A 335771-nucleotide genomic window follows, 5' to 3' on the forward strand; every position below is an offset into this window, starting at 1 on the left:
ATGCAGCGCAACTGGATCGGCCGCTCGGAAGGGCTGGTGGTGCGCTGGGCGCTCGCCGCCGGTGCGCCGGCCGGCATCGACGACCTCGAGGTCTTCACCACGCGGCCCGACACGCTGTTCGGCGCCTCGTTCCTGGCGGTCGCCGCCGACCATCCGCTGGCCAGGCAAGCCGCCGAAACGAACTCCGAACTCGCGGCCTTCGTCGAGGACGTCAAACGCGGCGGCACCTCGGCGGCCGAGATCGAGACCGCCGAGAAGCGCGGCTTCGACACTGGCCTTCGCGTCGTGCACCCGTTCGACCCCGACTGGACCCTGCCGGTCTACGTCGCCAATTTCGTGCTGATGGACTACGGCACCGGCGCCATCTTCGGCTGCCCGGCGCACGACCAGCGCGACCTCGACTTCGCCCGCAAATACGCCCTGCCCGTCCAGCCCGTGGTGCTGCCCGAGGGCGCCGACCCCGCCGCCTTCGCGGTGGCGGACGTCGCCTATGACGGCGAGGGCCGCTTGTTCCATTCGCGCTTCCTCGACGGGCTGACCCCGGCGGAAGGCTTCGCGGAGGTGGCCCGCCGGCTGGAGGCCGCCGAGCTTCACGGCCGCCGCCAAGCCGAGCGCCGCGTCAACTTCCGGCTGCGCGACTGGGGCATCTCGCGCCAGCGCTACTGGGGCTGCCCGATCCCGGTGCTGCATTGCGACACCTGCGGCGTGGTGCCGGAGGCGCGCGAGAACCTGCCGGTCAAGCTGCCCGCCGACATCGACTTCGACCTGCCGGGCAACCCGCTCGACCGCCATCCGACCTGGCGCCACGCCACCTGCCCGCAATGCGGCGGCGCGGCGCGGCGCGAGACCGACACGATGGACACGTTCGTCGATTCCTCGTGGTACTTCGCGCGCTTCACCGCGCCGCAGGCGTTCGAGCCGACCGACCCCCAGGCTGCCAACGCCTGGCTGCCGGTGGACCAGTATATCGGCGGCATCGAGCACGCGATCCTCCACCTCCTCTATTCGCGCTTCTTCACCCGCGCCATGCGCGCCACCGGCCATCTCGATCTCGACGAGCCCTTCAAGGGCCTGTTCACGCAAGGCATGGTGGTGCACGAGACCTACCGCATCGGCCGCGACTGGGTGGCCCCGGCCGACATCCGCATCGAGGGTGAAGGCGCGAGCCGGCGGGCGAGCCGCCTCTCCGACGGCGCAGCGGTCGAGATCGGCTCGATCGAGAAGATGTCGAAGTCGAAGAAGAACGTCGTCGATCCCGACGACATCATCGCCTCCTACGGCGCCGACACCGCGCGCTGGTTCATGCTGTCGGACTCGCCGCCCGAGCGCGACGTGATCTGGACGGAAGCGGGCGCCGAAGGCGCGCACCGCTTCGTGCAGCGCGTCTGGCGGCTCATTGGCGAGACCGCCGAGACGCTGGGCGAACACGACAAGGGCGGCGGCGAGCCCTCGCCCGCCGCGGTCGCCATCCGCCGCGCCGCACACCGCACGGCGGCGGGCGTCGGCGACGACATCGAGCGCCTCGCCTTCAACAAGGGCGTCGCGCGGCTCTACGAACTCGTCAACGCGCTGTCGGCCGCGCTGTCGCCAGAGGCGCTCGGCCGAGATCCGTCGCTCCGGCCGGCCGCGCGCGAGGCGCTCTCGGTGCTGGTGCGGCTGGTGGCGCCGATGATGCCGCATCTCGCCGAGGAATGCTGGCGGGCGCTCGGCGAGCCCGGCCTTGCCGCGAGCGCCCCCTGGCCGAGCGTCGATCCCGCGCTCCTCGTCGACGACGAGGTGACGCTGCCCGTCCAGGTCAACGGCAAGAAGCGCGGCGACATCACCGTCCCGGCCAAGGCCACGAAGGACGAGATCGAGGCCGCCACGCTGGCGCTGGATTTCGTGATCGAGGCCTTGGCCGGCGCGGCGCCCAAACGTATCGTGGTGGTTCCCGGGAGGATCGTGAATGTCGTCGTCTGAGGCTCGCCGCCCCGCCCTGCACGGCCTGTCCGCGCTCGCCCTCTTGGCGCTCCTCGCCGGCTGCACCGCCGGCCCGCTCTACGGCACAACGCATGTCGACCCCGCCACCGGCGCGCGCTCGAGCGGGCTCACCGAGCTGCGCGGGCGAATCGGCGTGTCGCAGGCCCCGACCCGCACCGCGCAGGTCTTCCGCAACGCCGTCCTCTACCGGCTGAACGGCGCGACGCCGGTCACCGCGCCGATCTACGAGCTGCGCTTCACCACCGCCGCCTCCGATCAGGTGGCCTCGGTGGAATCGGGCACCGGCGTGCCCACCGCCTCGCTCTACCGGATGACCGTCGACTACCAGCTCGTGCGCCTCGCCGACGGCGTGGTGATCGCGCGCGGGCAGCGCTTCGCCATGGCGCCCTACGACCGCTCGGTGCAGCTCTACGCCTCCGAGCGCGCCGTGATCGACGCGCGCGACCAGGCCGGCGCAGCCGTGGCCGAGCGGGTGCTCGCGGCGGTGGCGCCCATCCTGCAGCGCGAGAGCCTGAACCCGGCGCCCGGGCCCGCCGTCGTGACGCCCCCCGTGGCCAAGGGCTGAGGCGGAGCGCCGCGTTGGCCCAGCGCAAGGCCGGCGAGGTCGAGGCGTTCCTGTCGAGGCCCGACACGTCGTTTCCCGTGGTGCTCCTCTACGGCCCCGACCCCGGCCTCGTGTCGGAGCGCGCCAACACGGTCGCCCGGCTCTCGGGCGTCGACGCGGCCGACCCGTTCGCCAGCGTCGTGCTGGCGGCCGACGAGCTGGAGCGCGACATCGGCCGGCTCTTCGACGAGGCGCGCACCGTCTCGATGTTCGGCGGCCGGCGCCTCGTGCGGATCAAGGGTGCGGGCAACGGCAAGAACCTCGCCGATGCGGCGGCCGATCTCGCGCGCGATCCGCCGCCCGGCGTCACCGTCGTGATCGAGGCGGGCGACCTCAAGAAGAGTTCGGCCCTACGGGTGCAGATCGAGCGCGGCCATGCCGCGATGGCGCTGCCCTGCTTTCCCGACGAGGCGCGCGCGCTCGACAAGATGATCGACGAGGAGCTCGCCGCCTCGAAGCTCTCGATCGACCGCGCGACGCGCGAGCTGCTGCGCACGCGCCTCGGCGCCAACCGCATGGCCTCGCGCTCCGAGGTGCAGAAGCTCTGCCTCTACGCGCTCGGCCAGGCCGCCGTCACCGAGGCCGACGTCGAGACGATCGTCGGCGACGTCTCGGCCGACACGGTGGACGAGTCGGTAGACGCCGCCGCCTCCGGCGAGGTGCGGCGCCTGCCCGACCTTCTGGAGCGGCTGGTGGCGAGCGGCACCTCCACCCATCAGTTGCATTCCGCTCTGCAGCGGCACTTTCAGCAGTTGCTGCTGATGCGCGCCGAGGTGGAGGGGCAAGGGACTCCCGTCTCGGCGGCGGTGGAGAAGCGGCGCCCGCATTTTCGGCGCAAGCCCGCGATGGAGGCCGCGCTCTCGGCCTGGACCGGCGAGGCGATCGCCGCCGTCCTCCAGCGCATCGAGGCCGACATCCTCCTGTCGCGCCGCGAGGCCGCGCTCTCGGTCACCATCATGCGCCGCACGCTCACCGAGATCGGCGTCGAGGCGGCGCGCCGACGCACCCGAAGCCGGCGTTGAACGGGCAGGACAGGGCAGGGCAGGGCCGTCGCGCCGCCTTCGGGTCTGCGGTGGCGGCGGCGGCGGTTCGGGCCCGTCGCGGCGGGTAAAGGGCAGGCGGGTCGACGCCAAGGCCTTGACCGGTCCCTGCCTCGTGGAACGGCTGCGACCCGGCCCCCCTTGCGGCGACCGCGTCCAGACCGTCAGTGCCCGTCGCCGCGGCCCGGCCTTGCGGGACGCCGGCAACGGGTTCACACCGATGCTGCGGCCGGGAGAGAGGCCGATCGGGAGGATGAACCACGATGGACTACCGCACGCTCGGCCGATCCGGCCTCAAGGTTTCCACGCTGACGATGGGCACCATGACCTTCGGCGGCAAGGGCGGGTTCGCCGCCGCCGGCGCCACCGACGTCACCGAGGCGCGCCGCCTCGTGGATCTCTGTCTCGACGCCGGCGTCAACCTCATCGACACCGCCAACATGTATTCCGACGGCCTATCGGAGGAGATCGTCGGCGAGGTGCTCGGCGGCGAGCGCAAGAACGACGTCCTCATCGCCACGAAGGCGCGCATGCGCGTCGGCACCGGGCCGAACGACGAGGGCCTGTCGCGCCACCATCTCATACGCGAGTGCGAGCGCTCGCTGAAGCGCCTGCGCACCGACCATATCGACATCTACTACCTGCACGAATGGGACGGCACGACGCCGCTCGAGGAGACGATGGCCGCGCTCGACACGCTCGTCTCGCACGGCAAGGTCCGCTATGTCGGCTGCTCCAACTATGCGGGCTGGCAGGTGATGAAGGGGCTCGGGATCTCCGACCTCCGCGGTCACCCCCGCTTCGTCACCCAGCAGATCCACTACACGCTGGAGGCCCGCGAGGCCGAATACGAGTTGCTGCCGATCTCGGTCGATCAGGGGCTGGGCGTCCTCGTCTGGAGCCCGCTCGCCGGCGGCCTCCTCTCCGGCAAGTACGGGCGCGACGAGGTGACCGCCCGCCATCTCGGCGGCTGGACCGAGCCGCCGATCCGCGATCAGGACCGGCTGTGGCGGATCGTCGACGTTCTCAAGGCGATCGGTGCGGAGCGCGGCGTCTCGGCGGCGCAGGTGGCGCTCGCTTGGCTGCTCGGCCGCCCCGCGGTCTCCTCGCTCGTCATCGGCGGGCGCAACGAGGCGCAGTTCCGCGACAATCTGGCGGCGGCGACGCTGGTGCTGAGCGACGAGGAGCGCGCCCGGCTCGACACGGTGAGCAAGCCGCCGGTGCTCTATCCCTACTGGCACCAGCAGGCTTCGGCGCGCGATCGGTTCGGCCCCGCCGACCTCGTGATGGATCGAAGCTAAGCCGGCAAATCATTCTAAAATAGTGGGAATGAACGCAGCGGGCCGAGAGACCCGCTGCTGCATCTTCGATTACAGGCTGCGGATACGCGGGCCGTCCTCGCCCGACCCGGCGCGCGTCTGCAGGCGGCGGCAGATGGCGTCGAGATCGTCGAGATTGCGGAAGTCGATCCGCATCGTGCCGCCGGTTCCGGCCATGTCGATGGTGACGCCGAGGCCGATCGCGTCCGACAGAAGGCGTTCGAGCGCCTGCGTGTCCGCATCCTCGTTGCCGCCCATCGGCTTGACGCGGCCGGAGGGCGAGGGGCTGCGGCGACCGCCGCCGGGTGCGGCCGGGGCAGGGGGCTCGACCGGCGATGGGCCGCCTCGGGCCATCGTCTCGGCCTCGCGCACCGACAGGCCGCCCTCGACGATGCGCCGTGCGAAGGCCTCGGGATCACCTTGAGCGATCGCGGTGCGCGCCGCGCCCGCCGAGAGTTCGCCACGGCTCACCATCGCCTTGACGCTCTCGGGCAGCTTCAAGAGGCGCAGCGTGTTGGCGACATGGCTGCGGCTCTTGCCGAGCACGTCGCCGAGATCGGCCTGCGTGTAGCCGTACTCGGCCATCAGCATCTCGTAGCCGAGCGCCTCCTCGATGGCGTCGAGATCGGCACGCTGCACGTTCTCGATGATCGCGATCTCCAGCGATTCGCGATCGGTGATCTCGCGCACCACCACCGGCACGTCCTTGAGGCCGGCGGCCTGCGAGGCGCGCCAGCGCCGCTCGCCCGCCACGATCTCGTAGCGCGTCGCCGCGCCCGCGGCCGTGCGGCGCACGAGAATCGGCTGCACCACGCCGTGATGGCGGATCGAGGCCGTGAGCTCGGCGAGCTCCGCCTCGCCGAAGGAGCGGCGGGGATTGCGCGGGTTGGCCCCGAGATCGCCGACGGGCACCCGGCGCTCGCCGCCCGGGCCGTCCTCGGTGCGGGCGAGCGAGGGCAGAGGAAAGCCGCCGCCGGCGCGCGCGGGCAGGGTGCCCGACGAGCCGCCGATCAGCGAGGCGAGACCGCGTCCGAGCCTTTGGCGCGCCTTATCGTCGTTCATGGGGTGTCTCCTGGCAGGGTCCGGCCGGGCCGGATCGTCGTCATGTCGCAGCCGCCGGGCGGCCGAAGAGGAAGCGGCCTCAGGCGGCCGCGAGCTGGCGCTCGCGCTGGATCACTTCCGAGGCGAGCTTGATGTAGGCCTGGCTGCCCGGGCACTTCATGTCGTAGAGGATCGCCGGCTTGCCGAAGGAGGGCGCCTCCGACACCCGCACGTTGCGCGGGATGATCGTGTCGTAGACGTGGTCGCCCATGTAGGAGCGCACGTCGCGAACCACCTGCGAGGCCAGATTGTTGCGCCCGTCATACATGGTCAGCACGATGCCGTGCAGCGACAGCGCGGGGTTCAGCGTGTCGCGCACCTGCTCCACCGTCTCCAGAAGCTGGGAAAGGCCCTCGAGCGCGAAGAACTCGCATTGCAACGGCACAAGGATGGCGTCGGCCGCCGCCATGGCGTTGATCGTCAGGAGGTTGAGCGAGGGTGGGCAGTCCACCAGCACGAAGTCGAAGAGAGCGCTCTCTTCCATGTGTTGGTGCAGCGCGTCGCGCAGGCGATAGGCGCGGCCCGCGGCACCCGAGATCTCCATCTCGACGCCGAGGAGATCGAGCGTCGAGGGGATGACCGAGAGGTTGGGCACGGCGCTCGCCATCGCCGACTCGGTGATCGAGGCGTTCTCCACGAGCACGTCGTAGGACGACGTCTCGCGGTCCTCGCGGTTGATGCCGAGGCCGGTCGAGGCGTTGCCCTGCGGGTCGAGATCGATCACCAGCGTGCGCTTGCCGATGGCCGCCAGCGCGGTGGCGAGGTTGATCGCGGTGGTCGTCTTGCCGACGCCGCCCTTTTGATTCGCGACCGTAATGACGCGCATGCGCGGGACAGGGAGCGTATCCATGAACCTCGTTTCTCGGCCGACGATGCCGGGCGCGGACGTCGCGCCGTCCGGTTGGCGAGCGTGTCGCCTGCTACTCCGTCAAGCCCCCGCCAGGGCCGTCAGGTTCCGGATTTCCAGCACCACCGAGCCATCCTCGATGTGTGAAGCATGCTTTACCATGTCGAAGCGCCAATGGGCAGAAGCATCCGCGATTTCCCCCTCATGGCTCCGGCCCTTGGGAAACCAGCAGACGGCGCCGGGCGCGAGATGCGGCGCGACGAGCGCGAAGAGATCGGGCAGGGATGCCAGCGCCCGCGCGCTGACGGCCTCGGCCTGGCCGAGAATCGTGCCGCAATCCTCGATCCGTTCGGCATGAACGCTGACCGGCAGCGCCAGTTCTCGCGCCGCCGCCCGTAGGAAGGCGGCCTTCTTGTCGTTGCTCTCGACGAGATCGACATGCGCGCCCTCGCGCCCCGCCAGCAGGATGGCGAGCACGAGACCCGGAAAGCCCGCGCCGGAGCCGAGGTCGACCCAACGGCTCGGGCCCCGCGCCAGTTCGCCGAGCTGCAGCCCGTCTTCGAGATGGCGCGTCCAGAGTTCGGGCACGGTGGCGGGCGACACCAGATTGATTTTCGCCTGCCACTGCCGCAGCAGCGCCACGAACCCGTCGAGCCGATCCACCGTTTCACGTGAAACGCCATGGCGCGACAGGACGAGGGCGCGCTCCTCGGTGAGCTTCGCCTCGGTCGCCGCGCGGCCCATGCGCGGCTTGGAACGGGGCGTCTTCGGCGGCAGAAGCCGCGGACGGGGCTTTGGTTCAAGCGGCTTTCGCAAGATCGGTCTTTCGCAGCGCGACGAGAAGGATGGCAAGCGCCGCAGGCGTCATGCCGTCGATGCGCTCGGCCTCGGCGATCGTCGCGGGCCGGCGGAGCGTCAGCTTGTGTTTCAACTCGTTAGACAAGCCCTTCAGCATCTCGAAGTCCAGGGAAGCAGGAATGCGCTTCTCCTCGTCCCGTCGAAGCCGGATCTGGTCGCGGCGCTGGCGCTCGAGATAGACGTCGTAGGCCGCCTCGATCTCGATCCGCTCCCGAACCGATCCCTGCAGCGCCAAGAGTTCGGGCCAGATCGGCGTGAGCATCTCCAGCGTCGTCTCGGCATTGGAGAGGAGCACCCAGGCCGAACGCGAACGTCCGTCCTGATTGACGGCGAGACCGCGGCGCGCCGCCTCGCCGGTGGTAATGACGGCCGCCTCCAGCAGGGCGCGGGCGTCGCGAAGCGCCGTCTCGCTCGTCTCGAACACGGCTCGGCGGCGCTCGTCGACGAGACCGAGTTCGATGCCCATCGGCGTCAGGCGGCGGTCGGCATTGTCGGCCCGCAGCGACAGGCGGAACTCGGCGCGGCTGGTGAACATGCGGTAGGGCTCGGTCACGCCGGTGCGCGTGAGATCGTCCACCATCACGCCGAGATAGGCGTCGGCACGGTCGATCACGGCGGGCTCGGCGCCGCCGGCGCGGCGCGCGGCGTTGAGCCCGGCGAGCAGCCCCTGCGCCGCCGCCTCCTCGTAGCCCGTGGTGCCGTTGATCTGCCCGGCGAGGAAGAGGCCGGGCGCCACCGCCACCTCCAGCGTCCGGTTCAACTCGCGCGGATCGACGTGGTCGTATTCGATGGCATAGCCGGGTTTCAGGATCGCGACGCATTCCAGCCCCGGGAGCGAGCGCAGGAAGGCGCCCTGCACGTCTTCGGGCAGCGAGGTCGAGAGGCCGTTCGGGTAGACCGTGTCGTCGTCGAGCCCCTCCGGCTCCAGGAACACCTGATGCCCGTCGCGGTCGCCGAACTTGACGATCTTGTCCTCGATCGACGGGCAGTAGCGCGGCCCCGCACCCTCGATCTGCCCGCCATAGAGGGCGGAGCGATGGAGATTGTCGCGGATGATGCGGTGCGTCTCGGGCGTCGTGCGGGTGATGCCGCAGTCGATCTGCGGGTTGGCGATGCGGGTCGTCAGGTAGGAAAAGGCGTAAGGGGTCTCGTCCGGTCCCTGCCGGTCGAGCCCGGCCCAGTCGATCGTGCGCCCGTCGAGCCGCGCCGGCGTTCCCGTCTTCAGGCGCCCGAGACGAAGGCCGAGCCGGCGCAGGGTGGCCGAAAGGCTGAGCGAGGGCGCCTCGCCCATGCGGCCCGCCGGGATCTGTCGGTCGCCGATATGGATGAGCCCGCCGAGAAAGGTGCCGGTGGTCAGCACCGCCGCGCCGCAGGCGATCCGGCGCCCGTCGGCGAGGATCACTGCGGCGACGCGGTTGCCATCGGTGAATTCCAGATCGAACGCGTCGCCTTCCAGCACCGTCAGGTTCGCCTGCGCCCGCACCGCGCGCTGCACGGCGGCCTTGTAGAGCTTGCGGTCGGCCTGCGTGCGGGGCCCGCGCACCGCCGGGCCCTTGCGCCGGTTGAGCAGGCGGAACTGGATGCCCCCGGCATCGGCGGCCTCGCCCATGACGCCGCCGAGCGCATCGATCTCGCGCACGAGATGGCCCTTGCCGATGCCCCCGATCGCCGGGTTGCAGCTCATGGCGCCGACGGTCTCGAAGGCATGGGTGAGGAGAAGGGTCGGCGCGCCCGTGCGCGCGGCCGCGCAGGCCGCCTCGACGCCGGCATGCCCGCCGCCGATCACCACGACGGCGGCTTCGAGATCGGAAGGATGGTCGCTCATGCACGAGGGTAAAGCGCGCGGCGGCGGGGTCTGTCAAATGCGGGGGCGACGGATCCGAAAGGTCCAACGGCGGAACCTGCGAGATCGGGCGCATGGTTTGAGGCGAGGACCGGGCACGCCGTCGCCACCACAGTCGCCTCCGACGGCTTGGACGATCGCCAAGCCGGCCCTTCACAGACCGTAGCCCAGCCTGAGAGCAGAACCGGAGACACTCTCCGTCCATCTCGACCCGCCTGCCCTCAGGCCGCGCGCGGGGGGTCCACCAGACGGGCCATGGTGAAGGCGTCGACGAGGACGCCGTCGCGCAGGATCGAGCGGCGCTCGCGCCCCTCGATCTCGAAGCCGAAGCGCTCGTAGAGGGCGATGGCGCCGGCATTGTCGGTGTTGACGGAGAGTTCGAGGCGGGTGAGGCCGAGCCAGCGATCGGCGAGATCGACGAGTTCGCCGAGCAGCCGGGCGCCGATGCCGCGGCGCTGGAAATCGTCGTGGACGCCGAGGCCGAGCGAGCCGACATGGGCGCGCCGCCCGTTCCAGCGCATCAGATGCGCGAGGCCGACGATCCGGCCCTCCCACTCCGCCACGATGAGCGTGGCGTCGCTGCTCCCGTCGAAGAGGCGTCGGCGCACCGCCTCCGGCGTCTCGAAGGGCAAACGCATCGTCCCGTGCCGGTAGCCCGGCAGGTTCATCAGCGCCGTCAGGGCGTCGAGGTCGCGCGGCTCGGCGGCGCGGATCGCGAGAGGGTCGGTCATGGGATGAAGCGGGCTTCCAGGAGGGATTTTGCGAGACGTTGGAGGGCCGCCGTTACGCAGCCTGCGGCCTCAGATAGGCGAACATGTGAGGCACGTAGTCGCCCTTGCCGATCGTGACGCCTTGGTCGCGCAGGATGGCGTAGGCGGTAACGACGTGGAAGTAGAATTGCGGCAGGGCCCAGTCGCGCACGTACTGCTCACCGCTTATGTCGAACGTCAGCCCGCCGGGCAGCTCGATGGCGAGCGGCAGGGTCGAACGCGCATCGAGAGCGTGCTCCGGCACGGCGCGAACGAAAGACAGAGCCTCGTCGATCCGGGTCCTCGCCTCCGCCAGCGACCCCGGCGTCTCGCCGCCGTTGCGACCCTCCGCGGCCACCGCGTCCAGCCATTCGGGAACGGCCTCGCCGCGCAGCCGGAACGAAGCTTCTTGCGCCTGATAGGCCGCGAAGCGGATCTGCGACGACAACGGGTACATGTCGGGTGCGAGGCGCGCCGACAGAAGCGCTTCCACCCGATCCGGCATCTGCTGCGCGGCCTTTTCCAGCAGGGTGGCCAGGGTCTGCAGCATGTTCGCGTAGGTCGGTAGCAGCAAGGTCGTCGGCGTCATGAAAGGCCTCGTCGGCTTGTGTGGTCAGGGAATGCGGATCCCGCCCGGTCGGGGCCGGCGAATCGCCCGGAGCGTCACTTACCGATACAGAACTCCGAGAAGATGACATCGAGAAGATCCTCGACGCCGACGCGGCCCGTCAAGGCGCCGAGGCGGTCTCCGGCGCGGCGTAGGGCCTCGGCCACGAGTTCGGGCGGCAGGCGGGAGAGGGCGGGATCGGTGAGAAGGCCGAGCGCGTCGGCGACGATCTCGCGATGGCGCAGCCGGGCCGGCAGGACGGCGGCGGGATCGCCGACGGTCTCTGCCGCACGGGCGGCGAGGATCGCGACGAGGCGCTCGATACCCTCGCCGGTCGCGGAGGAGACGGCGAGGTCGTGAGCCGGCAAAGCGGCAGCCGGCAAGAGGAGATCGGCCTTGCCGAGAACGCACAGCACCGGCGATGTGGCCGTCTCGCCGTGCGTGGCCTCCGTCGCCGGCGAGGTGTCCGAACCATCCAGGAGCGCGATCACGAGATCGGCCTCCGCCATCGCCCGGCGGGCGCGCTCGATGCCGATCGCTTCGACCGTGTCGGAGGTCGCGCGCAGGCCCGCCGTGTCGGCGAGGCGCACCGGCACGCCGCCGAGGTCGAGGCTGACCTCGATCACGTCGCGCGTCGTGCCGGGCACCGCCGAGACGATCGCCGCGTCGCGCCGGGCGAGCGCGTTGAGGAGGCTCGACTTGCCGGCATTCGGCGGCCCGGCGATCACCACGCGAAACCCCTCGCGCAGGATCTCGCCGCGCCGTGCGGACTGGAGATGCACCGCCATCTCGCCGGCGAGCGCGGCGACGCCCTCGATCACCCCGGCCGCCACGTCGTCGCCGACGTCGCCCTCGTCGGAGAAGTCGAACTCGGCCTCGAGCAGCGCGCGCAGCCGCACGAGACGGCGCATCCAGCCCTCATAGAGCGCGCGCAGCGCACCGCCGGCTTGCGCCACCGCCTGCCGGCGCTGGCCTTCCGTCTCGGCGGCGAGGAGATCGGCGAGGCCCTCGGCTTCCGTCAGGTCGATGCGCCCGTTGTCGAAGGCACGCCGGGTGAACTCGCCGGCCTCGGCGAGGCGCAGGCCGGGCAGGGCGGTGAGCGCGCCAAGCGCCGCCGCCACCACGGCGCGCCCGCCATGCAGGTGCCATTCGGCGAGGTCCTCGCCGGTGACGGAATGGGGCGCGGGAAAGAACAGCGCGAGGCCGCAGTCGATCGTGCCGCCCGAGGCGTCGCGGAAGGTGCGAAGGCTGGCGCGGCGCGGCTCCGGCACGCCCCCGGCCAGCGCCGCCATCGCGGGCGCCGCGCCGGGGCCGCTGATGCGCAGCACCGCGATGCCCGCCGGCAGCGCGCCGGAGGAGAGGGCGACGATCGTATCCTCTTCCATCCGCTCTCCTTCGCCCGGCCGCCGATGCGCATTCGAGGTCGCGGCCCCGGACTTTTCCGGTCGCGATCCCCCGCGCCTGCCCTAGCTGATGGGGAGCAGCGACAAAAGAGGGCCGACCCATGAGCAGCCAAGCGAACGCGCCGGGAAACCGCCTGGGCGAGGCGATCAGCCCCTATCTCCTGCAGCACCGCGACAATCCCGTGCACTGGCGCGAATGGTCGCCGGCGGTGCTGGCCGAAGCCGAGGCGCTGGATCGACCGATCCTCCTGTCGATCGGCTACGCGGCCTGCCACTGGTGCCACGTGATGGCGCACGAGAGCTTCGAGGATCCGGCCGTCGCCGCCGTGATGAACCGGCTCTTCGTCAACGTGAAGGTGGACCGCGAGGAGCGGCCCGACATCGACCATCTCTACATGAGCGCACTGCAGGCGATGGGCGAGCAGGGCGGCTGGCCGATGACGATGTTCCTCACCCCGCGCGGCGAGCCCTTCTACGGCGGCACCTACTATCCGCCGCGCGGCGCCCACGGGCGGCCGGGCTTCACCGAACTGCTGGAGGCCGTCTCCAAGGCCTGGAACGGCAAGCGCGAGGGCCTCCTGAAGAGCGCCGACACGCTGGGCACGCATCTGCGCCGCTTTCTCGGTGCCGGCGGGGCCGAGGCGGCCGAGATCGAGAGGGATCTCGTGGCGCAGGCCGCGCCCCGCATCGCCGGGCTGATCGATCCCGATCACGGCGGCATGCGCGGCGCCCCGAAATTCCCCAATGCCCCCTATCTGGAACTCCTCGCCCGCTCGGCCTTCCCCGCGGGGCCGCCGGCCCATCGCGAGGGCTTCCTCACGACGCTGCGTTCGCTCTGCGAAGGCGGCATCTACGATCACGTCGGCGGGGGCCTGCATCGCTACAGCACCGACGCGCGCTGGCTGGTGCCGCATTTCGAGAAGATGCTCTACGACCAGGCGCAGTTCCTGCGCCATCTCGTCTGGGGCTGGCGCGCCACCGGCGAGCCGCTGTTCCGGTGCCGCATCGAGGAGACCGTGGCCTTTCTCGAGCGCGAGATGCGGCTGGAGAGCGGCGGCTTCGCCGCCTCGCTCGACGCCGACAGCCCGGATGATGCCGGCCACATGGAGGAGGGGGCCTTCTACGTCTGGTCGACCACCGAGCTCGACGCGGTGCTGGCGGGGCGGCCCGAGGCCGACGCCTTCCGCGCGGCCTACGACGTCCAGCCGGGCGGCAACTGGGAGGGCAAGACGATCCTCGACCGGCTCGGCGGCGCGGGTTCGGGGACGGATGAACCGGATGGTTTCGCCGAGATCCGTGGCCTGCTTCTAGCGCGCCGCACCGCCCGCCCGCGTCCGGGCCGCGACGACAAGCTGCTCGCCGACTGGAACGGGCTTCTGATCCGCGCGCTCGCCGAGGCGGGCGCGGCACTGCCCCACGCGCAAGCGCTCGACCTCGCGCGCGGCGCCTTCGAGGCGGTGACGCGCGGCATGACCCGAGACGGGCGCCTGCATCACGCCGAGCGCGACGGGCGCCTCTCCGGCGTCGCCCTGGCCGGCGACTACGGCGCGTTGATCGCGGCGGCGGCGGCGCTCTTCCTCGCCACCGGCGACGCCGCCGCCCTCGCGCAGGGCCGGCTTCTCGCCGACGCGCTGGAGCGCTGGCACGGCGACGGCGAGGGCGGACACATGATGACGGCAAGCGACGCCGGCGACGTGCTCGTGCCGCTGCGCGGCGACACCGACGACGCGGTTCCCGGCGCCACCGCGCTGGTGGTGGAGGGGCTGGCGCTTCTGGCCCAGGCCGGCGGCGACGCCGAGATCGCCGGCCGCGCCGCGCGGGCGGGGGCTCTAGCGCGCGGGCGCATCGGCGAGCAGCCGGCGGCCTATCCCGGCCTCGTCTCGGCGCTCGACCGGGTCGCCCACGCCTCGGAGCTGACGATCCTGGGCTTCCGCTCCAATCCCGGCTTCACGGAGATGGAGGCCGCGGCGCGCGGGCATGTCGATCTCAACCGCGCCGATCTCGTCAGCAACGATCCCGCCGGGCTGCCCGAGACGCTCGCCGTCTCGGCCCTGCGCCCCCCGCGCTTTCCCGCCGCGATCCTCTGCCGCCGCCAGACCTGCCGGCCCCCGGTCTTCGATCCCGCGGCGCTCGCGGCGTTGCTGCGGGAGGCCTGAACGCGCGGTTCAGCGCACCGCGATGACCGCGGCGTCGGCGGCGATGCGCAGCGCCTCCGGCGTCGTCTCGAAGACGTGGAAGGGCGTGCCCGCGGCGGCCCAGACCGCGTCGAAGGCAAGGAGATCGCGGTCCATGAAGGTGCGGATGGGATGAAGGCTGCCGAGCGGCGCGACGCCGCCGATGGCAAAGCCCGTGGCCTCGCGCACGAAGGCGGCGTCGGGGCGCTCCAGCGCCTCGCCGATCTCGGCCGCAACGGCCGCCTCGTCCACCCGGTTGGCGCCGGAGACGAGCAGCAGCACCGCCTCGCCGCTGGCCTTGCCGCGGAAGACGAGGCTCTTGACGATCTGCCCGACCTCGGCGGAGACGGCGACCGCGGCTTCCGCGGCGGTGCGGGCGATCGTCTTCGTCTCCACCACGCGGATCGGCAGCGAGGCCGCCAGGGCGGCGATCTCGACGCGGCGCACGGCATCGGGGCGGCCCGGCTGGTCGGTCATGGCGAACTCCCTCTCGGCGGCCGGGCCGGACAGAAGAAAGGGCCGCCGCATCGCTGCGACGGCCCTTTAGCAGGCTCGGAACGTTTCGTCTCGCCCGCCCGGTCGGCAGGCGCGGCGTGCGGTCAGGTGTTCATCGAGTCGAAGAAGTCGCCGTTGGTCTTCGTCTGCTTGAGCTTGTCGTTGAGGAACTCGATCGCGTCGGTCGTGCCCATCGGCGAGAGGATGCGGCGCAGCACGAAGATCTTCTGCAGGTCGCCGCGCGGCACGAGGAGGTCTTCCTTGCGGGTGCCGGACTTGAGGATGTCCATCGCCGGGAAGATGCGCTTGTCGGCCACCTTGCGGTCGAGCACGAGCTCGGAATTGCCGGTGCCCTTGAACTCCTCGAAGATCACCTCGTCCATGCGCGAACCCGTGTCGATGAGGGCGGTGGCGATGATCGTGAGGGAGCCGCCCTCCTCGATGTTGCGCGCCGCGCCGAAGAAGCGCTTCGGCCGCTGCAGGGCGTTGGCGTCGACGCCGCCCGTCAGCACCTTGCCGGAGGAGGGCACCACCGTGTTGTAGGCGCGCCCAAGGCGGGTGATGGAATCGAGCAGGATCACGACGTCGCGCCCGTGCTCGACGAGGCGCTTGGCCTTCTCGATCACCATCTCGGCCACCGCCACGTGGCGCGTCGCCGGCTCGTCGAAGGTGGAGGAGACGACCTCGCCCTTCACCGAGCGCTGCATGTCGGTCACCTCTTCCGGCCGCTCGTCGATGAGCAGCACGATGAGGTAGCACTCGGGATGGTTGGCGGTGATGGAATGGGCGATGTTCTGCAGGAGCACCGTCTTGCCGGTGCGAGGCGGCGCCACGATGAGCGCGCGCTGGCCCTTGCCGAGCGGGGCCACGAGATCGATCACGCGGGCCGAGAGGTCCTTTCGCGTGGAATCGGGATGTTCCATCTTGAAGCGCTCGTCCGGGTAGAGCGGCGTCAGATTGTCGAAATGGCTCTTGTGCTTGATCTTTTCGGGATCGTCGAAATTGATCGTGTTGACCTTGAGCAGCGCGAAATAGCGCTCGCCGTCCTTGGGCCCGCGGATCGTGCCCTCCACCGTGTCGCCGGTCTTGAACGAGAAGCGGCGGATCTGCGACGGCGAGATGTAGATGTCGTCGGGGCCGGGCAGGTAGTTCGCCTCGGGCGAGCGCAGGAAGGCGAAGCCGTCCTGCAGGATCTCGACGACGCCCTCGCCGATGATCTCGATGTCCTGCGCGGCCAGGCGCTTGAGGATGGCGAAGAGCAGTTCCTGCTTGCGCAGCGTCGAGGCGCTCTCGACCTGGTTCTCCTCGGCGAAGGCGACGAGATCGGCGGCGGTCTTGTTCTTCAGGTCCTGAAGCTTGATCTCGCTCGGCCGGGCGTCGGTGCCCTTCTGCGCCTCGTGCGGCGTCGCTCCGCTCTCGCTCGCATGGCCCAGCGGCTCGTCGATCGGGAGTTCGGGTGTCGTGATCTCTGACATGGAAGGCTTGGGCTCCGCCCCGGAAGCTCGGCCCGGACACGCTGGTCGCGGGGCTGCCCTCGAGGGTGTTCGTCGGACGGGGAAAGGTCGGGCCGGACTACGGGATGCGTATGATCTGGCTGCGAGAGGCGGGACGCGGGCTGAACAGCCGGTCCGCACCGAAAGGCGGGATACGGGAAGACGTATAGCCGCGCGGCGAAGCGCACGCAAGATGGCCCGCGAGCGGCCACCACCTTCGCGTGAAAGCTCGATCCTCCCACCCCGGGCCCGGGCCGGCGGGGGCGCTCAGTGCGCGCGCAGCACCGCGGCGTCGCCGAGGTCCAGCCGCTGCAGCGCCTCGGCCGCCACCGCCTCGGGGGCCTGCGCCACCGAGACGCGCACGCCGTCCTCGCCCTCTTCGAGCGGCTGGAAGTCGGCATATTGCGAGGCGAGCAGCGAGGCCGGCATGTAGTGGCCCTTGCGCGCGGCGAGCCGGGTGCCGACGAGCTCGGGGTCGGCCTCGAGCTCCACGAAGCGCACCCGCGCCTCGGCGCCGCGCAAGACGTCGCGGTAGCGCCGCTTCAGCGCCGAGCAGGTGATCACCGTGCTCTCGCCCATTCCCGCCTCGTCGGAGATCCAGTCGCGGATGAGGGCGAGCCAGGGCGCGCGGTCGGCATCGTCGAGGGGCAGGCCCGCCGACATCTTCTCGATATTGGCCTTGGGGTGGAATTCGTCGGCCTCGGCGAACTTCCAGCCGAGCCGCTGCGACAGGAGCCGGGCGGTGGTGGTCTTGCCCGTGCCGGACGGTCCCATCACCACGAGGCAGGTTGCGGGGCGGGCGCGGGCAGGGGACGAAGGCAAGGGCTGGGATCTCCCGGACGGGGTTGCGAGGGCGGCAGGCTTCCGAGAAGGACCGCGCCCTCAAGATCGCACGGGGGCCGCGAAAGGCAAGCCGGCTTTGCCGGCGACGTGGCCGGAGCGCCTCAGAAGGGCTTGACGATCACCAGCACGACGATGAGCACGAGAAGCACCGTCGGCACCTCGTTCATCATCCGCCAGTGCTTGGCCGACTTGGTGATCTCGTCGCGCTCCAGGCGCTTGCGCGAGGCCGAGAAATAGCCGTGCGCGCCGGTCATCAGCACCACCAGCAGGATCTTGGCGTGCAGCCAGCCGCCCTGGAAGGCGAAGACCTCGATCGCCATCCACAGGCCGGAGACCCAGGTCACCACCATCGCCGGGTTGATGATCGCCCGCATCAGGCGCCGCTCCATCACCTTGAAGGTCTCGGCCTGCGGCGATCCGGCGCCGGCCTCGGTGTGGTAGACGAAGAGGCGCGGCAGGTAGAGCATGCCCGCCATCCACGAGATGACGGCCACGACGTGCAGCGCCTTGACCCAGAGCTGCGCCCCGAGCGGCACGAGAGCGAAGAGCACGAGCGCCAGCACCGCGCCGGCGCCGAGCGCGGCCAGCACCGAGCGATCCCTGGGCGTGCGGGTGCCGACCGGGCCGGGCGTGACGAACTCGGGAAGGGGAGGGGTCTTGGCGGCCATGGCGGAACCTTCGGGGGAAGCGGGCGCCGGGAGGGGCGTCCGGAAAGCGGGAACGGTCGGTCCTGCCTAGTCGAGAACGGTTCCAGGCGAAAGCGGACGGGTTGTCCTCGGCCAGTCACCAATGGCTCAGCTGTTCACCAGCGGCGCCGGCCGCTCACCGGCAGCGCCGCCCCTCGAACGAGGCCCCGGCGATCCCCTCAGCCGCGCACGCGCCGCAGCAGCGCCTCGACATGGGCGATCGGCGCGTCCGGGGTGATGCCGTGGCCGAGATTGAAGATCAGCGGTCCCGCCCCGAGCTGATCGAGGATGGCGTCGACGCCTTCCTCCAGCGCCCGCCCGCCGGCGATGAGGCGCAGCGGATCGAGATTGCCCTGCACCGGGCCGCCCCGCTGCAGCGCCGCGCCGTGCGAGAACGGTACCGACCAGTCGAGCCCGATGGCGTCGACGCCGGTGCCCGAGCGGTAGCGCTCGAGCAGCGGCCCCGCGCCCTTGGCGAAGCCGATGATGCGCGCCGCCGGCACGCTCGCACGCACCCGCTCCACGATGCGCCGCGTCGGGCCCACCGAGAAGCGCTCGAAGGAGAGTTCGTCCAGCACCCCGGCCCAGCTGTCGAAGATCTGCACGCAGTCCGCCCCCGCCCGGAGCTGGCGGATGAGGTAGTCGGCGCTCATCTCGGCGAGCAGCGCCAGGAGGGCGTCCATCTCGGCGGGATGGCGATAGCCGAAGAGCCGGGCGGGCGCCTGGTCGGGCGTGCCGTGGCCGGCGATCATGTAGGTCGCCACCGTCCAGGGTGCGCCGCAGAAGCCGATGAGCGCGGTCTCAGTCGGGAGCTCGGCGCGCAGCCGCGCCACCGTCGCGATCACCGGCGCCAGATGCGTCTCGGCATGGGTGGGATCGAGCGCCGCGATCTCGTGCGGGGCGATCGGATCCATCTGCGGACCCTCGCCCACCACGAAGCGCACGTTGCGCCGCAGTGTGTCGGGGATCACGAGGATGTCGGAGAAGAGGATCGCCGCGTCGAAGCCGAAGCGCCGGATCGGCTGCAGCGTTACCTCCGTCGCGAGATCGGGATTATAGCAGAGGTCGAGGAAGGAGCCCGCGGCGGCACGGGTGGCGCGGTATTCGGGAAGATAGCGACCGGCCTGGCGCATCAGCCACACGGGGGGCGGCGTCACCGTCTCGCCGGCGAGGACGCGCAGAAGCTTTCGCTGTTCCATGGGGATCTTTCGAGGGTGGGGCGGGCGGGCGAAGAGCGCGCTTCGCGTCTGAAGGCGAGGACATGACGCGTCGCCGCCCTTGCGTCCAGTCCTCGCCTTCTTCCTTGCGTCGATCGGTCGGGGACGCTCGGCTCGGCTTTTCCCGTCCGGCCCTTTTAGAAGAGAATCCAAGGATTCTAGGATTCTGATTCTATGAGTCGGTGAATAGCAGGGATCAACAGGGCGCCCGAAACGACGCGCGCATCGGCACGCCGCCCTCGCCCTCGCGCATCCGCCGCAACCCGCTGCTTCGCCGAAGACATATCGGCAAGCGACCCGACTGCCGGATCGGCCCGTCCCCGTTTTTCACAAGCTCCTTTCCACAAGCCTGCCCGGAGTATGTTCTGTGGACGACGGGTGGGTTATCCCGGCGGCCCGGGCGAGGCCGGGACAATTGGCCGACTTGTCCGCACTCGCCCACAGGGCGGCGGAATCTGCGGGCACAAACCGGGCGCCCGCTTGCGGTTCCCGAGCGAATCGAGTCCGCCCTCGCCATGCACCCGGCTCGATCCGCGCGTAAGATCGAGCGATTTTCCGGGGAATGCCACCGAACGAATGCGAGCCGGTTCGCAAAACCGCTCTTAATGGTTATTAAAGCCGCCAAACTTGAAGAAAACACTAACGTTAAGGCTCTTCGGGAAGGTTTTCGAAGCTCGTGTTATCAGGTCTTAACGGTGGTCCATCCCGTCGTTTCGCACCCGAACAGAGCTCGATCATGCCGAGTGTTGAGGCAAGGATTCTCATGACGAAGCCCATCGTTCTCGCCTCCGGCAGCATCCATCGGCGCGAACTCCTGAAGAATGCCGGCGTCGACGTCACCGTCGATCCGTCCTCGCTCGACGAGCGCGCGCTGGAGGCGCCGCTGACCGGCAGCGGCCTCGCACCCGAGGAGATCGCCGCCGTTCTTGCCGAAGCCAAGGCCGCCGACGTCTCCAAGCGCCATCGCGGCGCGCTGGTGATCGGCGCCGACCAGACGCTGTCGCTGGGCGACACGATGTTTCACAAGCCCGCCGACATGGAGGCCGCGCGCCGCACGCTGCTGGCGCTCGCGGGGCGCACCCACCAGCTGACGAGCGCCGTGGTGATCGTCGAGGACGGCAGCGTGACCTGGCGCCATGTCGGGGTCGCCCGCATCACGCTGCGCCCGCTCGTTCCCGGCGAGATCGGCCGCTACCTCGCACGGGCGGGCGACGCCATCCTCACCAGCGTCGGCGCCTACCAGATCGAGAAGCAGGGCATCCAGCTGATGGAGCGCATCGAGGGCGACTTCTTCACCATCATCGGCCTGCCGATCCTGCCGCTCGTGGCGGAGCTGCGGGCTCGCGGCGCGATCGATGGCTGATCTCGCGATGCCCGTCCTGTCCCGTCCCGCCGGATCGTCGCTGGAGGGCCCGCGCGCCTTCGTCGCCGGCTGGCCGATCGCCCATTCGCGCTCGCCGCTGATCCACGGCTTCTGGCTGGAGGAGCACGCGCTTCCCGGCGCCTACGAGCGCGCGGGCGTGCCGCCGGAAGAGTTTGCGGCCTTCCTCCAGGGCCTGCGCGCCGCCGGCTGGACGGGCGGCAACGTCACCATTCCCCACAAGGAGGCCGCCTTTGCCGCCGCCGATCGGCGCGACGGGGCGGCCGAGGCGATTGGCGCGGTGAACACGCTGTGGTTCGAGGGGGATCGCCTCGTCGGCGGCAACACCGACGCCTACGGCTTCTCGGCCAATCTCGACGAGCGGCTCAAAGGCTGGCGCGATGCGCAGAACGCCGTCGTGCTCGGCGCCGGAGGCGCGGCGCGCGCCGTGGTTCAGGCGCTGGTCGAGGCGGGGATCGGCGAGATCGCCGTCGCCAACCGCAGCCGAGATCGCGCCGAGCGGCTGGCCGCGGATTTCGCCGGCCGCGGCGCGCGCCTCGTGGCCCTCGACGACGCCGGGCTGGCGAGCCGCCTCGCCGGCACCGACCTCCTCGTCAACACGCGCCCGTCCGAAAAGGGCGGCGGCGCGGCGCAGGGCGCCGCCGAGACCTCGCTCGAAGGGCTCGCCCCCGCCGCCCTCGTGACCGACATCGTCTACGTGCCGCTGGAGACGCCGTTCCTCGCCGAGGCACGCCGGCGCGGCCACCGCACCGCCGACGGGCTGGGTATGCTGCTGCATCAGGCAGTGCCCGGCTTCGAGCGCTGGTTCGGCGCACGCCCGAACGTGACGCCGGCCCTGCGGGCGCGTATCCTCAACGATATCGACGCCGCGCGCTGATCTCCCGCCATCCGGCGGCGCGGGCCGCCATCGGCCCGGCCGTCCGCCGCCTCAATCCCGCTCCGGCGATCCGTCGCCGGTGCGCGCAGAAGGACTTCCCCCATGGACGAGCGCTCCCCCCATCCCCTGTTCGAGCCCGCGCCGAGCGACGCCCATGACGCCGAGGACGCGATCGAGGATCTCTTCACCGCCTATGCCGGCGGCTTCGACGATTTCGACGCCGCCGCCATCGCCGCCTGCTTCGCCTTTCCCGTCACCATCTGGCAGGCGGGCCGCGGCAACGTCTTCGCCGACGAGGCCGAACTGACGGAGAACATCGAGGCGCTGCTCGCCGTGTTCGAGCGCGAGGAGATCGTGCATTCGACCTACCGCACGATCGAGGCGGCGGGCGACGGGGCCAGCGCCTTCGCCGTGCTCGACTGGCGCCAGGAGCGCGAGGACGGCGAGGCGGCGCTGGAGTTCCGCTGCCGCTACGCGCTCGTTCGCATCGAACCCGAGCGGGATGCGGATGGCCCGGTCTGGCGCATCGCCTTCGCCGTGAACGACTGACCGCCATGATCGTCCTTGGCCTCACCGGCTCGATCGGCATGGGCAAGTCGACGGCGGCCGCAATGTTCGCGGCGCTCGGGTGCCCCGTTCATTCTGCCGACGAGGCGGTGCACCGGCTCTACAGTGGTCTCGCCGCGCCGCTCATCGAGGCGCGCTTTCCCGGCACGCTTGCCGGCGGCACGGTGGACCGCGCGGCGCTCGGGACCCGCGTTCTCGGCGACGCCGCGGCGCTGCGCGATCTGGAGGCGATCGTTCATCCGCTGGTGCGGGCCGAGGAGGCACGGTTCCTGCGCGAGGCGCACGAGGCCGGCGCGCGCCTCGCGGTGCTCGACATTCCCCTCCTGTTCGAGACCGGCGGCGAGACCCGCGTCGATCGCACGCTCGTCGTCACCGCGCCCCCCGAGGTGCAGCGGGCGCGGGTGCTGGCCCGCCCCGGCATGACGCCGGAGCGCTTCGAGGCGATCCTGGCGAAACAGATGCCGGACGCCGAGAAGCGACGGCGCGCCGATCTCGTCGTGGACACCGGCGCCGGGATGGCGGCGACGCAGGCCGAGATCCGGCGCATCGCCGCGATGCTTCTGCTTGAGGACGAAAACAAAAAGGGAACAGGCGTTTAGCGCAGGGGAGAAGCCCGTTCATCGCGCATCAAGCCGCTTGCGGCACGACCGGGAAGGCCCGACATGAAGGGGCGGACACCGGAGAGCCCCATGCGCGAGATCGTCTTCGACACAGAAACCACCGGCCTCGACTTCGCACAGGACCGCGTCATCGAGATCGGCGGCATCGAGCTCTGGAACCACATCCCGACGGGGCGCGACTACCACTGCTTCATCCGGCCCGAGGGCCGCAAGGTCGATCCGTCCGCCTTCGACATTCACGGCCTCTCCGACGAGTTCCTGCGCGACAAGCCGGTCTTCGCCGAGATCGTCGATGACTTCGCCGCCTTCTTCGACGGCGCGCGGCTGATCGCCCACAACGCTGCCTTCGACATCCGCTTCCTCAATGCCGAGCTCGGCCGGCTCGGGCGCCCGGCGATCGAGCCCGGCCTCGTGATCGACACGCTGCCGATGGCGCGGCGCAAGTTTCCGATGGCGCCGGCGACGCTCGACGCGCTCTGCTCGCGCTTCCAGATCGACACGAGCAAGCGCGAGAAGCACGGCGCGCTCGTCGATTCCGAGCTTCTGGCGCAGGTCTATATCGAGCTGATCGGCGGCCGGCAGTCGGCGCTGCGGCTCGTCACCGACGCCGACGGGCTGGACGAGCGCGGCGTGGAACTCGCGCCGATGCGCGTGCCGCCGCGCCCCGTGGCGCTCGCGCCGCGCCTCAGCCCCGCCGAGATCGACGCCCACGCCGCCTTCGTCGCGACGCTCGGCCCCGATGCGCTCTGGCCGAAGGTGCTGGGCTCGGCGCAGGCCGTCGCCGCCGAGTAGCCGCTGGCTTGGCCGCGATGGTGCGCCGGCCTATGCTGGCGCGGATGAGCCTCGCTGCCGATCCCGTTCCTTCGGTCGAGGCGGCGGAGCGGCTGGCCGAAGCCTTTCCGGCAGCGGTCGAGCGCTTCCGCCGAACGGTCGATCCCGAAACCGACTGAGCGTTCCCGACGAAAAAGGCGCCGCCGGGGATGCCGGGGCGCCTCGTTCTCAACTTTCGGATCGATGAGCCGTCAGACGGTCTGGACCTGCTGGCGGGCGCGCTCCTCGGCCATGCGCTGCGTGAACAGCGCCGAGAAGTCGATGGGGTCGATCATCAGCGGCGGAAAGCCGGCATTGCGCGTGACGTCGGCGACGATCTGGCGCGCGAAGGGGAAGAGCAGGCGCGGGCACTCGATGAAGAGCAGCGGCAGCATGTGCTCCTGCGGGAAGTGCTCGAGGCGGAAGACGCCGCCATATTCGAGTTCCACGTGAAACAACGTGTCGGCGCCCTCGCCGGCGCGCGCGTTCAGCGTCAGGCGCACGTCGTACTCGCCCTCGCTGCCAGCCACCGCGTTGGCGCCGACATTGACGCCGATGTTGATGCCGGGCGCCCGCGCCTGGCCGCGCAGCGAGGCCGGCGCCTTCGGGCTCTCGAAGGAGAGATCCTTGATGTACTGGGCGAGAATGCTGAGGTTCGGGGCTTCCGGGGTCGCGCCGTTTCCGTTCACGGGCGGCATGGTGGTCTCGGACATGGACATCCTCCGAAGGGTCGGCGCCAAGCGCCGGTTGGGCGTCACGCGGCGCCGTGGATCGGTGCGGCAGCTATCACGCGGGGGCCGCGAGAACAAGGCGAGGTCCGGCGGCGCAAGCGGCGCGGCCGGCCGGTGCGGGCTTAGTGCAGGGTCGGTCCCGCGCCCGGCGCGCCCGGACCGCGCCGATCGTCGTCGATGCGGATCCACGGGCTGCCGTCGCGGCGCCGGAACTCGGCCCCGTCGAGCTCCACGATGTCGGCGGCCGGCGCCGGGCGCGCACCGACATTCACGACGCGGATGCGACGGCGCAGGGCGTTCCACAAGAGATCGCGGACGGGGGGCACGAAGAGCAGCAGCCCGACGACGTCGGTGACGAAGCCGGGCAGCACGAGGAGGATGCCGGCGAGCGCGATCATCGCGCCGTGCGCGATCTCGCGGTCGGGCACCCGCCCGGCCCGCGCTGCGGCGCGGGCGGCGGTGAGCGTCGAGAGGGTCTGCCGGCGCAGCAGCATCGCGCCGACCACCACCGAAAGCACCACGAGGGCCAGCGTCCAGCCGACGCCGATATGGCTGCCGACCCAGATGAAGACGCCGATCTCGAGAAGCGGCAGCGCCAGAAGCGCCAGGGGAACGAGGATCAGCGGCATGGGGAAACGGCAACTCCGGGGCGGGTGGAACGGGTCGCTCTCGCCGGCAGCCCCTCGCCGGCCAGTCTGCTCGGCTATGAGCCGGGTTCAATCCCTAGATAAGACGCGTCTTCGTGAATTTGAATGCGCGGAGACCTCCCACTATATAAAGCTTCGTTGACCGAAAACGCGAAAGGCGCACGCAGCTTCATGGGCTTTGGGACGATCTTCTTCATCGTGGTGGCGGCGATTGTCCTCTATCAGCTGCGCAGCGTGCTGGGACGGCGCACCGGCAACGAGCGCCCGCCCTTCGATCCCTTCTCGCGTCCGGCCGACACGGCGACGCAATCTCAGGGCAACGTCGTGACGCTGCCCTCGCGTCGCGTCGGCGACGAGCCGGTGGCCGTCTCCGGTACCTACGAGGCGATCGACGCGCTGGCCGCGCCGGGCACGCCCGCCAATGCCGAGCTTCGGCGCATTCGGGATGCCGACCCCACCTTCGACATGAAGCAGTTCATGGAGGGCGCCAAGATCGCCTACGAGATGGTGGTGACGGCCTTTGCCGATGGCGACCGCAAGCTCCTGAAGAACCTGCTGTCACCGGAGGTCTACCAGGGCTTCGAGGCCTCGATCACCCAGCGCGAGGCGCGGGGCGAGCGGATGCAGTCATCCTTCGTCGGCATCAACGACGCCGCGGTGGCGGGGGCCGAGCTGAAGGACCGCGAGGCCTTCATTACACTGCGCATCGTCTCGCAGCTGATTTCGGCCACCACCAAAGCCAATGGCGAGGTCGTCGACGGCGACCCCGAGACGGTGGTCGAGGTGCGCGACGTCTGGACCTTCGCCCGCGACACGCGCTCGCGCGATCCCAACTGGAAGCTGGTCGAGACCGAGTCCGAAGACTGACGATCGTCGCCCGCCGCGCTTTGCGGCGGCGCGCCCATCGGCCGAACCGCCCGAAGGCGTCCCGTGCCCCCCACCGATCCGTTTCCTGCCGTGACGCCGCTTCGCTTCGCGGAACTCGAGGGCTGGCCGACGCTCGACGTCGTGCCGGCCCTCGCCGCGTTTCGCCGCTCCGCCGTCGCATCGACGACGGCCTCGCCGAATGGCGCTACCGTTCTCGCGGCACCGGAGACCCGTGCGCCGGCGGCCGGTGGAGTTTCCGCAGCTTTGCTCGACGCGGCCTTCCAGGCGCTCGTCGCAACGCCCGATCCTGTCTCGCAGACACAGGCCCGCCGCTTCTTCGAGCAGGCGTTCGAGCCGGTGCGGGTCGAGACGCCCGGCTTCGTTACCGGCTATTACGAGCCGCTCGTGGCGGGATCGCGTGAACGCACCGACGCGTTCACCGTGCCGCTCTACGTCCCGCCGTCCGATCTCGTGACGGTGCCGCCCGAGAGCGAGGGTGCACCCGGGCGCTTCGTGCAGAGCCTCCCCGACGGCTCGACGCGCGACTATCCCGACCGCGCCACCATCGAGGCTGGCGCCTTGGCGGGCCGAGGTCTCGAGATCGCCTGGCTGGCCGATCCCATCGACGCCTTCTTCGTTCACGTCCAGGGATCGGCGCGCCTGGCGCTGCCGGACGGCACGACGATGCGGGTCGGCTACGCCGCCAAGAACGGTCACCGCTTCACCGCGATCGGCCGCGTCCTCGTGCAGGAAGGGCGCCTGGCGCTGGAGGAGGCGGACATGGCGGGCCTGCGCCGCTGGCTGGCCGCCCATCCCGCCGAGATGCGCCGCGTTCTCGACCAGAACCGCTCCTTCATCTTCTTTCGCGAAATGCCGGACGACGAGCCAGAGGCCGGGCCGATCGGCGGCGCCGGCGTGGCGCTGACGCCGCTCGCCTCGCTGGCGGTGGATCGCCTCCTTCACGCCTACGGCACGCCGATCCTCGTGGAGGCGCCGACGCTCGTCGTCGAGGGCGCACCCTTCCGGCGGCTGATGGTGGCGCAGGACACGGGGTCGGCCATCGTCGGCCCCGCGCGGGGCGACATCTTCACCGGCTCGGGCGCGAGCGCCGGCGCGCTTGCCGGCGGCATCCGCCATCCCGCCCGCTTCACCCTGCTGCGCCCGCGCGAAAACAGCGTGGAGAGGGCGGACCGATGAAGCGCCGTCGCCAGCTTTCGGGGGAGGAGACGCGGCTCTGGGTGGCGATCGCGCGCTCGGCCCGGCCGCTGAAGGGCAAGACGGCCCCCGAGATGCCGCCCGCGCCGGAGGTCCCGGCGCCCGCGCCGCCTCCGCCTCCGCCGCCCGGCAAGGCGCGCGCCACCGCGGTCTGGACGGCGCCCGTCCTGCCGGAGACGCCGGCCCGACGCACGCCCGCGTTGCCCGTTTTGCATCCGATCGAGCGTCCGGTGCGGCGCAAGATCGGCAAGGGGCGCGTCGCGCTCGACGACCGCATCGACCTGCACGGGCAGACCGAGGCGGTGGCGCACGGCACGCTCCTCTTCTTCCTGCGGGGGGCGCAGGCCCGCGGCCACCGCCACGTGCTCGTGATCACCGGGCGCGGTGCCTCGTTCGGCTCCACCGGCACGCTCAAGCGCGCGATGCCGCACTGGTTCTCGACGCCCGAATTCCGGCGGCTCGTCGCCGGCTTCGAGCCGGCCGAGCGCGGCCATGGCGGCGAGGGCGCCTTCTACGTACGGGTGCGCCGGCCGTGACGCCGTTCGGCGAGAAGGTGCGCGCGCTGCGGCGCGAGCGCGGCGTGACGCAGAGCGAGATGGCGCGCTCGCTCAGTGTCTCCTCGGCTTATCTCTCGGCGCTGGAGCATGGGCGGCGCGGCCGCCCGACCTGGGATCTCCTGCAGCGCATCATCGGCTATCTCAACGTGATATGGGACGATGCCGAGGAGCTGCAGCGCCTTGCCGAGCTCTCGCACCCGAAGGTGACGGTGGAGACGGCGGGCCTCGGACCGGCCGCCACCACGCTTGCCAACCGGCTGGCCGAGACGATCGCGATCCTTGCGCCTGCCGACCACGTCGCGCTCCTCGCCGCACTCGAGGAGGCCGCGAGCCGCGCCGAGGCGCTGAAGCGCGCCCGGCGTCGGCGATAGGCATCGCACGCCGAAGCTTGCGACCGAGATCGCGCTCAGGCTTGCGATCGGGATCGCGCGCCAGCTTGCGATCGGGATCGCGCACGAGGACGATCCGTCGCGGGGACACGTTGGCGTGAAGCCGAAAGGCTCTCTCGCCGCAGCGCGAAGGTCGCCTACCTAACGGTCTCGTCATCCGCACACGCTGCGGTTCTCCCTGATGCGAGTTCACCGATGGGCTTCAAGGCCGTCCGCATTCGCCGCGCCGCCTGCGCGCTGGCGTTCGTCTCCCTCGTGGGCGCCGCTCCGGCGCTGGCCCAATCCGGCGGCTCTCAGGCCGGCGGGTCGCAGTCCGGCGGCTCCGGCCCGGGCACCGATGGGGGAGGCGAGGCCGAGCGGCCGAGCGTCGATCTTCCGATCGTCGGGCGCATCCCGCTTCCGGGCTTCCTCGCCGGTCTCTTCGACGGCTCCGACGAGGCGGCCGGGCAGAGCGGGGGCGCGGGCGGCGACGGGGCGGCGGCCAATGCCGAGCCCCCGGCAGTGATCGTCGAGACCATCCAGACGCAGTCGGTCGGCGACACGCTCGACTTCATCGGCACGGTCCAGCCGATCGAGCAGGTGGGCGTTCGCGCCCGCGTCGACGGCTACATCCAGGCGGTGGCCTTCGAGGGCGGCCAGCGGGTGAAGGCGGGCGACCTCCTCTACCAGATCGAGCCCGCGCAATACGAGGCGGCGCTGCGGGCGGCGGAGGCGCAGCAGTCGGGTGCGCAGGCGACGCTGAACCAGACGCAGCGCAATTTCGAGCGCCAGCAGGGACTGGCGCAATCCGGCGTCACGGCCCGCGCGACGCTGGACGACGCCACCGCCCAGCTCGAAAACGCGCAGGCGAGCCTTCTCCAGGCGCAGGCCGCGGTGACGCAGGCCCAGCTCGACCTCTCCTACACGCGCATCGAGGCGGCGATCGACGGCGTCATGTCGGCGCCGCTGATCACCCGTGGCAACTACGTCTCCACCACCACGGCGAGCGACCTTGCGACCCTCACCCAGCTCGACCCGATCTGGGGCGTCTTTCCCGTCGGCGAGGGCCAGCTCGTGACGTGGCGGCGCATCGGCGTCGGCGAGGTGCAGGACCCCCCGATCGCCGAGAACGGCCAGATCGACGGTGCCTCGGGCGGCGGCGAGGGCGACCAAGCGGCGGCTGCTCCGGCCGGCGAGGAAGCGCAGGGCGACGCCGCGGCCGCCGGCTCGAAAGAGGCGGGCGGCCAAGCGAACGGCAACGAGGGCGGCGACGAGACCGTGATCGCCTCCGCCGACGGCACGGGCGCCGCCGGCGCGCCGCCCCCGCCTGCAGGCGCCGAGGAGGCGGGAGCCGATCCCGCCGTTCCCTCCAACGAGATCGGCGCCGGTTTCGATCTCAACCTCCGCCTGCCCAACGGCGCCCGCTACCAGCTGCCCGGCACGTTCGACTTCGTCGGCAACACCGTGAACGCCTCGACCGGCACGGTGGAGACGCGGATCTCCTTCCCCAATCCCAACGGCATCCTTCTCGCCAACCAGAACGTCACGCTCGTGGCCTCCGAGAAGAACCCGCCGGTGCTTCCCGTGGTGCCGCAGGCGGCGATCCAGCTGTCGCGCGAGGGCCGCTCGGTGCTCCTCGTCGACGGCGAAGGCACCGTGCGCCGCCAGCCGATCGAGACCGGCAAGACGATCGGCAATCTTGCCTCGGTGACGCAGGGACTCTCGGGCGGCGAGACCGTGATCGTGCGCGGCGCCGCCTCGGCCAAGGACGGCGCCAAGGTGCGCCCGCTCAGCCAGGCCGAGGCCGACGCGGAGGCGCAAGCGCGCCGCGCGAACCGGCCGGCCGGGAACGGCGAGGGCGGGGGCGGGGGAGCCGGAAACGGCGGGGGCGAAGCCTCCGGCGGCACCGGCTCGGGCGCCTCGGGCGGATCGGCCGCCCGATGATCTCCGACGTCTTCATCCGCCGACCGCGCCTTGCCGGCGTCATCTCCGTGGTGGTGGTGCTGGCGGGGCTGCTGGCCATCGCCGTCCTGCCGATCGCGCAATATCCCGAGATCACCCCGCCCACCGTCTCGGTCTCGGCCAACTATCCCGGCGCCGATTCCACCGTGCTGGCGCAGGCCGTGGGCGATCCGCTGGAGCGCGCCATCAACGGCGTCGAGGACATGACCTACATGTCCTCGACCTCGACGGATTCGGGCACCTATTCCCTCTCGATCACCTTCGCCATCGGCACCGATCCCGACATCGCGCAGGTCAACGTCTCCAACCGCGTGCAGCTCGCCACCGCGCAGCTGCCCGAGGCGGTGACGCGCCAGGGCGTGACCGTGCGCTCGCGCTCGCCGAACTTCCTCATGGCGGTCGGCTTCTTCTCGGAGGGCGGTCAGGTCTCGACGATCGACATCGGCGCCTACCTCTCCTCCACCGTCGTCACGGCGCTGCAGCGCGTCGAGGGCGTGGGCGACGCCAACGTCCTCGGCAATGCCGACTATTCGATGCGCGTCTGGACCGATCCGGTGCGCATGGCTGCGCTGTCGATCTCCCCGGCCGAGGTCAACGCCGCCATCCAGGCCGAGAACCTGCCGGCCTCGACCGGGCAGATCGGCGGCTCGCCGGCGCCGGAGGGCCAGGCGCTCGTCTACACGATCACCTCGCAGGGCCAGCTCAACACCGCCGCGCAGTTCGAGAACATCGTGGTGCGCGCCGAGCAGAACGGCGCCATCGTGCGCCTGAAAGACGTGGCGCGGGTCGAGCTCGGCTCGGAAAGCTACGCCGTCAATTCCTTCGTCGAGGGCAATCCCGGCAAGACCATCCAGATCAACCAGTCGCCCGGCGGCAACGCGCTGGCGACGGTGACGGCGATCCGCGCCGAGCTGGAGCAGCTCAAGGGCCAGTTTCCGCCGGGCCTCGACTACCAGATCATCTACGACTCCACCCAGTTCGTGGACGCCACGATCCACGAGATCGTGCTGACGCTGGCGATCACCGCCGCGATCATCGTGGTGGTGGTGTTCGTCTTCCTGCAGGACTGGCGCTCGACGCTCATTCCCGCGCTGGCGATCCCCGTATCGCTCATCGGCACCTTCGCGGTGCTGCTCGCCATCGGCTTCACCATCAACGTCATCACGTTGCTCGCGCTGATCCTCGCCATCGGCCTCGTGGTGGACGACGCCATCCTCGTGGTGGAAAACGTCCAGCGCGTGATGACGGAGCGCAAGATCGACCGCGTCGAGGCGACGCGCATCGCGATGAAGGAGATCACCGGCCCGATCGTCTCAACGACGCTGGTGCTGCTCGCGGTGTTCCTGCCCACCACCTTCCTGCCTGGCCTCTCGGGCCAGCTCTACCGCCAGTTCGGCCTGGCGCTGTCGATCTCGATGCTGCTCTCCTCGGTGGTGGCACTGACGCTGACGCCGGCGCTCGCCGCCTCGATGCTGCGCCCGCCCACCGCCGCCTGGGGCCCGCTGCGCTGGTTCAACCGCGGGCTCGACGCGACGCGCAACACCTATGCGGGCGCCGTCTCGTTCCTCGTGAAGCGCGTGCTCGTGGCGCTTGCCATCTTAGGTGTCGGCTTTGCCGTGGCGACCGTCTCGTTCCTGTCGCTGCCCTCGACGCTGCTGCCCGACGAGGACCAGGGCGCCATCCTCTTCGACGTCTCGCTGCCGGACGGCGCCTCGCTCCAGCGCACCACGGAGGCGATGCTCGAGATCGGCGACATCCTCGCCGAGACGGAGGGCGTCAACTCCTACGTCCTCAACGCCGGCTATTCCCTCCTGCAATCCTCGCAGCGCACCTCCGGGGGCCTCGGCATCGTGACGCTGAAGCCCTGGGGCGAGCGTCCCGACCTCTTCGCCATCCTGGGCGAGCTCCGAGGAAAGTTCGCCGCCATTCCCGGCGTCCAGGTCGCGGCCTTCCCGCCGCCGCCGATCCCCGGCCTCGGCTCGGTCGGCGGCTTCACCTTCGAACTGACGGCTGAGAACGGCCAGGATCCGACCGAGGTTGCGCAGGTCGCGGCCTCCTTCGTCTCGGCCGCCAACGAGCGGCCGGAGATCGAGGGCGCCCGCACCACCTTCTCGGCCGACGTGCCGCGGCTCTACATGACGATCGACCGCGACCGGGCGGAGACGCTGGGTCTCTCCGTCGCCGACATCTACGACACCGTCGGCTCCACGATGGGCGAGACCTTCGTCAACCAGTTCATCTACGACGGGCGCATCTACCAAGTGCGCCTGCAGGCCGAGGCCGACGCGCGGCAGGCGGCGAGCGACATCGGCGATCTCTACGCCAAGAACGCGAGCGGCCAGATGGTGCCGTTGCGCTCCGTCGTCACGGTGGACACGACCTTCGGCCCCTATGCCGTGCCGCGCTTCAACCTGTTCACCGCGCCCCAGATCACCGGCCAGCCGGCGGCGGGCTATTCGTCGGGCGCGGCGCTGACGGCGCTGGAGGAGGTCGCGGCCGAGGTGCTGCCGGACGGCTATTCCTACCAGTTCTCCGGCACCTCCTATCAGGAGCGGCAGGCGGGATCGGTCACGTACATCGCCTTCGGCCTCGCCTTCGTCTTCGCCTATCTCTTCCTCGTGGCGCAGTACGAGAGCTGGCTGCAGCCGCTCACCGTGATGCTGTCGATCGGCATCGCGGCGGCCGGTGCGGCGGGCTCGCTCGCGGTATTCGGCTATTCTTCCAACATCTATTCGCAGATCGGCATGGTGATGCTGATCGGCCTCGCAGCCAAGAACGCCATCCTCATCGTCGAGTTCGCCAAGGAGCGGCGCGAGGAGGACGGGATGGAGATCACCGAGGCGGCGGTGATGGGCGCCAAGCAGCGCTTCCGCGCGGTGCTGATGACGGCGCTCGCCTTCATCCTCGGCCTCATTCCGCTCGTCCACACCTCCGGCGCGGGCGCGGCCTCGCGCAACGCCATCGGCACGGCGGCGATCGGCGGCATGGTGGCGGCGACCTTCGTCGGCATCTTCGTGGTGCCGGCGCTCTTCGCCTTCTTCGAGCGCCTGCGCGAAGGCCGCAAGGGCAAGCTCTGGGGCCGCGAGCGCGAGGATCGCTCCGACCTCTCGGACAAGGCGAAGAAGAAGCTGGAGACGGCCGAGGCCGCGCGCGGCAAGGAGGCCTCCGACAAGGGCGCCACCACCGACGCCGGCCGCGATCGCTTCCCCTGGAGCTTCGGCGACGCACGTCCCGCCGCCCCGGCGGCCCCGGCCGAATGATCCGCAGCGTGACGGGATCGACGACACTCTGGGGCGCGGCGCTTCACCCGGGTCCGTGCGAGATTGCCGCCTTGCCGCGGCGGATCGCCGTGGTCGGCAACGCGCCGGGGCTCGGACCCCATGCCGGAGCCATCGACACGGCGGACTGGGTGATCCGCTTCAACAACGCCGCCGGCTTCGGGGCCGAGGCGGGGCGGCGCGTGACGCATCTCTGCCTTCTCAATTTCGGCGGGCAGGCGGCCGAATGGCTGGAGGATCCCGGCTTCATCCGAAGGCCCGTCGTGCAGGCGGCCGGCGGCTTCGTGCTACCGATCCATCCGGGACCGGAAGCGCTCGCCGATCCCCTACCCGTGGCGACGCGGCGCCGCGCGCCGGGCGACCACGACTGGACGCCGGAACTGGCGGCGGCGCTGGCGCCGCTCGCCCGCCCGGTCTGGCTGATGCCCGGCGAATGGGAGGAGGACTGCCGCCGCCTTCTCGCCGCGGGTGGCGCCCCGGCTCGCGACGGCGCGGCGTCAGCCGATCGGGACGAGGGCGATGCGAGCCCCGCGCCGAGCAGCGGCTTCCTCGTCGTGCGCCGCCTCGTCGAGGCGCCGGAGCTCCAAGACGTCGCGATTGACTGCTACGGCTTCGGTTTTGCCGGCTGGGAGGGCCACGCGTGGGACGCCGAGCGCCGCTGGTTCGAGGACCGCGCCGCGGAAGGGCGCCTGCGGCTGCATGTGCCGGACGGCGCGAGCGCGGAGGCGCGGTGCCTCGAGTCGGCCTGACGCCGTTCGTGCCTCAGGGAAAGATCGCCGCGAGGTCGGCGAGCCGGTCGTTCACCAGCCAGCCGTAGTAGTTCTCCTCCGGCAGGCGCGGCGCCTGGCCCGCCGCCCGCCGCCGGGCGTTGTCGGCCTTCAGGGCCTCGGCGCGGCCCACGGGATCGCCGACATTGTAGAGCGTCGCGACCACGCCGGGATTGCCGGAGATGTCGAAACCCGCGACGTCACGATAGGCGTCGATCGAGGTGCGGATGACCGCGGCCATGTAGGCCAGCGTCTTGTCGGGATCCATGATCGCCGCATAGACCTCGCCGGCCTCGCGCATGTCGAGCTCGGGATAGCCGGAGACGCGGTGCACGACGTCGGAGACGGAAAGCGCCGTCAGCGGGTTGAGCTGGCCGAGGCCGAAGGTCTGTCCGGCATAGAAGGGCTGGAAGAACACCGCGCCGAAGCGGTTGTCGGGATAGGCGCGCCCGTCCACCGTGCGGCCGCGGAATTGCGCATCGAACACGCGCTCGCGGCACGACCAGAGCCGCGTGTCGCTCTCGCTGCGGCAGGCCGAGAACTCTGGCCGCGCCACGAAATCCTCGATCGGCTCGCCCTCGTAGGCGAAGGCGACGCCGGAGTTCAGATAGGACAGCGCCTTGACGTAGTAGGTCTGCAGCCGGTCGAGCGCGTCGACATTGTAGGTGTGCTCGCCGACCAGCGCGCCGGCGATGTGGAGCGGCGAGATGCCGTAGGCGCCCGCGGCCTTACGGATCTTGGCCTGCAACTCGCGGTTTCCCGCGATGAGCGCGCGGATCTTGGCGTATTTCCCCTCGAACGTGCCGCGCGTCTGCGCCGTACGGGCCTTCGAGCCGCCGGGCACCGCGGGCTGCTCGGCGTTGCGGTTGCCGGGCGGCACGAGCGTCGCGGCGCCGGCGGGCATGGCCAGGGCGATAAGAAGGGCGGCGGCGATCGCGGCAAAACGGGACATGGGAAACAAGGCCTTCGGCGGGGTCACCCGTCCTAGACCGGACAATGGGGCGGGCGCGAGGCGAAAGAGCTTTCGCTACGTGATGGCCGTTCCACGTGAAACATTTGACGCACACTCCCGTCGACGCTTAGGCCGCAGCAAGACGCGCGGTCAGGGGTCAGCTTGGCGGGTTCGGTTCTGCGCCATGGGAGGTCTGGTTTGGAGTGGAAGACAAGGCCTGGCGTCCCGAAGCCTCGATCATGAGATAGACGAGCAGCGGAACCAGTGGCCGCCGCTGGCGATGAGCCAAAGAAGGATGCCGGGCGCAGGCGTTTCGGTGGTCAGGCCATAGCGATCGACGGTTGCCTTCCACAGCAGATAGACCAGCGGAACGATGCCGACGCACAAGCCGACCACCAGCGTCCGGCGCCGACTCTGCAAACCCTCGCGGCCTTCGTAGAGGCGGACCCGAAGCACGCGAACGAGCTGTGTCAGAGCCCAGAGACCCGCCGGTCCCACGGAGAAAAAGCCGAGGACGAAGAGCGTCGCGCCAAGATTTGATATCTCGGCTTTCGTCGAGACAACCGACCCGACGGACGGCCACAGACTCAGAACGAAGAAGACCGTCCCCGCCCCGCTGAGGACGAATAGCCACACGATGCTGGGCAGCGCCACGAAAACGAGGGCGCGGACGATCCGGTCGCTTCTCGCCGTGAGCACCTCGTCACGTCCTCCGTTCATTTCCATCAGACGTCACGCATAGCGTGTCGGCAGCGCGGTCTGCGACTTCACCGTCTCCATCGAGATGTAGGCGGACATTTCGAACAGGCTGACGCGGCCGACGAGGCGCTTGTAGACCACGTCGTAATGCTCGACATGCGGCAGCACCAGCTTGAGGATGTAGTCGAAATTGCCGGTCAGCCGGTGTACCTCGACGATCTCCGGCACCGCGTTCACCGCCGCGCGGAACTCCTCCAGCCAGCCGCTCTCGTGCTGCGAGGTCTTGACGATCACGAAGATCGTGGTCGGCAGGTTGATGCGCGCGCGATCGACCAGCGCCACGCGGCGCAGGACGTAGCCCTCGTCGCGCAGGCGCTGGATGCGGCGCGAGCAGGCCGAGGGCGAGAGCGCGGTGCGCTCGGCGAGTTCCGCCACCGGCCGGTCGGCGTCGTCCTGCAGGAGCGTGAGAAGAAGGTGGTCGCGATCGTCGAGCATGGCGGCGAACGTGCACGTCTTCCCGCCATGGTGCAACGAATTTGCGTGGAACGGCGGAACGGCGCTTCTTGCGTGCACGGTGGCACGGGCATCTCGTGATCTTTGCATGCGGGACCATCCTCGCGCATGCGATGCTTTCAGGCAGTCGAAGAGAGTCGAACAGAGGGGCAGGGACCATGAAGCGTATCGGGCTGATCGGCGGCATGAGCTGGGAATCCACCGCCGTCTATTACCGCATGATCAACGAGGGCGTGCGCGCCGCACGCGGCGGCCTCGCTTCGGCCGACCTCCTGGTCCACTCGCTGAACTTCGAGGAGGTCGTGGCGCTGCAGAAGGCCGGTCGTTGGGATCTCGCGGGCGAACTCCTCGCCGCGAGCGCCCGGCGCCTGGAGGCGGCCGGCGCCGACTGCGTGCTCATCTGCACCAACACGATGCATCTGGTCTCGCCAGCCGTAGCCGGCGCGGTGTCGATCCCGCTCGTCGACATCATCGCGGAGACCGGCGCGGCACTGCGCGCGGCCGGGCGTCGCCGCCCGCTGCTCCTCGCCACGCGCTACACCATGGAGCACGGCTTCTACGCCGACCGGATGGAGGCCCATGCCGGCATCCGCCCGATCGTGCCGGACGAGGCGGACCGCGCCACCGTCCACCGCGTCATCTTCGAGGAGCTCTGCGCCGGACGGGTGCTCGACGCCTCGCGGCGGGAGTTGCAGGGTATCGTCGCACGTGGCCGCGCGGCGGGGGCCGACAGCGTCGTCCTCGGCTGCACCGAGATCTGCCTTTCGCTCGACCCGGCGAAGCTCGACCTGCCGGGCTTCGATTCCACCGCGATCCACGCCGCCGCCGCCCTGCGCTTCGCGCTCGGCACGGGCGCGCAAGGCCAGCTTCGCGAACGCATCGCAGCATAGGCTGCGAAGATCGGCGCCCGCGCCGCCGCCTCGCCGATCCCCGCATGCCAGAGGAACCCGGTCGCCCATGTGCCGCCTTCTCGCCTATTCCGGAACGCCCCTCTTTCTCGAGGACCTCCTGATCCGGCCCGAAGGCTCGCTGGTGTCGCAGTCGATGGCGGCGCGCGAGGCGCGCACGGTGGTGAACGGCGACGGCTGCGGCCTCGGCTGGTATGGCGAGCGCGCCGAGCCCGGCCTCTATCGCGGCATCCTGCCGGCCTGGTCGGACGCCAACCTCACCTCGCTCTGCCGGCAGATCCGCTCCAAGCTCTTCCTCGCCCATGTGCGCGCGGCGACCTCGGGCGGCGTCTCCACGAGCAACTGCCACCCGTTCGCGCACGGCCGGCAGCTCTTCATGCACAACGGGCAGATCGGCGACTATGCGCTCGTGCGCCGCCGCGTCGAGGCGATGATCCCCGACGCGCTCTATCCCTCGCGCAAGGGCACCTGCGATTCCGAGGCGATCTTCCTCGCCGCGATCGGGCGCGGCGTCGAGGCCGATCCGATCGCGGCCTACGGCGCGATCCTCGCCGAGATCCTGGCGCTGCAGGGCCGCTCTGGCGAGCCCGTGCGCTTTGCCGCCGTGCACAGCGACGGCGCGCGGCTCTTCGCCTTCCGCTGGGCGAGCGACGGGCAGCCGCCCTCGCTCTATTCGCGGGTGGAGGACGGCAACCTGCTGGTCGCCTCCGAGCCCTGCGGCGCGGATGCGGCGGGCTGGCAGGCCATTCCTTCGGGCAGCGTGCTGGAGGCGAACGGCACGGGCGCGATCTATCTGCGCCGCTTCGACCCGACCGCGCTCGCCCTGGCATCGGCGGCTCGCGCGGCCTGAGGCGGACCATCTCGGGCGATCGCGCGGCGCGGCGGCGGTCTTGCCGGTCGGCCCCATGGGCACGCGTTGGATTGCTCGAACGCCCTGCCATCACCCGCCAGCCGAAGGGTTCGCGAGGTGTCACGCCCTTCGTGACAATTCGGACGACGGCCACTGGCGGTGAGACGGGCAGGGAACCGACACCGGTTCGGCCTCGACCGGGCACCCGCCGCCTTTACCGGATCTGCAGGTTTGTCGCGGCAGGGTTGCCTCGCACGCGCACGGCGTGCTGACGGTCGGTCCCATGTCCTATCTCGTCCTCAAGTATCTCCACGTCATCGGCGCCTGCGTGCTGCTGGGCACCGGCACGGGCATCGCCTTCTTCATGCTGATGGCCCATCGCAGCCGCGACGCCGCGTTCATTGCGCGCACCGCCGGCGTGGTGGTGACCGCCGATCTTCTCTTCACCGCCTCGGCCGTGGTGGTGCAGCCGATCACCGGCCTGCTTCTGGCCCGCGAGGCCGGCTTTCCGCTGGGCGAGGGCTGGATCCTCCTCTCGCTCGTGCTCTACGGCGTCGCCGGGGCGTTCTGGCTGCCGGTGGTGTGGATGCAGGCACGCATGCGCGATCTCGCCCGCGCGGCGGCGGCAAACGGCGAGCCGCTGCCCGCCGCCTATCACCGTCTCTTTCGCTGGTGGTTCGCGTTCGGCTTTCCCGGCTTCGGCGCGGTGGCGGGGATCGTCTGGCTGATGATCGCCAAGCCCGGATGGTGACGATGGGCGAACCCGTGATCCTCGTTCTCGGCGCGGCCGGACTGATCGGCGAAGCCACCGCACTCGACCTCCGCCGCCGCGGCTTTCCGGTGGTGGCCGCCGCGCGCCGCTTCACGCCCGCCCAGCGCGCCGCCTTCGGGCGGGATGCGCGGATCGTCGGCGCGGTGGACCTCGCGTCCGACGCGCTGGCGCGGTTCGTCACGGAGACGGGCTGCGACCTCGTGGTGAACTGTATCGGCGTCCTGCAGGACAGCGCCCGCGGCGGGGCGCAAGACGTCCATGCCGGCTTCACCGCCCGCCTCCTCGCGGCGCTCGCTGCGCAGCCGAAACCGGTGCTCCTCGTGCAACTCTCGGTGCCCGGCCGCCCCGACGACGACCGCACCACCTTCAGCCGCACCAAGCGCGAGGCCGAGCGGCAGATCGCGCACGCGCCTGGCCCTCACGCGATCCTGCGGCCGGGCTTCGTGATCGGGCCGGCGGCCTATGGCGGCAGCGCGCTGATCCGCGCGCTCGCGGCGCTGCCGGTGTCGCTGCCCGAGGCTCTGGCGAGCCGGCCCTTCGCGGCCACCGACATCGCCGACATCGCGGAGACGATCGCGCATCTGGCGCGGCGCTGGGCCGGCGGCGAACGGGATCTTCGCCTCGCCCTCGACGTGATGGAGGTGGCGCCCTCCACGGTCGGCGGGGTGATCGCGGCGTTTCGCGCGCGCTTCGGGGGCCCGCGCCCGCGCCTGACGCTGCCGAACTGGCTGCTGGCGGCGGGCAGCCGCGCCGGCGACGTGGCGGCCTGGGCCGGCTGGAGCCCGCCGGTGCGCTCGACGGCGCTGGCCGAGCTCTCGCGCGGCGTCGAGGGCGACGGCTCGGCTTGGGCGGGGTTGATGGGTCGCACCCCCCCGGACGCGAGCGCCATCGTCGCCGGGCTCCCGGCCAGCGTGCAGGAGCGCTGGTTCGCGCGGCTCTATCTCGCCAAGGCGCTTGCGATCGGCGGGCTCGCGCTGTTCTGGATCGTCTCGGGGCTGGTGGCGCTCGGGCCGGCCTTCGCGCCGGCGGCGGCGATCCTCACGGCGCATGGCGTGCCGCCGGGGCTCGCGGCCGTGCTGACGGCGGCGACGAGCCTCGCCGACATCGCGATCGGCCTTGGCATCGCGTGGCGGCGCACCTGCCGCGCCGGGCTTCTCGCGGGTCTGGCGCTGACGCTCGGCTATCTCGCCAGCGCCACCGTCCTCACGCCCGAACTCTGGATCGACCCGCTGGGCGCGCTGGTGAAGACCGGCCCGGCGGCGATCCTGATGCTGTTCGCGCTGCTGATCCTCGACGATCGGGGCTGACGCCGGGGAGCGTCAGCCCCGGCCGGTGGCTTAAGGGATGATACCCGGCACCCCGCTACAAGATGAAGCGGGACAGGTCGGTCTCGCCTGCGAGACCCGGTGGACGCCTCACAGGATGAAGCGCGACAGATCGGTATCGCCCGCGATGCCGTCGAGCGCCTTGTGGACGTAGGCACCGTCCACCCGGTAGTGCTCGCCGCCCTTGTCGGGGGCCTCGAAGGAGATGTCGTCGAGGACGCGCTCCATCACCGTCTGCAGGCGCCGCGCCCCGATGTTCTCGATCGAGCCGTTGAGCGACACCGCAAGGTCGGCGATGGCGTCGATGGCGTCGTCGGTGATCTCGAGATCGACGTTCTCGGTCTTCATCAGCGCGATGTACTGCTTGATGAGCGAGGCCTCGGTCTCGGTGAGGATGCGGCGGAAGTCGTCCTTCGTCAGCGCCTTCAGCTCGACGCGGATCGGCAGCCGGCCCTGCAGCTCCGGCAGGAGGTCGGAGGGCTTGGCGACGTGGAAGGCGCCCGAGGCGATGAAGAGGATGTGGTCGGTCTTCACCGGCCCGTGCTTGGTGGCGACCGTGGTGCCCTCGACCAGCGGCAGGAGATCGCGCTGCACGCCCTCGCGGGAGACGCCGGCGCCGCCGTGGCCGTCCTTGTTGGCGACCTTGTCGATCTCGTCGAGGAAGACGATGCCGTTGTTCTCCACCGCCGAGATCGCGTCGGCCACCAGCGCCTCGTTGTCGAGGAGCTTGTCGGACTCCTCGGTGATCAGGAGCTCGTAGCTCTCCTTCACGCTGGTGCGGCGCTGCTTGGTGCGCCCGCCCATCGCCTTGCCGAACATCTCGGAGAGGTTGAGAACGCCGACATTGGCGCCCGGCATGCCGGGAATGTCGAGCCCGCCCATCGGGTTGGACGTGTCGGCCACCTCGATGTCGATCTCCTTGTCGTCGAGTTCGCCCGAGCGCAGCTTCTTGCGGAAGCTGTCGCGCGTCGCGGGCGAGGCGGTCTTGCCGACGAGCGCGTCGAGCACCCGGTCCTCGGCGCCTTGATGGGCGCGCGCCTTCACGTCCTCGCGCCGCTTCTCGCGCACGAGCCCGATGCCGATCTCGACGAGATCCCTGATGATCTGCTCGACGTCGCGCCCGACATAGCCGACCTCTGTGAACTTGGTGGCCTCGACCTTGATGAAGGGGGCACCGGCGAGTTTGGCGAGGCGGCGCGAGATCTCGGTCTTGCCGACGCCGGTCGGGCCGATCATCAGAATGTTCTTCGGCATCACCTCCTCGCGGAGCGATCCGGTGAGCTGCTGGCGGCGCCAGCGGTTGCGCAGCGCCACCGCGACGGCGCGCTTGGCGTCGCTCTGGCCGATGATGTGGCGGTCGAGCTCGGAGACGATCTCGCGGGGGGAAAAGTCGGTCATGCGTCCGGCATCTCGTGGCAGGCGGCCGCTTCGTGCGGGCCGCGTCGCGCCGGAAGATGGGGAGGCGGGCGGGCGAGCGCCAGAGGAAGGGGGCGTGGACCTCCCCTGACGGGAATGGCGCCGCCGCGATGCAACCTGCAAACGAAACGGATGATTGTCGTTTCGAGGGTCGAAACCGCGGGCGGGATCGGATTAAGCTGGAGGACCGTCCGGCGTTCCGCGAATCAGCTGCGCGCCTCTTCGGTTCATAGCCCCGTGAGGATCGATCGTATGGCAACCGTCGATGGTCACCCCGTGAAGCCGCCCGCCGTCCTCGCCTGTTTCGCCGCATGACGATTTCGGCGAGCCCTTTCGAATCTCTGGAGCGTCCCTGGAGCGAGGAGCAGCTGGTGGTGTCTCTCGAGCGGCTCTGCCGCGACCGGGGCTTCACGCGCTTCGCGCTGATGAACAGCCCGTCGACCGACGAGGCGGGGGCGGAGATGCGCCTGACCCTCTCGAACTGGAGCGAGGAGTTCCGCCGCGGCTACGAGCGGCTGGGGCTCCACCGTTTCACGCCGGTGCTGCGGGCGATGCGCGGCGGGGCGCTGCCCTTCGTCTGGGACGCCGAGACGCTGCACGGCTACGACCCGGACGACGCCGACATGAGCCCGCAGGCGCGCTTCCTGGCGGCGAACGACTGCCTGTCGGGCCTCTACTGCCCGGTGCACGGGCTCACGGGGTTCAACGGGGTGCTGGCGCTCTCGGGGCCGGGCGCGCCGGTGGACGACGCGGCGGCGGACGCGCTGCAGCTCGCCGCCTTCACGATCTTCGGCATCCTGGCGGCGTGCCGCTTCGAGAAGAACCGGCTGGACAATCCGCTGACGGCACGCGAGCGCGACTGCCTGAAGCTCGCCATGCTCGGCAAGACCTCGGCCGAGATCGGCACGATCCTCTCGATCTCCGGCAACACGATCTCGCAGCACCTGGCCTCGGCGACGCGCAAGCTCGACGCCTCCAACCGCACCCACGCCGTCGCCCTCGCCGCGCAGTTGGGATACCTCTCCTGAAACCGGCAAAGCCGGTTTCAGGAAGCGTCCCCTCCGAAACGGGCAAAGCCCGGCTTCGGGACCGCCTCTCACAATGGCCCGCAGGCCGGCTTCGACGGCGGCTGATGCGCCCGCCGCACCATCCTCAGGCCGCGCGGGCGATCTCGCCTTCCACGAAGCGCACGCGCGACCCGACGTCGGTCCTCGGCAGGAGCACGGTCTCGTAGCCGGCGCGGCGGTAGGTCGCCATCATCGTCTCGAACGTGCGCTCGGCTTCCACGGCGTCCTGGCGGCGCTCCGCGTCCTGCCCGAAGATTTCCGGCCAGAAGGGCGCCACGAAGACGCGGGGGGCATAGCGCAACTCCTGGATCGCGCGCTCGACATGCGGGGGCAGCGGCAGGCCGCAGAGGGTGAGATAGCCGGCGCAGTCGGCAAGACCGCGGTCGAAGAAGACGGGCGCCTCGCCGCCCATTTCGCAGGCCCCGCGCCAGGCCGCGAGATCGTGGAGCAGCATCGCCTCGGCGAAGAGCGCCCGGTCGCGCCAGGGCAGCGCCGGGCCGTCGATGCGGCTCATGTCGCGGATCACGGCGCGCCCGGCTTCGGGCACGGTGCGGTGGCCGGCGGCGGCGAGCGCGTCGAGAAGCGTCGTCTTGCCCGATCCCGGGCCGCCCGTCAGCACGAAGAAGCGATCGGTGGCGGACATCTGGTGGCTCTCCTTCGGATCGAGGGTGCCATCCCGCAACGGAGAAAGAGGACGAGCGGCAGGCTTGCCGCCGCCCGTCCTCCTTAAGGCTCAGGCGGCGCCGAGCGGCAGGAACTGGTAGGCCCAGGTCTCGGTGAGGACGCTCTCGCCCTGCGTCAGGTAGAGGCGCAGCTCCACCGGGGCGTCGCCCTCGGCCGTGAGATCGAACGTCGCGCGCCAGGCGGTGCCGACCTTCACCGAATAGGCCTCGGTCTGGCCGACCGTGCCGCGCGAGGCGGTGACGATGGCCTTGACGCCCTTGGCGTCGCGCCCGAGGGCGGCGACGAGCCCGCCGTCGAAATCCACCACCACCTTGGTGACGCCGGCAGGGCGGGGCTGGCCGGGAATGCCGCCGCGACCGAGGCGCGTCGCCGCCACCTTGCCGACCGTGCCGGGATAGGGCTCGCGGTTGGACCAGAACAGGCGGTAGTCGACCGCCACCGCGTCGCCCCGGCGCACCGGGGTCTCCGGCACCCAGTAGGCGGCGATGTTGTCGTGGATCTCGTCGTCGGTCGGGATCTCTACGAGCTGCACCGCGCCGCGGCCCCAGGAGCCCACCGGCTCGACCCAGACGCTGGCACGCTTCTCGTAGAAGACGCCGTCGTCTTCGTAGTTCTCGAAGTTGCGGTCGCGCTGCAGCAGGCCGAAGCCGCGCGGCGCCTCGTCGGAGAAGCTCGAGGTCATGACGTTGCGCGGGTTGTTGAGCGGGCGCCAGATGCGCTCGCCCGTGCCCGTCCACAGCGCCAGACCGTCGGAATCGTGGACCTCCGGGCGCCAGTCGACGCGGCGTGCCCGGTCGGTCTCGGAGTACCAGAACATCGAGGTGAGCGCTGCGATGCCGAAGCGCTGGATGTCGCCCCGCGCGAAGTAGCGCGCCTGGATGTCCATGCGGATCGGGCCGCCTTTCGAGACGTCCATGCGCAGGACGCCCGCGACGCGGGGGCTGTTCAGCGCGCAGGTGATCACGAGGCGCCCGTCGGCGGAGGGCTCGAGGAAGAAGTCGGTGAAGCGCGGGAACTCCTCGGGCGTCGGCATGGCGACGTCGATGGCGAGCGCGCGGGCCGACATGCCGAACTGGTTGTCCTCGCCCGAGGTGCGGAAGTAGGCGGCGCCGAGGAAGGCCAGCCAATCCTCCTCGCGGCCGGGCTCGAGCACGCGAAAGCCCGCGAAGCCGATGTCGGCGGGCAGTTCCTTGGCCGGGCTGTCGGCGGGAATGTCGAAGAGGGCGGGATCGTAGCGCAGCGTGCGGGCGGTGCCGCCCTCCACCACGTGGATGCCGACGGGCAGCTGGAAGTAGCGTCCGAGATGGAAGAAGCGGATCGGCGCCTTGCCGTCGTTGAGCTGGAGAGTCTCGTCCGCCTTGTACTTGATGCGCCAATGCTGGTCGAAGTCGATGCGGTCGAGCACGGCGGGGGCGCGCGAGGCTTCGGGCACGTAGGGCGCGGCGGCGAGCGCGCGCTGCTTCTCCACCAGAGCGTCGAAGGAGAAGGGCTCGGCCGGCCCGAACTGCAGCCCGTCACCGTCTGCGGCGAGCGCCCGGCTGCCGGGCAGCGCCACGCCGAGGGCCGCGAGCGCCATCATCACTTCGCGTCGGTTGAGGTCGATCGTCATGGAGCGGTCCCTTCTTGAGCCGCGCGGCAGTAGGAGGCCTGTGCCCGCGCTGTCAACTCCCCGGCCCTGCGGAGCGCTTCAAATGCGGCGCGAGGATGATCGGCGGCAGGGGAGCGGGAACGCGCTCCTTCAGTCGGACTTGGCGATGGCAGCGATGAAGCGCGGCCGGTTCGCGGCGAGGTTGACGTGCTCGCCGGAGACGAGGCCAAGCCCGCCGAAGAGCGGATCGTAGGAGACGGCGGTCTCCACCAGGACCAGCGAATCGCCGTCGGCGACCACGGGCAGGCTGTCGGTGGGAATGTCGGCGGTGCGAAGCGCCGTGCGGGGGGCCACGGCATAGGACCACGCGACCGAGAACTTGCCGCCGGAGCGCGTCAGGCTGCTGATGCGGTATTTCGTGCGCTCCGCCGTTCGCGAGACCATCTGCAGGAAAAGCTGCTGCGTGGTGGAAAGGAAGGCGTCGTCGACGGGATCGGTGCGCCGCGACAGGAGATCGCCGATGGTGAAGGTGGCCTTTTCGGCGTCCTGCGAATCCCGATAGGCGACGAACAGCGTGACGCAGCCGAGCAACAGCACGATCAGCACCGGCGCGATCAGCGCGAACTCGATGGCGGCGACGCCGCGCCGGTCGCCGAGCCATCGCCGCCAGGAGGTCGCACGCCGCGCCCTCACGTGCCGGGCTCGCTGAGGAAGGCCGAACTCGTCGCCAGGCGGTAGCCGCCCTTGGCATCCTTGGGAAGCTGCAGCGCCAGGCCCATGAGCGGCGTGATCGGATCCACCACGATGCAGACGCGCACGAAGGTGATCTTGGCGCGGGCCGCGCTCTGGAAGCTGGTGACGGGGCGGGCGGTGGTGCCCCGATCGACGCAGGTCGCTGCGGCGGTGGGGAAGTCGGAGGCCTTCTCGACGAGGCGCATCTCCACCGTGGCGACCGCCTCGCAACCGGGGATCACCATCGCGCGATCGCACACCGCCTTGCGGATCTGGGGTTCGGTGGTGGGCGCGTCGGGCCCGCCGATTCGGACCTCGCGCACGGTGATGTCGAGCGCCCGGTCGAGGAGGGTCGCCTGCGTCATCATCCAGCCCGCCTCGAGCGTCGAGAAGACGATCGCGAGGAAGATCGGCGCGACGATGGCGAATTCCAGCGCCACGCTGCCGCGCCGCTCGCCGCACAGACGGCGAAGGGCGCAGGGGCGGCGGGAGGGGGAGGGACCGGAGGGGGAGCGACTTCTGGCTGCCATCGGCTCACTTCACCAGCCGGATCTGCTGCAGGGTGGTGGCGATGGAGCGGAAGGCGGTGGCCATGTCGAGGCCGTCGACGCGGTAGGCATAGCCCAGTTGGCTGGCGCAGCTGGCGATGCTGTTGGCGACCGAATTGTCGCTGATGGCGAAGGCGATGGTGAAGATCGTGATGCCCTGCTTCTTGGTGTAGGCGCAGACCTGCTTGTAGAGGGCTTCGGACTGGCTTTGCGTGTAGATCTGGTTGGTCTGGGGAATGTTGCGGTCGGTCACTTCCGCCTCGCCGTTGGTGGGCCGGGGCTGAAACCCGATCTGACCGTCGGTCATCAGCACGATGAACTTCATCGTGTCCTTGTCGTCGAAGGCGGCAGGCCGGGAGCGGAAGGCTTCGGGGATGGGGGCCAGTCCCTTGTCGCCGATCGCCTTCAGCGAGGACTGCATCGAGGGGTTGAGCAGCAGCTCGCCCCATTTCATGCCATAGGCGGTGCCGGTGCCGTCGAAAGGCCGCAGCAGTTCGACGCGGTTCTTCAGATAGGTCACGTCGTTCGTCGGATAGGTGATCCCCGCCTCGTCGGTCGGGCACCACCAGGGCTGCTTGCCGGCGGCCGAGATGTTGTAGACGCTGAAATGCGGCACCTGCTTGCGGAAGGCGAAGGTGGGCGTGCCGGCCGCAAAGTCGCCGCTCGGCAACTCGAAGCACCAGGTCTTCTCCTGGATCACCCGACCGTGGAGCGGCGTCAGCCCGTAGAACGGCGTCGCCAGATACTGGTAGATGGCCTTGCTCCCGGCGCTGACCTGGCCCGCGAAGGGCACGATGGAGACGGAGGTGAAGGGGCGCACATCGGGCTTCAGCATCGTGTCGAGAAAGCTCTTGGCCGCCGGCTTCAAGAGCTTCATGCCGCCATTGTCGAGCATCGAGCCGGAGATATCGAGCACCAGCGACAGTTCGATGTTCTGGCGCGCTTCCTGCGCGGTGGCAGCGGCTGCGACGTCCAGCTTGCGGATGTCGGCCAGCTGCAGGAAGGAAGGCACGTAGGTGACCTTCGCGCCCGCTGTGATCTTGCGGTAGTTGGTGCGCTTCTCCTCCGACAGGGTGAGCTCCGCGGTGGCACCGCCCGGCACCGTCCGCAGGTAGCTCATGACCACCTTGCGCGGATCCTCGCTCTGGTTGAGCGCCGCGGCCGCCAGCACGCCGCGATCGAGCGCGTCCTGCAGTGCGACGCGGATCTTCTCGTGTCCGACGAAATCCACTGCGCCGCCGGCGAGCAGCGTCATGGGGATGAGCAGCAGCGCCGCCATGATGGGAATGTTGGCGCCGCGCTCGAAGCGCAGGAAATTTCGCAGACGAAAAAGGAGCGGCATCGACCCACGCTTCGAGGAACGAGCCGACGATACATAAGGAAGACTTATATGATCTTAACGTCTCCGAAACTCGGGACGGCTCCGGCCGGCGCCCTCGCGGACCCGTCCGTTCAGATCTTGCGCAGCGCCACCTGCTCCACGAGGTGGTTGCCGCCCTTACGCAGGATGAGGTCGGCGCGCGGGCGCGTCGGCATGATGTTCTCGACGAGGTTGCGGGCGTTGATCTCCGTCCACAGCCGCTCGGCCACGGTCAGCGCTTCGGTTTCCGAGATCAGCGAATAGCGGTGGAAGAACGAATTGGCCTCGCGGAAGGCCGTCTCGCGCAGGCGCATGAAGCGCGCCACGTACCAGCGATGGAGATCGGCGATGTCGGCGTCGATATAGATCGAATGGTCGAAGAAGTCGGAGACGAAGGGCACGACCTTGCCGTCGCGCGGCATCTCGCGCACCTGGAGGACGTTCAGCCCCTCGAAGATGAGGATGTCCGGCTGGTCCACGGTGACGCTCTCTCCCGGCATCACGTCGTAGTGGAAATGCGAGTAGACGGGCGCCTGCACCCCCCGCTCGCCGGCCTTGATGTCGGAGAGGAAGCGCAGGATCGCCGCGACGTCGTAGCTCTCGGGAAAGCCCTTGCGCTGCATCAGCCCCTCGGCCTCCAGCACCGCGTTGGGGAAGAGGAAGCCGTCGGTGGTGACGAGATCGACCTTCGGGGTGCCCGGCCAGCGGGCGAGCAGCTCCTTCAGGATGCGCGCGGTGGTGGATTTGCCGGCGGCGACCGAGCCGGCGATGCCGATGATGAAGGGGGTGCGCGCCTGGTCGGAGCCGCGCAGGAAGCGCTTGCGCTGGCGAAACAGCGACTGCGAGGATTCGACATGGGCGTAGAGCAGGCGCGAGACCGCCAGATAGATGCGTTCGACCTCGCCGACGTCGATGGCGTCGCCCACCGAGCGCAGACGCCGGATCTCGTCCTCGGTCAGCGTCAGCGCTTCGCGGCCCCGGAAGGTCGCCCACTGGGCGGCCGAGAAGAAGTGGTAGGGCGAGCGCGTCGCGGGGATGAGCGGGTCCATCGGTGCGCTCAGGCCGCCGGCGTCCGGGCGGCCTTTTCCTCGAGGCCCGTCCGGCGCGTGCGGCGCTCCAGCTCGGCAAGGATGTCGGCGAGCGGCACGCCTCTGAGATGCAGCACCACCATGAGATGGTAGAGGAGATCGGCGGCCTCGCCCGTCAGCGCCGCGCGGTCTTCACCCAGCGCCGCGATCACCGTCTCGATCGCCTCCTCGCCGAGCTTCTGCGCGGCCTTCGGCAGCCCGCGCGCGGCGAGCTGGGCGGTATAGGAGGCGGGGTCGCCGGAGGTGGCCCGCTGCGAGACGAGGGTCTCGAGGTCGCTGAGATCGAACATGAGGGCTCCCGGGCCGTCTTGGGTGGGGATGGGCGCCGTCAGGCGGGGTCCTGGCGCATGGCGATGCCGGCGACCTGCATGTGGGCCTTGGCCTCGGCGATCGTATGCTGGCCGAAATGGAAGATCGAGGCCGCGAGCACGGCCGTGGCGCCGCCCTCGCGGATGCCGTCGACGAGATGGTCAAGCGTGCCGACGCCTCCGGAGGCGATCACCGGCACGGCGACGGCCTCGCTCACCGCGCGGGTGAGGCCGAGGTCGAACCCGGCCTTGGTGCCGTCGCGGTCCATCGAGGTGAGGAGGATCTCGCCGGCGCCGAGCGCCACGACGCGGCGCGCGAAGGCCACGGCGTCGATGCCGGTGGGCGTGCGCCCGCCATGGGTGAAGATCTCCCAGCGCGGCGTCTCGCCGTCAAGCGAGACGCGCTTGGCGTCGATCGCGACGACGATGCACTGGTTGCCGAACTTGTCAGCGGCCTCGGCCACGAATTCGGGGCGCACCACGGCGGCGGTGTTGATCGACACCTTGTCGGCGCCGGCCAGCAGCAGGCGGCGGATGTCGGCAACCGCGCGCACGCCGCCCCCGACCGTGACGGGCATGAAGCAGGCCTCGGCGGTGCGCGCCACCACGTCGAAGATCGTCTCGCGATTGTCGGAGGAGGCGGTGATGTCGAGGAAGCAAAGCTCGTCCGCACCGGCCGCATCGTAGCGCCGTGCCGCCTCGACGGGATCGCCGGCATCGCGCAGCCCCTCGAAATTGACCCCCTTCACGACGCGGCCGTCCTTCACGTCGAGGCAAGGGATGATGCGGGCTTTAAGGGTCACGGGGGGTCCTCCGGGACCAGGATTGCAGGCGGCGCGAAGGCCGGATGGCCGCCTTATGCGATGGCGCGATAGAGATCCGCAAGGGCGAGTCGCAGGTCGAGGCCGTCGAGCGTGACGCTTTCGTCCCGGCCGGCGATCATCTCCGGCGAGCCGAAGGCGCCGTCCTCGCCGCGGCGCCAGAGCCAGAGGCGGGGCTCGTCCTGCGACAGGACGAGGTAATGCAGGAGCGAGGGGAGGGCGGTGTATTCGGCGGCCTTCTCGCCGAAGTCGATCGCGAGCGAGGAGGGCGAGAGGATTTCGGCGATCACGAGCGGCTCGGACGTCGCGAGCTCACGCCCGTCTCCCTCGTCGCGCAACACGAGCACGTCGGGATAACGGATGCCGGCGGACGTCCGCACACCGAAGTCGGCCGCAGTGATCCGCAGCGCCCGGTCGGCCATTGCCTGCCGAAGGGAGAAGGCGAGCTGCAGAAACAGTTCGGCATGACGCCGCGACCCGCCCGTCATCATCTCGACGATCCCTCCCCGAACGAACTCGCGCTTTCCCTCGCGTCCTTCGTTCCAGCGAAGGAAGTCGTCGGCGGTTCGGATAGGCGCCTGAATGTTCATGGCGCGCATCATAGCGCCGGCTCGCCGCCCGCAAAAGCCCGGCGGGAATGACACACGTGAAACGTGGCCGCCCAGCGCCTCACCCGAGCCGCGCCAGCGCCTCTGCCGCGTCGATGCGGCCGTCGTAGAGGGCGCGGCCGGTGATGGCGCCTTCGAGATGGGCGGCGTCCGGGCCGGCGAGGCGATCGATGTCGGTCATCGAGGCAAGGCCCCCGGAGGCGATTACGGGGACCCTGACGGCGTGGCCGAGGGCGATCGTGGCGTCCCAGTTGATGCCGGCCAGAATGCCGTCGCGGTCGATGTCGGTGTAGATGATCGCGGCGACGCCGGCGTCCTCGAAGCGCCGGGCGAGATCGGTCGCGGTGAGTTCGGAGGATTCCGCCCAGCCCTCGACCGCCACGTGGCCGCCCTTGGCGTCGATGCCCACAGCCACCTGGCCGGGAAAGCGCCGCGCGGCCTCGCGCACCAGCGCGGGATCGCGCACCGCCACCGTGCCGAGGATGACGCGCGCGAGACCCGCCGCCAGCCAGCGCTCGACGTCGGCCATGGCGCGGATGCCGCCGCCGAGCTGCACCTTCACCGTGGAGCCGACCGCCGCCAGGATCGCCTCCACCGCCGCGCCGTTCACCGCGCGGCCCTCGAAGGCGCCGTTGAGATCGACGACGTGGAGATGCGTGAAGCCGGCCTCACGGAACGCCAGCGCCTGCGCCGCCGGGTCGGTATTGTAGACGGTCGCCTCCTCCATCAGCCCGAGCTTGAGGCGAACGCACTCGCCGTCCTTGAGGTCGATGGCGGGAAAGAGGATGGGCATCAGGGCTTCCAGCGCAGGAAATTGGCGATGAGGGCGAGGCCGAGACGCTGGCTCTTCTCGGGGTGGAACTGCGTGCCCGCCTTGTTGTCGTGCGCCACGATCGCGGTGACCGGGCCGCCATAGTCGGCGACGGCCACCACCTCGGCCTCGTCTCTCGGCACGAGATGGTAGGAGTGGACGAAATAGGCGTGGAGGCCACTCTCGCCGGTCTCGATGCCCTCCAGCAGCGCGTGCGGGCGCAGCGCGCGGATCGTGTTCCAGCCCATCTGCGGGATCTTGAGGGCAGGGTCGGCGGGCACGATCGGCTCGACATCGCCGCCGATCCAGCCGAAGCCCCAGCTGATCGTCTTCTCCAGACCCCGCTCGGCCATCAGCTGCATGCCGACGCAGATGCCGAGGAAGGGCACGGCGCGCCGCTCCACCGCCTCGCGCAGCGCTTCGCCCATGCCCGGCACGGCGTCGAGCCCGGCGCGGCAGTCGGCATAGGCGCCGACGCCCGGCAGCACCACGCGGTCGGCCGTGCGCACGACCTCGGGATCGTCGGTCAGCGCGATGCGAGCGTCCAGCCCGGCTTCGCTCGCGGCGCGCTCGAAGGCCTTGGTGGCCGAGCGCAGATTGCCCGAGCCGTAGTCGATGATGGCGATCGTCTCGCTCACGTGCGTGCTCCGTCGAAGAGAGTGCGGCCGGGCGCGCGGCGCACCGAAGGCCCGCTCAAGGGCTCGGCGCCCTTGATCGCGGCCGGCAGCGTGTCGACGGGCTCGGCGGTCTCGCCCGCGAAATAGAGCGCCTCCGCGTCGCGCCGGCCCCGCGCCGCGACCACCGCCGCCTCGCGCCAGCCTTGGGCCCGGTAACGCCGCAGCCGCAGCGTCGGCCCTTCCAGCGCCACGAGCAGCCCAACGAGCAGCGGCAGCGCGGCGGCCGGCAGGCCGAAGCCCTGCGTGCCCGCGGCGGAGGCGACGGCGAGATCGAACAGCACCACGGCGACCGCCGGCCACCAGAGCCGATGGCGCAGCAGCCACAGCGCCGGGATCACCACCGCGAACGGCCGGAACCCGTCGCGCACGAACACGGCCCGATCCGAGCGCGTCGCCTCGCTCGCCGGCTCCAGCACCACCCAGCGCGTCACGGTCGCGCGCTCACGCCAGCATGCCCTTGGTGGAGGGCACGAGGTCGGCCTGGCGCGGGTCGATCGACAGCGCCTCGCCGAGCACCCGCGCCACCGCCTTGAAGCAGGTCTCCGCGATGTGGTGCGAGTTCTCGCCGTAGAGCGTCTCGATGTGCAGCGTCAGCCCGGCATTGACCGCGAAGGCCTGGAAGAACTCGCGCACCAGCTGCGTGTCGAACGCGCCGATCTTCTCGGTCGGAAACCGCGTCCGGAACACCAGGAACGGCCGCCCCGACACATCCACTGCCGCGCGCGTCAGGCACTCGTCCATCGCCAGATCCAGCGAGGCATAGCGCCGGATGCCCCGCCGCTCGCCCATCGCCCGGCGGATCGCCTGGCCCAGCGCAATGCCGACATCCTCCACCGTGTGGTGGTCGTCGATCTGGTAGTCGCCCTTCGCCTCGACCCGGATGTCGATCAGCGAATGGCGCGCCAGATGATCCAGCATGTGGTCGAAGAAGCCGACCCCCGTCGCGACGTTCGCCCGGCCCTGCCCGTCGAGATCGACGTGGACGCGGATCTGCGTCTCCTTCGTCGCCCGCTCGATCGCGCCGTCCCTGCGTCCCGCCGTCTCGCCCATCGCACCCGTCCTCGCTTCGCCTCGCCGCTTCATATAGAACCCCGCCGCGCGCGCCAACCGCGGGTGGTGCGGGGGAGAAGCGGGGCTGCCGCCCCGAGCCCCGCCCTGGGGCTGACACCCCCGGACCCCCGCTTCTTTTCGATCCGAGATCGGGGTGGGCCGGCGGCCCGCCCCGATCTCGGACTGAAGTGAGGGGGATCCAAGGGCCTCGAGGCCCTTGGCGGGGTCTGGGGCAGAGCCCCCGTCTTCTCCCCCGCGCGGCCCGCCCTTGGCGCGGGCGGCGGTGGGTTCCCATATGGGCGGGCAACGGAACAGGACGAGACGAGCATGATGGACCAGCACGACCCCGCGAAGATGTATGCGACGACGATCGTCACGGTGCGCAAGGGCGGCAAGGTGGTGATCGCGGGCGACGGTCAAGTGTCGCTCGGCAACACGGTGATGAAGGGCAATGCGCGCAAGGTTCGGCGCATCGGCAAGAACGGGCAGGTGATCGCCGGGTTCGCGGGGGCGACGGCGGATGCGTTCACGCTGCTGGAGCGGCTGGAGGCCAAGCTCGAGCAGTATCCCGACCAGCTGATGCGGGCCTGCGTGGAGCTGGCGAAGGACTGGCGCACCGACCGCTATCTGCGGCGTCTGGAGGCGATGATGATCGTGGCCGACAAGTCGGTGACGCTGACGCTGACCGGCAATGGCGACGTGCTGGAGCCCGAGAACGGCGTGATCGCCATCGGCTCGGGCGGCAACTACGCGCTGGCGGCGGCGCGGGCGCTGGCGGAGACCGATTTCGACGCCGAGGAGATCGCGCGGCGCGCCATGCGGATCGCCGGCGAGATCTGCATCTACACCAACGGCAATGTGGTGCTGGAGAGCCTCGACGCGGCGGCGTGAGCGGTCAGGCGAGCGGCGAGACGCCGATGAGCCATTGGTGGAGGCCCGCCAGGAAGGCGACGGCAAGACCGAGGCCGATCGCGAGGGCGGCGACGTCGCCCACCGCGCTGACCGGGCCGGCGACGGGATGCGGTGCGCGGCGGACCGAGGCGGCGTAGTCGGCGACGGCCCACGCGAGGAAGGCGCCGAAGAGCACGACATTGGCGGTCTCGCCATTGGCGAGGAGGTGGCCGAGGGCCCAGAGCCCGACGCCGAGCACCATCGGGTGGCGCGCCGCGCGCTTGATGCGGCCGGCGGGCGCATAGGCGGCGGCGACCAGCACGAAGGCCGCGGGCACGAGAAGGAGCGCGAGGTGGCGGAGGCCAGCCGGCGGCAGCCAGACCTGGCCGGAGGCGGCGAGCGCCTCGCGGTAGCCCTGGCCGATCAGCACGAGGCCGAGGAGCGAGAGCACGGAATAGCCGATCTTGTAGGGCGTCTCGCCGATGCCCGCGATCAGCCGGGCGCGCGGGGCCTCGCCGGCGAGACGCAGCGAGTGGATGCCGAGAAAGAGCACGAGGCCCAGAACGAGAAAGCCCATGACGATCGCCTCCGAACGGGCCGGCGGGCCCGACGGGGGAAGCCTAGACCAGTTTGGCAGCGAGCGGGATCGTCTTGCGGTCGCACCGCGAGGTGAGTGCCGGAGCGGTGGGGACCTTGCGCCCACCTGCGGCCCCCCCGCCTCAGGTCCGCCCTGGCCTCCAGGCATAATGGATCACGGGATCGCCGGATCGCGGATGGGTGCCGCGCCCGGTCGCCGCGAGGCCCTCTCGCTCGTAGAAGCGGCGGGCGCCGGCGTTCGCCTCGCGGGTGAAGAGGGTGAAACCGCCGGGCATCGCGGCCTTGGCTCCGTCGAGGAGCCGGCGCCCGATCCCGCCCCTGAGCGAGGCAGGTCGTACGAAGAGCTCTGCCAGAACGCCCTCGGCCGGATCGATCGCGCTGAAGCCGAGGAGGTCGGGCCCAACCGCCGCGACCGTCAGGCGCCAGCCGCGCTCCTGCTGGCGCTCGAGGCGCTCGCGCATCGCCGCCACCGGCAGCAGCGTGGCCGGCCCGACGCCGGGCAGGCTCGCGCTCGCATGCCAGAGGGCGGCGACGGCGTCGAGATCGCCGGCCTCGGCGGGCCGAAGCCGGCAGTGCGGCGGGGGAACGGGTGGCACGGCTCTCTCTGGTTCGGCGCGCGTCCGGGGAGGGCGTTGAACCCGCGCCGGCCGCGCGGGCGGCAAGGGGTGGATCAGACCGCGCTCGTCATGCCGCCGTCGACATAGAGGATCTGCCCGGTGACGAAACTCGCGGCGTCGGAGGCGAGAAAGACCGCTGCGCCCGCCAGCTCCTCGACATCGCCCCAGCGACCCATCGGCGTTCGCTTCGTCAGCCAGCCCGAGAATTCGGGGTCCTCGACGAGCGCCTCGTTGAGCTCCGTGCGGAAGTAGCCCGGCGCGATCCCGTTGACGCGGATGCCCTTCGGCCCGAGCTCGGCCGCGAGCCCTCGGGTCATCATCTTCAGCCCGCCCTTGGAAGCCGTGTAGGGCACGATCGTCGGCCGCCCGAGCTCGCTCATCACCGAACAGACGTTGACGATCGCGCCCCGGGCGCGCGGCACCATGTGGCGGATCACCGGCTGGGACACGTAGAAGGCGCTCATCAGGTTGGTTTCCATCACCTGCCGCAGCGCCGCCAGCGGAAACGTCTCGATGGGCGCACGCTGCTGCATCCCGGCGTTGTTCACCAGGATGTCGATCGGACCCATCTCGGCTTCGATGCGGTCGATCTCGCGCGCGGCCGCCCCCGGATCGGTCACGTCGAAGACCGCCGCCCGCGCCTCGATGCCGAGTTCGGCGAGTTCGGCGGCGGCGGCCGCCGTCTGCGCGGCGCCGCGTCCGTTGACCACGACGCGCGCCCCCGCCTTTCCGAGGCCGAGGGCCAGCGCTCGACCGATGCCCCGGTTCGAACCGGTCACCAGAGCGATGCGGCCGCCGAGGTCGAAGGGATTGGGAACCATCGTCTCACGCTCCTGCAAGGCGGCCCTCGGCGGTGAAGGACACCGCGGTCGCGAGCGCCTCGTGGAGGCGGAACGCGCCTCGAACTCCTTAGTCGTGATCGCCGGCATGTGCAAAGCCACCTCCGTGCCCCAGCCGACGCAGACGAGAATGCCGCGCACACGAAGGAGGATCCGCGGCGCACGCCATCCGGAGCGCCTCAGCTCCCGCTTCGAACGTCGGCGCCGCCGAAGACGATCTGGTTGCGGACCGCCGGCTTGAACAGCCCGTAGAGGAAGCCTTCCGACCCGCCGCTCGCCTCTTCCAGCATCGCCGCGTGCTCCGGTGCGAGGGTCACGTCGAGGGCGCCGACATTGTCGTCGACCTGCTCGGGGCGGCTGACGCCCATCAGCGTCGAGGCGACGCCGGGACGACCGACCACCCAGGCGAGTGCGATGCGGGCCGCGGACTCCCCGGCCTCCACGGCGACGCGCTTCAGGACCTCGACGATCCGCCAGTTGCGCTCGGTGAAGAGGCTGTCGCCGAACGGGTTGTCACCGTCGAGGCGCTTGTCGCCGTCGGCCCGGGCCTCGCTCGTCGCGCCGCCCTGGTTGGGCACGCCGCCTCGGCGCGCGCCGCCGGCCTCGACCGAGGCCCGGTCGTATTTTCCGGTGAGGAGGCCATAGGCGAGGGGGCTCCAAGGAACGAGGCCGAGGCCCGCCGAACGGGCGAGCGGCAGGTGCTCGGCTTCGACGCCGCGCTCCACCAGCGAATAGAAGTATTGAAGGCCGACCGGGGCGGGCAGCCCGCGCAGCCGGGTGATGGTGGCGACCTCGGCGGCATACCAGGCGGGGGTGTTCGAGAGCCCCCAGTAGCGGATCTTGCCGGACCGCACGAGGCCGGCCATGGTCTCCACCATCTCCTCGGCCGGGGTGATCCCGTCCCAGACGTGGAGCCAGTAGAGATCGACGAAGTCCGTCCGCAGGCGCTTCAGCGACGCTTCGACGGAGGCGTGCAGATGCCGCGAGCCGTTGCCGCCCGCGTGGGAGCCGCGGCCGGTGGAGAAGCCCGACTTCGTCGCGATCACCATCCGGTCGCGAAGGCCTTCTTCTGCGACGAACCGGCCGACCATCTCCTCCGAATGCCCGCCCGCATAGACGTCGGCGGTATCGACGAAATTGCCGCCGAGCTCGACGTAGCGGCGCAAGACGGCCCGGCTGGCGTCGTCGTCCATGCCCCAGCGGGGCGTGCCGAAGGTCATCGTGCCGAGCGCCAGCGGACTGACGAGCAGGCCGGAGCGGCCGAGGGGGCGATAGGTCTGGAGGTTCATGGCTGCAGGCTCCGTTCGGGATCGGCGGGGATCGAACCCCGAAGATGGACCGGACACCGGCGTTCGATCAGGTCATGATCGGCGCATGGGTTGCTGAAGGAGATTCACGAATGGATCGAGACCTCTGGTCCGGCCTCGCCGTCTTCGCCGAGATCGTGGAGGCGGCCAGCTTCGCGAAGGCGGCGGCGCGGATGGGCCTCTCGCCCTCCGCGCTCAGCCACGCGATGCGCGCCCTCGAGGCCAGGGTCGGCATCCGCCTCCTCGACCGGACGACGCGCTCGCTCGCCCCGACGCAAGCCGGCGAGGCTCTCCTCGCGCAGCTGCGTCCCGCGATGGCGTCCGTCGAGGGGGCCCTCGGCGCGCTCGACGCCGGGCGTGCGCGTCCCGCGGGACGCATCCGGGTCAACGCCCACCGCATGGCGGCCGTCCATGTCGTGCTGCCGCGGCTGGCGGGCTTCGCCGAGCGCTGCCCCGAGGTCGCGGTCGAACTCGTGGTCGACGACGGGCTCGTGGACATCGTCACCGAACGCTTCGACTGCGGCGTGCGCCACGAGGGCCAGCTCCAGCGCGACATGATCTCGGTGCGCATCAGTCCTCCCGTGCCGCTCGTGTTCGTCGCCGCCCCCGCCTATCTCGCCTCGCGCGCCGCCCCGCAGGCGCCGGACGAGCTGAGCCGGCACCGCTGCATCTGCTACCGCTACACTTCGGCGGGAACGATGCATGTCTGGGAGTTCGTCTCGGGCGAGCGGATCGTCCAGCAGCCCGTTCCCGGCTCGTTCGTGACCAACGACGTCGACGTCATGCGGGACGCCGCCGTCGGCGGCGTGGGCGTCGCCTGCCTGCCCGCACCCCATGTCGAGGCGCAGCTGAACTCCGGGGTGCTGGTCGAGATCTTGCGGGGCTCGGCGCCGGTCCTGCCGCCCAACCACCTCTACTATCCCCATCGGCGCCAGCCAAGCGCCGCGTTCCAGGCGTTCCTCGAGGCGATGCGGAGCCCCGCCGGGACCGCCCTCGCCTCTGCCGGGAATGGCGAGCGGGCCCTATGAGCGATGGGCGTTTCGAGGGGCGAGGAGATCGTCATCGACGAGCCGCCTCGGCCCGCACGCGGCGCCCGAGACGTTTCAGGTCGCGCAACGCGGCGGCTCCTCGCTCCGAGGACGAGCGTCAGCCGGCGACGATCTCGACATGGCTCGCGTGCACCCAGCCCGAGCGGCAGGGGCCGCGATAGGCTCTGCGCTCGGCCTGCGGCGAGCCCGTGCCGCAGTCGGTGTCCGATCCCTCCGGCGCATAGACGACGCCGAGCCAGCGGCCGCGCTCGTCGCAGACCGTCACGAGGCGCTGCGGCCCGAGACGGTCCAGCTCGGCGTGTCCGGAGCCCGGCCCGGCGCGCACCGCGAGGACGTTGTCGCCGGCGGGATCGAGCCCGACCACCTGCCCGAGGCTCAGGCAGGCGTCGAGATCGCTCTCGCCGCCGACGAGGACGGGGGTCGCGTCCCCTCCTCGAGCCGACAGGGGCGAGAGGAGAACCACCAGCACCGCGAGCGATGCTCGGGAAGGGCATGTCCGGATCATCGTCAGGTCTCGTCGCTCGGGGGTGAAACGGAAGGGCGTCGGACGCGGCCGACGGCGTCGACCCGCAGCGTTGCTGCCGGCGATCGCCGATGCCGGTCGCGGCGCCGCCGCGAACGGCCGGAAGATGCGGTCCGTCGCGATCGAACGCGGGTTCGGCCGAGGCTGCCGCGATCGAGACGAAAGGGGGTCGCGCAGGCCACGACCCGCGCCGGCGAACGCCGCGACGCCCATGCCTGCTCCTCCCGTCTCCCGCTCGAACCGGACGCTCACGTTCCGCATCTCCCGACGATCTCACGGGGCGGGACGGCGCCGCAAGGTCATGGGTTCGGCACCGCGCTCCGCTCGCCCCGGTCGCCGGGCCGGCCCGTCGGCCTCCTTGCCTCGAAGATCGTCCCTTGAGCCGGCGTTGCGGGTATGCCACCCCGGCAGGAGGACGGCCCCCCGCGCCAACGATCCGCATCGTCGTCGCGGTCTCGCCGGGCATCTCGAAGGATGACGACGATGGCAAGCAGGCCGGACGACCTTCCCGACGATCGCCCGTCCGGCGACCCCGAGCGGGACGCGGTCCCGATCGGCACCGTTCTCAGCGGGCGCCGTCGCGAGGGCCGCGCTCCCGCCGTTCCCGGCCGCGCCGCCTGGCGCAATCGTCTGCGCGGGCTCTATGTCGGCACCGGGGGGACGGCGACCCGCTTCCAGCGGTCCGTCGCGATCGTGGATCTCCTCATCATCGCCTTCTTCGTCGCCAGTCCGGTGATCCAGGGTTGGCGCGGCTTTCTCTGGATCGACTATTCGATCGCCGTGCTTCTGGCGCTCGACCTCGGGGCCCGCGCCCTCGCCGCGAGGCGCCTGTCGAAATGGGCGCTGCGCCCGGTCGTCTGGGTCGATTTCGTGGTGCTCGCCACGTTGCTCGCCCCCGCCTGGATGGTCAATCTCGGCTTCCTGCGGATCCTGCGGCTCTGGACGCTCTCGCAGAACGACTTCTTCTGGCGCTTCCTGCGCCGGCACGGCCGCCAGGACTGGGAGGACGCCGCCCGGGCGATCGTCAACCTCGTCACCTGCCTCTTCGTCATCACCGGGTTCGTCTACATCGCGTTCGCGGGCGCGGGGTCCGGCATCGAGAACTGGATCGATGCCCTCTATTTCACCGTCGCGGCGGTCACCACGACCGGCTTCGGCGACGTGACGCTGCCGGGCACGCTCGGCAAGCTGACGTCGATCGTGACGATGATCGTCGGCATCTCGCTGTTCGTGCGTCTGGCGCAGGCCCTGTTCCGGCCCTTCAAGGTGTCGTTCCGCTGCCCGCGCTGCGCGCTGATGCGGCACGAGCCGGACGCCGTGCATTGCAAGGCCTGCGGCCATGTCCTCGCCATTCCCGACGACGGCGGAAACTAAGAGGGGGGCGCGCCGCGCCCATCGGGTGGGCCGACACGAAAAGGGCCGGCGTCGCCGCCGGCCCTCGATTTCCGAACGATCGCTTCGGCTCAGAAGTCGCGCTGGAAGCGCAGGAAGCCGGCGAACTGGTCGGTCTCGCCGAGCTGGTCGAAATCGACGTTCTTGTAGTTGACCTCGAGCAGCGAGGCGAAGTTGTCGGTGATCTGGTAGCCGAGATTGACGACGCCGGCGTAGTAGTCGCCCTTCGAGGCGACATAGGCCGCGCCGCCGGTGGGCAGGCTGGTGAGGAAGGCGGTGTCGAAGGTCTCGCCGTACTGGCCGGCCACGGCGAAGCCGAACTTGCCGATCGCCTGCGCATAGCCGGCGCCCGCCGCCCATTCGAGGAAGATCGGCAGGGAGCCGGGGGTCGGGTTGAGGATGGTGGAGTTGTTTTCCGACAGCGAGGCCACCGTGGCGAGGCCCGGGATCGCGGCGTAGACGGTGGGGTCGAAGGCGTAGTGACCCTCGAACTTCAGCGTCGAGTCGGCAAACAGCAGGTCCTTCAGCGACAGGCCGGCCTTCAGCGCGAAGGCGTCGTTGTCGCCGTCGTCGAGGAGAAGCGGCGAGCCCGGCAGGATCACCGGATAGAACGTGTTGCCGCCGATCTCGATCGCGTCGAGCCCGAAGGCGCTGTTCACGTCCTCGTCGTTGAAGGTCTCGTCGTAGACGGCCGAGACGAAGGCGGCGCCGAAGGCCCCGGAATAGACCAGCTTGCCGTGCACGTCGGGCACGGCGTCGCCGGTGGCGTCGTCCTCGATCCCGAGCGTCGCCGAGAAGCCGTTGGCGGCGAAGGTGTAGGAGGCCTGGTTGGTGTTGAAGTCGCCGACCACGAGGTCGGTGTCGGTGAGGAGGCCGTCCTCGATGCCGCCGATGTCGGACGACCACATGGAATCGCGATAGCCGACGAGCAGCCCGCCGAGCTGGGCGAAGGCCTGGTCGATCTCGACCTCGTTGTCGGCGCCCGAGGTGTTGGTGGTCTGCAGGCGGGCGAAGGCGCGCAGCGTGCCGAACTCGGTCTCCTCGCGCGCGTCGAGGTTAAGGCGCACGCGGTAGCTCGAGCCCGCCTGGTAGTCGTCGCCCTCGAGATTGACGGCGGGATCGCCGGCGAAGGTCGTGTCGTAGCGAATGTAGCCGCCGATCGACAAGCAGGTCTCGGTGCCCGGAATGTAGTAGAAGCCCTTGCCGTAGACGTCGCAGACGCGGACGTAGTCCATCGGCTCGGGTTCGGCCATCACCACGGCATCGGCGGCGCGTGCGCCGCTCCACGATGCCAGAACCGCGGCGGACGCGAGAAGAAGTCGTCTCCGGACCATGCGCGAATATTCCCCCGTCTCGCATTTGATCTTCGTTCCTTATGAAACCCGCGATCGACGACGCTCGCAACCTGGAAACGGACCGACGAGGCACTCCGCGCGTCGCTGTTGCATCGTGGTCACGATGGACCGCCGCCCGGGGGGCGGCGGCGCCGCGCCGGCGCGCGAGGCGGGAAACCGGCGTTTCGCGATGGACCGGGAGGGGCTGCGACGCGGGTGCGCGATGCCGGCATCGCACGGGGTCTCAGTCGAGGAAACGCGTGCTGTCGCGGGCACCGGCCGGGTTCGCCGGGCCTGGAACGGCGGGTGCCGGAGGGTCGAGGAGGGTGGCATCGAGGGTGGCGGGGGCGAGCGGAACGAGGATGGCGGCGGCCGGGTCGCCGGCATCGGGCGCCTCGCCGGCCTCGATGCGCCTCTGGCGCATCTGCTCGGCCATCCAGCCTCGAACCCATTCGAGATTCTGCCCCGACCCGAAGGGAAACCGGCAGGCGGCAGTGGGAAGGTTCGTCCGGAAGGCCTCCGCCCCCGCCTGCTGCACCGACTTCATCGCGAAGGGCGCCTTCGCCTCGGCGAGCGGAACCGGCGAGAGCGGGGGGAGGATGGCCATCGGTTCGGTTCCTTGGAACGAAGAGCGATCGGGGAGCGATCGCTCGGAGATGGGCGTGCATGTCGGCGGCCTGGGCGTGCGCGGGCCATGCACGACCGCAGGGCTTGAGAGCGCCGGCCGGCTTCGGACGATCTCGCCGCCTCGGTGAAGGACCGGTCCGGCAGACGCGGCGGTGGCGCAGCGAAGGGGCGAGACGGCGCAAGGGCTAAGACGGGGGCAGGGGCAAGACGGGGCTCGGACTCGCCGCCCTGTTATGCGCCGTTTCTCATGCATTGCAATGAATTCGGTCTGCATGCGAAAAGTCGTTGTCTCGATCATCGGCAAGAAAATCAATACCGCTCGCGAACGAAGCCGACGTCAAAAAATAAAACGGCCTTCCGAAAAGCCGAGATGCTTATTTTTCCGTGAACGGCTTCTAGATAAGAGGGCGAGGCGCCGAGATCTTTGCCGGGTCCGTCGTGGGCGCAGCCCGCGGCCGTCACCGGCGGGCGGCCTCGGGAGACGCGCGATGTTCGGCTATCAGGGCGGCGAAAGCACCGAGACCGTCGCGCGCAAGCGCGGCTCCATGAAGGGCGCGCAGGCGCGCTGGCCGTTCATGACCCGCTACGACCTCACCACGATCCACAACGAGGCGCAGCTCACCACCCTGGTGCGCGACCGGCTGGGGCTCTCGCGGCCGGCCGCCGACGCCGAGGTCGCCCTCTGGCTCGACGGCAAGTCCTTCTAGGCCGGACGCGCGAACCCGGCATTTTCCGCGGGTTCGCGTGTCGGTTCGCCCGCCGCGGGCGGTCGGCGGGCGGGAGCCCACGGCAAGCCGCCATGCTCCGCCGCGCCGACCATCGCGGCGTTCGTCTTGCCCGTTCCTCCCGACCCGAAGGCGCCGCCATGATCCGAAGCCGCCCACCCCATGCCCTGCGCGAGCCGTTGCGGCTCGTTCGCTCGATCCCCGACGCCGCGCTCGCGCGCCTGCCGGCCGCGTCCGAAGCGGTCCGCCAGGCCGCCGAGCGGCGGCTGCGGCGGGTCCGCATGGCGCTCGAAGACAGCGTCGCCGCCATCCGCCTTCCCCGTCGCGTTTCGGGGCCCGTGCCCGAAAGGATTCTCCCATGACCGACAGCGCTTCCACGACAGCCGACGTTTCCGAGACCGCCAGCATTTCGACGACCGACGTCGTTTCCAAGGTGATCGACTACGATCTCCCGGCCGACGTGTTCTGGACCACCAGCGCCCGGCGCATCACGCCGAAGGGCAACATGCGCTTTCGCTCGTTCCCGTCGCTGAGCAAGGCGCTGGTCTTTCTCGCCGACCGCACCGAGCCGCGCTACCGCTGCGCCATCGACATGACGGACGCGCGCTTCGAAGGGCAGGAGATCGAGCAGCTGCTCGAGCGCATGACGCCTCGCGCCGCCGAGGCCGGCGCCCTGCGCGCGAGCTGAGGCGCGCCGCCGGCGGCGAGGACGCAGGGCGTCTCCGCTCGGGGTGGAGAGCCCGTTCGGGGGTGAGTGCCGGGTCGTGACGCCGACGAAGGGCCCGTGCGGAGACGGACGCCGCTTGTGTGTTCGCCGACTGCCGGTCGCGCAGGGGTTCGTGTCGTGAAACCCCGACGTTCGATCCGCCGACGAGCGGAGGAAACGGGATGGCGGAGCAGAACGACCGCAGTTTGGTAACGACCTCAAGCCGACGCCGACGCCTCAAGCCTTCGACAAGGTGCTCGCGTCCGCCGTGGTTTCGGCCTTCGTCTGTGTCATCCTGACGCTGGTCGCGATCATGCTCGGCTGAGGCTTGCCGACGGGGAGGCATCGGCCACGATCCGTCGAACGGATGACGCGGGACAGGCCGCGCGCCTGCGGACCGGAGTGGTCACCGGGCAGGTTTGCCGGTGCCTCGGTCCCGATGCCGACCGAGCCGACCGTCACTCGACGATCGCGCCAGATGCTCCGGCGATCGACCGCACGCGCCGGACCCGGCCGCCGCGTCGTTGTTTGCCGATGCGGACCATATGGATGTCGATCGCTTGCCGCTCCATTAATATCGTCATCACGATTTTCAGTCTTCATGATCGTCAGTCTTGGAGGCCATTCGCATGCGCTTGACGATCAAAACCAAACTGGCGGCCTCCTTCGCGACGGTCCTGGCCATGCTCTGCGTCACCGGTTCCGTCGGCGTCACCAGCCTTCGGCAGTCGGAATCGATGCTCGACGGCGTGCTCGCCGGTCCGTTCGAGCAGAGCAAGCGTCTCCTCACCGCCCGCGCCTATATTTCCGACGTCGGTCGGCTGGTGAACACGCTGCACGGCGTGTCCGACCCCGCGGTGTTCGACGACCTGTCGCAGACCGCGATCGAACGCTCGAAGGCGGCCAGCACGCTGCTGGCGACCTACGGCCAGCTTCAGGGCGGCGGCGGCCTGCCCGAGATGGCAGCCGTGCAGGAGAAGTCTGCAGCCTACGAGGCGGCGGCCCGCGCGGTGATCGAGAGCCTGACGCGCTTTCGCGCCGACCGTGCTGGCGCGGCGGCGGCCGAGGGAGAAGCCAATGCCATCGCGGACGGGACGATGCGGCCGATCATGTCGGCGATGGTCGACGACCTCAAGGTGCTGATCGAGCACGAGAACACGCAGAACGTCGCGCTCGCGCAATCGAACCGCGAGACCGCGCACGCCCGGCAGGTCCTGCTGTTGGCGATCGTCGCGGGCACGCTGCTCGTCGGGTTCGTCGCCGCGCTGCTGCTGTCGCGCTCGATCGGGCGCGGGCTGGCCCTGGTGTCGCAGGCGCTCGGGCGCTTTCGCGCCGGCGACCTCACGCCGGCACCCGTGCATGGCCGCCGCGACGAGATCGGCGATCTCCTCGCCGTGGTCGATGGCACGCAGAGCAAGCTGAACGCGGTGATCTCGGGCGTGCGCGCCGCCGCCGCCGAGGTCGCCTCCGGCGCGGCCCGCTCGGCCGCCACTGCCGGGCAGCTCTCCTCGGGCTCCACCGAGCAGGCGGCGGCCTCCGAGCAGGCGTCCGCTGCGGTGGAGCAGATGACCGCCAACGTTCGCGGGAACGCCGACAACGCCAGCCAGACCGAGGGCATCGCGACGCGGACCTCGTCGCGCGCCGAGCGCACCGGCGTCGCGGTCGCCGCCTCGGTGGAAGCGATGCGCACCATCGCCGAGAAGATCCAGGTCGTGCAGGAGATCGCCCGGCAGACCGATCTCCTGGCGTTGAACGCGGCGATCGAGGCGGCGCGCGCCGGCAGCCACGGCAAGGGCTTCGCGGTCGTCGCCTCCGAGGTGCGCAAGCTCGCCGAGCGCTCTCGGGTGGCGGCGCAGGAGATCGGCACGCTCTCGGCACAGACCCTCCTCGCTTCGCAGGAAGCGGGGTCGATGCTCGGGGCACTGGTGCCCGACATCCGGCGCACGGCCGAACTGGTGTCGGAGATCTCTGCGGCCTGCCGCGAGCAGTCGGTCGGGATCGACCAAATCAACCAGGCGATCCAGCAACTCGACCAGGTGACGCAGGCCAATGCCGGCGCCGCGCACGAGATGTCGTCCACCGCCGAGCAGCTGTCGGCCGAGGCCGGGCGTCTCGACGAAGGCGCCGCCTTCTTCCAGCTGGCGGCGGCCCCGGCAGCGCCCGCCGCTGTCGCAGCGTCGCCCTCGCGGCAGGACAGCATCCGCACCCTGCAGGGCAAGGTCCGGGCCTTCGGCGCCGCCCATGCCAAGCCGCGGCCCGCGGCGGACGCGCGCGCGGGTTTCGCGGTGGATCTCGGTCGCGGCGAGGGCTTCGAGCGCATGAGCGGCTGAACCGCCGCTTTGGCCGAAGCTCGGCGACGACGCGGCGCGGCCTCGAGCCGAAGCGACTTGGCTCGCGAAAGGGCACGGGACCGGCCGACGAGATCGCTCCCCCCTCGAGCCGACCGGCGACGGCCGCGTCGGCTTACGCGGCGGCGGCGGTGAAGCGCAGTCGCCCGTCCGGCATCGGCGAGGCGCGCAGCGCCGCGTAGCCGGCGATCGCCGGATGCGGGGTGGTCATGGGATGGGCGTGCGTCGCCGTGATCACCACCACCGCGGCACCCGAGGCCTCGGCGGCCCGGATGCCGGCCGGGGCATCCTCGAACACGGCGCAATCCTCGATCCGCTGCCCGAGCCGCCGCGCGCCTTCGAGAAAGCAGTCGGGCGCGGGCTTGCCATGCGCGACGTCCTCGGCGGTGACGAGCACGGGCGGCACGGGAAGGCCGCCAGCGGCCAGGCGCAGCAGCGCCAGCTCGCGCGGCGCCGAGGTGACGATGGCCCAGCGCTCGCTCGGCAGCGACGAGAGGAACGCACGGGCCCCGGCGATGGCCTCGATCCCACCCAGATCGGCGCATTCGGCCGCCAGCAGCGCGGCCGCCTCGGTCTCGGGATCGACGCCGGGCAGATTCAAGCGCCGCACCGTGTCAACCGCGCGAATGCCGTGGATTCCCGCCAGGAAGGACGCGACGTCGAGGCCGTGCCGGATCGCCCAGGCGCCGTAGACGCGCTCGGTCACCGCGATCGAGGAGAGGACCGTGCCGTCCATGTCGAAGAGGAAGGCGCCGAAGCTGCGGTCTCGATAGGCATGGGCGGGCATGGCGATGGTCGATCCCGTTGGCGATCGTCAGGCGGGGAGGCGGTCCCGCGCCCGGTGGCGCGTTCCGCTGTACCTCGTCCGGCCGGGCGAGGCCAGCGCGGGTGCGGGCGAGGAAAGGTCGGCGGCTTGCGGTCCCCTCGCCGGGGCTTTCAACGTCGGCGCGCTCGTGCTCCTGTCCGCCGATGTGCGATCTCTACGCGATGACGACGGGTCAGCCGGCCCTCCTGAAATTCACCGGTGTGCGGCGGGACCGCGCCGGCCCCGTGCCGCCGATGCCCGCTCGCTTTCCCGACGACGAGGCGCCCGTGGTGCGCTACGTCGACGGCGTGCGTGAGCTCGTGCGGATGCGCTGGGGCATGCCTTCGACGACCTTCGCGCTGAAGGGCCGGGCCTACGATCCCGGCGTCGCCAACGTGCGCGACACCAAGAGCCCGCATTGGCGGCGCTGGCTGCCGCCCGAGCATCGCTGCCTCGTGCCCTTCACCTCCTTCGCCCATTACGACGCGACCGAGGAGCGTCGCAAACGTCCGGTCTGGTTCGCCGCCGACGAGAGCCGTCCGCTCATGGTCTTCGCCGGCCTCTGGACGGCCTGGACGAGCGTGCGCAAGATCGGCGAGGGCGAGGTCAGCGTCGACGCCTTCGCGCTGATGGCGACGGACGCCAACCGGCTCGTCGGCACGGTGCACCCCAAGGCCATGCCGGTGATCCTCACTGACTCCGACGAGATGGACGTCTGGCTGCGGGCGCCCTGGCGCGAGGCCGCCAAACTGATGCGGCCCTGGCCGGAGGAGGGGCTCGCCATCGTCGCCCGCGGCCGGCGGCAGGATGCGGGACGCTCGGCCCCGGCGACGATGAGCGAGACGGTCCCCGGCAAAGCGAGCGAGCCCGCGGGCTGAAGAACGGCTCACATCGCGGGGTTCAGCATGTCCACATGCTTGGAATGCTCTTCGAGCACCGGCAGCGCCTTTTCGGCATAGGCCTTGAGGCTGGCGTCGGTGCCGGCTTCGGCGTAGCTGCGATGCAGGACCACGGCGTCGTTATGCGCCAGCATCTGCTGCGTGAGGTAGAGCTTCTGCTTGTCGCCCGTCTCCTCCGCGAGCTGCTTCAGCTTGGTCGCCTCCTTCGAGGCCAGCGTCGTCGGCACGCTCACGCCCGACTTCTCGGCCGCCGCCTTCAGGTCGGCGGCGGCCTTCTTGTGGTCGGCGATCATCTGCGTCGCGAATTCCTTCACCTTCGGATCGGTCGCGCCGTCCTTCAGGATCATCTCGCTCGACTGGATCTCGAACATTCCTCCCGACGCCGCCTTCTCGGTGAAGGCGGCAGGCGACGACTGCGCGAACGCGGCGGTGGAGACGAAGAGAAGGCCGGCGGCGGCTAGAACGGTTTTCATGGAAAATCTCCCGGTGAACCGCGAAGCGTCGCGGCATCTACGGGTCCAACCCGGCCCGGCGAGGCGCCGTTCCCGACGATTCGCATGGCTGACTATCCGTCGAGGGACGCATTCGGCCGGGCATCGGCCGACAAAACCGCCGGGCACGGTGATCTGGAGATCGTGTGAATGTCGGGCGGCGCGCCGCCGGCATCAGCCCCCGACCCCCGCGGGATGCCGGCATCCTGCCCCCGAGCCCCGCCGGCCGCGGGCATCGGCGAAGTCCGGCGAGACCAGAGCTCCACACCCGGAAAAGGGATCGACGGCATTCGTGACCCTGGCGAGGCCGCCCGCGCGAATCGGCTGGTCGCCGGAGATGTTCGAAGCCACCGTTCGGCCCGTTCCGCCCAGCGGACATCACCGGCTGCAGCATCCGGCCTTACGACCGCAGAAGCCTTCGCGGCGTTCCGGAGATGGCGGGACGCGTCGGCGAATGGATCGGGACGATAAATTCGGGATTGGATTCAGGTCGCAGGAGCGGCAAGATTCACCCGAATGACTGCGAGAAGATGAGTGGTGGAGCCAATCGGAATCGAACCGACGACCTCTTGAATGCCATTCAAGCGCTCTCCCAACTGAGCTATGGCCCCATCGCGGCCCGAGGGCTGCGTCTCTGCGGGGCCGTTGGGATCGGCCCCGTTCGTCTGAGCGGCTAGGTAGGCGAATGCGCCGGAGGGCGCAAGCGAAAACTTCGCCGGGCCGCTGCGAAATCCCGCGGGGGATCGCGCGGCGGCCCGGCCGGGTTTCGTCTCAGACGTCGTCGTCCTCGTCGCGGCCGCCGCCGATGATGTCGGTCATGTCGTCGTCCTCGTCCTCGTCGTCGGGCAGGAACGTGTCGTCGGCGTCGTCCGCCACGTCGTCGTCCTCGTCCCCGTCGACGCCGGGCAGCTCGGTCTTGGCGCCGGCCTCCTCGTCGTCCTCGACCTCGGTGAGCGACACCGTCTCCTCGTCGGCCTCGACCACCTCGACGACCTCCTCCTCTTCCTCGGCCTCGACCTCGGGGGCGGGCGCGGCGCGCGAGGCGCGGGTCGCCTTCACGGTCTCGAAGAAGGAGAGCGGATAGGACTTGCCGGTGTAGGGCGAGACGATCGGATCCTTGCCGAGGTCGTAGAACTTCTGACCGGTCTCGGGATCGACGCGCTTGGTGCCGAGTTCTTCTTTGGACATGGGGACCTCGTCGGGAATGGGGGAGCGGAGCGGCCGCCGGGCCGCCGCCGGCGGACCGAAGGCCGGTCGATGCGACCGGGAAGCGAAGCGGCGAACCGCCCGAAAACGGCCGACATGCGGCATCCGGCGCCGCCGGAAAATCGATCGGTGCCATACGGTGTCGGGCCCGTCTTGTCAAAGCCGCGCGGTGCGCGCCGGAGCAAGGCTTCGGGGCCTGGGTCGGCCTCGGGTGGGTTTCTTGCGCGCCCGCGTCTTCCACCTGCGTCATGCGATGTTCGAGTGCCCGCCGGCGGCACCGACCTGGGCGAGGCGTGACGCCTCGCGCGCCGCGTGCTAGGGCGCGCCCTGACGAAGAGGGCCCGCGCTAGGGCCCGCGCGCGCGCGCGCCCGGCGCGCCGCCCGACGAGGACGAACCCCGATGAGCGCCGACGCCTCCCATCCCTCCCCCTCCGCCCGGCCCCTCGCCAGCCGCCGCACCGGCGCGCTCAAGGGCACCGTCTCGGTGCCCGGCGACAAGTCGATCTCGCATCGCGCCTTCCTGTTCGGCGGGCTGGCGGCGGGGCGCACCCGCGTCTCGGGCCTCCTGGAGGGCGAGGACGTGCTCGCCACCGGCCGGGCGATGCGCCAGATGGGCGCGCGGATCGAGCGCGACGGCGCGCACTGGATCATCGACGGCGTCGGCAACGGCGCGCTGCTGGAGCCCGAGGGCGTGCTCGACTTCGGCAATGCCGGCACGGGATCGCGCCTGACGATGGGCCTCGTCGGCCCCTACGACTTCACCACGACCTTCGTCGGCGACGCCTCGCTCTCGCGTCGCCCGATGGGCCGGGTGCTCGATCCCTTGCGCGAGATGGGCGTGCAGGTGCTCGCCCGCTCGAAGGACCGGCTGCCGCTGTCGATCCGGGGCCCCCGCGTCGCCGCGCCCATCACCTACCGCGTGCCGATGGCCTCGGCGCAGGTGAAGTCGGCGGTGCTCTTCGCCGGCCTCAACACGCCTGGCACCACCACCGTCGTCGAGCCGGTGATGACGCGCGACCACACGGAGAAGATGCTCGCCGGCTTCGGCGCGCGCGTCCACGTCGAGACGGATGCGGCGGGCGTTCGCACCATCGCGCTCGAAGGGCAGGGCGATCTGCAAGGCGTGCCCGACTTCGTGGTGCCGGGCGATCCGTCCTCTGCGGCCTTCCTCGTGGTGGCGGCGCTCCTCGTGGAAGGCTCGGACGTCACGGTCCGCAACGCGCTGATGAACCCGACGCGCACCGGGCTGATCGAGACGCTGCGCGAGATGGGCGCCTCGATCGAGATCCTGAACCCGCGCCTTTCCGGCGGCGAGGACGTGGCGGACCTGCGGGTGCGCCATTCCCCGCTGCGCGGCGTTTCGGTGCCCGCGTCCCGCGCTCCCTCGATGATCGACGAGTATCCCGTGCTCGCCGTCGCCGCCGCCTTTGCGGACGGCACCACGCGCATGGAGGGGCTGGAGGAGCTGCGGGTGAAGGAATCCGACCGGCTCGCCGCGGTGGCGGCGGGGCTCGCGGCCAACGGCGTCGCGCACGAGGAGGGCGAGGACTGGCTGACGGTGACCGGCCGGCCCGACGGCTCGGGTCTCGGCGGCGGGCGCGTCGCCACCCATCTCGACCACCGCATCGCCATGAGCTTCCTCGTCATGGGCCTTGCCAGCGAAAAGCCGGTGAGCGTCGACGACGCCACGATGATCGCCACGAGCTTCCCGGAGTTCGAGGGGCTGGTGTCGGGTCTCGGCGGCATGCTGGAGCCGGCGAGCTGACGCCGGCCGGGCGGCATCTACGGGAGGCCCGGCGTTGAGCAATCTGGCGGCCGCGCTTCTCGCCCTCGTCTTCTTCGCGCCGCTCGCCTTCGTCTACGGCCGGCAGGTGGCGGGCGGGCTGCACCGCGCGGCCCGTGCGGCGGGGCTGGCCGACGCGCGGGGGCGTCTGGCGCTCGTCTGGCCGAAGCTCGTCCTGCCGCTCGTGCTCGGGCCGGCCATGCTCTACCGGCTGGCCGGCGCCTCGCCTTTGGCCGGCGAGACCGCCTCGAGCGGCACGCTGCGCACCGCGCTCTCGCTCCTCTGGTTCGCCGGCTCGATCGCCGCGATCCTCTTCTTCCTGACGATCCCCTTCGTGCTCGGGCGCCTGTTCGGCGTCGCGGCCGCGCTCGCCGGCGCCTTCGCGGCGGTGCGCGACGAGCCGCTGCGCTTCGGCACGCGAGAGCGGCGGCGCGACCGGCCGGCCGGCGCGGGTGAGGGCGGTGACGGCGGCATCGCCGGCGGGGCGACGGGCGTGCGCCGGCACGACGAGCCCGCCGCGCCCGACGGCGATGCCTCAGATGGTGGGGATGGCGGCGGCGGGGATGGCGGCGGCGGCGGCGACTGATCCCCTCCGGCGATGGACGCAGCGACGCCCGGCGGCTATCCCTGCCGGCGGCCGCGACCCGGCCGAGCGTCGATGCGCCGAAGCTTGAGGATCCGCCGATGACACCGCTCCCGATCGCCGCGCCGCTGACCATCGCCATCGACGGCCCGGCGGCCGCCGGCAAGGGCACGCTCGCCAAGCGCCTCGCGGCCCATTACGGGCTGCCCTATCTCGACACCGGGCTCCTCTACCGCGCCGTCGGGCGGCTCGCCGACGAGCAGGGCGTCGATCTCGACGATGCCGAGGCCGCCGGCGCGGTGGCGCGCGCGCTCGATGCCGGCGCCATCGACGAGGCGGCATTGCGCGGTCGCGAGGCCGGCGAGCTCGCCTCGCGCGTCGCCGCCCATCCGCCGGTGCGCGCCGCGCTCGAGGCCTTCCAGCGCGCCTTTGCGGCCGATCCGCGCGGCGCGGTGCTCGACGGGCGCGACATCGGCACGGTGATCTGTCCGGGCGCGCGGGTGAAGATCTTCGTCACGGCGTCGGCCGAGGTGCGGGCGCGCCGGCGCACCGACGAGCTCGCCGCCAAGGGCCGCACGGTCGAGTACGAGCGCATCCTCGCCGAGGTGCGCGAGCGCGACGCGCGCGACGCCGGCCGCGCCGCCGCGCCGCTGAAGCCCGCCGCCGACGCGCGCTTGCTCGACACCAGCGAATTGGATATAGAGACGGCGTTCCGGGCCGCTTGCGCGATCGTCGATCAGGCGCCACATTGACGGGACGGAATGCCAGATGGCCGTCGTTCTCTCGCCACAGGTGAGCGGAAGGGCGGCGCAAAGGCGTCTCGATGACCGTTTCGAGAGCGTGATCCGCCACGGCGGTTCGGGCTTTCGCCACGCAGACCAACACCGCCAGAGGCCGGTCCACCGCGCCAAGACGGACGAGGGTTCGCCAAGCGAGCCGCGCTCCGTGTCCTTCGAGATCCACGAGGCTTTCCCTGGGAAGCGGATCCGGGACGGGACCTGCCCGCGGCACCCGAAACGCGAACCCGATACGGCGCGACGCTTCCGGCTCCGGCCGGAGGTCCCAAGGAGAACGAATGTCCAACGCACAAATGTCGCGCGATGATTTCGCGTCGCTTCTCGAAGCCTCCTTCCACGAGCACGATGTCGCCGAAGGCGCCGTGGTCAAGGGAACGGTCGTGGCGATCGAGAAGGACATGGCCGTCATCGACGCCGGCCTGAAGGTCGAGGGCCGCGTCGCCCTCAAGGAGTTCGGCGGCCGCATCGGCGGCGAGCTGAAGGTCGGCGACATCGTCGAGGTCTATGTCGAGCGCATCGAGAACGCGCTGGGCGAAGCCGTCCTGTCGCGCGACAAGGCGCGCCGCGAGGAGAGCTGGGTCAAGCTCGAGGTCAAGTTCAACAACAACGAAAAGGTTGAGGGCCAGATCTTCAACCAGGTCAAGGGCGGCTTCACGGTCGACCTCGACGGCGCCGTGGCCTTCCTGCCGCGCTCCCAGGTCGACATCCGTCCGATCCGCGACGTCGGCCCGTTGATGAACACGCCGCAGCCCTTCCAGATCCTCAAGATGGACAAGCGCCGCGGCAACATCGTCGTCTCGCGCCGCACCGTCCTCGAAGAGTCGCGCGCCGAGCAGCGCTCCGAGATCGTCCAGAACCTCGAAGAGGGTCAGGTCGTCGAGGGCGTCGTGAAGAACATCACCGACTACGGCGCGTTCGTCGACCTCGGCGGCATCGACGGCCTGCTGCACGTCACCGACATGGCCTGGCGCCGCGTCAACCACCCGACCGAGATCCTGCAGATCGGCCAGACCGTCAAGGTCCAGATCATCCGCATCAACCAGGACACGCACCGCATCTCGCTCGGCATGAAGCAGCTCGAGGCCGATCCCTGGGAAGGCATCGGTGTCAAGTACCCGATGGGCGTCAAGGTCTCGGGTCGCGTCACCAACATCACCGACTACGGCGCGTTCGTCGAGCTGGAGCCGGGCATCGAGGGACTCATCCACGTCTCCGAGATGTCCTGGACCAAGAAGAACGTTCATCCCGGCAAGATCCTCTCGACCTCGCAGGAAGTCGAAGTGGTCGTGCTCGAGGTCGATCCGGTCAAGCGCCGCATCTCCCTCGGCCTCAAGCAGACGCTCCAGAACCCCTGGGAAGCGTTCCGCGACATGTTCCCGGTGGGCACGCTCGTCGAGGGCGAGGTCAAGAACAAGACCGAGTTCGGCCTGTTCATCGGCCTGGAAGGCGACGTGGACGGCATGGTCCATCTCTCCGACCTCGACTGGTCGCGTCCGGGCGAGCAGGTGATCGAGGAGTACAACAAGGGCGACGTCGTCAAGGCGCAGGTCCTCGACGTCGACGTCGACAAGGAGCGCATCTCGCTCGGCATCAAGCAGGTCGGCGGCGAATCGCAGGGTTCGGCGGCCGGCACCGCTTCGGCGTCCGAGCCGGGTGAACTGCGCCGCGGCGCGGTCGTCACCTGCGAGGTGACGAGCGTCAACGAGGGCGGCATCGAGGTCGCGATCGTCGACACCGAGTACACGTCCTTCATTCGCCGCAACGATCTCGGCCGCGATCGCGACGACCAGCGCCCGGAGAAGTTCCAGGTCGGTCAGAAGGTCGACGCCCGCGTCACCCAGTTCGACAAGAAGGCGCGTCGCGTCGGCGTGTCGATCAAGGCGATGCAGATCGCCGAAGAGAAGGAGGCCGTGGCTCAGTACGGCTCGACCGACTCCGGCGCCTCGCTCGGCGACATCCTCGCCGCCGCGATGAAGAACCGCGAAGAGCAGTAAGCCGCAGCCGCGGCGCCGCGATCCCGCAAGGGGTCGCCACCGATCTTCGTGACTTGAAGGAAACCCGCGGTGTCGCCACCGCGGGTTTTTTCGTGCGCCGACTTCGGGTTGAGCCGAACCAGGATCGAAGGCTGCCCACCGATCTCGCGTCGATCGCGTGGGCGACGTTGCCTGCGGTTCGGCGGCCGCCGATGCCGGCGATCCCACTTCAGGTAGGGTGGCCTGCGCATTGGCCGGCATCGCCTCCCGGCATCGGTCTCGCGCGCGTTGAGCCTCGCCGCCCCAGCGGCGGCCGTCTCCGAGTATGGAGGGCGCAGGCTCTGCGAGGGTCGATCGGCTGACGGACGGCTTCGTCCCACGCCATTGGCGTGTGGGCGGCTACGAGATCGAACCCGTCGCATGGTGACGAACGTCAAAATTCAGGGTTGTGCCGGACGAGACCGAAGCGCAGGAGTTAAATCGTAATTGAGCATTATCGTCAGAGTGTTGCGTTGCGATAAAAATAAATCGCGCGGTAGGGTAAAAAGCCGCTTACTCCACCCAAACGGGTGATGCCGGGGCCGTATATCACCCCTATCGTTTCCTAGTCGTCGAAGGACATAGAAATTCTTGTGTTGCGTGTGTCGGTGACCGAAGCCCGTCTGGGAGCGGTCCTGGGAGAAGGAGGCCCTGGCGCCATGATCGAGGACATCGAAGGACTGGGGCGCCCGCTCCTGCGCGCATTCTTCTGGATGGGGTCCGTGGCCCATCGGATCTACCGTGTGATCGCGTTCGTGCCGGCCGCGTTCGGCTCGGCCAATCGAACCCGCCCGAACCCGGTCCGCTATCCGCTTTCCGAATCGCCAAGGATCTAGTCTTGCGACGAGACCGACATCCGACGAACGTTGCCGCCGCCATGGCCGTCCATCCCGCCAAGGCGGGAGCGGGATGCCGATGACCGAACGCCCTTCGACCTGCGAGAGCCCGCTGGCCGAGGCGCATCCGGCCGTCGCCTGGGCGGCACGGCCTCAAGCGTTGTCGGACGAGACCCCCGCGCAGGGCGGTTCGGACGAGGCGGACCGGCACCTGCCGACGCGGCACGTCGAGCGGCGCGACGCGCGACCGGCTGCCGACGCCGTCGGCGGACCGGGAGGAGGCCTTCAGTGGCGAGCCCGGCTGGAGGACGTCCAGGCCGAGATCGAGGCGCTTCATCAGGCGTTCGACGCGCTGGCGACGGCCATCGTGACCGCCACGCCCCGAGGAATGGTGCGCTCGGTCAATCAGTTGGCCTCGCAAATTCTGGCGGCGCGCGACGGGCTGCAACTCGAAGGCGAGCATCTGCGCGCCTCCCATGCGCCGGATCAGCGGGAACTGGACGCGCTTCTGGCGCTCGCGGCCGAGCCGCCCGGCACCGGACCGGTTCAAAGGCCCGAGATCCGGCTCCGGCGCCGGTCCGGCGCCCCGCCGCTCATCGTCTCGCTGACCGCCGTTCGCCGAGCGCTGGCCAGCGGCCCGGCGATCGTTTCCGAGGCCACCGTCGTCCTGAAGCTCGAGCGCATGAGCGTCGCGGCGGTGTCGCCGCCCGATCTGATGACGCAGCGGTTCGGGCTGACGCGGTCGGAATCCGAACTCGTCGATCTCCTCCTTCTCGGGCGCAGCCTTCGCGAGGTCGCGCGCGAGCGCGGCGTCTCCTACGAGACCGTCCGCTCCCACATCAAGCACGTGTTCAGCAAGACGGGCACGCATCGGCAGATCGATCTCGTCAACCTCGCGCGCTCGCTGAAGCCGTGAGGCCTGGCGCGACCCCGCTCGCGGCGGTGCGTTTCGCTGCCCCACCCACGCCCCCGACGGGAGATGGCCGATGCATGTTCTGACCTTCGCGGTGTCCATGACCCTCGCCATCGCGACCTTCGCGCTCGTCGCCACGGCGCTCTGGGGCGGCTCCTGGTTCCTGCTGCTCTATGTCGGCATCGCGCTCGTCGTGCTGCAGGCCGGATACCTCGCGCTCGCCTATCTCGTCATCGGCCGGCGCCGCGACCGGCCGGCACGCGGCGACCCCGGCGCTCCCGAGCCGACGCGGGACAGGATGGCGATGCGCACGCTTCCGGGCCCGGCCTCCGGCGAGCGGCACTGAGGTTTCACCGGACGAACCGCAGAGCGAATTCCGTCCGGCTTGGCCGCAGAAAAAGCGATCCGGCACGCGCGAAGGGGTCGGTGACATGCCGCCGTTAGCCCGGAGGGGCGGGTGGAGACTGCCTGTCGGGCGCTCCCGCGGCAGGGCGCGTCGGACACACCATTCTCGATCGATACGCAGGCGAGGACATATGCTGCCTCGCGGGAATGTCTCCCGCGACATCGCACGCCGGCCGATCAGACCTCAAGCGTCGTCGCGAAGCTCGGGTTTTCCGTTCGCGGGAAGCTTCGGTTCTGCCGCCGCCGCGGGCTCGTGTGCACCACCTGCGGGTTCCCGCCGACCCGGCGGCGTTCGATGCGGCGGGCCGCTGTTCTGGGCTTCCGCGGGTGATGTCGCGGCGTCGCTCCGCTTCGTCTCGTTCGCGTCCTGGCTCATTGCGTGTCCTCCTCGACGAAGGCCAACCGCCGGGAGCGCGCCGGGTTCCCGTCGGACAAGGCGGGAGACGAAGGCGCGCTTGCGGCAGCGCGGCGCGCATGCGAAGGCAGCGCCTTCAACGAGCGCGGCCCGCCGGATGTCCCATGGATGAACTTCCCCGTTTCACCGCCATTCCCCGCGGCAAGGTCTCGGCGATCGCCACGACGCTCGAGATGCGCACACGGCCCGCGCTGCGCCCGGAGCCGCAAGGGCTTCCCGGCGCGGTGGTGGATCTCGGTGCGGTCTTGCCCCCAGCCTATCTGGCGCTCTACCGCCGGGTCGGCGCCGACCATCTCTGGTTCTCGCGCCTCTACATGGACGAGGCCGAGCTCGGCGCGCTTCTGGCGCGCGAGACCACCGCGCTCTTCGCCTACCGGGTGGCGGGCGAGGATCTCGGCCTGCTCGAAATGGATTTCAGCGAAGCCGGCGTCTGCGAGATCAAGTATTTCGGCGTCGCGGCGGCCCTGCAGGGCACGGGTGCCGCGCGCCGGCTGATGAACCACGCCGTGCGCACCGCCTTCGATCGCGGCGTCGGGCGCCTGTGGCTCCACACCAACACGCTGGATCACCCGAAGGCGCTGGATTTCTACCGCCGCACCGGCTTCGCGGCGATCGCGCAGGAGATCGAGATCGCCGACGACCCGCGACTTCGCGGCGTGCTGCCGCGCGAGGCCGCGCCGCAGGTGCCGATCTTCGAATAGCGCGCGACGCACTCCCGCCCCCCCGGATGGAGCGCGTCGGCTCGCCGGCCCTCAGTGCGGCGCGGCGGCGCCGACCTCGTAGGTTGCGAAGAGCGCACCCGGCGTCGAGGCCATCGCCATCGCATAGCGCGTGCGCACCATCTCGACATTCACCGGCGTCGCGCGGAGATCGGCCACCGCCCGGTCGAAGCCGCCGCGCCCGTCGCGGCTGGCGACGCCGGCATTCATGATGCCCGTGGCGTAGGCTTGCGCCGCCTCGCCGCCGAGGCCGAGATGGCCGGCGGCCCAGAGGCCGACGTCGCGGTCGGCTCGCGCGCGGTCGCGGAACGAGCGCTCCTCGTGGTGGACGAAGGCGCGCTCGGCGATCTCGTGACGGTCTTCGATGCTCATGCCTTCATCCCCTCGATGTCGGACGTCGCGCGATCATCGCCGCGACCCACGGGAAGAATGGCCCGGGAGGCATGGAGGGAGCGTTCGAGGATTCGCTCCAATTGAAGACAAGTCGAAGAAGATGTGAATGAAACGTTGCGAACGGGCCACCCGACCGGCGATATCCCGACCCGTTCGCGTGATCCTGCGACACGAACGGGTGATTGCGCGAGCGGCCCGGCGAAGGCTCAGCGCGCCACGGAATGGGAGAAGATGTCCTCCTCGTCCCAGCCGAGGAGATCGAGCTTGGCGCGCGTGGGAAGGTAGTCGAACGAGGCGCGGGCGAGATCCAGGCGCTCCTCGCGCTCCAGGCGCTTCAGAAGCACGCCCATCATGTCGTGGAGATAGAGGACGTCGGAGGCGGCATAATCGAGCTGCGCCGGGGTCAGCGTCTCCGCCGCCCAGTCCGAGGACTGCTGCTGCTTGGAGAGGTCGACGCCGATCAGCTCCTTGGCGAGATCCTTCAGCCCGTGCCGGTCGGTGTAGGTGCGCACCAGCCGCGAGGCGATCTTGGTGCAGAAGATGCCGTCGGTCATCGTGCCGAAGGCATGGAAGAGTGCGGCGATGTCGAAGCGCGCGTAGTGGAAGATCTTGGTCTTCGAGCGGTCGGCCAGCAGCGCCTGCAGGTTCGGCGCGGCGCGCTGCCCCTTGGCGATCTGCACGATGTCGGCGGTGCCGTCGCCGGGCGAAAGCTGCACCACGCAGAGCCGGTCGCGCCGCGTGTCGAGCCCCAGCGTCTCGGTGTCGATGGCGACCGAGCCGGTGTAGCGGGCGAGATCGGGCAGATCGCCCTTGTGGACGCGGATCGTCATGGAAAACTCCGGGTGGCCCGAGGCGGGTGACCCAAGGCAGGTGGCAGATGGCGACGAGTTGCGGTGCGGCGACGCATCCCGTGCCCGCTTAGCGGATTTGCACCGGCGGGGAAACGATTTCGACGAGACGAGGGCCGCCGATGCCGCCCCGGCCTCGCCGCCCGGTCGCTGCGTCCCATCTTGCGCTGGCGGAGGGCGGTGCGCGGGTGTAGGGATCCGGTTCATCAGCCTTCCTTACCGGTTGTGTCCTCCCGCCGGACGACGGGACCGTCCGCGACTCCATCCGATCGGCTTTCCATGTCCCATCTCCCGACCCGACCCGCCGCCACGCGCCGTCCGCTGATCCTCGCGGCCGTGATGGCCTCGATGGCGATGATCGCGATCGAGGCGACGATCGTCTCCACCGCCATGCCGCAGATCGCCGGCCAGCTCGGCGACCTCCATCTCTATTCCTGGGTGTTCTCGTCCTTCCTCCTGGCGCAGACCGCCACCACGGTGATCTTCGGCAAGCTCGCCGACACGTTCGGCCGCAAGCCCGTTCTGCTGGCGGGCATCGCGGTGTTCCTCGTCGGCTCGGTCCTCTGCGGCTTCGCCTGGTCGATGCCCTCGCTCATCCTCTTCCGCCTGATGCAGGGCATCGGTGCGGGCGCCATCCAGCCGGTCGGCCTCACCGTGATCGGCGATCTCTACACGGTGGAGGAGCGTGGCAAGATCCAGGGCTATCTCGCCAGCGTCTGGGGCATCTCGTCGGTGGTCGGTCCCTTCGCGGGTGGGCTGATCATCGAGGATCTCTCCTGGTCCTGGATCTTCTGGATGAACCTGCCGATCGGGCTTCTCGCCGCGGTCTTCTTTCTGCGCTTCCTGCGCGAGGAGGTGGCGCCACGCGAGCGCTCGCTGGATTTCGCGGGCGCGGCGCTCTTCACGGTGGCGGTGGCCGCGCTGATGGTGGCGCTGACCGAGTTCGGCAGCGCCGGCGGGGGCACGGTTCTCGCGGCCTTCGCGCTGTGCCTCGTCAGCGGCGCGGCCTTCTTCTGGCGCGAGAGCCGGGCGCGCGATCCGATGATGGACCTCAAGCTCTGGGCGCGGCGCACGCTGCTGACGGTGAACGCCGCGACGCTGCTCTCGGGCATGTCGGTGATCGGCCTCACCACCTTCCTGCCGATGTACGTGCAAGGCGTGCTCGGCCAGTCGGCGCTCATCGCCGGTTTCACGCTCACCGCGATGGTGCTGGGCTGGCCGATCGGGGCGACGGTTGCGGCGAAGAATTTCGGCCGCTTCGGGCTGAAGCCGACCATGCTCTTCGGCGCCGCCATGCTGCCGATCGGCGCCACCGCCTTCGTGGTGCTGGGCGCTGGCTCCTCGCCGGTCCTCGCTGCCGTCGGTTCGGCCGTGATGGGCCTTGGCATGGGCTTCCTGTCGACGTCCGCGATCGTCATCGTGCAGGGGAGCGTCGGCTGGAGCGAGCGCGGCGCGGCGACCTCGTCCAACATCTTCGCGCGCAATCTCGGGAGCACACTCGGCGCGGCGGCGCTCGGCGCGGTGTTCAACGTCGGGCTCGCGAACGCGGCCGGCGGCGCGGTGGATTTCGAGCGCATCCGCACGCTGCTCGATGGTGCCGGGTCGCTCGCTGCCGACGCGCTCGCGCGCGGGGCGCTGGAGGCCTCCTTGCATCTCACCTTCTGGGGCGTCTTCGCCATCGCCTGCGCCACGCTGGCGCTGACGCTTCTGGTGCCGCGCGTGGCGCATGCCGCGGCAGCCAAGCCGGCGGCCGCGGCCGAGCCGGAGGAGGCCCTGAGCGTCGGGCACTGAGGGCCGGGGCTTCCGCGGCGCCGATCGCCTTTCGGAGATCGCCGTTCCATCGCGATGGGTTTGGCGTCCTCGGGGTGCCCTTCAGGTGCGGAAGAAGCGGGCCAGCAGCGAGGATTTCGGCGTGCTCGCCGCATCGAGCTTGTCGACCACCTTGAGTCGCCGGATCTCGCCGCGCCGATACGCGGCGAGGAACCGCTTGTAGTCCTTGATCGAGACGCAGCCATTGGAGTCGCCCCGTGGCCCGAGCATGTAGGTGTGGGCGAGCAGGCCGACGCGGTTGTGGACGTTGCGCTGGCCGCCCACCGGGTTGAGCCGCAGCGCCTGGACGCCGTGGAACAGGCTCTCGCGCAAGGTGAGGTCGTAGATGTGCGGCGGCGTCGGTCCGCGCATCTTCTCGCGCACGAAGCGAACGTCGTCGCGCATCGCGCCCAACCCCGAATGGGCCTCCAGGCGCTCCCCGTTCGGCAGATAGACGGCCGCGGCCGAGATGTCGTAGATCGCCGTGCCCCGCTCCAATCTCGGGTTCTGCGTGCCGGGCGTGGGCGCGAGCTCGATGTCCGGCATCGACAAGCTTCCCGCATCGGGCCGCGCATAGGCCAGAAGCGGAACGGCGCGCGGCTCGGCCGGCGGAGCCTCTGCGGTTCGGCGCGGGGCGACGGGTTGGGGCGCCGCCGGAGCGAGGGGGGCCATGACCGGACGACGCGTCGGAAGCGGCACGCTCAGCAGGGCCATCTCGACCTCGCCTGCGACACTGGCACGTGTCGCGTCGGTGCCTTCCGCCGCCGATGCGGCCGAAATGTCTGCTTGAACCGGCGATGGCCGATCCCGCGCATCCGCCACGACGAAATCGGCGACCGGCGTGCCCGAGATCGAGGCGAAACGCGCGGCGATCGCGGCATCGGGCCTGTCGAGCCGATGGGTCGCGATTGCCGCGGTGGCCGCGTGGCGCATCGACAGGGTGGTCATCGCGAGGACGAGGTGCGCGTCGGCCCGAGGCGGCGGGGCGGCGTCAAGCATGGGCGCGGCCCCTTGCGGCGGAAGCACGGCCTGCGCCGGGGAGTGGGGGAGGCGAGGCGAGCGTCCATTGGACGCCGCGTCGAGAGCGATCGACGATGCCGACCGAGCCATGAGCGCCGAGCGGGTGGGCTCGACGTCGGTCGGCGACGCGCCGGCCACCATCGCAGCGAGAAGCGCCATCGAACAGGCGGCACCACGCAGTTGGATCGCGGAGCGGGCCGTGCGCTTGCGGGCCTTCGGGCGTCGGGCTTTGCGCGGAGATGTCGGGATGTCGTGGCTCGGGGTCATGGCGTGCGCTGAAAACTCGACCGGTCGGGCTCGGGAGGGAGCCGGTCGAGAATGCGCCGTCATGGTTAGCGATCCGCTAAGATCGCATTCGGGAGTCGTTGCGAGCGTGCGGGAACGGCTCCGAAGGTGTCGCGCGTCGAAGGACCGTGAGGGCGACGGCGCCGAAGAGCGGCACCGTCGTCCGTCTCACCGCCCTTCGGCGATCTCTTTGGAACCGGGCGACCGAGCTCGGTTCCCCACGAGTATCGCAGGCTCCCGCGCCACGGCGAGCCTTTGCGGCCTTAGACCTTGATCTCGCCCTCGTCCTCGCCGTCCCACCAGTGCACGCGCGAGGCGTGGACCTTGATGAGGACGATGCCGGGCGTGTCGATGCCGTCCTTGAACCAGTAGTCGAGATCCTTGGTCCAGTGCTCGGCGAAGGCGGCCTTGTCGCGGATCAGCTCGGCCCGGCCTTCCACGGAGATGAAGAACGGGCGCTGTCCGACGATGCCCTTGCGGCCGGCGAAGGAGAGGCCGACCTTCGGGTCGCGCTCGATGTCGGAGATCGTGCGGGCGTTGCCGTAGGAGAAGAAGAACGAGTCGCCGTCATATTCGACGTCGCCGTTGTTCGACATCGGCCGGGACGCGATGTCGCCGCCCTCGGTGCGGGTCGAGAGCATGGCGAAGTCGATGTCCGCCATCGTCTTCGAGAGGTCGTGCAGCGTGCGGTCGGCCATCGGGCATCTCCGTTGTTGGACGACCGAAACGCGCGAGACGGTGCCGGGGTCCAGCGCGGGGCCCCGGAAATTTGTCGGGAGCGGGGAAGGGGGGCTGAGCCCCGCCGCCGCTCAGTCCTTGGCGCGCTCGACGTAGGAGCCGTCCGCCGTCATCACCACGACGCGGGTGCCGACCGCGATGTGCGGGGGAACGAGCGTGCGCACGCCGTTGGAGAGCACCGCCGGCTTGTAGGAGGAGGAGGCGGTCTGGCCCTTCGTGGTCGGCTCGGTCTCGACCACCTCGAAGGTGACGCGCTGCGGCAGCTCGATCGAGATGGCGAGGCCGTTGTAGAGGGCGACCTGCACCGGCATGTTCTCGATGAGATAGGGCGCCTGGTCGCCGACGATGCTCTCGGGCACCGCCACCTGGTCGAACGACTCGGGGTTCATGAAGTGGTAGCCGTCGCCGTCATTGTAGAGGAACGTGTGCTCGCGCTCCTCCACGAAGGCGCGCTCCACCTGCTCGGTGGTGCGGTAGCGCTCCGACACCTTCACGCCGTCGGCGATGCGGCGCATGTCGAGCTGCGTCACCGGCGTGCCCTTGCCAGGATGGATGTTCTCGGCGAAGAGGATGACGTAGAGCTTGCCGTCCTCCCGTTCCACGACGTTGCCTTTGCGGAGCGAACTGGCGATCACCTTCACGGGCGAATTCCTAATCAGATGGCATGGATGGGCGGGTGGCCGCGACGGCCCTCGGACGGGGCCTACAGCATCGGCCGGAAAACGGGAATGGATTTTCGGTTCGGATACCCTGGCGACGGCGCCGCGCGGCGCCTCGGCCTCGATCCACCCGCCGCGTCGCTCTCCCGCCCGCCCCTGCCGATCCCGCCCGTCCTCCTTGCGCCGCGAGCCCTGACGACATGACCGACGCCTCGCCCTGGTGGACGCCCGCCGTCCATGCCGACCGCCGGCCGCGGCTTCTCGCGCGCAACCGCATCAAGGCGGCGTTCCGCGGCTTCTTCGCCGCGCGCGGCTTCGTCGAGGTGGAGACCGCCGCGCTGCAGGTCTCGCCCGGCAACGAGGCCCATCTCCACGCCTTCGGGACGCAGGGGTGGACGCTCGGTGGCGAGCGGCAGGCGCTCTATCTCCACACCTCGCCGGAATTCGCCTGCAAGAAGCTGCTGGCGGCCGGCGAGCGGCGGCTGGTCACCTTCGCGCCCGTCTATCGCAACGGCGAGCGCACGGCGCTGCACCATCCCGAGTTCACGATGCTCGAATGGTACCGCGCGGGCGAGCCCTACGAGGCGCTGATGGCGGACTGCGCGGCGCTGCTGGCGCTCGCCGCAAGCGAAGCCGGCGCCACGCGCTTCCGGTTTCGCGGGCGCGAGGCCGATCCCTTCGCCGAGCCCGAGCGCCTCGCGGTCGCGCAAGCTTTCCGGCGCTTCGCCGGCATCGATCTCCTCGCGACGCTGGAGCCGGGCGGCGCCACCGACCGTGCCGCGCTGGCGGCCGGCGTGCGCGCCTGCGGCATGCGGCTTGCCGACGACGACACCTGGAGCGACCTCTTCGCCCGCGTGATGACCGAGCGGGTGGAGCCGCGGCTCGGGCTCGGGCGCGCCACGATCCTCCACGACTATCCGATCGCGGAGGCCGCGCTGGCCCGCCCGAGCGCCGCCGACCCGCGCGTCGCCGAGCGCTTCGAGCTCTATGCTTGCGGCGTGGAACTTGCCAACGCCTTCGGCGAGCTGACGGACGCCGCCGAGCAGCGCCGGCGCTTCGCCGCCGAGATGGACGAGAAGGACCGCGTCTACGGCGAGCGCTATCCGCTGGACGAGGATTTTCTCAAAGCGCTCGGCGCCATGCCCGAGGCGAGCGGCATCGCGCTCGGCTTCGACCGGCTGGCGATGCTCTGCGTCGGCGCCGAGCGGGTCGAGGACGTGATCTGGACGCCGGTGGCGGAGGCCGGGCGATGAGCCCGCCGGCGAGCCCGAAGGCCGGGGCGCCCCTGCGCAGCGTCGCGGCGCTGGCGCAGGCCGGGCTGGTCTCGCCGACGAGCCGCGCCGCCCTGGAGCGTGTCGCCGAGCGGTACGCCGTTTCGGTGACCGCCGACATGGCGGCGCTCATCGAGCATCCCGACGACGCGATCGGCCGCCAGTTCCTGCCGCGCGAGGAGGAGCTTCTGGCCGCGCCCGGCGATCTCGCCGACCCGATCGGCGACGAGGCGCATGCGCCGGTGGTGGGCATCGTCCACCGCTACCCCGACCGCGTGCTTCTGAAGCCGCTGCATGTCTGCCCCGTCTACTGCCGCTTCTGCTTTCGCCGCGAGGTGGTGGGGCCGGGGGGCGCGGGCAGCCTGACCGACGCCGAGCTCACGGCGGCGCTCGACTATATCCGCGGCGACGAGCGCATCTGGGAGGTGGTGGTCACCGGGGGCGATCCGTTCGTGCTCTCGCCGCGGCGTCTCGGCGCCATCGCCGAGGCGCTGGGGGCGATCGACCACGTGCGGGTGCTGCGCCTCCACACGCGCGTGCCCGTGGTGGAGCCGGCGCGCGTCGACGCCGCGCTGGTGGAAGCCCTGAAGCGCTTCGGCAGGGCGGTGTTCGTGGCTCTCCATGCCAACCACGCGAGCGAGTTCACCCCCGCCGCGCGCGCGGCGGTGGCGCGGCTGGTGGATGCCGGCATTCCCATGGTCAGCCAGAGCGTGCTGCTCGCCGGGATCAACGACGACGCGGCGTCCTTGGAGGCGCTGATGCGGGCCTTCGTCGAGAACCGGGTCAAGCCCTACTACCTGCACCAGGGGGATCTCGCCCCCGGCACCGCGCACCTGCGCACCACGATCGACGAGGGTCAGGCGCTGATGCGCGTGCTGCGCGGCCGTCTCTCCGGCCTGGCCCAGCCGACCTACGTGCTCGACATTCCCGGCGGCCATGGCAAGGTGCCGGTGGGGCCGGGCTATCTGGCGAGTGAGGGCGAGGGCTGGCAGGTGGAAGACCCGAACGGCGGGCGTCATCGCTATCCGCCGAAGGTGGACTGAGGCCGGCGCATCCTCGGCACCGGGCGCTGCGCCAGCGGGATCAGGCGTTCTCCCGCGCCGTCGCCTGCGGCGGGACGCATCGGACCGGACCGTCACACGTGAAACGCGGTGCTGGGCCCTCCCGGCGACGCGCAGCGTCGGCATTGCGGCGGCGCGCCTGCGAGACCCCACCGCCCGAGGGCCCGGCGGCCAAAATTTCGACACCTGAACGCCCGTGGCCCGGGATCTCTCTTTATCGCTTGTGCACCTTCTCGCGTCAGGATCGGTTGACCACGATTCGCGCCTGGAGGGCCGCCGCCATGACCCAGCGAAAGCCGCGCCGGACGGCACCGAAGAAGAAGACCGGCCGCGCCGCCGGCGCGGCCGGTCGCACCGGCGGCGGCGTCGGCTGGACGTGGTGGCTCGCCGGCTGCGCGGCGCTCGGCTGGATCGGCTTCGACCACCGCGACGCCGTGATCGCGGCGCCGGCCCGGCTGGAGGCGCTCTGGCGCGCGCCGGACGAGCGCGCCGGCCCGCGTTCGCGCGCGGCCGCGGCGCCCGAGAGCCGCTCGGTGCAGCCATCCAGGTCGCGGACGCCCGACGCCGCGCCGCCGCGCGGCACGCAGGCCGACGTGCCGAGGGCCGTCGCCTCGGGCGGCGTGCCCCGGTCCCGGCCGGAGTTGGCGCGCGAGGCGGCCCGCGGCGTTCCCGCGCCGCTCGTCGTTCCCGCGGCGCTGCCCGCTCCGCGCCCGGCCGGGCCCGCGCGGTCCCCCATGGCGGTGGAGACACGCTCGGACGCCCGGCGCACCGCCACCCCCGTTCCCGCGCCGGCCGCCGCATCCGGGGGGCTGCCGCTGCGCACGGTGCCATCGGCGGCCGCGCCGGTCTGGACGGTGCTGGAGCCCGGCCGGGCCTGGCGCATCACCGACCGCAAGGGCGACTGGCGGCGGATCGAGTCGGGCATTCTCACGGGCTGGGTCACCGCCGACCGGGTGGAGCGACCCGTCCCGCCCGCCGCCGCCGCACCCCGCACGCCAAGCGCCGCGCCCGTTCGCGCCGCCGCCGCAGCGCCGGCTTCCGCGCCGATGGCGCTGCCGGCCCGGCGGACCGAGCCGGCTGCGGCGCGGCGCAGCCAGCCGCTGCCACCGGGCGCGATCCCGGCGCCGGGTCGCTGACGAGAGGCGGGTCGTTCGGAGACAGGTCGGCGCGAGATCGGGGAGGCGGCCGCCGCGGCCGCAGTTCCTCCAGCAGCCCGCGGTCCCCCGGCGCCGGCAGCGGCCGTTCGCGCCGCGCCGGTCGGCTTGCCGCGCCCGCTGGACGGCGCGGCGTCGGCGTGCACAGTGCGCTCAGGCACCCTTGCGACGAGGGCGGGCACGCCCATCGAATCGAAAGACGGACGATCATGAAGGCATCCGACACCCGCCGGCTGAAGCGCGCGGCGATCGACCTGACGCTGCTCGGCATGGGCACCGCGCCGCTCGGCGGGCTCTACACGCCCGTGGCGATCGAGGACGCGCGCGCCGCCATGCGCGCCGCCTGGGACGCCGGCATCCGCCATTTCGACACCGCGCCGATGTACGGGCTCGGGCGCTGCGAGCACCTGACGGGCGAGTTGCTGCGCGAGGAGGACCCGTCCTCCTTCGCCGTCTCGACCAAGGTCGGGCGCCTCATGAGCTTCGAGCGCCCGGGCCGCACCCTGCCGCCCGAGCCGCCGAAGAACGAGTTCGATTCCGGCTGGAACAACGGCCTCTCGTTCCGCGAGGTCTTCGACTATTCCTACGACGGCGTGATGCGCTCGGTCGACGACTCGCGCCAGCGCACGGGGATCTCCAAGCTCGACATCCTCTTCGTCCACGACATCGGCCGCGTCACGCATGGCGCGCTGCACGACCAGCATTGGGGCGCGCTGACGACGGGCGGCGGCTTCCGGGCGCTGGAGGAACTGAAGGCGGCCGGGCTGATCGCGGGGTTCGGGCTCGGCGTCAACGAATGGCAGGTGATCTCCGACGCGATGGAGGAGACCGATCTCGACGTCTGTCTCCTCGCCGGGCGCTACACGCTGCTCGACGACGACGCGGCGAAGACGTTCCTGCCGAAGGCCCTGGCGCGCGAGGTGGATCTGGTGATCGGCGGCGTCTTCAACTCCGGCATCCTCGCCTCCTCGTCGGGTCGCAAGAAGTTCAACTACGTCGACGCGCCGGCCGAGATCGTCGCGCGGGTGGAGCGGCTGGAGGCGGCGTGCCGGGCCTTCGAGGTGCCGCTGGCGGCGGCCGCCATCCAGTATCCGCTGCGCCACCCCGCTGCCACCAACGTGGTGATCGGGGCGAAGAACGCGGCGCAGGTGACGCAGAACGTCGCCTGGTTCGAGCAGACCATTCCGCCCGAACTCTGGAACGCGCTCGAGGAGGGCGGGCTCATCCCCGCGCTGTGAGGCGCCGGGCGGCCGGGCCCGGCCGCCTCGCCGGCAACGGCAACGAGACGAGCTCTGCGACGATTTGGTCGCGCCGCCACTCGCCCATGTCGCAAAGGGAACAGCACGGGGCGCCTTCGCGACGATAGGATAAGCCCCAGCAACCAGCAGCGAGGGCAGACGTGGCGGAGTTTCCGAAGCAAGCGAAGGTCGTCATCATCGGGCTCGGCGGCATCGTCGGCGCCTCCGTTGCCCATCATCTGGTCGAGCGCGGCTGGGACGACATCGTCGGCATCGACGCCTCCGGCATTCCGACCGACGTCGGCTCCACGGCGCATGCCTCCGACTTCTGCTACACGACCAGCCACGACTTCCTGTCGTGCTGGACGACGCTCTACTCGATCGATTTCTTCGAGAAGATGGGCCATTACGCCCGCGTCGGCGGCCTGGAGGTCGCGCGCGTCGGCGACGACGCGCGGATGGACGAGATCCGCCGCAAGGTCTCCTCGGGCAAGGCCTTCGGCACGCGCGTGCGCCTGATCGAGCCCGCCGAGATCAAGGAGAAGTTTCCCCTCATCGAGGAAGCCCAGGTGCAGGGCGGCCTCTGGGATCCCGACGCCGGGCTCGTCATCCCGCGCTCGCAGACGGTGGCCGGCAAGCTGGTCGACCGGGCCGAGGCCGCGGGCAAGCTCAAGGTCTTCGCCAACACGCCGGCGCAGTCGCTCGTCATCGAGAATGGGCGGATCGCGGGCGTCGTGACGCCGCGCGGCACGATCCGCGCCGAGCACGTCGTGGTCTGCGCGGGCATCTGGGGCCGGCTCATCGCCGAGATGGCGGGCGAGGACCTGCCGGTCATGCCGGTGGACCACCCGCTGACCTTCTTCGGGCCCTACGAGGAGTTCGCGGGCACCGGCAAAGAGATCGGCTATCCGCTGATGCGCGACCAGGGCAACTCCGCCTACATGCGCGACACCGGCGACCCCACCACCGCCGAGGGCGGGCAGATCGAGTGGGGCTATTACGAGGAGACGAACCCGCGTCTCTGCCACCCCCGCGACATCCTGTCGAAGCGCGAGGCGCGGCTCTCGCCCTCGCAGCGCGACCTCGACATGGAGCAGATCCTCGAGCCGCTGGAGCGCGCCATCGAGCTGACGCCGATCCTCGGCGAGCTCGGCTACAACGAGAGCCATTCCTTCAACGGCCTCTTGCAGGTCACCTCGGACGGCGGGCCCTCCTGCGGCGAGAGCCGCACCGTGCGGGGCCTCTGGTACTGCGTCGCCATCTGGGTGAAGGACGGGCCGGCCTACGGCAAGCTCATCGCCGACTGGATGACGGACGGGCGCACCGAAATCGACCACCACGCGATCGACGTCGCCCGCTTCTATCCGCACCAGCTCACCGAGGAGATGATCCACGAGCGCTGCACCGAGACGGCGAAGAAGATCTACAATCCCGCCGTCCACCCGCGCGAACCCTTCTCGCTCGGGCGCGACGTGCGCCGCTCGCCCTTCCACGAACGCGAGGTCGCGCTCGGCGGCCACTTCATGGAACTCGGCGGCTGGGAGCGCGCCCACGGCTACGCCGCCAACGCGCCGCTGCTGGCGAAATACGGCGACCGCATCCCCGAGCGCACCAACGAGTGGGACGCGCGCCACTTCTGGCGGGTGTCGAACGCCGAGCAGCTCGCCATGAGCGAGGATGCCGGCATCATCAACCTCTCGCATTTTGCCATGCTGGAGGTCTCCGGTCCCGACCACGTCGCGCTGCTCGAATGGCTGTGCGCCGCCCGCATCGGCGGGGATGCCAACGTGAACAAGGGCATCTACACCCATTTCCTCGACGACGAAGGCATGGTGCGCGCCGACCTCACCGTGCTGCGCCTCGCCGACCGCCTGCGCGTGGTGGACGGCGCCGACGCCGCGCCGCGCGACTTCCACTACATCGCCGAGACCGCGCGCGCGCGCGGCCTCGACGTGACGATCCGCGACCGCACGAGCGAACTCGTCACGGTCGGCATCTGGGGCCCGAACGCGCGCGCCAAGCTGCAGGGGATCGTCGAGGATCCCGCCGCGCTAGACGCCGCGAATTTCCCCTTCGCGGCGCTGAAGCCGGTGCGCATCGCCGGCGTCGACGTCTTGGCCTTCCGCATCTCCTATGTCGGCGAGCAGGGCTTCGAGCTGCACGTCGCCTATGACGACGGGCTCGCGGTGTGGGACGCGCTCGCCTCGACCGGGGCGGTGCCGGTGGGCATCGAGACCTATGCCAATTCGCGGCGCATGGAGAAGAGCCTGCGCCTGCAGAACGCCGACCTCCTCACCGAATACAATCTCTTCGAGGCCGATCTCGCGCGCCCGAAGGTGAAGGAGGCCGACTTCCGCGGCAAGGCCAGGCACCTGGAATACCGCGCCCGTGAAAGGCAGCCGGCGACGCTCTGCACCCTCGTGATGACCGGCAACACCGACCGCGCCGGCGTCGCGCGCTATCCCGTGGGCATCCTGCCGGTGCTCGATCCCGCCACCGGCGAGACGCTGGTGGACGAACTCGGGCGCCGCTCCTTCACCACCTCGATCGCCTACGGCCCCTCGATCGGGCGCAACATCGCGCTCGCCTACCTGCCGGCCGATCATGCGGTGCTCGGGCGCGCATTGGAGGTCGAGTATTTCGGCGAGCGCTACCCGGTGGAGGTGGCGGCCGTGGGCTCGAAGGCGCTCTACGATCCCGAGAACCTCAACCCGCGGAGCTGATCGTCCGCGAGGTGCGGCCCTCGCCCCCGCGACGGCCGGTCCGGAAGGGGGCGAGGGTTTTTTCACGCGCCGCCCCCGCGTCCCCCCTCTCTGGCGGCACAGCGGCCCCTATGTTCCGCCTTCAGGCCCGCACGCTTCGTCGCGGCCCAGCTTCAGGTGGAATCCGCGATGACGACGAACCGCTTCTTCGGCGGCACGGGGGAGATGGCCGCCCGCTGCCGCTCCTTCGACTGGAGCGAGACGCCGCTCGGGCCCCCCGCCGCCTGGAAACGCTCGCTCAAGACGCTGGTCGGGCTGATGCTCGCCTCGCGCCAGCCGATGTACGTGACCTGGGGGAAGGAGGGCACGCTCCTCTACAACGACGCCTACGCCGCGCTCCTTCAGAGCAAGCATCCGGCCGCGCTCGGCCAGCCCTTCCGCGAGGTCTGGGCCGAGATCTGGGGGGAGATCGAGCCGCTGGTGGCCAAGGTCTTTGCCGGCGAATCCGTGCATTTCGACGACATCACCCTCTTCGTGGAGCGCAACGGCGCGCTGGACGAGGCGCATTTCGCCTTTTCCTACACCTCGGTCTACGACGAGGGCGGCGAGGTCGTGGGCCTCTTCTGCGCGTGCAGCGAGACCACGGCGCAGATCCTGGCCGAGCGCGCCGCCCAGGCCGCGCTGCAGGCGGCCGAAGAGGCCAACGTCGCCAAGTCGCAGTTCCTCGCCAACATGAGCCACGAGCTGCGCACCCCGCTCTCGGCCATCATCGGCTATTCCGAGATGCTGATCGAGGAGGCCGAGGAGGGCGCGGCGGCCGCCGACCTCGCGCGCGACATCCGCAAGATCGAGAGCAACGCCCGCCATCTTCTCGGCCTCATCAACGACGTGCTCGACCTGTCGAAGGTCGAGAGCGGCAAGATGGACATCTATGTCGAGGATTTCGACGTCGCCGAGATCGTCGCCGACGTCGCGGCCACCGCGCAGCGGCTGGCCGAGAAGAAGGGCAACCGGCTGACCACGCGGGTCGAGCCGGGCGCCGGCGCCATGCAGTCCGACGTCACCAAGCTGCGCCAGATCCTCCTCAACCTCCTCAGCAACGCCGCCAAGTTCACACAGGACGGCGAGATCGAGCTGGCCGTCTCGCGCCGCGGCGACACGCTCGTCTTCGCCATCCGCGACACCGGCATCGGCATGACGCCCGAGCAGCTCGAACGCCTGTTCGAACGCTTCAGCCAGGCCGACGCCTCCACCACCCGCAAGTTCGGCGGCACCGGGCTCGGCCTGTCGCTGACCCGTGCCTTCAGCGCCATGCTCGGCGGAGACGTGACGGTGGAGAGCCGCGCCGGCGAGGGCAGCACCTTCACGCTGACGCTGCCCGCGAGCGCGCCGGACCCGGCCGCCGCGATCCTCGACGACCTTGCGCAGGCGCAGGTTCCCGTGCTCGGCGAAGGGGGCGAGGGCCACGTGGTGCTGGTGATCGACGACGACACCGCGCAGCGCGAGCTGATGACGCGCTTCCTGGCGCGCGAGGGCTTCGCGACGCTGACCGCCGCCGACGGCGCCACGGGTCTGGCGCTCGCCAAGGAGATGCGCCCGCGCGCCATCCTCCTCGACGTGATGATGCCGGGCATGGACGGCTGGACGGTGCTCGGGCGCCTGAAGGCCGACCCGGACCTGGCGGGAATTCCTGTGGTGATGGTGACCTTCGTCAGCGAACAGGCGCTTGCCTCCTCGCTCGGCGCCGCCGACTACGTCGCCAAGCCGGTGAAATGGGACCGCTTCCGCCAGGTGATGGACCGCTTCCGCGGCGAGGTCGGCGACGTGCTGGTGGTGGACGACGACGCGGATGCGCGCGGGCGCGTGCGCCATGCGCTGGAGCGCGACGGCTGGACGGTGGCGGAGGCCGGCAACGGGCGCGAGGCGCTGGAGCGCGTCGCGGCCTCGCCGCCGCGTGTCATCCTTCTCGACCTGACCATGCCGGTCATGGACGGCTTCTCCTTCCTCCATGCGCTGCGGGCGCGCCCCGACGGCGGCGACATTCCGGTGATCGTGCTCTCGGCCCGCGACCTGACGCCGGAAGAGCGCAGCCGCCTGAAGAGTGCGGCGCAGGTGATGACGAAAGGCGAGGTGAGCCTTCGCGACGTCACGGCCAACGTGCGCGCGCTGACGCACTGAGGCGTCGCCCGGCGGGCGGACGAGGGCAAGCCATGCTTGACGGGCCGGGCGGGTTCGACCCATCAGTCGCCCATGAAGAGGGCACGCGGCGAGACGGCGGCCCCGCGGGATCGCCGATCGGCACGAAAGGCATGGCATGGCACGCAAGAACCGGGACGAGCCCTGGGTCACCGAAGAGGCGGAGCGGGCCGCGCCGGCTGAGCCCTGCTGGCTCTGCGGGCGCCCGCTCGGCAAGACGGTGGATCGCTTCCACCCCATTCCGAAGAGCCGGGGCGGGCGCGACACGGTCGCCGTGCATCCGATCTGCCGCGAGACGATCGACGCCAACTTCACGGCGAGCGAGCTCGTGCGACATGCACAGGGGGGCATTCCGCTCACCGACAACGAGACGGTGGCCCGCTTCGTGAAATGGGTGGCGGGCAAGCCCGCCGACTTCCACTCCGCCACCAAGGCGGGGCGCTAGCGGGCGCCCCGGCCGCGAAGGGGCCGCACCGACGCGGGGGAGGCTAGAACCGGTAGCGCAGCGAGCCGATGACGTTTCGGCCCTCGTCGCGGTAGCAGAAGCCGCCCTGGCAGCTGTCGGCGCGCTTGTCGAAGAAGTTCTTGGCGTTGATCTGCGCGCTGACGCCCTCGAGCTTCGCGTTGGCCTTGCCGAAATCGTAGGAGAGCGAGGCGTCGATCAGGATGCGAGAATCGTTGCGGAACGTGTTGGTGTCGTCGCCCCAGCTCGTGCCGAGATAGCGCAGGCCCGCCCCGAGCCCAAGCCCGTCCGCCGCGCCGCTCTGCACGGTGTAGCCGCCCCAGAGCGAGAACTGGTGGGCGGGAATGCCCGACGGCGTGTTGCCCGCGTTGTCGCCCTCGGTGATCTCGAGGTCGAGATAGGTGTAGGCCGCCGTCAGGTCGAGGCCGGCGGCCAGGCTCGTGGTCGCCTCCAGCTCGAAGCCGCGCGACTCCACCTCGCCGCGCTGGATCTGGAAGTTGATGTAGTTGGGATCGCTGGCGAGGACGTTGGTCTGCGTGATGCGGAAGAGCGCGGCGTTGACCGAGAGGTTCACGTCGCTCGGCGCGTACTTCACGCCGATCTCCTCCTGCTCGCCTTCGGACGGACTGAAGGCCGCACCGCTGAAGCTGTTGCCGATCACCGGGGCGAACGAGGTGGAGTAGCTGACATAGGGCGCGAGGCCGTTGTCGAAGAGATAGGAGAGGCCCGCCCGGCCCGAGAACTTGTGGTCGTCCTGCTCGCTCGTCGTGACGGCGAGCGTGTTGAAGGCCGACTGGCTGAGCCAGTCGTAGCGCCCGCCGAGCGTCAGCACGAAGCGCTCGTATTCCAGCTGGTCCTGCAGGTAGACGCCGGTCTGGCTCTGGCGCGTCGTGGTGTCGACGAAGTCGAGCGCCGGCGAAGCGATGAACTGCTGGCCGTAGTTCAGCGTCACGAGGTTCAGGTCCGGCGCGAAGCCGAGCCCGATCTTGTCGTCGACGTCGACATGGTTGTAGTCGAGCCCGCCGAGCAACGTGTGCGCCACCGCGCCGGTGTCGAACTTCAGCTCGGCCTGGTTGTCGACGGCGATCGAGTCGAGGTCGTCGACGATGCGGCCGGTGGAGCGGCTCGCGGTCAGGCCGTCCGCCGAGATCGCACCGATCGAGGTGTATTTCACGTCGGCGTCGATATGGGCGTAGCGCAGGTTCTGGCGGATCGTCAGCGTCTCGTCGAAGCGGTGCTCGAACTCGTAGCCGACGCGCCCCTGCTGCTGGTCGAAGTCGCCGAAGGCGGGATCGCTGGATTCCAGGTTCGACGGGCGGCCGTTCCGGCTGAAATAGGTGGCGTTGCCGCCCGTGGTGATGTCGGCATATTCGCCGAGGATCGTCAGATGCGTGTTGCGGTCGTCGGAGCGCAGCGTCAGCGCCGGCGCGATGAAGGTGCGGTCGTCCGGCACGCTGCGAAGGTCGGTGTCGGCGTCGCGCGCCAGGCCCGTGATGCGGTAGAGCACGTTGTCGTTGCCCGCCAGCGGGCCGGAGGCGTCGAACTGGGCCTGGACGCGGCCGTTGTTGCCGACCTGCGTCTCGATCTCGCGGAAGGGCGCGTCGGTGGGGCGCTTCGAGGTGAGGTTGACGATGCCGCCCGGCGAGCCGCCGCCGTAGAGCACCGAACTCGGCCCCTTCAGCACGGCGATGCCCTGCAGGCCGTAGGGCTCGGTCTTGAAGATCGAGAAGTTGCCGGTGAGCTCGCGCAGCCCGTCGCGATAGACGCCGTTGTAGACCACGTCGAAGCCGCGGATGGAGAAGCTGTCGAAGCGCGGGTCGAAGCCGAAGGCGCCGACGCGCACGCCCGGCGTGTAGGTGAGCGCCTCCGAGAGGGTCTGGACCTTGCGGTCCTCCAGCTGCCGGCTGGAGACCACCGAGATCGACTGCGGCACCTTCTGCAGCGGCGTGTCGGTCTTGGTGCCGACCCGCGCGGCCTTCGCGACGTAGCCGTCCGTCTCGAGGCCGCTGCCCTCGCCCTCGCCGGGCGTCGCGGTGCCCCCGCCGCCCTCCACCGTCACCGTGTCGAGCACCACGGTGTCCTGCGCCCCCGTGCCTTGCGCCCCCGTGTTCTGGGCTCCCGTGTTCTGGGCCCATGCCGCCGGCAGGCCCGCGGCCGTCAGGCAGGAGCCGGAGAGAAGCGCGACGGCGAGGGTGCGGGCAAGGCGGGGCGGGGACATCGGGCGATCCTTCTGCGGGGCACGGCGGGCACCGGCTGACGGAAGCGGTAGAAAAACATGACGAGACGAGTCAAGAATGCGCCGGTGCATTCCCGTTCCACCGCGAAATGGACGACGCGGAAAATCGTCGATTGAAAGCAACGAGTTGCGTCGTCGCAGGGCGAAGCCACCTCGGAATGCATCGTAGGTATGCCCTAGCAATAGCGGCAGAAAGGACACAGACATTGGACCCGTTCCACGAACGCGCCCCGGGGCAGGCGGCGACCCTGCCGCACACGAGCCTGCATGATCTCGGGGCGGCGGGTGCCGATCCCTGGCGGCTGCACGTCCATGTGCCGCCGGGCGAGCCGCCGGCGGCAGGCTGGCCGCTGCTCGCGATCACCGACGGCAACGCGATGATCGCCACGGCGGTGGACGCGCTGCGCGTCCAGTCGGCCTATCCGATGGGCACGAATGTCGAGCCCGGAATGATCGCCGCGATCGGCTATCCGGTTGAGGGCGCCTACGATCCGCTGCGGCGCTCGTTCGACCTGTCGCCGCCACCCGGCCGCTCCTATCCGCCCTTCACGCAGGGCGGCCTGCCCGTCGTCACCGGCGGAGCCGACCGGTTCCTGGCCTTCATCGAAGAGGAGGCCCTGCCGTTCCTCAATACCCTCGCGCCGGTCGATCCGGCCCGCCGGACCCTGTTCGGCCATTCCTTCGGCGGCCTCTTCGCGCTCCATGCGCTGTTCTCGGGCTGCCGGTCCTTCTCGCGCTTCGTCGCCGCCAGTCCGACGATCTATTGGGAGGACGGGCTGCTGCTCGAGAGCGAGCGGCGCTTCTCGGCCCGGCCATTGGAGCGCGAGGTCGTGGTTCACTTCTCGGCGGGCGAGTTCGAGGGTGAGACGCTGGCACCCTTCCAGTATGGGCGCGAGGACACCGAGACGCGCCTGGCGGCTGCCCGCACGGCGCGCACGCTCGATCGCACGCGCGAGATGGCGGCGCGGCTGGGAGCGCTGGCCAACGCCCGCGTCGTCTACGAGACCTATCCCGGCGAGACGCACATGACGATGCTGCCGATCGCGGTCTCGCGCGCGGTGCGCATCGCCTTCGAAATCCCGAGCGCCTGACCGCCCGCTTCGCCGCCCCCGGCGCCTCCACCAGGACCGGCGAGCCCGCCGGCGGCGCAAGCCTGCGTCGGCATCCGGGGAGCGGCCCGGCCGGCCCTTGGAGGGCATGATCCCGGCGGCCATGCTCGCCGACTCGTGATGGTGATGCGCCGGCTCTCGATTCCTGCTAAAAATTACTTAGCATCCCTTAACAAATGATAGAGCAGTCCTAGTCTGTGTTCGAGCCAGAGCAGGAGTTCTCCCTTGGACGCTCCCCATGCATCCTCCATCCAGATCGCAACGACGAAGATTCTCGGCGCGTGGAACTGGAACGTGGAGGCCGACACGATCGTGATGTGCACGACGTTGGCCCCCCTGTTCTCGATCAGCGACGAAGAGGTGAACAAGGGCATCTCCCTCTATCATTTCCTGTCGCTGATCCATGTCGACGACATGAGGCGCATCCGCTTCAGCATCGGCCATGCGATCGGCTCCAAGCTGCCGTTCGAGGAGGTCTATCGCGTCGTCGAGGAGGGTGTCGGCACGCGCTGGGTCCGCTCGAAGGGGCGATGCTACTACGATGCCGAAGGCTCGCCGGTGCACATGACGGGTTTCACCATCGAGGCGGTCCCGGGGCTCAGCACGCTTCATGCCTCGATCGTCGACCGTCTGCTGGAGGCACGCACGCTGGCCGTCGCCGCGAACGAACGCATGCTGATCAAACTCATCGACGCCGTCGCCCTGGAGGCGGGCCTGCAACTGGCCGCGGCGATGAAAGGCCTGAAGGACGGGCGATCCTGATGCCGCCGGCATCGCCCGTTCGCCGTTTCGAGAAGGCGACGAAGCGTTTTCCGCCCTTCGCATCGCGATTCGTTTGACAAATGTGAAAGCGCGTCCGCCCTGTTTTGATAAGGCAGGGACGAGCCCGTCCGCGAGCGGCCGGGATGCGACACGCCAGAGGGGTCGGACGTCCGGGTCGCTCGCAGCTGCCGAACGGCGGATACGGAAAGCGAGGGTAGGAACGACGTGCCGAACGCTTTCATTCGCAGACTTGAAAGCTTCCAGCCCCTTCAAGCTGACGAACGAGAGTTGTTGGAAGGCGTGTCGCGGCGCGTCAGAGACATCGACGCGAACCAGGATCTCATCAGCGAGGGCGACAGTCCCGAAGACGTCCACCTGATCCTCGAAGGGTTCGCGGTCCGCTACAAGCTCACCACCCAGGGCCGGCGGCAGATCCTCGCCTACATGATCGCCGGGGATTTCTGCGACGTGCACGTCACGCTTCTCAGGCGGATGGATCACGGCATCCGGACCTTGCGCCCGAGCCGGGTGGTGAGAATTTCCCCCGGCACCCTCCTCGAAATCCTCGAGCGGCAGCCGGCGATCGCCCGCGCGATCTGGCTCTGCGGCCTCGTCGACGAGGCGACCCAGCGCGAATGGCTGGTCAATGTCGGCCAGCGCAGCGCGCCGCAGCGGATCGCCCATCTCTTCTGCGAGATGCACGTTCGGATGGGCATCGTGGGGTTGACGTCGAACGGCTCGTTCGAACTCCCCCTGACCCAGGAGGAGCTCGGCGACACGATGGGCCTCTCGAACGTCCATGTGAACAGAAGCCTGAAGGAACTGCGCGAGTCCGAACTCGTCACCCTTCGCAACGGGCAGATCGTCATCTCCGACGTCGATCGCCTGAAGGCCTTCTCCGGCTTCGATCCGAGCTACCTGCATCTCGAGCGCACCGCGCCGTTCGCTCCCGCCGACACGGACATCGCTTGAGGCTCTAGGCGTTCAGGCCGTGGTGGTCGGTGCGAAAGCTGACGCTGAAGACGATGGTGCCGCTCTCGTCCGCCACGATCATCTGCCAGGCATCGCCTTTCCAGCCCTGAACGCCGTGGCTGAGCATCTGGCCGGACGCGCGGATGGTTTCCGATCGAACCTCGGCCATGCTGGCGAACTCGACGCCGACGTCGTCCACCAGCATCTTGCCGTTCAGCGTATGAAAGAAATAGCGAGCCATGTCCGTGCCGCTCCCGTGAACCGGCGAAAGCACGAAGCCTCTCTCTGTCCCAGCTCGCCACGAAAGAGCGCTGATGATCCGTCCATAGACACCCTGGCCGCGCCAATAGCGATCGATATGTTGGCAGCGCGGCGGCGAGCCGTGCCCCAGGCGCGTCTCGAACGGCTCGGCGATGCCGGACGCGCGGATCATTGTGCCGCCATCTGCCTTCTCGAAGCGGCCGATGCGGCGGCACGCCCCATCGGTTGCACCACGGGCGAGCCGCGGCTGTCGTGCAGCACCTCGACCTCGACGCCGTAGACGGAGCCGATCAGGTCGGGGGTGACGAGGCTTCGCGGCGGGCCGGAGGCGCGCAGCGTTCCGTCCGCGACGACCAGGAGATTGTCGGCATAGCGGCAGGCGAGGTTGAGATCGTGCAGCACCACGACCGTCACCCGCTCCGTGGCGCGCGTCTCGCCGCGCACGACGTCGAGCAGCGCGATCTGATGCTTGAGGTCGAGCGCGCTGACCGGCTCGTCGAGAAGCAGGGCCAGGGGATCGCGCATGAGAACCTGCGCGAACATCGCCATCTGGCGCTGGCCGCCGCTGAGCGAGCCGATTTCCCGATCGGCGAGATGGGCGATGTCCGCGGCGTCGAGGCGCGCCATCGCCGCCTGCAGCGTCTCGTCGTCGACATGGAACTGCAGCCGGCCGAGGCGCCCGAGCACCACCACCTCGAGAACCGTCATCGCGAGGTCGGCGCTGCTGTCCTGGGGCATGTAGGCCAGCGCGTCGCGCCAGGCCTTGCGAAAGGGAGAGCCGAGGCGCCCGGGGCCCATCCGCCGTCCGGCCATCTCGATGCCGCCGGCCGAGAGGGGGAGATCGCCGAAGAGCGCGCGCAGCAGCGTCGTCTTGCCCGCGCCGTTCGGGCCGATCACCGCATGGACGAGACCGGGCTCGAGCGTGGCGTTCACGCCTCGCAGGATCGGCTGCCCGCCCCGCGACACCGCGACGTCGTCCAGCCGGATCATCGTCCGACCCTGCGCGGTGCGAAGATCAGCCAGAGGAGAAAGGGCACGCCGACGATCGCCGTGACGATGCCGACGGGGAACAGGGCACCGGGCACGAGCGACTTCGACAGCACCGAGGCGACCGACAGGAGCAGCGCACCGCAGAGCATGGACAAGGGCAGGAGGAAACGCTGGTCCTCGCCCACGCTCATCCGCGCGATGTGCGGCGCCACGAGGCCGACGAAGCCGATCACCCCGACGAAGCTCGTGGCCGTCGCCGTCATGACCGCGACGATCACCAGCACCTTCATGCGCAGGCGCCGCACGTCGACGCCGAGGCTCGTCGCCCGCGTCTCGCCCATGCGCAGCGCCGCGAGCTTCCAGGAGTCGCGCAGGAGCAGCAGGCCGCAGACGGCGGTGACGCCCGTGGTCAGCCAGAAGGTCGGCCACGTCGCCTTGGTCAGGCTGCCGAAGAGCCAGAACAGGATCTGCTGCGAGAGCTCGGGCGAGGACAGGAACTGGACGAGCGACAGCAGCGACTGGAACAGGAAGAGCAGCGCGATGCCGCCGAGAATGATCGTGTCGCCGCGGATCCGCCGCATGGAGGCGAGCGCGAAGAGGAAGAGGGCCGCGAGCATGGCGAAGACGAAGGCGCCGATCGGCACGGCGATCATCGCGTCGAGCCCGAAGCCGCCGAACGCCAAGACCAGCGCGGCGCCGAAGCCGGCGGCCGCGGCCATGCCGAGCGTGTAGGGACTGGCCATCGGGTTGTCGAGAATGGTCTGCATCTGCGCGCCGCCGGCGCCGAGCGCCGCGCCCACGCTGATCGCCATCAGAGCCATCGGCAGGCGCAGATCCCAGACGATCGTGTCGGTCATCGCGGCGCGCTCGCCGAGGCGCGTCAGCGAGCGCAGCACCTCGCCCGGCGACAGGAGCGAGGGGCCGGTCGCCACGTCCAGAACGAAGCTGGCGCCGGTGATCAGCGCGAAGATCGCCACGGCGCGCCACCGCCGCCGCTCCCGGCGGCGGTGGCTGGCGATCGCATCGGCATGGGGCGTGGCGGATGTCATGGCATGTCCATCGGGCCGAGGGCGGGACGCCGCGTTCGTGGCCCGCCTTACTTCTGCACGCCGATGGCGAACGTGCCCTGCGGCGTCACCGGCAGGTATTTCGCGTAGTAGCCGAGATAGTTCGCCACCGGATCGACGTCGGCGAAGGCGGCGGGATAGAGTTGCTTGGCGATGAACTGGACCATGGCGAAGTCGGACAGGGTGCGGGACGCGCCCTGATAGACGCCGAAGAGCCGGCCGTCGCGGATGGCGGGAAGCCCGGACCAGCCGGGGCGTCCCTCGAAGGCCTTCAGCGTCTCGTGCGCCTGATCCGACCCGACGCCCTGGCCCATCGCGAGGGCCGTGGGGTTGGCGTTGTTCTCGCGGCCCGAGATGAAGATCGCGTCGGGCTGGGCGGCGAGAACCTGCTCGGGATTGATGACGCCCCACCATTCCACGAAGGGAGCGGCGACGTTGTCGCCGCCGGCCGCGGTCGCCATCGCGCCCCACATGTTCTTGCCGTAGGTGAAGGAGGGCTCCGAGGGCCCCTTGTTGCCGAACTCCATGTAGACTTTGGGCTTGGGCTGGCCGCTCGCCGCGATCCGGTCGGCGACGTCCTTCAGCGCACCTTCGTAGAAACCGGCGATCTCGTCCGCCCGCGCTTCCTCGCCCGTGACCGCGCCGAGAACATGCGTCGAGGCGACGTGGCGCTCCACGGTCTGCGCGTTGTAGTCGACGACGGCGACGGGGATGCCGGCGGTCTCGATGCGCTGCGCGTCGAGGCCGAGCGCCTTGTACTGCCAGTCGGCGAGGACCACGAGATCGGGCTGCAGCGCCAGCACCTTCTCGACCGAGAAGGTCTGCGCGTCGATCTCGCCGACGTCCGGGATCTCGGCCAGCGAGGGCCGGTGCGCCAGATGCATGGCCCAGTTGGCGGGAACCTTGCCGACCCAGGCCTCGCGCGAGAGGCCCACCACGTGATCGAAGGCCTTTTCGCCGCCGATCGCCATGTAGTCCTCGAAGTAGAAGCCGAGGACGACGCGCTTGGCGGGCAGGTCGGCGGTGACCTCGCGGCCGATGACGTCGGTGAAGGTGCGGGGTTCGGCGTGCCCGAGGCTCGGCGCGGCGAGACCGAGGCCGAGGGCGGACATGGCGAGGGTCGCGGTCGCGAGGCGCCGCAAGGACTGGATCACGTTGGTCTCCGGAAAGGTCGGCACGGGCCTGTCGTCTACCGCACGGTAAAACTGGATTCAACCAGTATACTTTAGAACGGCACCAATCTGGTCGCCGCGAAATTCGATCGCGAGGTTGCCGTCCACTTCGCATGCGGGTGCGATCGACTGTCGAAAACTTCGGAACGTTCCCCAGCGATCGAAGGGCGGCCCGCCGGGGACGCGGCATCGGAGCCTGCCGCCGGGTCGCGCGGCGAACCGCCCCCGGATCGGTCTCGGCGTTGCCGGGGGACGGGTGTACCGAACCGCCCATCGAACCGCCCTTGCCGGAGACCCCTGCGATGCCGATCCGCCCCGTCGATCGTTGCGCCGGCCGGCTCCTGGCAAGGGAGGCAGGGGGGCGGGGGGCAAGGGCCAAGCGAGGGGCGCCCGCCCGGCCCCGACGCAGGGCCGGGAGGCGGACTCCGTTGCGTCGGCAGGCCCGGGAGGGCGGGATCACGCGTTCCGATCCTCCGGGTTCGGTAAGCACTGCTTTCAATAAGTCATACAAACAATATTAATTGTCGAGCGATTAGATGGTGTCAGAAATCACCTCCCGGACACCACATGGACCGCCTTGCAAAGACAGACATCGGCCGCCTGGCGCGATGTCGCCGTGGAAACGTCTCGATCATCGTGGCGCTGACGATCATGCCGCTGACGATCATGGCGGGATCGGCCGTCGATCTCGTTCGCTTCGAGCGGGCGAGGATATCCCTGCAGACGGCGCTCGATCGCGGAACGGTCGCCGCCGCGTCCCTGACGCAGATGAGCGAGCCCAGACCCGTCGTCGAGAGCTTTCTCGGAGCCGTCTACACCGAAGACCAGAAGCTACGTCTCGATGTGACGTCGAACGTGACGTTGAATTCGAGAAAGGTGACGGCGAGCGCCACGGTGACCTTGCCGACGTTCTTTCTGCATCTGGCCAACGTCGCTCAACTGACCGTCCACGCCAGATCCGTTGCCGAGGAAGCGCGCAAGAACGTCGAGCTGTCCATGGTCCTAGACATTTCGGGTTCGATGGTGAGCAACGGAGGACTGGCGCAGCTGAAGCCGGCGGCCAAGAGCTTTCTCGATATCGTTCTGAAGCCCGAATTGGCCGCGCAGACCTCCGTGAGCATCGTGCCGTTCTCGGGAGAGGTGAATGTCGGCCAGCGGGTCTTCGACCATCTGGCGGGCAGCGGCAACCCGCGCCAGCATCTCCATTCGTCCTGCTTCGAAATGGGCGCGGGCGATTTCAACGAGAACCCTCCCGATTTCACCAGAGCGGCCCAGGTTCCGCATTTCAACCGCGACTTCACCTACAAGGGCACCCGGATGCCGTGGTGTCCGCAGGAAGAAACGTCGATCGCCTATTTGCAGAACGACAAGAACGGCCTGAAGCGCAAGATCGACGAACTGGTCCCGTATGACGGAACGGGAACGATGTACGCGATGAAATGGGGGGAGATGCTGCTGAACCCGAAGTCGAACGGTCTGGTGAACGCCATCATCTCCAAGAAGCTTGCGCCCATCCAGGCCGATTTCGCGGACCGACCCTTTCCGTTCGACGACGAGCGAACCCTGAAATTCATTCTGCTGATGACCGATGGCGACATCGTGGATCAACCACGACCGACGAAGCCCAATCCGATCGCCAACATGCTGGGGATCCGAGGCCAAGAATTCGAGACCATCTACTCCAGCAAGACCGCCTATTCCCTGTTCGACAAGGTCTGCGACTACGCCAAGGCCAAGAAGATCAAGATCTTCACCATCGCCTTCAAGGTGAACGAGACGATCGCGAAAAATATTGCGAAATGTGCGAGCAACAGCTCGTATGCCTACCGGATCGACGGGCTCGACATGAACGCCGCGTTTCAGAACATCGCGACGACGATGCAGAAGCTGCGGATCGTCGAATGATGGGCCGCACGTCCTGCCGCAGGTTCGCACGGGAGACGTCCGGCGCCTCGGCGCTCGAGTTTGCCATCATTGCCCCTCTCTTCTTCGCCATTCTGTTTTCGGTGGCGGAAGCCGGCTGGATGATGACGCGCGCCATTCTCCTCGATCGCGCCCTCGACCTCGCGGTTCGCGAGCTTCGCGTCGACAGCTCCGACAGCCTCACGGCCGACGCCGTTCGACGGCTGATCTGCGACGAGGCGATGGTCATTCCGAACTGCGCCCGGTCGATCGCGGTGGAACTGTCGCGGATCCAGTCCGATGCGGACTTCCCATCGGCGTCGCCGACCTGCGTCGACCGGAACGCGGGTTCCGCGCCTTCGCCGCAATTCTACGGCAGCGCACGGGCGACGATCATGCTGATCCGCGTCTGCGCGACGGCCACGCCCCTGACCCCGCTGCTCGGGATGGGGCTGAACATGCACAAGGACGGGAACGACGACTACAACCTCGTCTCGAGCTCGGCCTTCATGACGGAGCCGGGAACGTGAAGCGCCATGGACGCCGAAGCGCACGGCGCCGTTTCACCGATGCGAGCGGCATCGCCTCCATCGAGTTCGCGTTGCTGGCGCCGTTGCTGATCGTGTTGCTGCTCGCCTCCGTCACGCTGTTCGATCTCTATCGAAGTGCCAAGACCGCCGAGGCGGCCAGCTTCAACGTCTCGGACATCCTGTCGCGCCAGTTGGAGGTGAACAACGGCTTCCTCGCCATGACCTACAAGATCTTCCTGCGATCGACCGGGCGCTCCGAGGCGTCGGTGCGCTACCGGGTCACCAGCATCAAGACGGTCGAAGGCGCGGCGGTGATCGACTGGTCCTATGCGGTCTCTCCGAGCGTGAAGATGACGGCGGCCGATCTCAAGACGCTCAAGCTGCCGCTCTTGTCCAAGAACGACTCGGTCGTTCTCGTGGAGACATGGTCGAAGCAGAGCCCGCTGTCCGAGATCCTCGGCCGGGTCTTTTCGGACCTCTACCTCCCCGTCTTCGCGCGCCCGCGGTACACCTCGTCGATAACGATGAAGACGGGATCGTAGGATTCGCCGGCATCGATCAGGCGGACGCGTCGGATCGACGTTGGCTCTCGCGCAGGCCGCGCAGCGGCGCGGCGACCAGGGCGTGATCCTGCGTGTCGGAAAGCCTGCCGATGGTTGCGACCCCGACCATGCCGCTCCGGCGCAGCACGATGGGCACCGCGCCGCCGCTCGCCGCGAAGTCGCCGCCGGACGCTGGTCGCGCGGCGAACTCCACACCCTTCGCCTCGCACAGGCGGCACGGAGAGCGAACGATGGTGGAAGCGCGGCGCGACCGCACGCTCGCGCCGAAGCGGATCGACATGGTCGGGCGTCGATCCCGGCAGCCGCGACAGGAAGACCGGCGCGGTTCCGTGAGAGATGTCGATGCCGACCGGCTGGCCGTCCTGCCACGGGCAAGCCGAAAAACCGCATTCTTCACCCATCGGAGTCAGAACCGAACGGCCCGACAAACGCTCAAGGTACGAGTGGGATGCGCTCGACGAACCGAACGTGTTGAGCGACGTTGCGGTGCAACGCAAACCTGCGCCTGCACAGCGATCCACCACAACTCCGCGGCACGCCTTCCGGCTCTAGACTGGCTGCGATCGCTGAACTATCAGGCTTCCCTGACGTATCAGGGGAATTGGTGCCCAGGAAAGGACTCGAACCTTCACGTCTTGCGACACACGGACCTGAACCGTGCGCGTCTACCAATTCCGCCACCTGGGCACTGCGGGGGTGAATAGGGATCCCGCGGGCGGCTGTCAATCGTGTTTGCGGGCGAAGGTCGCCCACGGGCCATGTTTGCGGGCCAAGGCTGTTTGCGGGTCAGGGCTGCTCGCGGGCGATGGTTCGTCGGGCGGGGCTGCGGGCGGCGTCCCGCGGCTTGCGGGCGGGGCGACGATCGGGCTCGGCCGCGTGGGGCGGTGGCGGCTTTTCCCGGGGGGCGATTGCCGCTAAAGCCTGACGCCACAGATGAGGCTCGGCGTCCCCCGCGCGGAGCGGACCGTCCCTCTAGGCGAGGCATTCCCATGGCAGTCGACACGAAGAAGCAGATCACGGTGTTCGGAGGGTCGGGCTTTCTCGGCCGCTACGTCGTCCATGCGCTCGCCAAGCGCGGCCACCGCATCCGCGTCGCCTGCCGCCGGCCCGATCTCGCCTACCATCTGCAGATCGCGGGAACGCTCGGGCAGATCCAGGCGGTGCAGGCGAACCTTCGCTATCCCTGGTCGATCGACCGGGCGGTGGAGGGCTCCGACCACGTCGTGAACCTCGTCGGCATCCTGACCGAGGCCGGCAAGCAGGACTTCACGGCGCTGCAGGCCAAGGGCGCCGGCCTCGTTGCGGAAGCCGCCGCCAAGCGAGGCCTGCCTGTCGTGCAGATGTCGGCGATCGGGGCGGACGCCGCGTCGCCTTCCGAATATGCCCGCACCAAGGCCGAGGGCGAGGCGCGGGTGCTGGCCGCCGTGCCGGAGGCGGTGATCCTGCGGCCCTCGATCGTCTTCGGCGCCGAGGACCAGTTCTTCAACCGCTTCGCCGACATGGCGCGCCTCTCGCCCTTCATCCCGCTGCTCGGCGGCGGGGCGACGCGCTTCCAGCCGGTCTTCGTCAACGACGTCGCGCTGGCGGTGGCCGGCGCCGTGGAGGGGGCGGTCGCGGGTGGCCGGGTCTACGAGCTCGGCGGCCCCGAGGCGTTGAGCTTCCGCGAGATGATGGAGGAGATGCTGCGCGTCGTGGAGCGGCGCAAGCGCTTCCTCTCCATCCCCTTCGGCGCCGCGGTGCGCCTCGCCGAGTTCGCCCAGTACCTGCCGGGCAGCCCGCTGACGCCCGACCAGGTGGTGCAGCTGCAGATCGACAACGTGGTGTCGGCCGAGGCCGAGGCCGAGGGGCGCACCTTCGCCGCCTTCGGCATCCGGCCCCGCACGCTCGAGGCGGTGCTGCCGACCTATCTCGTGCGCTTCCGCCCGCAAGGGCAGTTCACCAAGCCGCAGGATCACGACGACCGCCCGGCCGAGGACACGAGCCTGCCCGGCGACGACGGCGTCGCCAAGGCTTGAAAAGGAGCTGACGACGGCGTCGCCAAGGCCCGACGACGGCGCCGGCCGACGCACCGTCGCCCCCGCTCGCCGGAAGGAGGGCGCCTCCTCGACGCGCACCGCGAGGGAGGCGCGTCGAACGTCGGCGCGCTCCGCGGCCGGGCTCGCAGGGACGCAGGCGTGGCCCATCGCCGCTCGGCGCCCGGTCTGCTTCCTCCCCACGAGGACCGCCGCGATCAGATCGCCGGCGTCGCGGCGGGCTGCAGCGAGGCCACCAGCGGCGGATTGCCGGGGGGCACGAGGCGCACGACCTTGAAGCCGCGCCGTTCCAGGCCCGCGAGGAGCCCCGGCAGCATGGCGGCCGTGCGCTCGTGGATATCGTGGAAGAGGATGATGCCGCGCCCGTGCATCTCCAGCGAGAGCAGCGTGCGGTCCTTCACCGCGTCGGGCGTCGCGTGGAAATAGTCCTTGGAATCGACGTCGACGTCGATCGCCACGATCCCCTCTTCGGAGATGCGCTGGCGCAGCGACGGGCGGTCGGCGAGATAGGGGAAGCGGAAGAAGGGCGCGGGCTCGAAACCGGCGGGCGCCAGCGCCGCCGCGACGCTGCGCTGTCCCGCACGGATCTCGGCCATCGCCGCCTCGTCGCTCAGGTGGGCGAGGTTGCGGTGGCTCTGCGTGTGGGTGCCGATCGTGTGGCCGCGCGCGGCGACCTCGCGCGCGATCGCGGGATAGGCGTTCGCCATGGCACCGACCATCAGGAAGGTCGCGCCGACGCCGGCCTCGTCGAGCGCCGCGAGGATCCGCCGCGTCTTGCCGGGAACGGGGCCGTCGTCGAAGGTCAGCACGACCTCGCGGTTCTCCAGCTTGATGTCGGAGAGGCGCGAGACGGGGATGGAGCGTCCGGCGAGCTTGGAAGCGAAGGCGGGGCGGAACGACTGGCGCAGCGGAAACGCGTCGTCGACCTTGGGCGCGGTGGCGGCGAAGCCGAGGGCGGGCACCGAGGTGCCGGGCCGGCCAGTCTGTGTCGGAGCGGCCGGGGTTGCTGGGGCCGCCGCAGCTTGCGGCTTGCGGATGGCGAGGCTCGAGGCCTGGTTCCCGGCGCAGGCCGACAGGCTCAGCGCCAGCGCGCCGGAGAGGAGGAGGGGGACGGCGCGAACCATGGGGACACTCGGCAAGGGATGGTGCGCGAGTGGTAAAGGAACGGGGTTAGTGGCCGGTTAAGGGTGCCGGGTGCGGGGTGTTCGGCCGGCGTGCGGTGCGTGTGAAAAGGCGCTTCTCGCGGGGGACGAGGGATGCAGCAAGGCCCCGCAACCCGCCGGGCGGGGGCCTGACGCGCGCACCGGGAAACCCAGGCCCGCCGCCGCTCTCCCGCGCTCTCCCCGCCGGGAGCCGGGCTCAGCGATAGGCGAGGATCACGCCGATGCCGATCGCGCCCACCACGATGCGCCACCACGCGAAGGGGGCGAAGCCGTAGCGCGAGACGAAGCCGAGCAGCGACTTCACCACCACGAGCGCGGCGAGGAACGAGACCACGAAGCCGATGGCGATGAGCGCGGCGTCGTCCATGGTCAGCAGCGCGCGGTTCTTCAGGAGGTCGTAGGCGAAGGCGCCGGCCATGGTGGGCATGGCGAGGAAGAACGAGAACTCGGCCGCCGAGCGCTTGTCGGTGCCGAGCAGCAGCGCCCCGGCGATGGTGGCGCCCGAGCGCGAGGTGCCGGGGATCATCGCCAGGCACTGGAAGAAGCCGATCTTCAGGCAGAGCGACAGCGGATACTCCTCCACGTCGCGGTAGCGCGGCACCAGCGGCAGACGGTCGATCACGAGGAGCACGAACCCGCCGAGGACGAGCGCCACGCAGATCGTCATCGGCGACTCGAAGAGCACGGTCTTGATGAAGTCGTGGGCGATGGCCCCGATCACCGCCGCCGGCAGGAAGGCGAGGAGAATGCCGCCGACGAAACGCCGGCTCTTCGCCGAGGAGGGCAGCGTCACGGCGAGATGCCAGAGCCGGCCGAAATAGACCGAGAGCACGGCGAGCACCGCGCCGAGCTGGATCAGCACGGGGAACGTGTCGCCCGAGGTGCGGAAGCCCAGGAGTTCGCCCGCCAGAAGCAGATGCGCGGTGGAGGACACCGGAATGAACTCGGTCAGACCCTCGATCAGGCCGAGGATGATCGCGTCGAGATACTGGATGGCATCCATGGCGGCGTCCTGTGGCGCGACCCCGCGGCGGCGGATCGCTGGTCGGTTGCGGGACAGGCCGAAGCCGGCGGCCCGCCATCATGGGCTCTTGAACCTTTCCGCACGATGACGGCAAGGCCCGGCGTGCGAGAAAGCCGACTTGCGCATTCGGCCGATTGAATTATGTGCACCCACACGATCGGATAGGGCCGCGATCGGACGACGGTGCGGAGCCTTTACGTTTGGCTAAGCCTGTCGCTGTTAGGCTCGCCCCTTGCCCCGCGCGGAGCCGTCGTCCCGCCGCAGCCCGAGGATCGGATCTTGCGTCCGCGCCTCGAACACCCGAGTGTCTGCCCTTCATGCTCACCCTCCACCAACACCCGATGTCCGCCGCCTCCCGCTTCGTCAGGCTGGTTCTCGGCGAGTATGGCGAGCGGGCCGAACTGGTGGACGAGCGCCCCTGGGAGCGGCGTCCCGAGTTTCTGGCGATGAACCCGGCCGCGACGCTGCCCGTGCTGGTGGAGGGCAAGGGGCCGCCGGTGGTGGGCGGCACCGTGGTGGCCGAATATCTCGACGAGACGCGCGGCGCCTTCCAGCGCGAGCGCCGGCTGTTGGCCGAACAGCCGAACGAGCGCGCCGAGATCCGCCGCCTGACCGAGTGGTTCCTGGTGAAGATGGACGGCGAGGTGACGCGCTATCTCGTGCGCGAGCGCGTGTTCAAGCTGGAGATGCGCACGAACGAGGGCGGCGGCTCGCCCGACGCCTCCGCCATCCGCGCGGCGCGCGCCAATCTCAAGAACCACATGCGCTACATCGGCTGGCTGGCGGAAAGCCGCAACTGGCTGTCGGGGCCGAAGCTCTCCTATGCCGATCTCGCGGCGGCCTCGGCGGTGTCGATCCTCGACTATCTCGGCGAGGTCGCCTGGGACGAGGAGCCGTCGGCCAAGGAATGGTACATGCGGATGAAGTCGCGCCCCTCGTTCCGGCCCTTCCTCGCCGAGCGCGTGCGCGGCATTCCGCCGGTGGCGCACTACGCCGAACTCGATTTCTGAGCGCAGGCGCCAGGCGGGGCCTGTCCGCACGCCGGGGCGGCGCGGGCGAAATCGCCGCGCTAGCCGCGCCGATGCGCTAGACTGCGCCGGGTATGGCCGATCCTCTCTCCCCCGCGGCGCTCCGACGCTTTCTCGACGACGACGCCCGGCGCCTCGGCTTCGGCGCGGTGGGGGTGACGCGCGCGAGCGCCGACGCCCTGCAGGGCGAGCGGCTCGACCGGTTCATCGCCGAAGGCCATCACGGCACGATGGACTGGCTGCCCGAAACGGCCGCGCGCCGGCGCTCGGTGGAAGCGCTGTGGCCCGATGCCCGCTCGGTGATCGTGCTCGGCCTCAACTATGGCCCCGACGAGGATCCGCTCGCCATCCAAGCCCGCCGCGACCGGGGGGCGATCTCGGTCTATGCCCGGCACCGCGATTATCACGACGTGGTCAAGGGCAAGCTGAAGGAACTCGCCGGCCGGCTCGTCGCCCGCGCGGGGCCCCGTGACGACGGCGGGCTTCACGACGCCAAGGTCTTCGTCGACACCGCGCCCGTCATGGAGAAGCCGCTCGGCGAGGCGGCGGGGCTCGGCTGGCAGGGCAAGCACACCAATCTCGTGTCGCGCGAGTTTGGCTCGTGGCTGTTTCTCGGCTCGGTGGTCACCACGATCGATCTTGCGCCCGACGCGCCCGGCCGCGATCTCTGCGGCTCCTGCCGCGCCTGCCAGGACGCCTGCCCGACCGACGCCTTTCCCGAGCCCTATCGGCTGGATGCCCGCCGCTGCATCTCGTATCTCACGATCGAGACGCGCCGCCCCGTGCCGCGCGCGTTCCGCCGCGCGATGGGCAACCGGATCTACGGCTGCGACGACTGCCTCGCCGTCTGCCCGTGGAACAAGTTCGCGGTGGAGGCGCGCGAGGCCAAGCTCCGGGCGCGCGAGGATCTGAAATCCCCTCCGCTCGCCGAGCTGCTCGTGCTGGACGACGCGGCGTTCCGCGCGCTCTTTTCGGGCTCGCCGGTGAAGCGCGTCGGCCGGGCGAAGTTCGTCGCCAACTGCCTGATCGCGGCCGGCAATTCCGGCGAGGCGGTGCTTCTGCCCCGTGTGGAGGCGCGGCTCGACGACGAGGCGCCCGGCGTGCGGGCGATGGCGGCCTGGGCACTCGGGGAACTCGCGCCGGCGCGGGCCATCGTGCGGGCGCGCGAGGCGCTGGCCCTTGACGGCGAGGCGTTCGAGCCGGACGAAGAGGTGCGGGGCGAATGGGCCGCCATCCTGCAGGGCCGCCCGGCCGACGAGACGGCCCCGCCACCACCTCGAGGAGCGTGATGCCCGTGACGAAGCCCCCGGCCGACAACGACGATCGCCGCTCCCCCGACCCGCAGCACCCCGAGCCGCAGAGCCAGCCCGGAGAGGGCCCGCGCGCCGGCAATCCGATGCGCCTCTTCGTGTTCGGCTGCGGCTTCTCGGCCCGCGCCTTCACCGACACCCTGGCGCACGGACTGGTGAGCGGCGTCACCACGCGCACGCCCGAAAAGGCGGCCAGTCTCGCCGCGCACGGGCTGAAGCCCTTCGTCTTCGACGGCGAGCGGCCCGGCCCCGGCATCGACGCCGCGCTCCATCGCACCACGCATCTCCTCGTCTCGATCGCGCCGGGCGAGGCGGGCGATCCCGTGCTGCGCTGCTACCGCGACGCCATCGTCCACGCGATGCCGCGTTTGCGCTGGATCGGCTACCTCTCCACCGTCGGCGTCTACGGCGACCACGGCGGCGGCTGGGTGGACGAGACGAGCGAGTTGAAGCCGGTGTCGCAGCGCTCGCGCGAGCGCGTGGCGGCGGAGGCGGCCTGGGGAGAGGCGGCGGCCGAGCGCGGCGCCGCTCTGGCGGTGCTGCGCCTGTCGGGCATCTACGGTCCCGGCCGCAACACGTTCGAGAACCTCAAGGCGGGCCGCGCCCGGCGGCTGGTGAAGCCCGGCCAGGTGTTCAACCGGATCCACGTCGCCGACATCGCGGGCGCTCTCGGCCTGATGGCGCGCAACGAGATCTCCGGGGTGTTCAACGTCACCGACGACGAGCCCGCCCCGCCGCAGGACGTGGTGGCCCATGCCGCCCGGCTCGGCGGTTTCCCGCTGCCGCCGGAGGTCGATTTCGACACCGCCGATCTCACGCCGATGGCACGATCTTTCTACGGAGAGAACAAGCGCGTGGTGAATCACCGCCTGAAATCGCTCGGATACGAATTTATTTTCCCAACGTTTCGTGAAGGGCTGGCGGCGTTGAAACCCTGACGGGCAAGGGTTGCGATCACGCAACCTTTCATTAAGATGTCTTAAGAATATATTCCGTGATGGAACCGCCGTCTTTTGGCCTTCTCCGGCCGGCACTTGGCCCCTGTCGATCGGCGGGGGCCACGAGGGAATTTCCAAAAGGAATTCAAGAGGCTCGGTCCCTGTCCGCATGAAACTGGACAGGTTCGGACCTTTGAAGAAGACGACGCTCGCAGCCGCTGCCCTGGTGGGTCTCTCCGCTCTCTCGATCGGGCCCGCTCAAGCGGTGCCGCGCGTGAAGACCACCTGCGGGGGCGCTTCGTGGTATGCGCTGACCTCGCGGACCGCGTCCGGCGAGCGCATGAACCCGATGGGCATGACCGCCGCCCACAAGACGCTGCCGCTCGGCTCGAAGGTCAAGGTCACGAACCTGCGCAACCAGCGTTCCGTGGTGGTGCGCATCAACGATCGCGGCCCCTTCGTGAAGGGCCGCATGATCGACCTCTCGAAGGGTGCTGCCCAGAAGCTCGGCTTCATCTCGTCGGGCCACACGCAGGTCCAGATCGAGCCCGTCGACGGCTCCTCGGCCGGCGGCTGCGCCTGACGCCACCTTGCGCCCGAAACGCGTCGCGGGGTCACCGTTCCATCTCGTTTTATTCGCCTGGAGATTGTAGGGTCCGGCCTAGAGGCGAGCAGAAGGCGTAGCCGTGCAAGACCCAACTCGAACGCCCGATGTCGATCCTTTGCTGGATGAAACCATCCCCGACATGGATCCGCCTCGAGCGCCGACGCTCGTCGCGAAGATGCCGGACGAGACGATCGGCGACCTGATCGAGCGTTTCGAAGCTGCGGGTCATACCGATGTCGAGGGGCACGAATACTGGTTCGCGCGTGATCTGCAGACGCTCCTCGATTACGCCAAGTGGGAGAATTTCCTGACGGTCATCGAGCGGGCACGGATTGCCTGCGAGATGTCGGGCCACGACCCTGCGGACCATTTTCCTGACGTCGGGAAAATGGTCACGCTCGGCAGTGGTGCCGAGCGTGAGATCGAGGACATCGCCCTCAGCCGTTATGCCAGCTATCTGGTGGCGCAGAATGCCGATGGCCGGAAAAGACCTGTCGCGTTCGCCCAGACTTACTTCGCCATCCAGACACGCCGGGCCGAACTCAACGACCAAGCCGCCGTGCCGGCCCCCGTTCTCTCCGAAGACGAGCGGCGATGCCCGCTTCGCGACGAGATCAAGAAGCACAACAAGAGCCTTGCGAGCACGGCCAAGACTGCCGGGGTCGACACTCCCTTCGACTTCTTGGTCTTCCGGACCCATGGCTACAAGGGCCTTTATGGCGGTCTCGACGTCGCTGGCATTCAGCGCCACAAGGGATTGAAGCCGAAGCAACCCATCCTCGATCACATGGGCAGCACCGAGCTCGCCGCGAACCTCTTCCGGGCGACACAGACCGAGGAGAAGCTAAGGCGCGACGGTATTCGTGGGAAAGAAAAAGCCAATCAGACCCACTATGACATCGGTTTGAAGGTCCGCCAGACCATTGCCGAGATCGGCGGTACGATGCCGGAGGCGCTTCCCGTCGCCGAGGATATCAAGAAGGTCAATCGGCGCGTCCAAAAGTCGGGTCCCGATCTCCTGACCGACGAAGGCGGAGATTGAGGTCTCACGTCCGCTCCAGCCGGTCGATGAACCAGCGGGTGAGGCGGGTCCAGACCTCGTCCTTCTCGGCGGCGTCTTCCACGCCGTGCTCGAGATTGGGATTGTCGTTGACCTCGATGAGGAAGACGCCGCGGTCGGTCTCCTTGAGATCGACGCCGTAGAGCCCGTCGCCGATGCAGCGGGCCCCGCGCAGCCCGGCATCCAGCACCTGCGCCGGCGCGTCGGCGAGCGCGAAGGCGGTGAAGCCGCCCTCCATCGGGCGCCCGCCCGCGTCGTGGTTGATGATCTGCCAGTGCGCCTTGGCCATGTGGTACTGCACGGCGAAGAGCGGCTTGCCGCCGAGGACGCCGATCCGCCAGTCGAAGCGCGTCGGCATGTATTCCTGGGCGATGAGGAGGTCGGAATCCTCCAGCCATGCGCCGGCGAGCGCTTCGAGCGCGGCCATGGTCTCCAGCTTCTTCACGCCGCGCGAGAAGGATCCGTCGGGGATCTTCAGCACCATCGGGAAGCCGAGCTCGTCGGCGGCCTTCACGAGGTCCTCGCGGCCCCCGATCATCACCGAGCGGGGCACGCAGACCCCGTTCGCCGTCATCAGTTCGTTCAGATAGACCTTGTTCGTGCAGCGGATCATCGACACGGGATCGTCGATGACGGGCATGCCCTCCTGCATCGCGCGCCGGGCGAAGCGGTAGGTGTGGTTGGAGAGCGAGGTCGTCTCGCGGATGAAGAGCGCGTCGAAATTGGCGAGGCGCGGCAGGTCGCGCCGGGTGATCGGCTCGACGTCGACGCCCATGCGCGCGGCGATCTTGGCCCAGTGGCGCAGGCTCTCCACCGAGGAGGGCGGCAGTTCGTCCTTGGGGTCGAAGAGGGTGGCGAAGGAATATTTCGCCGGCGTCTTGGTGCGTGCGTCCCGCCATTCGCGCGCCGTGTAGCGCTCCAGCGCCTCGAGGAAGCGGCGCTTCTCGGGCTCGTTCATCTTGCCCACCGACAGGAAGCCGATGCGCTTGATGCGCACGCCCTCGCGCATCTCCAGCGTCACCTCCAAGGCGGGGGCGCGGAACCAGTCGAACAGGAGCTTGGCGAAGCGCTCCAGCCGCGGTTCGGGCGCCTGGCCGAAATAGACGCGGATCGGCTCGGCCGGCAGCGGGTGGCGATCGAACACCTTGGCGAGCACCGCCTCCAGCTCCGGCAACGCGTTCTCGTGGAGCTTGCGCTCGGAGAGGTCGATCATCGTCTCCACCGAGGGGATGACCCGGTGGCCGCGCGCCCCTGCCAGCAGCGAGGCGTAGTAGCCCCGGCTCTGGTAGGCGTAGGAGCGGCAGAGATTGATGATCTTCGGCCGCTGCCCCCCGAAGAGCGCGGGGCGGGCGAGATAGTCCCGGCTCGTCATGATCTTGTGCGGGGTCGAGGCGTTGTCGAGGTCGGACGCGCGGCCGACCAGAATGACCCATTGGGACATCGGGGAAGACGACTTTCGAGGGGCCGGAGGGCGGCCGGAGGGCGGGAGGCGCGGCGGCCGGGTCAGGCGCCGCGGGCGCCACGTCGTTCGAGGAATACGGCGGCCTTGAGGCCGACCTTGCCGAAGCGCGCGATGCGGGCGAAGGCGGCGTAGGGGATCGGCAGGTTGGCCGCGTCCGCCATCGACTCGCCCCGCTCGTCGGCGACCCAGGGATCGTGGATCACGAGGTGCCGCCCGTCGTCGCCATGCACCAGCACCCAGTGCGGCACCTTCTGGCCGAACATGTGATAGCCGGAGATCAGCACGGTCGCGGTCCGGCCGGCGGCGACGGCGGCGCGCAGATCCTCGATCGTGAAGGGCCGGATGGTGACGGGAATGCCGTACTCCTCGGCGCGCGCGCGGAAATCCTCCTGCGCCAGCGCCATGACGCGCTGCTTCTCGGGGCTTCGCACCCCGTCGAGAAAGAGATCGCCGGGCTCGGAGACGTGGATCGCGGCGTCGAGGCCCATCTCGTGCGCGGTGACGGCGAGGCCGTAGGGCTCGCAGCCGCCCGGCCCCGACATCATGAAGATCGTGGTGGCCTGGCGCCAGAGGCGCAGCTCCAGCACCGGGCTCATCGCGACGCCCGCGCCGTCGCGCGCCAGCGCCATCATCAGGCAGCAGGCGCCGCAGGTGAAGTCGGTGGTCTGCTCGTAATAGGGCACGCCGGTGTCGAGCGGGTGGTCGCCGCGCAGCGTCTTCTCGAAGCGGATGGCGCTCGTGTGGTCGGCGTAATAGTCGAGATAGCGCCCGATCGGCCGGTAGCCGGCGCGCCGGTAGAGCGCAATGGCGCGAGAATTGTCCTCGCGCACCTCCAGCCGCAGGCCGATGCGGTCGCGCTCGAAGGCCTCGTGCTCGGCGCGCGCCAGCAGCGCTGCGCCGACGCCGCGCCCCGCCGCCTCGCCCGCCACCGCGATGGAGTAGAGCCGGGCGAGCGCGGTGCCGGCGCGAAACAGGATCGCGGCATAGCCGGCGAGCCCGCCCACATCGTTCATCGCCGCGATCACCAGCGCCGAGCGCGACTGCAGGAGATTGCGGAAGGAGCGGCGCGAAATACGGTCGGCGTCGAACGCGGCGCATTCGAGCGCCGCCAGCGCGTCGAGATCGTGGAGCGTCGCGGGCCGGAGCGTCGCCGACGGGCGAGCCCCGTGAGCCTCGACCGGAGGCGGTGCGGGGGAGGATGCGGAGGCGGCGGGAGCGGCATGGGGCATGGCGGCAGGGATCATCGAGGCGCCGGCGGCGATCGCGACGGCGTCGTGATCGCGGGCTTTCGCTCTCATATAGCGCCGCCGCCGCGCCGCCGCGAGGGGCGCTCCGTCTTCCCCCTACGCGAGAACGGGGGTGATGTGCGGCGCGAGGCGCACGATCGGCGCCACCGTCGCGGCGACCGGCACGAGATCGGGCGCGAGCTCGCCGAGGGCGCGGCGCAGCGCCGCGAAGCATGTCGCGTCGATGGCGGTGCCGACGTCGCGCTCCATGATGGCGAGCGCCTGGCTCACCGGCATCGCCGCGCGGTAGGGCCGGTCGGCGGTGAGCGCGTCGAAGATGTCGGCCACGGTGACGATGCGCGTCTCGAAGGAGATGGCCTCGCCCTTGAGGCCATCGGGATAGCCTCGGCCGTCCAGGCGCTCGTGATGGGCGCCGCCCACCGCCGCGATCTCGGCGAAGGCGGGAATGCGGGCGAGGATCGTGCGGCTGTGGCTGGCGTGCCGGCGCATCTCCATCCACTCGGCCTCGTCGAGCTTGCCCGGCTTGTCGAGGATGGTGTTGGAGACGCCGAGCTTGCCGACGTCGTGCAGGAGCGCCGCGCGCTTCATCCAGCGCCGCTTGGCCGCGTCGAGCCCGAGGCTCTCGCCGATGAGGTCGGTGACGGCGGCGACGCGCTGGCAATGGCCGGACGTGTAAGGGCTCTTGGAATCGACGATCTCGGCGAAGGCCTCGGCGATGTCGTCGAGATAGTCCTCGTCGGGGCGTGCGTCGCTCTCGTCGAAACGTTCGAGCAGTCCGTCCTGCGGGCCTTCGAGCCGCTCCCAGAACGCCGGATCGGCGGCGATGCGGGCGAAGGCGAGGGCGAGGACTGGATCGAACCAGCGCCCGGTGCGCTTGGCGGCTTCCGCCAGCGCGGCCCCGCGGCCCCCGCCCTGATGGACGACGTCGACGACCTGCGCCAGAAGGGCGATGCGCGAGAAGAGCGGGATCGCCTCGCCGGCGAGCTTCGCCGGCTTGCCGCCGCCGTCCCAGTGCTCGTCGAGCGAGGCGACGCCCTCGGCCACGGCTTCCGAGAAGCGCAGCTTGCGCGCGATGGCCGCGCCGCGCCCGCAGCGCGTCTCGATCAGCTCCTGCGCGATCTCGCCGCCGTTGCGCACGATGTGGACGATGGCGCGCAGCCGCTCGGCGAGGCCGGACTTCAGGCCAGTGTGGCCGATCACGAAGCGCAGCACCTCGGGCAGGCCGTCGTCGATGCGCTTGAAGGCCTGCTTGAAGCCGAGATCGTCGGTCAGGTAGAGCTGGCAGAGCCGCGCGGCGTTGGAGGAGCAGCCGAGATCCTTGAGCAGCAGCGTGTAGCGCAGGTCGTGCAGCGCCGCTTCGCCGAGGCCGACCGCCGCGCCGATGCGCGTGCCGATGAAGGCCGAGCGGATGCAGTGGCCCGGCGGCTGGCCCTCCGTCATGTCGAGCGCGTGGCTCAGCGCCTCGATGATCTCCGACAGACGAGGCCCCGAAGGCGCGGTGCTCGAACCGGCATTCGACGGGAAGGCGAGGACGGGTGCGAAGGCCGGCAGCCGGCGGTTCGGGGCGAGCGCGCTCATCGGTTCCTTCGAGCGTTGACAGCCCCATCAGTTTCGCAGGCCTGCCTTAAAATCGCGTCTCGCCCATCCCTAAAATTGGCGCACGATGGCTGCCGGCGCCCGAGATATGAGATATCAGGAGCGGGAAGAGGAGAGGGCGATGGTGCAGGACGAAGCGAGAGAGCGGCTGGTCGCGGGGCTCGGGGCCGCGATGGTGCTGACCGAGCCGGACGACGTCGCCCGCTACTGCCGCGACTGGCACGGCGACGTCCAGACCTCGGCCGTGGCGGTGTTGCGGCCGGGCTCGACAGCGGAGGTCTCGGCGGCGGTGAGGCTCTGCGCCGAGCTCGGCCTCGCGCTCGTGCCGCAGGGCGGCAACACCGGCCTCGTGCTCGGCGGCATTCCCGACGAGGCGGGGGCCGAAGTGGTGCTCTCGCTCGACCGGATGACGCGCATCCGGCGCATCGACCCCGACGACTTCTCGGCCGTGGTGGACGCCGGCTGCGTGCTCGAGACAATCAAGGCGGCGGTGGAGGCGGAGGATCGGTTCTTTCCCCTGTCGCTGGGGGCGCAGGGCTCCTGTCGGATCGGCGGCAACGTCTCCACCAATGCCGGGGGCATCAACGTCCTGCGCTACGGGATGACGCGCGAGCTGGTGCTCGGCCTCGAAGTGGTGCTGCCCGACGGCACGGTCTGGGACGGGCTCTCGACGCTTCGCAAGGACAATCGCGGCGTCGATCTCAAGCAGCTCTTCATCGGCGCCGAGGGCACGCTCGGCATCGTCACGGGCGTGGCGCTCAAGCTGCTGGTGAAGCCGACGCAGGTCGAGACCGCGCTTCTGGCGCTCGGCAGCGTCGAGGAAGCGATGGCGCTCTACCGGCGCGCGCGCACCGACTGCTGCGACCTCATCAGCGCCTTCGAGCTCATCGGCCCCGAGGCGGTGGCGCTGGCGCAGATCGCCCATCCCGATCTCGTCGATCCGCTGCCCGGCGCGCACCCCGCCTACGTGCTGATGGAACTCGCCGGCACCGGCCTCGTCGACATCCGCGCCCTGCTCGACCGCTTCCTCGAAGGGGCGATGGAGGAGGGGCTGGTGCTCGACGGCGTGGTGGCGGCCTCGCGGGCGCAGGCGCTGCAGCTCTGGCGCATCCGCGAGGGCATGAACGACGGGCAGGCGATGCTGGGGGCGCATCTGCGCACCGACGTCTCGGTGCCGCTCTCGCAGGTCGCGCGCTTCGTCGCCGAGGCGCATGCGGCGGTGGCGCGTGATCTCCCCGACTGCCGCTCCGTCGCCTACGGCCATGTCGGCGACGGCAACATCCATTTCAACGTGCTGCCGCCGCAGGAGGGTGGCCCTGGCGCGGTGGCGGCGCGCATCAAGGCGGCCAAGGAGACGGTGAACGCCGTGCTCGACCGGTTCGGCGGCTCGATCAGCGCCGAGCACGGCATCGGCCGCCTGAAGCGGGCGGATTTCGAGGCCCGGCTCGGCGGCGTGCAGGAGGGGCTGCTCCGGGCGCTGAAGGGCGCGCTCGACCCCGCCGGCCGCATGAACCCCGGCTGCCAGCTGCACCGGCGATAGGCGATCTCCGCGCGTTCGGGGTCGGCGACGATTTTCAGGGAAGGAACGGGACGATGCAGAACGAGGTGCGGATCGTGGGAACGGCGCGGCTCGAGGCGGCGGTGCGCGCGGCGCTGGAGGCCGCCGGCGCCGACGCGCCCTCGGTGGCCGCTACGACGCGCGCGGTAATGCACGCCTCGCGCCACGGCGTCGACAGCCACGGCGTGCGGCTGGTGCCGCACTATTGCAAGGTGCTGCGCGGCGGGCGGGTGAACCCGACCCCTGCGATGACGCTGCGCCGCACCTCGCCGGCGGCCTTTTCGCTCGACGCCGACGACGGGCTCGGCCACGGCGCGGCCTACCGGGCGATGGAGGTGGCCTGCGAGGCCGCGGGCGAGGTCGGCATCGCGGCGGTCGGCATTCACCGCTCGTCGCATTTCGGCGCGGCGGGCGCCTATGCGCTGGCGGGCGCCGAGGCGGGCCGCGTGGCGCTCGCCATGGCCAACAGCGATTCGGTGGTGGCGCTGCACGAGGGCGCCCAGCCCTTCCACGGCACCAACCCGTTCGCGGCGGGCGTGCCGGTGGCAGGGACAGGGGCAGGGGCGCGCCCCTGGCTCCTCGACATGGCGACCTCCTCGGTGCCGCTCAACCGGGTCTATCTCTACCGCGCGCTCGGCTTGGCCCTGCCCGCCGACGTGGCGGTGGATGCCGGCGGCGCGATGACCGCCGATCCGCACGCGGCGGCCATGCTGATGCCGGCCGGCGGCTCGCAGTTCGGCTTCAAGGGCGCCGCGCTCGGCGGGCTGATGACCATCCTCTCGGCGGTGCTGACGGGCGCCACCGCCGACCCGTTCGTGATCCCGATGGACGGCGAGGAGATCGCGACGCCCCGCAACATCGGCCATTTCGTCATCGCCATCGATCCCGCCTTCTTCGGCGGGGCCGAGACCTTCCAGTCGGCGCTCAGTGCCTACCTCGCGGCGCTGCGCGGCTCGACCCCGCGCGAGGGCGGCACGGTGATGGCACCCGGCGACCGCGAATGGGCGGTGGAGCGTCAGCGGGCCTGCGACGGGATCCCGGTCGATCTCGCCACCGCCGACGCGCTCGGCCTCTGACACTGTGGCCGATCGATCTCACCGACCTGTGATTTTAACGCCCGCCAATCGATCTCGGACGATGGATCGGCGGGTGTACTGCCGAAGAGTCATTTGATCGCAACAAGTTACGCGACAAACGAGCATCTCCGGGCAGCAGAACTCCCGCCTCCGGCGCTCGTTGCACGCGAGCAACAGCGGCTTCCAAGACGTTCCGGACGGTCTTGAGATGACGGATGGTTTGCCCTCCTTATGAGGGCAAGACGGACGCCACGGCGCAGAAGATGCCGGACCGATCGTTTCGCTGAAGTTCGTGCGCCCGCAGCGGTCGGTTCCTTCCGATCCCGGTCGCCGCTGGAGATCCCGCCATGACGCGTCTTTCCCTGCTCCTCGCCTCCGCCGCGACGCTCGCCTTCGCCGTGCCCGCTCTCGCTGCCGACGTCGTCTACGAAGAGCCGGCCGCGCCGATGGTGGCGATGCCCGCTCCGACCTGGACCGGCCTCTATCTCGGCATCCAGGGCGGCGGCGCCTTCAACCCCGACAATGGCGACAACCTCGCCGTGGTCCCGAACTTCGCCGGCGCCGGCGCGACGTTCCTCACGAACGCCTTCGGCAACAGCTTCTCCTCCGAGTTCGACTCGTCCTTCATCGGCGGCGGCCATGTCGGCTTCGACTACCAGGCCGGCCAGTTCGTGGTGGGCGTCCTCGCCGACATCAACGCGCTCGACGTGTCGCAGACCGCCAGCGCCTTCTCCAACACCCCGGCCTTCTACACGGCCGAGCGCAGCCTCGACTACCTCGTCACCGGCCGCGTGCGCGCCGGCTACCTGGTGACGCCGACGGCGCTCGCCTACGCCACGGGCGGCGTCGCCTACGGTGAGGTCGACTACGGCTTCTCCTCCAACAGCCCGGCGATCAACGCCACCTTCCCGGCCCTCCTCAACGAGGACGAGGACGAGTTCGGCTACACGGTCGGCGGCGGCATGGAAGTGAAGGTCACGAACAACATCTCGTTCGGCGCCGAATACCTCTACACCAACCTCGGCGGCGGCGACTCCTCGACCCGCCTCAACGGCGGCCCCTTCGACGGTTCGGGCTCCTCCGTGGTCGCCGGCCAGTTCACCGACTTCAAGTCGAGCGGCGACTTCGACTTCCACACCGTCACCGCGAAGCTCTCCTATCGCTTCAACTGACGCTTGGCGCGCGCCGGCCCGGTTCCAGTCCCGGGTCGCCGCAACGCCAGCTCTGCGCCCGTCCCGGTCGTCCCGGGGCGGGCGTCTTGCGTTTGGTGCGGAGGCAGGCGGCGTCGGTTCGCCTGCGGCCTTGATTGGCATGAGTTGGGTGGCAAGGCGTCGGGACGGTCTGGATGCCGACGATTCCGGCGACGGGCTCGGAGCCCGCGTGCCCCAACCCCTCAGAACGTCTTGGCGCCGTTCACGGCGACGTGGACGGAATAGAGCGAGGTCGTGCCGCAGATGAAGAGCCGGTTGCGCTTCGGGCCGCCGAAGCAGACGTTGGCGACGACCTCGGGCACCAGGATCTTGCCGATCAGCGTGCCGTCCGGGTCGTAGCAATGGACACCGTCGCCGGCCGAGGTCCAGATCCGGCCGTCCTCGTCGACGCGCAGTCCGTCGAACAGTCCTTGCGTGCAGTCGGCGAAGACCTCGCCGCCCGTCAACCGTCCGTCCGGCCCCACCCGGAAGCGGCGCATGTGGGCGGGGTGCTCGGCCCCATGGGTGCGCCCGGTGTCGACGACGTAGAGGAGGCTCTCGTCGGGCGAGAAGGCCAGGCCGTTCGGCTTGACGAAATCGTCGCAGACCACGCGCAGCTCGCCCGAATGCGGGTCGATGCGATAGACGTAGGACGCGCCGATCGCGCTCGGAGCCTTGTGGCCCTCGTAGTCGCTGTCGATGCCGTAGGTCGGGTCGGTGAACCAGATCGCGCCGTCGCTCATCACCACCGCGTCGTTGGGCGAGTTCAGCGGCTGGCCCTCGTAGCGCTCGGCGAGAACGGTGATGCGGCCGTCGTGCTCGGTGCGCGTGACGCGTCGGCCCCCGTGCTCGCAGGTGACGAGCCGCCCCTCCCGATCCACCGTGTTGCCGTTGGAATAGCGCGCCGGGCTGCGGAAGACGCCCGTCTGCCCCGTCGTCTCGTCGAAGCGCAGCATCCGGTCGTTCGGAATGTCGGAAAAGACGAGCGTGCGGCTGGCGGGAAAATAGGCCGGCCCCTCCGCCCAGTGCGCGCCCTGATAGAGGCGATGCACATGGGCAGTGCCGAAGACGAGACGGCGGAATCGATCGTCGAGGATGACGTAGTCGGATGCGGCCATGGCCTGAAAGCTCTCCCTGTCGTCGTTCGAGAATAGGGCGCCCCGGCGATGCCCTAGCGGGTGCCCTCGCGCGAGCCGGTGGCAGCGATCGCGGCGATGATGATGAGGCCGGTGAGAACGTCGCGCAGCCCCGAGCCGAAGCCGGCCGTGTTCAGAAGCGTCGAGATCATGAACAGGAACAGCGCCCCGCCCCAGAGGCCGGTCACCACCGCCCGCCCGCCCGCCACCGACGTGCCGCCGAGCACCACCACCGCGATCGAGGCGAGGAGGTATTCCCGCCCCATCGAGAGCGACGAGCCGCCCGAGAAGCCGGCGAGCAGCGCGCCGCAGAGCGCGGCGAGCGCGCCAGAGAGGATGTAGGTGAGAAGCCGCGTGCGCCCGACCGCGAGCCCGGCGAGGCGCGCGGCGCGCATGTTCTGCCCGGTGGCCGAGACCGTGCGCCCGTAGATCGTGCGGTGAAGCACCAGCCCGGCGAGCAGCGAGAGGATCACCGCGGCCGGAAACAGGATGGGCACGCCGGCGATCCGCGCCAGCGTGAACTCGGTGAAGGCCGGCGGCGGCTTGATCTGCAGGCCGCGTCCGTAGGAAATGCCGACCGACTGGATGATGAAGCTCGCCGAGAGCGTGGCGATGATCGGCGGAATGCGCAGCAGCCAGATGAGGAGATAGTTGAAGGCGCCGATGGCGACCCCCGCGCCGAGCGCGGCGAGGAGCCCGACCGCGATCATCCCGTCGGCACCATCCATCACCTTCATCGCCACCGCGCTGGCGAGGCCGATATTGGCGGGGATCGAGAGGTCGATATTGCCGGGGCCGAGCGTCACCACGGCCATCTGCCCGAGGCCCACCATCACGGTGAACACCGAGAAGGCGAGCGCCGTGGTCAGCATGCCGCCGGCGCCCTGGCCGGCCACCGCGACGGAGAGGCCCCAGACGAGCGCGGCGCCGACGAAGCTCCAGAGCCAGACGGGCGCGACGAAGCGCGATGCGGAGGTGGTCGCGGGGATCGGCGCAGGGGCGGTCATTTCTCGCTCCGGCCGATGAGGGCGCGCGCGGCGAGGATGGCGATGAGGAACACCCCTTGCGCGCCGACCTGCCATTCCTGTGGGATGCGGCCGCCCGGCAGGAACGGCACCTGGAAGAAGTTGAGCGCCGAGGAGGCGAGCTGCAGCACGAGGGCGCCGATCACCGCGCCGATCGGCGAGATGCGCCCGCCCACGAACTCGGCGCCGCCGATCACCGCGCCGGCGATGGAGAGCAGCGTGTAGCCGCCGGCCATGTTGGCGTCGGCCGAGGAGGAGACGCCGACGAGCGCCATGCCGGCGAGGATGCCGAAGATCGCGGCGAGCGCGAACATCGCCATCTTGGCCTTGAGGATCGACCAGCCGGCGCGGTCCACCGCGCGGGCGTTGCCGCCGACGCCGCGCAGCACCGCGCCGTAGGAGGAGCGCATGAGGAGGAGATGCGTGCCGAGCGCCAGGATCACCGCGAGGATCACCGGCAGCGGCACGAAGGGCGTCTTCAGCCCCATGATCGCCTTGAGGAAGTCCGGCGCCGCGCCGCCGGGCGTCGGGCGGATGATGAGTGCCAGCCCGCCCCAGACGAAGGACAGCCCGAGCGTGACGACGATCGAGGGCACGTTGCGCCAGTGGATGATCGCCGCCGCCGCCATGTAGGCGACGACCCCGCCGGCGAGGATCAGCGCCGCCAGCGCCGGCTCGCCCGGCATGTAGGTGGCGGTGACGCAGGCCGAGAAGCCGACGAAGGCGCCGATCGAGAGGTCGAGCTCGTTGGTGGCCATCACGCACATCTGCGCCACCGTCGCGAGCGCAACGGGCACCGCGAGGTTCAGCATCAGGTTGAAGCCGAGATAGGAGATGGCGCGCGGGTTGAACCACCAGATCGCCGCGATCACCAGCACCAGCGAGATGGCGGGGAGCGCCGCGCGGGCGAGGCGCTGGCGCCGCGCCGCCGCGCCGCCGGGCATGCGGACCTTGAGCGGGTCGGCGGTGCCCGTGCCGAGACCCGAGCTCATGCCGCCGCCCGGTCGCCGAAGGAGGAGCCGACCACGGCCGCCTCGGTGATCTCCGCGCCTGCGAGCTCGCGCACGATGCGCCCGTTGTGGAAGACGTAGACCCGGTCGCAGACCTGCAATTCCTCGAACTCCGTCGTGTACCAGAGGAAGGTGCGTCCGCCCGCGGCCTCCCGCCCGATGATGTCGTAGACCTCGAGCTTGGTAGCGATGTCGACGCCGCGCATCGGGTCGTCCATCAGCACGATCGTCGAGGTGGTGGCGAGGGCGCGCGCGAAGAGCGCCTTCTGCTGGTTGCCGCCCGACAGCGAGAGGATGGGATCCTCGAGGCTCGGCGCCTTGATGCCCATGCGCCGGCCCCAGCTCGTCGCGAGGTCGCGCTCGCGCGCCGGCGACAGGAGGCCGCGCGAGCGCAGCGCCTTCAGCGAGGCCACCGCGATGTTGTCGCGGATCGACCAGAGCGGAAACACGCCGTCGGCCTGCCGGTCTCCCGCGACGATCGAGACCTCGCCGCGAAGGACGAGCGCGCCCGCGCGTCGGGAGCCCTTGCGGGCCGCGTCGAAGATGCGCACGAGGAAGTCGGTCTGCCCATGTCCGGCAAGTCCCGCCAGGCCGACGATCTCGCCGCGCCCGGCACGAAAGGCGACGCCGGCCTCGCCCGCGGGCGCCTCGACGCTTGCGGCCTCGTTGGCCGTGGGCCGGATGCGCGCCTGCACACGCCGCTCCGCATGTTCGCCGCCGCTCATGAGATCGACGAGGCTCGTGCGGTCGAACCCGGCGGTCGGCCCGGCGGCGACGACCTGACCGTTCTTCATCACCACGATTTCGTCGGCGGTGTCGAGGATCTCGCCGAGCATGTGCGAGATGAGGATGCAGGCGAGCCCCTCCTTCATCGCCTCGCGCACGAAGCGCAGCAGCTGCCCGGCGGTGGCCGCATCCAGCGAGGAGGTGGGCTCGTCGAGGATGACGAGGCGCAGCGGCGTCTCTGTCACGGTGAAGGCGCGCGCGATCTCGGCCATCTGGCGCCGACCGATCGAAAGGTCGGCGACGATCGTGTCGGGCGAGATGTCATGGCCGGGGAAGATGCGGTCGAGCATGTCGCCGACGAGCCGCCCGGCGCGCCGGCGCCAACCCCAGCCGCGAATCGAGGGATGCAGGATGCGGGTGTTCTCGGCCACCGTGAGGTTGGGGCAGAGCGAGAGTTCCTGGAAGACGCAGCGCAGCCCGAGGCGCTGGGCCTGCGCCACGCTGTAGCGCTCCGCCACCGTGCCGCCCACGGCGATCTCGCCGGCATCGGGGCGAAGCGTGCCGGCGAGGACGTGCATCAGCGTCGACTTGCCGGCGCCGTTGTGGCCGACGAGCCCGACGCAGCGCCCCGGCGCCACCGCCAGATCGACGCCGGCGAGCGCGCGAACCGCGCCGAAGGCGCGCGAGACGCCGCGCAGCTCGACGGCCCGCGCGGGCGAGTTGCCGGATGCGAGCCCGGCGCGGGCCCCGGAGGGGAGCGATGTCATGGGTAGCAGTCCCCCCGGGGTGCTCGCTCGGCTACTTGGCCGCGATGGCGGCGACCGCCTCGTCCTGCGTGTATTCCTTGTTGGCGACGCCCCCGGTGGGCGTGTCCTTCAGGGCGGCATCGAGGGTCGCGGAGGTCACTTCGAGGAAGGGAACCGTCACGTCCTTGGGGATCTCCTTGCCGTCGAGGATCTGCTGGGCCACCCAGAAGGCCAGCGTCGAAACGCCCGGCGCCACGGTGGCGGACCAGGTCTCGTAGCCGTTGGCGTCGTGCTGCTCCTTCCACCAGGCGAGCTCGTCCTGGCGGTTGCCCATGATGATGATCGGCGTGTCGCGCCCGGCCGCCTTGAAGGCCTGCGCCGCGCCGAAGCCGTCGCCGCCCTGATCGACCACCGCCGCAACGGGGGGCAGCGAGGGCAGGACGGTGGAGACCGCGCGCTGCGCCGTCGCCTGATCCCAGTTGCCGGTGGCCTCGCCCACGATCTTGAAGTTCGGATGCTTGGCGACGCCCGCCGCGATGCCCTCGTGGATGAGGTTGTCCACCGAGGTGCCGGCTAGGCCTCGGATCTCCAGGAGGTTGCCGCCCTCGGGCAGGCGCTTGGCGAGATAGTCGACCTGCTGCTCGCCGAGCGCCTTGAAGTCCACCGCCACGCGCCAGGCGCAGGGCTCGCTCACCACGCCGTCGAACGACACCACCACGATGCCGGCGTCGCAGGCCGCCTTCACCGCGCCGTTCAGCGCGTCGGGCGAGGCGGCGTTGATGACGATGGCATCATAGCCCTGCAGGATGAGGTTCTGGATCTGCGCGGCCTGCGTCGGCACCTCCTGATCGGCGGTGGTGAACGTGTCGGCGGCCGCGACGATCCCGTCGGCCACGGCCTTGTCGCCGACCTTCGCCCAGCTCTGCAGCATCGCCTGGCGCCAGGAATTGCCGGCGTAGTTGTTGGAGAGCGCGAGCCGCTTGCCCGCCGTTTCGGCGAAGGCCGAACCTGCGAGGGCCGTGGCTGCGAGCGCGGTGGTGGCGGCGAACGCCAGGATGCGCGTGGTGGTGGTCATCGATGATCCTCCCGGTGACCGCGACGCATCGAGCGGTCGCGGGGGCCTCGTTCGCGGCGGCGGACAGGGAGCCGGCGGGCCCCGCGTCCGGCGCTTCGAGCGCCCGCGGTCCCGCCGATCTCCCGCGCCTCCCAGCGCAACCGTCGCGAAGTCTTCGTCCGAGCGATTGCTAGAGCCAAACCGAGGCTGGCGTCAAGCAGCCGGTATATGAGATACGAGAACTATCGTCCGGACTGTACCGGTCATTGCTGGGAGACCATCGCCGCGTGGAACTGGAGCGCGCCAAATCGCTGACCGTTCTGGCCTTCGAGCAGGTTCTGGAGGGAATCGTCGAGGGGTCGATCCCCTTCGGCACGCTGCTCAGCGAAAAGGCGCTGGCGGCCTCGTTCGGCACGAGCAAGACGCCCGTTCGCGAGGCCTTCGTGCAGCTGCAGGCGTTGAAGCTCGTCGAGATCCTGCCGCAGCGCGGCTGCCTCGTGCTGACGCCCGGCATCGGCGAAGTGCGCGAACTCTGCGAGTTCCGGCTGGAGCTGGAATGGACGGCGCTGCGATTCTCGCTGGAGCGTGCGCCCGAGCGGCTCGTCGCCGAGCTCGACTCGGTCCTGGCGCGTATGGACGGGGCCCCGCTGCGGGGCGGGCCGGAGAGCTATCACGCGCTCGACGACCGCTTCCACCGAGCCTTCTTCGCGGCAAGCGCCAACGCGTTGCTGGAAGGTGCCTATCTGGCACTGTCGCCGCGCATCCAGGCGCTGCGGGCCAATCTCTCGACGCCGAACGCGGCGATCGTGGAGGCGTCGCGGCGCGAGCACGCGGCGATCCTGGCGCTGGCAAAGGCAGGTGATCGCGAGGCGCTGCACACCGAACTGGTGTGCCACATCCAGCGCATCAGCGACGCCTATAGCCGCTCGATCGAGACCGAGGCGGCGAAGGCGCCCGGCGGCGCCTGAGGGCGCCGCCGCGAGAGGCGGGGCGCGGGAAGAGGCCCCCCGCGCCGGTGCATCAGGCGTCGGCCTTGGCCTTGCGGCCCTGGCGGCGCTTGGGGGCCGGCTCCATCTCGGCTTCCGGCTCGTCCACGACCTCCGGCTCCATCTCGATTTCGGGAGCCGCGTCCTCCACGGGCTGGGCCTTGCGGCCGAGGCCGATCGACTTGGCCAGTTCCGAGCGCTTGGCCGCGTAGCTCGCCGCCACCATCGGATAATCGGCCGGCAGGCCCCACTTCTGGCGATAGGCCTCCGGCGTCAGGTCGTAATGCGTCATCAGGTGGCGCTTCAGCGACTTGAACTGCTTTCCGTCCTCCAGGCAGATCAGATAGTCGGGCGTCACCGACTTCTTCACGGGAACGGCCGGAACCAGCGGCTCGGCGGGCGCGGGCGCGGCCTGCGAGGGCTGGTCGAGCTTCAGCGCGTCGTAGACGATGCCGATCAGCAGCGGAAGGTCGTCGCGCGGCACGTGGTTGTTGCTGACATAGGCCTTGACGATCTGTGCCGCCAATGCGCGCCGCGACGTCGATCCGTCCATCGGTTCATCCATCGGTCATAGTCTCCATCATCTTGCGCGGGGCGCAGCGGGCATTCTGCGCGGGGCGCATCGGGTATCTTGCGGGAGGCGAATCGGGTCGGCCGATCCAGTCTTCCCCGCCTCATTCTTCGAATGCTATGTTTCGATGTTGCTTTCAAGGCAAGATCACGTCCTGCCTTCGGCGTGGCGATACGCTGTCCCACCAGTCTTGCTGCCGCATTGGAGCCGCGACGATCCGATCTCGACTGTGGAACGCCACCGAAAACGTTTCATGCGACCGCAGATGGGAGGTGGAAACCAATCTTCAATGGAGAAGAAGGCGCAGAAGCGGCGGGAGAATCACCGAGGTGACGATCGCGTTGAGTGCCATGGCGACCCCGGCGAAGGCGCCGGCGACCGGATCCACCGCCAATGCGCGGGCCGTGCCGATGCCGTGCGACGTCAGCCCGACCGCGAAGCCCCGCGCCGCGAAGTTGCGGATGCCGAGCGCGTTCATCAGCGGCGTCACGACCACGGCGCCGCCGATGCCGGTGACGATGCACAGAACCGCCGTCAGCGCCGGCTCGCCGCCGAGGCGTTCCGACAGGCCCATCGCCACCGCCGCGGTGACGGATTTCGGCGCCAGCGAGACGATCGCCTCGCGCGGAATGGCGAAGGTGAGGGCGAGACCCACTGCCGACACCACCGCCGTGAGCGAGCCGATTGCAAGGGCGGCGACCAGCGGCAGCAGATGGCGGCGTACGAGCGCGCGGTGGCGATGGAGCGGCACCGCGAGCGCCACCGTGGCGGGGCCGAGTAGGAAGTGGACGAACTGCGCGCCGGCGAAATAGGCGGCGTAGCGCGTGCCCGTGGCCTCCAGCAGCAGCGCCATGAAGAGGATCGTCAGCGCCACCGGGTTGGCGAGGGGATGACCGCCGAAGACCTGCGAGACGCGGCCTGCCGTGAGGAAGGCGAGCACCGTCGCGGTCAGCCAGAAGAGCGGCGTGGTGGAGAGATAGGCCCAGAGGGCGAAGGCGCCGGCGGGCTCGCTCATGCCGCGTCGTCGCCGGAGCGAGCGACGCGACGTGCGACGAGGAGAAAGGTGAAGACGGTGAGGAGCAGCGTCGCCAGCATCGACACGAGGAGGATCGCGGCGAGTGCCCAGCCATGGGCCGCGAAGAGGCCGAGATGATCGACGATGCCGACGCCGGCCGGCACGAAGAGCAGGCCGAGCATCGCCAGCAGCCCGTCGGCGGCGCGCCCGAGCGGTGCGTCGGGGGCGGCGTCGAGCGAGGCGAGGGCATCGGCGCGCCGGCGCCGCAGCCGATCGCGCAGGAGCAGCAGCGCGAAGAGGAGCCCGAGCCCCAGCACCGGACCGGGCACCGGCAGCGCAAGCGCGCGCGCGATGGTCTCGCCGGCGAGCTGGCAGACGAGGAGGACGGCGAAAGCCTTCAGCATGGGCGGCATGCCTCTCGCGGGGGGTGGGGCAGCATTTCCGGGCCAGGCGAACGCGGCAGGCCGGCGTCCGGCCCGGTTTGAAACGAGCGGGCCGTCGGCGTCAACCGCGTGCGGTTGGACGAGCGCCGGGTCAGTCGCCGGCCGCGTCGAGCCCCATCTGCCAGAAGTCGCGCTCCATGCGGCAGGCGGCGGCAAAGCTCGCGGCGAGCTCGTCGAAGCGCGCCTCCGGCATGAAGCGCAGCGCCAGCGCGTCGAGCCGGCCGCGTGCGGCCTCGGCCACCGCGCCGTACTCGGCGCCGGCATAGTCGGCGATCCATTCGCGATAGGGATGGTCGGGCGCGATCGCGTCGATCCCGCGCGGCGCGAGCGCCCGGCCGATCTCGGCATAGCCGACGACGCAGGGGCTGAGCGCCACCTGCAGGGCGAGTAGATCGCCCGCCGCCCCGCAATCCAGAACGAAGCGCGTGTAGGCGATCGTCTCGCGCGCCTCCGGCTCGCGGTCCAGCGCCTGTGGATCGAGGCCCCAGCGCGCGCAGATCCGTTCGTGAAGCCGCAGCTCGGTGTCGAGGATCGCCGACAGCGAGGCCTGCGCGGCCCGCATGTCGGGGAGCGTCCGGCTCTTGTAGACGCCGAGCGCGTTGGCCCGCGCGAACTGGATGAGGAAGAGATAGTCCTGCACGAGATAGCGCCGGAAGGCGGCCTCGGGCAGCGTGCCCGCGCCGAGCCGGCGCACGAATTCGTGCTCGGCGTAGTCGGTCCAGTCGCTCCCGGCGGCGTCCTTCAGGCGGGCGAACAGCGTCATCGGCCGATCTCCGCCGCGCCGTCGCCCTCATAGGCGGCGTCGAAGAAGCGGCGCTCCAGCGCGACGGCCCGGCCGAAGAAGAACTGGCAGAGCGCGGCCTCGGCCGGGCCGACGCGGTCGAGCTCGCCGCGCAGGAAGGCGACGAATTCGCGGAAGTCCGGATTGTCGTGCAGCGTGATCCACTCGGCATGGACGAAGCTCGTCGGGAGCGGCTTCGGGGCTTTCGAGGCCCAGTCGAGATAGAGCCATTCGGCGACGGTGAGCACGCAGAGCGCGGCTGCGTAGGAGCGTGTCGCGGCGGCCTCGCGCATGATCGCCTGGAAGCCGGCGGTGGCGTCGGAATCGGGCGCGGTGCGGCGGGTTTCGGAGGTGACACCCAGCGTCGCGAAGGCGCGCTCGAAATAGGTGTTCTCCTCGCCCGCCACCGCGCCGGCGAAGCGCGCGAGGCGCAGCCGCGCCTCGAACCGGTCGGTCCCGGCCATGGCGGCGCCGAGAAGCGCCAGGAACGCGTCGAGGAAGCGATGGTCCTGCACGAGATAGCGGGCCATCACGCGGGGCGCGATCGTACCGGCGCCGAGCTCCGTCACGAAGCGATGGCCGCTCGCGGCCTGCCAGTCGTCCCTGGCTGCCTCGCGCAGCGTGTCGGTGAAGCGGGCGCTCATGCCGGTCTCCGGTCGGGTTGGGCGGCCGGGTCTGCCGCCGGCCACCAGGCGTGGAAATGATGCACGGGACCGCGGCCCGAGCCGACGCCGAGATCGGCGCCGGCCGCGAGCGCGGCATGGAGGTAGCGCTTGGCGCTCGCCACGGCGTCTTCGAGCGCGGCACCCTTGGCGATTTCGGCGGTGATCGCGGCGGCGAGCGTGCAGCCGGTGCCGTGATCGTTGGTCACATCGAGGCGCGGGGCGGCGAAGCGGCGTGGCGGGGCGTCGCCGACGAGAATGTCGACGCTCATCGGCCCCTGGCCGTGACCGCCCTTCACGAGGACCGCGCGAGCCCCGAAGCGCCGGATCGCTTGCGCCTGCGTGATCATCGCCGCCTCGTCGGCGGCCGGCGGCGCGTCGGCGAGGATCGCGGCCTCGGTGAGGTTGGGCGTGGCGAGATCGGCGAGCGGCATCAGCTCCTCGCGCAGCGCCGCCAGCGCGTCCTCGGCCAGCAGCCGGTCGCCGGCGGTCGCCACCATCACGGGGTCGAGCACGGCGCGGCGCCCGTGGGCGCGCAGCCGCCTGGCGATGGCCCGGATCGTCTTGGTGCGCGAGACCATGCCGATCTTGATCGCGCCGACCGTCAGGTCGGAGAGCACCGCGTCGATCTGCGCCGCGACGATCGCGGGGCTGAGATCCTCCACCGCCGCGACGCCGTGGGTGTTCTGCGCGGTCACCGCGGTGATCACCGAGGCCCCGTAGACGCCGAGCGCCGAGAAGGTCTTGAGATCGGCCTGGATGCCGGCGCCGCCGCCCGAATCCGAGCCCGCGATCGTCAGCGCGATCGCGCTCAAGGCTTGATCTCCGCGGGCTTCAGCTCCACCGCGTAGCTCTCGAGCGGCGGCACGGCGGCGATCAGCTTCTTTTCCACCATGAAGGCGGCAAAGCGCTCGTGGCGGCCGGCATCGAGCGCGAAGGGGCGCTTGGCGAAGCGCGGCAGGGTCTGCGTGAAGGCCGTGCGGTTCAGCTCGTCGTCGAGATCGGGATAGGCCTTGAGGAAGAGCGCCAGCGCCTCGTCAGGATGGTTGGTGAGAAAGAGCGTCGCCTCCTCCACCGCGGCCAGGAAGCGCGGCAGGCGTGGGTCGGCGATCTTGTCGCGAGAGGTCACGTAGATCAGCTCGTCATAGGGCGGCACGCCGTTCTCCTCCGGGTAGAAGGCGCGGCCGGGCTTGCCCTCGAGGCGCAACTGCGTCAGCTCGAAATTGCGGTAGGCGCCGATCGTGGCGTCGACATTGCCGGAGATCAGCGAGGCGGTGAGCGCGAAGTTGACGTTGACGAGTTCGACGTCCTTTACCGTCAGCCCGGCCGAGGCGAGCATCTGCGTGAGCACGCTGTCCTCGATGCCGGAGGCCGAATAGCCGATGCGCTTGCCCTTGAGATCCCCGAGCGTCTTCACCGGGCCGTCCTCCAGCACCATCACGGTGTTGAGCGGCGTCTCCACCAGCGTGCCGAAGCGCACGAGCGGCAGCTTCGTCTCGACGTCGAGCATCAGGCTCGGCTGGTAGTGCAGGGCGACGTCGGCCTGGCCCGCCGCCACGAGGCGCGGCGGGGCGGCGGGGTCGGAGGGAGCGATCAGCTCGACGTCGAGCCCGTGCTTCTCGAAGAGGCCCAGCTCCTTGGCCACCACCAGCGGCGCGTGGTCGGGATTGACGAACCATTCGAGCAGCACCGACAGCTTGTCGGCGGCGCGGGCGGGCGCGCCGGCGGTGAGCATGCCGAACGCGAGCGCGAGGGCGGCGAGGGGGAGGCGATACCGGTTCAAGACGCGATCCTCTGGCGGGACGGGGGAAGGATGTGGACGGCGCTCTCGCGCGCCCAGGGGGCGAGGTGGGGGGCGAACTCGTCGACGAGCGCGCGAAGGCTCAGCGTCAGCACGGCGAGGATGGCGAGCGCGGCGAAGCAGAGGTCGGTCTGCATGCGGGCGTTGGCCTGCAGCATGACGAAGCCAAGGCCCCCGGAGGCGCCCACCCACTCGCCGATCACCGCGCCGAGCGGCGCGAAGGGCGCGGCGACGCGAAGCCCGGTGACGAGCGAGGGCATCGCCAGCGGCACCCGCACGTGCCAGAGCGCCTGCATCGGCGAGGCGTCGGTCATCGCGGTGGCGTCGAGAAGATCGGGGTCGGTGCGGCGCAGCCCGTCGGCGAAGGCCGAGGCGATGGGAAAGAAGATCACGAGGCTCGCCATCACCACTTTGGAGGTGAGCCCGAAGCCGAACCACAGCACGAGGAGCGGGGCGAGCGCGAAGACCGGCATCGACTGCAGGATGAGGAGCTGCGGCCAGGCGAAGGCGCCCGCCCGCGGCCAGGCCACCACCGCGAAGCCCGCCGCGACGCCCGCGAGCGTGCCGAAAAGGAGGCCGAGCGCGATCTCCAGAAGGGTGACGAGGCTCTGCTCGAAGAGAAAGGCGCGCCGCGCCACCAGCGTCTCTGCCACCGCCAGCGGTGAAGGCAGCATGTAGGGCGGCGGCGCGACGATCCAGACCAGCGCCTGCCAGGCCAGCAGAATGAAGAGAAGGCCGAGGCCGGTGACGCGGACGGCGCGCATGCCGGAGCTCAGCGCCGCCGGCCGGCGCGGCGGAAACGACGCGTCGTGCAACGCTTCGCCGAGCGGACGCGAATGGTCGCGGAGGAAGAGGAACGCATGCGATCTCCCGGCCCAAAGGCCCCAAGAGATCCGGCGGAAGACGCGAAGAAGGCGGCGGGCGCGGCGTGCCCGATTTCCGTTCCTACGCCGGCATGACCCGGATCAGGTTCAAGGGTTCGACCGGCCGGTCATCTCAGCGCCTCGCGGCACACCCCTCGGAATGGCTGGGAGACTTGACCGGCGGCGGGCGGCTTGTCAACCGTCGGGAACCGGCCGTCGCCGATCGATGCGCCCGCGACACGAGCCGCGCGTCGCGGATGGCGCGCTCGTCGCGGTGCGAGGGGGTGACGCGCCCGTGGCGATATGCGGCGAGGCGTGTCGGGGGCAGAAGCGGCGGCGCGGCCAGGGGCACGAAGGGCAGCTGTGCTGCAGGCGCGGTGCCGCGAAGCCGACGCGAAAGGCCCCGACTGCGCGGCGCGCCGCAACCTTCCGCGATGACGAGGAGGCGAAGCGAAGGTGCGGCGGACGGGGATGAGCCGGCAGATCGATGCATGAGGCGATCAACGGCCACGAAGGCCCGCCGCGGTCGACGAACGCCCGACCGTCAAATTCCCATATGAAAACGCCCGCCGGACCTCGCGATCCGCCGGGCGATGCTTTTATGGCGTGTCCGTCTCAGACGTGCCGCAAGCGCTGCGGGCCCCCTGCCGGGCTCAGGCGATGCTGCCGTCGCCCTCTTCCTCGAAGGTCACCGCGACGTCGCCGTTGGCGGACAGGCGCACCTTGTCGCCCTCGACCTCGGCCACGAGGCCGATCGAGATGTAGTGGTGGTGGCCCTCGTGCGAGCCCTCGCCGCTGTCCTTCTTCGTGAGCTTGATCCGGTGTCCTTCGACCCGGTCGACCGTGCCCACATGCACGCCGTCGGCGCCGATGATGTCCATGTGTTCGCGGATGGAGTCCGTGGTGGCCATGATGCTGGTGTCCCTGGCTTGGGCGACGCCCCGGTGCGGCCGCCGGGCTGGCGGTGCGATCGGGGTCGTGCGCGATCTCCGGTGAAACGCGGCCGCGCGCCGGTCGATCCGTCGAACACCGACGATCTGCAATTCCGCACGCTGATTCCGGCCCATCCGCATGAAGACGCAGCTCGAGGCCTGCACCCCGCGGCCGGGATCGATCCGCGGCATGGACCTCTCGCAGGACCCACGCCGCATCGGGGACGTTCGGGTCGCCGGTGTCAGCGGGCCTTGAAGCGGTTGGCCGTGTCGTCCGAGCCGCCTTCGCTCGGCCCGCCCTCGATCTCACGCGCCGCTTCGGCCCAGAAGTCGTGCTCGCGCCCGAGCGGCCGCCCCGCCTTTTCCCAGAGCAGGTAGGCTCGGTTCCGGATTTCCTGATCCCGGTCGGGATGGCTCATGATGATGGCCCTCGATGTCCTCCCCGCCGTCAGGCGTCCGGCAGCGCGGGCGGCGGCGGAACGCGAGGGTCCGGCGAGGCCCGCAAGGCCGGTTTGGCCAACGGTAGGCTCCTCGCCTCATAGATATGAACCGGGGGGGTAAGGGGAAGCCGCGAGGCCGCCCGCGGAGACGGTTTTTTCGGACCATCCCCCGAATTGCGGCGGACAGGCCTCTCCAAGACCTGCGGATCGGCGGGGTCCGGCCGCGGGACGAAGCGCCGGGCAGGCCTGGCGAAGGGCGTGCGGTCGTCCGTGTCGCACGGGGCGCAAGGCGCTTTGCCAGCCCAAAGGTTCCATGCTAGAGGCTGACGGCCCGGCCGCCGGTGCCGTCGCGCGGATGTCGCGACCGCTGCGGAACGGGCCAACCCGATCCGGGGGTCGAACGCCGTCACGCTGGTGTGACGCTCGTCCCCGAAGGTGGACAAGAGGCAGGCCGAAGGTTCTCGTGGAGCCCCTCTCGTGTTCCCATCCCATCCGACACAATCCGGAGGCCTCGTCCGAGGAATGACCAGCGGCGAAGCGGCCACCCCGGCCGACATGCGGATGTCGACCCGCGAGAATCCCCACAAGAAGAGCATGCCGCTGCTGGTGCTCGGAAGCGTGGGCGTCGTTTATGGCGACATCGGGACGAGCCCGCTCTACGCGATGAAGGAATCGCTGCTGCATGTCGGCGGCATTCCCTCGGCCACCGAGATCATCGGCATCGTGTCGCTGCTCGTCTGGTCGCTGATCATCGTCGTGACCGTGAAATACGTCATGCTGGTGCTGCGCGCCGACAACCAGGGCGAGGGCGGGGCGCTGTCGCTCATGGCGCTGGCGCAGAAGGCGCTGCAGCGGCCCAACAAGGTCATCATGGCGCTCGGCATCATCGGCGCGGCGCTGTTCTACGGCGACGCCATCCTGACGCCGGCGGTCTCGGTGCTCTCGGCGATCGAGGGCCTGAAGGTCACCACCCCCGGCATCGATCCCTACATCGTGCCGATCGCGATCGTCATCATCGTCGGTCTCTATGCCGTGCAGTCCTTTGGCACGGCCAAGATGGCGGTGTTCTTCGGCCCGATCATGGCCGTCTGGTTCCTGACGCTGGCGCTGATCGGCGTCTATCACATCGGCGACGCGCCGCAGATCCTGCACGCACTGAACCCGGCCAACGGCCTGTGGTTCATGACCAGCCACGGCATCATCGGCTTCACCGTGCTCGGCTCGGTGTTCCTCGCCGTCACCGGCGCCGAGGCGCTCTACGCCGACATGGGCCATTTCGGCAAGCGCCCGATCCAGCTCGCCTGGCTCGCCTTCGTCGGCCCGGCGCTGCTCCTCAACTATCTCGGGCAGGGCGCCTTCGCGCTGAGCAACCCCGAGGCGCTGCCGAACCTCTTCTTCCTCTCGGCGCCGGAATGGGCGCGCTTCCCACTCGTGATCCTCGCCACGCTCGCCACTATCATCGCCGGCCAGGCGGTGATCACCGGCGCCTTCTCGCTCACCCAGCAGGCGATCCAGCTCGGCCTCTTCCCGCGGCTGCAGATCGAGCACACCTCGGAATCGGAGCAGGGGCAGATCTACCTGCCGACCGTGAACTGGCTGATGCTGGTGGGCGTGGTCATGCTCATCCTGTTCTTCCAGTCCTCGTCCTCGCTCGCCGCCGCCTACGGCATCGCCGTCACCGGCACGATGATCATCACCAGCCTGATGGCGGTGGTGGTGTTCGCCTATGGCTGGGGCTGGGGCCTCGGGCTCGCCATCGCGGTGGTCACGCCCTTCATCCTCATCGACACCGCCTTCCTCTCGGCCAACCTCCTGAAGCTGGCGGACGGCGGCTACCTGCCGCTCATCATCGGCGGCTGCATCGTCTGCCTGATGTCGATCTGGGTTCGGGGCGTGCGCCTTCTCAACACCAAGGCGGCGCAGCAGAACCTTTCGCTCGACACGTTCATCAAGGCGATGGAGACCTCCTCGGTCACCCACGTCTCGGGCACCGCGATGTATCTGACCTCGACGCCCGAGACGGTGCCCTCGGCGCTGCTGCACAATCTCAAGCACAACCGCGTCCTGCACGAGAAGAACGTCGTCATCACCATCCGCACCGCCGACACGCCCTACGTGAGCCAGGAGGAGCGGCTGGACTACCAGGTGCTGTCGCCGTCCTTCGCGCGCATCGAGCTGCGCTACGGCTTCCTCGACGAGCCCAACCTCGTGCAGGCGCTCATCCACCTGCGCGAGCGCGGCGTGAAGTTCGACGTGATGTCGACCACCTTCTTCGTCGGCCGGCGGCGCATCAAGTCGGCGGCGCGCTCGGAGATGCCGCGCTGGCAGAGCCAGATCTTCATCAAGATGGCTCGCCATTCCTACGACGCGATCGACTACTACCGGATTCCGGCCAACCGCGTGGTCGAACTCGGCACCTACGTCACGCTCTGACGCGCCGGCAAGGGCTTCCCTGCCCTTGCTCTAGTCCTTGGCCCTCGTTCCGGCCGGCGAGCGCCCTATCTCATTCGTCACGATGGACTTCACCGGCCGCGCCGCTTGCGCGCCGGGACGACAGGAAAGGCCCGCGCCTCATGGATCTCCAGAGAACCCCGGCCCAGCGCGCCGACGCCCGCCTCGGCGACATCGCCAACCGGTCCGAGAAGGGATCGGCCATGGGCCTGATCCAGGCCGAGGCCAAAGCCAACAGCGACAAGACCGCCCGGCTGCGGCTCGCCCGCCAGGCGCGCGATGCCGCCGACGCGGCACTGGCTGCCGAGACCCCGGCCAAGCCCGCACGCAAGCCTCGCAAGGCGCGCGTCGCCAACTAAGGCATCCAGCCTGTAGGCTTTGTTTAGTAACAACTTGGGCTCGCGAGGCGCCACGAGGATGTTTTTCTACCTGAAGGAGACTTCGGACAGTTCTCGGCAAGGTAGCCTGTGCTTTATGGCAACGCCGCACCGGCATTAAATCTTGTAGGACATTGTTTCGTGACACGCAAAATCGATCTCGACGAACGCCTCGCCTTTCTTCAGATCGATGCGGACGAACTGAGCGCCCTCGCGCGGCATCGGCCGCTCGTGGAGGGGGCGGTCGAGCGCGGACTCACCACCTTCTACGCCCATATGCTCAAGACGCCGGCCGTCAGCCGCTTCTTCGACGATCCGACGCGCCTCGACGCGGCGCGCGGCGCGCAGGGGCGCCACTGGCAGCGCATCGCCTCCGGCGCTATCGACGAGGCCTATATCGAGGAGGTCGAGCGGGTCGGGCGCACCCATGCCCGCATCGGGCTGGAGCCGCGCTGGTACATGGGCGGCTATGCGCTGATCCTCGAGGAGATCGTGAAGACGGTGCTGCCGGCGCTGCTCGGGCGCTCGGTGCTCGGGCGCCGGCGCCTGGACGAAACCGCGGAGACGCTGGGTCTTCTCGTGAAGCTCGCCATTCTCGACATGGACTACGGCGTCTCCACCTATTTCGCGGCGCTGCAGACCGAGAAGGCGCGTCTCGAGGCCGAGCGCACCGCGGTCGCCACCGAGCAGGCCCGCTCGCTCGGCGAGGCCTCGGCGGCGATGGAGGAGATGACGGCCAACATCCGCCAGAACGCCGAGAACGCGGCGCAGACCGAGAAGATGGCGGGGCAGGCGGCGGTGAGCGCCGAAAAGGGCGGCGACGCCGTCGCCAAGTCGGTGGAGGCGATGCGCACGATCGCCGAGAAGGTCCATGTCGTGCAGGAGATCGCCCGCCAGACCGATCTCCTCGCCCTCAACGCCGCGATCGAGGCGGCGCGCGCGGGCACCCATGGCAAGGGCTTCGCGGTGGTGGCCTCCGAGGTGCGCAAGCTCGCCGAGCGGGCGGCGATCGCCGCCGGCGAGATCGGCACGCTGTCGGGCCACACGCTGTCGATCTCCGAGGAGGCCGGCGAGAGCCTGCGCTCGCTCGTGCCGGACATCCGCCGCACCTCGGAACTCGTGTCGGAGATCTCCGCCGCCTGCCGCGAACAGACGGTCGGCGTCGAGCAGATCAACCAGGTGATCCAGCGGCTCGACCAGATGAGCCATGCCATGGCGGCCAGTTCGATCGAGCCAAATCGACCGGCCGCCGCGGCGCCGAAGCGGTTCGCCCGCGCCGCCTGAGGCGTTTGCTCGATCCAAGGGCAGGCAGCTCGTCTGCCTGCATTGACGTCATGTCGGGCGGGGCGCAGATTGCCGGCTCTGTCCGGCCACCTTCCGCGCCGGCATCGCGACGGGGGTCGGGCATGACGGATTCGCAGGGCGGAGTCGCCTATCGAAAGGCCGACGCGGACTATTTCGCGCAGCGCGGGCTCAAGGCCTATGCCGGCGTCTGGTCGCTCTGGGCGCTCGGCGTCGGCGCCGTGATCTCCGGCCATTATTCGGGCTGGAACCTCGGGCTCGCCACCGGCGGCTGGGGCGGCATGTTCGTGGCGACGGTCATCATCGCCGTGATGTATCTCGGGCTCACCTTCTCGATCGCCGAAATGAGCCCGGCGCTGCCGCATACGGGCGCGGCCTATTCCTTCGCGCGCACCGCCATGGGCCCCTGGGGCGGCTTCGTCACGGGGCTCTGCGAGAACGTCGAATACGTGCTGACGCCCGCCGTCATCGTCTTCTTCATCGGCTCCTATCTCGGCGCCATCTTCGGAACGCCGGCGGCCTTCCAGCCGGTGTGGTGGATCGGCGGCTACGTCCTCTTCGTCGGGCTCAACATCGTCGGCGTCGAGCTGTCGTTCAAGGTGACGCTGGTGGTCACGCTGATGGCGCTCGCCGTCCTCGCGGTGTTCTGGGCCTTCGCCATTCCGCTCGTCGACTTCTCGGCCAATGCGCTCGACATCGCGGCGGGCGGCGGCAGGCTGGAGGGCGGCAACGGGCCGTTCCTGCCCTTCGGGATCGGCGGCGCGCTGGCGACGCTGCCCTTCGCGGTGTGGCTCTTCCTCGCCATCGAGCAACTGCCGCTGGCAGCCGAAGAGTCCGTCGATCCCAAGCGCGACATGCCGCGCGGCATCATGGCGGGGATGGCGACGCTCATCGTCTCCGCCTTCGGCATCCTCCTCCTCAACCCTTCGCTGCCCGGCGTGGGCTCCTTCGCGCTCGGCACCTCGGCCGAGCCGCTGCTCGACGGGTTCAAGGCGATCTTCGGCGAGGGCACCGCCAAGCTGCTGGCGCTCATTGCCCTCATCGGGCTCGTCGCCTCCTTCCACACGATCATATTCGCGCAGGGGCGCCAGATCTACTCGCTGTCGCGCGCCGGCTACTTCCCGCCCGCGCTGTCTGTCACCCATTCCGCCCGCAAGACCCCGCATGTGGCGATGATCGCGGGGGCCTGCGTCGGGCTCGCGGTGATGCTCGGCCTGTTCGTGATCCTCGGCGTCGAGAGCGGCTCGGCGGCGATCGGCGGCACGCTTCTGAACATGGCGGTGTTCGGGGCGATGTGCTCCTACATCGCGCAGGCGCTCTCCTTCATTCTCCTGCGCCGCAACCTGCCGGCGATGGAACGGCCCTACCGCTCGCCCTTCGGCGTGCCCGGCGCGGTGCTGACGATCGCGATCGCCCTCCTCACCATCTTCTTCCAGCTCTCCGACCCGATCTACCGCTCCGGCGTCCTCGGCGTCGCGCTCTGGTTCGCGCTCGGCATCGGCTATTTCGCGCTGAAGGGACGCCACCGGCTGATCCTCTCGCCGGAGGAGGAGTTCGCGATGGAGCACGGCGCCAAGGCCCGGCCGGTGGTCTGAACCCTCCCCCTCGCGCGGCGGGCCCGGCGATCGGGCTCCGCGCGGGAGGGACGGAGACGACCTGAAAACCGGAGCCGACATGAAAACGGGGGCTGGAGTCCCCGTTCTCGTTCACCCGTCTGCGCGACGATCCGCGCGGCTCACTTCGTCCAGGCGGCGACCTTGTTGGGGTTGGCCGCCATCCAGGCCTTGGCGTTGGCGGCGGGATCGGCGCCCTTCTCCTCGTTCTGGAGCATCAGCTTCTGCTCGTCGTCGAGCGAGATCTTGAAGTTGGCGAGGATCTTGTGGACCTCGGGCATCTCGGTCGCGAGATCCTTGCGGGCCACCGTGTTGACGCTCTCCTCGCCGCCGAAGGAGCCCTTGGGGTCGGCGAGATACTTGAGATCCCAGCGGCCGAACATCCAGTGCGGCGTCCAGGTGGTGACGACGATCGGCTCCTTGCGGTCGATCGCGTCCTTCAGCGCCGCCGTCATCGTGGCGTCGGAGCCTTCGATCAGCTTCACCGAGGAGAGGTCGTAGTCCTTGATCGCCTTTTCGGAGGCCTGCATCAGGCCGGCGCCGGGGTCGATGCCGATCACCTTGTTCTCGACCTCGCCGCCCTTGGACTTGAGATCCTCGACCGAGGCCATGTCGACATAGGCGGGCACCGCCCAGCCGATCTTGGCGCCCTCGACATTGGGGCCGATCAGCTCGACCTGATCCTTCAGCTTGTCGTAATAGGCGGCGTGGGTGGCCGGCAGCCAGGCGGCGACCATCGCGTCGGCTTCGCCCGTGGCCACCGCCTGCCACATGGCGGCGGCCGGCAGCGGCGTCATCGTCACGTCGTAGCCCTTCGCCTTCAGGGTCTCCGACAGGAGGTTGGTGGCGACCACGGCATCGGACCATTCGACATAGGCGAGGTTCACCTTCTTGTCCTGCGCGTGTGCAAGACCGGTGAGCGCGGCGCTCGCGAGGGTGGCGGCGGTGAGAAGCTTCAGCATGGGTCGGTTCCTCCGGGGTTGAATGACGGGCAGTTTTCGGGTGACGGGTGGGGTCAGGCGGGGCGGGCGCGGCGCGCCATGGCCTGGGTGATGCGGTCGAGCACCACGGCGACGATCACGATGGCGACACCGGCCTGGAAGCCCTCGCCGGCGTTCAACCGCTGGATCGAGCGCCAGACCTCGCGCCCGAGGCCGCCGGCGCCGATCATCGAGGCGATCACCACCATCGACAGGCCGAGCATGATGGTCTGGTTGATGCCGGCCATGATGGTGGGCAGCGCCAGCGGCAGCTGCACCTTGAAGAGCTTCTGCATCGGCGAGGTGCCGAAGGCGTCGGACGCCTCGATCAGCTCGTGCGGCACCGAGAGGATGCCGAGCGCGGTGAGGCGGATCACCGGCGGCATGGAGAAGACGACGGTGGCGAACACCGCCGACACCGCGCCGAGCCCGAAGAAGGGGATGGCGGGGATGAGATAGACGAAGCTCGGCATGGTCTGCATCATGTCGAGCGCCGGACCGACCGTCTTCCAGGTGCGGCGCGACAGGGCGCAGGCGATGCCGAGGGGAATGCCGATCGCGAGCGCCGCTGCCGTGGAGATGGTGACGAGGACGATCGTCTCCATCGTGGAATCCCAGAGCCGCAGGTTCCAAAGGAAGCCGAAGCCGAGCACCGCGCCGAGCGCCACCCGCCGGCCCGCGACCCACCAGGCCAACGCCGCGATGGCGAGGATCACGATCGGCGGCGGCACGAGAAGCAGGAGATCGGTGCCGGTCTCGATCCAGCCGGCCACGAACCGGCTCAGCGCCCGCGTCAGGCCGCTGAGATGCCCGGTGGCGAAGGTCAGGCCGCTGTCGGAGAGCTCGTCCAACGGGAATTTGGGGATGCTCCAGCCGTCGGGGAGGGACCAGTCCATGGGGAACTCCGTGTCGAGGCGGGGGAAGGGTCGGAAGAGGCGTCCGCGGCGTTGCCGTCGCGCGAGCCGGCGAGCGCGCGCAGCGCCCGCTCGCGCGTCAGGAGGCCGACGAAGCGCCCGGCCTCGTCCACCACGGCGACGCCGGCGGGCTCGTCCGCAAGCAGCGGCAGCACGGATTTGAGGACGTCGGTAGCCTTGGCCTTGGCGATGCCGCCCTCCATCAGCGCGTCGAGCCGGCGCCCCGCCGTGCCCGCCGCGCCCAGCCGGTCGCGCCCGATGCGCCCGATCGGCATGTCGCGGGCGCAGGTGACGACGAAGGCGGGGTCGGGCCGGTGCTCCACCAGCGGCCAGGCTTCGGCCGCGGTGGAGGCCTCATGTAGGCGCGGCTGCGCGGCGCCGACGAGCCGCCCGAGGGTGAGCACCGAGGAGACGTCGATATGCTCCACGAAGCGGCGCACGTATTCGCCCTTGGGATCGAGGAGGATCTCCTCGGGATAGCCGGACTGCACGATGGCGCCGTCCTTCATCAGGACGATGCGACCGCCCAGATGAATGGCCTCGTCGAGATCGTGGGAGACGAAGACCACGGTCTTCTTCAGCCGCGCCTGCAGGGTTCGCAATTCGTCCTGCATGTCGCGGCGGATCAGCGGGTCGAGCGCCGAGAAGGCCTCGTCCATGAGGAGGATGTCGGCGTCCACCGCGAGCGCGCGGGCGAGCCCCGCCCGCTGCTGCATGCCGCCCGAGAGCTCGCGCGGATATTTGGCGTCCCAGCCCTTGAGGCCGACGAGCTCGATCGCCGCCATCGCCCGCTCGCGGCGCTTGGGCCTCGCCACGCCCTGCACCTCCAGCCCGTATTCGACGTTCTCGGCGATGGTGCGGTTGGGAAAGAGGGCGAAATGCTGGAACACCATGCCGAACTTCTCGCGGCGGAACTCCAGCAGGGCCTTGGGCGAGAGCGTCGTCACCTCGGTGCCGTCGACGAGGATCGAGCCGGCGGTCGGCTCCACCAGCCGGTTGAGGCAGCGCAGCATGGTGGATTTGCCCGAGCCCGACAGGCCCATCACCACGAGGATCTCGCTCTCGTTGACCGAAAAGGACACCCGGTCGAGCCCGAGCACGGCGCCCGAGCGCTCGAGGATCTCGGCCTTGCCGACCCCCGCCTGGAGAAGCCCGAGCGCTGCCGCCTCGTCGTCGCCGAAGAGCTTGACGATCTCGGTGACGCGGATGCGTTCACCGCCTGCGCGGTTGGGCTCGCTGGACATGGTCGCTCTGTTCCCGTTGGAGATCGCAAGCACCTCGATCGATGGCGGAAAAGGCCGCCGCCCGCGAACATACGCCGGCGCCGGGAGGGCGTTTCGGCGCCCATCGCATGCAGACGCCGCATGGAGATCGTGACCCTATGACGCGGCCCGTACGATGCGAAACCGGACACCGACCGGTACGATCGCGACACCGGAGACAACTCTCCCCCGACCGATCAGCCCGCTGCTGCAATTTCCGGCTGTGCCCGCCTCTCTTCCGTGCAGGCTGCCGCCTGTCGCGGCACCGCGACGGCTCCCCCGCCCGATCCTGCACCGGCGCGCACGTCGCGCGGCGCCGTGCCGAAATGGGTGCGGAACTGCCGGGCGAAATGGGCGCCGTCGCAGAAGCCCGCTTCCACGGCGATGTCGGTGATGCTCTTCTTCGTGGTCTGCAGCAGGCGGCGGGCGTAGCCGAGGCGCAGCTGGCGATAGGCGACGGCGGGGCTGAGGTTCAGCGCCTCGCCGAAGAGGCGCTCGAGCTGGCGGGCCGAGACCTGCAGCCGCCCGGCGATCGCCTCGATCGACAGCGGCTCGGCGACGTGCTGCTCCATCAGGAGGACGGCGCGGCGCACGCGGTCGTCGCCGCCCGGCGCCGAGCCCGCGTGGGGCTGCGCGTCGCTGCCCGAGCGCGCGTTCTGCATCTGCAGGACGTGCAGGCTCTTCTGCGCGGCGGCTGCGCCGACGTGCTTCTCGATGAGATAGGCCGCGAGATCGGCGACGCCCGAGCCGCCGGCGCAGGTGATGCGATCGCGGTCGACCACGAAGAGCTGGTCGGCGTCGGGCGTGGCGTCGGGGAATTCGGCCTCGAAATCGGCATGGTGATACCAGGAGACGCAGGTGCGCCGGCCCCGCATCAATCCGGCGCGGGCGAGCACGAACGACCCCGTGCAGACGCCCACCAGCGGCACGCCCGCGCGGTCGGCCGACTTCAGGAAGGCGATCGCCGCCTCGTCCATCGGCGCGGCGCCGCCCAGCAGCCCGCCGACCACCACCACATAGTCGAAGCCGCGGGGGTCGACGAGCCCGCTCGTGCGCGACACCTGCACGCCGCAGGAGGCGCGGATCGGCTGCGGCGTCGCGGCCATCACCGACCAGGCGCAGCGGATCGGGCGTGAGCGGTCGCCCTCGTCGGCGGCGAGGCGCAGCGCGTCCACGAAGAGCGAGAGCGCCGAGAGCGTGAAATTCTGGGCGAGGAGGAAGCCGACGCGCAGCGACGGCGTCTCGGAGGCGGCACCGGCCGGTCGGAAGGAAATGGGACGGTTCAATGCGCTTCCCGCAGGTCTCGTCGTCGCTCGATCCGGGGCATCATGGCCCCTCGATCGCCGTCCGCCAAGCCGAAAACGCGGGATCGCCAAACCCAAGTGCTTGATCCCGCATGCGGGCTGTCCGCGTGCCCGCATGCGGCCTGCCGCATGCCCGCATGCCACGGGCTCGGCATCCCGCATGCGCAGGGCACGGCCGCGCCTGCCGCTTGGGCGACTATGCGAGATCCCAGGCGGCAGGCGGGATCGGCACGAGGTTGGCCTCGAACTCGCGCGTGCAGCGCTCCCAGGAGAAGCCCTCGGCGAAGCGTCGGCAGGCCGCCCGGTCGATGGCGAGCGCCCGCAGGGCCGCGTCCCGTAGGTCTTCCGAGAGCACGGCCACCGGCGCCTCGCCGAGAATGTCGAGCGGGCCGGGCACGGGAAGCGCGGCGACCGGCGTGCCGCAGGCGAGCGCCTCCAGCACCACGAGCCCGAAGGTCTCGAAGCGCGATGGAAACACGAAGACGTCGGCGGCCGAGAAGTGGCGCGCCACCTCCTCGCCGGTGCGCCGCCCGAGGAAGTGCGCGGCCGGAAAACGCCGGCGAAGCGCATCGAGCGCCGGTCCGTCGCCCACCACCACCTTCGATCCCGGCAGGTCGAGCGACAGGAAGTCCTCGATGCTCTTCTCGGGCGAGACGCGGCCGAGATAGAGAAAGATCGGTCGCGGCAGGGCAAGAAACCCGGCGTCGAAGCCGGGCTCCTCGCGCCACGGGCGAAACAGGTCGGTGTCCACCGCGCGGCCCCAGCGGCGGATGCGCCGGAAGCCGCGGGCGCCGAGCTCGCGCTCCAGCGTGTCGGTCTGCACCATGAAGCCCGCGCCGCCATTGTGGAACCAGCGCTGCACGCGCGTGGCGAGACCCGAGCCGAAGCCCAGCCGCTTGTCGAAATAGTCGCCGAAGCGGGTGTGGAACGAGGTGGTGAAGGGCAGGCCGCGCCGGCGGCAATAGTGCCGGGCGGCCCATCCGATTGGCCCCTCCACGGGAATGTGGATGGCGTCGGGCCGGAAGCGCTCAATGATGCCGGCCAGCGCGCGGGCGGGCGCGAGCGCGAGGCGCACCTCCGGATAGCCGGGCGCCGGCAGCGTGCGGGCGAAGCGGTCGGGGCCGACCACCTCCACCTCGTGCCCGAAGCCGCGCAGCCGCTCGGCGGTGATGCCGAGGACCCGCACCACGCCGTTCATCTGTGGTTCCCACGCATCGGAGGCGATCAAGATCCGCATTGCTTGTCTTTCGCGCGATCGAAGAAAGTCCGATCCGTTTGCCTGTGAGCGCGCGAATGCTAGAGCTTGCGCCACAGAGTTGCGTCAAGGGCGCATGCGACCGTCAGTTCAGAGGTTCATCCGGTCATGAAGGTCATCATTCTCGGCGGCGACGGCTTCTGCGGCTGGGCGACGTCGCTGCATCTCTCGGCCGAGGGGCACGCCGTCACCATCGTCGACAATCTCGTGCGCCGGCGCACCGACGTCGAGCTCGGCGCCGAGAGCCTGACGCCGATCCGCGGGATCGAGGAGCGCCTGCAGGCTTGGCGCGAGACGCGCAACACGCCGATCGACTTCGTGGAGCTCGACGTCGCCAAGGACTACGATCGCCTGGAGCAGCTCTTTCGCGACGTGCAGCCCGACGCCATCGTGCATTTCGCCGAGCAGCGCGCCGCGCCCTACTCGATGAAATCGCCCTGGCACAAGCGCTACACGGTGGACAACAACGTCAACGCCACCTCGGCGGTGCTCTGCGCCATGGTGGAGGCCTGCCCCGACGCCCATCTCGTGCATCTCGGCACGATGGGGGTCTATGGCTACGGCAAGACCAAGGGCATGACGATCCCGGAAGGCTACATCGACGCGACGCTGCGCTCGGGCGGCGCCGAGGCGAATGTCGAGATCCTCTATCCCGTCGATCCCGGCTCGATCTACCACATGACGAAGACGCTCGATCAGCTGCTCTTCCTCTACTACGCCAAGAACGACGGCTTGCGGATCACCGACCTGCACCAGGGCATCGTCTGGGGCACCTCGACGCCCGAGACCGACCTCGACGAGCGCCTCGTCAACCGCTTCGACTACGACGGCGACTACGGCACGGTGCTCAACCGCTTCCTGTGCCAGGCCGCGATCGGCCACCCGCTCACGGTGCATGGCAGCGGCGGGCAGACGCGCGCCTTCATTCACATCCGCGACACCGTGCGCTGCATCGCGCTGGCGATCCAGGCGCCGCCCGAGCGCGGCGAGCGCGTCCACATCATGAACCAGATGACCGAGACGCACCGGGTGCGCGACCTCGCCGCCATGATCTCGGGCATGACCGGCGTTCCCGTCGAGATGCAGGACAATCCGCGCAAGGAGATGGCCGAGAACGATCTCGTGGTCGCCAACGATTCGCTGATCAAGCTGGGGCTGGAGCCGACGAGGCTCTCCGACGGGCTGATGGAGGAGGTGCTCCACATCGCCGCCCGCTACCGCGATCGGTGCGACGAGAGCCGCATCGTGTGCTCCTCGCTCTGGGTGAAGCCGATCGCCGCCGAGTAGCGCGACGACGCCCTCAGCTCGCGGGCGCTTCGATCGTCTGGATCACCTCGAAGCCCTCGAACTCGGGATGGCCGAGATAGAGCGGCTTCGTGCCGCCGGCGCCGCGGTGCGAGGCGCGGAAGGCCTCGGACGTCGTCCAGCCCTCGAAGGCTTGCTTCGAGGCCCAGACCGTGTGCGAGGAATAGAGGCGGTGGTCCTCGCGCTCGGGCCCCTTCAGCATGTGGAAGACCTGGAAGCCCGGCACGGTGGCGAGATGCGACTGGCGCTCGCGCCACAGCGTCTCGAAGGCCTCGGCCTCCGCCTTGATGACCTTGAAGCGGTTCATCGCGATGTACATAGGCGTCTCCTGTTATTCCCGATCCATCATAGGCTACGAGCCGCCCGCGGCCAGCCGCCTCCCGTGCGCAATCGGGCGAGGCCGCGGCCGGCTCTCGCAATGGTCCGTCGCGAAGACGTGAAGCGTTGGCGCGTAGATTGTGCCACCGAGTGTCGCAAGCCCGCACTACGCAAACGCTTTCTTCTTGTTTACTCCCGCAAGGAATGAAGCCTTGCCGCGGCTCCCGCGCGCGCACGGCGCCGTCGCCATAGGCGGCTGCCGGTCCCGCACGGCCGCGCGTCCGCCTCCGGCCCTCGCATGCGAGGGGTCGGGAGCCCCCATTTTCGAAGAAAGGACCGCTCATGTCCCTCCTGAAGACCCTCAAGGCCGCCGCGATCACCGGCATGCTCCTCGCCGGCGCCACCCCCGCGCTGGCGCAGAGCTGCGGCAATTCCTCGGCCGGCTTCGCGCCCTGGCTCGCCTCGTTCAAGAGCCAGGCGGCCGGCCAGGGCATCTCGCAGGGCACGCTCGAGACCGCGCTCGGCGACGTCACCTACGATTCCAAGGTGATCGGCCTCGATCGCAACCAGAAGAGCTTCAAGCTCTCGCTCGACGCCTTCATGGAGCGCCGCGCGCCCGCTTCCTTCGTCAAGAAGGGCAAGGGCATCATCGCCCAGAACCGTGACCTCCTCAACCGCATCGAGCAGCGCTACGGCGTCCAGAAGGAGATCCTCGTCGCCATCTGGGGCATGGAGACGGGCTTCGGCGCCAATTCCGGCAACATGAACATCTTCCGCTCGCTGGCGACGCTCTCCTACGACTGCCGCCGCTCCGACTTCTTCACCGAAGAGCTCATGGCCGCGCTGAAGATCGTGGAGCGCGGCGACAAGCGCGCCTCCGACATGAAGGGCGCCTGGGCCGGCGAGATCGGGCAGACGCAGTTCCTCGCCAAGAACTACCTGCTCTACGCCGTGGACTTCGACGGCGACGGCCGCCGCGACCTCATCCGCTCGAAGGCCGACGTTCTGGCCTCCACCGCCAACTTCCTGAAGCAGCACGGCTGGGTGGCGGGCGCCGGCTACAATCCGGGCGAGCCCAACTTCGCCCGCCTCGTCGACTGGAACCGCGCCACGGTCTACCAGCAGGGCCTCGCACTCTTCGCCTCCAAGCTGACGAACTGAGAGCAGCGACGGTTCGGACGCATGAAGGGGGCGGCGACGCCCCTTTTTTCGTGGGGGACGATCGCGGGCCGCCGATCCCCGTTGGCCGCGCGTCGGCTTACGCCCCGTCGAGCTCGGGATAGCGGCGGAAGATGCCGTCCTCGTTGAAGGGGATGCGGCGGGGGCTGGCGAGGTAGGCGGCGAGGCGCGGCTCGGCGGCGACGCGGTCGCGCAAGGCGACGACGAGCGGATGCGCGCCCTCGATCGCGGCCATCGCGCGCGGAAAGGCGTAGCGCAGCCCCTCCACCGCCTGGAAGAGCCCGAGATCGGCATGGGTGAGGGCGTCGCCGACGAGATGGTCCGGCCCGGCCGGGTTGTTGGCGAGCAGCGCTTCGTACCAGCCGAGGAACTTCGGCAGGCGCTCGCGCCGGAACTCGCTCGCACGGCGCAGCGCCTCCGGCTTCTGGTCCTCGTAGTAAAGCGAGGTGCCCACGGGATGATGCGTGTCGTGGACCTCTGCGACGAGATCGGCGGTGGTGAGCGCCACCGACCGCGCGAAGAGCCGGTCGGCCGGGTCGGCCGGCGCGAGGCCCAGGCGCTCGCCGCAATAGGCCGCGATCTCGGCGGCCTGCGAGATCACGATCTCGCCGTGGACGAGAAAGGGCGGTGCGAAGGGGATGCGGTGGCTCCCGCGCCCCTCGACGATCGCCAGCATGGCGGCGACGCCGCCGCCCTCCGATTCTGGCAGCCGCGCCATGTCGCGATAGTCGGCGCCGCCGGCTTCCAGCACCAGCCGCGCGAACTCGCCGCGGCCGGGGATCGTCGGCCAGTAGTAGAGATCGTATTCGGCCATGTTCGCCACTTCCTCGCCAAAGGGTCGATCCTAGCAGGAGCGGCCCCTTGGGGTCCAAGTCTCGGCCGGGAGAACCTCAATCGGGAAGGCCGGTGTCGGCGGCGCTCGCCGGCTCGTGGATCGGGCAGCGGTTGAAGCGGGCGCGAAACTCACCGGACATTTCGTAGGCGGGCTTGCGCACGCGCATTACCGAGCCGAGCGGGCGATGTTCGGTGATGCCGTGCCAGGGCGAAAACGCCATGGCGTCGTCGACCGCCTTCGACCGCGCCTCGTTCCAGGCGTCCTGCGGCGCCACGCGCAGGCGCGCCACCGCCACGTGCGGGCTCTTCTCCTCAGGCCAGACCACCGAGGAATCCTCGAGCGGCATCGTCTCGGGGTCGGTGAGAAGCTGCACCCGCAGCTCCCACTCGCCGCCGCCGCCCGCGAAATGGTCGTTCAGCTCCTCGCGCAACGCGTCGGGCCGCCCGCGGGTCGTGACCTTTTCGCCTGAGTGGTCGAGGAGGTTGGCCGAGACCGGGGCGACGGAGAGCTTGGCCATGTAGGGGCCGTAGAGGAGGGGCACCTGCGTGTGGAACGTGTCGCCGAGCGGATGGGTGTTCGGATGGCCGCCGAGCGACAGGAGCGTCGGGCTCTCGCCGCCCGCCGCCTCTACCAGCGTCTCGGCGCCGCGCAGCGCGGCGGAGGCGACCTTCTTAAGCACCTGCGGCGTGTCGGTGGTGGCGGCGAGCAGCTTCAGGCTGGAAAGAAAGGCCTTGGCGGTGGGCGCGGAGAAGGCCGGCCCGTTGATCATCACGAAGTCCTGCGTGTTGGCGCCTTCCGACCCCTCCAGCCGCTCGCCCTCGACGCCGATGATCTTCAGCGCGAGGCCGCGCGGCACCGAGATGGAATCGTCGAGGATGTCGCCGGGATTGGTGGAGAAGCGCAGCACCGCGTCGTAGCGCGCGCCCTCGCGGAAAATGCCCTGCGCATAGGCCTCCGGCAGGTTGCCGTAGACCTCGAGCTCGCCGCGCAGGAGCCCGTGGCTCTTGGCGTGGACCGAGCGCACGGAATGGCCGTAGTCGTTCGCGGTGATTTCGAGGATCTTGCGCATCTGGTCGACGATGGCCTGCGCTGTCTCTGCCTCGTCCTCCTCGAGGATCTCGAAGGCGGGATCGTAGGGGATGGGCTTGGCGGCGGGTTCGTGCTGCGGCATCGCGAATATCGGCTCCCAAATCGATCGGGCGCGACCGGATCGCGCACAGGGTTTAGAACGTCTCGAAACGGGATCGCGTTCCCCGAAACCCTGCGCGAGCGGGGCCGGCGGGCCGATCGCGCGTTGCGACATCGCGCGCCGTGCGCGGCTAGTGCCTACGAATTCATCTTTCGTCCGCTGGACAAACGGTCGTTCACGATGATTGATGCCTGCATCCGGCGCCTCCGGGGCGCCCCTCTCCACGGAGGTCCGAACCTTGACCCTTCACCTGCGATCCCTCGTCAGTGCCGCCTCTCTCGTCGCGCTCCTCGGCGTCGGCGCCGCCGATGCCGCCCAGCTCAACCTGCACAATGGTGGCGACGTCACCTCGCTCGATCCGCAGAAGCTCTCGGGCGATTGGGAGGACCGGGTCGCCGGCGACATCTTCGAGGGGCTGACCACGGAAGACGCCAAGGCTGAGCCGGTCGCCGGACAGGCCGAGAGCTGGACGATCTCGCCGGACGGGCTCGTCTACACGTTCAAGCTGCGGCCGGGCATCAAGTGGTCGGACGGAGTGCCGGTGAAGGCTTCGGACTTCGTCTTCGCCTTCAAGCGGCTGATGGACCCCAAGACAGCCGCCGAATATGCCTATCTGCAATATACGATCAAGAATGCCGAGGCGATCAACAAGGGCGAGATCGCCGATCTCGACCAGCTCGGCGTCCGGGCGATCGACGACGCGACGCTGGAGATCACGCTGGAGAAGCCGACGCCCTACTTCCTCGGCGCGCTCACCCACTACACCGCCTATCCGCTGCCCGAGCACCTGATCCGAGAGAAGGGCGACGCCTGGGTGCAGGTCGGCAACATCGTGACCAACGGCCCCTACAAGCCGGTGGAATGGGTGCCGGGCAGCCATGTGCTCACCCAGAAGAACCCGCAATGGTACGGCGCGGCCGACCTGAAGATCGACGGCGTCAAGTTCTTCACGCTGGAAGACACGGCCGCAGCCTTGCGCCGCTACCGCGCCGGCGAGTTCGACATCCTCACCCAGTTCCCGACCGACCAGTATGCCTGGCTGCAGGAGAACATGCCGGGGCAGGCGCATGTCGCCCCCTTCGCCGGCCTCTACTACTACGTGATGAACTCCACCAAGCCGCCCTTCGACAACCCGAAGGTGCGCCGCGCGCTCTCGATGAGCGTCTATCGCGAGGTGATCGGCCCGAAGATCCTCGGCACGGGCGAACTGCCCGCCTATGGCTGGGTGCCGCCGGGCATCGCCAATTACGAGGGGCCGGAGGTCAAGGTCGACTGGGCCGACAAGCCCTATCCCGAGAAGATGGCCGAGGCCGGCAAGCTCCTGGCCGAGGCCGGCTACGGGCCGGACAAGCCGCTGACCATCCAGCTGCGCTACAACACCGACGACAACCACAAGCGTCTGGCGGTGGCCATCGCCTCGATGTGGAAGCCGCTCGGCGTCAACGTGGAGCTCCTCAACACCGAGGTGAAGGTGCATTATGCCGAGCTGCGGCAGGGCAACTTCCAGGTGGCGCGCGCCGGCTGGCTCGCCGACTACAACGATGCCGACAACTTCCTCAATCTCCTGAAGTCCGGCGTCGAGATGAACTACGGCCAATGGTCGAACCCCGACTACGACAAGCTCCTGAACGAGGCGGCCGGGACCACCGACATGCCCGCCCGCGCCAAGCTCCTGAAGCAGGCCGAGAAGATCGCGGTCGATGCCGACGCCGCGATCCCGATCTACTACTACGCCTCGCGCTCGGTGGTCTCGCCGAAGATCTCGGGCTACGAGGACAACGCCTTCGACAAGCACCGCACGCGCTGGCTCGCCAAGGCCGAGTGAGGCGCGGCCGGGCGACGCCTGTCGCCCGCCGCCCCCGGCGGTGAGGTCGCGGGCCATCGCGAGGGAGGGCTCGGGCCCGACGCCCGGGCCTTCGGCAGATCCGCCCGGCGGCTCCAGCCGCGGCGATCTCGCGGCGTCGGCCCCTGACACCTGCGAGCCCGCAGCCCGCAGCCCGTCCCGTCGCGGCAGGGCTGACAGCCGTCGCTCGTCCCGCTCGATCGCTTCTCTCCCGACACCCCATGCCGGGGCCCGTTTTGGCCCTCCTCGCGTCGCCTCGCGGCGCGCCAACTCCCGGAGGGGACAAGCCCATGCTGTCCTTCGCCCTTCGCCGTCTCCTGACGGCGATCCCGGTGGTGCTGATCGCCGTCACCGCCTGCTTCTTCATCCTGCGGCTCGCCCCCGGCGGCCCGTTCGACCAGGAGCGTGCGCTGCCGCCCGACATCCTCGCCAATCTGCGCGCCTACTATCATCTCGATCAGCCGCTCTTCGCGCAGTACCTCTCCTATCTCGCGGGGCTCGTACGCGGTGATCTCGGGCCGTCCTTCGTCACGAAGGACTTCACGGTGGCCGAGCAGATCGCCATCGGCCTGCCCTACACGCTGATCCTCGGCGGCGCGGCGCTCATTGTCGCGACGCTCATCGGGGTCGCGGCCGGCATCTTCGGCGCGCTCTACCAGAACCGGGCGGGCGACTACGCCATCGCGGCGGTGATCATGATCGGCGTCGTGGTGCCCAACTTCCTGGTGGCGCCCATCCTGCAGCTCGTCTTCGGCATCCAGCTCGGCTGGCTGCCGGTGGGTGGCTGGGGCGACGGGTCCTGGCCCTTCCTCGTGCTGCCGGTCTTCGTGCTGGCCTTTCCCCATGCCGGCCGCATCTCGCGGCTGATGCGCGGCTCGATGATCGAGGTGCTCAACGCCAACTTCATCCGCACCGCCAGGGCCAAGGGCATCGGCGCGCGGCGCATGGTGATGCGCCATGCCCTCAAGCCCGCGCTGACGCCGGTGGTCTCCTATCTCGGTCCCGCCGCCGGCTATCTCCTCACCGGCTCGATCGTCATCGAGGAGATCTTCGGCATTCCCGGCATCGGGCGCTACTTCATCCAGGCGGCGCTCAACCGCGACTACGGCATGGTGCTCGGCACGGTGGTCTTCTACATGCTGCTCATCGTCCTCCTGAACCTCCTCGTCGATCTCGCCTATGCCTGGCTCGACCCGCGGGTGCGCACGCGATGACCCTCTTCGTCACCAAGCGCGAGGCGCTGGAGCCCTTCGCCGCGCATGAGGCCGAGGCGATGCACGGGCGCCCGCGTTCGCTGACGCGCGACGCGATGCGCCGGCTCATGGCCAACAAGGCGGCGGTCGTCTCGCTCGCGGTCTTTGCGGTGATCGTCGTGGCGGCGATCGCCGGCCCTTGGGTGATTCCCCACGACTACGAGACGCCGGACTGGGCGGCCTTCGGCGCGCCGCCTTCATGGGAGAGCGGCCACTGGTTCGGCACCGACCAGAACGGGCGCGACCTCCTGGCGCGCACGCTCTACGGCACCCGCGTCTCGCTCACCGTGGCGCTCATCGCCACGACGGTCTCGGTGCTCGTCGGCATCCTCTACGGCGCGGTGTCGGGCTTCGTCGGCGGGCGCGTCGACCAGGCGATGATGCGCTTCGTCGACGTCATGTACGCGCTGCCCTACATCCTCTTCGTCATTCTCCTGATGGTGATCTTCGGGCGCAACGTCTACCTGCTCTTCGCCGCGATCGGCCTCCTGGAATGGCTGACCATGGCGCGCATCGTGCGCGGGCAGACCCTCTCCCTGAAGGAGCGCGAGTTCGTGGAGGCGGCGCGCGCCTCCGGCGTCTCGACCTTCACGATCATCCGCCGCCACATCGTGCCCAATCTCGTGGGGCCGGTGGTGATCTTCGCCTCGCTCACCATCCCCGAGATCATCGTCACCGAGAGCTTCCTCTCCTATCTCGGCTTCGGCGTGCAGGAGCCGCTGACCTCGCTCGGCACGCTGATCTCGGAAGGGGCCAACGTTCTCGAGGTCCTGCCCTGGCTGCTGCTCTTTCCCGGCGGCGTCCTCGTGTCGCTGCTCCTGGCGCTCGCCTTCATCGGCGACGGCCTGCGCGACGCCTTCGACCCGAAGGACCGGTGATTTCATGCTCAAGACCCAAACCTCCGGGGGTGGCGACACGCCGCTCCTGCAGCTCACCGACTATTCCATCCGCTTCGCGACGCCCGACGGCGAGGTGCAGGCGGTCAGCGACGTCGATCTTATGGTCACCGCCGGCGAGACGCTGGCGATCGTCGGCGAATCGGGTTCCGGAAAGTCGCAGTGCTTCAACGGCGTCTTCGGGCTCCTGGCGCGCAACGGGCGCGCGAGCGGCGCGGCGCGGCTGGAGGGCACCGACCTTCTGGCGCTGAAACCCGCGGCGCTCGACCGGTTTCGCGGCCGCGACATGGCGATGGTGTTCCAGGATCCGATGACCGCGCTCAACCCGGCGATGAAGATCCGCCGCCAGCTCGCCGAGACGCTGGAGGTGCATCGCGGTCTGAAGCGCCGCGAGGCCGAGGCGGAGGCGCTTTCTATGCTGAAGCGCGTCGGCATTCCCGACGCCGAGCGGCGCATCGAGCAATATCCGCACGAGCTTTCGGGCGGCATGCGCCAGCGCGTGGTGATCGCCATGGCGCTGCTCTGCCGGCCGAAGATCATCGTCGCCGACGAGCCGACCACGGCGCTCGATGTCACCATCCAGGCGCAGATCCTCGAACTCTTCGCCGAGCTGACGGCGGGCTCGGGCACGGCGCTCGTTCTCATCACGCACGATCTCGGCGTCGTCGCCGGCGTCGCCGACCGGATCGCCGTGATGTATGCGGGCCGCATCGTCGAGGAGGGCGAGGTCGGCGAGGTCTTCGCCGCGCCCGCCCATCCCTACACGGCGGCGCTCCTCGCCTCGATCCCGCGCGTCGATCGCGACGCCGGCGCGGTGGAGCCGATCCCCGGCCGCCCGCCCAATCTCGTCCGCCCGCCCGCCGGCTGCGCCTTCCACCCGCGCTGCGGCTTCGCGGTGGAGCGCTGCACCGCGGAGCGCCCGCCGCTGGAAGCGGTGTCGCAATCAGCCCGCCCGGACGTGCATCGCCGCGCTGCCTGCTGGCGGCCCTTCGTCGATGTCGCCCGCGGGACCGGCTATGGCACCGTGAATGAAACCGGCTCCGGTTCCATCGGGGAGACCTCCCATGTCTGATCTCGCCATCTCCGACGGGCCGGCGACCCCCGGCGCGCCGCTTCTCGACGTGCAGCACCTCTCGACGCGCTTCTCGGTGAAGGGCAAGGGCCTCTTCGCCAAGCGCCAGTCGCTGACGGCGGTGGACGACGTGTCCTTTTTCGTGCGCGAGGGCGAGACGCTCGGCATCGTCGGCGAGTCCGGCTGCGGCAAGTCCACGCTCGGGCGCTCGATCCTGCGGCTGATCGAGCCGAGCGAGGGCCGCGTCGTCTGGTCCGGGCGCTCGCTCACCGAGCTTTCGCCGGCCGAGATGCGCCGCGCGCGGCGCGACCTCTCGATCATCTTCCAGGATCCGATCGCCTCGCTCGACCCGCGCATGACCGTGGGCGACATCATCGACGAGCCGCTGCGCGTCGCCGAGCCCGCGATGACGAAGGTCGAGCGCCGCGCCCGCATCCAGACCGTGATGGGCGAGGTCGGGCTCGTGCCCGAGATGATCAATCGCTATCCGCACGAGTTCTCGGGTGGCCAGGCGCAGCGCATCGGCATCGCGCGGGCGATCGTCACCGAGCCGAAGCTCATCGTCTGCGACGAGCCGGTCTCGGCGCTCGACGTCTCGATCCAGGCGCAGATCGTCAATCTCCTGGCCGATCTTCGCCGGCGCCGCGGCCTGACGCTGATCTTCATCAGCCACGATCTCTCGGTGGTGCGCCTCGTCTGCGACCGTATCCTCGTGCTCTATCTCGGCCGCGTCGTGGAGCTCGGCGCGCGGGCCGACGTGTTCGACCGCCCGGCGCACCCCTATGCGCGCGCGCTGCTTTCGGCCGCGCCGATCCCCGATCCGCGCATCGCCCGCCACCGCAAGCGCCTGGTCCTCGCCGGCGATCCGCCCTCGCCGGTGAACCCGCCCTCGGGGTGCGCCTTCCGCACCCGCTGCCCGATCGCCGAGCCGATCTGCGCGAGCGAACGCCCGGCGCTTCGCCATGTCGCCGCCGGCCACGAGGCCGCCTGCCACTTCGCGGGCGAAGAGGCGGCGCGGCGCATGCGGGCGGTGGAGGCCCCGGCGCTGGCGGAGGTGGCGGCGGGGTAGGGGGTGGTCAACGCAGGAGGATGCCCACGGGCGGACGGCGCCGGTCGCCGTCGACTCCCGCGTTCCGACCGTCACAACAACAGCTGGTCACAGGGTGGAGCGTAGAGCTAGGGTCCTGCTCTGCCCGTTCTTCCACCGGCAAGCGACCAGGGACCTTCGGCTTGTCGGGACCGATCCGGTCCGCTGCGCGCGGCAGTGTCAAAAGGCTTTCGGCAGGCCGGCCTGCTTTAGGATCGCATTCGCGGTGTGCCGGCTGGCGACGCCCACCTGCACGGGGAACGTCCGCTCGGTGAGCGGGCTTCGCCAGATCTCATGACTGCCCTTTCCCTGGCGCAGGAACTCGCAGCCGCCAGCGAGAAGGTGTTCGCGCAAACTCCGGTCGAACGTGCGCGGTGCCATCAGGCCGCCGGCCGGTGCTCGATCTCCTGAAGGGCGGTGATCTGGAGGAAGACGCCGGCGCGATCGAGATCGGGATGGTTGTCGGGAAGGACGTCGGCGGCCATCGCAGAGACGCGTGCGAGAAGTTCGTCGAGCGTCGCGCCCTCGGCCGCCGCGGGAATGGCGTCGCAGCTCCCCGTCCAGACCTGGGCCTCGTCGTCCCAGCGGGCGGACACGGTGAAGATCGTCGGGCGTATCGTCGTCGGCATGTCGGGCTCCGTCGCGCTCTCCCAGGCAGGATAGCCCGCGCGGAAGAGCTTGCACAGAAGGCGACCCGCTCAGGCCGCCATCATCTCGGCTTCCGGGGCCTTGGCGCCGGTCATCAGCGCCACGGCGTCGGACATGGTGATGGATTTCGGATCGACCACGCAGAGCCGCTTCGACAGGCGGTGGATGTGGATGCGGTCGGCGATCTCGAAGACATGCGGCATGTTGTGCGAGATCAGGACGATCGGCAGGCCGCGCGAGCGCACCTCGAGGATGAGGTCGAGCACCTTGCGGCTCTCCTTCACGCCGAGCGCGGCGGTGGGCTCGTCGAGGATCAGCACCTTCGAGCCGAAGGCCGCGGCGCGCGCCACCGCCACGCCCTGGCGCTGGCCGCCCGACAGCGTCTCCACCGGCTGGTCGATGTTCTGGATCGTCATCAGTCCGAGCTCGGAGAGCTTCTCGCGGGCGATCTTGCGCATCGCCGGCTTGTCGAGCATGCGCAGGTACTGGCCGGCGAAGCCCTTGCGGCGCATCTCGCGCCCGAGGAACATGTTGTCGGCGATGGAGAGCGCCGGCGAGAGGGCGAGCTGCTGGTAGACCGTCTCGATGCCCGAATCGCGCGCCGCCTGCGGGTTGGCGAAGGCGACGGGCTGGCCGTCGAGCCGGATCTCGCCGCCGTCGGGGATCACGGCGCCCGAGAGCGCCTTGATCAGCGTCGACTTGCCGGCGCCGTTGTCGCCGATCACCGCGAGGATCTCGCCGGGGTAGAGGTCGAAGTCGCCGTTGTCGATGGCGACGACGCGGCCGTAGCGCTTCTGCAGGCCGCGGGCCTGGAGGACGGGGGTGGTGCCGAGAACCTTGGACATCAGGCCGAGACCTTCCGGATCCACTGGTCGGATGCGACCGCCAGGATGATGAGCGCGCCCACCGTGAGGCGGGTCCATTGCGGGTCGGTGCCGTAGATGCGCAGGCCCATGGCGAAGACGCCGACGATGAGCGCGCCCACCAGCGTGCCGAGCACCGAGCCGCGCCCGCCGAAGAGCGAGGTGCCGCCGATGACGACGGCGGTGATCGCCTGGATGTTGGCCTCATAGCCCGAGGTCGGCGACACCGAGCCGATGCGCCCGATCAGAGCCCAGCCGGCGAAGCCACAGATGAGGCCCGACACCGCGTAGACCGAGATCAGCACCTTGTTGGAGCGAATGCCCGAGAGGCGCGCGGCGTCCTCGTCGTCGCCCACGGCATAGACGTGGCGGCCCCAGGCCGTGTGGTTGAGGATGTAGTAGAACAGCGCCACCAGCAGCAGCACGCTGACCACCGCATAGGTGAAGACGGCGCCGCCGATCTGGAAGGTACGCCCGAGAAACTGCATGAGCGGGGCCGCGGCCTCGACGTCCTGCGCCCGGATCGTGGCGTTCTGGGTGTAGATGAAATTGACGGCCTCGTAGACGAACCAGGTGCCGAGCGTCACGATGAAGGGCGGCAGGCGCACCTTGGCGATGAGCACGCCGTTGAGCGCGCCGCAGGCCGTGCCGACGGCCAAGCCCGCGAAGAGCGCCAGCGGCGCGGGAACGCCGTTCACCACCGCGAGATTGCCCATCACCACCGAGGACAGGACCATGATGGCGCCGACCGAGAGGTCGATGCCGGCGGTGAGGATGATCAGCGTCTGCGCGACGCCGACGATGCCCACGATCGCCACCTGCTGCAGGATCAGCGTCATGGTGAAGGCGTTGAAGAATCGCCCGCCGATGAGGACGCCGAAGACGCCGATGCCGCAGAGCAGCACGATCACCGGCACCATGGTGGGGTTGGCGTGGAGGAAGTGCTGCAGGTGCTGGAGCGGCGTGCGCTTCTGGCGGGCGGAGAAGTCGGCGACGCGCGTGTCGCTTCGCGCGAGCCCCGCCTCGAAGTCGCTGCCCTTCTGGGGTGTGGTGTCGGTCATCGGGCCGCGAGCTCCCTGGCGCTGAGGGTCGGTGGGGGCCGGGCGCGCGCGATGCGGTCCGGCCGGTCAGCGGGGGCGGCGCGCGGGCGAACCGCCGCCGCCGTGGGGTCTCAGCCCCAGCAGGCCTTGGCCGCGGCGGCCGAGTCCATCGACGTGACGCCGGTGACGGCGCTGTCGGTGACGAGATCGACGCCGGTGTTGGTGATCTCGAGGCCTTCCGAGGCCTTCGGCTTCTCGCCGGATTCGGCGAAGCGCTTCACCGCCTCGACGCCCATCGCCGCCATCTTCAGCGGATACTGCATCGAGGTGGCGCCGATCACGCCGGCCTTGACGTTGGCGATGCCGGGGCAGCCGCCATCCACCGAGACGATCGTCACCTTGTCGGCGACGCCGAGGCTCTTCAGCGCCTCGTAGGCCCCGGCGGCGGCCGGCTCGTTGATCGTGTAGACGAGGTTGATCGACGGATCCTTCTGGAGAAGGTTCTCCATCGCGGTGCGCCCGCCCTCCTCGTTGCCGTTGGTGATGTCGTGGCCGACGATGCGGGCGTCCTGTTCGTCGCCCACCACGTCCTTGTTCTTCACGTCGATGCCGAAGCCCTCCATGAAGCCCTGGTCGCGCAGCACGGCGACCGAGGGCTGCTGCGGCGTCAGGTCGAGGAAGGCGATCTTCGCGTTGGCCGCTTCCGCGCCCATCTTGGCCTTGGCCCACTGGCCGATGAGGACGCCTGCCTCGTAATTGTCGGTGGCGAAGGTGGCGTCGGCCGAGGTCAGCGGCTCCAGCGGCGTGTCGAGGGCGATGGTGATGAGGCCGGCGGCACGTGCCTTCTCGATCGAGGGCACGATGCCCTTGGTGTCGGAGGCGGCGATCAGGATGCCCTTGGCGCCCGCCGCGATGCAGCTCTCGATGGCCTGCACCTGGCTGTCGGAATCACCGTCGACACGGCCGGCATAGGACTGCAGGTTGATGCCGAGCTCCTTGGCCTTGGCCTCGGCGCCCTCCTTCATCTTGACGAAGAAGGGGTTGGTGTCGGTCTTGGTGATCAGGCACACGGTCATCGGCGACTGTGCCGAGGCGGCGCCGGCCAGCGCGAGAGTGCCGAGGGTGCCGAGCGCGGCGGTGGCGAAGAGATGGCGCAGGTTCAAAGGATGAGTCCTCCCGGAATGAAACGGATGCCGACTGCCTTTTTCGTTCCATGACGAGGCGAGCACGGCCGACGCAGCCTCCTCGCTGGTCGATCGCGGCCATCCAACACACGCCTTACGATTCTGTCAATCGATAACTCATGAGGATTTATTTATTGACAGAATCCTCCGTCGGTGTCGAAACTCCTGCGGCAATCCGGCACCCAGACCGGAGCCGGAGGGCGGGAGCGAGACGCGATGGATGAAGCGGTGCGTCCGGCGGGAGAGGGGCGCCCGAGCGACGACGACGAGCGGCTGCGCGGCTCGAACCAGGCGGGCCTGCGCGCCCACAACGAGCGCGCCGTGCTCTCGCTCATCCGTCGCCACGGCGAACTCGCCAAGTCCGAGATCGCGCGCCTCTCCGGCCTGTCGCCGCAGACCGCCTCCGTGATCATGCGCTCGCTCGAGAACGACGGGCTGGTGCTGCCGGGCGAGCCGCGGCGCGGGCGGGTCGGTCAGCCCTCGGTGCCGATGCGCCTCAACCCGGACGGTGCCTTCTCGCTCGGCCTCAAGCTTGGCCGGCGCACGAGCGAGATGGTGCTGATGGATTTCGTCGGCCGCGTGCGCGAGAGCCGCGCCATCCTCTACCGCTTCCCGCGCTACGCGGAGGTGCTCGCCTTCGTGACGGACGCGGCCGACGCGCTGCGCGCCACGTTGCCGCCGCTCCTGCGCCGGCGCCTGTCGGGCCTCGGCGTCGGCCTGCCCTTCGAGCTCTGGGCCTGGGGCGAGGCGCATGGCGCGCCGCCCGGCGAAATGGAGGAATGGCGCCGGCCCGATTTCGCGGGTGAGCTGGAGCGCGCCACCGGCGAGGCGGTGTTCCTCGCCAACGACGTCACCGCCGCCTGCGGCGCCGAGCAGGCCTTCGGCACCGGCGTCTCCTCGCACTACGTCTATTTCTTCGTCGGCGCCTTCGTCGGCGGGGGCATCGTCATCGACGGCAGCCTCGTTTCGGGGCGCACCGGCAATGCCGGGGCGCTCGGCTCGATGCTGGTGCCGGCGCGCGAGGGACGTCAGCGCCAGCTCGTCCACGTCGCCTCGATCCACGTGCTCGAGCGGCTGCTGGAGGAGGCCGGGCGCTCGGGCGTCGAGCTCTGGCGCAAGGACGCCGACTGGAGCGACCTCGGCGTCCATCTCGACGCATGGATCGCCATCGCCGCCGAGGGGCTGGCGCATGCGATCGCCGGGGCGGTGGCGGTCTACGATTTCGAGAAGGCGGTGATCGACGGCAGCTTTCCCGCCGGCGTGCGCCGCCGCCTCACCGAGGCGACGGCCGATGCGCTCGCCCGGCTCGACCTGCAGGGCCTGCCGCCGGTGGCGGTGGCCGAGGGCACGATCGGGCGCTCGGCGCGCGAGGTCGGCTCGGCGAGCCTGCCCTTCTTCGCCAAGTTCCTGCTCGACCACCGGGTGCTGCTGGCCGAGCGTTGAGAGCGCCGGCGGCTACTCGACCTCGCGGATGCGCCCGTCGACATACGGGGCATAGGCGGCGCCACCGGCCTGGAGATAGGCGACCACCGCGTCCTCCATGTTCGGCCCGTAGTCGTAGGCGTTGCGGCCCTTCTCGGTGAAGATCTTGTAGCCGTCGCCGCCGCCGCGCAGGAAGTTGTTGGAGACGACGGTGTAGGTCGCCGCCAGGTCGATCGGCACGAAGGCTCCGGCGGCGTCCTTCACGCGCACGGCCTTCACGCGGTCCACCCCCGGCGTGCCCTTGCGCGACCAGTCGAACTGCAGCCCGGCGACCTGCGGGAAGCGCCCGGCCGTGTCCTCGACCTGGGAGACGCCGTTCTCCAGCGCCGCCACGATGTCGGCGCCGGTCAGCTGGAAGGTGGCGAGCGTGTTCTGGAAGGGCAGCACGGTGAGGATCTCGCCCATCGTGATCTCGCCCCCGTCGATCGAGGCGCGCACGTTGCCGCCGTTGCCGATGGCGATCGTCACGCCCTGATCCTTCGTGCGATCGAGGATGGCGTCGGCGACGAGATTGCCCATGGCGCACTCGCCGACCCGGCAGGTGTCGCGCGACCCGTCGATCGGCGCCGCAGCGCGCGCCACCACCTTCGAGCGGATCTCCTCCAGCGGCACCGCCAGCTCGGCGACGCGCGCCTTCACCCCGGCATCCTCGAGCACCGAGGCGTCGAGGAGGATCGGCGCGCCCTCGGCCTTCGTCACCGCGCCGGCCTCGTCGAAGGTGAGGGTGATCTTGCCGAGATATTTCGAATAGGCGTAGGCCTGCACGATCGGCACGTCGCGCCCGTCCGGCCCCTTCACGAGCGTTGGATAGGGCCCCGCCGCCTTCGGGTCGGTGGAGGAGAGGAGCGTGTGCGAGTGGCCGCCGACGATCGCGTCGATCCCCGGCACGGCCGCGGCGAGGCGCTTGTCCTCCTCGTAGCCGGAATGGCTGAGCAGGATGATCTTCGTGACGCCCTCGCTCGTCAGCCTCTCGGCCTCGCGGCGCGCCGCTTCCACCGGATCGGTGAAGTCGATCGACTTGCCGGCCGCCGTCAGCTCTTGGTTATCGCGCGGGGTGAGGCCGATGAGGCCGATGCGCTCGCCGCCCTTCTCGACGATCGTCGAGGGCTTCACGAGCGCGGCGAGCGCGGGCTCGCGCACGAGGTCGGCGTTCGCCATCAGCATCGGAAAGTGCACCGCGCCCGCGAACGCCTGGATCACCGGCACGCCGTCGTCGAACTCGTGGTTGCCCACCGCCATCGCCTCGAAGCCGATGCGGTTCATGAACTCGGCGGAATCCTTGTCCCTGTAGAACGTGTAGAAGAGCGAGCCCTGGCTCTGGTCGCCGGCATCCACCAGCAGCACCGGGGTCGAGCCGGCCGCGGCGCGCTCCGCGGCCACCGCCGAGGCGATGCGCGCGATGCCGCCGAAGCACGCCTTCTCCTCGGCTTCCTTCGCCGAGCAGGGGCCGTCGTATTTGTTGATCGGCTCCATGCGCGAGTGGAAGTCGTTGATGTGGAGGATCGTCAGGTCGAAGGCCGCGGCCGGCGTGGATCCGATGCCGCCGAGGGCGGTTCCGGCAAGGAGGGCGAGCGCGAGGGCGGGAGATTTCATCGGCGAGACCTTCGGATCGGTTGGGATGCTGCAAGACTGGCCCGCGCCCGAGGGGGCTGACAAGGGGCACCGGTTCCCCGCCTTACCCTCGCTCGGTAAAGTCCATTTGACAGTCGCGCCCTCGCTCGCGAAGACAGGCGCAACGTCGGCGGTCGCGTGGCCGCGTGTTTCGATCGAGGGAGACTCCGTATGTCCGATAATGCCGGCCGCCAGGGCCTCGTCGAGATCCACGGCCTCAAGGTCGATCCCCTCCTGAAGTCCTTCGTCGACGCCGAGGCGCTGCCGGGCACCGGCGTCGAGCCCGATGCCTTCTGGCGCGGCTTCGTCGACCTCCTGCACGATCTCGCGCCCCGCAACCGTGAGCTCCTCGCCATCCGCGACGACCTGCAGCGCCGGATCGACGACTGGTGCCGCGAGCGGCGGGGCGGCACGGTGGACGGCGCCGAGTACGAGGCGTTCCTGCGCGAGATCGGCTATCTCGTGCCGGAGGGCGCACCCTTCGCGGTGGAGACCGCCAAGGTCGACGCGGAGATTGCGGTGATCGCCGGGCCGCAACTCGTGGTGCCCGTGCTCAACGCCCGCTTCGCGCTCAACGCCGCCAACGCGCGCTGGGGCTCGCTCTACGACGCGCTCTACGGCACCGACGCCATTCCCGACGAGGGCGATGCCAAGCGCGGGCGCGGCTACAACGCGGCGCGGGGGGCCGAGGTCGTCGCCTGGGCCCGCGACTTCCTCGATCGCTCGGTGCCGCTGAACGGCGCGTCCTGGCGCGAGGCCGTGGGCTTCGCGGTGGAGAAGGCCCGCCTCACCGCGACGCTGAACGACGGCCGCCACGTGCCGCTCGCCGACCCCGCGCAGTTCGCGGGGTATCGCGGCGAGGCGGCCGCGCCCACCGCCATCCTCTTCGCGACCAACGGCCTCCACGGCGAGATCGTGGTCGACCGCGCCTCGCCGATCGGCTCGACGGACGCCGCCGGCATCGCCGACGTGGTGCTGGAGAGCGCCGTCACCACGATCCAGGACTGCGAGGATTCCGTCGCCGCGGTGGACGCGGAAGACAAGGTCGCCGTCTACCGCAACTGGCTCGGCCTGATGAAGGGCGATCTCGCGGAGACCTTCGAGAAGGGCGGCGAGACCATCACCCGCCGCCTCCTGCCCGACCGCATCTACACCGCGCCGGACGGCTCCGAGCTGACTCTGCCCGGCCGCTCGCTCATGCTGGTGCGAAACGTCGGGCACCTGATGACCAACCCCGCCGTGATCCTCGCCGACGGGCACGAGGCGCCCGAGGGCATGCTCGACGCCATGGTCACCACGCTGATCGCGATGCACGACCTGACGAAGACCGACGGCCCGCGCAACTCGCGCGCCGGCTCGGTCTACATCGTCAAGCCCAAGATGCACGGGCCCGATGAGGTCGAATTCGCCGACGAGATCTTCACCCGCGTCGAGAGCGCGCTCGGTCTCGAGGCCAACACGGTCAAGATGGGCATCATGGACGAGGAGCGCCGCACCACGGTGAACCTCAAGGAGGCGATCCGGCGCGCCCGCCGCCGCGTCGTCTTCATCAACACCGGCTTCCTCGATCGCACCGGCGACGAGATGCACTCCTCGATCGAGCTCGGACCGATGATCCGCAAGGGCGACATGAAGGCCGCCCCCTGGATCAAGGCCTACGAGGACCGCAACGTCGACGTCGGCCTCGCCTGCGGCCTCAAGGGCCACGCGCAGATCGGCAAGGGCATGTGGGCGATGCCCGACCTCATGCACGCCATGCTCGAGCAGAAGATCGCCCATCCCCGCGCCGGCGCCAACACCGCCTGGGTGCCGTCCCCCACCGCCGCCACGCTGCATGCCACCCACTACCACGAGGTCTCCGTCGCGGATCGGCAGGCCGAGCTCGCCGGCGGCAGCCGCACGAAGCTCTCCGACATCCTCGCCATTCCCGTCGCCGTGCGCCCGAACTGGAAGCCGGACGACGTCCAGGCCGAGCTCGACAACAACGCCCAAGGCATCCTCGGCTACGTCGTGCGCTGGATCGACCAAGGCGTCGGCTGCTCCAAGGTGCCCGACATCAACAATGTCGGCCTCATGGAAGACCGCGCCACCCTGCGCATCTCCTCCCAGCACATCGCCAACTGGCTGCTGCACGGCATCGTCACGGAAGCGCAGGTCGTCGAAACGATGAAGCGCATGGCCGCCGTGGTCGATCGCCAGAACGAAGGCGATCCGCTCTACGAACCGATGGCCGCCGACTTCGAGCGCTCCGTCGCCTTCCAGGCCGCCCTCGAACTCGTGCTCGAAGGCCGCATCCAGCCCAACGGCTACACCGAACCCGTTCTCCACCGCCGCCGCCGCGAGAAGAAGGCCGCCGGCTCTCGGGCGTGAGGCGCGGTATGCAGGGGCGCTGCCCCCGCACCCCTGCCAAGGAGCTTGAAGCCCCTTGGAACCCCCTCTCTTCCTTCCCGGATCGGGGTGGGCCGCTGGCCCGCCCCGATCCGGGACACAAGAAAAGAAGGGTCCGGGACTTCCGTCCCGGGCGGGGACCGGGGCGGCAGCCCCGCCATGCAGCGCCGGCCGCACGGTGACCGCCGAGCTTCTGGCGGCGTATGGCGGGTTGTTCGTAGCGGCGTTTCTGGCGGCGACGCTGATTCCGGCGTCGTCGGAGGCGGTTCTGGTGGGGTTGCTGCTGGCGGGCACGGGCAGCCCGTGGTGGCTGACGCTGGCGGCGACGCTGGGCAACACGCTGGGCGGATTGTTCAACTGGGGCTGCGGGCGGTTTCTGGCGCACTACCGGGATGCGAAATGGTTTCCGGTGCCCGAGCGCAAGATCGCGCGGGCGAGCCGCTGGTTCGAGCGCTTCGGGCTGCCGTCGCTGCTCTTCGCCTGGGTGCCGGTGGTGGGCGACGCGCTGACGGTGATCGCGGGCCTCCTCGGGGTGCGCGTGGTGCCGTTTCTCCTTCTGGTCGGCACCGGCAAGGGGCTGCGCTATGGCTTCGTGACGCTGACGACGCTGGGGTTGGCGGGCGCGTCCGGCTGACGGGAACGGGAGAAGGGCATGGACTGGTTCGGCCCGATCGACGCCTATTGCGAGCGCACGAGCGCGGCGGTCTGGGCCGAGCCGGTCAATGCGTTCTCGAACCTCGCCTTCCTCCTCGCCGCGCTCTGGGCCTGGCGGCGCTGGCGCAAGCTTGAGCCAGGCGAGCGCGGGGGCGACCGGGTGGTGCCGGCGCTGATCGGGCTCGTCGCGGTGATCGGCGTCGGGTCGACGCTGTTCCACACGCTGGCGAACGGCTGGTCGATGCTGGCCGACGTGGTGCCGATCACGCTCTTTATCGCCGCCTATTTCGCGCTCGCGCTGCGCCGGCTGGTGGGCTTGAGGCGGTGGGCGAGCGCCGGCGGCACGATCGCGTTTCTCGTGGCGGCGCAAGGCGTGGAGCCGTTGGCGGCACCGCTCGTCGGCTCGTCGGCGGCCTATGTGCCGGCGCTGGCGGCGCTGTTCGGCATCGGTGGCTGGCTGGGGCATCGCGGCCACCCCGCGGCGCGGCTCGTGCTGGCGGCGGGCGGTGTGTTCGCGCTGTCGCTCACCGCCCGCACGCTCGACGGGCCGCTCTGCGCGGCGCTGCCGCTCGGCCTGCATTTCCTGTGGCACGGGCTGAACGCCCTGGTGTTGGCGCTGCTGCTGGCCGCCGCGATGCCGGCGCCCTCCAAGCGTTGATCGTCAGGCGCCGCCGAAGAAGGGCGAGAGGCGCGTGCGGATGCGGTCGAGAACGGTGTCGCCGGCAAGGTCGGGCTGGAAGCGCCGGCCGGTGATGGTCTCGAAGGCTCCGACATAGACCTTCGCCGTGTCGAGGATCATCGCCTCGGGAATGGCGGGGATGGCGTCGTGATAGGGGTCGCAGCGCGCAGCCACCCAGGCGCGCACGCCGTCCTTGTCGAAGCTCTCGGGCCGCTCGCCGGCGGCGAGACACGCCTCGTAGCTCTCCGCGCGCCAGTAGCGCGAGGAATCAGGCGTGTGGATCTCGTCGGCCAGCACGATGCGGCCCTCATGGTCGGTGCCGAACTCGTATTTCGTGTCGGCGAGGATGAGGCCGCGCTCGCCGGCCATCGCCTGGCCGCGCGCGAAGAGCGCCAGCGCATGCGCCGACACCTCGCCCCACTGCGCTGGCGTCAGCAGGCCGCGCTCGAGGATCTCGTGGGGCGTCAGCGGCGCGTCGTGGTCGCCGTCGAGCGCCTTGGAGGTCGGGGTGATGATGGCGGCGGGCAGCGCCTCGTTGTCGGCGAGCCCGTCGGGCAGGCGCACGCCGTACATCTCGCGCTGCCCCTTCTTGTAGAGCGTCAGCACCGAGGTGCCGGTGGTGCCCGCGAGATAGCCGCGCACCACGATCTCCACCGGCAGGATGTCGAGCCGGCGGCCCACCACCACGTTGGGGTCGGGATAGTCGATCACGTGGTTGGCGCAGATATCGGAGGTCGCCTCGAACCAGAAGCGTGCGGTCTGCGTCAGCACCTGCCCCTTGAAGGGCACGGTGCAGAGAATGCGGTCGAAGGCCGAGAGCCGGTCGGTGGCGACGATGATGCGCCGCCCGTCCGGCAGATCGTAATTGTCACGCACCTTGCCGCTGTAGAAGTTCGGCAGCTCGGGGATCGCCGCGCCGGGCAGGATGCGGTGGGCCTGGGGGCGGAGGCGGTCGAAATCCATCGGCTGATACTCGGCGAGACGCGGGGAACGCGGGGAGCTTGGCTTCTAGCCGGTTCGCAGCGCCCTGTCAGGTCCGCGTTCGCCCCGGGGGCAATGCGCCGACGCCGCACCGAAGCGGCAAAGGGACGCCCGCCAAGAAAAAGGCCGGACGCTTCCCCCGAAGCGTCCGGCCAGCGCGGTCCCCCGCCTTGAACTCGAGATGGATGCGGGCCGTCAGCTTTGCGGCGCGGTGCGGCGACGGGACTCGAGGGTCTCCTTGCCCTGCAGCACGATGACGCGCGCGTTCATCGGCACGCGGTCGTAGAGATCGACGATGTCCTGGTTCATCAGGCGGATGCAGCCCGAGGAGACCGACTTGCCGATCGACCACCATTCCGGCGTGCCGTGCAGGCGGAACAGCGTGTCCTTGTTGCCCTGGTAGAGGTAGAGGGCGCGGGCGCCGAGCGGGTTCTGCAGGCCGGGATTCATGCCGACCTCGTTGCCGTAGGGCTTGAGCTCGGGACGACGCGCGATCATCTCCACCGGCGGAAACCACTTCGGCCAATGCTGCTTGTCCTTGATCGCGGCCTCGCCGGACCAGGAGAAGCCAGCCTTGCCGACGCCGATGCCGTAGCGCATCGCGGTGCCCTGCGGCTCCACGACGTAGAGGAAGTGGTTCTTCGTATCGACCACCACGGTGCCGGGCTCCATGCCCTCGCCGTTGTAGACGACGCGCTGGCGGCGGAACTCTTCGGCGACCTTCGTCACGGGAATGGCGGGAAGCTTGAAGCCGCCGTCCTCGATCGAATCGTAGGCGGTGAGCTCGACCGGACCCAGCGGCCCGCCGGACTTGATCTGCTCCACCGGGGCGGGCGCGACATAGGCCTGCGCCATCGGCACGTCGGTGGAGATCGAGGCGCGCTGCTGCGTCGTGCAACCGCTGATCGCCAGCACGGCGAGGCAGACGCCGAGAAGAAGGGGGGTGGAGCGGGTCGTCATGGGGCGTCCGGGTCAGGCTGCGGGATCGGGGGCGGCCAGAAAATGGCACAGCTCCCGAAACGGGCGTCCCGGAGAGGGCCGACCTTTTGGTACGCCGATGCGATTCCACTGGCAACGACCCCAATAGACCGTGGTATGGTTAAGATTGTCTTGTTGCAGCGCGAGCACAGTTGACGATCCCCAGTTTTGTCGCATTTCCCTTTTTCACGGGCGAAAGCTCAAGCGAAACGGGGACTTCCGATGAACATCGGCGAGGCGTCGCAACGGTCCGGCCTGCCGTCGAAGACCATTCGTTACTACGAGGAGGTCGGCCTGATCCGCCCCGCGCGGGCCGCCAACGGCTACCGCGACTATGGCGAGCGCGACGTGCACGTGCTGCGTTTCCTGCAGCGCTCGCGCTCGCTCGGCTTCTCGATCGACGAGGCGCGCAACCTCCTGTCGCTCTACGGCAGCGGCGGCGACCGCCAAGCCATGCACCGGCTGGCGGCGCGCAAGATCGCCGAGATCGACCGCAAGATCGAGGAACTGCAGACGCTGCGCACGGCGGTCGCCGCCGTCACCGACGAAACGGGCGAGGACGGCGATCTCGGCTGTCCCATCCTCGACGAGATCGCAGGCGAGGGCGCACGCATGCCCGGCCGGATGATCGGCGTCTGAATTGGGCCAAGCGCCGACTCTTCAGCGCGGTCGCGAAGGAAGAGCGGATGCAATCGGGACCGCGCGGCGTTCTCTCCGAGGATGTTGCGGCGTCCGCAACACGCCGTTGCGCCTGCATCATCCCCGAGGGGCGGCATTCGCTCCTACGAGACCGAACCGAAGGGCCACTTCGAGAAAGGAAGGCGGGGCGATCCTCGTGCCGGTGAACGCCCACCCGGGCGATTGCGGCGAAACGACTCGTCGTTGCGCTTTCGTTCCCGTCTGCGCTTGATCCCGCGAGGCGACCGGCGCTAGGGAGGAGCCATGCCGCTCGTCTCTCCCTTCCGGCGCGACCCGCTCATCGACGGACGCCAGTCCGAACGCGCCATGGCCGTACGCCGCGGCGTGCAGCGGCTGATGATCCGCCTGCGCGTCTCCGTCCTACCGGAGATCCCGCTCGTGTCGGGCCGCCGCGCCGATCTCCTCTGCCTCGACGACAAAGGCGAATTCTCGATCGTCGAGATCAAGTCCTCGATCGAGGATTTTCGCGCCGACCGCAAATGGCCGGACTATCGGCTGCATTGCGACCGGCTCTACTTCGCCACGCATCCGGGCATACCGACCGAGATCTTTCCCGAGGAGTGCGGGCTCATCGTCTCCGACGGCTACGACGCCGAGATGCTGCGCGAGGCACCGCTCGAAAAGCTGGCGGGCGCGACGCGCAAGGCATTGACGCTGCGCTTCGCGCGGCTCTCGGCCGACCGGCTGCTGCTCGCCGAATGGAACGCGCACGGAACGAGCGACGCGCCGTCGATCGACGACGACGTCTGACGATACGGCAACATTTTCAAGCCCGAAGCCGACCCGCTTGCCTTCGCATTCCTCTCCAAGCCGATCGGACCGCAGTCCGATCGGGCCATCCAGACGTCGCGATCAGCGCGGGGCGCGCTTGGCGAGGATGCGCTGCAACGTGCGACGGTGCATCGACAGGCGGCGCGCCGTCTCCGAGACGTTGCGGTCGCAAAGTTCGTAGACCCGCTGGATGTGCTCCCAGCGGATGCGGTCGGCCGACATGGGGTTTTCCGGCGGCTCGGCCTTGGTGTCGGGATCGCGCATCAGCGCCGCGATCACCTCGTCGGCGTCGGCCGGCTTGGCGAGATAGTCGATGGCGCCGAGCTTCACGGCGGTCACCGCGGTGGCGATGTTGCCGTAGCCGGTGAGCACTACGACGCGGGCGTCCGGCCGGGCGCGGCGCAGCGCCTCGATCACGTCGAGCCCGTTGCCGGCACCGAGGCGCATGTCGACCACGGCATAGGCGGGCGCCTGGGCCCGGATCGCCGAAACGCCTTCGCTGACGCCTTCAGCCGTGCGCACGGCGAAGCCGCGCTGCTCGAAGGCGCGCGCGAGGCGCGTCACGAAGGGACGGTCGTCGTCGACCAAGAGGATCGAGGCGTCACCCTCGGGAACCCGCATCGGAGCGGGCGCGGAAGGGGCATTGTCCATCAGCATGAGCGTGGTTTCCTTTTGTCTTCAGATGGGGTCTGCACGGCGGCGATCAATAAGGAAGACTGCGGACCATCAGGCGCTCGGCAGCGCCATGAACGGGTCGCTCTCGCCCAAGACCAGCTCGCCGCGCGGATCGCTGGCTCTCCCGAACGCCTCGCGCGGCCAGGAGATGGCAACGAGCGCACCGGGACGGTCGGCCTCCGGCCGGTTGCCGAAGACGATCCGCGCACCCGAGCGCTCGAGCAGCGTCTTGGCGATGAACAGGCCGAGACCGAGGCCGCCGCCGGAATTGCGCGGGCCGGTCTCGCGCTGGGCCATGTAGGGGTCGCCGATGCGCGCGAGGACGTCCGCTGGGAAGCCCGATCCGTCGTCGACGATGTCGATGTCGATGCGCTCGCCGTCCCAGGAGAGCGCGATCGACACCTCGGAGGCCGCGAAGTCGACGGCATTCTCGACGATGTTGCCGAGCCCGTAGACGATGCCGGCATTGCGACGCAGCACCGGCTCGGGCCCGATCCGCGTGCCCTCGTGCACATGGATCGTCACGCCGAAGTCGCGGTGCGGCGCCACCACCTCTTCCACCAGCGACAGGAAGGAGTGGCGCGCCAGATGCTCTTCCGACGAGGAGGAAAGGCTGGTGAGTTGGCGCAGGATGCCGCGACAGCGCTCGGTCTGGGTGATCAGGAGATCGACGTCCTCGCGCATCGGATCGGCCGCCGGCGTGGACCGCCCCATCTCCTTGGCGACGAGGGCGATCGTGGCGAGCGGCGTGCCGAGTTCGTGTGCCGCGGCCGCGGCCAGCCCGTCCAGCGCCGAGAGATGCTGCTCGCGCTGCAGCACGAGTTCGGTCGCGGCCAGCGCGTCGGAGAGGGTGCGGGCTTCGGCGGCGACGCGGTAGATGTAGAATGTGGCGAAGAGGAGCGTCGTCACCAGCGCGAACCACATGCCGCCGAGATAGGGCAGCGGCAGCGCGAAGGGCCAGTCGACCGGCCAGGGCATCGGCATATGCAGGAAGGCGAGCGCGGTGGCGGCGAGGACGGCGAGAATGCCGAGGCCGATCGTGGTGGCGGGCGGCTGGGTCGCGGCGGCCGTCATCGCGGGCACGATGAGGAAGATCGCGAACGGGTTCTGGATGCCGCCGGTGAGGAAGAGGAGGCCCGTCGGCTGCAGGATGTCGAAGGCGAGGATCGCCGCCACCTGCCGCGTCTCCAGCCGCTCGCTCTTGGGAAAGCGCACCGAGAGCACGAGATTGAGCGCGATCGACAGGGCGATGAGCCCGAAGCACAGGAACACCGGGTAAGGATACCAGAGGCCCCAGGCGACGAAGACGCAGGCCGCCGTCTGCCCGGCGATCGACAGCCAGCGCAGCCGCGTCAGCGTCGCCAGGCGCATGCGCTGGCCCTCGTTCGAGGCGCGGCCCGACCAGGAGGGGCCGGGTTCGAAATCGGCGTGGTGCGAACGGGTCATCATGCCATGTCAAGTAGACACGACCCTGCCACTGCCAAGATGCGGCACGTCGGCACGCGGTCCCCATTCGCGCGCGGCGCGAAGGCTCAGGTGCCGCGGGGCTTCGCCCGTGCGGTCGGCGCCGCGCCGGCGGGATCCTCGGGCCAGGGATGGCGTGGATAGCGCCCGCGAAGGTCGGCGCGCACGTCGGCCCAGGAGCCCGCCCAGAAGCCGGGCAGGTCGCGCGTCACCTGGATCGGGCGTCCGGCGGGCGAGAGCAGTTCGAGGATCAGCGGCAGGCGGCCGTCGGCGATCGCGGGATGACGGCGCAGGCCGAAGAGCTCCTGCACGCGGATCGCCAGCACCGGGCCTTGCGGCTCGTAGCGGATCGGATGGCGCGAGCCGGTGGGGGCGTCGAAATGCGAGGGCACGATCGCCTCGAGCCGGCGCGCCTCCGCGCCGAGCCGCGCCAGCAGCGCCTCGCGGATCGCACCGGGCGGGATGGCGGCGAGCGCTGCGACGCCGGGGAGGAAGGGGGCGAGCCAGTCGCCGGCCTCCGCCAGCAGCGCCGCGTCGGAAAAGCCGGGCCAGCCCGCCTCGGGGCCGAGCGCGGCCGCGGCGAAGCGCAGGCGCGCCAGCAGGCGCTCGCCTTCCCGGTCGAGCGGCAGCGGCGCGAGGCCGAGATCGAGATCGCGAAGGCCCGCCATCAGGATGGCGCCCACCCGCCCGTCGGCGGGCAGCGGGCGCGGGGCCTCGGTGAGGACCGCTCGGCCGAGCCGGCGCACGTGGCGGGCGCGCACCGAGCGGCTGGCGGGATCGAAGGCGAGCGTCTCCTCCTCCACGATGCGCGCGGCGAGGATGCGCTCCAGCGCCTCGCGCATCAGCGGCGCGCAAGCGCGAATGCGCCCGACCCGCGTCGTGTTGCCTCTCGGCGATCCCGCACCCGGCGCCACCCCTTGCAGATCGGCCACCACGAGCGCCGGCTCGCGCGCCAGCGCCTCGCTCTCGGGCAGCATCCCGCCGCGTCCGTTGGCGAGCACGAAGGCGCCGCGCGCGCCGCGGGCCAGCGCCACCCGGTCGGGATAGGCGAGCGCCAGCAGCGCGCCGGGATCGGTGTCGTCGAGCGTCTCACCACCGATCTCGGTCGCGACCGCGCGCACGAGCCGGGTGGCGAGCTCGTCGGCGGTGCGGGCGCGGGGCGAGCGGTCGGTGCCCCAGCGCCGCAGCCGCTCGCCGAGATCGGTGTCGGTGCCGCCGAGCCCGTGTTCGGTGAGGAGCACCGCGAGGCGCGCCGCGACCCGGCGGGGCGCGCCGGGCGCGGCGCCCGCCACCATGCGCGCGAGGCGCGGCGGCGCCGGCAGGCGGCGCATCGCCTCGCCCATGGCGGTGATGCGTCCGTCCTCGCCCAGCGCCCCGAGGTCGACGAGGAGCGAGCGCGCCTCGGCGACGGCGGGGGCCGGTGGCGCGTCGAGGAAGGCGAGGTCGGACGGGTCGCGCGCGCCCCAGGCGAGCGTGTCGAGCACGAGCGAGGAGAGGTCGCTGGAGAGGATCTCCGGTCGGTCGAAGGCCTCCAGCGCGCCCGTCTCGGCCTCGCGCCAGAGCCGCACGGCGGTGCCCGGCGCGGTGCGCCCGGCGCGCCCGGCCCGCTGGTCGGCGGCCGCGCGCGACACACGTACCGTTTCGAGGCGCGACAGGCCGGTGGCCGGCTCGAAGCGCGGCTGGCGCTTCCAGCCGCCGTCCACCACCACGCTGACGCCGTCGATGGTGAGCGAGGTCTCGGCGATCGTGGTGGCCAGCACCACCTTGCGCGCGCCCGTGGGCGCCGGGCGGATCGCGAGGTCCTGGGCGGCAGCGTCCATCTGGCCGTAGAGCGGGGCGAGGATCACGTCCGCCGGCAGGCGGGGCGCCAGTCGCTCGGCGGTGCGCTCGATCTCGCGCTGGCCGGGCAGGAAGGCGAGGATCGAGCCGGGGCCGCTTGCGATCTCGGCGAGGACGGCGGCCGCCACCGCCTCTTCGATGGGCTCCGTGCCCGGCCGGTCGCGGTAGCGGATGGCGACGGGAAAGGCCCGACCGGCGCTCTCGATCACCGGCGCGTCGCCGAGCAGAGAGGCCACGCGCGCTCCGTCGAGCGTCGCCGACATCACGAGGAGGCGGAGGTCGGGCCGCAGTGCGCCCTTGAGGTCGAGCGCCAGCGCCAGCCCGAAATCCCCGTCGAGCGAGCGCTCGTGGAACTCGTCGAAGAGGATGGCGGCGACGCCGGGAAGGTCGGGCTCGGAAAGGATCATCCGGGTGAGGACGCCCTCGGTGACCACCTCGATGCGTGTTTCACGTGAGACCTTGGTGTCCAGCCGCATGCGCCAGCCCACCGTCTCGCCGGGCCGCTCGCCGACGAGCGAGGCCATGCGCGTCGCCGCCGCGCGCGCCGCGAGGCGGCGTGGCTCGACGAGGAGGATGCGCCCCTCCGCGATCGCGCCGAGGAGATGCAGCGGCACGAGCGTCGTCTTGCCGGCGCCGGGCGGCGCCACGAGCACGGCGGCGCCATGGCGCTCCAGCGCCTCGGCGACGGCTGGCAGGACGGCGGAGACGGGAAGCTCGGGAAGTGTGAAAGGGCGGGTCAGGAGAACGCTCCGCGGCGTCCGGCGCGCCGACTGGCCATGCGCGCGGACGGTTCGAAGACGGCGTTCGGCGGAGACGGTGCGGGCGCGGCGATCATGCGCGGGGTTCTGCGAGATCGGCGCCGCGCTGTCCAGCCGGGAGAGGCGGGGACTGCCGGCCCGCCGCTCAGATCACGCTCGCGCCGACATTCACGGCGAGCGCCAGGATCGTGGTGTTGAACAGGAAGGCGAGGATCGTGTGGGCGAGCACGAGGGCGCGCATGCCGCGCGTCGTCACCGCGACGTCCGAGGTCTGCGCCGCCGCGCCCATGGTGAAGGCGAAGTAGAGGAAGTCGGGATAGTCGGGCTCGGCGTCGCCGCCGGGAAAGGCCATGCCGCCCTCGGCCGCCGGGTTGCCGTAGTATTCGCCGGCATAGTGCACGGCCATCACCACCTGCGTCATGGTCCACGACAGGAGGATCGTCAGGCCCGCGAGGGACAGGCGCCAGCCCGACACGTGGTCGCTGCCGAGGCCGTGCAGCTCGGCGGCGATGGCGCCGAAGGAGACGGCGATGGCAAGGCTCGTCAGCAGCAGGATCGCCGCGCGACCCTCGTCCTGCCCCTGCGCGTGGCCGCGGATGTCGCCGGTGTCGGCGAATAGCATCATGCGCAGGGTCGCCGCGAGATAGACCAGCACGCCGCAGTCCCAGCCGACGAGAATGCGCGTCGAGACGGGCAGGCTCGCGGGCAGGAGAAGCGCCACCGCGAGCGTCACGGCGAAGCCGCCGACGAGCCGGGGGCGGGCCCGAAGGCTGCGCCAGACCCGGAGCGGCGGCAGAACGGGTCGGTCGATCGGGCTCATCGCGGCTCCTCTAGCAGACAAGTCGGCGGCAAGCGGCGGGCGGCTCGCCCCGCGGCGGCGCCGGCTCGCCAAAGACGAAAGAGGGGGCGGACGGGGTGAAGCCGTCGACTTCAGGTCGTCGTTTGCCGCATCGTCCGAGCGTGAAAGCCGAATTGGCTTTCACTGGAAGGCTCTAGCATCGCCTCCACACCTGCGCATCCGGCTTTGCGACGCAATCGGCCCCATTGCGGGTTGCAGGCTGCGCGTGGGTCAGCTTGGCGAGACGGCGAGGTGCGGCACCAAAGCGGCAGGCGCGGCTCCGCTCCTCAAGCCGCGCACTGCACCCAGAGAATGCAAGAGCGACCACGGCAGCATGTGGCGCGCGACCGCTTCCACCCCGATCTCGGCTGGGGTCGCGTGCCGGCACGCTCTCGTCCTCCGTCACTCGGCGCCACGAGACCGATCGTGTGGTCCCGGTGTCGAAGGAGATCGCCGCAGCGAGGTGAAAGGCGTGCGGCAGACGTGGAGGCTGCGGCGAAAGATATTCCCCCGCCGCGGTGCTTTGCGGTAAAGGGAAGGCAGCGTGCGGCTGGCATCGACGGCTCCTCGCGCCGCGGCGGTTCCGCCCCGCCGGCTTGCCCAGACGACGAGGTTCCATGTCCGCTCCCGCGCCGACCGACGCCCGCAAGACGCTCGTCCTCACCGGAGCCTCGCGCGGCATCGGCCACGCCACCGTGAAGCGGTTCTCGCGCGAGGGCTGGCGCGTCATCACCTGCTCGCGCCAGGATTTCGCCGTCGACTGCCCCTGGCCCGCCGGCCCCGAGGACCACATCAAGGTCGACCTGTCGGATCCCGAGGACGTCGGCTACGCCGTGTCCGAGATCCGCCAGCGCCTGCAAGCCAATGGCGGGCGGCTCGACGCGCTCGTCAACAACGCGGCGATCTCGCCGAAGGCCGACAAGGGCGCGCGGATGGATTCGATCCGCACCCCCATGCACGTCTGGCGCGACGTCTTTCAGGTCAACTTCTTCGCCCCCATCATGCTGGCGCGCGGCCTCCATTCGGAACTCGCCACCGCCCGCGGCTCGATCGTCAACGTCACCTCGATCGTCGGCAGCCGCGTGCACCCCTTCGCCGGCACCGCCTACGCTACCTCGAAGGCCGCACTCGCCTCGCTGACACGCGAGATGGCCGCCGACTTCGGGCCGGACGGCATCCGCGTCAACGCCATCGCCCCCGGCGAGATCGACACCGCCATCCTCTCGCCCGGCACCGAGAAGATCGTCGAGACCATCCCGCTGCGCCGCCTCGGCAAGACCTCCGAGGTCGCCGACATCATCTACTTCCTCTGCTCCGAACAGGCCTCCTACGTCAGCGGCGGCGAAATCCACATCAACGGCGGCCAGCACGTCTGAGCGCCGGCGGCGGTGGCATGGCGGGGCTGCCGCCCCGAACCCCGCCCGAGGGCTGACACCCCCGGACCCCCGCTTCTTTTGATCGATGACCGGGGAGGGCCAGCGGCCCTCTCCGGTCATCGAAGAAGAGATGGGGTTCCAAGGGCCTCAGGCCCTTGGCAGGGGTGCGGGGGCAGCGCCCCTGCATACCGTAGCCGCTAGCGCCCGGCCTTCGGTCCGGTGCGGGCGTCGAGGGCGGCGGCGAGGAGGCTGAGGCCGGACATCACGAGGGAGAGGCCGAGGAAGATGCCGACGGCCCAAGCGGCGGTGCCCGGCAGGCCGATGACGAGGAAGAAGGCGAGGGCCACGTTCAGCGCACCGGCGGCGGCGAGCAGCCAGAATCGACCGGTGGAGGCGCGGAAGGCGCGCGCCAGCGACAGGATGGCGAGGCCTGTGAGGAGGAAGTAGACGGCGAGGACGGTGGTCAGCGTCACCGCGCCGGCGAAGGCATCGGCGAGGATCACGAGAGCGAGCAGCGCCAAAAGCACGGTGAGGGTGAGGTTCGACCAGAAGCCGGCGGCGTCGCGCATGCGAAAGCAGGCGATCGCCGCGGCGGCGGCGAGCGAGAGGATCAGCCAGCCGAGGAAGATCGAGGTCGCCCGCGTCGCGAGCAGGGGCGCGACCAGCGCCGCGACGCCGGTCAACGCCATGAGAAGGCCTTGCAGCGAGAAGGCACGCCAGTGCTGGTGCAGGTAGCGCCGAACCTCGCGCCGCACCGTTTCGGGCGCCGCGGGCCGTTGCCTGATCTCGTTCAAATCCATGTGCCGTCCCGTTTCCCGTTCCCACCCCATCGTCCCATCGGTCCCGCTTGCCGATCGCCCGCGTTTCGTCAGCTCTGGCGCCCGAGAGCGCGTGCGTGGTCGAGCAGCGTCTCCGCGAGATCGTCGAGATGTCGCCGATACGTCTCGTCGGCAAGGCGTCCGGACGCCTCGAACGGGGCGCCCGCGACGCAGACGGCGCATTGCGGGGTCACGACTTCGGCACCGAGCGCCTGAAGCACGGCGCGCAGCGGCGCCAGAGCCGCCCGTCCGCCATCGGGCGCGTGCGAGGTCGAGGCGAGCCCGACCACGAGGCGGTGGAACGGGTGGACGGGCTGCGGCTGCTCGCGCGCCGCGGCGGCGATCCAGGCCACAGCGTTCGCAAGAAGCGGCGCCACCCCGTCGTGGACGGCGGGGGCAACGATCAGCAGCCCGTCCTGGAGGGCGAGCCGCTGGGCGAGGAGGCGGGCGTTCTCCGGCAGGCCGGGTGACCGGCCTGCCGGCGGGAGGGCGACGCCGGGCTCGGCGTCGAAGAGCGGCAGCGGATAGTCGGCAAGGCTCGCCGCCGTCAGCGCCACGTCGGTGACGGCGAGAAGCCGCGTCGCCTCGCCGGCCAGCCGCGCGGCGCCCGAGTCCGCGATCGCGGTGCCCGGCAGCACGAGAAGGCGCGGGATCAATGCCCAGACGTCCGTGAGGACCCGGTCGGCGTGTAGATCCAGACGCGGGCGGGAGGGATGTTGTCCCAGACGATGGGCGAGGAGGAGACCTCGAAGAGCCCGGCCACGGGCTTCACCGGCGGCGTCCAGAGATAGGAGAGCTGGGTCAGGTTGCCGCCCGGCAGGAGACGGGCGAAATAGCGCGCGAAGAGCGCCTGACGTTCGCGCTGCGCCATCTTCACGATCGGGATGGCGAAGAGGATGGTGGCAAAGCGCGTGGCGCCGGCGTCACGGAGCGTCTTGTCGAGATCGAACCCGTCGCCATGGATGACGTTGACCTCGGGGAAGCGACGCTGGAGCGTCTTTGCGAACTCGGGCTCGTACTCGATCGAAGTGATGCGCGAGGGCGCGACGCCGGCCTCCAGCAGCGCGCGGGTGACGACGCCGAGGCCCGGGCCGAGCTCCAGCACCGGGCCTTCGATGCCGGTGGTGGACGCCGCGACCATGGCGGCGCAGTAGCTGGCCGAGGAGGGCGCGACGGCGCCGAGCGTCAGGGGATTGCGGACCCAGGTTCCGAAGAAGCGCAGGAGATCGCCCTGACGTTCGTTCTGGCGGTCGCGCGGTGGGTTCGGCGTGGGCGACCCGGATTGATCCTGCATCCTCGATCCTCTCGTTCGGCCGGCCCCGTTCGGCGGCGTCGCTTCGTTCCCGAGCATTTCGCGTGGAAGCCGACCGGACTCCCACGCGAAATGCTTTAGTCGGCGAGTTTGTCAGGCTGACGAAGGCCGGGGTTCCGCGTCGTCGTTGCCGGCGGAGGGGAACGCTGCGCCTTCGCGACGATAGACGACGACGCGGGCCGGCGGCAGGTTGCGCTTGATCCACCGGCTGGGAAAGGCCGTGGCGCCGACGGCATCGGGCTTCACCGGCAGCGAGGGCGAATAGGTGAACTGAATGAACGGCGCGCCGGGGGGCAGCAGCGCAAGATAGCGGTCGAGGGCCCGGCTGCGCTCGGCTTCGGGCCGCGCCATCAGCGGCAGGGACGAGACGACCGCGGCGATGCGGCGCCCGTCGATCCAGCCGAGGAGAGCGGCCGGCGGGGTGTAGGCGTCGCCTTGCACGATGCAGATGCCGGGATAGCGCAGGCGCAGCAGGCCGCAAAACTCTGGCGCGTATTCGACGCAGGCCAGCCGCTCCGCCGCGATCCCACGCTGCAAGAGGCAGCGCGTCACCGCGCCGGTGCCCGGCCCGAGCTCGATCACCAGCGCATCGGGATCGTCGGGCACGAAGGACGCCATCAGCGTTCCCAGCGCCGCCGACGAGGGCGACAGCGCGCCGACGCCGAGCGGGCTGCGCAGCCATTCGCGCAGGAACCGGCCCTTGCCGGCGTCGCGCCCGCCCTTGTGCGAAATCTCTTGCAGCGCCGCCTCCCGGTTCGGGTTTCGAGACGTGTTTACGCGCGTCAAGAACGAAAGGCTACTCGCTCAAGCCCTCGAAGAAGTCCTTCATGCGCGCGAAGAAGCCGGTGGATTGCGGCGAGTTCTCCGACGACGAGATGTCCTCGAACTCTTCGAGCAGCTCGCGCTGGCGCCGCGAGAGGCTTTGCGGCGTTTCGATGGAGATCTGGATGAAGAGATCGCCCGTCTGCGCCGAGCGCAGCACCGGCATGCCCTTGCCCTTGACGCGGAACTGCTTGCCGAACTGGGTGCCCTCGGGAACCTTGACCCGCGACTTCTGCCCGTCGAGCGTCGTCACCTCGAACGTGCCGCCGAGCGCGGCGGTCGTCATCGACACCGGCACCTTGCAGAAGAGATCGGCGCCGTCGCGCTGGAAGAACTCGTGCGGCTTCACCGACAGGAAGATGTAGAGATCGCCCGCCGGGCCGCCGCGCAGGCCCGCCTCTCCTTCGCCGGCGAGCCGGATGCGGGTGCCGTCCTCAATGCCGGCCGGGATCGAGACCGAGAGGTTGCGCTCTTCCGGCAGACGGCCGTCGCCACCGCACTTGCCGCAGGGGTCGGCGATGATCTCGCCACGACCCTGGCAGGTGGGGCAGGTGCGCTCGATCGAAAAGAAGCCCTGCGCGGCACGAACGCGCCCGATGCCGCCGCAGGTCGGGCAGGCCTTCGGCGCGGTGCCGGTCTTGGCGCCCGTGCCGTTGCAGACGTCGCACTGGATGGTGGTGGGAACGCCGATCTCGGCGGTCTTGCCGGCGAAGGCCTCGTCGAGGCTGATCTCCATGTTGTAGCGAAGATCGGAGCCGCGCTCGCGGCCGGACTGGCCGCCGGCGCGCCGCCCGCCTCCCCCCGCGCCGCCCTGGCGCTGGCCGCCCATCATCTCGCCGAAGATGTCGTCGAAGATGTCGGCCATCGAGGAGGCGAAGTCGCCCTTGAAGCCGGCGCCGCCCTGGCCGTTCTGGAAGGCGGCATGGCCGAACCGGTCGTAGGCCGAGCGCTTCTGGGGATCCTTGAGCACCTCGTAGGCCTCGCCGATCTCCTTGAACTTGACCTCGGCGGCGTCGTCGCCAGGGTTCTTGTCTGGGTGATACTGCATGGCGAGCTTGCGGAACGCGGCCTTCAGAACCTTGTCGTCGCAACCTCTGGCGACGCCGAGCGTCTCGTAGTAGTCGACCTTCACGGACACCGTTTCACCGTTCTCATCGTCTGACAGGGGAACGGCGGGCACCGGGCCAGCCGCCTCGAATTCGCCAAGCCGGCCGCCCATGAGCAAGCCGAGCCGCAGCCTGCCTGCGCGGCGGGCCTTTCGCCGCATGTAGGGGCTGGCGGCCCGCGTTACCATAGGATGACGCGGCGCAAAAGCGCCGGACGCCTGCGCTGTCGTCCGCGAGCGGCCTTCGCATCCGTCGTCCCGTGCCGATGCGCCACGGCCTCGAACGCGCGCCCTTCATTGCCCGCCGCAAGGCGCCGGACACGAAAAAGCCCCAGCCGATCCGGCCGGGGCTTCTCGTCATCGCGATAGGACGTGAACGATCAGGCCGACTTCTTGCGGCCGTCGTCCTGCACTTCCTCGAAGTCGGCGTCGACGACGTCGTCGTTCTCGGCCTTGGCCGAAGTCGGCTCGCTCTCGCCGGCGTCGCCGGACTGCGCCGCGTCGTACATGGCCTGGCCGAGCTTCATCGACACCTCGGCAAGGCGGTCGGACTTGGTCTTGATCACCTCGGCGTCGGCCTCGGACTTGTCGAGCTCGGCACGCAGGTCGGCGATCGCGTCCTCGATCGATTTCCGATCCTCGGCCGAGACCTTGTCGCCGTAGTCCTTCACCGACTTCTCGGCCGAATGGACGAGCGACTCGGCGTGGTTCTTGGCCTCGACGCCGGCGCGGCGCTTCTTGTCGCTGTCGGCGTTCGCCTCGGCTTCCTTCACCATCTTGTCGATGTCGGCATCCGACAGGCCGCCCGAAGCCTGGATCGTGATCCGCTGCTCCTTGTTGGTGCCCTTGTCCTTGGCCGACACGTTGACGATGCCGTTGGCGTCGATGTCGAAGGTGACCTCGATCTGCGGCACGCCGCGCGGTGCCGGCGGAATGCCCTCGAGGTTGAAGCGCCCGAGCGACTTGTTGTCCTGCGCCATCTCGCGCTCGCCCTGGAAGACCTGGATGGTCACGGCGTTCTGCGAGTCCTCGGCGGTGGAGAAGACCTGGCTCTTCTTCGTCGGGATCGTCGTGTTGCGGTCGATGAGGCGCGTGAACACGCCGCCGAGCGTCTCGATGCCGAGCGACAGCGGGGTCACGTCGAGGAGCAGCACGTCCTTGACGTCGCCCTGGAGCACGCCGGCCTGGATGGCGGCGCCCATCGCCACGACCTCGTCGGGGTTGACGCCCTTGTGGGGCTCCTTCCCGAAGAGCTGCTTCACGACTTCCTGCACCTTCGGCATGCGGCTCATGCCGCCGACCAGCACGACCTCGTCGATGTCGGCCGCGGTGAGGCCGGCATCCTTCAGCGCCGACTTGCAGGGGCCGACCGTGCGCTGCACGAGCTCGTCCACCAACGCCTCGAACTTCGAGCGGGTGAGCTTCATCGTCAGGTGCTTGGGGCCCGACGCGTCGGCAGTGATGAAGGGCAGGTTGATCTCGGTCTGCGAGGCCGAGGACAGCTCGATCTTGGCCTTCTCGGCGGCCTCCTTCAGACGCTGAAGCGCGAGCTTGTCGTTCTTCAGGTCGATGCCCTGGTCCTTCTTGAACTCGGACGCGAGGTAGTCGACGAGGCGCATGTCGAAGTCCTCGCCGCCGAGGAACGTGTCGCCATTGGTGGACTTCACCTCGAAGACGCCGTCGCCGATCTCGAGCACCGAGACGTCGAACGTGCCGCCGCCGAGATCGTAGACCGCGATCGTCTTGCCTTCGCTCTTGTCGAGACCGTAGGCGAGGGCAGCGGCGGTCGGCTCGTTGATGATGCGCAGCACGTCGAGGCCGGCGATCTTGCCGGCGTCCTTGGTCGCCTGGCGCTGGGCGTCGTTAAAGTAGGCGGGAACGGTGATCACCGCCTTCTCGACCTTCTCGCCGAGATAGGCCTCTGCCGTCTCCTTCATCTTCTGCAGGATCATCGCGGAGATCTGCGAGGGCGAGTACTTCTCGCCGTGCGCCTCGACCCAGGCGTCGCCGTTCGAGGCGTTGACGATCTTGTAGGGGACAAGGTTCTTGTCCTTCGTCACGGCCGGGTCGTCGTGGCGGCGGCCGATGAGGCGCTTCACGGCGAACAGCGTGTTCTCGGGATTGGTCACCGCCTGGCGCTTGGCCGGCTGGCCGACGAGGCGCTCGCCGTCCTCGGAAAAGGCCACCATCGACGGCGTGGTGCGGGCACCCTCGGCGTTCTCGATCACCTTGGCCGTCTTGCCGTCCATGACGGCGACGCAGGAATTGGTGGTGCCAAGGTCGATACCGATCACCTTCGCCATGTCTGTCTCTCCTTGTTGAGCGCGCCGCCCGGACCCTCGCACGAGGCGTTCCGGCAAGCGGCACCTTAAGAATGGGTGGGTCGCCGGCAGGGATGCAGAACCCGACCGGCGAGGCTGGAGGCTATATATGAACGGGGTTTCGGGGGCGCAAGACGTCCTCGTCCGCCTCGTGCGGAACGCCCGTTCGAGCCTCGCGGATGCGGGGAGCTCCGGCGAAAAAAGCCGCTCGAACCCTCTCCTTTCGTCGGAACGCACGGGGCGGCGGCGTGTTGAGCCAGGGATAGCAAGTCGGCCGAACGTTACAGGCGGGACGGCCCGAACACCCCGAGAACCGGAAGGCACGTCATGCGCAGCATCATCTATCTCATCGGCCTCGTTGTCGTCGTCCTCTTCGTCCTGTCGCTTCTCGGCCTTCGCTGATCTCAAGGAGCCCCCCCATGTCCAACACGCAAGACCCCGCCAGCGGCGCCGACCGCTGGAACGCGGATCGTGACGCCGCGGCCCGTACGCTCGACCGCGAGGGCACGTCCGCAAGGGACGCGGCCTCTCAGGCCGCCGGCTCGATCCGCGACCAGGCCGCATCGCTCGCCTCCGGCGTGCGCGAGAGCGCGGAAGCCAAGGCCGAGACCGGAATCTCGGCCGCCGCCTCCAGCCTCGACGACTTCACCGCCGCGATCCGCAAGGCCTCGGACGAGCTGGGCGAGCGCGACCAGTCGATGGCCGCGCAGCTGGTGCGCGAGGCCGCGTCCGGTCTCGAGCAGGCATCCGGCGCGCTGAAGGGCAAGAGCGTCGGCGAGGTCACGCAGTCGCTGGCCGGCTTCGCCCGCCGCCAGCCCGCCGCCTTTCTCGTCGGCGCTACGCTGGCGGGCATCGCGCTCGGCCGCTTCGCGCGGGCCTCGTCGGACCATTCCGACGCCGCGCGCCTGCGCGACGCCGTGCCCACCGGCGCCTCGCAGCGCGCCCGCTCCGGCAGCATTCCGAGCGACGGGTTGAACCATAGCGATCACGAGGCATCGGTGCCGTCGCGCGCGGGAAGTTCGGGCTTCGAGGCCGCCCGCGCCAATTCCCCCGCCGCCCATCCGGCATCGGTCGGCGTCGGCGGCACTTCGACGATCCGTCCGAGCGGCTCTGAAATGGGGGCGTCCGGTACGTCGGGCACCACCGGCATGGTCGGGCTCACCTCGACCTCGACCTTCGGAAAGGGACCTCTCGATGAGCGTTGAACCCCGCGAGGCACGTTCCGTGCCCGATCTCATCGGCGACGTGCTGCGTGAGACGACGGAGCTTTTCCGCACCGAAGGCAAGCTGATCCGCGCCGAGATCTCCGACAAGATCACACAAGTCCAGATCGGCGGCGGATCGATCGCGGCGGGGGCGATCTGCCTGCTCGTGGCGCTGATCGTGCTGGCGCAGGCGCTGGTCATCGCGCTCGCTCACGTCGTCGGCGCAGGCTGGTCGGCGCTCATCGTCGGCGTGGCGATCGCGCTCGTGGGCGTCGCGCTGCTTGCCAAGGGCAAGAAGGAACTCGAAACCGTCAGCCTGACGCCCGACCGCACGGTCGAGCAGTTGCAGAAGGACGGCCGGTTGGTAAAGGATCAGACACGATGAGCACGGAAACCGAACGCCTCGCCCAGGAGGCCGAACAGCGCCGGTCCTCGCTCGACCAGACTCTCGACAGCCTGAAGGAGAAGTTCTCGCCGGGCCAGATCGTCGACGAGGTCGCGAGCTACGTCCGCTCCGGCCAGGGCGCCGAGATGGTGCAGAACCTCAACCGGCAGGTCCGCGACAATCCGCTGGCGCTTGGTCTGATCGGCGCCGGCGCGGCCTGGCTGCTGCTCGGCCAGGGCGTGCGCGACAGCCGTCCCGCGAGCTTCGGCAGCATCTCGCCGCGCGGCCGTTCGCATGACGCATCGCCCGATCATTGGGCACAGGATGATCGCGACAATCGCTTCGAGGGACCGCTCGCCAGCCGCAGCGCGGGTATCGTCGGCGGCGGCAGCGCGGGCCGGGCCGACATCGGCGGATGGGCCGGTGCGTCGTCGTCCACATCGCCCGGCGTGACGCAGCGGGCGCGCGACGTGGCATCGGGTGCCGCGGGCTCCGTCGGATCGGCGGCGTCGAGCGTCGGCAGCACCGTCTCGTCGGCCGCCTCCACCGCCGGCAACGCGGTGTCGGATGCCGCCTCCAGCGTCGCGGATGCGGTGTCGGGCGCCGCGTCCAGCGTCGCCAGCGGCGCCAGCCACCTCACCGAGAGCGCGGGTGACGCGGTGAGCCGCGCGGGGCAGGCGGGCTATCGCACGGCCGCCGAAGCGGGCGACCGGGTCGCGGCCTATGGCCGGCAGGCCAAGCGCAGCTTCTTCGAGACGCTGCAGGACGAGCCGCTGGTGCTCGGCGCGGTGGCGATCGCCATCGGCGCGGCGATCGGCGCGGCCCTGCCCTCGACCCGCGCCGAGGACGAATGGCTCGGCGAGACGCGTGACAAGCTGCGCGACGACGCGCTCGATTACGGCCTCGACACGCTGGACAAGGCGCAGACCGTGGCCGGAAAGGCCTACGAGGCGGCGAGCGCGCAAGCCGAGGACAAGGGTCTCGTGGCGAAAGGCGGAGAGGGCGAGACGATCGCCGACAAGGTGTCTTCGGTCGTGAAGGCCGCCACCGACGGCGCCAAGGACGAGGCGGGCAAGCAGGGCCTCGTCTGATCCTCGACCGCTCGTCGCAGACTGCATGGAAAAAGGCCGCGAACCCGGATCGGGTTCGCGGCCTTCTTGGTTTTCGATATGGGTGTTTTCGAGGTCAGTTGCCGAAGAGACCCCGGAACAGCGAGCGGTCGCTTTCGCGCCCGCCCGGCGCCGGGCCCTCCAGCACGGCGTCCGGCGGCAGATCCTCGGGGCGCACGGGAATGGCGCGGCCCTCGAGCACGGCATCGGGCGGGAGATCGCCGCGGCGCACCACGCGCGGAGGCCCGAGATCGGCGGGCGGACGCATGCGAGCGGGCTCGCCGTAGCCGTATTCGGGCGGCGGGCCGCCATAGGCGTCGTCGCCGTACGGGTCGTCCTGCCCATAGGGATCGCTGCGATCGGGCTCGCCGCGATCCGCCGGCAGAGGCTCGCGGGCGTCCGGCGCGTCGCGGTAGATGCGGCGCATCGGCGGCTCCTCGCGCGAGGCGTAGCCGGGCTCGCCGCGCGGCGGTGCGGCCTCGCGCACGGCCGGGCGGTCGTCCTGTCCCGGCACCACCGAAGCGATGCCGTCCTGCGGCGGGAGCGCGCCGGGCTCCTGCGCAGGAAGGCCCGGAAGAGGCTGGCCATAGGGGTCGCTGCCGCCGGCCGGCAGCTCGGTGTTTTCGTAGACGGGATTGCCCGAGGCGTCGTAGCCGACAATCTGCCCGCCGTAGCCGGAGGCGACCGGCAAGTTGGCGGGATCGCCGATCTTGTAGTTGCCCGGCAGCGGGGTCGCCGGCAGGCCCTCGTGCGCGGCGACCATGAAGGTCTTCCAGGCGTCGGCCGGCAGCGAGCCGCCGGTGACCTGACGCATCGGCTTGCCGTTGTCGTTGCCGAGCCAGACGCCGGTGGTGAGGTTGGCGGTGTAGCCGACGAACCAGGCGTCCTTGAAATCCTGCGTGGTGCCGCTCTTGCCCGCCACCTGCCAGCCCGGCAGCGCCGCGCGCCGGCCGGTGCCGGAGGTGACGACGCGCGTCAGCATGGCGTTCATCATGCCCACGATGTCGGCGGTGACGATCACCGGCGGCACCTCGGCGGGACGCTCGTAGAGCACCTGCCCCGACACCGTCGTCACCTTGTTCACGAGATGCGGGGTCGCGAGATAGCCGCCATTGGCGAAGGGCGCGTAGGCGCCGGTCAACTCCAGCAGCGAGACCTCGGACGTGCCGAGCGCCAGCGAGGCGTTGTCGACCAGCGGCGAGGTGATGCCGAAGCGCTTGGCGGTCTCGATCACGGCGGCCGGGCCGACCTCGGCGGTGAGCTTGGCTGCCACGGTGTTCAGCGACTTCATCACCGCGTCGGCCACCGTCACGGGCCCGCGGAAGCGGTTGTCGTAGTTCGAGGGCGTCCAGTTGCCGATGCGGATCGGCGCGTCGTCGACGATCGTTTCGGGCCGCACGCCGAACTCCAGCGCCGTCTCGTAGACGAAGGGCTTGAAGGCCGAGCCTGGCTGCCGCTTGGCCTCGGAGGCGCGGTTGAACTGCGAGGTCGCGTAGTCGCGCCCGCCGACGATGGCGCGGATGGCGCCGGTGCCGTCGATCGAGACAAGCGCACCCTGGCTGACGTTCTGCGTCGCCTTGTCGATCGTGGCGGCGATGGCCTGCTGGGCCTCTCTCTCGAGGCCGAGGTCGATCGTGGTGGAGACCACCACGTCCTCCTTGATGTCGCCGACGAGCACCGGCAGGTCGCGCATCACCATGTCGGCGGCGTAGTGCTCGGGGCCGGTCCAGAAGGACCGGGCCTTGGTCGGCTTCTCGGCCTTGGCGGCGTCGAACTCGCCCTGCGTGATGAAGCCCTCGTCCTCCATCGCCTGCAGCACCACCTCGGCGCGCGAACGTGCGGCGGCGGGATCGCGCACCGGCGAGAGGCGCGAGGGGGCCTTCAGGACGCCGGCGAGCGTCGCGGCCTCGACCAGCGACAGCTCGTCGGCGTTCTTGTCGAAATAGCGCCGTGCGGCAGCCTGCACGCCTGTGGCGCCCGATCCGAAATACACCCGGTTGAGGTACATTTCGAGAATCTGGTCCTTGGTGAACTTGTGCTCCAGCCAGAGCGCCAGGATCGCCTCCTGCACCTTGCGTTGCAAGGTCTGGTCGGGCGTCAGAAAGATGTTCTTGGCGAGCTGCTGGGTCAGCGTCGAGCCGCCCTGCACGGTTTCGCCCGCCGCCACGTTCTCGGAAAGCGCGCGCACGATGCCGACGGGATCGACGCCCCAGTGCGAGTAGAAGCGCCGGTCCTCGATCGCCATCACCGCCTGCGGCAGGTAGGGGCTCATCCGGTCGAGCGCCACGGCCTCGCCGCCGGTGGTGCCGCGGTCGGCCAAGAGATCGCCGGTGACCGAGACGATCTTGACGTTGGGCGGGCGCGCGGGGATCGCCCAGGCCTCCTGCGGCAGCTTCACCGCGAAATAGCCGATCACCGCCGCGCCCGCGATACCGCCCCAGAGCGCGAGGAGCACGCAGAGGCGAACGAGATGGCCGAAAAGCGAGCGGCGCTTGCGCCGACGCCCGAAGAAGCCGCCGCCGGCATTGTCGTTGCCGCCGGAACCGCCCCCGCCCCCGCCGCGCCGCGTGCGCCCGCTGCCGAGGTCGCGCGAGATCGGTGGATCGCCGCGGCGCGTCGCCGAGCCTTCGATCTCGCGTTCGCGGCGGGTGCGGGAGGATCGTGCGGCTGCGGTCGAGGGAATGACGGCGCGGTCGTCGGCGGAGACGCGGATCTCGCTCTCGTCGCCGCCACGCGCGGCACCGAAGGTCGGCTCGATCCTGTCGTCCCGTCGCTTGGCCGCCATGCGTGATGCCCTCGTCCTGTCGTCGCTTGCCGAAGATAGGGTGCGGCGCGCGCATGTCGCCGGTACCGGAGCCTCCGAGCCTTCCCGCGTCGCCGCGGTCCGTCGAGCGCAGGCTATGCGACACGAGGATTCGGCTTCGTGGACTGAAGTTTAAATGCGGCGATTTAACGGGGCGTTAAGGAAGCCTGCCAAGGCATGAACGATGGAAAGGGACGACCATCCAGGAGGGGCCGGCGCCTCGAAGGCACCGGCCCGGATCGCTTAGGCGGCCGAGGTCAGACGCGCGCGAAGGCGGCGAGATCGGTGGTCAGGCGCTCCTGCTCGGTGTGGTGCAGGCCGTGGGGCGCCCCCTCATAGGTCTTGAGATGTGCGCCGGCGATGAGCTTGGCCGCCTTCTCGCCGGAAACCTCGAAGGGCACGGTGGCGTCCTTCGTGCCGTGAATCACCAGCGTCGGCACGGTGAAGGCCTTCATGTCGGCGCGGAAGTCGGTGGTGGAGAACGCCTTCACGCAGGCGATCGTGGAGCGCAGCGAGGCCTGCAGCGCGAGGTTCTGCGTCCAGGCGAGATAGTCCGACGAGATCGAGAAGTTCAGGAGCCCGACGCCGTAGAACTGCTTGCCGAAGGAGGCGAGGAAGGCCGGCCGGTCCTTTTCGAGATCGGCGATGAAGCCGTCGAAGACGGAACCGTCGACGCCGTCCGGGTTGCTCTCGTCCTTCAGGAGGTATGGCGTCACCGCCGAGACGAGCACGGCCTTGCCGACGCGCTTGCCGCCGTGGCGCGACATGTAGCGAGCGACCTCGCCGCCGCCCATCGAGAAGCCGACGAGGACTGCGTTGTCGAGATCGAGGTGCTCGAGCAACGCCGCCAGATCGTCGGCGAACGTGTCGTAGTCGTAGCCGGTGCCGGGCTGCGACGAGCGGCCGAAGCCGCGCCGGTCGTAGGAGACGACGCGGAAGCCTTGGTCCACCAGCTTGTCGGCCTGGTAGTCCCACATGTCGGCATTGAGCGGCCAGCCGTGGATGAGGACGATCGGGCGGCCTTGGCCCCAGTCCTTGTAATAGAGATCGACGCCGTCTTTCGTCGTGAGGATGGTCATGCCGCGTGGCTCCTTCGAAGGGCTTGGTCCCGGAGGCAATGGATCGCGTGCGAGACAGTTCCGTCACAGGGGGCATGTGGCGCGCCCGGCCGAGGCCGCACGCGAAAAAGCCCGGGCGCCTTACGGCACCCGGGCTTTCGAGAACGAGCGACGCGTCGCTTAGAAGAGGTCGAGCGAGAAGCGCTTCGACAGGCCGATGCCGGCGAAGAACTGGTCTTCCTTGCCGATCTTCACGATCGGGGAATCCTCGGCGTCACCGATCATCCGCTCGTAGGCGGCGTTGGCGTTGAGGAACCAGTCCGGGCGGAACTCGTAGCGCGCGGACGCCGCGGCGCCCACCGACTTGAAGCCCGAGCCCGCGTCGTAGGGCGAGAGGCGGCCGAAGGAGGCGAGGCTCTCGATCGGCGTCACCGAGAAGTAGGTGCTCATGTACTCGGCCGAGGCGAAGGTGGTGCGCGGGCCGAGCTTCAGCGTCCACTGCTCGTTGGGGCGGGAGATGAAGTCGACGCCGGCGCCGCCGACGAAGCCCTCGGCCTCGCCGAACGCATAGCGCGCCTCGCCGTAGATCTCGGCGCTGAAGGTCTCGTAGACCGGGAATTCGTAGCCGGCGCGAAGGCCGAGCTGGTAGGTCTCGTCGAGCGCGCGGGTGCCGAAGAGCTCCGGATAGTCGGCGGCGTTGCGCTTGTCGATGAAGCGGAATGACGGCGAGATCTTGAAGCCGCCGTAGCTCTCGTTCGGCGAGCCGATGGCGCCGAGGCCGGGGATGTTGAGATACTGCAGCGCGAAGATCGGGTAGCCGGAGACGATGTAGTCGCTGGCGCCCTCGTAGGCGGGCTGCGTGGAGACGCCGCCGCCGAGCTCGATGATGAGATCGGCATTGTTGACGATGGCGACCTCGCTCGTGTCGACGGTGGCGACCGCGTCGGCGGCAAGCGCGGGAACGGCGGTCGAGCCCAGAAGGGCGGCGACGAGAAGGGCGGTGCGCGTGGTCACGGCGGCAGGCTCCGGAAGGAATGTCATGGTGTCTTGTGCACCATTGTCGGAAGGGTGGGGCAACATTCAATCGCCGAGGCCCCGCAGCGCGGCACTCGGAAGCGCCGCTGTTGCCCGTTGGGCACGAAACCCGTCGGTAACCGATCGATGGCGACCCATCACGCCTCGGTGATCACCCGCTTCGCGCGATTGCGGCGGCGGGCCGCCTCGCTAGGGTGGCGGACGGTGCCGGGAGGGCATCGCTTCGGGAGAACCACGATGGTGAAACGACGGACCCTCATCGCCGGCGCGCTGGCCGGCACGATGCTGGCGCTCGGCGCGGCGAGTTCCTTCGCACAGGACTATCCCGCCAAGCCGGTGACGCTCGTGGTACCCTTCGCGGCCGGCGGCTCCACCGATCTCGTGGCGCGCACGCTCGCCCAGCGCATGAGCGAGTCGCTCGGCCAGCAGGTGCTCGTCGACAACAAGGGCGGGGCGGGCGGCAATCTCGGCGCGAGCTTCGTGAAACAGGCGGCGCCCGACGGCTACACGATCCTGATGGGCACGATCGCGACCCACGCGCTCGTCGCCTCGCTCTACGCCAAGCCCCCCTTCGATCCCGAAAAGGACTTCGCGCCGATCGCGCTCCTCGTCACCGTGCCGAACGTCCTCACCGTCAACAAGGACTATCCGGCCAAGGACGTGAAGGACCTGATCGCGCGGCTGAAGGAGAAGCCGGGCGAGGAGATCTATTCGTCTTCGGGCAACGGCACGCCGCTGCATCTCTCGGGCGAACTCTTCAAGTCGATGGCCGGGGTCGACATGGTGCACGTGCCCTACCAGGGCTCGGGGCCGGCGCTGGTCGACGCGGTGTCGGGCGCGGTGCCGATCAACTTCGACAACCTGCCCTCGTCCACCGAGTTCATCCGCTCCGGCGCGCTGCGGGCGCTCGCGGTGACCACCAAGACGCGTGCCGCCAACTTCCCGGACGTGCCGACGATGGAGGAGGCGGGGGTTCCCGGCTACGAGACCAACACCTGGAACGCCTTCTTCGCGCCGGCCGGCACGCCTCCGGCAGTGATCGCGCGGCTGAACGCGGCGGCGAACGAGGCGGTCGCCGACCCCAAGGTGAAGGCGCGGCTCGCCGAGGTCGGCGCCACCACCGTGGGCGGCACGCCCGAAGAACTCGCCGCGCACGTGACGAAGGAGATCGCCCGCTGGCGCCCGGTGATCGAGGCCTCGGGCGCGCGCATCGAATAGGCGGTCGGCCCCTCCCCGCGTCGGCCGAAGGACCGGTGCGGGCGGGGGCCTTTGCGCCGGAGGGGCCGCCTTACGCCGCGCCCTTGGCGAGCCAGTCCTTCAGCGCCTGGTTCACCCGCGTCTGCCAGCCCTTGCCGGAGGCCCGCAGCGCCGCGGCCACCTCGGCGTCGAGCCGCAGCGTGACGCGCGCCTTCGGATGCTCGGCGGGCGGGCGCCCGCGCCGGATGAGCACGCCGTTCTCGTGGAGATCGGCGCGGTCGAACCATTCGTCCGTCAACTCGGGCGCATCGTCTGGGTCAATCCAGTCGGACGGCGTATCGAGCCTGTTCTCGCTCATTGGCTTTCCTCATCGAGATGACGTGGCGAGCCCCGTCTCGCGGCGTCCACACCACCACCATCATCCGGCCGTCGAGACGGCCGACGGTGATGATGCGGACCTCGCCATAATCATGCCGGTCGTCTTCCTGATCGAAGGTTCGGCCGGCGAAGACGACCTCCGCCAGCGCGAAGTCGATGCCGCGCTCTCGAAGGGTGCGCTCGCGCTTGGACGGGTCGAAGGTGATCCTCGCCATATTTGTACCGACATCTAATCCCGGTCAACCCGCCCCGCGCTCGCCCAGCGCCGCCAGCACCCGGGCCCAGGAGCGCTGGCCCTTGGCGAAGGAGGCGAGCTCGTACTTCTCGTTCGGCGAGTGGATGCGGTCGTCGCCGAGGCCGAAGCCGATGAGGAGCGAGGGCATGTCGAGGCGGCGCTTGAACTCGCCGACCACGGGGATCGAGCCGCCCATGCCGATCATCACGGCGGGCTTGGGCCATTCCGCCGACAGCGCCTCGCGCGCGGTCTCGAGCACCGGGCTGTCGAAGGGCAGCTGGATCGCCGGAGAGCCGCCGTGCTCGTGGAACTCGGCCGTGCAGTCGGCCGGCAGGCGCTCCGTGACGAAGGCGCGGAAGGCGGCGCGGATGGCCGCCGGGTCCTGGTCGAAGACGAGGCGGAACGAAATCTTGGCATGCGCCTCGGCCGCGATCACCGTCTTGAAGCCCTTGCCGGTGTAGCCGCCCTCGATGCCGTTGACCTCGGCGGTGGGGCGCGACCACGTCTGTTCCAGCACCGAGCGGCCCTTCTCGCCCGCCGGCACCGAGAGCCCGACCGAGCCGAGGAACGCCTCTTCCGAGAAGTCCAGCCGGTCCCACACCGCCTTCACCTCGGCCGGCAGCTCGGGCACGCCGTCATAGAAACCGGGCAGCGTGACGCGGCCCGTCTCGTCGTGGAGATCGGCGATGATCTTGGCCAGGACATGGATCGGGTTGGCGGCCGCGCCGCCGAAATAGCCCGAATGGAGATCCATCGAGGCCGCCTTGATGGTCACCTGTTCGCCCACCAGTCCGCGAAGGCCGGTGGAGATGGCGGGCGTGTCGCGGTCCCACATGTTGGTGTCGCAGATCAGCGCGACGTCGGCCGAGAGCTCCTCACGATGCGCGTCGAGGAAGGGCAGGAGCGAGGGCGAACCCGACTCTTCCTCGCCTTCGAGGAAGATCGTGACCGTGCAGGGCAGCGATCCCGTCTCGGCGATGAAGGCGCGGCAGGCCTCGACGAAGGTCATCAGCTGGCCCTTGTCGTCCGCGGTGCCGCGCCCGACGAGACGCTTCGTGCCGTCGGGCATCGCCTTCACCTGCGGATCGAAGGGATCGGTGTCCCAGAGCGCGAGGGGGTCCACCGGCTGCACGTCGTAATGGCCGTAGAAGAGGACGTGCGGGCTGCCCTCCGGCCCGCGGCGGTGGGCGACCACCATCGGATGGCCCGTGGTCTCGGCGACGCGCGCCTCGAAGCCGACCGCCGAGAGATCGCCGGCCAGCCACTCGGCGGCGCGCCGGCAGTCCGGCGCGAAGGCGGGGTCGGTGGAGATCGAGGGAATGCGCAGGAGATCCTGCAACCGCTCGACCGAGCGGTCGAGATGGAGGTCGAGGCGGGCGAGGACGCTGTCGAGATCGGCCATGGGGCGCTCCGTCGGGGCAGGCGGGCGCCCCCCGAGGAGCGCCGCCGGATGGCGACGGGCATAACGCGGCAAGGTCGCGAAGGCAAAGCGGTGCGCGGTTACGGAGATTAATGCATAAGAGCCGTACCACGCCGGCTGGAACGACGATCGAAGCGCAAGCGGAGTTCAATTTCCGCGTAACGGGAACGATCGAGATGTGTCGGAAGGGAGGGGAGACGCAGAAGAAGAGCCGTCGCTGACTGGAGGGGGGTTGTCGCGACGGCTCCTTCTGATCGAGCGGAGGCCCCGAGAGGGGGGATGGGACGATCCGCTCACGTTCGGCTGCAAAGCGGGGGACGAGCTCTGGGCCGAAGGCGACGCTTATCTGCGCCGTTGATCATCAAATGCGCTTCCCTCGCATTCGGTTCAAGCGAGTGCGATCACATCCGCGTGATAATCAACCTTAAACATTTGTCATGTCGGTCCGCTTGTGCTTCCAGGCCGCGATCGACCTCGGAGCCAGCGCCGCGCTCGCCTCGAAAGTTCACGGCCGTCTCGGGCGATCTCGGTGGCAGAACCCCTCGCTCGGTGTCGGGCCCCGCCCCGAGGATCGATGGACTCGGGCTCGCCCGCGCGATACCACGGGCGCCATGCAAAAGGGCGACCACCTCTTCCTCGTCGACGGCTCGGCGTACATCTTCCGAGCCTATCATGCGCTGCCGCCGCTGACGCGCAAGTCCGACGGGCTGCCGATCGGCGCCGTGTCGGGCTTCTGCAACATGCTGTGGAAGCTGGTGGAGGAATCGCGCGAGACCTCGGTCGGCGTCGCGCCGACGCATTTCGCCGTGATCTTCGACCATTCCTCCACGACCTTCCGCAATGCGCTGTACGACCAGTACAAGGCCAACCGGCAGGCGCCGCCCGAAGACCTCGTGCCGCAGTTCGCGGTGATCCGCGAGGCGGTGCGCGCCTTCGATCTGCCCTGCGTCGAGAAGCAGGGCTTCGAAGCCGACGATCTCATCGCCACCTACACGCGCCTCGCGGTGGAGGCCGGCGGCGACGTCACCATCGTCTCGTCCGACAAGGACCTGATGCAGCTCGTCGGCCCCGGCGTCATCCTCTACGACCAGATGAAGGACAAACGCCTCGGCCCGCAGGAGGTGTTCGAGAAGTTCGGCGTCTACCCCGAGAAGATGATCGACCTGCAGGCGCTCGTCGGCGACAGCTCCGACAACGTGCCGGGCGTGCCCGGCATCGGGCCGAAGACCGCCGCCGACCTTCTGGGCGCCTACGGGACGCTGGAAAACCTTCTGGAGAACGCCGGCGAGATCAAGCAGGCCAAGCGCCGCGAAAGCATCCTCGCCCATGCCGAGCAGGCCCGCCTGTCGAAGCGCCTCGTCACGCTCGATCAGCACACGCCGCTCGAGGTCGGGCTCGACGATCTCTTCATCCACGAACCCGACGGCGAGAAGCTAGTGGCCTTCCTCAAGGCGATGGAATTCACCTCGCTGACGCGGCGCGTCACCGCCAAGCTCGGCACCGACGCCTCGGCCGTCGAGGCGGCGCAGGTCGACGTCACCGCCCCGGCGCGCGGCCCCGACCTCGATCCCGGCGGCACGCCGGGCGGGGAGAAGACCGGCTCGCATCTCGCCATGACCCCGGCCGCGCATGCCGCCGAGCGGCTGCAGGCGGAAGCCGCGACGCCGGTGGATCGCTCCACCTACGAGACGGTGCGCGACGAGGCGCGCCTCGAACACTGGATCGCGCGGGCACGCGAGACGGGCGTCGTCGCCTTCGACGTCGAGACGACGTCGCTCGACGCGATGCGCGCCGATCTCGTCGGCCTGTCGCTGGCGGTGGCGCCCGGCGAGGCGGCCTACGTGCCGATCGCCCATGTCGGCGAGGGCGGCGGCGATCTCCTGTCGGACGAGGCGGCGCGGGAAGGCGTCGGCGCGCAGATCCCGCTCGGCACCGTGCTCGATCTCCTGAAGCCCCTGCTCGAGGACCCCGCGATCCTCAAGGTCGCGCAGAACGCCAAGTACGACTATCTCGTGATGCGCCGCCATGGGGTCGAGACCGCGCCGCTCGACGACACGATGCTGATCTCCTACGTGCTCGACGCCTCCTCCTCGCTGGAGGGCCACGGCATGGACGAATTGTCGGAGCGCTTCCTCGGGCACAAGCCGATCTCCTTCAAGGAGCTCTGCGGCTCCGGCCGGACGCTGAAGCCGATCGCGGCCGTCGCGATCGAGCGGGTGAGCGAATACGCCGCCGAGGACGCCGACGTGACGCTGCGGCTCTGGCGCGTGCTGAAGCCGCGCCTCGCGGCCGAGGGCCTCGCCCATGTCTACGAGCGGCTGGAGCGTCCGCTCGTGCCGGTGCTGGCGCGCATGGAGGAGCGAGGCATCCGCACCGACCGGCAGATCCTGTCGCGCCTCTCCGGCCGCTTCGCGCAGAAGGCGGCCGGCCTCGAGGCCGACATCCACATCCTCGCCGGCGAGCCCTTCAACGTCGGCAGCCCCAAGCAGCTCGGCGAGATCCTCTTCGGCAAGCTGGGGCTTCCGGGGGGCAAGAAGACCAAGACCGGGCAATGGGCCACCGACGCGCGGCTGCTCGAAGACCTCGCCGCCGAGGGCCACGACCTGCCGCGCCGCATCGTCGACTGGCGCCAGCTCACCAAGCTCAAGGGCACCTACACCGACGCGCTGCCGACCTACATGGATGCCGAGGATCGCATCCACACCTCCTATTCCATGGCCTCCACCACCACGGGGCGCCTCTCCTCGTCGGAGCCCAACCTCCAGAACATTCCCGTGCGCACCGAAGAGGGCCGCGCCATCCGCACCGCCTTCGTGGCGCCCGCCGGCCACAAGCTGCTCTCGGCCGACTACAGCCAGATCGAACTGCGGCTGCTGGCCCACATGGCCGAGATCCCGCAGCTGACGGAAGCCTTCCGCCAGGGCATCGACATCCACGCGATGACGGCGTCCGAGATGTTCGGGGTGCCGGTCGAGGGCATGCCGTCCGACGTGCGCCGCCGCGCCAAGGCGATCAACTTCGGCATCGTCTACGGCATCTCCGCCTTCGGCCTCGCCGCGCAGCTCTCCATCCCGCGCGAGGAGGCGGGCGCCTACATCAAGCGCTATTTCGAGCGCTTCCCCGGCATCCGCGACTACATGGACCGGGTGAAGCTGTTCTGCCGGCGCACCGGCCATGTCGAGACGCTGTTCGGCCGGCGCGCGCACTATCCCGACATCGGTTCCTCCAATCCGCAGGTGCGCGCCGCGGTGGAGCGCGCCGCGATCAACGCCCCGATCCAGGGCTCGGCCGCCGACATCATCCGCCGCGCCATGGTGCGCATGGAGGAGGCGCTCGCGGCCGAGCGCCTGTCGGCTCGCATGCTGCTGCAGGTGCACGACGAGCTCGTGTTCGAGGTGCCCGACGACGAGGTCGAGGCGACGATCCCCGTGGTCCGCCGCGTGATGGAGCGGGCCGCCGACCCGGTGGTGGAACTCGCGGTGCCGCTCGTCGTTGATGCGCGGGCGGCCGCGAACTGGGACGAAGCCCACTGACGCCGCCGCGCGCGAAGGCTCACCGACGCGACAAAGTCGCGCACCATGGGATGTGTCGTCTTCACGACCGAACCGCGTGCTAATCCCACCGCTCGCACCATCGAACCCGGCCGATCGCGCCGGGGCCGGTGTCGGCCGAAGGCTCGACAACAACCTGCGGGAAGGCCCGCTGCCAAGGAGACGGCATGGGTCATCAGGATGTCGAAAAGCCGGTGGGCGTCCAGATGCCGGACGGCATGACGACGGCTGCGCTCGCCAAGGTTCCGCTGGCGCTCGTCCTCACCAACCCGCATCTCGACGACAACCCCATCGTCTACGCCAACCAGGCCTTCGCCCGCATCACCGGCTATGCGGTGGAGGCGACGGTGGGCCGCAACTGCCGTTTCCTCCAGGGGCCCGACACCGACCCGGACGCCTCGCGAAAAATCTCCGCGGCGCTCAGGGCGGAAGAGGATATCACCCTCGATCTCGTGAACTACCGGGCCGACGGCACCAAGTTCCTCAACCGGCTCATGATCACGCCGCTCTACGACGCCGAGAACCGGCTGCAATGCTTCCTCGGCGTGCAGCGCGATCTCAGCGAGGGCCGGGATCTCTCGGTGTCGCGCGAAGCGGGCGGGGCAGCCGAGAAACTCGACTCCGCGCTCGGCGAGATCCAGCACCGGGTGAAGAACCATCTGGCGATGATCATCGGCATGATCCGCATGCAGTCGCGCGCCCATACCAGCGCCGATGCGTTCACCGCGCTCGCCCGGCGCATCGAGAGCCTGCAACTCCTCTATCAGGAGATGACGGAGGCCGGCGTCGGCTCGGCGCGCTCGCAGCGCATCCCGCTCGGCGCCTATATCAGCCGCATCGCCTCCACCATCGGCTATCTCGACGGGCGGCGCTCGGTGCGCGTCAACGTCGACTGCGACTCGATCGAGGTCAGCGTCGAGCGCGCCGCGCGCATCGGCCTGCTCTTCTCCGAACTCCTGACCAACGCCCTGAAACACGCTTTCGCCGGCCGCGACGAGGGGCTGGTGGAGGCGCGCCTGAAGATGCTCTCCTCGGGCGTCATCCGCATGACCGTGACCGACGACGGCATCGGGCTGCCGAAGGGCGCGAACTGGCCGCACGGCGCCGAGCGCGGCCAGTCTCGCCAGCGCGTCGCCGAGGCGGTGGATCTTCCCGCCGAGCCCAATGCGGCGCGCCAGATCGCCGGCTCGATCGCGGAGGCCTCGGGCGGCGAACTGCATGTCGGCGGCAAGCCGGAGGCGCCCGCCGGCCCCGCCCACCAGACCGGGGGCTTGGGCGGTCGCATCGTCGTCTCGCTGGTGCGCGGTCTCGACGCGCGCATCGACGTGAATGGTGATACGGTCGGCACCACCGTGACCGTGGACATCCCCAGCGACGAATGATTCTTCCCTCGCAGACCCTCCTCCAGCCCGCCGACCGTCTGATCGTCGGCCTCGACGTCTCCGATCGGCGCAGCGCCGAATCCATCGTCGCCGAGCTCGGCGACACCGTGCGCGTCTACAAGGTGGGCTACCAGCTCGGCTATGCCGGCGGCCTCGACTTCGTGGGCGAACTCGTGCGCGCGGGCAAACGGGTCTTCCTCGACCTGAAGCTCCACGACATCGGCAACATCGTGGAAAAGGGCATCGCCGGCATCGCCGGGCTCGGCGTCGCGATGACCACCGTGCACGCCACGCCCCAGGTGATGCGCGCGGCGGCGCGCGGCGCCGAGGGCTCCGGCCTCCTCGTCCTCGCCGTCACCGTGCTGACGTCGCTCAGTGAGGACGACCTTCGCGAGATGGGTCACACCGAGACCGCGGCCGCGCTGGTGGAGCGCCGCACGCGACAGGCGATGGAGGCCGGGATCGGCGGCATCGTCGCCTCGGCCGCCGAGGCCGCCGCCGTGCGCGCGATCGTCGGGCCGGACCGCGCGGTGGTCACGCCCGGCATCCGACCCGCCGGGTCGGCGGCCGGCGACCAGACGCGGGTGATGACGCCGCGCGAGGCGATCGCCGCCGGCGCCAGCCATCTCGTGGTCGGCCGCCCCATCCTCGATGCGCCCGACCGGCTGGCCGCCGCGCGCGCCATCCTCGCCGAGATGGCCTGACGCGGGTTCGCCCGACTCGCCACGGGCGACCCGCCGAGCCATCGGGTGCCCTGTCGCCGGCGCCGCGCGCTCCTATCTGCCCGTCTCCCGCAGAGGAGACGCACCATGCCGAAGGCCTACTGGATCGCCCATGTCGATGTCCGCGATCCCGAGCGCTACAAGGACTACGTGACGACGGCCGCGCCGGCGATGGTGCGCCACGGCGCGCGGTTCCTGGCGCGCGGCGGTCCGTTCCGCGACCTCGAAGGCCCGGCGCGGGCGCGCAACGTGGTGATCGAGTTCCCTTCGATGGAGGAAGCGCTCGCCTGCTACGATTCCGCCGAATACCAGGCGGCGATCGCGGTACGGCAGGAGGTGTCGGAGGCCGAGATCCTTATCGTCGAAGGCGTCGAGACGGCTTGAGCGGCCGCAAGGCGTTCAAGGGCATGGCGCCCGCCGGCACCCGCATCCGCATGATGGAGCCCGGCGAGGCGCCGGCGCTCCAGGCCATCGAGCACCGCGCGGCGCAGCTTCTCGTCGAGGTCGGGCATCTGGCCTCGGCCGAGCCGACGCCGATGGCGCGCTTCGTGCCGTTTCTCCTGCGCCACGAGGTGTTCGTGGCCGAGGTGAAGGGCGGCGGGCCCATCGGCTATGCCGCCGCCGCCGATCTGGCGTCCCTCGCCGTGCCGGACGACGGGATCGAGGACGGTGAGGGCGCCGGCTGCTACTGGTTGTCGGAGTTGTCGGTCGATCCCGCGCATGGCCGGCGCGGCATCGGCTCGGCGCTGCTCTCGGCCGTGGTGGCGCGGGCCGGCTGGTTTTTCCATCGCGCCGTGGGACTTTCCACCGCGCGCGACGTTGCCTTCAACGAGGCGTTCTATGCCCGGCGTGAATTCTTAAAGGTTGGGGCAGATGATCTGACGCCAGTCCTGCGACGGCGTCTCGTGCTGGAATGCCCGGCGGGTGTGAGCCCCGACCGCCGGACCGTGATGATCCGCTGGCTCTGACGACGACCGAACCCCGCGTGACGGGACCCTCATCTTGCGGTGCGGCAGGATTCTGCCATGTTGCACTGCAGGCTGCCCGGTCCGGACGTCCCGCCAACGAGAACGTGGGAGTGCATGTTGTACGAATTCTACGAGTGGAACCATGCGATGCTGGCGCCGATGCGGGCGGTGGCCGACGCGACGCGCCTGATCTACGGCAACCCGCTGAACCCGCTCGCCCATACGGGCATGGGGCGCACGGTGGCGGCGATGGCCGAGGTGTTCGAGCGCTCGACCCGCGTCTACGGCAAGCCCGAATGGGGTCTGCACGACACGTTCGTGGACGGCATGCGGGTGCCCGTGGTGGACCGGGTCGTCTGGGAGAAGCCCTTCGCGCGGCTGCTGCATTTCGAGCGCGAGCTGCCGGCCGGGCGCCGCGCCGACCCGCGCTTCCTCATCGTCGCGCCGATGTCGGGCCATTACGCGACGCTCCTGCGCGGCACGGTCGAGGCGCTGCTGCCCTATGGCGACGTCCACATCACCGACTGGACGGACGCGCGCACCGTGCCGGTGGCGGCCGGCCGCTTCGACCTCGACGACTACGTCGACTACGTCATCGAGATGCTGCGCTTCCTCGGGCCGGACACGCACGTGATCGGCGTCTGCCAGCCGGCGGTGCCCGTGATGATGGCGGTGGCGCGCATGGAGGAGGACGAGGATCCCTGCTCGCCCGCCACGATGACGCTGATGGGCGGGCCGATCGACACGCGCATCAACCCGACCGGCGTGAACAAGCTGGCCGAGTCCAAGGGCATCGACTGGTTCAAGCAGAACGTCATCATGAAGGTGCCGTTTCCCCAGCCGGGCTTCCTGCGCGAGGTCTATCCCGGCTTCCTGCAACTCACCGGCTTCATGTCGATGAATCTCGACCGGCACCTCATCGCCCACAAGGAGTTCTTCCTCCATCTCGTGAAGCATGACGGCGACCCGGCCGAGAAGCACCGCGCCTTCTACGACGAATACAACGCCGTGATGGACCTCACCGCCGAGTTCTACCTGCAGACGGTGGACGAGGTCTTCATCAAGCACTCGCTGCCGAAGGGCGAGATCACCCATCGCGGCCACCGGCTCGACATGGCGAAGATCCGCCGCACCGCGCTCCTCACCGTCGAAGGCGAGAACGACGACATTTCCGGCGTCGGCCAGACGCAGGCCGCGCAGACGCTCTGCTCCTCGCTGCCCGACGACATGCGCGTCCACTACCTGCAGCCCAAGGTCGGCCATTACGGCGTCTTCAACGGCTCGCGCTTCCGCGCCGAGATCGCGCCGCGCATCGTCGACTTCGCGCTGACGCATGGCGGCAAGCACGGCCGCGCACCGGTTCCCGTGCCCGATCGCTCGGCCGAGGCGCGAGAGCCCGCGCTGCAGCCGCCCGAGGCGCTCGACGCCGCCCAGACGCAGCCGCTCGCCTTCGCGGCGCCCGAGGCCGTGGCGGACGACGCGCCGGCTGCCGAGGTCGCGGCGACCGAGGTGCCCACGACCGAGGTATTCGCGACCGAGACGGCGATCACGCCGAACGAGCCCGAGCCTGCGGCGCCGGTCGAGACGCCCGTTGCCGTAGCGGACGGCGAAGCGGAGATTGTCGAGGCAGGAGAGGCGAGCGCCTTGCACGGGCATCCCGCCCACGCCGCGGACACGGCCCTGGTGCCGCCGGTGCTGGAGCTTCCCGTGGCCCCGGCCGCCCCGCCGGTCCTCGCCGATCTCGAAGCCGCGCTCGGCGCGGGCGCCGAGCCGGTGCCCTCGATCCTGCCGGAAGGCTTCCTCGACACCGCGGCGGGCGCCCCGACGATCAAGGGCAGCCCGAAGCTGGTGAAGGCGGCGACGCGCCCGCGCCGCAAACGCTGACGCCGCGACCTCGACGATCCCGGCTCTGGCGGCCGAGATCGCGGCCCGCGATCACGAAATCGGCCGATCCGTTGAACGCTCCGTTCGCCGAACCCACATCCTGTGTCGGGATCATCGCCCGCTTCCCATGGGCTTCGATGAAACGGAACACAGTCACATGAGGTCGCAAGCTTTGATACGTCCCGCCTGGACGCCCGCCACCATCGCCCTGATGGTGTTGGGCTTCATGGTCTACTGGCCGCTAGGCTTCGCCGTTCTCGCCTACATCCTCTGGGGCGATCGCCTCGAGCTTTTCCGCGCGGATGTCGGGCGCACCACCGACCGCGTGATGGCGGGCTTCCGTCGCTCGGGCGCGCGCATGCCCTTCGCCGCAGAGCGCACCGGCAACGTCGCCTTCGACGATTGGCGCGAGGGCGAGTTGAAGCGCCTCGACGAGGAGTGCCGCCGCCTGAACGAGGCGAGCGCCGAGTTCGAGTCCTATGCGCGCGAACTGCGCCGCGCCAAGGACCAGGAGGAGTTCGACCGCTTCATGTCGGACCGCGCCCGCAACCGCCGCGGCGCCGAGGTCGTGGACGCAGAGATGGTGCCCGCCCGCTGATCCGAGGGCGAACCGCCTCCATCGCGAGCCGTCGGCCTTCGGGCCGGCGGCTCTTTCGTTTCGGGGAAGGCGATGCGCCTTTCGCAGCCCACAGCCGCGGCCGGCCTCAGCCGATCCCGCCGGAAAATGAGTGCCGCCCTCTTGGCCCCCGCGGCGCCGCGTGGTGTCGTGCGCCGGGCCCGTCGCCCGTTCGATCGACACCCTCCCGCACACCGATTCGTGAAGTCCGTCCTGCCCACGCTCCTTCGTCGCCTCGTCTCGCCGCGTCCGCCGGCTGCCTCCCGCTTTCCCGAGACGATCGACCTCGGCGGGCGCTCGCTTCCCGTCGTCGTGCGCCCGCACGCCGCGGCCCGGCGCATCACCATGCGTCTCGCGCCCGGCGGCGAGGCCGTGCGGCTGACGGTGCCGCCCCGTGTCTCGCCGACGCTTGTCGCCGCCTTTCTCGACCGTCACGCCGGCTGGGTCCGCGAGCGCCTCGCCGGCGCGCCGCCGCTCGATCTCGTCGCGCCCGGCACGCTGCTGCCGTTTCGCGGCGGGACGCTGCGCTGCCGGCACGAGACCGGCCGGCGCGCCGCGCGCATCGAAGCGAACGGCCCCGGCGACCATGGCCTGACGGTCGGCGGCGATCCCGCGCGTTTCGCGCGCCGGGTGCGCGACGCATTGAAGCGCGAGGCGCGGGGCGATCTCGAAGCCGCGGTGGCGGGGCATGCGCAAGCCGTGGGTCTCGCGCCGCGCGCCATCGCGCTGAAGGACACGGTGAGCCGCTGGGGCTCCTGCACCGCGGACCGGCGCCTCGCCTTCTCCTGGCGCATCGTCATGGCGCCGCCCTTCGCGCTCGACTATCTCGCCGCCCACGAGGTGGCGCATTTTCGCGAGATGAACCACGGCCCGCGCTTCTGGGCGCTCTGCCGCGAACTCTGCCCCGACATGGACCGGGGCCGCGCCTGGCTGAAGAGCGAGGGCGCGAGCCTCCATCGCTTCCGCTTCGACTGAACGCGCCTCGAAACGGCACCGGGCGGCGCGACCATCGGTCGTGATCGGTGTTTTCGCCTTGTCCCGGCCGCCATCCGGCGCGATAAGGTCGATCTTTCCATCCGATCTCACCAGGCAGCACGGACCCTCGGCGTGATACGACCGCACATCAAGATTTGCGGACTGAAGAGCGAAGCGCTGATCGACGCGGTGCTGGCGCGCGGCTGCACCGAGATCGGCCTCATGCATTTCGAGCCGAGCCCGCGTCACCTTCCCATCGAGGACATGATCCGCCTGCGCACCCATGTCGGCGGGCGCGCCTCGGTGACGGTGGTGACCGTGGACCCGTCGGACGAACTCGTGGCGCGGATCGCGGCACGCGTGCGGCCCGACACGTTGCAGCTCCACGGCAAGGAATCGATTGCGCGGGTCGCAGAGATCGCGGCGTCCAGCGGCCTCTCGACCATGAAGGCGATCTCGGTCGCGACGGCCGGGGATCTCGAGGCCATCGCGCCCTATCGCGCCGTCGCCGACCGCATCCTTCTCGACGCCAAGCGTCCGAAGGGTTCGGTCCTGCCCGGCGGCAACGGCGTCTCCTTCGACTGGGCGCTGCTCGATGCGCTCGGCGGGGACCGCGACTTCATCCTGTCCGGCGGTCTTAACGCCGACAACATCGCGGAAGCCCTGCGCCGCATCCGCCCGAGAGGCTTCGATCTCTCGTCCGGCGTCGAGACGGCACCCGGCGTCAAGGATGCCGGCCTCGTGCATCGCTTCTTCGACGCCGTCGATGCCGCGCTCGCCGCGGAACAAACGGACGGGGGGAGCGCTCCCCCTTCGATGGCCGAAACCGGCCAGCCCGATCACCTCACGCAGGAACGGCGATCCGCATGACCGAGATTCCGACGCCCAACTCGTTCCGCATGGGCCCCGACGACGAAGGCCGCTTCGGCCTGTTCGGCGGGCGTTTCGTCGCCGAGACGCTGATGCCGATCATCCTCGACCTCGAGGCCGCCTACAAGGCGACGAAGACCGACGAGGGCTTCCAGGCGGAGCTAGCCGATCTCCAGACCCACTACACCGGTCGCCCCAGCCCGATCTACCACGCGACGCGGCTCTCCGAGCATTTCGGCGGCGCGCAGATCTGGTTCAAGCGCGAGGAGCTGAACCACACCGGCTCGCACAAGATCAACAACTGCCTCGGCCAGATCCTGCTGGCGCGCCGCATGGGCAAGACGCGCATCATCGCCGAGACCGGCGCCGGGCAGCACGGCGTCGCCACCGCCACGGTCTGCGCGCGCTTCGGCATGCCCTGCGTCGTCTTCATGGGCGCCACCGACGTCGAACGTCAGAAGCCCAACGTCGTGCGCATGAAGATGCTCGGCGCCGAGGTGCGCGCCGTGACGGCAGGCGCCGGCACGCTGAAGGACGCGATGAACGAAGCCTTGCGCGACTGGGTCACCAACGTCGCCGACACCTACTATCTCATCGGCACCGCCGCCGGACCCCATCCCTACCCGGCGATGGTGCGCGACTTCCAGCAGATCATCGGCGACGAGACGCGCGCCCAGATGATCGAGGAGACCGGCCGGCTGCCCGACGCGGTCGTCGCGTGCGTCGGCGGCGGCTCCAACGCCATCGGCATGTTCCGCGCCTTCCTCGATGATCCCGAGGTCGCGATCTACGGCGCCGAGGCCGGCGGCCACGGGCTCGACGTCGAGAACGGCCATGCCGCCTCGATGAGCGGCGGGCGCCCCGGCGTCCTCCATGGCAACCGCACCTATCTGCTGCAGGACGCCGACGGGCAGATCCTCGAAGGCCACTCGATCTCGGCCGGGCTCGACTATCCCGGCGTCGGCCCCGAGCACGCCTGGCTGCGCGACACCGGCCGCGTCTCCTACGTGCCCGTCACCGACAAGGAGGCCGTGGAGGCCTTCCACCTCTGCACCCGGCTGGAGGGCATCATCCCGGCGCTGGAGACCGCGCACGGCCTCGCTCACATCGCCAAGATCGCGCCGGGCATGAGCCCCGACCAGTCGATCGTGCTCTGCCTCTCGGGCCGCGGCGACAAGGACGTCAACACCATCGCCGCGCTGATGGGCATGGACATCTGAAGGCGATGGCGGCGCGACCCGAACCCTATCGGCCGCGCCGCTTCGACGGCTTGGGCCTTTGGCCCGTCGGTGACGGGGTGCTGAAGGCCTACGGCATCAGCGCGACGCCGGAGCCGGTCGAGACTGCGCGGATCGACGCAGCGAAAGCGTGCGTTGCCGCGCTGACGATCGAGGGGCCGGACGGTGGCTTCGTCATACTCCATCGGGGCGAGGAAGCGATGTGGCTCCTCGTCCACTGGTGGATGCCGGGCGGGATGCTGGCGGAGCGCCTGTTCCCGAGCCGACCTCGACACCGCCGACGACTACCGTGCCGTTGACCGGCCACTGATGGCCTGCGTATGGGAACTCGTCGTCATCGCCTTCGAGCGCGATGCCTATGTGGAAACGCGGATGAGCGGTCGCGATGCGCAAGCGTATCTCGCTCGGACATTGCCAGACGGGAGTTATTGAGGTGACCACACGCATCGAGACGCGGTTCGAGGCGCTGAAGCGCGAGGGCCGTCCGGCGCTCGTCACCTTCGTCATGGCGGGCGATCCCGACACCGAGACCGCGCTCGCCGTGATGAAGGCGCTGCCGGCCGCCGGCGCCGACCTCATCGAGTTCGGCATGCCCTTCTCCGACCCGATGGCCGACGGGCCCGCGATCCAGCGCGCCGGACTGCGCGCGCTCGGCTCCGGCCATACGCTCGGCGCGACGCTGGAAACGGTGCGCCGCTTCCGCGAGGGCGACGGCGAGACGCCGGTGATCCTCATGGGCTATTTCAACCCCGTCTACATCTACGGCGTCGAACGCTTCGTCGCTGAAGCCAAGGCCGCCGGCGTCGACGGGCTGATCGTGGTCGACCTGCCGCCGGAGATGGACGGCGAGCTTTGCCTGCCCGCCATCGAGGGCGGCCTCAACTTCATCCGCCTGGCGACGCCGACCACCGACGAGAAGCGCCTGCCGGCTGTGCTGAAGAACACCTCGGGCTTCGTCTACTACGTCTCGATCAACGGCATCACCGGCTCGGCGGCGCCCGACACCGCGCAGGTCTCGGCGGCAGTTGCCCGCATCAAGGGCCAGACCACATTGCCCGTCTGCGTCGGCTTCGGCGTGCGCACGGCCGAACAGGCCGAGGCGATCGGCCGCCATGCCGACGGCGTGGTGGTGGGCTCGGCCCTCGTCGCCGCGTTGGAGGGCGCCGAGGGCGGCGCACGGGACGCGCAGGTCGAGGCCGTTGCCGCGCTGGTTCGCGAGATCGCCGGCGGCCTTCGCCGCATCAAGCTTGTGGCGGCTTGAGCCCGTCGTCCTCTCTCCTTCGCGCGGCCGCGCCCACAGCCAGCGGCCCCGACGCTCTTTCCGGAAGGACCTTCGTCCCGTGAACTGGATCACCAACTACGTCCGCCCGAAGATCTCCTCGCTCCTCGGCCAGCCCTCGCGCGAGGTGCCGGAGAACCTCTGGATCAAGTGCCCGGAGACGGGCGAGATGGTGTTCCACAAGGATCTGGAAGCCAACCAGTTCGTCATCCCCTCCTCGAACTTCCACATGCGCATCGGCGCACGCGACCGGCTGACCACGTTTCTCGACGGCGGCGTGTTCGAGGAGATCGAACTCGACAAGGTGCCGGTGGACCCGCTGAAGTTCCGCGACGAGCGCCGCTATGTCGACCGCTTGAAGGATTCGCGCACCAAGACGGGGCTCGAGGATTCGGTTCTCGTCGCCTGCGGCGAGATCGAGCGCCTGCCGATCGTCGCGGCGGTGCAGGACTTCTCCTTCATGGGCGGCTCGCTCGGCATGGCCGCCGGCGAGGCGATCGTCACCGCCGCCGAGACGGCGGTGGACCGTCGGCGCCCGCTCGTGCTCTTCGCCTCCTCGGGCGGGGCGCGCATGCAGGAGGGCATCCTCTCGCTCATGCAGCTGCCGCGCACCACGGTCGCGGTGGAGATGGTGAAGGATGCCGGGCTTCCCTACATCGTGGTTCTGACCAACCCGACCACCGGCGGCGTCACCGCGTCCTACGCGATGCTCGGCGACGTCCACATCGCCGAGCCCGGCGCGCTCATCGGCTTCGCCGGCCCGCGCGTCATCGAGCAGACGATCCGCGAGAAGCTGCCTGAAGGCTTCCAGCGCTCCGAATACCTGATGGAGCACGGCATGGTGGACATGGTGGTGCACCGGCACGAGTTGAAAGGAACGATCGCCCGCCTGCTCAAGGTGCTGACCAAGGCCGAGATCTCGGCCGAGCCCGCGCCGCCGGAGCCGGACGCGCACGAGACGCCGGCCGAGGCGGCCTGACCGCGCCGCCGCACAGCCCGAGACCGCCCGTGAGCGCCCCCACCAGCCTCGCCGACGCCGAGATCGGCAAGCTCCTCGCCCGCCACCCCAAGGGCTTCGACCTGAAGCTCGACCGGATCCGCCGCCTTCTGGCGGTGCTTGGCGATCCGCAGGGGCGCATGCCGCCGACGATCCACGTCGCCGGCACCAACGGCAAGGGCTCCACGATCGCCTTCTCGCGCGCCATTCTCGAGGCGGCGGGCCAAGGCGTCCACGTCCACACCTCGCCCCATCTCGTCGACTGGCACGAGCGCTACCGGTTGGCCGATCCTGCGGGCGGGCCGGGCCGGCTCGTCGACGACGCGCGGCTGGCCGAGACGATGCGGCGCGTGGCGGCGGCCAATGGCGATGAACCCATCACCGTCTTCGAGCTCCTCACCGCCGTAACCTTCGTGCTCTTCAGCGAGGCGCCGGCCGACGCGGTGCTGCTCGAAGTCGGCCTCGGCGGGCGCTTCGACGCCACCAACGTGGTGGAACGCCCGGCGGTGAGTGTCGTCACCGCGATCTCGCTCGACCATCAGGCCTATCTCGGAGACAGGGTGGAACTCGTCGCCGCCGAGAAGGCCGGCATCTTCAAGCCCGGCGTTCCCGTGGTGATCGGCCCGCAGGCCGAGCCCGCCGCGCTCGACGTGCTCAAGCGCCACGCCGCGCGAACCCGCGCCGAGACGATGGTCTACGGCGAGGACTTCTTCGCCTTCACCGAGCACGGGCGCCTCGTCTACCAGGACGCGCGCGGGCTGCTCGACCTGCCGATGCCGCGCCTGCCCGGCCGCCATCAGATCGGCAATGCCGCAACGGCCATTGCGGCGCTGCGGCTCGCCGGGTTCGACCCCTCGCCGTCGGCGATCGAGCGCGGGATGCAGGGCGTGGAATGGCCCGGCCGCCTGCAGCGCATCACCTCCGGCCCGCTCTTCGACCTTGCGGCGGACGGCTCCGAACTCTGGCTCGACGGCGGCCACAATCCCGGCGCCGGCCTCGTGATCGCCGAGACGCTCGCCGACATGGAGGACCGCGTCCAGCGCCCGCTCTTCCTCATCGCGGGCATGCTGACGACGAAGGAGCCGGTGGGCTTCTTCGAGGCCTTCGCCGGCATGGCGCGCCGGGTCTTCACGGTGCCGATCGCCTCGTCCGACAGTGCGATGAGCCCGGAAGACCTCGCGGACGCCGCGATCGTGGCGGGGCTGGAAGCCGAGCCCTGTGCAAGCGTCGCCGAGGCGATCCGTCTGGTCTCCACGGGCTGGCGCGCCGTGCCCGCGCCGCGCTTCCTCGTCTGCGGCTCGCTCTACCTCGCCGGCGAGGTGCTGCGCGACAGCCGCCTCGCGCCGCGCTAGCGGCCTATCGCTCGACGAGGACGACGGGCCGGCGATCCTGCCAGCCGCTCGTCAGCAGGTCCGGCTCGGTCGTCTCGCATTCGGGATAGCCGAGGCACAGCAGTGCGACGAGCGACCAGTCGGCGGGCACGTCGAGGAGCGCGGCGACGGGGCCGGGGTCGAGGATCGACACCCAGCCGAGCCCGATGCCCTCCGCGCGCGCGGCCAGCCACAGCGTGTGGATCGCCATCACCACCGAGTAGCGCAGCATCTCCGGCATGGTGGCGATGCCGAGGCCGTGGCCGGCGGCGGGCGTCTCGTCGCAAAAGACCGCGAGGATCGAGGGTGCCTCCCGCAGCCCGTGCAGCTTGAGCGCCCGGTAGGCGGCGGCGCGGGCGGGATCGTAGGCTTGCGCGGCACGCCCGCTTGCCGCGTCGACATGGGCCGCGAGGGCGAGGCGCCGGTCCGGCGACGCGACGTGGACGAAGCGCCAGGGCTGCGCATGGCCGACCGAGGGGGCGAGCGCGGCCGCGGCCAGGAGCCGCCCGATCGCACCCTCGGGCAGAGGATCGCGCCGGAAGCGCCGCACGTCGCGCCGCCAGGCGAGCAGTGTCTCGAACCGCGCCCGGAAGGCCGCGTCGAAGGCGGGCGCCGCCATGTCCTCGCTCACGATGCGAGCCTGCGGAGACCGGCTTTCGGCGGGGATGAGCGGATTGTCGTTTGCCGCCCGGTCCCGCCTCGCCTAGACCACGCCTGGATACATCCGGTCGCAGCCCACCCGGTCAAAACAAGGGATCCCATCCGTGAACACTCTTCTCGTCTGCTCCGGCGGGCTGGACAGCGTCGTGCTGGCCCACGACCTGTCCGCCCGCGGCGACCTCGCCGCGCTCATTGGCTTCGACTACGGCCAGCGCCATCGCAAGGAACTCGGCTTCGCGCAAGCCGCGGCCCGCCGCCTCGCCGTGCCGTACCACCCCGTCGATCTCACCGCCATCCAGGGCCTCCTGTCGGGATCGGCGCTCACCGACGCCGTGGAGGTGCCCGACGGGCACTATGCCGAGGCGACGATGAAGGCGACGATCGTGCCGAATCGCAACGCCATCATGCTGACGATCGCCTTCGGCCTCGCGAGCGCCCGGGGAATGGACGCCGTCGCCATCGCCGTGCACGGCGGCGATCATTTCATCTATCCCGACTGCCGGCCGGGCTTCGTAGAGGCCTTCGACGCCATGCAGCGCCATGCGCTGGAGGGCTACGCCACGGTTCGGCTCATGGCCCCCTTCGTCGAGCGTACCAAGGCCGACATCGTGCGCGACGGCGCACGCACCGGCACGCCCTTCGACGAGACCTGGAGCTGCTACCGGGGCGGAGAGATCCATTGCGGTCGCTGCGGCACCTGCGTGGAGCGGCGCGAGGCCTTCGCGCTCGCCGGCGTCGAGGATCCCACGGTCTACGAGGACAGGGATTTCTGGCGCGGCGCGGTGGAGCGGGCGCGCGGCTGATGTTCAGGATCACCAAACGCTTCGAGTTCTCGGCCTCGCACGTCCTCTCCGCCCTGCCGGCGGACCACCCCTGCGCGCGCCTTCACGGCCACAACTACGTCGTCGAGGTGGAACTCTCCGCGGCCGAGCTGGGCGAGACCGGGTTCGTTCGCGACTACCGCGAGCTTTCCGTGCTGAAGCACTATCTCGACGAGACGTTCGACCACCGCCATCTCAACGACGTGCTCGGGCACGACCGGGTGACGGCGGAGGTGCTGGCCCACCACCTCTTCGAATGGTGCGCCGCGCGCTTCGCCGAGACCAGCGCGGTGCGCGTCTCGGAAACGCCGAAGACCTGGGCGGAGTACCGCCCGTGACCGGCGGGGCGATCCGCGTGTCGGAGATCTTCGGTCCGACGATCCAGGGCGAAGGCACGCTGATCGGCGAGCCCACCGTCTTCGTGCGCACCGGCGGCTGCGACTACCGCTGCGGCTGGTGCGACACGCTCCATGCCGTCGATCCCACCTTCCGCGACACGTGGCGGCCGATGACGGCCGAGGCGATCCTCGCGCGGGTGCGCGATCTCAGCGGCGGGCGCCCACTCGTGGTCTCGCTGTCGGGCGGCAATCCCGCCATCCAGCCATTGGGCGAGCTGATCGCGCTCGGGCGCGGCGAAGGCTACCGCTTCGCGCTGGAGACGCAGGGGTCGATCCCGCGCGACTGGTTCGCGGCGCTGGACACGCTGGTGCTCAGCCCTAAGCCCCCCTCCAGCGGCATGGCGCCGGACTGGCAGGCGTTCGAGGCCTGTCTCGCCGCGGCCGGCGCGGCACCGCGAACGGTGATGAAGATCGTGGTGTTCGACGCCGCGGACTATCGCTTCGCCCGCGAGGCCGCGGCGCGTCATCCCCAGCTGGCGGTCTTCCTCCAGCCGGGCAACCTCGTGACCGGGAAGGCCAGCCCGGACGAGGCGGCGGACCTCGAAGCCTTGGCCGCACGCATGCGCTGGCTGGTGGAAACCGTGATCGCCGACGGCTGGTTCGCGGCGCGGGTGCTGCCGCAGCTCCACGTGCTGCTCTGGGGCAACCGCCGGGGCGTCTGACGTCTCTCCGGCTCAGGACACGAAAAGGCTCGCATCGATCGCTCGATGCGGGCTTCGTTCAGCCAAAGGTCGAAACCGTCAGGCGGCGACGTTGGAGTTGATCCAGGCGACGAGCTTGGACTTCGGCGCGGCGCCGACCTGCACGGAGGCCTGCTCGCCGTCCTTGAAGAGCATGAGCGTCGGGATCGAGCGAACGCCGAACTGCGCGGCGAGGTCGGGATTCTCGTCGATATTGACCTTCACCACGTCGATGCCGGCCATCTCCTCGGAGATCTCTTCCAGGCTCGGCGCGATCATCTTGCAGGGGCCGCACCACTCCGCCCAGAAATCGACGACCACGGGCTTCGACGCCTGGAGGACGTCGGCTTGGAAATTGCTGTTGTCGGTCTTCTTCGTGGCCATCGGAAGGCTCCGTTCGGCGGCGGCGTCGCTTGTCGCGGCGCATCGCCCGAGGTTTCGTCGGCCGCGCGCGCCGAGGAATCGGGGCGGGCGCCGGGTCCCACCATAGGTAGATGGCGCGTAGCCCTCGTTCAAGCCGTCGGCTCGATCGCCTCCGGCATCGGCGTGCGTGCCCGCGCCTCGCGCAGGGCGAGCGCGGCGTCGAGCCGCTCGTCCGGCAGCTCCATCAGGAGCGGGCCTTCGGTGAAGAGGAGGGCGGCGGAGACCCGGCGACCGGGATAGAGCGGGCGCACGAGGTCGCGATAGAGCGCGAGCTGCAGGAGGTAGGGTTCGGGCACGGCGTCGAGCGTGCGGGGATGCGGCCGGTTCGTCTTGTAGTCGAGAATGCGCACCGTCTCCATGTCGACCGACAGCCGGTCGATCGTGCCGTTGACGCGGTAGGCGTGTCCGCCGAGCTCCAGACGGCCGGAGAGCGCCACCTCCGCCCGGCTGCCGGGGGCGAAGAAGGGCGCGAAGGCGGGATCATCGAGAATCGCGAGGATCTGATCGGCGAGCCGCGCGCGGTCGGCCCTGTCGAGGAAGGCGCCGGCAGTGTCGAGATGATCGCGCAGCGCCGGCTCGCGCTCGGCCGGGGGCAGATCCGGCAGCAGCTGCAGCAGGCGGTGCACGAGCGCGCCGCGGCGCAAGCCCGGGCCGGGCTCGCCGCCGGAGCCCAGCACCGGCGAGACTGGGCGTTCGGGGCCGGCGGGGGGCAGCGAATCGTCGAGCGCCTCGATGCGGTGGGCGCCGCCGGCCGAGGAGGGCGAGAGCGGGCGCGGCGGCGCCGGCTCCGGGGGCAACGGCGAGAGGTCGATCGGACGCACGGCGCGGGGCGCCTCGCCAGCCTGCGGCGCCAGCTTGACGGCCGCCGGATCGGCGCCGAGACGCAGCGCCGTGCGCTCGCCGGTGGCGGGATCGCGGATGTCGCGCGCGGTTCGGCCGAGCGCGGCTTCCACGCGCTGCAGCCAGCTGTTCTCGTCGGGTCCGCGCACGCCCGAGAGGCCGCAGACCACGAGCCGGTCGGCGGCGCGCGTCAGCCCGACATAGAGGAGCCGGCGGTACTCGTCCTCGGCGCGCGCCTTTTCCGCCTCGCGCAAGCTTGTCACCACCTCGTTGCGAAGTGCCGCCTCGGGGCACCAGAGAAAGCCCGGCGGCGTGCCCGGCACGAGGCCCGGCATCGCCGTCCACTCCATCAGCTTGGCGGAATGGGCGTGACTGAAGGGCGCCGAGCCGGGATCGACCAGGAACACCACCGGCGCCTCCAGCCCCTTCGAGGCGTGGGTGGTCATGATGCGGACCTCGCCGCGCCCATGCTCCATCTCGCGCTTGATCGTCGGGGGCGCGGCCGTGATGTTGGCGAGGAAGGCGTCGAGCCCGCCGCGCCCGGCCTCCTCCTCGGCGAGCGCGAGGTCGAGGAACGCGTCCACCACGTCTCCCGCGTCGCGCCCGAGCCGGGCGCCGAGCTTCGCGCGCCCGCCCTCCGGCCCGAGGATGCGCGCGAAGAAGGGAAACACCGTCTCGAAGCCGGCGCGCCGGCGCAGCTCCTCCAGCCGCGAAAAGGCGCCGGCGGCCTTCGCCAAGAGGCTGGCCCGCGCCCCGGCCGGGACGAAGGCGGGGAGGCGTGTGGCGCCCTCGGGGCGGGCGAGCCGACGCAGCGCCAAGTAGAGGGGCTCGATCTGCCCCTGCGTGCCCCGCGAGAGGGCGAGCGCCATCAGGTCGTCGTCGTCGAACCCGAAGAGTGGGCTTTTGAGCACCGCGGCGAGCGACAGCTCGTCCTCGGCATTGGAGACGACGCGCCCGAGCGCGACGAGGTCGGCGACGGCGATGTGGTCGGTGATGACGAGCCGGTCGGCGCCGGCGACGGGGATGCCGGCCTCGCGCAGCGCCGCGCCCATGGCGGCGACGAAGCCCGAGCGCTTGCGCACGAGGACGAGCATGTCGCCGGCCCCGAGCGGGCGCTCCACGCCCTTCACGCGGATCGGCTGGCCGATCCACTCGGCGATCTGCGCGGCGATGCGCCGGGCCAGCCGGTTGGCGGGGCTGGACTCCGGCTGGTGGTCGATCGGCGCCAGCCAGTCGTCGCTGGCGGCCACGGCGGCCGGCACGAGCGCCGGCCAGACCTCGATGAGGCCGGGCTCGCCGGCCCGCGCCGAGACGTGGACCGGCGGCTCGTCGCCGGCGCTGAGGCCCCGCCGGTCGGCGGGCTCGGCGAAGACCTCGTCGACGGCCTGGAGGATGTCGGCGACCGAGCGGAAGGACTGGTGCAGCTCGACGCGCGAGAAGGGCAGGCCTGCATGGGAGGCGAGGCGCTCCATGCCCGTCCGCTCGGCCGAGAACATGGCGGGCGAAGCGCCCTGGAACGAGTAGATCGACTGCTTCTCGTCGCCCACCGCGAAGACCGTGCGCGGGCGCTCGCGGGCCGCGGCGCCGGCGAAGAACTCCTCCACGAGCTGGCGCACCACCTCCCACTGCCGGGGGCTGGTGTCCTGCGCCTCGTCGACGAGAACGTGGTCGATGCCGCGGTCGAGCTTGTAGTGCACCCAGGCCGAGGCCTCGGTGCGCAGGAGGAGATCGGCGGTGCGCACGATCAGGTCCTCGAAGTCGAGTTGGCCGCGCCGGCGCTTCAGCGCGGCATAGTCGGCCTCCAAGCGGCCCGCGATCACCAGCGCGGCACGGCTGGCGCGCGCCAGGCGCAGCGTCGCCAGCCGCTCGCTCGCCTCCGAGACGAACGCGGTCGCCTCCTCCAGGCGCTCCGTGAAGTCGGCGAAGCGCTCGCTCACCGCCTTGGTGGCGACGCTCGCGGGCTTGTAGGGCTCGCCGTCGGCCTTCAGGAGGATCGCCTTCAGGGCGGCGAAGCGCAGCGCCGGGTCCTCGGCGGTATCGAAGGCGAGGAGCTTGGCGGAGAGCTTGGCGTCGGTGGCCTTGGCCGAGCGCGCGGCGGCCTCCGCCAAGGCCTCGCGGAAGGGCTCGTCGAGGCCGGGCGGGTCGATCGCGCCTTCGAGGATCGTCGTCTCGCTCTCGTCCGCGCCGAGGCCGAGCGCCCGGCGCAGATGCTCGGCGGCGCCCTCGACCCCGCCGACGGCGTCGAGATGGCGGCGCAGCCGGTCGCGCTTGGCGACGATCTCGGCGACGAGCGCGTCGAGCCCCCATTCGCCCGCGAGCGCCAGCGCGTCGGCGAAGGCGGTGCCGAGAATGGCCTCCTCAGCATCTTCGGCATCCGGCCCCGCGGAGGCGCCGGCGACGAGAAGCCGGCGCGCCTCGGCCAGCAGAATGGCGCTCGCGGTCTCGTCCATCACCTCGAAATGGCCGGGGATGTTGGCCTCCAGCGGAAACTGGTGGAGAATCGCCTCGCAGAAGGCGTGGATCGTCTGGATCTTCAGCCCGCCCGGCGTTTCCAGCGCGCGGGCGAAGAGCCGGCGCGCCTCGCGAAGGCGGGCCGGCGAGGGGTCGCCCGCCTCCAGCCGGCGCAGCGCGGCCGCGAGATCGGCGTCGGGCAGCGTCGTCCAGCCCGCGAGGCGCGCGAAGACGCGGGTCTGCATCTCGGCGGCGGCGGCCTTGGTGTAGGTGAGGCAGAGCACCTTGGAAGGGTCGGCCCCCGCCAGCAGCAGGCGCACCACGCGCTCGGTGAGGACGTGCGTCTTGCCCGAGCCCGCGTTGGCGGCGACGAAGACCGAGCGAGCGGGATCGGAGGCGAGGCGTTGGGCGGCCTCGGTGGCCGGCGAGACGGCGGTTTGCGAGAGGGTGGTTTGCGAGACGGGGGTCATTCGGCGGCTCCCTCCTCTTCGCCGACCGCGGCGACGGCCCATTCGCGGGCCCGCGCCAGATGATCGTAGGGGCCGGAGAAGTCGCCGGCGACGAAGGGCCGGGCGCGCGACAGATAGCCGGTCTCAGCCAGGCGATATTGCGCGGCGAGCCCCCGGAAGCGCGCGAGCGCGGCGTCGGCGAGATCCTCGGCCGTCTGCGGCTCGGCACTGCGCCCGCCGGAATGCGCGAGCCGCTCCTCGTAGAATTCGCGCTCGCGAAGGCGCACGTAGAGGAGATCGCCGAGCGGCGTGCCCCTCGCGATCGCCGCGAAGCCGCCGAGCCGCACCATCACCGCCTCCAGCGGCAGCTGGGGGCTGAGCAGCGTGCGCGCCTGTTTCACCGAGGGCTCGGTGCCCGTCTTGTAGTCGACGATCTCCACCCGCCCATCGCGCAGCCGGTCGATCCGGTCGGCATATCCGCGCAGCGTCATGCCGAGATCGGCGAAGGGCACCTCGCCCTCGATCTCGGTGAAGCGCTCGGCAACGCGAGGGCTGCGCTCGCGCTCCCAGGCCACCATGTGGCGGGCGAGCGTCACCATGCGCGGCCACCACACGGCCTCGATCTCGGCCGGCAGCGCCGCCGCGTCGAACTCGGCGCGGGCGAGCGCCAGCAGCGCGCCCTCCGCGCCCTCGTCGGCGGCGTCGATGCCGGCCTCCACGAAGCGGTGGAGCACCGCATGGTAGAGCTGGCCGCGCTCGGCGGCGCCGGGCGCGCGGATCATCGGGGGCAGCGGGTCGAGCCGCAGCACGCGCCGGGCATAGACGGCATAGGGATCGCGGATCCAGGTCTCGACCTCGGTGACCGACACGCTCACCGGGCGCGCCTCCACGGGCGGGCGGGGCTCGGGCCGCGCGATCGGGGGCGCGTGGGGGGCGTCGTCGAGGCGCCGGGCATGGGCGAGATAGGGCTCGCCGCGCGCCGCCAGCGCGGCCGCGCCCTCGGGGCCCGCCAGCGTCAGGATGCGCTGCAGCCAGCGCGAGCGGATGGCGGGCGCGCCGCCGGCCCGGCGGGCGCGCGTCATCACCACGCGGCGGCTGCCGAGCGCCATCCAGAGATCGTGCGCGGCGAGGCCGATGCGGCGCTCCGGCGGGTCGAGCGCGATCTCCGAGCGCATGATGCGCGAGAGAAAGGCGTCGGAACGCGCCGCGCGCGGCCAAGTGCCCTCGTTCAGCCCACCGAGGATCATCATTTCGACATGCTGCAGACGCGCCTCCAGCGCGCCCCAGACGAAGACGCGGCGCGACAGGCCGCCGCGCGGCTGCACGGCGACGTCGGCCATGAGGGCGCGCACCACGTCCGGCAGCTCTGCCGAGCGGATCGTAAAGCCGGTCTCGGGCGCCGCGACGAGCCCGGCAAGGAAGTCGCGCAGCGCGATGCCCGGCTCCTCGGCGTAGAGCGCGGTGGTGCGCCCGTCCTCGTCCCGCGCCAGCGCCTCCAGCACCTGCGTCAGCGCCGTGGCATAGCCGGCGAGTTCGCGCTCGCCCGAGCCGCGCAGGCGCGTCAGCGGTTCGAGCGCCGCCTCCAGCCGCCGCGCCGCCTCCGCCGCACCGTCGCGCTCGCCGGCGCCGAGCAGCCGAACGGGCCGCACCGGACGCCCGCCCTCCGCCTCGGCCGCCTCGCGCGCCCGGCCGAAGAGCCCCGCAAGGCCCGCGCCGTCGGCGACGCCGGTGCCACCGCGCAGCGCCACGAGCTCGATCGTGCGCGCGGCATCGCGGGCCTCGCCGATGGTGAAGCCCAGCCGCAGCAGCGGGTGCTTGAGCAGCGACAGGATCGCCACGGGATCGCCGGGCTCCAGCGCCACCGCCAGCGCCAGCCCGGTGAAGGTTCCCGGTGCGGTGCCCGCCAACGGCCGGCCCGCCGAATCGTTGGCGCGGATGCCGAAGCGCTCGAGCTCGGCCACCACGCGGCGGGCGAGGTTGCGGTCGGGCGTCGTCAGCGCCACCGTGACGTCGGGGTCGGCCAGCGCGTCGCGGATCGCCACCGTGATCGCCAGCGCCTCCTCGCGCTCGTCCGCGGCCTCGGCGAGCTCCAGTCCCTCCAGCGCCGCGGCGCCATGGCGCCCCGCCGCCTCGTGCCAGAGATCGGTGGTCTCGGCCGGGCGCAGCGCGTCCGAGAGGAACCGCTCGCGCGCCCACAGCGGATCGCCGGCCTCGGTGCCGATCGCCTCCACCGCGTCGCGGTCGATCTGCAGCCCCTCGAGAATGCGCCGCAGGCCGTATTGCGGATGGCCGGGCGCTGCGATCGAGCGGGCGCGGTCGATCGCAGCGAAGCTCGGCGCGTCGAGATGCCCGTCGAGGCCCGGCAGCACAACGGCGCCGTTGGCGAGGTTCGCCACCGCCCGCAGAAAGCGCAGCGTCGAGGGCGCCGTCGCCGTGGTGCCGGCCACCAGCAGCGGCGAGGGCGAGCCGCGCTCCGTCAGACGCGCCGCCTCCATGTCGAACCAGCGCACGCGCAGCGCCGCCGCGTCGTCCGCGCCGCGATCCCGCAGGATCGCCGGCCAGTGCTCGGAGAGGATGGCGAGAAAGCGCAGCGTCAGCTGCCACCATTCCGCCAGCCGGTCGGGCGCGAGCTGCGCGAGGCCCGCCAGCCCCGCCTCGTCGGTGGTCGCCTCGTCGAGAAAGGCCGCGAGATCGCCCGCGAGATAGAGCGCATCCGCCGCCGAGGCCGGCAGCACCCGCTCCTCGCCTGTGAGAATGCGCAACGCTGCGCGGTTGAGCTCGTCCTTCCACACCCGCACCAGCCGCGCCAGGATCAGCCGCCGCTCCAGCGCGTCCATCTCCGGCGTCAGCCCCGCGCCCGGGCCTGGGCCAGGGCGGGAATGGAGCGCCGTCTCGTCGGCGTCGCCGAGCGTGCGGATCGCCGGCAGGATCGCCGCCCGGCCCCCGAGGCACTCCGTGAACGCCTCGCCCAACGCGCGCGCCGCCCGGCGCGTCGGCACCAGCACCGTCAGCCCCGCCAGCGCCAGCGGGTCGGCCGCGAAATCATGGCCCGGCAGAAACCGTCCCTCCAGCACCCCGCGCGCCAGCGTCGGTAGAAAGGGCAGGCCCGGCGATAGGGAAAAGACGTTCGTGCGCATCCCCGCCACCCTAGCCGCCTCCGCCTGCTTCACAAAGCGCGACTGTGGCGGCGGCTTAGAAGCGGGGCTGCCGCCCCGAGCCCCGCCCTGGGGCTGACACCCCCGGACCCCCACTTTCTTATATCAGCCTTGGGCGAGGGCCAGCGGCCCTCTCCCAAGGCTGACGGAAGGGAGGGGGTTCCAAGGGCCTCAGGCCCTTGGCGGGGTGCAGGGGCAGCGCCCCTGCGTCCAGGCCACCGCCTCAGGCGTGCTGCATTCGGGTGGCGCTGGCGAGGAAGGCGGCGTCGGCCTCCTTCACGGCCTTCGGGGTGCCGACGGTGAGCCAGAGGCCGTCGAGGCGCACGCCGAAGAGGCGTTCGGTTTCGATCGTGGTGTCGAAGACGCGGTTGAGGGAGAAGGTCTCTTCGGCAAGGTCGCGGAAGAGGTCGGGCTTCAGGATGGCGGCGCCGGCATAGATGAAGGGGCTCAGGTTGCGCTCGGCGACGCGGCGCAGGCGCCCCTCGCGGTCCATGGTGAAGTCGCCGCGGCCCTCGTAGCCGGTGGCCTGGCGCATTTCGGCGATGAGGAGGAGGAGGTCGGCCTCGGTGGGGTTCCAGAGGTCGGCCATGAGATCGAGATTGTCGCGGTAGCCGTCGATCCAGAACGTGTCGGAGTTGACGAGGTAGAACGGGTCGTCGCCGATGAGCGGCAGGGCGCGCACGATGCCGCCGCCCGATTCCAGCAGCCGGTCGGTCTCGTCGGAGACGAGCACCTCCATGTCGCGGCGCTTGCGCAGATGGGCGCGCAGGAGGTCGGCCATGTAGTGGACGTTGACCACCACCCTTTCCACGCCGTTGCGGGCGAGCGCGTCGAGCCCGTAGTCGATGAGGGCCTTGCCGTGCACCTCGACGAGGGGCTTGGGGATGGTGGAGGTGATCGGGCGCATGCGCTTGCCGAGGCCGGCGGCGAGGATCATCGCGGTCTTCGGCTTCGGGGCGCGGGGGGGCTTCGGCGCGAAGCGGGGGGGCTTGGTGGCCGCCGGAGCGAGGGAGGGCAGGGCGGCGAGGGGATGGCGCGAGGTCAAGAGGCGAAGGTCCGGCGATCAGGGGTGAGGCGGCTCGGGGTCGTCGGCGAGGACGTCCCATTCCCGGTAGAGCGCGGCGAGGGCGGTCAGCGCGGGATGGTCGAGCGTGCGCTTGAGATAGGACTTAATCCGAGGAATGTGACGCAGATATTGCGGCTTGCCGTCGCGCAGCTTCAGCCGCACGAAGATGCCGAGGATCTTGGTGGCGCGCTGCGCGGCGGTGATGGCGTAGGCGCGCTCGAAGGCGAAGGCGTCGAACGCGGGATCTCGGGCCCGGCGGGCGGCGACGTAGGCGGCGACGAGGCGGGCTTCCAGCTCGGGGGCGACGTCGACGCGCGCGTCCTGCGCCAGCGACGCGAGGTCGTAGGCGGTGGGGCCGACCATCGCGTCCTGGAAGTCGAGGAAGCCGACGCGCGTGGGTCCGTCTTCGCCGGGCTGCCACAGGAGGTTGGGCGAGTGCACGTCGCGCAGGAGGAGATGCGTCTCCGCCGCGCCCAGCTCGCGGAAGAGATCGTCCCACGCCGCGTCGAAGGCGGCGCGCTCGGCGGCGTTCGCCGGGCGCCCGTGCCGGTGCGGCCAGTACCATTCGGGCAGCAGCGACACCTCGATGGCGAGCGCCCCGTGGTCGAAGGGCGGCACGACGTGGACGGCGCCCCCGGCGGTCTCGATCCGGGGATCGAAGGGCGCGGCGTGGAGCGCGGCGAGCGCGAGGGCCGCGGCCTCGTAGCGCTCCTTGATCGGGCGGCCCGCGGCGTCGAGCACGCCCTCGCGGCCGAGATCGGTCATCACCACGAGCCCGGCCTCTACGTCGGCGGCGAGAATGCGGGGCACGCGCAGGCCGCGGCGCGCAAGCTCTTCGGCGACCGCCACGAAGGGCAGCGCGTCGAGTGCGGTGTGGGCGAAGTGGGTGTAGGGCAGCCCGTCCTTCACCGGGGGGCCGGGCGGCAGGCGGGGGGCGTCCATCAGGACGAGCGCCTCGCCCTCGGGCCCGCGCACGCTCTCGTAGCGCCGGGCCGAGGCGTCGCCCGGAAAGGGCGCGCGGGCAGCGCCGGGCTGGCCGGCGGCGTCGAGGAAGGCACGCACCTGCAGCGTGCGGCCGACCCGCAAAGCGGCTTCGGCCGCGCAGCGGATCTCGGCGATCCGCCCGCCCCCGATCGCGTCGCGCAGCGTCAGGTGGATGTTGGCGAGTTCCAGAACGCGCTCGGCGCGCTCGGGCCATTCGCAGAGCACGATGCCGGTCTCGGCGGCCTCGTCAAAGCCGAGCTCGTCGAGCTCGCTCTCGTCGGCGATACGGTAGAGGTCGAAATGCGTGGTCTTCGGCCGCGTCTCGTAGATCTGCGTGAGCGTGTAGGTGGGGGAGGGCACGTCGAGCGCGGGATCGGCGGCGAGCGCGCGAACGAAGGCGCGCGCGAAGGTGGTCTTGCCGGCGCCAAGTTCGCCCGAAAGCGCCACCACGTCGCCGAAGCCGAGCACGAGCGCGAGATCGCTCGCGAGGCGCCCGGTGGCGGCGTCGTCGGGCAGCGGAACGGCGAAGATGCGCTCGCCGGTCTCGAGGTCGGCGGCGCTCGGGAGCAGGCTCATTCGGCGGCGAGGTCCTTTTCCTGGCGCAGCGCCGGGAAGCGGCAGGTGACGAGCGTGCCGCCGCGCGGCGCCTTGCCGATCTCGACTCGGCCGCCATGCAGCTCGACGAAGCTCTTGACGATGGAGAGGCCCAGGCCGGCGCCGCTCTGGCGCCCGCCCGCGGGGTCGGATTCGAAACGCTCGAACAGGCGCGCGACGTCGCCGGGAGCGATGCCGGGGCCTTCGTCGGCGACGCTGAACAGCACCTCGCCGCGCCCGCGCGCTGCCTTCAGGCGCACGGTGGAGCCGGCGGGGGCGAAGTTGGCGGCGTTGGAGAGGAGGTTGAAGAGGATCTGCGTGACGCGATGCCCATCGGCCCGGAAGGTCGAGCCGGCACCCGCCAGATCGACCTCGAGGCGGATGTCGTTCTCGCGCAGCCGGTCGCGCATCGCGTCGGCGGCATGCTCGACGGTGGCGGCGATGTCGACGTCGGAGAGGTCGAGATCCATGATCCCGGCGTCGATCGTGGCGAGATCGAGGATGTCGTTGACGATGGTCAGCAGCGAGGAGGTGGAGGTGCCGATATAGTCGAGATACTCGCTCTGGCGCTCGTTGAGGGGGCCCGTCTCGGGCGAGCGCAGCAGGGCCGAGAAGCCGATGATGTTGGTGAGCGGCGAGCGCAGCTCGTAGTTCACGTGCTGCACGAAGTCGCTCTTCAGGCGGTCGGCGTTCTCCAGCGCCTCGTTGCGCTCGCGCAGCATGCGCTCGGCGGCGCGCGCGTCGGAGATGTCGGTGAAGGTGAGCATGGTCTGCCCGTTGGGCAGCGGCACGATGCCGAAGGCCTGGACGCGGCCGTCGGAGAGCTCGAACTCGCCGCTCGACGCCTCGCGCGCCGATTCGTCGAAGGCGGTGACGGCCTGCACGAAGGTGAGCCAGGTCGTGTCGGCGACGCCCTCGACGGCGGAGGGGCGGATCGACACCGCCGAGGTGGCGGCGAAGGAGCGGATGTGCGGCTTGGCGGCGAGAAACTCGTCGGAAAGGCCCCAGAGCTCGGCAAAGATCGGGTTCGACAGGCGCAGGCGCCCGTCCTGGCCGAACACCGCCACGCCCTCGCGCAGGAAGTCGAGCGTCTCGCCCTGCAGGCGAACGAGCGCGTTGAGGCGCGATTCCAGCTGCAGCTTCTCGGTGAGGTCCTCGAACACCCAGGTCGCGCCGCCCTGCGGCTCCGGGCTGGTGAAGACGCGCAGCGTGCGCCCGTCGGTGAGGTGCCAGACGACGTCGGTGGGCTGCGTGGCGCGGTGGGCGGCGAGGATGTCGGCCTTGATGTCGCGCAGCGGCCGGTCGTCCGGCAGGATGCCGCGCGAGCGCAGCTGGTCGAGAATGGTGATGTGGTCGGGCGCGGTGTCGAGGAAGGTGGCGGCGAGGTCGAAGAGCTTGGCGAAGGCGGCGTTGTTGTAGATCAGCTGCGTCTTCTCGTCGAAGCGGGCGATCGCGGTGGTGAGGTGATCGAGCGTCTCTGCGTGCGAGCGGATCGTCTCCTTCAGCTCGAGGCGCACGGCCTCGGTGGCCGAGATGTCGATCGCGAGGCCCGCCGAGCCGAACGGGCCGGCCGCGTCGACGACGCGGAAGTTGCGCCGGTCGGCCTCGACCACGGCGCTCAGCTTGTCGTCGAAGCGGCCGGAGCGCGCGGTCTGGGCGGCGATGAGGGCGCGGTCCTGCTCGTTGAGGAACTCGACCTGGCTTTCCACGGCGGAGATGACGCCCGCGGCATCCACCGAGCGGGCATAGGCGGTGTTGACCCAGACGAGCCGGGCCGCCTCGTCGCGCAGCCACATCGGCATCGGCGCGGCGTCGAAGAGCGACTGCATGGTCTCGATCATGCCGTTGGCGCGGGACTGTTCGAGGCGAAGGCTCGCCAGCTCCTCGCGCACGCCCGCCAGCGGCACGAAGCGCAGACACGCAAGCGCCCCGACGGTGCGCCCGGCGACCTCGAGGATGCGCCCGTCCGGGCGCTCGAGCTCGAGGCGGAAGGGTTCGGCGCGGGTGCGCAGCTGCGCGATGGCACGCTCCAGCTCGGCCGCCTCGGCCGGCTCCATCCAGGTGTCGAAGGCGAGAAAGCCGGCGGCGTCCGCGGGAATGCCGAGGCCCTTGGGCAGCGAGCCCGCGAGGTCCGGCGCCCCCGCGCCGGAATAGACCACGAGGCGCTGGCCGTCGTCGGCGAGCAGGCTGCCGCGCCGGTCGGCCTCGTTCACGGCATCGGCGAGGTCGGCGCGAAGGCGCTTGTTCTCGTCCGCGGTCATCGCCTGCTGGCGGATGAGCCAGACGGCGGCGATCATCGCGGCGCCCACGGTGAGCCCGACCAGCGCGAGGTTGAGAATGGTCTCCGGCGCCATGCCGGCGCCGAGGTCCTGGGCCCGGGCGGGCAAGGCGGGCAGCACGGCGAGCGCGGTCCCGCCGGCGAGAAGGGCGGCGCCGATCCGCCGCAACCGCGACGCGAGACCATGCCATCGTCCGGACCGGGTCGCCGGACCCGTTCCCCTCGTCGATTCGCGTTCCATCGTCCCCCGTCCTTCTCAGCCGCCTGTCGAGAAAAGACAGATGTCCCCAAGACCCGGCGCTCCGTTCCCCGCGGAGCGTCGATTCGGCGAATCTAAACGGTGGATAACTTCGCGGAAAGCGCCGGAACGGCACAGGTGGGAAAAAAGAAAAAGCGCCGGGGGCTTGCCACCGGCGCTCGGTCTGATTCGCGGCGGGAGGCAGTAAGGCCGCCTACCGGCACAATCTTCGGTGAGGGTCGCTCAAGCCTCAGTAGCGATAGCGCTCGGGCTTGAACGGGCCCTGCGGGGTCACGCCGATATAGGCGGCTTGGCTCTCGGAGAGCGTCGAGAGCTTGGCGCCGAGCTTGTCGAGATGCAGGCGCGCCACCTTCTCGTCGAGATGCTTGGGCAGCACGTAGACCTCGTTGGCGTACTGCTCGCCCTTGGTGAAGAGCTCGATCTGCGCCAGCGTCTGGTTGGTGAACGAGGCCGACATCACGAAGGACGGGTGGCCGGTGGCGTTGCCGAGATTAAGGAGGCGCCCTTCCGAGAGCAGCAGCATGCGCTTGCCGTCGGGGAAGGTGATCATGTCGACCTGCGGCTTGATGTTGGTCCACTTGAGGTTCTTCAAGCCCGCGACCTGGATCTCGTTGTCGAAGTGGCCGATGTTGCCGACGATGCACATGTCCTTGACGGTGCGCATCGTGTCGAGCGTCACGACGTCCTTGTTGCCGGTGGTGGTGATGATGATGTCGGCAGTGGGTGCGGCGTCCTCGAGGGTCACGACCTCGAACCCGTCCATCGCCGCCTGCAGCGCGCAGATCGGATCGACCTCCGTCACCTTGACGCGGGCGCCGGCGCCGACGAGCGATGCCGCCGAGCCCTTGCCGACGTCGCCGTAGCCGCAGACCACCGCGACCTTGCCGGCCATCATCACGTCGGTGGCGCGGCGGATGCCGTCGACCAGCGATTCCTTGCAGCCGTACTTGTTGTCGAACTTCGACTTGGTGACGCTGTCGTTGACGTTGATCGCGGGGAAGGGCAGCAGGCCCTTGGTCTGCAACTGGTAGAGCCGGTTGACGCCCGTGGTCGTCTCCTCGGTGACGCCCTTGATGGCGTCGCGCTGGCGGGCGAAGAAGCCGGGGCTGGCGGCCATGCGCTTCTGGATCTGCGCGAAGAGGATCTCCTCTTCCTCGGAGCCAGGGTTCGAGAGCACGTCCTCGCCCGCTTCCGCGCGGGCGCCGAGCAGGATGTACATCGTGGCGTCGCCGCCGTCGTCGAGGATCATGTTCGAGGGCTGGCCGTCCGGCCACTGGAAGATGCGGTCGCTGTAGTCCCAGTATTCCTCCAGCGTCTCGCCCTTCACGGCGAAGACGGGGGTGCCGGTGGCGGCGATGGCGGCTGCCGCATGGTCCTGCGTCGAGAAGATGTTGCAGGAGGCCCAGCGCACCTCGGCGCCCAGCGCCTGCAGCGTCTCGATGAGGACCGCGGTCTGGATGGTCATGTGGAGCGAGCCGGTGATGCGCGCGCCCGTCAGCGGCTTGTCGGCGCCGAACTCCTCGCGGCAGGCCATCAGTCCCGGCATCTCCGTCTCGGCGATGTCGAGCTCCTTGCGGCCCCAATCGGCGAGGGCGATGTCGCGGACGATGTAGTCTTGGGTGGCGGCCATGCGGCGGTCTCCTTGGGCGAGGGGCCGGGCGGGGCGTCGATCGCACGAGAAGACCGGCCGGGATGGCCTCTCCTAGCAGAGAGGCACCCGGAAGGATATAAGGGAATGCTTATGTGGTTATCCCCCGTGAAATCGCGAGCGATTTCGCGTCCCACCCGCCAACGCCGAACCAGACTCCCCCGAGAAATCGCTCTTGCGATTTTGCGCCTCCGCCAAATGCCGAACCGGAACCACCCGCACGATCGCCTGCGCGGCCGTCCCGGCCTTCAGCAGTCCTCGCCGAACCGATCCGCCACGAGCGCGGAGATCGCCGTCATCGCAGCCTCGGCGTCCTCGCCCTCGGCCTCGACCTCGATCGTCGAGCCTTGCCCGGCGGCGAGCATCATGAGGCCCATGATCGACTGGCCGCCGACGCTCATGCCGTCGCGCGTGATCGTCAGCTCGCTCGCGAAGCTCTCGGCGAGCTGCACGAACTTGGCGGAGGCGCGGGCGTGCAGACCCTTGCGGTTGACGATGGTGAGGGTCCGGTGGATCGAAGAGCTCACGGAAGCCTCGACTGGGAAGGAGCGGGCGGGGGAGGAGGTCATGAAGGAATGGATCCGGATGGATGGGGCCGGTGTCCGCCGGGCTGCCGCCGCGTGATCATGCGAAGGGAGCGCCTATTTGCCGGCGAGAATGCGGCTGGCGACGGCGATGTACTTGCGGCCGGCCTCCTGCGCCTGCACGAGCGCCTGCTCCATCGGCCGTTCGCCGCGCACGCTGGCGAGCTTGATGAGCATCGGCAGGTTGACGCCGGCGAGAACGTCCACCGTTCCCTCGTCCATCACCGAGATCGCGAGGTTGGAGGGGGTGCCGCCGAACATGTCGGTGAGGATGATGACGCCCTTGCCGCGATCGGCGTCGCGCACGGCCTGGACGATGTCGAGGCGGCGCTGTTCCATGTCGTCGTCGGCGCCGATGCAGATCGTCTCGAAGGCTTCCTGCGGCCCCACGACATGCTCGACGGCCAGCTTGAACTCACGCGCGAGCTGGCCGTGTGTTACCAGCACCAGTCCAATCATTCGTCGTCCACTCCGGAATCGCCGCTCTCGTGGGCAGTCGATTGTGCGCCTGCTGCCATGACGCCGCAAGGCGGCGGGAGACACAGGCGGCGAGAATTCTTCCAAAAGGCGGCGGACCGGGCGTTGCCGGAGGGCAACACGCTTTCGTGATATCTGCGGAACGCGAAGATAGCCTGCCTTTTTGTGCGCCGCACCTGCCCGCATCGCGGTCATCGGCGCCCGAGTGGCCCGTCTTCGGCCTCCAGCACGGTGAGAACGACGTCGGCGCCGAAGGCGGGGTCGCGTGCCGGCAGGAGAATGCGCACCACCGGCTGGCTCGCAATGACCGCGAACGAGGGCTCGGGCAGGCGTACGAGAGGAGCGCGCTCGCCGAGATCCACCACGAGATCGAGCGGCGCTCGCGCCGCATGGGGCACGGTGAGAATGCCGACGCCGCGGATCTCGATGAGGCCGGCGGTGGCGGCGAAGGGCGAGAGCCAGACGCGGCCTCCTTCTGCCTCGACGGCGACCTGATCGTCGGCGACGAGCCGCGCGGGATCGCCGGGGTTGCCGCCACGGCGCAGCAGCGAGAGCGCCAGCGAGGACTTGCCGCTGCCCGAGGGCCCGCGGATGAGGATGCCGCGACCGCCGACGAGGAGGGCGGTGGCGTGGAGGTTGGGCGGGCTCAATCCTCGGCCGGCAGCGAGACGGTGAAGCGCGCGCCGGCGAAACCCTCCGCACCGGCGGGCGCAGCTAAGTTCTCGGCCTCGATCTCGCCGCCATGCGCCTCGACGATCTGGCGCGAGATCGACAGGCCGAGCCCGGAATTCTGTCCGAAGGCCTCGGCGCCCGGTCGGTCGGTGTAGAAGCGCTCGAAGATCCGGTCGATCTTCTCGGCCTGGATGCCCGGCCCGTTGTCCTCGAGGGTGACGACGACCCGCCGGCCCTGGCGGCGCAGGCGCACGGTGATGCGTCCGCCCTGGTCCGGCACGAAGGACCGGGCGTTGTCGATGAGGTTGGTGAAGACCTGGCTGAGGCGCAGGTCGTGGCCCGAGACGCGGTAGCTCTTGCCCGGGCCGGGCGGGGCGGTCTCCAGCACGATGGCGGTGTCGCGCCCGGGCTTCAGATGGGCGCGCGCGCCGTCCACCACCGAGCCGACGAGGCCGGCGAGGTCGATGCGCCCCGAAACCTCGCGGGCGAGCTCGGCATCGAGGCGCGAGGCGTCGGAGATGTCGGTGATCAGCCGGTCGAGCCGGCGCACGTCGTGCTGGATGATGGCCAGAAGCCGCTCGCGCGACTGCTCGTTGCGCGCCAGCGGCAGCGTCTCGACGGCCGAACGCAGCGAGGTTAGCGGGTTCTTCAGCTCGTGGGAGACGTCGGCGGCGAAGCTCTCGATCGCGTCCATGCGGGCGTAGAGCGCGTTGGTCATGTCGCGGATCGCGGAGGCGAGATTACCGACCTCGTCGGCCCGGTCGCCGAAATCGGGGATCTCCTCGCGCGCCTTGACCCCGCGCCGCACGCGGATGGCAGCGGCCGCGAGGCGGCGCAGGGGCGTCGCGATGGTGGAGGCGAGGAGGATCGAGAGCACCACGGTGACGAGCGCGGCCACCGCGAAGGTGCGCACGATCGCCATACGCTCGGCCTGCACGATCTTGTCGATGTCGCCGCCCTGCGTCGACAGGAGGAGCACGCCGAGCACGGCGCGGAAGCGCTGGATCGGCACGGCGACGGAGACGATCAGCTCGCCATTCTCGGTGGAGCGCACCACCGTGGCGGGGCCCCCGGTCAGCGCGCTCATCACCTCCGGATAGGTGACGCCCGAGCCGCCCGGCGTCTCTCGGTAGACCGGCAGGCCGCCATGGCCGAAGAGATGGGCGGCTTGGCGCCCGATCCAGGCGGCGACGCCCTCGCCCTCCTCCTCCACCGGCGGCAGGTTGTAGCGCAGGATCTGGCCGCGCGAGTAGAGGTGCCGCGAATCGAGGATGAGGTTGGCGTCGCGGTCGTAGAGCCGGGCACGGGTGCGCGTCGGCGAGATCAGCCGCCGCAGCAGCGGGGCGACGCGCTCGGGATTGATCGGGAAGTCGAGGCTCTCGGAGGTTTCGGCATTGGGCTGCAGCGTGGCACCCGCCTGCATCTCGAGCAGGCGCTCGGGGTCGAGCGTGATCGAATTGGTCTCGACGGTGGCCGAGGAGGCGATGGCGCTGGCGATGATCTCGCCCTGCGTCAGCAGGCTCTCGACGCGCGCGTCGATCAGCCCGGCGCGGAACTGGTTGAGATAGAGGATACCGGAGACGAGGACGATCAGCGCGACGAGATTGAGGAAGACGATGCGCCGCGTCAGCGAGGAGAAGATGGAATGGCCGAGCACCCAGCGCAGGCGAAACAGCGAGCGCCGGACGAAGGGCACGCGACGCCAGCGCGCCCGCGCGCTGCGGCGCGGCGCGGCGGGGCCGGCCGCGAGCGTGTCGCCGGAGGAGGGGTCGGTGGAAACCAAGGTCCCGTCGCGGCCTTTCGTCGGGTCGTCGTCCGTCGGGTTTTCGTTCGCCCGGTCTGGCGGGGCTGGGGTCAGATCTCGCGGAACCGGTAGCCGACGCCGTAGAGGGTCTCGATCATGTCGAAGTCGTCGTCGATCGCCTTGAACTTCTTGCGCAGGCGCTTGATGTGGCTGTCGATCGTGCGGTCGTCGACGTAGACCTGCTCGTCATAGGCCGCGTCCATCAGCGCGTCGCGGCTCTTCACGACGCCCGGACGCTGCGCCAGCGAGTGGAGGATGAGGAACTCGGTGACGGTGAGCGTCACCGGCTGGCCCATCCAGGTGCAGGTGTGGCGCTCCTGGTCCATCACCAGCTGGCCGCGCTCGAGCGAGGACTCGGGCGCCGGCCCGGTCTTGGCGCCGGCCTCGCGCGGGGCGCCGCGGCGCAGGATGGCGCGCACGCGCTCCACCAGCAGGCGCTGCGAGAAGGGCTTCCGGATGTAGTCGTCGGCGCCCATCTTCAGGCCGAAGAGCTCGTCGATCTCCTCGTCCTTGGAGGTGAGGAAGATCACCGGCAGGTCGGACTTCTGGCGCAGGCGGCGCAGCAGCTCCATTCCGTCCATGCGCGGCATCTTGATGTCGAAGATCGCCAGATGCGGGGGGCGCGCCGACAGGCCTTCGAGCGCCGAGGCGCCGTCGGTGTAGGTCTCGACCCGGTAGCCCTCGTTCTCGAGCGCGATCGAGACCGACGTCAGAATGTTCCTGTCGTCGTCCACCAGCGCAATCGTCGGCATGCCTTCACTCCATGTTCCCGCCGCACCGGCCGGGCGGGGGATGGTTCCGCCGCGCCGCGCCGACGCGCGATCCGCATCGATGGCGACGCGTCCGGCGCCCCGCCAAGACGGCGGAGCGAGGAGAACGCGTCATCCGAGAATGCTTTCCCGGGAGAATGTGGCATTTCGCACGCATTTGCAAAGATTTTGCCGGAAGCGTGTGAAAACCTTTGCTTTTTCACGCGAAAGCCGGGCGCGAGAAGCGAACGAGACCGGCTCGCTCGCCGTCTGCCGGCTCTCGGGGGGGGGGGCACGTCAGCCGAATCAGAGCTGAACCTTGACGTGTTCCGAGACGTCGGGCTGCGGCTTGTCGCCGAGATAGGCCTTGGCGAACTCCCAGGCCTGCGTGACCTTGTTGGCCTTCACGTCCCAGATCTCGGCCTGCGAGGGGTCGATCACGAAGACGCCCACGCCTTCACCGTCCTTGCCCTGCGGCATCCAGGCCTCGATCTCGGCGTCCCAGATCTCGTCGATGCGGGCGCGGTCCTGCGTCACGCTCGCCGTTCCCGACACCGCGACGTAGGATCCGTGCTTGGTGAAGGTGCAGGCGACCTGATCGTCGCCCTCGACCTCGCCGACCTTGTGCGAGCGGATGTCGGTGACGAAGAGGATCTGGCCGCGCTCGCGCGAGATGCGCGGCGCCATCGGCCGGGCGCGCAGCTTGGTGCCGTCGCGCGTCGTCACCATGCAGGTGTCGAACTCGGCGATCATCTCCCAGAACGTCTCGGTGGAGCCTTGCGTCATCGTCTGTCCCTTCCCGTCGGAGCGGCGCTCGGCAAGCGCCGGTGTCGGCGGCCCGCCCGCCCTTCAGGCTTCCCAACGCGCGGGCGCCCGAAAGGTGCCTGCCGGCATCGCGGGAGAGACGCAACGTCCCCGCCCGAGCCCGGACTGTGAGACGAATGAGAAATATTTTCACGCCGCAGCCGGCTCGCAAATGCGTCCTGAACCGATTTAGTCGGAAGATGACCTCTTCTAAACCGATTAAACACCTGAAAAGGCTTAAGAATTAAGCATCATGACGAGTTGCCGCACCGCCCTGTCGCATACTATGCATGGCGCCGAGAAGCCGAGCTGCTTCCTGCCCATCCACGAGGGGATTTCGACATGGAACAGACGGGACTGCGCAACGCCGCATGCGGCATCGAGACGACGGGCCTGCGCGATCTCGCGTCGCTGCGCTGGAACCTCGGCGAGGCCGAACTCGTCGAGACCGCGATCCGGCGCGGCGAAGGGCGGCTGACGGCGCATGGCGCCCTGGTGGTGACCACCGGTCAGCACACCGGCCGCTCGCCGCGCGACAAGTTCGTGGTGCGCGACGCCGCCACCGAAGACCGGATCTGGTGGGACAACAACAAGCCGATGGCCCCCGACGCCTTCGAGCGTCTCTACGACGACTTCAAGGCCCATGCGGCGGGCCGCGATCTCTTCGTGCAGGACCTCGTGGGCGGCGCCGATGCCGACAACGCTCTGAAGGCCCGCGTCGTCACCGAGTTCGCCTGGCACTCCCTCTTCATTCGTAACCTCTTGATCCGCCCGAGCGAGGCCGAGCTCGAAGGCTTCGTGCCCGATCTCACGATCATCGACCTGCCCTCGTTCAAGGCCGATCCCGAGCGCCACGGCTGCCGCTCCGAGACGGTGATCGCCTGCGACTTCACGCGCGGCATCGTGCTCATCGGCGGCACGACCTATGCCGGCGAGATGAAGAAGTCGGTGTTCACGGTGCTCAACGACCGGCTGCCCTCGCGCGGCGTCATGCCCATGCACTGCTCGGCCAATATCGGCGCGGACGGCGACACCGCCGTGTTCTTCGGCCTGTCGGGCACCGGCAAGACGACGCTCTCGGCCGATCCGAACCGCACGCTGATCGGCGACGACGAGCACGGCTGGGGCGAGGACGGCGTCTTCAACTTCGAGGGCGGCTGCTACGCCAAGACGATCCGCCTCTCGGCCGAGGCGGAGCCGGAGATCTTCGCGACCACCCGCATGTTCGGCACGGTGCTGGAGAACGTCATCCTCGACGAGAAGCGCGTGCCGGACTTCGATGACGGCCGTCTGACGGAGAACACCCGCGCCGCCTATCCGCTGCACTTCATTCCCAACGCCAGCGCCACGGGTCTCGGCCAGCACCCGAAGAACATCATCATGCTGACGGCCGACGCCTTCGGCGTGATGCCGCCGATCGCCAAGCTCACCCCGGCCGAGGCGATGTACCACTTCCTTTCGGGCTACACCGCCAAGGTGGCGGGCACCGAGAAGGGCGTGACCGAGCCCGAGGCGACCTTCTCCACCTGCTTCGGCGCGCCCTTCATGCCGCGCCACCCCTCGGAATACGGCAATCTCCTGCGCGACCTCATCGCGCGGCACGAGGTCGACTGCTGGCTGGTCTCCACCGGCTGGACGGGCGGCGCCTACGGCACGGGAAAGCGCATGCCGATCAAGGCGACGCGGGCGCTTCTCGCCGCCGCGCTCGACGGCTCGCTGAAGGCGGCGGAGTTCCGCACCGACCCGCATTTCGGCTTCCAGGTTCCGGTGGCCGTGCCCGGCGTCGACGCGGCGATCCTCGACCCCCGCTCGACCTGGGCCGATGGGGCCGCTTACGACGCGCAGGCCCGCAAGCTCGCCGGCATGTTCCGCGCCAATTTCGAGAAGTTCGAGGCGCATGTCGACGAGAGTGTGCTGGGCGCCTCGCCGACGTTGGCGCTCGCCGCCGAGTAGCGCCGGCCCAAGTTGCTCTGGGAGGAGCGAAGGCCTGCGGCCCCTCGGGGTTGCGGGCCTTTTCGTTTTGTGGCTCACCTTCGCCCCGGCGCGAGAGACCCGGCGTTCGGCCCCCGCATCGGGCGGGAGGGCGCAAGGCCGACGGTTCGAGAAGGTCCGGCCGACATGGACAGATATGGTTCCGAGAAAGGGCTCTTCGTCAGTTCGCGCGTGCGCATTCCCGACGACGAGCTGGAGGAGGCCTTCATCCGCTCGGCCGGGCCGGGCGGGCAGAACGTCAACAAGGTGGCGACGGCCGTGCAACTGCGCTTTCGCGCGAGCGCCTCCAGCGTCCTCTCCGACGACGTCAAGACACGCCTCCTGAAGCTCGCGGGCTCGAGGGCGACGAAGGAGGGCGAGATCCTGCTGGAGGCCTCGCGCCACCGCACGCAGGAGCGCAACCGCCAGGACGCCCGCGACCGGCTGGTGGCGCTGGTGCGCGAGGCGCTGGTTCCGCCGCCGCCGCCGCGGCGCAAGACGCGGCCGACGCGCGGCTCGGTGGAGCGCCGCCTCGACGCCAAGAAGGGCCGCTCCGACACCAAGCGCATGCGAGGCCGCGTCGACGACTGAGCGAACGCGAGGCGTCGCGCTACCCGCGTCCGGTCTGCGTCCGTCTGCCGCAGCATCCGGTCTGCGCCCGATCTCGCGCTTCGAGGCCGCGAAAAACATCTGCCGAAATCAGACGCTTAGCCAGCCACCTAACGTTCGCATCGATCGTTGCTTCGAAGCGAATGCCGCTATCACTGGGGCGTGATCACAAAAGTCTGCACCTTTTTCGAGCGCTCGCCCGTATCTCGTGCACCTTTCGATCTTCCGGAAGGCGAACCTTTCCAAAGGAACGCTCCATGATCCAGTCCTTCATTCGCAACGCCGCCATCGCCACCGTCCTCGCCGGTTCGATCTCCGGTGCCGCCTTCGCCCAGACCGCCGCGTCGGTCGAAGTCGGCGGTGCGCCGATGTACGCGAACAAGACGATCGCCGAGAACGCGCCGAACGCCTCCAACCTCACCACGCTGGTGGCGGCCGTGAAGGCGGCCGGTCTCGTGGAGACCCTCGGCGGCAAGGGCCCGTTCACGGTCTTCGCGCCGACCAACGCGGCCTTCGAGAAGCTGCCCGCCGGCACGGTGGACACGCTGGTGAAGCCCGAGAACAAGGCGATGCTGACGAAGATCCTGACCTATCACGTGGTCCCAGCCAAGGCGACGTCGGAAGCCGCGATGAAGATGATCAAGGACGACGGCGGCAAGCACATGGTCAAGACCGTCGAGGGCGAGGAACTGACGCTCGCGATGAAGGGCGACAAGCTCACGGTCACCGACGCCAAGGGCAACGTCGCCACGGTGACCCAGGCCGACGTGCTACAGGCGAACGGCGTCGTGCACGTCATCGACACCGTGCTGATGCCCTGATCCCGGCGACTCTGGCGAAGCGGCGCGAATCTCACGCCGCTTCGCCTTCTTCCGGCGCTTCCGTTCCCCGTCGGGAGCGGGGGCGCCTCGTGCGTTGCGGCTCGTGCTGCGACGGGACGCCTTGCCGGCGGCGGCCTCGCCGGCCATCTCTTCACCTTCGAAACACGTCTTGCGAGGTCGCCATGCGTCGACGCGAATTTCTCGGAGCCGGGGCGCTCGGCCTCGTCGGACTCGGTCTCTGGTCGCGCGCCGGCGCTGCCGCGAGCGGGACCTTCCCCGTTCAGATGAGCGATGCGGACTGGAAGGCCAAGCTCTCGCCCGACGCCTATGCGGTGCTACGCCAGGAGGCGACCGAGCGGCCCTTCTCGAGCCCGCTCAACGACGTGAAGACCGCCGGCACCTTCCACTGCGCGGGCTGCGACAACGCGGTCTATTCGTCGGAGACCAAGTTCGACTCGGGCACGGGCTGGCCGAGCTTCTGGGAGGCGGTGGACGCCAGCGTCGGCACGCACACCGACTATGTGCTGGTCTATCCCCGAACCGAGGTGCACTGCGCCCAGTGCGGCGGTCATCTCGGCCACGTCTTCGACGACGGGCCCAAGCCCACCGGCAAGCGTCACTGCATCAACGGCGTGGCGATGCGCTTCGAGGCCGGGGTGTCCTGAGGCGCTTAGCGGATCATCAAGCTTTCGGGTTCTTGATGGACGGGCCGGGGCGCCGGCATTGAAGGCGGCCCCGGCCCACGCCATATCGCAGGGGAACGCGGAGGGTGCCTCATCGAGGGCCTTTCGCGACGAAAGTCGCTTGTCACGAGGGCTTGGCTGAGATGAACAGGATGGCTCCGTTTTCCAACCCGCTGCTGCTCGGCTTCGACGGCGTCGAGAAGACGCTCGAGAGGATCGGGAAGGGCAGCGACGGATATCCGCCCTACAATATCGAACGGCTGGCCCCCGGCGAGGCCGGCGAGCGCGGCGGAGCGATCCGCATCACGCTCGCGGTGGCCGGCTTCCGGCCGGAGGATCTGGAGATCACCACCGAGGAGAACCAGCTGACCATCCGGGGCTCGCAAAGCGACCGGGCGGATCGCGAGTTTCTCCATCGCGGGATCGCCGCCCGCCAGTTCCAGAAGAGCTTCCTCTTTGCCGACGGAATGCGAATTCTCGGGGCGCAGCTGAAGAACGGGCTTCTGATGGTGGACCTCGCCAAGCCCCAGCCCGAGCGCGTGGTGAAAAAGATCGAGATCGCCGTCGAGGATTGAACTCCACGCCGCCTTCTCCCGTTTGCCTTTCAAGGAGACGATTGATGACCCAGTTTCAGTCTACGACGTGCATGCCTTCCGCAGTTTCCGAAGGCGATCTGGCGGCGATCGGCGAAGGCCATCTGGCCTATCTGCGCCGTATGTCGTCCGACGACATCCGTGCGCGCTTCCCCTCCGCCCAATCGATCCGCCCCGGTATCAAGCTCTGGGCGCTGTTCTCGGCCGATGGCACACCGCTCGCGGTGTCCGATGATCGCGGCTCGATCCTGGCGAGCGCGACCGAAAACGAGCTTCTGACCGTCAGCCTGCACTGACGGCGATCCCCGATGAATTCACCGGCCGCGCCGGCTTCGGATTGAACCCCGGAGCCGGCGTCGTCATGTCAGGAGTCGGTTCGGCGAAAAGCGGTTCACCGGAGCGATTCCAGCTGTTTGTTTGCTGTATTTTTCGGATGTGAACGCCGATTTGGCTTTCCCTGGAAATGCTCTCGGTTCGGCCGTGGCCGCGCGACCTTTCAGGCCGCGGCCGGATCCTGCGTCATCAGATAGTGAAGCGCCGCAGCGTCGCGTGAAGCGCGCAGCTCGCGCACCGTCTGGGGGTGGCGGAGCATGCGCGCGATCTTCGACAGTGCCTTCAGGTGGTCGGCGCCCGCCCCTTCCGGGGCGATCAGCAGGAACACGAGATCCACCGGCTGGTCGTCCAGCGCCTCGAAGTCTACCGGCTTGATCAGGCGGCCGAAGACGCCGCGAATGCGCGGCAGCGTGGCGAGCTTGCCGTGGGGAATGCCGATGCCGTTGCCGATGCCGGTGGAGCCCAGCCGCTCGCGCGCCAGTACCGTCTCGAAGATCTCCCGCGCCTCGAGGCCGGTGAGAAGGGCGGCCCGCTCGCTGAGATCCTGCAGAACCTGCTTCTTGGAATGCGAGCGAAGGCCGGGAAGGATGGCGTCTTCGGCGATGAGGTCGGAGAGATGCAACTTCGGTCTGCCCTTCGCCTGACGCCGTCGCGCCGACACCCGTCGGTGGATCGACCCCGGCCCGCCGGCGGTCGCCCGCCGGGGTCGGTACGCGTGGGACGGGTAGCGGCCGCTCTGGCCACCACCCGTCCGATGGGTGCGCCGGGTATCAGACCTTGGCGCGCAATGTCGAGGGGTCGATCCAGCCGATGTTCCCGTCCGGCCGGCGATAGACGATGTTCACCTCGTCGGTCATGCCGTTCTTGAACACCACCACCGGGCTGTCGCGCCGGTCGAGTTCCATCACGGCGTTGGCGACGCTCATCGTGCCCACGATCAGCGAGGTCTCGGCGATCACGGCGGGCGCGAAGTCCTCGGCGACCTCCTCGTCCTCGTCGGGAACCGAGGAGATCACGGTGTAGGCGACCTCGCGCGAGGTGTTGGCGGCGGCCTTGTGGTCCTTCAGCCGGCGCTTGTAGCGGCGAAGGCGCTTTTCGATCTTCTCCATCGCTTCGATGAAGCTGGACTCGGGATCGTGGGATTCACCGGCGGCCTGGAAATACACGCCGCTGTCGAGATGCAGCGTGCAGTCGGTGGCGTATCGCGACGCCTCTCGCGACACCACGACGGACCCGGTGAACTTGCCGTCGAAATACTTTCCGACCTGCTCGTCCAGGCGCTCCTCGATGCGGGTGCGAAAGGCCTCGCCGACGTCCATGTGTCGGCCCGTAACACGAAGTCCCATGCGATTCTCCTTCCAATCAGCCGGCGACCGTCCTCCACGGGGAACGAGATCGAAGACGGGCGCTCCCTCTTTCGAAGGCTTCCCGCCGCCTTTCGTTCCAGGCGCCGGCACGCCGGCCATTCGAGACCAATTCTGGAGCGGGCGATAGAGCGAACCGGGCGGGAGGCGACGAATTTCGCGCCGGTGCGCCGGTGGGAAGCCAAGCGGGCGGGCCGGGCGGGCACCCGGTTTCGCTCAGCCGGCGAGACGCCGAGCGTTCATCTCGCGGCGGCGCTGCACCGAGGAGGGCAGGCCGAGCGCCTCGCGATATTTGGCCACCGTGCGGCGCGCGAGGTCGATGCCCTCGCCCTTCAGGGCGGCGGCGATGTCGTCGTCGGAGAGCACGGCGCCGGGCCCTTCCGCACCGATCAGCCGGGCGATGCGCAGTTTCACGCTCTCGGCCGAATGGGCCTCGCCGCCATCGCTGGCGGCGATCGCCACGGTGAAGAAGAACTTCATCTCCACCGTGCCCCGGGGGGTCGCCATGAACTTGTTGGCGGTGACGCGGCTGACGGTGGATTCGTGCAGGCCGACGGCCTCCGCGACGTCCATCAGCGTCATCGGCTTGAGGCCGGACACGCCTTCGTGAAGGAAGCCGTCCTGGCGGCGCACGATCTCGGTGGCGACCTTCAGGATGGTGCGGGCGCGCTGATCGAGCGAGCGCGCCAGCCAAGTGGCGTTCTGCTGGCAGCGGCTGACGAAGGCGCGCTCGTCGGCGGTGGGCTCGCCGGCCAGCACGGTCTGCACGTAGCGCTGGTCGACGAGGAGACGGGGAAAGGCGGCGGCGTTGAGGTCGACCTGCCAGCCCGCCCCGTTCGCCATCGCCCGCACCACGACGTCCGGCAGCACGGCCTCGGTCCGCCCGAGCCCGGCGCCGATCCCAAGGCCTGCGCCGGGGCGCGGATCGAGCGTGCGGATCTCGCGCAGGATGTCGAGAAGCCCGGCCTCGTCCTCGCCGGTGAGCCGGGCGAGCGCGGCGAAGTCGCGCCGGGCGAGCAGCGGCAGATGCGCCAGCACCGCGGCGATCACCGGATCGAACCGGCCGCGGCGGCGCAGCTGGATCGCAAGGCATTCGGCGAGGTCGCGCGCGAAGAGCCCGGCGGGCTCCGCCGCCGCCTGCAGCCGCGCCAGCATCGCCTCGGCGGCCGCGCGCGGCAGGGCGAGGCGCTCGGCGCGCTCCGCCCAGTCTGCCGGGCAGTAGCCGGCCTCGTCGAGATCGGCGAACACCCATTCGGCGATCCGCCGCTCGCGTGCGTCGGCGATGATGTCGGCGATCTCCGTTACGGCGTGAGCGGAGCGTGAGGCTGGCGCCTCGGCAAGGCCTTCCAGGCGATCGTCGAAGCCGCTTTCGCCGGCGCCTGCTCCCCCGCGCACCAGCTCGCGTGGTGCGGCCAGGAACGCCTCGCCGTCGTCGGGATGCGGCAGGGCACCGGAATGGGTGGCATCGGTGAAGGCTTGCGCGCCGCCGTCCTCGCCCGTCACCGCGCCGGGCGGCGCCTCCGCGGCCCAGACCGGCGGCGCGTCGCCGTCCGTGCCGGTCGAAGCGTCGCCGAACGGCGCCTCGCCCGAAGGGTCGAGGCCGGGCGCGGCGAGCTCGATCAGCGGATTGGCCTCCGCCTCGCGTTCGAGGAAGGCCTGAAGCTCGACATGGTGGAACTGAAGCAGGCGGATCGACTGAAGCAGCTGCGGCGTCATCACCAGAGACTGGCTCTGGCGGACCTGGAGACCGACCGACAGGTTCATGATCCGTCCTGCCTCCCTCCGGGCGTGGTTGCGCCGGTAGGGACCGACGCGCCGGCAGTGCCGGCTCAGGCACAGGAGACTGGTCCCGAACTTGCTTGTCAAGCGAGGCATGACTCACGCGCGGGCACGCTGCGCGATCACGAAGCAGCAGCGGGCGCGAAAGGGGGGACCGCAACGCAAGCGGCGCGACCGGGAACCGATCCGGCGAACGGGTTCACCGCATCCACTCCAGGTCTCTGTTGGCCGCATCGTCCCGCATGAAAGCCGACGTGGCTTTCACGCAAAAGGCTCTAGTAGGTGAACTGCTCGCCGAGATAAATGCGGCGCACGTCGGCGTCCTTCACGATGTCCTGCGGGCGGCCATGCGTCAGCACCGCGCCGGCATGCATGATGTAGGCGCGGTCGATGAGGCCGAGCGTCTCGCGCACGTTGTGGTCGGTGATGAGCACGCCGATGCCGCGCCGCGTGAGGTGGCGGACCAGCTCCTGGATGTCGGCGACGGCGATCGGATCGACACCGGCGAAGGGCTCGTCGAGCAGCATGAAGGTGGGACGCGAGGCGAGCGCGCGGGCGATTTCGCAGCGCCGCCGCTCGCCGCCCGAGAGCGCCGTGGAGGGCTGCTTGCGCAGATGCGCGATGCGGAACTCCTCGAGCAGCGCGGTGAGCTGGCGCTCGCGCTCGGGCTTGCTCGGCTCCACCATCTCGAGCACGGCGCGGATGTTGTCCTCCACCGAGAGACCGCGGAAGATCGAGGCCTCCTGCGGCAGGTAGCCGATGCCGAGCCGGGCGCGGCGATACATCGGCACGGCCGTGATGTCGTGGCCGTCGAGCTCGATGCGCCCGCCATCCACCGGCACGAGGCCGGTGATCATGTAGAAGCAGGTCGTCTTGCCCGCGCCGTTCGGCCCGAGCAGGCCCACCGCCTCGCCGCGCCGCACCGCCACGTCGACGCTGTCGACGACGCGCCGGCCGCGATAGGTCTTGGTGATGCCGCGCGCCACCAGCGTGCCGGCGGACGGGTGGCTCTCGGCGGGCGTGCGCCCCGTCTCGATGCCGGGAAGGCCGGAGCGCGGGTCGAGGTCGCGGGCGTCCGGCGCTGCCGGATCGGACTCCCACCGGGCCTCCGGGCGCCCCTCTGCTGCGGGACGGGCGGCGGGAAACCCGTCGGCGGCGGTGATGTCGGAGGGTCGGGTCAACGCGGCGTCCTCGAAGGGGAAGGATCCCGGCGCCCGGACGGGGCGGGATCACGCGGAAATGTCAGGCCCCGGGCGAGGCAGGCCGGTGTCAGGCCGCCCCTCAAATCGGACTCGCCCGAGATCGGGCCGTGCGGGATCGAACGGCGCCGCGACGGCGTCCGGCCCGCACGGCCGTTCGGGCCGGATCGGACATCGGATCCGGCGGCCCGCCCGGTCGGGAGGCTCAGGGCTGGCCGGCGCCCGGCGTCAGCAGCATGCGCACGCGCCCGCCCGCACCCCCGCCGCCCGAAGCGCCGCCGCAATCCTTGCTCTGCAGGCGGGCGACGCCGGTGTCCATCTTGATGCGCAGCACACAGCCCGTGGCGACGTTCTTGCCCTGGCTCAGCACCACGTCGCCCGAAAGCACCGCGACCTGCGTCGCCATGTCGAAATCGGCGCGGTTGGCGGTGGCCACCTGGTCGGCGGACTTGATCGTCACCTTGCCGGTGGCCTCCAGGCGGCTGATGTCGCTGGAGCCGCCGGGCATGTTGCTGCCGGTGGAGGCGGGCTGGGCCGCTGGGGCGGCGCCGGCGGCCGGCGTCTCGGCCTTGCGCACGTAGTGCACGAGCAGCTTCTCGGCGTTCATCGAGGTCTGGCCCTGACGGACGCTGACGTCGCCCGAGAAGGTGGCGAGCGCCTGCGCGTCGTCGACGTCGAGCTGGTTCGATTCGATGGCGATCGGCTGGTCGCCCTGCACCTGCAGGCCGCCGAAGGAGGAGCCGAGGCCCGGGCTCTGCTGGGCGAGGGCGGGCGAGGCCAGCCCGGCAAGGCCGAGGCCGAGAGCGACGACGAGAGGGACGGCGCGGAGGGGAACGGCCAGAAAGGAAGCGGTAGGGGGCCGAAGGATCGCGATCATGGGGAGGGCTCGCTGGAGAGGGGCTCGGCCCCGGTGGCTTGGGAAGGGGCAGGGGCAGGACTGGAATCGGCGGGGGCGTTCGGCAGCAGCGTCAGCTTCACCCGGTCGCGGAACGACACGGCCTTGCCGCCCTGCGAGACCACGACGTTGCCCGCTTCCAGCCGCTGGCTGGGCGTGGTGATGTCGACCGGGCCGGTACCCGTCATCCGGCCGTCGGCGAGCGACACGTCGGCGCTGGCGAGCGTCAGGCGGATGCCGCTGGAGGTCTCCACGGAGATCTGGTCGAAGAGCCGCAGCGTGTTGGCCTGCGTCTCGTAGCGACCTTTCGTCGCTCTCAGCGTCGCCGTGGTGTTCTCGTCGATCGAGACGTTGGCGTTGACGCCTTCGAGATCGATGCCCGATCCGCCGAGCGCCTGGATGGCGCGGTCGGCGATCATCGAATAGGGCCGCTCGTTGCCGTCGATGCCGGACATGCGCGGGTCCTGCATCACCAGCCGCCCGTCGACGATGCTGGTGGAGGCGAAGGCGACGTCGGCCGGCAGCGTGCGCGCCAGCCAAGTGGCGAGGAGCGCGCCGGCGACGATGAGCGTGGCGAGCGTCGGCAGGCCGACCTTGAGCCAGCGCACGGTTCGGCTGTGCCGGTCGGCCCGCTGGAACTCGCGTTCGGAGCGCTGCGACAGCGGCGCGTCGCCGACGCGGATCGTCTGCGTGTTGTCGCTGCGCGCGCGGTTCCTCTGGTCGTTGCTGCCGTCCAAGTTTTGTCCTGTTTCCTCGAATGGGTCGCGGCGCGAAAAGGGCGGCGGTCGTGCGGGGCGCGCTGCCTGTCGTCCCCCGCGACGCTCCCTTCTAGCGTATATGGGGTTTTTACATGGTTAAGCGACGGTTCGCCGGTCGTAGCCCCGCCTTGTGAAGCGATGGCGGCCATCGTATCGCTCCGGCCGCGGGCGAGGCAACGCCCCGCGAGGCGGGAACGGAAGCGACGACATGGACGCGCAGGGCATCATCGATCGTCGTCGGCTTCGCCGCAAGCTGGGGTTCTGGCGCCTTGCGGCCGTGCTCGCCCTCGGCCTCGCCGCCCTGGCTGCCGCCGCGGCCTCCGGCTGGCGGCCGGGTGCCGGGGGCGTCGGGGATCGCATCGCGCGCGTCGAGATCAGCGGCCTCATCACCGAGGACGAGGACATGCTCGACCTCCTCGAAGACCTGAAGGACGACCGGAGCGTGCGCGCCGTGATCGTCAAGGTCGATTCGCCCGGCGGCACCACCGTGGGCGGCGAGACGCTGTTCCATGCCGTGCGCGCGCTCGCCGAGGTGAAGCCCGTGGCGGCCGAGGTCGGCACGCTCGCGGCCTCGGCCGGCTACATGGTGGCGATGGCGAGCGACCGGATCGTCGCGCATCATTCCTCGATCGTCGGCTCGATCGGCGTCATCTTCCAGTATGTCGACGCCTCCGTGCTGCTCGGGCGCATCGGCGTCGACGTGAACGCCGTGAAGTCGGCGCCGCTGAAGGCCGAGCCTTCGCCCTTCGCGCCCGCCGCGCCCGGCGCGCGCGAGATGATCGGCCGCCTCGTCGACAATTCCTTCGCCTGGTTCGTGCGCCTCGTGGGCGAGCGCCGCGCCATGAGCGAGGCTGAGGTGCGCACGCTCGCCGACGGTTCGGTGTTCACGGGCGAGCAGGGCCTCGCCAACCGCCTCGTCGATGCGCTCGGCGGCGAGGCCGAGCTGCGCCGCTGGTTCGAGGAGGAGCGCGGCGTGCCGCGCGGCCTCGAGATCGTCGAGCGCGAGCCGAAGTCCGACGATGGGCGCTTCGGCTTCCTCACCGGCGCACGCGCCGCGCTTTACGAGATGGCCGGGCTCGACCCGAAGGCCGGGGATCTCGGGCAGGCGCTGTCGCGGGCCGCCGGTCACCTTGACGGGATGGTGTCGCTCTGGCAGCCTCCGGCCCGCTGAGTTGTATCCCGAGTGGTCTGCAACCTGTTGATTTATCGATAGGTTTGTCGCAAGGTCGAAGCCCGGCGCCGATCTGTCCCACGCCGCCGGAGGCTCGAGGAAACGCCGTGATCAAGTCCGAACTCGTCCAGATCATCGCCAGTCGCAACCCCCATCTCTACCAGCGCGACGTCGAGACGATCGTCAACGCGATCTTCGACGAGATCACGCAGGCTTTGTGCGATGGAAACCGCGTCGAGCTGCGCGGCTTCGGCGCCTTCTCCATCAAGAACCGGCCGCCGCGCGCCGGGCGCAACCCGCGCACCGGCGAATCGGTGGCGGTGGAGGAGAAGTGGGTGCCCTTCTTCAAGACCGGCAAGGAACTGCGCGAGCGGCTGAACGAGGACGCCTGAGCGCGGCCGACTGACGGCGGGTCGAGCGAGAATACCGGCCGTGGGGCGGCCCTGCTCGTACCCATCGGCCACGACACGGCGGGTGCCCATGGTTGCCCCCCGGTGGTTCGATCGCCGCCTCTGCCGGAAGGCCGGGCGTGACACCGGTTCTGTGGCCGACAGATCTGCCGCGATGTCGGCCCGGCTGGCTCCCGCACGCTCCGCTCGGCTCGTTGCCCGCTCGATCGACGTCCCCGCGATTGACGCCGCCCCCGATTGACGCCGAACGTTTGGCCGTTATGTCTCACCCGACGATCCGGCGCGGCTGGTTCGTGCGAACAGACCACGCTTGCGGGAACCCAACGCCGATGATCTCGAAGATCGTGTCCTTCATCGTCCTGGTGCCGCTGGCGATTCTGCTCGTGGTCTTCTGCGTCGCCAATCGCGAGGACATCAGCGTCTCGCTCGATCCCATCGGCACGTTGCCGCAGCTGGCCTTCCAGGCGCCGCTCTTCGTGCTGCTCATCGGATCGCTGATCGCTGGCCTGCTGCTCGGGGGCCTCGGCACCTGGATGACGCAGAGCCACTACCGCGCCAAGTCGGCCCGCCGCCGGCGCGAGGTCGAGAACCTGCGCCACGAGGTCGAACTCTCCAACGAGCGCCTGCGTCGCCTGCGCGAGGAGCGCGATCGCGAGGACGTGGCGAAGCAGGCGGCCTTGGCGAACGCGATGACGCCTGCCTCGACGTCTCGCGCGCTCACCGGACCCGGCGTCGCCGCCTGAGGCGAGACGCTGTCGCGCGACAGACGCGAAAGCATCGAGATATCAACGCAAGTCCCATGGACTACGGCAGCGAAGCGACGCCGTAGTGCCGATGGGCGATACCGGGGCAGTCGACTGGCCTGCGCCGTCGATCGGCTCGATCTGACGAGTTCAGGAATGCCGAGAGGGCGCTCCTCGCCGGGTGATTCGGCTTAGCGTCAGCCCACCGTCACCGCGTCATCGCCGGCCACGCAGCGTGCCGCGAAGCAATCGAAGAACTGCGTCGCCAGCTTCTTGGCGCTGGAATCCACCAGCCGTCCGCCGAGCTGGGCGATCTTGCCGCCGACCTGCGCCTTGACGACGTAGGTGAGCACGGTGTCCGTGCCGTCCTCCACGAGGCGCACGTCCGCGCCGCCCGAGGCGAATCCCGCGATGCCGCCCTTGCCCTCGCCGGTGATCGAATAGCTTTCGGGGGCGACGATGTTTTCGAGCCGCACCTCGCCCGCGAAGGTCGCCTTCACCGGCCCGACCTTGGCCACCACGGTGGCCGCCATCCGGTTCTCGCCCGTGATCTCCAGCGACTGGCAGCCGGGAATGCAGGCCTTGAGCACCTCCGGGTCGTTGAGCAGCGTCCAGACCGTCTCGCGGGGGGCGGGGATGCGGTGTTCGCCTTGCAGATCCATCGTCGGTCTCTCCCGGACTTCGCCGCCGGCTTCGAACGGCCGGCTGCCGGGAGATTGGCGCTGCAAGCCGCCTTTCACAAGCGCTTCCCGGCGCCATCCACGCCCCTCCCGCCGTTTCTTGGGCTCTAGGCGGCTCCCCCGGTTTGCGGCGGTCCCGCCCCTTGGGCTAAGAGCGGTGCGATGACGAAGAACCGAAACGACAAGCGCGGCGCGGGCGCACCCCGGCGCGAGGGCCGACCGGGCGCCGCCGGCGCGCCCCGACGCCCGGAGACGGCCGAGCGAACTCGCCGCCCGGCACCGGCCGCTGCATTGGCTCCTGAGCCCGCGCCGCCGCGCCCGAGCGCCGAGGAGCGGGCGAGCGAGGGCCGCCGCGACCGACCGCCGGTCGTCTGGCCCGCCGGGCCGCGGCCCGAGTTTCGCGCGCCGCTGGTGCTCACCGTCGAGCCCACCGCCGACTACGCGCTTCTGGACTCCGGCGACGGCGAGAAGCTCGAGCGCTACGGGACGCTCACCATCCGACGCCCCGAGAACCAGGCGATCTGGCCGCGCCGTGTCGGCGTCGACTGGGAGCGTGCCGACGCCGTCTTCACCGGCGACACCGACGAGGAAGGCACCGGGCGCTGGCGCTTCTCCCGCACCGACATCGGCGAGACCTGGCCGATGCGTCAGGACGCGCTGCCCTATCTCGGCCGCTTCACCTCGTTCCGCCATGTCGGCGTGTTTCCCGAGCAGACCGTCCACTGGCGCTTCATGACCGACGCGATCGAGGCGGCGCGGGGCGCGGGCGCCGAGCCGGTGCGCGTCCTCAACCTCTTCGGCTACACCGGGCTCGCCTCGCTGCTCGCGGCGCGCGCCGGCGCGGAGGTGACGCATGTCGACGCCTCCAAGCGCGCCATCGCCTGGGCCCGCGAGAACGCCGAGATCGCCGGTCTCGCGGAGCGGCCGATCCGCTGGATCTGCGAGGACGCCGTGCGCTACGCCGAGCGCGAGGCCAAGCGCGGCTCGCGCTACGACGTCATCCTCCTCGATCCCCCGAAATTCGGGCGCGGGCCGAAGGGCGAGGTCTGGCAGATCTTCGAGGACCTGCCCTATCTCCTCTCGCTCATGCGCCGGCTTCTCTCGGAGCGCCCGCTGGCGCTCGTGCTGACCGCCTATTCCATTCGCTCGTCCTTCTATTCGCTCGCCGCCCTCATGGGCGAGCAGTGCCGGGGCCTCGGCGGGCGGGTCGAATCGGGCGAACTCGTGATCCGCGAGGCGGGCGAGGACGCCCGCCTTCTCTCCACCTCGCTCTTTTCCAGATGGGTGTCCGCTTGACCCGAGACCGCGACGACGCCGCCCCGCCTTCCCGCCGCCCCGAACAGAAGCCGGCGACCGTCGCGCCCGGCCGCGTCAAGGAGGTGACGAGCGTCTCCAACCCGATCGTCAAGGACATCCGCAACCTCGCCCTGAAGAAGCACCGCGAGGAGACGGGCCTCTTCCTCGCCGAGGGGCTGAAGCTCGCCATCGACGCGCTCGACGCCGGCTGGCAGCTTGAGACGCTGATCGTCGCGAGGTCGCAGCTTCACAACGAGCTTCTCTCGAAGACCGCGGCGCGCGCCGTCTCGGTCGGCGCCGATCTCCTGGAGGCGAGCGACAAGGTGCTGGCCGCGATCGCCCGGCGCGACAATCCGCAGAGCGCCATCGGCGTCTTCCGCCAGAAGGCGGTGCGGGCGGAGCGGATCGATCTCGGGCGCGACGGGCTGCTCGTGGTGCTCGACCGGGTGCGCGACCCCGGCAATCTCGGCACGATCCTGCGCACCGCGGATGCCGCGGGGGCGCGCGGCGTGGTGCTGGTGGGCGAATGCGTCGATCCGTTCTCGCTCGAGGCGGTGCGCGCTACGATGGGCTCGATCTTCTCGGTGCCCGTGGCGCGGATGGACGAGCCAGCCTTCCTCGCCATGCGCAAGGGCTTCGGCGGGCTGGTGGTCGGCACCCACATGCGCGGCGAGACCGACTATCGAACGCCCGCCTACGGCAAGGGCGCGACGATGCTGGTCATGGGCAACGAGCAGTCGGGCCTGTCGGAGCCGCTGGCGGGGGCCTGCGACACGCTGGTGCGCATTCCCCAGGTCGGGCGCGCCGACAGCCTCAACCTTGCGGTGGCGACCGGCCTGATGATCTTCGAGGCGCGCCGGGGGAGCCTCAAGCTGTGATCGCGCGCCTTTTCTCCGGCTTCACCCTCGTTGCGCTGGCGGTCGCCGCCGACCAGCTCGCGAAGCGCCTCGTGGTGGAGCATATGGGTCTCGGCGAGGCCATCGAGATCCTGCCCTTTCTGGCCCTCTTCCACGCCCGCAACGAGGGCATCGCCTTCTCGATGCTGAACGACCTGCACGGGCTCGGGCTCGCCGGGCTCGCCGCAATGGTGCTCGCCTTCGTCGGCTGGCTCTGGTGGAACACGCCGCCCGAACGCCGCCTCAGCCAGATCGGCTTCGCGGTGATCGTCGGCGGGGCGATCGGCAATCTCGTCGACCGCGTGTCGCTCGGCTACGTCGTCGATTACATCCTCTTCCACACGCCGGTCTGGAGCTTTGCGGTCTTCAACCTCGCCGACGCCTTCATCACGATCGGCGCCGCGCTCATCCTTCTCGACGAGTTCGTGGTGGCACGGCGCCGCAAGCGCGGCGAGGCCGAGCCGACCTGATCGCTCGACGGACACCCGTCTCGCGGTCACGCGGACTTGATCCCGCCACCATTTCGGCGCCATCGCGCGCCAGTCTGACCGTCACGGGCCGATCGGCCGTCATGCGCCTGTCGCGCTCGCTCGCTATCGGGCAGGCGTGGCCGAGCGGCGCGGGACGGGAGTTGAACGATGGGTGCCTATGTCAGGATCGAGACGCGCACCGCCAGGGTCGCGCGGATCGCGGAGCCGCTGGGAACGATCATGAAGTCGATGCTTCCGGCCTCGCAGCGCCGCACCGACCTGCCGCTCGACCCCAACTCGCCGGTGCTCGGCCAGCTCGGCTCGATGGAGGTTCGGCTCGCCCGCTCCAAGGACGAGGTCCGCGCCGCGCAGGAGCTTCGCTACCACGTCTTCTACGAGGAGATGAACGCCAAGGCCTCGCCGATCCAGAAGATGACGCGGCGCGACCGCGACGTGTTCGACCGCAACTGCGACCATCTCCTCGTGCTCGACCGCGCGCGGGCGGGCGAGACCGCCGGCCAGATCGTCGGCACCTACCGGCTGCTGCGCCAGTCGCAGGCCCGCAACACCGGTGGCTTCTACACCGCGCAGGAGTTCGAGATCGACGGGCTGGTGGCGCGCCATCCCGGCAAGCGCTTCCTCGAGCTCGGCCGCTCCTGCGTCCTCAAGGACTACCGCTCCAAGCGCACGGTGGAGCTGCTCTGGCAGGGCATCTACGCCTATATCCTCGAACACCGGATCGACGTCCTGTTCGGCTGCGCCTCGCTGAGCGGCACTGACACGGCGGCGCTCGCCGCGCCGCTCGCCTTCCTGCGCGACAACGCGGGCGCCCCCGAGGACTGGCGCGTCGCTGCCGTCCCCGAGCGCCGCGTGCGCCTCGCGGCCTCGGCGGTCTGCGCCGACCCCAAGCGTGCGCTCGGCGGCCTGCCGCCTCTCCTCAAGGGTTATCTGCGCCTCGGCGGCTATATCGGCGAGGACGCGGTGGTGGACCGCCAGTTCAACACGACCGACGTGCTCGTGGTGCTGCCGGTGGAGAACATCAAGCAGCGCTACATCGCCCATTTCGGCGGCGAGGCCGGCCGCAGCGCGGCCTGACCTTCGAACGAGGACGGCCGCCGATCGAGACCGGCGCTCCTGCCGCGCCCGTTTTTAGTCGAGGCGCACCACGGCGCGGGTCGCCATCTCCACGATGATCGGGCGCCCCTCGTAGTAGAAATACCCGTAGACCGGGTTCTCGCCGATCGTCGCCAGCTGCACCGATTGCGGCACGGAGGCGCCGAGCGAGGGGGTGAACGGGATCGACACGTCGGCGACCGGATGGTCGACCGCGTATTGGTGGACGTTGACGGTCTCGCCGGTCTGCGCCCGCGCCGCGTCGGCGCCCGCCAGCGCGACGATCGCGGTCGCTCCGAGCGCGCCGGCTCGAAGGAAACGCAGGAGGTCGTGGCGGATCTGGCTCATGGGGCTCTTTCGCGGGACGGCGCGTCGGCCGTCGGTCGGGTGAGGTTGCGTCGGTGCAACATAGGTTGGCGGCACGAGGTTGGAAAGCAACTCCCGCCGCAGCCGCACGAGGCTTTTCGCAGGTGCGCGCTGAATAGAGGCTGAACGCACGGCAGATCGGCCGCGCGAGATCGGCGTCGGTGCTGGGGGAGGGCCTGTGAATCCTGGGGAGTGTCGACGCACCGAGCCGCCCGGCGGTTTCCCTCGCAGCCTCCCCTCGGCTATCCCTGACGCATGCTGGAAATCCTGCGACCCGACCGCGATCTTGAAGCCGGTGCCCCCGAGCCGGCGTCGACGCCGATGATGGCGCAGTTTCTGGCGATCAAGGCGGCGCATGCCGACTGCCTGCTCTTCTACCGGATGGGCGATTTCTACGAGCTGTTCTTCGACGACGCGGTGGAGGCCTCGCGCGCGCTCGGCATCACGCTGACCAAGCGCGGCAAGCATCTGGGCGCCGACATCCCGATGGCCGGCGTGCCCGTGGTCTCGGCTGACGACTACCTGCAGAAGCTCATCGCGCAGGGCTTCCGCGTCGCCGTCTGCGAGCAGGTGGAGGACCCGGCCGAGGCGCGCAAGCGCGGCTCGAAGTCGGTGGTGAAGCGCGACGTCGTGCGGCTCGTCACGCCCGGCACGATCACCGAGGAGACGCTGCTCGAACCCGGCCGGCCCAACCACCTGATGGCGATGGCGCGCCTCGGCGGGGCGGACGGCGAATGGGCGCTCGCCTGGAGCGACCTCTCCACCGGCTCCTTCCGGGTCGCGGCCTCGACGCTGGAGGCGCTGGGCGCCGACATCGCGGCGGTGGAGCCCTCCGAGATCGTGGTGCCCGACACGCTCTCGCGCGACGAGCGCCTGGCGCCGCTCTTCGCGCGGCTCGGGCGGCGCGTGCGCTTCGAGCCCGCGCAGCTCTTCGACGGCGCCACCGCCACCGAGCGCCTCTGCCGCTTCTACGAGGTGGCGACGCTGGAGGGCTTCGGCGCCTTCGGACGGCCCGAGCTCGCGGCCGCCGCCGCGCTTCTCGCCTATCTCGGCCGCACGCAGCTGAAGGCGCGGCCGGCGCTGGCGCGGCCCGAGCGCGTCGAGGCCGGCTCGTTCCTGCGCATCGACGCGGCGACGCGCACCAGCCTCGAACTCATCCGCACCGCGAGCGGCAAGCGGAGCGGCTCGCTCCTCGCCGCGATCGACCGCACCGTCACGGGCGCGGGCGCACGGCTGCTGGCGGCGCGGCTCGCCTTTCCGTTGACCGACCCCGCTGACATCGCCGAGCGCCAGGGCAGCGTCGGCTTCTTCGTCGCGGAGGCGGGCCTGCGCCAGGCGCTGCGCGAGACGCTGCGCGGCCTGCCCGATCTCGAACGCGCGCTCGCCCGCCTCTCGCTCGACCGCGGCGGCCCGCGCGATCTCGGCGCGCTGGCCGAGGCGCTGCGGCGCGCCGCCGATCTCGCTGCCCTGGAAGCCGCGCCGGGCCTGCCGCGCGAACTCGGACAGGCGCTCCGCGACCTCGCGGCGCTGCCCACGGCGCTCGCCGAGTGGCTCACCGCGACGCTCGGCGACGCGCTGCCGGTGAACCGGCGCGACGGCGGCTTCATCCGCGCCGGGGCGCTGCCCGCGCTCGACGATGCGCTGGCGCTGCGCGACCATTCGCGCCGCGTCGTCGCCGAGTTGCAGGCGCGCTACGCGAGCGAGACCGGCCTTCGTGCGCTGAAGATCCGGCACAACAACGTGCTCGGCTATTTCGTCGAGGTGCCGGAGGCGCAGGGGCCGACGCTCCTCGCCGTGCCCAAGGAGGAGGGGCGCGGCTTCACCCATCGCCAGACGCTGGCCTCGGCCATGCGCTTCTCGACGCTGGAACTCGCCGATCTCGAGACGCGCATCCGCGAGGCCGCCACGGAGGCGCTGCGGCTGGAGCTGGAGGCCTTCGATGCGCTGCGCGCCGCCGTTCTGGCGCAAGCGCCGGCGCTGCAGCGCGCCTCGGCCGCGCTCGGCGTGCTCGACGTCTCGGCCGGACTCGCCGATCTGGCGGTCGCCGCCGACTGGTGCTGCCCGGTCGTGGACGCCAGTCTCGCCTTCCGCGTCGAGTGCGGTCGCCATCCGGTGGTGGAGGCGGCGCTGAAGGCGTCGGCGGGGCCACGCTTCGTCGCCAACGACTGCGATCTCTCGCCGCCCGCCGGCTCGGGCCGCAAGGGCGGCGGCGCCATCTGGCTGATCACCGGCCCCAACATGGGCGGCAAGTCCACCTTCCTGCGCCAGAACGCGCTCATCGCCGTGCTCGCGCAGATCGGCGCCTTCGTGCCCGCGACCTCGGCCCATATCGGCGTGGTCGATCGCCTCTTCTCCCGCGTCGGCGCCTCCGACGATCTCGCCGAGGGGCGCTCGACCTTCATGGTGGAGATGGTCGAGACCGCCGCGATCCTCAACCAGGCGAGCGAGAGGACGCTCGTGGTGCTCGACGAGATCGGCCGGGGCACGGCGACCTACGACGGCCTGTCGATCGCCTTCGCGGCGGTGGAGCATCTCCACGAGGTGAACCGCTGCCGGGCGATCTTCGCCACGCATTTCCACGAGATGACGGCGCTCGCCGCGCGCCTCAAGCGCCTTTCCAACGCCACGGTGAGGGTGAAGGAGTGGGAGGGCGAGGTGATCTTCCTCCACGAGGTGACGGCCGGCGTCGCCGACCGCTCCTACGGCATCCAGGTGGCGCGCCTCGCCGGCCTGCCGCCGGCGGTGGTGGAGCGGGCCCGCCAGGTTCTGACGCAGCTGGAAAAGAGCGAACAAGGCGAGCGCCGCACCGCCTTCATCGACGATCTGCCGCTCTTCGCCGCGCTCAACGCCCGGCCCGCAGCGCCGGCCGCCCCCCCCGCCGCGCTCGCGGAACTCGCCCGCATCGATCCCGACGCGATGAGCCCGCGCGAGGCGCTGGAGGCGCTCTATCGGCTGAAGGGGCTGGCGGGAGCGGGTTGAACGGATTCCACCGAACGGACGCCACGGGGCGGTCGCGTCGATGGCGTTCTTCAATTCGGAGCGAGAATGTTTCCGGCGGCGATGGAAGCGCCCGCAATCGTGACGTCGCAGAAACAATCGACGGCGGGATCGTGATGGGCCCGCCCCGTGGCGGCCGACTGACGGATGTTTCCGGCCGGGTCCGACGCAAGGTCCGCGCGCCTTCGCGGCCGCGGCGCCGATCTGCGCGCGGCCGCAAGCAAAGGGCGCTCAGTGGCGGTCGCGCGCGATCAGCCCGAGCAGGAAGCCCAGGATGCCCGCGACGAAGAGCGCCGAGACCGGGTTCTCGCGCACCTGCCGGCGCACGATGCGGCTGCCGTCGCGCGCATACTCGCCGGCATCCTCGTAGAGATGCGAGGCGTAGCGCGAGGCTTCGGTACCGGCCTCGCGCAGCGTGTCGCTGGCCTGGCCGTAGAGGTTGCGGGCGACGCCCTCGGCCTCGCGCACGCGGCCCTGCACCGAATCGCGGTCCGAGTTGACGGCATCGCCGAACGCGCCCTGCACCTTGCCGCCGAGTTCCATGGCAGCGCCCTCGATCCGGTTCTTGTCCATGACGGTCGTCTCCTTCGATTCAAAGCTGGCCGCGGTGATTGCAAGCGCGACCGTTGGTCTGCCGCTATAATCGCGTAGCCGGCAATTCGTTCGACCGCGCCGCGAATAACGCGCATCGCGACCCGCGCCGCCAGCGACGCCGACCGCTCGCGCCGACGCATGTCGTTTACGCGGCCTCCTTGAGGCGGCCAGTCCGCAGGAGGTGGCACACGTCGTCGCCGACCTGGTTGATCGCGCCGAGGCGTTCGATCAGTTGGGCCGGGCGGCTGCCGCGCAGACCCGCGAGCGTCAGGGCCCCGTCCCTCACGTAGACGTAGACGCCGCTGACCGCGAAGGCCGAGGCGAAGGCCGAGGCGAAGGCCACATGGTCGGCCAGACCCGCAGCGGCCGCCGCGAAGGCATTGGACGCGTAGAAGGTGCGCCGCGTCCGCGGCGAGGCGAAGGCGAGTTCCAGGAAGGCCATGCGCGCCCGCTCGGGCGGCACGGTGTGGTCGACCTTCGGCGCCGGGGGCGCCGGCGCGGCGTTGTCGTAGACCTCGGGCAGGTGGAGCCGCGCCTTGAGCACCGCGTCCTCGGCGGCGAGCGCACGGGCGAACCGGTCGATGCGCTCGGCGAAGGCAGGGCCGTCCGTATGAACGGCGCCGAAATGGAGGTGGATCCGGTCGAGGCCGTCGTCGCCGTTCGGCGAGGGCTCGGCCACGAGATCTTTCAGCGTCGTCGAGCCGCGCGGCAAGGCATAGGCGACGGTCGCGGCGAACATGTTCTGCTCGTCGGCGAAGAGGATGGGGCAGGCGGCGTCGAAGGCCGACTGGCCCTCCACGCTCTCGAAGCCGATCTCGACGCCGCCGTCCAGTTCGTAGTCGGCGAAGGCCGCGATTCCCTCGATCGCCGGGAAGAGATGGGCATCCTGCTCGCGGTCGAAATGGGTCTGCACGTACCAGCCGAGGCCGGGAAGGCGCGAGCAGAGCGGGCCATGGACGTCCCGCCAGTAGGTTGCGAACAATTCGTGGGGGACTTTCGGCCGGCGCAGCACCGTCGTGTAGGTGTTGATCGCGATGCGTGCGTCGCGTCCGGCATGGTCGGGGGCGGGGGAAAGCTCGGGCATGGGGGATCTCCGGTTTCGGTTCCGAGCCTCGGCGAGCGGGCGCGGCGGTGCGGGGGACGGTGGCAGGAGCGGATCGTGCCTTCGTCGTCTGCGAGCTAATCCGCGCCCCTGCGCCGGCCAGACGGCACCGAACGGGAACCTGGGCACGCCGCGGTTCCCACCTCGATCTCTCTTCCCGGCGAGCGTCTCGCTCGCCTGGCCATCCTTGCCCGGCCAAGGTTTCCGCGCTCCGTGCTCGCGGAACGTCCCGGCGGCGGGCGGCTTCCCCCTGCGACCCGGGCGGTGCGCCGCCCGTCTGTGAACGTGAAGGGACTGCCGACATGACGAACTTTCCGCCCCAGCACCAGGACCGCGATCCCGGCCTTGAGCACGAGATGGACCCGCGGCCGGACTACGCGCCGCGCTTTCCCGGCTCCGGCCGGCTGAAGGGCAAGACCGCGATCATCACCGGCGGCGACAGCGGCATCGGGCGCGCCACGGCCGTGTCCTTCGCGCGCGAAGGGGCCGACGTCGCGATCCTCTATCTCGACGAGGACGAGGATGCCGAGGAGACCAAGGCGCTGGTCGAGAAGGAAGGGGGCAAGGCGATGCTGATCGCCGGCAACGTGCGCTCCAAGGCCTTCTGCCGCGAGGCGGTCGAGACGGTCGTCGCCGCGTTCGGCAAGCTCGACATCCTCGTCAACAACGCCGCGCACCAGGAAGAGAAAGAGGACCTGCGCGAGATCTCCGAGGAGCAGCTCGCCAAGACCTTCGAGACCAACATCTACGGCTATTTCTACATGACGCAGGCCGCGCTCGACCATCTGAAGCCGGGCGCCGCCATCGTCAACGTGACGTCGGTCAATTCCTACAAGGGCAACGACACCCTCATCGACTATTCCTCGACCAAGGGCGCCATCACCGCCTTCACGCGCTCGATGGCGATGAACCTCATGGACAAGAAGATCCGCGTCAACGGCGTCGCGCCCGGCCCGATCTGGACGCCCTTCATCCCGATGGCGATGGACGCCGAGACGGTGGCCGAGTTCGGTAGCCAGGTGCCGATGAAGCGTGCCGGCCAGCCCAACGAGGTGGCGGCCGCGCTGCTCTTCCTCGCCTCCGACGACGCCTCCTACTTCTCGGGGCAGGTTCTGCACCCCAACGGTGGCACGATCGTCGGCGCCTGAACGACCGTATTCGAGTGAAGGCGAGATCCGGCGGCGGGACCGTCGCCGGATCTCAACGTTTTGTCAGCGGGCGAAATGCTCTATAGCGACAGGCCCCTGACGGAAGGCATCGACATGACGGTTCCGGCGACGACGGCGAAGGTCGCGACCCGCCCACGTGAGGCATCCGCCCCGCGCGGCGGTTCCTCGCGCTCCGGCGCGCTGCGTCTCGACGAGCTGCGTCTCGGCGAGATCGTCGACGGCACCGCGCTGCGCGCCGAGCTCGATGCGCTCGGCGGGCCGGAGGGCGGCCTTCGCGCCGGCGATCCGGAACTGAGAGCCCGCGTCCTGCAGATCCTCAAGGGCGTCAACGCGCATGGGCGCCAGGCGGCGCAGGAGATGCTCTTCGCGGATGGCGGCGGGCTCTCCTGTGCGGCGCGCATCTCGCACCTTCAGGACGAGATCATCCGCGCCGTCTACGCGTTCGCGCTGCACCACGTCTTCGGCTCGCCCAACCTCTCCGCCGGCGAGCGCATGGCGATCCTGGCGGTCGGCGGCTACGGGCGCGGCACGTTGGCGCCGGGCTCCGACATCGATCTCCTGTTCCTGCTGCCCTACAAGCAGACCGCGCTCGGCGAGCAGGTGGCCGAGTATCTTCTCTATCTCCTTTGGGATCTCGGCCTGAAGGTCGGCCACGCCACGCGCTCGGTGGAGGAATGCGTGCGCCTGTCGGAGACCGACTTCACGATCCGCACGGCGCTTCTGGAGCGCCGCCGGGTCTGCGGCGACGAGGCGCTCTTCGCGGAACTCGGCGCCCGCTTCGAGGCCGAGGTGCAGACGGGCACGGGCCGCGAGTTCATCGCCGCCAAGCTCGCCGAGCGCGACGCGCGCCACGCCAAGAGCGGCGACACGCGCTATCTCGTGGAGCCCAACGTCAAGGAAGGGAAGGGGGGCCTGCGCGACCTCCACACGCTGTTCTGGATCGCCAAGGACCATTACCGCGTCGACACGCGCGAGGCGCTGGTGGCCAAGGGCGTCTTCTCGCGGCGCGAGGGGCAGATCTTCCAGAAGGCCGAGGACTTCCTCTGGGCCGTGCGCTGCCACATGCACTTTCTCGCCGGCAAGGCGGAGGAGCGCCTCTCCTTCGACATCCAGCCCGAGATCGCCCGTCGCCTCGGCTACAGCAGCCATCCCGGGCTGACCGAGGTCGAGCGCTTCATGAAGCACTACTTCCTCATCGCCAAGGACGTCGGCGACCTCACCGGCATCTTCTGCGCCGCGCTCGAGGACGAGAAGGCCAAGGACGCGCCGGGCCTTCGCGCCTTCGTGCGCTCGCTGCGCCGGCGCGCGCGCTCGATCCCCGGTACGCTCGCCTTCCTCGTCGACAACGACCGCATCACCGTCGCCGACCGCCACGTCTTCGCCGCCGACCCGGTGAACCTCCTGCGCATCTTCAAGCTCGCGGCGGTGCACCAGCTCGAATACCACCCGGACGCGCTGAAGCTGATCCGCCGCTCGCTGCGCCTGATCGACGCCTCGCTTCGCGCCAACCCGGAGGCCAACGCCCTCTTCCTCGACGTGCTCACCGACCGCACCGACCCCGAGCTGCACTTACGCCGGATGAACGAGGCGGGCGTCCTCGGCCGCTTCATCCCAGAGTTCGGCAAGATCGTCTCGATGATGCAGTTCAACATGTACCATTCCTACACGGTGGACGAGCATCTGCTGCGCACCGTCGCCGAGATGTCGCGGCTGGAGCGCGGCGTCTCGGGCGAGGAGCTTCCCGTGTCGAGCGCCATCGTCCACACGGTGAAGGACCGCGTGCCGCTCTACGTGGCGCTGCTCCTCCACGACATCGCCAAGGGGCGGCCGGAGGACCATTCGATCGCCGGCGAAATCATCGCCTACGAGCTCTGCCCGCGCTTCGGGCTCGACGCGCGCGAGACCGCGCTCGTCGCCTGGCTGGTGCGCGACCATCTCGTGCTGTCGATGACGGCGCAGCAGCGCGACCTCACCGACCGCAAGACGATCCGCGACTTCGCCGAGCGGGTGCAGACCCTCGACCGCCTGAAGCTCCTGATGATTGTCACCGTCTGCGACATCCGCGCCGTCGGCCCCGGCGTCTGGAACGGCTGGAAGGGCCAGCTCATCCGCACGCTCTACGCCGAGACCGAGCTGGTGCTCACCGGCGGCTTCTCCGAGACCTCGCGCGACCAGCGCACCCAGTATGCCCGCCGCCAGCTCGCCGCGCATCTGGAGGGCTGGGCCGAGGAGGAGCGTACCCGCGCCGTCGACGGGCACTACCAGAACTACCTCCTCACCGTGCCGGTGGACGAGCAGGTGCGCCACGCCGAGTTCGTGCGCGACGCCGACCGGGCGGGCCGCAGCTTCACGACCATGGCGCAGACCGACCGGTTCCGCGGCATCACCGAGATCACCGTGCTGGCGCCCGACCATCCGCGCCTCCTCTCGATCATCGCGGGCGGCTGCGCGGCGGCCGGCGCCAACATCGCCGACGCGCAGATCTTCACGATGACCGACGGGCGCGCGCTCGACGTCGTCACCGTCAACCGCGAGTTCACCGACGACGAGGACGAGCTGCGCCGGGCCGGCCGCATCGCCCGCAACATCGAGGCGCTGATGGACGGGCGCGAGGCGATCCCGGCCATGCTGGCGCGCCGGCGCGCGCCGCGCGTGCTGCCCTCCTTCGCCTTCCGGCCGCGCATCGACGTCGACAACGGCCTCTCCAACCTCCTCACCGTGATCGAGGTCGAGGGGCTCGACCGGCCCGGGCTGCTGGCCGACCTCACCGGCGCGATCTCGGACCTCAATCTCGACATCCGCTCCGCCCACATCTCCACCTACGGCGAGAAGGTGGTCGACGTCTTCTACGTCACCGATCTCCTCGGCCTGAAGATCGCCGGCGAGGGCCGCACCGAGCGCATCCGTCGCCGCCTCCTCGCGGTCTTCGACAGTCCCGAGGGCGAGGTCTCGTCGCCCTCCGCCAAGCCCTCGCCGGTCGCCTTCGGAATCGTCTCTTGAGCCTCCTGAAGAAGTTCGCCACCGTCGGCGGCGCCACGCTCGTCAGCCGCGTCTTCGGCTTCACACGCGAGATGATGATGGCGTCCGCGCTGGGCATCGGCCCGGTCGCCGACGCCTTCAACCTCGCCTTCCGCTTTCCCAACCTATTCCGGCGGCTCTTCGCCGAGGGCGCCTTCAACGCCGCGTTCATTCCCCTCTTCGCGCGCTCGCTCGAGGAGGAGGGCGAGGAGGGCGCCCGGCGCTTCGCGGCCGAGGTCTTCTCGACGCTCTTCACGGTGCTCGCGATCCTCACGCTTGCCGCCATGATCTTCATGCCCTTCCTGGTGAAGACCGTGATCGCGCCGGGCCTCGCCGCCTGCATCGACGACCCCGAGACGCTGCGCCAGCAGCTCTCCTGCGAGGACCGCTTCGCGATCACCGTCGCCTTCTCGCGGATCATGTTTCCCTATCTCGCCTGCATGTCGATGATGGCGATGGTGTCGGGCATCCTCAACGCCTTCCGCCGCTTCTTCGCCGCGGCCGTGGCGCCGACCATCCTCAACTTCGCGCTGATCGGCGTTCTCGCCTGGTGCTGGTGGCGGGGCGCCGACGAGCGCACGATCGGCTTCCTCATGAGCTGGGGCGTGCTCGTGGCCGGAATCGGCCAGCTCGTCGTCGTCACGCTCGCCATGCGCCTCGCCGGCTTCTCGGTGGCGCTGCGCCGGCCGCGCTGGACGAAGAGCCTGAAGCGCCTGCTCGTGCTCGCCGGCCCCGCCGCGCTCATCGGCGGCATCACCCAGATCAACCTCTTCGTCGGCCAGGCCATCGCCTCCTACCAGCCCGGAGCCGTGTCGATCCTCACCTATGCCGACCGGCCCTACCAACTGCCGCTCGGCATGGTGGGCGTCGCCATCGGCGTGGTGCTGCTGCCCGAGCTCGCCCGCGCCCTCAAGGCCGGGCGCATGGAAGAGGCCCAGCACACGCAGAACCGCTCGCTGGAATTCGCCCTCTTCCTCACCGTGCCGGCGGCGGTGGCGCTGTTCATCATCCCCGAGCCGATCATCCGCCTCATCTACGAGCGCGGCGCCTTCGACCCGACGACCACCGTGCGCGTCGCCGCCGTTCTCGGCCTCTACGCGCTCGGCCTGCCCGCCTTCGTGCTCATCAAGGTGTTCTCGCCCGGCTATTTCGCCCGCGAGAACACCCGCACCCCGATGATCGTCACCGGCTTTTCGGCTGCCGCGAACACGGCTCTGAGCCTCGTGCTCTTCTGGCTCTACGCCGAGCGCGGCATCGCGCTCGCCACCACGCTCGCCGGCTGGCTCAACGCCTGGCTGCTCTTCGAGGGCCTGCGCCGGCAGGGGCTCTGGCATGTCGACCGGGCCCTGGTGAAACGATGCGCCCTCGTCGTCCTCTCCGCCGCCGCCATGGGCGCGGCGCTCCTGGCGATGATGCGCGTCCTCCACCCCTATCTCGCCACCGGCGCCTCCGCCCTCCATCAGGCCGGCGCCCTCGTCCTCCTCGTCGTGGCGGCGATGGCCGTCTACTTCGCGGTCGCCCTCGCCACCGGCGCCGCCGACCGCACCCTCGTCGCCAAGCTCCTGCGCGGCCGACGCAAGGCGCGGGTCTGAGCCAAGGCGGGGCTGCCGCCCCGAGCCCCGCCCGAGGGCTAACACCCCCGGACCCCCGCTTCTTTTCGATCCGCGATCGGGGTGGGCCAGCGGCCCGCCCCGATCGCGTAAGGAAGTGACGGGGTTCCAAGGACCTCAGGCCCTTGGCGGGGTGCAGGGGCAGCGCCCCGCATGGTCCAGACCCTTGCGTCTCGCTTGATCGCCCGGCGCGGCTCGGCCATAAGGCGCGACTTGTCCGACGCCCTTCCAACCGGCGTCCTTTGGAGTTCGCGTGCGATGACCGCTTTCAAGCCGCTGGTGTTTTCCGGCGTCCAGCCCACGGGCAACCTGCATCTCGGCAACTATCTCGGCGCCATCCGGCGCTGGGTGGCGTTGCAGGCCGAGCATCCGTGCCTGTTCTGCGTGGTGGATCTCCACGCCATCACCGTGTGGCAGGAGCCGGCCGATCTGGAGCGGCAGATCCGCGAGGTCACGGCGGCGTTTCTGGCGAGCGGCATCGACGCCGGGGAACACATCCTCTTCAACCAGAGCCGCGTGCCCGAGCATGCGGAGCTCGCCTGGATCTTCAACTGCGTCGCCCGGCTCGGCTGGATGAACCGCATGACGCAGTTCAAGGACAAGGCCGGCAAGGATCGCGAGAACGCCTCGCTGGGCCTCCTCGCCTATCCCAGCCTCATGGCGGCCGACATCCTGGCCTACCGCGCGACGCTCGTGCCGGTGGGCGAGGACCAGAAGCAGCATCTGGAGCTGACGCGCGACATCGCCGCCAAGTTCAACCACGATTTCTCGGCCCGCATTTCCGAGAAGGGCCTCGGCGTGCCCATGCCTGTGGGTGACGAGACCGTGGACGGCTATTTCCCGCTCACCGAGCCCCTGATCGAGGGTCCGGCGACGCGGATCATGAGCCTGAAGGACGGGTCGAAGAAGATGTCGAAGTCGGACCCCTCCGACCTCTCGCGCATCAACCTCACCGACGATGCCGACACGATCTCGAAGAAGATCCGCAAGGCCAAGACCGACCCCGACGCGCTGCCCTCCGAGCCCAAGGGCCTCGCCGGGCGCCCCGAGGCCGACAATCTCGTCGGCATCTACGCCGCGCTCGCCGATCGCACCAAGGCCGACGTGCTGACGGAATACGGCGGCCGGCCCTTCTCCGAGTTCAAACCGGCGCTCGCGGACCTCGCCGTGGAGAAGCTCGCGCCCATCGCCGGCGAGATGCGCCGCCACCTCGCCGACCCCGCCGAGATCGACCGCACCCTGCGCGACGGCGCCGCCCGCGCCCGCGCCATCGCCGCGACCACGCTCGCCGAGGTCAAGTCCATCATCGGCCTCCTCGGCAACTGACGGGCGCGGCAAGACGGGGGCTCTGCCCCAGACCCCGCCAAGGGCCTAAGGCCCTTGGAACCCCTTCACTTCCTTCGATGATCGGGGTGGGCCGCTGGCCCGCCCCGATCATCGATCAAAAGAAAGCGGGGGTCCGGGGGTGTCAGCCCCAGGGCGGGGCTCGGGGCGGCAGCCCCGCCTCGTCCACAACCCCCGCCCGCTTGCCGCCGCCGACCGGCGCTGCCATGGTCCGGCCATGGTATCGAAGCGATTGGGACGCGACGCCGGCGGGCGTCGCAAATTTCTGGCGGTGGTGGACGAGACGCCCGAATGCGGGCGTGCGGCGGCCTATGCGGCGCGGCGCGCCAAGGCGAGCGGCGGCGCGGCAGTGCTGCTCTACGTGATCGACGGTGCGGATTTCCAGCAATGGCTGGGGGTGGGCGAGATCATGCGGGCGGAGGCGACGGAGGAGGCGGAGACGCGCCTGTCGCGGGTCGCCGACGAGATCCGGTTGGCCGTCGGCCTGGAGCCCGAGACGCTGGTGCGCGAGGGCAAGACGGTGGACGAGATCCGCGATCTCATCGAGGCCGACCGCGAGATCGCCATCCTCGTGCTCGCGGCGAGCGATTCGACGGAAGGACCGGGACCGCTGGTCTCGGCGGTGGCGGGCTCGGGCTCGGCCTTCCCGATTCCGGTGACGATCGTGCCGGCGACGCTCAGCGACGAGGAGATCCAGAGCCTCTGCTGAGAGAGGGCGGGCGGCGGCTTTGCTTGCGGGCGGCGGCGCGGGCGCTTATCTGAGGGGAACGCCGCTTTTTGCCGCCTTCGCCTCAAGGACGCGCCATGTTCATCCAGACCGAATCCACCCCGAACCCGCAGACCCTGAAGTTCCTGCCCGGCCGCGTGGTGCTGGAGAACGGCACGGCGGAGTTCCTCGACCGCGACGACGCCGAGGCGCGTTCCAAGCTCGCCGCGCGCCTGATGGCGATCGAAGGCGTCACGGCGGTGTTCTTCGGCTACGACTTCGTCACCGTCACCAAGGACGAGACGGCGTGGCAGCACCTGAAGCCGGCCGTGCTCGCCGGGCTGATGGAGCACTTCCTCTCGAACGAGCCGGTAATGTCGGCGAGCGCCACGACGGGCGGCGCGAAGGCGTCCGATTCCGGCGAGGAGTTCTTCGACGCCGGCGACGAGGGCCTCGTCACCACGATCAAGGAGCTGCTCGACACCCGCGTGCGCCCGGCCGTGGCGCAGGACGGCGGCGACATCACCTTCCGCGGCTTCCGCGACGGCGTGGTGTTCCTCAACATGCGCGGCTCCTGCGCCGGCTGCCCCTCGTCCACCGCGACGCTGAAGCACGGCATCGAGAATCTGCTGCGCCATTTCGTGCCCGAGGTCGAGGCGGTGGAAGCCATGGAGGCGGCCTGAACCGGTTTCCGGCGAGGGCTTTGAGCCGATGAGCGATGCTTCGAACCGCCGGCTGCTGCTGGCGGTGGATACGGCCAACGAACGCTGCTCGGTCGCGGTGGCCGATCTCACGGATGGCACGATCCTGGCGAGCGCCAATCCCTCGATCGGCAAGGGCCACGCCGAGCGGCTGATGGATCTCGTCGCCGAGGTGCTGGCCGAGGCGGACGCCGGATACGGCGATGTCGCCAAGCTGGCGATCGGGATCGGGCCGGGCTCCTTCACCGGCATCCGCGTCGCCGTGGCGGTGGCGCGCGGCTGGGAACTGGCGCTCGACATTCCCAGCGTCGGCGTCGACACGCTGGAGGCGCAGGCCGAGCCGCATGCGCGGGATGGCGCTGTGCTCGCCGTCCACGACGCGCGGCGCAGCGAGGTCTATGTCGCGCTCCACGCCGTCGGCGGCGCACGGCTTGCGGGGCCCGAGGCGATGGCGGTGGACGATCTGCCGGCCTTCTGCGCGCGGCAGGGCGTCGAGCCGGCTGATCTCCGTCTCGTCGGATCGGGCTCGGCGCTGGCGGCCGAACGGCTGCCGGGCGCACGCCTCGTGCCGGATGCCGGCGAAACCTCGGCGCCGATCGCTTCGATCGTGCGCCTTGCCCTGGCCAGGGCGCCCGGTGCCCCGCCGCTGCCCTTGTATCTGCGTGGGGCCGACGCCAAGGTGCAGGTGCCACTCGGCCTGCGCGCAGCTTCGCATCGCAGCGAGCCCGGCGCAGGTCTCGACATCGCCGGTTAACGCTTCGGCGCCATCATCAACACGGCCGCCTCGGGGGAGCGCGGCCGATCCTTGGGGGAGGCTCGCGACATGTACTGGTATCTGCCTCTGGCCTGGACCCTGTCCTTCTGGGACGGACTGCTGACACCGCCGGGCTTCACCGTCCAGCCGCTCGGCTCGGACGAGCTGGACGACGCCGCCGAGCTGCACAGTGCCGCGTTTGCCGGCGGCTGGTCGGGCGACGAGTTCGCTTCGCTCCTGGCGCAGGGCGGCACGTTCGGCTTTGCCGTACGGCGCGACGGGCAGGCAAAACCCATCGGCATCGTCCTGGCGCGCCTCACCGTGGACGAGGCCGAGATCCTGACGATCGTCGTGGATCGCAGCGCGCGCGGCAAGGGCATCGGCCGGCTGCTGATGGACAACGTGCTGCAATATCTCCACGCCGAGCGCGCCGCCTCGCTCTTCCTCGAGGTCGAGGAAACCAACGCGCCCGCTCTGGCGCTCTACCGGCGCCTGCGCTTCGAGGAGGTGGGCCGCCGCCCCGCCTATTATGCGGGACGCGACGGCACGCGCACCAGCGCCCTCATCCTGAAGCGGACCCTTGGCGCTGGTTGATGCGCCGGGCGAGGGGACGAGCGGGCATCGCCCCGCCGGGCCCTTCGCCGATGCGTCGGCGACGTCCGGCCGTGCCGTGGTGGCCGGTCTGCGCATTGCCGCCGTCGCCATCATCCTTGGTCTCATGACGCTCGCGCTCTGGCCGCTGCAGGCGGTGGCGATCCGCCGCGGCTGGCCGCTGGCGCGGCGGCTGCCGCATCTCTGGCACCGCGTCGCCGTCCGCACGGTGGGCTTGCGCGTCCACGTTCGCGGCGTCCCGGCCGTCGGGCGCCCGTTGCTGATGGCCGCCAACCACCAGTCCTGGGCCGATATCGTGGCCCTCGGCTCGGTGCTGCCGCTCTCCTTCATCGCCAAGTCCGACGTGCGCGACTGGCCGGGCTTCGGCCTCCTGGCACGGCTCCAGCGCACCGTCTTCGTGGAGCGCGAGGCGCGCGGGCGCACGGGAGCCCAGGCCGACGAGATCGGCGAGCGGCTGACGGCGGGCGACGCCATGGTGCTCTTCGCCGAGGGCACGACGTCGGACGGCAACCGCGTCCTGCCTTTCAAGACCGCCTTGTTCGGCGCCGCACAGGCCTCGCTCCGCCGCTCCGGCGTCGAGGCCGTGCTCGTGCAGCCGGTGTCGATCGCCTACACCCGCGCCAACGGCATCGCGATGGGCCGCTTCGGGCGCCCGCTCGCGGCCTGGCCGGGCGACGTGACGCTGTTGCCGCATCTGGCCTCCTTCCTGCGCGAGGGCGCGGTGGACGTCGAGATCGCCTTCGGCGAGCCCATCCGCTTCGAACCCTCCAGCGACCGCAAGGCCGTGGCGCGGCGATGCGAGCGCGAGGTGGCGACGCTGCTCGCCCAAAGCCTCGCGCAGCCGCTCTGACGCGTTGGCCCTCTAGCGTTCGCCAAAACGTCGCTTGCGTCGTCCGCGCTCGGGGCCGATATAGAAAGGACGAAGGCGGACGGCGCGGCGGGATGGCTGCGATGCGTCCCGGCACGACACCCCACGGGGCGGCGCATGGCGCTCCGGTCGATGGGCCTGGGTTTGGTCGCGCCGCGGCCGGCGGGCACCCAGCGAAGGACGCATGAGCGAGACACTGGTTGAGAGCGGCACGGCGGAGCGCAAGGTCTTCATCAAGACCTACGGCTGCCAGATGAACGTCTACGATTCGCAGCGCATGGGCGATGCGCTGCGCGGCGAGGGCTACCGCGAGACGGACGCCATCGAGGAGGCCGACCTCGTTCTCCTCAACACCTGCCACATCCGCGAGAAGGCCGCCGAGAAGATCTATTCCGAGCTCGGTCGCATCCGCGTGCTCAAGGCCGAGCGCGCGAGCCAGGGCCGCGAGATGCAGGTCGGCGTCACCGGCTGCGTGGCGCAGGCCGAGGGCGCCGAGATCATCGCCCGTGCGCCCGTGGTTGATCTCGTGATCGGGCCCCAGACCTACCACCGCCTGCCCGACGCGCTCCGGCGCGCCCGCGCCGGCGAGCGCGTGGTCGAGACCGACTATGCGGTGGAGGACAAGTTCGAGCACCTGCCCGACGCCTCCGAGCGCCAGATCCGCACGCGCGGCGTCACCGCCTTCCTCACCGTGCAGGAGGGCTGCGACAAGTTCTGCACCTTCTGCGTGGTGCCCTACACCCGCGGCGCCGAGGTCTCGCGCCCGCGCGAGGCCGTCCTCGCCGAGGCGCGCCGTCTGGCTGAGGCCGGCGTGCGCGAGGTGACGCTGCTCGGGCAGAACGTCAACGCCTGGGAACACACCGACGCGGCCGGTCGGCGCCACGGTCTCGGCTCTCTGCTGCGCGAGCTCGCCGAGATCCCCGGCCTGGCACGGCTGCGCTACACGACCTCGCACCCGCGCGACATGGGCGACGATCTCGTGGAGGCGCATCGCGACCTTCGCGCGCTCATGCCCTACCTGCACCTGCCCGTGCAGTCGGGCTCCGACGCCATCCTCAAGGCGATGAACCGGCGCCACAAGGCGGCCGACTATCACCGTCTCGTCGAGCGCATCCGGCAGGCGCGGCCGGACATCGCGCTGTCGGGCGATTTCATCGTCGGCTTTCCCGGCGAGAGCGAGGCCGATTTCGAGGCGACGCTCGCGCTCGTGCGCGAGGTCGGCTACGCCGCCGCCTACACGTTCAAGTACTCGCCCCGTCCGGGCACGCCCGGCGCGGCGATGGACGGGCACGTGCCCGAACCCGTGAAGACCGAGCGGCTGGAGCGCCTGCAGGCGCTCATCCGCGAGCAGCAGACGGCGTTCCAGGCGAGCTTCGTCGGCCGCGACACCGAGGTGCTGATCGAGAAGCCCGGCCGCCATGCCAACCAGCGCATCGGCCGCTCGCCCTACCTCCTGCCGGTGGTGATTCCCGCGAGCGCCGGCGAGGTGGGCGATATCGTCACGGTGCGAATCGGCGACACCCGCCCCAATTCCCTGATGGCCGTGGGCGCCGAGCCCTCCGACAACCTCCCGCCGCTCTCGCGCGCCATGCGCTTCGAGACGGCCACCCTTGCAAGGACAATCGCATGAAGGCAGTGCGCGGCATGTCTCCAGCCTCCGGCGCGTCCGACATGGCCCATATCGTGCTGACCTTCGACAACAACCGGCTCGCCGGCGCCTTGTTCGGCCAGTTCGACGAGCATCTGGCTCTCATCGAGCAGAAGCTGCATGTCGACGCGCGGGCACGCGGCAACAATGTCGAGCTGCGCGGCGACCCCTCGGCCTGCGAGCAGGCCCGCCGCACGCTCGACATCCTCTACGAGCGCCTGCAGGGCGGCCACGAGATCCATCGCTCCGACGTCGAGGGCGCCGTGCGCATGGCCGTGGCGCAGGACGACCAGCTCGTGCTGCCGACGCTGGAGAAGAAGGGTCGCATCTCGCTCGCCCAGATCTCCACCCGCAAGAAGACGATCCATGCGCGCACCCCGACGCAGGACGCCTACATGCGCGCCATGGAGCGCTCCGAGCTCGTCTTCGGCGTCGGTCCCGCCGGCACCGGCAAGACCTATCTCGCCGTCGCCCACGCCGCCCAGCTCCTGGAGCGCGGCGTCGTCGAACGCATCATCCTGTCGCGCCCGGCCGTCGAGGCGGGCGAGCGCCTCGGCTTCCTGCCCGGCGACATGAAGGACAAGGTCGATCCGTATCTGCGCCCGCTCTACGACGCGCTCTACGACATGATGCCGTCCGAGAAGGTGGAGCGCGCGCTCGCCGCCGGCGCCATCGAGATCGCGCCGCTCGCCTTCATGCGCGGGCGCACGCTCGCGAACGCCGCCGTCATTCTCGACGAGGCGCAGAACACCACCACCATGCAGATGAAGATGTTCCTGACGCGCCTCGGCGAGAACGCGCGCATGGTGGTGACGGGCGACCCTTCCCAGATCGATCTGCCGCCGGGCCACACGTCGGGCCTCGTCGAGGCGCTGCGGGTGCTCGAAGGCGTCTCCTCGGTGGTCTCGGTGCGCTTCGAGGCCAAGGACGTGGTGCGGCACCGCCTCGTGCAGGCGATCGTCGAGGCCTACGAGAGCGACGCCACCGACCAGCGCGCCAAGCCGGTGAGCCGCCGGCCATGAGCGCCCTGCGGCGAGGGCTCCGAACGTGAGCGACGGGCGATCTAGCCCCGCGCCCGTCGTCGACGCAGCGGCGGGCCTCGTGATCGCGCTCGCCGTCGAGGACGAGGGTTGGCCCGCGATGCTCGGCGCCGATCCCGGGCCGCTCGTGCGCGAGGCGCTGGACGCCGTGCTCACCCGAGCGGGCTTCGCCGCCGGCCCGCCGACGGAGATCTCGGTGACGCTCGTCGACGACGCCGCAGTGCACGGTCTCAACCGCGAATGGCGCGGCCAGGACAAGCCGACGAACATCCTCTCCTTTCCGATGGCGGCGCTGCGGCCGGGCGACGCGCCGGGGCCGCTGCTCGGCGACCTCGTGCTGGCGCGCGAGACCTGCGCCCGAGAGGCCGCGGCCGAGGGCAAGCCCCCGGCCGACCATTTCCGTCATCTTCTCGTGCACGGCACGCTGCATCTTCTCGGCCACGACCACGAGGAGGACGGCGAGGCCGACGCGATGGAAGCGCTCGAGATCGCCATCCTTGCGGGCCTCGGCATTCCCGACCCCTATGCCGACGACGGCGAAGACGACGACCACGAACCCAACGGGGAACAGGTGACGCGATGAGCATGAGCGGCAATGGCGACGAGGCGGGGCTCGGTGAGCGCGGTGCCTCCGACACGGCGGCGGATGCCCGAAGTCGGCGGCGCCAGCGCGTCGAGGAGCCCGGTTTCTTCGAGTCCCTCGTCGCCTTCCTGAAGCCCCGCGTGCCCACCTCGCTGCGCGAGGAGTTCGTGGAGGCGTTGGACGGCGAAGGCACCGGCTTCACCGCCAACGAGCGCCTGATGCTCACCAACATCCTCGAGCTGCACGACGTGCGCGTCGAGGACGTGATGGTGCCGCGCACCGAGATCGAGGCGATCTCGATCAACGCGACGCTCGCCGAGCTGATGGAGCGCTTCGAGGAGAGCGGCCATTCGCGCATGCCGGTCTTCGGCGAGGGGCTCGACGACCTTCTCGGCATGGTCCACATCCGCGACATGGTGGGCCACGTCACCCGCGCCGCGCTGTGCTTCGGGCACGAGGACGGCAAGCCGGAGGCGCCGGTGCGCTCGGGGCTGGATCTCGGCCGCGTCGATCTGCGCCACACGATCTCCGACCTTGGTCTGCTGCGCCAGACGCTGTTCGTACCGCCTTCGATGCATGCCGCCGAGCTGATGGCGCGCATGCAGGCGAGCCACATCCAGATGGCGCTGGTGATCGACGAGTATGGCGGGACCGACGGGCTCGTGTCGCTCGAAGACATTCTCGAAATGGTGGTCGGCGACATCGAGGACGAGCATGACGACGAGGAGATCCTCGTCACCGATGCCGGCGACGGTGTCTACTACGCCGACGCGCGCGCCGATCTCGACGAGGTGCAGCGCGTCGTCGGGCTCGATTTCGACGTGCGGATGCACGAGGACGAGGCCGACACGATCGGCGGGCTCGTGGTCAACGCGCTCGGTCGCGTGCCCGAGGCGGGAACCGTGGTGGAGGCGGTGCCGGGCTTCGAGATCGAGATCCTCGAAGCCGATCCGCGCCGGGTGAAGCGCCTGCGCATCGTGCGCTTCCCCGAGGGCGCGGCCGAGAGCCTGCCGGACTGAGACGACCGGACGGGGAGGGGACCGGCGCGCGCTCCCGTTCCGCGAAAGCTCGGGCTCCTAGAGCTTTTCCCATGCAACCCGAGTCGGGTTTCACGCCCGGACGATGCGCCGAGACGAGACCGGGGAATCGACGTCATGTGCGCTTGGCCGGCTGGCCGGGCCGGCCGATCCGCGCGGGGAAACGATGGGACTGCAACGGCTGGCCGGACGAATCATGTTGCTGGCCGGCTGGCGCCGGGCGCTCGTCGCCTTCGGCGCCGGGCTCGTCGCGACGCTGGCGCTCGCCCCCGTCAACGTGCCGGCCGTCGGCTTCCTGTCCTTTCCCCTCCTCGTCTGGCTGATCGACGGCGCGAGCGGCGAGCCCGGCCATGGCCTCATGCGCCGCTCCTTGCCGGCCTTCCGCGTCGGTTGGTGCTTTGGCTTCGGCTATTTCCTCGGCGGTCTCTGGTGGCTGGGCTCGGCCATGCTGGTCGATGGCGAGGACTTTCTCTGGGCGCTGCCGCTGGCGGTGGTCGGCCTGCCGGCCATCCTCGCGCTCTACCATGGTCTCGCGGCAGCCGTGGCCCGCCTTCTGTGGAGCGATGGGCCGGCGCGGCTCCTGGCGCTCGCCGCCGCCTTCGCCGGCTTCGAGGCCCTGCGCGGCGCGCTTCTCACCGGCTTTCCCTGGAACGAGATCGGCGTCATGGCCGCGCCCGTGCCGCTCCTCATGGGCAGCGTCGCGCTCGTCGGCCTTCACGGGCTGACGCTCGCCGCCATTTTCGTGTTTTCGCTGCCGGCGCTCGCGGTCGGGGCCCGCCGCGGCCGTGGCGTGGCGCTCGGCCTCGGGCTGGTGCTCGTCGCCGGCCATGTCGGCATCGGCGCCTGGCGCCTGTCGGCGGCGCCCGCGGGCACGCAGCCAGGCGTCGAGCTGCGCATCGTGCAGCCCAACATCCTCCAGTCGCAGAAATGGGACGCGGCCGAGGCCGAGCGCATCTTCGCGCGCCTGCTCGACCTCACCGCCGCGCCCTGGGCCGGGCCGGTGCCGGACGCGCCCGCGGGCGAGCCGCCGCGTCGCCTCGTGGTCTGGCCGGAGTCCTCGTTCCCCTTCGTCCTCACCGACCGGCCGGACGCCGTGGCCCGCCTCGCCGAGACGCTGAAACCGGGCGAGACGCTGCTCGCCGGCGCGACGCGCGTCGAGGCGGGATCGGGCGAGCCCCGCTTCTACAATTCGGTCTACGTCATCGGCGAGGACGGCGCGGTGGAGGGCGCGGGCGACAAGCTGCATCTCGTGCCCTTCGGCGAATACCTGCCGTTCCAGGCGCTGCTGGAGAGCTGGGGCATCCGGCAGTTGACCGAACTGCCCGGCGGCTTCTCGGCCGGGGCCGCACGCCGCGTCATGGCGGCGGGCGAGGGGGGTCTGCGCTTCCTGCCGCTCGTCTGCTACGAGATCATTTTCGGCGACGAGATCGACGCCGCGGGCGAGCGGCCCGACTTCATCCTCAACGTCACCAACGACGCCTGGTACGGGCTGACGCCCGGACCCTCTCAGCACCTGCGCCAGGCCCAGTTGACGGCCGTCGCCTTCGGGCTGCCGCTGGTGCGTGCCGCCAACACCGGCATCTCGGTGGTGGCCGACGCTGCCGGGCGCCCCGTGGCCGGACTCGCTCTCGGCGAGGGCGGCACGGTGGACGCCGCGCTACCGCTCGCCGGGCCGCCCACACCCTTCGTGCGCTACGCAAACCGGCCGTTCCTCGCCGCCCTGCTGCTCGCCGCGATCATCGCGGGGGCGGCGGCGATCTCGCTTTCGCGAAGAGATTGATTGACGCGCGTCAACTCCCCGCATACCGACTTCATCTAGAAGAATGAGGCTGATATGCAGGGTTGACTGGACCGGCATGCGGCGGGCTGTGATCGGCGACGGTCGCAGGCCCGGAACCGGTCGAAGACAAGTGGCGGGACGCAACGCATGGTCGAGAACAAGAAGAAGCCGAACCCCGTCGATATCCATGTGGGTAGCCGGGTCCGCCTTCGCCGGACCATGACCGGAATGAGCCAGGAAAAGCTCGGCGAGCACCTCGGCATCACGTTCCAGCAGATCCAGAAATACGAGAAGGGCACCAACCGGATCGGCGCCAGCCGGCTGCAGAAGATCTCGGAGGTCATGGCGGTGCCGGTGTCCTTCTTCTTCGACGGCCTGAGCGACCTCGCGCCCGCGGCCGTGGGCTTTTCCGAGCCCTCCGCCGAATTCGTCAACGACTTCACCGTGTCGAGCGAGAGCGTGCAGCTCAACCGCGCCTTCACGCGCATCGCCGACCCCAAGGTGCGGCGCCGGATCGTCGATCTCGTGCGCTCGCTCGCCGACGCGGCGCCCGACGTCGCGCCGGAGCTGGAGCCGGAGCGAGAGCCCGAGCTGGAGCCGGCTCTGCCGACCACAGACGGCAGCTGACGGACACGAAGGGGCACGGGCCGGCGGCACGCGCGGGCCGGCGACGCCATTTTTTTCTTGCGCGGTGCAGCAGCCCATCCTAACCCCGCTTCGACGGGGTTCGTGACGATCCCGGCGCAAGGGTTCGCGCCGTGCGATCCTGGGGCCCGACGATCCCCTCACTTGGACGCCGACAGGCGGGACGGAACGACGATCCATGGCACGCAGCGAGTATCTCTTCACCTCCGAGAGCGTCTCGGAAGGCCATCCCGACAAGGTGTGCGACCGGATCTCCGACGAGATCGTGGATCTTCTGTACCGGGAGGCGAAGAAGTCCGGCATGGACGCCTCGCTCGTTCGGGTGGCCTGCGAGACGCTGGCCACCACCAACCGGATCGTGATCGCCGGCGAGATCCGCTGCTCGATCGAGCCCGGCAAGGTGAAGTCCAAGGTGAAGTCGGCGGCGAGGAAGGCGGTCAAGGCGATCGGCTACGAGCAGGACGGCTTTCACTGGAAGACCGCCAAGATCGACGTGCTGTTGCACGACCAGTCGGCCGACATCGCGCAAGGGGTGGACACCGGCGCCGAGAAGAACACCGAGGGCGCCGGCGACCAGGGCATCATGTTCGGCCATGCCTGCCGCGAGACGCCCGAGCTGATGCCGGCGCCGATCTTCACCGCGCACAAGATCCTCGAGCGCCTGGCGCAGGCCCGCAAGGCCGGCGAGGGCGAGGCCGGCAAGCTCGGCCCCGACGCCAAGAGCCAGGTGACCGTGCGCTACGAGGGGGGCAAGCCCGCCGAGATCGTGTCGATCGTCGTCTCCACCCAGCATCTCGACGAGACGCTGACCTCGGCCGACGTGCGGCGCATCGTCGAGCCCTTCGTGCGCGAGGCCGCGGGCGAGCTGCCGATCGCCGAGAGCTGCGTCTGGCACGTCAACCCGACCGGCAAGTTCGTGATCGGCGGGCCGGACGGCGACGCCGGCCTCACGGGCCGTAAGATCATCGTCGACACCTATGGCGGCGCAGCCCCGCATGGCGGCGGCGCCTTCTCGGGCAAGGACCCGACGAAGGTCGACCGCTCGGCGGCCTACGCGGCGCGCTATCTCGCCAAGAACGTGGTGGCGGCGCGGCTGGCGGAGCGCTGCACGATCCAGCTCGCCTACGCGATCGGCGTGGCCGAGCCGCTGTCGGTCTATGTCGACCTGCACGACACCGGCGTGGTGGACGAGGCGGCGCTGGAGACGGTGCTGCGCGAGGTGATGGACCTGACGCCGCGCGGCATCCGCGAGCACCTCGCGCTGACGCGCCCGATCTACGCGCGCACGAGCGCTTATGGCCATTTCGGCCGCAAGCCCGGCCGCGACGGCGGCTTCTCCTGGGAGCGCATCGACCTCGTGCCCAAGCTGAAGGCCGCCCTTGGCCGCTGAACGTCGCTCGAACGGGCCGCAGGCGCGCGTCCGCGAAAACTTCTTCGGGCGCTCGCGCGGCAAGACGCTGCGCCCGCATCAGGCCGGGCTCCTGCGCGAGGCGCTGCCCGATCTCGGCCTCGATCTGGCGCAGCCCGCGCCGGCCGACCTCGCCGCGCTGTTCGCCGCGCCGGTCGACGGCGTGCGCCTCGAGATCGGCTTCGGCGGCGGCGAGCATCTGCATCATGAGACCTGCCGCCATCCCGGCACCGGCTTCATCGGCGTCGAGCCCTTCGTCAATTCCATGGCCAAGCTGCTGGCGGCGCTGGAAGACGAGCCGCGCGCGAACCTGCGCCTCTTCGGCGACGACGCGACGCTCCTGCTCGACTGGCTGCCCGACGCCTGTCTTTCGGGCGTCGATCTCTTCTATCCCGACCCCTGGCCGAAGCGGAAGCACTGGAAGCGGCGCTTCGTCAACGAGCGCACGCTGGCGCGCCTCGCCCGCACCCTGCGCCCCGGCGCGCCCTTCCGCTTCGCCTCCGACATCGAGACCTATGTCGACTGGACGCTCCGGCACCTGCGCGATCATCCCGCCTTCGAGTGGATCGCCGAAGGTCCGGCGGATTGGCGCACGCCCTATGAGGCCTGGCCGGGCACGCGCTACGAGGCCAAGGCCCATCGCGAGGGCCGGGTCGGCGCCTACCTGACCTTCCGCCGCATCTGACGGCGCCTCCCGAAGAGGGGGAGAGCCCGCCACAAGGCTTGCCAAGCGCGGCCGCCGGGCTTATAGGAGAGCCATATTCTCTGCGGTGATCGTGAGAGTGGGTCCCACCGGTCCCGCTCTTTTTTGTTAGGGCCTGTCCCCTCGACGCGATCGCACGCGACGCGAGGCGTCGGGCTCGATCCCGCCGCCGGACCCCTTGAACCGGAGTGGACGTGACGGACCAGCGCATCATCATCGAACAGGGACTGGAGGCGCGCGTCGCCGCCATCGTGGAGCCCGCGATCGAGCAGATCGGCTATCGGCTGGTGCGCGTGCGCGTCTCGGCGATGAACGGCACCACCCTGCAGATCATGGCCGAGCGCCCCGACGGAATGATGAGCGTCGAGGACTGCGAGGCGGTGAGCCGCGCGGTGTCGCCGGTGCTCGACGTCGACGACCCGATGGAGCGCGCCTATCATCTGGAGGTCTCCTCGCCTGGCATCGACCGCCCGCTCGTGCGGCGCGGGGACTTCGAGGCCTGGACGGGCCATCTCCTGAAGATGGAGACCAACCGGCTGCTCGCCGGGCGCAAGCGCTTCCGCGGCCAGGTCCTGGCGGTGGAGGGCGAGACGCTGCGCTTCGAGCGCGACGCCGCGGCGGCCGGCGAGGAGGCGGTGGTGGAGATCCCGCTCGACGCGGTCGCCGAAGCCCGCCTCATCCTCACCGACGAGCTGATCCGCGCCTCGCTCACCGCCGACAAGGCGGCCCGCAAGGCGCGCGGCCTGCCGATCGACGACGAGGCCGAAGCCGAAGACGCGGCCGAGGCGGCGAACCCTTAAAACCTGCGCGGTCCGGCGGAACGCCCGAGGGGGTCGTCCGTTGCGAACGTGTCCCACGCAAGCGAGACCCACATCGCGGGTCCGGCCAATCGAAACCGACGAAGTCCAGCGGGGCGGCGCCGGGCGAGGAGAGAGACAGATGGCAGTCAGTGCGAACAGGCTCGAGCTTCTGCAGATCGCGGACGCCGTCGCTCGCGAGAAGTCGATCGACCGCGAGATCGTGATCGAGGCGATGGCCGACGCGATCCAGAAGGCCGCCCGCTCGCGCTACGGGCAGGACACCAACATCCGCGTCGACATCAACCAGAAGACCGGGGAGATGAAGCTGCAGCGGCTTCTCGAGGTGGTGGACGTCGTCGAAGATCCCAACACGCAGATCTATCTCGAGCTGGCGCGTGACAAGAACCCCGATGCCGAGCCGGGCGACTTCATCGCCGAGCAGCTTCCGCCGATGGAGTTCGGCCGCATCGCCGCCCAGTCGGCCAAGCAGGTCATCGTGCAGAAGGTGCGCGAGGCCGAGCGCGACAAGCAGTACGACGAGTTCGTCAACCGCGTCGGCGAGATCGTCAACGGCACGGTGAAGCGCGTCGAATACGGCAACGTCATCGTCGATCTCGGCAAGGGCGAGGGCATCATCCGGCGCGACGAGCAGATCCCGCGCGAGCTGTTCCGCTACGGCGACCGGGTGCGCGCCTTCGTCTACGACGTGCGCCGCGAGCAGCGCGGGCCGCAGATCTTCCTGTCGCGCACGCACCCCCAGTTCATGGCCAAGCTCTTCACCATGGAAGTGCCCGAGATCTACGACGGCATCATCGAGATCAAGTCGGTGGCCCGCGATCCCGGCTCGCGCGCCAAGATCGCCGTGATCTCGCGCGATTCCTCCGTGGACCCCGTCGGCGCCTGCGTCGGCATGCGCGGCTCGCGCGTTCAGGCCGTGGTGGCCGAGTTGCAGGGCGAGAAGATCGACATCATCCCCTGGTCGCCGGACGCCGCCTCCTTCCTCGTCAACGCGCTGCAGCCGGCGGAAGTCGCCAAGGTCGTGCTCGACGAGGACGCCGAGCGCATTGAAGTCGTGGTGCCGGATGACCAGCTAAGTCTGGCGATCGGGCGTCGCGGCCAGAACGTGCGCCTCGCTTCGCAGCTGACGGGCTGGGACATCGACATCCTCACCGAGCAGGAAGAATCCGAGCGCCGCCAGAAGGAATTCAGCGAGCGGTCGAGCCTCTTCATGGACTCGCTCAACGTCGACGAGATGGTCGCCCAGCTCCTCGCCTCCGAAGGCTTCACCAGCGTCGAGGAGGTGGCCTATGTCGAGCCGACCGAAATCGCCGCGATCGAGGGCTTCGACGAGGACACGGCCGGCGAGATCCAGAACCGGGCGAAGGAGTTCCTCGACCGGCGCGAGGCCGAGCAGGACGACAAGCGCAAGGCGCTGGGCGTCGCAGACGAGCTGCGCCAGATCGACGGCCTCACGACGCCCATGCTCGTGGCGCTCGGCGAAGACGGCGTGAAGACAATCGAGGACTTCGCGGGATGCGCCGCCGACGATCTCGTCGGCTGGAGCGAGCGCAAGGACGGCGAGACCAAGCGCTTCACCGGTGCGCTCTCGGCCTTCGAGGTGAGCCGCGTCGATGCCGAGGCGATGGTGATGCAGGCCCGCGTGATGGCGGGCTGGGTCGAGGCCGAAGAGCCCGAGGCGGACCTCGGCGAAGACGAGATCGACGAGACGGTGGAGGCCTGATTTCAGGCTCCGCCGACGACGAACGGAAATTCGAGACGCGAATGACGATGGCCGATGGCGACGACGACAGGGAATGGGAGGAACTGGTGATGAACGGACGCATGTGCATCGTCTCGCGCCGCCCGCTTGCCGCCGAGCGTCTCGTGCGCTTCGTCGCCGACCCCGCGGGCCGGGTGGTGCCCGACCTCAAGCGTCGGCTGCCGGGGCGCGGCGCCCATGTCGAGGCGCGCCGCGACGCCGTGGAGCTCGCGGTGAAGCGTCGGCTTCTGGGCCGGGCGCTGAAGCGCGACGTTTCGGGCACCGAGACGCTGGCGGTGGATCTCGACGCGCTTCTCGTGCGTTCCATCACCGGAGCCTTGGCGATGGCCCGAAAGGCCGGGCAGATCGTCACGGGCGCCGCCAAGGTGGACGCGGCGCTGCGCACCGGAAAGGCCGTCGCGTCGATCCATGCGAGCGACGCGGCGCCGGACGGCGTGCGCAAGCTCGACGGGGCACGCCATGCCGGCGAACAATCCGGCCGGGCTCGCCCGACCGCCACCTATCGACTTCTGGACTCGGTGGAATTGGGTTTGGCCTTCGGCACCGAGAATGTGATACATGCGGCCGTCCTGTCCGGTGACGCGGGTTCGGCTCTTCTGCAGCGCTTCGAGGCCCTGCGGACCTATCGGGGCGAAGGTCCCGACGCAGACGAAGAACGGACCCCCGCGGGGGCGCCGCCATGACACGACGAACCCGATCAACAGCAGAGCACGGTTGCGAAATGCTCTAGGCACGGATAAGGGCGCGAGGATTGGATCCCGCGCAGGAAGCGGAAGCGGTAATGAGCGATACAAAATCAGGGGACGACAAGACGCTGAGCGTCACCCCCAAGAAGACCCTGAGCATCAAGCCAGGCGGCGCCGCACAGTCGACGGTGCGCCAGAACTTCTCTCACGGTCGCACGAACCAGGTCGTCGTCGAGACCAAGAAGCGCAAGTTCACGCGCCCCGAGGACGCGGCGAAGGCGGCGGCACCTGTCGCAGCGCCGGCAGCCGCCCCCGTGGCGGCGGCACCGGCCGCGGCAGCGCCCGTGCGCCCGACGCTGACGCCCGCACAGGCCGCGGCGCTGGCTCATGCCGCCCAGAACCCGCAGGCGCCGGTGGTGCCGGATCGCGTTCCCGCGCCTCCCGCGGCCGTGCCCGCGGCCGAGGTGCAGGCGCCTCAGCCCGAAGCGGCAGCTGCGGCAGAGGCCACCGCGCCTTCGGTGCCAGCGACGCTTGCTCCCGCTGAACCAGTTGCGTCTGCCGCTCCCGAGCCTGTGGCCGCGAAGGTCGAGGCGCCGGCTCCTGTTGCTGAAGCGGCTCCCGTCGAAGCCCCGAAGGCCGAGGCTTCCGCCGCTCCCGCTCCCGCCCCCTCCGAACCCGCCCCGAAAGCTGAATCTCTGACGTCTTCCGCCACCGACAAACCCGCGGCCGCCGTGGCCGCCCCGGCTCCCGCCGCTCAGACGACGGCCGCAGCGCCGGCCCGGCCGCAGCCGACCGCGCCCGCTCGCCCCGCCGGTGGTTCCGCGCGTCCGGCCGGCTCGGCGCCTGCCGGTGCCGGTCGTCCGGGTCAGCCGACGCGTCCCGCGATCCCGTCCGGTTTCAGCCAGAGCCGTTCGGGCCCGAACAACAATTACGGCGCGAACCGCCCGGGTCAGCCGGGTCGTCCCGGCCAGCCCACGGGGCGTGACGATCGTCGCCCGGCGCCGCCCGCCAACGCCGCGCCCGGCGCACGCCAGCCGCGCGGTGCCGTGCTGTCCGATCTCTCGTCGAAGGAGATGGATGCGCGTCGTCGTGCGCTCGAACTCGCCAAGCAGCGCGAGGTCGAGGATCGCCGCCTGTTCCAGATCGAGGAGGCGCGCCGCGTCGCCGAGGACGAGCGTCGTCGCACCGAGCGTGAGGAATCCGAGCGCCGTCAGGCCGAGGAGGCCGCGCGTCTCGAGCTCGAGAACGCCGCCCGCAAGAAGGCCGAGGAGGATGCGCAGCGCCGCGCCGCCAACCGGCCGCAGGCGCGCCCCGGCAGCGCCGGCGCCAACATCAACGTCATTCCCGGTCCGCCGCCGGTGGACGACGGTCTGGGTCTGCGTCCGGCCGGCCGCACCGACCTCACCAAGAAGACCCGCGCCGACGAGGACGACGACCGTCGCCGTCCCGGTGCCGGCCGTGGTCCCGCTCGCGGCCCGACGGCCGATGCCGCCAAGCCGACCCGCGCCCGCACGCCCGACGATCGTCGCGGCGCCGCCGGCCGCGTCGATGTCGGCCGGGCCCTTTCGGACGAGGATGCGCGGGGCCGCTCCCTGTCGTCGATGCGTCGTCGCCAGGAGAAGTTCAAGCGCTCCCAGCAGAACCAGCAGCGTGAGAAGATTGTCCGCGAAGTGATCCTCCCCGAGACCATCACGATCCAGGAGCTCGCGAACCGCATGTCGGAGCGGGCCGTCGACGTCATCAAGTTCCTGATGGCGCAGGGCCAGATGATGAAGCCGGGCGACGTCATCGACGCCGATCTCGCCGAACTCATCGCCTCCGAATTCGGCCACACCGTGCAGCGCGTCGCCGAGTCCGACGTCGAGACGGGCCTGTTCAACGTCGCCGACAACCCGGAGAACGCGGTGTCGCGTCCCCCGGTCGTCACGATCATGGGCCATGTCGATCACGGCAAGACCTCGCTGCTCGACGCGATCCGCAAGACCAACGTCGTCTCCGGCGAGGCCGGCGGCATCACGCAGCATATCGGCGCCTACCAGGTCGAGCAGAACGGGCAGAAGATCTCGTTCATCGATACGCCCGGCCACGCCGCCTTCACGGCGATGCGTGCCCGCGGCGCGCAGGCCACCGACATCGCCATCCTGGTGGTGGCAGCGGACGACAGCGTCATGCCGCAGACGATCGAGTCGATCGCCCATGCGAAGGCGGCCGGTGTGCCGATCATCGTGGCGATCAACAAGATCGACAAGCCGGGCGCCGACCCGCAGAAGGTGCGCTCCGCGCTCCTCCAGCACGAGGTGTTCGTCGAGACGATGGGAGGCGAGGTTCTCGACGTCGAGGTTTCCGCCAAGAACGGCACCAATCTCGACAAGCTGCTCGAGGCGATCATCCTGCAGGCCGAGCTTCTCGACCTGCGCTCCGATCCCGACCGCACGGCCGAGGGCGTCGTCATCGAGGCGCAGCTCGACCGCGGTCGCGGTCCGGTGGCGACGACCCTCGTCCAGTCCGGTACGCTGCGGATCGGCGACATCGTGGTGGCCGGCGACCAGTGGGGCCGCGTGCGCGCGCTCGTCGACGACAAGGGCAAGCAGCTGAAGGCCGCCGGACCCTCGACCCCGGTCGAGATCCTCGGCATGTCCGGCACGCCGCTGGCGGGCGACCGTTTCGCGGTGGTGAAGGACGAGGCGCAGGCGCGAGAGATCACCGAGTATCGTCAGCGTCTGACGCGCGACAAGGCGGTGGCCAAATCCGCCGGCCAGCGCGGCTCGCTCGAGCAGATGATGAGCCAGCTGCAGGATTCGGGCCTCAAGACCTTCCCGCTCGTCATCAAGGGTGACGTGCAGGGTTCGGTCGAGGCGATTCAGGGCGCGCTCGACAAGCTCGGCACCGACGAGGTGCAGGCCCGCATCGTCCATTCGGGCGCCGGCGCCATCACCGAATCGGACGTGCAGCTCGCTGCCACGTCGAACGCCGCGATCATCGGCTTCAACGTGCGCGCCAACGCGCAGGCCCGTCAGGCCGCCGAGCGCGAGGGCGTCGAGATCCGCTACTACTCGATCATCTACGACCTCGTGGACGACGTGAAGCAGGCGATGTCGGGCCTCCTGTCGCCGGAGCGTCGCGAGACCTTCCTCGGCAATGCGCAGATCCTCGAGGTCTTCCAGATCACGAAGGTCGGCAAGGTCGCGGGTTGTCGCGTCACCGAAGGCAAGGTCGAACGCGGGGCCGGGGTGCGCCTCATCCGCGACGGCGTCGTCATCCACGAGGGCAAGCTCTCGACGCTCAAGCGCTTCAAGGACGAAGTGTCGGAAGTGCCGGGCGGCCAAGAGTGCGGCATGGCCTTCGAGCGCTACGAGGACATGCGCGTCGGCGACGTCATCGAGTGCTTCCGCGTCGAGCACGTGGCTCGCACGCTCTGATCCCGACGAGGCCGGCCTTCGGGCCGGCCGGATCCCCCGATCGAAAGCCCAGGCCCGGCGGCGACGCCGGGCTTCGTTCTTGCGTCGGCTCTTCCCGAGCCGTCAGGGCCCAAGCGAAGCGCGCTCCGGCGACGGCGCCATCGCCGGGAATGCCTCGCCCTCGCCCTCGCCGTCTTCGCCTGATGGAAGAGGCGTCGAGCGCCGGCCGATCCGCTCGACGGCGGAGGGTCGGACGCGTTTCGAACCGCCAGCGCCCCGTTCATCCAAAGGACTGCATCCGCCATGGTCAAGACCCGCAAGGCGCCCAAGGGCCCATCGCAGCGCCAGCTTTCGGTGGGCGAGAAGGTGCGCCACGCGCTGACGGAGATCCTGGCGCGGGGCGAGCTGCGCGACGACCTCCTCGAAAAGGCGGTGATCACCGTCACCGAGGTGCGCATGGCCAACGACCTGAAGCTCGCGACGGCCTATGTCACCGTGCTCGGCCAGAGCGAGATGAAGCCTTTCGTCGATGCGCTGAACGCGCACGCGAAATTCCTGAGGGGCCGGCTCGCGCCCGCCCTTCGCCACATGAAATACATGCCGGACATCCGCTTCCTCGAGGACGAGAGCTTCGACAACTACGCCCGGATCGACGCGCTGCTGCGCTCGCCGGCGGTGTCGCGCGATCTCGAGGGCGAGGGCGGAGACGACGGCGACGCAAGCGAGGGTGAACGCTGATGGCACGACGCGGCAAGAAGCCGAAGGGGCGGCCGGTCTCCGGCTGGGTGATCTTCGACAAGCCCTTCGGCATGGGCTCGACCGAGGCGGTGGCCAAGATCAAGTGGCTCTACTTCGCGCAGAAGGCCGGCCATGCCGGTACGCTCGACCCGCTGGCCTCGGGCATGCTGCCGATCGCGCTCGGCGACGCCACCAAGACGGTGCCCTTCGTGATGGACGGCCGCAAGACCTATCTCTTCACCGTGCGCTGGGGCGCCGAGACCACCACCGACGACGCGGAGGGTCCGGTGACCAACGCCTCGGACCTACGCCCCTCGCGCGAGGCGATCGAGGCGCTCCTGCCGAACTACACCGGCGACATCTCCCAGGTGCCGCCGAACTTCTCGGCGATCAAGATCGAGGGCGAGCGCGCCTATGATCTGGCGCGCGCCGGCGAGAGCGTCGAGATCGCGGCGCGCACCGTCTCGGTGCACGACCTTGCGATCACCGCGATGCCCGACGACTCCACCACCGTCTTCTCCGCCGAGTGCGGCAAGGGCACCTATGTGCGTGCCATCGCCCGCGACCTCGGGCGCGACCTCGGCTGCTTCGGCCATATCACGGAGCTGCGCCGCACCTCCGTCGGCGGCTTCGGCGAAGACGACATGGTGACGATCGAGGAACTGATGGACGCCGCCGACGAGGGGCTCGAAGAGCTCGACGCCGAGGCGATCGAGGCGGGCTCGAAGCCGCGCGTCGTGCGCTTCGAGGCGCTCGACGAGTTCGTGCTCGACGCCGCCACCGCGCTCAGCGATCTCTACGAGGTGCCGCTGTCGGAGGAGCAGACGGGCCGGGTGCTTTCGGGCAATCCGGTGCTGCTGCGCGGGCGCGACGCGCCGGCCTTCTGCGACGAGGCCTACGCCACGGGCCATGGCCGTCTCGTCGCCATCGGCTCGATCGACCAGGGCTCGTTCCATCCCAAGCGCGTCTTCGGCGGTCGGGGCTGAATTCGGCTCGCACTGGTCATCACCGGTGCGATGGGCTATAGGAGCGCCACGGATCGGCGCCCCGCGGGCGCCCCGATGCGTTTTCATGGCCTTGGCTGGACGACATCCTTGCCACGGGCGACCCCAAGAACAAACCCAGCGAAAGGGACCACGATGTCGATCACGCCAGAGCGCAAGGCCGAGCTCATCAAGGAATTCGCGACCGTCGAGGGCGACAGCGGTTCGCCTGAAGTGCAGGTCGCGCTTCTCTCCGAGCGCATCAACAATCTCACCGACCACTTCAAGTCGCACAAGAAGGACAACCACTCGCGCCGCGGTCTGCTGCGCATGGTGGCGACCCGTCGCTCCCTTCTCGACTACCTGAAGCGCAAGGAAGAGCAGCGCTACACCGGCCTCGTCGCACGCCTCGGCCTGCGCCGCTAAGTCGTTTCGGGTGCGGCGCCTCTCGGCTTCGAGCCGGGGCGCCGCACCCCTCATGCAGCCGCCGGCCCACCGGGCCGCGGCGACTGCCCCGGCGGGGCGCGCGACCGTTTCATCCGCGTCGCCCATCCGAACGCCGAAGAGCCGAACGCTCGCGGGGCAGGATTGCCGGATGCTTCCCGGCATGATCCGAAGGGCCGACGGCCCCGGACCGCATCGTGCCGAGCGCGGCCCTCGCCCGCCCTCCTGGAAGCCTCCCGCTGTCTTGCCCGTGCGCGTTTCAACGCCAATGGCCGCCCCGCGTCGCGGGGGATCGGCCCGCACGAGAGGCATTCTCATGTTCCATACCCACAAGGTCGAGATCGAATGGGCCGGCCGCACGCTGACCCTCGAGACCGGCAAGATCGCCCGCCAGGCCGACGGCGCCGTGCTCGCCACCTACGGCGAGACGACCGTGCTCGCCACCGTCGTGTCGCAGAAGCAGCCGAAGGTCGGCTTCGACTTCTTCCCGCTCACCGTGAACTACCAGGAAAAGGCCTTCGCGGCCGGCAAGATTCCCGGCGGCTACTTCAAGCGCGAGGGACGCCCGTCCGAGAAGGAGACGCTCGTCTCCCGCCTCATCGACCGCCCCATCCGCCCGCTCTTCGCGGCCGGCTACAAGAACGACACGCAGGTCGTCGTCACCGTCCTGCAGCATGATCTCGAGAACGATCCGGACGTGCTGGCGATGGTCGCGACCTCGGCCGCGCTGACGCTTTCGGGCGTGCCCTTCATGGGCCCGATCGGCGGCGCGCGCGTCGGCTGGATCGACGGCGCCTACAAGCTCAACCCGCATGTCGACGAGATGGCCGAGTCGAAGCTCGACCTCGTGGTCGCCGGCACGCAGGACGCCGTGCTGATGGTGGAGTCGGAGGCTCACGAGCTCGACGAAGCCACGATGCTCGGCGCCGTGATGTTCGGCCACAAGGGCTTCCAGCCGGTGATCGACGCGATCATCCAGCTCGCCGAGCACGCCGCCAAGGAGCCGCGCGAGCACAATCCGGCCGACAATTCGGCGCTCGAAGCCGAGATGCTGCTGATCGCCGAGGGCGAACTGCGCGCCGCCTACAAGAACACCGACAAGATGGCCCGCTACACGGCCGTCGACGCGGTGAAGGCCAAGGTCATGGCCCACTTCCTGCCCGAGGGTGCAGACCCGAAGGCGCCCAAGGAAGTCGTCGGCGCCGTGTTCAAGGATCTCCAGGCCAAGATCGTGCGCTGGAACATCCTCGACACCAAGAGCCGCATCGACGGGCGCGACCTCTCCACCGTTCGCCCGATCGTGGCGGAAGCCGGCATCCTGCCGCGCACCCACGGCTCGGCGCTGTTCACCCGCGGCGAGACGCAGGCGCTGGTCGTCGCGACGCTCGGCACCGGCGAGGACGAGCAGTATGTCGACAGCCTGACCGGCACCTACAAGGAGACGTTCCTCCTTCACTACAACTTCCCTCCCTACTCGGTCGGCGAGACCGGCCGCATGGGTTCGCCCGGCCGCCGCGAGATCGGCCATGGCAAGCTCGCCTGGCGCGCCATCCGCCCGATGCTGCCGGCCAAGGAAGCCTTCCCCTACACGATCCGCGCCGTCTCCGAGGTGACCGAGTCCAACGGCTCCTCCTCGATGGCCACCGTCTGCGGCACCTCGCTGGCGCTGATGGATGCCGGCGTGCCGCTCGGCAAGCCGGTGGCCGGCATCGCCATGGGCCTCATCCTCGAGGGTGAGCGCTACGCGGTGCTCTCGGACATCCTCGGCGACGAGGATCACCTCGGCGACATGGACTTCAAGGTCGCGGGCACGGAAGCCGGCATCACCTCGCTGCAGATGGACATCAAGATCCAGGGCATCACCGAGGAGATCATGAAGGTCGCCCTCGAGCAGGCCAAGGGCGGTCGCCTGACCATCCTGAACGAGATGGCGAAGGCCCTCTCGACCAACCGGGCCGAGCTCGGCGAGTTCGCGCCGCGCATCGAGGTCATGCAGATCCCCACCGACAAGATCCGCGACGTGATCGGCTCGGGCGGCAAGATCATCCGCGAGATCGTCGAGAAGACCGGCGCCAAGATCAACATCGAGGACGACGGCACGGTGAAGATCGCCTCTTCCTCGGGCAAGGAGATCGAGGCGGCCAAGAAGTGGATCCACTCCATCGTGGCCGAGCCGGAAGTCGGCGAGATCTACGAGGGCACCGTGGTGAAGTGCGTCGAGTTCGGCGCCTTCGTGAACTTCTTCGGTTCGCGCGACGGCCTCGTCCACATCTCGCAGCTGGCCGGCGACCGCGTCGCCAACACGAAGGACATCGTGAAGGAAGGCCAGAAGGTCTGGGTCAAGCTGATGGGCTTCGACGAGCGCGGCAAGGTGCGCTTGTCGATGAAGGTCGTCGATCAGGCGACCGGCGAAGAGATCAAGAAGAGCCAGGACGACGCCGCTTGATCGGGCGCATCGTCGGGGTATGAGGGGAGGGGCGGACCGCGAGGTCCGCCCCTTTTCGTTGCGGGTGGGGCGCTCCGCTCGCGATCGTGCGACGCGACTACCGGCGGATGCGGTTGCCGAGGACGTAGCCGAAGAGGCCCATCAGGATGATGCCGACCGCCCCCTGCAGGCCGACGAGGAAGTTGGTGAAGCGGCCGACCGGATCGAGGCCGATTTCCGGCGGATTGGCGGTCATCATGTTGAGCGCGCTGTAGCTCACGAGATCGAGGACGTTGCGCGTGCCCGCCGTCGCCCCCGCCGGCACGAGTCCCGCCGCGAGGCCGAAGAGCACCGCGAAGACCAGGATGAGGATCGCGAAGGCGCGGGTGATCCGCGACATGCTCTCGCCGTAGTCGCAGAGCCATTCCACGAAGCGGTCGGCGCTCCAGCGGTAGAAGGCCGCGAGAAACGTGCGGGTCCGGCGCTCGCGCAACGCGGCCTTCGCCTTGGCGCCGGCGGCGGAGCGGCCCATGCGGCGGCCGCTCTTGTAGGCCCAGCTTGCCTCGTCCTTGGCGCCGATCGAGGTGAAGTTGGCCTCAAGCGCCAGATAGCTCGCCTGCGCCGCCTCGAACTCGCCCGCGACCTCCTCGCCCACGGCGCCGCCGATCTGCTCCATCCGCATCCGGCTGCCTTCGATCCAGGCGCCGGCGAAGCGCGCGTGCCGGAGGTTGCAGGTCGAGAGGTTGAGCCGGGTCAGCGTGGTGCCCGAGAGGTCGGCGCCGGAGAGATCGGCGCCGTCGAGGCGGGCGTTCGAGAAGTTCGCCCCGCGCAGCCGCGAACCGGCGAGCTTGGCGAGCTTCAGGCTGGCGCCCGTGAAGTCGGCATGGGTGAGGTTGACGTCGCGAAGGTCGGCTTCTTCGAGGCGCGCGCCGAGAAACAGCGTGCCGTCGGCGTCGGCCCCCACGAAGCTCGCGCCCCAAAGGTCGGTGCCATCGAACGAGGCGCCGTCGAGCAGCGCCTTGCCGAGATCGGCGAAGCGCATCGTCGCGCCGTCGAACACGGCATCCTCGAGCATCGCCTCGCGCAACGACGCCTGGCCCGCCACCGCGCGGCGAAACGAGGCGCCCGAGAGATCGGCCGCCGCGAAGTCGGCGGCCTCGACCACGGCCCCCTCGATGCGCACGGATCGGGCGCGCCCGCCCGCAAAACGCACCGCGCCGAGATCGGCGCCCGACAGGTCGGCCCGATCGAGCGTCAGGCCGGCGAGATCGAGACGCGAGAGGTCGAGCCCCTGGCGCTCCCCGTTCCACCAAGTGTCGGCTGCGTCGCGCTCGCCGGTCGTCCCGCGCAGCGCGCCCGCCGTCAGGTCGCGTCCGCGCAGGTCACCGGTCGGCGCGCCCACGGCCTGCAGAAAGGCGGCCAGTCGCCCGTCCGCCTCCCGCGCCGTCCCGTCCCGCGTGCCCGCCTGCACCCGCTCGTCCATACTGTTCAACCATCCGTGAGTCCCGTGTCTCGCTATCTGGGGCGGCGCGGCGGCAGGGCGATGCGGCTTTGCTGCGACGCCCCCGTGCGTTTCCCGCTCATCGCGGGATGACAAGGCCACCCGCTGCGATACATGCATCAGAACGTCGCAGCCGAACGTCGCGGTCTGGCGGCAGAGACCCCGGAGTTCCATGGCCTACCGTCTTCACCTCAGCGCCCCTCTCGACGCCGAAATCCGGCGCATCGCCCGCGAGCAGGTCGAGAAGGCGATCGCGACGCTGACGCGGGACGACGGCGACCGGCACGAGGCGATCCACGACGCCCGCAAGCGCTTCAAGAAGCTGCGTGGGCTGCTCGTCCTCGCCGAGGCCGGCGACCCCGCGCGGGTGCGCGCCGAGATCCATCGCTACCGCGACGCCGGCCGGGCATTGTCGGGCGCGCGCGACCGCACCGCCCTCATCGAGGCGCTCGACGGGTTGAAGGCGCGCTTTGCCGAGGAGGTCGAGACGCCCTCCTTCGAGGTGGTGCGCACCGCACTCGAACTGAAGCGCGACGCCGCGCTGGAGGCGATCGGCGATCCGGAGGCGTTGGTCGGCGAGACGGTGGAGCGCCTGCGCGGCGGGCTCACGGCGCTCGGCGGCCTCGTGCTCAAGGGCGGGGCCAAGCGCCAGCGCGCGATCCTCTCCGGGGCGCTCGCGAAGAACCACCGGCGAGCGCGGCGCGACCTCGCCAAGGCGCTGCGCACCGGTGCGGCCGAGGATTTCCACGACCTGCGCAAGCGCCTCAAATATCTGGCCATGCACCTGAAGCTCGCCTCGCGCGCCTGGCCCGAGGCGCTGGCGCCGCTGGAGGCGAGCGCCGACGAGGTGGCCGAAGCGCTCGGCCGCGATCACGATTATGCGGTGCTGCGGGCCGAGATCGCCGCCGATTCCGTGTCCTTCGGCGCGCGTGCCGATCTCGACGTCGTGCTGGCGCTTCTCGACCGCCACCAGAGCGAGTTGCGCGACCGCGCCGCGTTTTTGGCGGGGCGTCTGCTCTGTGATCGGCCCGAGGTCTTCGCCGCACGCCTGGAGGCCTGGATGCGCCTCGCCGGCACCCACGCCCCCGACACCGCGCCCCCCGAGACGCCGGAGGCGCTGCGCCGGCACGCGCATTAAAGCCCGCGACCAGTCCGATATCCGTCGATAAGAAAACGTGACCGCGGCAGTTCACGGTCGGTCAAGGACGATCTGCTAGCCTCGCGTTTTCTCTCGCAGGGTGTGATCGATGGCCATCAATTCGAACGGAGCCAAGTGGGGCCCCCAGACCCTGGGCACGAATGGCGGCACGGTGACGTGGCAGTTCGACGCGAGCTTCGATGCTCTGGCCGCCACGGGCCGCGCGCCCGTCAACGTCTTCATGGCGGCGGTGCAGAATGCCTTCGCGCTCTGGGAGAGCTTCGCCAACATCGACTTCCAGCAGGTCTCCTCGTCGGCCGCGGCCCAGATCGACGTCGGCGCCGCCGCGTTCGACGGCCCGAACGGGACGCTCGGGCAGGCCAACTGGCTCTTCTACGACAAGTCGCCGCTCGACCAGTTCGTCTCGGCCTCGGTCAATCTCGACCAGGCCGAAACGTGGAACGTCGTTCCCGCCTCCCCGCTACCCAACGCCTACGACGTCTTCGCCGTGGCGATGCACGAGATCGGGCACGCGATCGGCCTCGACCATTCCGCCGATCCCAACTCGCTCATGTACTACCAGTTGAACGACCAGCGCGGCCCCGCCTCGATCGACCGGGCGGCGATCCAGGAGATCTACGGCGCGCGGCCCTTCGATGCGACGCCCGATACCGAGGCCGCCGGCTCCCCCTCGCAGGACGTCTTCCGCTTCTACAACGAGACGACCCGCACGCATTTCTACACGAACTCCACAGCGGAGCGCGACCAGGTGCTGGCGCGGCTGCCGCAGTTCCGCTTCGAGGGCAACGCCTTCGACACGGTGAACAGCAACGATTCGGACGCGATCGACGTCTACCGCTTCTACAATCAGCGCACGCAGACCCATTTCTACACCGCGAGCGCCGCGGAGCGCGACGAGGTGATGCGCACGCTGCCGCAGTTTCGCTTCGAGGGTGTCGGCTACAAGGCCTCGGCCACCGATGGCGGCGGCGAGTTCGACGCGCTCTACCGCTTCTACAACACCGAGACCGGCACGCATTTCTACACGACCAACGAGGAGGAGATGATCACCGTCCTCGATACGCTGCCGCAATATCGCTACGAGGGCATCTCGGCCTTCGTCGACTTCGCCTGAGGGTTCATCGGCGGGTGCTTCGCCGGTGTCGGCGATCCGGTGCGATGCCGGGCCGCCTCGCCGGACCCTGCGTTCTCGCGATCGAAGTCGCGCTTCGGCACGCATCGCCTGACCGACCCGAAGCTGGACAGACCGGGGCGCTTGACGGACCGGACGCTTCGCGTCACGCCACGCGCATGACCCGCGATCCGCCCCGTCCCCCGTCGCATCCTCGGCGCCCGGCCGCCGGGGCGACGGCCCCTCGGGCGCGCCAAGCCGCCGCCTCGTCCAAGGCCCCCGGCCACGGCTTGGCGCGCGTCCTCTCCAAGCTCGGCCATTGCTCGCGTGCGCAAGGGGAGGCGCTGGTGCGGGCCGGGCGCGTCACGCTGGACGGGCGCGTCGTCCGCGACCCCGAGCACCGCACCGACCCCGCGCAGGCCGCCATCGCCGTCGACGGCGCGCCGATCGGAGCCCGCGCGCCCGTCCATCTCATGCTGAACAAGCCGCGCGGCCTCGTGACGACGCGCGACGACCCGGAGGGTCGGCCCACCGTGTTCTCGTGCCTCGACGGGCTCGACCTGCCGCATGTCGCGCCGGTCGGGCGTCTCGACAAGGCGAGCGAGGGGCTGCTCCTCTTCACCAACGACACCGCCTTCGCCGACCGGCTCACCGATCCCGCCCGCCATCTCGACAAGACCTACCACGTGCAGATCGACCGCCGGCCGGACGACGCGCTTCTCGCGCGGTTCGAGGCCGGCATCGTGGATCGCGGCGAGCGCCTCGCCCTCAAGCAGGCGCGCATACTGCGCGCGGGCGAGCGCACGGCCTGGCTGGAGGTGGTGCTGGACGAGGGCCGCAACCGGCAGATCCGCCGCGTCCTCGCCGCCTTCGAGATCGAGACCCTGCGCCTCGTGCGCGTCGCCGTCGGCCCGCTCGCGCTCGGCGACCTTGCGAAGGGCGCGGTGCGCGCGCTGACGCCGGCCGAGGTCGCGGCGCTCGGTGGCTGAACGCCGGGCCGGATCGCGGTTCCACCACGCGGGTCTCCGGCGCAAAGCCGATCCGGCATCGAGCGCGACGACGCAACGCGGGTTCGTCGCGTCGCCGCGATGAAACGTCTACCTTACGATCTCGTTCGGCGTCGATCCTTAGGTCCGCCGACCCCGCACCCGATCGAAGGTTGCCGCCATGAGCTCCACCCCGCTCGCCGCCCCGCGCGGCGGATCGCTGTTTCCCGCAGGCGCGGGCGGTCCCGGCGTCCTCGCCGCCGCCGCGCTCCTCCTCGGCGCGCTCGCGCTGACCCTCGCCTACGGGCCCCGCCAGGGCGCGCTGCTGGTGCTCGGCGGAGCGCTCGGCCTCGTGCTCTACCACGCCGCCTTCGGCTTCACCTCGGCCTGGCGCGTCTTCATCCTGGAGGGGCGCGGCCGCGGCCTGCGCGCGCAGATGGTGATGCTCGCCCTCGCCGTCGTGCTCTTCTTTCCGGTGCTGGCGGCCGGCACGCTGTTCGGCGAGCCCGTGCGGGGGCTCGTCTCGCCGCTCTCCACCGGCGTCGTCGTCGGCGCCTTCCTCTTCGGCGTGGGCATGCAGACCGGCGGCGGCTGCGCCTCGGGCACGCTCTTCACCGCGGGCGGCGGCAATGCGCGCATGCTGGTGACGCTGCTCTTCTTCGTGATCGGCTCGGTGGTGGCGACACGCCATTTCGACTGGTGGCTCGGGCTGCCCTCGCTGCCGCCGGTGTCGCTCGTCGAGACGCTCGGCCCCACGGCGGGCATCGCCGTGTCGCTGGCGCTCTTCGCTGCCATCGCCGCCGCAACCGTGCTCGTCGAGCGCCGCCGCCACGGCGCACTGGAGCGCGAGGCGGCGCCGGCCCATCGCGGCCTTGCCCGCTTCGCGCGCGGCCCTTGGCCGCTGGTGGCGGGCGCCGTGGCACTGGCGCTTCTCAACTTCGCGACGCTGGCGCTCGCCGGGCGGCCCTGGGGCATCACCTCGGCCTTAGCGCTCTGGGGCGCCAAGGGCGCGCAGGCGCTGGGCCTTGCGCCTCAGACCTGGGCCTACTGGCAGACCCCCGCCAATGCCGAGGCGCTCCAGTCCAGCGTCTTTGCCGACGTCACCTCGGTGATGGATTTCGGCATCATCGCCGGCGCCATGCTCGCCGCCGCGCTCGCCGGCCGCTTCGCGCCGAGCCTGCGCATTCCCCTGCGCTCGCTCGCCGCCGCCGCCCTCGGCGGGCTGCTGCTCGGCTACGGCGCGCGCATCGCCTATGGCTGCAACATCGGCGCCTACTTCTCCGGCATCGCGTCCGGCTCGCTGCATGGCTGGCTCTGGCTGGTGGCGGCCTTCGCGGGCAATGCGGTGGGCGTGCGCCTGCGGCCCTTCTTCTTCCGTGAGGGGCGCGCCGCCCCCGCGCGCGGCGACGGGCACTGACGCCGGCATCGGGGAGGGGGCCCTTCCGCAAAACCGGTTCCCGTTTGCACGGGAAACGAATATAGCGGAGGCCATGAGCCAGACGCCCCTCGACCACATCCGCAACTTCTCCATCGTCGCCCATATCGACCACGGGAAGTCCACCCTCGCCGACCGCCTGATCCAGACCACAGGCGGGCTGGAGGTGCGCGAGATGAAGGAGCAGGTGCTCGATTCCATGGATATCGAGCGCGAGCGCGGCATCACCATCAAGGCGCAGACCGTGCGCCTGCACTACGTGGCCAAGGACGGCGAGACCTACGTCCTCAACCTCATCGACACGCCCGGCCATGTCGACTTCGCCTACGAGGTGTCGCGCTCGCTGTCGGCCTGCGAGGGCGCGCTCCTCGTGGTGGACGCCGCGCAGGGCGTGGAGGCGCAGACGCTTGCCAACGTCTATCTGGCGCTCGACAACAATCTCGAGATCGTGCCCGTCCTCAACAAGATCGACCTGCCCGCCGCCGAGCCCGACAAGGTGAAGGAGCAGATCGAGGAGGTGATCGGCATCGACGCCTCCGACGCCGTGATGATCTCGGCGAAGGCCGGCATCGGCATCGAGGAGGTGCTGGAGGCCATCGTCACCCGACTGCCGCCGCCCAAGTCCGGCGACCGCTCGGCCCCCCTCAAGGCGATGCTGGTGGATTCGTGGTACGACGCCTATCTCGGCGTCGTCGTGCTCGTGCGCGTCATCGACGGCGAATTGAAGCGCGGCCAGGTCATCCGCATGATGGGCACCGACGCCAAGTATCCGGTGGATCGCGTCGGCGTCTTCACGCCGAAGATGGTAACGATGGACGAGCTCGGCCCTGGCGAGCTCGGCTTCATCACCGCCTCGATCAAGGAGGTGGCGGACACCCGCGTCGGCGACACCATCACCGAGGACAAGCGCCAGACCGCGCAGATGCTGCCGGGCTTCCAGCCGGCGCAGCCCGTGGTCTTCTGCGGCCTCTTCCCGGTGGACGCCGCGAGCTTCGACGATCTGCGCGCCGCGATGGGCAAGCTGCGCCTCAACGACGCGTCCTTCTCGTTCGAGATGGAATCCTCGGCCGCGCTCGGCTTCGGCTTCCGCTGCGGCTTCCTCGGCCTGCTGCATCTGGAAATCATCCAGGAGCGCCTCAGCCGAGAGTTCGACCTCGACCTCATCGCCACCGCGCCCTCCGTCGTCTACGACATCAAGCTCACCGACGGCACCACGATCCCCCTCCACAACCCCGCCGACATGCCCGACGTCATGAAGATCGAGGCGATCTGGGAGCCCTGGATCAAGGCGACGATCCTCACCCCCGACGACTATCTCGGCAACATCCTGACGCTCTGCCAGGAGCGGCGCGGCGTGCAGCTCGACCTCTCCTATGTCGGCAAGCGCGCGATGGTGACCTACGAGCTGCCGCTGAACGAGGTGGTGTTCGACTTCTACGACCGGCTGAAGTCGATCTCGAAGGGCTACGCCTCCTTCGACTATTCGCTGTCGGACTATCGCGAGGGCGACCTCGTGAAGCTCTCCGTGCTCGTCAATGCCGAGCCGGTGGACGCGCTCTCGATGCTCGTCCACCGCAACCAGGCGGAGCGGCGCGGGCGCGCCATGTGCGAGAAGCTCAAGGAGCTGATCCCCAACCACCTCTTCAAGATCCCGATCCAGGCGGCGATCGGCGGCAAGGTGATCGCCCGCGAGACGATCTCGGCCCTGCGCAAGGACGTGACCGCCAAGTGCTACGGCGGCGACGCCTCGCGCAAGCGCAAGCTCCTCGACAAGCAGAAGGAGGGCAAGAAGCGCATGCGCCAGTTCGGCAAGGTGGACATCCCGCAGGAAGCGTTCATCGCGGCGCTGAAGATGGATAGCTGACGGGGGAAGACCCTCGTCCGAACGAGACACGCGGCGGAGAAGATAGGCGAGCGGCGGATCGATCCCGCTTGGGTAAGATCACAGCGCGCCAGCCCCTTTGGAGTGAGGCCGAGCCGAACGACCCGGCCTCGGAGCGGCGATTCCGTGAGATCCCCGAGTCTGATGGGCACATCCTGCGCATGCTATGCTGCGAGACGAATATGACGATCCGCATCGTCACCGCCACCTTCAACCGAAACGCGAGGCGCCCGTCATGATCGACGTCACATATGACCCAGACGCGGACGCCGTTTACTTCCGCATCGGCCAAGGCCGCATTCTCGCCCCCAGCCCTTACAAAATGCCGGCCTTCCAGTCCGTCGTAAGCCGATGCGGTGGAGTGACATCGGCGGAATGCTGCAAAGCATCAAACTGAAGGTGGCACGCTCCAAACTAATGCGGAACTGATCAATAACGCCGACGTTTCTGCTTTGTCCGGTCGGTATTTGGCCTTCATTGGAGACAGACCAATGGCAAAGAACGAGCATACCAGCGAGAAGGCAGGTAAGGCAGCATCGAACGTCTTGAAAGATGGCCGGACCGGCAAGGACTCCAAGTCCGCTGCAGGTTCTGCCCTTTCTCAACGCCCAGACAAAAAGAAATAGATTAATTCTTCCTATTCGCTTCAATATTTGGCAAAAAGTTAAACCACTATTAACGTAACGTCGCCCCCACCCTTAAGCAACTTTAGGGTGGGGGCAACAAACGAAGCGTTCGATATTTTATAAGAGCGGGGTTATTATATCTTAACTTGTCAGTAATTATTTTTATTAGAATTGCGACGGGGCAATTGGTCGATCATCTCGGGGCAACTGGACTCCATGCTCAACATCTTCGAAAATGCCCTCTAATGATTCGACTACGCGCCTTCCAATAAGAGAGAAATCTTCGGCATCAGTTAATCGATAGAGCTGAGAGTTTCTTAGCGAGAGAACCGCCATAGACGCTGGAGACGGGACTATGTTGCGGTATGCGGTATTCATCAAAGCTAGAGCGGCAAATATCTCGCGAGCGTTTAATCCAGGGCTGGCGGTATTCCAAATATGAATAGCCATTCCGCCGCGGTCAGCAATACCAATATCTGATGTGAATTTTACCTTGAATCTCCCTCTTGGGCTTTCATAGATTGCAGGCGGAAATTCGATAAGATCACCTAAATTCTCCGATCGCCATGTATGGAGTCTAGCTAGCCCTTGCGCCGTCGATCTCTTCTCAGCATCTTTAACGATGCGAGATACCGACGCCAGCACGTCCTCTAATGCAGTACCTTCGTAAAGATAACGATGGGCATGCAGCTTCAAATTGCGATGAAAATCATATCCATTCTTGCTTGGCTGCAGTCGTTTCTGAATTTCGCTCTTCTGGCGCCTTGGGCTTAACGAAATTAGCTTTAAAAAAGCTGAGAAGCCAAATGTAGGCATTTGCTATCCTCACACTTCCGAATCACATCTTAAACGCGCAATATAAAGCTATAGGATACCCCGCGATTGTGGGCGTCAATCCCTACGTTATGGCAGGCCACCTTGGTAGCAAAAATGGATTGCGAGCGACTCAAGAGCTGGCCATCTTAAATCTCGAAACCTAAGGTATAGGATGACCGCAACACCACTCAGAATTGGCGTATCTACGCGCGCACTATTCAATCTCGAAGAAGAGCATCTAGTATTTAAAAATGAAGGAGTGAAAGCGTACGCAAAAATTCAGGTGGAACGAGAGAATGTAGCCCTTGGTAAGGGGGGCAGCTTTCGATGTTGTAGAGAGAATCTTATCGTTAAATAAACCTGATCAAAATCCAATTGCAGAAGTTATCCTACTATCCAAGAATTCCCCCGACCTTTCTCTCCGCGCCTTCAATTCAATTAAATCATACAATATAGACGTAAAGCTTGGGAGCTTCACAAGTGGCAGGTCGCTTGGAGCGTATGTGAAGGCTTGGAATATAGACCTGTTTCTGTCGAATGATGCGAGCGATGTGCAAACAGTTGCCAGCGCAGGAACGGCAGCAGCACGCCTTGGAACTCCACCAAAGGGAAGAACTGAAATTCACAAGGAAGAGGTTCGAATTGCATTCGATGGAGACGCCGTTGTGTTTTCTGCAGAGTCGGACAATATTTACAAAAATTTAGGATTAAATTCGTTTCTTGAGCATGAATCAAAAAACGCGAAAAATCCTATGGCTGATGGGCCATTCGGCAAATTTCTGCGCAAATTATCTGTCCTACGTGAAGCTTATTTGAACGAGGTATCAGGTGTTAGCCGCGTCCGAATTGCAATTGTGACTGCTCGAAATGCACCTGCACATGAGAGAGTGATTCATACGCTTCGCGCTTGGAATACCCCGGCCGACGAGACGCATTTTGTGGGTTCTAACGAAAAAGCCCCAATTTTAGAAGCCTTTGGCGCCCATATCTTCTTTGACGATCAAGAAAAGCATATTTTAGGAGCCTCTGCTGTAGTGCCTGCCGGACATGTTCCTGGCCCGCATGACCCCAATCGGCTCATAATTCCGGCGACTTGAATAGTCTCCTCCCATCTATCCCCCTCCACCGGCTCACCCCCCATACTCCCGTCACCGCTGGCCCACGGATGGGCGCGAATGATCACCGGGATCGTTCGAGGGCTGGCGGGTGGTGTCCGCGGTGCGTCGTCTTCTGGAGGCGGGGCAGCTCGGACGATCCCTGGCAAGCCGGGCGCTCCCTCACTAGGAAGGGGGTCCTGAGCCCGAGGGCACCGGGCCTTGGTGATAGCCGGCGTTCGCTGAAGGGGAGAACCCCGAAGGCGGTCGCGGGCCGAGAGGCCTGCTCGTGCGAACCGGGACGCAAGCGGGAGGTTGGCACCCTTTCCGCGGGGTCGAGAACACCATGTGGAGCGCCGGAGGCGAGCCATACAAAAATAAACATCGGAGGCGAGCCTCCGGTGCTCCATTCGCCCAGCGATAGCGACAGCTTTCGCGGGCACAAGCGGGGGGCACGGCCCGCCGCCGAACGCGCCCACCGCCTCACGTCCCACCGGGCGCGGGGCCGCCCGCGCAGCCATCGACGCCCGTCGCGTCTTTCATGAGGAGTCCGCAACCCCGCCGCACCCGGTCGCCGCAGGGGAGCCCGCCGCCCCGCCCGTCAGCCCGGCATGCCCGGCGGCATCACGACCTCGTCGAGGCCGAGCCACGCCGCGAGGAGGTAGAGTTCCGCGGCCAGTTCCTCGCGCGTCTCGGGCGGTGCGCCGGGTTCCTCGTGCACGGCGGGCACGAGGAGGCGGCGGGCGGCTCGGTCGGCCTTGAGGTCGACGCGCGCCACCAGCCGGTCGCCGAGGAGGAAGGGGAGGACGTAGTAGCCGTGGAGGCGGCGGTCGGCGGGCACGTAGATCTCGATCCGGTAGCGGAAGCCGAAGAGGCGTTCGGTGCGGGCGCGCTCCCAGACGAGCGGGTCGAACGGGGCGAGGAGCGCGCGGGCGTGGAGGCGGCGCGGGGCGCGCGCGTCGCGGTGGCGCCACGCGGCAGGCCAGCCCGGCACGGTGACGGGCAGGAGCACGCCCTCTTCGGTGAGCGCGGCCACCGCGGGCCGGGCGTCGGCGGGCGCGAGGCGAAAATAGTCGGCGAGCTCGTTCAGCGTCGCGACGCCCAGCGCCCGGGCGGCGCGCTCCACCAGCGCCCGGTGCGCCTCGGGCTCGCTGGGGGTGGGCCGGGCGAGGAGGGCGGCGGGCAGCACGCGCTCGGGCAGGTCGTAGACCCGCTCGAACGAGCGCCGACGCGTGGCGGTGGTCAGGTGGCCGGCATAGAACAGCCATTCCAGCCCGCGCTTGGCCTCGCTCCATTCCCACCAGCCCGGCCGGCCGCGGTCGAAGTCGGAGGCCGCGAGCGGCCCTTCCTCGCGGATGCGGCCGAGCAGCGCCATCGCCTCGGCGCGCCGCTCAAGAGCGAAGCGGCGAAGGCCTGCGTAGCCGGCCTCGCCGCGGTCGGCCCGCGCCATGCGCCAGCGCAGCAGCGGATGGAGATCGAGCGGCAGCAGCGAGGCCTCGTGCGCCCAATATTCGAAGAGCCGGCGTTCGCGGCGCGGCCCCCAGGCGGCGCGGTCGAGCAGCGCGGCGTCGTAGGCGCCGAGGCGCGAGAAGGCCGGCAGGTAGTGCGCGCGGGCCAGCACGTTGACGCTGTCGATCTGGTGGAGCCCAAGCCGGTCGGCATTGCGCCCGAATTGCCGGATGCCGACGCCACCGAGGGGCCGTGCCGCACCGAAGCCCTGCGCGGCGAGCGCCATGCGCCGTGCTTCAGTGGGGGAGAGCGTGTCGGGCATGGGCGGGCGATCCCTGGCGCGGGTGACGCGCCTTGAAAGCATCCACTGCGCGCCCTGTCGATCCCGCCGCTTGCGCGGCGACCGGCTTTTCCAGCGCCGCCAGTCCCCGAGCCTTGTGTCGCCGGCGAGAGGGCCCGCTGGCGACAGAGGTTCGGGGAAGGGCGACGGTCTCAGGCGAGCGTCAGGCCGACCTCGACATTGCCGCGCGTGGCGTTGGAATAGGGGCAGACCTCGTGGGCCGCCGCCATCAGGCGCTCACCATCGGCCCGCTCGACGCCGGGCAGCGTCACCACGAGATTGGCGGTGATGCCGTAGCCGCCCTCCGAGCGGGGTCCGAAGCCGACCTCGGCCTTCACGGTCGCGTCTGCGGGCACCTTGACGCCGGCCTTCGCCGAGATCGCCTTCATCGCGCCGAGGAAGCAGGCGGAATAGCCGGCCGCAAAGAGCTTCTCTGGGTTGGCGCCCTCGCCGCCGGGGCCGCCCATCTCCTTCGGCACCACCAGCTTCACGTCCACCGAGCCGTCGTCGGAGCGCGCAGTGCCGTCGCGCCCGCCGGTGGCGGTGGCGGAGGTCTTGTAGATCACGGTCACGGGCATGGACGGTCTCCGGGAGTTGCGACGCGGGCGCGGGGTCAATCGGTATCGCGGTGAAAGATATCGCGATAAACGTCGATAGCGGGATCGCCTTGCCCCTGTCCAGCAGAAACATATCGCGATAAGAATAAGTCCGCATCGCTCTCGTGATAGGAGACCCGCATGGCCGACGCTCCGCTTCTCGACGCGCATCTCTGTTTCGCGCTCTATGGCGCGTCGATGGCGGTGGGCCGTCTCTACAAGCCGATGCTCGACGAGATGGGGCTGACCTATCCGCAATATCTCGTGCTCGCCGCGCTCTGGGAGGAGGACGGGCCGACGATCGGCGCGCTCGCCGGACGCCTGGCGCTGGAATCCAGCACGGTCACGCCGCTGGTGAAGCGGCTGGAAAGCGCCGGCTTCGTGGAGCGCCGCCGCGACACCGCCGACGAGCGGCAGGTTCGGGTGTCGCTCACGCCGACGGGGCGCGATCTCCACGCGCGCAGCGCCTGCCTCGGCGAGCGGCTGGTGGCCGTCTCGGGCGGCGACCGCGCCGCGCTGCAGGCGCTGAACGGCGAGGTCACCCGGCTTCGCGACGTCATCGCCGCGGCGCTTCGCGCCGCCGGCTGACGCTGATGTCCGCCCCCGCTTCCGGCAAAGAAACCATGCGAGGCGACGGGGCCGCGAGGGCGATGGTTTGGCTTTGCGGAGGCTCCCGCCTTGCTCTAAAAGAAGCGGACCCTTGCCCGCGGCATTCCCGTCCGGCGCGTCCCGAGTTCCCGAGCGGTCATTTCGCCATGCGCATCATCATCGAGCGATCGAACCTCCTGAAGTCGCTGAGCCACGTGCATCGCGTGGTGGAGCGGCGCAACACGATCCCGATCCTGTCCAACGTGCTTCTGAAGTCCGAGGGCGGCGCGCTGCGCCTGAAGGCGACCGACCTCGACATCGAGATCACCGAGGCGGTGCCGGCGAGCGGCGAGCAGGACGGCGCCACCACCGTGCCGGCCCACCTCCTCTACGACATCGTGAGGAAGCTCTCCGACGGCTCGGAGGTGAAGCTCGAGACGAACCCCGACGGCGCGCAGATGACGGTGACGTCCGGTCGCTCCCACTTCCGCCTGCAGTGCCTGCCGGAGTCCGACTTTCCCGACATCACCGCCGGCACGTTCAGCCACACGTTCCAGATGAAGTCGGCCGATCTCGCCCGCCTCGTCGAGCGCACGCAGTTCGCCATCTCCACCGAGGAGACGCGCTACTACCTCAACGGCATCTTCCTCCACACGATCGATTCCGGCGGCTCGCTGAAGCTGCGGGCGGTGGCGACCGACGGGCACCGCCTGGCGCGGGCCGAGATGGAGGCCCCCGCTGGCTCGGAGGGCATGCCCGGCATCATCGTGCCCCGCAAGACCGTGGCCGAGATCCAGAAGCTGCTCGGCGAGGGTGCCGAGACCGTGGAGATCGAGCTTTCCGACGCCAAGATCCGCTTCACGGTGGGCGCCGTGGTGATGACCTCGAAGCTCATCGACGGCACCTTCCCCGACTATCAGCGCGTCATCCCCACCGGCAACGACAAGGCGCTGACGCTCGACCGGCAGACCTTCTCCTCGGCCGTCGACCGCGTCTCCACCATTTCGTCGGAGCGCGGGCGCGCGGTGAAGCTGGCGGTGGCCGACAGCCAGCTGACGCTCACCGTCAATTCGCCCGATTCCGGCACCGCCACCGAGGAGCTCGCCGTCGGCTACGAATCGGAGGCGATCGAGATCGGCTTCAACGCCAAGTATCTCCTCGACATCACCGGCCAGCTCTCGGGCGACAGCGCCGTGTTCATGCTGGCCGATCCCGGCTCGCCGACGCTGATCAAGGACGGCGGCGACGAGGGCACGCTCTACGTCCTCATGCCGATGCGCGTCTGACGAGCGCACCCGCCCGCACGATGTTCGAGCCCGCCGACGACCCGCGGATCCGCATCCGCGGGCTCGGCCTCGTGGATTTTCGCAACTACGGCGCGCTGTCGCTGCCCGTCTCCTCGCGCTTCGTGGTGCTGCACGGCGACAACGGCTCGGGCAAGACCAATCTCCTCGAGGCCGTGTCGCTGCTTTCGCCCGGCCGGGGCCTGCGCCGCGCCGCCTATGGCGAGATCGCGCGGGGCGGCGGCAGCGGCGGCTTCTCGGTGCGCGCGCGCCTGGGGCAAGGCGAGGCTGGCGTCGAGGAGGTGCTGACGCTGGTGCGCCCGGACGAGGGCGCCGGCTCGGCGCGGCTCGTGCGCCTCGACGGCACGCAGGCGCGAACCGTCGACGAACTCCTCGACCATCTGCGCGTGGTCTGGCTGACGCCCGCGATGGACGGGCTCTTCACCGGCCCGGCCGGAGACCGCCGCCGCTTCCTCGACCGCATGGTCCTGACCGTCGATCCCGGCCATGGCCGGCGCGCGCTCGACTACGAGAAGGCGATGAAGGGGCGCAACCGGCTTCTGGCGGACGACCGCACCGACGACGGCTGGCTCGCCGCCATCGAGGCGCAGATGGCCGAACTCGGGCTCGCGCTGGCGCTGGCGCGCGCCGATCTCGTGGCGCGGCTCAAGGGCTCGATGGCGGGCGACGACGCCTCGCCCTTTCCCACCGCCGACCTGACGCTGCATTCGGGCTACGAGGCGCTGGAACTTGGCGGCGCGGCGGTGGATCTCGAAGATGCCGTCGCCGCGCGCCTGCGGGCCCGGCGCTTTCTCGACCGCGCGGCCGGGCGCACCACCGAGGGGCCGCATCGCTGCGATCTCGACGTGCGCCACCGCGAGAAGGCGATGCCCGCGGCGCTCGCCTCCACCGGCGAGCAGAAGGCGCTGCTGATCGGCCTCGTGGTGGCGCATGCGCGGCTGGTGGAGGCGGCGTCCGGCATGGCACCCGTGCTCCTCCTCGACGAGATCGCCGCCCATCTCGACCCAGGCCGCCGCGCCGCCCTGTTCGACATTCTCGACCGGCTCGGCGTCCAGTCCTTCCTCACCGGCACCGACGCCGCGCTGTTCGAGGCGCTGGAGGGGCGGGCCGAGATGTTCACCGTTCACGACGGAACCATCGCATGACCGACGCCCCCGCCTTCTCGAGCGAGGAGATCGAGCGCTACGCCCGGCACCTGATGCTGCCCGAGATCGGCGGCGCCGGGCAGCAGCGCTTGAAGCGCGCCCGCATCCTGCTGGTGGGGGCCGGCGGCATCGGCTCGCCCGCGGCGCTCTATCTGGCGGCCGCCGGCGTCGGCACGTTGGGCATCGCCGACGACGACATCGTGTCGCGCTCCAACCTGCAGCGCCAGATCCTCCACGGCACCGCCGATCTCGGCCGGCCCAAGCTCGACAGCGCGCGCGAAGCGATCGCGCGGCTGAACCCGCACGTGGCGGTGGAGGCCCATCCGCTGCGCCTCGACCCCGGCAATGCCGAGGCGGTGGTCGGGCTCTACGACATCGTGGTGGACGGCTCCGACAATTTCGCCACGCGCTACGCGATGGCCGATCTCTGCGAGCGGCTGGAAAAGCCGCTCGTCACCGCGGCCGTGCAGCGCTTCTCGGGCTCGCTCACCACCCTCATGCCCTTCGCGGCCGGAGCGGACGGCGTCCGCCATCCCGGCTACCGCGACCTCTTTCCCGAGCCGCCGCCCGAAGGGCTGGTGCCCTCCTGCGCCGAGGCCGGCATCCTCGGCGTCGTCACCGGCATTCTCGGCACGCTCGCGGCGGCCGAAGCCGTGAAGCTCGCCGCCGGCGCCGGCGAGCCGCTTCTCGGCCGGCTCCTCCTCGTCGACGTCTTGTCCATGCGCTTCGAGACGATCCGCTATCGCCGGCCGAAGGGCTGACGGGGGCCGGCGGACTCGGAGCCCGATCCGACAGACGGCTCGGATCGGCCCGCCGGTCTGTCCGCCGCCCAACAAGCTGGTGAACGAACGCGCTGGTCCTTCCGTTGGCGAGATCCCGAACCGTCTCCTAGCGCGCCGCCACCCAGCGGCTTTCGAGTTCGTGGCCGAGCGACCAGTCGGCAATGCGCTTTGCGCCCTCCGGCCCGCAGGGCGCCTCGACGGGGTCGCGGTGCATCTGGAACTCGCCGTCGACGATCATCGCCTGGAGGAAGCAGGCCTCGCGATACTCGCCGCGCTCGCGGCTGACGATCTGCACTCGCGTCTCCAACGCGATCGCCTCCATCGTGCGATCGTGCCAGCGCGCCACGCCGTAGTCGGCGATCGCGACATCGACCGCGATCGGCTTCCAGTCGTCCGGCGCCAGCGTGCCCTGCCAGCGAGCGAACTCGGGGAAGAGCTCGCCCATCGCCGGCCCGGCGCCGTCGCGGCCCGCGAGAATCACCGGGGGATGCCCAAGCACGAGCGCCTTCAACGCCTCCGAATAGGTGTTGAGAAGGGCGGCGGCTTCCGTGCCGTAGCGCTTGCGCAGCGCGGTCTCCTGCGCCTCGCGGCTGCCGGCGGCGTTGCGCGCCGTGCGCTCGGCCTCGGCGCGCTCGCTTTCGGCCTGGAGTCGCCGCGACTCGGCGGCCTTCGTCGTCGCCTGCCGCTCGGCAGCGAGGGCGGCCACCGCGCCGTCCAGTGCCGCGCGATCGAGCCAGAGCGGCGCGATCGAGGCCGGCAGACCGTCGCGCCCCATCGCCGCGGTCAGCGACTTGAGGTCTTCGGCCGAAGCGTAGAGCGCCCGGCAGTCGTGCTGGCGCGCCGCCTGGAAGGCCGCGTCGGCGTCGAGGAAGCGGACCGGGGGCAGGGCGCCGGTCTCGCCGGCGACGAAGCGGGCGAGCCGGTCCAGCACCTCGCGATGCGCCTCGCGCTCGCTCGCCACCGCGGCGCAGACCGCGCCGCCGCCCTCTTCCGGTATGAGCGCGCCGTAGCCCTCGCGCGAGCCGGTCGCGAGATCCGCCGTGATCGCCGCCACGAGCGCGGTCTCGGCCGCCTCTCGGCTGGCGAGCGCGGCATAGGCCATCGGCTCGAACACCTGCAGCGTGCCGGCTTCCATCGCTTCGAGCACGGGTGCGGCGAGCGTCGGGGGCGAGACGAGGAAGGCGCTGCGCCGCAGGAGCAGAAGATCGCGGGATGCCGCTTCGGCGGCGGTGCAGTCGCCGAGATCGACCTGCCGCGCGCCGAAGCCAGCGAGTTCTTCCGAAAGCGCCCGGCGCAGTGCCGGCTCCCGGGGAACGCCGAGCGTGCAGATCGAGGCCTTGCCCGTGGCGAAGACGAAGGCGCCGAGAAGGTTGCGCGTCAGCGAGGGCGCGTGCGGGCCCCCGTTGGCGAGCACCACGACGTCCTCGCCCGGCCCCTGGAGCAGACCTGCGTTGGCGGGCGTCACCGCGACCGCGGCGCCGAGCCCGCCGCCGGCGCTCGGGGCGGCCGGCACGGGCGCGTCCTTGGCCGCCAGCAGCGCCAGCTCGGCATCGAGGCCGAGGCGCGCGACCAGCGAGGCGATCCGCTCGCGCGCCGCGGCCAGCACGTCGCCGTCGCCGCCCTTGAGGTCGCCTTCGAGCAGCGTCAGCTCGGCCACGAGGTCGGGGAGCTTCGGCGAGGTGAGGTTCGCCGCGATCCAGCCCGACAGCGCCGCCTGCCGCGCTTCGAGCTCGGCCCGCAGCGCCGCCACGCGCCGCACCTCTTCGGCCACGCGCTCGGTGCGGCGCGCCTCCTCGAAGGCCGCGAAGCCGCCGGAGGGTGCCAGCGCCGCGCGAAGCCGCAGCGTCGCGGCGCTCAGCGTGTCGGCCGAGCCCGCGTTCATCGCCCCGGTGACGGTGGCGACCTCGGCGGCCACCGCCAGGAGGCCGGGCGTGCGCGGGTTGAGCCGCAGGAAGGCGTCGGCATCCCCGATCAGCGTGCGCGCCTCGCGCTGCGCCGCCTTCAGGCGCTCGGCCTCGGCCGTCTCGAAGGCGGCGCGGTCGGTGAAGCCCTTGCGTCGGGCGGCCTTCCAGTCGTCCGCCTCGGTGAAGCCCGAGGCCTGGAAGGCGCGGTAGTCGCTAGCGGTGTCGACGCCGATACGGGTTGCAGCCTCCAGCGCGGCGGCCGAGGCAAAGCCGCCGGCGCGGGCGCGCACGTATTCGTCGCCGTCGCGAAAGCCGCCGGCCCGCGCCTCGTCGAAATCGCCCATCGTGCGGAAGCCGCGCGAGCGCGCCTCGCTGAAGGCCAGTGCCGAAGGGAAGCCGCCGCTCTCGGCCTCGGCGAACGAGGCCGCGTCCTGAAATCCGCGGGCGCGGGCGAGGCTGCGCTCCGCGTCGTCGCGGAACCCGTCGGCGGCGGTTCCCTCGATCGCGGCGAGCGCGGCGCCGTCGATCGCCTCGCCCGCGGGCGGGCCGAAGCGCCGGGCGAAGCGATCGAAGGCCTCGCTCGTGGTCGGGCCGATCAGCCCGTCCACCGGGCCGTCGTAGAAGCCGAGCCGCGAGAAGGACGCCTGCAGCCGGCGCACGGACTGGCGGTAGGCGGATCGGCCCATGAGATCGAGCGCGGAGGGGTCGTCGAGCGAGTGCCAGACGACACGGTCGAGATTGCGCCCCTCCGAGAGGAACGAGTCCTGCGGCACGAGATGGAGCGCCTTCAGCGCCTCGATGTTGGCCTTGGCCTTTTCGCGGCCGAGCGTTCCCGCCGCCACCGCGTAGCGGCCGTTGCGGCTCTGGATCACCAGCGTCGGCCCGAGCGTCGCGGCGTAGGATTCGCCGAGCGCCACCGCCTCCTGCGCGTTCTCGCGGCTGGCGATCACCAGCCACATCGTGTCGGATCGCACGACCGCGGGCGCGCGGCGCGCGGCCGGCCGGCTCCGGGTCATCTCGCCGAGCACGCCGGCGGCGAAATCGCCGAAGCTCTGCGGCGCGGCGGGCGAAGCCGCCACCACGAGCACCGCGATCATGCTCATTCGCAACCCGTGCCGCACGCTCGTCTCCCCTCGGCGCCTCGTGATCGAGTTTTCCGGGCCTTCGCGGCCGACGAGCGCATCCCGCAGCGATCACACAACCGAAAGGCGTAGAGTGCAAGGGGGCGAGCGCCGGGCGACGGCTTTTGCAGAACATCCTCCACAGGTGCGGCGACGGCCGTGGGTGCTGCATCTCGGCCGGCGTCGCGTGCGAAGCGTTGCGTGCGCCCGCACGCCGTTCCATCCAGGCGATGGGGTGCCGCTTGCTGGCGACTCGCTTCAGGCCGCACGGTCCTCGCGGCCAACGCTTCGATCGGGCCGGGCCTTCGCTGCGACGCGTGCTCGCGCGGGACCGCACCCGAGCGATCGAACGGTCGCAAGCCGCCCTCGTCGTCGCGCGAGGACACGAGTGGCGGCATCTGAAGGACGTGCCGCCGCCGCGCCGGTGCTCTGCGATGCGGCCGGCAGGACAGGTTCGGGAAGGCTCTGTTAACCGCGATCGCCGATAGTGGACGCAGGATCCCGCCGACGCCGTTCCCGTCGTCCCGTCCGGCCGCACCAGCGGCCCGGCGAGGCGTTCGGGGCACCGGCCGGCGTCGATCATCCCATGGCCGCGTCGCGCGGCCGGTTCCTGTCTGGAGTTCCAAGCTCTTGTTCTCCCCCGCCGCCGCCCTTCGCCGTTCCGTCCTCCCGGCTCTCGCCGTCGCCCTGCTCGCCGGCGCCCTTCCGGCCCATGCGCAGTCGCCCGCCGCCGCCGCGACGCTGCCGGAGGCGGTCTCCTCGACGGCGGCCGCCGAGGAGACCGGCGAGGACGCCGAGATGAGCCGCAAGCTGCCGCTGCCGCGCTTCGTGTCGCTGAAGTCGGCACGGGTGAACCTGCGCGTCGGTCCGGGTAAGGACTACGCGGTGTCCTGGCTCTTCACCAAGCCGGGTCTGCCGGTCGAGATCATCCAGGAATACGACCTCTGGCGCCGCATCCGCGACGCCGAGGGCACCGAGGGCTGGGTCTACCATTCGCTCCTGTCGGGCGAGCGCACCGCGCTGGCCGCCCCGTGGCTGAAGGGCAAGAAGGACGCGACCATCATGATGCACCGCGCTGCCGCCCAGGACGGCGCCGTGGTGGCCGAGATGGAGCCGGGCGTCGTGACGAAGGTGCGCGAGTGCTCCTTCGGCTGGTGCCAGGTGGAGGCGGGCGGGCGCAAGGGCTTCGTCTCGCAGAACGAGATGTGGGGGGTTTACCCCGACGAACGCTTCTAGGTTCGCGCAGCGAACCAAGAAGCGTTCGTCGAGCACAAACCCCCGACGAATGCCGTGGCATTCGGCGAATCCAGCGTCCCTCGCCCAATGCCTCCCGGGCATTTGGCGAACCGAGCGCTCGTTTCATCGGACGTTGCCGAGGGTTCGGCGACAAAAGCCGTCCTGCTCTGCCCATCGCGGCCGGCGCGGACCATTCGCGACCCGGCCAACGGCGATCGTCGTCGCGCCATCTGCTCGACTCCCGTAAAACGAAAAAGGCCAGGCCCTCGCGGGATCCCGACCTTTTCGCGTTCAGATGCCGAGCATGACCGCCCGGCAAACCCGCCTCACGCCACCGGCGCGGCCTTGCGGCGTAGGCGCACCACCACGTCGACATTGACGATCTCCATACCTTCGGGGGGCTCCGGCAGGTCGCTCACCGAGATCGTCCCGTCGGGGATGTCGATCATCGTGTTGTCGTTCTCGACGAAGAAGTGGAAATGGTCTGACGTGTTCGTGTCGAAATAGGTGCGCTGGCCCTCGGCCGAGAGCGGGCGCACGAGGCCGGCGTCGGTGAACTGGTGCAGCGTGTTGTAGACGGTGGCGAGCGAGACCGGCTCGCCGGCCTTGTGGGCTTCCTCGTGCAGGTCTTCGGCCGAGAGATGCCGGTCGCCGGCACCGAAGATCAGGCTGCAGAGCGCCACGCGCTGGCGGGTGGGGCGAAGGCCCGCGGCGCGAAGACGCTCGAACACGCAAAAGCTCGGATGCCGAGATCCGCCTCGCGTTGCCGTCGACTGGGTTTCGCCGCGATGGTCCATCGGTTCAGAGCCGTTCAAACTTGAGTTGGTAAATCCACTTTAGCGGAGGATCTCGCATCGCCGCAAGCTCTTCCCGCACTGCTACTATAGCGACGAACCGGTTGAAGAACAATTCAGACGGTGCCGCATCACGGCGCGCAGCTCTTTCGCAGCGCCGCGATCGCCTTGCCCGATCCGCGCAGCGGCAGGCGGAGCGCACCGGCGGGCGCGGCAACTTCGAGCTCGCGGCCCTTGGCGAGCTGATCGAAGAAGGCGCCCAGCGCCGCGGCGGGGTCGCGGCGCACGAAGCGCGATCCCCCGCCGTTCGGCTCGGGCTCGGCGCGCACCGGCGCGACGCGGGCGACGCCGTCCACCGAGAGCACGAGCGTCCGGTCGCGGTCGCCGCCGAAGCGGGCGCCGTTTCCCGCCACCAGGGTGCGGATCGACCCGCCGGGCTCGCAGGCGAACTCGATGCCCGCCGGGCGGCCGCCCTGCGTGTAGAAGGCCCGCACCGCCGCGCCCGTGCCGGCCGATCGCCACTCCTGCGCCGCCGCCGCGCCCGCGCCAGTGAGCGACGCCGCGCCGAGCGCCAGCACGAAGAAGCCGAACGTGGCGGGCCGGACCGAGGGGAGGGGAGGCATGCGCATGAGCGATCCTTGGAAGCGTGGAGACGGGGCCGGCGGGCGGGTGCGGGTGGAAACGCGCGCGGACAGTTAACGCATTTGCCCTTGCCCGCGCCCGTGCTAAGGGCTCACTCCACGAAATTCGGCGGCGTTGAGGGCCGAACGACATGGGCGGATCGATGGACAGCACCAAGACCCAATTCGGCAAGGACGACCTTCTGGCCTGCGGCCGGGGCGAATTGTTCGGCGCGGGCAATGCACAGCTTCCGCTGCCGCCGATGCTGATGTTCGACCGGATCACGAACGTGACGACGGACGGCGGCGAGTTCGGCAAGGGTTCGATCACCGCCGAGTTCGACGTCTCACCCGATCTCTGGTTCTTCGGCTGCCACTTCCAGGGCGATCCGGTGATGCCGGGATGCCTGGGGCTCGACGCGCTCTGGCAGCTCACCGGCTTCTATCTCGGCTGGCTCGGCGAAGAAGGCCGCGGCCGTGCGCTCGGCGTCGGCGAGGTCAAGTTCACCGGGCAGGTGACGCCGAAGGTCAAGCTCGTGGAATACGGCGTCGAGTTTCGCCGCGTCATGCGCTCGCGGCTGAAGCTCGGCATCGCCGAGGGCTGGATGAAGGCCGATGGAGAGGTCATCTATCGGGCGAGCAACCTGCGCGTCGGCCTGTTCAAGGACGAGGATGCGAACGAGGCCGCCGGCGGCTGACCGCCGGACGCGCAATCGAAAAAAGACGGAGCGGCCGAGGGCCGGCCCCAGACGGAGTTCGCCATGAGACGGGTCGTCGTGACCGGAATGGGCATCGTGTCCTCGATCGGCAACAATGCCGCCGAGGTCGCCGCCTCGCTGAAAGCCTCGCGCTCCGGCATCAGCTTCGCGCCCGACTATGCGGAGCTGGGTTTTCGCTCGCGCGTCCACGGTAAGCCGACGTTGGATCCCACAACGATCCTCGACCGCCGGGCGCTGCGCTTTCACGGTGGCGGCACCGCTTGGAACCACGTGGCGATGGACGAGGCGATCGCGGACGCGGGCCTCGAGCCCTCCGACGTCTCGAACGAGCGCACGGGGCTGGTGATGGGATCGGGCGGCTCGTCCACCCGAACCATCATCGAGGCCGCCGACATCGCGCGCACAAAGGGGCCGCGCAAGGTCGGCCCGCTCGCGGTGCCGAAAGCCATGAGCTCGACGGCGTCCGCCACGCTCTCCACCTGGTTCAAGATCAAGGGGCCGAGCTACTCGATCTCCTCGGCCTGCGCGACCTCTACGCATTGCGTCGGCAACGCCGCGCAGCTGATCCAGCTCGGCCTGCAGGACATGATGTTCGCCGGCGGCTGCGAGGATCTCGACTGGACGCTCTCGGTGCTCTTCGACGCGATGGGCGCCATGTCGTCGAACTTCAACGACACGCCCGCCGTGGCGTCCCGACCCTACGATAAGGCGCGCGACGGTTTCGTGATCGCGGGCGGGGCGGGCGTCCTCGTGCTCGAGGAATACGAGCACGCCAAGGCGCGCGGCGCCAAGATCTACGGCGAGATCGTCGGCTACGGCCTGACCTCGGACGGCGCCGACATGGTGGCGCCCTCGGGCGAGGGCGCGGTGCGCTGCATGCGCCAGGCCATCGCCAACGTGCGCGGGCCGATCGACTACATCAATCCGCACGCGACCTCGACGCCAGTCGGCGACCGGATGGAGGTGCAGGCGATCCGCGAGGTGTTCGGCGACGCCATCCCGCCGATCTCCGGCACCAAGGCGCTGACCGGCCACAGCCAGGGCGCGACGGGCGTGCAGGAGGCGATCTACTCGCTCCTCATGCTGCGGGACGACTTCATCGCCGCGAGCGCCCATATCGAGGAGCTCGATCCCGAGTTCGCCGACATGCCCATCGTGCGCGAGCGCCGCGACGACGTGCGCCTCGACACCGTGCTCTCGAACTCCTTCGGGTTCGGCGGCACCAACGCCACGCTGGTGTTCCAGCGCGTGCGAGATTGACCATTGCGGGGGAGGGCGCCATGGGCGACCTGATGAAGGGCAAGCGCGGCCTCGTGATGGGCGTCGCCAACCACAATTCCATCGCCTGGGGCGCTGCCAAGGCGCTGGCGGGGCAGGGCGCCGAGATCGCGCTGACCTACCAGGGCGAGGCCTTCGGCAAGCGCGTGAAGCCGCTCGCCGCCGAGATCGGCTCGACGCTGCTGGTGGACTGCGACGTCGAGGACATCGCCTCGGTGGACCGGGTGTTCGAGACGCTGGCGGCCGAGTGGGGCAAGATCGACTTCGTGATCCACGCCATCGCCTTCTCCGACAAGAACGAGCTGAAGGGCCTCTACGCCGACACGACGCGCGAGAATTTTACGCGCACCATGCTGATCTCCTGCTTCTCGTTCACAGAGATCGCCAAGCGCGCGGCGGCGATCATGAACAATGGCGGCTCGCTGGTGACGCTGACCTATGGCGGCGCCACCCGCGTCATGCCCAACTACAACGTGATGGGCGTCGCCAAGGCCGCGCTCGAGGCCTCCGTGCGCTATCTCGCGGCCGATTTCGGGCCACGCGACATCCGCGTCAACGCCGTCTCGGCCGGGCCGTTGCGCACGCTCGCCGGGGCTGGCGTCTCCGACGCGCGACTGATGCTGAACTACCAGCGCCGCAACGCGCCGATGCGCCGCAACGTCACGCACGAGGAGGTCGGCGGCTCGACGCTCTACCTCCTGTCGGATCTGTCCAAGGGCGTCACCGGCGAGATCCACTACGTCGATGCCGGCTACAACATCATGTCGATGCCGGCGCTCGACGAGCTGAAGGCGCAGGAGCTTCGGGCCGAGATCGCCGGCGACGCCGTAGCGGTCGCCGAGCCCGCAAAGTAGCGCGGCGCCCGTCGTCGGGGCGCGCGTCTCAGCCCGTCACCGGCGGCTCCACGAAACGCGCGCGGATCGCCGCGGCGACGCGCGTCGGCGCCTCCAGGCTCGGCAGGTGGCCGCACTCCTCCAACTCCACGAAACGGGCGTCCGGCATCGCCGCCGCCATCGCCCGGCCGTCGGCCGGCTGCGAGAACTGGTCCTCGTGCCCCCAGACGAGCAGCGCGGGACACGCGATGCCGCCGAGATCACTGCTGCGGTCGGGCCGCGTCATCAGCGCCTCGTTCTGCGCCAGCGTGCGATCGACGGGCGCGCGTGCCGCCATCGCGCGGAAAATATCGGCCGCCGCCTGGCCGCGTCCTTCCGGCTCGAACACGATGGCCCGCGCCATCGCCTCCACCAGCGCCCCGTCGCCGCTCTCGATCGCCGCGCGCCGGTCGTCGTAGGGTCCGCGTTCGCCCGGTCCGCCGGGCCCGGCACCCATCACCACGAGCCCGCGCACGAGATCGGGCGCGAGGATCGCGGTTTCACGTGAGACATGGCCGCCGAACGAGGTGCCGAGCACTACGAAGGGCCGGCCCTTCGCGGCCTCCACCACCGCGGCGGCGCAAGCGCGCAGGTCCGGCGCGTCGGCGATCACCACCTCACAGTCGAAGTCCGGCCGCAGCAGCGGGATCAGCGGCTCGTAGAGATCGCCGTCGCAGGCGAAGGCGGGAACGAGAAGAAGCAGCATCGGAACGCTCGCAGTCGGTTTCATAGCGTTCGCATCTAGCGCAATTCGAGCGGAAGCCGAGCCGGCCTTCCCGTCCGCAGGATGCGTCCGAGGGAAAGCCGGAACCGATCCCGCGATCCCATGCTCGCCGGATCGGCCCTCGCAAGATGCCTCACGAGGACTTGGCGCCGCGCTGCTTTTCGCCGTCCCCATCTTTGCGGGCGCAAGCGTTTGCCGCATTGCGGCATCGGGCGTATGCGACGGCCATCTCTTCCAACGGATGACGCCTCATGCGCAAGCGACCCCTCGGCCGGACCGGCCTCCATGTCAGCCGCATCTGCCTGGGCACGATGACCTTCGGCGAACAGAACAGCGAGACGGAGGCCCATGCGCAGCTCGACCATGCCATCGAGCGCGGCGTCGACTTCCTCGACACGGCGGAGCTCTACCCGATCCCGCCGAAGGCGGAGACGCAAGGGGGCACCGAACGCTTCATCGGCTCCTGGCTGAAGGCGAGCGGACACCGTAATCGCGTGACGATCGCCACGAAGGTGATCGGGCGCTCGGATTCGCGCTGGTTCCGCGACGACGGCGGGACGCCGCGCCTCGACTTGCCCAACATCACCGAGGCGGTGGAGAAGTCGTTGCGCCGGCTCGGCACCGACCGGATCGATCTCTACCAGATCCACTGGCCGGACCGGCCGACCGCCGGCTTCGGCTCGGTGCCGACGCGCTGGAAGACCCCGCAGGCCGACCCGGACGAGGTTCCGATCGCCGAGACGCTGGCGGCGTTGGCGACGCTCGTCGACAGCGGCAAGGTGCGGGCGATCGGGCTCTCGAACGAGAGCGCCTGGGGCACGATGCGCTTCCTGGCCGAGAGCGATCGCGGCACCGGGCCGCGCGTCCAGTCCATTCAGAACGCCTACAATCTCCTGAACCGGACCTTCGAGCCGGCGCTCGCCGAGGTGGCGCTGCGCGAGGACGTGGGGCTCCTCGCCTATTCGCCGCTGGCGCAAGGGTATCTCACCGGAAAATATGCCGGCGGGGCCCGGCCCGAGGGCTCGCGCAAGGCGCTGTTCGACCGGCTGCAGCGCTACGAGAAGCGCGGCACGGCGGAGGCGGTGGACGAATACGTGGCGCTGGCGCGGCGCTTCGATCTGGCGCCCGCGACCTTCGCCAATGCCTTCGTGCTCGCCCAGCCCTTCGTCACCGCCACGATCATCGGCGCGACGACGCTGGCGCAGCTCGACGCGTGCCTTGCGGCCGAGGACGTGATCTGGACCGACGAGATGCAGGCGGCGGTGGACGAGGTGCACCAGCGCCGCGGCAATCCCGCGCCCTGAGACTTCCTTTGAGCGAACCGGCCGTCCCGCTTGGCGCGGGACGGCCGGTCGATCTCACTCCTCGATCATGCGGCGGATCACGTCGAGCTCCTCCGAGAGCTTCTCGTCGTTGGCCCGCTCGGCCTCGATCTTGCGCACGGCATGCAGCACCGTGGTGTGGTCGCGCCCGCCGAAGCGCCGGCCGATCTCGGGGAGCGAGCGCGGCGTCATCGTCTTGGCGAGATACATCGCGATCTGGCGCGGACGCACGATCGTGCGGGTGCGCCGGGCCGAGAGGATGTCGGTGCGCGAAACGTTGTAGTGCCGCGACACGAACTTCAGGATGTCCTCGACCCGCACCCGCTTCTCGCCGCCGGCGCGCGTCAGCTGGTTGAGAAGGTCGTCGAGATGCTCGGGCGAGAGCGGCTGGCCGACCGAGTGGCGGAAGGCGATCTGGTTGAAGGCGCCCTCGAGATCGCGGCCCGAGCCGGCCACACGCCGCGCGATCGTGTCCACCACCGTCTCGGCGAGCGCGAAGGAGGGATCCTCCACCTTCATTGCGGTGATCCGCGTTTCCAGGATGCCGCGACGCATGTCGTAGTCGGGCACGGCCATCTCGATGGCGACGCCGCCCGAGAGACGCGAGCGCACGCGGCTGTCGAGCGACTCCAGCTCGAAGGCCGGACGGTCGGCGGCGACGATCACCTGGCGCGCCGAATCGATCAGCGCGTTGAGGAGATGGCAGAACTCCTGCTGGATCGACTTGCCCTGCAGGAACTGCATGTCGTCGATGATGAGGATGTCGATGCCGCGCAGGTTCTCCTTGAAGTCGAGCGCCTGGTTGTCGCGGATCGCGGTGGCGAAGCGCCACATGAAATATTCCGCCGTGAGATAGACGACGCGCGGCCGGTCCTCGCGCGCCGTCGCGGCGTTGGCGATGGCCTGGAGGAGATGCGTCTTGCCGAGGCCCACCGAAGCATGGACGAAGAGCGGGTTGAAGCGCACCGACTGCGGCCCGTTCTCGGCGATCGAGCGGGCGGCGGCGAGCGCCACCCGGTTGGACGCGCCCTCGACGAAGGTCGAGAAGACGTAGCGCGGGTCGAGCGGCGAGCCGAACTCCGGCGCGGCCGAGCGTCCGCCGGCCTCCGGCGATCCCGCCCGTTCCACCGCCGGGCGCCCGGCATTGGCGGCGGCCACGACCCGCGGGCCGGCGGGCGCCACATCTTCGGACGCGGTGGCGGGCAGCGGCGCCACGGCGCCGGAGCCACGCACCGCCGAGCGCACGGCGACGTCCACCTTTAGCGTGCCCGGCACTTCCTCGGCGAAGATCTGCAGCAGGAGGTCGGCGTAGTGGCCGTTGATCCAGGTCTTGAGGAAGGCGGTCGGCACGGAGAGCTGCACCAGCCCCTTCGAGACCTGCTCCACCTTCATGCGGGTGAACCAGGAGGCGAAGACGTCGGCACCGAGCTGGGCCTTGAGACGCGCGTTCACCCGCTCGATCATGTCGGGCTCGGCGCGGGTCGGGCCCATGGGCTGCTCGTTCGGTTGGGGCGCGGCATGCGCCGTGGACGGGGACCCGGCCCGCAGGCGGCCGAGAGGGGCGCCGGGCATCGGATTGGCGGAGGCCTGGTGCATCGGGATCATTTCTGGCTCCAGGGCAGCCCGGCCGCCTTCCAGCCGGCAACCCGGCCGCGATGGCCCTCCTCGTCCGGCGGTCCCTCGAAGCCGTCGGCGACGTTGAAGCAATTCTCGAAGCCGAGCGCCGTCAGGGCGGCGGCGCTCGCCATGGAACGCGCGCCCGAGCGGCAGAGGAAGTAGACGGGCGAGGCCTTGGTGCCACCGGCTGCCTCGATCGCCGCGGCGACGCGGGGGCCGAAGTCCGGGTCCACCGCCATGGTCGGATAGCGCTGCCATTCCGCGAAGATCGGATCGGCGCGCCCCATGGGCATCGCGGGGGGCATCGCGGGGAAGCCGACGAAATTCCATTCGGCATGGGTGCGCACATCGACGAGGAATCCATCCCCCTGCTCGGCCAGCGAGGACCAGCAGTCCGCGGCGGAAACATCACCCTTGTAGGAACGGCTCATCGGGTACTCCAGACACATCGGTCCCGTGACGCGGGAGCCGATCGAAACGCGGCGACAAAGGCTCCGATCCCTCGCGACAGCGTCGCGCGGGGCCGGAGGCCGGATAGCAAAAATGAAGGGTCAGTCCGAGAGGGCGGCGTCGGTTTCGCGACGCATCTTCCGATTAGCGTTGGAAAACACGTCTTGTCCCCATCCTTTGCCGTCCCGGCCTCTTGTCCTCCCGCAAAAGCTACGAAAGCGCACAGGCTGGAGCAAGCTTTGAATCGGGTCGCGACACCCGAGCGTGGCGTAACTGTGACGCCAAAGTCAGCCTGCCTGACGAAGCCGGTATCGTAATCGCCTGATTCAAACGAGGTTTCGGCGAGCCATCCCGTCATCACGCGACGCACAGGGTAAATGCGGGAATATTTTGGCGGTCGTGGCTTGACTCGGCGACTCGCGGAAACCGTCTGCCCGAGTCTCGGAGCGAGTCCGGTGGCCTATGCCAAGACAATGATTTTCAAAAGGAAAAACTGATCATCGGCGCGAAGCCCTGCGGCGTAGGCCTTCCCCGATGACAAGGGGGTGACGGTCCTGAATCAAAAAAATCGCAGACCGCGACACGTAAGCATGACTCGCCGCTTTCGGCCCCATTCCGGCCTCGTCACCGGTCGCGGCACAGCAAAAAGGCCCGGCGCGCCGCCAGGCCTTCTCGTCATTTCGACAGGTGACCGGCTCGCGCCGATCCGCAGGAATCAGGCAGCGGTGCCGACGGCCTTCACGCGATTCGACAGGCGCGAGATTTTCCGCGACGCCGTGTTCTTGTGGTAGACGCCCTTCGAGGCCGCACGCATCAGTTCGGGCTCGGCCGCCTTGAACGCCTGCTGCGCGGCTTCCTTGTCGCCGGTGAGGATGGCTTCCTCGACCTTGCGGAGGAAGGTGCGCACGCGCGACCGGCGGTCCTTGTTGACAGCGGTGCGGCGTTCGATCTTGCGGGCGGCCTTCTTGGCCGACGGCGTATTGGCCATGGTCTGCTCTCTGGTTGGGTCGTCGGATCCACTCGGCCCAAAGGCCGCGCCGATCCTCGGGCGAAAAGGGTTCGTGTCGTCCGGCCGATCCGGAATTCCAACCTGGAACGGACACGGCACGAGCGGCCGCACCCGAAGATGCCGCCGGAAATCTGCGCGCCTTATAGGACCAGCCCGCCTCGCCGTCAACCGCGGACGGTGTGCCGTGGCGCGCAAGGCGGGGCTGCCGCCCCGAGCCCCGCCCTGGGGCCGACGCCCCCGGACCCCCGCTTCTTTTCGATCCCTCATCGGGGCGGGCCGCCGGCCCGCCCCGATGAGGGAAGGAAGGGAGGGGTTCCAAGGGCCTCAGGCCCTTGGCGGGTCGGGGCAGAGCCCCGTCTGGGCAACGGGCGCCCCCGTCAGCGGTGACGGAAGGTCGGTTTGCGCTTTTCGGCGAAGGCGGCCATGCCTTCGCTCTGGTCGTCGAGAGCGAAGGCGGCGGCGAAGAGGCGGCGTTCGGCGCGAAGGCCCTCTGTGAGGGTGGTGTCGAAGGCGCGGGCGACGAGTTCCTTCACCATCATCGTGGCGGGCAGCGAGAAGGAGGCGATCTTTTCGGCGGCCTTCATCGCCTCGTCGAGGAGCTCGGCATCGGGCACGACGCGGGCGACGAGGCCGGAGCGCTCGGCCTCGTCGGCGTCCATCATACGGCCGGTGAGGCAGAGGTCCATGGTCTTGGCCTTGCCGATGGCGCGGGCCATGCGCTGGGTGCCGCCCATGCCGGGGGGCACGCCAAGGGTGATCTCGGGCTGGCCGAACTTGGCGGACTGCGCGGCGATCACGAAGTCGCACATCATGGCGAGCTCGCAGCCGCCGCCGAGCGCGTAGCCCGAGACGGCCGCGACGATGGGCTTGCGCGAGGCGGCGAAGCGATCCCAGCCGGCGGCGAAATCCGAGAGGTAGATTTCGGCGAAGCCCATCGCCTGCATCTCCTTGATGTCGGCGCCGGCGGCGAAGGCCTTGGCCGAGCCGGTGAGGACGAGGGCGCCGATCGCGGGATCGGCGTTGAAGCCCTCGACGGCCTGGAGGAGTTCGCCGAGAAGCGCGGTGTTGAGCGCGTTCAGTGCGTCGGGGCGATGCAGCGTGACGAGGGCGACGCGCCCGCGCGTTTCGGTGCGAAGGGTCTGGTAGTCCATGGCGAAGTCCTCCCGAATGATGCCGCGGAGGATACGGCTGCGCCGGCGTTCGGCAAGGCCTTCGGGCCTCGTGAGGCGGGAGAAGGGTCAGAAGCCGGCGGCGGTGCGCTCGGCCGTTGAAAGCGCGGCGAACCACTCGGCATAGGGCGAGTTTTCCGGCGAGAAGCGCGTCCAGTCCTTCGCGCCATCCGCCCACCAGACAGGGCCGCGCTCGCCGAGACGCTGCTTGGCGGCGTCGACGGCGCGTCTGGCTTGTCGTCGTGCCTCGTCGTCGGCGGCGTCGCGCACGGCCCGTCGGGCGTCCATCAGGGCATCGACGGCGGCCTGCCGCTCGGCCTCTGGAAGGGCGGGGTCGCTGCGGCGCCAGAGGCGACGCTTGGCGACGAAATAGCGCCCGTCCGGCGTCTGCGGATAGGCTTTCGTCACCGCTGGCAGACCGGGCAGAAGAAGGTGGAGCGCCCGGACTGGACGATGCGCGCGACGATGCCGCGGCAGCCCTCGTGGCGGCAGGGTTCGCCCTCGCGGTCGTAGGCGGCGAAGCGGTGCTGGAAGTAGCCGAGCGCCCCGTCGGCCTGGCGATAGTCCCGCAGCGTCGAGCCGCCGGCCTCGATCGCGTCGGCGATGGTCTCGCGGATGTGGAGGGCGAGGGCGTCGAGGCGCAACGTCGGCCCGCCCTTGGTCTTCACGAGCGAGCCCGCACTGCGTCGCGGCGAGAGGCGGGCGCGCCACAGCGCTTCGCAGACATAGATGTTGCCGAGCCCGGCGACGATCGTCTGGTCGAGGAGCGCCGCCTTCAGCGGGGCGGCCTTGCCGCGGAAGCGCGCGGCGAGCGCTTCGCCGGAAAGCGCGTTGCCGGTCGGCTCGATGCCGAGGCCCCGGAAGTGCGGGTGTTCGGCGAACTCGGCGCGGGGAAACAGCGTCATGTAACCGAAGCGGCGGGGGTCGTTGAAGACGATGCGCAGCGCCCGCCCGTCGCCGGCTTCGAGGTGGAAGACCACGTGGTCGTGCGTCCGGTTCTCGCCGCGCGGCAGATGGAAGGCGGCCCCCGCCACCGGCTCGGCCGGTGCGGCCCCCGAGCCGCCGTCCGCGGCCTCGATGCGGAAGGAGCCGGACATGCCCAGATGCATGGCGAGCACCGCGCCGTCGTCGAGATCGGCGAGGAGATACTTGGCGCGGCGGCCGAGCGCCACGATCCGCCGCCCCGCGAGGCGCTCCACGAAGCGCTCGGGCAGGGGAAAGCGCAGGTCCGGCCGGCGCGCTTCGGCACGCATGATTCGGGCGCCCTCCATCACCGGCGCCAGCCCGCGGCGGACGGTCTCGACCTCTGGCAATTCGGGCATCGGCACTACCTATGGAGCGAGCATGTCCGGCGAGCCGGCGGGCGCGATGGCGCGCCCTTGAGGCTTGCGGTATGGACGGCGGAACGAGCGGACGGACGGGCGGGTTGCCCCGCGCCGGTTCGCTTTACCCCGTGTCATAGGCCGCGTCGCGGCCCGGGCCAACGGTCGAGAGGTCACCCATGTCGCGAACCCGCGTCAGCGCCACCGATGGAATGGAAACCTCCTACGGCTTCGAGACCGTGGGCGGGCGCGAGGAGAAGCAGGCCCGCGTCAACGAGGTGTTCCACCGCGTCGCCGAACGCTACGACGTGATGAACGACCTGATGTCGGGCGGCATGCACCGGCTCTGGAAGGACGCGATGGTGCAGTGGCTGGCACCCTCGCGCCGCCCCGGCTGGCGCTTTCTGGACGTCGCCGGCGGCACCGGGGACGTGGCGATGCGCATCGTGGACGCCTCGCGCGGCGCGGCCGAAGGCACCGTCCTCGACATCAACGCCTCGATGCTGGCGGTGGGCGCCGAGCGGGCCGTGAAGCGCAAGCTCGACGGCAATCTTCTCTTCGTCGAGGGCAATGCCGAGGACCTGAAGCTCCCCGACGGCGCCTTCGACGCCTATACGATCGCCTTCGGCATCCGCAACGTGCCGCGCATCGATCTGGCACTGGACGAGGCCTACCGGGTGCTGAAGCCCGGCGGGCGCTTCCTCTGCCTCGAATTCTCCGAGGTCGAGCTACCCGTGCTCGACAAGATCTACGACGCCTGGTCGTTCAAGGCGATTCCCGCCATCGGCGGGGCGGTCGCCAAGGACCGCGAATCCTACGAATATCTGGTGGAATCGATTCGCCGCTTCCCCAACCAGGCCAATTTCGCGGGCGCCATCCGGCGTGCCGGCTTCGAGCGCGTGACGCATCGCAACCTCACCGGCGGCATCGCGGCGATCCACTCCGGCTGGAAGATCTAAGGGCTTGGCCAGTCCCGTCGCCGGCACCATCGCCCTCGTTCGGGCGGCCTTCATCCTCGTGCGCGAGGGCGTCGTCTCGGCGCTGCCGGGCGACGAGCTGCCGCCGATGGCGCGGCTGGCGCATCGTTTCGCCGGGCTGATCGCGCGGCGCTCGGCCAAGCGGCGGGCGCGCTCGGAGCGCCTTTCCACCGCGCTGAACCGGCTCGGGCCCTCCTACGTCAAGCTCGGGCAGTTCCTGGCGACGCGCCCCGACATCGTGGGCACCGAGATCGCGCTCGAACTCTCCTATCTGCAGGACAAGGTGCCACCCTTCCCGCGCGAGGTGGCGATCGCCGAGATCGAGCTGACGCTCGGGCGGCGCATCGACGACCTCTTCACCGAGTTCGGCGAGATCGTCGGCGCCGCCTCGATCGCGCAGGTCCACCGGGCGCGCATCCGCACCCGCGACGGCGAGGAGCGGCAGGTCGCGGTGAAGGTGATCCGGCCGGGCGTGCGCCTCGCCTTCCGGCGCGAGCTCGACGCCTTCGCCTTCATCGCCAAGGTGCTGGAGCGGGTGGTGAAGTCCTCGCGCCGGTTGCGGCCCGTGGCGGTGGTGGAGACGCTGGCGCAGTCCACCCGCATCGAGATGGACCTGCGGCTCGAGGCCGCGGCCTCCTCCGAGATGGCCGACAACGTGGCCGAGGATCCCGGCTTCCGCGTGCCGACGATCGACTGGGAGCGCACGGGGCGCGACGTCCTGACCATGGAATGGGTCGACGGCATCAAGATGAACGACGTCGCGGCGGTGGCGGCGGCCGGTCACGACCTGCCGGCGCTCGGCGTCAATCTCGTGCAGTCCTTCCTGCGCCACTCGATGCGCGACGGCTTCTTCCATGCCGACATGCATCCGGGAAATCTCTTCGTCTCGCCGGACGGCACGATCGTGGCGGTGGACCTCGGCATCGTCGGGCGGCTGTCGGCCGACTCGCGCCGCTTCCTCGCCGAGATCCTCTACGGCTTCATTCAGCGCGACTACAAACGCGTCGCCGAGATCCATTTCGAGGCGGGCTACGTGCCGCGCTCGAAGGACGTGCTCTCCTTCGCGCAGGCGCTGCGGGCCATCGGCGAGCCGATCCACGGCCAGCCCGCCGAGACCATCTCGATGGCCCACCTCCTGACGCTGCTCTTCGAGGTGACCGAACTCTTTGACATGCAGACCCGGCCCGAGCTGGTGCTCCTGCAGAAGACCATGGTGGTGGTGGAGGGCGTCGCGCGCTCCTACGATCCGCGCTTCAACATGTGGGTCGCCGCCGAGCCGGTGGTGAGCGAGTACATTCTCGGCGAGATCGGCCCCGCCGCCAAGCTGCGCGACGCGCGCGAGGGGCTGGAGGCGGTGTTGCGCCTCGCCAAGCGGCTGCCCGACCTCGCCTCGGGGCTGGAGGTGCTCGCCAAGAACCTGCCCGACCTCGTGGAGAACGGCATCCATATCGGCGACGACGACCTGTTGCAGCTCGCCAAGGAGGGCAAGGCCGCCATCCTCGTCGGCCGCACCGCACAGATCATCGGCGCCCTGGCGCTGGTGGTCATCGCCTGGCAGCTGACCTTTGGGTGAAGGGATCGAACGAGTGATTGCATTGCCATCACTCGGCGGGCAACCTAAGTTGTGGTTCCGTTCAGTTGGAAGTTGACCATGGCGAGCGTCACCATCCGCAACATCGACGACGATGTGAAGCGTAAGCTACAGGTCCGGGCAGCCCGCAACGGGCGATCCATGGAGCATGATCTTCGGGTCGCCCTGGAAAAGCTTGCGGACGAAAACCCTGCGCCACCGCGAAGCGAAGCCGAAGCCAAGCAGGTGTTCGAAGCCTTGATGGCCTTAGGGCAACCGCCGCTCGAACCCTTCGATCAAAAGGCCGTGTCGGACGAACTGAACGATTTCGTCCCGTGATCGTCGTCGATGCATCGGCGCTCGTCGCCATCATCGCCGGCGAGCCCGACGCGAACACGTTCGCAGCCGCACTCAGCGAACGGGACGAGATCTACCTGTCCACCGCGACGGCGGTGGAGACCTTCATCGTCGTGGGATCACGATGGGGCGGGGAAGGAAGGGCGCGTTTGGAGCAGATTCTCACGACTGCCGGCATTCGATTGCAGCCCGTGGACGAACGGCTCATGCGGATGGCGATCGAGGGGTTCGATCGCTTCGGCCGCGGCTCCGGCCATCCCGCCCGGCTGAACTACGGCGACTGCTTCTCCTACGCGCTCGCCCGCGTCCTCGACGCGCCGCTGCTCTTCAAGGGCGACGACTTCATCCACACCGACGTCCGGTCGGCGCTGTGAGCGCTTCGCCGACCCTCGAAGGCCGCCGCATCCTCATCATCGTCGGCGGTGGAATCGCCGCCTACAAGTGCCTCGACCTCGTGCGCCGGCTGCGCGAGCGCGGCGCGGCCGTGACGCCGGTGATGACGCGCGATGCCGCGCAGTTCGTCACGCCCCTGTCGCTCGGCGCGCTCGCCGGTGCGAAGGTCTATGGCGAACTCTTCGACCGCGACGACGAGCACGATGTCGGCCACATCCGGCTGGCACGGGACGCCGACCTCGTGATCGTCGCGCCGGCCAGCGCCACGCGCCTCGCCAAGATGGCCGCCGGCATCGGCGAGGATCTCGCCGGGGCGATCCTCCTCGCCGCGACGGTGCCCGTGCTCGCCGCGCCCGCCATGAACCCGGCCATGTGGGCCCATCCCGCCACGCGCCGTTCGGTGGCGACGCTGCGCGCCGACGGACTACATCTCATTGGGCCGAACCGGGGCGAGATGGCCGAGCGCGGCGAGGCGGGCGAAGGGCGCATGGCCGAGCCGCTGGAGATCGTGGCAGCAGTGGAGGCGATCCTCGCGCCCACCGCCGCCGCCGGGCCGCTCGCGGGGCGCCACGTCGTCGTCACCTCGGGGCCGACGCATGAGCCGATCGATCCCGTGCGCTACATCGCCAATCGCTCGTCGGGCCGCCAGGGCCATGCGATCGCCGGGGCGCTGGCCGAGGCGGGAGCCCGCGTGACGCTCGTCAGCGGGCCCGTCGTGATCCCCGATCCCGCCGGCGTCGCCGTCGTGCGGGTGGAGACGGCGCGCGAGATGCTGGCGGCGGTGGAGGCGGCGCTGCCGGCCGACGCCGCGGTCTTCGTGGCGGCGGTCGCGGACTGGCGCACCGAGGGCGCGGCGGTCGAGAAGATCAAGAAGGGCGCCGGTGGTCCGCCGTCGCTGGCGCTGTTCGAGAATCCCGACATCCTGCGCACGGTCGGCACCGGGCCGCGGCGTCCCGCGCTGGTGATCGGCTTCGCCGCCGAGACGCAGGACCTCCTGGCGAATGCCGGCGCCAAGCTCGCGCGCAAGGGCGCCGACCTCATCGTCGCCAACGACGTCTCGGCCGGCACCGGCGTGATGGGCGGCACGCGCAACACGGTCGCCCTCGTCTCGCGCGAGGGGGTGGACGCTTGGCCCGACTTGAGCAAGGACGAGGTGGCGCGCCGCCTCGTGGCGGAAATCGTGCGCCGCCTGCCACCGGAAACGCCACGATGACGCCTCCCACGATCGGCTTTGTCCGGCTGCCCCACGCCGAAGGGCTGGCGCTGCCGGCCTATCAGAGCGAGGGCGCGGCGGGGGCCGACCTGCGCGCCGCGATCGAGGCGCCGCTCGTGCTGGAGCCGATGGCCCGCGTCCTCGTGCCGACCGGCCTCGTGATGGTGATTCCCGATGGCTTCGAGGTGCAGGTGCGCCCGCGCTCGGGGCTCGCCGCGCGCCACGGCGTCACCGTGCTCAACGCACCGGGAACCGTGGACAGCGACTATCGCGGCGAGGTGATGGCGATCCTCGTCAATCTCGGCGCCGAGCCCTTCACCATCCGGCGCGGCGATCGCATCGCGCAGATGGTGGTGGCGCCGGTGGTCCAGGCTCGGCTTGAGCCCGCCGACGCCGCAGCGCCGACCGCGAGGGGCGAGGGCGGCTTCGGCTCGACAGGGCTCTAAAGGGGCTCCTCGTCGTGATGACGCTCGATGCCACGCTCGCCTCGTGCTCCCGAGGTGCCGCGCGAATTGCGGCAATTGACCCTGCTGCCTTGCCCAGTGCCGCGATCCTCGCGGGCGCCGCGGTCTGGACGGTGCTGCGGCGGGCCTGACCCCTCAGACGGCCGCGATGCGCTGGGGTCTCTCGGCGTCCTCGCCTCGCGGCGCTTCGGCGAGCGCGGCGCGTGTCTGGTCGAGCGAGCCGAGCTGCGTCAGCGTCGAGCGGTTCCGGCCGGTCGCCTTGGCGCGGTAGAGATTGGCGTCGGCGAGCTTGTAGAGCGCATTGAAGGCCACCGGATTGCGGAAGGCGATGCCGCCGAGGCTGACGGAAAGGCGCACGCGCCGGTTCGCCGGCCCGACCTCCAGCTGGTGGATGGCGAGGCGTAGCCGCTCGGCGACGATGCGCCCCTCCTCGTATCCGGCGTTGCGCAGGAGGATGGCGAACTCCTCACCGCCGAGCCGCCCCACGAGATCGTTCTGGCGCACCGAGCGCCGCAGCGTGTCGGCGATCGCCGTCAGCGCCTCGTCGCCGGTGTGGTGGCCGAGCCGGTCGTTGATGCGCTTGAAATGGTCGGCGTCGATGATGAGAAGCGTGCAGGCCGGCATGTCGCCCGACCGCAGCCCGCCCATGCGGGCGATCGCGAGTTCGGCGGACTTCTTGAAGGCGGTGCGGTTGAGCACCTGCGTCAGCCCGTCGCGCGTGGCGAACTCGAAGAGCCGGCGGTTCTGCGTGCGAAGGCGCATGATGCGCGCCACGGCGTAGAGCTGCAGCGGCAGCGCCGAGCCGAGGAGGACGAGAACGCAGAAGACGAGGGAGCCTCGGGCCTCGGGCGCCGCGAAGCCGCCGAAATGATAGTGCACGGCGAGCACCACGACGCCGACCATCGTCGCCGTCAGCCCCAGCAGTTCGAGGCAGAAGCGCGTGAGGTGATCGATCGAAGGGTGCATGCGGGGGATCCTCTCTCGAGCTTGCCCGCCACAGTGCCGTCTGCCGCTTGCGGAAGCATGAAGGCCACCCGGCGCCTTTTACCCAACCCCCGCAAAGTCGAGCGCGGAATGGCGCAACAGGGCGCGCGTTTCGCAGCGGCGGGGCGCCGTGGAGCAATTTTTCGCAAAACGCCGTTCGTTCGCAGCCCTGTGCGTCGTGCCAGCGCTCCGTTCCGCGCTAGATTGGAAGCGACGTCCGGCCGATGGGGCCACGGCGAGCGAAGAGAGGAAGCTTTCCATGGACAAGCCCGTGAACGAGCAACCGGCGCGCACCCAGGGCCGGGGACGCATCTACGATTCCATTCTCGACACGATCGGCGACACGCCGCTGGTGCGCCTCGACAAGCTGGCCACCGAGAAGGGCGTGAAGGCCCATCTTCTCGCCAAGCTCGAGTTCTTCAACCCGATCGGCTCGGTGAAGGACCGCATCGGCGTGGCGATGCTCGAGGCGCTGGAGGCGGCCGGCACGATCCGGCCCGGCCACAACACCCTCATCGAACCGACCTCCGGCAATACCGGCATCGCGCTCGCCTTCGCGGCCGCCGCCAAGGGCTATCAGCTCATCCTCACCATGCCCGACACGATGTCGGTGGAGCGGCGCAAGATGCTGCGCCTGCTCGGCGCCGAACTCGTGCTGACAGAGGGCGCGCGCGGCATGAAGGGCGCCATCGCCAAGGCCGAGGAGTTGCGCGCCGAGATCCCGAACGCGGTGATCCCGCAGCAGTTCGAGAACGCCGCCAACCCGCAGATCCACCGCGTCACGACGGCGGTGGAGATCTGGAACGACACCGATGGCGGCGTCGACATCCTCGTCTCCGGCATCGGCACGGGCGGCACCATCACCGGCACCGGCCAAGTCCTGAAGAGCCGCAAGCCCTCGGTGCAGGTCGTGGCGGTGGAGCCCGAGGCCTCGCCGGTGCTCTCGGGCGGCGCGCCCGGGCCGCACAAGATCCAGGGCATCGGCGCGGGTTTCGCGCCGGCCATTCTCGACCGCGAGATCTACGACGAGGTGGTCGCCGTCTCCAACGACGAGGCCTTCGAGACGGCACGGCTCGTGGCGCGGCTGGAAGGCGTGCCGGTCGGCATCTCGTCGGGCGCCGCTCTCGCGGCGGCGATCAAGGTCGGGCGACGGCCCGAGAACGAGGGCAAGCAGATCGTCGTGATCATTCCCTCCTTCGCCGAGCGCTACCTCTCGACGGCCCTCTTCGAGGGGCTGGTGGACGACGCCGAGCCGAAGGAAAAGCCGCGCGGCGCGCCCTCGATCTGACGCGGCGCCGGGTTTCCTCCCGACCCGAGCGTCACAGGGGTCGCCCTCGCCGGGCGGCCCCTTTTTTGCGCCGACGGGGCGGCTGACGGCGTGACCGCAACCCTTTTCTTTTGCCGCGTGTGGCCTCTGTAGGGGAAAAACGAGCGCCGTCCGAACGGGTCGGCGTTCCCACCGCCCCTTTCTCGACGAGCCCATCGCCCATGCCCCTTCAGGATACGATCGAGACCTCCGGCACCTTCCTGCGCACGCTGGCCGCGCAGGCTGCAGCGTTCCTGCCGAACCTCCTCATCGCCCTTCTCATCCTCTGCGTCGGCTTCTTCCTCGCCGGGCGTCTCGCGGCCGTCGTGGCGCGCGCGCTCGGCGTCTCCGCCCGGATCGACGAGACCGTGCGCGGGCCGCTCGTCGCGATCGTGCGCTACGTGGTGATCGTCTTCACGCTGCTCGTGGCGCTGTCGCAGGTCGGCGTGCAGATGACCTCGCTTCTCGCCATTCTCGGCTGACCTCGCTTCTCGCCATTCTCGGCGCCGCGGGCCTTGCCGTCGGCCTCGCCCTGCAGGGCACGCTGACCAACATCGCCGCCGGCATCATGCTCCTGTGGCTGCGGCCCTTCCGGGTCGGCGATTACATCGAGACGCAGCTCGTCAGCGGCACGGTGCGCGAGATCGGCCTCTTCGTCTGCCATCTCGAGACCTTCGACGGGCTCTTCGTCTTCGCGCCGAACTCGACGCTCTGGAACGTCTGGATGCGCAACCATTCGCGCGCGGCCTCGCGCATGCTGGCTTGGACGGTGACGCTGCCGCGCACGATCGACTTCGACGAGGCGCGGGCGTTGCTCGTCGGCGCCTTTCCGCAGGATGGCGGAGAGGACGCGCTGTCGGAGCCGGTGGTCTTCCTCGACCAGCTGACAGCGGAGGCGCAGATCCTCGTGCTGCGCGGCCGCGTCAAGGAGGGGGCGATCTCCAATGTGCAGCGCGCGACGGCCGAGCGCATCCGGTTGATCTTCACCGAGCGCTACGGCGCGGAGGGTGAGCCGAAGGCGATCCAGCGCACGCTGCCCGCCGATGCCGATCCCTCGCGCTATCTCGGGCGCGACGAGGCACCGGAGGCGAGCCGGACGCTCGTCTCGCGCCGCCCCGACGAACCCGCGCCCGCGTTGCCCGCTGCGAACCTCTAGAGCCGATGCAGCGAACGCGGGTTCGCCAGATCGGCTCCGCGGTCCTGTTGGCAGCCTTGTCCGAACATGAAAGTCGGCTCGGCCTTGGCTGAAACCTCCGGCCCCAAACGCGAAAACCCGGCCCTGCGTGACAGGACCGGGTTTTCGAAAGGTGAGAAAAGGTCGCGGGAGAAGTAGCCCTTCCGGCCGGTCTCGTCAGTCGCGCGAGAAGCCGGAGGCCGCGCGCGGCGCAGGAGCACCCGGCGCGCCGGGGCGCAGCTTGGGCTTCGGCGCGGGCAGCAGGCCTTCGCGTTGCGCCTGCTTGCGGGCGGCCTTGCGGGCGCGACGGATTGCGTCCTGCTTCTCGCGAACGCGACGCTCGGACGGCTTCTCGTAGGCGCGACGCGCTTTCATTTCGCGGAACACACCCTCGCGCTGAAGCTTCTTCTTCAGCGCCCGAAGGGCCTGATCCACGTTGTTGTCTCGGACGTCGACTTTCAAATTCTTTCCTTCGCAAAGGTCGGACGGGCTCGCGCGACCGGCGAAACGCCAACGCGGAAATCCCGATCGGGAGGGGGCCCGGATCGGGAGAAAGCCCGGTTCAGGAGGTTCAGGAGGCCGGCTTGGCCTTGGCGCGAGTTGAGGCGGGCTTGGCCGCCGCCTTGCGGGTCGTCTTGGGTTTGGGTGCCGCCAGGGCCTGCGTCTCGGCTTCGGCGGCGTCGCGGGCGAGGCGCATGGCCTTCAATCGCGACGTCTTCTCATTGACGGCGCGGCTTTCGGCCGCGATCATCGAGACGGCCGAGCCTTTGTCGCCATGCTTGACGGTCGGTACGAACTGCGCGTCGGCGCGGTCGCGTGCGGTCTGACCTTCGTCCATCGGAAGGGCCTTTCGCTGGAGCACCCCGGCGCGCACGAGGCGCGACGGATCATGTGGCCGCGCGGCGGCGGCCGGGGGATGAGCGAACGGCGGGCCTCACCGCAGCGCGGAAGGCCCGGTCGTTCACGCGTCCCGCTATCAGGCCATCTGAACGTTGACGGCCTTCGGACCCTTGCCGCGCGTGTCGGGCTCGACGTCGAAGGAAATGCGGTCGCCCTCGTTGACCGAGGAGAGGCCGGCGCGTTCAAGCGCGGACACGTGAAGGAACACGTCCTTCGCGCCGCCTTCCGGCGTCACGAAGCCGAAACCCTTGGAGCTGTTGAAGAACTTGACGGTGCCGATCTGGGGCAAGGGAAGACTTTCGCGGCTGCGCCGTGCCCGGACGGGCGCGGGGTGGAAGACACCGAGGCGCGGGCGACGGACTTCCGGTTGGGTGGAAACCCGGATGCGCCAGGAGCGCCGCCGAATCCCTGCGAGTCGGAAGTTCACGTCGAACGGCGATAGGAATGTCGGTTCCGTGCGAGAAGGCCGGCCATGCCGGCTTTTCGTTCCGGCCGTCTGGCGGCACGGAGGAAGCATCCACCCTATCCCGGGTCAGCAAAAATGCCCGATGCCCCTTACATGGGCGCTTTTCACTTGCAAAGCAAGTCGAACGCCGAAGACGAAGGCCGCCTCAGCGCCGCTCCACCCGCATCGCCAAGGCCTCGCGCGGCTGCACGGTGATCTTTTGGACGGGATGGGGCGGGGCGGCGCCGGCATGGTGAAAGCGGAGATGCCGCAGCAGGCTGGCGAGCGCCACCACGCCCTCCTGCATCGCGAAGCTTTGCCCGATGCAGACGCGCGGGCCCGTGCCGAAGGGCAGGTACTGGAACCGGTCGATGCGCTCGCGTGCGCCGGGCATGAAGCGCGCGGGCATGAAATGGGCCGGCCGGTCCCACAGGCGCTCGTGGCGATGCACGAGCCAGGGCATCACCAGAAGCGAGGCGCCGGCGGGGATCTCCATGCCCGGCACCCGGTCGGCCGCCAGCGCCGTGCGGTTGAGCGAGGGCGCCGGCGGATAGAGCCGCATCGCCTCCTCGAAGGCGGCGCGGGTGCGCGGCAGCGCCTCGGCCCATTCCACGGGGTCGGGAAGGCCCGGCAGCCGCTCGTCGAGCTCGCGCTCCACGAGATCGCGCTCGGCCGGCGCCTGCGACAGGAGGTAGAGCGTCCAGCCCAGCGCCCGCGCGGTGGTCTCGTGGCCGGCGCCGATGAAGGTGATGATGTTGTCCTCGACCTCCGAGGCGGAAAGCCCCTCGGCTTCGAGCAGCAGCGTCAGCAGGTCGCGCGGCACGCCGGCGGGATCGCGCACCATGGCCGCGCGCCGGCGCGCCATGGTCTCGGTGATGAGACGCCGGAAATAGCGCTGCGAGCGCTGGCCGAGGAGACGGCGCAGGCGCGGCACGAAGGCGGGCGCGCCGAGGAGATCGAGCGGGTCGACGCGCCCCATGCGGCGCAGCGAGGCGTCCATCGAGCGCGCGAACTCGGCCGGCTCGCCGGCGATGTCGTCGGAGAAGAGGGTCGCCTGCAGGATGTCGTAGGTCAGCAGCGTCATCTCGTGCGACAGGTCGATCCGCTGCCCGTCGCGCGCCGCCAGCCCTTCCGCGAAGCGGCGCGAGCGCGCCTCCATCGCATGGGCGAGGCCGGCGATGTTGCGCGGCGTGAAGACCGGCGCGATCGCCCGCCGGGTGCGCCGCCAGAGTTCGCCCTCGGCCGTCAGCAGCCCGTCGCGCAGCAGCGGGCGCAGGATGCGCTGGCGCAGCGGCTGCATCGGGTAGTTGCGGGCGTTCTCCACGAGGCAGTGTCGGATGCTTGCGGGATCGTTGACGATGATGGTGGGCACGTTCAGCCAGTCGGCCCGCAGCACCGGCTCGCGATAGGCCCGCTCGCCCCAGATCTCGATCGGGTTGCGCGAGGCGGTGAGGACGAAGCGGGCGAAGCCGAGCGGGCGGGGATGGGGCACGGGCGCGGGCGCTCGGAAGGGCTCGGCGGCGGAGGGCTCGGCGATGCCGGGCATGGCGGGTCTTGGAGGCTGCATCCTGCGGATATGGCCCGCCGCTCCCGACTTCGCCAGCCGAGCCCTGTAGCGACCCGACGACGCGCAGGCGAGCCCTTCGAGCGAAATGCGGGAGGGAGCGTCGTCGATGCGCGCTGGCAGGCCTCCGAAAGCCCGCAAATGCTTGGATTGCGAGTGGAAAACCTCTATATGAGGGGAGGCCGTGGTGGCGGCCCGACCGGAGCCGGCGACGGCTCGCGCCAGCGTTTAGGAATTCCATGTCGCAAGCCCCCGAGACGAACCCCGCCGTGCCCGCGGAGTACGGTGCCGATTCGATCAAGGTGCTCAAGGGTCTCGACGCCGTGCGCAAGCGGCCGGGCATGTATATCGGCGACACCGACGACGGCTCGGGCCTGCACCACATGGTCTACGAGGTGGTGGACAACGCCATCGACGAGGCGCTGGCCGGCCACGCGACGCATGTGACCGTGACGCTGAACCCCGACGGCTCCTGCACCGTCACCGACAACGGGCGCGGCATCCCGACCGACATCCACACGGGCGAGGGCGTCTCGGCGGCCGAAGTCATCATGACCCAGCTCCATGCCGGCGGCAAGTTCGACCAGAACTCCTACAAGGTCTCCGGCGGCCTCCACGGCGTCGGCGTCTCCGTCGTCAACGCGCTGTCGGTGTGGCTGAAGATGAAGATCCGCCGCAAGGGGCAGATCCACGAGATGAGCTTCACCCACGGCGTGCCCGACGGCTCGTTGGCGGTGACGGGCGAGGCCGGCACCGAGACGGGAACCGCGATCACCTTCCTGCCCTCGCAGGAGACCTTCCGCGGCGTCCTGACCTTCGACTACGCCACGCTCGAGCACCGGCTGCGCGAACTCGCCTTCCTGAATTCGGGCGTGCGCATCATCCTCACCGACAAGCGCGCCGCCGACGAGAAGCGCACCGAACTGTTCTACGAGGGCGGGCTCGAGGCCTTCGTCCGCTATCTCGACCGCGCCCGCAAGCCGCTGATCGCCGAGCCCATCGTGCTCTTCGGCGAGAAGGACGGCATCACCGTCGAGGCGGCGCTGTCGTGGAACGACTCGTACAACGAGAACGTCCTCTGCTTCACCAACAACATCCCGCAGCGCGACGGCGGCACGCACATGGCGGGCTTTCGCGGCGGGCTGACGCGCCAGGTCATCGGCTATGCCGAGAATTCCGGCGTGCTCAAGAAGGAGAAGGTGACGCCGACCGGCGACGACTGCCGCGAGGGCCTGTCCTGCGTCCTCTCGGTGAAGGTGCCCGACCCCAAGTTCTCCTCGCAGACCAAGGACAAGCTCGTCTCCTCCGAGGTGCGCCCGGTGGTGGAGAGCCTCGTCAACGAGACGCTCGCCACCTGGTTCGAGGAGCATCCGCAGGAGGCGCGGATCGTGATGGCCAAGGTGGTGGAGGCGGCCGCCGCGCGCGAGGCCGCCAAGCGCGCCCGCGAGCTGACGCGCCGCAAGGGCGCGCTCGACATCACCTCGCTGCCCGGCAAGCTCGCCGACTGCCAGGAGAAGGATCCCGCGAAGTCCGAGCTCTTCCTCGTCGAGGGCGACTCGGCCGGCGGCTCGGCCAAGGGCGCACGCTCGCGCCAGAACCAGGCGATCCTGCCGCTGCGCGGCAAGATCCTCAACGTCGAGCGCGCCCGCTTCGACCGCATGCTCGGCTCCGACCAGATCGGCACGCTGATCACCGCGCTCGGCACCTCGATCGGCAAGGACGAGTTCAACCCCGACAAGCTGCGCTACCACAAGATCATCATCATGACGGACGCCGACGTCGACGGCGCCCATATCCGCACGCTGCTCCTCACCTTCTTCTTCCGGCAGATGCCCGAGCTGATCGAGCGCGGCTACATCTACATCGCGCAGCCGCCGCTCTATAAGGTGACGCGCGGCAAGCAGAGCCAGTATCTGAAGAACGAGAAGGCGCTGGAGAACTACCTGATCGAAGGCGGGCTGGAAGACGCCATGCTGACGATGGGCTCGGGCGAGGTGCGCGTGAAGCGCGACCTTCGCGTGCTCGTGGAGGACGCGCTGCAGGTGCGCCAGATCCTCGGCGGCCTCCACTCGCGCTACAACCGTCCGGTGGTCGAGCAGGCGGCCGTGGCCGGCGCGCTCAGCCCCTCCGTCGCCGAGAACGGTGGCGAGGCCGAGGTGATGGCCGACCGCATCGCGCGGGCGCTCGACGCCGTGGCCGAGGAGACCGAGCGCGGCTGGATCGGCGAGGCCGACGGCGAGGGCGGCTACCGCTTCCAGCGCACGGTGCGCGGCGTGCTGGAGGTGCAGGCGGTGGACGCGCCGCTCATCCATTCGGCCGACGCCATCGCGCTGCATCGCCTGGCGCCGCGCCTCGGCGAGATCTACGAGACCTCGCCGATCCTCAAGCGCAAGGAGACCGAGCGCGCGATCTCCGGCCCGCTCGAGCTTCTGGCGGCGGTGTTCGAGGTCGGGCGCAAGGGCCTGTCGCTGCAACGCTACAAGGGCCTCGGCGAGATGGACCCCGAGCAGCTCTGGGAAACGACGCTCGACCCCGAGGTGCGCTCGCTCCTTCAGGTCAAGGTTCCCGACGCCGTCGACGCCGACCAGCTCTTCTCCCGCCTGATGGGCGACGAGGTGGAGCCGCGGCGCGAGTTCATCCAGGAAAACGCCCTCCAGGTCGCCAATCTCGACATCTGACGAAGGTTGTAGCGAACTGTTTCTTAGGCCATTTAATTACCTGGTTAGGGCAATTGATTCTATATTTAGGGCAACTATCAGGATTCTCGCGATATAATAATGTCCGCCATGTATTGATCAAGGCGATATTTCCATAGAATAGGCTTGAACACCAACGCATGGCCCATGGGGGCAGAAAAAAACTTCCCCTTACCTCCTGCTGACAGAAAACTTTCGAAATTCCCTCTACAACTCCCGATCCGGTAATATTGATTATAAATACCGTGCAGAAAAAGCGTCGAAATTCCACGAGGCTCAGGAGCTGTTAATTCGCTTTGAAGTCTGATTCGGTACGGCTTTCGGACGAAGGTTCGGATGGCCGGTCTGTTTTTTCTGAGCGAGCGCCAGATGGCGCGGATATCGCCGTTCTTCCCGTTGTCGCACGGCGTCCCGCGGGTCGACGATCGCCGGGG

The 335771-nt window shown here is 69.9% G+C and carries 313 protein-coding genes, 2 tRNA genes, 3 pseudogenes and 1 riboswitch (1 of these 319 running past the window's edge); of the genes and pseudogenes, 168 read left to right on the top strand and 150 right to left on the bottom strand.

Annotated features, from left to right (window positions below; all coding sequences use genetic code 11):
* The 4 genes from leuS to GGR04_RS06800 all read left to right on the top strand — a co-directional run.
* Positions 1-1959 carry the 3' portion of a leucine--tRNA ligase gene (gene leuS, locus GGR04_RS06785; protein ID WP_183199099.1) on the top strand. The gene continues 657 nt to the left of window position 1, outside the view, so only the last 1959 of its 2616 coding nucleotides appear in the window; its start codon lies off the left edge, out of view; it ends in the stop codon at positions 1957-1959.
* Positions 1946-2545 carry a hypothetical protein gene (locus tag GGR04_RS06790; protein WP_183199100.1) on the top strand — a complete coding sequence of 200 codons (600 nt, stop codon included), beginning with the start codon at positions 1946-1948 and terminating at the stop codon, positions 2543-2545. The genes leuS and GGR04_RS06790 overlap by 14 nt, the downstream gene beginning before the upstream one ends.
* Before the next feature lie 14 nt (positions 2546-2559).
* Positions 2560-3606, top strand: coding sequence for a DNA polymerase III subunit delta (gene holA, locus GGR04_RS06795; protein WP_183199101.1), 1047 nt, complete (start codon positions 2560-2562; stop codon positions 3604-3606).
* A gap of 281 nt (positions 3607-3887) precedes the next feature.
* Positions 3888-4925, top strand: coding sequence for an aldo/keto reductase (locus tag GGR04_RS06800; RefSeq protein ID WP_183199102.1), 1038 nt, complete (start codon positions 3888-3890; stop codon positions 4923-4925).
* A gap of 69 nt (positions 4926-4994) precedes the next feature.
* Here GGR04_RS06800 and GGR04_RS06805 read toward each other — a convergent pair whose 3' ends face one another.
* The 7 genes from GGR04_RS06805 to mnmE all read right to left on the bottom strand — a co-directional run bounded on the left by GGR04_RS06805 (position 4995) and on the right by mnmE (position 12333).
* Positions 4995-6005, bottom strand: a complete 1011-nt coding sequence (locus GGR04_RS06805) for a ParB/RepB/Spo0J family partition protein (RefSeq protein ID WP_183199103.1) — start codon at positions 6003-6005, stop codon at positions 4995-4997.
* Between the two features lie 79 nt (positions 6006-6084).
* Positions 6085-6894, bottom strand: a complete 810-nt coding sequence (locus tag GGR04_RS06810) for a ParA family protein (RefSeq protein WP_246392874.1) — start codon at positions 6892-6894, stop codon at positions 6085-6087.
* 78 nt (positions 6895-6972) lie between these two features.
* Positions 6973-7707 carry a 16S rRNA (guanine(527)-N(7))-methyltransferase RsmG gene (gene rsmG / locus GGR04_RS06815; protein WP_246392876.1) on the bottom strand — a complete coding sequence of 245 codons (735 nt, stop codon included), beginning with the start codon at positions 7705-7707 and terminating at the stop codon, positions 6973-6975.
* Positions 7691-9574, bottom strand: coding sequence for a tRNA uridine-5-carboxymethylaminomethyl(34) synthesis enzyme MnmG (gene mnmG / locus GGR04_RS06820; protein WP_183199105.1), 1884 nt, complete (start codon positions 9572-9574; stop codon positions 7691-7693). Before mnmG ends, rsmG begins: the two co-directional genes overlap by 17 nt.
* Before the next feature lie 239 nt (positions 9575-9813).
* The gene (locus GGR04_RS06825) at positions 9814-10323 is read right to left on the bottom strand and encodes a GNAT family N-acetyltransferase (protein WP_183199106.1); all 510 of its coding nucleotides are present in this window, start codon (positions 10321-10323) and stop codon (positions 9814-9816) included.
* Positions 10324-10375: 52 nt separating this feature from the next.
* Positions 10376-10930 (bottom strand): DUF1993 domain-containing protein, encoded by a 555-nt coding sequence (locus GGR04_RS06830; protein WP_183199107.1) that lies wholly within the window; start codon positions 10928-10930, stop codon positions 10376-10378.
* 74 nt (positions 10931-11004) lie between these two features.
* Complete coding sequence (gene mnmE / locus GGR04_RS06835) at positions 11005-12333, bottom strand: tRNA uridine-5-carboxymethylaminomethyl(34) synthesis GTPase MnmE (protein ID WP_183199108.1); 1329 nt, start codon at positions 12331-12333, stop codon at positions 11005-11007.
* A 119-nt stretch (positions 12334-12452) separates the two neighbouring features.
* Here mnmE and GGR04_RS06840 point away from each other — a divergent pair, with 119 nt between their 5' ends.
* Positions 12453-14507, top strand: coding sequence for a thioredoxin domain-containing protein (locus tag GGR04_RS06840; protein WP_183199109.1), 2055 nt, complete (start codon positions 12453-12455; stop codon positions 14505-14507).
* A gap of 9 nt (positions 14508-14516) precedes the next feature.
* Here the strand turns inward: GGR04_RS06840 and GGR04_RS06845 are convergent, their stop codons facing one another.
* From GGR04_RS06845 to hemE, 5 genes are all read right to left on the bottom strand, one after another.
* Complete coding sequence (locus GGR04_RS06845; protein WP_183199110.1) at positions 14517-15002, bottom strand: YbaK/EbsC family protein; 486 nt, start codon at positions 15000-15002, stop codon at positions 14517-14519.
* A gap of 122 nt (positions 15003-15124) precedes the next feature.
* Positions 15125-16381 (bottom strand): transcription termination factor Rho, encoded by a 1257-nt coding sequence (gene rho / locus GGR04_RS06850; RefSeq protein ID WP_183199383.1) that lies wholly within the window; start codon positions 16379-16381, stop codon positions 15125-15127.
* A gap of 399 nt (positions 16382-16780) precedes the next feature.
* Positions 16781-17335, bottom strand: a complete 555-nt coding sequence (locus GGR04_RS06855; protein WP_376769830.1) for a gluconokinase — start codon at positions 17333-17335, stop codon at positions 16781-16783.
* Between the two features lie 122 nt (positions 17336-17457).
* Complete coding sequence (hemJ, locus tag GGR04_RS06860) at positions 17458-18024, bottom strand: protoporphyrinogen oxidase HemJ (protein WP_183199111.1); 567 nt, start codon at positions 18022-18024, stop codon at positions 17458-17460.
* Positions 18025-18221: 197 nt separating this feature from the next.
* Complete coding sequence (hemE, locus tag GGR04_RS06865) at positions 18222-19247, bottom strand: uroporphyrinogen decarboxylase (RefSeq protein WP_376769836.1); 1026 nt, start codon at positions 19245-19247, stop codon at positions 18222-18224.
* A 775-nt stretch (positions 19248-20022) separates the two neighbouring features.
* On the opposite strand from hemE, the gene GGR04_RS06870 reads away from it, so the two are divergent.
* The 6 genes from GGR04_RS06870 to GGR04_RS06895 all read left to right on the top strand — a co-directional run bounded on the left by GGR04_RS06870 (position 20023) and on the right by GGR04_RS06895 (position 23654).
* The gene (locus GGR04_RS06870; protein WP_183199113.1) at positions 20023-20622 is read left to right on the top strand and encodes a Maf-like protein; all 600 of its coding nucleotides are present in this window, start codon (positions 20023-20025) and stop codon (positions 20620-20622) included.
* Complete coding sequence (locus tag GGR04_RS06875) at positions 20615-21517, top strand: shikimate dehydrogenase (protein WP_246392895.1); 903 nt, start codon at positions 20615-20617, stop codon at positions 21515-21517. Before GGR04_RS06870 ends, GGR04_RS06875 begins: the two co-directional genes overlap by 8 nt.
* Positions 21518-21619: 102 nt before the next feature.
* On the top strand, positions 21620-22066 hold the full coding sequence (locus GGR04_RS06880; RefSeq protein WP_183199114.1) for a DUF6841 family protein: 447 nt from the start codon (positions 21620-21622) through the stop codon (positions 22064-22066).
* A gap of 5 nt (positions 22067-22071) precedes the next feature.
* Positions 22072-22683 carry a dephospho-CoA kinase gene (coaE, locus tag GGR04_RS06885; RefSeq protein WP_183199115.1) on the top strand — a complete coding sequence of 204 codons (612 nt, stop codon included), beginning with the start codon at positions 22072-22074 and terminating at the stop codon, positions 22681-22683.
* A gap of 90 nt (positions 22684-22773) precedes the next feature.
* A complete protein-coding gene (gene dnaQ / locus GGR04_RS06890) occupies positions 22774-23496 on the top strand; it encodes a DNA polymerase III subunit epsilon (RefSeq protein WP_183199116.1) in 723 nt (240 codons plus the stop codon).
* A gap of 17 nt (positions 23497-23513) precedes the next feature.
* Positions 23514-23654 (top strand): hypothetical protein, encoded by a 141-nt coding sequence (locus tag GGR04_RS06895; protein WP_210291686.1) that lies wholly within the window; start codon positions 23514-23516, stop codon positions 23652-23654.
* A 72-nt stretch (positions 23655-23726) separates the two neighbouring features.
* Here the strand turns inward: GGR04_RS06895 and secB are convergent, their stop codons facing one another.
* Both secB and GGR04_RS06905 read right to left on the bottom strand, forming a co-directional pair.
* Positions 23727-24227, bottom strand: coding sequence for a protein-export chaperone SecB (secB, locus tag GGR04_RS06900; protein ID WP_183199118.1), 501 nt, complete (start codon positions 24225-24227; stop codon positions 23727-23729).
* A gap of 140 nt (positions 24228-24367) precedes the next feature.
* Positions 24368-24874 carry an FxsA family protein gene (locus GGR04_RS06905; RefSeq protein WP_183199119.1) on the bottom strand — a complete coding sequence of 169 codons (507 nt, stop codon included), beginning with the start codon at positions 24872-24874 and terminating at the stop codon, positions 24368-24370.
* 189 nt (positions 24875-25063) lie between these two features.
* On the opposite strand from GGR04_RS06905, the gene GGR04_RS06910 reads away from it, so the two are divergent.
* The 7 genes from GGR04_RS06910 to GGR04_RS06940 all read left to right on the top strand — a co-directional run bounded on the left by GGR04_RS06910 (position 25064) and on the right by GGR04_RS06940 (position 33888).
* Positions 25064-25759, top strand: coding sequence for a Tim44/TimA family putative adaptor protein (locus GGR04_RS06910; RefSeq protein WP_183199120.1), 696 nt, complete (start codon positions 25064-25066; stop codon positions 25757-25759).
* A gap of 63 nt (positions 25760-25822) precedes the next feature.
* Positions 25823-26956, top strand: coding sequence for a murein transglycosylase A (gene mltA, locus GGR04_RS24400; protein WP_312857417.1), 1134 nt, complete (start codon positions 25823-25825; stop codon positions 26954-26956).
* Positions 26953-27510 (top strand): Smr/MutS family protein, encoded by a 558-nt coding sequence (locus GGR04_RS06920; protein ID WP_183199121.1) that lies wholly within the window; start codon positions 26953-26955, stop codon positions 27508-27510. The genes mltA and GGR04_RS06920 overlap by 4 nt, the downstream gene beginning before the upstream one ends.
* Positions 27507-27902: a helix-turn-helix domain-containing protein gene (locus GGR04_RS06925; RefSeq protein WP_183199122.1), complete on the top strand. Its 396-nt coding sequence runs from the start codon at positions 27507-27509 to the stop codon at positions 27900-27902. The genes GGR04_RS06920 and GGR04_RS06925 overlap by 4 nt, the downstream gene beginning before the upstream one ends.
* A 213-nt stretch (positions 27903-28115) precedes the next feature.
* The gene (locus tag GGR04_RS06930; protein WP_183199123.1) at positions 28116-29843 is read left to right on the top strand and encodes an efflux RND transporter periplasmic adaptor subunit; all 1728 of its coding nucleotides are present in this window, start codon (positions 28116-28118) and stop codon (positions 29841-29843) included.
* The gene (locus tag GGR04_RS06935) at positions 29840-33121 is read left to right on the top strand and encodes an efflux RND transporter permease subunit (RefSeq protein ID WP_183199124.1); all 3282 of its coding nucleotides are present in this window, start codon (positions 29840-29842) and stop codon (positions 33119-33121) included. Before GGR04_RS06930 ends, GGR04_RS06935 begins: the two co-directional genes overlap by 4 nt.
* A gap of 8 nt (positions 33122-33129) precedes the next feature.
* On the top strand, positions 33130-33888 hold the full coding sequence (locus GGR04_RS06940; RefSeq protein ID WP_312857418.1) for a glycosyltransferase family 29 protein: 759 nt from the start codon (positions 33130-33132) through the stop codon (positions 33886-33888).
* 13 nt (positions 33889-33901) lie between these two features.
* On the opposite strand, the gene GGR04_RS06945 is transcribed toward GGR04_RS06940, so the two are convergent.
* The 3 genes from GGR04_RS06945 to GGR04_RS06955 form a co-directional block, all read right to left on the bottom strand.
* Positions 33902-34858 (bottom strand): DUF1402 family protein, encoded by a 957-nt coding sequence (locus tag GGR04_RS06945; protein WP_183199125.1) that lies wholly within the window; start codon positions 34856-34858, stop codon positions 33902-33904.
* Positions 34859-35095: 237 nt separating this feature from the next.
* A complete protein-coding gene (locus GGR04_RS06950) occupies positions 35096-35584 on the bottom strand; it encodes a hypothetical protein (RefSeq protein WP_183199126.1) in 489 nt (162 codons plus the stop codon).
* Positions 35585-35590: 6 nt separating this feature from the next.
* Complete coding sequence (locus GGR04_RS06955; protein ID WP_183199127.1) at positions 35591-36052, bottom strand: Lrp/AsnC family transcriptional regulator; 462 nt, start codon at positions 36050-36052, stop codon at positions 35591-35593.
* A gap of 176 nt (positions 36053-36228) precedes the next feature.
* Between GGR04_RS06955 and GGR04_RS06960 the strand changes: the two genes are divergently transcribed.
* From GGR04_RS06960 to GGR04_RS06975, 4 genes are all read left to right on the top strand, one after another.
* Entirely contained in the window at positions 36229-36960 is a 732-nt protein-coding gene (locus GGR04_RS06960) for an aspartate/glutamate racemase family protein (RefSeq protein ID WP_183199128.1), read from the top strand.
* 67 nt (positions 36961-37027) lie between these two features.
* Entirely contained in the window at positions 37028-37828 is an 801-nt protein-coding gene (locus GGR04_RS06965) for a class II glutamine amidotransferase (RefSeq protein WP_183199129.1), read from the top strand.
* Between the two features lie 283 nt (positions 37829-38111).
* Positions 38112-38579 (top strand): DUF2269 family protein, encoded by a 468-nt coding sequence (locus tag GGR04_RS06970; RefSeq protein ID WP_183199130.1) that lies wholly within the window; start codon positions 38112-38114, stop codon positions 38577-38579.
* A gap of 2 nt (positions 38580-38581) precedes the next feature.
* Entirely contained in the window at positions 38582-39907 is a 1326-nt protein-coding gene (locus GGR04_RS06975) for an SDR family oxidoreductase (RefSeq protein WP_246392898.1), read from the top strand.
* Positions 39908-40015: 108 nt separating this feature from the next.
* Here GGR04_RS06975 and hslU read toward each other — a convergent pair whose 3' ends face one another.
* On the bottom strand, positions 40016-41323 hold the full coding sequence (gene hslU / locus GGR04_RS06980; protein ID WP_183199132.1) for an ATP-dependent protease ATPase subunit HslU: 1308 nt from the start codon (positions 41321-41323) through the stop codon (positions 40016-40018).
* Positions 41324-41652: 329 nt separating this feature from the next.
* On the opposite strand from hslU, the gene GGR04_RS06985 reads away from it, so the two are divergent.
* Entirely contained in the window at positions 41653-42369 is a 717-nt protein-coding gene (locus GGR04_RS06985) for a helix-turn-helix transcriptional regulator (protein WP_183199133.1), read from the top strand.
* Positions 42370-42493: 124 nt separating this feature from the next.
* On the opposite strand, the gene GGR04_RS06990 is transcribed toward GGR04_RS06985, so the two are convergent.
* The 13 genes from GGR04_RS06990 to hisB all read right to left on the bottom strand — a co-directional run bounded on the left by GGR04_RS06990 (position 42494) and on the right by hisB (position 52683).
* Positions 42494-43051 carry an AAA family ATPase gene (locus GGR04_RS06990; protein ID WP_183199134.1) on the bottom strand — a complete coding sequence of 186 codons (558 nt, stop codon included), beginning with the start codon at positions 43049-43051 and terminating at the stop codon, positions 42494-42496.
* A gap of 90 nt (positions 43052-43141) precedes the next feature.
* On the bottom strand, positions 43142-44701 hold the full coding sequence (locus tag GGR04_RS06995; protein ID WP_183199135.1) for an OpgD/OpgG family glucan biosynthesis protein: 1560 nt from the start codon (positions 44699-44701) through the stop codon (positions 43142-43144).
* Between the two features lie 129 nt (positions 44702-44830).
* The gene (locus GGR04_RS07000) at positions 44831-45373 is read right to left on the bottom strand and encodes a TadE/TadG family type IV pilus assembly protein (protein ID WP_183199136.1); all 543 of its coding nucleotides are present in this window, start codon (positions 45371-45373) and stop codon (positions 44831-44833) included.
* Entirely contained in the window at positions 45370-45942 is a 573-nt protein-coding gene (locus GGR04_RS07005; RefSeq protein ID WP_183199137.1) for a TadE/TadG family type IV pilus assembly protein, read from the bottom strand. Before GGR04_RS07005 ends, GGR04_RS07000 begins: the two co-directional genes overlap by 4 nt.
* A 4-nt stretch (positions 45943-45946) precedes the next feature.
* The gene (locus tag GGR04_RS07010) at positions 45947-47302 is read right to left on the bottom strand and encodes a TadE/TadG family type IV pilus assembly protein (RefSeq protein WP_183199138.1); all 1356 of its coding nucleotides are present in this window, start codon (positions 47300-47302) and stop codon (positions 45947-45949) included.
* Positions 47303-47412: 110 nt separating this feature from the next.
* A complete protein-coding gene (gene coaA / locus GGR04_RS07015) occupies positions 47413-48369 on the bottom strand; it encodes a type I pantothenate kinase (RefSeq protein WP_183199139.1) in 957 nt (318 codons plus the stop codon).
* Between the two features lie 8 nt (positions 48370-48377).
* The gene (locus GGR04_RS07020; protein ID WP_183199140.1) at positions 48378-48698 is read right to left on the bottom strand and encodes a phosphoribosyl-ATP diphosphatase; all 321 of its coding nucleotides are present in this window, start codon (positions 48696-48698) and stop codon (positions 48378-48380) included.
* A gap of 38 nt (positions 48699-48736) precedes the next feature.
* Entirely contained in the window at positions 48737-49519 is a 783-nt protein-coding gene (gene hisF / locus GGR04_RS07025; RefSeq protein WP_183199141.1) for an imidazole glycerol phosphate synthase subunit HisF, read from the bottom strand.
* A gap of 53 nt (positions 49520-49572) precedes the next feature.
* The gene (locus GGR04_RS23875) at positions 49573-50127 is read right to left on the bottom strand and encodes a Uma2 family endonuclease (protein WP_246392900.1); all 555 of its coding nucleotides are present in this window, start codon (positions 50125-50127) and stop codon (positions 49573-49575) included.
* Between the two features lie 79 nt (positions 50128-50206).
* Positions 50207-50938, bottom strand: coding sequence for a 1-(5-phosphoribosyl)-5-[(5-phosphoribosylamino)methylideneamino]imidazole-4-carboxamide isomerase (gene hisA / locus GGR04_RS07035; RefSeq protein ID WP_183199143.1), 732 nt, complete (start codon positions 50936-50938; stop codon positions 50207-50209).
* Positions 50938-51594 (bottom strand): imidazole glycerol phosphate synthase subunit HisH, encoded by a 657-nt coding sequence (hisH, locus tag GGR04_RS07040; RefSeq protein ID WP_183199144.1) that lies wholly within the window; start codon positions 51592-51594, stop codon positions 50938-50940. The genes hisA and hisH overlap by 1 nt, the downstream gene beginning before the upstream one ends.
* Positions 51591-52064: a DUF2628 domain-containing protein gene (locus GGR04_RS23880; protein WP_183199145.1), complete on the bottom strand. Its 474-nt coding sequence runs from the start codon at positions 52062-52064 to the stop codon at positions 51591-51593. The genes hisH and GGR04_RS23880 overlap by 4 nt, the downstream gene beginning before the upstream one ends.
* Before the next feature lie 10 nt (positions 52065-52074).
* Positions 52075-52683 carry an imidazoleglycerol-phosphate dehydratase HisB gene (gene hisB / locus GGR04_RS07050; protein ID WP_183199146.1) on the bottom strand — a complete coding sequence of 203 codons (609 nt, stop codon included), beginning with the start codon at positions 52681-52683 and terminating at the stop codon, positions 52075-52077.
* Positions 52684-53010: 327 nt separating this feature from the next.
* Here hisB and hslV point away from each other — a divergent pair, with 327 nt between their 5' ends.
* Positions 53011-53574 carry an ATP-dependent protease subunit HslV gene (gene hslV / locus GGR04_RS07055; protein ID WP_246392902.1) on the top strand — a complete coding sequence of 188 codons (564 nt, stop codon included), beginning with the start codon at positions 53011-53013 and terminating at the stop codon, positions 53572-53574.
* A 4-nt stretch (positions 53575-53578) separates the two neighbouring features.
* Here hslV and GGR04_RS07060 read toward each other — a convergent pair whose 3' ends face one another.
* The 4 genes from GGR04_RS07060 to GGR04_RS07075 all read right to left on the bottom strand — a co-directional run bounded on the left by GGR04_RS07060 (position 53579) and on the right by GGR04_RS07075 (position 56916).
* Positions 53579-54151, bottom strand: a complete 573-nt coding sequence (locus tag GGR04_RS07060) for an NnrU family protein (RefSeq protein ID WP_183199147.1) — start codon at positions 54149-54151, stop codon at positions 53579-53581.
* A 142-nt stretch (positions 54152-54293) separates the two neighbouring features.
* Positions 54294-54767 carry a GNAT family N-acetyltransferase gene (locus GGR04_RS07065; protein ID WP_183199148.1) on the bottom strand — a complete coding sequence of 158 codons (474 nt, stop codon included), beginning with the start codon at positions 54765-54767 and terminating at the stop codon, positions 54294-54296.
* A 74-nt stretch (positions 54768-54841) separates the two neighbouring features.
* Positions 54842-55609: a glucose 1-dehydrogenase gene (locus GGR04_RS07070; RefSeq protein ID WP_183199149.1), complete on the bottom strand. Its 768-nt coding sequence runs from the start codon at positions 55607-55609 to the stop codon at positions 54842-54844.
* Between the two features lie 197 nt (positions 55610-55806).
* The gene (locus GGR04_RS07075) at positions 55807-56916 is read right to left on the bottom strand and encodes an aldo/keto reductase (protein ID WP_183199150.1); all 1110 of its coding nucleotides are present in this window, start codon (positions 56914-56916) and stop codon (positions 55807-55809) included.
* Positions 56917-57026: 110 nt separating this feature from the next.
* Between GGR04_RS07075 and GGR04_RS07080 the strand changes: the two genes are divergently transcribed.
* The gene (locus tag GGR04_RS07080; RefSeq protein ID WP_183199151.1) at positions 57027-57962 is read left to right on the top strand and encodes a LysR family transcriptional regulator; all 936 of its coding nucleotides are present in this window, start codon (positions 57027-57029) and stop codon (positions 57960-57962) included.
* A gap of 118 nt (positions 57963-58080) precedes the next feature.
* Here GGR04_RS07080 and GGR04_RS07085 read toward each other — a convergent pair whose 3' ends face one another.
* The gene (locus GGR04_RS07085; RefSeq protein ID WP_183199152.1) at positions 58081-58488 is read right to left on the bottom strand and encodes an integron; all 408 of its coding nucleotides are present in this window, start codon (positions 58486-58488) and stop codon (positions 58081-58083) included.
* Between the two features lie 501 nt (positions 58489-58989).
* On the opposite strand from GGR04_RS07085, the gene GGR04_RS07090 reads away from it, so the two are divergent.
* On the top strand, positions 58990-59880 hold the full coding sequence (locus GGR04_RS07090) for a potassium channel family protein (protein ID WP_183199153.1): 891 nt from the start codon (positions 58990-58992) through the stop codon (positions 59878-59880).
* An 89-nt stretch (positions 59881-59969) separates the two neighbouring features.
* Here GGR04_RS07090 and GGR04_RS07095 read toward each other — a convergent pair whose 3' ends face one another.
* On the bottom strand, positions 59970-61232 hold the full coding sequence (locus tag GGR04_RS07095) for a porin (RefSeq protein WP_183199154.1): 1263 nt from the start codon (positions 61230-61232) through the stop codon (positions 59970-59972).
* A 244-nt stretch (positions 61233-61476) separates the two neighbouring features.
* A complete protein-coding gene (locus GGR04_RS07100) occupies positions 61477-61839 on the bottom strand; it encodes a hypothetical protein (RefSeq protein WP_183199155.1) in 363 nt (120 codons plus the stop codon).
* 508 nt (positions 61840-62347) lie between these two features.
* On the opposite strand from GGR04_RS07100, the gene GGR04_RS07105 reads away from it, so the two are divergent.
* The 3 genes from GGR04_RS07105 (at position 62348) to GGR04_RS07115 (ending at position 63272) form a co-directional block, all read left to right on the top strand.
* Positions 62348-62566, top strand: coding sequence for a hypothetical protein (locus GGR04_RS07105; RefSeq protein WP_183199156.1), 219 nt, complete (start codon positions 62348-62350; stop codon positions 62564-62566).
* Positions 62567-62724: 158 nt separating this feature from the next.
* A complete protein-coding gene (locus GGR04_RS07110; RefSeq protein ID WP_183199157.1) occupies positions 62725-62946 on the top strand; it encodes a hypothetical protein in 222 nt (73 codons plus the stop codon).
* The gene (locus GGR04_RS07115) at positions 62943-63272 is read left to right on the top strand and encodes a hypothetical protein (RefSeq protein ID WP_183199158.1); all 330 of its coding nucleotides are present in this window, start codon (positions 62943-62945) and stop codon (positions 63270-63272) included. Before GGR04_RS07110 ends, GGR04_RS07115 begins: the two co-directional genes overlap by 4 nt.
* A gap of 255 nt (positions 63273-63527) precedes the next feature.
* On the opposite strand, the gene GGR04_RS07120 is transcribed toward GGR04_RS07115, so the two are convergent.
* On the bottom strand, positions 63528-63893 hold the full coding sequence (locus tag GGR04_RS07120; RefSeq protein ID WP_183199159.1) for a hypothetical protein: 366 nt from the start codon (positions 63891-63893) through the stop codon (positions 63528-63530).
* Positions 63894-63919: 26 nt separating this feature from the next.
* Between GGR04_RS07120 and GGR04_RS07125 the strand changes: the two genes are divergently transcribed.
* Positions 63920-65620: a methyl-accepting chemotaxis protein gene (locus GGR04_RS07125; protein WP_183199160.1), complete on the top strand. Its 1701-nt coding sequence runs from the start codon at positions 63920-63922 to the stop codon at positions 65618-65620.
* Between the two features lie 133 nt (positions 65621-65753).
* Here GGR04_RS07125 and GGR04_RS07130 read toward each other — a convergent pair whose 3' ends face one another.
* Positions 65754-66425: an HAD-IA family hydrolase gene (locus GGR04_RS07130; protein WP_183199161.1), complete on the bottom strand. Its 672-nt coding sequence runs from the start codon at positions 66423-66425 to the stop codon at positions 65754-65756.
* A 182-nt stretch (positions 66426-66607) separates the two neighbouring features.
* Here GGR04_RS07130 and GGR04_RS07135 point away from each other — a divergent pair, with 182 nt between their 5' ends.
* On the top strand, positions 66608-67321 hold the full coding sequence (locus tag GGR04_RS07135) for an SOS response-associated peptidase (RefSeq protein ID WP_183199162.1): 714 nt from the start codon (positions 66608-66610) through the stop codon (positions 67319-67321).
* Between the two features lie 8 nt (positions 67322-67329).
* Here GGR04_RS07135 and GGR04_RS07140 read toward each other — a convergent pair whose 3' ends face one another.
* The 3 genes from GGR04_RS07140 to GGR04_RS07150 form a co-directional block, all read right to left on the bottom strand.
* A complete protein-coding gene (locus GGR04_RS07140) occupies positions 67330-67815 on the bottom strand; it encodes a DUF4142 domain-containing protein (protein WP_183199163.1) in 486 nt (161 codons plus the stop codon).
* Between the two features lie 553 nt (positions 67816-68368).
* A tRNA-Ala gene (locus GGR04_RS07145) sits at positions 68369-68444 on the bottom strand.
* A gap of 160 nt (positions 68445-68604) precedes the next feature.
* A complete protein-coding gene (locus GGR04_RS07150; RefSeq protein ID WP_183199164.1) occupies positions 68605-69021 on the bottom strand; it encodes a TIGR02300 family protein in 417 nt (138 codons plus the stop codon).
* A 418-nt stretch (positions 69022-69439) separates the two neighbouring features.
* On the opposite strand from GGR04_RS07150, the gene aroA reads away from it, so the two are divergent.
* The 8 genes from aroA (at position 69440) to GGR04_RS07190 (ending at position 77484) form a co-directional block, all read left to right on the top strand.
* Positions 69440-70804, top strand: coding sequence for a 3-phosphoshikimate 1-carboxyvinyltransferase (aroA, locus tag GGR04_RS07155; RefSeq protein WP_183199165.1), 1365 nt, complete (start codon positions 69440-69442; stop codon positions 70802-70804).
* Positions 70805-70838: 34 nt separating this feature from the next.
* A complete protein-coding gene (locus tag GGR04_RS24265; protein WP_183199166.1) occupies positions 70839-71408 on the top strand; it encodes a hypothetical protein in 570 nt (189 codons plus the stop codon).
* Between the two features lie 98 nt (positions 71409-71506).
* Positions 71507-72157 carry a (d)CMP kinase gene (gene cmk, locus GGR04_RS07165; protein WP_183199167.1) on the top strand — a complete coding sequence of 217 codons (651 nt, stop codon included), beginning with the start codon at positions 71507-71509 and terminating at the stop codon, positions 72155-72157.
* Between the two features lie 323 nt (positions 72158-72480).
* Positions 72481-74196 (top strand): 30S ribosomal protein S1, encoded by a 1716-nt coding sequence (rpsA, locus tag GGR04_RS07170; protein WP_183199168.1) that lies wholly within the window; start codon positions 72481-72483, stop codon positions 74194-74196.
* Positions 74197-74873: 677 nt separating this feature from the next.
* Positions 74874-75050 carry a hypothetical protein gene (locus GGR04_RS07175; RefSeq protein ID WP_183199169.1) on the top strand — a complete coding sequence of 59 codons (177 nt, stop codon included), beginning with the start codon at positions 74874-74876 and terminating at the stop codon, positions 75048-75050.
* Between the two features lie 79 nt (positions 75051-75129).
* On the top strand, positions 75130-75966 hold the full coding sequence (locus GGR04_RS07180) for a helix-turn-helix transcriptional regulator (RefSeq protein ID WP_183199170.1): 837 nt from the start codon (positions 75130-75132) through the stop codon (positions 75964-75966).
* 70 nt (positions 75967-76036) lie between these two features.
* Positions 76037-76309, top strand: a complete 273-nt coding sequence (locus GGR04_RS07185) for a hypothetical protein (protein WP_183199171.1) — start codon at positions 76037-76039, stop codon at positions 76307-76309.
* Positions 76310-76887: 578 nt separating this feature from the next.
* Entirely contained in the window at positions 76888-77484 is a 597-nt protein-coding gene (locus GGR04_RS07190) for a GNAT family N-acetyltransferase (RefSeq protein ID WP_183199172.1), read from the top strand.
* A 51-nt stretch (positions 77485-77535) separates the two neighbouring features.
* On the opposite strand, the gene GGR04_RS07195 is transcribed toward GGR04_RS07190, so the two are convergent.
* Together GGR04_RS07195 and GGR04_RS07200 are read right to left on the bottom strand one after the other, a co-directional pair.
* Positions 77536-77874, bottom strand: coding sequence for an ATPase inhibitor subunit zeta (locus GGR04_RS07195; protein ID WP_183199173.1), 339 nt, complete (start codon positions 77872-77874; stop codon positions 77536-77538).
* 227 nt (positions 77875-78101) lie between these two features.
* Positions 78102-78725, bottom strand: a complete 624-nt coding sequence (locus GGR04_RS07200) for a ribonuclease D (RefSeq protein ID WP_183199174.1) — start codon at positions 78723-78725, stop codon at positions 78102-78104.
* Between the two features lie 297 nt (positions 78726-79022).
* On the opposite strand from GGR04_RS07200, the gene GGR04_RS07205 reads away from it, so the two are divergent.
* Positions 79023-80534, top strand: a complete 1512-nt coding sequence (locus GGR04_RS07205; protein WP_183199175.1) for an MDR family MFS transporter — start codon at positions 79023-79025, stop codon at positions 80532-80534.
* Between the two features lie 81 nt (positions 80535-80615).
* On the opposite strand, the gene GGR04_RS24405 is transcribed toward GGR04_RS07205, so the two are convergent.
* From GGR04_RS24405 to efp, 3 genes are all read right to left on the bottom strand, one after another.
* A complete protein-coding gene (locus GGR04_RS24405) occupies positions 80616-81551 on the bottom strand; it encodes a DUF2778 domain-containing protein (protein WP_312857419.1) in 936 nt (311 codons plus the stop codon).
* Positions 81552-82120: 569 nt separating this feature from the next.
* Positions 82121-82555 (bottom strand): pyridoxamine 5'-phosphate oxidase family protein, encoded by a 435-nt coding sequence (locus tag GGR04_RS07215; RefSeq protein WP_183199177.1) that lies wholly within the window; start codon positions 82553-82555, stop codon positions 82121-82123.
* 111 nt (positions 82556-82666) lie between these two features.
* Entirely contained in the window at positions 82667-83236 is a 570-nt protein-coding gene (gene efp / locus GGR04_RS07220) for an elongation factor P (RefSeq protein WP_183199178.1), read from the bottom strand.
* Positions 83237-83454: 218 nt separating this feature from the next.
* Between efp and epmA the strand changes: the two genes are divergently transcribed.
* The 7 genes from epmA to GGR04_RS07255 all read left to right on the top strand — a co-directional run bounded on the left by epmA (position 83455) and on the right by GGR04_RS07255 (position 93321).
* Entirely contained in the window at positions 83455-84507 is a 1053-nt protein-coding gene (epmA, locus tag GGR04_RS07225; RefSeq protein WP_183199179.1) for an EF-P lysine aminoacylase EpmA, read from the top strand.
* Entirely contained in the window at positions 84504-85568 is a 1065-nt protein-coding gene (locus GGR04_RS07230; RefSeq protein ID WP_183199180.1) for a lysine-2,3-aminomutase-like protein, read from the top strand. The genes epmA and GGR04_RS07230 overlap by 4 nt, the downstream gene beginning before the upstream one ends.
* A gap of 299 nt (positions 85569-85867) precedes the next feature.
* The gene (locus tag GGR04_RS07235; RefSeq protein ID WP_183199181.1) at positions 85868-86722 is read left to right on the top strand and encodes an SH3 domain-containing protein; all 855 of its coding nucleotides are present in this window, start codon (positions 85868-85870) and stop codon (positions 86720-86722) included.
* 227 nt (positions 86723-86949) lie between these two features.
* Positions 86950-87978: an aldo/keto reductase gene (locus GGR04_RS07240; RefSeq protein ID WP_183199182.1), complete on the top strand. Its 1029-nt coding sequence runs from the start codon at positions 86950-86952 to the stop codon at positions 87976-87978.
* Positions 87979-88139: 161 nt separating this feature from the next.
* Positions 88140-90701, top strand: a complete 2562-nt coding sequence (locus GGR04_RS07245) for a GcvT family protein (RefSeq protein ID WP_183199183.1) — start codon at positions 88140-88142, stop codon at positions 90699-90701.
* 168 nt (positions 90702-90869) lie between these two features.
* Complete coding sequence (locus GGR04_RS07250; RefSeq protein WP_183199184.1) at positions 90870-92858, top strand: response regulator; 1989 nt, start codon at positions 90870-90872, stop codon at positions 92856-92858.
* Between the two features lie 136 nt (positions 92859-92994).
* On the top strand, positions 92995-93321 hold the full coding sequence (locus GGR04_RS07255; RefSeq protein WP_183199185.1) for a hypothetical protein: 327 nt from the start codon (positions 92995-92997) through the stop codon (positions 93319-93321).
* Positions 93322-93364: 43 nt separating this feature from the next.
* On the opposite strand, the gene GGR04_RS07260 is transcribed toward GGR04_RS07255, so the two are convergent.
* A complete protein-coding gene (locus GGR04_RS07260; protein ID WP_183199186.1) occupies positions 93365-95557 on the bottom strand; it encodes a TonB-dependent siderophore receptor in 2193 nt (730 codons plus the stop codon).
* A gap of 224 nt (positions 95558-95781) precedes the next feature.
* Between GGR04_RS07260 and GGR04_RS07265 the strand changes: the two genes are divergently transcribed.
* From GGR04_RS07265 to GGR04_RS07275, 3 genes are all read left to right on the top strand, one after another.
* The gene (locus GGR04_RS07265) at positions 95782-96666 is read left to right on the top strand and encodes an alpha/beta hydrolase (protein WP_246392916.1); all 885 of its coding nucleotides are present in this window, start codon (positions 95782-95784) and stop codon (positions 96664-96666) included.
* 243 nt (positions 96667-96909) lie between these two features.
* Positions 96910-97446 carry a PAS domain-containing protein gene (locus tag GGR04_RS07270; protein ID WP_183199188.1) on the top strand — a complete coding sequence of 179 codons (537 nt, stop codon included), beginning with the start codon at positions 96910-96912 and terminating at the stop codon, positions 97444-97446.
* Between the two features lie 300 nt (positions 97447-97746).
* Positions 97747-98418 (top strand): Crp/Fnr family transcriptional regulator, encoded by a 672-nt coding sequence (locus GGR04_RS07275; protein WP_312857425.1) that lies wholly within the window; start codon positions 97747-97749, stop codon positions 98416-98418.
* Between the two features lie 4 nt (positions 98419-98422).
* Here the strand turns inward: GGR04_RS07275 and GGR04_RS07280 are convergent, their stop codons facing one another.
* The 4 genes from GGR04_RS07280 to GGR04_RS07295 are packed head-to-tail and all read right to left on the bottom strand — an operon-like array spanning position 98423 to position 101914.
* Positions 98423-98851, bottom strand: a complete 429-nt coding sequence (locus GGR04_RS07280) for a DUF6894 family protein (RefSeq protein WP_183199190.1) — start codon at positions 98849-98851, stop codon at positions 98423-98425.
* Positions 98848-99669 (bottom strand): ABC transporter ATP-binding protein, encoded by an 822-nt coding sequence (locus tag GGR04_RS07285; protein ID WP_183199191.1) that lies wholly within the window; start codon positions 99667-99669, stop codon positions 98848-98850. Before GGR04_RS07285 ends, GGR04_RS07280 begins: the two co-directional genes overlap by 4 nt.
* Positions 99666-100718 (bottom strand): FecCD family ABC transporter permease, encoded by a 1053-nt coding sequence (locus GGR04_RS07290; RefSeq protein WP_183199192.1) that lies wholly within the window; start codon positions 100716-100718, stop codon positions 99666-99668. The genes GGR04_RS07285 and GGR04_RS07290 overlap by 4 nt, the downstream gene beginning before the upstream one ends.
* Before the next feature lie 47 nt (positions 100719-100765).
* Positions 100766-101914 carry an ABC transporter substrate-binding protein gene (locus GGR04_RS07295; RefSeq protein ID WP_376769831.1) on the bottom strand — a complete coding sequence of 383 codons (1149 nt, stop codon included), beginning with the start codon at positions 101912-101914 and terminating at the stop codon, positions 100766-100768.
* A 561-nt stretch (positions 101915-102475) separates the two neighbouring features.
* Between GGR04_RS07295 and GGR04_RS07300 the strand changes: the two genes are divergently transcribed.
* From GGR04_RS07300 to GGR04_RS07310, 3 genes are read left to right on the top strand one after another with little or no spacing between them, the layout of a single operon-like run.
* Positions 102476-103813 (top strand): TadE/TadG family type IV pilus assembly protein, encoded by a 1338-nt coding sequence (locus tag GGR04_RS07300; RefSeq protein ID WP_183199193.1) that lies wholly within the window; start codon positions 102476-102478, stop codon positions 103811-103813.
* A complete protein-coding gene (locus GGR04_RS07305) occupies positions 103810-104340 on the top strand; it encodes a TadE/TadG family type IV pilus assembly protein (RefSeq protein WP_183199194.1) in 531 nt (176 codons plus the stop codon). The genes GGR04_RS07300 and GGR04_RS07305 overlap by 4 nt, the downstream gene beginning before the upstream one ends.
* A complete protein-coding gene (locus GGR04_RS07310; RefSeq protein ID WP_183199195.1) occupies positions 104337-104882 on the top strand; it encodes a TadE/TadG family type IV pilus assembly protein in 546 nt (181 codons plus the stop codon). Before GGR04_RS07305 ends, GGR04_RS07310 begins: the two co-directional genes overlap by 4 nt.
* 16 nt (positions 104883-104898) lie before the next feature.
* Here the strand turns inward: GGR04_RS07310 and GGR04_RS07315 are convergent, their stop codons facing one another.
* Both GGR04_RS07315 and GGR04_RS07320 read right to left on the bottom strand, forming a co-directional pair.
* Positions 104899-105183: a heme-binding protein gene (locus GGR04_RS07315; RefSeq protein WP_183199196.1), complete on the bottom strand. Its 285-nt coding sequence runs from the start codon at positions 105181-105183 to the stop codon at positions 104899-104901.
* Between the two features lie 322 nt (positions 105184-105505).
* Positions 105506-105590: transfer RNA gene (locus GGR04_RS07320), tRNA-Leu, on the bottom strand.
* A gap of 302 nt (positions 105591-105892) precedes the next feature.
* Here GGR04_RS07320 and GGR04_RS07325 point away from each other — a divergent pair.
* A complete protein-coding gene (locus GGR04_RS07325) occupies positions 105893-106918 on the top strand; it encodes a complex I NDUFA9 subunit family protein (protein ID WP_183199197.1) in 1026 nt (341 codons plus the stop codon).
* Positions 106919-107133: 215 nt separating this feature from the next.
* Here the strand turns inward: GGR04_RS07325 and GGR04_RS07330 are convergent, their stop codons facing one another.
* Positions 107134-108060, bottom strand: a complete 927-nt coding sequence (locus GGR04_RS07330; RefSeq protein WP_183199198.1) for a polysaccharide deacetylase family protein — start codon at positions 108058-108060, stop codon at positions 107134-107136.
* A 235-nt stretch (positions 108061-108295) separates the two neighbouring features.
* A complete protein-coding gene (locus GGR04_RS07335; protein WP_183199199.1) occupies positions 108296-109102 on the bottom strand; it encodes an undecaprenyl-diphosphate phosphatase in 807 nt (268 codons plus the stop codon).
* A gap of 338 nt (positions 109103-109440) precedes the next feature.
* Here GGR04_RS07335 and GGR04_RS07340 point away from each other — a divergent pair, with 338 nt between their 5' ends.
* The 5 genes from GGR04_RS07340 to dinD all read left to right on the top strand — a co-directional run bounded on the left by GGR04_RS07340 (position 109441) and on the right by dinD (position 114048).
* On the top strand, positions 109441-110133 hold the full coding sequence (locus GGR04_RS07340) for a glutathione S-transferase family protein (RefSeq protein WP_183199200.1): 693 nt from the start codon (positions 109441-109443) through the stop codon (positions 110131-110133).
* A 92-nt stretch (positions 110134-110225) separates the two neighbouring features.
* On the top strand, positions 110226-111440 hold the full coding sequence (gene queG / locus GGR04_RS07345) for a tRNA epoxyqueuosine(34) reductase QueG (RefSeq protein ID WP_183199201.1): 1215 nt from the start codon (positions 110226-110228) through the stop codon (positions 111438-111440).
* A gap of 107 nt (positions 111441-111547) precedes the next feature.
* Entirely contained in the window at positions 111548-112399 is an 852-nt protein-coding gene (locus GGR04_RS07350) for an SDR family oxidoreductase (RefSeq protein ID WP_183199390.1), read from the top strand.
* Between the two features lie 169 nt (positions 112400-112568).
* Entirely contained in the window at positions 112569-112982 is a 414-nt protein-coding gene (locus GGR04_RS07355; RefSeq protein ID WP_183199202.1) for a septal ring lytic transglycosylase RlpA family protein, read from the top strand.
* A 103-nt stretch (positions 112983-113085) separates the two neighbouring features.
* Positions 113086-114048 (top strand): DNA damage-inducible protein D, encoded by a 963-nt coding sequence (gene dinD, locus GGR04_RS07360; protein WP_210291689.1) that lies wholly within the window; start codon positions 113086-113088, stop codon positions 114046-114048.
* Between the two features lie 4 nt (positions 114049-114052).
* Here dinD and GGR04_RS07365 read toward each other — a convergent pair whose 3' ends face one another.
* The 3 genes from GGR04_RS07365 to GGR04_RS07375 all read right to left on the bottom strand — a co-directional run bounded on the left by GGR04_RS07365 (position 114053) and on the right by GGR04_RS07375 (position 118215).
* Positions 114053-115507 carry a RimK family ATP-grasp domain-containing protein gene (locus GGR04_RS07365; protein WP_183199203.1) on the bottom strand — a complete coding sequence of 485 codons (1455 nt, stop codon included), beginning with the start codon at positions 115505-115507 and terminating at the stop codon, positions 114053-114055.
* A 62-nt stretch (positions 115508-115569) separates the two neighbouring features.
* Positions 115570-116826, bottom strand: a complete 1257-nt coding sequence (locus tag GGR04_RS07370) for a GNAT family N-acetyltransferase/peptidase C39 family protein (RefSeq protein ID WP_246392920.1) — start codon at positions 116824-116826, stop codon at positions 115570-115572.
* 45 nt (positions 116827-116871) lie between these two features.
* Positions 116872-118215: an HD-GYP domain-containing protein gene (locus tag GGR04_RS07375; RefSeq protein WP_246392974.1), complete on the bottom strand. Its 1344-nt coding sequence runs from the start codon at positions 118213-118215 to the stop codon at positions 116872-116874.
* Positions 118216-118492: 277 nt separating this feature from the next.
* On the opposite strand from GGR04_RS07375, the gene GGR04_RS07380 reads away from it, so the two are divergent.
* The 3 genes from GGR04_RS07380 (at position 118493) to GGR04_RS07390 (ending at position 122177) form a co-directional block, all read left to right on the top strand.
* The gene (locus GGR04_RS07380; RefSeq protein ID WP_183199205.1) at positions 118493-119911 is read left to right on the top strand and encodes an FAD-binding oxidoreductase; all 1419 of its coding nucleotides are present in this window, start codon (positions 118493-118495) and stop codon (positions 119909-119911) included.
* Positions 119912-119964: 53 nt separating this feature from the next.
* Complete coding sequence (locus GGR04_RS07385; protein ID WP_183199206.1) at positions 119965-121005, top strand: Ldh family oxidoreductase; 1041 nt, start codon at positions 119965-119967, stop codon at positions 121003-121005.
* 347 nt (positions 121006-121352) lie between these two features.
* Entirely contained in the window at positions 121353-122177 is an 825-nt protein-coding gene (locus GGR04_RS07390) for an outer membrane protein (RefSeq protein WP_183199207.1), read from the top strand.
* Between the two features lie 221 nt (positions 122178-122398).
* Here the strand turns inward: GGR04_RS07390 and GGR04_RS07395 are convergent, their stop codons facing one another.
* The 5 genes from GGR04_RS07395 to GGR04_RS07415 are packed head-to-tail and all read right to left on the bottom strand — an operon-like array spanning position 122399 to position 127913.
* Positions 122399-123313, bottom strand: a complete 915-nt coding sequence (locus GGR04_RS07395) for an SMP-30/gluconolactonase/LRE family protein (protein ID WP_183199208.1) — start codon at positions 123311-123313, stop codon at positions 122399-122401.
* 53 nt (positions 123314-123366) lie between these two features.
* A complete protein-coding gene (locus GGR04_RS07400; protein ID WP_183199209.1) occupies positions 123367-124338 on the bottom strand; it encodes an ABC transporter permease in 972 nt (323 codons plus the stop codon).
* Entirely contained in the window at positions 124335-125300 is a 966-nt protein-coding gene (locus GGR04_RS07405) for an ABC transporter permease (RefSeq protein ID WP_183199393.1), read from the bottom strand. The genes GGR04_RS07400 and GGR04_RS07405 overlap by 4 nt, the downstream gene beginning before the upstream one ends.
* Positions 125301-125344: 44 nt before the next feature.
* Positions 125345-126859, bottom strand: a complete 1515-nt coding sequence (locus tag GGR04_RS07410; RefSeq protein ID WP_183199210.1) for a sugar ABC transporter ATP-binding protein — start codon at positions 126857-126859, stop codon at positions 125345-125347.
* 31 nt (positions 126860-126890) lie between these two features.
* Positions 126891-127913 (bottom strand): ABC transporter substrate-binding protein, encoded by a 1023-nt coding sequence (locus GGR04_RS07415; RefSeq protein ID WP_183199211.1) that lies wholly within the window; start codon positions 127911-127913, stop codon positions 126891-126893.
* Positions 127914-128179: 266 nt separating this feature from the next.
* On the opposite strand from GGR04_RS07415, the gene GGR04_RS07420 reads away from it, so the two are divergent.
* Positions 128180-128860 (top strand): GntR family transcriptional regulator, encoded by a 681-nt coding sequence (locus GGR04_RS07420; RefSeq protein ID WP_183199212.1) that lies wholly within the window; start codon positions 128180-128182, stop codon positions 128858-128860.
* Between the two features lie 52 nt (positions 128861-128912).
* On the opposite strand, the gene GGR04_RS07425 is transcribed toward GGR04_RS07420, so the two are convergent.
* The 10 genes from GGR04_RS07425 to GGR04_RS07470 all read right to left on the bottom strand — a co-directional run bounded on the left by GGR04_RS07425 (position 128913) and on the right by GGR04_RS07470 (position 136365).
* Entirely contained in the window at positions 128913-129431 is a 519-nt protein-coding gene (locus GGR04_RS07425; protein WP_281383057.1) for a Ros/MucR family transcriptional regulator, read from the bottom strand.
* A gap of 304 nt (positions 129432-129735) precedes the next feature.
* Positions 129736-130464, bottom strand: coding sequence for an LrgB family protein (locus GGR04_RS07430; RefSeq protein ID WP_183199214.1), 729 nt, complete (start codon positions 130462-130464; stop codon positions 129736-129738).
* Positions 130461-130868 carry a CidA/LrgA family protein gene (locus GGR04_RS07435; RefSeq protein ID WP_183199215.1) on the bottom strand — a complete coding sequence of 136 codons (408 nt, stop codon included), beginning with the start codon at positions 130866-130868 and terminating at the stop codon, positions 130461-130463. The genes GGR04_RS07430 and GGR04_RS07435 overlap by 4 nt, the downstream gene beginning before the upstream one ends.
* 130 nt (positions 130869-130998) lie before the next feature.
* On the bottom strand, positions 130999-131670 hold the full coding sequence (locus tag GGR04_RS07440; protein ID WP_183199216.1) for a TenA family protein: 672 nt from the start codon (positions 131668-131670) through the stop codon (positions 130999-131001).
* Complete coding sequence (locus tag GGR04_RS07445) at positions 131667-132332, bottom strand: TenA family protein (RefSeq protein ID WP_183199217.1); 666 nt, start codon at positions 132330-132332, stop codon at positions 131667-131669. Before GGR04_RS07445 ends, GGR04_RS07440 begins: the two co-directional genes overlap by 4 nt.
* A complete protein-coding gene (gene thiD / locus GGR04_RS07450) occupies positions 132329-133165 on the bottom strand; it encodes a bifunctional hydroxymethylpyrimidine kinase/phosphomethylpyrimidine kinase (RefSeq protein ID WP_183199218.1) in 837 nt (278 codons plus the stop codon). The genes GGR04_RS07445 and thiD overlap by 4 nt, the downstream gene beginning before the upstream one ends.
* Positions 133162-134085, bottom strand: coding sequence for an ABC transporter substrate-binding protein (locus GGR04_RS07455; RefSeq protein ID WP_183199394.1), 924 nt, complete (start codon positions 134083-134085; stop codon positions 133162-133164). The genes thiD and GGR04_RS07455 overlap by 4 nt, the downstream gene beginning before the upstream one ends.
* Positions 134086-134129: 44 nt before the next feature.
* Positions 134130-134915, bottom strand: a complete 786-nt coding sequence (locus GGR04_RS07460; protein ID WP_183199219.1) for an ABC transporter permease — start codon at positions 134913-134915, stop codon at positions 134130-134132.
* A gap of 161 nt (positions 134916-135076) precedes the next feature.
* A riboswitch (TPP riboswitch) is annotated at positions 135077-135180 on the bottom strand.
* 487 nt (positions 135181-135667) lie between these two features.
* The gene (locus GGR04_RS07465) at positions 135668-135925 is read right to left on the bottom strand and encodes a DUF2171 domain-containing protein (RefSeq protein WP_183199395.1); all 258 of its coding nucleotides are present in this window, start codon (positions 135923-135925) and stop codon (positions 135668-135670) included.
* Between the two features lie 263 nt (positions 135926-136188).
* Positions 136189-136365, bottom strand: coding sequence for a DUF2934 domain-containing protein (locus GGR04_RS07470; RefSeq protein ID WP_183199220.1), 177 nt, complete (start codon positions 136363-136365; stop codon positions 136189-136191).
* Between the two features lie 543 nt (positions 136366-136908).
* Between GGR04_RS07470 and GGR04_RS07475 the strand changes: the two genes are divergently transcribed.
* From GGR04_RS07475 to GGR04_RS07490, 4 genes are all read left to right on the top strand, one after another.
* A complete protein-coding gene (locus GGR04_RS07475) occupies positions 136909-138819 on the top strand; it encodes a potassium transporter Kup (RefSeq protein ID WP_183199221.1) in 1911 nt (636 codons plus the stop codon).
* Between the two features lie 140 nt (positions 138820-138959).
* Positions 138960-139196 (top strand): hypothetical protein, encoded by a 237-nt coding sequence (locus tag GGR04_RS07480; RefSeq protein WP_183199222.1) that lies wholly within the window; start codon positions 138960-138962, stop codon positions 139194-139196.
* A 159-nt stretch (positions 139197-139355) separates the two neighbouring features.
* Complete coding sequence (locus GGR04_RS07485; protein ID WP_376769832.1) at positions 139356-140498, top strand: protoglobin domain-containing protein; 1143 nt, start codon at positions 139356-139358, stop codon at positions 140496-140498.
* Positions 140499-140620: 122 nt separating this feature from the next.
* Positions 140621-142111 carry an amino acid permease gene (locus GGR04_RS07490; protein ID WP_183199223.1) on the top strand — a complete coding sequence of 497 codons (1491 nt, stop codon included), beginning with the start codon at positions 140621-140623 and terminating at the stop codon, positions 142109-142111.
* Positions 142112-142251: 140 nt separating this feature from the next.
* On the opposite strand, the gene GGR04_RS07495 is transcribed toward GGR04_RS07490, so the two are convergent.
* From GGR04_RS07495 to GGR04_RS07515, 5 genes are all read right to left on the bottom strand, one after another.
* A complete protein-coding gene (locus GGR04_RS07495; protein WP_183199224.1) occupies positions 142252-143091 on the bottom strand; it encodes a glycine betaine ABC transporter substrate-binding protein in 840 nt (279 codons plus the stop codon).
* Between the two features lie 53 nt (positions 143092-143144).
* Positions 143145-144005, bottom strand: a complete 861-nt coding sequence (locus GGR04_RS07500; protein WP_183199225.1) for an ABC transporter permease — start codon at positions 144003-144005, stop codon at positions 143145-143147.
* Complete coding sequence (locus GGR04_RS07505; RefSeq protein ID WP_183199226.1) at positions 143933-145267, bottom strand: quaternary amine ABC transporter ATP-binding protein; 1335 nt, start codon at positions 145265-145267, stop codon at positions 143933-143935. Before GGR04_RS07505 ends, GGR04_RS07500 begins: the two co-directional genes overlap by 73 nt.
* A gap of 215 nt (positions 145268-145482) precedes the next feature.
* Positions 145483-146571: a GlxA family transcriptional regulator gene (locus GGR04_RS07510; RefSeq protein ID WP_246392922.1), complete on the bottom strand. Its 1089-nt coding sequence runs from the start codon at positions 146569-146571 to the stop codon at positions 145483-145485.
* A 214-nt stretch (positions 146572-146785) separates the two neighbouring features.
* Complete coding sequence (locus GGR04_RS07515; RefSeq protein ID WP_183199227.1) at positions 146786-147826, bottom strand: glycosyltransferase family 4 protein; 1041 nt, start codon at positions 147824-147826, stop codon at positions 146786-146788.
* Between the two features lie 126 nt (positions 147827-147952).
* On the opposite strand from GGR04_RS07515, the gene GGR04_RS07520 reads away from it, so the two are divergent.
* The gene (locus tag GGR04_RS07520; RefSeq protein WP_183199228.1) at positions 147953-149131 is read left to right on the top strand and encodes an NAD-dependent epimerase/dehydratase family protein; all 1179 of its coding nucleotides are present in this window, start codon (positions 147953-147955) and stop codon (positions 149129-149131) included.
* A 13-nt stretch (positions 149132-149144) separates the two neighbouring features.
* On the opposite strand, the gene hmuQ is transcribed toward GGR04_RS07520, so the two are convergent.
* Positions 149145-149468 (bottom strand): heme-degrading protein HmuQ, encoded by a 324-nt coding sequence (hmuQ, locus tag GGR04_RS07525; protein ID WP_183199229.1) that lies wholly within the window; start codon positions 149466-149468, stop codon positions 149145-149147.
* A 341-nt stretch (positions 149469-149809) separates the two neighbouring features.
* Between hmuQ and GGR04_RS07530 the strand changes: the two genes are divergently transcribed.
* Positions 149810-150628, top strand: a complete 819-nt coding sequence (locus GGR04_RS07530; RefSeq protein ID WP_183199230.1) for a lytic murein transglycosylase — start codon at positions 149810-149812, stop codon at positions 150626-150628.
* A gap of 97 nt (positions 150629-150725) precedes the next feature.
* Here the strand turns inward: GGR04_RS07530 and GGR04_RS07535 are convergent, their stop codons facing one another.
* Positions 150726-151460, bottom strand: a complete 735-nt coding sequence (locus GGR04_RS07535) for a glutathione S-transferase (RefSeq protein ID WP_183199231.1) — start codon at positions 151458-151460, stop codon at positions 150726-150728.
* A gap of 76 nt (positions 151461-151536) precedes the next feature.
* Complete coding sequence (locus GGR04_RS07540) at positions 151537-152652, bottom strand: catalase family protein (RefSeq protein ID WP_183199232.1); 1116 nt, start codon at positions 152650-152652, stop codon at positions 151537-151539.
* Between the two features lie 256 nt (positions 152653-152908).
* Between GGR04_RS07540 and GGR04_RS07545 the strand changes: the two genes are divergently transcribed.
* The 5 genes from GGR04_RS07545 (at position 152909) to GGR04_RS07565 (ending at position 158803) form a co-directional block, all read left to right on the top strand.
* Positions 152909-154495 (top strand): peptide ABC transporter substrate-binding protein, encoded by a 1587-nt coding sequence (locus GGR04_RS07545; RefSeq protein WP_376769833.1) that lies wholly within the window; start codon positions 152909-152911, stop codon positions 154493-154495.
* 308 nt (positions 154496-154803) lie between these two features.
* Positions 154804-155727: an ABC transporter permease subunit gene (locus tag GGR04_RS07550; protein WP_183199234.1), complete on the top strand. Its 924-nt coding sequence runs from the start codon at positions 154804-154806 to the stop codon at positions 155725-155727.
* On the top strand, positions 155724-156644 hold the full coding sequence (locus GGR04_RS07555) for an ABC transporter permease (protein WP_183199235.1): 921 nt from the start codon (positions 155724-155726) through the stop codon (positions 156642-156644). Before GGR04_RS07550 ends, GGR04_RS07555 begins: the two co-directional genes overlap by 4 nt.
* Before the next feature lie 4 nt (positions 156645-156648).
* On the top strand, positions 156649-157734 hold the full coding sequence (locus GGR04_RS07560; protein WP_183199236.1) for an ABC transporter ATP-binding protein: 1086 nt from the start codon (positions 156649-156651) through the stop codon (positions 157732-157734).
* The gene (locus tag GGR04_RS07565) at positions 157727-158803 is read left to right on the top strand and encodes an ABC transporter ATP-binding protein (protein WP_183199237.1); all 1077 of its coding nucleotides are present in this window, start codon (positions 157727-157729) and stop codon (positions 158801-158803) included. Before GGR04_RS07560 ends, GGR04_RS07565 begins: the two co-directional genes overlap by 8 nt.
* Before the next feature lie 198 nt (positions 158804-159001).
* Here the strand turns inward: GGR04_RS07565 and GGR04_RS07570 are convergent, their stop codons facing one another.
* The 5 genes from GGR04_RS07570 to GGR04_RS07590 form a co-directional block, all read right to left on the bottom strand.
* The gene (locus GGR04_RS07570) at positions 159002-159202 is read right to left on the bottom strand and encodes a type II toxin-antitoxin system HicA family toxin (protein WP_183199238.1); all 201 of its coding nucleotides are present in this window, start codon (positions 159200-159202) and stop codon (positions 159002-159004) included.
* On the bottom strand, positions 159202-159450 hold the full coding sequence (locus tag GGR04_RS07575) for a DUF1902 domain-containing protein (RefSeq protein ID WP_183199239.1): 249 nt from the start codon (positions 159448-159450) through the stop codon (positions 159202-159204). Before GGR04_RS07575 ends, GGR04_RS07570 begins: the two co-directional genes overlap by 1 nt.
* A 69-nt stretch (positions 159451-159519) precedes the next feature.
* Positions 159520-160314: an ATP-binding cassette domain-containing protein gene (locus GGR04_RS07580; protein ID WP_183199240.1), complete on the bottom strand. Its 795-nt coding sequence runs from the start codon at positions 160312-160314 to the stop codon at positions 159520-159522.
* Positions 160314-161393 (bottom strand): ABC transporter permease, encoded by a 1080-nt coding sequence (locus GGR04_RS07585; protein WP_183199241.1) that lies wholly within the window; start codon positions 161391-161393, stop codon positions 160314-160316. The genes GGR04_RS07580 and GGR04_RS07585 overlap by 1 nt, the downstream gene beginning before the upstream one ends.
* A gap of 110 nt (positions 161394-161503) precedes the next feature.
* Positions 161504-162529 carry a sugar ABC transporter substrate-binding protein gene (locus GGR04_RS07590; protein WP_376769837.1) on the bottom strand — a complete coding sequence of 342 codons (1026 nt, stop codon included), beginning with the start codon at positions 162527-162529 and terminating at the stop codon, positions 161504-161506.
* Between the two features lie 243 nt (positions 162530-162772).
* Between GGR04_RS07590 and GGR04_RS07595 the strand changes: the two genes are divergently transcribed.
* Positions 162773-163999: an ROK family transcriptional regulator gene (locus GGR04_RS07595; protein ID WP_183199242.1), complete on the top strand. Its 1227-nt coding sequence runs from the start codon at positions 162773-162775 to the stop codon at positions 163997-163999.
* 12 nt (positions 164000-164011) lie between these two features.
* On the opposite strand, the gene GGR04_RS07600 is transcribed toward GGR04_RS07595, so the two are convergent.
* Positions 164012-165631 carry a bifunctional metallophosphatase/5'-nucleotidase gene (locus GGR04_RS07600; protein ID WP_183199243.1) on the bottom strand — a complete coding sequence of 540 codons (1620 nt, stop codon included), beginning with the start codon at positions 165629-165631 and terminating at the stop codon, positions 164012-164014.
* Between the two features lie 189 nt (positions 165632-165820).
* Here GGR04_RS07600 and GGR04_RS07605 point away from each other — a divergent pair, with 189 nt between their 5' ends.
* The 3 genes from GGR04_RS07605 to GGR04_RS07615 all read left to right on the top strand — a co-directional run bounded on the left by GGR04_RS07605 (position 165821) and on the right by GGR04_RS07615 (position 169349).
* Positions 165821-168019: a malate synthase G gene (locus GGR04_RS07605; RefSeq protein WP_183199244.1), complete on the top strand. Its 2199-nt coding sequence runs from the start codon at positions 165821-165823 to the stop codon at positions 168017-168019.
* Between the two features lie 196 nt (positions 168020-168215).
* Complete coding sequence (locus GGR04_RS07610; RefSeq protein ID WP_183199245.1) at positions 168216-168671, top strand: YqaA family protein; 456 nt, start codon at positions 168216-168218, stop codon at positions 168669-168671.
* A gap of 18 nt (positions 168672-168689) precedes the next feature.
* A complete protein-coding gene (locus GGR04_RS07615) occupies positions 168690-169349 on the top strand; it encodes a ceramidase domain-containing protein (protein ID WP_183199246.1) in 660 nt (219 codons plus the stop codon).
* A 3-nt stretch (positions 169350-169352) separates the two neighbouring features.
* Here the strand turns inward: GGR04_RS07615 and GGR04_RS07620 are convergent, their stop codons facing one another.
* Positions 169353-170333: a phosphoribosylaminoimidazolesuccinocarboxamide synthase gene (locus GGR04_RS07620; RefSeq protein WP_183199247.1), complete on the bottom strand. Its 981-nt coding sequence runs from the start codon at positions 170331-170333 to the stop codon at positions 169353-169355.
* A gap of 213 nt (positions 170334-170546) precedes the next feature.
* On the bottom strand, positions 170547-171311 hold the full coding sequence (locus tag GGR04_RS07625; RefSeq protein WP_183199248.1) for a L,D-transpeptidase: 765 nt from the start codon (positions 171309-171311) through the stop codon (positions 170547-170549).
* 240 nt (positions 171312-171551) lie between these two features.
* Here GGR04_RS07625 and GGR04_RS07630 point away from each other — a divergent pair, with 240 nt between their 5' ends.
* Complete coding sequence (locus GGR04_RS07630; RefSeq protein ID WP_183199249.1) at positions 171552-171968, top strand: MerR family transcriptional regulator; 417 nt, start codon at positions 171552-171554, stop codon at positions 171966-171968.
* 303 nt (positions 171969-172271) lie between these two features.
* Positions 172272-172778, top strand: coding sequence for an MmcB family DNA repair protein (locus GGR04_RS07635; RefSeq protein WP_183199250.1), 507 nt, complete (start codon positions 172272-172274; stop codon positions 172776-172778).
* Between the two features lie 102 nt (positions 172779-172880).
* On the opposite strand, the gene GGR04_RS07640 is transcribed toward GGR04_RS07635, so the two are convergent.
* The 4 genes from GGR04_RS07640 to GGR04_RS07655 all read right to left on the bottom strand — a co-directional run bounded on the left by GGR04_RS07640 (position 172881) and on the right by GGR04_RS07655 (position 178355).
* Positions 172881-173420 carry an ActR/PrrA/RegA family redox response regulator transcription factor gene (locus GGR04_RS07640; protein WP_183199399.1) on the bottom strand — a complete coding sequence of 180 codons (540 nt, stop codon included), beginning with the start codon at positions 173418-173420 and terminating at the stop codon, positions 172881-172883.
* A 105-nt stretch (positions 173421-173525) separates the two neighbouring features.
* Positions 173526-174923: an ActS/PrrB/RegB family redox-sensitive histidine kinase gene (locus GGR04_RS07645; RefSeq protein WP_281383058.1), complete on the bottom strand. Its 1398-nt coding sequence runs from the start codon at positions 174921-174923 to the stop codon at positions 173526-173528.
* 83 nt (positions 174924-175006) lie between these two features.
* A complete protein-coding gene (gene hrpB, locus GGR04_RS07650) occupies positions 175007-177517 on the bottom strand; it encodes an ATP-dependent helicase HrpB (protein WP_183199400.1) in 2511 nt (836 codons plus the stop codon).
* A gap of 163 nt (positions 177518-177680) precedes the next feature.
* The gene (locus tag GGR04_RS07655) at positions 177681-178355 is read right to left on the bottom strand and encodes a DUF1345 domain-containing protein (protein ID WP_183199252.1); all 675 of its coding nucleotides are present in this window, start codon (positions 178353-178355) and stop codon (positions 177681-177683) included.
* A 635-nt stretch (positions 178356-178990) separates the two neighbouring features.
* Here GGR04_RS07655 and GGR04_RS07660 point away from each other — a divergent pair.
* Entirely contained in the window at positions 178991-179749 is a 759-nt protein-coding gene (locus GGR04_RS07660; RefSeq protein ID WP_183199253.1) for an SDR family NAD(P)-dependent oxidoreductase, read from the top strand.
* A 197-nt stretch (positions 179750-179946) separates the two neighbouring features.
* On the opposite strand, the gene GGR04_RS07665 is transcribed toward GGR04_RS07660, so the two are convergent.
* The 6 genes from GGR04_RS07665 to dnaK all read right to left on the bottom strand — a co-directional run bounded on the left by GGR04_RS07665 (position 179947) and on the right by dnaK (position 186109).
* The gene (locus GGR04_RS07665; protein ID WP_183199254.1) at positions 179947-180549 is read right to left on the bottom strand and encodes an HdeD family acid-resistance protein; all 603 of its coding nucleotides are present in this window, start codon (positions 180547-180549) and stop codon (positions 179947-179949) included.
* Between the two features lie 68 nt (positions 180550-180617).
* Positions 180618-181223: an NADPH-dependent FMN reductase gene (locus tag GGR04_RS07670; protein WP_183199255.1), complete on the bottom strand. Its 606-nt coding sequence runs from the start codon at positions 181221-181223 to the stop codon at positions 180618-180620.
* The gene (locus GGR04_RS07675; RefSeq protein WP_183199256.1) at positions 181220-181861 is read right to left on the bottom strand and encodes a class I SAM-dependent methyltransferase; all 642 of its coding nucleotides are present in this window, start codon (positions 181859-181861) and stop codon (positions 181220-181222) included. Before GGR04_RS07675 ends, GGR04_RS07670 begins: the two co-directional genes overlap by 4 nt.
* A 111-nt stretch (positions 181862-181972) precedes the next feature.
* Complete coding sequence (locus GGR04_RS07680) at positions 181973-182665, bottom strand: class I SAM-dependent methyltransferase (RefSeq protein WP_183199257.1); 693 nt, start codon at positions 182663-182665, stop codon at positions 181973-181975.
* Between the two features lie 10 nt (positions 182666-182675).
* Positions 182676-183833 carry a molecular chaperone DnaJ gene (gene dnaJ, locus GGR04_RS07685; protein ID WP_183199401.1) on the bottom strand — a complete coding sequence of 386 codons (1158 nt, stop codon included), beginning with the start codon at positions 183831-183833 and terminating at the stop codon, positions 182676-182678.
* Between the two features lie 353 nt (positions 183834-184186).
* The gene (gene dnaK / locus GGR04_RS07690) at positions 184187-186109 is read right to left on the bottom strand and encodes a molecular chaperone DnaK (protein WP_183199258.1); all 1923 of its coding nucleotides are present in this window, start codon (positions 186107-186109) and stop codon (positions 184187-184189) included.
* A gap of 437 nt (positions 186110-186546) precedes the next feature.
* On the opposite strand from dnaK, the gene GGR04_RS07695 reads away from it, so the two are divergent.
* From GGR04_RS07695 to GGR04_RS07705, 3 genes are read left to right on the top strand one after another with little or no spacing between them, the layout of a single operon-like run.
* Positions 186547-187332: a hypothetical protein gene (locus GGR04_RS07695; RefSeq protein ID WP_183199259.1), complete on the top strand. Its 786-nt coding sequence runs from the start codon at positions 186547-186549 to the stop codon at positions 187330-187332.
* A complete protein-coding gene (locus GGR04_RS07700) occupies positions 187322-187717 on the top strand; it encodes a phage holin family protein (RefSeq protein ID WP_183199260.1) in 396 nt (131 codons plus the stop codon). The genes GGR04_RS07695 and GGR04_RS07700 overlap by 11 nt, the downstream gene beginning before the upstream one ends.
* Positions 187714-188808 carry a DUF3618 domain-containing protein gene (locus tag GGR04_RS07705; RefSeq protein WP_183199261.1) on the top strand — a complete coding sequence of 365 codons (1095 nt, stop codon included), beginning with the start codon at positions 187714-187716 and terminating at the stop codon, positions 188806-188808. Before GGR04_RS07700 ends, GGR04_RS07705 begins: the two co-directional genes overlap by 4 nt.
* 94 nt (positions 188809-188902) lie before the next feature.
* Here GGR04_RS07705 and GGR04_RS07710 read toward each other — a convergent pair whose 3' ends face one another.
* The 3 genes from GGR04_RS07710 to GGR04_RS07720 all read right to left on the bottom strand — a co-directional run bounded on the left by GGR04_RS07710 (position 188903) and on the right by GGR04_RS07720 (position 193728).
* The gene (locus GGR04_RS07710) at positions 188903-191611 is read right to left on the bottom strand and encodes a transglycosylase domain-containing protein (RefSeq protein ID WP_183199262.1); all 2709 of its coding nucleotides are present in this window, start codon (positions 191609-191611) and stop codon (positions 188903-188905) included.
* Positions 191612-191886: 275 nt separating this feature from the next.
* Positions 191887-192708, bottom strand: a complete 822-nt coding sequence (locus GGR04_RS07715; RefSeq protein ID WP_183199263.1) for an alpha/beta fold hydrolase — start codon at positions 192706-192708, stop codon at positions 191887-191889.
* Between the two features lie 159 nt (positions 192709-192867).
* Complete coding sequence (locus GGR04_RS07720) at positions 192868-193728, bottom strand: MipA/OmpV family protein (RefSeq protein ID WP_183199264.1); 861 nt, start codon at positions 193726-193728, stop codon at positions 192868-192870.
* A 231-nt stretch (positions 193729-193959) separates the two neighbouring features.
* On the opposite strand from GGR04_RS07720, the gene GGR04_RS07725 reads away from it, so the two are divergent.
* Entirely contained in the window at positions 193960-194940 is a 981-nt protein-coding gene (locus tag GGR04_RS07725) for a Bug family tripartite tricarboxylate transporter substrate binding protein (protein WP_183199265.1), read from the top strand.
* Between the two features lie 70 nt (positions 194941-195010).
* Here the strand turns inward: GGR04_RS07725 and GGR04_RS07730 are convergent, their stop codons facing one another.
* The 3 genes from GGR04_RS07730 to GGR04_RS07740 are packed head-to-tail and all read right to left on the bottom strand — an operon-like array spanning position 195011 to position 196934.
* A complete protein-coding gene (locus GGR04_RS07730; RefSeq protein ID WP_183199266.1) occupies positions 195011-195277 on the bottom strand; it encodes a BrnA antitoxin family protein in 267 nt (88 codons plus the stop codon).
* Positions 195237-195512 (bottom strand): BrnT family toxin, encoded by a 276-nt coding sequence (locus GGR04_RS07735; protein ID WP_183199267.1) that lies wholly within the window; start codon positions 195510-195512, stop codon positions 195237-195239. Before GGR04_RS07735 ends, GGR04_RS07730 begins: the two co-directional genes overlap by 41 nt.
* Before the next feature lie 24 nt (positions 195513-195536).
* Complete coding sequence (locus tag GGR04_RS07740; RefSeq protein WP_183199268.1) at positions 195537-196934, bottom strand: dipeptidase; 1398 nt, start codon at positions 196932-196934, stop codon at positions 195537-195539.
* A gap of 629 nt (positions 196935-197563) precedes the next feature.
* Between GGR04_RS07740 and polA the strand changes: the two genes are divergently transcribed.
* The 14 genes and pseudogenes from polA to GGR04_RS07810 all read left to right on the top strand — a co-directional run bounded on the left by polA (position 197564) and on the right by GGR04_RS07810 (position 212786).
* Positions 197564-200485: a DNA polymerase I gene (gene polA, locus GGR04_RS07745; protein WP_183199269.1), complete on the top strand. Its 2922-nt coding sequence runs from the start codon at positions 197564-197566 to the stop codon at positions 200483-200485.
* Between the two features lie 185 nt (positions 200486-200670).
* Positions 200671-201885: a PAS domain-containing protein gene (locus tag GGR04_RS07750; RefSeq protein WP_183199270.1), complete on the top strand. Its 1215-nt coding sequence runs from the start codon at positions 200671-200673 to the stop codon at positions 201883-201885.
* The gene (gene pyrF / locus GGR04_RS07755; protein WP_183199271.1) at positions 201882-202589 is read left to right on the top strand and encodes an orotidine-5'-phosphate decarboxylase; all 708 of its coding nucleotides are present in this window, start codon (positions 201882-201884) and stop codon (positions 202587-202589) included. The genes GGR04_RS07750 and pyrF overlap by 4 nt, the downstream gene beginning before the upstream one ends.
* Before the next feature lie 105 nt (positions 202590-202694).
* Positions 202695-202991 carry a DUF1330 domain-containing protein gene (locus GGR04_RS07760; protein WP_183199272.1) on the top strand — a complete coding sequence of 99 codons (297 nt, stop codon included), beginning with the start codon at positions 202695-202697 and terminating at the stop codon, positions 202989-202991.
* Positions 202988-203575, top strand: a complete 588-nt coding sequence (locus GGR04_RS07765) for a GNAT family N-acetyltransferase (RefSeq protein ID WP_183199273.1) — start codon at positions 202988-202990, stop codon at positions 203573-203575. Before GGR04_RS07760 ends, GGR04_RS07765 begins: the two co-directional genes overlap by 4 nt.
* Before the next feature lie 114 nt (positions 203576-203689).
* Positions 203690-204940 (top strand): annotated as a pseudogene (locus GGR04_RS07770) (polyhydroxyalkanoate depolymerase); the annotation flags it as partial.
* Positions 204941-205616: 676 nt separating this feature from the next.
* Complete coding sequence (locus tag GGR04_RS07775; protein ID WP_183199274.1) at positions 205617-206057, top strand: DUF2852 domain-containing protein; 441 nt, start codon at positions 205617-205619, stop codon at positions 206055-206057.
* A 219-nt stretch (positions 206058-206276) separates the two neighbouring features.
* Positions 206277-207050 (top strand): M48 family metallopeptidase, encoded by a 774-nt coding sequence (locus GGR04_RS07780; RefSeq protein ID WP_312857420.1) that lies wholly within the window; start codon positions 206277-206279, stop codon positions 207048-207050.
* 135 nt (positions 207051-207185) lie between these two features.
* Positions 207186-207920: a phosphoribosylanthranilate isomerase gene (locus tag GGR04_RS07785; protein ID WP_183199402.1), complete on the top strand. Its 735-nt coding sequence runs from the start codon at positions 207186-207188 to the stop codon at positions 207918-207920.
* Positions 207917-209140 carry a tryptophan synthase subunit beta gene (gene trpB, locus GGR04_RS07790; protein ID WP_183199276.1) on the top strand — a complete coding sequence of 408 codons (1224 nt, stop codon included), beginning with the start codon at positions 207917-207919 and terminating at the stop codon, positions 209138-209140. The genes GGR04_RS07785 and trpB overlap by 4 nt, the downstream gene beginning before the upstream one ends.
* Positions 209141-209145: 5 nt before the next feature.
* Positions 209146-209457 carry a hypothetical protein gene (locus tag GGR04_RS07795; protein ID WP_183199277.1) on the top strand — a complete coding sequence of 104 codons (312 nt, stop codon included), beginning with the start codon at positions 209146-209148 and terminating at the stop codon, positions 209455-209457.
* A gap of 134 nt (positions 209458-209591) precedes the next feature.
* A complete protein-coding gene (gene trpA, locus GGR04_RS07800) occupies positions 209592-210419 on the top strand; it encodes a tryptophan synthase subunit alpha (RefSeq protein ID WP_183199278.1) in 828 nt (275 codons plus the stop codon).
* 79 nt (positions 210420-210498) lie between these two features.
* Positions 210499-211416: an acetyl-CoA carboxylase, carboxyltransferase subunit beta gene (accD, locus tag GGR04_RS07805; protein ID WP_183199279.1), complete on the top strand. Its 918-nt coding sequence runs from the start codon at positions 210499-210501 to the stop codon at positions 211414-211416.
* A 29-nt stretch (positions 211417-211445) separates the two neighbouring features.
* Complete coding sequence (locus GGR04_RS07810) at positions 211446-212786, top strand: bifunctional folylpolyglutamate synthase/dihydrofolate synthase (RefSeq protein ID WP_183199280.1); 1341 nt, start codon at positions 211446-211448, stop codon at positions 212784-212786.
* A gap of 4 nt (positions 212787-212790) precedes the next feature.
* On the opposite strand, the gene bluB is transcribed toward GGR04_RS07810, so the two are convergent.
* Complete coding sequence (gene bluB, locus GGR04_RS07815) at positions 212791-213423, bottom strand: 5,6-dimethylbenzimidazole synthase (protein WP_183199403.1); 633 nt, start codon at positions 213421-213423, stop codon at positions 212791-212793.
* 145 nt (positions 213424-213568) lie between these two features.
* Here bluB and queC point away from each other — a divergent pair, with 145 nt between their 5' ends.
* The 3 genes from queC to queE are packed head-to-tail and all read left to right on the top strand — an operon-like array spanning position 213569 to position 215345.
* Positions 213569-214267: a 7-cyano-7-deazaguanine synthase QueC gene (gene queC / locus GGR04_RS07820; protein ID WP_183199281.1), complete on the top strand. Its 699-nt coding sequence runs from the start codon at positions 213569-213571 to the stop codon at positions 214265-214267.
* Entirely contained in the window at positions 214267-214623 is a 357-nt protein-coding gene (gene queD / locus GGR04_RS07825) for a 6-carboxytetrahydropterin synthase QueD (RefSeq protein ID WP_183199282.1), read from the top strand. Before queC ends, queD begins: the two co-directional genes overlap by 1 nt.
* The gene (queE, locus tag GGR04_RS07830) at positions 214542-215345 is read left to right on the top strand and encodes a 7-carboxy-7-deazaguanine synthase QueE (protein WP_183199283.1); all 804 of its coding nucleotides are present in this window, start codon (positions 214542-214544) and stop codon (positions 215343-215345) included. The genes queD and queE overlap by 82 nt, the downstream gene beginning before the upstream one ends.
* A gap of 78 nt (positions 215346-215423) precedes the next feature.
* Here the strand turns inward: queE and trxA are convergent, their stop codons facing one another.
* From trxA to GGR04_RS07895, 13 genes are all read right to left on the bottom strand, one after another.
* Positions 215424-215747, bottom strand: a complete 324-nt coding sequence (trxA, locus tag GGR04_RS07835) for a thioredoxin (RefSeq protein ID WP_183199284.1) — start codon at positions 215745-215747, stop codon at positions 215424-215426.
* Positions 215748-215875: 128 nt separating this feature from the next.
* Positions 215876-219547: a double-strand break repair helicase AddA gene (gene addA, locus GGR04_RS07840; RefSeq protein WP_183199285.1), complete on the bottom strand. Its 3672-nt coding sequence runs from the start codon at positions 219545-219547 to the stop codon at positions 215876-215878.
* Positions 219544-222663 carry a double-strand break repair protein AddB gene (gene addB, locus GGR04_RS07845; protein WP_183199286.1) on the bottom strand — a complete coding sequence of 1040 codons (3120 nt, stop codon included), beginning with the start codon at positions 222661-222663 and terminating at the stop codon, positions 219544-219546. The genes addA and addB overlap by 4 nt, the downstream gene beginning before the upstream one ends.
* A 241-nt stretch (positions 222664-222904) precedes the next feature.
* Positions 222905-223618 (bottom strand): nucleotidyltransferase family protein, encoded by a 714-nt coding sequence (locus GGR04_RS07850; protein WP_183199404.1) that lies wholly within the window; start codon positions 223616-223618, stop codon positions 222905-222907.
* A 126-nt stretch (positions 223619-223744) separates the two neighbouring features.
* The gene (gene tsaE / locus GGR04_RS07855) at positions 223745-225307 is read right to left on the bottom strand and encodes a tRNA (adenosine(37)-N6)-threonylcarbamoyltransferase complex ATPase subunit type 1 TsaE (RefSeq protein WP_183199287.1); all 1563 of its coding nucleotides are present in this window, start codon (positions 225305-225307) and stop codon (positions 223745-223747) included.
* On the bottom strand, positions 225304-227844 hold the full coding sequence (locus GGR04_RS07860; RefSeq protein WP_183199288.1) for a sensor histidine kinase: 2541 nt from the start codon (positions 227842-227844) through the stop codon (positions 225304-225306). Before GGR04_RS07860 ends, tsaE begins: the two co-directional genes overlap by 4 nt.
* 247 nt (positions 227845-228091) lie before the next feature.
* Complete coding sequence (gene ahcY, locus GGR04_RS07865; protein WP_183199289.1) at positions 228092-229492, bottom strand: adenosylhomocysteinase; 1401 nt, start codon at positions 229490-229492, stop codon at positions 228092-228094.
* Positions 229493-229758: 266 nt separating this feature from the next.
* Complete coding sequence (locus GGR04_RS07870) at positions 229759-230079, bottom strand: HPr family phosphocarrier protein (protein ID WP_183199290.1); 321 nt, start codon at positions 230077-230079, stop codon at positions 229759-229761.
* Positions 230080-230151: 72 nt separating this feature from the next.
* Positions 230152-230553 carry a PTS sugar transporter subunit IIA gene (locus GGR04_RS07875; protein ID WP_183199291.1) on the bottom strand — a complete coding sequence of 134 codons (402 nt, stop codon included), beginning with the start codon at positions 230551-230553 and terminating at the stop codon, positions 230152-230154.
* Positions 230554-230762: 209 nt separating this feature from the next.
* On the bottom strand, positions 230763-231221 hold the full coding sequence (locus GGR04_RS07880; protein WP_183199292.1) for an HPr kinase/phosphorylase: 459 nt from the start codon (positions 231219-231221) through the stop codon (positions 230763-230765).
* Positions 231218-233026, bottom strand: coding sequence for a sensor histidine kinase (locus tag GGR04_RS07885; RefSeq protein ID WP_183199293.1), 1809 nt, complete (start codon positions 233024-233026; stop codon positions 231218-231220). Before GGR04_RS07885 ends, GGR04_RS07880 begins: the two co-directional genes overlap by 4 nt.
* A 71-nt stretch (positions 233027-233097) precedes the next feature.
* Positions 233098-233799: a response regulator transcription factor gene (locus GGR04_RS07890; RefSeq protein ID WP_183199294.1), complete on the bottom strand. Its 702-nt coding sequence runs from the start codon at positions 233797-233799 to the stop codon at positions 233098-233100.
* Between the two features lie 303 nt (positions 233800-234102).
* A complete protein-coding gene (locus GGR04_RS07895; RefSeq protein ID WP_183199295.1) occupies positions 234103-234582 on the bottom strand; it encodes a pyridoxamine 5'-phosphate oxidase family protein in 480 nt (159 codons plus the stop codon).
* A gap of 360 nt (positions 234583-234942) precedes the next feature.
* Between GGR04_RS07895 and GGR04_RS07900 the strand changes: the two genes are divergently transcribed.
* The 6 genes from GGR04_RS07900 to GGR04_RS07925 all read left to right on the top strand — a co-directional run bounded on the left by GGR04_RS07900 (position 234943) and on the right by GGR04_RS07925 (position 239573).
* The gene (locus tag GGR04_RS07900) at positions 234943-236553 is read left to right on the top strand and encodes a phosphoenolpyruvate carboxykinase (protein WP_183199296.1); all 1611 of its coding nucleotides are present in this window, start codon (positions 234943-234945) and stop codon (positions 236551-236553) included.
* Positions 236554-236718: 165 nt separating this feature from the next.
* Complete coding sequence (gene arfB, locus GGR04_RS07905; protein ID WP_183199297.1) at positions 236719-237162, top strand: alternative ribosome rescue aminoacyl-tRNA hydrolase ArfB; 444 nt, start codon at positions 236719-236721, stop codon at positions 237160-237162.
* Positions 237163-237437: 275 nt separating this feature from the next.
* Positions 237438-238001 (top strand): fasciclin domain-containing protein, encoded by a 564-nt coding sequence (locus GGR04_RS07910; protein WP_183199298.1) that lies wholly within the window; start codon positions 237438-237440, stop codon positions 237999-238001.
* Positions 238002-238183: 182 nt separating this feature from the next.
* Positions 238184-238666, top strand: a complete 483-nt coding sequence (msrB, locus tag GGR04_RS07915) for a peptide-methionine (R)-S-oxide reductase MsrB (RefSeq protein WP_183199299.1) — start codon at positions 238184-238186, stop codon at positions 238664-238666.
* A gap of 161 nt (positions 238667-238827) precedes the next feature.
* On the top strand, positions 238828-239259 hold the full coding sequence (locus tag GGR04_RS07920; RefSeq protein WP_183199300.1) for an Hsp20 family protein: 432 nt from the start codon (positions 238828-238830) through the stop codon (positions 239257-239259).
* 44 nt (positions 239260-239303) lie between these two features.
* Positions 239304-239573, top strand: a complete 270-nt coding sequence (locus GGR04_RS07925; RefSeq protein WP_246392926.1) for a BQ00720 family protein — start codon at positions 239304-239306, stop codon at positions 239571-239573.
* 200 nt (positions 239574-239773) lie between these two features.
* Here the strand turns inward: GGR04_RS07925 and ptsN are convergent, their stop codons facing one another.
* From ptsN to GGR04_RS07955, 6 genes are all read right to left on the bottom strand, one after another.
* The gene (gene ptsN, locus GGR04_RS07930; protein ID WP_183199301.1) at positions 239774-240232 is read right to left on the bottom strand and encodes a PTS IIA-like nitrogen regulatory protein PtsN; all 459 of its coding nucleotides are present in this window, start codon (positions 240230-240232) and stop codon (positions 239774-239776) included.
* Between the two features lie 148 nt (positions 240233-240380).
* Positions 240381-240956, bottom strand: a complete 576-nt coding sequence (gene hpf, locus GGR04_RS07935; RefSeq protein ID WP_183199302.1) for a ribosome hibernation-promoting factor, HPF/YfiA family — start codon at positions 240954-240956, stop codon at positions 240381-240383.
* 234 nt (positions 240957-241190) lie between these two features.
* Entirely contained in the window at positions 241191-242738 is a 1548-nt protein-coding gene (rpoN, locus tag GGR04_RS07940; protein ID WP_183199303.1) for an RNA polymerase factor sigma-54, read from the bottom strand.
* Between the two features lie 290 nt (positions 242739-243028).
* The gene (lptB, locus tag GGR04_RS07945; protein WP_183199406.1) at positions 243029-243790 is read right to left on the bottom strand and encodes an LPS export ABC transporter ATP-binding protein; all 762 of its coding nucleotides are present in this window, start codon (positions 243788-243790) and stop codon (positions 243029-243031) included.
* Between the two features lie 367 nt (positions 243791-244157).
* Entirely contained in the window at positions 244158-244829 is a 672-nt protein-coding gene (locus GGR04_RS07950) for an LptA/OstA family protein (RefSeq protein WP_183199304.1), read from the bottom strand.
* Entirely contained in the window at positions 244826-245584 is a 759-nt protein-coding gene (locus GGR04_RS07955; RefSeq protein WP_183199305.1) for an LPS export ABC transporter periplasmic protein LptC, read from the bottom strand. Before GGR04_RS07955 ends, GGR04_RS07950 begins: the two co-directional genes overlap by 4 nt.
* 229 nt (positions 245585-245813) lie before the next feature.
* Between GGR04_RS07955 and sppA the strand changes: the two genes are divergently transcribed.
* The 3 genes from sppA (at position 245814) to GGR04_RS07970 (ending at position 247929) form a co-directional block, all read left to right on the top strand.
* Complete coding sequence (gene sppA / locus GGR04_RS07960; RefSeq protein WP_183199306.1) at positions 245814-246776, top strand: signal peptide peptidase SppA; 963 nt, start codon at positions 245814-245816, stop codon at positions 246774-246776.
* Between the two features lie 107 nt (positions 246777-246883).
* The gene (locus GGR04_RS07965; RefSeq protein WP_183199307.1) at positions 246884-247168 is read left to right on the top strand and encodes an integration host factor subunit beta; all 285 of its coding nucleotides are present in this window, start codon (positions 246884-246886) and stop codon (positions 247166-247168) included.
* A 347-nt stretch (positions 247169-247515) separates the two neighbouring features.
* Positions 247516-247929 (top strand): lipopolysaccharide assembly protein LapA domain-containing protein, encoded by a 414-nt coding sequence (locus tag GGR04_RS07970; protein WP_183199308.1) that lies wholly within the window; start codon positions 247516-247518, stop codon positions 247927-247929.
* A 197-nt stretch (positions 247930-248126) separates the two neighbouring features.
* On the opposite strand, the gene GGR04_RS07975 is transcribed toward GGR04_RS07970, so the two are convergent.
* Complete coding sequence (locus GGR04_RS07975; protein ID WP_183199309.1) at positions 248127-248591, bottom strand: SRPBCC family protein; 465 nt, start codon at positions 248589-248591, stop codon at positions 248127-248129.
* A gap of 180 nt (positions 248592-248771) precedes the next feature.
* On the opposite strand from GGR04_RS07975, the gene GGR04_RS07980 reads away from it, so the two are divergent.
* From GGR04_RS07980 to olsB, 4 genes are all read left to right on the top strand, one after another.
* Complete coding sequence (locus tag GGR04_RS07980) at positions 248772-249905, top strand: RsmD family RNA methyltransferase (protein ID WP_183199310.1); 1134 nt, start codon at positions 248772-248774, stop codon at positions 249903-249905.
* Positions 249902-250783: a TrmH family RNA methyltransferase gene (locus GGR04_RS07985; protein ID WP_246392943.1), complete on the top strand. Its 882-nt coding sequence runs from the start codon at positions 249902-249904 to the stop codon at positions 250781-250783. The genes GGR04_RS07980 and GGR04_RS07985 overlap by 4 nt, the downstream gene beginning before the upstream one ends.
* The gene (gene lspA / locus GGR04_RS07990; RefSeq protein WP_376769838.1) at positions 250783-251271 is read left to right on the top strand and encodes a signal peptidase II; all 489 of its coding nucleotides are present in this window, start codon (positions 250783-250785) and stop codon (positions 251269-251271) included. Before GGR04_RS07985 ends, lspA begins: the two co-directional genes overlap by 1 nt.
* Before the next feature lie 168 nt (positions 251272-251439).
* Complete coding sequence (gene olsB / locus GGR04_RS07995) at positions 251440-252366, top strand: l-ornithine N(alpha)-acyltransferase (protein ID WP_183199313.1); 927 nt, start codon at positions 251440-251442, stop codon at positions 252364-252366.
* A gap of 54 nt (positions 252367-252420) precedes the next feature.
* Here olsB and GGR04_RS08000 read toward each other — a convergent pair whose 3' ends face one another.
* The gene (locus GGR04_RS08000; RefSeq protein ID WP_183199314.1) at positions 252421-252732 is read right to left on the bottom strand and encodes a DUF1236 domain-containing protein; all 312 of its coding nucleotides are present in this window, start codon (positions 252730-252732) and stop codon (positions 252421-252423) included.
* 273 nt (positions 252733-253005) lie between these two features.
* On the opposite strand from GGR04_RS08000, the gene mutS reads away from it, so the two are divergent.
* Positions 253006-255729: a DNA mismatch repair protein MutS gene (gene mutS, locus GGR04_RS08005; RefSeq protein ID WP_183199315.1), complete on the top strand. Its 2724-nt coding sequence runs from the start codon at positions 253006-253008 to the stop codon at positions 255727-255729.
* A 249-nt stretch (positions 255730-255978) separates the two neighbouring features.
* On the opposite strand, the gene GGR04_RS08010 is transcribed toward mutS, so the two are convergent.
* Entirely contained in the window at positions 255979-256320 is a 342-nt protein-coding gene (locus GGR04_RS08010) for a CsbD family protein (protein ID WP_183199316.1), read from the bottom strand.
* A gap of 166 nt (positions 256321-256486) precedes the next feature.
* A complete protein-coding gene (locus GGR04_RS08015) occupies positions 256487-257425 on the bottom strand; it encodes an EthD domain-containing protein (protein WP_183199317.1) in 939 nt (312 codons plus the stop codon).
* Positions 257426-257745: 320 nt separating this feature from the next.
* Here GGR04_RS08015 and GGR04_RS08020 point away from each other — a divergent pair, with 320 nt between their 5' ends.
* The 26 genes and pseudogenes from GGR04_RS08020 to pnp all read left to right on the top strand — a co-directional run bounded on the left by GGR04_RS08020 (position 257746) and on the right by pnp (position 288344).
* On the top strand, positions 257746-258591 hold the full coding sequence (locus GGR04_RS08020) for an SDR family oxidoreductase (protein ID WP_183199318.1): 846 nt from the start codon (positions 257746-257748) through the stop codon (positions 258589-258591).
* Positions 258592-258705: 114 nt separating this feature from the next.
* On the top strand, positions 258706-261612 hold the full coding sequence (locus tag GGR04_RS08025; protein ID WP_183199319.1) for a [protein-PII] uridylyltransferase: 2907 nt from the start codon (positions 258706-258708) through the stop codon (positions 261610-261612).
* The gene (gene murJ / locus GGR04_RS08030) at positions 261609-263222 is read left to right on the top strand and encodes a murein biosynthesis integral membrane protein MurJ (protein WP_183199320.1); all 1614 of its coding nucleotides are present in this window, start codon (positions 261609-261611) and stop codon (positions 263220-263222) included. Before GGR04_RS08025 ends, murJ begins: the two co-directional genes overlap by 4 nt.
* A 276-nt stretch (positions 263223-263498) precedes the next feature.
* Positions 263499-264566 (top strand): tryptophan--tRNA ligase, encoded by a 1068-nt coding sequence (gene trpS / locus GGR04_RS08035; protein ID WP_183199321.1) that lies wholly within the window; start codon positions 263499-263501, stop codon positions 264564-264566.
* 235 nt (positions 264567-264801) lie between these two features.
* Entirely contained in the window at positions 264802-265293 is a 492-nt protein-coding gene (locus tag GGR04_RS08040; RefSeq protein ID WP_183199322.1) for a universal stress protein, read from the top strand.
* A 95-nt stretch (positions 265294-265388) separates the two neighbouring features.
* Entirely contained in the window at positions 265389-265973 is a 585-nt protein-coding gene (locus GGR04_RS08045; protein WP_183199323.1) for a NifU family protein, read from the top strand.
* 28 nt (positions 265974-266001) lie between these two features.
* A complete protein-coding gene (tsaB, locus tag GGR04_RS08050) occupies positions 266002-266745 on the top strand; it encodes a tRNA (adenosine(37)-N6)-threonylcarbamoyltransferase complex dimerization subunit type 1 TsaB (RefSeq protein ID WP_183199324.1) in 744 nt (247 codons plus the stop codon).
* Between the two features lie 69 nt (positions 266746-266814).
* Positions 266815-267339, top strand: a complete 525-nt coding sequence (locus GGR04_RS08055) for a GNAT family N-acetyltransferase (RefSeq protein WP_183199325.1) — start codon at positions 266815-266817, stop codon at positions 267337-267339.
* 76 nt (positions 267340-267415) lie between these two features.
* Positions 267416-268207, top strand: a complete 792-nt coding sequence (olsA, locus tag GGR04_RS08060; RefSeq protein ID WP_376769839.1) for a lyso-ornithine lipid O-acyltransferase — start codon at positions 267416-267418, stop codon at positions 268205-268207.
* Positions 268208-268409: 202 nt separating this feature from the next.
* Complete coding sequence (gene miaB, locus GGR04_RS08065; RefSeq protein WP_183199326.1) at positions 268410-269855, top strand: tRNA (N6-isopentenyl adenosine(37)-C2)-methylthiotransferase MiaB; 1446 nt, start codon at positions 268410-268412, stop codon at positions 269853-269855.
* The gene (locus GGR04_RS08070; RefSeq protein ID WP_183199327.1) at positions 269852-270895 is read left to right on the top strand and encodes a PhoH family protein; all 1044 of its coding nucleotides are present in this window, start codon (positions 269852-269854) and stop codon (positions 270893-270895) included. The genes miaB and GGR04_RS08070 overlap by 4 nt, the downstream gene beginning before the upstream one ends.
* Positions 270896-271013: 118 nt before the next feature.
* Positions 271014-271496, top strand: a complete 483-nt coding sequence (gene ybeY, locus GGR04_RS08075) for an rRNA maturation RNase YbeY (RefSeq protein WP_183199408.1) — start codon at positions 271014-271016, stop codon at positions 271494-271496.
* Between the two features lie 2 nt (positions 271497-271498).
* The gene (locus GGR04_RS08080; protein WP_376769840.1) at positions 271499-272515 is read left to right on the top strand and encodes a hemolysin family protein; all 1017 of its coding nucleotides are present in this window, start codon (positions 271499-271501) and stop codon (positions 272513-272515) included.
* 214 nt (positions 272516-272729) lie between these two features.
* Positions 272730-274313, top strand: coding sequence for an apolipoprotein N-acyltransferase (gene lnt, locus GGR04_RS08085; RefSeq protein WP_246392945.1), 1584 nt, complete (start codon positions 272730-272732; stop codon positions 274311-274313).
* Between the two features lie 147 nt (positions 274314-274460).
* Positions 274461-274862, top strand: a pseudogene (locus tag GGR04_RS08090) (helix-turn-helix domain-containing protein); the annotation flags it as partial.
* A gap of 274 nt (positions 274863-275136) precedes the next feature.
* Positions 275137-276348: a methionine adenosyltransferase gene (gene metK, locus GGR04_RS08095; RefSeq protein WP_183199331.1), complete on the top strand. Its 1212-nt coding sequence runs from the start codon at positions 275137-275139 to the stop codon at positions 276346-276348.
* A complete protein-coding gene (trmB, locus tag GGR04_RS08100) occupies positions 276338-277051 on the top strand; it encodes a tRNA (guanine(46)-N(7))-methyltransferase TrmB (protein ID WP_183199332.1) in 714 nt (237 codons plus the stop codon). Before metK ends, trmB begins: the two co-directional genes overlap by 11 nt.
* A 212-nt stretch (positions 277052-277263) precedes the next feature.
* Entirely contained in the window at positions 277264-277869 is a 606-nt protein-coding gene (gene rimP / locus GGR04_RS08105; RefSeq protein WP_183199333.1) for a ribosome maturation factor RimP, read from the top strand.
* A gap of 139 nt (positions 277870-278008) precedes the next feature.
* A complete protein-coding gene (nusA, locus tag GGR04_RS08110) occupies positions 278009-279610 on the top strand; it encodes a transcription termination factor NusA (RefSeq protein ID WP_183199334.1) in 1602 nt (533 codons plus the stop codon).
* A gap of 41 nt (positions 279611-279651) precedes the next feature.
* Positions 279652-280332: an RNA-binding protein gene (locus GGR04_RS08115; RefSeq protein WP_246392947.1), complete on the top strand. Its 681-nt coding sequence runs from the start codon at positions 279652-279654 to the stop codon at positions 280330-280332.
* Between the two features lie 98 nt (positions 280333-280430).
* Positions 280431-280574: pseudogene (locus GGR04_RS24410) on the top strand (translation initiation factor IF-2 associated domain-containing protein); the annotation flags it as partial.
* Between the two features lie 333 nt (positions 280575-280907).
* Entirely contained in the window at positions 280908-283754 is a 2847-nt protein-coding gene (infB, locus tag GGR04_RS08120; RefSeq protein WP_376769841.1) for a translation initiation factor IF-2, read from the top strand.
* Positions 283755-284036: 282 nt separating this feature from the next.
* Positions 284037-284471, top strand: a complete 435-nt coding sequence (gene rbfA, locus GGR04_RS08125) for a 30S ribosome-binding factor RbfA (protein ID WP_183199336.1) — start codon at positions 284037-284039, stop codon at positions 284469-284471.
* On the top strand, positions 284471-285457 hold the full coding sequence (gene truB / locus GGR04_RS08130; protein WP_183199337.1) for a tRNA pseudouridine(55) synthase TruB: 987 nt from the start codon (positions 284471-284473) through the stop codon (positions 285455-285457). Before rbfA ends, truB begins: the two co-directional genes overlap by 1 nt.
* A gap of 153 nt (positions 285458-285610) precedes the next feature.
* Positions 285611-285880 (top strand): 30S ribosomal protein S15, encoded by a 270-nt coding sequence (rpsO, locus tag GGR04_RS08135; RefSeq protein WP_183199338.1) that lies wholly within the window; start codon positions 285611-285613, stop codon positions 285878-285880.
* Positions 285881-286214: 334 nt separating this feature from the next.
* Positions 286215-288344, top strand: coding sequence for a polyribonucleotide nucleotidyltransferase (gene pnp / locus GGR04_RS08140; protein WP_183199339.1), 2130 nt, complete (start codon positions 286215-286217; stop codon positions 288342-288344).
* 97 nt (positions 288345-288441) lie between these two features.
* Here the strand turns inward: pnp and GGR04_RS08145 are convergent, their stop codons facing one another.
* A complete protein-coding gene (locus GGR04_RS08145) occupies positions 288442-289806 on the bottom strand; it encodes a pentapeptide repeat-containing protein (protein WP_183199410.1) in 1365 nt (454 codons plus the stop codon).
* A 190-nt stretch (positions 289807-289996) separates the two neighbouring features.
* Here GGR04_RS08145 and GGR04_RS08150 point away from each other — a divergent pair, with 190 nt between their 5' ends.
* The 5 genes from GGR04_RS08150 to lepA all read left to right on the top strand — a co-directional run bounded on the left by GGR04_RS08150 (position 289997) and on the right by lepA (position 296379).
* Positions 289997-290962: a CHAD domain-containing protein gene (locus GGR04_RS08150; RefSeq protein ID WP_183199340.1), complete on the top strand. Its 966-nt coding sequence runs from the start codon at positions 289997-289999 to the stop codon at positions 290960-290962.
* Between the two features lie 109 nt (positions 290963-291071).
* The gene (locus tag GGR04_RS08155; protein ID WP_183199341.1) at positions 291072-292097 is read left to right on the top strand and encodes a matrixin family metalloprotease; all 1026 of its coding nucleotides are present in this window, start codon (positions 291072-291074) and stop codon (positions 292095-292097) included.
* Between the two features lie 176 nt (positions 292098-292273).
* Entirely contained in the window at positions 292274-293083 is an 810-nt protein-coding gene (locus GGR04_RS08160) for a pseudouridine synthase (RefSeq protein ID WP_183199342.1), read from the top strand.
* 178 nt (positions 293084-293261) lie between these two features.
* Entirely contained in the window at positions 293262-294497 is a 1236-nt protein-coding gene (locus tag GGR04_RS08165; RefSeq protein WP_183199343.1) for a YeeE/YedE family protein, read from the top strand.
* A gap of 73 nt (positions 294498-294570) precedes the next feature.
* Positions 294571-296379: a translation elongation factor 4 gene (lepA, locus tag GGR04_RS08170; protein ID WP_183199344.1), complete on the top strand. Its 1809-nt coding sequence runs from the start codon at positions 294571-294573 to the stop codon at positions 296377-296379.
* Positions 296380-297188: 809 nt separating this feature from the next.
* Here lepA and GGR04_RS08175 read toward each other — a convergent pair.
* Positions 297189-297839: a hypothetical protein gene (locus tag GGR04_RS08175; protein ID WP_183199345.1), complete on the bottom strand. Its 651-nt coding sequence runs from the start codon at positions 297837-297839 to the stop codon at positions 297189-297191.
* A 172-nt stretch (positions 297840-298011) separates the two neighbouring features.
* Between GGR04_RS08175 and GGR04_RS24545 the strand changes: the two genes are divergently transcribed.
* Complete coding sequence (locus GGR04_RS24545) at positions 298012-298197, top strand: 5'-nucleotidase (protein WP_376769834.1); 186 nt, start codon at positions 298012-298014, stop codon at positions 298195-298197.
* Positions 298145-298936 (top strand): 5'-nucleotidase, encoded by a 792-nt coding sequence (locus tag GGR04_RS08180; RefSeq protein WP_210291694.1) that lies wholly within the window; start codon positions 298145-298147, stop codon positions 298934-298936. Before GGR04_RS24545 ends, GGR04_RS08180 begins: the two co-directional genes overlap by 53 nt.
* Before the next feature lie 598 nt (positions 298937-299534).
* Here the strand turns inward: GGR04_RS08180 and GGR04_RS08185 are convergent.
* Together GGR04_RS08185 and GGR04_RS08190 are read right to left on the bottom strand one after the other, a co-directional pair.
* Positions 299535-300704, bottom strand: coding sequence for a winged helix-turn-helix domain-containing protein (locus tag GGR04_RS08185; protein WP_183199346.1), 1170 nt, complete (start codon positions 300702-300704; stop codon positions 299535-299537).
* A 170-nt stretch (positions 300705-300874) separates the two neighbouring features.
* The gene (locus GGR04_RS08190) at positions 300875-301300 is read right to left on the bottom strand and encodes an organic hydroperoxide resistance protein (protein ID WP_183199347.1); all 426 of its coding nucleotides are present in this window, start codon (positions 301298-301300) and stop codon (positions 300875-300877) included.
* A gap of 159 nt (positions 301301-301459) precedes the next feature.
* Between GGR04_RS08190 and GGR04_RS08195 the strand changes: the two genes are divergently transcribed.
* From GGR04_RS08195 to GGR04_RS08210, 4 genes are all read left to right on the top strand, one after another.
* On the top strand, positions 301460-301906 hold the full coding sequence (locus tag GGR04_RS08195) for a MarR family winged helix-turn-helix transcriptional regulator (protein WP_183199348.1): 447 nt from the start codon (positions 301460-301462) through the stop codon (positions 301904-301906).
* A 167-nt stretch (positions 301907-302073) separates the two neighbouring features.
* On the top strand, positions 302074-303192 hold the full coding sequence (dnaN, locus tag GGR04_RS08200; protein ID WP_183199349.1) for a DNA polymerase III subunit beta: 1119 nt from the start codon (positions 302074-302076) through the stop codon (positions 303190-303192).
* A gap of 20 nt (positions 303193-303212) precedes the next feature.
* On the top strand, positions 303213-304355 hold the full coding sequence (gene recF, locus GGR04_RS08205; RefSeq protein ID WP_183199350.1) for a DNA replication/repair protein RecF: 1143 nt from the start codon (positions 303213-303215) through the stop codon (positions 304353-304355).
* On the top strand, positions 304352-305116 hold the full coding sequence (locus GGR04_RS08210) for a HesA/MoeB/ThiF family protein (protein ID WP_183199351.1): 765 nt from the start codon (positions 304352-304354) through the stop codon (positions 305114-305116). Before recF ends, GGR04_RS08210 begins: the two co-directional genes overlap by 4 nt.
* Positions 305117-305243: 127 nt before the next feature.
* Here the strand turns inward: GGR04_RS08210 and GGR04_RS08215 are convergent, their stop codons facing one another.
* Positions 305244-308144, bottom strand: coding sequence for a peptidoglycan-binding domain-containing protein (locus GGR04_RS08215; RefSeq protein WP_183199352.1), 2901 nt, complete (start codon positions 308142-308144; stop codon positions 305244-305246).
* A 759-nt stretch (positions 308145-308903) separates the two neighbouring features.
* On the opposite strand from GGR04_RS08215, the gene GGR04_RS08220 reads away from it, so the two are divergent.
* Complete coding sequence (locus GGR04_RS08220) at positions 308904-309398, top strand: SH3 domain-containing protein (protein WP_376769842.1); 495 nt, start codon at positions 308904-308906, stop codon at positions 309396-309398.
* Positions 309399-309724: 326 nt separating this feature from the next.
* On the opposite strand, the gene irrA is transcribed toward GGR04_RS08220, so the two are convergent.
* Positions 309725-310195 carry an iron response transcriptional regulator IrrA gene (irrA, locus tag GGR04_RS08225; RefSeq protein ID WP_210291695.1) on the bottom strand — a complete coding sequence of 157 codons (471 nt, stop codon included), beginning with the start codon at positions 310193-310195 and terminating at the stop codon, positions 309725-309727.
* 128 nt (positions 310196-310323) lie between these two features.
* A complete protein-coding gene (locus GGR04_RS08230; protein WP_183199354.1) occupies positions 310324-310821 on the bottom strand; it encodes a hypothetical protein in 498 nt (165 codons plus the stop codon).
* Between the two features lie 155 nt (positions 310822-310976).
* On the opposite strand from GGR04_RS08230, the gene fabA reads away from it, so the two are divergent.
* From fabA to fabI, 3 genes are all read left to right on the top strand, one after another.
* The gene (fabA, locus tag GGR04_RS08235; RefSeq protein ID WP_183199355.1) at positions 310977-311510 is read left to right on the top strand and encodes a 3-hydroxyacyl-[acyl-carrier-protein] dehydratase FabA; all 534 of its coding nucleotides are present in this window, start codon (positions 310977-310979) and stop codon (positions 311508-311510) included.
* 63 nt (positions 311511-311573) lie between these two features.
* Positions 311574-312791: a beta-ketoacyl-ACP synthase I gene (fabB, locus tag GGR04_RS08240; protein ID WP_183199356.1), complete on the top strand. Its 1218-nt coding sequence runs from the start codon at positions 311574-311576 to the stop codon at positions 312789-312791.
* A gap of 20 nt (positions 312792-312811) precedes the next feature.
* Complete coding sequence (gene fabI / locus GGR04_RS08245) at positions 312812-313663, top strand: enoyl-ACP reductase FabI (protein WP_183199357.1); 852 nt, start codon at positions 312812-312814, stop codon at positions 313661-313663.
* Positions 313664-313691: 28 nt separating this feature from the next.
* On the opposite strand, the gene GGR04_RS08250 is transcribed toward fabI, so the two are convergent.
* Positions 313692-314387 carry an alpha/beta fold hydrolase gene (locus tag GGR04_RS08250; RefSeq protein WP_183199358.1) on the bottom strand — a complete coding sequence of 232 codons (696 nt, stop codon included), beginning with the start codon at positions 314385-314387 and terminating at the stop codon, positions 313692-313694.
* A gap of 269 nt (positions 314388-314656) precedes the next feature.
* Between GGR04_RS08250 and GGR04_RS08255 the strand changes: the two genes are divergently transcribed.
* Positions 314657-315709 (top strand): aldo/keto reductase, encoded by a 1053-nt coding sequence (locus GGR04_RS08255; RefSeq protein ID WP_183199359.1) that lies wholly within the window; start codon positions 314657-314659, stop codon positions 315707-315709.
* 54 nt (positions 315710-315763) lie between these two features.
* Here the strand turns inward: GGR04_RS08255 and dnaA are convergent, their stop codons facing one another.
* The 6 genes from dnaA to mutM form a co-directional block, all read right to left on the bottom strand.
* Positions 315764-317299 (bottom strand): chromosomal replication initiator protein DnaA, encoded by a 1536-nt coding sequence (gene dnaA / locus GGR04_RS08260; RefSeq protein ID WP_183199412.1) that lies wholly within the window; start codon positions 317297-317299, stop codon positions 315764-315766.
* A gap of 29 nt (positions 317300-317328) precedes the next feature.
* Positions 317329-317775 carry a rhodanese-like domain-containing protein gene (locus tag GGR04_RS08265; protein ID WP_183199360.1) on the bottom strand — a complete coding sequence of 149 codons (447 nt, stop codon included), beginning with the start codon at positions 317773-317775 and terminating at the stop codon, positions 317329-317331.
* Positions 317776-318509: 734 nt separating this feature from the next.
* Positions 318510-318782 carry a 30S ribosomal protein S20 gene (gene rpsT, locus GGR04_RS08270; protein WP_183199413.1) on the bottom strand — a complete coding sequence of 91 codons (273 nt, stop codon included), beginning with the start codon at positions 318780-318782 and terminating at the stop codon, positions 318510-318512.
* A gap of 398 nt (positions 318783-319180) precedes the next feature.
* The gene (locus GGR04_RS08275; RefSeq protein WP_183199361.1) at positions 319181-319954 is read right to left on the bottom strand and encodes an enoyl-CoA hydratase; all 774 of its coding nucleotides are present in this window, start codon (positions 319952-319954) and stop codon (positions 319181-319183) included.
* Positions 319955-320041: 87 nt separating this feature from the next.
* Positions 320042-320380, bottom strand: a complete 339-nt coding sequence (locus GGR04_RS08280) for a hypothetical protein (protein WP_183199362.1) — start codon at positions 320378-320380, stop codon at positions 320042-320044.
* Positions 320377-321294, bottom strand: a complete 918-nt coding sequence (gene mutM / locus GGR04_RS08285) for a bifunctional DNA-formamidopyrimidine glycosylase/DNA-(apurinic or apyrimidinic site) lyase (RefSeq protein WP_183199363.1) — start codon at positions 321292-321294, stop codon at positions 320377-320379. The genes GGR04_RS08280 and mutM overlap by 4 nt, the downstream gene beginning before the upstream one ends.
* A gap of 179 nt (positions 321295-321473) precedes the next feature.
* Between mutM and ubiE the strand changes: the two genes are divergently transcribed.
* The 6 genes from ubiE to dut all read left to right on the top strand — a co-directional run bounded on the left by ubiE (position 321474) and on the right by dut (position 326250).
* On the top strand, positions 321474-322253 hold the full coding sequence (gene ubiE, locus GGR04_RS08290) for a bifunctional demethylmenaquinone methyltransferase/2-methoxy-6-polyprenyl-1,4-benzoquinol methylase UbiE (protein WP_183199364.1): 780 nt from the start codon (positions 321474-321476) through the stop codon (positions 322251-322253).
* Positions 322254-322257: 4 nt separating this feature from the next.
* A complete protein-coding gene (ubiB, locus tag GGR04_RS08295; RefSeq protein ID WP_183199365.1) occupies positions 322258-323844 on the top strand; it encodes a 2-polyprenylphenol 6-hydroxylase in 1587 nt (528 codons plus the stop codon).
* A 78-nt stretch (positions 323845-323922) separates the two neighbouring features.
* Positions 323923-324180, top strand: coding sequence for a FitA-like ribbon-helix-helix domain-containing protein (locus GGR04_RS08300; RefSeq protein ID WP_183199366.1), 258 nt, complete (start codon positions 323923-323925; stop codon positions 324178-324180).
* Positions 324177-324572 (top strand): type II toxin-antitoxin system VapC family toxin, encoded by a 396-nt coding sequence (locus GGR04_RS23895; protein WP_312857423.1) that lies wholly within the window; start codon positions 324177-324179, stop codon positions 324570-324572. Before GGR04_RS08300 ends, GGR04_RS23895 begins: the two co-directional genes overlap by 4 nt.
* Entirely contained in the window at positions 324569-325804 is a 1236-nt protein-coding gene (gene coaBC / locus GGR04_RS08305; RefSeq protein WP_312857424.1) for a bifunctional phosphopantothenoylcysteine decarboxylase/phosphopantothenate--cysteine ligase CoaBC, read from the top strand. Before GGR04_RS23895 ends, coaBC begins: the two co-directional genes overlap by 4 nt.
* The gene (gene dut / locus GGR04_RS08310) at positions 325801-326250 is read left to right on the top strand and encodes a dUTP diphosphatase (RefSeq protein WP_183199368.1); all 450 of its coding nucleotides are present in this window, start codon (positions 325801-325803) and stop codon (positions 326248-326250) included. Before coaBC ends, dut begins: the two co-directional genes overlap by 4 nt.
* A 153-nt stretch (positions 326251-326403) precedes the next feature.
* Here the strand turns inward: dut and GGR04_RS08315 are convergent, their stop codons facing one another.
* Complete coding sequence (locus GGR04_RS08315) at positions 326404-327234, bottom strand: GGDEF domain-containing protein (RefSeq protein ID WP_183199369.1); 831 nt, start codon at positions 327232-327234, stop codon at positions 326404-326406.
* 277 nt (positions 327235-327511) lie between these two features.
* Here GGR04_RS08315 and cysK point away from each other — a divergent pair, with 277 nt between their 5' ends.
* From cysK to GGR04_RS08330, 3 genes are all read left to right on the top strand, one after another.
* Entirely contained in the window at positions 327512-328540 is a 1029-nt protein-coding gene (gene cysK / locus GGR04_RS08320) for a cysteine synthase A (protein ID WP_183199370.1), read from the top strand.
* Between the two features lie 200 nt (positions 328541-328740).
* A complete protein-coding gene (locus GGR04_RS08325) occupies positions 328741-329040 on the top strand; it encodes a mechanosensitive ion channel family protein (protein ID WP_183199371.1) in 300 nt (99 codons plus the stop codon).
* A gap of 71 nt (positions 329041-329111) precedes the next feature.
* Complete coding sequence (locus tag GGR04_RS08330; protein WP_376769843.1) at positions 329112-329714, top strand: mechanosensitive ion channel family protein; 603 nt, start codon at positions 329112-329114, stop codon at positions 329712-329714.
* A gap of 195 nt (positions 329715-329909) precedes the next feature.
* On the opposite strand, the gene rpsU is transcribed toward GGR04_RS08330, so the two are convergent.
* From rpsU to GGR04_RS08350, 4 genes are all read right to left on the bottom strand, one after another.
* Positions 329910-330194, bottom strand: a complete 285-nt coding sequence (gene rpsU / locus GGR04_RS08335) for a 30S ribosomal protein S21 (RefSeq protein ID WP_183199373.1) — start codon at positions 330192-330194, stop codon at positions 329910-329912.
* A 109-nt stretch (positions 330195-330303) separates the two neighbouring features.
* Positions 330304-330570 carry a hypothetical protein gene (locus tag GGR04_RS08340; RefSeq protein WP_183199374.1) on the bottom strand — a complete coding sequence of 89 codons (267 nt, stop codon included), beginning with the start codon at positions 330568-330570 and terminating at the stop codon, positions 330304-330306.
* A gap of 138 nt (positions 330571-330708) precedes the next feature.
* Complete coding sequence (locus tag GGR04_RS23900) at positions 330709-330921, bottom strand: cold-shock protein (protein WP_246392959.1); 213 nt, start codon at positions 330919-330921, stop codon at positions 330709-330711.
* 322 nt (positions 330922-331243) lie between these two features.
* Complete coding sequence (locus GGR04_RS08350; RefSeq protein WP_183199376.1) at positions 331244-332623, bottom strand: cytochrome P450; 1380 nt, start codon at positions 332621-332623, stop codon at positions 331244-331246.
* A 257-nt stretch (positions 332624-332880) separates the two neighbouring features.
* Between GGR04_RS08350 and gyrB the strand changes: the two genes are divergently transcribed.
* Complete coding sequence (gene gyrB / locus GGR04_RS08355) at positions 332881-335319, top strand: DNA topoisomerase (ATP-hydrolyzing) subunit B (protein WP_183199377.1); 2439 nt, start codon at positions 332881-332883, stop codon at positions 335317-335319.
* Positions 335320-335771 lie beyond the last annotated feature (452 nt).

The sequence above is a fragment of the Aureimonas pseudogalii genome (assembly GCF_014196835.1).
GTDB lineage: Bacteria > Pseudomonadota > Alphaproteobacteria > Rhizobiales > Rhizobiaceae > Aureimonas > Aureimonas pseudogalii.

Bases quoted from the DNA above. Each gene is read 5' to 3' on its own strand.
- GGR04_RS07700 (WP_183199260.1), top strand. From the start codon at position 187,322: ATGAGCGTTGAACCCCGCGAGGCACGTTCCGTGCCCGATCTCATCGGC.
- GGR04_RS07290 (WP_183199192.1), bottom strand. From the start codon at position 100,718: ATGACATCCGCCACGCCCCATGCCGATGCGATCGCCAGCCACCGCCGC.
- GGR04_RS07205 (WP_183199175.1), top strand. From the start codon at position 79,023: ATGTCCCATCTCCCGACCCGACCCGCCGCCACGCGCCGTCCGCTGATC.
- tsaE (WP_183199287.1), bottom strand. From the start codon at position 225,307: ATGAGCCTGCTCCCGAGCGCCGCCGACCTCGAGACCGGCGAGCGCATC.
- GGR04_RS07200 (WP_183199174.1), bottom strand. From the start codon at position 78,725: ATGACGATCCGCGTCCACAAGGGCGATCTGCCCGATCTCGCCCGCTAC.
- GGR04_RS08215 (WP_183199352.1), bottom strand. From the start codon at position 308,144: ATGAGCATGATCGCGGTGCTCGTGGTGGCGGCTTCGCCCGCCGCGCCG.
- GGR04_RS07190 (WP_183199172.1), top strand. From the start codon at position 76,888: ATGGATGAACTTCCCCGTTTCACCGCCATTCCCCGCGGCAAGGTCTCG.
- GGR04_RS07705 (WP_183199261.1), top strand. From the start codon at position 187,714: ATGAGCACGGAAACCGAACGCCTCGCCCAGGAGGCCGAACAGCGCCGG.
- GGR04_RS07300 (WP_183199193.1), top strand. From the start codon at position 102,476: ATGGACCGCCTTGCAAAGACAGACATCGGCCGCCTGGCGCGATGTCGC.
- GGR04_RS06960 (WP_183199128.1), top strand. From the start codon at position 36,229: ATGAAGCGTATCGGGCTGATCGGCGGCATGAGCTGGGAATCCACCGCC.
- GGR04_RS07665 (WP_183199254.1), bottom strand. From the start codon at position 180,549: ATGGATTTGAACGAGATCAGGCAACGGCCCGCGGCGCCCGAAACGGTG.
- GGR04_RS07550 (WP_183199234.1), top strand. From the start codon at position 154,804: ATGCTGTCCTTCGCCCTTCGCCGTCTCCTGACGGCGATCCCGGTGGTG.
- GGR04_RS07340 (WP_183199200.1), top strand. From the start codon at position 109,441: ATGCTCACCCTCCACCAACACCCGATGTCCGCCGCCTCCCGCTTCGTC.
- GGR04_RS07735 (WP_183199267.1), bottom strand. From the start codon at position 195,512: ATGGCGAGGATCACCTTCGACCCGTCCAAGCGCGAGCGCACCCTTCGA.
- GGR04_RS07080 (WP_183199151.1), top strand. From the start codon at position 57,027: ATGGATCGAGACCTCTGGTCCGGCCTCGCCGTCTTCGCCGAGATCGTG.
- GGR04_RS06945 (WP_183199125.1), bottom strand. From the start codon at position 34,858: ATGTCCCGTTTTGCCGCGATCGCCGCCGCCCTTCTTATCGCCCTGGCC.
- GGR04_RS08250 (WP_183199358.1), bottom strand. From the start codon at position 314,387: ATGCTGCTTCTTCTCGTTCCCGCCTTCGCCTGCGACGGCGATCTCTAC.
- GGR04_RS08265 (WP_183199360.1), bottom strand. From the start codon at position 317,775: ATGAGCCGTTCCTACAAGGGTGATGTTTCCGCCGCGGACTGCTGGTCC.
- GGR04_RS07890 (WP_183199294.1), bottom strand. From the start codon at position 233,799: ATGCCGACGATTGCGCTGGTGGACGACGACAGGAACATTCTGACGTCG.
- GGR04_RS07110 (WP_183199157.1), top strand. From the start codon at position 62,725: ATGATCCGAAGCCGCCCACCCCATGCCCTGCGCGAGCCGTTGCGGCTC.
- GGR04_RS07330 (WP_183199198.1), bottom strand. From the start codon at position 108,060: ATGGTTCGCGCCGTCCCCCTCCTCCTCTCCGGCGCGCTGGCGCTGAGC.
- GGR04_RS07565 (WP_183199237.1), top strand. From the start codon at position 157,727: ATGTCTGATCTCGCCATCTCCGACGGGCCGGCGACCCCCGGCGCGCCG.
- GGR04_RS07715 (WP_183199263.1), bottom strand. From the start codon at position 192,708: ATGACCATCCTCACGACGAAAGACGGCGTCGATCTCTATTACAAGGAC.
- GGR04_RS07380 (WP_183199205.1), top strand. From the start codon at position 118,493: ATGGTGCAGGACGAAGCGAGAGAGCGGCTGGTCGCGGGGCTCGGGGCC.
- GGR04_RS07315 (WP_183199196.1), bottom strand. From the start codon at position 105,183: ATGTCGATCCGCTTCGGCGCGAGCGTGCGGTCGCGCCGCGCTTCCACC.
- arfB (WP_183199297.1), top strand. From the start codon at position 236,719: ATGGACAGATATGGTTCCGAGAAAGGGCTCTTCGTCAGTTCGCGCGTG.
- GGR04_RS07925 (WP_246392926.1), top strand. From the start codon at position 239,304: ATGACCCAGTTTCAGTCTACGACGTGCATGCCTTCCGCAGTTTCCGAA.
- GGR04_RS07235 (WP_183199181.1), top strand. From the start codon at position 85,868: ATGACCCAGCGAAAGCCGCGCCGGACGGCACCGAAGAAGAAGACCGGC.
- GGR04_RS06975 (WP_246392898.1), top strand. From the start codon at position 38,582: ATGGGCGAACCCGTGATCCTCGTTCTCGGCGCGGCCGGACTGATCGGC.
- rbfA (WP_183199336.1), top strand. From the start codon at position 284,037: ATGGTCAAGACCCGCAAGGCGCCCAAGGGCCCATCGCAGCGCCAGCTT.
- GGR04_RS08185 (WP_183199346.1), bottom strand. From the start codon at position 300,704: ATGCCCGACACGCTCTCCCCCACTGAAGCACGGCGCATGGCGCTCGCC.
- GGR04_RS07365 (WP_183199203.1), bottom strand. From the start codon at position 115,507: ATGTCCCAATGGGTCATTCTGGTCGGCCGCGCGTCCGACCTCGACAAC.
- GGR04_RS06910 (WP_183199120.1), top strand. From the start codon at position 25,064: ATGGGCTTTGGGACGATCTTCTTCATCGTGGTGGCGGCGATTGTCCTC.
- GGR04_RS07350 (WP_183199390.1), top strand. From the start codon at position 111,548: ATGCGCCTCTTCGTGTTCGGCTGCGGCTTCTCGGCCCGCGCCTTCACC.
- GGR04_RS08300 (WP_183199366.1), top strand. From the start codon at position 323,923: ATGGCGAGCGTCACCATCCGCAACATCGACGACGATGTGAAGCGTAAG.
- GGR04_RS07150 (WP_183199164.1), bottom strand. From the start codon at position 69,021: ATGTCCAAAGAAGAACTCGGCACCAAGCGCGTCGATCCCGAGACCGGT.
- GGR04_RS07520 (WP_183199228.1), top strand. From the start codon at position 147,953: ATGAAGGTCATCATTCTCGGCGGCGACGGCTTCTGCGGCTGGGCGACG.
- GGR04_RS07475 (WP_183199221.1), top strand. From the start codon at position 136,909: ATGACCAGCGGCGAAGCGGCCACCCCGGCCGACATGCGGATGTCGACC.
- GGR04_RS07795 (WP_183199277.1), top strand. From the start codon at position 209,146: ATGGCGGCGCGACCCGAACCCTATCGGCCGCGCCGCTTCGACGGCTTG.
- GGR04_RS08155 (WP_183199341.1), top strand. From the start codon at position 291,072: ATGGCCATCAATTCGAACGGAGCCAAGTGGGGCCCCCAGACCCTGGGC.
- GGR04_RS06805 (WP_183199103.1), bottom strand. From the start codon at position 6,005: ATGAACGACGATAAGGCGCGCCAAAGGCTCGGACGCGGTCTCGCCTCG.
- GGR04_RS08025 (WP_183199319.1), top strand. From the start codon at position 258,706: ATGACGGTTCCGGCGACGACGGCGAAGGTCGCGACCCGCCCACGTGAG.
- GGR04_RS07575 (WP_183199239.1), bottom strand. From the start codon at position 159,450: ATGCCGACGACGATACGCCCGACGATCTTCACCGTGTCCGCCCGCTGG.
- GGR04_RS08070 (WP_183199327.1), top strand. From the start codon at position 269,852: ATGAAGGCAGTGCGCGGCATGTCTCCAGCCTCCGGCGCGTCCGACATG.
- GGR04_RS06920 (WP_183199121.1), top strand. From the start codon at position 26,953: ATGAAGCGCCGTCGCCAGCTTTCGGGGGAGGAGACGCGGCTCTGGGTG.
- GGR04_RS07635 (WP_183199250.1), top strand. From the start codon at position 172,272: ATGCCGCTCGTCTCTCCCTTCCGGCGCGACCCGCTCATCGACGGACGC.
- pnp (WP_183199339.1), top strand. From the start codon at position 286,215: ATGTTCCATACCCACAAGGTCGAGATCGAATGGGCCGGCCGCACGCTG.
- GGR04_RS08210 (WP_183199351.1), top strand. From the start codon at position 304,352: ATGACCGACGCCCCCGCCTTCTCGAGCGAGGAGATCGAGCGCTACGCC.
- GGR04_RS08055 (WP_183199325.1), top strand. From the start codon at position 266,815: ATGTACTGGTATCTGCCTCTGGCCTGGACCCTGTCCTTCTGGGACGGA.
- pyrF (WP_183199271.1), top strand. From the start codon at position 201,882: ATGATTCTTCCCTCGCAGACCCTCCTCCAGCCCGCCGACCGTCTGATC.
- GGR04_RS07920 (WP_183199300.1), top strand. From the start codon at position 238,828: ATGAACAGGATGGCTCCGTTTTCCAACCCGCTGCTGCTCGGCTTCGAC.
- GGR04_RS07950 (WP_183199304.1), bottom strand. From the start codon at position 244,829: ATGATCGCGATCCTTCGGCCCCCTACCGCTTCCTTTCTGGCCGTTCCC.
- GGR04_RS07005 (WP_183199137.1), bottom strand. From the start codon at position 45,942: ATGGCAGCCAGAAGTCGCTCCCCCTCCGGTCCCTCCCCCTCCCGCCGC.
- GGR04_RS07280 (WP_183199190.1), bottom strand. From the start codon at position 98,851: ATGATCCGCGCGTCCGGCATCGCCGAGCCGTTCGAGACGCGCCTGGGG.
- GGR04_RS08015 (WP_183199317.1), bottom strand. From the start codon at position 257,425: ATGCCCGAGCTTTCCCCCGCCCCCGACCATGCCGGACGCGACGCACGC.
- hslU (WP_183199132.1), bottom strand. From the start codon at position 41,323: ATGACCGACTTTTCCCCCCGCGAGATCGTCTCCGAGCTCGACCGCCAC.
- GGR04_RS07625 (WP_183199248.1), bottom strand. From the start codon at position 171,311: ATGACGACCCGCTCCACCCCCCTTCTTCTCGGCGTCTGCCTCGCCGTG.
- GGR04_RS07060 (WP_183199147.1), bottom strand. From the start codon at position 54,151: ATGGGCTTTCTCGTTCTGGGCCTCGTGCTCTTTCTCGGCATCCACTCG.
- rpsT (WP_183199413.1), bottom strand. From the start codon at position 318,782: ATGGCCAATACGCCGTCGGCCAAGAAGGCCGCCCGCAAGATCGAACGC.
- fabB (WP_183199356.1), top strand. From the start codon at position 311,574: ATGAGACGGGTCGTCGTGACCGGAATGGGCATCGTGTCCTCGATCGGC.
- GGR04_RS07870 (WP_183199290.1), bottom strand. From the start codon at position 230,079: ATGACCTCCTCCCCCGCCCGCTCCTTCCCAGTCGAGGCTTCCGTGAGC.
- GGR04_RS07355 (WP_183199202.1), top strand. From the start codon at position 112,569: ATGAAACTGGACAGGTTCGGACCTTTGAAGAAGACGACGCTCGCAGCC.
- GGR04_RS08315 (WP_183199369.1), bottom strand. From the start codon at position 327,234: ATGCACCCTTCGATCGATCACCTCACGCGCTTCTGCCTCGAACTGCTG.
- GGR04_RS07335 (WP_183199199.1), bottom strand. From the start codon at position 109,102: ATGGATGCCATCCAGTATCTCGACGCGATCATCCTCGGCCTGATCGAG.
- GGR04_RS06870 (WP_183199113.1), top strand. From the start codon at position 20,023: ATGACGAAGCCCATCGTTCTCGCCTCCGGCAGCATCCATCGGCGCGAA.
- GGR04_RS07750 (WP_183199270.1), top strand. From the start codon at position 200,671: ATGGGTCATCAGGATGTCGAAAAGCCGGTGGGCGTCCAGATGCCGGAC.
- GGR04_RS07585 (WP_183199241.1), bottom strand. From the start codon at position 161,393: ATGACCGACACCACACCCCAGAAGGGCAGCGACTTCGAGGCGGGGCTC.
- GGR04_RS07445 (WP_183199217.1), bottom strand. From the start codon at position 132,332: ATGAGCGCCCGCTTCACCGACACGCTGCGCGAGGCAGCCAGGGACGAC.
- secB (WP_183199118.1), bottom strand. From the start codon at position 24,227: ATGTCCGAGACCACCATGCCGCCCGTGAACGGAAACGGCGCGACCCCG.
- GGR04_RS07385 (WP_183199206.1), top strand. From the start codon at position 119,965: ATGCAGAACGAGGTGCGGATCGTGGGAACGGCGCGGCTCGAGGCGGCG.
- GGR04_RS07430 (WP_183199214.1), bottom strand. From the start codon at position 130,464: ATGAGCGAGCCCGCCGGCGCCTTCGCCCTCTGGGCCTATCTCTCCACC.
- fabI (WP_183199357.1), top strand. From the start codon at position 312,812: ATGGGCGACCTGATGAAGGGCAAGCGCGGCCTCGTGATGGGCGTCGCC.
- GGR04_RS07860 (WP_183199288.1), bottom strand. From the start codon at position 227,844: ATGGAACGCGAATCGACGAGGGGAACGGGTCCGGCGACCCGGTCCGGA.
- GGR04_RS07370 (WP_246392920.1), bottom strand. From the start codon at position 116,826: ATGAGAGCGAAAGCCCGCGATCACGACGCCGTCGCGATCGCCGCCGGC.
- cysK (WP_183199370.1), top strand. From the start codon at position 327,512: ATGGACAAGCCCGTGAACGAGCAACCGGCGCGCACCCAGGGCCGGGGA.
- GGR04_RS06935 (WP_183199124.1), top strand. From the start codon at position 29,840: ATGATCTCCGACGTCTTCATCCGCCGACCGCGCCTTGCCGGCGTCATC.
- GGR04_RS06875 (WP_246392895.1), top strand. From the start codon at position 20,615: ATGGCTGATCTCGCGATGCCCGTCCTGTCCCGTCCCGCCGGATCGTCG.
- aroA (WP_183199165.1), top strand. From the start codon at position 69,440: ATGAGCGCCGACGCCTCCCATCCCTCCCCCTCCGCCCGGCCCCTCGCC.
- GGR04_RS07260 (WP_183199186.1), bottom strand. From the start codon at position 95,557: ATGTCCCCGCCCCGCCTTGCCCGCACCCTCGCCGTCGCGCTTCTCTCC.
- GGR04_RS06845 (WP_183199110.1), bottom strand. From the start codon at position 15,002: ATGACCGACCAGCCGGGCCGCCCCGATGCCGTGCGCCGCGTCGAGATC.
- GGR04_RS08350 (WP_183199376.1), bottom strand. From the start codon at position 332,623: ATGCCCGGCATCGCCGAGCCCTCCGCCGCCGAGCCCTTCCGAGCGCCC.
- hmuQ (WP_183199229.1), bottom strand. From the start codon at position 149,468: ATGTACATCGCGATGAACCGCTTCAAGGTCATCAAGGCGGAGGCCGAG.
- gyrB (WP_183199377.1), top strand. From the start codon at position 332,881: ATGTCGCAAGCCCCCGAGACGAACCCCGCCGTGCCCGCGGAGTACGGT.
- coaA (WP_183199139.1), bottom strand. From the start codon at position 48,369: ATGGACCCGCTCATCCCCGCGACGCGCTCGCCCTACCACTTCTTCTCG.
- olsB (WP_183199313.1), top strand. From the start codon at position 251,440: ATGGGTGCCTATGTCAGGATCGAGACGCGCACCGCCAGGGTCGCGCGG.
- mutM (WP_183199363.1), bottom strand. From the start codon at position 321,294: ATGCCCGAATTGCCAGAGGTCGAGACCGTCCGCCGCGGGCTGGCGCCG.
- GGR04_RS07125 (WP_183199160.1), top strand. From the start codon at position 63,920: ATGCGCTTGACGATCAAAACCAAACTGGCGGCCTCCTTCGCGACGGTC.
- GGR04_RS08045 (WP_183199323.1), top strand. From the start codon at position 265,389: ATGTTCATCCAGACCGAATCCACCCCGAACCCGCAGACCCTGAAGTTC.
- GGR04_RS08010 (WP_183199316.1), bottom strand. From the start codon at position 256,320: ATGGACAAGAACCGGATCGAGGGCGCTGCCATGGAACTCGGCGGCAAG.
- GGR04_RS07135 (WP_183199162.1), top strand. From the start codon at position 66,608: ATGTGCGATCTCTACGCGATGACGACGGGTCAGCCGGCCCTCCTGAAA.
- GGR04_RS07415 (WP_183199211.1), bottom strand. From the start codon at position 127,913: ATGACCACCACCACGCGCATCCTGGCGTTCGCCGCCACCACCGCGCTC.
- rpsO (WP_183199338.1), top strand. From the start codon at position 285,611: ATGTCGATCACGCCAGAGCGCAAGGCCGAGCTCATCAAGGAATTCGCG.
- GGR04_RS08080 (WP_376769840.1), top strand. From the start codon at position 271,499: ATGAGCGGCAATGGCGACGAGGCGGGGCTCGGTGAGCGCGGTGCCTCC.
- GGR04_RS07120 (WP_183199159.1), bottom strand. From the start codon at position 63,893: ATGAAGACTGAAAATCGTGATGACGATATTAATGGAGCGGCAAGCGAT.
- GGR04_RS06970 (WP_183199130.1), top strand. From the start codon at position 38,112: ATGTCCTATCTCGTCCTCAAGTATCTCCACGTCATCGGCGCCTGCGTG.
- GGR04_RS07255 (WP_183199185.1), top strand. From the start codon at position 92,995: ATGGCACGCAAGAACCGGGACGAGCCCTGGGTCACCGAAGAGGCGGAG.
- hisB (WP_183199146.1), bottom strand. From the start codon at position 52,683: ATGGGCGAGACGGCGGGACGCAGGGACGGCGCGATCGAGCGGGCGACG.
- GGR04_RS07595 (WP_183199242.1), top strand. From the start codon at position 162,773: ATGGATGAAGCGGTGCGTCCGGCGGGAGAGGGGCGCCCGAGCGACGAC.
- GGR04_RS07395 (WP_183199208.1), bottom strand. From the start codon at position 123,313: ATGGCCGCATCCGACTACGTCATCCTCGACGATCGATTCCGCCGTCTC.
- GGR04_RS06955 (WP_183199127.1), bottom strand. From the start codon at position 36,052: ATGCTCGACGATCGCGACCACCTTCTTCTCACGCTCCTGCAGGACGAC.
- polA (WP_183199269.1), top strand. From the start codon at position 197,564: ATGCAAAAGGGCGACCACCTCTTCCTCGTCGACGGCTCGGCGTACATC.
- hemJ (WP_183199111.1), bottom strand. From the start codon at position 18,024: ATGGCCGCCAAGACCCCTCCCCTTCCCGAGTTCGTCACGCCCGGCCCG.
- GGR04_RS07140 (WP_183199163.1), bottom strand. From the start codon at position 67,815: ATGAAAACCGTTCTAGCCGCCGCCGGCCTTCTCTTCGTCTCCACCGCC.
- GGR04_RS07760 (WP_183199272.1), top strand. From the start codon at position 202,695: ATGCCGAAGGCCTACTGGATCGCCCATGTCGATGTCCGCGATCCCGAG.
- GGR04_RS07465 (WP_183199395.1), bottom strand. From the start codon at position 135,925: ATGGCCACCACGGACTCCATCCGCGAACACATGGACATCATCGGCGCC.
- GGR04_RS07455 (WP_183199394.1), bottom strand. From the start codon at position 134,085: ATGCTCACCGCCGGCGCGCCCGCCCGCGCCGCCGACAAGCTGTCGGTG.
- GGR04_RS07435 (WP_183199215.1), bottom strand. From the start codon at position 130,868: ATGCTGAAGGCTTTCGCCGTCCTCCTCGTCTGCCAGCTCGCCGGCGAG.
- rpoN (WP_183199303.1), bottom strand. From the start codon at position 242,738: ATGAACCTGTCGGTCGGTCTCCAGGTCCGCCAGAGCCAGTCTCTGGTG.
- GGR04_RS07910 (WP_183199298.1), top strand. From the start codon at position 237,438: ATGATCCAGTCCTTCATTCGCAACGCCGCCATCGCCACCGTCCTCGCC.
- GGR04_RS07195 (WP_183199173.1), bottom strand. From the start codon at position 77,874: ATGAGCATCGAAGACCGTCACGAGATCGCCGAGCGCGCCTTCGTCCAC.
- GGR04_RS07535 (WP_183199231.1), bottom strand. From the start codon at position 151,460: ATGGCCGAATACGATCTCTACTACTGGCCGACGATCCCCGGCCGCGGC.
- GGR04_RS06965 (WP_183199129.1), top strand. From the start codon at position 37,028: ATGTGCCGCCTTCTCGCCTATTCCGGAACGCCCCTCTTTCTCGAGGAC.
- trpS (WP_183199321.1), top strand. From the start codon at position 263,499: ATGACCGCTTTCAAGCCGCTGGTGTTTTCCGGCGTCCAGCCCACGGGC.
- dnaK (WP_183199258.1), bottom strand. From the start codon at position 186,109: ATGGCGAAGGTGATCGGTATCGACCTTGGCACCACCAATTCCTGCGTC.
- GGR04_RS06990 (WP_183199134.1), bottom strand. From the start codon at position 43,051: ATGTCCGCCACCGATCGCTTCTTCGTGCTGACGGGCGGCCCGGGATCG.
- hisA (WP_183199143.1), bottom strand. From the start codon at position 50,938: ATGCCCATCCTCTTTCCCGCCATCGACCTCAAGGACGGCGAGTGCGTT.
- GGR04_RS07530 (WP_183199230.1), top strand. From the start codon at position 149,810: ATGTCCCTCCTGAAGACCCTCAAGGCCGCCGCGATCACCGGCATGCTC.
- GGR04_RS06985 (WP_183199133.1), top strand. From the start codon at position 41,653: ATGACGATTTCGGCGAGCCCTTTCGAATCTCTGGAGCGTCCCTGGAGC.
- dnaQ (WP_183199116.1), top strand. From the start codon at position 22,774: ATGCGCGAGATCGTCTTCGACACAGAAACCACCGGCCTCGACTTCGCA.
- GGR04_RS07075 (WP_183199150.1), bottom strand. From the start codon at position 56,916: ATGAACCTCCAGACCTATCGCCCCCTCGGCCGCTCCGGCCTGCTCGTC.
- GGR04_RS07020 (WP_183199140.1), bottom strand. From the start codon at position 48,698: ATGTTCGATCTCAGCGACCTCGAGACCCTCGTCTCGCAGCGGGCCACC.
- GGR04_RS23875 (WP_246392900.1), bottom strand. From the start codon at position 50,127: ATGAACATTCAGGCGCCTATCCGAACCGCCGACGACTTCCTTCGCTGG.
- GGR04_RS07495 (WP_183199224.1), bottom strand. From the start codon at position 143,091: ATGCTGAAGCTTCTCACCGCCGCCACCCTCGCGAGCGCCGCGCTCACC.
- GGR04_RS24545 (WP_376769834.1), top strand. From the start codon at position 298,012: ATGACCGCAACACCACTCAGAATTGGCGTATCTACGCGCGCACTATTC.
- GGR04_RS08150 (WP_183199340.1), top strand. From the start codon at position 289,997: ATGGCCTACCGTCTTCACCTCAGCGCCCCTCTCGACGCCGAAATCCGG.
- GGR04_RS06840 (WP_183199109.1), top strand. From the start codon at position 12,453: ATGAGCAGCCAAGCGAACGCGCCGGGAAACCGCCTGGGCGAGGCGATC.
- GGR04_RS07090 (WP_183199153.1), top strand. From the start codon at position 58,990: ATGGCAAGCAGGCCGGACGACCTTCCCGACGATCGCCCGTCCGGCGAC.
- GGR04_RS07555 (WP_183199235.1), top strand. From the start codon at position 155,724: ATGACCCTCTTCGTCACCAAGCGCGAGGCGCTGGAGCCCTTCGCCGCG.
- GGR04_RS07675 (WP_183199256.1), bottom strand. From the start codon at position 181,861: ATGCAGGATCAATCCGGGTCGCCCACGCCGAACCCACCGCGCGACCGC.
- dnaN (WP_183199349.1), top strand. From the start codon at position 302,074: ATGCGCATCATCATCGAGCGATCGAACCTCCTGAAGTCGCTGAGCCAC.
- GGR04_RS07645 (WP_281383058.1), bottom strand. From the start codon at position 174,923: ATGATGACCCGTTCGCACCACGCCGATTTCGAACCCGGCCCCTCCTGG.
- GGR04_RS08165 (WP_183199343.1), top strand. From the start codon at position 293,262: ATGAGCTCCACCCCGCTCGCCGCCCCGCGCGGCGGATCGCTGTTTCCC.
- GGR04_RS07085 (WP_183199152.1), bottom strand. From the start codon at position 58,488: ATGATCCGGACATGCCCTTCCCGAGCATCGCTCGCGGTGCTGGTGGTT.
- mutS (WP_183199315.1), top strand. From the start codon at position 253,006: ATGCTGGAAATCCTGCGACCCGACCGCGATCTTGAAGCCGGTGCCCCC.
- GGR04_RS07505 (WP_183199226.1), bottom strand. From the start codon at position 145,267: ATGTCCAGCGAGCCCAACCGCGCAGGCGGTGAACGCATCCGCGTCACC.
- GGR04_RS07490 (WP_183199223.1), top strand. From the start codon at position 140,621: ATGACGGATTCGCAGGGCGGAGTCGCCTATCGAAAGGCCGACGCGGAC.
- GGR04_RS07710 (WP_183199262.1), bottom strand. From the start codon at position 191,611: ATGGCGGCCAAGCGACGGGACGACAGGATCGAGCCGACCTTCGGTGCC.
- GGR04_RS07185 (WP_183199171.1), top strand. From the start codon at position 76,037: ATGCATGTTCTGACCTTCGCGGTGTCCATGACCCTCGCCATCGCGACC.
- coaE (WP_183199115.1), top strand. From the start codon at position 22,072: ATGATCGTCCTTGGCCTCACCGGCTCGATCGGCATGGGCAAGTCGACG.
- GGR04_RS08160 (WP_183199342.1), top strand. From the start codon at position 292,274: ATGACCCGCGATCCGCCCCGTCCCCCGTCGCATCCTCGGCGCCCGGCC.
- GGR04_RS08145 (WP_183199410.1), bottom strand. From the start codon at position 289,806: ATGGACGAGCGGGTGCAGGCGGGCACGCGGGACGGGACGGCGCGGGAG.
- GGR04_RS07130 (WP_183199161.1), bottom strand. From the start codon at position 66,425: ATGCCCGCCCATGCCTATCGAGACCGCAGCTTCGGCGCCTTCCTCTTC.
- GGR04_RS08000 (WP_183199314.1), bottom strand. From the start codon at position 252,732: ATGAGCCAGATCCGCCACGACCTCCTGCGTTTCCTTCGAGCCGGCGCG.
- ahcY (WP_183199289.1), bottom strand. From the start codon at position 229,492: ATGGCCGCCACCCAAGACTACATCGTCCGCGACATCGCCCTCGCCGAT.
- GGR04_RS07730 (WP_183199266.1), bottom strand. From the start codon at position 195,277: ATGAGCGAGAACAGGCTCGATACGCCGTCCGACTGGATTGACCCAGAC.
- GGR04_RS06880 (WP_183199114.1), top strand. From the start codon at position 21,620: ATGGACGAGCGCTCCCCCCATCCCCTGTTCGAGCCCGCGCCGAGCGAC.
- GGR04_RS07895 (WP_183199295.1), bottom strand. From the start codon at position 234,582: ATGACGCAAGGCTCCACCGAGACGTTCTGGGAGATGATCGCCGAGTTC.
- GGR04_RS07615 (WP_183199246.1), top strand. From the start codon at position 168,690: ATGGACTGGTTCGGCCCGATCGACGCCTATTGCGAGCGCACGAGCGCG.
- GGR04_RS06930 (WP_183199123.1), top strand. From the start codon at position 28,116: ATGGGCTTCAAGGCCGTCCGCATTCGCCGCGCCGCCTGCGCGCTGGCG.
- sppA (WP_183199306.1), top strand. From the start codon at position 245,814: ATGGACGCGCAGGGCATCATCGATCGTCGTCGGCTTCGCCGCAAGCTG.
- truB (WP_183199337.1), top strand. From the start codon at position 284,471: ATGGCACGACGCGGCAAGAAGCCGAAGGGGCGGCCGGTCTCCGGCTGG.
- GGR04_RS07230 (WP_183199180.1), top strand. From the start codon at position 84,504: ATGAGCCCGCCGGCGAGCCCGAAGGCCGGGGCGCCCCTGCGCAGCGTC.
- GGR04_RS07980 (WP_183199310.1), top strand. From the start codon at position 248,772: ATGACGAAGAACCGAAACGACAAGCGCGGCGCGGGCGCACCCCGGCGC.
- hpf (WP_183199302.1), bottom strand. From the start codon at position 240,956: ATGGGACTTCGTGTTACGGGCCGACACATGGACGTCGGCGAGGCCTTT.
- GGR04_RS06995 (WP_183199135.1), bottom strand. From the start codon at position 44,701: ATGACGATCGACCTCAACCGACGCGAAGTGATGATGGCGCTCGCGGCC.
- trpB (WP_183199276.1), top strand. From the start codon at position 207,917: ATGACCGAGATTCCGACGCCCAACTCGTTCCGCATGGGCCCCGACGAC.
- nusA (WP_183199334.1), top strand. From the start codon at position 278,009: ATGGCAGTCAGTGCGAACAGGCTCGAGCTTCTGCAGATCGCGGACGCC.
- GGR04_RS07605 (WP_183199244.1), top strand. From the start codon at position 165,821: ATGTCCGATAATGCCGGCCGCCAGGGCCTCGTCGAGATCCACGGCCTC.
- GGR04_RS07850 (WP_183199404.1), bottom strand. From the start codon at position 223,618: ATGATCCTCGCCGCCGGCCTCGGCAAGCGCATGCGCCCGATCACCTCC.
- GGR04_RS07630 (WP_183199249.1), top strand. From the start codon at position 171,552: ATGAACATCGGCGAGGCGTCGCAACGGTCCGGCCTGCCGTCGAAGACC.
- GGR04_RS08195 (WP_183199348.1), top strand. From the start codon at position 301,460: ATGGCCGACGCTCCGCTTCTCGACGCGCATCTCTGTTTCGCGCTCTAT.
- queD (WP_183199282.1), top strand. From the start codon at position 214,267: ATGTTCAGGATCACCAAACGCTTCGAGTTCTCGGCCTCGCACGTCCTC.
- ubiE (WP_183199364.1), top strand. From the start codon at position 321,474: ATGTCGCGAACCCGCGTCAGCGCCACCGATGGAATGGAAACCTCCTAC.
- GGR04_RS07540 (WP_183199232.1), bottom strand. From the start codon at position 152,652: ATGCCGCAGCACGAACCCGCCGCCAAGCCCATCCCCTACGATCCCGCC.
- GGR04_RS07180 (WP_183199170.1), top strand. From the start codon at position 75,130: ATGACCGAACGCCCTTCGACCTGCGAGAGCCCGCTGGCCGAGGCGCAT.
- GGR04_RS07100 (WP_183199155.1), bottom strand. From the start codon at position 61,839: ATGGCCATCCTCCCCCCGCTCTCGCCGGTTCCGCTCGCCGAGGCGAAG.
- GGR04_RS08115 (WP_246392947.1), top strand. From the start codon at position 279,652: ATGACGATGGCCGATGGCGACGACGACAGGGAATGGGAGGAACTGGTG.
- GGR04_RS07695 (WP_183199259.1), top strand. From the start codon at position 186,547: ATGTCCAACACGCAAGACCCCGCCAGCGGCGCCGACCGCTGGAACGCG.
- GGR04_RS06830 (WP_183199107.1), bottom strand. From the start codon at position 10,930: ATGACGCCGACGACCTTGCTGCTACCGACCTACGCGAACATGCTGCAG.
- GGR04_RS08275 (WP_183199361.1), bottom strand. From the start codon at position 319,954: ATGGACTACCAGACCCTTCGCACCGAAACGCGCGGGCGCGTCGCCCTC.
- GGR04_RS06810 (WP_246392874.1), bottom strand. From the start codon at position 6,894: ATGGATACGCTCCCTGTCCCGCGCATGCGCGTCATTACGGTCGCGAAT.
- GGR04_RS07010 (WP_183199138.1), bottom strand. From the start codon at position 47,302: ATGCCGCTCCTTTTTCGTCTGCGAAATTTCCTGCGCTTCGAGCGCGGC.
- rpsA (WP_183199168.1), top strand. From the start codon at position 72,481: ATGTCCAACGCACAAATGTCGCGCGATGATTTCGCGTCGCTTCTCGAA.
- GGR04_RS24405 (WP_312857419.1), bottom strand. From the start codon at position 81,551: ATGCTTGACGCCGCCCCGCCGCCTCGGGCCGACGCGCACCTCGTCCTC.
- GGR04_RS08255 (WP_183199359.1), top strand. From the start codon at position 314,657: ATGCGCAAGCGACCCCTCGGCCGGACCGGCCTCCATGTCAGCCGCATC.
- GGR04_RS07440 (WP_183199216.1), bottom strand. From the start codon at position 131,670: ATGACGCTGTTCGCCCGCCTGAAGGACGCCGCCGGGAGCGACTGGACC.
- GGR04_RS07095 (WP_183199154.1), bottom strand. From the start codon at position 61,232: ATGGTCCGGAGACGACTTCTTCTCGCGTCCGCCGCGGTTCTGGCATCG.
- GGR04_RS07390 (WP_183199207.1), top strand. From the start codon at position 121,353: ATGACGCGTCTTTCCCTGCTCCTCGCCTCCGCCGCGACGCTCGCCTTC.
- GGR04_RS08190 (WP_183199347.1), bottom strand. From the start codon at position 301,300: ATGCCCGTGACCGTGATCTACAAGACCTCCGCCACCGCCACCGGCGGG.
- GGR04_RS06895 (WP_210291686.1), top strand. From the start codon at position 23,514: ATGGTGCGCCGGCCTATGCTGGCGCGGATGAGCCTCGCTGCCGATCCC.
- recF (WP_183199350.1), top strand. From the start codon at position 303,213: ATGTTCGAGCCCGCCGACGACCCGCGGATCCGCATCCGCGGGCTCGGC.
- miaB (WP_183199326.1), top strand. From the start codon at position 268,410: ATGAGCGAGACACTGGTTGAGAGCGGCACGGCGGAGCGCAAGGTCTTC.
- GGR04_RS07975 (WP_183199309.1), bottom strand. From the start codon at position 248,591: ATGGATCTGCAAGGCGAACACCGCATCCCCGCCCCCCGCGAGACGGTC.
- mnmE (WP_183199108.1), bottom strand. From the start codon at position 12,333: ATGGAAGAGGATACGATCGTCGCCCTCTCCTCCGGCGCGCTGCCGGCG.
- GGR04_RS07405 (WP_183199393.1), bottom strand. From the start codon at position 125,300: ATGCCCGGCGGCGCGGCGGCGCGGCGCCAGCGCCTCGCCCGCGCGGCG.
- GGR04_RS08340 (WP_183199374.1), bottom strand. From the start codon at position 330,570: ATGGACGAAGGTCAGACCGCACGCGACCGCGCCGACGCGCAGTTCGTA.
- GGR04_RS07560 (WP_183199236.1), top strand. From the start codon at position 156,649: ATGCTCAAGACCCAAACCTCCGGGGGTGGCGACACGCCGCTCCTGCAG.
- GGR04_RS07400 (WP_183199209.1), bottom strand. From the start codon at position 124,338: ATGACCGCCCCTGCGCCGATCCCCGCGACCACCTCCGCATCGCGCTTC.
- addA (WP_183199285.1), bottom strand. From the start codon at position 219,547: ATGACCCCCGTCTCGCAAACCACCCTCTCGCAAACCGCCGTCTCGCCG.
- GGR04_RS07725 (WP_183199265.1), top strand. From the start codon at position 193,960: ATGGTGAAACGACGGACCCTCATCGCCGGCGCGCTGGCCGGCACGATG.
- epmA (WP_183199179.1), top strand. From the start codon at position 83,455: ATGACCGACGCCTCGCCCTGGTGGACGCCCGCCGTCCATGCCGACCGC.
- GGR04_RS07620 (WP_183199247.1), bottom strand. From the start codon at position 170,333: ATGGATTTCGACCGCCTCCGCCCCCAGGCCCACCGCATCCTGCCCGGC.
- dut (WP_183199368.1), top strand. From the start codon at position 325,801: ATGACGCCTCCCACGATCGGCTTTGTCCGGCTGCCCCACGCCGAAGGG.
- trxA (WP_183199284.1), bottom strand. From the start codon at position 215,747: ATGGCCACGAAGAAGACCGACAACAGCAATTTCCAAGCCGACGTCCTC.
- ybeY (WP_183199408.1), top strand. From the start codon at position 271,014: ATGCTCGGCGCCGATCCCGGGCCGCTCGTGCGCGAGGCGCTGGACGCC.
- irrA (WP_210291695.1), bottom strand. From the start codon at position 310,195: ATGGACCATCGCGGCGAAACCCAGTCGACGGCAACGCGAGGCGGATCT.
- queE (WP_183199283.1), top strand. From the start codon at position 214,542: ATGGTGCGCCGCGCGCTTCGCCGAGACCAGCGCGGTGCGCGTCTCGGA.
- GGR04_RS07480 (WP_183199222.1), top strand. From the start codon at position 138,960: ATGGATCTCCAGAGAACCCCGGCCCAGCGCGCCGACGCCCGCCTCGGC.
- GGR04_RS07470 (WP_183199220.1), bottom strand. From the start codon at position 136,365: ATGAGCCATCCCGACCGGGATCAGGAAATCCGGAACCGAGCCTACCTG.
- GGR04_RS07720 (WP_183199264.1), bottom strand. From the start codon at position 193,728: ATGACATTCCTTCCGGAGCCTGCCGCCGTGACCACGCGCACCGCCCTT.
- queG (WP_183199201.1), top strand. From the start codon at position 110,226: ATGGCCGATCCTCTCTCCCCCGCGGCGCTCCGACGCTTTCTCGACGAC.
- tsaB (WP_183199324.1), top strand. From the start codon at position 266,002: ATGAGCGATGCTTCGAACCGCCGGCTGCTGCTGGCGGTGGATACGGCC.
- GGR04_RS07250 (WP_183199184.1), top strand. From the start codon at position 90,870: ATGACGACGAACCGCTTCTTCGGCGGCACGGGGGAGATGGCCGCCCGC.
- GGR04_RS07325 (WP_183199197.1), top strand. From the start codon at position 105,893: ATGGCAGTCGACACGAAGAAGCAGATCACGGTGTTCGGAGGGTCGGGC.
- mnmG (WP_183199105.1), bottom strand. From the start codon at position 9,574: ATGAGCGACCATCCTTCCGATCTCGAAGCCGCCGTCGTGGTGATCGGC.
- GGR04_RS07410 (WP_183199210.1), bottom strand. From the start codon at position 126,859: ATGACATCGCTCCCCTCCGGGGCCCGCGCCGGGCTCGCATCCGGCAAC.
- GGR04_RS07600 (WP_183199243.1), bottom strand. From the start codon at position 165,631: ATGAAATCTCCCGCCCTCGCGCTCGCCCTCCTTGCCGGAACCGCCCTC.
- GGR04_RS07500 (WP_183199225.1), bottom strand. From the start codon at position 144,005: ATGGACTGGTCCCTCCCCGACGGCTGGAGCATCCCCAAATTCCCGTTG.
- GGR04_RS07875 (WP_183199291.1), bottom strand. From the start codon at position 230,553: ATGATTGGACTGGTGCTGGTAACACACGGCCAGCTCGCGCGTGAGTTC.
- GGR04_RS07655 (WP_183199252.1), bottom strand. From the start codon at position 178,355: ATGAGCCCGATCGACCGACCCGTTCTGCCGCCGCTCCGGGTCTGGCGC.
- GGR04_RS07115 (WP_183199158.1), top strand. From the start codon at position 62,943: ATGACCGACAGCGCTTCCACGACAGCCGACGTTTCCGAGACCGCCAGC.
- GGR04_RS07515 (WP_183199227.1), bottom strand. From the start codon at position 147,826: ATGCGGATCTTGATCGCCTCCGATGCGTGGGAACCACAGATGAACGGC.
- lnt (WP_246392945.1), top strand. From the start codon at position 272,730: ATGTTGCTGGCCGGCTGGCGCCGGGCGCTCGTCGCCTTCGGCGCCGGG.
- GGR04_RS07970 (WP_183199308.1), top strand. From the start codon at position 247,516: ATGATCTCGAAGATCGTGTCCTTCATCGTCCTGGTGCCGCTGGCGATT.
- GGR04_RS07175 (WP_183199169.1), top strand. From the start codon at position 74,874: ATGATCGAGGACATCGAAGGACTGGGGCGCCCGCTCCTGCGCGCATTC.
- GGR04_RS08325 (WP_183199371.1), top strand. From the start codon at position 328,741: ATGCCCCTTCAGGATACGATCGAGACCTCCGGCACCTTCCTGCGCACG.
- cmk (WP_183199167.1), top strand. From the start codon at position 71,507: ATGACACCGCTCCCGATCGCCGCGCCGCTGACCATCGCCATCGACGGC.
- GGR04_RS07660 (WP_183199253.1), top strand. From the start codon at position 178,991: ATGTCCGCTCCCGCGCCGACCGACGCCCGCAAGACGCTCGTCCTCACC.
- dnaA (WP_183199412.1), bottom strand. From the start codon at position 317,299: ATGCCCGGCGCCCCTCTCGGCCGCCTGCGGGCCGGGTCCCCGTCCACG.
- GGR04_RS07900 (WP_183199296.1), top strand. From the start codon at position 234,943: ATGGAACAGACGGGACTGCGCAACGCCGCATGCGGCATCGAGACGACG.
- GGR04_RS07285 (WP_183199191.1), bottom strand. From the start codon at position 99,669: ATGATCCGGCTGGACGACGTCGCGGTGTCGCGGGGCGGGCAGCCGATC.
- GGR04_RS08040 (WP_183199322.1), top strand. From the start codon at position 264,802: ATGGTATCGAAGCGATTGGGACGCGACGCCGGCGGGCGTCGCAAATTT.
- GGR04_RS08175 (WP_183199345.1), bottom strand. From the start codon at position 297,839: ATGCCTACATTTGGCTTCTCAGCTTTTTTAAAGCTAATTTCGTTAAGC.
- GGR04_RS06950 (WP_183199126.1), bottom strand. From the start codon at position 35,584: ATGGAAATGAACGGAGGACGTGACGAGGTGCTCACGGCGAGAAGCGAC.
- GGR04_RS07775 (WP_183199274.1), top strand. From the start codon at position 205,617: ATGAGGTCGCAAGCTTTGATACGTCCCGCCTGGACGCCCGCCACCATC.
- GGR04_RS08230 (WP_183199354.1), bottom strand. From the start codon at position 310,821: ATGCGCATGCCTCCCCTCCCCTCGGTCCGGCCCGCCACGTTCGGCTTC.
- GGR04_RS06800 (WP_183199102.1), top strand. From the start codon at position 3,888: ATGGACTACCGCACGCTCGGCCGATCCGGCCTCAAGGTTTCCACGCTG.
- GGR04_RS07070 (WP_183199149.1), bottom strand. From the start codon at position 55,609: ATGGTTCCCAATCCCTTCGACCTCGGCGGCCGCATCGCTCTGGTGACC.
- GGR04_RS07215 (WP_183199177.1), bottom strand. From the start codon at position 82,555: ATGGCCGACCGCACGCTGCACGACCTCTCGAAGACGATGGCGGACATC.
- GGR04_RS06825 (WP_183199106.1), bottom strand. From the start codon at position 10,323: ATGACCGACCCTCTCGCGATCCGCGCCGCCGAGCCGCGCGACCTCGAC.
- GGR04_RS07580 (WP_183199240.1), bottom strand. From the start codon at position 160,314: ATGTCCAAGGTTCTCGGCACCACCCCCGTCCTCCAGGCCCGCGGCCTG.
- addB (WP_183199286.1), bottom strand. From the start codon at position 222,663: ATGCGCACGAACGTCTTTTCCCTATCGCCGGGCCTGCCCTTTCTACCG.
- GGR04_RS07240 (WP_183199182.1), top strand. From the start codon at position 86,950: ATGAAGGCATCCGACACCCGCCGGCTGAAGCGCGCGGCGATCGACCTG.
- GGR04_RS07305 (WP_183199194.1), top strand. From the start codon at position 103,810: ATGATGGGCCGCACGTCCTGCCGCAGGTTCGCACGGGAGACGTCCGGC.
- GGR04_RS07105 (WP_183199156.1), top strand. From the start codon at position 62,348: ATGTTCGGCTATCAGGGCGGCGAAAGCACCGAGACCGTCGCGCGCAAG.
- GGR04_RS07375 (WP_246392974.1), bottom strand. From the start codon at position 118,215: ATGACGGAGGGCCAGCCGCCGGGCCACTGCATCCGCTCGGCCTTCATC.
- msrB (WP_183199299.1), top strand. From the start codon at position 238,184: ATGCGTCGACGCGAATTTCTCGGAGCCGGGGCGCTCGGCCTCGTCGGA.
- bluB (WP_183199403.1), bottom strand. From the start codon at position 213,423: ATGGCGGCGCCCGCCTTCGACGCGGCCTTCCGGGCGCGGTTCGAGACA.
- GGR04_RS08020 (WP_183199318.1), top strand. From the start codon at position 257,746: ATGACGAACTTTCCGCCCCAGCACCAGGACCGCGATCCCGGCCTTGAG.
- GGR04_RS07640 (WP_183199399.1), bottom strand. From the start codon at position 173,420: ATGCGGGTTCCCGAGGGTGACGCCTCGATCCTCTTGGTCGACGACGAC.
- GGR04_RS07425 (WP_281383057.1), bottom strand. From the start codon at position 129,431: ATGGACGGATCGACGTCGCGGCGCGCATTGGCGGCACAGATCGTCAAG.
- hslV (WP_246392902.1), top strand. From the start codon at position 53,011: ATGATGGACCAGCACGACCCCGCGAAGATGTATGCGACGACGATCGTC.
- GGR04_RS06905 (WP_183199119.1), bottom strand. From the start codon at position 24,874: ATGCCGCTGATCCTCGTTCCCCTGGCGCTTCTGGCGCTGCCGCTTCTC.
- GGR04_RS06790 (WP_183199100.1), top strand. From the start codon at position 1,946: ATGTCGTCGTCTGAGGCTCGCCGCCCCGCCCTGCACGGCCTGTCCGCG.
- GGR04_RS07740 (WP_183199268.1), bottom strand. From the start codon at position 196,934: ATGGCCGATCTCGACAGCGTCCTCGCCCGCCTCGACCTCCATCTCGAC.
- lepA (WP_183199344.1), top strand. From the start codon at position 294,571: ATGAGCCAGACGCCCCTCGACCACATCCGCAACTTCTCCATCGTCGCC.
- GGR04_RS07460 (WP_183199219.1), bottom strand. From the start codon at position 134,915: ATGCGCGCCGTCCGCGTCACCGGCCTCGGCCTTCTCTTCATTCTGCTG.
- fabA (WP_183199355.1), top strand. From the start codon at position 310,977: ATGGACAGCACCAAGACCCAATTCGGCAAGGACGACCTTCTGGCCTGC.
- metK (WP_183199331.1), top strand. From the start codon at position 275,137: ATGGCACGCAGCGAGTATCTCTTCACCTCCGAGAGCGTCTCGGAAGGC.
- GGR04_RS07570 (WP_183199238.1), bottom strand. From the start codon at position 159,202: ATGGCACCGCGCACGTTCGACCGGAGTTTGCGCGAACACCTTCTCGCT.